Annotated in this window: 391 protein-coding genes, 1 tRNA gene, 1 other RNA gene and 3 pseudogenes (2 of these 396 only partly in view); 203 read left to right on the top strand and 193 right to left on the bottom strand. The window is 61.1% G+C overall.

Annotated features, from left to right (window positions below; genetic code table 11):
* From mrdA to lipB, 7 genes are all read left to right on the top strand, one after another.
* A protein-coding gene (mrdA, locus tag Thiowin_RS24950) for a penicillin-binding protein 2 (RefSeq protein ID WP_328985681.1) crosses the window boundary here: on the top strand, positions 1–1,257 show its 3' portion. Its footprint begins 636 nt before the window's first position; 1,257 of the gene's 1,893 nt are visible here — the last part of the coding sequence; its start codon lies beyond the left edge, outside the window; its stop codon occupies positions 1,255–1,257.
* A gap of 12 nt (positions 1,258–1,269) precedes the next feature.
* Positions 1,270–2,385 (top strand): rod shape-determining protein RodA, encoded by a 1,116-nt coding sequence (gene rodA, locus Thiowin_RS24945; RefSeq protein WP_328988163.1) that lies wholly within the window; start codon positions 1,270–1,272, stop codon positions 2,383–2,385.
* A gap of 46 nt (positions 2,386–2,431) precedes the next feature.
* Positions 2,432–3,289, top strand: a complete 858-nt coding sequence (locus Thiowin_RS24940) for a septal ring lytic transglycosylase RlpA family protein (RefSeq protein ID WP_328985680.1) — start codon at positions 2,432–2,434, stop codon at positions 3,287–3,289.
* Between the two features lie 105 nt (positions 3,290–3,394).
* A complete protein-coding gene (locus tag Thiowin_RS24935) occupies positions 3,395–4,594 on the top strand; it encodes a D-alanyl-D-alanine carboxypeptidase family protein (RefSeq protein WP_328985679.1) in 1,200 nt (399 codons plus the stop codon).
* Between the two features lie 14 nt (positions 4,595–4,608).
* Positions 4,609–5,487: a D-amino acid aminotransferase gene (locus Thiowin_RS24930; protein ID WP_328985678.1), complete on the top strand. Its 879-nt coding sequence runs from the start codon at positions 4,609–4,611 to the stop codon at positions 5,485–5,487.
* Positions 5,480–5,785 (top strand): YbeD family protein, encoded by a 306-nt coding sequence (locus Thiowin_RS24925; RefSeq protein ID WP_328985677.1) that lies wholly within the window; start codon positions 5,480–5,482, stop codon positions 5,783–5,785. Before Thiowin_RS24930 ends, Thiowin_RS24925 begins: the two co-directional genes overlap by 8 nt.
* A gap of 59 nt (positions 5,786–5,844) precedes the next feature.
* Positions 5,845–6,399 carry a lipoyl(octanoyl) transferase LipB gene (lipB, locus tag Thiowin_RS24920; RefSeq protein WP_328985676.1) on the top strand — a complete coding sequence of 185 codons (555 nt, stop codon included), beginning with the start codon at positions 5,845–5,847 and terminating at the stop codon, positions 6,397–6,399.
* Here lipB and Thiowin_RS24915 read toward each other — a convergent pair.
* Positions 6,369–7,019, bottom strand: coding sequence for a chorismate--pyruvate lyase family protein (locus tag Thiowin_RS24915; protein WP_328985675.1), 651 nt, complete (start codon positions 7,017–7,019; stop codon positions 6,369–6,371). The genes lipB and Thiowin_RS24915 overlap by 31 nt on opposite strands.
* Positions 7,020–7,207: 188 nt before the next feature.
* Here Thiowin_RS24915 and Thiowin_RS24910 point away from each other — a divergent pair, with 188 nt between their 5' ends.
* Positions 7,208–7,405, top strand: coding sequence for an alanine-zipper protein (locus tag Thiowin_RS24910; protein WP_328985674.1), 198 nt, complete (start codon positions 7,208–7,210; stop codon positions 7,403–7,405).
* Here the strand turns inward: Thiowin_RS24910 and Thiowin_RS24905 are convergent.
* The gene (locus tag Thiowin_RS24905; protein ID WP_328985673.1) at positions 7,384–8,418 is read right to left on the bottom strand and encodes a L,D-transpeptidase family protein; all 1,035 of its coding nucleotides are present in this window, start codon (positions 8,416–8,418) and stop codon (positions 7,384–7,386) included. The two genes, Thiowin_RS24910 and Thiowin_RS24905, sit on opposite strands and share 22 nt — an antisense overlap.
* On the opposite strand from Thiowin_RS24905, the gene Thiowin_RS24900 reads away from it, so the two are divergent.
* The 4 genes from Thiowin_RS24900 (at position 8,398) to Thiowin_RS24885 (ending at position 13,803) form a co-directional block, all read left to right on the top strand.
* Positions 8,398–10,497 carry an elongation factor G gene (locus Thiowin_RS24900; RefSeq protein ID WP_328985671.1) on the top strand — a complete coding sequence of 700 codons (2,100 nt, stop codon included), beginning with the start codon at positions 8,398–8,400 and terminating at the stop codon, positions 10,495–10,497. The two genes, Thiowin_RS24905 and Thiowin_RS24900, sit on opposite strands and share 21 nt — an antisense overlap.
* A 252-nt stretch (positions 10,498–10,749) precedes the next feature.
* Complete coding sequence (gene groES / locus Thiowin_RS24895; protein WP_328985670.1) at positions 10,750–11,040, top strand: co-chaperone GroES; 291 nt, start codon at positions 10,750–10,752, stop codon at positions 11,038–11,040.
* 83 nt (positions 11,041–11,123) lie between these two features.
* Positions 11,124–12,770, top strand: coding sequence for a chaperonin GroEL (groL, locus tag Thiowin_RS24890; protein WP_328985669.1), 1,647 nt, complete (start codon positions 11,124–11,126; stop codon positions 12,768–12,770).
* A gap of 148 nt (positions 12,771–12,918) precedes the next feature.
* The gene (locus tag Thiowin_RS24885; RefSeq protein ID WP_328985668.1) at positions 12,919–13,803 is read left to right on the top strand and encodes a CPBP family intramembrane glutamic endopeptidase; all 885 of its coding nucleotides are present in this window, start codon (positions 12,919–12,921) and stop codon (positions 13,801–13,803) included.
* A 67-nt stretch (positions 13,804–13,870) separates the two neighbouring features.
* Here Thiowin_RS24885 and gmd read toward each other — a convergent pair whose 3' ends face one another.
* The 4 genes from gmd to Thiowin_RS24865 all read right to left on the bottom strand — a co-directional run bounded on the left by gmd (position 13,871) and on the right by Thiowin_RS24865 (position 17,761).
* Positions 13,871–14,956: a GDP-mannose 4,6-dehydratase gene (gene gmd, locus Thiowin_RS24880; protein ID WP_328985667.1), complete on the bottom strand. Its 1,086-nt coding sequence runs from the start codon at positions 14,954–14,956 to the stop codon at positions 13,871–13,873.
* A gap of 336 nt (positions 14,957–15,292) precedes the next feature.
* Entirely contained in the window at positions 15,293–15,628 is a 336-nt protein-coding gene (locus Thiowin_RS24875; RefSeq protein ID WP_328985666.1) for a hypothetical protein, read from the bottom strand.
* Complete coding sequence (locus tag Thiowin_RS24870) at positions 15,628–16,770, bottom strand: transposase family protein (RefSeq protein WP_328985665.1); 1,143 nt, start codon at positions 16,768–16,770, stop codon at positions 15,628–15,630. The genes Thiowin_RS24875 and Thiowin_RS24870 overlap by 1 nt, the downstream gene beginning before the upstream one ends.
* Before the next feature lie 73 nt (positions 16,771–16,843).
* Positions 16,844–17,761 (bottom strand): Druantia anti-phage system protein DruA, encoded by a 918-nt coding sequence (locus Thiowin_RS24865; RefSeq protein WP_328985640.1) that lies wholly within the window; start codon positions 17,759–17,761, stop codon positions 16,844–16,846.
* A gap of 362 nt (positions 17,762–18,123) precedes the next feature.
* On the opposite strand from Thiowin_RS24865, the gene Thiowin_RS24860 reads away from it, so the two are divergent.
* Entirely contained in the window at positions 18,124–18,456 is a 333-nt protein-coding gene (locus Thiowin_RS24860) for an SOS response-associated peptidase family protein (RefSeq protein ID WP_328988162.1), read from the top strand.
* Positions 18,457–18,924: 468 nt separating this feature from the next.
* Here Thiowin_RS24860 and Thiowin_RS24855 read toward each other — a convergent pair whose 3' ends face one another.
* Genes Thiowin_RS24855 through Thiowin_RS24840 form a run of 4 tightly spaced genes read right to left on the bottom strand, consistent with a single transcriptional unit; the run spans position 18,925 to position 20,026 of the window.
* Complete coding sequence (locus Thiowin_RS24855) at positions 18,925–19,347, bottom strand: TIGR02452 family protein (RefSeq protein ID WP_328985664.1); 423 nt, start codon at positions 19,345–19,347, stop codon at positions 18,925–18,927.
* Entirely contained in the window at positions 19,259–19,606 is a 348-nt protein-coding gene (locus Thiowin_RS24850; RefSeq protein ID WP_328985663.1) for a TIGR02452 family protein, read from the bottom strand. The genes Thiowin_RS24855 and Thiowin_RS24850 overlap by 89 nt, the downstream gene beginning before the upstream one ends.
* A gap of 12 nt (positions 19,607–19,618) precedes the next feature.
* Positions 19,619–19,798, bottom strand: coding sequence for a hypothetical protein (locus Thiowin_RS24845; protein WP_328985662.1), 180 nt, complete (start codon positions 19,796–19,798; stop codon positions 19,619–19,621).
* A gap of 36 nt (positions 19,799–19,834) precedes the next feature.
* Entirely contained in the window at positions 19,835–20,026 is a 192-nt protein-coding gene (locus Thiowin_RS24840) for a hypothetical protein (RefSeq protein ID WP_328985661.1), read from the bottom strand.
* Positions 20,027–20,090: 64 nt separating this feature from the next.
* Here Thiowin_RS24840 and Thiowin_RS24835 point away from each other — a divergent pair, with 64 nt between their 5' ends.
* Both Thiowin_RS24835 and Thiowin_RS24830 read left to right on the top strand, forming a co-directional pair.
* On the top strand, positions 20,091–21,455 hold the full coding sequence (locus Thiowin_RS24835; protein ID WP_328985660.1) for an NAD-dependent succinate-semialdehyde dehydrogenase: 1,365 nt from the start codon (positions 20,091–20,093) through the stop codon (positions 21,453–21,455).
* A 36-nt stretch (positions 21,456–21,491) separates the two neighbouring features.
* Positions 21,492–21,911: an aminoacyl-tRNA deacylase gene (locus tag Thiowin_RS24830; RefSeq protein WP_328985659.1), complete on the top strand. Its 420-nt coding sequence runs from the start codon at positions 21,492–21,494 to the stop codon at positions 21,909–21,911.
* 8 nt (positions 21,912–21,919) lie between these two features.
* On the opposite strand, the gene brxL is transcribed toward Thiowin_RS24830, so the two are convergent.
* The 12 genes from brxL to Thiowin_RS24770 form a co-directional block, all read right to left on the bottom strand.
* The gene (gene brxL, locus Thiowin_RS24825; protein WP_328985658.1) at positions 21,920–23,959 is read right to left on the bottom strand and encodes a protease Lon-related BREX system protein BrxL; all 2,040 of its coding nucleotides are present in this window, start codon (positions 23,957–23,959) and stop codon (positions 21,920–21,922) included.
* Positions 23,959–26,523, bottom strand: coding sequence for a PglZ domain-containing protein (locus tag Thiowin_RS24820; protein ID WP_328985657.1), 2,565 nt, complete (start codon positions 26,521–26,523; stop codon positions 23,959–23,961). Before Thiowin_RS24820 ends, brxL begins: the two co-directional genes overlap by 1 nt.
* A gap of 3 nt (positions 26,524–26,526) precedes the next feature.
* Complete coding sequence (locus Thiowin_RS24815) at positions 26,527–27,000, bottom strand: hypothetical protein (RefSeq protein ID WP_328985656.1); 474 nt, start codon at positions 26,998–27,000, stop codon at positions 26,527–26,529.
* Positions 26,997–27,290, bottom strand: coding sequence for a nucleotidyltransferase family protein (locus Thiowin_RS24810; RefSeq protein ID WP_328985655.1), 294 nt, complete (start codon positions 27,288–27,290; stop codon positions 26,997–26,999). The genes Thiowin_RS24815 and Thiowin_RS24810 overlap by 4 nt, the downstream gene beginning before the upstream one ends.
* Before the next feature lie 33 nt (positions 27,291–27,323).
* A complete protein-coding gene (locus tag Thiowin_RS24805) occupies positions 27,324–27,560 on the bottom strand; it encodes a hypothetical protein (RefSeq protein ID WP_328985654.1) in 237 nt (78 codons plus the stop codon).
* Between the two features lie 49 nt (positions 27,561–27,609).
* Positions 27,610–27,843, bottom strand: a complete 234-nt coding sequence (locus Thiowin_RS24800; protein WP_328985653.1) for a hypothetical protein — start codon at positions 27,841–27,843, stop codon at positions 27,610–27,612.
* Positions 27,834–28,061, bottom strand: a complete 228-nt coding sequence (locus tag Thiowin_RS24795) for a hypothetical protein (protein WP_328985652.1) — start codon at positions 28,059–28,061, stop codon at positions 27,834–27,836. The genes Thiowin_RS24800 and Thiowin_RS24795 overlap by 10 nt, the downstream gene beginning before the upstream one ends.
* Before the next feature lie 12 nt (positions 28,062–28,073).
* A complete protein-coding gene (pglX, locus tag Thiowin_RS24790; RefSeq protein ID WP_328985651.1) occupies positions 28,074–32,321 on the bottom strand; it encodes a BREX-1 system adenine-specific DNA-methyltransferase PglX in 4,248 nt (1,415 codons plus the stop codon).
* Between the two features lie 12 nt (positions 32,322–32,333).
* The gene (gene brxC, locus Thiowin_RS24785; RefSeq protein WP_328985650.1) at positions 32,334–35,897 is read right to left on the bottom strand and encodes a BREX system P-loop protein BrxC; all 3,564 of its coding nucleotides are present in this window, start codon (positions 35,895–35,897) and stop codon (positions 32,334–32,336) included.
* Between the two features lie 11 nt (positions 35,898–35,908).
* On the bottom strand, positions 35,909–36,487 hold the full coding sequence (locus tag Thiowin_RS24780; RefSeq protein WP_328985649.1) for a BREX protein BrxB domain-containing protein: 579 nt from the start codon (positions 36,485–36,487) through the stop codon (positions 35,909–35,911).
* Positions 36,484–37,182: a BrxA family protein gene (locus Thiowin_RS24775; protein ID WP_408034134.1), complete on the bottom strand. Its 699-nt coding sequence runs from the start codon at positions 37,180–37,182 to the stop codon at positions 36,484–36,486. Before Thiowin_RS24775 ends, Thiowin_RS24780 begins: the two co-directional genes overlap by 4 nt.
* A gap of 94 nt (positions 37,183–37,276) precedes the next feature.
* The gene (locus Thiowin_RS24770) at positions 37,277–37,846 is read right to left on the bottom strand and encodes a BrxE family protein (protein WP_328985647.1); all 570 of its coding nucleotides are present in this window, start codon (positions 37,844–37,846) and stop codon (positions 37,277–37,279) included.
* Positions 37,847–38,252: 406 nt separating this feature from the next.
* Here Thiowin_RS24770 and Thiowin_RS24765 point away from each other — a divergent pair, with 406 nt between their 5' ends.
* The 4 genes from Thiowin_RS24765 (at position 38,253) to Thiowin_RS24750 (ending at position 43,276) form a co-directional block, all read left to right on the top strand.
* Positions 38,253–38,591, top strand: coding sequence for a hypothetical protein (locus tag Thiowin_RS24765; RefSeq protein ID WP_328985646.1), 339 nt, complete (start codon positions 38,253–38,255; stop codon positions 38,589–38,591).
* Between the two features lie 434 nt (positions 38,592–39,025).
* Positions 39,026–40,282, top strand: a complete 1,257-nt coding sequence (locus Thiowin_RS24760; protein WP_328985645.1) for a tyrosine-type recombinase/integrase — start codon at positions 39,026–39,028, stop codon at positions 40,280–40,282.
* 593 nt (positions 40,283–40,875) lie between these two features.
* Entirely contained in the window at positions 40,876–41,085 is a 210-nt protein-coding gene (locus Thiowin_RS24755) for a helix-turn-helix transcriptional regulator (protein ID WP_328985644.1), read from the top strand.
* Positions 41,086–41,095: 10 nt separating this feature from the next.
* The gene (locus Thiowin_RS24750) at positions 41,096–43,276 is read left to right on the top strand and encodes a DUF3987 domain-containing protein (RefSeq protein ID WP_328985643.1); all 2,181 of its coding nucleotides are present in this window, start codon (positions 41,096–41,098) and stop codon (positions 43,274–43,276) included.
* A gap of 52 nt (positions 43,277–43,328) precedes the next feature.
* Here Thiowin_RS24750 and Thiowin_RS24745 read toward each other — a convergent pair whose 3' ends face one another.
* The 5 genes from Thiowin_RS24745 to Thiowin_RS24725 all read right to left on the bottom strand — a co-directional run bounded on the left by Thiowin_RS24745 (position 43,329) and on the right by Thiowin_RS24725 (position 47,049).
* Positions 43,329–43,664, bottom strand: coding sequence for a hypothetical protein (locus tag Thiowin_RS24745; RefSeq protein ID WP_328985642.1), 336 nt, complete (start codon positions 43,662–43,664; stop codon positions 43,329–43,331).
* Positions 43,664–44,806 carry a transposase family protein gene (locus Thiowin_RS24740; RefSeq protein ID WP_328985641.1) on the bottom strand — a complete coding sequence of 381 codons (1,143 nt, stop codon included), beginning with the start codon at positions 44,804–44,806 and terminating at the stop codon, positions 43,664–43,666. The genes Thiowin_RS24745 and Thiowin_RS24740 overlap by 1 nt, the downstream gene beginning before the upstream one ends.
* Before the next feature lie 73 nt (positions 44,807–44,879).
* A complete protein-coding gene (locus Thiowin_RS24735) occupies positions 44,880–45,797 on the bottom strand; it encodes a Druantia anti-phage system protein DruA (protein ID WP_328985640.1) in 918 nt (305 codons plus the stop codon).
* 132 nt (positions 45,798–45,929) lie between these two features.
* Positions 45,930–46,118 (bottom strand): IS4/Tn5 family transposase DNA-binding protein, encoded by a 189-nt coding sequence (locus tag Thiowin_RS24730; protein WP_408034133.1) that lies wholly within the window; start codon positions 46,116–46,118, stop codon positions 45,930–45,932.
* Between the two features lie 94 nt (positions 46,119–46,212).
* A complete protein-coding gene (locus tag Thiowin_RS24725; RefSeq protein ID WP_328985639.1) occupies positions 46,213–47,049 on the bottom strand; it encodes a Druantia anti-phage system protein DruA in 837 nt (278 codons plus the stop codon).
* A gap of 118 nt (positions 47,050–47,167) precedes the next feature.
* Between Thiowin_RS24725 and Thiowin_RS24720 the strand changes: the two genes are divergently transcribed.
* Complete coding sequence (locus Thiowin_RS24720) at positions 47,168–47,470, top strand: Uma2 family endonuclease (protein WP_328985638.1); 303 nt, start codon at positions 47,168–47,170, stop codon at positions 47,468–47,470.
* Between the two features lie 35 nt (positions 47,471–47,505).
* Here the strand turns inward: Thiowin_RS24720 and fcl are convergent, their stop codons facing one another.
* A complete protein-coding gene (fcl, locus tag Thiowin_RS24715) occupies positions 47,506–48,462 on the bottom strand; it encodes a GDP-L-fucose synthase (protein WP_328985637.1) in 957 nt (318 codons plus the stop codon).
* A 113-nt stretch (positions 48,463–48,575) separates the two neighbouring features.
* Positions 48,576–50,138 (bottom strand): bifunctional GNAT family N-acetyltransferase/carbon-nitrogen hydrolase family protein, encoded by a 1,563-nt coding sequence (locus tag Thiowin_RS24710; protein WP_328985636.1) that lies wholly within the window; start codon positions 50,136–50,138, stop codon positions 48,576–48,578.
* A gap of 64 nt (positions 50,139–50,202) precedes the next feature.
* Here Thiowin_RS24710 and Thiowin_RS24705 point away from each other — a divergent pair, with 64 nt between their 5' ends.
* Positions 50,203–52,005 carry an ABC transporter transmembrane domain-containing protein gene (locus Thiowin_RS24705; protein ID WP_328985635.1) on the top strand — a complete coding sequence of 601 codons (1,803 nt, stop codon included), beginning with the start codon at positions 50,203–50,205 and terminating at the stop codon, positions 52,003–52,005.
* 60 nt (positions 52,006–52,065) lie between these two features.
* Positions 52,066–53,115, top strand: a complete 1,050-nt coding sequence (locus Thiowin_RS24700; RefSeq protein WP_328985634.1) for a WD40 repeat domain-containing protein — start codon at positions 52,066–52,068, stop codon at positions 53,113–53,115.
* A gap of 68 nt (positions 53,116–53,183) precedes the next feature.
* Here the strand turns inward: Thiowin_RS24700 and Thiowin_RS24695 are convergent, their stop codons facing one another.
* On the bottom strand, positions 53,184–55,094 hold the full coding sequence (locus Thiowin_RS24695) for a methyl-accepting chemotaxis protein (protein ID WP_328985633.1): 1,911 nt from the start codon (positions 55,092–55,094) through the stop codon (positions 53,184–53,186).
* Between the two features lie 624 nt (positions 55,095–55,718).
* On the opposite strand from Thiowin_RS24695, the gene Thiowin_RS24690 reads away from it, so the two are divergent.
* Positions 55,719–56,201, top strand: a complete 483-nt coding sequence (locus Thiowin_RS24690; RefSeq protein ID WP_328985632.1) for a hypothetical protein — start codon at positions 55,719–55,721, stop codon at positions 56,199–56,201.
* Between the two features lie 101 nt (positions 56,202–56,302).
* On the opposite strand, the gene metG is transcribed toward Thiowin_RS24690, so the two are convergent.
* The 3 genes from metG to Thiowin_RS24675 all read right to left on the bottom strand — a co-directional run bounded on the left by metG (position 56,303) and on the right by Thiowin_RS24675 (position 59,243).
* On the bottom strand, positions 56,303–58,342 hold the full coding sequence (metG, locus tag Thiowin_RS24685) for a methionine--tRNA ligase (protein WP_328985631.1): 2,040 nt from the start codon (positions 58,340–58,342) through the stop codon (positions 56,303–56,305).
* 97 nt (positions 58,343–58,439) lie between these two features.
* A complete protein-coding gene (locus Thiowin_RS24680) occupies positions 58,440–58,670 on the bottom strand; it encodes a hypothetical protein (RefSeq protein WP_328985630.1) in 231 nt (76 codons plus the stop codon).
* Between the two features lie 18 nt (positions 58,671–58,688).
* A complete protein-coding gene (locus Thiowin_RS24675; RefSeq protein ID WP_328985629.1) occupies positions 58,689–59,243 on the bottom strand; it encodes a Uma2 family endonuclease in 555 nt (184 codons plus the stop codon).
* Here Thiowin_RS24675 and Thiowin_RS24670 point away from each other — a divergent pair.
* The 3 genes from Thiowin_RS24670 (at position 59,242) to glsA (ending at position 61,875) form a co-directional block, all read left to right on the top strand.
* A complete protein-coding gene (locus tag Thiowin_RS24670; protein WP_328985628.1) occupies positions 59,242–59,433 on the top strand; it encodes a hypothetical protein in 192 nt (63 codons plus the stop codon). The two genes, Thiowin_RS24675 and Thiowin_RS24670, sit on opposite strands and share 2 nt — an antisense overlap.
* 153 nt (positions 59,434–59,586) lie before the next feature.
* The gene (locus Thiowin_RS24665; RefSeq protein ID WP_328985627.1) at positions 59,587–60,681 is read left to right on the top strand and encodes an amidohydrolase family protein; all 1,095 of its coding nucleotides are present in this window, start codon (positions 59,587–59,589) and stop codon (positions 60,679–60,681) included.
* A gap of 159 nt (positions 60,682–60,840) precedes the next feature.
* Complete coding sequence (glsA, locus tag Thiowin_RS24660; RefSeq protein ID WP_328985626.1) at positions 60,841–61,875, top strand: glutaminase A; 1,035 nt, start codon at positions 60,841–60,843, stop codon at positions 61,873–61,875.
* Between the two features lie 68 nt (positions 61,876–61,943).
* Here the strand turns inward: glsA and Thiowin_RS24655 are convergent, their stop codons facing one another.
* From Thiowin_RS24655 to Thiowin_RS24625, 7 genes are all read right to left on the bottom strand, one after another.
* Positions 61,944–62,249, bottom strand: coding sequence for a DUF4351 domain-containing protein (locus Thiowin_RS24655; RefSeq protein ID WP_328985625.1), 306 nt, complete (start codon positions 62,247–62,249; stop codon positions 61,944–61,946).
* A 244-nt stretch (positions 62,250–62,493) separates the two neighbouring features.
* Complete coding sequence (locus Thiowin_RS24650) at positions 62,494–64,029, bottom strand: C69 family dipeptidase (protein ID WP_328985624.1); 1,536 nt, start codon at positions 64,027–64,029, stop codon at positions 62,494–62,496.
* A gap of 132 nt (positions 64,030–64,161) precedes the next feature.
* Positions 64,162–65,529: a carbohydrate porin gene (locus Thiowin_RS24645; RefSeq protein ID WP_328985623.1), complete on the bottom strand. Its 1,368-nt coding sequence runs from the start codon at positions 65,527–65,529 to the stop codon at positions 64,162–64,164.
* Entirely contained in the window at positions 65,526–67,871 is a 2,346-nt protein-coding gene (gene mmsB / locus Thiowin_RS24640) for a multiple monosaccharide ABC transporter permease (protein WP_328985622.1), read from the bottom strand. Before mmsB ends, Thiowin_RS24645 begins: the two co-directional genes overlap by 4 nt.
* Positions 67,868–69,415: a sugar ABC transporter ATP-binding protein gene (locus tag Thiowin_RS24635; protein ID WP_328985621.1), complete on the bottom strand. Its 1,548-nt coding sequence runs from the start codon at positions 69,413–69,415 to the stop codon at positions 67,868–67,870. The genes mmsB and Thiowin_RS24635 overlap by 4 nt, the downstream gene beginning before the upstream one ends.
* A 172-nt stretch (positions 69,416–69,587) precedes the next feature.
* Entirely contained in the window at positions 69,588–70,391 is an 804-nt protein-coding gene (locus tag Thiowin_RS24630) for a DUF4351 domain-containing protein (protein WP_328985620.1), read from the bottom strand.
* A 115-nt stretch (positions 70,392–70,506) separates the two neighbouring features.
* Positions 70,507–70,740, bottom strand: coding sequence for a hypothetical protein (locus Thiowin_RS24625; RefSeq protein ID WP_328985618.1), 234 nt, complete (start codon positions 70,738–70,740; stop codon positions 70,507–70,509).
* A gap of 251 nt (positions 70,741–70,991) precedes the next feature.
* Here Thiowin_RS24625 and Thiowin_RS24620 point away from each other — a divergent pair, with 251 nt between their 5' ends.
* Positions 70,992–72,071, top strand: a complete 1,080-nt coding sequence (locus Thiowin_RS24620) for an alpha/beta hydrolase (protein WP_328985617.1) — start codon at positions 70,992–70,994, stop codon at positions 72,069–72,071.
* On the opposite strand, the gene Thiowin_RS24615 is transcribed toward Thiowin_RS24620, so the two are convergent.
* From Thiowin_RS24615 to ettA, 8 genes are all read right to left on the bottom strand, one after another.
* Positions 72,068–72,526: a SufE family protein gene (locus tag Thiowin_RS24615; protein ID WP_328985616.1), complete on the bottom strand. Its 459-nt coding sequence runs from the start codon at positions 72,524–72,526 to the stop codon at positions 72,068–72,070. The genes Thiowin_RS24620 and Thiowin_RS24615 overlap by 4 nt on opposite strands.
* Positions 72,527–72,539: 13 nt before the next feature.
* Positions 72,540–72,866, bottom strand: coding sequence for a HesB/IscA family protein (locus Thiowin_RS24610; protein WP_328985615.1), 327 nt, complete (start codon positions 72,864–72,866; stop codon positions 72,540–72,542).
* A 140-nt stretch (positions 72,867–73,006) separates the two neighbouring features.
* A complete protein-coding gene (locus Thiowin_RS24605) occupies positions 73,007–73,666 on the bottom strand; it encodes an LON peptidase substrate-binding domain-containing protein (RefSeq protein ID WP_328985614.1) in 660 nt (219 codons plus the stop codon).
* 218 nt (positions 73,667–73,884) lie between these two features.
* A complete protein-coding gene (locus tag Thiowin_RS24600) occupies positions 73,885–74,322 on the bottom strand; it encodes a YqaA family protein (RefSeq protein ID WP_328985613.1) in 438 nt (145 codons plus the stop codon).
* 45 nt (positions 74,323–74,367) lie between these two features.
* Positions 74,368–75,054 carry a gamma-glutamyl-gamma-aminobutyrate hydrolase family protein gene (locus tag Thiowin_RS24595; protein WP_328985612.1) on the bottom strand — a complete coding sequence of 229 codons (687 nt, stop codon included), beginning with the start codon at positions 75,052–75,054 and terminating at the stop codon, positions 74,368–74,370.
* Positions 75,027–76,076: an amidoligase family protein gene (locus Thiowin_RS24590; RefSeq protein ID WP_328985611.1), complete on the bottom strand. Its 1,050-nt coding sequence runs from the start codon at positions 76,074–76,076 to the stop codon at positions 75,027–75,029. Before Thiowin_RS24590 ends, Thiowin_RS24595 begins: the two co-directional genes overlap by 28 nt.
* A 108-nt stretch (positions 76,077–76,184) precedes the next feature.
* Entirely contained in the window at positions 76,185–77,057 is an 873-nt protein-coding gene (locus Thiowin_RS24585; RefSeq protein ID WP_328985610.1) for an ATP-binding protein, read from the bottom strand.
* Positions 77,058–77,094: 37 nt separating this feature from the next.
* A complete protein-coding gene (gene ettA / locus Thiowin_RS24580) occupies positions 77,095–78,762 on the bottom strand; it encodes an energy-dependent translational throttle protein EttA (RefSeq protein WP_328985609.1) in 1,668 nt (555 codons plus the stop codon).
* Positions 78,763–79,189: 427 nt separating this feature from the next.
* Between ettA and Thiowin_RS24575 the strand changes: the two genes are divergently transcribed.
* Positions 79,190–79,462, top strand: a complete 273-nt coding sequence (locus Thiowin_RS24575; RefSeq protein WP_328985608.1) for a hypothetical protein — start codon at positions 79,190–79,192, stop codon at positions 79,460–79,462.
* A 14-nt stretch (positions 79,463–79,476) separates the two neighbouring features.
* Here the strand turns inward: Thiowin_RS24575 and Thiowin_RS25545 are convergent, their stop codons facing one another.
* Both Thiowin_RS25545 and Thiowin_RS24570 read right to left on the bottom strand, forming a co-directional pair.
* Positions 79,477–79,722 carry a hypothetical protein gene (locus Thiowin_RS25545; RefSeq protein ID WP_408034251.1) on the bottom strand — a complete coding sequence of 82 codons (246 nt, stop codon included), beginning with the start codon at positions 79,720–79,722 and terminating at the stop codon, positions 79,477–79,479.
* A 338-nt stretch (positions 79,723–80,060) separates the two neighbouring features.
* Positions 80,061–81,650, bottom strand: a complete 1,590-nt coding sequence (locus Thiowin_RS24570) for a sensor histidine kinase (protein WP_328985607.1) — start codon at positions 81,648–81,650, stop codon at positions 80,061–80,063.
* Positions 81,651–81,724: 74 nt separating this feature from the next.
* Here Thiowin_RS24570 and sucC point away from each other — a divergent pair, with 74 nt between their 5' ends.
* From sucC to glnB, 3 genes are all read left to right on the top strand, one after another.
* Positions 81,725–82,912, top strand: a complete 1,188-nt coding sequence (gene sucC, locus Thiowin_RS24565; protein WP_328985606.1) for an ADP-forming succinate--CoA ligase subunit beta — start codon at positions 81,725–81,727, stop codon at positions 82,910–82,912.
* Between the two features lie 48 nt (positions 82,913–82,960).
* Entirely contained in the window at positions 82,961–83,866 is a 906-nt protein-coding gene (sucD, locus tag Thiowin_RS24560; protein ID WP_328985605.1) for a succinate--CoA ligase subunit alpha, read from the top strand.
* Between the two features lie 117 nt (positions 83,867–83,983).
* Positions 83,984–84,322, top strand: coding sequence for a nitrogen regulatory protein P-II (glnB, locus tag Thiowin_RS24555; RefSeq protein WP_328985604.1), 339 nt, complete (start codon positions 83,984–83,986; stop codon positions 84,320–84,322).
* Between the two features lie 143 nt (positions 84,323–84,465).
* Here the strand turns inward: glnB and Thiowin_RS24550 are convergent, their stop codons facing one another.
* Entirely contained in the window at positions 84,466–85,299 is an 834-nt protein-coding gene (locus Thiowin_RS24550; RefSeq protein ID WP_328985603.1) for an outer membrane protein assembly factor BamD, read from the bottom strand.
* Between the two features lie 200 nt (positions 85,300–85,499).
* Here Thiowin_RS24550 and rluD point away from each other — a divergent pair, with 200 nt between their 5' ends.
* From rluD to hslU, 4 genes are all read left to right on the top strand, one after another.
* Complete coding sequence (gene rluD / locus Thiowin_RS24545; protein WP_328985601.1) at positions 85,500–86,459, top strand: 23S rRNA pseudouridine(1911/1915/1917) synthase RluD; 960 nt, start codon at positions 85,500–85,502, stop codon at positions 86,457–86,459.
* 41 nt (positions 86,460–86,500) lie between these two features.
* The gene (gene pgeF, locus Thiowin_RS24540) at positions 86,501–87,289 is read left to right on the top strand and encodes a peptidoglycan editing factor PgeF (RefSeq protein ID WP_328985600.1); all 789 of its coding nucleotides are present in this window, start codon (positions 86,501–86,503) and stop codon (positions 87,287–87,289) included.
* A gap of 166 nt (positions 87,290–87,455) precedes the next feature.
* The gene (hslV, locus tag Thiowin_RS24535; protein WP_328985599.1) at positions 87,456–88,001 is read left to right on the top strand and encodes an ATP-dependent protease subunit HslV; all 546 of its coding nucleotides are present in this window, start codon (positions 87,456–87,458) and stop codon (positions 87,999–88,001) included.
* Between the two features lie 28 nt (positions 88,002–88,029).
* Complete coding sequence (hslU, locus tag Thiowin_RS24530) at positions 88,030–89,361, top strand: ATP-dependent protease ATPase subunit HslU (protein WP_328985598.1); 1,332 nt, start codon at positions 88,030–88,032, stop codon at positions 89,359–89,361.
* Between the two features lie 168 nt (positions 89,362–89,529).
* Here hslU and ispG read toward each other — a convergent pair whose 3' ends face one another.
* Genes ispG through Thiowin_RS24505 form a run of 5 tightly spaced genes read right to left on the bottom strand, consistent with a single transcriptional unit; the run spans position 89,530 to position 93,344 of the window.
* Positions 89,530–90,753, bottom strand: coding sequence for a flavodoxin-dependent (E)-4-hydroxy-3-methylbut-2-enyl-diphosphate synthase (gene ispG, locus Thiowin_RS24525; protein ID WP_328985597.1), 1,224 nt, complete (start codon positions 90,751–90,753; stop codon positions 89,530–89,532).
* Positions 90,754–90,796: 43 nt separating this feature from the next.
* Complete coding sequence (locus Thiowin_RS24520; RefSeq protein WP_328985596.1) at positions 90,797–91,690, bottom strand: DUF4743 domain-containing protein; 894 nt, start codon at positions 91,688–91,690, stop codon at positions 90,797–90,799.
* A 12-nt stretch (positions 91,691–91,702) separates the two neighbouring features.
* A complete protein-coding gene (locus Thiowin_RS24515; RefSeq protein WP_328985595.1) occupies positions 91,703–92,110 on the bottom strand; it encodes a secondary thiamine-phosphate synthase enzyme YjbQ in 408 nt (135 codons plus the stop codon).
* The gene (gene mazG, locus Thiowin_RS24510) at positions 92,110–92,949 is read right to left on the bottom strand and encodes a nucleoside triphosphate pyrophosphohydrolase (protein ID WP_328985594.1); all 840 of its coding nucleotides are present in this window, start codon (positions 92,947–92,949) and stop codon (positions 92,110–92,112) included. Before mazG ends, Thiowin_RS24515 begins: the two co-directional genes overlap by 1 nt.
* 56 nt (positions 92,950–93,005) lie before the next feature.
* Positions 93,006–93,344, bottom strand: coding sequence for a hypothetical protein (locus Thiowin_RS24505; RefSeq protein ID WP_328985593.1), 339 nt, complete (start codon positions 93,342–93,344; stop codon positions 93,006–93,008).
* 210 nt (positions 93,345–93,554) lie between these two features.
* Between Thiowin_RS24505 and Thiowin_RS24500 the strand changes: the two genes are divergently transcribed.
* From Thiowin_RS24500 to Thiowin_RS24485, 4 genes are all read left to right on the top strand, one after another.
* Entirely contained in the window at positions 93,555–94,634 is a 1,080-nt protein-coding gene (locus Thiowin_RS24500; RefSeq protein ID WP_328985592.1) for an endonuclease/exonuclease/phosphatase family protein, read from the top strand.
* A 92-nt stretch (positions 94,635–94,726) separates the two neighbouring features.
* Positions 94,727–96,244, top strand: a complete 1,518-nt coding sequence (locus Thiowin_RS24495) for a circularly permuted type 2 ATP-grasp protein (protein WP_328985591.1) — start codon at positions 94,727–94,729, stop codon at positions 96,242–96,244.
* 83 nt (positions 96,245–96,327) lie between these two features.
* Positions 96,328–97,281 carry an alpha-E domain-containing protein gene (locus Thiowin_RS24490; protein ID WP_328985590.1) on the top strand — a complete coding sequence of 318 codons (954 nt, stop codon included), beginning with the start codon at positions 96,328–96,330 and terminating at the stop codon, positions 97,279–97,281.
* Between the two features lie 35 nt (positions 97,282–97,316).
* Positions 97,317–97,793 carry a DUF2177 family protein gene (locus Thiowin_RS24485; RefSeq protein WP_328985589.1) on the top strand — a complete coding sequence of 159 codons (477 nt, stop codon included), beginning with the start codon at positions 97,317–97,319 and terminating at the stop codon, positions 97,791–97,793.
* A 41-nt stretch (positions 97,794–97,834) separates the two neighbouring features.
* Here Thiowin_RS24485 and prlC read toward each other — a convergent pair whose 3' ends face one another.
* Both prlC and Thiowin_RS24475 read right to left on the bottom strand, forming a co-directional pair.
* Positions 97,835–99,889, bottom strand: a complete 2,055-nt coding sequence (gene prlC, locus Thiowin_RS24480; RefSeq protein ID WP_328985588.1) for an oligopeptidase A — start codon at positions 99,887–99,889, stop codon at positions 97,835–97,837.
* A 10-nt stretch (positions 99,890–99,899) separates the two neighbouring features.
* Positions 99,900–100,547, bottom strand: coding sequence for a CNP1-like family protein (locus Thiowin_RS24475; protein WP_328985587.1), 648 nt, complete (start codon positions 100,545–100,547; stop codon positions 99,900–99,902).
* A gap of 96 nt (positions 100,548–100,643) precedes the next feature.
* On the opposite strand from Thiowin_RS24475, the gene Thiowin_RS24470 reads away from it, so the two are divergent.
* From Thiowin_RS24470 to Thiowin_RS24450, 5 genes are all read left to right on the top strand, one after another.
* Complete coding sequence (locus Thiowin_RS24470; RefSeq protein ID WP_328985586.1) at positions 100,644–101,198, top strand: gamma carbonic anhydrase family protein; 555 nt, start codon at positions 100,644–100,646, stop codon at positions 101,196–101,198.
* On the top strand, positions 101,191–101,877 hold the full coding sequence (locus Thiowin_RS24465; RefSeq protein WP_328985585.1) for an SCO family protein: 687 nt from the start codon (positions 101,191–101,193) through the stop codon (positions 101,875–101,877). The genes Thiowin_RS24470 and Thiowin_RS24465 overlap by 8 nt, the downstream gene beginning before the upstream one ends.
* Positions 101,861–102,427, top strand: coding sequence for a copper chaperone PCu(A)C (locus tag Thiowin_RS24460; RefSeq protein WP_328985584.1), 567 nt, complete (start codon positions 101,861–101,863; stop codon positions 102,425–102,427). The genes Thiowin_RS24465 and Thiowin_RS24460 overlap by 17 nt, the downstream gene beginning before the upstream one ends.
* 297 nt (positions 102,428–102,724) lie before the next feature.
* Positions 102,725–103,363, top strand: coding sequence for a c-type cytochrome (locus tag Thiowin_RS24455; protein ID WP_328985583.1), 639 nt, complete (start codon positions 102,725–102,727; stop codon positions 103,361–103,363).
* 160 nt (positions 103,364–103,523) lie between these two features.
* Positions 103,524–104,318, top strand: a complete 795-nt coding sequence (locus Thiowin_RS24450) for an endonuclease/exonuclease/phosphatase family protein (RefSeq protein WP_328985582.1) — start codon at positions 103,524–103,526, stop codon at positions 104,316–104,318.
* A gap of 11 nt (positions 104,319–104,329) precedes the next feature.
* Here the strand turns inward: Thiowin_RS24450 and Thiowin_RS24445 are convergent, their stop codons facing one another.
* Positions 104,330–104,935, bottom strand: coding sequence for a hypothetical protein (locus Thiowin_RS24445; protein ID WP_328985581.1), 606 nt, complete (start codon positions 104,933–104,935; stop codon positions 104,330–104,332).
* A 221-nt stretch (positions 104,936–105,156) separates the two neighbouring features.
* On the opposite strand from Thiowin_RS24445, the gene Thiowin_RS24440 reads away from it, so the two are divergent.
* Entirely contained in the window at positions 105,157–105,873 is a 717-nt protein-coding gene (locus Thiowin_RS24440) for a class I SAM-dependent methyltransferase (RefSeq protein WP_328985580.1), read from the top strand.
* A gap of 158 nt (positions 105,874–106,031) precedes the next feature.
* On the opposite strand, the gene Thiowin_RS24435 is transcribed toward Thiowin_RS24440, so the two are convergent.
* The 4 genes from Thiowin_RS24435 to Thiowin_RS24420 all read right to left on the bottom strand — a co-directional run bounded on the left by Thiowin_RS24435 (position 106,032) and on the right by Thiowin_RS24420 (position 108,879).
* Positions 106,032–107,321 carry an MFS transporter gene (locus Thiowin_RS24435; RefSeq protein ID WP_328985579.1) on the bottom strand — a complete coding sequence of 430 codons (1,290 nt, stop codon included), beginning with the start codon at positions 107,319–107,321 and terminating at the stop codon, positions 106,032–106,034.
* A gap of 53 nt (positions 107,322–107,374) precedes the next feature.
* Positions 107,375–107,581 (bottom strand): hypothetical protein, encoded by a 207-nt coding sequence (locus Thiowin_RS24430; protein ID WP_328985578.1) that lies wholly within the window; start codon positions 107,579–107,581, stop codon positions 107,375–107,377.
* A complete protein-coding gene (locus Thiowin_RS24425; RefSeq protein WP_328985577.1) occupies positions 107,565–108,122 on the bottom strand; it encodes a nucleotidyl transferase AbiEii/AbiGii toxin family protein in 558 nt (185 codons plus the stop codon). The genes Thiowin_RS24430 and Thiowin_RS24425 overlap by 17 nt, the downstream gene beginning before the upstream one ends.
* A gap of 172 nt (positions 108,123–108,294) precedes the next feature.
* The gene (locus Thiowin_RS24420; RefSeq protein ID WP_328985576.1) at positions 108,295–108,879 is read right to left on the bottom strand and encodes a Uma2 family endonuclease; all 585 of its coding nucleotides are present in this window, start codon (positions 108,877–108,879) and stop codon (positions 108,295–108,297) included.
* A gap of 63 nt (positions 108,880–108,942) precedes the next feature.
* Between Thiowin_RS24420 and Thiowin_RS24415 the strand changes: the two genes are divergently transcribed.
* On the top strand, positions 108,943–109,572 hold the full coding sequence (locus Thiowin_RS24415; RefSeq protein ID WP_328985575.1) for a cytochrome-c peroxidase: 630 nt from the start codon (positions 108,943–108,945) through the stop codon (positions 109,570–109,572).
* Between the two features lie 93 nt (positions 109,573–109,665).
* The gene (locus tag Thiowin_RS24410; RefSeq protein WP_328985574.1) at positions 109,666–109,815 is read left to right on the top strand and encodes a hypothetical protein; all 150 of its coding nucleotides are present in this window, start codon (positions 109,666–109,668) and stop codon (positions 109,813–109,815) included.
* A gap of 353 nt (positions 109,816–110,168) precedes the next feature.
* On the opposite strand, the gene Thiowin_RS24405 is transcribed toward Thiowin_RS24410, so the two are convergent.
* From Thiowin_RS24405 to Thiowin_RS24365, 9 genes are all read right to left on the bottom strand, one after another.
* Positions 110,169–110,381 carry a type II toxin-antitoxin system HicB family antitoxin gene (locus tag Thiowin_RS24405; protein WP_328985573.1) on the bottom strand — a complete coding sequence of 71 codons (213 nt, stop codon included), beginning with the start codon at positions 110,379–110,381 and terminating at the stop codon, positions 110,169–110,171.
* 4 nt (positions 110,382–110,385) lie between these two features.
* Entirely contained in the window at positions 110,386–110,571 is a 186-nt protein-coding gene (locus Thiowin_RS24400) for a type II toxin-antitoxin system HicA family toxin (RefSeq protein WP_328985572.1), read from the bottom strand.
* A 143-nt stretch (positions 110,572–110,714) separates the two neighbouring features.
* The gene (locus Thiowin_RS24395) at positions 110,715–110,918 is read right to left on the bottom strand and encodes a hypothetical protein (RefSeq protein ID WP_323686159.1); all 204 of its coding nucleotides are present in this window, start codon (positions 110,916–110,918) and stop codon (positions 110,715–110,717) included.
* Positions 110,908–111,177 (bottom strand): BrnT family toxin, encoded by a 270-nt coding sequence (locus Thiowin_RS24390; RefSeq protein WP_323686160.1) that lies wholly within the window; start codon positions 111,175–111,177, stop codon positions 110,908–110,910. The genes Thiowin_RS24395 and Thiowin_RS24390 overlap by 11 nt, the downstream gene beginning before the upstream one ends.
* 413 nt (positions 111,178–111,590) lie before the next feature.
* Positions 111,591–112,058, bottom strand: coding sequence for a hypothetical protein (locus Thiowin_RS24385; protein ID WP_328985571.1), 468 nt, complete (start codon positions 112,056–112,058; stop codon positions 111,591–111,593).
* A 246-nt stretch (positions 112,059–112,304) separates the two neighbouring features.
* Complete coding sequence (locus Thiowin_RS24380) at positions 112,305–112,622, bottom strand: hypothetical protein (protein WP_328985570.1); 318 nt, start codon at positions 112,620–112,622, stop codon at positions 112,305–112,307.
* Between the two features lie 69 nt (positions 112,623–112,691).
* The gene (locus tag Thiowin_RS24375) at positions 112,692–113,039 is read right to left on the bottom strand and encodes a hypothetical protein (protein ID WP_328985569.1); all 348 of its coding nucleotides are present in this window, start codon (positions 113,037–113,039) and stop codon (positions 112,692–112,694) included.
* 587 nt (positions 113,040–113,626) lie between these two features.
* The gene (locus tag Thiowin_RS24370; RefSeq protein WP_328985568.1) at positions 113,627–114,784 is read right to left on the bottom strand and encodes an IS91 family transposase; all 1,158 of its coding nucleotides are present in this window, start codon (positions 114,782–114,784) and stop codon (positions 113,627–113,629) included.
* A complete protein-coding gene (locus Thiowin_RS24365; protein WP_328985567.1) occupies positions 114,777–115,625 on the bottom strand; it encodes a tyrosine-type recombinase/integrase in 849 nt (282 codons plus the stop codon). The genes Thiowin_RS24370 and Thiowin_RS24365 overlap by 8 nt, the downstream gene beginning before the upstream one ends.
* 284 nt (positions 115,626–115,909) lie before the next feature.
* Here Thiowin_RS24365 and Thiowin_RS24360 point away from each other — a divergent pair, with 284 nt between their 5' ends.
* The 4 genes from Thiowin_RS24360 to Thiowin_RS24345 all read left to right on the top strand — a co-directional run bounded on the left by Thiowin_RS24360 (position 115,910) and on the right by Thiowin_RS24345 (position 119,797).
* Positions 115,910–117,340 (top strand): integron integrase, encoded by a 1,431-nt coding sequence (locus tag Thiowin_RS24360; protein WP_328985566.1) that lies wholly within the window; start codon positions 115,910–115,912, stop codon positions 117,338–117,340.
* Between the two features lie 384 nt (positions 117,341–117,724).
* Positions 117,725–118,213, top strand: coding sequence for an Lrp/AsnC family transcriptional regulator (locus tag Thiowin_RS24355; protein ID WP_328985565.1), 489 nt, complete (start codon positions 117,725–117,727; stop codon positions 118,211–118,213).
* The gene (locus Thiowin_RS24350; protein WP_328985564.1) at positions 118,210–118,617 is read left to right on the top strand and encodes a hypothetical protein; all 408 of its coding nucleotides are present in this window, start codon (positions 118,210–118,212) and stop codon (positions 118,615–118,617) included. Before Thiowin_RS24355 ends, Thiowin_RS24350 begins: the two co-directional genes overlap by 4 nt.
* A 223-nt stretch (positions 118,618–118,840) precedes the next feature.
* A complete protein-coding gene (locus tag Thiowin_RS24345; RefSeq protein ID WP_328985563.1) occupies positions 118,841–119,797 on the top strand; it encodes a hypothetical protein in 957 nt (318 codons plus the stop codon).
* Between the two features lie 331 nt (positions 119,798–120,128).
* On the opposite strand, the gene Thiowin_RS24340 is transcribed toward Thiowin_RS24345, so the two are convergent.
* The 18 genes and pseudogenes from Thiowin_RS24340 to Thiowin_RS24255 form a co-directional block, all read right to left on the bottom strand.
* On the bottom strand, positions 120,129–122,387 hold the full coding sequence (locus tag Thiowin_RS24340) for a GGDEF domain-containing protein (protein WP_328985562.1): 2,259 nt from the start codon (positions 122,385–122,387) through the stop codon (positions 120,129–120,131).
* Positions 122,380–124,650 carry a RelA/SpoT family protein gene (locus tag Thiowin_RS24335; RefSeq protein WP_328985561.1) on the bottom strand — a complete coding sequence of 757 codons (2,271 nt, stop codon included), beginning with the start codon at positions 124,648–124,650 and terminating at the stop codon, positions 122,380–122,382. The genes Thiowin_RS24340 and Thiowin_RS24335 overlap by 8 nt, the downstream gene beginning before the upstream one ends.
* A 114-nt stretch (positions 124,651–124,764) precedes the next feature.
* Complete coding sequence (locus Thiowin_RS24330) at positions 124,765–127,227, bottom strand: EAL domain-containing protein (RefSeq protein ID WP_328985560.1); 2,463 nt, start codon at positions 127,225–127,227, stop codon at positions 124,765–124,767.
* A 2-nt stretch (positions 127,228–127,229) separates the two neighbouring features.
* Entirely contained in the window at positions 127,230–128,240 is a 1,011-nt protein-coding gene (locus Thiowin_RS24325) for a phosphate/phosphite/phosphonate ABC transporter substrate-binding protein (RefSeq protein WP_328985559.1), read from the bottom strand.
* A 246-nt stretch (positions 128,241–128,486) separates the two neighbouring features.
* Entirely contained in the window at positions 128,487–129,791 is a 1,305-nt protein-coding gene (locus Thiowin_RS24320; RefSeq protein WP_328985558.1) for an FCSD flavin-binding domain-containing protein, read from the bottom strand.
* 21 nt (positions 129,792–129,812) lie between these two features.
* A complete protein-coding gene (locus tag Thiowin_RS24315; RefSeq protein WP_328985557.1) occupies positions 129,813–130,433 on the bottom strand; it encodes a c-type cytochrome in 621 nt (206 codons plus the stop codon).
* Positions 130,434–130,786: 353 nt separating this feature from the next.
* Entirely contained in the window at positions 130,787–131,782 is a 996-nt protein-coding gene (locus Thiowin_RS24310; RefSeq protein WP_328985556.1) for an ankyrin repeat domain-containing protein, read from the bottom strand.
* The gene (locus tag Thiowin_RS24305) at positions 131,775–132,329 is read right to left on the bottom strand and encodes a NapC/NirT family cytochrome c (protein WP_328985555.1); all 555 of its coding nucleotides are present in this window, start codon (positions 132,327–132,329) and stop codon (positions 131,775–131,777) included. The genes Thiowin_RS24310 and Thiowin_RS24305 overlap by 8 nt, the downstream gene beginning before the upstream one ends.
* 454 nt (positions 132,330–132,783) lie before the next feature.
* Positions 132,784–133,770, bottom strand: a complete 987-nt coding sequence (locus Thiowin_RS24300) for a serine hydrolase (RefSeq protein WP_328985554.1) — start codon at positions 133,768–133,770, stop codon at positions 132,784–132,786.
* A gap of 186 nt (positions 133,771–133,956) precedes the next feature.
* Positions 133,957–134,892 carry an SPFH domain-containing protein gene (locus Thiowin_RS24295; RefSeq protein ID WP_328985553.1) on the bottom strand — a complete coding sequence of 312 codons (936 nt, stop codon included), beginning with the start codon at positions 134,890–134,892 and terminating at the stop codon, positions 133,957–133,959.
* A 14-nt stretch (positions 134,893–134,906) separates the two neighbouring features.
* Entirely contained in the window at positions 134,907–135,899 is a 993-nt protein-coding gene (locus Thiowin_RS24290; protein ID WP_328985552.1) for an SPFH domain-containing protein, read from the bottom strand.
* A 249-nt stretch (positions 135,900–136,148) separates the two neighbouring features.
* The gene (locus tag Thiowin_RS24285) at positions 136,149–136,937 is read right to left on the bottom strand and encodes an anaerobic ribonucleoside-triphosphate reductase activating protein (protein WP_328985551.1); all 789 of its coding nucleotides are present in this window, start codon (positions 136,935–136,937) and stop codon (positions 136,149–136,151) included.
* Positions 136,938–137,123: 186 nt separating this feature from the next.
* Positions 137,124–137,282: pseudogene (gene nrdD, locus Thiowin_RS24280) on the bottom strand (anaerobic ribonucleoside-triphosphate reductase); the annotation flags it as partial.
* Positions 137,283–137,384: 102 nt separating this feature from the next.
* The gene (locus Thiowin_RS24275) at positions 137,385–139,463 is read right to left on the bottom strand and encodes a ribonucleoside triphosphate reductase (RefSeq protein WP_328985550.1); all 2,079 of its coding nucleotides are present in this window, start codon (positions 139,461–139,463) and stop codon (positions 137,385–137,387) included.
* Positions 139,464–139,603: 140 nt separating this feature from the next.
* Positions 139,604–140,716, bottom strand: a complete 1,113-nt coding sequence (gene alr, locus Thiowin_RS24270) for an alanine racemase (protein ID WP_328985549.1) — start codon at positions 140,714–140,716, stop codon at positions 139,604–139,606.
* An 89-nt stretch (positions 140,717–140,805) separates the two neighbouring features.
* Positions 140,806–142,782: a PAS domain S-box protein gene (locus Thiowin_RS24265; RefSeq protein WP_328985548.1), complete on the bottom strand. Its 1,977-nt coding sequence runs from the start codon at positions 142,780–142,782 to the stop codon at positions 140,806–140,808.
* Between the two features lie 220 nt (positions 142,783–143,002).
* Positions 143,003–144,391 (bottom strand): glutamate decarboxylase, encoded by a 1,389-nt coding sequence (locus tag Thiowin_RS24260; RefSeq protein WP_328985547.1) that lies wholly within the window; start codon positions 144,389–144,391, stop codon positions 143,003–143,005.
* Between the two features lie 238 nt (positions 144,392–144,629).
* Positions 144,630–144,704, bottom strand: a tRNA-Glu gene (locus tag Thiowin_RS24255).
* Positions 144,705–144,878: 174 nt separating this feature from the next.
* Between Thiowin_RS24255 and pcnB the strand changes: the two genes are divergently transcribed.
* The 4 genes from pcnB to Thiowin_RS24235 all read left to right on the top strand — a co-directional run bounded on the left by pcnB (position 144,879) and on the right by Thiowin_RS24235 (position 148,756).
* On the top strand, positions 144,879–146,255 hold the full coding sequence (gene pcnB, locus Thiowin_RS24250) for a polynucleotide adenylyltransferase PcnB (RefSeq protein ID WP_328988160.1): 1,377 nt from the start codon (positions 144,879–144,881) through the stop codon (positions 146,253–146,255).
* Between the two features lie 148 nt (positions 146,256–146,403).
* Positions 146,404–147,201, top strand: a complete 798-nt coding sequence (gene panB / locus Thiowin_RS24245; protein ID WP_328985546.1) for a 3-methyl-2-oxobutanoate hydroxymethyltransferase — start codon at positions 146,404–146,406, stop codon at positions 147,199–147,201.
* A 41-nt stretch (positions 147,202–147,242) separates the two neighbouring features.
* Positions 147,243–148,094: a pantoate--beta-alanine ligase gene (panC, locus tag Thiowin_RS24240; RefSeq protein ID WP_328985545.1), complete on the top strand. Its 852-nt coding sequence runs from the start codon at positions 147,243–147,245 to the stop codon at positions 148,092–148,094.
* 65 nt (positions 148,095–148,159) lie between these two features.
* Positions 148,160–148,756, top strand: a complete 597-nt coding sequence (locus Thiowin_RS24235; protein WP_328985544.1) for an HdeD family acid-resistance protein — start codon at positions 148,160–148,162, stop codon at positions 148,754–148,756.
* A 94-nt stretch (positions 148,757–148,850) separates the two neighbouring features.
* Here Thiowin_RS24235 and Thiowin_RS24230 read toward each other — a convergent pair whose 3' ends face one another.
* On the bottom strand, positions 148,851–150,104 hold the full coding sequence (locus Thiowin_RS24230; protein ID WP_328985543.1) for an AI-2E family transporter: 1,254 nt from the start codon (positions 150,102–150,104) through the stop codon (positions 148,851–148,853).
* A gap of 333 nt (positions 150,105–150,437) precedes the next feature.
* Here Thiowin_RS24230 and Thiowin_RS24225 point away from each other — a divergent pair, with 333 nt between their 5' ends.
* The 18 genes from Thiowin_RS24225 to Thiowin_RS24140 all read left to right on the top strand — a co-directional run bounded on the left by Thiowin_RS24225 (position 150,438) and on the right by Thiowin_RS24140 (position 167,297).
* Complete coding sequence (locus tag Thiowin_RS24225) at positions 150,438–150,938, top strand: flagellar basal body-associated FliL family protein (protein WP_328985542.1); 501 nt, start codon at positions 150,438–150,440, stop codon at positions 150,936–150,938.
* Between the two features lie 35 nt (positions 150,939–150,973).
* Positions 150,974–151,951 (top strand): flagellar motor switch protein FliM, encoded by a 978-nt coding sequence (gene fliM, locus Thiowin_RS24220; protein ID WP_328985541.1) that lies wholly within the window; start codon positions 150,974–150,976, stop codon positions 151,949–151,951.
* Positions 151,952–152,030: 79 nt separating this feature from the next.
* Positions 152,031–152,579 (top strand): flagellar motor switch protein FliN, encoded by a 549-nt coding sequence (gene fliN / locus Thiowin_RS24215; protein ID WP_328985540.1) that lies wholly within the window; start codon positions 152,031–152,033, stop codon positions 152,577–152,579.
* A gap of 56 nt (positions 152,580–152,635) precedes the next feature.
* Positions 152,636–153,088, top strand: a complete 453-nt coding sequence (gene fliO, locus Thiowin_RS24210) for a flagellar biosynthetic protein FliO (protein ID WP_408034250.1) — start codon at positions 152,636–152,638, stop codon at positions 153,086–153,088.
* A 50-nt stretch (positions 153,089–153,138) separates the two neighbouring features.
* A complete protein-coding gene (gene fliP, locus Thiowin_RS24205; RefSeq protein ID WP_328988159.1) occupies positions 153,139–153,885 on the top strand; it encodes a flagellar type III secretion system pore protein FliP in 747 nt (248 codons plus the stop codon).
* Between the two features lie 41 nt (positions 153,886–153,926).
* Entirely contained in the window at positions 153,927–154,196 is a 270-nt protein-coding gene (gene fliQ / locus Thiowin_RS24200) for a flagellar biosynthesis protein FliQ (RefSeq protein WP_328985538.1), read from the top strand.
* Positions 154,197–154,239: 43 nt separating this feature from the next.
* A complete protein-coding gene (fliR, locus tag Thiowin_RS24195; protein WP_328988158.1) occupies positions 154,240–155,013 on the top strand; it encodes a flagellar biosynthetic protein FliR in 774 nt (257 codons plus the stop codon).
* A 56-nt stretch (positions 155,014–155,069) separates the two neighbouring features.
* The gene (flhB, locus tag Thiowin_RS24190; RefSeq protein ID WP_328985537.1) at positions 155,070–156,221 is read left to right on the top strand and encodes a flagellar biosynthesis protein FlhB; all 1,152 of its coding nucleotides are present in this window, start codon (positions 155,070–155,072) and stop codon (positions 156,219–156,221) included.
* A complete protein-coding gene (gene flhA, locus Thiowin_RS24185; RefSeq protein WP_328985536.1) occupies positions 156,221–158,323 on the top strand; it encodes a flagellar biosynthesis protein FlhA in 2,103 nt (700 codons plus the stop codon). The genes flhB and flhA overlap by 1 nt, the downstream gene beginning before the upstream one ends.
* An 87-nt stretch (positions 158,324–158,410) precedes the next feature.
* Positions 158,411–159,676 carry a flagellar biosynthesis protein FlhF gene (flhF, locus tag Thiowin_RS24180; RefSeq protein ID WP_328985535.1) on the top strand — a complete coding sequence of 422 codons (1,266 nt, stop codon included), beginning with the start codon at positions 158,411–158,413 and terminating at the stop codon, positions 159,674–159,676.
* Positions 159,663–160,484 carry a MinD/ParA family protein gene (locus tag Thiowin_RS24175; RefSeq protein WP_328985534.1) on the top strand — a complete coding sequence of 274 codons (822 nt, stop codon included), beginning with the start codon at positions 159,663–159,665 and terminating at the stop codon, positions 160,482–160,484. The genes flhF and Thiowin_RS24175 overlap by 14 nt, the downstream gene beginning before the upstream one ends.
* 238 nt (positions 160,485–160,722) lie before the next feature.
* Positions 160,723–161,475 (top strand): RNA polymerase sigma factor FliA, encoded by a 753-nt coding sequence (locus tag Thiowin_RS24170; RefSeq protein ID WP_328985533.1) that lies wholly within the window; start codon positions 160,723–160,725, stop codon positions 161,473–161,475.
* Positions 161,476–161,548: 73 nt separating this feature from the next.
* A complete protein-coding gene (gene cheY / locus Thiowin_RS24165) occupies positions 161,549–161,923 on the top strand; it encodes a chemotaxis response regulator CheY (protein WP_328985532.1) in 375 nt (124 codons plus the stop codon).
* Between the two features lie 57 nt (positions 161,924–161,980).
* Entirely contained in the window at positions 161,981–162,757 is a 777-nt protein-coding gene (locus Thiowin_RS24160; protein ID WP_328985531.1) for a protein phosphatase CheZ, read from the top strand.
* Positions 162,758–162,880: 123 nt separating this feature from the next.
* Positions 162,881–165,088 (top strand): chemotaxis protein CheA, encoded by a 2,208-nt coding sequence (locus tag Thiowin_RS24155; RefSeq protein WP_328985530.1) that lies wholly within the window; start codon positions 162,881–162,883, stop codon positions 165,086–165,088.
* 3 nt (positions 165,089–165,091) lie between these two features.
* Positions 165,092–166,219: a protein-glutamate methylesterase/protein-glutamine glutaminase gene (locus Thiowin_RS24150; RefSeq protein ID WP_328985529.1), complete on the top strand. Its 1,128-nt coding sequence runs from the start codon at positions 165,092–165,094 to the stop codon at positions 166,217–166,219.
* A gap of 69 nt (positions 166,220–166,288) precedes the next feature.
* Positions 166,289–166,774, top strand: a complete 486-nt coding sequence (locus tag Thiowin_RS24145) for a chemotaxis protein CheW (protein ID WP_328985527.1) — start codon at positions 166,289–166,291, stop codon at positions 166,772–166,774.
* Positions 166,775–166,859: 85 nt separating this feature from the next.
* The gene (locus tag Thiowin_RS24140; RefSeq protein WP_328985526.1) at positions 166,860–167,297 is read left to right on the top strand and encodes a DUF2802 domain-containing protein; all 438 of its coding nucleotides are present in this window, start codon (positions 166,860–166,862) and stop codon (positions 167,295–167,297) included.
* On the opposite strand, the gene Thiowin_RS24135 is transcribed toward Thiowin_RS24140, so the two are convergent.
* From Thiowin_RS24135 to flgA, 5 genes are all read right to left on the bottom strand, one after another.
* Positions 167,294–167,611 carry an EscU/YscU/HrcU family type III secretion system export apparatus switch protein gene (locus Thiowin_RS24135; protein WP_328985525.1) on the bottom strand — a complete coding sequence of 106 codons (318 nt, stop codon included), beginning with the start codon at positions 167,609–167,611 and terminating at the stop codon, positions 167,294–167,296. The genes Thiowin_RS24140 and Thiowin_RS24135 overlap by 4 nt on opposite strands.
* Complete coding sequence (gene fliK, locus Thiowin_RS24130; protein ID WP_328985524.1) at positions 167,608–168,897, bottom strand: flagellar hook-length control protein FliK; 1,290 nt, start codon at positions 168,895–168,897, stop codon at positions 167,608–167,610. Before fliK ends, Thiowin_RS24135 begins: the two co-directional genes overlap by 4 nt.
* A 113-nt stretch (positions 168,898–169,010) precedes the next feature.
* Positions 169,011–169,499 carry a flagella synthesis protein FlgN gene (locus Thiowin_RS24125; protein WP_328985523.1) on the bottom strand — a complete coding sequence of 163 codons (489 nt, stop codon included), beginning with the start codon at positions 169,497–169,499 and terminating at the stop codon, positions 169,011–169,013.
* A 75-nt stretch (positions 169,500–169,574) separates the two neighbouring features.
* Complete coding sequence (gene flgM, locus Thiowin_RS24120; protein WP_328985522.1) at positions 169,575–169,928, bottom strand: flagellar biosynthesis anti-sigma factor FlgM; 354 nt, start codon at positions 169,926–169,928, stop codon at positions 169,575–169,577.
* Between the two features lie 133 nt (positions 169,929–170,061).
* Positions 170,062–170,865: a flagellar basal body P-ring formation chaperone FlgA gene (flgA, locus tag Thiowin_RS24115; protein ID WP_328985521.1), complete on the bottom strand. Its 804-nt coding sequence runs from the start codon at positions 170,863–170,865 to the stop codon at positions 170,062–170,064.
* 322 nt (positions 170,866–171,187) lie between these two features.
* Between flgA and Thiowin_RS24110 the strand changes: the two genes are divergently transcribed.
* The 13 genes from Thiowin_RS24110 (at position 171,188) to flgL (ending at position 184,710) form a co-directional block, all read left to right on the top strand.
* Positions 171,188–172,132 (top strand): chemotaxis protein, encoded by a 945-nt coding sequence (locus Thiowin_RS24110; protein ID WP_328985520.1) that lies wholly within the window; start codon positions 171,188–171,190, stop codon positions 172,130–172,132.
* A gap of 169 nt (positions 172,133–172,301) precedes the next feature.
* Complete coding sequence (locus Thiowin_RS24105; RefSeq protein WP_328985519.1) at positions 172,302–173,114, top strand: CheR family methyltransferase; 813 nt, start codon at positions 172,302–172,304, stop codon at positions 173,112–173,114.
* Positions 173,115–173,355: 241 nt separating this feature from the next.
* Positions 173,356–173,769 carry a flagellar basal body rod protein FlgB gene (gene flgB / locus Thiowin_RS24100; RefSeq protein WP_328985518.1) on the top strand — a complete coding sequence of 138 codons (414 nt, stop codon included), beginning with the start codon at positions 173,356–173,358 and terminating at the stop codon, positions 173,767–173,769.
* A complete protein-coding gene (flgC, locus tag Thiowin_RS24095; RefSeq protein WP_328985517.1) occupies positions 173,769–174,191 on the top strand; it encodes a flagellar basal body rod protein FlgC in 423 nt (140 codons plus the stop codon). Before flgB ends, flgC begins: the two co-directional genes overlap by 1 nt.
* Positions 174,192–174,221: 30 nt before the next feature.
* Positions 174,222–174,887 carry a flagellar hook assembly protein FlgD gene (locus Thiowin_RS24090; protein ID WP_328985516.1) on the top strand — a complete coding sequence of 222 codons (666 nt, stop codon included), beginning with the start codon at positions 174,222–174,224 and terminating at the stop codon, positions 174,885–174,887.
* A 34-nt stretch (positions 174,888–174,921) separates the two neighbouring features.
* Positions 174,922–176,193 carry a flagellar hook protein FlgE gene (gene flgE / locus Thiowin_RS24085; RefSeq protein WP_328985515.1) on the top strand — a complete coding sequence of 424 codons (1,272 nt, stop codon included), beginning with the start codon at positions 174,922–174,924 and terminating at the stop codon, positions 176,191–176,193.
* 143 nt (positions 176,194–176,336) lie between these two features.
* Entirely contained in the window at positions 176,337–177,077 is a 741-nt protein-coding gene (locus tag Thiowin_RS24080) for a flagellar basal body rod protein FlgF (protein ID WP_328985514.1), read from the top strand.
* A gap of 103 nt (positions 177,078–177,180) precedes the next feature.
* Positions 177,181–177,972 (top strand): flagellar basal-body rod protein FlgG, encoded by a 792-nt coding sequence (gene flgG, locus Thiowin_RS24075; protein ID WP_328985513.1) that lies wholly within the window; start codon positions 177,181–177,183, stop codon positions 177,970–177,972.
* A gap of 24 nt (positions 177,973–177,996) precedes the next feature.
* Positions 177,997–178,671 carry a flagellar basal body L-ring protein FlgH gene (locus Thiowin_RS24070; RefSeq protein ID WP_408034132.1) on the top strand — a complete coding sequence of 225 codons (675 nt, stop codon included), beginning with the start codon at positions 177,997–177,999 and terminating at the stop codon, positions 178,669–178,671.
* Positions 178,672–178,838: 167 nt separating this feature from the next.
* Positions 178,839–180,002, top strand: coding sequence for a flagellar basal body P-ring protein FlgI (locus tag Thiowin_RS24065; RefSeq protein WP_328985512.1), 1,164 nt, complete (start codon positions 178,839–178,841; stop codon positions 180,000–180,002).
* A 27-nt stretch (positions 180,003–180,029) separates the two neighbouring features.
* On the top strand, positions 180,030–181,103 hold the full coding sequence (gene flgJ / locus Thiowin_RS24060) for a flagellar assembly peptidoglycan hydrolase FlgJ (RefSeq protein ID WP_328985511.1): 1,074 nt from the start codon (positions 180,030–180,032) through the stop codon (positions 181,101–181,103).
* 108 nt (positions 181,104–181,211) lie between these two features.
* Complete coding sequence (gene flgK, locus Thiowin_RS24055) at positions 181,212–183,377, top strand: flagellar hook-associated protein FlgK (protein ID WP_328985510.1); 2,166 nt, start codon at positions 181,212–181,214, stop codon at positions 183,375–183,377.
* Positions 183,378–183,429: 52 nt separating this feature from the next.
* Complete coding sequence (gene flgL, locus Thiowin_RS24050; RefSeq protein WP_328985509.1) at positions 183,430–184,710, top strand: flagellar hook-associated protein FlgL; 1,281 nt, start codon at positions 183,430–183,432, stop codon at positions 184,708–184,710.
* 102 nt (positions 184,711–184,812) lie between these two features.
* On the opposite strand, the gene Thiowin_RS24045 is transcribed toward flgL, so the two are convergent.
* A complete protein-coding gene (locus tag Thiowin_RS24045) occupies positions 184,813–186,882 on the bottom strand; it encodes a primosomal protein N' (protein ID WP_328985508.1) in 2,070 nt (689 codons plus the stop codon).
* A gap of 673 nt (positions 186,883–187,555) precedes the next feature.
* Between Thiowin_RS24045 and Thiowin_RS24040 the strand changes: the two genes are divergently transcribed.
* From Thiowin_RS24040 to recQ, 3 genes are all read left to right on the top strand, one after another.
* The gene (locus Thiowin_RS24040; protein WP_328985507.1) at positions 187,556–188,119 is read left to right on the top strand and encodes an HNH endonuclease; all 564 of its coding nucleotides are present in this window, start codon (positions 187,556–187,558) and stop codon (positions 188,117–188,119) included.
* A gap of 69 nt (positions 188,120–188,188) precedes the next feature.
* Positions 188,189–189,070 carry a fructosamine kinase family protein gene (locus tag Thiowin_RS24035; protein ID WP_328985506.1) on the top strand — a complete coding sequence of 294 codons (882 nt, stop codon included), beginning with the start codon at positions 188,189–188,191 and terminating at the stop codon, positions 189,068–189,070.
* A 37-nt stretch (positions 189,071–189,107) separates the two neighbouring features.
* Positions 189,108–190,919 (top strand): DNA helicase RecQ, encoded by a 1,812-nt coding sequence (gene recQ, locus Thiowin_RS24030; protein WP_328985505.1) that lies wholly within the window; start codon positions 189,108–189,110, stop codon positions 190,917–190,919.
* Positions 190,920–190,987: 68 nt separating this feature from the next.
* Here the strand turns inward: recQ and Thiowin_RS24025 are convergent, their stop codons facing one another.
* Both Thiowin_RS24025 and zapD read right to left on the bottom strand, forming a co-directional pair.
* Positions 190,988–191,227, bottom strand: coding sequence for a DNA gyrase inhibitor YacG (locus Thiowin_RS24025; RefSeq protein ID WP_328985504.1), 240 nt, complete (start codon positions 191,225–191,227; stop codon positions 190,988–190,990).
* Between the two features lie 49 nt (positions 191,228–191,276).
* A complete protein-coding gene (zapD, locus tag Thiowin_RS24020) occupies positions 191,277–192,035 on the bottom strand; it encodes a cell division protein ZapD (protein WP_328985503.1) in 759 nt (252 codons plus the stop codon).
* Between the two features lie 401 nt (positions 192,036–192,436).
* Between zapD and Thiowin_RS24015 the strand changes: the two genes are divergently transcribed.
* From Thiowin_RS24015 to ruvB, 4 genes are all read left to right on the top strand, one after another.
* On the top strand, positions 192,437–193,186 hold the full coding sequence (locus Thiowin_RS24015; protein ID WP_328985502.1) for a YebC/PmpR family DNA-binding transcriptional regulator: 750 nt from the start codon (positions 192,437–192,439) through the stop codon (positions 193,184–193,186).
* A gap of 24 nt (positions 193,187–193,210) precedes the next feature.
* Positions 193,211–193,747, top strand: a complete 537-nt coding sequence (gene ruvC, locus Thiowin_RS24010; RefSeq protein WP_328985501.1) for a crossover junction endodeoxyribonuclease RuvC — start codon at positions 193,211–193,213, stop codon at positions 193,745–193,747.
* Positions 193,748–193,757: 10 nt separating this feature from the next.
* Positions 193,758–194,393 (top strand): Holliday junction branch migration protein RuvA, encoded by a 636-nt coding sequence (gene ruvA, locus Thiowin_RS24005; RefSeq protein ID WP_328985500.1) that lies wholly within the window; start codon positions 193,758–193,760, stop codon positions 194,391–194,393.
* A 68-nt stretch (positions 194,394–194,461) separates the two neighbouring features.
* Complete coding sequence (ruvB, locus tag Thiowin_RS24000; RefSeq protein WP_328985499.1) at positions 194,462–195,592, top strand: Holliday junction branch migration DNA helicase RuvB; 1,131 nt, start codon at positions 194,462–194,464, stop codon at positions 195,590–195,592.
* 44 nt (positions 195,593–195,636) lie between these two features.
* Here ruvB and Thiowin_RS23995 read toward each other — a convergent pair whose 3' ends face one another.
* Positions 195,637–196,188, bottom strand: a complete 552-nt coding sequence (locus Thiowin_RS23995) for a late competence development ComFB family protein (protein WP_328985498.1) — start codon at positions 196,186–196,188, stop codon at positions 195,637–195,639.
* A gap of 120 nt (positions 196,189–196,308) precedes the next feature.
* Here Thiowin_RS23995 and Thiowin_RS23990 point away from each other — a divergent pair, with 120 nt between their 5' ends.
* The 9 genes from Thiowin_RS23990 (at position 196,309) to Thiowin_RS23950 (ending at position 205,210) form a co-directional block, all read left to right on the top strand.
* Complete coding sequence (locus tag Thiowin_RS23990) at positions 196,309–197,742, top strand: sigma-54 interaction domain-containing protein (RefSeq protein ID WP_328985497.1); 1,434 nt, start codon at positions 196,309–196,311, stop codon at positions 197,740–197,742.
* Between the two features lie 142 nt (positions 197,743–197,884).
* Positions 197,885–198,052 carry a helix-turn-helix domain-containing protein gene (locus Thiowin_RS23985; RefSeq protein WP_328985496.1) on the top strand — a complete coding sequence of 56 codons (168 nt, stop codon included), beginning with the start codon at positions 197,885–197,887 and terminating at the stop codon, positions 198,050–198,052.
* Positions 198,053–198,177: 125 nt separating this feature from the next.
* A complete protein-coding gene (gene fliE, locus Thiowin_RS23980; protein WP_328985495.1) occupies positions 198,178–198,537 on the top strand; it encodes a flagellar hook-basal body complex protein FliE in 360 nt (119 codons plus the stop codon).
* Positions 198,538–198,567: 30 nt separating this feature from the next.
* Positions 198,568–200,226, top strand: coding sequence for a flagellar basal-body MS-ring/collar protein FliF (gene fliF, locus Thiowin_RS23975; RefSeq protein ID WP_328985494.1), 1,659 nt, complete (start codon positions 198,568–198,570; stop codon positions 200,224–200,226).
* Entirely contained in the window at positions 200,216–201,223 is a 1,008-nt protein-coding gene (gene fliG, locus Thiowin_RS23970) for a flagellar motor switch protein FliG (protein WP_328985493.1), read from the top strand. Before fliF ends, fliG begins: the two co-directional genes overlap by 11 nt.
* Complete coding sequence (locus Thiowin_RS23965; RefSeq protein ID WP_328985492.1) at positions 201,220–201,996, top strand: FliH/SctL family protein; 777 nt, start codon at positions 201,220–201,222, stop codon at positions 201,994–201,996. The genes fliG and Thiowin_RS23965 overlap by 4 nt, the downstream gene beginning before the upstream one ends.
* Positions 201,993–203,387 (top strand): FliI/YscN family ATPase, encoded by a 1,395-nt coding sequence (locus Thiowin_RS23960; RefSeq protein WP_328985491.1) that lies wholly within the window; start codon positions 201,993–201,995, stop codon positions 203,385–203,387. The genes Thiowin_RS23965 and Thiowin_RS23960 overlap by 4 nt, the downstream gene beginning before the upstream one ends.
* A gap of 4 nt (positions 203,388–203,391) precedes the next feature.
* Positions 203,392–203,832, top strand: coding sequence for a flagellar export protein FliJ (locus tag Thiowin_RS23955; RefSeq protein WP_328985490.1), 441 nt, complete (start codon positions 203,392–203,394; stop codon positions 203,830–203,832).
* 115 nt (positions 203,833–203,947) lie between these two features.
* The gene (locus Thiowin_RS23950; protein WP_328985489.1) at positions 203,948–205,210 is read left to right on the top strand and encodes a flagellar hook-length control protein FliK; all 1,263 of its coding nucleotides are present in this window, start codon (positions 203,948–203,950) and stop codon (positions 205,208–205,210) included.
* Between the two features lie 138 nt (positions 205,211–205,348).
* Here Thiowin_RS23950 and fusA read toward each other — a convergent pair whose 3' ends face one another.
* The 3 genes from fusA to argE all read right to left on the bottom strand — a co-directional run bounded on the left by fusA (position 205,349) and on the right by argE (position 210,694).
* The gene (gene fusA / locus Thiowin_RS23945; protein ID WP_328985488.1) at positions 205,349–207,394 is read right to left on the bottom strand and encodes an elongation factor G; all 2,046 of its coding nucleotides are present in this window, start codon (positions 207,392–207,394) and stop codon (positions 205,349–205,351) included.
* Positions 207,395–207,554: 160 nt separating this feature from the next.
* Positions 207,555–209,393, bottom strand: a complete 1,839-nt coding sequence (locus tag Thiowin_RS23940) for a sensor domain-containing diguanylate cyclase (protein WP_328985487.1) — start codon at positions 209,391–209,393, stop codon at positions 207,555–207,557.
* 50 nt (positions 209,394–209,443) lie between these two features.
* Positions 209,444–210,694 (bottom strand): acetylornithine deacetylase, encoded by a 1,251-nt coding sequence (argE, locus tag Thiowin_RS23935; RefSeq protein WP_328985486.1) that lies wholly within the window; start codon positions 210,692–210,694, stop codon positions 209,444–209,446.
* A 178-nt stretch (positions 210,695–210,872) separates the two neighbouring features.
* Between argE and Thiowin_RS23930 the strand changes: the two genes are divergently transcribed.
* The 7 genes from Thiowin_RS23930 (at position 210,873) to xthA (ending at position 218,217) form a co-directional block, all read left to right on the top strand.
* Positions 210,873–212,468: an RsmB/NOP family class I SAM-dependent RNA methyltransferase gene (locus Thiowin_RS23930; protein WP_328985485.1), complete on the top strand. Its 1,596-nt coding sequence runs from the start codon at positions 210,873–210,875 to the stop codon at positions 212,466–212,468.
* A gap of 172 nt (positions 212,469–212,640) precedes the next feature.
* On the top strand, positions 212,641–213,594 hold the full coding sequence (gene gshB / locus Thiowin_RS23925) for a glutathione synthase (RefSeq protein WP_328985484.1): 954 nt from the start codon (positions 212,641–212,643) through the stop codon (positions 213,592–213,594).
* On the top strand, positions 213,584–214,714 hold the full coding sequence (locus Thiowin_RS23920; RefSeq protein ID WP_328985483.1) for an FAD:protein FMN transferase: 1,131 nt from the start codon (positions 213,584–213,586) through the stop codon (positions 214,712–214,714). The genes gshB and Thiowin_RS23920 overlap by 11 nt, the downstream gene beginning before the upstream one ends.
* Before the next feature lie 16 nt (positions 214,715–214,730).
* The gene (locus Thiowin_RS23915) at positions 214,731–215,723 is read left to right on the top strand and encodes an energy transducer TonB (protein WP_328985482.1); all 993 of its coding nucleotides are present in this window, start codon (positions 214,731–214,733) and stop codon (positions 215,721–215,723) included.
* A gap of 431 nt (positions 215,724–216,154) precedes the next feature.
* On the top strand, positions 216,155–216,646 hold the full coding sequence (locus Thiowin_RS23910) for a L,D-transpeptidase family protein (protein WP_328985481.1): 492 nt from the start codon (positions 216,155–216,157) through the stop codon (positions 216,644–216,646).
* Positions 216,647–216,658: 12 nt separating this feature from the next.
* Positions 216,659–217,378: a phosphate signaling complex protein PhoU gene (phoU, locus tag Thiowin_RS23905; RefSeq protein ID WP_328985480.1), complete on the top strand. Its 720-nt coding sequence runs from the start codon at positions 216,659–216,661 to the stop codon at positions 217,376–217,378.
* 23 nt (positions 217,379–217,401) lie between these two features.
* Positions 217,402–218,217 (top strand): exodeoxyribonuclease III, encoded by an 816-nt coding sequence (gene xthA / locus Thiowin_RS23900; RefSeq protein WP_328985479.1) that lies wholly within the window; start codon positions 217,402–217,404, stop codon positions 218,215–218,217.
* A 7-nt stretch (positions 218,218–218,224) separates the two neighbouring features.
* Here the strand turns inward: xthA and ubiB are convergent, their stop codons facing one another.
* The 3 genes from ubiB to ubiE are packed head-to-tail and all read right to left on the bottom strand — an operon-like array spanning position 218,225 to position 221,402.
* Complete coding sequence (ubiB, locus tag Thiowin_RS23895; RefSeq protein WP_328985477.1) at positions 218,225–219,886, bottom strand: ubiquinone biosynthesis regulatory protein kinase UbiB; 1,662 nt, start codon at positions 219,884–219,886, stop codon at positions 218,225–218,227.
* Positions 219,883–220,656: a ubiquinone biosynthesis accessory factor UbiJ gene (locus tag Thiowin_RS23890; RefSeq protein WP_328985475.1), complete on the bottom strand. Its 774-nt coding sequence runs from the start codon at positions 220,654–220,656 to the stop codon at positions 219,883–219,885. The genes ubiB and Thiowin_RS23890 overlap by 4 nt, the downstream gene beginning before the upstream one ends.
* A complete protein-coding gene (gene ubiE / locus Thiowin_RS23885; protein WP_328985474.1) occupies positions 220,653–221,402 on the bottom strand; it encodes a bifunctional demethylmenaquinone methyltransferase/2-methoxy-6-polyprenyl-1,4-benzoquinol methylase UbiE in 750 nt (249 codons plus the stop codon). The genes Thiowin_RS23890 and ubiE overlap by 4 nt, the downstream gene beginning before the upstream one ends.
* A gap of 239 nt (positions 221,403–221,641) precedes the next feature.
* Between ubiE and Thiowin_RS23880 the strand changes: the two genes are divergently transcribed.
* The 10 genes from Thiowin_RS23880 to Thiowin_RS23835 all read left to right on the top strand — a co-directional run bounded on the left by Thiowin_RS23880 (position 221,642) and on the right by Thiowin_RS23835 (position 230,756).
* Positions 221,642–222,355: a response regulator transcription factor gene (locus Thiowin_RS23880; protein ID WP_328985473.1), complete on the top strand. Its 714-nt coding sequence runs from the start codon at positions 221,642–221,644 to the stop codon at positions 222,353–222,355.
* Between the two features lie 153 nt (positions 222,356–222,508).
* Positions 222,509–223,135, top strand: coding sequence for a hypothetical protein (locus tag Thiowin_RS23875; RefSeq protein ID WP_328985472.1), 627 nt, complete (start codon positions 222,509–222,511; stop codon positions 223,133–223,135).
* Positions 223,136–223,419: 284 nt separating this feature from the next.
* The gene (locus tag Thiowin_RS23870; RefSeq protein WP_328985471.1) at positions 223,420–224,106 is read left to right on the top strand and encodes a PspA/IM30 family protein; all 687 of its coding nucleotides are present in this window, start codon (positions 223,420–223,422) and stop codon (positions 224,104–224,106) included.
* Positions 224,103–225,536 carry a hypothetical protein gene (locus tag Thiowin_RS23865; RefSeq protein WP_328985470.1) on the top strand — a complete coding sequence of 478 codons (1,434 nt, stop codon included), beginning with the start codon at positions 224,103–224,105 and terminating at the stop codon, positions 225,534–225,536. The genes Thiowin_RS23870 and Thiowin_RS23865 overlap by 4 nt, the downstream gene beginning before the upstream one ends.
* 153 nt (positions 225,537–225,689) lie before the next feature.
* A complete protein-coding gene (locus tag Thiowin_RS23860) occupies positions 225,690–226,196 on the top strand; it encodes a LemA family protein (RefSeq protein ID WP_328985469.1) in 507 nt (168 codons plus the stop codon).
* Positions 226,197–226,234: 38 nt separating this feature from the next.
* Entirely contained in the window at positions 226,235–226,507 is a 273-nt protein-coding gene (locus Thiowin_RS23855; RefSeq protein WP_328985468.1) for a LemA family protein, read from the top strand.
* A 196-nt stretch (positions 226,508–226,703) separates the two neighbouring features.
* Positions 226,704–227,021 carry a hypothetical protein gene (locus Thiowin_RS23850; RefSeq protein WP_328985467.1) on the top strand — a complete coding sequence of 106 codons (318 nt, stop codon included), beginning with the start codon at positions 226,704–226,706 and terminating at the stop codon, positions 227,019–227,021.
* A 507-nt stretch (positions 227,022–227,528) separates the two neighbouring features.
* Entirely contained in the window at positions 227,529–229,016 is a 1,488-nt protein-coding gene (locus Thiowin_RS23845; protein ID WP_328985466.1) for a sigma-54-dependent transcriptional regulator, read from the top strand.
* Between the two features lie 357 nt (positions 229,017–229,373).
* Positions 229,374–230,384, top strand: coding sequence for a sodium-dependent bicarbonate transport family permease (locus Thiowin_RS23840; RefSeq protein WP_328985465.1), 1,011 nt, complete (start codon positions 229,374–229,376; stop codon positions 230,382–230,384).
* Positions 230,385–230,441: 57 nt separating this feature from the next.
* Positions 230,442–230,756 (top strand): P-II family nitrogen regulator, encoded by a 315-nt coding sequence (locus tag Thiowin_RS23835; RefSeq protein ID WP_328985464.1) that lies wholly within the window; start codon positions 230,442–230,444, stop codon positions 230,754–230,756.
* 163 nt (positions 230,757–230,919) lie between these two features.
* On the opposite strand, the gene Thiowin_RS23830 is transcribed toward Thiowin_RS23835, so the two are convergent.
* On the bottom strand, positions 230,920–231,597 hold the full coding sequence (locus Thiowin_RS23830) for an ABC transporter ATP-binding protein (RefSeq protein ID WP_328985463.1): 678 nt from the start codon (positions 231,595–231,597) through the stop codon (positions 230,920–230,922).
* Between the two features lie 410 nt (positions 231,598–232,007).
* On the opposite strand from Thiowin_RS23830, the gene nifH reads away from it, so the two are divergent.
* The 17 genes from nifH to minE all read left to right on the top strand — a co-directional run bounded on the left by nifH (position 232,008) and on the right by minE (position 245,604).
* Positions 232,008–232,895 (top strand): nitrogenase iron protein, encoded by an 888-nt coding sequence (gene nifH / locus Thiowin_RS23825; RefSeq protein WP_328985462.1) that lies wholly within the window; start codon positions 232,008–232,010, stop codon positions 232,893–232,895.
* Positions 232,896–232,992: 97 nt separating this feature from the next.
* Positions 232,993–234,483 (top strand): nitrogenase molybdenum-iron protein alpha chain, encoded by a 1,491-nt coding sequence (gene nifD, locus Thiowin_RS23820; protein ID WP_328985461.1) that lies wholly within the window; start codon positions 232,993–232,995, stop codon positions 234,481–234,483.
* Between the two features lie 158 nt (positions 234,484–234,641).
* Complete coding sequence (gene nifK, locus Thiowin_RS23815; protein ID WP_328985460.1) at positions 234,642–236,213, top strand: nitrogenase molybdenum-iron protein subunit beta; 1,572 nt, start codon at positions 234,642–234,644, stop codon at positions 236,211–236,213.
* Between the two features lie 65 nt (positions 236,214–236,278).
* Positions 236,279–236,494: a putative nitrogen fixation protein NifT gene (nifT, locus tag Thiowin_RS23810; protein WP_328985459.1), complete on the top strand. Its 216-nt coding sequence runs from the start codon at positions 236,279–236,281 to the stop codon at positions 236,492–236,494.
* A gap of 29 nt (positions 236,495–236,523) precedes the next feature.
* Positions 236,524–236,718, top strand: a complete 195-nt coding sequence (locus tag Thiowin_RS23805; protein ID WP_328985458.1) for a 4Fe-4S binding protein — start codon at positions 236,524–236,526, stop codon at positions 236,716–236,718.
* A 96-nt stretch (positions 236,719–236,814) separates the two neighbouring features.
* A complete protein-coding gene (locus Thiowin_RS23800) occupies positions 236,815–237,534 on the top strand; it encodes a dinitrogenase iron-molybdenum cofactor biosynthesis protein (RefSeq protein WP_328985457.1) in 720 nt (239 codons plus the stop codon).
* On the top strand, positions 237,531–237,809 hold the full coding sequence (locus tag Thiowin_RS23795) for a DUF6129 family protein (RefSeq protein ID WP_328985456.1): 279 nt from the start codon (positions 237,531–237,533) through the stop codon (positions 237,807–237,809). Before Thiowin_RS23800 ends, Thiowin_RS23795 begins: the two co-directional genes overlap by 4 nt.
* A gap of 253 nt (positions 237,810–238,062) precedes the next feature.
* Complete coding sequence (locus tag Thiowin_RS23790; RefSeq protein WP_328983485.1) at positions 238,063–239,142, top strand: Druantia anti-phage system protein DruA; 1,080 nt, start codon at positions 238,063–238,065, stop codon at positions 239,140–239,142.
* A gap of 20 nt (positions 239,143–239,162) precedes the next feature.
* Positions 239,163–239,843 (top strand): ISAs1 family transposase, encoded by a 681-nt coding sequence (locus Thiowin_RS23785; RefSeq protein ID WP_328983484.1) that lies wholly within the window; start codon positions 239,163–239,165, stop codon positions 239,841–239,843.
* 112 nt (positions 239,844–239,955) lie between these two features.
* Positions 239,956–240,052, top strand: an RNA gene (ffs, locus tag Thiowin_RS23780) — signal recognition particle sRNA small type.
* 69 nt (positions 240,053–240,121) lie between these two features.
* The gene (gene dnaX, locus Thiowin_RS23775; RefSeq protein WP_328985455.1) at positions 240,122–241,969 is read left to right on the top strand and encodes a DNA polymerase III subunit gamma/tau; all 1,848 of its coding nucleotides are present in this window, start codon (positions 240,122–240,124) and stop codon (positions 241,967–241,969) included.
* Between the two features lie 129 nt (positions 241,970–242,098).
* Entirely contained in the window at positions 242,099–242,422 is a 324-nt protein-coding gene (locus Thiowin_RS23770) for a YbaB/EbfC family nucleoid-associated protein (RefSeq protein WP_328985454.1), read from the top strand.
* Between the two features lie 90 nt (positions 242,423–242,512).
* Entirely contained in the window at positions 242,513–243,109 is a 597-nt protein-coding gene (gene recR, locus Thiowin_RS23765; protein ID WP_328985453.1) for a recombination mediator RecR, read from the top strand.
* 66 nt (positions 243,110–243,175) lie between these two features.
* Entirely contained in the window at positions 243,176–243,520 is a 345-nt protein-coding gene (locus Thiowin_RS23760) for a histidine triad nucleotide-binding protein (RefSeq protein WP_328985452.1), read from the top strand.
* Positions 243,521–243,540: 20 nt separating this feature from the next.
* Complete coding sequence (gene minC, locus Thiowin_RS23755) at positions 243,541–244,332, top strand: septum site-determining protein MinC (RefSeq protein WP_328985451.1); 792 nt, start codon at positions 243,541–243,543, stop codon at positions 244,330–244,332.
* A 192-nt stretch (positions 244,333–244,524) separates the two neighbouring features.
* Complete coding sequence (minD, locus tag Thiowin_RS23750; RefSeq protein ID WP_328985450.1) at positions 244,525–245,334, top strand: septum site-determining protein MinD; 810 nt, start codon at positions 244,525–244,527, stop codon at positions 245,332–245,334.
* Between the two features lie 3 nt (positions 245,335–245,337).
* Positions 245,338–245,604 carry a cell division topological specificity factor MinE gene (gene minE / locus Thiowin_RS23745; protein ID WP_328985449.1) on the top strand — a complete coding sequence of 89 codons (267 nt, stop codon included), beginning with the start codon at positions 245,338–245,340 and terminating at the stop codon, positions 245,602–245,604.
* Positions 245,605–245,668: 64 nt separating this feature from the next.
* On the opposite strand, the gene dapE is transcribed toward minE, so the two are convergent.
* The 5 genes from dapE to dapC all read right to left on the bottom strand — a co-directional run bounded on the left by dapE (position 245,669) and on the right by dapC (position 250,849).
* Positions 245,669–246,820, bottom strand: coding sequence for a succinyl-diaminopimelate desuccinylase (gene dapE, locus Thiowin_RS23740; RefSeq protein ID WP_328985448.1), 1,152 nt, complete (start codon positions 246,818–246,820; stop codon positions 245,669–245,671).
* An 11-nt stretch (positions 246,821–246,831) separates the two neighbouring features.
* Complete coding sequence (dapD, locus tag Thiowin_RS23735; RefSeq protein ID WP_328985447.1) at positions 246,832–247,653, bottom strand: 2,3,4,5-tetrahydropyridine-2,6-dicarboxylate N-succinyltransferase; 822 nt, start codon at positions 247,651–247,653, stop codon at positions 246,832–246,834.
* Between the two features lie 116 nt (positions 247,654–247,769).
* Positions 247,770–248,717 (bottom strand): DEAD/DEAH box helicase, encoded by a 948-nt coding sequence (locus tag Thiowin_RS23730; protein ID WP_328985446.1) that lies wholly within the window; start codon positions 248,715–248,717, stop codon positions 247,770–247,772.
* 7 nt (positions 248,718–248,724) lie between these two features.
* The gene (locus tag Thiowin_RS23725; protein WP_328985445.1) at positions 248,725–249,588 is read right to left on the bottom strand and encodes a hypothetical protein; all 864 of its coding nucleotides are present in this window, start codon (positions 249,586–249,588) and stop codon (positions 248,725–248,727) included.
* A gap of 58 nt (positions 249,589–249,646) precedes the next feature.
* Positions 249,647–250,849: a succinyldiaminopimelate transaminase gene (gene dapC / locus Thiowin_RS23720; protein ID WP_328985444.1), complete on the bottom strand. Its 1,203-nt coding sequence runs from the start codon at positions 250,847–250,849 to the stop codon at positions 249,647–249,649.
* A 292-nt stretch (positions 250,850–251,141) separates the two neighbouring features.
* Here dapC and Thiowin_RS23715 point away from each other — a divergent pair, with 292 nt between their 5' ends.
* Entirely contained in the window at positions 251,142–251,519 is a 378-nt protein-coding gene (locus Thiowin_RS23715; RefSeq protein ID WP_328985443.1) for a VOC family protein, read from the top strand.
* 180 nt (positions 251,520–251,699) lie between these two features.
* Positions 251,700–253,118: a glutamate--tRNA ligase gene (gene gltX / locus Thiowin_RS23710; protein WP_328985442.1), complete on the top strand. Its 1,419-nt coding sequence runs from the start codon at positions 251,700–251,702 to the stop codon at positions 253,116–253,118.
* Here gltX and Thiowin_RS23705 read toward each other — a convergent pair.
* Together Thiowin_RS23705 and Thiowin_RS23700 are read right to left on the bottom strand one after the other, a co-directional pair.
* Positions 253,109–253,885: a sulfotransferase family 2 domain-containing protein gene (locus tag Thiowin_RS23705; RefSeq protein WP_328985441.1), complete on the bottom strand. Its 777-nt coding sequence runs from the start codon at positions 253,883–253,885 to the stop codon at positions 253,109–253,111. The two genes, gltX and Thiowin_RS23705, sit on opposite strands and share 10 nt — an antisense overlap.
* 89 nt (positions 253,886–253,974) lie before the next feature.
* On the bottom strand, positions 253,975–254,805 hold the full coding sequence (locus Thiowin_RS23700; protein WP_328985440.1) for a DUF2189 domain-containing protein: 831 nt from the start codon (positions 254,803–254,805) through the stop codon (positions 253,975–253,977).
* Positions 254,806–255,517: 712 nt separating this feature from the next.
* Between Thiowin_RS23700 and Thiowin_RS23695 the strand changes: the two genes are divergently transcribed.
* Both Thiowin_RS23695 and Thiowin_RS23690 read left to right on the top strand, forming a co-directional pair.
* Complete coding sequence (locus Thiowin_RS23695; RefSeq protein ID WP_328985439.1) at positions 255,518–256,570, top strand: ATP-grasp domain-containing protein; 1,053 nt, start codon at positions 255,518–255,520, stop codon at positions 256,568–256,570.
* A gap of 141 nt (positions 256,571–256,711) precedes the next feature.
* Positions 256,712–257,644 carry an isoaspartyl peptidase/L-asparaginase family protein gene (locus Thiowin_RS23690; RefSeq protein ID WP_328988156.1) on the top strand — a complete coding sequence of 311 codons (933 nt, stop codon included), beginning with the start codon at positions 256,712–256,714 and terminating at the stop codon, positions 257,642–257,644.
* A gap of 235 nt (positions 257,645–257,879) precedes the next feature.
* Here Thiowin_RS23690 and Thiowin_RS23685 read toward each other — a convergent pair whose 3' ends face one another.
* A complete protein-coding gene (locus Thiowin_RS23685; protein WP_328985438.1) occupies positions 257,880–261,014 on the bottom strand; it encodes an efflux RND transporter permease subunit in 3,135 nt (1,044 codons plus the stop codon).
* 110 nt (positions 261,015–261,124) lie between these two features.
* Between Thiowin_RS23685 and Thiowin_RS23680 the strand changes: the two genes are divergently transcribed.
* Positions 261,125–261,595 carry a DUF29 domain-containing protein gene (locus Thiowin_RS23680; protein ID WP_328985437.1) on the top strand — a complete coding sequence of 157 codons (471 nt, stop codon included), beginning with the start codon at positions 261,125–261,127 and terminating at the stop codon, positions 261,593–261,595.
* A 46-nt stretch (positions 261,596–261,641) separates the two neighbouring features.
* On the opposite strand, the gene Thiowin_RS23675 is transcribed toward Thiowin_RS23680, so the two are convergent.
* The 9 genes from Thiowin_RS23675 to Thiowin_RS23635 form a co-directional block, all read right to left on the bottom strand.
* Positions 261,642–262,988 carry an efflux RND transporter periplasmic adaptor subunit gene (locus Thiowin_RS23675; RefSeq protein WP_328985436.1) on the bottom strand — a complete coding sequence of 449 codons (1,347 nt, stop codon included), beginning with the start codon at positions 262,986–262,988 and terminating at the stop codon, positions 261,642–261,644.
* A 381-nt stretch (positions 262,989–263,369) separates the two neighbouring features.
* Positions 263,370–264,869: a helix-hairpin-helix domain-containing protein gene (locus tag Thiowin_RS23670; protein ID WP_328985435.1), complete on the bottom strand. Its 1,500-nt coding sequence runs from the start codon at positions 264,867–264,869 to the stop codon at positions 263,370–263,372.
* A gap of 14 nt (positions 264,870–264,883) precedes the next feature.
* Positions 264,884–266,599 (bottom strand): PP2C family serine/threonine-protein phosphatase, encoded by a 1,716-nt coding sequence (locus tag Thiowin_RS23665; protein ID WP_328985434.1) that lies wholly within the window; start codon positions 266,597–266,599, stop codon positions 264,884–264,886.
* Positions 266,596–267,645: a TerY-C metal binding domain-containing protein gene (locus Thiowin_RS23660; protein WP_328985433.1), complete on the bottom strand. Its 1,050-nt coding sequence runs from the start codon at positions 267,643–267,645 to the stop codon at positions 266,596–266,598. Before Thiowin_RS23660 ends, Thiowin_RS23665 begins: the two co-directional genes overlap by 4 nt.
* Before the next feature lie 193 nt (positions 267,646–267,838).
* Positions 267,839–268,480 carry a vWA domain-containing protein gene (locus Thiowin_RS23655; protein ID WP_328985432.1) on the bottom strand — a complete coding sequence of 214 codons (642 nt, stop codon included), beginning with the start codon at positions 268,478–268,480 and terminating at the stop codon, positions 267,839–267,841.
* Positions 268,481–268,504: 24 nt separating this feature from the next.
* Positions 268,505–269,152 (bottom strand): TerD family protein, encoded by a 648-nt coding sequence (locus tag Thiowin_RS23650; protein WP_328985431.1) that lies wholly within the window; start codon positions 269,150–269,152, stop codon positions 268,505–268,507.
* Between the two features lie 43 nt (positions 269,153–269,195).
* Entirely contained in the window at positions 269,196–269,834 is a 639-nt protein-coding gene (locus Thiowin_RS23645) for a vWA domain-containing protein (protein ID WP_328985430.1), read from the bottom strand.
* Positions 269,835–270,039: 205 nt separating this feature from the next.
* Complete coding sequence (locus tag Thiowin_RS23640) at positions 270,040–270,741, bottom strand: TerB family tellurite resistance protein (protein ID WP_328985429.1); 702 nt, start codon at positions 270,739–270,741, stop codon at positions 270,040–270,042.
* A gap of 202 nt (positions 270,742–270,943) precedes the next feature.
* The gene (locus Thiowin_RS23635) at positions 270,944–273,634 is read right to left on the bottom strand and encodes a calcium-translocating P-type ATPase, PMCA-type (RefSeq protein ID WP_328985428.1); all 2,691 of its coding nucleotides are present in this window, start codon (positions 273,632–273,634) and stop codon (positions 270,944–270,946) included.
* Between the two features lie 638 nt (positions 273,635–274,272).
* On the opposite strand from Thiowin_RS23635, the gene Thiowin_RS23630 reads away from it, so the two are divergent.
* The 10 genes from Thiowin_RS23630 to Thiowin_RS23585 all read left to right on the top strand — a co-directional run bounded on the left by Thiowin_RS23630 (position 274,273) and on the right by Thiowin_RS23585 (position 282,878).
* Positions 274,273–274,851 (top strand): TerD family protein, encoded by a 579-nt coding sequence (locus Thiowin_RS23630; protein ID WP_328985427.1) that lies wholly within the window; start codon positions 274,273–274,275, stop codon positions 274,849–274,851.
* Between the two features lie 153 nt (positions 274,852–275,004).
* On the top strand, positions 275,005–275,691 hold the full coding sequence (locus Thiowin_RS23625) for a TIGR00266 family protein (RefSeq protein ID WP_328985426.1): 687 nt from the start codon (positions 275,005–275,007) through the stop codon (positions 275,689–275,691).
* 127 nt (positions 275,692–275,818) lie between these two features.
* Positions 275,819–276,415: a TerD family protein gene (locus Thiowin_RS23620; RefSeq protein WP_328985425.1), complete on the top strand. Its 597-nt coding sequence runs from the start codon at positions 275,819–275,821 to the stop codon at positions 276,413–276,415.
* 44 nt (positions 276,416–276,459) lie between these two features.
* On the top strand, positions 276,460–277,647 hold the full coding sequence (locus Thiowin_RS23615) for a phosphoribosyltransferase domain-containing protein (RefSeq protein ID WP_328985423.1): 1,188 nt from the start codon (positions 276,460–276,462) through the stop codon (positions 277,645–277,647).
* Between the two features lie 57 nt (positions 277,648–277,704).
* Positions 277,705–278,283: a TerD family protein gene (locus Thiowin_RS23610; protein ID WP_328985422.1), complete on the top strand. Its 579-nt coding sequence runs from the start codon at positions 277,705–277,707 to the stop codon at positions 278,281–278,283.
* A gap of 8 nt (positions 278,284–278,291) precedes the next feature.
* Positions 278,292–279,527 (top strand): TerD family protein, encoded by a 1,236-nt coding sequence (locus Thiowin_RS23605; protein WP_328985421.1) that lies wholly within the window; start codon positions 278,292–278,294, stop codon positions 279,525–279,527.
* 65 nt (positions 279,528–279,592) lie between these two features.
* Entirely contained in the window at positions 279,593–280,048 is a 456-nt protein-coding gene (locus tag Thiowin_RS23600; protein ID WP_328985420.1) for a tellurite resistance TerB family protein, read from the top strand.
* A complete protein-coding gene (locus tag Thiowin_RS23595) occupies positions 280,041–280,832 on the top strand; it encodes a haloacid dehalogenase (protein ID WP_328985419.1) in 792 nt (263 codons plus the stop codon). The genes Thiowin_RS23600 and Thiowin_RS23595 overlap by 8 nt, the downstream gene beginning before the upstream one ends.
* A gap of 32 nt (positions 280,833–280,864) precedes the next feature.
* Complete coding sequence (locus Thiowin_RS23590; protein ID WP_328985418.1) at positions 280,865–282,013, top strand: cysteine protease StiP family protein; 1,149 nt, start codon at positions 280,865–280,867, stop codon at positions 282,011–282,013.
* Entirely contained in the window at positions 282,006–282,878 is an 873-nt protein-coding gene (locus Thiowin_RS23585; protein ID WP_328985417.1) for an HpcH/HpaI aldolase/citrate lyase family protein, read from the top strand. The genes Thiowin_RS23590 and Thiowin_RS23585 overlap by 8 nt, the downstream gene beginning before the upstream one ends.
* A gap of 40 nt (positions 282,879–282,918) precedes the next feature.
* Here the strand turns inward: Thiowin_RS23585 and Thiowin_RS23580 are convergent, their stop codons facing one another.
* Positions 282,919–283,542, bottom strand: a complete 624-nt coding sequence (locus Thiowin_RS23580) for an HAD-IB family hydrolase (RefSeq protein WP_328985416.1) — start codon at positions 283,540–283,542, stop codon at positions 282,919–282,921.
* Between the two features lie 228 nt (positions 283,543–283,770).
* On the opposite strand from Thiowin_RS23580, the gene Thiowin_RS23575 reads away from it, so the two are divergent.
* The 5 genes from Thiowin_RS23575 to Thiowin_RS23555 all read left to right on the top strand — a co-directional run bounded on the left by Thiowin_RS23575 (position 283,771) and on the right by Thiowin_RS23555 (position 286,729).
* Positions 283,771–284,589 (top strand): Rpn family recombination-promoting nuclease/putative transposase, encoded by an 819-nt coding sequence (locus Thiowin_RS23575; protein WP_328985415.1) that lies wholly within the window; start codon positions 283,771–283,773, stop codon positions 284,587–284,589.
* A 212-nt stretch (positions 284,590–284,801) separates the two neighbouring features.
* A complete protein-coding gene (locus Thiowin_RS23570) occupies positions 284,802–285,074 on the top strand; it encodes a hypothetical protein (RefSeq protein WP_328985414.1) in 273 nt (90 codons plus the stop codon).
* Between the two features lie 50 nt (positions 285,075–285,124).
* Positions 285,125–286,081, top strand: a complete 957-nt coding sequence (locus Thiowin_RS23565) for an Rpn family recombination-promoting nuclease/putative transposase (RefSeq protein WP_328985413.1) — start codon at positions 285,125–285,127, stop codon at positions 286,079–286,081.
* Positions 286,082–286,185: 104 nt separating this feature from the next.
* Positions 286,186–286,437 (top strand): hypothetical protein, encoded by a 252-nt coding sequence (locus Thiowin_RS23560; RefSeq protein ID WP_328985412.1) that lies wholly within the window; start codon positions 286,186–286,188, stop codon positions 286,435–286,437.
* Positions 286,424–286,729, top strand: coding sequence for a hypothetical protein (locus Thiowin_RS23555; RefSeq protein WP_328985411.1), 306 nt, complete (start codon positions 286,424–286,426; stop codon positions 286,727–286,729). Before Thiowin_RS23560 ends, Thiowin_RS23555 begins: the two co-directional genes overlap by 14 nt.
* A gap of 193 nt (positions 286,730–286,922) precedes the next feature.
* Here the strand turns inward: Thiowin_RS23555 and Thiowin_RS23550 are convergent, their stop codons facing one another.
* The 5 genes and pseudogenes from Thiowin_RS23550 to Thiowin_RS23530 all read right to left on the bottom strand — a co-directional run bounded on the left by Thiowin_RS23550 (position 286,923) and on the right by Thiowin_RS23530 (position 290,434).
* Positions 286,923–287,258: a hypothetical protein gene (locus Thiowin_RS23550; RefSeq protein WP_328985410.1), complete on the bottom strand. Its 336-nt coding sequence runs from the start codon at positions 287,256–287,258 to the stop codon at positions 286,923–286,925.
* Complete coding sequence (locus tag Thiowin_RS23545) at positions 287,258–287,617, bottom strand: hypothetical protein (protein WP_328985409.1); 360 nt, start codon at positions 287,615–287,617, stop codon at positions 287,258–287,260. The genes Thiowin_RS23550 and Thiowin_RS23545 overlap by 1 nt, the downstream gene beginning before the upstream one ends.
* Before the next feature lie 116 nt (positions 287,618–287,733).
* A pseudogene (locus Thiowin_RS23540) lies at positions 287,734–289,261 on the bottom strand (ISKra4 family transposase).
* A gap of 132 nt (positions 289,262–289,393) precedes the next feature.
* On the bottom strand, positions 289,394–290,134 hold the full coding sequence (locus Thiowin_RS23535; RefSeq protein WP_328985408.1) for a transposase: 741 nt from the start codon (positions 290,132–290,134) through the stop codon (positions 289,394–289,396).
* A gap of 84 nt (positions 290,135–290,218) precedes the next feature.
* Complete coding sequence (locus tag Thiowin_RS23530) at positions 290,219–290,434, bottom strand: hypothetical protein (RefSeq protein WP_328985407.1); 216 nt, start codon at positions 290,432–290,434, stop codon at positions 290,219–290,221.
* 549 nt (positions 290,435–290,983) lie between these two features.
* Between Thiowin_RS23530 and Thiowin_RS23525 the strand changes: the two genes are divergently transcribed.
* Positions 290,984–291,121 (top strand): hypothetical protein, encoded by a 138-nt coding sequence (locus tag Thiowin_RS23525; protein WP_328985406.1) that lies wholly within the window; start codon positions 290,984–290,986, stop codon positions 291,119–291,121.
* 625 nt (positions 291,122–291,746) lie between these two features.
* Here Thiowin_RS23525 and Thiowin_RS23520 read toward each other — a convergent pair.
* Genes Thiowin_RS23520 through glyQ form a run of 6 tightly spaced genes read right to left on the bottom strand, consistent with a single transcriptional unit; the run spans position 291,747 to position 296,838 of the window.
* Positions 291,747–292,055 carry a DUF1840 domain-containing protein gene (locus tag Thiowin_RS23520; RefSeq protein ID WP_328985405.1) on the bottom strand — a complete coding sequence of 103 codons (309 nt, stop codon included), beginning with the start codon at positions 292,053–292,055 and terminating at the stop codon, positions 291,747–291,749.
* A gap of 28 nt (positions 292,056–292,083) precedes the next feature.
* A complete protein-coding gene (locus Thiowin_RS23515) occupies positions 292,084–292,818 on the bottom strand; it encodes a lysophospholipid acyltransferase family protein (protein ID WP_328985404.1) in 735 nt (244 codons plus the stop codon).
* Positions 292,819–292,834: 16 nt separating this feature from the next.
* Positions 292,835–293,383, bottom strand: coding sequence for a D-glycero-beta-D-manno-heptose 1,7-bisphosphate 7-phosphatase (gene gmhB / locus Thiowin_RS23510; RefSeq protein ID WP_328985403.1), 549 nt, complete (start codon positions 293,381–293,383; stop codon positions 292,835–292,837).
* Complete coding sequence (locus Thiowin_RS23505) at positions 293,380–293,790, bottom strand: nucleoside triphosphate pyrophosphohydrolase family protein (protein WP_328985402.1); 411 nt, start codon at positions 293,788–293,790, stop codon at positions 293,380–293,382. The genes gmhB and Thiowin_RS23505 overlap by 4 nt, the downstream gene beginning before the upstream one ends.
* Before the next feature lie 19 nt (positions 293,791–293,809).
* Entirely contained in the window at positions 293,810–295,891 is a 2,082-nt protein-coding gene (gene glyS / locus Thiowin_RS23500; RefSeq protein WP_328985401.1) for a glycine--tRNA ligase subunit beta, read from the bottom strand.
* A complete protein-coding gene (gene glyQ, locus Thiowin_RS23495) occupies positions 295,888–296,838 on the bottom strand; it encodes a glycine--tRNA ligase subunit alpha (protein ID WP_408034131.1) in 951 nt (316 codons plus the stop codon). The genes glyS and glyQ overlap by 4 nt, the downstream gene beginning before the upstream one ends.
* 262 nt (positions 296,839–297,100) lie before the next feature.
* Here glyQ and Thiowin_RS23490 point away from each other — a divergent pair, with 262 nt between their 5' ends.
* The 6 genes from Thiowin_RS23490 (at position 297,101) to Thiowin_RS23465 (ending at position 304,557) form a co-directional block, all read left to right on the top strand.
* Entirely contained in the window at positions 297,101–298,330 is a 1,230-nt protein-coding gene (locus tag Thiowin_RS23490) for a cation diffusion facilitator family transporter (RefSeq protein ID WP_328985400.1), read from the top strand.
* A gap of 491 nt (positions 298,331–298,821) precedes the next feature.
* On the top strand, positions 298,822–300,228 hold the full coding sequence (gene glnA / locus Thiowin_RS23485) for a glutamate--ammonia ligase (protein ID WP_328985399.1): 1,407 nt from the start codon (positions 298,822–298,824) through the stop codon (positions 300,226–300,228).
* A gap of 279 nt (positions 300,229–300,507) precedes the next feature.
* Positions 300,508–301,071 (top strand): DUF4124 domain-containing protein, encoded by a 564-nt coding sequence (locus Thiowin_RS23480; protein ID WP_328985398.1) that lies wholly within the window; start codon positions 300,508–300,510, stop codon positions 301,069–301,071.
* 365 nt (positions 301,072–301,436) lie between these two features.
* Complete coding sequence (gene glnL, locus Thiowin_RS23475) at positions 301,437–302,540, top strand: nitrogen regulation protein NR(II) (protein ID WP_328985397.1); 1,104 nt, start codon at positions 301,437–301,439, stop codon at positions 302,538–302,540.
* On the top strand, positions 302,506–303,936 hold the full coding sequence (gene ntrC, locus Thiowin_RS23470) for a nitrogen regulation protein NR(I) (RefSeq protein ID WP_328985396.1): 1,431 nt from the start codon (positions 302,506–302,508) through the stop codon (positions 303,934–303,936). The genes glnL and ntrC overlap by 35 nt, the downstream gene beginning before the upstream one ends.
* 195 nt (positions 303,937–304,131) lie before the next feature.
* Complete coding sequence (locus Thiowin_RS23465) at positions 304,132–304,557, top strand: hypothetical protein (RefSeq protein ID WP_328985395.1); 426 nt, start codon at positions 304,132–304,134, stop codon at positions 304,555–304,557.
* A 149-nt stretch (positions 304,558–304,706) separates the two neighbouring features.
* Here the strand turns inward: Thiowin_RS23465 and Thiowin_RS23460 are convergent, their stop codons facing one another.
* Positions 304,707–304,928 (bottom strand): hypothetical protein, encoded by a 222-nt coding sequence (locus Thiowin_RS23460; RefSeq protein ID WP_328985394.1) that lies wholly within the window; start codon positions 304,926–304,928, stop codon positions 304,707–304,709.
* A gap of 435 nt (positions 304,929–305,363) precedes the next feature.
* Between Thiowin_RS23460 and Thiowin_RS23455 the strand changes: the two genes are divergently transcribed.
* Positions 305,364–305,831, top strand: coding sequence for a tRNA (cytidine(34)-2'-O)-methyltransferase (locus Thiowin_RS23455; RefSeq protein WP_328988154.1), 468 nt, complete (start codon positions 305,364–305,366; stop codon positions 305,829–305,831).
* A gap of 55 nt (positions 305,832–305,886) precedes the next feature.
* On the opposite strand, the gene Thiowin_RS23450 is transcribed toward Thiowin_RS23455, so the two are convergent.
* The 4 genes from Thiowin_RS23450 to Thiowin_RS23435 all read right to left on the bottom strand — a co-directional run bounded on the left by Thiowin_RS23450 (position 305,887) and on the right by Thiowin_RS23435 (position 308,512).
* Entirely contained in the window at positions 305,887–306,882 is a 996-nt protein-coding gene (locus Thiowin_RS23450) for an NAD(P)H-dependent glycerol-3-phosphate dehydrogenase (RefSeq protein ID WP_328985393.1), read from the bottom strand.
* A 74-nt stretch (positions 306,883–306,956) separates the two neighbouring features.
* On the bottom strand, positions 306,957–307,502 hold the full coding sequence (gene secB, locus Thiowin_RS23445) for a protein-export chaperone SecB (protein ID WP_328985392.1): 546 nt from the start codon (positions 307,500–307,502) through the stop codon (positions 306,957–306,959).
* A 70-nt stretch (positions 307,503–307,572) separates the two neighbouring features.
* The gene (locus tag Thiowin_RS23440; protein WP_328985391.1) at positions 307,573–307,998 is read right to left on the bottom strand and encodes a rhodanese-like domain-containing protein; all 426 of its coding nucleotides are present in this window, start codon (positions 307,996–307,998) and stop codon (positions 307,573–307,575) included.
* Positions 307,999–308,173: 175 nt separating this feature from the next.
* Entirely contained in the window at positions 308,174–308,512 is a 339-nt protein-coding gene (locus tag Thiowin_RS23435) for an ArsR/SmtB family transcription factor (protein ID WP_328985390.1), read from the bottom strand.
* 143 nt (positions 308,513–308,655) lie between these two features.
* Here Thiowin_RS23435 and Thiowin_RS23430 point away from each other — a divergent pair, with 143 nt between their 5' ends.
* The 3 genes from Thiowin_RS23430 (at position 308,656) to Thiowin_RS23420 (ending at position 312,430) form a co-directional block, all read left to right on the top strand.
* The gene (locus tag Thiowin_RS23430) at positions 308,656–309,828 is read left to right on the top strand and encodes a murein hydrolase activator EnvC family protein (protein WP_328985389.1); all 1,173 of its coding nucleotides are present in this window, start codon (positions 308,656–308,658) and stop codon (positions 309,826–309,828) included.
* A gap of 311 nt (positions 309,829–310,139) precedes the next feature.
* Positions 310,140–311,834, top strand: a complete 1,695-nt coding sequence (locus Thiowin_RS23425; RefSeq protein ID WP_328985388.1) for a S41 family peptidase — start codon at positions 310,140–310,142, stop codon at positions 311,832–311,834.
* Between the two features lie 44 nt (positions 311,835–311,878).
* Positions 311,879–312,430 (top strand): DJ-1 family glyoxalase III, encoded by a 552-nt coding sequence (locus Thiowin_RS23420; protein WP_328985387.1) that lies wholly within the window; start codon positions 311,879–311,881, stop codon positions 312,428–312,430.
* A 93-nt stretch (positions 312,431–312,523) separates the two neighbouring features.
* Here Thiowin_RS23420 and Thiowin_RS23415 read toward each other — a convergent pair whose 3' ends face one another.
* Positions 312,524–314,158: an alpha-D-glucose phosphate-specific phosphoglucomutase gene (locus tag Thiowin_RS23415; protein ID WP_328985386.1), complete on the bottom strand. Its 1,635-nt coding sequence runs from the start codon at positions 314,156–314,158 to the stop codon at positions 312,524–312,526.
* Between the two features lie 204 nt (positions 314,159–314,362).
* Here Thiowin_RS23415 and htpG point away from each other — a divergent pair, with 204 nt between their 5' ends.
* Positions 314,363–316,348 (top strand): molecular chaperone HtpG, encoded by a 1,986-nt coding sequence (htpG, locus tag Thiowin_RS23410; RefSeq protein WP_328985385.1) that lies wholly within the window; start codon positions 314,363–314,365, stop codon positions 316,346–316,348.
* A gap of 65 nt (positions 316,349–316,413) precedes the next feature.
* On the opposite strand, the gene Thiowin_RS23405 is transcribed toward htpG, so the two are convergent.
* The 5 genes from Thiowin_RS23405 to Thiowin_RS23385 all read right to left on the bottom strand — a co-directional run bounded on the left by Thiowin_RS23405 (position 316,414) and on the right by Thiowin_RS23385 (position 322,877).
* Positions 316,414–317,055: a CDGSH iron-sulfur domain-containing protein gene (locus tag Thiowin_RS23405; RefSeq protein WP_328985384.1), complete on the bottom strand. Its 642-nt coding sequence runs from the start codon at positions 317,053–317,055 to the stop codon at positions 316,414–316,416.
* An 86-nt stretch (positions 317,056–317,141) separates the two neighbouring features.
* Positions 317,142–317,999 carry a hypothetical protein gene (locus Thiowin_RS23400; RefSeq protein ID WP_328985383.1) on the bottom strand — a complete coding sequence of 286 codons (858 nt, stop codon included), beginning with the start codon at positions 317,997–317,999 and terminating at the stop codon, positions 317,142–317,144.
* A 2-nt stretch (positions 318,000–318,001) separates the two neighbouring features.
* A complete protein-coding gene (locus Thiowin_RS23395; RefSeq protein ID WP_328985382.1) occupies positions 318,002–320,152 on the bottom strand; it encodes a molybdopterin-containing oxidoreductase family protein in 2,151 nt (716 codons plus the stop codon).
* 122 nt (positions 320,153–320,274) lie between these two features.
* Positions 320,275–321,084, bottom strand: coding sequence for an HAD-IIB family hydrolase (locus Thiowin_RS23390; protein WP_328985381.1), 810 nt, complete (start codon positions 321,082–321,084; stop codon positions 320,275–320,277).
* A gap of 38 nt (positions 321,085–321,122) precedes the next feature.
* Positions 321,123–322,877, bottom strand: a complete 1,755-nt coding sequence (locus Thiowin_RS23385; protein ID WP_328985380.1) for an alpha-amylase family protein — start codon at positions 322,875–322,877, stop codon at positions 321,123–321,125.
* A 183-nt stretch (positions 322,878–323,060) separates the two neighbouring features.
* On the opposite strand from Thiowin_RS23385, the gene Thiowin_RS23380 reads away from it, so the two are divergent.
* Together Thiowin_RS23380 and Thiowin_RS23375 are read left to right on the top strand one after the other, a co-directional pair.
* Entirely contained in the window at positions 323,061–324,341 is a 1,281-nt protein-coding gene (locus Thiowin_RS23380; RefSeq protein ID WP_328985379.1) for an MFS transporter, read from the top strand.
* 65 nt (positions 324,342–324,406) lie between these two features.
* Positions 324,407–325,171 (top strand): DNA-J related domain-containing protein, encoded by a 765-nt coding sequence (locus Thiowin_RS23375; protein ID WP_328985378.1) that lies wholly within the window; start codon positions 324,407–324,409, stop codon positions 325,169–325,171.
* Here the strand turns inward: Thiowin_RS23375 and modD are convergent.
* Positions 325,147–326,025, bottom strand: a complete 879-nt coding sequence (gene modD / locus Thiowin_RS23370; RefSeq protein ID WP_328985377.1) for a ModD protein — start codon at positions 326,023–326,025, stop codon at positions 325,147–325,149. The genes Thiowin_RS23375 and modD overlap by 25 nt on opposite strands.
* A 484-nt stretch (positions 326,026–326,509) precedes the next feature.
* On the opposite strand from modD, the gene Thiowin_RS23365 reads away from it, so the two are divergent.
* Together Thiowin_RS23365 and Thiowin_RS23360 are read left to right on the top strand one after the other, a co-directional pair.
* Complete coding sequence (locus tag Thiowin_RS23365) at positions 326,510–326,890, top strand: H-NS histone family protein (protein WP_328985376.1); 381 nt, start codon at positions 326,510–326,512, stop codon at positions 326,888–326,890.
* 443 nt (positions 326,891–327,333) lie between these two features.
* A complete protein-coding gene (locus tag Thiowin_RS23360; RefSeq protein ID WP_328985375.1) occupies positions 327,334–329,097 on the top strand; it encodes a chloride channel protein in 1,764 nt (587 codons plus the stop codon).
* A gap of 158 nt (positions 329,098–329,255) precedes the next feature.
* Here the strand turns inward: Thiowin_RS23360 and Thiowin_RS23355 are convergent, their stop codons facing one another.
* From Thiowin_RS23355 to gltB, 3 genes are all read right to left on the bottom strand, one after another.
* Positions 329,256–330,401, bottom strand: coding sequence for a calcium:proton antiporter (locus tag Thiowin_RS23355; RefSeq protein ID WP_328985374.1), 1,146 nt, complete (start codon positions 330,399–330,401; stop codon positions 329,256–329,258).
* A gap of 101 nt (positions 330,402–330,502) precedes the next feature.
* Positions 330,503–331,990: a glutamate synthase subunit beta gene (locus Thiowin_RS23350; protein WP_328985373.1), complete on the bottom strand. Its 1,488-nt coding sequence runs from the start codon at positions 331,988–331,990 to the stop codon at positions 330,503–330,505.
* Positions 331,983–336,728, bottom strand: a complete 4,746-nt coding sequence (gene gltB, locus Thiowin_RS23345) for a glutamate synthase large subunit (protein ID WP_328985372.1) — start codon at positions 336,726–336,728, stop codon at positions 331,983–331,985. Before gltB ends, Thiowin_RS23350 begins: the two co-directional genes overlap by 8 nt.
* A 646-nt stretch (positions 336,729–337,374) precedes the next feature.
* Here gltB and rpsP point away from each other — a divergent pair.
* The 5 genes from rpsP (at position 337,375) to sbcB (ending at position 341,236) form a co-directional block, all read left to right on the top strand.
* Positions 337,375–337,635, top strand: a complete 261-nt coding sequence (rpsP, locus tag Thiowin_RS23340) for a 30S ribosomal protein S16 (RefSeq protein ID WP_328985371.1) — start codon at positions 337,375–337,377, stop codon at positions 337,633–337,635.
* A 133-nt stretch (positions 337,636–337,768) separates the two neighbouring features.
* Positions 337,769–338,398 carry a ribosome maturation factor RimM gene (rimM, locus tag Thiowin_RS23335; protein WP_408034130.1) on the top strand — a complete coding sequence of 210 codons (630 nt, stop codon included), beginning with the start codon at positions 337,769–337,771 and terminating at the stop codon, positions 338,396–338,398.
* Positions 338,399–338,517: 119 nt separating this feature from the next.
* Positions 338,518–339,321 (top strand): tRNA (guanosine(37)-N1)-methyltransferase TrmD, encoded by an 804-nt coding sequence (gene trmD, locus Thiowin_RS23330; protein ID WP_328985369.1) that lies wholly within the window; start codon positions 338,518–338,520, stop codon positions 339,319–339,321.
* Positions 339,318–339,662: a 50S ribosomal protein L19 gene (gene rplS / locus Thiowin_RS23325; protein ID WP_328985368.1), complete on the top strand. Its 345-nt coding sequence runs from the start codon at positions 339,318–339,320 to the stop codon at positions 339,660–339,662. Before trmD ends, rplS begins: the two co-directional genes overlap by 4 nt.
* Positions 339,663–339,718: 56 nt before the next feature.
* Positions 339,719–341,236, top strand: a complete 1,518-nt coding sequence (gene sbcB, locus Thiowin_RS23320) for an exodeoxyribonuclease I (protein ID WP_328985367.1) — start codon at positions 339,719–339,721, stop codon at positions 341,234–341,236.
* Here the strand turns inward: sbcB and Thiowin_RS23315 are convergent.
* The 8 genes from Thiowin_RS23315 to Thiowin_RS23280 form a co-directional block, all read right to left on the bottom strand.
* Positions 341,184–342,293, bottom strand: coding sequence for a protein-glutamate methylesterase/protein-glutamine glutaminase (locus Thiowin_RS23315; RefSeq protein ID WP_328985366.1), 1,110 nt, complete (start codon positions 342,291–342,293; stop codon positions 341,184–341,186). The two genes, sbcB and Thiowin_RS23315, sit on opposite strands and share 53 nt — an antisense overlap.
* Positions 342,294–342,362: 69 nt before the next feature.
* The gene (locus Thiowin_RS23310; RefSeq protein WP_328985365.1) at positions 342,363–342,968 is read right to left on the bottom strand and encodes a chemotaxis protein CheD; all 606 of its coding nucleotides are present in this window, start codon (positions 342,966–342,968) and stop codon (positions 342,363–342,365) included.
* Positions 342,969–343,005: 37 nt separating this feature from the next.
* Positions 343,006–343,875 carry a CheR family methyltransferase gene (locus Thiowin_RS23305; RefSeq protein ID WP_328985363.1) on the bottom strand — a complete coding sequence of 290 codons (870 nt, stop codon included), beginning with the start codon at positions 343,873–343,875 and terminating at the stop codon, positions 343,006–343,008.
* On the bottom strand, positions 343,862–344,419 hold the full coding sequence (locus Thiowin_RS23300; protein WP_328985362.1) for a chemotaxis protein CheW: 558 nt from the start codon (positions 344,417–344,419) through the stop codon (positions 343,862–343,864). The genes Thiowin_RS23305 and Thiowin_RS23300 overlap by 14 nt, the downstream gene beginning before the upstream one ends.
* A 12-nt stretch (positions 344,420–344,431) precedes the next feature.
* Complete coding sequence (locus tag Thiowin_RS23295; RefSeq protein ID WP_328985361.1) at positions 344,432–346,393, bottom strand: HAMP domain-containing methyl-accepting chemotaxis protein; 1,962 nt, start codon at positions 346,391–346,393, stop codon at positions 344,432–344,434.
* A gap of 134 nt (positions 346,394–346,527) precedes the next feature.
* Entirely contained in the window at positions 346,528–348,774 is a 2,247-nt protein-coding gene (locus Thiowin_RS23290; RefSeq protein ID WP_328985360.1) for a chemotaxis protein CheA, read from the bottom strand.
* Positions 348,771–349,094: an STAS domain-containing protein gene (locus Thiowin_RS23285; protein ID WP_328985359.1), complete on the bottom strand. Its 324-nt coding sequence runs from the start codon at positions 349,092–349,094 to the stop codon at positions 348,771–348,773. Before Thiowin_RS23285 ends, Thiowin_RS23290 begins: the two co-directional genes overlap by 4 nt.
* Before the next feature lie 392 nt (positions 349,095–349,486).
* Positions 349,487–349,840, bottom strand: a complete 354-nt coding sequence (locus Thiowin_RS23280) for a response regulator (protein ID WP_408034129.1) — start codon at positions 349,838–349,840, stop codon at positions 349,487–349,489.
* A 686-nt stretch (positions 349,841–350,526) separates the two neighbouring features.
* Here Thiowin_RS23280 and Thiowin_RS23275 point away from each other — a divergent pair.
* From Thiowin_RS23275 to Thiowin_RS23230, 10 genes are all read left to right on the top strand, one after another.
* Positions 350,527–351,594, top strand: coding sequence for a metal ABC transporter solute-binding protein, Zn/Mn family (locus Thiowin_RS23275; RefSeq protein WP_328985357.1), 1,068 nt, complete (start codon positions 350,527–350,529; stop codon positions 351,592–351,594).
* Positions 351,595–351,660: 66 nt separating this feature from the next.
* Positions 351,661–352,398, top strand: coding sequence for a metal ABC transporter ATP-binding protein (locus Thiowin_RS23270; RefSeq protein ID WP_328985356.1), 738 nt, complete (start codon positions 351,661–351,663; stop codon positions 352,396–352,398).
* A gap of 50 nt (positions 352,399–352,448) precedes the next feature.
* Positions 352,449–353,321: a metal ABC transporter permease gene (locus Thiowin_RS23265; protein ID WP_328985355.1), complete on the top strand. Its 873-nt coding sequence runs from the start codon at positions 352,449–352,451 to the stop codon at positions 353,319–353,321.
* Between the two features lie 56 nt (positions 353,322–353,377).
* The gene (locus Thiowin_RS23260; protein WP_328985354.1) at positions 353,378–353,836 is read left to right on the top strand and encodes a Fur family transcriptional regulator; all 459 of its coding nucleotides are present in this window, start codon (positions 353,378–353,380) and stop codon (positions 353,834–353,836) included.
* A gap of 37 nt (positions 353,837–353,873) precedes the next feature.
* On the top strand, positions 353,874–354,485 hold the full coding sequence (locus tag Thiowin_RS23255; protein ID WP_328985353.1) for a DUF3299 domain-containing protein: 612 nt from the start codon (positions 353,874–353,876) through the stop codon (positions 354,483–354,485).
* A gap of 394 nt (positions 354,486–354,879) precedes the next feature.
* Positions 354,880–356,370 (top strand): type I restriction-modification system subunit M, encoded by a 1,491-nt coding sequence (locus tag Thiowin_RS23250; RefSeq protein ID WP_328985352.1) that lies wholly within the window; start codon positions 354,880–354,882, stop codon positions 356,368–356,370.
* Positions 356,371–356,378: 8 nt separating this feature from the next.
* Positions 356,379–357,893, top strand: a complete 1,515-nt coding sequence (locus tag Thiowin_RS23245; RefSeq protein ID WP_328985351.1) for a type I restriction-modification system subunit M — start codon at positions 356,379–356,381, stop codon at positions 357,891–357,893.
* Complete coding sequence (locus tag Thiowin_RS23240) at positions 357,886–359,778, top strand: ATP-binding protein (protein WP_328985350.1); 1,893 nt, start codon at positions 357,886–357,888, stop codon at positions 359,776–359,778. The genes Thiowin_RS23245 and Thiowin_RS23240 overlap by 8 nt, the downstream gene beginning before the upstream one ends.
* Positions 359,771–360,946 carry a restriction endonuclease subunit S gene (locus Thiowin_RS23235; protein ID WP_328985349.1) on the top strand — a complete coding sequence of 392 codons (1,176 nt, stop codon included), beginning with the start codon at positions 359,771–359,773 and terminating at the stop codon, positions 360,944–360,946. Before Thiowin_RS23240 ends, Thiowin_RS23235 begins: the two co-directional genes overlap by 8 nt.
* Position 360,947: 1 nt before the next feature.
* Positions 360,948–364,226, top strand: a complete 3,279-nt coding sequence (locus Thiowin_RS23230) for a type I restriction endonuclease subunit R (protein ID WP_328985348.1) — start codon at positions 360,948–360,950, stop codon at positions 364,224–364,226.
* 98 nt (positions 364,227–364,324) lie between these two features.
* Here the strand turns inward: Thiowin_RS23230 and Thiowin_RS23225 are convergent, their stop codons facing one another.
* Complete coding sequence (locus Thiowin_RS23225; RefSeq protein ID WP_328985347.1) at positions 364,325–364,534, bottom strand: type I restriction-modification system subunit M N-terminal domain-containing protein; 210 nt, start codon at positions 364,532–364,534, stop codon at positions 364,325–364,327.
* Between the two features lie 392 nt (positions 364,535–364,926).
* Here Thiowin_RS23225 and Thiowin_RS23220 point away from each other — a divergent pair, with 392 nt between their 5' ends.
* A complete protein-coding gene (locus tag Thiowin_RS23220) occupies positions 364,927–365,151 on the top strand; it encodes a hypothetical protein (RefSeq protein WP_328985346.1) in 225 nt (74 codons plus the stop codon).
* A 125-nt stretch (positions 365,152–365,276) separates the two neighbouring features.
* On the opposite strand, the gene Thiowin_RS23215 is transcribed toward Thiowin_RS23220, so the two are convergent.
* Positions 365,277–365,438: a hypothetical protein gene (locus Thiowin_RS23215; protein ID WP_328985345.1), complete on the bottom strand. Its 162-nt coding sequence runs from the start codon at positions 365,436–365,438 to the stop codon at positions 365,277–365,279.
* Between the two features lie 240 nt (positions 365,439–365,678).
* Here Thiowin_RS23215 and Thiowin_RS23210 point away from each other — a divergent pair, with 240 nt between their 5' ends.
* Entirely contained in the window at positions 365,679–366,842 is a 1,164-nt protein-coding gene (locus Thiowin_RS23210; protein ID WP_328985344.1) for an ISAzo13 family transposase, read from the top strand.
* A gap of 159 nt (positions 366,843–367,001) precedes the next feature.
* Here the strand turns inward: Thiowin_RS23210 and Thiowin_RS23205 are convergent, their stop codons facing one another.
* The gene (locus Thiowin_RS23205; protein ID WP_328985343.1) at positions 367,002–367,730 is read right to left on the bottom strand and encodes a sodium-dependent bicarbonate transport family permease; all 729 of its coding nucleotides are present in this window, start codon (positions 367,728–367,730) and stop codon (positions 367,002–367,004) included.
* A gap of 259 nt (positions 367,731–367,989) precedes the next feature.
* On the opposite strand from Thiowin_RS23205, the gene Thiowin_RS23200 reads away from it, so the two are divergent.
* Complete coding sequence (locus Thiowin_RS23200; protein WP_328985342.1) at positions 367,990–370,143, top strand: putative transposase; 2,154 nt, start codon at positions 367,990–367,992, stop codon at positions 370,141–370,143.
* Here Thiowin_RS23200 and Thiowin_RS23195 read toward each other — a convergent pair.
* From Thiowin_RS23195 to Thiowin_RS23175, 5 genes are all read right to left on the bottom strand, one after another.
* On the bottom strand, positions 370,052–370,480 hold the full coding sequence (locus Thiowin_RS23195; RefSeq protein WP_328985341.1) for a sodium-dependent bicarbonate transport family permease: 429 nt from the start codon (positions 370,478–370,480) through the stop codon (positions 370,052–370,054). The two genes, Thiowin_RS23200 and Thiowin_RS23195, sit on opposite strands and share 92 nt — an antisense overlap.
* A 521-nt stretch (positions 370,481–371,001) precedes the next feature.
* Entirely contained in the window at positions 371,002–371,595 is a 594-nt protein-coding gene (locus Thiowin_RS23190) for a type I restriction-modification system subunit M N-terminal domain-containing protein (RefSeq protein ID WP_328985340.1), read from the bottom strand.
* 54 nt (positions 371,596–371,649) lie between these two features.
* Positions 371,650–372,060 carry a hypothetical protein gene (locus Thiowin_RS23185; RefSeq protein WP_328985339.1) on the bottom strand — a complete coding sequence of 137 codons (411 nt, stop codon included), beginning with the start codon at positions 372,058–372,060 and terminating at the stop codon, positions 371,650–371,652.
* Positions 372,061–372,177: 117 nt separating this feature from the next.
* Complete coding sequence (locus Thiowin_RS23180; protein ID WP_328985338.1) at positions 372,178–373,539, bottom strand: TrpB-like pyridoxal phosphate-dependent enzyme; 1,362 nt, start codon at positions 373,537–373,539, stop codon at positions 372,178–372,180.
* Between the two features lie 183 nt (positions 373,540–373,722).
* Positions 373,723–374,286, bottom strand: a complete 564-nt coding sequence (locus tag Thiowin_RS23175) for a Uma2 family endonuclease (protein ID WP_328985336.1) — start codon at positions 374,284–374,286, stop codon at positions 373,723–373,725.
* 343 nt (positions 374,287–374,629) lie between these two features.
* On the opposite strand from Thiowin_RS23175, the gene ppsA reads away from it, so the two are divergent.
* On the top strand, positions 374,630–377,014 hold the full coding sequence (gene ppsA, locus Thiowin_RS23170) for a phosphoenolpyruvate synthase (protein ID WP_328985334.1): 2,385 nt from the start codon (positions 374,630–374,632) through the stop codon (positions 377,012–377,014).
* 93 nt (positions 377,015–377,107) lie between these two features.
* On the opposite strand, the gene mutM is transcribed toward ppsA, so the two are convergent.
* The 7 genes from mutM to argS form a co-directional block, all read right to left on the bottom strand.
* Positions 377,108–377,923: a bifunctional DNA-formamidopyrimidine glycosylase/DNA-(apurinic or apyrimidinic site) lyase gene (mutM, locus tag Thiowin_RS23165; protein ID WP_328985333.1), complete on the bottom strand. Its 816-nt coding sequence runs from the start codon at positions 377,921–377,923 to the stop codon at positions 377,108–377,110.
* A gap of 1 nt (position 377,924) precedes the next feature.
* On the bottom strand, positions 377,925–378,500 hold the full coding sequence (locus tag Thiowin_RS23160) for a hypothetical protein (protein WP_328985332.1): 576 nt from the start codon (positions 378,498–378,500) through the stop codon (positions 377,925–377,927).
* Between the two features lie 15 nt (positions 378,501–378,515).
* Complete coding sequence (locus tag Thiowin_RS23155) at positions 378,516–379,940, bottom strand: GldG family protein (RefSeq protein ID WP_328985331.1); 1,425 nt, start codon at positions 379,938–379,940, stop codon at positions 378,516–378,518.
* Positions 379,937–380,686, bottom strand: coding sequence for an ABC transporter permease subunit (locus Thiowin_RS23150; RefSeq protein ID WP_328985330.1), 750 nt, complete (start codon positions 380,684–380,686; stop codon positions 379,937–379,939). The genes Thiowin_RS23155 and Thiowin_RS23150 overlap by 4 nt, the downstream gene beginning before the upstream one ends.
* Before the next feature lie 20 nt (positions 380,687–380,706).
* Entirely contained in the window at positions 380,707–381,663 is a 957-nt protein-coding gene (locus Thiowin_RS23145; protein WP_328985329.1) for an ABC transporter ATP-binding protein, read from the bottom strand.
* A gap of 71 nt (positions 381,664–381,734) precedes the next feature.
* A complete protein-coding gene (locus Thiowin_RS23140) occupies positions 381,735–382,340 on the bottom strand; it encodes an SPOR domain-containing protein (protein ID WP_328985328.1) in 606 nt (201 codons plus the stop codon).
* A 45-nt stretch (positions 382,341–382,385) separates the two neighbouring features.
* Positions 382,386–384,194 (bottom strand): arginine--tRNA ligase, encoded by a 1,809-nt coding sequence (gene argS / locus Thiowin_RS23135; RefSeq protein ID WP_328985327.1) that lies wholly within the window; start codon positions 384,192–384,194, stop codon positions 382,386–382,388.
* A gap of 173 nt (positions 384,195–384,367) precedes the next feature.
* On the opposite strand from argS, the gene Thiowin_RS23130 reads away from it, so the two are divergent.
* Positions 384,368–385,552, top strand: a complete 1,185-nt coding sequence (locus Thiowin_RS23130; protein WP_328985326.1) for an ATP-binding protein — start codon at positions 384,368–384,370, stop codon at positions 385,550–385,552.
* 224 nt (positions 385,553–385,776) lie between these two features.
* Here Thiowin_RS23130 and Thiowin_RS23125 read toward each other — a convergent pair whose 3' ends face one another.
* Together Thiowin_RS23125 and apbC are read right to left on the bottom strand one after the other, a co-directional pair.
* Positions 385,777–386,463: a GGDEF domain-containing protein gene (locus tag Thiowin_RS23125; RefSeq protein WP_328985325.1), complete on the bottom strand. Its 687-nt coding sequence runs from the start codon at positions 386,461–386,463 to the stop codon at positions 385,777–385,779.
* Positions 386,464–386,796: 333 nt separating this feature from the next.
* Positions 386,797–387,888: an iron-sulfur cluster carrier protein ApbC gene (gene apbC / locus Thiowin_RS23120; RefSeq protein WP_328985324.1), complete on the bottom strand. Its 1,092-nt coding sequence runs from the start codon at positions 387,886–387,888 to the stop codon at positions 386,797–386,799.
* 243 nt (positions 387,889–388,131) lie between these two features.
* On the opposite strand from apbC, the gene Thiowin_RS23115 reads away from it, so the two are divergent.
* Positions 388,132–389,364 (top strand): 30S ribosomal protein S1, encoded by a 1,233-nt coding sequence (locus Thiowin_RS23115; RefSeq protein ID WP_328985323.1) that lies wholly within the window; start codon positions 388,132–388,134, stop codon positions 389,362–389,364.
* Positions 389,365–389,422: 58 nt separating this feature from the next.
* On the opposite strand, the gene Thiowin_RS23110 is transcribed toward Thiowin_RS23115, so the two are convergent.
* The gene (locus Thiowin_RS23110; RefSeq protein WP_328985322.1) at positions 389,423–391,018 is read right to left on the bottom strand and encodes a cation:proton antiporter family protein; all 1,596 of its coding nucleotides are present in this window, start codon (positions 391,016–391,018) and stop codon (positions 389,423–389,425) included.
* Positions 391,019–391,231: 213 nt separating this feature from the next.
* On the opposite strand from Thiowin_RS23110, the gene Thiowin_RS23105 reads away from it, so the two are divergent.
* On the top strand, positions 391,232–391,699 hold the full coding sequence (locus Thiowin_RS23105; protein WP_328985321.1) for an Hsp20 family protein: 468 nt from the start codon (positions 391,232–391,234) through the stop codon (positions 391,697–391,699).
* A 127-nt stretch (positions 391,700–391,826) separates the two neighbouring features.
* On the opposite strand, the gene Thiowin_RS23100 is transcribed toward Thiowin_RS23105, so the two are convergent.
* The gene (locus Thiowin_RS23100) at positions 391,827–394,943 is read right to left on the bottom strand and encodes a PAS domain-containing hybrid sensor histidine kinase/response regulator (protein ID WP_328985320.1); all 3,117 of its coding nucleotides are present in this window, start codon (positions 394,941–394,943) and stop codon (positions 391,827–391,829) included.
* 199 nt (positions 394,944–395,142) lie between these two features.
* Here Thiowin_RS23100 and Thiowin_RS23095 point away from each other — a divergent pair, with 199 nt between their 5' ends.
* From Thiowin_RS23095 to Thiowin_RS23085, 3 genes are read left to right on the top strand one after another with little or no spacing between them, the layout of a single operon-like run.
* The gene (locus Thiowin_RS23095; protein ID WP_328985319.1) at positions 395,143–397,080 is read left to right on the top strand and encodes a methyl-accepting chemotaxis protein; all 1,938 of its coding nucleotides are present in this window, start codon (positions 395,143–395,145) and stop codon (positions 397,078–397,080) included.
* A 4-nt stretch (positions 397,081–397,084) separates the two neighbouring features.
* Complete coding sequence (speA, locus tag Thiowin_RS23090) at positions 397,085–398,974, top strand: biosynthetic arginine decarboxylase (protein ID WP_328985318.1); 1,890 nt, start codon at positions 397,085–397,087, stop codon at positions 398,972–398,974.
* A 26-nt stretch (positions 398,975–399,000) separates the two neighbouring features.
* Positions 399,001–399,450, top strand: coding sequence for a hydrogenase maturation nickel metallochaperone HypA/HybF (locus Thiowin_RS23085; protein WP_328985317.1), 450 nt, complete (start codon positions 399,001–399,003; stop codon positions 399,448–399,450).
* An 89-nt stretch (positions 399,451–399,539) separates the two neighbouring features.
* Here Thiowin_RS23085 and Thiowin_RS23080 read toward each other — a convergent pair whose 3' ends face one another.
* The 11 genes from Thiowin_RS23080 to Thiowin_RS25540 all read right to left on the bottom strand — a co-directional run bounded on the left by Thiowin_RS23080 (position 399,540) and on the right by Thiowin_RS25540 (position 449,000).
* On the bottom strand, positions 399,540–402,419 hold the full coding sequence (locus Thiowin_RS23080) for a UvrD-helicase domain-containing protein (RefSeq protein ID WP_328985316.1): 2,880 nt from the start codon (positions 402,417–402,419) through the stop codon (positions 399,540–399,542).
* Between the two features lie 193 nt (positions 402,420–402,612).
* A complete protein-coding gene (locus Thiowin_RS23075; RefSeq protein WP_328985315.1) occupies positions 402,613–402,984 on the bottom strand; it encodes a hypothetical protein in 372 nt (123 codons plus the stop codon).
* A gap of 84 nt (positions 402,985–403,068) precedes the next feature.
* Positions 403,069–405,045, bottom strand: a complete 1,977-nt coding sequence (locus tag Thiowin_RS23070) for a preprotein translocase subunit SecA (RefSeq protein ID WP_328985314.1) — start codon at positions 405,043–405,045, stop codon at positions 403,069–403,071.
* Complete coding sequence (locus Thiowin_RS23065) at positions 405,045–407,192, bottom strand: hypothetical protein (protein WP_328985313.1); 2,148 nt, start codon at positions 407,190–407,192, stop codon at positions 405,045–405,047. Before Thiowin_RS23065 ends, Thiowin_RS23070 begins: the two co-directional genes overlap by 1 nt.
* A 7-nt stretch (positions 407,193–407,199) precedes the next feature.
* Positions 407,200–409,056, bottom strand: a complete 1,857-nt coding sequence (locus tag Thiowin_RS23060) for an efflux RND transporter periplasmic adaptor subunit (protein WP_328985312.1) — start codon at positions 409,054–409,056, stop codon at positions 407,200–407,202.
* Between the two features lie 40 nt (positions 409,057–409,096).
* Entirely contained in the window at positions 409,097–409,414 is a 318-nt protein-coding gene (locus Thiowin_RS23055; protein ID WP_328985311.1) for a DUF3467 domain-containing protein, read from the bottom strand.
* A gap of 82 nt (positions 409,415–409,496) precedes the next feature.
* Positions 409,497–445,745: a hypothetical protein gene (locus Thiowin_RS23050; RefSeq protein ID WP_328985310.1), complete on the bottom strand. Its 36,249-nt coding sequence runs from the start codon at positions 445,743–445,745 to the stop codon at positions 409,497–409,499.
* Positions 445,742–446,608, bottom strand: a complete 867-nt coding sequence (locus Thiowin_RS23045) for an efflux RND transporter periplasmic adaptor subunit (RefSeq protein ID WP_328985309.1) — start codon at positions 446,606–446,608, stop codon at positions 445,742–445,744. Before Thiowin_RS23045 ends, Thiowin_RS23050 begins: the two co-directional genes overlap by 4 nt.
* A gap of 14 nt (positions 446,609–446,622) precedes the next feature.
* Positions 446,623–448,248 (bottom strand): TolC family protein, encoded by a 1,626-nt coding sequence (locus Thiowin_RS23040; protein WP_328985308.1) that lies wholly within the window; start codon positions 448,246–448,248, stop codon positions 446,623–446,625.
* 20 nt (positions 448,249–448,268) lie between these two features.
* A complete protein-coding gene (locus Thiowin_RS23035) occupies positions 448,269–448,400 on the bottom strand; it encodes a hypothetical protein (protein WP_328985307.1) in 132 nt (43 codons plus the stop codon).
* Between the two features lie 402 nt (positions 448,401–448,802).
* Positions 448,803–449,000 carry an InlB B-repeat-containing protein gene (locus Thiowin_RS25540; protein ID WP_408034128.1) on the bottom strand — a complete coding sequence of 66 codons (198 nt, stop codon included), beginning with the start codon at positions 448,998–449,000 and terminating at the stop codon, positions 448,803–448,805.
* A 15-nt stretch (positions 449,001–449,015) separates the two neighbouring features.
* Here Thiowin_RS25540 and Thiowin_RS23030 point away from each other — a divergent pair, with 15 nt between their 5' ends.
* Both Thiowin_RS23030 and Thiowin_RS23025 read left to right on the top strand, forming a co-directional pair.
* Complete coding sequence (locus Thiowin_RS23030; RefSeq protein WP_328985306.1) at positions 449,016–449,900, top strand: Rpn family recombination-promoting nuclease/putative transposase; 885 nt, start codon at positions 449,016–449,018, stop codon at positions 449,898–449,900.
* Positions 449,901–449,940: 40 nt separating this feature from the next.
* On the top strand, positions 449,941–450,132 hold the full coding sequence (locus tag Thiowin_RS23025; RefSeq protein WP_328985305.1) for a hypothetical protein: 192 nt from the start codon (positions 449,941–449,943) through the stop codon (positions 450,130–450,132).
* Positions 450,133–450,136: 4 nt separating this feature from the next.
* On the opposite strand, the gene Thiowin_RS23020 is transcribed toward Thiowin_RS23025, so the two are convergent.
* Together Thiowin_RS23020 and Thiowin_RS23015 are read right to left on the bottom strand one after the other, a co-directional pair.
* A complete protein-coding gene (locus Thiowin_RS23020; protein ID WP_328985304.1) occupies positions 450,137–450,268 on the bottom strand; it encodes a hypothetical protein in 132 nt (43 codons plus the stop codon).
* Positions 450,269–450,278: 10 nt separating this feature from the next.
* The gene (locus Thiowin_RS23015; RefSeq protein ID WP_328985303.1) at positions 450,279–451,025 is read right to left on the bottom strand and encodes a response regulator transcription factor; all 747 of its coding nucleotides are present in this window, start codon (positions 451,023–451,025) and stop codon (positions 450,279–450,281) included.
* A 279-nt stretch (positions 451,026–451,304) separates the two neighbouring features.
* On the opposite strand from Thiowin_RS23015, the gene Thiowin_RS23010 reads away from it, so the two are divergent.
* From Thiowin_RS23010 to Thiowin_RS25590, 3 genes are all read left to right on the top strand, one after another.
* Complete coding sequence (locus Thiowin_RS23010) at positions 451,305–453,290, top strand: sensor histidine kinase (RefSeq protein ID WP_328985302.1); 1,986 nt, start codon at positions 451,305–451,307, stop codon at positions 453,288–453,290.
* Between the two features lie 167 nt (positions 453,291–453,457).
* Positions 453,458–454,144, top strand: coding sequence for an AAA family ATPase (locus tag Thiowin_RS25595; RefSeq protein WP_328985301.1), 687 nt, complete (start codon positions 453,458–453,460; stop codon positions 454,142–454,144).
* Positions 454,104–454,559 (top strand): P-loop NTPase family protein, encoded by a 456-nt coding sequence (locus Thiowin_RS25590; protein WP_328985299.1) that lies wholly within the window; start codon positions 454,104–454,106, stop codon positions 454,557–454,559. The genes Thiowin_RS25595 and Thiowin_RS25590 overlap by 41 nt, the downstream gene beginning before the upstream one ends.
* Positions 454,560–454,723: 164 nt before the next feature.
* Here Thiowin_RS25590 and Thiowin_RS22995 read toward each other — a convergent pair whose 3' ends face one another.
* Positions 454,724–455,221, bottom strand: coding sequence for a DUF4214 domain-containing protein (locus tag Thiowin_RS22995; RefSeq protein ID WP_328985297.1), 498 nt, complete (start codon positions 455,219–455,221; stop codon positions 454,724–454,726).
* A gap of 68 nt (positions 455,222–455,289) precedes the next feature.
* Here Thiowin_RS22995 and Thiowin_RS22990 point away from each other — a divergent pair.
* A pseudogene (locus Thiowin_RS22990) lies at positions 455,290–456,461 on the top strand (IS3 family transposase); the annotation flags it as partial.
* A gap of 147 nt (positions 456,462–456,608) precedes the next feature.
* On the opposite strand, the gene Thiowin_RS22985 reads toward Thiowin_RS22990, so the two are convergent.
* Positions 456,609–461,373 carry the 3' portion of a DUF4347 domain-containing protein gene (locus Thiowin_RS22985; protein WP_328985296.1) on the bottom strand. It continues 3,371 nt past the right edge of the window, so 4,765 of the gene's 8,136 nt are visible here — the last part of the coding sequence; its start codon lies beyond the right edge, outside the window; it ends in the stop codon at positions 456,609–456,611.

Below are 461,373 nucleotides of genomic sequence, written 5' to 3'. Positions count from 1 at the left end.
CTTCACGGAATAGTCGGCTTTCAGCAAGTGGAGGTCAATGCGCGTGGGCGGGTGTTGCGTACCCTCAAGGAGCAATTGCCGACCTCGGGCAAGGATCTGGTGCTCTATCTCGATATTGCCCTGCAGCGCGATGCCATGGCCGTCATGGAAGGACACCGCGGAGCGATTGTGGCCATCGATCCCAATTCCGGTGGTGTGTTGGCCATGGCGAGCGCGCCGGGTTTTGATGCCAATCTCTTTGTTGATGGCATTAGCGTTCAGGACTATGTCGAGCTGCGCGATTCCATCGACAAACCCCTCTATAACCGCGCGGTACGTGGCCAGTATCCGCCGGCATCGACCATCAAGCCCTTCATCGGGCTAGGCGGGTTGGCAACGGGCTCCATTAGTTTCAGCGAAGGCAAATACTGTGGCGGTTACTTCCAGCTCCCGGGGCATGGACATCGCTATCGCTGTTGGCGACGGGGAGGGCATGGCACCCTGAATGTGGAGGATGCCGTGGTGCAATCCTGTGACGTGTATTTTTACCGACTGGCGCACGACATGGGCATCGAACGGGTTGATCGCTTCTTGGCCGATTTCGGTTTCGGATCGAAAACCGGGATTGATTTTGCCGATGAGCTTGGCGGCCTCCTGCCGACGCCAGAGTGGAAAGAAAGAGTGCGCGGTCAACCCTGGTACCCGGGTGAGACGCTGATCATTGGCATCGGACAGGGCGCCTTTTTGGTCACGCCGTTACAGTTGGCCGCGGCCACGGCCGCCATGGCGAATCACGGAACCTACTTTCAACCGCGCATGGCGCAGGCGGTGCGCGATCCTGCCACGGGTTTCTTCCAGCCAACAAAACCGGTCAGCCACCGGATCGCGGTCGACAGCGAGGCTCAGTGGCAGGCGATGGTCGATGCCATGACCCAGGTCGTGGAGGGTCCGCGCGGCACGGCCCGACGCATCCGCAGTCCGTTGATACGCATTGCCGGCAAGACTGGAACCGCGCAGGTGTTCACCATTGGCCAGAACGAGCGCTATAACGAGGCACAGGTGGCCGAGCGTATGCGTGACCACGCACTTTTTATCGCTTTCGCGCCGGTCGAGGCGCCGCAGATCGCGCTTGCGATCATTGTTGAAAACGGTCGCCATGGTAGTTCAACAGCCGCACCCATGGCTCGTCAGCTCATCGACAGCTACCTGCTAAAAAAGCCTGTCAAGCCTCCCGAGTCGCGGAATATGCCGCCCAGCGATCAGGCAACCGGGGATTAAGCAGCGGTGGCTTTGCGTAACGACACCCTGGCTGGAGGAAGTTACCGCGGCTTGTTCGAGCGGTTGCACCTGGATTTGCCCCTGTTGCTTGGACTCTTGGTGCTCTGCGGCTGCGGGTTGGCGGTTTTGTTCAGTGCCTCGGACCAATCCACTGGTCAGGTGGGGCGTCAGCTGATCAGATTTGCCTTGGCACTAGCCATCATGGTAATGGTCGCGCAGATTCATCCAGACCAACTGCGTCGGTGGTCGCTCCCGCTTTTTATTTTGGGTGTGGTGATGCTGGTGGCCGTGGAAATCATGGGGGACATTGGCAAGGGAGCACAGCGTTGGCTGGATCTTGGGATTTTCCGTTTCCAGCCCTCGGAGTTGCTCAAGCTGGCAGTGCCCATGATGCTTGCCTGGATCTTCTCTGGCGCCGTCTTGCCACCGAGTCTGCCGCGCATTCTGCTGGCCGTGATCATTACCACAGTACCCGTGTTGCTGATTGCTCGACAGCCCGATCTGGGGACCGCTCTGATGGTCACCAGCGCGGCGGTGGTGGTGCTCTTCATGGCTGGGCTGAGCTGGCGCCTGATCGGGCTGCTAGCGGCGCTGGCGGCCGGTGCCGCCCCTGTACTGTGGTACATGATGCACGATTATCAACGCCAACGGGTGTTGACCTTTCTCGATCCGCAGTCCGATCCGCTTGGCTCCGGTTATCATATTATCCAGTCGCAAATTGCCATCGGCTCCGGCGGGATGTATGGCAAAGGCTGGTTTCGCGGCACTCAGTCGCATCTGGAGTTTCTGCCAGAGCGTTCGACGGATTTTATCTTCGCGGTGCTTGGGGAGGAATTCGGGCTGGTCGGCATTCTGGGGGTGCTGCTGGTCTATCTGTTCATTATCTTTCGCGGGCTTTACATTGCCGCGCGCGCGCCGAACAGCTACTCGCGACTGCTTGGCGGGGCCATTATCATGGTGTTTTTCACCTATCTGTTCGTCAATACCGGCATGGTGGTCGGGCTCTTGCCGGTGGTGGGAGTACCGCTGCCGCTGATCAGCTACGGAGGAACCTCGCTGGTCACCATCATGGCTGGCTTCGGTATTCTGATGTCGATTCATACATCTAGATATTCTCAATCCAGATAAGATGTTTCGAGCTATAATGCAGGTAGTTTGTCAGGAAGGAGCCAACATGAACGTGCATCTTTTACTTCGCTGGCCGGCATCTGTAGCCCTTGTTTTTCTTCTGGTGTCCCTGCTCGGGGGCTGTGGCGGTGGTACCGCGACTCGTCCGGATACGGAGGACAATCAGGCTATGGGTCCACCAGACGCTGTTCCCAAGGCTGAGCCTAAGTCAAAATACGGCAATATGTCGTCCTATGTCGTCCTGGGGCGTCGCTATCACACCAAGGAAACGAGCAAGGGTCATGTCGAGCGTGGGCAGGCCTCTTGGTACGGCAGCAAGTTCCATGGTCGGCGCACCTCCAGCGGAGAAGTGTACGATATGCATCAAATGACCGCAGCTCACAAGACACTGCCACTGCCGAGCTATGTGCACGTCACCAACCTGGAGAACGGGCGCGCGGCTGTGGTGCGCGTAAATGATCGTGGACCTTTCCATGGCGGGCGAGTCATCGATCTGTCCTATGCCGCCGCAAAGAAACTTGGCGTGGTTGCCACTGGAACGGCCAAAGTGGAAGTCCGATCCATCGATCCGCGCGATCATGGCCGCGTGGTTCAAGCCCCACCGCCGGCGCGGCTTGCACATCACCGACGGGTGGCCGGACACTTCGAGGATTCAGCCCCTGCGGCCGACGATCAGCTGTTTGTTCAGGTCGGAGCCTTTGATCAGCTGGCCAATGCCGAGGAACTGCACCAGAGATTATTGGCCCAGGTTTCCGACCCCGTCCACATACGTCCTAGTGCTGAAGCGGATATCGCGCCTTATAAAGTACGGGTTGGTCCGCTCAGCTCGCGTGCCGAGGCCGAGGCGGTCTCGCGGCGATTGGCGAGCCTGGGCTTGACCCAAGGGGTGGTGACTGGACCTTGATGGCGGTAGTTGCTCGATGGGTAACAACCCGAGAGCCGCTGATGGGGTACAATTTTTCTCATTCGGCGGTATGACCGCGCTTTCTCGGTTGGATGAGTCCCTAACATGTTCACCTCGGCAAGATTTTCGCCTTTAGCCCCGCTGCTGATCACCTTCCTGGTCGCTGGTTTGCTGGTTGGGTTGCCTGTTGCATTGCCTACCGCGCTGCAAGCCGCGCCACAGTCCGCTACGACTCTCGTCACGCCGCAACCGCCGGAGCTCGAAGCCGGTGGCTACGTGCTGATGGACTTCGGCAGCGGCAAGATCCTAGTAGAGCTCAACGCCGATGAACGCCTCGCGCCAGCCAGTCTGACCAAAATCATGACCGCTTACGTGGTCTTCAGTGAACTGGCGGCAGGGCATCTGGCGCTTGATGAAGATGCCTTGATCAGCGAAAACGCCTGGCGCACTGGCGGGTCAAAGATGTTCATTGAAGTGGGCAAGCGGGTGCGCATCGAGGATCTGCTTAAAGGCATGATCGTGCAGTCGGGCAATGATGCCAGCGTCGCCCTGGCCGAGCATATCGCCGGGAGCGAGTCGGCCTTTGCCGACATGATGAATGCAGAAGCTGCACGTCTCGGCATGACCGGCTCGCATTTCACCAACGCACCCGGCCTCCCCGACCCGGTTCACTACACAACGCCGCGAGATATCGCGATCCTGACGCGGGCGATGATTCAGGATTTCCCGGACTACTATGGCTGGTACTCGCAGCAGGAATTTACCTACAACAACATCCGGCAGTACAACCGTAACAGCCTGTTGCGCCAGGATCCAAGCGTCGATGGCGTCAAGACGGGTCATACCGAGGAGGCCGGTTATTGTCTGGTGGCCTCGGCAAAGCGCAATGACCAGCGCATGATTTCTGTGGTGATGAAAACCGAGAGCACCAAGGCGCGCACGCGTGACAGTCTGGCATTACTGAACTATGGATTCCGTTTTTTTGAAACCATAGATCTTTTCCCGGCCAACAAGCCGGTTGAGAGCTTGCGGATCTGGAAGGGCGAGAGCAAGGCGTTGCCGGTTGGACCTGCAAGCAAATTGTCAATCAGCATCCCGCGCGGCAGTTACGAGCAGATCGTCACAAGGCTCGAGGTCCCGCCGGATATCACTGCCCCAGTCGAGCAGGGTCAGCGGGTCGGCGATATCGTGGTCACCCTGAATGACGAGGAGCTGCACAGGGTTCCGCTGGTCGCCTTGGAAGCAGTCCCGCGTGGTGGGCTGATCCGGCGAGCCTCGGATACCGTCTTGATTTGGTTCCAGTAACAAGGGCTTCGAAAATGACCGCAGTTCAGCCCGCGGAGGTCTACCTCAACGGCAGGTTCATGCCACTCGGGGATGCCAAGATCCCAGTGCTGGATCGGGGTTTCCTCTTTGGTGATGGCGTGTATGAAGTCATTCCTGCTTATCACCGTAAGCCGCTACGGCTGCACGCCCATCTTGATCGGCTTGAGCGCAGCCTGGCTGGGATTCGCCTCGCCAATCCACTATCGCGCGCGGATTGGGAGGGCGTGATTCTGCATCTGCTACGCTCCCATGAGGCTGCCAACCAGGCCATTTATTTGCAGATTACGCGCGGCGCTCCGGCTGTACGCGACCATCGCTTTCCGCAACGAACACAACCAACGGTCTTTGCCATGACCAAAACCCTGGCACCCCGCGATCCGCGCATTTCCGAACAGGGCGTTGCTGCTGTGCTGCGTGAGGATACCCGCTGGCAGCGCTGCGATATCAAATCCATCTCTCTTGTCGCCGCTGTGCTGCTGCGCCAGGAGGCCGCCGACGCGGAGGCTGAAGAAGCCTTGCTAGTGCGCGAAGGATGGGTGGTGGAGGGTTCGACCAGTAACCTATTTGTGGTGCGAGACGGCATTCTGAGCACTCCTCCTACAGGTCCTGAGTTGCTCTCCGGTATCACCCGGGAATTGGTGATGGAGCTTGCCGCGTGTGAGTCTTTGCCGCTCATCGAGCAGCCAGTCAGTGTCGAGGATTGTCGCGCCGCCGATGAGTTGTGGATTTGCAGCTCGACCCGGGAATTGTTGCCCGTCACCCGGCTTGATGGTGTAGCTGTAGGTCAGGGGCTGGTTGGGCCTTTGTGGCACAGGCTCAATGCCGCCTATCAAGCCTGCAAGGCCGATCTTGAGCACGGTACCCATGACTGATCCCGATGCACAGGCTCTGGATGTCGCGGCTATCCAGTCCCAGGAGACGTTGCTGGAGTTCCCCTGCCAGTTTCCGATCAAGGCCATGGGTCTGGCCGAGGCGAATATCGTCGAACTGGTTCTTGAGATCCTTGGTCGTCACACACTGGATATCGCACCTGAGCAGGTTCGGCAACGGTTGAGTTCGAATGGCAAGTGGTTGTCTGTCACCGTTCTCATTGAGGCTGAAAGCAAAGCCCAGCTCGACGCCATGTATCAGGATCTGACATCGCATGATGCGATCGTCTACGTAATGTGATCGAAGCGCCTATTGTTCGCTATCTCGGGCGGCGAGAATACCCTGAAACATTCGCTCAAATGGTCGGTTTCACCGATGCGCGCGATGCGGCTAGCGCTGACGAACTTTGGGTGCTGGAGCACTATCCAGTTTTTACTTTGGGGCAGGCCGGCAGGCGCGAGCATCTGCTGAACCCGGACAAGATTCCGGTTATCCAAAGCGATCGCGGTGGCCAGGTCACCTATCACGGACCCGGTCAGCTTGTTGTCTACGTCCTGCTCGATTTGCGTCGGCGTGGCCTAGGCGTGCGGCAGCTGGTCAGTTTGCTTGAGCAGGCCGTGATTGCGCTGCTGGCGATCCAAGGCATTGGTGCTTACAGCAAGGCGGGCGCGCCGGGCGTGTATGTGACTGATGCTAAAATCGCCGCTCTGGGCCTGCGCGTTCGCCGTGGCTGCAGTTACCATGGGTTGGCGCTTAATGTCGCTATGGATTTAACGCCCTTCTCGCGCATCCATCCTTGTGGATACCCAGGGTTGAAGGTCACGCAAATGGCTGATCTAGGTTGCGATCTGTCCATGGATTCGATCGCCGCCGCACTGGTTGATCAGCTTTGCAGGCTGCTGGGATCTGTCTGAGAGAGGAGCGGAGCGCTGAAGAGCGCCATCGGAAAGGTTTCAGTAATTAGAATCACCGGCTCACCGTCGATAATGATCCGATAGGTTCGGAACAAGCTGTCACCTGTTGGCTGTTCTGCTGCATCTGACTCTGCGGTACCAGGATTAACGCCTACTTCCATCACCTCACGGTAGCTTTCCAGTCCGCTGTCGCGGATGAGGGCGCCGATGCCAATTTTGCGGTCGATGAGCCGCTGGCGAAAATCATTGGGTACGCGTTCGGCGCGAATGACAGAGTCGGCATGCGCATATTCATGGCCGGAATCGCCGCCGCGCAGACAGACCCGCCGCACTAGGGCACGATCACCCGGGTGAATGTCGACCCAGGGGATCTCGTCCTCCGCGGCGACGAACTCCTGATAGAGGGTGTCGACGATCACTGGTTCCCAAAAGTACGCTTCGAGAATCTTGGTGACCGTGCCGTCGGTGACCAGCAAAGCGCGCAGAAAGGCTGGTAGGGAGTGAATGGCGCGGCGGCTGCCGTCGCGGCAGGCAATGGTGCCACCGCGAACAAATCCCTGGCAGCGGAAAGGATTGATTTCAGTGCTTGGGGCGCGGGCACCGGGGTAGAATTGCTTCATGCGGAAAATGATGTCCTGATTGTCGGGGGCAAGTGCGCGGGTGTGAAGACAACTCAGTCAGTCTTGCGGAGGATTTTGCCGACGCTGTGGTCAGGAAAGGGCACAATCTTACCCTGGGGCTCGAAATTTTTTCAGGCTGTGGTATAACAAGCGCGCCATAAGGCAACAGTTATATGGAGAAGACTACGATGACCAAGCAAACAAAACTCGCCTCTCTGTCCATCGCTGCCGTGCTGAGCGCCGCCCTGCTCGGCGGTTGCGCCACCGACCAGGAAGCCCGTGACATGGCGCAGGCCGCCATGGATTCCGCCAATGCCGCGCAGGCTTGCTGCAACGCCAATGAAGAGCGCATTAACCGCATGTATCAGAAGATCATGTCCAAGTAATGCCAGCTGGTTGATTCCTGCCGGCCGCCCACGACCGTGGGCAGGCCGGTTTTCTCTTGCGCGACCTGCTTGACCAGATCCCAATTGATGGTCACGCCAGGCGCTTGGGTGATGGGTGTCGGAATCAAATCCTCTATCCGAGGCTCCGCGCGCTGCTCGTCGTTCGCATTCACCTCCAGGAACAGTTGATCGCCAAGCCAGCCGGTCTTGTAGGGTTGATCAACAATGGTCACCGGTGTTCCGACCGGTACCTGCCCGAACAAGTGTTCAATATCCTCTGGAAACATGCGGGTACAACCGCTGCTGACGGGCATGCCAACGCCCCAGGGCTTATTGGTGCCATGAATCAAGTAGCTCGGGTTGCTCAGGCGCATGGCGAAGTTGCCGAGTGGATTGTCCGGCCCGGCTGGCACGACTGCCGGTAAGCTCTTGCCCTCCGAGGCATATTTGGCGCGGATCGAGGCCGGCGGCGTCCAGGTTGGATTTTTGGTTTTTTGAATAATGCTGTAGCGACCGACCGGCGTTTCCCACCCCTCACGGCCGATTCCCACTGAAAACGTCTCGATTTCCCGCGGGGAACGATAGTAGTACAGTCGCCGCTCGGCGATGTTGAGCACCAAACCTTGGCGCGGCCCATCGGGCAGCACCTTGCGCGCGGGGATCAACACATCCGCCCCATCCTTCGGAACCCACATGTCCACATCTGGGTTAGCGGCCTCCATCTCATCGAAACCCAACCCATAATGACGCCCGATATCGAGCAGTGTCTGGCGCGAATCCGCCTTCACATAAAAAGGCGTACCGATCACATCGTCATCCGAACTAGCCAGCCGGTAGACTTCCGAGCCTTGTCCAGTCCCTGATGTCAGGTAGCCAAGCACCAGCACCATGGCTGCGAGCCCATGCCGCGCGCGCAACCCAGGCTTGATTTGCGCCACTGGTCGCCACGATGATTCGCTCCAGAGGATCTGATCCCCATTGGTGAAATGTCCATGACTGTTGCAACCAATCATTCCCGCATCCTCCAGCGCGTTCGCAATATCGGTGTCGCCGCCCATGTCGATGCGGGCAAAACCACCCTGACTGAGCGCATTTTGTTCTATACCGGCGCTTTGCACAAAATTGGTGAAGTGCATCAAGGCGCTGCCCACATGGATTGGATGGCCGAGGAGCAAGAGCATGGCATCACCATCACCGCCGCGGTGACACGCGCACATTGGCAAGAGCACCTGCTGCAAATCATCGACACCCCGGGCCATGTCGACTTCACCATCGAGGTAGAGCGTGCCATGCGCGTTCTTGATGGTCTGATACTGGTCCTGGATGGCGTGCGTGCGGTCGAGCCCCAAACCGAGACGGTATGGCGTCAGCGCTGCCATTTCCAACTGCCGACGCTGTTTTTTGTCAACAAGATGGATCGCCCGGGCGCCGATTTCATCCAAGCCATGGCCGATATTGCCACACGGCTTGGTGTCCAACCGGTGGCGCTGACGGTACCACTGCCCGAGCGCGCGGCGGTGATTGATCTGATCCATCAAGAGCTCATCGAGTTCCGTGGCGAACAGGGAGAGCAGCCCAAGCGCTCTCCCTGCCCCGATGCGCTCTGGCAAGGGGTGGCCGATCTGCGCGAGTCCCTGTTGCTGGCCGCCGCCGAAGTCGATGAATCCCTGGCCGAGCCGGCTTTGACCGGCGCGCCGATCGCGCCTGAGGCGCTTCTCGGTGCTCTGCGCCAGGGGACGCTCGAGGGTCGGCTGTTTCCCTGCTTTGGCGGCAGCGCGCTGCGTAATCTTGGGGTGCAGCCATTGCTGGACGCGGTGGTCGCCTTGCTGCCAGCACCGAGTGATCGCCCGGCCATGACCGCGCGGCACCTCCCGGCAACACCAGAGAGTCCCGAGCCCGCGGCCGAGTCCATTGTCATCGGTGATGACGGCCCCCTGGCCGCGCTGGTGTTCAAGGTGCAACTTTGGGACGGGCGCCGACATTGCTTCACGCGCATTTATCGCAATCGTATCCGTCCTGGCGATATTGTCGCCTTTGTCGGCGCCGATGGCCAGGTCGTCAAGGAGCATATAGCGCGGATTTTCGACATCGACGCCGGCAAAAAGATCAAACTCGATGAAGCCGGCCCTGGCCAGATCGTCCTGCTGGCTGGTCTTCGCCGTGCCGCGACTGGCGATACTCTGTGCCATCCCGAGCATGTTGTGAGCCTTGAGCGCATCGACACCCGTGCCCCGGTGCTGAGTCTGGCCATCGAGCCGAGCACCAGCGCCGATGAAGACAAGCTACTCGAAGCCCTGGACAAGCTAGTTCAGGAAGACCCGACGCTGCGGGTGGAGGAAGACCCGGATACCGGCCAGCGGCTGCTGCGCGGCATGGGCGAGTTGCACCTGCAGATTGTGCTGGAGCGCCTGGAGCGCGAGTTTCACCTGCGGGTACGCCGCGGGCGACCGGCAGTCGCGTTGCGCGAGAGCATCAGTAGCGCTGTAACAGTCGCCGAGTTGTATCAGCATCCCGCCTCACCCGATGGTAAGCACCCGGAAGCTCGCGCCGGTGTTGAACTGCACCTGACACCGGGCGAGCGCGGTTCGGGTGTGCGTATCAGCGGTGAGCCGTGGATACTGCCCGAAGGTGCCGAGTTGAACGATGCCCAGCGCCAGGCCCTGCACGAGGGTCTGCAACTCATCCTGAACAGCGGCCCGCTGCAGGGCGCGCCGGTCGAGGATGTGGTGGTCGAGCTGCGCCAAGTGGAGCTCTTTGGCTCGGCCAGCCCGCCCGAGGCGCTGAGCGCGGCAGCGGCCAAGGCACTGCGCAAGGGACTGAGCCAGGCCGGACCCGTGATTCTGCACCCGCTGATGCGCGTCGATCTGGCGGTGCCGGAGGTGTATCTCGGCCAGGTTCTCGGTGACCTACAAGCCCGACACGCGAGCATCCGCGCGACCTCGCTCCATGAGGGCGGCGGCGAAGGCGAGGCCCGCGTGCAGTGCGAAGTGGCACTTGAATCCCTGCTCGGCTATGCCACCGAACTGCGCAGCCTGACCCAGGGTCGTGGCCAGTTCAGCATGAGGTTCGAGCGTTTCGACGTTACTGCATAGGGTTCGCATCCAACACCAGCGCTCCTTTGCCCGCTGTTCCAAATTTCCCCTTGGTTTCCTCCAGGGTTCCAGAGACCCCTGTTCCCACGCCTGCGCGAACAGAAAAAAATCGCTCTTTTCCGACGCGCCCCCTTGACAGCCCGTGCGTCGGGACTATTATTAGCACTCGCTACTGATGAGTGCTAACAACCCGGTCGGCAGGCCCGGCTGGGCGGCGCTCGACCACTCACACACCTTGAGGGGACTCAAACAATGAATATTCGTCCTTTGCACGACCGCGTCGTTATCCGTCGCATGGAAGAAGAGCGTACCACCGCTGGTGGCATCGTCATCCCAGACAGCGCGGCTGAAAAACCCATCCGTGGCGAAGTCATGGCTGTCGGCAATGGCAAGATCATGGACAACGGCGACACCCGCGCGCTTGATGTCAAGGTTGGCGACAAGGTGCTCTTCGGCAAGTACTCGGGAACCGAGGTCAAGGTCGATGGTGAAGATCTTCTCGTGATGCGCGAGGAAGACATCATGGGTGTGATCGAGGGCTAAGCCATCGAACCCACCAACCCACACGCTTTTTCTCTCGCGTCACCCTGTCGCGGGACAAGTTTAGATCACGGGAGCATACTCCAATGAGTGCAAAAGAAGTTAAGTTTGGTACTGAAGCGCGCGCGCGCATGATGGATGGCGTCAACATCCTGGCTAACGCTGTCAAGGTCACCCTGGGCCCCAAGGGCCGCAATGTGGTGCTGGAGAAGTCCTTCGGTTCGCCCACCGTCACCAAGGACGGCGTCTCGGTCGCCAAGGAAATCGAGCTGAAAGACAAGTTCGAGAACATGGGCGCGCAGATGGTCAAGGAAGTCGCCTCCCAGACCTCCGATGTGGCCGGTGACGGCACCACCACCGCGACCGTGCTGGCCCAGGCCATGGTGCGCGAGGGTCTGAAGGCCGTCGCCGCTGGCATGAACCCCATGGATCTGAAGCGCGGCATGGATAAGGCTGTTGAGAGCGCCGTCGGGCAACTGCGCGATCTGTCGCGTCCCTGTTCCGACAATAAGGAAATTGCTCAGGTCGGCACCATTTCCGCCAACTCCGATGACAGCATCGGCGAGATCATCGCCGAGGCCATGGAGAAGGTCGGCAAGGAAGGCGTCATCACCGTTGAAGAGGGTAAGTCCCTGCACAACGAACTCGACGTGGTCGAGGGCATGCAGTTCGACCGCGGCTATCTGTCGCCTTACTTCATTAACAACCAGCAGAGCCAAACCGCCGAGCTGGAAGACCCCTTCATCCTGCTGCACGACAAGAAGATCTCCAACATCCGCGATCTGCTGCCGGTGCTCGAAGGTGTCGCCAAGGCTGGCAAGCCGCTGATGATCGTTGCCGAGGACATTGAGGGCGAGGCCCTGGCCACCCTGGTGGTCAACTCTATCCGTGGCATCATCAAGGTGTGCGCCGTCAAGGCCCCCGGTTTTGGTGATCGTCGCAAGGCCATGCTGCAGGATATCGCCATCCTGACCGGCGCGACCGTCATCTCCGAGGAAGTCGGTCTGTCGCTCGAGAAGGCCACGCTGAACGAACTCGGCCAGGCCAAGAAGATCCAGGTCAGCAAGGAAGAGACCACCATCATCGACGGTGCTGGCTCCGAGGTGGACATCAAGGGTCGTTGCGAGCAGATTCGCGCCCAGGTCGAGGAGACCACCTCCGACTACGACCGCGAGAAGCTCCAAGAGCGTCTGGCCAAGCTGGCCGGCGGCGTGGCCGTGATCAAGGTCGGTGCCGCGACCGAAGTCGAGATGAAAGAGAAGAAAGCCCGCGTCGAGGATGCGCTGCATGCCACCCGCGCGGCCGTCGAGGAAGGTATCGTCCCCGGCGGTGGTGTGGCGCTGGTACGTGCTCTCGGCGGTGTGCGCGGTCTTACCGGCAACAACCACGATCAGGACGTTGGTATCAGCATCGCTCTGCGCGCGATGGAAGAGCCACTGCGCCAAATCGTGCATAACGCCGGCGCCGAGGCCTCTGTGGTGCTGCAAAAGGTCGCCGAGGGCGAGGGTAACTACGGCTACAACGCCGCCAGCGGCGAGTACGGCGACGTGGTCAGCATGGGTATCCTGGACCCGACCAAGGTCACCCGCACCGCGCTGCAGAATGCCTGCTCCATCGCCGGGCTGATGATCACCACCGAGGCCATGGTGGCCGAGGAACCCAAGGATGAGGCACCAGCCGGTGGCGGCATGGGTGGCGGCATGGGTGGCATGGGCGACATGGGTATGATGTAAGCCCTGGCGACCTGCTCGCCGCGCGGTAGGTGACGCCAGCGACAGCTGTCGTGCTCCGCACCCAAAGGCCCCCAGCGATCATGCATCGCTGGGGGCATTTTTTTATTGGAGTTCGCGACTCCGGCGATGTCATGGCAAACTGTCGCCCATGCGCCCAACAGCTCAATTTTTTACCTATATGTTCAGCTGCCTGCTGCTGGCGGCAGTGCTCGCGGTGCCCTTGCTGCATGGCGGTCTGATTGATGAAGATCCGCAACGAGTCCTGGGGCGCCTGGCCCAGGTGCTGATGTTGCTTGGGCTCTGGCCTTTCCTGCGCTGGCTTAAGCTGGCGGACCGCGCTGCCCTGGGGTTTGACCGGCCAAGGTACCAGTTGCGCCTTGCGCTTATCCAAGGCTGGCTGCTGGGTACTCTGATGATGGCCATGATCGTCGCCCTGTTGCTTTACAGCGGCGCACGGGTCTTTGCAAGTTGGGAGCCTGGCTGGTTGTTTGATCTCACTAAAACCGCCCTGCGAGGCCTGATCGCCGGTCTCCTAATCGCCCTCCTCGAAGAAACCTTCTTTCGCGGCGCGCTCTTCACCGCCATCCGTCGCCAGGGGTCGTTGCTGCAAGCCGCCGGCTGGTCGGCCGCTCTCTATGCAATGGTGCATTTCATGAAGCCGCGCGAACTCCCCGACGGCATGGCCGCGGATTTGGCTGGTAGCGCCTGGATGGTGGGGAGTGTCTTTATTGGTCTGGCCGATTGGCGCCATTTGGATTCTCTGGTCGCACTCTGGCTGGCTGGAGTGTTACTGGCGCTGCTGCGCGCGCGCAGCGGCGGCATTGCGCTTGGCATTGGTCTGCATGCCGGCTGGGTCTTTGTGATCCAGACCAGCCGACGCCTGACCGACGGCGTCGATGGCGCCAACTGGGCCTGGCTGGCGGGAGCCTATGATGGCGTGATTGGCTGGTTGGCCGCTGCCGTGCTTCTGTTGCTCATCGGGCTGGAAAGGCTCACTGCCAAGCGCCCCCGGGAGCCGAAACCACAGATCTAATGCGCTGGTCTGACAAGAGGATGCGCGGCGCCACCGCAAAGGATGCAGCCCTTGTTTCAGGTCAGAGCTACTCGTTGTGTTGATGCACTCTGTAACCTTCACGATCACACAAGGCATCTCGTTCGGCTTCTTTCAAATCCTCGCGCATCATTTCCGCCACCAGTTTCTCGAAGCTGATTTCAGGCTCCCAGCCGAGCTTTTCCTTGGCCTTGGTTGGATCTCCCAGCAGGGTCTCAACCTCGGTCGGGCGGAAGTAGCGTGGGTCGACCTCGACCAGGCAGGCGCCGGTTTTTTGGTCGTAGCCCTTTTCCTCGACGCCAGTGCCCTCCCAGCGGATGTCGATGCCGATCTCGCGCGCGGCAATGGCGACGAACTCGCGCACCGAGTATTGCTTGCCGGTGGCGATGACAAAATCCTCGGGCTGGTCCTGTTGCAGCATCATCCACTGCATACGCACATAGTCCTTGGCATGACCCCAGTCGCGCTTGGCGTCCATGTTGCCCAGGTAAATGCGCTCTTGCAGCCCAAGCTTGATGCGCGCCAGACCCCGGGTGATCTTGCGGGTAACAAAGGTCTCGCCGCGAATCGGGCTTTCATGATTAAACAGAATGCCATTGCAGGCGTAGATGCCATAGGCCTCGCGATAATTCACCGTGATCCAATAGGCATAGAGCTTGGCCACGGCGTAGGGTGAGCGCGGGTAAAAGGGCGTGGTCTCGCGCTGCGGGATCTCCCGCACCTTGCCGAACAGCTCAGAGGTCGAGGCCTGGTAGAAACGGGTTTTTTTCTCAAGGCCCAGAATGCGAATTGCCTCCAGCAGCCGCAAGGGCCCAAGCCCATCGGAATCCGCCGTATATTCCGGCTCTTCAAAGGACACGGCAACATGACTTTGCGCGGCCAGGTTGTAAATCTCATCCGGCCGCACCTGCTGAATGATGCGAATCAGGCTGGAACTGTCGGTCATGTCGCCATGATGCAGCACAAAGCGCCGCTCAGGCTGATGTGGATCCTGGTACAGATGGTCGATACGGTCGGTATTAAACAGCGAGCTGCGCCGCTTAATGCCATGAACAATATAGCCTTTGTCGAGCAGGAATTCCGCCAAATAGGCGCCGTCTTGGCCAGTAATGCCAGTAATGAGAGCTGTTTTCATGTTATCGCTATCCGCAAGTGATTCCGCCGAACGACTCGTATGGTAGCGCAAAATGTGGCCCGCCCGCAGTCTTCCTGGTGACGAAGCCTCTTGGCACAGAGGGGCGGACGCTTGCTGGCATTTGGTTTCTTGCGCGGGAAAGTCTGTAAATTAGGGCCAGGGTCGGTTTAGTTTCTCGCCTAGTTGGGAAACAATTCGAGCCTGGCTTCTTCTTGGACATTGGCGCCCGTGTGACGGAGCCTGCCGGAGCAAAAATCGCTGCCGCAGGACCTCTTGGCCATAGGGGGCCTCCGCCTGCGCGATGGGCAAGCGGTCGTCTCACTGCAGGCAGTGAGCTCAGAGCAGACTTAATCGAAACGGTCGCTGCAGGCGCTGCTCCACCGCTTGGGGATCGAGCCAAGGGCCGGTGAGGGTATTGCGGATGAAGCCGATGGTGGCCTGCACCCCAAGCTCCACGAACAGCGCCGCCAGCTGCTTGGAGAAGCGCGCCAGGGTGTTGATCAGGTGCGCCAGACGCATCAGGAAATGATAGCCCTTCATCGCGTTCCACTGTTTGGCGAAGGCATGTTCGTAGGCGTAGCCCTGATGCTTTTCGACCAGAAACGCCCCTTCGATGCCCCAGCGATAGCGCGCCCCCAGGTTGCAGCGGGTATGCACATTGAGCCGGCCCATTAGGCAATGGGCGGGCGCGAGGAGAGCCAGACATGGCGGGCGTGCTTGGTGATGATCTCCGCGGTCTTGGGGTCCACCACCTGCCAGTGTTCGTGGCAAGTCACCACATGGACCTCAAGGAACTTCTTGCCATTGGGTCCATACTCGTAGCGAATCGCGTTGACCCACTCAAATTGCTGCCGACGCTCGCCCCAGTGCTGTGCGCAGCGATTCTCCGGCTGCTCGTGCGCCAAGCTGCGATACTCCTCCCACACGCTCGGCAGCGAGCCATCCTTGAGCACGATCATAAAATCCCAGTGATAGCGGCGGCAGCGTTCCATGATCGGTCCATTGGCATAGAGCCCATCGAGCAACACCATCACCGGCAGACGAGGAAAGGCGTTTTTAATGCGTTCGGCCAGACGGTGAAAGGCCTTGGTCTCGCAGTCCTGTTTGCGCTGTTCGCCCTGCTCTGGCGCATACTCGAGGAACTCGCTCATCAACGGGATCACCATCCCGTTGCGGAAACACAGACTCGCCTCCAGCACATAGACGTAGTACTGATAGTCCTGCTCCTCGTCGCTGTCGGGATCCACCTTGGGACCGACACGGCGTTGGGATAAATGCTCATCCCACAGCACGGGAAAAGCGAGTTTCCGCGAGCCATCGATCCCGATGGGGTAACAGTTGTTGATCAAGTAACGCGAGAAGGCTTTGTTGCGGATTAGCCGCCGGACGAGCTCAAGATGCGTTGTCTCGATGGCACTGATCTCCATGCGCGCGAGCAGGCGGTAGAGCGTATCGGCGTGCGGCAGGGAATCGAGTTGCGGGAACAGCAGCCGCAAATTGGCCTCGAACATCGGCCGGGTGAGCTCGCGATTGGCCGCGCGTCGTGAGCCATACTGAAACACAAAGACCAGAATCCCGTAGAGCATCAGGACGGTGAGTTTGTGTTTGACCTTTTTGGGGTGACGCGGATCGGGGATCTTGCCGAAGCGTTTGAGCAAGATCGGCAGCATCTGGCGCATGATCAAGATCAGCGTCGTCACCGCCTCGGTGCGCGCCGCGCGTTCCTCGGTATTGTCGCGGAAAGGGCAGGTGCGATTGGACGGGGTAGCGCTCGGCGGCGAAGTCAGGCCCGCTTCACGCTGCTGTTGGCGCAATTGCTTGTGCTGGTCTTTTTTTTTCTCGCTTGCGCTTTGATTTCCTCGCGTCCCGGACGCCGGCTGGGTTTGCTCATGGCGCGCTTTGACCTCGCAGTTGATGGGAACACAACAGGGTTCGAAACTCCGCCTGCAATGGCTTGGCAAACATCAGCTTGGGGCGGGTGTGGTAGGTTTTTCCCGGACGCACCAGGCCTCTCCCACTGGTGTGTCCCAGTAGCGTCCAACCGGCGGCGCGGTAACAGCTGCCGCGAAAGCGCTCGGGGTCGACGAAGGTCTCCAGCAGCAGCGGGCGGTAGCCCCAGCAGGCGTGCCAGTCCTCACCGATCTGCCGAGCCAGTTGCCCAAGCACATGACTGGCGAGATGGGGCACCTCAACGCCTGGGAAGATGAGAAAACGGCTGTTGTTGACCACCCAGGGCAGATTCGCCAGGCGCTGGCGTTCGCTCCACCCAATCCAACGGTCGCGTGCCGTCAGGGCCTTGGCGGCACCGCTCAGAAGCACGCAGCCCAGCCAATGCTCGCTGGATTCGATCAAGTAGCGTGCCCAATAGCCGAAGGGTTTTTTATAGCCCAGAGGATGACACTGCGCGAGGGCGTCATTGAAGCGGTGCTCATCGGCTCGGTCACTGACCAGGCGCAGGTGCACCGGTGCAAGCGCCGACAGTGAGCTAACCACGGATGGACGCTGCCGGGGAGCGCGAGCGACCGCTGCGGCCCGCGCGTGCGGGCCGGGATGACTGAAGCGTTCATCCAGGGCCGGGCGGCGTAACTCCCCGGCCGCTTCCAGACGGGCGAGCAGCTTGGAGCAGGCCTGAAACTTTGGCCGGCCCGCGGGCGTGAGCCAATCGAGGTGTTCGCACAGGGTGGCAGTGAGTTCCGTGCGCGATAATCCGGGGAAACGCTCGGCGAAGGTGCGAATGTAGGCCAGATTCTCGGGTGTGATGTCCCGACCCGCTTGCCGCCAGGTTGTTGGAGCTTTATCGAGCATGCGCTGACAATCCCTTCGCGAGAATGACTCAGGCTCGATTCTGGCATCATGCGCGAGCGTTGTCTAGCCGCTTTTGCGAAAACATTTTTTTCTGCCGGCCCATCAGCCCTTGCCACCTGTGGGGGCGAGTGGTTATGCGTCAGGGCTGATACCGGGGTGACGCGCGGCAAGCGGCTGGTGGTGTTGATTGCTCAGCCGAAAGCCTTGGGCATGGCCGTGCGCCAGACCGGCGGGCAGCGGCTGACGCGGTTGCGGTAGCGACTGATCGAAGCGTCGGTTTGAGGAGGAGCCAATGTGCGGTCGCTTTGCGCAATGCTTCGATGTAGCGGCCACGGCGGACTGGCTGGAGGCGCAACCGCCGGCTGAAAGACTGCCGGCGCGCTACAACCCCAGGCTCGGGTAAGCGGCTTGAGAGCGCGACCATCATCGTCACCCAAGCCAATGCCACCGTCGCCGCCGTTCATGACCGCATGCCGGTGATCCTCGATGCCACGCACTGGGCGGAATGGCTGGATCCCGGCAACCAGCACCAGGCCCGACTGACCGCGCTGCTGCAACCCTGTCCAGGCGAGCGGCTCATCGGCTATCCCGTCGCGTGCTCAGTCGGTCAGCCGCGCTTCGATGCACCAGAGTGTCTGGTGCCGACAGGTCCGCTGATCGACGCGCCGGCCGATCAGCTGGCTTTGATCCCCTGATATCAAGCATTCGGATGGCCGCGCGCCACCGACGGCGGAACGCCGCCCGCGCCGGCAACCTCGGCCTTGGATCACAGTGATGCGAAGCGATCGTACCGGGCGGCCCATCGGGACTTGACAAATGGGCTGGCGCTTATCAACAGCCCCTGAGTGACACACTTTCCGCGCCGACTTCCGGGTTTCAACCCCTCGCACCCTGGTGGAACAGGGATCAAAAAAGCAAAAAAACAGGCACTTACCGGCCGGAACAAGTCTGACCAATCGAAAACGACGCGCGCCGGGACAAGGGGTTAGAGCCCATCTGACAGCCTTGCCCACAGGGTTATCCACAGGCGTGGTGGATAAGGATAATTTTCAAAAGCCTCTCGGGAACTTGCCGATCTTTGTTGCGGAAAGTCTGAATCTCGTTGTCCAAGTGGAGCGAGCCATCTTGGTGCGCCCACCATGCGCCTGGGATTCCAGCGTTCATCAGAGCGGCTGATCGAAGACCCCGCGAAACGGTCCCAGGGTCGCGCGTTCGGGCGACCAATCGGTGATGGCGAAGACGATGTCATCGAACGCGCGTGGGAAGGTCTGCTCCAAGTGGGTGCGGAAGGACTCGGCGGTGCGGCGCGGATCATTGCCGAAGGCGCCCCAGGCGCCGAGCACCAGGGCGTCATGGCCCATGGCATGGGCAATGGCCAGCACCCGATGGATGCGCGCATGCAGCAGATCGCCCGAGCGCGGCTGACCGACCCGCGGTGCATAGGGTGCGGCGCAGGTTAGAAAAAATAGCAGCCAGGGCGCATCTAAAGGCGTGCCGTCATCGCGGCGAAACACCGGCACCAGCGGGGAGTAGATGGCCCAGTCGGTGGAATCGGGCAGCGGGCGTTGCTGGTGGGCGGCGTACATCGGGTCGCCTTCCTAAGGTGGCATAGAGCGCACTGGAACGGCACAGGACTTCTTCCTGCGCGTGGGCACCGTGCAGAAAGCCGCCGCCGGGATGGACCCCGTTGGCGAAGTTCAGCGCCAGCACCGAGCGGGTGCCAGCGCGGGTCAGGTGCTCGGCGGCGGCCAGGGTGGTCTCGTTGGCGACCTGGACGCGTGTGGTTTCAGCAGCGCAGCGATCCGCTGTTGGCAGTGGTTCATCAGGCGGGATGGAACGTCGCAAGGCCATCGCCTGCTAGATGGCTGGCTGCCAGGCAACGCGCTGGCCCCGGGCGTTGGTGTAATCCCCCTGCAAAATCGCATCGACCGCCGACTGACCGAACGCGGCGGCCTGGTCGCGGGGGATTTGCAGCTCGCGCCGGCGCGCCTCGGCGTGCTCGGGTGAATCCAAGCAGGGTAGATGGTTCAGCTGCATGTCGGAGCATCTCCTGGGATCAGTCGCTTGGAGCCGTCAGCATCGGTGCAGGTAGGCGTGAATGCGCGCAGCACCAGTTTCAAGCGGGCCGTCCGGCAGGGATTGGACGATCTCGTGGGCGCGGTCCCAATCGCCCTTGGCATCGAACCAGAGCGCGGCCAGGCAGGGATGCTCGGTGACGGGACAGGTCGCGGCGTTCAGGCTGTTCAAAAATGCGGGATAATCCATTGGGGCTTAACGTTCGCTTGAGCTTGGCTTTGGCTCACTGTCACACCTTTTAGCCGATCCATCAATGATGTTCACATCCATCAATCCCACCACCGAGGCTTGTATCGAGCGGGTCGCCGCCTTCGATTCAGCGCGGATTGAGCAGGCTCTGGCCGCCGCGCGTGGAGCCAGCGTGCTTTGGGCCGAAACACCCCTCGCTGAGCGAACTCGACTGCTCGTCTCAGTGGCTGAGCGGCTGCGGACTCAGAAAGAGACCCTGGCGACCCTGATCACCACCGAGATGGGCAAGCTGCGTACCGAGGCACTGGCGGAGATCGACAAATGCGCCTGGGTCTGTGACTACTATGCCGAGCACGCCGAGGGCATGCTGGCCGATGAATTGATCGACACCGATGCAGCCCGCAGCCTGGTGGCCTATCAGCCGTTCGGGGTCTGGTTGGCGATCATGCCCTGGAATTTTCCGTTTTGGCAGGTGTTCCGCTGTGCCGCGCCGGCGCTCGCCGCCGGCAATCCGGTGCTGCTCAAGCATGCCTCCAATGTACCCGGTTGTGCCTTGGCGATCGAGCGGCTGTTTCGCGAGGCGGGGGCGCCTGACGGCCTGTTCCAAACCCTGCTCATCGCGGGCAACCAGGCCGAGGCGCTGGTCAGCGATGCCCGCATCCGGGGTGTCAGCCTCACCGGCAGCGAGGCCGCCGGCCGGCGCGTGGCAGCCGCCGCCGGCGCCAGCATCAAACCGTCGATCCTGGAGCTTGGCGGATCGGATGCCTTTGTGGTGCTGGCGGATGCCGATGTCGAGCAGGCCGCGACAGTGGCGGCCAAGGCGCGGTTTCTCAACGGCGGACAGAGCTGCATCGCCGCCAAGCGCTTCATCCTGGTGCCAGAGATTGCCGATACCTTCGTGGCGGCGTTCAAGGCGGCGGCGGAGGCTCTGATACCGGGCGATCCGATGCAGCCCGAAACCACACTCCCGCCCCTCGCCCGCTCTGATCTGCGCGATCAGCTGCATGCCCAGGTTCAGGCGAGCCTTGCCAAGGGCGCGCGCTTGGTGAGCGGTGGCGCGCCATTGGAGCGCCTTGGCTGGTTCTATGCGGCAACGGTGCTGGATCAATGCGCACCGGGGATGCCGGCGTATCACGAGGAGCTCTTTGGCCCGGTGGCCGCCATCATCCGCGCGCGCGATGAAACCGATGCCCTGCGGCTGGCCAACGACTCGGACTTCGGCCTTGGCGGCAGTGTCTGGAGCCAAGACCGCGCGCGTGGTGAAGCCTTCGCGCGGCGCATGCAGTGCGGCTGCGCTTTCGTCAATGACATGGTCAAGAGCGACCCGCGCCTGCCCTTCGGCGGCATCAAGCACTCAGGCTACGGGCGCGAGCTGGGGCTCTTGGGGATTCGCGGCTTTTGCAATGCCAAGACGCTGTGCGTCCAGTAGCCCGGTTTGGACCCGACCCCGATCGCGCATCCAGTCATGACGCCCGCCATCGATACCCTCAAGCGCCTGGGCATCGCCCACCGGGTGCATGCCTACCACCACGACCCAGGCACCACCGCCTATGGCCGAGAGGCCGCCGATCGACTCGGGCTTGACCCCTCACTGGTGTTTAAGACCTTGGTCGTCAGCCTCGATGCCAAGACGCTGGTGGTGGCCGTCGTGCCGGTCAGTCGGCAGCTGAGTTTGAAGGCGCTCGCCAAGGCGGCCGGAGGAAAGAAAGCGACCATGGCAGAGAAGGCGCAGGCGGAGCGCGGCACGGGCTATTTGCTTGGCGGGATCAATCCGATTGGGCAAAAGCGTCGCCTGGATACCTTTGTCGATCGCAGTGCCGAGGCGTTGGACCGTAGCCTTGCGCTGGAGCCACTGGTCAAACAAGGCAGCTGTCCCAGCGGCTAACGCACCCATCAGTTCAGTCCCAGCGCCTTAAACGCCGCTTGTCGCATATCCCCGAAGAACACCGGATCAACCTGCTCCAGTACATCGGCGTTGACCTCCAGGAACTGACGCTTGTTCTCGATCGGAATCAGTGCGCGCTTGCCGCCGTTGTCCATTGCGACCTGGAGTGGTTCTGTCAGCGAACGCACAGGCTTGATGTTGCCCTGGATGCTCAGGTCACCGAGGACGAGCAGGGCTGGTTGCGCGGGCGCTTTGCGCAGCGCTGAGTAGGCGGCGACGAAGAAGGCGACGCCGATCTCGGCTTCGACCTTGTTGCCGAGCAGATTGATGACCTCGACGTGTAAGTCTGAGGTGTCGACTTCGCGCGGGACGCCGAACGCGCTTTTGTTGGCGGAGAGAAAGCTGAAAGCCCTAGAGACGGATTCCTTCATCGCCCCGCTCACGCCCCCGGCAGGCTTGAGCTTGCCGGTACCGGTCGAGAGCGTTACCTCGACGCGATATAGCCCAACGGTGCCATCGCCGCTGACGGCGGCCGTGTAGACGGCGCCTGGGGGCAGTGGATCAGTGGAAATCATGTCGCGTCCGCCTTGCTCCGGAACGCCGACGAACTGTTCCTCGCCGCTGTCGTTGATCAGGTAGCTGAACGAGGTCTGGTGGTATTCGAACGACCCCATTTTCTTGAGTTGTTCCTTGACCCGGCGGCGGCCTTCCAGCGCCAGCTCCAGCATCTCGGCGAGGTCTTTCTGGGAGACCTGCCCGTGCGGGTGCAGGATCTTCACCAACCCGGAGACAGTGCGGCGGACGGCCTTGCGGTCGCGGGCGTTCAGGTGCGAGCCGAGCGAGAAGTAGTGATCGATGATCTCGGTAAAGTTGTGCTTGCGCAGCTCCCGTAGCGCCTCGGCCAGGTAGTCGATGACGAAACCATAATGGTCGGTGAAGTGCTCGTTGCGCATCTTGGGCACTTCCCAGCCCGGCAGGTAAAAGTGCAACCGGTCGATGAAGGCCATGTCGTCGCGGATGACATCCGGCATCGGCGCGAACAGGTGCCCGGTCTGCACCATCACGTCGATCGGCTGCTGGGTGTTGCCGAACATGGCGATGCTGGCATAGCCGGCCATGGCCTCCTGACCGCGCTGGAACTGGCCAGACTCGCAGAAGGTCTTGAGCGTGGTGATCACCTCCTTGGGCATCTTCTGCAGATCGGCGACCTCGTCGAAGCCGACCACGTCCCAAATCATGACCATGCCTTTCTGCTTGCCACTCATGTGGCCAAACAGATTGGCCACCGTGGTTGGTCCGGTGAGCAGGGAGGCATAGGGTGAGAGCTCCTGCACTGCATAACTTTTGCCGGTCCCGCGTGGCCCGAGCTCTACCAAGTTGTAATTGCGCTCACACAGCGGAATCAGCCGGCTGAGGAACAGCAGCTTGGTGCGCCGTTCCATCACCGTCGGCTCATAGCCCATGCTGCGTAGGACGAAATCCAGCCACTCGTCGGTGTTGAATTCAGCGCGCAGGCGGCGGTACTCGTCCAGATCGAAGGTCGCAAGCTGAATCGGGGTCAGCTTTTCGATCCAAAACGGGTTCCTGCCCTTGGTCTCCTCGTCGTACTCAAAGCGCATCTCGACCTGTGCCCAGATGCCGCCGGTCAGCAGTCGATCGAACTGGCGCACGTCCTGATCGGGGATATGAACGAACTTATGGCCAAAGTTCGTCACTTCGGCCCAGTACTGAGAGTCCACCAAGCGCACTTTGACCTTGTCGATGAAGCTGTGCTTGCCATTTTCCTTCACCCGGCTTTGGGCGCGAGTCGCTTCATCCGGGCGGATGTAGTTATCCGCCAGGGTGTCGTTGACCACCTGCAGGCCCATCTGGATCGCCATCTCATCGGACGAGGCGCAGTACTTGCCGAGCAGATACTCGAGCACGAACACCGGCACATTGGCGCCGACCTTGACCTTCCTGACCAGATCCTTGCGCACCACCTTGCCGGCGAAGACGCGGTTGACCTTGTCATCGAGCGCGTCGCGACCGTTTGCGGCTTCGTCCATCACATCAGGTCTCCCACTTCAATCTCATCCGACTGGGCCAGCACGGCATCGGTCGCTGGGTCTTGCACTACGACACGCACCTTAGCGGGTGTCTCTTTCATCAGCATCATGCCGATGCTGGCCTCCTTGTTCGGTGTGAGTGTCACTGTGGCCGTGGCGCGGTCGAACTCGCTGTCTGGCGCCATCCCGGCGCGGCCGACCTCCTGACCGTCGCCGATCAGCAGCACCCGCGCCGCTATGGCCTCCTGCTCGAAAAGATCCCCGCTGAAGATCAGCCGGCAGCCAAAGGTGCGGTTTGTCAGCCTGGTCGGATAACCCGCGACCTGAATGTTCGACGCCGTCTTGCCCTCAAGCTCGGATGCCGGCATGCGCAGCGAGATCACCGGCACCACCAGCTCCTGCAGGCTGCAGCCGCCGTGGTGAAAGGCCAGGTCGCCACCCGCCTTGAAGACGGCGAGTCCGCGCGGAAAGATGAAGTCCAGATCGGTCTGATAGCCGAGTTCTTCGCCGGCGACACGCACCGCTGCCGCCGGGGTCTGCCCACCATGACCGGCCCAGCAGCGGCGGTGCTGATCGACCTCCTTGCCGCCTGGGCGGTCCATCAGCATGTCCTCGGCCTTGCGGATCGAGAACTGATGGCCGTGGTCGCTGGTGATGACGAACTGTTCGATCCCGAGCTTGGCGAGCTTGCGCACCGCCCGCGCGACGTTGCCGATGACGCTGTCCATGACCTGGCGCGCGGCCAGCTCATGTCCGGATTCGCCGAAGGCGTCGATCTCCTGGGAGCGGACCACCACCAAGGGCGCATCGCCGAGCTTGTTGGCGACCTTGGTTGATGACCAGAGCAACAGACGATCCAGCAGGATCTCCACCGAATCCGGCCGCGCCGCCTTCAAGCGCTTCAGTCGTTCGTTGACCGTCGGCAGCAGGCTGTCGCCGATCTTGGCCGCGAGCTGGCCTTGGTGCTCGACCACCGAGTAGCTACTCGACGCCCCGGGCAGCAATGCCGCCATGCCCATCGGCGTGATCGAGGGTAACGCGGCGACGGCAGGCTGCAGGCGAAGCTCCTCGGCCCCGTGCAACTGATCGACCAGCTCGGCGCCCATTTCAAAGCGCATCGCATCCACCCAGAAATAGGCCACCCGGCCGCCGCAGGGCTCGACCAGGTCCGGATAGATGCCGGCCTGGTGCAGCAGCCCCGGGATTGTCCAGGCGGACGCCATGAGGGCGGCGGTGAACCCCTCCGCCATCTCTTTGAGCAGCGCCTCATGCTGGCGCTTGGTCACCGCCAGGGCCTGCTCCAGCGGCTCCTCGGGATCGTCCTCCATGGTCGCCACCCAGGCATCGAGCGCCCGCTGTGCCCGGTCGACCTCGTACCAGCCTCCCGGTTGGGCGTAGGTCTCGACCCAAGCGGACGCATGGGTGGGCGACTTCTTCAGCGCGGGCCGCACGGCATCCACCTTGGCGCCCAACTCCGCCAGCAATCGGCACAGCTCCCACTGCGCGAGGCGATCGAGGAACGCCGGCTGATCGACCCAGAAACTCCGCGTCCGGCCGGTGACCAGGGCGAGGGCCTTGGCGTAGTCGCGCTGAGTGATCAGCGTCGCGGTGTGATGCAGGAGGCTGCGTTCCTCGAAGCGGAAGGTGTCGATGGCACCGAGGCTAGCCGGGTCGATGGTCGCCGTCGCGAGACCGAACTCCTGCTCGACCGCATCGGCGAGGGCTGTGTAGCCTATGCCGTGTTCAGCCCGCAGTGCGGTTGCGATGGTTGCGACGTGCTTGAGGTGGTCTTTGTTGCCAACGCTCGGCACGATGGTCAACGCGTTTGGCGCGTCGCCCGTCAGATCGGACCGAAACTCGTTGACGAGCAGGAAGCGGACGACCTGATGGCGTGCCTTCGCCAAGGGGGTCTCCGCTGTGATCTGAAGCCCGAGCCGTGCCTGGATGAGGCGAAAGAGCTCAGGCTCGGCCAGCTTGGCTGCGAGCGCCGCGTCTTTGTCCTCGCAGACGATCCAATCGACAATGAGCGCCTCACTCGTTGCTCCATTCAACACCAGCTTGAGCAAGGAACCGCCGCCGTCGTCGCCGTGGCCGAGAAAGCGCGCGACATCCTGGTAGCTCAGCGACTCCGGCCGGAGCATCGCGTCGATGTCGCCGTCGGTGTAGGTCTGGCGCAGCAGGCGTCTGGCGACACTCTTTAGCGCATGACTGGGGGCATCGCCATGGACCTGGCCGGCCTGCTCGATCTCCATCAGGACCGACCCGGTCCGATCCCGCACCTGGCCTGGGATGTAGACTAACAGGGGGTCTGGCTTATCCACCGCGACCAACGGCTCGATGCGCGCCTTCAACGCGAAAAACGATCCCTCGAACCGCGCCAGGTGGGTGAGTGTGTCGCCGACCGTCACCCGCGGCAGGTCTTCGCGATCGCTGCCGACCACCTCAAGCTCATGGATGAAGGGTTCAAACTCGGTGCGGGCATCGTAGAAGACCACCACCCGATGCTGGCGCAGGGCCTGGTCGAGTTGTTGCGCGAGGGCGTTGTGGAGAAGGTGCATGGGCATGGCTTATCGATGCTCGGCAATGAGCGCGCTCGCGACCTGGCTCAGTCGTTCGACCATGCTCAGAATGGCGGGGATTTCGGCCTGGATGCCATTGAGCAGATCGGCGATGGTTTCCGCCTCCGGGTACTCATGGCCGACGGCATTGCGCAGACTGCGCTGCCGCTCCCAGTCCGCGGTGGTTGCGACAATCCCCTGCTTCTGCATCAGCGCGTGCAGCACGAGAAAACTGGCATCGGCCTTCGGCTCCAACTGCGCACGGGCGAGCGCACGCATCGCCGGGGCGAGCAGGTCCTGGCAACGCGCATACCGCACCGCCAGGGCATCGAGACGCTCCTGGTCGATCTGGCTCATCGCGTTCAGCCGCGCCGAGGTGAGCGGGAAATGCGCTGTCAGATCGCCATGGGTGGCGCGCAAGCGCGACGCGGCTTGTCTCAACGCTTGTAGGGCTTGTTCCAACACTTGAACACGCACGCTCACAAGCGTTGTCCCTCCTGCATGGCTTGGCGCATGAACGCCGTGGGTGAGCCGCGCCGCACGACCAGATCAACCGGCCGCTTCAGTCGCTGCTCCAGCTCGCGACCGCAGGCTTGACGGGCGAGGAAGAGATTTTCGGCGTGAGGGGCGGTCGGCTCCACGTAGAGATCAATGTCGCCACCAAGCGCGTGATCATCAAGCGCGGAGCCAAATAACCAGATGGCGCTGCCTGGGCCGAAGTGGGCATCGACAGTGCCGCGAATCGCGCTGATTTCCTGGTGTTTGAGTCTCATGCGTGGCAGGGTTCGGGGTTCGGGTTTCGGGGTTCAGGGGTTTGTCGATACGGCAACGCCTGAGATCACTTGGTAGCCAAGGACATCTTCCGCCTCATGATTGAGTTCTGTTGCATGGTGATCCAAGCGTTCCCGGTCTTGTGGCTCCAGATCGCGCGCGGCAAAAAAATCGCGCAAGTCTTTCTCGACCAACGCCGTGCGAGCGGCGGGGGTCTTCGCCCGATGCGCCAGTTCTGCGACGAGTTTGTCTTGGATTTCGATGGTGTGCATTGGCAAGGGTGCTCACTGCTGTTTGGTTCGGGGGTCGGGGGTCATCGGTTTATCGATGCGGCAACGCCTTCGCGAGTTGCTCGCGGGCGGCGTTGCTGAGTACAACGCTGTCGAAACATGCTTGCGGATAGAGATAGTCCTCGCCGGATTCATCAATGATTCGAATCATGCCGTGACCGGCATCTCGCTCCACCACCTCGTAGAGCCTGCCGAGTTGCAGGTCATCGCCGGAGAGATCGCCGGTAGGTTCCTTGCTTAAACAAACCACGAAGTCTAAAGCCATCGTTTCACCTTCAGTTTGACTTTGCCGATCCCATGGGCTTCGTACCAATGGATTTCGGCGAGTTGATCCGCACCGTCAGGCGTTTTGACCAAGGCGATGCCCTTTTTCTTTTTCCAACGGCCAGGGCCATAGTGCTGACGCAAACGCTGAACTTCCCTGATCGATGGTCCCTCGGCGATGGTTTCAACCGACGTGATCGGCGGAATGATCTCGACCATGGAGGGGCTTCCCTAGCCTGTCGACCGCTTCTTGCGGCGACTTGCACCGCTCGGCGCCGGGGCACTGAGCAGGTCCTCCAGCGCAGCCTTGACGGCAGTGGACGTGCGCTCGGCGATCAGGGCGTCGATCTCGGCTTGGCTGATGGGGCGCGGTTGCCATTTGCCATCGTCCGCTTCCAGCCAGAAGGCGTCTTCCAGCCCGTGGGCGATGGCGAGGCTGCGGTCGGTCTGGCACTTGGGCACCACGCGCTCGGGCCACAGGTGCATAGCCAGATGCGCCCAGTCGTAGTCGCCCTTGGCGAGCTTGTCCCAGCACTCCTTGACCTTCTTCTGCCAAGTGCTGTTGCGCAACAGCCGCCAGACGGGGGCGGAGTTGATGATGACGCCATCGTTGAGGTTCGGCTTCCACAGCGGGGCGATGCGGTTGAGCTCGGTGATGAAGCCGCGCAACTCGCTGACGAAGCTGTCCTGGGCGTCGATGACCTTGCGCTGCTTGGCGGTGGGATCAGGGCCGGCCTCCTGGGTCAGCTCCGCGAGCTTGCGCTCCTCGAAGCCGAGCTTGTCCCCGGCCAGGCGCAGCAGGCTGTAGAAGGTATTGGGCTCGAAGCGGTGGTAGTAGACCCAGAAGGAATAGGAGCCTGAGGCGGTGGACAGCGGCCAATAGATGGGCGCCTGCCTGCGGCTCTTGCTGTAGCGACTCAGGTGGTCCTTGAAGAAGGGGCTGCCGGCCTTCTTCTCAGCGAAGTAGTCGCGCAGCTGTTTGATGCCGAGGATCTCGCAGGCCTCCTGCTCGATGGCGGCGGCGCGCTCGCCCCAGATGACGGTGAGTGCCTCGCGCACCCGGGTGACGATGTCGTCGGGGTGGCCGGGGTCATCGACCAGGATGCCGGACCAGGTGATGCGCAGCGGGTAGTCGGCGGGGATATCCTCGGGCGCGGCGGGCAAGCCGTCGGCGTTCTGGAGCATGCCGGGTGGGCAGACGGGGAGCGGGTCAAAGGGGTCGGGGAGTTCAGGCGGTTGGCGCTCGCCGGTGGCGTAGCGGATGTCCCAGCGGCCGAAAACGCAGCCCACGGACATGCAGATCATATCGTTCGATAAGGTTGTTAGATCGTGCTGAGGAAGGGCTTCCGCCTCTTGACGGATCGAAGCAACAAGCTGTGGCGAGATCTTGAAACGCGTTGCTACAGCTTCGTATCGACGATCAGCAACAAAGGAGAGTTTTGTGGTTGCTCTATTTTGCCCCAATTCATACGAGTCATCCTCTTCAGGAGTGACTTCTTCGGAAAGAAATGAATTCAGAATTTCCTTTCTCGTGTTGTCAGAGACCGATATTCCGGTATACCATATACGCTCAAAGCTACGAATGATATCTTCTCTTTCCTCTGTACCTAAGTCATATGCTCTTGAAACGACGTCATCTAGCTGGCGAAATTTATCTATCGCTGCAACCACAGAACGTTCGTAATCTCTCAGTCGACACAATAATTCTGCACGTAGGCTTTTATTGCAAAAAGGTCGAATAAAGAATTCAGGAGATGTCTCGCTCCAATTAAGGCCTTGCAGTTGCTTATGGTAATCGTGCGTGATCGAACCGATTTCGGTTAGTAAAGCGTCAAAAGTCCGAGGTACAGGTAACCGCTCAATAAACGTAGAAGAGAAATGTCGAGCAGCAGTCCCCGGTGCTGATGTATCTCCACCTCCGACAAATAACTCAATATAGAATCCGACTATGCTCGAATTTAAGAAGCCAAGCAATCCGTGAAGGTGTTCATCCCGAGCGGGAAACACACCAGGACCAGCTGGACTGAAAACACATCTTGCTGGCATCACCCGACTTGCGAAGTTACTAGTTGTACGCTCCGTGTAGGTCAGGCCAGCTCGACCATAGAGGCCTTCGTTAGAAACTCTGCGGGCAAATTCTCGAAGTTTCCAATTGAAAACGAGATGCAGATCGGAATGCGCAGGTCTATACTCGCCACCCTTGCTGTAGAACGTCCAATACTGAAAAGGAGCTATATTAGTCGCGGGAACCTCCCAACAGAGTCTTAGGAAGCGAAAGTGATTTCCTGTTTCTAGCCCGCGTTTGGCAACAACACCTGAGTTTCCAGCATTCTTCCAAGTCGAAATCCGCGTCAGCCATGCAGCTGAACACCAGTATGCGATGATGTTGCTTGGAAGAGAAAGAAAGCTCGAAAATACGTGGACGAACACTCGCTCATGCCGATTTCCAACGAAAATTTCGTTAATAGAATTGACTAGCGCGTTGTCCTTTGACTCAGTATCCAGTGCCGAAAAGAACAGTCCAATCTGCTTTATGGGAACTTGAGTTGGTCGCTCGACCACATACGCAGCCGCCTCCACGACCGCTCCGTCAAGCACGCCATAACCGAGGTCGCCCACTACCGCTAGCTGGGTGTCTCCACCTAAAAGAAAATGGTATCTCCATTCTGCGAGCAACTCTTTGAACAGCGCTAATCGGCTCGAAATTATGCCTAAACGCCCACCTTCTAATAACTTACGGGAAAATCTTTCTACGAATGCTGCGAACAGATCTTGTGGGGCACTTGCCAAGACTTGGTAGAGATATTCTCGCGATTCAACAGACACCGCCCCAAACGGCGGATTCATCACCACCACGTCATACCGCTTACGACACACATCAATAAAAGCAAACCCCTGCGCCGCATCCTCGGTAAACAACCGCCGCCGATAATCCCCCGCTTCAGCCGATTCGGCATACGCTTGCAGCGCCGCATAGATGCGCGCCTCCGCCGTCGCAAAAAAATCGGCATCGGCAACCTCAATCGACCCAAACAAATCGCCGCGCTGCCGCTCCGCCTCCTGCCGCGCGTCTTCGATGGCTGTGCGAATCTCCTCCTCGATCTTCAGCAGTGTGCCGGCCTCACCGGCCAGCTGCATCCTCTCGAACACCGTCTTGACCAGCTCGCCGAGCAGCGGCGGCTCGAGCTGTTGCACAAAGTCATCGAGCATCGCGCGGTCGCCTGGCATCGGCTCGGCGCAGACGATATTGGTGCGGCGAATCTCCGGACGCTCGCCGGGCGGCAGGTCGCGCCAGCTCTTCTGGGCGCGCAGCCACAGCGACAAGGCGGCAATCTGCACCGCGCGCGGGTCGATATCGACGCCGTGGATGTTGTGCTCGATGATGAGCTGCGGCACCTCGCGCAGAAAGGCCTCCTTGGACTCGAAATCCTCACGCAGCGCCGGGCAGTCCCCCCGATCCCAGGCCTCCTCGTAGATGATCTCGAACAGATCGAAGGCGTAGAGCCCGAAGTGCATGGAGCCGCAGGCGGGATCGAGCAGGAGGATGTCGCGCGGGTCTTTCAGCGGGCGGTGCGGGATATAGACCGGCTGGCGGAGGAGCGCTTCCTGGCTCAGAGGCTCGTCGCCCTGTTCGACCTGCTCGGGGGCCTGCTCGCCTTCGCGCAGGAAGATCTCAGTCGGGCGTCGCACTAGGTAGCGGCACTGCTCGGTGAGGCGCGTCTCGCCCTGGGTCATCTCGTACCAGATGCGCCCAAGGGTGTTGTCGGTGAGGAATTCGACCACGTAGCGCGGGGTGAAGAACTGGTTGCGCACCGCCAGCTCGCGGCTGTTGCGCGGCGCGGCGGCGGCGTCGCGCATGGCCTTGCGTTCTTCCACGCTGTTCCAGTACTGATAGACCCAGCCGATGGTCTCGTCCGCGTCCCAGACCTCGGCCAGCTCGGGGGTGTTGAGGATGGCGAGCAGGTCGAGCAGAGTCTGGCGGTCCGGCCACAGAAGGCTGGCGACATCCTGGCGGTCGAACAGCACCTTGAGGCCGCGGCTCAGCTCGTCGAACAGGGATTCCAGATAGAGCCGGTAGCCTTTGTCCGCGATGGCGACCAGGCCGGGGGTCAGGGCGCCGAATTCCTTGAAGCCGCTGGAGTCCTCGCCCTTCGACACGCACTCCTGGACCAGCCCTCGGGCCTCGAGCATCTTCAGCGCGACGAAGCGGTTGAACGTGGTGAAGGCGGCGTCGCGCAGATAGTCGGCCACCGCCTCCTTGGCGCTCAGGCCAACGGATCGCTTGTGAGCCAAAACGGCGACCAGTCGTTCGCGGAGGAGCTGTTGCCGCTCGGAGAGATGGCTGCCCGGCTGGGCGGCGATGCGGCCGTCTGGGAGGATGTCGTAGGTGCCTTCGAGCTGCTCACGGTAGGCATCCTCGAGCAATTGACGGGCGGCCTGAGTGGCGTTCTGGATGGCGTTTCTGGTGCTCTTATCCATGATTGATCCGCGTTACTGGACCAGGACCTTCTTGCCCTGGCCGAGGAGTTTTTCCACTTTCTGTTGAATCCCGGAGAGCGCCGTCTTGAGTTGCGCTTCGGTCTCGATGCGGCCGCTGAAGAAATCGCTGACGCTGATGGTGACCAGCTGCTGGCCTTCGATGAGTTCCAGCATCTCGCGGACGGCCTGCTTGTAGTGCTGGGGACAGGCGCTGAGTTCCGAGCGTAGGAAGGGGATGCTGGTGGTGGCGGGCACCTGTGTCTCGGCGCGGCTTTCTAAGGGCTGGGCGATGCGGGCTTGCTGTTCGTCGTTGAGTTCACCCCAGGCGTCTTGGGCGTGCAGCTTGTCTAAGGCTTGCGAATAGGCATCGGCGCGGGCGTTCAGTGCCGCGTCAAAGCGTTGCTGGTATTCGCTGCGCAGGGCGGCGGCGGCCTGATCGATGGCAGCAAGCTCGCGGAAGAAGGTCTCGCGGGCCAGCAGGTCGGCCAGGGTGGCGGCGCGCTCGGCGAGCCCGTCGGGCAGATCGGGCTCCTGTTCGAGGAACGGCCAGTGGTCGTCGAGGGCTGTGCGGGCGTTCTTGAGGCCGAGCAGGGCCGGCTCGGTCAGGACTGATGTGAGGGCTGAGCCGCGCTTGATGGCTTCCTTGATGCCCTTGTAGGCGGCGTTGAAGGTGGTGATCGCGTCATCGTCGCTGCCGCCGCGGATGCTGCGCATCTGATCGAGCGCCTCCTGCAGCACCTCGGTACCGGGTAGGCGGTGGGTGAGGAGCCTGGTGAGGATCTCTTGCAGCGCCTCCTCGGCAGCGCCGACGGCCGCGCGAATGGTGGAGGCAATCACCCCTGCCTGCAGCTCCGGCAGTTGTTTGCCGAAGACGTCACGGAAGGCCTCTTCGGCCTGTAGCCAGTCCTCGATGTCGGTGCCGGAGACGCGCTTCTGGAAGGAACAGGCCTTGAACAGGTTGTTGCTGGTGAAGGTGGTTCTGGCGTCGGTGGAGAGCGCGTTCTCGATCACCGCACCCTTGCTGGTGGCGCGAATGGTACCGGCGCGCACCAGGCTGACGACGAACAGGCGCACCACGTCGAGGTTCCAGCCGAAGGGTTCCTTGGCGAACTCGTCGATCAGGTATTTGCCGCTGGCGATCTCGCCGTAGCTGGTCTTGTTCTCGATCCGGTCCAGCACCTCTTTCAATGCGCCGGTATCGGCGTTGATCACTGGCTGGCCGTTCTCGTCGCGGATCAGGCCGAGCTGGGCGAACACGGGCGTGATGCCACGCAGGCTCTCACTGGTGAGCAAGGATTCCAGGTCTTTGGTGCTGACCTTGGCGGCGCCCTCGGAGAAGCGGGTGTAGACGTCCGGCAGGACCTGGCCGAGCACCCGGTTGGCCGCCTTGGTGACCGTGTCGAGATGGTCGTCGGGGCTGCGGTCGTTGCCACGGAAGTAGATGGCGCCGGTGAGCATGGCCTGGTTCAGCAGGCGCTTGAGGTCGCTTTGGACGCGGCTCAGGCGTTGTTTTTCTTCGGTGACGAGGGCGGTTTCGTCCTTGGTGCGGGCGCCGCGCTCCTTGCGCGAGAGCATCTCCTTGGAGCGGTGCACCTCAGCGGTGATCCGTTCGATGTGATCGTCAAGACCAGCGACCCAAAAGACCTCTTGGGTGTCCTGCTGGCTGCGCGTGCGGGCCTCGGCGCCGCGGGTGGTGAAGTCGTCCCCGGCATCGGTGAAGGTGAGGTTAAAGCGGATGTCCTCCTCGACCAGGGAGCGGCCGTTGAAGGTGAGCCCGGCCTTGAAGATCTTGGCATCGGCGAGGTTGTGGCTAGGTCGGGGTTCCCACAACCCCGTCACCACCGCGGTGTACAGCCGGTTGATCTCCCCTGGATTGGCTTGGAGACGGGCGCGGGTGGTCTCCCAGTCATCCTCGGCCGGTGTCGGGATGCGGTATTGGCCCTCGTGCAGGCGGACCTTGTGGGCCGACACCAGCTGCTCCAGGGCCTGTTTGACATCGGGCAGCCGGGAATCGCCGGCAACGGTGTCGTGCAGTGTGGCGGCGATGTTCTCGGCGGTGCGGTGGATGTTCTGCACGTACTGCAGCAGGCAGATGGCCTTGGCGACCGGCTGGGCGAAGTGGTGTTCGACCTCGGTGCCGATGGCGGTGATCTTGCCGCGGATCTCACTGGGGATGTTGCCGGACACCAGGTCATAGATCTGGTCGATACGGGCGAGCGAGCCGACCGGCTTGTTGGCCAGGCCAACGGCGTTGTGGATGAGCAGTTGCTGGGCGAGCTTGATGATGGTGCGGTTGGCGCCGCCGACGTGCTTGCTGGCTCCGCCCTGAGTGCGCAGCCCGGAGACGACCTCGATGATGAGATCGATCTGGTAAGGCAGCAGCGGGTACAGCTCCATGAAGCGGTCGGTGGCGAGTTCTGGGAGCTTGATGTCCGCGGTCAGGTGGGTGTTGGCCATCAGCCGGCCGCTGTGGGTGGTAAAGAGGTCGCGGAGCAACTTCTCGGCGGCGGCGTTCTTCGACAGCACGCGTTTGCTGGTGACCTCGGAGATGTCGGCCGGCTCCAGATGGACCTGGCGTTCGCTGGGGAAGCGGTCCATCAGGCGGGCCAGCTCGACCCGCTTGTCGTCGAGGCCGCTGACCAGTTCGGTGAGCTTTTCCTGCGAGGTGACGATGAGCCAGGACTTGCCGCGTGAGATACGGCCGAGGCTCTGCACCACCCCTTGGAGATCGAGCATCTTCTGCACGTCGCGTGAGACGAACTGGCCGACCTCGTCGATGACAAAGACCAGGTTCTGGCGCTGGCGGCGGCGCTGCATCAGGTCGCGGCAGCGCTCAGCGAGTTTGCCCGCGGTGATGTCGGCCTTGTCCTGGGCGGCCTGGACCCAGCTGTCGGGGGTGGCGTAGCGGTTGGGGTAGAGCTTGTGCATCACCGCGCTCGCCTCGCCAAGGGAGAAGGCGATCAGGTCTTTGTTCTCATCCCAATCCTGGTCGAATTCCTGTTGGTAGGCGGCCTTGAAGGCGTCGAGCTCGCCCTTTTGCTCGAGGGTGATCTCAAGCTCGGCGAGGTCGAGGTCCTCCGCATAACCGAGATGCTTGAGGAAGAGCCGGTACATGATCTCGGTGATGCTCTGGTTGCCGCTGCGGATGCCGCGGTCGGTGGAGACATCGAAGATCACCGCATCGGTGGGGATCTGCTCGCTGATCTGTTTGAGTAAGACATGGATTTCGTTGTCGCCGGTGCGCTTGCCGATGAGTTCGGCGGCTGAGTCGCCAAGGACGGCGCGGTTCTGCAGGGCCAAGCCGAGCATCTTGGCGAAGCTGGACTTACCGGAGCCGAAGAACCCGGAGACCCAGATGCCGATGCCTTCATGGGGGTTGTTCTTGGTCTCCCAGTACTTGCGCAGGATGTTGCGGAAGTTGGTTCGGATGGCGTCGGTGACGATGTATTCGGTGATCTCGTCGTGGACGATCTGCTCGTCGTTCTGATCGACCTTGATGACTTCTTCGATCTCGCGTTTGATGTCGAGCGCGAAGAGTGTCTTGATCAGCTGCGCTGGGGTCTGTCCGTCTGCCATGGGTTCGCTTCCTAGAAGATTTTCGGCCGGTAGTTGTGTTCGGCGTCGAGCACGCTCATGAACCGCAGTCCGGCGGCACCGTCGAGGTCTCCGGGGTAGAACAGGATGGCCGGGATGTCGACCTTGCCCTTGAGCTGCTCAAGCAACGAGGAGGTGCGGTAGAACGGAAACAGCGCGCCGGCCCGTGTGATGAAGACGATGTCGACCAATGGGTCCGGGTTCTCTGGGAGTTGCTCGGCAACGAGCGCATCAAGCGACTGCCGGCCCGCGAGCATGTTGTGCAGGGTGTCAATCATCTTGTGCGTGCCGGTGCGTTTCTCGGCCATCTCGATCCGCTTGGCGGTGAGTCCGGCACGCTGCAGCGCCAAGTCCAGGCAGACGGCGAGCGAGATGGTGGTAACGCGCTTACCGGTCTGCTCCAGTCGCGTTCGCAGCAGGGTGACCTCGCCGCGCAGCGCAAATTCCACATCCGGCGGATAGCGGTAGATGGCGTAGGGCATGTTGTGGTAGGCGCTGAGCCGCGGACGCGGGTCGGGCTCGCGCAAGATGGGCTCGAGGTCTTGCGTCAGGCGCTGCTTCCAATCGCTCATGCGGCCATCTCCTCAACGAACGCAGCGGCCGAGCGGCAGGGTAAGGTCAGTTCCACCAGCGAGCCGGCGACCTCGTAGCGGAGCCTGCGGAACTGATGCAGACGCAGCAGCTCGCGTTCGACGTCTGCCGAGCTCATCAGAAAGAGTCTCCAGTCTGGCGATTGCACGACGTCCGCGGCGTTGCCGTGTTTGTCATACATCGCGTGGAGGAGGTACAGAAAGCTGTCTTCAGGGAGGTAGTAGGAGGTGAATTCGCGGACAGTCGAGCCCGTGAGGAGCCCGAAGTCTGTCGCCATGCGCAGAAGATCGCGGCCAGCTCGTTTGAGACCGTATTCGCTCAGCCCCTTGTTGCCTGCAGCTCGGGACGCGGTGATCGATTCCACGAACGGCAGCACGTCGGTAGTGCGCAACTGGTACACGCCAGCCACATACTCATTAAACAGCCACTCTGTTGCAAACCGGTAGTACAACTCGTCCACCTCGCCAGCATGCCAAAGCACGCAAGGGCGCCACTCATCAAAGCTGACCCGTTGTGCGAGTTTGATGAGACTGAGAATCCTCCGCTCATGGCGCCAGCGGCTGGAGATGGTTGATATCACCTCTTTCAGCCAGCCCTCGTTGTCTGCCGCGGGTGTATTCAGTTGACGCGCACGTACCATGTTTTCGTCAAACGACTGCGCAAAGTCCCAACCCATGGCCACTCTATGCGTATCTTCAAGCAACGCCCCTTTACGAACGAGACGTGTGGAAAGCTTGCGTCGATCTGAAACAGACCTCGGCCGGTTCAAATCAGCTGTCCACTCGCGCAAAGGGGATGGCGGGTTTAGCGGCCTCCCCATGGGAGAATGCGGCGGCGAGTAGTGTGATGGTGTCATCGTCGACCGAGCGCTCGCCGGGCAGTGCGACCGAGCGTCCTTCGGCAGAGCGGCGCATGCGGCTGATCTGCTCGGCTTGCTCAGGTTGGATTAGTTCGTGCGCATGCAGGGTATCAAGCAGATTGTCGGATGGTGCCTGGATAGACTCGAAGAAGTCAGCCCAGGACGCGCCGCCGTCGACCCATTCCGGCCAGCACGCCTCAAATTGCGCCTCAACGTCCGCAGGCAGGTGCCACAAGGTGATGCAACCAGGGATCGTAGGGAAGCGCTCTGCGCTGCGAGCCCGTGCGACTTCAAAGACCAATCGCGCCTGGGTGAATTGGTGCGTCTTCGGGAAGCCACGGCTCATCAGGAGCCTGCCCTTGCGGCTCAAGACGCCGTTGGTGTTCCACCAGCGGGCCGCGTCCATCTCGCCGTGACGGGCGACGACGAGGCGGAGCTTGAATAGCCGATCCAGGTCAATATTCGTTGCAAGCGCTGACACTTCAGTCCCCCCTTGGTTTTCTGACGAGCGCGATCTGAGCTGCGCAAGTCCGTCGAACCTTTACGACGCCCGGATCGCTGTCGGTCAATCTCGCCAAGCCGGACTCCCGCGGCGGCAACGCTTGATTCAAGCACCTTTGAGGTCCGTTGTCCACTGCTGAGAGGTCTCACGTCAAGACCTCGCCCCCCCCGCCCCTAACTGTTACAAGCCGGCTCCTCGGAGAGTGTCTTATGACTCTCTCGCCGAAGATTCGAGGCATGGGAATGCATATGGCTTGGCGCGAGGGGGATAACGGAAAACGTCCGGCAAACCTCTGCTGTAGCGTATTGGGATATCGTGCGGGAGCTAGCTGACGGTCGATGAGCGCTATCGCGACTTGCAACAAGTCGAACGCAATTTTAGAACCATGAAAACGGATTTCCTGGAGATCCGTCCGATTTTTCTCCGCAATGGCCAACGCACCAAAGCCCATGTGTTCGTGGCCATGCTGGCACTGAAAATCACCCGCCTGTTTCAATCCCTATTACATCGGGCCTTTGGTACCACCGATGATGATCCCCATGCCACAACCGTTGATGATGCATTAGTGGCGCTCAGTCGATTGACCTATTTGATCTACGAGGTCAAAGGCTGCCGTTATGCGCGGCTCATTCAACCTGATGAGGAGCAATGCAACCTCCTCGACGCACTCGGCCTGCGCTTCCCCCGCCAAACCGCCTTCCGAAGTGACGACACCGGACCATGAAGAACAAACGTCAGGCGTCGCAGCGCGCGGCAAACGCGGTCTACCGGCGGCGGATGACGTCTGATTTTCCAAGCGTTGCTTGACGCGCTGATAAGATGGGAAAGCCTCGGCGGAGTCTTCGCCGGGGCTCGTAGCCACTTGAACCAAGAGGCGGCAAAGGCTGCTCAGAGACGCCCCACTGTCGCTGTCAAAAGTGTAGCTGAGAATGTAGCTAAACCCTGACTCAACAGAAATATTTCTAATTAAAACAGGTAATTAGAGAAATTTAATGGCGGAGAGGGTGTCCGCTGTTACCCTGTCGCTAGTGTCTCGCACCATCTGATAAACGTCTGATATTACTGAGAGTCGCTGTCTTTATCGTCTGCTATTGTCTGGCAAGAGCCGATGCATGGTTGTATACTGGCTTGTATACCGACATCAGCGGAGGGTCAGACATGGCAGCCATTCACAAGCTCACAGACCGGCAGGCGCAGACCGCGAAGAAGACCATCAGCGACGGCGGCAACTTGTGGCTGGTGGTCGGTAAGACAGGCGCGCGCAAGTGGGTTTTTCGTTACAGCATCGGCGGCAAGTCGCGCGCGAAAGGGTTAGGCGCTTACCCGGAGACAACCCTGGCAGATGCGCGCGACCAGGCGGCTAAGGCGCGCGAGCAGCTCAAGGCCGGCGTCGACCCGCTTGATGCGCCAGTCGACCAGGATGATGCGGCGCCAGCGGTCCCGACCTTCACGCAAGCGGCGGCGCGCTTTATCCGTGGTCGCAAGCGGTCATGGTCTAACCCGAAGCATCGGCGGCAATGGGTGGCGACCATGCGGACCTACGCGCGGCCAGTCATCGGCAACAAGCCGGTCGACACCATCACAACAGCCGATGTCATTGCCATCCTCGACCCGATATGGCACTCCCGCACCGAGACGGCAAAGCGGGTGCAAGGCCGGGTGGAGAATATCCTCGACTTCGCAGCGGCGCATGGCTGGCGTGACCCGCTTAACCCGGCACGCTGGCGCGGACATCTCGACAAGCTCCTGCCGGCAGCATCGCGGGTGAAGAAGCAAAAGACAGGTGGAGTAACCCGTCATCATCCATCGCTGGACTATCGCGACCTCCCGGCGTTTTATCGCGAGCTAGTCGCCACCGAGGGTACAAGCGCGCTGGCGTTGCGCTGGCTGATTCTCACGGCGACCAGGACATCAGAGACGCTCAAGGCGACGTGGTCAGAGCTTGACCTTGATGCGGGTGTCTGGACTATCCCTGGCACTCGGATGAAGACCCGCATAGAGCACCGCGTCCCGCTCACTGATGAGATGCGCGCCATTCTCGACCAGCTCCCGCGTGTCGATGGTGAAGACTGGCTATTTCCGAGCACCCACAAAGGCAAGGCGCTGTCGAACATGGCACTCCTGATGCAGATGCGGCGCATGGGTTATGGCGTGAATGGCACGCGCGGAGATGCAGTCCCGCATGGGATGCGCGCGTCGTTTCGTTCGTGGTCGGGTGAAGTCTCGACCGCACCGCGCGAGATATGCGAAGCGGCGCTGGCGCATGCACTCGAAAGCAAGGTGGAGCAGGCGTATCAGCGCGGAGACCTCCTGGCGAAGCGGCGGCGCTTGATGGAGCAATGGTCAGACTGGTGCACCAGGCCAGCGGCGGAGGTGGTCGACCTGGCATCGCGGCGCGTGGTGGCCAGCGCATGACCATCCATCAGCGCAAAGCCTATGCATTGCGGCGAATGAGCGCGGCAGTTGACCGCGTCATCACTGGCCGTGGCGACCCGGACAATGCGCGGCGATGGGTCCGCGCGTGGGCATGGCATGCGGGTGTCCCGAGTGTCAGGCGCAAGGCCGGCTAATTTTCAACATCTGGCCAGATGCGACAGCGACACTTGCGACTCTTGCGACACTTGGCGGCATTCTTGGCGCGGGTGTCAGGCCAGCAAGACATCCTGTGCTGTCAGTCGCGCGTGACGTGAATTGACGCTGGTCAGTTTTGCAAGATATTGCGTCTCCAGACCCGCGCGACCACAACATATAGGGATTGACACCAGACAAAAGCGGGGTATTGTGGACATCTTAGGACAAAAAAAGACCGGAGGTGCTGGTAACACCATCCGGTCCCGTTGTCCGATAGGCTCGGACGGGCGCTGTTTGCACTGTGACCGCTCCGAGGCATCCTTGCCGGAGCGATAGGAAATTGGTCATCTGTGGATAAGTCTGGACTATAACAGACACTAACGGACGGCTACAAGACCCTGTCCCGCCGGTATCTTCAACTCCCGGAGATACTGTCCATGTCACAACCCACCATCATTCGACCCGCAGACATCAAGGCGGCCAGCGGCTATTCCCGCTCACACGCTTACAGCTTGATGAAGAGAGGCGAGTTTCCGCAGGCCGTCAAGTTAGGCGCGCGCGCTGTCGGGTGGCTCAAGTCCGACATTGACCAGTGGCTCGCGGAGCGCGTCAAGGCGTCCCGCACTGACCCGCAAAGCGCCGCATGAGGGTCAGACAATGCTCACAGACAACAAAGCCGTGGCGGCTGGCACCGCTCACGGCTCAATGAGTTATTGCGCGCTCAATTCTACCACCACCACCGACCCGGAGCCGTTTTCCCTGGCAGCTCCCGAGGTTTACACGGCACCATCACCGGGTGAGATAAAGACCCGCGTCGACATCCTCAAGGCCGGCGGCTGGACTCAGTCCGGCATTGTCGCGGAGGTGCGCGCGCGCGGCGTCAAGCTCGACACTGGCGACCTCAGTAACGCGATGCGCGGCAAGCATGGCAAGCGGCTGACAGATGCGCAGTGGCAGGCAATACAGGCGCTCGCGGTCGACCCTGATAAAGCAGGTAAAGAACAGGCCACCGACCCGGCACCCTACCACCGCGCGGCAGCAGATACGGCACAGGCGATGCGGCGCATGGCGGAGGCGCGGCGCTTTCTCGCCATCCTCGACCCGGAGGCGGAGTCATTCTGTTTTCAGACCTTTGATGACAGAGGCCGGCGGCGCGAGCTGGCGCGGACTATCCCAGGCGACATTGAGACAGTCTGGCCAGAGCTTGAGCGGCTCAACCAGGCCGGCGCGGGTGTTTTCGTCACCATCAATGAGACCCGAGGCCAGACCCGGCGCGCGGGCGACGTGGTCAGGGTCCGCGCGGTCTTTGCAGACTTCGACCCGCCGAAAACTGCACCAGCACCAGCACTCGCGGACTATCCGCTCCCGCCGGTCATGCTGGTGGAGTCCAGTCCTGGCAAGGCGCATGCTTACTGGCCAGTCGACGGCGTCGACCTCCTGCACTTCAAGCCGATGCAGCAGGCCATTGTCGCGCGGTTCAACTCCGACCCGCAGCCGGTCGACCTCCCGCGCGTCATGCGACTCCCAGGGTTTTTTCACAAGAAAGACCCGGACAACCCGCATCTGGTGCGCGTGGCGTGGTGTGATGAGCGGCAACCCTACCCGGCGGAGCAGGTGCGCGCGGCATTCGGTTTGAATGGCCATCAGCGCCAGCAAGAGGCACCGCAGCAGCAGACCACCGACCAGGCGGACGCGCGGCCAGCGCAGAATGAAGACCTCCTGGCGCAACTCCTGGCTGGCGCGGACATTCATCAGGCGGCGCTCACGATAGTCGGTCGCATGGTCGCGGACGGCGTCCCGGACGCTACCATCAAGGCGGTGTTTCAGGCGCTCGCGCTTCAAGTCGCAGCGGCCAGAGGTGCAGACCGCGCGGCGGCGCTATCAGGGTCCGAGCTTGCTCGTATGCTCGCGGGTGCGCGCGCGAAAGGCTATGGCGATGCGCAGCAACAGCCGGATGAGTGGCTGGCGCTTGAGCCGCTCGCGCGTCCCGGAGTCCCGGAGCCATACCCGGTCGACGCACTCCCAGAGCGTGTCAGAGCCGCAGTGTCCGAGGTGCAAGGGTTCGTTAAGGCACCGCTCCCGTTAGTGGCGACATCGGCGCTGAGCGCGCTGTCAGTGGCCATTCAGGCGCATGTCGACGTGGCACGCGCGGACAAGCTCACGGGTCCGAGCAGCTTGTTCACGCTGGTCATTGCCGACTCAGGCGAGCGCAAGAGTACGGTTGACGGGTTTTTCACGGCGGCTATTCGCGAGTATGAGGCGAAGCAAGCCGAGGCGATGAAGCCGGAGCTGGAAGACTACCGCGCAAAGCTCGCGGCGTGGGAAGCAGAGCGCGACGGCTATCTGGCAGGCATCCGGCAGGCGTCAAAGGCCGGGAAGCGCGACCAGGTGAAGAGCAACCAGCTCTCGCTACAAGACCTTGAGCACAGCAAGCCGGCGGAGCCGAGAGTCCCGCGACTGCTACGCGGAGATGATACTCCCGAGGCGCTGGCGTGGTCGCTGGCGAAACAATGGCCATCAGCCGGCGTGCTGTCATCCGAGGCCGGCGTCATTTTCGGCGCGCATGGCATGGGTAAAGACAGCGTCATGCGCAACCTGGCGCTGTTGAATGTGCTATGGGATGGTGGCCAGCATGATGTCGGCAGGCGGACATCGGAGAGCTTCACTGTCAAGGGTGCGCGCTTCACCGCAGCCCTGACGCACGACTTACCAGACCAAGGCGCTGGACGAGGAATTTCGAGAATTTTTGCGCCGAGTGAGGTGAAAACTGGACATTGGCGCCCGTGTGACGGAGCCTGCCGGAGCAAAAATCGCTGCCGCAGGACCTCTTGGCCATAGGGGGCCGCCGCCTGCGCTGTGAGCAAGCGGTAGGCTCTTGGCGATATTGAGCTCAGAGCAGACGCAATCGAAACGGTCGCTGCAGGCGCTGTTCCACCGCTTGGGGATCGAGCCAAGGGCCGGTGAGGGTATTGCGGATGAAGCCGATGGTGGCCTGCACCCCAAGCTGCACGAATAGCGCCGCCAGCTGCTTGGAGAAGCGCGCCAGGGTGTTGATCAGGTGCGCCAGACGCATCAGCAAATGATAGCCCTTCATCGCGTTCCACTGTTTGGCGAAGGCATGCTCATAGGCGTAGCCCTGATGCTTTTCGACCAGAAACGCCCCTTCGATGCCCCAGCGGTAGCGCGCCCCCAGGTTGCAGCGGGTATGCACATTGAGCCGGCCCATTAGGCAATGGGCGGGCGCGAGGAGAGCCAGACATGGCGGGCGTGCTTGGTGATGATCTCCGCGGTCTTGGGGTCCACCACCTGCCAATGTTCGTGGCAACTCACCACATGGACCTCAAGGAACTTCTTGCCATTGGGTCCATACTCGTAGCGAATCGCGTTGACCCACTGAAATTGCTGCTGACGCTCGCCCCAGTGCTGTGCGCAGCGATTCTCCGGCTGCTCGTGCGCCAAGCTGCGATACTCCTCCCACACGCTCGGCAGCGAGCCATCCTTGAGCACGATCATAAAATCCCAGTGATAGCGGCGGCAGCGTTCCATGATCGGTCCATTGGCATAGAGCCCATCGAGCAACACCATCACCGGCAGACGAGGAAAGGCGTTTTTAATGCGTTCGGCCAGACGGTGAAAGGCCTTGGTCTCGCAGTCCTGTTTGCGCTGTTCGCCCTGCTCTGGCGCATACTCGAGGAACTCGCTCATCAACGGGATCACCATCCCGTTGCGGAAACACAGACTCGCCTCCAGCACATAGACGTAGTACTGATAGTCCTGCTCCTCGTCGCTGTCGGGATCCACCTTGGGACCGACACGGCGTTGGGATAAATGCTCATCCCACAGCACGGGAAAAGCGAGTTTCCGCGAGCCATCGATCCCGATGGGGTAACAGTTGTTGATCAAGTAACGCGAGAAGGCTTTGTTGCGGATTAGCCGCCGGACGAGCTCAAGATGCGTTGTCTCGATGGCACTGATCTCCATGCGCGCGAGCAGGCGGTAGAGCGTATCGGCGTGCGGCAGGGAATCGAGTTGCGGGAACAGCAGCCGCAAATTGGCCTCGAACATCGGCCGGGTGAGCTCGCGATTGGCCGCGCGTCGTGAGCCATACTGAAACACAAAGACCAGAATCCCGTAGAGCATCAGGACGGTGAGTTTGTGTTTGACCTTTTTGGGGTGACGCGGATCGGGGATCTTGCCGAAGCGTTTGAGCAAGATCGGCAGCATCTGGCGCATGATCAAGATCAGCGTCGTCACCGCCTCGGTGCGCGCCGCGCGTTCCTCGGTATTGTCGCGGAAAGGGCAGGTGCGATTGGACGGGGTAGCGCTCGGCGGCGAAGTCAGGCCCGCTTCACGCTGCTGTTGGCGCAATTGCTTGTGCTGGTCTTTTTTTTTCTCGCTTGCGCTTTGATTTCCTCGCGTCCCGGACGCCGGCTGGGTTTGCTCATGGCGCGCTTTGACCTCGCAGTTGATGGGAACACAACAGGGTTCGAAACTCCGCCTGCAATGGCTTGGCAAACATCAGCTTGGGGCGGGTGTGGTAGGTTTTTCCCGGACGCACCAGGCCTCTCCCACTGGTGTGTCCCAGTAGCGTCCAACCGGCGGCGCGGTAACAGCTGCCGCGAAAGCGCTCGGGGTCGACGAAGGTCTCCAGCAGCAGCGGGCGGTAGCCCCAGCAGGCGTGCCAGTCCTCACCGATCTGCCGAGCCAGTTGCCCAAGCACATGACTGGCGAGATGGGGCACCTCAACGCCTGGGAAGATGAGAAAACGGCTGTTGTTGACCACCCAGGGCAGATTCGCCAGGCGCTGGCGTTCGCTCCACCCAATCCAACGGTCGCGTGCCGTCAGGGCCTTGGCGGCACCGCTCAGAAGCACGCAGCCCAGCCAATGCTCGCTGGATTCGATCAAGTAGCGTGCCCAATAGCCGAAGGGTTTTTTATAGCCCAGAGGATGACACTGCGCGAGGGCGTCATTGAAGCGGTGCTCATCGGCTCGGTCACTGACCAGGCGCAGGTGCACCGGTGCAAGCGCCGACAGTGAGCTAACCACGGATGGACGCTGCCGGGGAGCGCGAGCGACCGCTGCGGCCCGCGCGTGCGGGCCGGGATGACTGAAGCGTTCATCCAGGGCCGGGCGGCGTAACTCCCCGGCCGCTTCCAGACGGGCGAGCAGCTTGGAGCAGGCCTGAAACTTTGGCCGGCCCGCGGGCGTGAGCCAATCGAGGTGTTCGCACAGGGTGGCAGTGAGTTCCGTGCGCGATAATCCGGGGAAACGCTCGGCGAAGGTGCGAATGTAGGCCAGATTCTCGGGTGTGATGTCCCGACCCGCTTGCCGCCAGGTTGTTGGAGCTTTATCGAGCATGCGCTGACAATCCCTTCGCGAGAATGACTCAGGCTCGATTCTGGCATCATGCGCGAGCGTTGTCTAGCCGCTTTTGCGAAAACATTTTTTTCTGCCGGCCCATCAGCCCTTGCCACCTGTGGGGGCGAGTGGTTATGCGTCAGGGCTGACCCGGGGATGCTCGCGCACGCGGGCTTCAGTACAGGCGATATGAGGGGCGAGCACCTGCTTGGCGGTGACTTTTGGATGATTGAAAAACCGGTAGGCCGCGCGGGTCTCATACCAGCCGTTGCAAGCCCCGGGGATACTCTGTGTCGGCTTGGCGCCGAGGGAGGCGATCACCTGCTGGGCGCGCCGATTCAGGCGCGCTCATGCCACCACCCCCAACGCGGCGCGGAAGTCCGCCGCCAGCGGATAGACATAGACCGCACAAGCGCTACAGCGCGGCTTGATGGGTGCGGTCGGTTTTGCCCCGTCCGGTGGTCTCGCCCAGATAGTGCCAGTTGGCGGCACGGTAGCAGGTCCCGGCAAAGCGTGGGATTTCCACGAAGGTCTCCAGCAGCACCACGCGCTCGCCATAGCGGGCGGGAAAGTCGATGGTGACTTGCCGCGCGGCCAGGGCCAGCACTTTGGAGGCGAGGTGCTTGACTTGCACCCAAGGCAGAATCAAAAAGCGCGCATTGTTGAGCACCCGTCCTAGGTGCGCTTGGCGCTGGGCGGGCGTCCAGCCAATCCAGTGGTCGCGGGCGGCGACTTTCCAGGCCGCCGCGCCAAAGCCGATGGCGCCGAGCAGGCCGCCATCGAACTGGATCAGGTAGCGCAGCTGCGCCCCGGGCAGTGGGCTGTAGCCGAGGTAGTGATAGCATTCGATGAGGCTATTCCAACAGTGCGAGGTACGCCGGTCACTGACGCTCACCAAGTGCAAACCGCTGAGGGCGCGCAGCGGAGCAGACACCGGGACCGGCTCGGGCCAAGTCTCGGGGCGCGCGCGGTATCGGCGCCCATTGCCATTGCCGCCGCTCGGCGGTGGCAGTTCGATGAGCCCGGCGCGATGCAGACGCAGCAACCCCACGCGGGCACTCATGAGCTTGGGGCGGCCTTGGAGATCGGTCCACTCCAACGCGCGACACACCCGCCGGGCGATCTCCGCGCGCAGCGGCGGCTGCGCTCGGGTAACCTCTTGGCGAATGCGCGCTAAGTCGGTCTCGTTGAAGGGGCGCCCACATAAGCGACTTGGAATGCCTTGTCCAGGGTCTTCCGTCCCGTCGGTCATGATGATGGGACAGCATCTCAGCAGATCTCGGGAGCTGTGTCCAGCCCTGGGCGACGCTGGGGGCGGGAGATATGGGTAATGGTATGTCCATGACCTGGCGGGCTGGCGCAAGGAGCGGTTGCCGCAACGACCCACCGGCATCATGACCATTCCGCCAGACTGGGTGTGCGAGATTCTCGCCCCCGGTCACGAGCGAAAAGATCGGGTTATGCACTTCATCCGCCTGCAACGGGCCGGCGTGCCCTTCTATTGGATCATCGCCCCGCAAGAGCGCGCCCTGATCGCCTATGCGCTGGATGCGGGCGCCTATCGTGCCGTTTTCACCGCCAAGGGAGTGGGGGAGACGGCTGTTAAGGGCTGTATTCCGCCTTTCATGGAGATCGAGATTGATCTCGGGCTGCTGTTCGGGCAGCCGCACTGATGCCTAGCCATTGCTTGATTGAAGTCAGACACCCATCACCCACGAACCTGCCCCAGATTCTCGACAAACCACTGATAGGTTTGTGCCAGTCCTTGCTCGAGCTCGATACGCGACTGCCAGCCGAGACCGCGCAGGCGGCTGACATCGAGCAGCTTGCGTGGTGGGCCGTCGGGCTTGGTGCTGTCGAAGCGGATCTGGCCCTGGTAGCCGGTCACGCGCCGGATGGTTTCGGCGAGTTCGCGGATGGAGAGATCGACGCCGCTGCCGACATTGACATGAGAACACATCGGCTCGGTCAGCTCGGCATGGCGCTCGGGGGCGAGGTTCATCAGATAGACACAGGCATCGGCCATGTCGTCGACATGCAGGAATTCGCGCAAGGCGTTGCCGCTGCCCCAAACCTCGACCTCGGGCGCCTGGTCGCATTTGGCCTGGTGGAATTTGCGCAGTAGTGCCGGGATGACGTGGCTTTCGCGCGGATGAAAATTGTCGCCGGGGCCGTAGAGATTGGTTGGCATCACGCTGCGGAAATCGGTGCCGTACTGGCGGTTGTAGGATTCGCACAACTTGATGCCGGCGATCTTGGCCACCGCATAGGGCTCGTTGGTGGGTTCGAGCGGGCCGCTCAGCAGGGCGCCTTCCACCATCGGCTGGGGCGCGAGGCGTGGGTAAATGCAGGAGCTGCCGAGGAACAGCAGCCGCTCGACCCCGTGGCGCCAGGCGGCGTGAATCACATTGGCCTGAACCATGAGGTTCTGATAGATAAACTCGGCCGGTAGGTGTTCATTGGCCCAGATGCCGCCGACCTTGGCCGCCGCGAGATAGACCTGCCGCGGGCGTTGCTCGGCGAAGAAGGTCTCGACCGCGGCGGTATTGGTCAGATCCAGTTCCGCGCGGGTGCGGGTAACTGGCTCGATTTGGGTTTGGTCCGCGAGGCGGCGGAGGATGGCGGAGCCGACCATGCCGCGGTGTCCGGCGATGAAGATTTTCATTGCAACTCCTTAAAGTCCGGTGCGGGTGGTGGCTTGGCCTGTGGTGGTTGTCGAGGGTGTGCCGGCTAAAGCCGGCGCTCCCAGTTTGCCGGCTGAAGCCCGCGCACCTGTTGTTACTCTCGCCACACCAGATTATAAAGATCATGCCGCCGGTCTTTCAGGTTTTGCACCGTCCCTGAGTAGCGCGCCTCGCGCAAATCGGCCAGGCGCAGGTCGGCGAAGGCGACCGTCTCGACATTGGGGGTGGTATCGGCGGCGATGCCGTCGCGCGCGAAGGGAAAATCGCAGGGGGTGAGGATGCAGCTCTGGGCGTATTGGATGTCCATGTTGGCGACATTCGGCAGATTGCCGCAGTTGCCGGACATGACCACATAGCATTGGTTCTCCACGGCGCGCGCCTGGCAGCAGTAGCGGACCCGCAGATAGGACTGGCGCTCGTCGGTGCAAAAGGGCACGAAAATAATATTGGCGCCCTGGTCGGCGAGATGGCGCGATAGCTCGGGAAACTCCGCGTCGTAGCAGATCAGCACCCCGATGGGCCCGCAGTCGGTGTTGATGGTGGAGAGCTCATGGCCGCCCTCGATATTCCACCAGTAGACCTCATTCGGGGTCGGGTGAATCTTGGCTTGCTCGTGAATCTCCCCACCGCGCAGGCAGACGTAGCAGATGTTCTCGACCCGCCCGTTGGGCATTTTCGTCGGGTGCGAGCCGCCAATGATGTTGATGTTGTAGCGCACCGCCATGTCGCGCAAGGCGGTTTTAATGGGGTCGGTCCAGCGCGTCAGCGCCTCGATGGCCTCGGAGGGGGAGAGCTCCTGATCCTCCATCGACAGCAGTTGCAGGGAAAATAATTCCGGAAAGACGCAGAAGTCGGAGCGGTAATCGGCGGTGACATCGACGAAATAGCGCAGCATCTCGACGAAGTCCTCGAAGGACTTGACCCGCCGCTGTTGATACTGCACGGTCGCCACCCGCACGGTGTCGGTCAGGCGCCCGCCGAAGGGCTTGGCGCGCGCTTCTTCCTTCTCATCCGGAGCCTGCGGATTGCGCCACAGCAAATGCACGCCATAGCCGAGCGACTGGCGATCCTCGTTCCAGTACTCCGGCAGCAAGCCAATAAACGCAAAATCGTTGCGCAGCTGAAAGGTCAGCACCGGGTCTTTCTCGCGGCCTTGTACGATGGCCTCGATATACTCCTCGGGCTTGGCGAAGCGCTCCATGGCGGTGGCCAGGGTGGGCAGGCGCCCGCCGTAGACAATGCCGCGCAGGGCCCAAGCCTGGACCAGCTTCTTGCGCTCGTCGTAGAGTCGCTGGCCAATGCGCAGGCCGCGAAAGTCCGGATCGACGCACACCTCCATGCCGTAGAGATAGTCGCCATTGGGATCGTGGCGGGTGGCGTAGCCGCCGCCGGTGATCCAGTTCCAGGTGTGGGGCTTGAGGGCGATCTCGCCGCTAATGAGAAAACTCGAGCAGAAACCGATCAGAGTGCCCTCATATTCAGCGATAAACTGCCCCTCGGGGAACTTGTTAATCTGCCCGCGCAGCATGCTGGCGCTGTAGCTGCTCACCCCACTGCCGGCATAGGCGCGCGCGAACAGCTTGCGAATGTTAGGGATGTCCGCCGGTGTGGGGTTGCGCACGACAACCTGCGCGGCGGTGTCTGGTACCTGGCTCATGGCGCTTTGGACTCACATTCGTGGCAAAGTCTTATCTTGACAGTTTTTCACGGACCTTTCCCACATGCATCATCAATCGACCACCAGTGCGCCACCAGAGCGTCCCGCCACCCGCAACCCGCGCGCGCTGCTGCGGCTGCTGCGCTTTGCCAAACCCTACGGTTTGCATCTGTTCGGTGCCCTGCTGGCGCTGCTGGTTGCGGCGGGTTCGGTGCTGACCTTTGGCCAGGTGATCCGCACTGTGGTGGATTCGGGGCTCAGTACCGGCTCGCTCGCGGCGCTCAATCAGGCGTTGGTGTTTTTTCTTGCCGTGGTGGTGTTAACCGCCGCCGCCATTGTCGCGCGCAGCTACTTGCTTAACTGGATTGGCGAGCGGGTGGTGGCGGATATCCGTCAGGCGGTGTTCGAGCGCGTGCTGCACCTGGATATCGGTTATTTTGAGAGCGTGCGTGCCGGCGAGGTCATCAGCCGGCTGACCAGCGACACCGCGCTGTTACAGGTGGTGGTCGGCTCGACCCTGGCCATGGTGTTGCGCACCTCGCTACTGGTCATCGGCGGGGTGGTGATGCTCGCCATCACCAGCCCGGCGCTCACCGCTCTGGTGCTGCTCGGCGTGCCCTTGGTGGTGGGACCGAGTTGGCTGCTGGGCTCGCGGGTGCGCAAACTCTCGCGCGCCAGTCAAGATCGGGTGGCGGACATCGGCGCCTATGTCGATGAAGCCGTGCATGGTATTCGCACCGTCCAGGCCTTTAATCATCAACCCATTGACAACCAGCGCTATGCCGATCAGGTCGAGCGCGCCTTTCGCGTGGCCATGCAACGCTCGGTCAGCAGCGCGCTGCTCTCCGGTATCGCCACCCTGCTCACCTTCGGCGCCATCGGCGCCGTGCTCTGGGTTGGTGGTCGCCAGGTGTTGGCGGAGACCCTCAGCGGCGGGGATCTTTCGGCGTTTTTGTTCTATGCGGTGCTGGTGGCCGGTTCGGTGGGCTCGCTGAGCGACCTGCTCGGGCAGCTGCTGCGCGGCGCCGGGGCGAGCGAGCGGCTGATGGAACTGCTCAGCCTGGAGCCAGCGGTCGTTAGCCCGGTACAGCCCACGGCCCTGCCACAACCGGCACGCGGCGCCGTGCGCTTTGAGCAGGTGCGTTTTTGTTATCCGAGCCGCCCGGAGACACCGGCTGCCGATGGTCTGAGCCTGGCCATTCAACCCGGCGAGCGGGTGGCGCTGGTTGGCCCCTCGGGCGCGGGTAAATCCACCCTGTTCGCCCTGCTGCTGCGCTTTTATGATCCGCAGGCCGGTTGCATTCGCTTCGACGGGATTGACCTGCGTGCGCTCGATCTGCGCGACCTGCGCGGCCAGATCGCCCTGGTGCCGCAGGATCCGGTGATTTTCGGCGCCAGTGCCTGGGAGAATATCCGTTATGGCCTGGATTCGGCCAGCGACGAGGATGTCCGCCGCGCTGCCGCGGCTGCCCATGCCGATGTCTTTCTTGAGCGGCTGCCGCAAGGCTTCGATACCTATCTGGGCGAGCGCGGCGTGCGCCTGTCCGGCGGCGAGCGCCAGCGCATCGCCATTGCCCGAACCATTTTGCGCAATCCGGCGCTGCTGCTGCTCGATGAGGCCACCAGCGCGCTGGATGCCGAGAGTGAGCGCCTGGTGCAGGACGCGCTTGAGCATCTAATGCAGGGGCGCACCAGCATGGTCATTGCCCATCGGCTGGCAACGGTGCGCAATGCTGATCGCATTCTGGTGCTGGACCAGGGGCGCATTGTCGCCAGCGGTCCCCATGCCAGCCTGATGCGCGAGGATGGACTCTATGCGCGCCTCGCGTCCTTGCAGTTTCAGGATGCGGCAGTGACTCACCGATAACGTCTACCCGCAGCTTGATGTGCTTTGCTGAAATATTCAGAATTGTAAGGAGTTGCCAAGATGGTGAAGGAGATTTTTGGGACATTCCGTGACAGCTCGCCCGCGCGGATTTGGCGAAGCCATTCGCCGCTCCAGTTCGCCTGGCTGCTGGTCGTGCCGCTCTTGCTCGGTGGCTGCTTCGACCCGGGGGAGAAAGGCAGTTTTGGGGTGGCGCAACAGGGTTTGTACGACGCGAATCTCAGCAGCGATGCCAGCGCGCTGGTGGCCGCTTCGATCAACCAGGGCGGCAGTTTCTGGGATCTGGCCAGCAAGGCGCGGCGTTTTAACTGGAACCACCATGGCGAGAAGCCCACGGTGCTGGTCGCGGTGGCACTCGCCGGCGATGCCAGCTATGCGGTCACGGTCGATCAGGCGCCCATCATGGTTCTGTGGGATGCCAAGACCGGCCAGGCGCTGCAGAGTTGGATGCTGCCACACGAGATCAGTTCATTGGCGTTGGCCGATGCCGGTCGGCGTCTGCTGATTGGCACCGCCAACAACGAAGCGCTGGTGTTCGATCTGCGTCGTGGCGGCATTGAGCATCGTCTGTCGCACGCGGAAGAAGTCAATGACGTGGCCATCTCAGCTGACGGCAGGCTAGGGCTCACAGTCTGTGACGATGACTATGCGCGCTTGTGGGATCTGCAACAGGCCAAGGAACTGCACCGCTGGGAACTCGACAACAATGGCATGACCGCCGCGCTGTCGCCGAGCGGGCGCCATGCTTTCGCGGCCGGGCAAAGTGCGCGCGCGGCGGTCTGGGACACCCGCAGCGGCGCCTTGCTGTTTGAGCTGAACCCCTTCCAGAAATGGATGGGACGCGGCATCACCTACAGTTCAGCGGTCTTCTCGCCGCGCGAGGACGAACTCCTGACCGGCAGTGTCACTGGTCATGTCAAGCGCTGGTCGCTCGGCAGCGGCCAGCCGCTTGAGCATTGGATCCTGGGCCGCCGTAGCTGGATTACCCCCTCGGCGGTCAAGCTGATTGCCCTGGCCTACGCGCGCAACGGTGATTACCTTGCCGTTGGCAGCAATGGTCTGGTCTATGTACTCGGGCCAGGGTCCGGTTAAGAATCATGATCCCAGCCACCGCCAAAACTGCGGCAGTGGATTCAGGGTCGCGGCGACTGGCCGCGCGCTCACACCCGGAACTGACCAACCAGGCTCTGCAGGCGGGCAGCCAACTGGGCGAGTTCTCCGCTGGCGGCACTGATCTGGTTGGCGCCCGAGGCGGACTGATCCACGGCCTCCGAGATGACATGGATATTTCGGTTGATCTCCTCGGCCACGGCGCTTTGCTCCTCGGCCGCGCTGGCGATCTGATGATTCATGTCAGTGATGCTTGAGACGGCGCTATTGATGGTTTGCAGGGATTCTCCACCCTGTCTGGCCTGCGCGACCGCCTCGCTCGCTTTCGCCTGCCCCTGTTCCATGGCCGCAACCGCGTTGTTGGAGCCAGTCTGCACCCGTTGGATTTTCTCCTGAATGTCCTGGGTGGAGACCTGGGTGCGACTGGCCAGGGTGCGCACCTCATCGGCCACCACGGCGAAGCCGCGACCCTGCTCGCCAGCACGTGCCGCCTCAATGGCGGCATTGAGGGCGAGCAGATTGGTCTGCTCGGCGATGCCGCGAATCACATCCAACACGGCGCCGATTTCCACGCTGTCGGCCGACAACCGCGAGATAATGTCTCCGGCGCTCTCGACCTCGTGCGCGACAGCCTCAATGGCCTTGATGGTCTTGCCGACCACCTCGGTACCAGCATGGGTTTCGCGGTCCGTCTCCTGGGTGGCACGGGCGGCCTCGGCGGCATGACGCGCGACTTCTTCCACGGTGGCCGTCATCTGGTTGATGGCGGTCGCGACCTGATCGATCTCATGCTGCTGACGGCCGACATGCCGCGAGGTCTCGCCGCTGGTTAGCGACAGCTCCTCGGCGGCCGAGGCGAGCTGAGCGGAGGCGCCGGCGATGTCGCGCACCAGGGTTTGCACCTTATCGACAAAGGCATTAAAGGCTTGCGCCAGGTCGGCCAGCTCATTGTGGCCATCCGCGTCCAGCCGCTGAGTCAGGTCGCCATCGCCGGCGGCAATCTCATGCAGGCGCCCGAGTGTGGCGCGCAGGGGGCCGGTGATGCTTTTGCTAATACCCCAGGCGATGCCGAAACCGATCAACAGCATCAGCGCGCCTATGCCGAGCTGGGCAAGCAAGGCATTGCGGTAGGCGTTGGCTGCGGCGGTGCGGTCCACCAGCAGTTCCACAACACCGATGGCCTGACCCGAGTAATCGGTTATTTCACGTGCATAAATGAACACTGGTTGCTCGCCGACATGGGCCGCGCGGGTGACGACCTCGCCGGCCAGGGCCGCGCGCAGTTCCTCGGGTTCAAGCAGGGTATCGCCGGCGATGGTACCGGCAAAGGTCTCGAAGCCGCGATCCTTGGCCAGGTGCAGCGCACTGGGCACCTGAAAATCTTCCAGGAAGGCATCAAAAAATGGTTGTCCGAAGGAGATGCCGAACTCCACCACGCCGAGATGCTGGCCTTGGTGAAACATGGGATAAACGCCTCTGATGCCAAGCCCGGCGACGCCCCGCTCCAGACCCATCACGGATTTGCGGGTCTGATTGGCGGCGACCACGGTGCCGCGCATGTCCCTGAGGTCATCGCCATGCTTCTCTGGCATGTGCACGCGTAGGAAAGAGGTTGCCGGAGGCCTCAGAAACTGGAACTGGCGGACATTCTGCTCTTGTTTCAGGAGCGCGAATTCGTCCTGGGTCAGTTCAAGCAGGCGTTCGCGATCGCCCTCGGCAAAGGCGCGCTGCACCTCTGGCCTGCTAGCCTGGGCGGCGCTGAGCGCGAGCGCGAGATTGCCCTGATCTTTCAAGGCGGCCTGGAAGGATTGGAACAGGCCGCGCGCAAAGCAGGTCTGGTTTTCAGTGGTGATGTCGCTTAGTTTGCCAAGCTGAATCGGCAGTAGCACACCCAGAGTCAGGAATAAAATGAGCGCGGAGCCAAGTAGGATGCGCGAGCCGATGGTCAAATTCTTCAGCATGTTTTTCTCTCTCCGGCGCTGAAAGTACAGCATATGGGACAAGTAAGCGAAGGCGCTGCCTTAGTTATAGCTTGTTTTTCAGATAATTCTGCAAGAATCTTTGTTCAATTTCTAGTTTGAAGCTGGTTTTTCAACTCAGGACGCCGCGGTTGTGAGCAAAAATTTTCTGCCCCAGATGACAAACTGGGCCTGCGCGCTTGGTCAAGCTTTGCTATGGTAAGAGAAGGCAAGGCGAGGGGTCGCCTTCTGCCGCCATGCCGTCAGTCACGGCGTGCCGCCGCCCGCCCGGGCTTGCGAGCCGCCAACGGCAGTCTTATGTGCAAGCCAATGTTGCAAGCCATCGTTGCAAAGCCGGCCTTGCCAGGCCAGCGCCATTAGAACCGAAGCGCCTGACCCCCCCAGTCAGGGCTCAGTCAGTACTAGCACCAAAGGCCAGCTTTGTGGCCTTCAGCCTGAGTCAACGGGTTTCGCCACCCGGCTTGCTAACTGGGCCTTGTGCCCAAGTTTAATGAACTTTCCTAGGGTTACCGGGTGCTGCGGCCATGTCAAGCAGTCCCGATAGACTGTAACAACCGACCAATCGGACCAGTTGAGAGATCAGCCACGAGCTGAATCTATCGCTCCATGAGTGAAAGCCAAACGACCTCCCCGCGCCGCCGTCTGCGTGCGCTCAGGGATATTCCGGATCAAGACAGAACCGATGAGCAGTGGGATGAGCTCAATGAGCTCGAGATCATGCTCGCGCCCGTCAATCGCCTTGCACCCCTGCCGGGTGGTGAGCACAATTCCGCGGACCAATCACGCACGCGACCAACGCGAACGAGCGGTACCCGTGCCAATGGTGCCCACTCGCCCGCCAGCCGCCCAACGGGTGCACGCTCGAGCAGTCCGCGCTCCAATCATGGGGTGCGCCCGAACGCGAATCCCAACGCGAACCCCAACGCCCAGGCAAATGCGAGAAAAGGCCATGGTCCGCGCGGCACCGGCGCGGATGTGCAGGCAGCAGCCGCGGCCGGGGTGCCAGCCCCGACCGCGGCACAGCGGCGCAAGCCGGCCAAGCGCCCGCGAAAAAAGCCCCGCGGCGCTGGTCCGGCCGAGGGAGCCTGAGGTGGATTGGCGGGCTGACCACCGCTCAATGCCGTAAACAGCGTTTCAGCGGTAGGACCGAGCCATAGGTCTCAGGCCCGCATCCGTGCGGTTGATGGCCTTTACTTGACCTTCATGCCTGGGGTGGCGCCGCTATCCGGCGAGAGCAGAAAGAGATCCTTGCCGCCCGGCCCGGCCGCCAGCACCATGCCCTCGGACACCCCAAAGCGCATTTTGCGTGGAGCGAGATTCGCCACCATCACCGTCAGGCGACCGGTCAGGGATTCAGGCGTATAGGCAGCCCGGATGCCGGCGAACACCTGACGCTCCTCGCCGCCCAAGTCCAGGCGCAGCCGCAAGAGTTTATCGGCGCCCTCGACCAAACTGGCCTCCACAATGCGGGCGATGCGCAAGTCGACCTGGGTAAAGGTGTCGTAATCGATGCTGTCCGCGAGCGGTGGGTCCAGGCTGGCAACGGGCGGAGTGACCTGAACAGCGCCCGGCGTGGCCGCCAGATCCACGCGCGAGGCGGCCAGCATGGCGTCGATCTGGCTGCGTTCAATGCGCGTCATCAGCGGTTTGAACGTCTCGATGCGATGATCCAACAGTGGTTTGGGCAGGGCCTCCCAGGTCAAGGGCTCGATGCGCAAGAATTCCTCCGCGGCCTCGGCGGTGCCAGGCAGCACCGGGCGCAGCCAGCCGATCAGCAGCCGAAAGAGATTCAATCCCAGGGTGCAGACGCCATGCAATTCGGCGACGCGCTCCGGCGCCTTGGCCATCACCCAGGGCGCCTGCTCGTCGATGTATTGGTTTGCCCGGTCGGCCAGTGCCATGATCTCGCGCATCGCCCGTGCCAGCTCGCGCTGGTCATAGGCGCGCGCGATGCTCTCGCCGGCGGCGACAAACTCCGCAAAAAGCGCCGGCTCCGGCAGGCTCGCGGCCAGGCGTCCGTCAAAGCGTTTGTGAATGAAGGACGCCGTGCGGCTGGCGATATTGACGATCTTGCCGACCAGGTCGGCATTCACCCGTGCCTGAAAGTCCTCCAGACTCAGATCAATATCGTCCACCCCAGGGCCGAGCTTGGCGGCGAAGTAATAGCGCAGATACTCGGGGTTGAGATGCTCCAGATAGGTGCTTGCCTTGATGAAAGTCCCGCGCGACTTGGACATCTTTTGTCCGTCGACGGTGAGAAACCCGTGGGCGAAGACCGCCGTTGGCGCGCGAAAATCCGCGCCATTGAGCATCGCCGGCCAAAACAGGGCGTGGAAGTAAATAATATCCTTGCCGATAAAGTGATAGAGCTCGGCGCTTGAATCCTTCGCCCAGAAGCGGTCAAAGGCAAGCCCCGGCGTGCGTTCGCACAGGTGCTGAAAGCTCGCCATGTAGCCAATGGGCGCGTCGAGCCAGACATAGAAAAACTTACCCGACGCATCCGGAATCTCGAAGCCGAAATAAGGCGCGTCGCGCGAAATGTCCCACTCCTGCAGGCCGGCATCGAACCACTCATCAAGCTTGTTGGCGACCTGTTTTTGCAGACCACCACCGCGCGTCCAGTCGCGCAGCATCGCCTCGAAATCCGCGAGCTTGAAGAAAAAATGCTCTGACCGACGCATTTCGGGCACCGCGCCTGACACGGCCGAGCGCGGGTTTTTCAGCTCCGCCGGCGAGTAGCTGGCACCACAGGCCTCGCAATTGTCGCCATACTGATCAGCCGCGCCACACTTGGGGCAGTCACCCTTGATGAAGCGATCCGGCAGGAACATCTTCTCGACCGGGTCATAGGCCTGCTTGATCTCGCGCCGGGCGATATGGTCCTGGTCACGGTTGCGGTTGTAGATGAGTTCGGCAAAATGGCGGTTCTCCGCCGAATGGGTCGAGTGATAGTTGTCAAAGTTAATGCGAAAGGCGGCAAAATCCGCCTTGTGCTCGGCCGCCACCCGCTCGATCAGCGCCTCGGGCGCAATACCCTCGGCACGCGCCTTGAGCATGATGGGTGTGCCATGGGCGTCATCGGCGCAGACGTACCAGCAGTTGTGGCCGCGCATTTTCTGAAAGCGTGCCCAAATGTCGGTCTGGATGTATTCGACCAGATGCCCGATATGAATGGGGCCATTGGCGTAGGGCAGGGCGCTGGTGACAAGGATGTCGCGGACTTGGGTCATGATGCTCCGTTACGGGGTTGTTCGGTCGCTGTAGAGAGGGATTTGGACGATGCGGCGCGAGGCGCGCGTATGCCCTCATTATCGGGCAGCCTGGGTGTCAGCGACAAATCCGGCCCGGCACTTGAATGTGAACTGGTCCGATGCTCGCCCCGAGCATCGCAAGAGCGGTGGTTTTCTCCCGGTCGTCGGCAAAGGCCGACTCGGTGGCGGATTCCAAGGTCACTTGCTCGTAGATGGACTTCCAGACCTGTGAGTAATCATGCTTACCGCGCCGGGCCGCATCCCCCAAGTCGTTCTTGAACTCAAAGGGGCTGAGCAGGCCGAACAATCTTTCGGGACTCGACAGTTAACCGAACAGATAATCCAGGTTGATGGCGACGGCCTCGAAGGGGGGAATGCGCATCTTCCGCTCACCCGGATCGGTCGCGGTGACGCTGGCGATGACCCGATAAGTATCGCCATCGAGTTGAAAGGCGATCAACGAGCGATCCTCCGGCCAGATGAGCCAGTAGTGCGGCACCCCTTGGCGCTGCAAGAGCAGAAACAGCGTCAGGGTGTCCTTGCGCTCATGGCCAGGGGAAATGATTTCACACACCCAATCGGGTGGAACCTCAACCACACCGCGCGGACGCTCCGACAACCGCTCCTTGCGCCACCCCGCGAGGTCGTGGGTTGGGCATTGGTGCAGCGAATAGCGCACGCTGATCTCGCTGGCGATCAACCAGCCGCCCGGCCCGGACGGATGATCGAATGGACCAAGTTCAACCGAGGCGCGATGCTGCACCACGCCATGCTCCGCGCGCGCCATCGGACGTCGAACAATCTCGCCGTCGATCAGCTCGACGCGCTCATCCTGGGCGTCGAGCAGATCCTCGACGGTTTTGAATTTTAAGGCTTCCATGATGAAAAATGTAAATTTCCCCAAGGCTTGGTGGAAAAAAAGTCTCAATGGGCGCGGCCTAGAGCGCCCCGATAAAAAGTCCCGTCACGCGGCTTTCGCCGCAAGTCATGTGCGGCGCAAGCCGCGCATAGAGCGCCCGGTTGAAACTGGATTGAGAATGATGACCCATTTTGATCAGCAAGCTTCCTGATGGGATAGAATTCCCTATCGCCTGTCGTTTGCTGACGATCTGGGATGTTTGCCATAACGGCCGCCCTGGTGTCGGCCATGCGCTGGGTTGGAAATGATAAGGCTCAATGTCCCGGGCCGTTGCGCTGATTCATTGCTAACACAAGGAGCAGACATGGATCGCAGATCATTTTTAAAAATCACCGCCGCAGGACTATTGGCTGGCGGAACCCAGCGGATATCAGCGCCGTTCGCGGCCCTGGCCGCGCCGGATTTTGGCGCGGACGCAACCATCAGACATTCGATTGCGGACAGTCATTTTCACTATGCGGATTTTCTGCAGAAAACCGAGGGAGTGGACGCCTTATTGCAGTCCATGAAGGCGGCGGGCGTGGATCACATCATGTTTTCCGGCATGCCTCTCGTCAAGAAATGGGATGCCGCGGAGCCGGAAGAACCTAAGTACTACCTGGACGATAACGCCCGGGCCTACTGGTATTCAGCCACGGACTTCGTGGTTGCTAGGCGTTTTTTGGAATTGCCCAGCCAGGTCCGTTCCCGCTTCCATCCGTTTATTTGCGGGTTCAACGCCACTGACAAACACGCCGTGATGCACGTGGAGAGAATGCTGGCGGAATACCCTGGTCTGTGGCAAGGCGTGGGCGAGGTTTTCGGACACCGCGACGACCTGACCAACCTGACCTACGGTGAAACGGCCCGGGCCAACCACCCGGCCCTGGACTCGGTCTACGACCTGGCCGGCCAAAAAAACCTGCCCGTCAATCTGCACAACAACGCCACCTCGCGCAACCGGCTGGATAAGCCAATTTATGTGTATGAGGTGCGGGAAGCTCTGGCCCGTCATCCCAAAACCGTGATCATCTGGGCCCATGCCGGGCTGTCACGAATGCTGGATCTAGACCAGACCGCCTACACCGGACTGCTGCGGGAGATGCTCGCCAGACACGACAATCTGTATATCGATCTGTCCTGGATCATCTACGAAAACTACGTGCAGCTCTCCGGTCAGGAACCGCGCATCCGCCCCGAATGGCTGACCCTGATCTCGGATTTTTCCGACCGGTTCATGATCGGTTCCGACAATATCGGCCACTTCGCCACCTACAACCAGAACATTTTAAAATATTACACTCTTCTGGATGCCTTGAAGCCTGACACGGCGCGCAAGGTGGCCCTGACGAATTTTTTGAGCCTGCTGACACGAGTTGGGGGTGACGCGCCTCAAGGGCCGATACCCTCTCCATCCTAGTCAACAGAGCCATCGCGGAGGCCATGCCATTGTCCATGTCGCGGTCAATCTTGGCTGCGTAGGTCTGAAATGCAAACTGAGTCAAATCCGCTTTTTTCCGACCGAAAACGCGGTGGCGTGGCATCGCTCGCTTTCGCTGACCATTCAGGAATAGACCTCATGCAAGACAGATTGAACGCAAGCACCATGGCCACTCTGAGCAGGATGGCTGTTCTCCTGGCATTCCTGCTGTTTCTCTCGCCCCCGGCCTGGTCTCGATCCGGTATTGATACGGACATTTTCGGACAGGTTCTCCAGGAAGCCCATAGCCTCTTCGCCGCCAATACCGAAGGCGCCAATGCCGACTACATTCCCGAACTGGCCAAGGTGGATGCGGCGTTATTCGGTTTGGCCCTGGTCACGGCTGACGGCAAAGTCTACACGGCAGGCGACGCTGAGCATGTCTTTACTATCCAGTCCGTGTCCAAGCCTTTTACCGCCGCACTGGTCATGCGGGAGCATGGCGATGCCAAGGTCATTGCCGAAAAAATCGGCCTGGAGCCCACCGGCCTGCCGTTCAACTCAGTCCTCGCCCTGGAGCTGCTCAAGGCCCGATCCGTCAATCCCCTGGTCAATGCCGGGGCCATCGCGGCGGTCAGTCTGATCCTGGCCGACACTCCGGATCAAGGCTTCGATAAGATTAAGGGTTTTTATGAGACCCTGGCCGGTGAAGAACTGGACGTGGTCGAGGAGGTTTATCGTTCCGAGGCCTCCACCAACCAAGGCAATCGAGCCATTGCCTATCTGCTACACCGATACGACCGGATCTACGCCGATCCCATGGAAAGTGTCGATGTATACACTAAGCAGTGCTCCATCGGCGTCAACGCCAGACAACTGGCGATCATGGGCGCGACCCTGGCCAATGGTGGGATCAATCCGGTCAGCAAGCAGCAAGTGCTGGATGCCGAGTATGTGCCCAGGATTCTCGCCCTGATGCTGACCGCCGGATTCTATGACGAGTCTGGAGCCTGGGCCTTCAATGTGGGCCTGCCCGCCAAGACCGGCGTGGGCGGCGGAATCCTGGCCGTGGCGCCTGCCAAGTTGGCCGTGGCCGCCTTTTCCCCTCGGCTGAACCAATCCGGCAATAGCATCAGGGCCATGCGCGCCATTGCGTATGTTAGTCAGCGTTTGGGACTGGGGCTGTTTCAGTAAAAAACGGTGGAACGCCAACCCGATGCTCGTCTAGGTGCAGTGCATGCCCTGCTCCAGCGACTCGGGCGTTATTTTTTTATTGTCAGCCATGCCCAGACATCACGCTCCTGGCCAAAATCCAGCAGCGCCTCGCCGAGCGCGTTGAGCTGCCCCGAGACGAGCTGGCGAATGTGCGCCGCGAGCGCCGGAGTCAGACCACCAAGGCGCTTGTCGAGCAGGCGCAGCACCAGCCCCAGCTCGCCCTCGGCTTTGCCTTGCTCGCGCACGGCTTCCAGGCTGGCGTAGCCCTTGCGCTGGAGCAGATTGCGCAGCGCCACCTCATGGGCGGCTTGCGGATCATAGAGCGCCTCGACCGGAAGTGGATTTTTCAGCACCCCGGCCGCGCTGAGCGCTTGTCCCGGATAGCACGTCCGGCAGGGTTGGCCTGGTTCATACACCTAGACCCGGCGCGGGCCGTGTAAGCGCACCATCCACAGATGCTCAGCTCATAGGGATCGCCATCGTGCAGTTGCGTGGCGAAAAAAGGTCCGCGTACTTGGCGCAGGGGATATTGCGACATACCGGAAACTCCTGTTGTGTCGATCCAAACAGTCAGCCGTTTCGAGCGTCAAACATCCCTCAGGCCCCGTGGAAATGATAGCTGGTCTCGATCTCATGGATCATGCGGGTATAGTCGTCATTCCTCAGGTCTTGCATGTCGAGCTGGCGCGCCAGAGTGGTGGTGAGTTGGTCGAGCATCACGCGCTGGCGAGTGAGCATGGCGCCGGTGAATTTTTGAATCAGTGACTTGGCGAACGCTGGTTCTTGCTGATAACTGGCCAGATAGGCTTGTTCCATCTGGCGCTGTTCGCGCGCGTTCTCCTGCTCGAAGGCATGGATGGCCTGCTGGACCTTGGGCGCAAAGCGCGGATAGTCCTGAAACACCAGGGTCTGCAACTTGCGGTAGCGCCAAAAGAGGCTTTCGTCATCCGCTTGGTCGCTGGCGTGCTGGTACTCCGCCGGCAGTTCGCTCAACCCCCAGTAAATTGGCACATAGGCCGAGAGCGCGGTCATGCCCAGTGCGATGTAATTTACCCGACCGATAGCGACGGGCAACTCGGAGCGGGTCTGGGTGATGTGCGAGAGCGAGGCGCGCAGCACGCTGATCGGCCGCCAGGGCTCTTGGGGGTTTTGATGCGTATAGGGGTCGTGCGTCGTGCCCTGATAATAATCTCGTAAGCCGCGCGCGACATCGGCGATCGAGAGCTTTTCGCTCGGTGTTGGGAACAGGCTGAAGCGACCGTCCTTGCCAGTTTCATCCAGACCAGAATAAAGGCTTAGCAACCGCTCGACGCGGGGATAATTATAGGTTTGGTCATGGGTGCCATTCGCGATGCAGCAGGCAAAGAGGTCCAAAGGCCCTTGGCTGGGGTCGTACAATCCTTGTTCGATCAGAAAAACCGCAAGCCCGGCGGATGCCATCACATTGAGTGGGTCGCTGAGGTTGACCTGCTGAAAGCGCCCCTGATTGGCCGAGACAAAATAGGCATCATCGGGAATGCGCTGGGCCACCCAATGGTGCCCGGAGACGGTTTCCAGATACCAAGCCTCGTGCGCGTCGGTGAAGGCCACGCCAAAGCCCTCGCCGGCGCCGACATGCTCGATGATGTAGCCAAGTAGCAACACGCCGTGGCGCGCGGAAGCGGCCTGGGGCAGTACCACCGTGGTAATGCCATCCTCGCCGATGCCGGTCTCGACCAGATAGGGATCGACCGCGAGCACTGCGTCGCTATTGAAAATGGTCTCGGTGGCCGAGAGGGCGACGCCTCGGTCATTGAAGCCAACCTCCTCGAAGGAGGGGTTGCCGGCTTGCACGCTTTCCCATTCCGGAAAGGCAACATACCCCAGGGTACCCGCCGGCATCTGCCAGCTAAATTGGTTGTTGGCCGGGTTGCCAAAGGAATTGGAGCGGAAGACGTAGTCCTCGGTGCTGGGATCATGGCGCATGATCAACTGTGGGTCCACGGCATTGCTGGTGTCTTCGTTGCGGGCGATGATCAGGGAGCCATCAACGCTCGCCCCCTTGCCGACAATGATGGTGGTGCAGGCAAGGGCGGCTTGCAGTGTGCCGGCGAGATAGAGCCCCGTGGCGAGACAGATCAGTCTTTTGTTCATGGGAGTATTGTGGGCTGCGTGATTGGTTAATTGGTTGCATTCTTGGTTGGCGGTTGTTATTCGCCATCCGTGTCGAGGATTCCGCCCAATCGAGCGCGGTTGCCACCAGGGCGCGCGTACCGCTTGGTCGAGTCAAAAATCCAGGCTGATCTTGGCGCCGATCACCAGGGCATTGTCGATGTCGCCGGTACCGCCGGGACGCAGGATGTACTGCAGATCGGGCTGGATGGCGATGCCATGCCCGAGCGCGAAGCGGTGGTTGAGTTCAATCACCGCCTCGTGGTCTTTCCGCGCCTGCCCCGCGGCCTGAAGCCCCCGGTTGTAGGGATCGCCATACCAGCCCACCGCCAGGCCAAAGCCGGTGCTGTCTTGGGGGCGGGCGCGGAAGAGTCCGCGATAGACCAGTCCCGCATTCAGGTAGTGGCTCATTTGGTTGACGCGATCATCCAGGCTCGCGACCAGGGAGCCGAAGGCGGACAGATGACGGTCGGGGCTTGTGCGATAGAGCATTTGCTCGCCGAGCAGCCACAGCATGGCGTTGCCGCGCACCTGATCGCCAGCGGGAGCCTGATGCGAAACGGACAGGTCGTCAAAATCCCCTGTCAAATAGTAGCCGCCGAGCTTGTAGGTGCCAGGCAAGGCGGTGGCCGAGTCGCGATGGCGGTGATACTGCAACTCCCCGGCCAGGGTCACGCCATTATCGCCAAGGCCCCAGTCGGTGCCGTGCGGGTTTTGGCTCGCCAGCCGAGCGTCGCCCCGCTTGAGTTCCGGGTCGCCGTCGTAGAGCGCGAGTTGCACCGTCCAGTCGCGCGCCGGGGTGTCGTAGCGCAAGCGCGCGCCCCAGGTGGCCACCGGATAGGCACTGAAGGTGAAGGGATTGTGCAAAAACACAGCCTTGGGGCTGCCGCAGAAGGCGTTGTTGACGAACTGACAGTAGAGCGACGAACTCAAAAAATCATCATTGGCGACCAGTCGCCCGTAGGCCAGATCCAGGCGCCCGTCGAGCAGGCGGGTGTTGAACTGGACATTGACCACCTTGAAATTTGGCGTGCCGGCGACTTCCTGCGCGGTGAAGGTGTTGCCGCCGAGCGAGGGCGCGATGAAACGCTCGGACACACTCGTACCGTCGCGCTGCGACAGCTTGACCAAGAGTTGCGTGCTCGGCACACCGAGGAGCTTGGCGAGATCGAAGCGGACATCCAGGCCGATGTTGTCCGCGTAGGTGCCGCCTGCTTTCTCCCCGCCGGCGACATTGACCAAGGACTCCGTGGTGTAGTTAAGCCGGATGTCGACTCCGTGCGCCTGCCAGGCGGAGCGGGCGCCACCCCAGTCGCCGGTGAGCACATTGGCGCTGGAAAAATCGCTGGCGTTCACGTTTGATGGGATAGTCAGCACCGCGCCGATCAGCGGCGGCACGAGCCAACGGAAGCCAGCGCGAGTCTTGAGGGACAACACGGAGGAAAACGCGACGGAAGCCACGTTGCTTTGATGTGGCATCATGGATTGACAATCCGTTTAAGAATGGGGTCCTGGGCATAGACCTCCCGCGCATTGGCCTGGGTCACGATCAGCGGCTCGAGCAGATAGGCGGGGACGATCTTGACGCCATTGTTGTAGCTGTGATCATCGTTCACAGGTGGCTCGCGCCCTTGCTGGAGATCCACCACCATGGCGATGGCCTGGCGCACCAGATCGCTGGTGGACTTGTAGATGCTCGCGTACTGCTCGCCGCGCAGGATGGACTTGACCGACTCGACTTCCGAATCTTGCCCGGTGACCACGGGCAGCGCCTTGCCAGCGGCGCGCGCCGAGGTCAGGATTGCGCGGGCCAGGGTATCGTTCGGGGCCAGCACGCCAGCGAGTTCCGTTTGGTCGTAAGTGCCGGCGAACAGCGTATCCATGCGCCGCTGGGCATTCTCGGCTTTCCAGCCCTGGGTGGCGGCTTGGGCAAAGCGCGTCTGCCGGGAAGTGACCACCAACGTGCCGTCTTGGATGCGCGGGCCAAGCACACTCATGGCGCCATCGAAAAAGACCTGGCTGTTGGCATCGTCCGGCGAGCCGGCGAACAGCTCTATCGTCCAGGGCGGCGCCCCCTTGCGTTGCGCAAGCCCTTCGAGCAGGGCCTGGCCCTGGAGCACACCGACCTTGAAGTTGTCGTAGGCGACGTAGTAATCGACCGCCGAGGTGTTGGTCAGTAGCCGGTCGTAGGCGATGACCCGCGTCCCGGCATCTTCGGCCTCACGCAACTGCCCGCCGAGCTGGGAGCCATCGATGGCGCCGACGATGATCACCTTCGCGCCCTTGGCGACCATGGTCTGAATTTGATTTTGCTGCTCGGGCACGCCGCCGTTGGCGAACTGCACATCGAAGCGGAAGCCCGCCGCGCCCAGGCCATGCTGGAACAACTGCTGCGCGAGCACCCAGTTCTCCGAGGTTTTTTGCGGCAGAGCGACCCCGATCAGGCTGTCTGCTGGAAAACCGCTCGCGGCGCTGTCGGCGTCCGCCCCTGGGGTTGGTCGGTGCCCGGTCAGCCACAGCAGTCCTGCACCCAAGCCAACCAGCAGCAGCGCCGCGAGAACGACGGGCAGCACCGCCGGCGTGGCCGCTTCGGTCTGTGCTGACCGCGGGTGTGGCTGCGGCCGCTGCCGCATCAGCCAGCCGATGATGGACGGGCGCCCCTGACGCTTGCTATAGACATCGAAAGCCACCGCCAGCAAGAGCACCAGTCCCTTGATGATCTGCGTCCAATCGGCGCCCACGCCCATGAGCTGCAAGCCGTTATTGAGCACCGCCATCACCAGGCCGCCAATCACCGCGCCGATGACGGTGCCGACGCCGCCTGAGACCGCCGCGCCGCCGATGAAGACCGCCGAGATGGCATCCAGCTCCCAACTCACGCCATCGAAGGGACCGGATGCGGTCGCGCGACCGACAAACATCAGCCCCGCCAGCGCGGCGAGGATGGACATGTTCATCATCACCAGGAAGGTGACGCGGCGGGTATCGACCCCGGACAGGCGCGCCGCCTGACTGTTGCCGCCCACGGCATAGACATGGCGGCCGAGAATGGTGTGCCCGGCGATGAAGGAGTAAAGCAGCACCAGGCTGACCAGCATCAGCCCCGGCACCGGAAAGGACGTGCCCGGCCGACCGCTGGCGAATTGATAGGTCAGCCAAGCGATCACCACCGCCAGCAAACCAAGCCGCGCCGCCAGGATGCCCAGGGGCGCCACCTCGCCGCCGAGGGCCAAGGTGCGCTGGCGCGCGCGCCAACCGCCAATCACCAGCCACAGGATGGCGCCCGTGCCCAGCATCAAGGTCGGATCGTTCAATCCTGTGTCATAACCGAAGGTGGGCAGATAGCCGCCGCCGAGGAACTGAATCGACTCCGGCACCGGAATGGTGTTGGCGTGGCCCAGCGCCTGATTGGCGCCGCGAAACAGCATCATCCCGGCCAGGGTGACGACAAAGGCCGGAATGCCGACATAGGCCACCCAAAACCCCTGCCAGGCGCCGATCAGCGCGCCCACGCCCAGGCACAAAAGCACCGCCAGCCAGGGCGCCAACCCCCAATCGCGGATTGCCAAAGCCAGCACAATCCCGGCAAAGGCCGCCACCGAGCCAACCGAGAGATCAATGTGCCCGGCGATGATCACCAGCACCATGCCCACGGCCAGCACCAGGATATAGGCGTTGCCGTTGAGCAGATTCATCAGATTGGCCGGGGTCAGCACCAATCCGCCGGTCTGGATCTGGAAAAAGCTCACCAGCGCGAGCAAGGCGAAGATCATGCCGAACTGGCGCGGATCGCTGCCAAACAGATGTTTGAGTGCTGTCATCATTGGTTCACCGTCATCAGTCGCATCAGGCGTTCCTGGCTGGCCTGGTCGCGTTCCAGTTCGCCGGTGATGGCGCCCTCGCACAGCGTATGGATGCGATCGGCCAGGCCGAGTAACTCCGGCAGCTCGGAGGAGATCAGGATCACGCCCTTGCCCTTGGCGGCGAGCTGGCGAATCAGGGCGTAAATCTCCTGCTTGGCGCCGACATCAATGCCGCGCGTGGGCTCGTCGAGAATCAGGAGTTCTGGTTCGGTGAACAGCCATTTGGCCAGAATCACTTTTTGTTGATTGCCACCAGAGAGCTGGCCGACGCAGGCATTGACACTGGATGTTTTGATGCGCAGGGAGCGGCGATAGTCCTCGGCGACCGCCACCTCGCGCTCGCGGTCGATCACGCCGTGGCGGCTGATCCGACCGAGATTCGCGGCGACCGTGGTGGTCTTGATGTCATCGAGTAGATTCAGCCCCAGGGTTTTGCGATCCTCGGTCACATAGGCGATGCCATGGTGGATGGCCGCCGCCACGGTCGGCAGATGCAACGCCTGTCCGTTCATCAGGATTTGCCCGCGCTCGTGAATGCCATAGGAGCGCCCGAACAGGGACAGTGCCAGTTCCGTGCGCCCGGCGCCCATCAGCCCGGCGAAACCGAGAATCTCCCCGCGCCGCACGCTGAAGCCGATGCCCTTGCACACCCGCCGCTCGGGGTTCTGGGGATGGCGCACCGTCCAGTCGCGCACTTCAAAAAAGGACGCGCCGATGGGGCTTGAGCGCGCGGGAAACCGTACCCCCAAGGAGCGCCCGACCATGGCGCGAATGAGCCGATCCTCATTGACCGGTTCGGTCTGGTCGCCGGTCAAGCGCAGCGTCTCGATGGATTGACCATCGCGCAGGATGGTGATGGCGTCGGCGCTGGCCAGCACTTCGTTCAGCTTGTGGCTGATCAGGATGCAGGTCATCCCCTGGGCGCGCAGGTCGCGCAGCAGGGTTAGCAAATGGGCGGAGTCGTCCTCGTTCAGCGCGGCGGTGGGTTCATCGAGAATCAACAGCCGCGCCGACTTGCCAAGCGCCTTGGCGATCTCCACCAGTTGCTGCTTGCCGACGCCCAAGTGCTGGATGGCGGTATCAGGATCCTCGCGCAAACCGACGCGTTCAAGCAGGCCGCGGGCCTGGGCCTGGGCTTGGGTCCAGTCGATGACCCCGGCGCGGGCGATCTCATGGCCGAGAAACAGGTTCTCGGTGATGGACAAGGCCGGAATCAGGGCCAGCTCTTGATGGATAATGGCGATGCCGGCGGCTTCGCTGGCGCGAATGTCCTTGAAGGTCACCGGTTCGCCGCGCAGCAGGATGTCCCCCTCGAAAGCGCCATGCGGATAGACGCCCGAGAGAATCTTCATCAGGGTCGATTTGCCAGCGCCGTTCTCGCCACAGATGGCGTGGATCTCCCCGGCCATGACGTGCAGGGAAACGCCGTTAAGCGCCTTCGCACCAGGAAAGGTCTTGACGATCCCGCGCATGGCGAGCAAGGGTGTCGGGCGAGGATCGATCATACCACTCAAGGATGGTGCTGCCCGATCACCGGGCGATGTGCCGTGTTGGCGATGGGCTCAGCATGGTGTATTTCACCGAAAAAGGCCTTGACCAATGTCACTGAACCAGCCCTATTCGCTCGCGCACATCCTGGTCCGCCGCGAGAACATCAGCCGCCAAGCGCCCGCATGTTCAGCCGTCGCCAGCGCAGCGGTCGAGCCACGCCTGCAAATCGCGCTCCTGGCCAAAATCCAGCAGCGCGTCGCCGAGGGCCGTCAGTTGCGCCGGGTCGAGCTGGCGAATTCGCGCCGCGAGCGCGGGCGCAAGACCACCAAGGCGCTTGTCGAGCTGGCGTAGCACCAGACCCAGCTCGCCCTCGGCTTTGCCCTCGGCTTTGCTTTGGTCGCGCACGGCATCCAGGCTGTCATAGCCCTTGCGCTGGAGCAGATTGCGCAGTGCGACCTCGTGCGCGGCCTGGGGATCGTAAAGCGCCTCGACCGGCAGTGGATTTTTCAGCACCCCGGCCGCGCTGAGCGCTTGTCCCGGATAGCACGTCCGGCAGGGTTGGCCTGGTTCATACACCTCGACCCGACGCGGGCCTTGCAAGCGCACCACCCACAGGTAGCGGGTTCCCGCAGCCAGTAGTTCGCGGATCTTGTCCTGTAGCTCCTGCTCGTCCTGTCCGCTGTCGGCATATTCCACCGCCAGCGGTGGAACGCCGGCAATCCAGCCGGGGGCGTCCGGCACATTGCCCACGGCGATATCCGGAGCGCGCAGATCCTGGGGGCCGAAGGCGTAACCGGCATCGACGGCGGCGTCCTCGACCTCGGGATCGGTTTCCATGGCCAAGCCGCCAACCAGGTTGGCGCGGGCGTGGCGTCCGCCCGCAGGCAGACATTCGATGGGATGGCCGTTGCTCAGTTCATAAGGATCGCCATCGCGCAATTGCGCGGCGAAAAAGGGACCGCGCGTTTGGTGCAGGGGGTTTTGTGACATGCTTAACACTCCTTTTGTATCGATCAACCGGGGAACGGACAAGCATAAGAGAGTCGGCTGAGCGTTCCAATGGCCAACAGCCAAGGCGAGACGGATTGGCCGATCAACTCGATTCCTAACCCGGCCAGGATGTCGCCACGGGTGAAGCGCGCCTTCGATTGCCGGGTCCGGACGACTGATGGGGCGTCATGAGGAAGGCGCGCGCCGTCTCGGCATCGGTGCAATCGCGCGCGCTGACGGTCAAAACGCTCGAATGGCGCAAATAGTCGGCGAGCATCAGGTGTCCGTTGATACTAAACAGATCCCAGAATGACCAGGGCTCTGGGGACTCTGGGGCCAACAGGAACACAGACGACTCAGCACCATTTCCTTAGTTCTATTTTATGTTGCTTTAAGTATATGATTCATAAATAATAAATAGAGAATAAGGGTTTTCCTGTGCAAGCGAAGCACATGGCTCAACCTTTCGGGCGCGAAAATGAACACGATTTTGTCAATTTGGTCGATAACCTGTCGAAACATCTTAAGCGATATCAATGGAACTTTTTACTGTCCAAAAATCAGGGCGCTTTTGGGGCGATTTTGGGAGGTCTGAATGCCATGCCGAGGTGCGAGAAGCCTATCGCCGCCGCGCGGATCAAGACCAAATCTGTCCGCCGCCGGTTGTTCATCCTGTTCGTGGTCGTTATGGCAACGGCCAGTTGGGTATTCTTCACGGGGCCGAGAGTGATGGTTTCCTGGCATGCCGATGACCCTGCCGTCAATCCCGCCAGCCCTGCTAACAGCAAACTGGAATCCAGCATTCCGGAGGCGTCCAGGCTTGACGCCTGGCTGACGCGAAGCGAAGCCGCTATTGCCGATTTGATCCCCGGCACCGAGAAGACCATCCGCTGGGCGTCGGCGCCCGGCGCGCGCACTGACATCGCCCTGGTTTACCTGCACGGCTTTTCCTCCAGCCGTCAGGAGAGCCGGCCGCTAATGGAGGAGGTCGCCGCCGCGCTCAACGCCAATCTCTATTTTGCCCGGTTGAGCGGCCATGGCCGCGGCGGTGATGCTTTGGCCGCCGCCACTGTGGCCGACTGGCAGCGCGATGCTTGGGAGGCCCTTGCCATTGGTCGCCAACTCGGCGGGCGCGTGGTGCTGGTGGGTGCCTCCAATGGCGGAGCCCTGGCAACCTGGCTGGCGTCACAGTCCGCGGCGGCGGACCTGGCCGCGCTCGTTTTGCTCTCACCGAACTATGGTCCGCGCGATCCCATGTCGGAAATCCTGCTTTGGCCCTGGGCGCATGTTCTGGTGCGCTGGGTGGTGGGACCGGACTATGAGTGGAAGCCGCGCAACCCGGAACACGCCCGCTACTGGACCTGGCGTTATCCGAGCAAGGCCCTGCTGGTGATGATGGGGGTGGTCAAGCTTGCGCGCATGAGCCCGGTCGAGCGCATCAAGGCACCGGTGCTGGTGCTCTATGCACGGGAGGACCGGGTGGTGAATGCCAACGGAATCGAGCGTTTCTTTCCGCGCTTCGGCGCGGTGGACAAGGTCTTAATACCAGTGGAAAACACCAGCGACCCGCAACATCATGCCTTGTCCGGAGATATATTGGCGCCCGAGGATACGGCGCGCGTGCGCGCGATGATGCTGGATTTTCTGTGCCCGCGTCTTAAAACCTGTCGCGGGAGTTAGCTGAATGCCAGCGCCTGGCCTTTCATCTTATTGACGATGGCATAGACCCCAACATGGCGGCTTGGACTCAGATGGTCCTCGAGCCTGAGCCCTTCGAACAGCGCGTCCACGTCCAACGCTTCGATCTCGGTCGGGGTTTTGCCGCTGAACAGCCCGACCAGCAAGGCCACCACGCCCTTGATGATGGAGGTGTCGCAATCACCCTGGTACTGGAGTTGGCCGTTGCCCGCCGCGTCAGCCTTGGCGACCACATGCACGGTGCTCATGCACTCCTTGACTTGATTGGCGTCGCTTTTGTCGGCTGGCTCCATGGGCGCGAGTTTCTCGCCGATTTCCACCAGGTACTGGTAGCGCTGATCCCAGTCGCCGAGCAGTTCGAAGGTGTCGATGATCTCGGCGATCTGTTCGCTTGCTGGCGAAGAAGCCGATGAGGCGGCCGCTGGCGGGCTGGACATGAGACCTTGGACCTCAGACGCTGAAGGACTCGCCGCAACCGCAGGCGTCCTTCACATTGGGATTGCGAAACTCGAAGCCTTCATTGAGCAGGCTGGATTTGACGAAGTCAACCTCGGTGCCATCAATCCGGGTCAGGCTCTCGGCATCCACCACCAGTTTAATGCCATGGCTCTCGAACACCTGATCGCCCTCGTCAATGTCGTCGGCATAGTCCACCTGATAGGCAAAGCCGGTACAGCCGCTCTTTTTAGTGCCGATGCGAATGCCCAGGCCGTGCCCGCGCTTGTCGATCATGCCGGAAACATGCCGCGCGGCGGCATCCGTGAGTGTAACGGCCATGTTGTAACCCTCCAAGTGCAGAAGTCAGTGTCTCTTTAGATCGCGAATAATGCTTGTATTGACAAATTTCAAGCGGCTCGATGCGATAGCCGTCCGGCCATCGGCCAGCCGCCGTGGTTGTCGCGGCCACTCGTGGCCCTTCAGTGTCGCAGTATCACGCCATTGGTGCTGGCGAGGGCGGACATGTCCATCAGCCCGCGCATCAGGGTGGCGCGCTCCTGCAAGGCGACGGTTTCGATCAGCGCCTGTTTGTCGCCGACATCCAGTGGCAGATGGGCGCAGAGCAGATTGACCAGGTCGTTGTCGGCCATGTTGGAGATTTCGTCCCAGGGAATTTCGACCTGGCGGCGGTTGCAGAAGCTGCGCAGGGAGCCGATGAACAGTTCGCGATCCGTCAGCTTGGGCTGATCGTTGTTGTAGTCACCGGCGAACTCATCCCAGCTCACCAGCACGCGGCGAACGCCGGCCAGGGGTTCGACCTCCTCGAGCACGCGGAAGCGGCAGAAGCCGGTCAACACCAGCACAATGCGCCCGTCATGGGTCTCGCTGTAGGAGGTGATGCGCCCGGCGCAGCCGATGCGATGAATGGCGTCGCTGGACTCTGGGTCTCCCGCCGCGGGCTGCACCAAGCCGATGATGTGCTGCTCGGCCAGTGCCTGGCGCACCATGTTCAGGTAGCGCGGCTCGAAAATATTGAGCGGTAATTGCACGCCTGGGAGCACCACCGCGCCGGGCAGCGGAAAAATCGGAAGGAATTTGGGCAGTTGCTCGAAATTGGGTATAAATGGACTGTGTTTCATGGCAAATCCAGCTCGGTCAAGTGGTATGCATCGCTTGTTTGAGCAGATGGGGGCTAAGGTCCCCGCCTGCGAGGTCGACCGCCGCGGATTCGCATCGATCGATGGTGTAGAAGCGGCTTTCAGCCGCTTCCCGAGCTGCTTCCTGTGGCGTCTGCTGAATAACCAGGCGGATAGCTGCCGCGGGGGTGCGACAGTCATTGATTCAGATTGCGGAATGGCTATGGCCAAAATTGTCGCCCGATTTCAACCAAGCCCAACAATACCGCGTAACGCAGCCCTTTGCCGGTCGCGGTCAGCAGCAGAAACACCGGGAAGCGCACCCGCATCATCCCGGCGATGAAGGTCAGGGCATCGCCGCCAACCGGCGCCCAGGCGAGCAGCAGCGACCACACCCCCCAGCGCTGGAACCAGCGCTGCGCGGTTTTGAGTCCCGCCCCATTGACCGGAAACCAGCGCCGGTCCTGAAACCGCAGCAGCCAGCGCCCGATGGTCCAGTTGAGCGCGGCACCCAGGGTGTTGCCGGCGGTCGCCCAGGCCCAGAGTGCCCAAGGGGCATGACCAGTGGCGAGCAGACCGGCGAAGACCACCTCGGAGTAGGCCGGCAGCAGGGTGGCGGCGAGAAAGGAGATGGCGAAGAGGCCGAGATAGGCATCCATCGGTGGCAGCGGCGGCAGCAGCGCGGGGGCCGGGTCGTCCCCAGGCTAATTCGGCGCGCGCGCCGCGGCGACCAGATCGCGAAACAGCCGCCGCTGACGGCCAAGGTAGAGCAGAAATTCCGGATGCCATTGCACGCCGAGTACAAGGCTGGCATCGGGGTCTTCCACCGCCTGCACGATGCCGTCGAGATCGCGTCCGGCAATGCGCAGGCCGGCACCGAGTCGGTCGATACCCTGGTTGTGCAGGCTGTTGATGCGACAGCGCGCGCAGCCGAGGCGCGCGTGCAGGTGGGAACTGGACTCGACCAGCAGGGTCTTGAGCGGAAAAATGGTCCAGCGGTTGGAGGTCTGCTTGCGCCGCGAACGCAATTCCTGAAACAGACTCCCACCGCGACGCACATTCAGCAGTTGGGCACCGCGACAGATACCCAGCAGCGGCCGCTGGCGGGCCAGCATGCGGTCGATGGCGCGGGTCTCGAAGCGGTCGCGCTCGGGGTCGAGCTTTGGTTTGACCTCGGGGGCGGCGGCATAGAGCACCGGGTCGACATCATGACCGCCGGTGACGACCAGTCCGGCCAATTCAGCCAGGGCTTGCTCGCTGTCGTCGGGATAGAGCTGGCGCGGTCGTCCGCCGGCCAGCCACAGGCCGAGCGCGACCAGCCCGCGCGGCATCAGGGCGCCATGGCGCGGGCCGGTGATGCCGATCAGTGGTCGCGAGTTGGCGTCAGCCATTGCGCGGTCTCCTGTGCCCAGTCGTCGAGTTTGGGGTTGAGCCGCCCACCCAGCAGTTGTGACAGACGCTCAAGGTAGGCGCCGCGGATGGCGCTCAGGCGCTCGGGGTCCTCGGCCAGGCGCTCGACCTCCACCCAGTCGTTCCAAGCTGTATGCAGACCCCAGTCGGGCTGGTCGATTTCGCTGTTGGGCAGGCGGTAATGGAAGGTGGGACGCGCCTTGACGCGACTGTCGGCAACCCGGCGCTTGACCCGCTCCGGGTCCAGGTGAGCGAACAGGGGCAGCAGGTCGAGTTCGCGATTACGGGTCGGGTTGGCGCTCAGATAGTCGTCGATAAAAGCGCTCTGGTCCGGCCAGTAATCGGGCGCGATGACCTGGCGCACATAGGCCTTGGGGAAGGGCTCGGCAAAGAGCGTCAGTCGTCGGGTCAGGTCGACATTGGCACGCTGGCGCAGCCAGTCGGCCAGGCATAGATAGGCCTTGAAATGGCTCAGCAGAGTGCGCGCATCCAGCGCCGGGGGTTGGGGATTGAGCTGCAGGCCAAAGGCAAAGACGGGGTTCTCGCCCGTGCCCAGGGCGCCGGCTTCACGCAGCGCGGTGATCAGGGACTGGACCTCGGGCAGGCGCGCGAAGGGCAGCGGCGGGCTGACGATCTCCACCGGCACCAGAGGCTCGGCCATGAGTTTGAGCAGTTGCTCAATGCCATTGTTGATCAGGCTTTGCAGCGAGGGCTCGGTGTCCGCCTCATCCTGGTTGCGCCGGCCGAAGTCCTTCAGGAGTTCAAAGTCCAGTTCCACGCGCCAGTCGCCGGCCGGATCGCCGCTGATGGTGGCCTCGTAATCACTCCCGTTGGAGAGAGTCGCCTTCAGCTGGTCGACCAGCAAAATGGCGGTCTGCTCCAGGGTCAGGCCGCCGAATTCGATTTCGATGCCGACCAGTCGCGGTTCGCCCTCGGCTGTTCGCATGCGCGGGGGTATGGCGAGCTGGGTCGACGGCTGTTGTTGGGCGGTATTCTGCGACATGGATTTTTGCTCCGTCGGTGGGCTCCGTCGGTGGGCATCGTCTGGGGGCATCGTCTGGGGGCTTCGTCGGGGTTAGCGGAAGGGCCTGCGCGAACAAGGGGCCGAGTGTCAGTCTTGCCCGGCGCTCGGCAGCCGCCCGGCGCGATCGCGCGCGAACTGCCAGGCGGTGCGACCACTGCGCGAGCCGCGCGTCAAAGCCCATTGCAGGGCTTCGCTATCTATGGTGTCGGACTCCCGTGGCGGCGCGCCGAGGCGATCCAGCCAGTGATGCACCAGGCGCAGATACTGCTCCTGACTAAAAGGATAAAACGACAGCCAGAGCCCAAAACGATCAGACAGGGAGATTTTTTCCTCGCTGCTCTCGCCCAGATGAATCTCGCCGTCAATCAGGCGCGCGTCCTGATTCTCGTGCTGGAATTCGGGCAGCAGATGACGGCGGTTGGAGGTGGCATAGATCAGCAGATTGTCCGGCGGCGCGCTGATGGAGCCATCGAGCACCGCCTTGAGCGTCTTGTAGCTTGACTCGGAGGCCTCGAATGACAGGTCGTCGCAATAGATGATGAAGCGCTCCTCGCGCCCCTCGATGGCGTCGATCAGATAGGGCAGCTCAATGAGATCTTCCCTGTCGACTTCGATCAGCCGCAGCCCCTGCTCCGCATAGGTGGAGAAAACGGCCTTGATCAGAGAAGATTTGCCGGTGCCGCGCGAGCCCCACAGCAAGACGTTATTCGCCGTGCGCCCGGCGAGGAACTGCCGGGTGTTGCGCTCGATCATGGCGCGCTGCCCGTCGATGCAGAGCAAATCATCCAGCGCTAGGCGGTGCGCGCGGCGGATGGGCTCGAGCCAGCCGTCCCGGCCGGCGCTACGCCAGCGATAGCTCTGGGCCTCGAAGTCCGGCGTGGCGGGCGGCGCGGGCAGCAGCTCTTCGATGCGCTTGATCAGCCGGGTCGCGCGGTTGATGAATTTTTTCTTGTCGCTCATGGATGGGCGGCGGTTTCTGCTGTGATCACGCCAGGGATCAGGCATGCAGCGGTCGGTATTTAATCCGGTGCGGCTGATCTGCCTCATCACCCAGGCGACGATGGCGGTCGGCCTCGTAGTCGGCGTAGTTGCCCTCGAACCAGGTGACTTGCGACTCCCCCTCGAACGCCAGTATGTGGGTGGCAATGCGATCCAGGAACCAGCGATCATGGCTGATGACCACCGCGCAGCCGGGGAAGGTCAGCAAGGCTTCTTCCAAGGCGCGCAGGGTCTCGACATCCAGATCGTTGGTCGGCTCGTCGAGCAGCAAGAGATTGCCGCCACTCTTGAGCAGCTTGGCCAGATGCACCCGGTTGCGCTCGCCCCCGGATAGGGTGCCGATGCGCTTTTGCTGATCCGAGCCTTTGAAATTAAACCGGCTCACATAGGCGCGCGAGGGCATCTCGAAACGCCCGACAATGATGGTGTCGGAACCATCGGAGATCTCCTCCCAGACCGTTTTCTTGTCATCGAGTGCGTCGCGGCTCTGATCGACGTAGGCGATCTCCACTGTCTCGCCCACGCGCAACTCGCCCGAGTCGGCCTGTTCCTGGCCGGTCAGGATGCGAAACAGCGTGGTCTTGCCGGCGCCATTGGGGCCGATCACCCCGACGATGCCGCCCTTGGGCAGATTAAAGGACAGGTTTTCATACAGCAGCCGCTCGCCATAGGCCTTGCCAAGTCCATTGGCCTCGATCACCAGATCACCCAGGCGCGGACCGGGCGGAATGTAAATCTCGTTGGTCTCGTTGCGGCTCTGGAATTCCTGCGATTGCAGCTCATCGAAGCGCGCCAGACGTGCCTTGCTCTTGGCCTGACGCCCCTTGGGGTTGGTGCGCACCCATTCGAGTTCTTGCTTCATCGCCTTGATGCGCGAGGCTTCCTGCTTCTGCTCAATCTCCAGTCGGGCTTCTTTCTGCTCCAACCAGGAGGAGTAGTTGCCCTCCCAGGGAATACCGTGGCCACGGTCGAGTTCCAGAATCCAGCCGGCGACATTGTCGAGGAAATAGCGATCATGGGTGACCGCCACCACGGTGCCGGGGTAGTCGTGCAGGAAGCGCTCCAGCCAGGCGACCGACTCGGCATCCAGATGGTTGGTCGGCTCATCGAGCAGCAGCATGTCCGGCTTGGACAGCAACAACTGGCACAGCGCCACCCGCCGGCGCTCGCCACCCGAGAGCTTGGTCACATCCGCCTCCCAGGGCGGCAGGCGCAGGGCATCGGCGGCGACCTCGAGCGTGCGCTCAAGGTTATGACCATCGGTGGCCTGAATCAGGTCTTCCAGCTCCGCCTGCTCCTTGGCCAGGGCATCGAAATCGGCGTCTTCCTCGGCATAGGCGGCATAGACGGCATCGAGGCGCTCCAGCGCCTGTTTGATGGGCGCCACGGCTTCCTCGACATTGCCGCGCACGTCTTTGGCCGGATCGAGTTGCGGCTCCTGGGACAAAAAGCCGACCTTGATGCCGGGCTGGGGCCGCGCCTCGCCCTCGATCTCGGTATCCAGCCCAGCCATGATGCGCAGCAGGGTGGACTTACCAGCGCCGTTCAAACCCAGCACGCCGATCTTGGCGCCGGGGAAGAAGGACAGAGAGATGTCGCGCAGAATCACGCGCTTGGGCGGCACAACCTTGCCGACCCGGTTCATGGTGTAGATGTATTGCGCCATGGTGTGAGAAATCTGGTTGGGAGTTCGTGAAGCAACGGGCGCGCGGTTGCGCGCCCGGGTGCGATTGCGGATAAGGAATTTTGCGCGTTCGAGGCGGGAATGTCCAAGCAACCCGAGGGGCTTGCTGGGCTCAAGCTGCCAGAGCGGACAGACTGCGTGAAGGCGAGTTGAACAGACCGGCAGACCCCTGTGGTGCCCGAAACCTTATGTCCAAGGTCACTGCTTGGGCCATGGCGCCGGGTTCGCGTCGAGCCCTGGCTGCTGCGCCCCGTCGTCAAATCTGACAGTTAGCGATCACAACGACAAGAAAAAAAATCTTTCTGGCGCTTGGCTTTGCTCGAACGCTTATGTTAGGTTCTGATCTCCCAGGTGTTCAACTGTGGTTTTTATGGCTTAATCCATCATTCATTGTAGGGAGGAAGCACCGATGTTTCGTAACAAACTTCTTGGGCTGACGCTCTTTTTAACTGTGGTGATCGGCTTCGGAACGACCGGCAATGTCCTTGCGGCAACCTGCAAAGGCATGGAAAAACCAGTTTGTGAATCGACGGATGGGTGTTATTGGGTGGATCCCTATAAACGCAAGGATGGCGTTGAGGTCTCCGGCCATTGTCGCGGAAAACCCGGGGGCAAGAAGGGTAGTAGCGACGACGAGGGCGACAAAAAAGGGACGCAAGGCACGACTGGCTCGGGCAGCTAGGCGAGCACCAAAAGTCATGCTAGGTGCGGTGGTGGATTGAGCCGAATTCCAAGGCTCTTGCTGCCTTTGCTAGTTTCGCGGTCTGCCTCGGTTTCTGGTTTCCCGTCGCTACCAGGCCCAGCCGCTACCCAGCAAGCCAACCGGCCCTCGGGATCAGACGGATCGTCTGATCCCGAGCCTCCTCCTCCGCGTTTCTTCCAGGTCGCCCTGGATCTGTGTGGCTGGTCGGTCTTCCCGGCATTGAAACCGGCCGCGACCATGGCGATCTTGATCACCTGCTCCTGAATAATCGGCACCCCAGGGTGATCGGGCATGGGCTGCGGATGCGGCAGCCAGATCGCCAGTTAGCCCATCTTGTATAAACACAGTGCGAGAGTATAAAAACTAACTTGAGCTGTGTTGTCGCGTAATTCGTTCGACCGCGTCAGGCTCCTTATGGATTCTTGCTCGCGCTCAAAAACTGCAACGCAAATGAGCACGCCGGCGCGCCCCACCTCAAACCGACTGAAGTAGTAGCGCTTATCCGGCCCGCCTTGCCGACCCGGTTCAATGAGAAGAAATACTGGGATAGTAGGGGTTTAGAGTACAGCTGATGGATTTAGGTTGGTAAAATCACCCGAAACTGGGCGCCCGGCGGCGGTTGATGACTATACTCCAAACGCAGGCCATTGGCTTCGCACAGTTCGCGCGCAGTGTAAAGTCCCAGTCCGGTCCCGGTGCTTGCGGTGGTGAAGAAGGGATCGAACAAATGGGCCACATGCTGCTCTGGAATCCCGGGGCCGTTATCGGCCAAGTTTACATGCAGGGTATCGCTGCCTGGCACCCGCGTCACTCGAATACAGACCCGCGTCGGCTCGCCGTCCGCCTGGCCATGGAGGAAGGCGTTGTCGCACAGATTGCGTAACACCTGGCCAAAATGGCGGGGATCCAGGCTGACACTGATGGGCTCATCGGGCAGCAGCAGGCGCAGTGCCTCGGGGTCGATGCGGTTGCCGGCGAGGTATTCATCGCGAAACTCACGCAGCCAGCCACCGATGTCGAGCTGCTGGGGCTGCGGCTGATCGCGCCTTGATAGCTCGAGAATGCTGGTCACTGTCTCATCGATGCGCAGCGCGTTGCGGCGCACGATATTGAGCAGATGCTGCTCTTCGGGTCCGCAGTGCTCGGCCTCGGCCAGCAACTGCCCGGCATGGGTGATGGAGGAGAGCGGATTGCGGATATTGTGCGCGATACTGGCCGTTAGGCGGCCGAGTGAGGCGAGCTTGATCTCCTGTGCCTCGCGCACCAGCCGGCGGTTATCATCAAGAAAAATCAGTGCGCCGCCGGCACGGAAATCATCCAGACGCTGCAAGCGCGGCCTAACTTCATGCTCGCCAAGAGAGAGGACTTCATCATTCGCTCCGCTGCTGGTGAGCGCCTGGCCAAGCCAGCGATTCAGTGCTGGGGACAGGCGCCCGAGCTGCTCTCCGCCGCGCGTCTCGCCCATGCCGAGCAGGCGTTTGGCGGCATTGTTCAGCACCAGCAAGGTGCGGTCGCCCGTGACCGCCAGTACCCCAGTGGACATACTTTGGATGATGAACTCATTGAGCTTGGACAGATCGGCCAGATCCACCTGGCGCCGCGCGGCCAGGTGCTCGGTCTCATGCAGCCGGCGCGAGAGTACATGGGCGAGCAAGGCCACGGCAAAGTAGGTGACCCCCAGCAGGCCCGCTTGAGTATAACTACCACTCGGCGCGCTGCCGTAGAGTTCGGCATAGAATTGCTGGAAAATAACCGCCAGGGTGGCGAGCGCCGCGAACAGCAACGACAGCCGACCCTCGAGGGTAATGGCTCCGGCGGCGACCACAATGGCCAGAATGAGTCCCAGGCCGGTGCTGATGCCGCCGCTGACATGCATCAGCACGGTGTAGAAGACCAGATCAAAAAAAATCGCCAGTTCAATCTGTCGCGCCGGTTTTGGGCGGCCAAGCAGCATCAGCCCCCCGCCAATCAACACCGACAGGGTTTGCAACTTGAGCAGCAGCCGTGCCATGCTCAGGTTCCCGTGGGCGCTGAGCCAGGTCGGCGTCTGGGGATAGAAGAAAATCACAATCAACGCCAGCACCAGGCTGAGGCGATAGAACAACAACCAGCCGAGCGCGCGCGGGGAATGCAGGGGCTGGGCGTGCGGCGGTGGTGCTGAGTTCATTAACTGTCGCATGCATGCTCCGGGGTCATCGGGACCTGAAAACCCAAGTCCAGAAACCTTAGTTTAGCGAAACCATGAATCTGCACGAATACCAGGCCAAGGCCCTGTTCCGCGACTACGGCATCCCAGTGCCAGAGAGTCGCGTCGCCGATAGCGTCGATTCCGCAGTGGCCGCCGCCGCCGCCGTGGGTGGCAAGCAATGGATGGTCAAGGCGCAGGTGCATGCCGGTGGTCGTGGCAAGGCCGGTGGTGTGATGCATTGCACCACCCTAGACGAGGTGCGCAACGCCGCCGGTCAGCTCCTCGGGCACCCGCTGGTCACCGCCCAGAGCGGCGGGCGCGCGCTGCCGGTGGAGCGGGTACTGATCGAGGCCCCGGTCAGCGCCGCGCGGGAATTTTATCTGGCCATGCTGGTTGATCGTGCCGCCGAACGGGTGATGCTGATTGCCTCGCGCGCCGGCGGTGGCGATGTCGAAGCCGCCGCGGCGGCCGAACCGGCGGCCTTTGAACGAGTTTGGGTGCATCCGGCCACCGGCCTGCGCGCTTGGCAGAGTCGCCACATCGGCTACCGCCTGGCCCTGCCCGCCGCGACCCTGAAGCCCCTGCATCAAATCACCCAGGCACTCTACCGATTGTTCGTCGACAAGGATGCCAGTCTGCTCGAAATCAACCCGCTGGCACTTGGGAGCGGCGGGCAATTGGGTGAACAACAGGGCGAACAGCTGCTGGCGCTCGACGCCAAGGTGGTACTGGATGCCAATGCACTCTACCGTCACCCGGATCTGCAAGCCCTGCGTGATCGCGGTCAGGAGGACGAACGCGAGGCACGCGCCGATCAACAAGGCCTGAGCTATGTGAGCCTCGAGGGTAACATCGGCTGCATGGTCAACGGCGCCGGGCTGGCGATGGCGACCATGGATCTGGTGCAGCGCCACGGCGGCAAGCCGGCCAATTTTCTCGATGTGGGAGGCAATACCACCGCCGAACGGGTGGCCGAGGCCTTTCAATTGATTCTGTCCGACGCTAAGGTCGCCGCGATTCTGGTCAATATCTTCGGCGGTATTGTGCGCTGCGATTTGATCGCCGAGGGCATCATCCAAGCCGTTGCGCGCACCGCGCTGCGGGTGCCGCTGGTGGTGCGCCTGGCCGGTACCAATGCCGAGCAGGGCCTGGCCATGCTGGCCCAAAGCGGCCTGGCGCTCGAGACCGCGAGCGATTTGGCCGAGGCCGCCGACAAAGTCGTCGCAGCGGCCAATGAGTAAACCCAGCTCCAATTCCAATCTTCACACTTCAAGCTTTCTTCTAAAGCGATGAGCATTCTGGTCGACGCCAACACCCGCCTGATTTGCCAGGGTTTCACCGGCAAGCAGGGCAGTTTTCACAGCGAGCAGGCGCTGGCCTATGGCACCCGCTTGGTCGGTGGTGTCACACCCGGCAAGGGGGGGCAGCGGCATCTCGGTCTGCCGGTGTTCGACACAGTTGCCGATGCCGTGGCCGAGACGGGCGCCAACGCCAGTATGATCTACGTCCCGGCCGCCTTCGCCCCCGATGCCATTTTGGAGGCCGCCGATGCTGGTATCGAGGTCATTGTCTGCATCACCGAGGGCATTCCGGTGCTCGACATGCTGGCGGTCAAGGCGGCGCTGGCCTCCACAGGTGTGGCGTTGATCGGCCCGAACTGCCCTGGTGTGATCACGCCCGGCACCTGCAAGATTGGCATTATGCCGGGTTCCATTCACCAAGCGGGCTGTATCGGCATTGTCTCGCGCTCCGGCACCCTGACCTACGAGGCGGTTTTTCAGACCAGCCGTGCTGGACTGGGACAAAGCACCTGCGTCGGCATCGGCGGTGATCCCATCCAGGGTCTGGATTTTATCGACTGCCTGCGGCTATTCGAGGATGATCCCCAGACCGAGGCGGTGCTCATGGTCGGGGAGATCGGCGGTCTGGCCGAGGAGGAGGCGGCGGATGTTATTCGCGCCTCCATGTCCAAGCCCGTGGGTGCCTATATTGCCGGTCTGACCGCGCCACCGGGGAAGCGCATGGGCCACGCCGGTGCCATTATCCAGGGTGGTGCGCAAGCTGGTGATCGGCGCGCAACGGGCACGGCGGAGGCCAAGTACCATGCGCTTGAACAGGCCGGCGTGGCGACTTTCCGCTCCCCGGCTGAACTTGGCGACGGGATGCTGAAGTTACTCGGTCAGCCACCCGCTTGATTGCAACCGCGCCCGCGACCATAGCCAAGCCGGTGGCGGGCTTTTATACTCACCCGGTCAACTGAAAGAAAGCTAGCAGACAACCCGGCAGCTATCAACGGAATCACGGAGCCCCTGATGAAGAAGGTCGAAGCCATCATTAAACCCTTCAAGCTCGACGACGTGCGCGAGGCCCTGTCCGCCGCCGGCATTACCGGCATGACCGCGATTGAGGTCAAGGGCTTCGGGCGCCAAAAGGGCCATACCGAACTCTACCGCGGTGCCGAATACGTGGTGGATTTTCTGCCCAAGGTGAAAATTGAGCTGGTCGTGGCCGACGAGCAACTCGAGTCCTGTGTCGAGGCCATTACCCGAGCCGCGCGCACAGGCAAGATAGGCGACGGCAAGATTTTCGTCACCGATGTCTCGCGCGTGGTGCGTATCCGTACTGGCGAGGAAGACGAAGCGGCGATTTAGCCGGGAGGCGCCTGATGGACTGCCTGATAGGGATCCTGATCGCCTGAAAGGGGTTCGGCCTGGGTGGTGTTAAGCCGCTCCCAAAATTCGTCTCCAGAACCTGTTGCTCGAAAGATGTATTCAGAATCCGTTCTGGCAGGCCATCAGTTCTGATCAAGCCCAAAATAGTCCCATACCTTGCGCCCAAGGCTGATGTCTTGCGGGCGCGGCTCATCGCTGATAAAACGCCCAGCCTCGCGGTTCATGACCAACACCCGCTCGGCGTCGGTCGCGAGTTGCTGCTCTCCGAGTCTGCGATAGGCCTCGACCAACAATTCCAGTGCATCCTCCACCGCGGAGGTTCGCTGATAGCGTTCCACCACATACTGCGCGCGATTGGCCGCCGCCAAATAGGCCCCGCGCTTCATGTAGTAGCGCGCGACATGTACCTCGTTCTTGGCCAGGTTATTACGCAAGTAGAGCATGCGCTGGCGGGCATCGGCGGAATACTTGCTATCGGGAAACAAGCGCACCAGCTCGCTAAAGTCCTGAAAGGCATCGAGTGCTGAACCAGGATCACGTTGCGAGGCATCGGTGGGGATAAAGCGATCAATAAAGCCGACGCTGCGGTTATAGTTGACGATGCCTTTCAGATAATAGGCATAATCAACAAAGGGATTTTGCGGATAGAGCTTAATGAAGCGATCCGCCGCCGCGATGGCCGCTTCAGGTTCCTCGTGCTTGTAATAGGCATAGGCCAGATCGAGCTGTCCCTGCATCGCGTAGCGACCGAATGGATAACGCGCTTCAAGCTTTTCGTAGTAGTCGATGGCACGCTGATAGTTGGCCGCGCTGAGCTGATCGGCGGCCTCGGTATAGAGTTTCGACGCGTTCCAGTCCTGGGTTTGATCGAATTCCTTGTTCAGGATGCCGCAACCCGTCATCAGCGCTGGCAGCAGAGTCGCGAAAAGGATGAAGGCGAAAAACTTTGACCGCATGCCTGTCACGTCCAAGGTTACAGTGAAAATTACTAGATTCATCTTGCGCGGATTCATCGTTCGGGGTGGTCGCGAGCATGAATCTCCGTCGCGAACACTCGCTTGCAGTATAACGGAACTCAGTTGTCACCACAGAACTCTGCTTCGCTCGTGAACTCAGCCTACTCCTTGGCGAAGGTCGCGGGTCCGCTTGGGCAGCCATGACCGCGCCGCTTCACTGGCAACTCCCGCCCGGCGCGGTTGGGCGGCGACTCGATCAGGTGCTCGCCGAATTGCTGCCGGAGTACTCGCGCGGGCGTATCCAGCACTGGCTGGACACCGGCCAGTTGCTGGTGGATGGCCAGTCGCGCCGGCGGCGCGACAAGGTGCGCGGCGGTGAGAGGGTTTGTCTGCGCACAGATCCGGTTTTGGAGGTACAAACCGCCGCACCGGCGCAGCAGATCGATATCCCGCTGGTGCATGAGGACGAGCACCTGCTGGTCATCAACAAACCGGCTGGGCTGGTGGTGCATCCCGGCGCTGGTCAGCCCGACGGGACGTTGCTCAACGCCCTGCTGCATCGCAATCCCGGGTTGGCCACCCTGCCACGTGCCGGCATCGTGCACCGTCTCGACAAGGACACCAGCGGACTCATGGTGGTGGCCAAGTCGCTTCTTGCCCACCGGTCCCTGGTCAACCAGTTGCAGGCGCGCCTGGTGCATCGCGATTATCGCGCCCTGGTACGCGGGGATTTGATCAGCGGCGGCACTGTCGATCAGCCCATTGGCCGTCATCCCCAGGCGCGCACCAAAATGGCGGTGGTTGCCTCCGGGCGCCCGGCTGTCAGCCACTATCGGGTGCTAACACGTTTCGGACATTGCACCCTGCTTGGCGTGCGGCTGGAAACTGGCCGTACCCATCAGATTCGGGTGCACATGGCCCATCTGCGTCATCCCCTGGTGGGTGACCCTGTCTATGCCCGCGCGCGCCAGCCCTTCCCGGCACAGGCAGCGGCGGCGCAGGCGCTGCGCGCTTTTCCGCGTCAGGCGCTGCATGCCATCGGCCTGGCGCTGGCGCATCCCGCGAGTGGCGAACCCCTGAGGTGGGAGATTCCCATGGCGCCTGATCTTGCGCGCTTACTGGCCGCCCTTGAGCAGCCCTTGCCGGAGGGTCATCAATGACATTTAGGTCACAGCCCCCAACACCAATGTCTCCAGCGCCAATGTCACCGGGTCTGGAACTGCTGTATCCCGACTGGTCGGTGTCTCAACGGGTGCGCGCCTGCACCACGACTCGCGGTGGCGGCACCAGCACCGGCGCTTACGCCGGCCTGAATCTGGCCACCCATGTCGGTGATGATCCGGCCCGGGTGGCGGCCAACCGCCAGTTGCTCGCAGCGGCCTTGGGCTTGCCCAGCGACCCGGTCTGGCTGGAGCAGGTCCATGGCATCGAGGTGTTGGAGATTGGCGAAACCACCGAAGGCGTCGAAGCTATTGGGGGCGAGCAGGCGATTCCCTGCGCGGACTCCAGCCTGACGCACAGGCTCGATCGCGTCTGCGCCGTGCTGACCGCCGACTGCCTGCCGCTGCTGCTGTGCGAGCGCCAGGGTCGCGCGGTGGCGGCGGTGCATGCCGGCTGGCGGGGGCTGCTCGCCGGAGTCATAGAACAAACAGTCGCGCGTCTGGCGGAATCCCCGGAGAAGATCGCCGCCTGGCTAGGTCCAGCCATAGGCCAAGACGCCTTCGAGGTTGGCCCCGAGGTTCGCGCAGCCTTTGTTGCCGCTGATGCCCAAGCTACCCTGGCCTTCAAACCCTCGCCTGGCGCACGCTGGCTGGCGGACCTCTACACCCTGGCGCGTCAGCGACTGCGCCAAACGGGCGTGAACGACATCAGCGGCGGTCATCACTGCACCTTCACCGACCAGGAACGCTTCTACTCCTATCGCCGTGACGGGCGAACAGGGCGCATGGCGACTTTGATCTGGTTGGATTCGACCATTTCAGCGACCTGATGGCGCGCGGCGCCCACCACAATCATAGCGGCAAGCGGTCGCCGAGACAGGTAGAATGCTTGTTTCGGCCGGTCTTTGGCCAGCCAGATGTTTCCCGTCGCCGCCAACTCTTGCAGAGCCCCGCGAAGAGATCCGGCAACGCCAGAAGAAGACGGATACTTGATCCATGCAGCAACTCCAAGGAACAACCATTTTATCGGTTCGTCGCCACGGGCAGGTGGTCATCGGCGGTGATGGCCAGGTCTCGCTCGGGCAGATGGTGATGAAGGGCAACGCGCGCAAAGTGCGGCGGCTCTACAAAGAAAAAGTGCTGGCCGGTTTCGCCGGCGCCACCGCCGATGCCTTCACCCTGTTTGAGCGCTTCGAGGGCAAGCTTGAAAAGCACCAGGGGCATCTGGTGCGCTCGGCGGTGGAACTGGCCAAGGACTGGCGCACTGACCGCATGCTGCGCCGACTCGAGGCCATGCTGTGCGTGGCCGATACCAAGGCATCCCTGATTATCTCCGGCACTGGCGATGTGATTGAACCCGAGCAGGACTTGATGGCCATCGGCTCCGGCGGTGCCTTTGCCCAATCCGCGGCGCGTGCGCTGCTTGAAAATACCGAACTCAGTGCGCGCGAGATCGTCGAGCGCGCATTGTCCATCGCGGCCGATATCTGCGTCTATACCAACCATAACCTGGTCCTGGAAGAACTCAGCGCCGACACCTGACACCTAAAGCTGCATACCAGACTCCCACATGTCCGACATCACCCCCCAACGCATCGTCGAAGAGCTTGACAAACACATCATCGGTCAGCACCAGGCCAAACGCGCCGTGGCCATTGCGCTGCGCAATCGCTGGCGCCGGATGCAGATCGAGGAGCCCATGCGCTCGGAGATCACGCCCAAGAATATCCTGATGATCGGCCCCACGGGCGTGGGCAAGACTGAGATCGCACGCCGTCTGGCCAGGCTCGCCAATGCGCCCTTTCTCAAGGTGGAGGCGACCAAGTTCACCGAGGTCGGCTATGTCGGGCGGGATGTTGAGTCCATTGTGCGCGATCTTGCGGACATCTCCGTCAAGATGGAGCGTGAGCAGGAAATGGAACGCAACCGCGAGCGCGCCGAGGCCGCCGCCGAGGAACGCATTCTCGATGCCCTGCTGCCGCCGCCTTCGAACTTCGATCAGGAAAGCCGCTCCAACGCCACCAGTTCCGCTACCCGCGAGAAGTTTCGCGCCAAGTTGCGCGCGGGCGAGTTGGACGAGCGCGAGATTGAAATTCAGGTCAATCTCTCACCCTTGGGGGTGGAAATCGTCGCGCCGCCGGGCATGGAGGAAATGACCAGCCAGCTCCAGGGGTTGTTCCAGAACCTCGGCTCGGAGCGCACCAAAAGACGCAAAATGCGCATTTGCGACGCACGCAAGGTGCTGGGCGACGAGGAGGCCGCCAAGCTGGTCAACGAGGAGGAGATGAAATTGCGCGCGGTGCGAAACGTCGAGCAGAACGGCATTGTGTTTCTTGATGAAATCGACAAGGTCACCAAACGTTCCGAGGCCATAGGCGCCGATGTCTCGCGCGAAGGTGTGCAGCGCGACCTGCTGCCCTTGGTCGAAGGTTGCACTGTGTCAACCAAATACGGCATGGTCAAGACCGACCATATTCTGTTTATTGCCTCGGGTGCCTTCCATCTCGCGCGCCCCTCGGATCTGATCCCCGAGCTTCAAGGTCGGCTGCCAATCCGGGTCGAACTCCAGGCACTCACCACCGAGGACTTCATTCGCATCCTGACCGAGCCCAACGAATCCCTAACCGATCAATACCGGGCGCTGCTCGGGACCGAGGGCGTGACCCTCGAGTTCACCGAGGACGGCATCAGCCGTATCGCCGAGATTGCCTGGCAGGTGAACGAGCGCTCGGAGAACATCGGCGCGCGGCGCCTGGCGACCGTGATGGAGCGGCTGCTTGAGGACGTGTCCTTCAACGCCTCCGAGCTGGACCGCGTCAGCATCGATGTGAATGCAGCCTATGTGGAGCAGAATCTGGGCGAGCTGGCGGCGGATGAGGATCTGTCACAGTACATTCTGTAATCAGATCACAAAAGTGGCGGCCGCTTTGTCCCTAGGGGTAAAGCAGCCGGACCTCTCATCCGAGCTGGGGTGTGAGCATCAAGCTTGGTTCGATTTGTGGAACCTCTGCCCTTGCTCACCCCCTCCTGGTTGCCCCAAGATGATCGGCGCCCTGGCTGAGGCCTGGTGCTAGGCATCCCGGCCGTAGTGGCCGATGACGTAGTCATCCACCATGCGCTTGAACTGCGCGGCAATATCGGCGCCTTTCAGGGTGACCGCCTTCTCGCCGTCAATAAACACAGGCGCCGATGGCTGCTCGCCGGTGCCGGGCAGGCTGATGCCAATGTTGGCATGCTTGCTCTCACCTGGCCCGTTGACCACGCAGCCCATGACGGCGACCTGCATCTGTTCCACCCCCGGATAGCGTTCGCGCCAGTTCGGCATTTGTTCGCGTAAATAGGCCTGGATGTCGCGCGCGAGTTCCTGAAACACCGTGCTGGTGGTGCGCCCGCAGCCGGGGCAGGCAGCCACCATTGGCACGAAGGGCCGCAGGCCCATGGTTTGCAGAATTTCCTGCGCGACGATGATCTCGCGCGAACGCGACTCGCCAGGCTCGGGTGTCAGAGAAACACGAATAGTGTCGCCAATGCCTTCCTGCAACAGCACCGCGAGCGCGGCGGTGGATGCGACAATGCCCTTGGAGCCCATGCCGGCCTCGGTCAGTCCCAGATGCAGGGCGTGATCCGAGCGTGGGGCCAGGGCGCGATAGACGCGGATGAGATCCTGCACGCCGCTCATTTTGCAGGACAGAATGATGTGGTCGCGCGGCAGGCCGAGTTCCTCGGCGCGCCTGGCGCTGCCGAGAGCGGATTCGACCATGGCCTCGATCATCATCGCCTCGGCCGGCTTGGGCGCGGCCGATTTGGCATTCGCGTCCATCATGCGCGCGACTAGCTCGGGGTCGAGGCTGCCCCAGTTCACCCCGATGCGCACCGGGCGGTCATAACGGCAGGCGATCTCGACCATGGTGGCGAACTGGCTGTCTTTCTTCTCGCCACGCCCCACATTGCCGGGGTTGATGCGGTACTTGGCCAATGCCTCGGCACAGGCGGGATAGTCACTCAGCAGTCGGTGACCGTTGAAATGAAAATCCCCGATCAAGGGAACCTCCACGCCCTGGGCGGCCAGGGCATCGCGGATCCTTGGCACCGCGGCGGCGGCCGATTCGTTATTCACGGTCAGGCGCACCAGCTCGGAGCCGGCGCGAGCCAGCTCGGCCACCTGGGCGACCGTGCTGTCAATATCGGCCGTGTCGGTATTGGTCATCGACTGGACGCGCACGGGGGCATCGCCGCCAACGACGATGTCGCCGATACGCACGGGAAGACTGTGGCGGCGTTGGATTTGATTCATGGTCGGTGGTCGGTGGTCAGTGGTCGGTGGTTTTGGACTGGCTTCATGGGATGGGCGAGCGCAGGCGTTGCACCAGTTCAAAGTAGTCGGGATCATCCGGCGTGATCTGGCCGTGGCGGATGAGAAAGTCGATGATCACCAGGTTGCAGTTCAGCTTGAATTCATCGCTCTCGCGGACTGTCTGCATGACTTGCTCAATGGGCCAGCGCTCGAAGGCGGCGACTTCGCCATCGGTGCAAACTGGTGTCAGCTCGGCCGGCAGTTCCAGATCATAACAATACATCAGGTCCGGCTTGAGCCCGGCGCGGGTCGCGCGACAGTAGCTGATGGCGCCGACCGGCAGGGCGCGATCGGCGATCTCGGCGCTCAGGCCCGCCTCCTCGAAGCATTCCTTGCGCAGATTCTCGCGCAGGTCCGCCCCATGAGGCAGGCCGCCGGCCACCATGTTATCGAGCCGGTTGGGATAGTGGCGCCGATCCGGCGCGCGCCTGGCCACCCACAATTCAAGACCGTCATGGCCGCGCACATAGCCATTGAGATGCTGGCCGAAGGCGCGGGTGCCAAAAAAGGGCGCATGGGCGCGGTCGATGCTACATCTGGCCTGATCACGGCGCCCGGGTGTCACCGGATAGCGCTCGCCCTGGGGCGCGGGCAGGCTGTCTTGGGTCTGCAGTTGCTGGCACAGGCGCGCGAACGCATGCTCGCGTGCGTCCCAATCGAGATTCGCCGCGTGCCAGCTGAGAATCCGTAACTCTGGCCCAAGCCAGTCCAGCGTGAATCCGCCCGTTTTGGGGGCATCAATGGGGGCGCTAGCAGCAACCACTTGTTCGGCAAAGGCCGGGCGTACCCAGCCGAGAATGTCGCCCGCCAGCCCCCAGGGCAGAAAGTCCGTCCGCGTCCAGGCATTGCAAGCGTTGATATGGTCCAGAAAGCTCATGCCCCAGCTCGCTCAGGTGTCGGCCAGTAGGGTGCAGACCACGCGCCGCTCGCTCCGGGGTCCATCGAATTCGCACAAGAAAATGTTTTGCCAGGTGGACAGCCCCAGCTCGCCGTCCATCAGTGGGATGGTCTCGGAAGGCCCAACCAGACCGGCCTTGAGATGCGAATCACCATTGCCGTCCTGGGCGTCGTGGCGCCAGACCCCGCGCGGAATCAGCTTGCGCAGCAGTTCGACCACGTCGGTCTGGACGCTCTCATCCCAGTTCTCCTGAATCATGATGGCGGCCGTGGCACCCTGAGCGTAGACATTCAGCAGGCCGTCGCGCACCGAACTGGCGCGGGCGATCTCGCGCACTTGGGGGGTGATGTCGATCAGCGCTTCGCGCGCGCTGGTGCTCAGGGTGATGATTTGGCGCATCAGCGTTGCTCGTGTTTCACCGTTTCCCACAGGCGCTCCATGCGCTCGCGCTGCGCGGGCGCGGGTTCCAGCCCAGCGGCACGCAGGCAGACCTCGACGCGATGAAAACGTCGCTCGAAGCGATGATTGGCCGCGCGCAGGGCCTGTTCGGCATCCACACCAAGATGCCGGGCCAGATTCACGCAGGAAAACAACAAGTCCCCCACCTCATGCACCCTGGCGTTGAAGTTGTCGCCATCGGCAACGGCTTGCTCGCACTCCTGAAGCTCTTCACGGACTTTTTCGACCACGCCGTCGAGTTCGTCCCAGTCGAAGCCAACATGAGCCGCGCGCTTTTGCAGTTTCTCGGCCCGCACCAGCGCCGGCAAGGCCTGGGCCACGCCCTCGAGCACGCTGACATGCTCGCGCTCGCCCTTGGCGCGGCGCTCGGCGGCCTTGATCGCCTCCCAACTCGCGCGCGCTTCCTCCTCGGAGGAGAAGTCCTCATCGCCAAAGACATGCGGATGACGGCGAAGCATTTTCTCGGCGATGGCTTCAACGACATCGGCGAACTCAAAATAGCCTTTCTCCTCGGCCATGCGCGCATAGATGGCCACCTGGAACAACAGATCGCCTAGTTCCTCGCGCAGCTCGTTCATGTCGTCGAGTTCGATCGACTCGGCAACCTCGTAGGCCTCCTCCAGCGTATAGGGCAGGATGGAGGCAAAGGTCTGCTTCAGATCCCAGGGGCAGCCATGCTCGGGATCGCGCAGCCGCGCGACAATGGCGAGCAGGGCGTCGATCCGGCGGCGGTCGGCCAGGCGGGCGTCGATACGGGTGAGCTTGGCGGTATCTGTCATGCGTTGATAGCTTGGTGTTTACGAATTGACTCAATGCGTCAAATCAGGGAAACGAATCAGGGTCGCAGCAGGACTTCGGCCAAGGCGCCAAGCAGGACAGAGGCGAGGCCTCCCCAGGCCCAGTATGCCTTGGGGATGCCGGCGATCTCCTCCGGGCGGGCCGAGCGCGGATAATAAAGCACCATCCATAAATGCGGACCGGACAGAAACCATGGAATAAAGCCAAAGACCACAGGCACGGCAATCCATAATGGCGTTGGCTGACTGATGTAGAGCAGAAAAGCGGCCGCCGGCCATAACCCAAAATAGGCCGCCGTGGCCTTGGCTTCAGTGCTTTTGCGCGCTGTTAGCGCGAAAGCCAGCAGCGCGCCCAGGCCCCAAAGTGTGGCGATCATGATTAAAATAAAGCGCATCGGAGTCCGAGAGCGTCGTTATCCACCAGCGGTGGGGCGTGCAAGAGCACGCAGTTGCATGGCATCATGCGCCATCCTTGAGGGCAACTCGGTGCAAGCCACCGCCTCATATGTTCGGGCGTCACCTGTCCGCGCGGCGCATGCCTGGGCGGATGAGAGCCGCTACTGCAAGCCGCTGATCCGGAATTTGCTTTGAATATCCAAGAATACCCCAAATCACCAGCGCGCGTCGCGAGCGCATTGGCCGCCTTGTCAGGGTGCGCTGCTCATGGTCGAGACTGGCTTGCCCGCTTCTTGCTGGCGGCGCTTGCCTTGGGTGGTTGCGCGCAATCGGCGGATGCCAGTCGTGATCTGGTCCTTGCAACCTGGAACCTCGAGCACCTGGCGGCCGACGATAGCGCCGGCTGTCGGCCGCGCAAACCGGCGGAGTATCGCGCCCTGCGTGCGCAGGCCGAGCGGTTGGAGGCGACTGCGATCGCGGTGCAGGAAGTCGAGAATGTTGTCGCGCTGGCGCGGGTGTTTGATCCGGCGCGCTACGATCTGATTATCTCCCGCCGGCACGAGGAGCGTAGCCGCAAGTGTCGCGGGCAAAGCGGCCAAATGCTGACCGCGCAGCGCACTGGTTTTGCCATCCATCGTGAGCGCCTGGCTGCTTTGGGTCTGGAGTATGAGCGCCAGCCAGACTTCACCGCCCTTGGTGCCGACGGGCGCCGCCATGGCGTTTGGCTCACACTGACCTGGGCCAAGGATCACACACCGCTGCTGCAACTGCTCTCGATCCACCTCAAGTCCGGCTGTGCCTGGGGCGCGCTCGAGGATCGCCAGCCGATTCGCCGCGGCCAGTGCCTGGTCCTGCGCCGTCAGCGCGGCATTCTGGAAGAATGGATGGACACCCGGATCGCGCGCGGCGAGGCCTTTGCCGTGCTGGGCGATTTTAATCGGCAACTTGATCAGCCCAATGACCACTTCTGGGAGGACATCGCCGATGGCGAGATCTGCCGCTGGGAGCCGGATGAAGATGACGGGCGCCGTTGCATGCGCGGTACGACGCAGGCCGCCCCGGGGGGGCGCCTGGTGCTGGCCAATGCCGGTCAACCCTTTCCTTATCCCTATGACAAGAAATTTCCCTACGCCATCGATCACCTGGTGTTTGATGCAACCGCGGGTGCCTGGATCCGGCGCGGCAGCTATCAAGCTCTCGACTATCCTCGGGCCGCGCTGTCGGATCATCACCCAATCCGCCTGCGACTGCGGCTGCCCGAGCGTCCCTGAGGCAGGTCACCGAGCAAAGGCATTTGAACTTTTCCCCCCGCTCACGTAAAACGCCAGTCACTGTTCTCACTGCAATAACCGACCTTAGACACATGAGCCAGGAGATTGATTGGGCGCAATATGCCAGCGATGGCTTTTACGATGAACTGGTGGCGGCGCCAGGGGAGCCGCGCGCGGTTGCTCGTACCCTGTTAGCCGATATCGGTGCCTTGGGGGCCGAGGAACTCGCCGCGCGCCAGGAGGCCGCCGATGTGTCCATCAAGGAGATGGGTATCAGCTTCACGGTGTATTCCGAGGAAGGCGGCGCCATCGACCGTGCCTGGCCCTTTGACGTGGTGCCGCGTGTGATCCCGCAGCGGGAATGGCAGCGGGTCGAGGCTGGTCTCAAACAGCGGGTGCAGGCGTTGAATCTTTTCATCAACGACCTTTATCACGACCAAAAAATCCTCGCCGACGGCGTCCTCCCGCGCGAGGTCTTAGCCAAATCAATCAATTTTCGCGAGCAATGCATGGGGGTTGATCCGCCGCTCGGTATCTGGGCCCATGTGTGTGGATCCGACCTGGTGCGCGATGCCGATGGCACCATCTATGTGCTCGAGGATAATCTGCGTGTGCCCTCTGGCGTGTCCTACATGCTTGAGAATCGCCTGGTGACCAAGCGCGTGCTCCCGGAGTTGTTCGAGCACTATGCCCCGCTGCCGGTCGACGATTATCCCTCACAGCTGTTCGATACCCTGGCGGCCTTGTCTCCGCGTCCGGCGGATTACCCCGAGGTCGCGGTGCTTTCGCCTGGTATCTATAACTCCGCCTATTTCGAGCATTCATACCTTGCCCAACAAATGGGCGCCGAGTTGGTCGAGGGACGGGATTTGTTCGTCGACGATGACGACTGCTGCTACATGCGAACGATCGACGGTCCGGCGCGGGTCGATGTGATCTACCGTCGCGTTGACGATCTTTTTCTCGACCCCGAGGCTTTCCTGCCTGATTCCACCCTGGGCGTGCCGGGGCTGATGCGTGCCTGGAAGGCCGGCAATGTTGCCCTGGCCAACGCGCCCGGTGCTGGCGTGGCCGATGACAAAGTGGTTTATGCCTTTGTGCCCGAGATCATCCGCTATTATCTCGACCAAGACCCCATTATCCCGAATGTCCCGACCTACCGCTGCATGGAGCCCGATGCGCTCAAATATGTGCTCGAACATCTCCATGAATTGGTGGTCAAGCCAGCCAATGAATCTGGCGGCTATGGCATGCTGGTCGGGCCGGCCTCCACTGCAGCTGAGCGAGAGGCCTTTGCCGAGGCGATTAAAAAGGATCCGCGCAACTACATCGCGCAGCCAACACTCAAGCTTTCCACAGTCCCCACCGTGGTCAAAAAAGGCATTGAGCCGCGCCATGTCGACCTGCGGCCATTTATCCTGTCGGCTGATCGCCAGCAGGTGACCACCGGCGGGCTCACCCGAGTGGCGTTGCGCAAGGGCTCGTTGGTGGTGAACTCTTCTCAGGGCGGCGGGAGCAAGGACACCTGGGTTGTCTCCGAGGATTTGCCTAGCGAACCCTTGGCCTCAAGTCGGGATGCCGCCGAGCGACTGTCGCAGACTCAAGATTAATCCGGGGCGCTTGACCGGACCCTGAACTTGCCAGAAAAGTGGCCAGAAGACTGACCATCGAACTGGTCGGAAGGATTGCACCTATGTTATCGCGCGTTGCCGAGAACATTTACTGGCTAGCCCGCTATATCGAGCGCGTCGAGGATACGGCGCGCCTGGTCAGCGTCAATGCCAACCTGCTGCTTGACCTGCCGCGCGGTATCGCTCCCGGCTGGAAGCCGCTGATCGACATTTCTGGCGCCAATGAGTTGTTCGAGGAACACTACAAGGACTACGGTGAGCGTCAGGTGGTGCGCTTTCTGCTGGGTGATCGCCGCCACTGCGGCTCCATCATCTCGGCGCTGACGGCCGCGCGCGAGAACTGCCGCACCATCCGCGACATTGTCCCGCGCGAGGCCTGGGAGCAACTCAATGGCCTGTTTCTCTTCGCCAGCGAGCACCTCCAGCAAGGGTCGACAAAAAGCGGTCGCCACCGCTACCTGCGCGAGATGATCGCCTCGGTGCAGGGCCTCAACGGCCTGCTCGACGGCACCATGCTACACGACCAAGGCTATGAGTTTCTGCGTCTGGGTCGTTACCTGGAGCGGGCCGACATGACCTCGCGCATCGCCGACGTGCGTTCCGCCACCCTGCTGCCAGAGGCCGATGAGTTGCGTCCCTTCGACACCATTCAATGGGTGAGCGTGCTTAAATCCCTGACCGCTTACCAGATGTATCGCCGCAGCGAACAGATCCGGGTACAACGTGGCCCGGTGCTCCGTTTCATATTCCACAGCGACAGCTTTCCGCGCGCAGTGCGCTACTGCATGGAAACCGTGCGTGCCGGGCTCGAACGCCTGCCGCGCAACGAATCCGCCCTGCGCACCCTAGGACGTCTGGCCCGCAGCCTTGATGCCGCGCACCTGGAGTCGCTCAGTCATACCGAGTTGCACGACTTCGTCGATGAACTCCAGGCCGGCATCGCCCAGTTGCATCAGGAAATCGCCACCACCTGGTTCCTTCCCCTGCCCGAACCCCCGGCTGCCGAAGCCGATTAGAGCAAGCGTTTGGCAAGCCACCGCGGAATATGCATATGAAGTCAAGCTTTTACCTCAAACTCTATCTGCTGACGGTCCCGGTGTTTTTTGCTGTTGACATGCTGTGGCTGGGTTGGATCGCAGTGGATTATTACCAGCAGCAGATCGGGCATTTGCTTGCGCGGCAGATCAATTGGGCGGCGGCGCTGGCGTTTTATTTCACTTACATCGCCGGTATTTTGCTCTTTGCCGTGCTGCCGGGGCTCAAGCGGCGGTCACTTGTGCATGCGGCAACCATGGCGTCGGCCTTCGGCTTCTTTACCTACATCACCTACGAGCTGACCAACATGGCGACTCTGCCCAAGTGGCCGCTTGAGCTGGTGATGGTCGATACCCTGTGGGGCATGGCCCTGTGCACCTCGGTGGCCAGCCTGAGCTATCTGATCGGGCGCTGGTTGCAGCGGGGTGGTCATGACAGCGGCGAGATCGGTGCCCATATGGGTGCCCAGATGGGCGATGGTCGCGGTGAATAATGTCGTCATGACAGCTTGGGCGCGTTGTCGCGGGCGATGGGCTAGGCAGCTGCCGGCTCGGCCTGGGTGGCGCTGATGCCGCTGTGGCGCAGCAGCGCCTCGGTGGTGGGCTCGCGGCCGCGGAAGGCGATGAATAAGTCCATGGCCTCGGCCGCGCCACCTTGCTCGAGAATGCGCTCGCGGAAGGCTTGTCCGGTGGCGGTATCAAAAATGCCGCGCTCCTCGAACAGCGAAAAGGCGTCGGCGGAGAGCACCTCGGCCCACTTATAGCTGTAGTAACCGGCCGCGTAGCCACCGGCGAAGATGTGCGAAAAGCCGTGGGCAAAGCGGTTGAAGGCCGGCGGCTTAATGACCGCGACCTGGTCGCGCACCTGATCGAGAATCTCATGGATACGCGCGCCGGCGCCTGGGTCGTATTCACTGTGAAGGCGAAAGTCGAAGAGCGCGAATTCCAGCTGACGCACCATGAGCATCGCCGACTGGAAATTGCGCGCGGCGCGCATGCGCTCGAACAGCGCATCCGGCAGCGGCTCGCCGGTCTCGACATGGCCTGAGATCAAATCGAGGGATTCCCGCTCCCAGCACCAGTTCTCCAAGAACTGACTGGGAAGTTCCACCGCATCCCAGGGCACATTGTTGATGCCGGCGACGGCCGGATAATCGATACGGGTCAACATGTGATGCAACCCGTGGCCAAACTCGTGGAACAGCGTCAGCACCTCCTGATGGGTGAGCAGTGCCGGCTTGCCATCCACAGGTGGTGAAAAATTGCAGACCAGATAGGCCACCGGAATCTGTTGCTGGCCTGCGCTGAAGTAGCGGTTGGCATAAACATCCATCCAGGCGCCGCCGCGTTTTTTTTGCCGCGCGTAGGGGTCCAGGTAAAACTGGGCGCGCAATTCGCCGCTGTTGTCATGCAGTTGATAGAAACGGACATCCGGATGCCAGAGCCCGGGTGCCTCGGCCTCGCTGACGCGGATGTCGAACAGCCGCCGCGCGATCTCGAACAGGCCCGGCAGCACCCGGGTGATGGGGAAGTAAGGCCGCAACTCCTCCTGACTGATGGCGTATCTGTGTTGCCTGAGTTGTTCGGAGAAGTAAGCAACATCCCAGGGTTCAAGGCGCTGATGGCCAAATTCGGAGGCGGCGAAGGCGCGCACCTCATCAAGCTCGGCATGGGCGCGCGTGAGCGAATGCGCGGCCAGGTCATTGAGAAAATCCATCACCTCCTCGGTGGAGCGGGCCATTTTCGGCGCCAGGGACAGCTCGGCATAGTTGCCGAAGCCGAGCAACTGGGCTCGCTCGTGGCGCAGCGCGAGGATTTCCTCCATCAGTGGTCCATTGTCCCAGCGCCCGGCATGGGGGCCCTGGTCCGAGGCGCGGGTGCAGTAGGCTTCATAAAGCTCGCGGCGCAGTTCGCCGTCCTTGGCGTACATCATCACCGGCAAGTAGGAGGGCATGTCGAGCGTGAGCACCCAGCCGTCGAGGTCGCGCTCGCGTGCCTGCTGACGCGCCAATGCCAGTGCCGAATCGGGCAGGCCGGCAAGGCGCTCTTCGCGCGCGAACTGCATGAACCAGGCGTTGGTGGCGTCAAGCAGGTTTTCCTCATACTGGCTGGTCAGGCGCGTCATGCGCTGGTTGATCTCGCGAAAGCGCGCCTTGTGCGCCGGTGGCAGGTCGACGCCGGAGAGGTGAAAGTCGCGGATGCCATGCTCGAGCATCTTGCGTTGCGCGGCATTGAGCCCCGTCTGCCGGGCGACGGTTTGATAGCCCCGCAGCAGTGCCGGATTCTGTCCCACCTCGGTGCCATAGTCGCTGAGCCTGGGCAGACCGGCGTTATAGGCCTCGCGCAGCGCCTCGGAGTTCATCACCGCGTTGAGATGGCTGACGGGCGACCAGCTGCGGTTGAGCCTGTCATCGGCGGTCTCGATGGGCTCGATGAAGGTCTCCCAGGTGGCGCTGTCTGGATCGCGGGTGAGGGTTTCAATGAGCGCGCGGCATGCGCCCAGGCGGTCATCCAGCGCCGGTTCAATGTGCTCGGGGCGAATGGCGGAGAACTCGGGCAGGGGCTGGTTGGTTAGAAGGGGGTTGGTCATGGGGTGTATCTTATTGCGTCATGAAGCCGCTGTTGTCGAATTCGCCGACGCGGCCGTTTTTCAGCGCCCGCAGTTGTGCCTTGTGCGGTCGCGGCTCGAATTTGCGCGGCACGCACAAATAATGGCGCCAGAGTTCCTCGTGAATGGGGTCGGCGCCAGTGCGATCAACTGGCAGCCACTGCTCACCCAGTCCGCTTGGTTGGAAGCTGGAGCCTTGGCCATAGGCGTAGACGCGATACTGGCCACGCGGGGTGCAACGGAGGCCTTCGAACGACAGGTTGCGGGAGCCGGAGGCGGACTCGGCCACCAGGGTGTAGCGCACCACCTTGTCCGTGCCTGTGCTCAGGCTGCGGGCATCGATAAAATAGTCAAAAGGCTCGCTGGTGTTGTCCAGGCGCACCGGGATCAGATCCTGATCACGGGGCCAGGGGGGCGGATTGACCTGCTGCTCGCGCCATTTCTCGCCATCGCGGACGCTTTTGGGCGCGTCTGGCTCGGCATCATTGACAAAGAGATTTTCCCGCGCGCTAGCCGGGCCGACGAGCGCCGCGCTCAGCAGGCCGATAGTGAGCACTCTGGTTGGGTTAGGGCCTTGTGTGGCTTGCCTGGTCTTGGTCACGCCGGGCGTGAATTTGAGATTTTTCAATAGGGTGTTCATTGGGCGGGTCTCCTCGGTGAGCACTGTCGCCAAGTCGGTGGAGCATCGTGCTAGCATAGCCGAGGCGATGCACAGGGCCAAACAGCAGGAGCAGTCATGAATAATGTCCGTAGTTATCAGGGGCTGGAACCACAGGTCGCGAATGACGCCTGGATCGACGAAACCGCCGTGGTGATCGGCCGCGTCAGCGTCGGCCCTCAGGCCTCCATCTGGCCGCAGAGTGTGGTGCGAGGAGACATCCATCGCATTGAAATTGGCACCGGCAGCAATATACAGGATGGCTGTATTCTGCATGTCTCCCACGACAGCCGCTTTCTGCCCGGTGGCGCGCCGACCATTGTGCACGATTATGTCACCGTCGGTCATCAGGCGGTGCTGCATGGCTGCGAGGTGCGGGACCACTGCCTGATCGGCATCGGCGCCCGAGTGCTTGATCGCGCGCTGCTCAAGCCGCGCTGCATGCTCGCGGCCGGCGCCCTGGTGCCGCCCGGCAAGGTGCTTGAGGGTGGCTATCTCTATGTGGGCGCGCCGGCGCGGCGCGAGCGCCGGCTGACCGATTTGGAAGTCGAGTATCTCGACTACGCGGCGGAACACTACATCGAACTCGCCGTGAAGCACCGCATGACTGTCTCGCTTGGCCTCAATGCCTGAGCGCATGCGTTTCTCCGCGCGACTGTTGCCGGTCGTCGCGCTGGGGCTGGCGATGCTGCTCCTCTGGCTGTGGTTTGGCTGGCAGCCGCGAGCACCCACGCATCGCCTGCTCGATGCCGGGAGTGATTCGCCACCCGGGGGCGATTTTGTGTTGCAGTCAGCCACCGGGCCGGTCGGACTCGCGGATTTTCGCGGCAAGCTGGTGTTGCTTTATTTCGGCTATACCGCCTGCCCGGATGTCTGCCCCACCAATCTTGCCTTGACTGCCATGGCGTTGCGCGAACTCACACCCGAAGAGCGCGCGCGCGTGCAGGCGCTCTTTGTCAGCGTCGACCCACAGCGGGATGATCCTGGGCATCTCAAGCAGTACGTTGAATACTTTCATCCGGACATCATCGGTTTGACCGACAAGGATGCGCGGTTGCGTGCTCTCGCCGGGCGCTATGGCGCCGTCTACCGCCGCAGCCAAGACTCAGGCTCCGCCATGGGCTACCTGATCGATCACTCTGCCTCAACCTATCTGATTGACAGCGCGGGACGCTTGCGCGAAACCCTCGGACATGCGACTCCCTCCGCGGAACTGGTGGCCATCCTGCGCCGCTACCTGGCGGACACTGGCGCTCAATCCACCTTGCCCGCACCTGATACTTTGGAGAACACCCATGTCGAAAACCACTAATTGTTCTCTCCGACCAAGAACGAAAGCTGCCTCGCCGGGATGGCTCATCGCGGCGCTCTGGCTGCTGGGCATGGCCATGAGCGCGCCTGTGGCGCTTGGAGCCGATGCCGATGATGCAACAGAAGCAAGGGCGCCGATCCCCCTGGTTCGGGATGCCTATGCGCGCGCAGTGCCACCCGGGCAAGGCAACAGCGCGGCCTTCATGCGCATCATCAACCCGAGCGCGAAGGCCTTGGCCTTGGTTGGCGCCTCAAGCTCGGTGGCGCGGGTCGTGGAGTTGCATACCCATGCGCGGGAAGATGGCATGATGAAAATGCGCCGCGTCGAGCGCATCGAGATCCCTGCAAAGTCCGAGGTTGTCTTGCAGCCCGGTGGTCTGCACCTGATGCTGATTGAACTGAAACAATCACTCGCCCCCAATGACCTGGTCGATCTGCGATTGTTGTTCGACAACGGCAGTGCGACAGAGGTGACTGCCCAGACCCGTGCCATCGTGCCGCGCGCGGACCTGTCCGGTCATCCCTCGGATCAAATGCCGCATAGCAATTGAGCTTTCGCGACGCGCCCTTGTGCAGGGTTGCGCGATACTGACAGCTCTGCAATCTCCAGGCTCTGGCGGTCTTCTGGTATCGTCTATCGGATGCGCGCGGAACCAGGAGCCAGTGGCGGCGTCGGGCGGATTTCCGCGCATCGGATTGCCCGAGGCGCCAGATTCTGCTATACATGCCGGGTTTTTCGGTCGTACCGGCAAAGGCAGCATGAGATATGCGCGCCAAACATTCGCGCTAACAACAGGCGTTGATCCAGCCGGTCAGGCTAAACCAGAATCAATCAAATGGTAGGCATTATGAAGCGAGTCCTCATTACAGGCATCCTGGTCGCGGGTCTGGCCGCGACCTCTCTGCACGCGGCTACTTCCGCGGGCACCATCACCGGCAATGCCGAGAAGGGTAAGGAGAAAGCGAGTCAAATTTGTCAGGCCTGCCATGGTCTTGATGGAAATGGCGTGCCCGGTCAGCCAATCTGGCCCAAGCTCGCCGGCCAGCATCCCAATTACATCTACAAACAGCTGACGAACTTTAAAAACAACGAACGCTACAATGCGCAAATGTCACCCATGGCCATGCCATTGAGCGATGACGAAATGCGCAATCTGGCGGCTTATTATTCGGGCCTGCCACAGTCCGGTGGCGTTGCCGCGGCGGATCAAGTCGAGCTGGGCGAAAAAATCTACCGAGCCGGGAACCCAAAAACGGGCGTGCCCGCTTGCTCGGGCTGCCATGGCCCAGCTGGCATGGGAACCAATCTGGCCAAGTTCCCGCGCGTTTCCGGTCAGTATCCGGAATACCTCGATCAGACACTGAAACTCTTTCGTAAGATGGAGCGCGCGAACGACCCCAATGGCATGATGCGTGGCGTTGCCGCGCGCATGACGGACGAGGAAATCGCCGCTGTCGCCCAATACATTTCCGGTCTGCGGCAGTAAGCAGAGCCATGGCCGCCATCCGCTGCCGGTGTGACACCGGCAGTGGGTCCGCGTATGAATCGGGCGGGATCCTTCCTTCAAGCTGCGTCTTGAGGCGCGCCTTCTTAACGCCGTCCTCAAGACTGTTTCAGCCCCCAACTCTGTTCATGAGCGCGGTGCCATGGATCGCTTGCGACTGCTGAGCTACAACATCCAGGCCGGTATCGCCTCTGTTTGTTTTCGCGATTACTTTGCCAATAGCTGGAAGCACCTGCTGCCGCATCGGGCACGCATGACGAATCTCTCGCGGATTAGCGAGATGCTCGGCGGCTATGATGTCGTTGGCCTGCAGGAAGTTGATGCCGGCAGTCTGCGCAGCGCCTTTATTGACCAGACGGAATATCTTGCCCGGATCTCCGGCTATCCGCATTGGCATCGCCAAATCAATCGCGATCTCGGCACCCTGGCTCAGCATAGCAACGGCCTGCTGAGCCGTCTGCAACCAAAAACCATTCGCGATCACAAACTCCCTGGTCTTCCGGGACGCGGTGTGCTTCTTAGCGAGTTCCAGACCAGCAGTGGTGGCTTACTTGCCGTGTGTGTGCTGCATTTGGCGCTTGGTGCGCGAGCGCGGCGACGCCAGCTCGAGTTTCTCATCGAACTGACCGGCCAATACCCCTACGCGGTACTAATGGGCGATTTCAACAGCGGCTGCGGCTCTGGCGCCTTGCGAGCCCTGGTCGAGCGTGCTGGCTGGCATGGTTTCGACTGCGAGCGCAAGACTTTCCCCAGTTGGCGACCGATGCACAATCTTGACCATATTCTGGTCTCCGCCAATATCGAGATCTTAAACGCGCAAGTCGTGGACTACGCGCTCTCTGATCATCTGCCCATCAGCATGGACATTCGCCTGCCCTCGCGCATCGAGCCCTGCAAACCCGTTGTGGAGCAATTGCCTGCAGCGAGCGCGATTTAGGCATCACTCTGTCAACCACCCGGCCATTCGTCCTGCACCAGGAACCAGTGCCAGGCGAGACCCTTACTGGCGTCCTTCAGCAAGGCGATCAGGCCCGGTAGCGGTGAGGCCTCGCCGGGAAAGACCTCTTCGATGCTAACGACCAGGCGCGCAAAGCCTGCTTGGCCGCGCCAGTCCCAATGCCAGGCATCGCTATGGTTGGCGCAGGCCGGGCAAACAAGCGCGCTGTTCTCGGGCCAGGACCAGTGGGCCATGTGTGTCGACCAGTCGGGCAAGGTTTTGTGACAAGCCGGGCAGCGCGGAGGCCGGGTGTTGCGTCCGTGCAAAAAGCGCGGCTGCCGAGGTGCCGGATGCAGACGCAGGTGGCAGCCTCCAGTGCTGGTGGTGCCGGCGGTATCAGGCAGGCCATCGAGCTTGACCGCGCATCCGGTGAAGGCGACAAAATCGAAAAAGCGCTCCCCCGGGGCAAAGGCGGTGGCCTCTGGCTCGGTGCCAGTGAATGGGAGGGAAGCGCCGAGGAAAGCCGCCTGGCTTAGAGCAGCACGCAGAGACTCCGCGGGTGGTGCTTGCAAAGGGTCATCTGGTGTCAGTAGGAGGCGTCCGGTGTGCAGGGACATGAGTGTATTTGGGAAAGTGATGCGGTGATGTCCGGATAGGATTCCTTGAGATATCACAGGTGAGCTATCACAGGGAAGGTGTCAGTGGCCAGGTATCAGTGGGCAGGTCGGTCGGAGCGAATGTCATTGCCCCCTGATACTTGATTCCAGCGAGCAAGTCGTTGTTAAATCAGCAAACAGGAGAGCATCCATTGCAACCCATCAAGAGCCAGTACTCCACAATGAGACATGCCATCCTAGCGATTTTGACCTGGGTGGCAAGCATGCTGATCGCTGCAACTGCTGCAGCTCAGCAGGAAAACGGCGACGAGGCCGGCCGGGTTCTGGGCCCGAGCATGAACAGCTACTACCTGGACGCGGATCCCGAGTTCTGGCGTGAGACCTTTGAGCGCGACGGGCGTGAGCTCTACGATCAGCGCCGCGCGATCCTCAAGGCGCTGGCGCTCAAGCCTGGTCAGGCAGTGGCGGATGTTGGCGCCGGCAGCGGCTTGTTCAGCCTGCTTTTCGCGCGAGAACTGGGTCCTAGCGGCCGCGTTTACGCCGTCGATATCTCCGAGCCCTTCACCCAGGCTATCGCCGAGCGCGCCGCCCAGGCTGGGCTGACCAATCTAGTCACAGTCGTCAATGACCAGCACAGCCTTGGGTTGCCGGATCATAGCGTCGATCTGATCTTCACCGCCGATACCTATCATCACTTCGAGTTTCCCCATGCCATGCTTGCCGCCATCCGCCGCGCCCTGCGACCCGATGGCCGGCTGGTGATCATCGACTTCCGCACCGACCCCGCCATCGCCTCCGCCTGGGTCCAGGGCCATGTCCGCGCCGGGCGCGAGCAGGTGATCGCGGAAGTCGAATCCGCCGGGTTTCAACGCGAAGATGAGTTCCAACTCCTCAAGCGTAATTACTTTCTGCGCTTCCGCCCCGAACCATCCGACTGATGGCCCGCACCGCCAGGAATTCGTCCTGCAGGTGCTCGTCATAGTGAACGCGTACCTGGACGTCTGTGGCAGGGTTGATCTGTGCTCGGTTTGGCGGTTGAGTCGAGCGCTCCAAGAACCTGAGAACCGGGCATTATGCGTGCGATAGATGGTGGACATTAGCGTGCCTGGGCTGCCAGGCGCCCGAGACTGGCTGTTAGGATGGCGCCGGCGAGCAGGATGGTGGCGACGGCGATGAGGCCGGCGCTGTAGCCATGGGTCCATTGCTTGAGCCAGCCCATCAGGCTGGGGCCGAAGAAGCCGCCGAGATTCCCGATCGAGTTGATCAGCGCGATGCCCGCGGCGGCGGCCACGCCGCTCAAAAAGGAGGTCGACAGCGCCCAGAATGGACCCATCACGCCCCAAATGCCGATGGTGGCCAGCGAGAGGGCGGCCAGCGCGAGTGGCAGCTTGGGGCTGAGTGCCGCGAGCACACAGCCTAAGGCGCCGAGGAGAAAGGCGCCGGTCAGATGCCAGCGGCGTTCGGCGTGACGGTCGGACAGCCAGCCGATCAGCACCATGCCGGCGGTGGCGGCAAGGAATGGAATGGCGTTGAGCAGCCCGATGCCCAGATCATCGGCGTCGGTGAGCGCACGCAGCATTTGTGGCAGCCACATGGTCAGGCCGTACATGCCGATGACCATGCAGAAGTAGATCAGCCCGAGCAGCCACACCCGCGCACTGCCGAGGGCTTCGCCCAGGCGATGCCGGGCGAATGGCTGTTGCGCCAGGGTTTGTTCCTCGCGCTTGAGTTGCTCGGTTAGCCAGTCTCGCTCCGGTGGTGGCAGCCAGCGGGCTTGCGCGGGATGATCCGGCAGAACGGCCAGGACGACCACTCCAAGGATGACGGCGGGCAGGCCCTCAAGGATGAACAGCCAGTGCCAGCCGCTCCAGCCCCAGATGCCGTGCATGCCAAGCAAGGCGCCAGAGATTGGACTGCCGATCAGGCCAGCCAGCGCGGTGGCGGTCGCGAACAGGGCGACGATGCGTGCGCGCTGTTGTTGCGGGAACCAGAAGGTCAAATACAGAATGATGCCGGGGAAGAATCCGGCCTCGGCCACCCCGAGCAGAAAGCGCAGCGCATAGAAGGTCCATTCATCGCGCACCAGGGCCATGGCCATGGAGATGAGTCCCCAGGTGATCATGATGCGGGCGATCCAGATACGGGGGCCGATGCGCCGCAGCAGCAGATTGCTGGGAATCTCAAACAGCACATAACCAAGAAAAAAAATCCCGGCGCCCGTGCCATAGGCGGCGGCGCCGAGGTTCAGATCCTGGTTCATGTGCAAGGCCGCGAAACTGACGTTGATGCGGTCGAGATAGGCGATGATGTATAGCAGTCCCAGGAAGGGAATCAGATGCCAGGTAATGCGGCGGATGCAGGCTTGCTCTGTGGTTTCTATGGGCATGGCGGGCGAGGTCCTGGTAACGAAAGGGAGGCAAAGGGGCATGAATGCCAGAGCTAAAGTAGCCAGTGGTTGCCGCCAAAGCGAACTGGCTTTTCTCCGCGATAAAAGCGCGCGGCCTGGGTCGCCCATTGGCAATATCGCAAGCGCGCCTCGGGGGTTGCGGCGACCACGGCGGGAGCGCGCTCTTCGGGTGCGGCCACCCAGCCGTGCGTGCGCAGGCGGCGAAAGGCCGCGCGGTCGGATTCAGTCAATCTCGCCATACCAACCTTTCATGCGCTCTTGTTCGCTTTCAAGCCCGAAAAGCTCCAGATAGTCCTCGATCAGTTCCCAATCCAGCTTGCGGCCCATCCGCGCCGCCGTTTCCAGCAACAGCCGAATATCCTGCCAATCGCCAACTTCTCGGCGCGGATCGTTGATCAGCGCCTGAATTTTCAAGCCGATGATATCCTCGACCTGCACCACTGGAATCCGCACCCCCGGGAGGCTGACATCCTCGGCGATCTCTAGGCGCTCGGCCCGGGCGAGCATACTTAAACTCGGCCCGCGAAAGGCGTGCAACAAATCGATCCGTCCCAATCCTGGTTGGCTTGCTACATAATGGGAAACATTCTCACTATGAAAAGCGCGCTGGTAACCCGCCTGTCGCAGAATCCGGTGAGCGCAGTCGAGATCTTCCAGCATCAGGATGAAATCCAGGTCAACCGTCGCCCGTTGTACACCGCGCATGGCCATTGCGAAACCGCCGATCAGCGCATAACGCACCCCGGCGCGATCCAGGGATCCACCAATGTCTCGAATCACGTGCAAAAAATCCATCGGCGAACGGCCTGTTCTCCATGCAGCAATGGGTGACACCCGCAGCGCGAAAGATCGCCGCGCCGGCCAGCGATAATAAATTACCTTGCGACGGGGTGAATATTCCATCGCGATGGCGTGCGGGGCGCGTGGCACCAGGAATGCAGGAAGGGTTGATTCAGAGGTCGAAGGCATCCGGCGCCGGCCAGTCAACGCGCACGCCAGGTAAAACGGAGACCTCGGTACTGCCGGTGAGCTCAAGAATGTCCGGGGCGCCATAGCAGCCCTGGTGGTCGAGCCGGTAAATGGTCAGCAGCCGATCATCTGGATGGATGAGCCAGTATTCACGCACGCCATGGCGTTCGTAGAGTGCGCGTTTGCGGATGTGGTCCTTGGCGGCCGTCGACGGGGAGAGGATTTCGATCGCCCAGTCGGGGGCGCCGCGCGCGCCCTTGGCATCCAGTCGGCTGCGATCACAGAACACCGCCAGATCCGGCTGCACGACAGTCGCGATTAAGTCGTCTGCTTCGTTGGCCTTGGGCAGGCGCACGTCGAAGGGGGCGGCATAGAGGCGGCAGGGGCTGCCGTCGAGCTGCGGGTGGATCCGCGCGACCAGCGCTGTGATGAACTCCTGATGCATCCACGTCGGCGCTGGGCACATGGCAAAGGCTTCGCCTTCGATGAGTTCCCAGCGCTCGTCCTCGGGCCAGCGACAGTAGTCGGCGTAGGTGAATTGTCCCAATTTTTCGGCAAGTTGAAGCATGTTCGCGACTCCCGGCGCTACTCAACCGATGTCAAGCAAGGGTGCGCCCTTGGATTGGGTCGGGTGGATTTGATCGGGTGGATTCAATCTGGCAAATCCGATACCTACGGGGCCGCACACCAAGACTGGAAGCGGCATTTTACCGCCCTTTTGCTTCGCGATCACCGCAAGCTCGGGCGGCAGCGCCGGCTTGATTCTCGGGGCTTGGGCGCCGCGTCGCCGAGCCCGGATGACGCATTACGCCAGAGTGCACGTTCGGCCGGACTCAAGGCGCAGGCCAAGGGCCAGATTCAGGCTGCGGTGGAGATGGCGAATGTGCCCGAGGGTGCGGTTGCCACACTCGCGAGCATCACCGCGTATGTCGCAAGCTATGCCGAGGCCTTTCCGGACGCGGATGAGCCCCTGAGCTTCGACAACCTCGCCAAGGCAATCGAGGCCTACAAGACGAGTTTGGTCACGCCGGACGCACCCTTCGACCGCTGGTTACGGGGCGAGGATGACGCGCTCGACCCGTTGGCCAAGCAGGGCGTGGCGCGCTTTATCGACAAGGGCTGCACCGCTTGCCATAACGGCGTGAATGTGGGCGGGCAGGCGTATTTTCCCTTCGGGCTGACGCGCAAGCCCGCCGAGCACATTCGCCCGCCGGCGGACAAGGGACGCTTTGAAGTGACCCAGACGCCGAACGATGCCTAGGTCTTTCGCGCCGCGCCGCTGCGCAATATCGCGCTGACCTCGGCCTATTTCCATTCCGGCCAGGTGTGGTCACTCGAGGAGGTGATCGCGGTGATGGGCCCAGCCCAGCTCGGCATCGACCCGACCGACGCGGACATTGCCCCCATCGCGGCTTTTTTGCTGAGTCTGACCGGTGTGCCGCCCAAGGTCGATTATCCCATGCTGCCGGTGGAGACCGCGGACACACCCAGGCCAAGGTTGTAACCTTAGGATGGATCGGCAAAGCCCAGATGAGTCGTTGCGGCAATGCAGCCGCGACCAGGATCTGCTAGCACGCGGCGGCGGCGAGGCGTCCATGCCGACTCGAACCGATGGGATAGATTGGCCATGGCCCATTTCACCGAAAACTCGCGCTCCGGCGCTGGATGCAGGAGTAGTACGGCGTCGAGACCTTGCGGACCTTCAATGAGGTGCTGGCCGATACCAACCTGGTCGGCTTGGACGTTCCTTTTTTTTTATTCGTTAGGCGTGAGGGTCTGACCCACCATGACGCCTAGCGCCACGCTCAGCCGAGCCGGTTGAGCGAGAGCGAAACCGGCTTCGGCTGGAGCACCGTGTCAGGCTGCTATATCAATGTACTCTACTTGACTTTGTGGCATCGGCGGGCTAATTCCGTCTTCCCGCATGCCTTCTAGATGAAAGGCGATTGCTTCCCGGATTTCAAATTCTACTTCGGCGACCGTAAAACCAGTTGCGATACATCCGGGCAAATCCGGCACATATGCTGAGAAGTTGCTTTCTGATTTTTCAATGACAATTGCATAGCGCATAGTTTCACTTCCAGCCGGCTTGTTTAAAAATACTGTTCTTTGTGCCTGGAGCCACGTCATCATTTGGCTTGCCGGGCACCGTAACCCGACCGGGTTTATTGGGATGCTTAAACTGCCTGTGGCTTCCTCTTGTCGCCGAAAGATACCAACCGTCTTCTTTGAGTCGTTCTAAAATTTCCGATATCTTCACTGCGTTTCATGCAAATGAGTGGAGCGAATGAATTCTCACTGCCTAACGACAAGCTCAGCCGACGCCCGCTGAAGCAGCTTGTTAGCCGATTTTGTCAGTTTAATTCAATTCCTGAAATTAAATCGACCCGGGCCCCATTAATTTTAGCTCAGCATTTGGTGTTCTTTAGCATAGGAACGCAATGCTTGATTTACTGCATCAACGCTTGGAAATATTGCGCTCAAATCAGGATCAATAGGCACAACATTAGTGCTTTCACTGCGATAACGTGCGGCATATTTTCCACGGATGCCAGACTTGATCAGCTCAGCAGGATATTCTGGCCTTAAATCTCTTTCATTGTTCATAAGCTTTACGTTCAAATGCTGTCATTCGGCGAGCAGAAATAATACGGATAATATCTTGTTTTTCGGTAAACGAGACAGCTAAACCTTTTCCTGATTTTGTTTTTCCGAACAAGAGAAAACGTTCTTCGCCATATGAGTTATCGGGATCGGGAACGCATGAGGAAAAGTTGTCACCAAAAACTTCAGTGGCTTCGGGAAATGATATTCCGTGTTTTCTAGCGTTTTCCGTGGCTTTCCGCCAGTCCCATTCAAAATACATCGATAATTCTGAGTATGATGAGCTAACGCCGTGTTCAGCCGAGCCGGTCGAGCGAAAGCGAAACCGGCTTCGGCTGGAGCACAGTGTTAGGCGACTTGATGAATTAGATTCGGTCCTAAAAAATTAAATCGAACCTGACCCGTTTGATACAGTTCAACGCCAGCCTCAGCCGCCGCGAGCGAAGCGAGCGGTCGGACTGGAGGCCATCGTTAGGCGATTGATTCTGCGTTTATTCTTTGCCTGGAAAACAATTCCAACCAGGCCCCTTTAATTCTTGTTAGGCGATTGATTCAGCGTTGATTCTCTGCTTGGAAAACAATTCCATCCAGGCCCCTTTAGTTCCTTCCCTTTAGTTCCTTTAATCCCTCCTTTGATTCCCTTTGATTCTTTGATTCCTGGCCGCTTTGATTTCCTTAGCTATTTGCCAGTGTAGTCTTGCTCAGATACTGCTGCCACAAAGTCTTGATAGTAATTCCATCATCGGTACACCAGTGCGTAGGGCCGCGGACTGAGGTGCTGCTGTATCCCTCTTTTTTCAGCAACTCTTGAGCTAAGTCGCTCATTGAATAAGTCTGTCCGTGCCACTTCAAGGACGATCCAGCGATGACGGCTCGGTACTGTGTCAACTTGTTATCTTGGTAATCCACTAGGAAAACTGACTGGCCGTCCTGCAAGAGTCCGCTAGATATTAGTGCTAGCAGATTTGCCTTCGGCAGTTTTTTTCTTGTTTTTTGTTGGCTTGGCGCAACCACCGCAGGCTTAGGTGGATTCTTTTCCAGTTGGAAAAGACGACGCAGTGTTAGGTTTGGTGTGTCGACGAAGGCACGGGCTTGACTTTGAAGATAGCCAAAAACTTCGTCATCAATCTCGATCTGTCTCACGGAGGCATCCTCTTGCGGGCTTGGTCGTAAGGATAAGGATACCTCTATTCTTATTCTTGTCAATCCATAAGAATAAGAACGATCGTTGACTGCCGCAGCTAACGCCAGCTCAGCCACCGCGAGCGTAGCGAACGGTCGGACTGGAGGCCATCGTTAGGCGATTGATTGCGCATTAATTTACGGTCTGAGAGAAAAATTCACCATGGCCCCTTTGATTATAAAAAATACAGATTCAGTTCTTCGGCATTAAAAATCGACGCACTCCGATATATCAAAATAATAGTTTTCAATCTGAGTAATTATCTCATCTTCTGTTGTTTTTCGAGTTTCGATTTTTAGTTGATCAAGAGTCTTTCCATTGTGATGTAACGTTGACTGCTGTATTAATTTCCATTCTATATTTCTGCCATAACCAAGACATTTTAGTATACCGTACTCAACAGATGTGTAGTCGTTCGGATTCTGTCGATGTATGTAAATGGCATTATCGAGAGAATTACCAAACCCTCCGGAAATAGGAAAATCTATGTCAAAATCTTGGCGTAGCAACTGCTTCAAATCCATGGTAGTGGTTCTCCTGTCAGAATGAATTTTTTGTACGGCCTAACAGTTAATTAGGCTTTGTTAATTAACTTACTGCCCTTTGTACACCATATCCCCAAAGGGACTAGGAGCGTTTGTTACAGTTGAAATATCGTTTGTGTCGATATATCTTTCTAAGAGCTTTGCCAATCCTTCACAACCATTGTTGAATTTTTCGATATTTTCTTTTGAAGGCTTGAACGGTTTTATATGCTCACCAACATACTTGCCATCCTGCCATTCCAGCATATAAGTCCATTTACTATCAGTTTTCTTTTCCAAGGAAGCTATGCAGCTTGCCTCTTCATTTGCAAATTTCAACACCTTTAACTGAACAAAGAACTTTACCGCATCTTCAGGGTTTGAGAAGAACTCATTGATTAAATTGTATTTGTTCATTTCGTACTACTCCGATGTGAGCTTTCCGCCTAGCCAAGCCTAACGCCAGCCTCAGCCGCCGCGAGCGAAGCGAGCGGTCGGACTGGAGGCCATCGTTAGGCGATTGATAATGTGTTGTTTTTTTGCCTGGGAAAATAATTTCAACCAGACCCCTTTAATTCCCCAAAAAAGGACCGTCACGTTCCTACCCCTTTCTACATCTAACTATTAAGCATTTATCCATCGGGCGCTAAGCCGTGAGTCCGATCATGCGCTGAACTCTCAGCGCCCGATGGATAAATGTCTGTTGGACTAATCCGATCCTGGCACGGGCTCTCCGGCGCAGAGGCTCGAGAGCTGGCTTCTTAGGGGATTGTATTGGTCAGACCCCGGGAGTGCGGGGGTGGTGTTGGCGCTGAAGCAGCGGCACGGGCGGCAGCGGGAGGGGAAATACGTCATTTGGTGGCCTCCCTGGGGGAAGATGCGCTGTGTATTAGCGCTGAGTTTAGTCGATTCTCGAGCGCGAGTCGAGCGCGTGCACGGACCCGAGATCGGGCCGAAACGTTTCTCATGGCAGGTGAAGGGAGGGGACGAGTGATCGGCGCGCACTATCCTCCATCACGGCGTTTGGGAGCCAAGGCGGTGCGCACCCGCAGTCGTCCGCCGCGACAGCTCTGGCAGGGAAAACCATCAAAGGTCTTGGAAGGTTGCGGATGCCCGGTGGTGCCCGGCTCAGTTGGCATGATTGCAACAGGACGCGCTTGCACCGCGCCGATCGCCGCGCGGATGGCCGGCAAGCGCTGAGCACGACAACGATTGGCCAGGAAGCCGAAATGACGCACGCGCATGAAGCCTTTTGGTAACACATGGAGCAGAAAGCGGCGCAACAGTTCCTCACCGGAGAGGGTCATGACTTTGCGCTGGTCGCCATCGCGGTAGTCCTTGTAGCTGAGTTCAACGGACTCGCCATCAAAGCTGAGTAGGCGGCTGTCGCTCAGCGCGGTGCGGTGGCTGTAGCGTCCGAGGTAGTCGACGACGGTGTCGCCGCGCGCCAGGCAGGGCTTGGAAAAGACCACCCACTCGGTGCCCATCAGGGTATCGAGCATGCGATCGATCTCGCGTGGATCGGTTAACCGGCTCAATTCGCCAGCCGCGACGGCCTGGCGCAGACGACTGACAAAGCCGCCACGCAAGTGACGCGAGAGCGCCCGCACCGGGAACAAGTAGGTGCTTTTCGCGGGATGCCACTGACCGGTGGCGGAGAATGCCCCGCCCGGCACCAAACAATGCAGATGCACATGCCGGGTGAGCGTCTGTCCCCAGGTATGGAGCACGGCGGTCATTCCCAGTTGTCCATCCAGGCGCTTGGGGTTGGCACCGAAGGCGGACAATGTGGCCCAGACCGTCTCGAACAGCAGATCATAGAGCTGTTTGGGATGGACCTCGATCCAGCCATTGAGGGCGGACGGCAGCGTGAAGACCAGATGGTGATAGGTCACCGGCAGCAAGGCCGCGCGCTGACGCGCGCACCATGCCTCGGAGGCCTGGCGCTGGCAGCGCGGGCAGTGACGGTCGCGACAGGCGTGGTAACACAGCGCATCGGCATCGCACTGATCACAGTGCAAGGCGAATCCGCCGAGGACCGCGGTGCGGCAATCGCGGATGTGGTGACACACCTGCCACTGCCGTGGGCTCAAGGTCTGGGTCGCGACCAAGCCGTCAAGACACGCGTTGACCAGCACTTGCAGGGAGGCGGACTTAGCCATGCGCCGCCTCCAACTGGGCAATGACATCGAGCATGCCTTCACCCTCACGCGCGCTCGGCAGCCAATGCACATAGCGCAGGGTGGTGTGAATGCTCTGATGCCCGAGCAAGCGTTGCAGGCGCTGCACTGGCAGCCCGGCGGCCAGCTGATGGGTGGCATAGGCGTGGCGCAGCCCATGGATGCCGCCGACCTTGTGCACACCGGCGCGCTGCTTGGCCTGAGTGAAGGCTTTCTGCAGCGTGGTGGGCGCGAGCCGCGTCCCGGCGCGTCCGGCAAACAGCCACGCGCCCGGGCGATAGGCGCGCCAGTAGGCACGCAGTTGCGCCAACAAGGTCGGCGAGAGCGGGACCATGCGGTCCTTGGCGCCCTTGCCCTGTTCAATGCGCAACAGTCGGCGCTCCCCATCGATATCGCCAACGCGAACCGCCAGCACTTCGTTCAGGCGCAGCCCGCAGCCATAGCACAGGCTGAGCATCATGTGATGGCGCACATCCGCACAAGCGCGCAGGATGGCCGCCACCTCTTCGCGCGTGAGCAGCTCGGGTATGCGTTGAGGGCGCTTGGGCAGGGTGACGGCCAGGTCCACCGCCGGCCAGTTGAGCACCTGGAGGTAGAAAAAGCGGATGCCATGGTAGAACAGGCGCACGCTCGCCGGGGCGAGCCCACGCTCGCGCACCAAGTGCTCGAAGTAGCACTGTACATCATCCGGCATCAAGGTGTCAGGCGCGCGGTGGGTAAATTTGGCGAGATCGCGCACCGCGGCGAGGTAGCTCTGGTGGGTGCGCGGGGAGAAGCCATGCATCTGCATGGCGGCAATCATACGTTGGCGTAATGCGGTCATCGTCAGACCCTCTGTCAACGACCCTGATTGGGTCATCTTCAGTGTGGGCGACAATGTGCAATTGCGCTGTCAGTGGCAGGTGTGGGTTGGGGGCCGGTAGGTCCGGAAGCTCCGCGGAGCGGATTAGTTCAACAGTTTACTAGACAGAATATCGGTCGGGTGTGCTAGACAGAATCCGTGTAGCGCTGTTAGCATGGATTCTGTCTAGCGCCGAGCCTGAGAACAAATGATCTCGCAAGCACCCTAAATCCAACACTTTCTGTCTGTGAATCCGACACTAGCACATGCCTGCGCACCAAGCAACAACAAATGACGCCATGGATCGTTTCTGGGCACGCTTTATCGAGTTAGCGCGGATGAAAGGCGTCAAGGAGAACGCGATTCGCTGGCATGTGCGGCGCGCGGAAGCCTATCTTAAGGCAGTTTCCGGCAAGCGACTGGCGCAACACTCTGTCGATGATGTGACTGGCTACCTGGAGCATGCCGGGCGGCTAGGCGGAATTAAGGACTGGCAATTTGCTCAAACTGTAGATGCTATACAGAATTTGCTGGAGACCGCTAATGCACCGGTGGCCGGGCAGGTGGATTGGGGCTTCTGGCGCGATTCGGCGCGGTCTCTAGAGGCGGATCATCCGACGATCGCTCGTGAGACCGAACCCTCGGGTACCGGCAATGCGGCCGAGCAACTCGTGTCAGGCATCGCTTTCAAGCCGAAGCGCAATGCCCGCTCGCCATTGGACGCGGTGAGGGAGAATCATTCCGCGCTGCTCGAGCGGATGATTGCGGAGATTCGCCGGCGCAAGTATTCAATCCGCACCGAGCAGGCGTATGAAACCTGGGTGTGCCGTTTCATTCTGTTCTGCGACAACCGCGACCCGACGGAGCTGGGCGCGGAGCGCGTGCGTGCCTTCCTTGAGGATTTGGCGGTGCGGGGCAATGTGTCGGCTAGTACCCAGAGCCAGGCGCTGAATGCCTTGGCGTTTCTCTACCAGCAGGTGTTGGGTCGGTCCATGGACGAGATGGGCGATTTCGTTCGGGCGAAACGACCGAAGCGGCTGCCGGTGGTGCTGGAGCGCTCGGAGGTCGCGCGCTTGTTGACGGGCATCGAAGGCACTCAGCATTTGATGGCGGCTTTGCTCTATGGGACGGGCATGCGGCTGATGGAGTGCGTGCGCCTGCGGGTGCGGGATATCGATTTTGCCTACCCTCAGATTGTGGTGCGCGATGGCAAGGGACAGAAGGATCGGGTGGTGCCGCTGCCGGGGCGGTTGGAGCAACCACTGCGGGAGCAGCTGGAGAAAGTCCGCGCTTTGCACGAGCAGGATTTGGCCCAGGGCTTTGGGGAGGTGTTTTTGCCGGATGCGCTGGCGCGCAAGTGGCCGCATGCGGCAAAGGAATGGATTTGGCAGTATGTTTTCCCAAGCGCACGGCTGTCGGTGGACCCGCGCAGCGGGAAGATGCGCCGGCATCATGTGCATGAGAATGGCTTGCAGAAGGCGGTGAAAGCGGCGGGAACGCGGGCCGGGATTGCCAAGAAGGTGAACTGCCATTGCCTGCGCCATTCGTTCGCGACCCATGTGCTGGAGTCGGGCTATGACATTCGCACGGTGCAGGAATTGCTGGGCCACGCGGATGTGTCAACCACCATGATCTATACCCATGTGCTCAATCGCGGCGGGCAGGGGGTGCGCAGTCCGTTGGACGGATTGCTCTAACGCTCATGGTCCCGGCCACCCCGGATGATGCATCCATAAGATTTATGGTAAGCCTCATGGCCTGCCGAGAAGGCCCGCGGAGCGGAAGACATTCGGGGTCCGTTCGCGGACCCCGATGTCGCCGTAACAGATTTCAGTCCTCATGACAGGGGGTTGCCTGATTGTCATCAGTCCTGATCCGGTGATCCGGTCAGAATCGCCGGGGTTGTCGCGGATTAACCTTGTGGGCCGCCGCTGCGATTGTTGGCTTGTGGCCGACGGGAGATAGTGTCGCGCAAAGGTCCCGGCAGAGGATTGCGAATTTGGAATAATTTCGAGTGATCTGGCAATAATCTGCTAGTATTTATTTAAATAAAGCAATTTTAACAACTTCATCTGGCAGCCATGAGCATCGACCACTACGACAAGCGCATCCTCGCCGAGCTGCAAGGCGATGGGCGCATCAGCAATCAGGAGTTGGCTGATCGTATCGGGCTGTCGCCCTCGCCCTGCCTGCGGCGGGTGCGGGCGCTGGAGGAGCGTGGCATCATTGCCGGCTATCGCGCACTGCTGAATGCGCGCGCCCTGGGGTTGGATCTGATCGCCTTTATCAATATCGCCATGGATCGCCATACGCCTGAGCGTTTCGCCAATTTCGACGCCGCCGTGGCTGGTTGGCCGGAAGTGCTGGAGTGCTCGCTGATCACCGGGCGCGATGCCGACTATCAGCTGAAGGTGTTGGTGCGCGACATGGATGCCTATCAGGACTTGTTGTTGCGCAAGATCACCCGCATCGAAGGAGTCTCGGGGGTGCATTCGAGCTTCGTGCTGCGGCAGGTGGTCGAGCGCACCGCACTGCCATTGGAGAGTATTCGCCTGGAGGCTGGCACATGACTGCTTCGGAAGCTGTATCAGGTGGGTTGATGGCCGTCACCCTAAACGGCATTGCCCAGCTGGAATATGACCGGGCCAAGGTGCTGGCCGATTATCAGGGCGCTTATCTGGCCAAGATGGATGAGCGCATGAATGCCGAGGGCATTGTGATTGATGGTCGGCATTTGCTCGCGCCCGATCTGGGTCAGAAAGCCCAGTTCATCGCCGCCAATCTGACCGAGGCCATCACCACTAACAATGAGGCCATGGCTGCCGCCATGTGCTCCTGGCTTGCCACCCGGATGCCGGATCTCAAGCAAGTGAAGATTCGCGAGCAGGACGGCGGTTATGAGATCCACCTGGATTTCTCCGAGGCCTATGTCAAGCAGCACCCGATTCGCTTCGGTCGACCCGGCGCGCCGTGATGCCTGGAGTGTGGGCTTCCGGGCTGACACGACGAAACAGGAAACCTGGCGCGGCTAGCGGGATCATGATCAAGTTGGCCAGTGAGCCCCGGCTTTGCCGACCTGCGAGGACGACTGCGTCAGGTGATGCATTCTCTATACTTGAGAAAAGACGCGGAACAAAACGGCGGCTGCGAATGACCACGCCCTGCCCCTCTATAAACCCCACTCGCCCAAACGCGCCATGCATATCGCCAACCCCATGTACGACACCGTCTTCAAGTATCTGCTTGAAGATAACGCGCTGGCCAAGCTGCTGATCGGCACCATCCTGCAGGAAGACATTCTCAGCCTGGAATTCTGCCCCCAGGAGCGCACCCAACAGATCGAGCGCCCCGGCAAGCGGGTACTGACCGTCTATCGCATGGACTTCGCCGCCCGAGTGCGCAACGTCGAAGGAATCGAAAGGCAGGTTCTGATCGAGTTGCAGAAAGCCAAGTTCGCCACCGATATCCTGCGTTTTCGCCGCTATCTGGGGGCCCAGTATCGCGACCCGGAGAACATCCGCATGGTCACCCGCGAGAGTGGCGACCAAACCCGCGAAGGCATACCGATTCTGACCATCTATTTTCTTGGCCACGCGCTTGAGCACAGCGAGGCTCCGGTCATTCACGTGCGCCGCGATTGCGTGGATCTCGCCTCCGGGCAATCGCTGGCGCAAGCCGAGCCTTTCATTGAAAGCTTGACCCATGACAGCTACGTGATTCAGATCCCCAAACTGAAAGGCCAGCGCCGCACGGCGGTGGAGGAGATGTTGCAATTGTTCGACCAGAGCCGCACTGGCCGCGACCGGCATTATTTGAGCATTGATGAACAGGATATCCCGCCGGAATATCGCCCCCTCTTAAGGCGCTTGCAGCAGGCCGCCGCGGAACCGGAGATCGCCGACGCCATGGAGCTCGAAGACGAGATTCTCGAGGAGTTGCAGGACATCGAACGCAAGTTAGAGCAGGCGGAAGAACGGGTGGAGGCCGCGCTGGCGCGCGCCGAGGTCGAACAGGCGCGCGCCGAGGCCGCGCTGGCGCGCGCCGAGGTCGAACAGGCCCGCGCCGAGGCCGAGCACGAAGAAAAGGAACGCCTGCTCCACCTTCTCAAAGCCGCGGGCATTGATCCGGAAGGTGCCGAACCAAGCACCGAGTAGAATGCCGATAGGCAGGATGCTGGCGCCACAAATCCGCTGGCTGAACTGGCCACGAAAACGAACTTTGCAGCAGCGTCATCAGTGCCATGGCTCGATTATGGTCACAAACGCGGCTGTTGTCAGGCCCGCGCCGACTGGTTGTCGCTGACCGCAACCCCCATGACTGACTCCTCGAACTGGGGCGCTATGGAGCGCTAACACGACCACCCGACCAGCACTTGACCATCGCGCGTCCACGGATGAGCGAGCAAGGCCGTCATGCCCTGACTAAGGCCGGGCAGGCGGTGGCCACCATGGCCGTGGTCGACACGGGGTGCGCACATTCAAGCCATCAACCCGCCAACTCGACCCGGTCGCGGCCTGCCTGTTTTGCGCGATACAGCGCCTGGTCGGCGCGCACCATCAGAGTACTGGGATTAGTCACCGGCTCTGGATAACTGGCGATGCCGACCGAGAGGGTGACAGGCCTGAGTATCTGATCCTGGAACTGAATCGGCTCGGCAGCAACCATTGTGCGCAGAGTCTCGCCGCGCTCGCGGGCCGAGGTGAGGCTGGCGCCGGGCATCAGCACGACAAATTCCTCGCCGCCAAAGCGACAGACCAGATCGGTATTGCGAAACGCCTGGCTAAGTTGGGTGGCAACCTGCCTGAGCGCGGCATCTCCGGCGGCATGACCGTGGTTGTCGTTGAACTGCTTGAAGTGGTCGACATCGCAGATGACCAGTGACAGGGATGAGCGCTGGCGCTCGGCCAGGGCGATTTCGCGCGCCAAGACTTGGTCAAGAAAACGCCGGTTTTTCAGCCCGGTCAGGCCGTCCTGGTAGGACAGATCCCGTAACTCTTCCTGCAGCGCCAGCAGCGACAGAGCGAGGTTAATCTTCTCCACCGCTCGCTCCAGTATCCGCCACCAGAGGTGGATTGTATGGATCGACTCGGTTGCTGTTCCGTCCGCGGGCGAGCGCACCAACAGAAGTCCAAAGTCGGTTCGTCCGAGCTGCGGGTGCTCATAACGCAGACGCAACGGCCAGACGCGGCTGGTCTCGAGAGTGTCGGTATTGACCGAATCGCGCGCGCTCTCGGGACCAGGGGTCGGGGCGGCTAGACTTTCACGCAGATCCGGGACCGGCTGCCCCCAGGTTGCGCGCGGCTCGCTGTTGTCGACGGCCGTGCCAACGCGGTAAAAAGCCCCCGGCAGTGGTGTGCACAGCCCGGGCAGGCTATCGCTGAGCACCTGCTCGGTCTCGGCCAGCCTGTCGCAGCTCTGCACGCGCGCGATCAGCGCCTCGAGTTCCGCGGCCTTGCGATTCTCCATTTCCAGCAGGCGCGCGCGGGTGGCTTCGGCCTGGGCCAGGCGTTCGAGCTCGGCGGTGCGCGCGGCGACCTGCGTCTCCAAGGAGGTATTCAGCAGCGCGAGTTCGCGCTGGGTGCTAGCAAAGTGCCGCACCGAGATCAGGACAATGGCCAGGGAGAAAGCGAGCACGCCCCAGTTGAGCGGAACCTGGGTCCAGGGCAGCAGATTGTGCGCCACTGCCATGTCAAGCATCAACAGCAGCGCGAGCAGGGCCACCGCGGCTAGGATGAGCTGCTGCTCCAGGGTGCCGGCACGGGCGAGACGCAAGGCTGGCAGCATCATGATGGGCAGGGTGATGGCGAACAGCAGATCAAAGACCGGGTAGGTGTTGGCCAATGAGATCCAGCCGAGTCCGGCGAGGGCGAGCGCACCAAATAGATACGCCAGATGCAGCCGGCGGATCATCACCAGCAGCCAACTCCTGTCCGGGCGCAGCCATTGTTCAAGCAGCAGCGCGATGGCGACGGGAATCAGATAATAGCCACCGGCACCAAGGAATTCCCACAGCAGTGGGCGATTGACAATTAGCAGCGCGGCCTGGGCGCCGCTGAGCAACATGCTGCCGGATGCGAAGGAGAAGAGCGCAATGGCGCCAAAACCTCGGCGGTCACGCTCGAGTGGCGCGAATATCAGCGCCAGAATGGCGATTAGCAGCGAAAAGCCGCTGGTGATAAGTCGCTCGACCGATTGCGCCAGGATGCGTTGCAACAGGTCGATGCGCTCGCCGAGCAGCAGTTCGCCCCACAGGCCGATGTCCTTGTAGTCGGAGAACACGCGAAAATAAAGCTTCTTACCGCCGGCATCGCGCGGCAGCGGGATTAGATGCCAGGGCCAGCCGGCAAATTCACCCCTGCCCTCGGCGCTGAAGGTCCCATGGTGATAGAGCAATTGGCCGTCGAGATAGACCTCGACGATGGTATCGACGCTGAAAATAAAGAGCGCCGGATCGCGCCAGTCGAGCGGCGGCAGTGTGACCCGGTACCAGATATTCCCACGCCCGCCGCGGCCGGGTGGGTTGGATGGAAAATCGATGGCAATCCATGCGCCTTCCTCGCTGGTCTGGGTCCACAGCGGGGTTCCGTCCGGGGCGACGGGCGAATCTCCCCAGCGATAGTCCCAAGTGCGCTCGAGCGGGGCGATCTCCGCGGCGACGGTCTGGGGGGCGAGTGCGAACAGACCAGGCAGGCCAAGCAGGAGGGTAAGCACCAAGGCCGATAGCCGCGCGATCCGTCTAAACACGCTTAACCTCAAACACATCGGGCACTTGACCTAGTCTGGTGAGCAGGCGCTTGAGTTCGTCGATACCACCAATGCGCAAGGTAAAGCGCATACTGGCGACATCTGCACGCCTGTCGCTGTGGGTGGTTACGCCTGCCACATCGGCATGGGCGTCGGCAAGGACGGCGGAGACGTCGCGCAGCAGTCCGCGACGATCAACGGCCAGCAGCCGCACATCCACCGCAAAGCGGCTGTCGGATGACTGCTCGGCCCAGCGGGCTTCGACCAGGCGTTCGCGATCACCGGGCGGCAGGTGGGCGATGTTGCGGCAGTTCTGGCGATGAATGCGGATGCCGCGTCCGCGGGTGACAAAGCCGACGATGGGATCGCGCGGGACCGGCTTGCAGCAACTGGCGATCTGAGTCATCAAATCGCCGACACCTTGCACGATAATATCCGGCTCGCGGTTGTTGTCGCCGGCGGTGCCCGCTCTGGCCCGCCGCGATTTGAAGCTGATCTGTTGCCGATGCTCGGCCGGACTGGCTGGTGTGTCATCCCCCGTCTGGGCACGCGCTTCGCCGACCTGAGTGCCCTGGCCGACTTGACGCGCAATTTGGCCGACGCTCAGGTCGCCTCGGCCGATGGCGGCGAGCACATCCTCGCCACGCTGCAAGTTGTAGCGCGACGCCATCTGATCGAGCATGGGTTTGGTATCGATACTCAGGCGCGCGAGTTCCTTCTCCAACGCCGCGCGTCCCTCGGCGAGATGGCGGTCGAAGTCCTGCGACTTGAACCACTGGCGCACCCGGTTGCGCGCGCGCGAGGTCACCATGTAATGCTGATGCGGGCTGAGCCAATCGCGGCTCGGGCTGGCGTTCTTTTGGGTCAGTATCTCCACCGACTCGCCACTGGCGAGTTGATGGCTCAGGGGCACGATACGCCCATTGACGCGCGCCCCTCGGCAGCGGTGGCCAATCTCGGAATGGATGGCGTAGGCAAAGTCGAGCGGCGTGGCACCCTTGGGCAGTTCAATGACCTTGGCCTGGGGGGTGAGCACATAGACATGCGCGGGCTCGCACTCGGCCTTGAAACGCGCCAGCAGTTCGCCGCTTTGGTCGCAGTCGTTCTGTAGCTCGAGCCAGTTGCGCATCCATACCACCCGGCGCTGGAAATCCGCGTCATGGCCGGCGGCTTCCTTGTAGGCCCAGTGCGCGGCCACGCCCAGTTCCGCATGCTCGTGCATCTCCTGGGTGCGGATTTGCACCTCTAGCGGTTTGTCCTCGGGACCAATGACTGCCGTATGCAGAGAGCGATAAAGATTGCCCTTGGGCGTGGCGATGTAATCATCGAACTCGTGCGGGATGTGCCGCCAGAGGCCGTGAACAACCCCGAGCGCGGCATAGCAGGCGGGAATGTCGGCAACGATGACGCGCAGCGCGCGCAGGTCGAAGATCTGTTCGAACTCAACCCGCTTGCGCCGCATTTTGCGCCAGATGCTATAGATGTGCTTGGGCCGCCCGCTGATCTGAGCCGCGATGCCAGCGCGCGCGAACTCCTCGTTGAGCCGTTCGATCACGCGAGCGATATAGTCCTGGCGCTCGGCACGGCGCTCGCGCAGGGCGTTGGCGACGCGTTTGTATTCCTTGGGATGGCGATAGCGCAGCGCCAGATCCTCGAGTTCCCATTTGATCTGCCACACGCCGAGCCGATTGGCCAGAGGTGCGTAGACGCGCTCGGTATCCTCGGCCAGGGCCATCTGACGGGCGGGCTCAAGCGGCTTGGCGGCGCGCATCAGCTGCAGCCGCTCGGCCAGCACCACCAGCACCACGCGCACGTCCTCGGCGATGCCGAGCAGCAGGCGGCGCAGGTTTTCCTCATGCTCGTGCTGGTCTTTCTCGGCGATGATGCGCGTGACCTGGGTCAGGGCGCCGATACGTCCCAGGTCGGCGACCATGCGCGCGATGCCAGGGCCGAAGCGCTCGGCCAGGGTCTCTTCGCTCGGCCCTTGAGGTGTCAGGCAGCCATTGAGCAAGGCCGCGCACAGGGTGTCGGCATCCATGCGTAGGTTAAACAGAATATCGGCGGTGGCGAGGCGATGGCGAGCCTTGCTCTCGCCGGTATCGAGTCGCATCTTGCCCCAGCAGTTGATCATTAGCGCGCAGGCGGCGGCGATGCGTTTATGCGCCTTGGGCTCGTAGTGCGCGGCAAGCGAGTGCAGCCAGACATCCGCTGCCGGGCGATCCTCCAGCGTCGAATCAGGAAGAGTGGATACGGACTGAACCATTGGGCGGGGACAGCATGGTGTACGGGAGGAGTATGATGGATAGGGAGCCCGGTGGCGCAGGCAACGCAAGCGCAGGCTGGAGGGGAACAAATCCAGCGCTCAGACTATACCAATTCAAGGCGCGCTTGGGCGCGCGCGCATCCAGTCGAGCAGAACCGACAAGGGCAGTGGGCGAGCCACGAAATACCCCTGTACCAGGTCGCAGCCCAATTGTCGCAGGCGCTCGAACTGATCCGCATTCTCCACCCCTTCGGCGATGCTCTCAATATGCAGCCCGCGCGCTAGGGCCAGTACGGTGGTGACAATCTGGGCATCATCCGGGTCATCGAGTAGGTGGTCGACGAAGGACCGGTCGATTTTCAGAATATCGACGTCGAGGCGTTTGAGGTAGCTCAGTGAGGAGTAGCCGGTTCCGAAGTCGTCGATGGCCAGGCGAATGTGGCGCTCGGCCAGGGCATCGGCATTGCGCTGGCTCTGGTCGTGATCGAGCAGGGTGCTTTCGGTGATTTCCATCTCCAGGCGCTCGGGGCTCAGGCCGCTGCGACTGAGTTCGGCATCGATCATGGCCGGCAGGCGCGGATCCTGAAATTGGCGCGCCGACAGGTTGATCGCCATGCGTAGGTGGTGAAAGCCGCGTTGCTGCAATTCTAGCAGGGCATTGCAGCTTTCGCGCAACACACCGGCGGTGAGCTGGGTGATCATGCCGGTGTCTTCGAGAATAGGCACGAAAGCTGCCGGGGAGCTGTCCGGCGCATCCGGGCGATGCCAACGTAGCAGGGCTTCCAAGCCAACCACCTGGCCGTCTTGGGTTCGCACCTGGGGCTGGTAGTGGAGCGCGAATTCGCGCCGCTCAATGGCCTGCCGCAGGGCATGCTCAATCACGAAACGCTCGTGCGCCAGGCGGTCGAGTTCCTGGGTGAAAAAATGGAAGCAGCCCTTGCCGCGCTCCTTGGCTGCGTACATGGCACTGTCAGCATTTTTCAGCAGCATTTCAGAACTGTCGCCATCGCCAGGAAAGAGGGCGATACCCATGCTGACGGAGATGAACAGCTCACGCTGCGCAATGGCAAAGGGCCGTTCAAAGCTCGCGATGATGCGTTCAGCTGTCTTGTGTATGGCGGTCTTGTCCACGAGCGCATCGAGAATGAGGGTGAATTCATCGCCGCCCATCCGCGCGAGGGTGTCGCCGTCGCGTACCGCGGATTTCAGGCGCCGCGCGACCTGTTCGAGGAGTTTGTCGCCCACGGCATGCCCAAGGGCGTCGTTGACGGCCTTGAAACGGTCAAGATCAAGAAACAACAAGGCTACCTGATGCCCCTGACGGTGGGCTTTTTTGATTGCCTGGCGCAGAAGGTCGTAGAACAGATGGCGGTTGGGCAGGCGGGTGAGGTTGTCGTAGTTGGCGAGCAGCATGAGCTGCTGGCGTGCCTCTTGTTGCTCGGTGACGTCCTGCAGGGTGCCGATACAGCTGCGCGGCTGGCCGCCCGCGTCCAGGCTCGGCTCGCCTTTTAGGATCAGCGTCCGGGTCTCGCCATCCGCTCGGCGCACCCGCACCTCAATCTCCGCTGTTGCACCGCTCCCGCCCTGGATAATGGCGCGCACCCGGGCACGGTCCTTGGATTCGAAGCGCTCAAGCAGCCCGATGACGCTGGCGTCGACAGCGCCCGGATCGAGCCCAAGAATGCGCCAGACGCCATGGGAAAGTATCAGCGCCGGTCGGTCGCGGCGCCATTCCCAACTGCCAAAAGCAGCAATCTCCTGCGCTCGGGTCAGCAAATGGTCCGCCTTGCCGAGACTGGCGGCCATGTCGTTGAGCGAATGGGCGAGGCGACCGAGTTCGTCGTCCTTGCCCCCGGACAAATCGAGCTGTCGGCGACCGGCCGCGACCTGCTCGGCAGCCTCGCTCATCGCCCGCAGTGGCCGCGACAGCGATTGCGACAGACGCCAACCGATCAGCACACTGGCGAGCACCATCAGACCCACGGCAATGAAGGTCGTCAGCAGGAGTTGGCGTGCCGAGTCCTGCCACAGTTCATCGACTTTCTGCTGCATGCTGGCGAGCAACGCCCGGTCTTTGGCGTCCGAGAAGCGGATGCGCGCATAGCCGTGGAGGCAGTCGTCATGGCCGATGGCGAACACCATGATGGAAGCATCGCTGGCTGTCTCGATGACCGGCTCGCCGGGGCGGACGTCCAGTGGCAGTTCAACCTGTGCGCCGTAGTCAGGATTGTTCTTGGTGCCATCGGTCAGCACTCGCTTGTCGGCATCGAGAATCTGCACCGCCTCCGGGTCGAGCCAGGCGTGAATTTGTTCAATTTCCTCATTGAGCCGGCTGATGTCCAGATCGAACAGCGGATTGAACAGGCGGTTGCTCAGATAGCGCCCACTGGCGCGCAGGGTGGCATGCACACTGGCTGAATGCACGGAGGAAAAAGACTGCTGCAGCTCCCGGCGCAGCTCCTGGGTACCCGAGTAATGAAAAAAGCCTGCCAGCAGCAGGGTGATGGACAGGATCAGGGTCAGGGATGCCGCAAAATAAAGCGCGTATCGGGTGCTCAGGCGGTTGAGTTTGCCCATGGTCAGTCGAACTGCCGCAGCACCCCGGCCCAGTAGGCGAGGCTGTCTCGATCAGCCGCGGTCAGAGGCTCGAAGCGGGCAATGCGCGCGGCCTGCTGCAAGACGGCCTGTCCGGCTGTGTCAAGATGCATGCTGGCTAACACCTCGACCACCGCGGCACGCTTGTCACTGGGATATGCCTGGTCGAATGACAGCAGCCAGCGCAGCAGCGGGCGGGTGCGGTGAATAATGCGCAATTGCTTGCGGAGGCTGTCCGGTACCCGCTCCCAGTCGCCGTCGTTAAACGCTCCGGCATCGGCGCGGCCGCGCTGCACCCAATAGGCCTGGTTGAGTTCAGAGCCGGCGAAACGGAAGCGAACAGGCGCGGATAATGCCGCTGATTCAGCCATGATGGAGGCGGTCCCGGCCGCCTGCTCCGCGGCCTCATCCGCCGGCATCAGGGACAGACCCTCAGCGCGCAGCGCGGCGCGGGGGACGAAATAGGCCGAGGTGGATCGCGGGGACTCAAACGCCAGTGTTTTGCCGGCCAGGTCGTGCAAGCTGGCAATGGGGCTGTCCTGGGCGACGAAAAAGACGGAATGATACTCGCGTTGGCCCTTGCGCCAGGCAACCAAGGCAGGGCGCAGCCGGTTGCCGCGCTTAATGATGGCCAGGGTTGGCATCACGCCTTCGAGCAGGGCATCGACCTCGCCCGCGGCGACCCGCTCTTGCATGCTGTCAAGGTCCGCGGCGATGACCAACTCGGCCCCGTCCAGTCCATGCGCCAACAGCCGCCCGTCTAAGTAGCGGTGCATCTCGCCATATAGCTCAAGCGCATGATCGGGCCGGTCGAGACGCTCGTTGACGATGCCGAGGCGAAACCGGGGCTGGGGCAGATCGCCCTGCGCGAGTGCGGGTAAGGATACAAGACTTGCAAGCAGCAGGGCGCGGACCGACTGCCACAGGAGACAAGCGGCGAATACTCGGCGCCCTTGAGAGCGGGTACCCATGAAAAGCGGTTGGGAATGCAGCACGGAGATTTGTCATCCAAGCACGGCGTCAGGTCCGTAACCCTGGGGTTCTGTTCGCAACGCCAAAACTGGGCAAGATACAGGTGAATGATTAACAGGATTTTACGGCTGCGGGCACCGCTGAGATCGCTTCCGGTAAAGGGCGCGGGCTTGTTTGCGAGCTTGGTCTTAACGGGCGGGGGAAGCCGCCTGAAGGAGGGAATCCGGCGCGGCGGGTGTGCCGCGCCGGGCTGCGGACGTCTTATCCGCTCAGCTGAAGATGTCGTGAACGATGTTGTTATACCAGCTATGGGCGTACTGGACTTCTCGCGCCAGTGCCCAATCGGGTGCATCCATGGGAGTCAGGCCGCCAGAGCCCTCAACACTGGCGATGGTGGCACCATCCTCGCTTAGACGATAGACGGCGGCAACCGAGATGCCATAGTCCTTGCCGACGATGGAATAGCAGGTGTTTACATAGGCAGGAATGCCGGGTTCCTCGTCATTGAGCATGGCAATGATGGCGGCGGCCGTGACCTTGGCCTGGCTGTTGGCTGAGTAGCCGGACTTGGGCATGGCGGTTGCAATGGCGGCGTCGCCGATGACATGAATGCCTTTATGAATGCTGGATTCAAAGGTTTTTTTATCCACCGGGCACCAGCCGCTGTCGTTGGCTAGTCCGGCATCCTGGGCGATCTTTCCGGCCTGCTGCGGCGGAATCAGGTTGATGACATCCGCTTTGACCTCATCGCCAAAGCTGGTCTCGACTGTCATCTCATCAGCCTTGACGCCAACCACGGCGGATTCCGGGCCAGGCTGCCATTCGATCAACGCGTTCTCGGTGCCAAAGCCATACAGGCGCTCCCAGCCCTGGGTGAACAGGCCCTGCTTGGAGAACGCTTGCTTGGAGTCAAGGATCATGACCTTGGACTTGGGCTTGGCGTTTTGCAGATACATGGCGATCTGGCTGGCACGCTCATAAGGCCCGGGCGGGCAGCGGAAGGGATCGGCCGGGGCGGAGATGAGCACGGTGCCGCCGTCGTCCATGGCCTGGAGCTGGTCACGCAGGATTTTGGTCTGCTCGCCGGCTTTCCAGGCATGGGGGATTTTCTTCGCGACCTCGTCGCTGTAGCCCTCGATCTTCTCGTAGAGCATGGACACGCCAGGCGCTACAATGCAGCGGTCGTAGGGGAATTCATCGCCGCCGGCGGTCGTGACCAGTTTCTTGTCGGCGTCGATGCCAGTGGCGGTGTCATGCACCACGGTTACGCCGTGGCCCTTGAGTCCCTCGTAACCCTGCTTGATGCTGTCGAGGTCGCGCTCGCCTCCCAAAACCTCGTTGCTCATGTAGCAGGTGAAGTAGGTTTTGTTCGGCTCGATTAGGGTGACATCAATGCTCGGGTCGCCGAGCTTTAGGTATTTGGCCGCGGTGGCGCCGCCAGTGCCACCACCGACCACGACCACCTTTTTGGTCTCGGCGCGGGCGATCTGGGGGAAGACCAGAGTACCGGCAAAGGTGCTGGCAGCCGCCAGGGCTCCGGTGGTTGTGACAAAGTCGCGTCGGTTCATCGTCATCTGAATACTCCTCCGAAATCCTTATTGTTGGCTGGCATAGTAGGCCCAAAGAGCGGCCAGGCTGTCATCGCCATTGGTTTCGAGCATCTCCTCAAGCTTGCTTTTCATTTTCTTGGGGATCTCGCGACGTTCCTCGTCGAAGTCGGTCATGGCGTATTTGAGGTAAGGCGTCCACTGACCGGCGAGGATGTAATAGTCCTCTTCCTCGGGAACCGCCTTGCCGCCTTCAATGTGGCACTTCTCACAGTAGCGCTCGTGCAGATCGGCGCCGAGTTCGACCAAGTCTTGATTGAAGTCTTGCTTGGCGGGCACGAATTCCTGCTGGTGGAAATACTCGGCCATTTTCTCGAGTTCTTCGTCATTGTAGCCGCGCGCGATGCGTCCCATGACGGTCGAGTAGGTTTCATCATCGCGGAAATACTGCATGGTCTCGACAAAGACGATGGGGTCCATGGCGGCGATGCTGGGGGTGGCGGGGCCCTGACTGTTGCCATGGGTGCCATGGCAACCGGCGCAGGTGTCGGCGAGCATGGTGCCGCTGGCGGTCTCGGCGGCGTCCTCGGCCAGGGCAGCAGTGCCCGAGCCGAGACCGAGAGCCAAGGCAACGCCGATCAGGGCGCGGGTTGGGGGTTGCTGGGTCATGATTCCTCCTCCTATTTCCGGACTATTTTTCGTGATAGGTCGATACGACCGACCTGGGTTTGGGGGAGACCTTGCTCCCTGGTGCTGAGTGTGACGGGCCCGAGACTGCGCCCCAGGGGTATCAGGCTGCAAGCCAAAATGTAAAAAATAGGTCACCCGGAGCCTGGAATTTGCTGGCAATATAGCTTTTCCTTTTAATAAGCAAGGTAATTGGCGTAAACCAAGCTCCGGGGTAGCGTCTCTCTGGTCAACCCGCGGAGGCGAACCGCTGTGCCTAGGGCGAATCATGATGCAGGGCAAAACTGCGCCTAAGATCACAACCTGGTGATATAAAAACCTAGTGAGTTCATGGTCTAAGGCGTTGTGTTCAGTACCCGAGCGACGTCATCATGCTCGCCGTCACTGGCCAACTCAAGCGCCGTGTGCCCCTCGGCATCCCTGGCTTGGGGATCGGCTCCATGCTCAAGCAGGAGGCGGACCAAGCTGGTGTCGCCCTCCTTAGCGGCCACCATCAGCGGCGTCACGCCATCGATGTCGGCGACGTTGGGATTGGCCCCGGCCGCTAGCAGCCGGCGTGCGATGGGCTCGAAGCCGTCGGTGACAGCCCAGGACAGCGCTGTCATGCCAAGCTCGTCACGGGCGTTGACATCGGCGCCGGCCATGAGTAGCAAGTCCAGGACGGCTTCGTGGCCATTGTCAGCGGCCATGATCAGCGGCGTGTCCCCTTCCTTGTCGCGGCTCTGGATGTCCGCGCCGGCCTGCAACAGGAGTTGCGCGGTCGCCAGGTGACCGGCAGCAACGGCGTTCATCAAGGCGGTGCGTCCGTCCCTGTCAGTTGCGCGCGGATCAGCGCCGCGGAAAAGCAGTTGTCGCACCATCTCGGCAATGCCGTGACGGCTTGCGATCATGAGTGCATCCCAGCCAGCGCGGGTGCGGTCGTGAATATGGGCGCCGCGCTCGATCAGCAACGCCGAAATGCCGATGTGGCCATTCTCGGCGGCAAAGGTGAGCGCGGTGCACCCAGCGACCGTGCGCTCATTGATATCAGCACCACGGCTGATCAGGAGAGCAACAGTGTCCATGCTGTCGCTTTCGACGGCCATCATGAGTGCGGACTTGCCGAATTGATTGGCGGCATTCACATCGGCCCCCTGGTCAATGAGAGCGGCGATGGTCTCGGTGTCGCCGATCATGGCCGAGAGGCGCAGCTCGCGATCAAGGTCTGTTTCCGTGGCGCCGCTCGTCCCTGCCGTGGTCGCGAGCAGCAGCAGGGCGGCCAGGGCGCCGCCGCCGAGAGTGGCCAGTCGAGATGGATTTTGGGATAAAGCATCAGGTCGGGGCTTAGCCATCGTCTTTCACCCTTGGCTCACGTGGCATCTCGTGGACCACACCTTGATGGCACTCAATGCAGGTTTGACCCTTGTCCTCGGCACGAGCATGACGGCTGCGCGCCGAGCGGCCTTGTTCGGATAAATCCATATTTTTGAACTCATGACAGGTACGGCATTCGCGCGAATCACTGCGTTCCATCTTCTTCCATACCCGAGAGGCCATGGCCCAACGATGTTCCTCGAATTTTTCCGGCGTATCAATGGTGCCCATGATTTCATGGTACACATCCTTGGCGGCAATCACCTTGGTTGCGATCTTGGGAAGAAAGGCCTTGGGGACGTGGCAGTCGGCGCAGGTTGCCTGCACGCCTGAGGGATTCTTGAAATGCAGGCTGTCTTGATATTCCAGATAATTGGTCTCCATCGTATGGCAGGAGACGCAGAACTCCATCTCGTTGGTGGCGCTCAGGCTGGCGTTGAAGAGTCCGGCAAAGCCGATGCCAGCGACGAAGATAAAGACAATCAAGAGAATGAGACGGCGGGACTTGCCCTTGGCGTCAGCCATGCGAAACCTCGCTTACATCAGATGTCGTGGAAGGCGCTTACATTTGGTTAAAGGAAACCGGTTCTTGTCCTGGCGCGCGATTGGCGATCCCGAATGTCGTGCCCCAACTCTGGTGGCGCGGGATGGCCGAAAAAGCGCGTCAGTTAGGCAGGCGTCACATGTCCGCGGTGCTAGTGCTGAGCATCGCGTCGATCAAAACGCATCCAAACAATCAAGAGCCTCAAGGCGATGGTGGTCGATCACCCGTTTGAGCCGTTTGTCCGGCTTCGTGATTATGAATTGTCAATGACAGATGCTAATGGATTCGTGCGCGCTTGCCAAGGACTGGCTGCGGGGCGCGACAAAACCCATCATGCCCGACGGAGGGGGGCCCGATTTCGCAGGGCGAGCGCGCCGCCGGGTAGTAAAGTTGTGCGAACCCGCTTGACCCTTTGGGCGATGACTGAAAATCCGCTCAGACCAACTGATGACGGTTTTTCATGTAGAGGTACACCAGATTGGAGACGGATCTCATGGCGTTGCTGCGCGCCGTGATCCAGCTAGTGTAGGACTCGGTGCGGTTGTCGCGCTCGATGATGCCAATGAAAGTATAGGGCCGTGGGCGTCCACGACTATCCTGACACTCGATAATGCCCATATTTCCGCACAGACGCGCGGTGGAACCGGTTTTGTCGTATACGCGTACATTGGCGGGGATGCTGCTGACGCGACGGGTGATGCGATCATGATTCGGCAGGCCCATGATCTCGCGGAGCTCTTGGGCTTGCGGCAGGCGACTATGCCAGAGCGCGAACAGGAAGCGGCTGTAATCGTGCGCGGAGGCCAGGTTGCGATAGGTGCGCCCGCCGGCAGGGATGTATTCCACGATGCTAGTCTCGCGGAAGACGCCTGGCGCGTGCTTTTTCAGCACGGCCTCGACATCCCCCGGCCCTCGGTTGCCATTGGCACGGCTGACCATTTGCATCAGCTCGTTGGTCGCGGTATTACTGCTGTGCCGGATGCTCCTCTCCATGATGTCACGCACTGAGCTTGTGTATTGCAGCCCGGAACCGCGTCGTTCCGTGGTGTAGAAAAATGCCTGGGCCACGAAGGGCTTGATCATGCTCGCGGCCTGACGGGGAATGTCCTCGTTGATGGCGACCAGTTTTTGCCGGCTGGAAAAGTCGTAGATCGACCAGGAGGTGCGCTCATTCGAGGAGATACGCCCCTCGGCACGCATGCGCTTGACCAGGGCGGATACTTGCGCTTGCAGGGAGTTTGGCGCGGCGGCGATCACTTCTGGCAGGCCGCCGAGCAATAGACCACCGGTGGCGAGCGTCAGCTGTTCCAGGAACGCGCGTCGTGACAGATGCGGGTTAGTCCCCATGCCTTGGGATTGGTCGATGGGCGTGGTTTCATTCGTGGGGGTCGCGATGGACGACGGGAGAAGAAGCTTGTACATGGCATGCTCCGCTCGCGGGCGTGGCGGCAAAACAACGGACTAATGCTGTCAAGCTTAATCAAAAAAGACCAAAAAGCAAGGTGATCCTGAAAAATATTTTGCTTATTAGTCAGTCTGTTTCGATAACTTCTTAATCTTACAGTTAAGTGTTGCGTCGCGGCGCCCCGAGCTGGGGCGCCAACGATCTCAAGAAAACGCGTCGCTATCGAGCGCCATCGGCACTGGTCGGCCGCCGGAGCTACTACCGAGCTCGACTAGCATCTGGGCATCGGCTGGCAGCACGTCGACCTCGGCGCGCGAGGCGATCAGCTGGTCGATTTCCATCACATCCAGCACGGCGGCCAGCACCTCCGGATCTTTTTGGCGTAGGTCGTTCAGCGCCGCGCCGACCACGGCCGGGCGGGTGGCGGCGGCTTCCGCCATTTTCTGCGACACCTTATAGGCCGTCTGGCTCTTGATCAGACCGACGCGGTTCTCGCCGTCTTGTTTCATGGCGCTGGTGACCTGCACCAGCCGCTTGACGACTTTCTCCGTGATATTGTCCACCATTTGCCGGTCGGTGAAGGCGACCTTGCGGATATAGACCGAGCCGAGCTTATAGCCCCATTTCTCCGACAGCGGGGAAACGGTCGCGCGCACCTTGCGACTGAGCTGGTGGCGATCCTCGAGCATTTTGTCCATTTCCAGATTGGACAGGGTCGAGATGGTCGAGCTGGCCACATTGGCCTGCAGCGAACCCTCTGGGTTGGCGTTGACGAAGAGATAGGACACCGGATTGCTAACCTGCATCTCGTACCAGATGCCGACACCCATGGGGGTGCCTTCCTCGGAGTTCACCATCTGATCGCGCAGGTAAAATTGCTTGAGCGCGGTGCTGACCAGATAGCGCTTGCCAAAGAAGGGTAGCAACAGGGCCTTGAGTCCAAAGTGGCTGACAGGAAACCGCAGCCCGGCATCGTCCAGGGTGCCGATGACCTTGCCGAACAGGGTGAAGACCTGCGCCTCGCGCTCCCGCACCACGGCATAAAGTCCCAGGGAGCGGGACAGACCGAGCACTAGTGGAATAAAGGCCAGGCCGAAGAAAAACGCGATGGCCGCGCCGAAACCTTGATCGATGAACATGACAGTATCCTCCTTCAGCGATTCGGAGCGGTGACTTGCACAATGCGCCGTGCCTGTTTCAGCAACGGAATGCGCATGTTACGCAGATAGGCGCGCAGCGACTCGGGGCCACCGGCGGATTTGATGTTGATCAGGGTTTCGCCAAGCTCGCGCAGCGGTGCCACCTCGGCCTGGGCGTTGTTGCTGGCGATTTCCACCGCACGCTTGCTCATGGTGATTTGTTGTTCGGCATCGGCGCGCGCGGTGCTGATATCCGCCGCCACCTGGTTGCGAGTGGAGTTAATGGCCGAGAGGGCGCGATCAACTTCCGTCGGCGGATCGATCTGGGTGATCAGGGCGGCATCAAGCTCAATGCCATAGCGGGTGCCGGTGGAGCGACATTGTTGTTCCATGTAGTCGTTCAGCAGGGGCAGATTTTTGCGCAAATCGTTAATGGAGACCCCTTCGGATAGGTCCACCGCCGGACCGCTACCCTCCTCGCCTTGCATTTCTCCATCGCCGACCAGGCTTTGACCCTTGGGGTCGACAAAATTGGCGATGCGCTCACGCAGCACCGAGACGAAATAGCCCATGACATGCTCAAGGGGGCTGTCGATGCCAAACAAATAGGCATAGAGATTGTTCTCGGAAGCGCGGAAGCGAATTTGCCCATTCACGCCCGTGGTTAGGTTGTCCTTGGTGACCGCTTCGATGGTGGACTGGCGCTTGGTGGGATCCCAGGTCACATCCAAGGCTTGAGTGGCCACATCGACTTTGTGCACCTCCTGCCAGGGCCATTTGAAGTAGGGGCCACCGGGGCCGATGGTGCGCAGCACGGGAAATTGATAGCGCTGGCGTTCTTCGTCGTTCAGGCTGTCATCGGTGACCAGGCTGTCGCCGATGCGTTGAGCACGGCCAAAGGATGTCAAAACCGCGCGTTCGTTAGGCTTGACGGTATAGAGTGCCCCGGCAAAAACACGGAACCCCATGTAGACGAGCAACCCAAGAATGAAGGCGGTAACGGCCATAGGCGGGATCTCCAAATAGATGGAAGGCAGGTGGCTGCCAGGTGGATGGCGCGAGCAGCCGCTCGAGGATCGAGCAGGCTGTTCCAAGCATAGCCGTTAGAAAGTCGCTGGCAAGCGCCATGGTGGGTGATCGCAAGTCCGCTGGTCAGGAACTTGGCGCTGTTCAGGCAAATGCGGGGCCGGGGCTGGGTTGTTCAACCGAGCAAGGGTAGGACAACAATGGCCAGCGAAATGAATACCGAGCGGGCTTTAGGCCGAGCGTAACTCAAATCGCGGAAAAGGCACTGCCTCCGGGACGGCAAGATGCGCGGGCAGGCGTGCCTGCAGCTTGGCATCGAGCAGGGAATGCGAGAGGCATTGTTGCAGGGCATAACGTGAGACGCCGGCAGCAGAGAGTGCTTCCATCAGCCGCTCAAGATAGGCGGGGGAGTCGAGCCCTGGCATGGGGGTAGTGCGGACTTCCAGTGCGACGCCGGACGCCAGTGCCAGGGCGAGGCTTTCCCAGGCTTTCTCCCCCGAACCAGGTACACCTGTGACGAGTGGGTAATCGGCGGGAAGCGCCTTGATGTCCAGCCCCACCCAATCGACCAGGGGGAGCACTTGGGCCAAGCGTTGCGGGTAAGGTCCGCCGGTGTGCAGCCCGATCTTGAAGCCGAGCTCGCGTACCTCGGCGATGGCGGTGGGCAGGGTGGACTGGGCGGTGGGCTCGCCGCCGCTGAAAACGACCGCATCAAGCAGGCCGCGACGCCGGACAAGGAACTCCCGCGCCTCGGACCAGTCAAGCGCCGGCTCGTCCGTGGCGTTCAGCAGATGGGCGTTGTGGCAGTAAGGGCAGCGCCAAGGGCAGCCCTGGCAAAAGAGGGCGGCTGCGAGTTCGCCAGGATAATCGCTGGTGGTCATGGGGGTTAGACCACCAAGGCGCAGGAGCGGAGCGACTGCCAAATGAGAAGCCATGCCCTCGGGCTCAACCAGCGGCCGCAGTACCGGGCTCGGTGCAAATGCCGGGGTGGTGTCAGCGGCTTGAACAGCGAGGCTCATGGCGGCTCCGGGTGCAGCGGTAAACCCACTGGTGAATGGGGCAATAAACTGGGGTGCGTATAGAAACGACCGCAGTGTGCAGGCAGAACCTTAGGCAGCCTGAAGTTGGCGAATTTGCTTGACTGAACGCTCAGATGCGCGTGGAGCCGTGCATTCGTCGCGGCGGTGCGTGTGACCTTGAGCCTGACCGAGGGGCTGTTCGCTGAACATCAGCCGGTCGCGATGCTCCGCTTGCTTGCCGGCATTGAAGGCCGAAACCGGACGATGGTAGCCCATCACTCGGGTCCAAACTTCGCAGGGGGTGCGTTCTTCGTCGCGGATTTCGATGGAGCCGTCAGTCAGCATGGGTGTCTCCGGAAGGCTGGATAAAGGTTAAGGTAAATTGATTCGCCTGGTGGTGGGCGATGTCTTGAAAATCTTGCTTGGACTTCTTGCTAGGAAATCAGGCTATTGGTTCGCGGCCAGTGCAGGATTTCCACCGGTCATGGCCAGCTCCGCGACCTGCGCCTCGGCGCGTTTGCGGGCGATCAGCTCCTGATCGCACTGGGGGCAAAATTTGTGCTCGCCGGCAATGTAGCCGTGATGCGGGCAAATGGAGAAGACCGGCGTTACCGTGATGTAAGGGAGTCGGAAGTTCTCAAGGGCTCGGCGTACCAGGCGCTTGCAGGCCTCGGTCGAGCTGATCTTCTCGCTCATATACAGGTGCAGCACGGTGCCGCCGGTGTATTTTGACTGGAGCGCCTCCTGCAGGGCCAAGGCCTCGAAAGGGTCATCGGTGAAGCCGGCCGGAAGCTGGGATGAATTGGTGTAGTAGGGCGTTTCCGCGCTGCCAGCCTGGAGGATGTCCGGATAGCGTTTCTTGTCCTCGCGCGCGAAGCGATAGGTGGTGCCCTCCGCCGGGGTTGCCTCCAGGTTATACATGTGGCCGGTTTCTTCTTGGAAAGCCACCATGCGCTCGCGCACATGATCAAGAAACCGGCTGGCGAAAGCGCGACCCCATTCACTGCTGACATCCTCGGCATCATGGGTGAAATTGCGGATCATCTCGTTGATGCCATTGACGCCAATGGTGGAGAAATGATTACGCAGGGTGCCAAGATAGCGCTTGGTATAAGGAAACAGCCCGGCATCGAGATGGCGCTGAATCACCTTACGCTTCAGTTCCAGGCTCTTGCGCGCCAGATTGAGCAGCCGGTCAAGCGCGGCGAACAGCTCTTTCTCGCGTCCCCGGTTCAGGTAGCCCAGGCGCGCGCAGTTGATGGTCACCACACCCAGGGAGCCGGTTTGCTCGGCGGAGCCGAACAGCCCGTTGCCGCGCTTGAGGAGTTCGCGCAGGTCGAGCTGCAGCCGGCAGCACATGGAGCGCACCATGTTGGGCGTCAGCTCCGAGTTGATGAAGTTTTGAAAATAAGGCAGACCGTACTTGGCCGTCATCTCAAACAGTCGCTTGGCATTCTCGCTGTCCCAGAGAAAGTCCGGCGTGATGTTGTAGGTCGGGATGGGGAAGGTGAAAATCCGCCCCTTGGCGTCGCCTGCGGTCATGACCTCGATATAAGCGCGGTTGATCATGTCCATTTCGTCTTGCAGTTCACCATAGGTGAAAGACTGCTCGACGCCGCCGATCAAGGGTACTTGCTCGCGCAGATCCTCGGGGCAGACCCAGTCGAAGGTCAGGTTGGTAAAGGGCGTTTGGGTGCCCCAGCGCGAGGGAACATTGAGGTTGTAAATCAGCTCTTGGATGTACTGGCGCACATGGGTGTAGTCGAGCTGGTCCACCCGCACGAAGGGCGCCAGATAGGTATCGAAGCTCGAGAAAGCCTGGGCGCCGGCCCATTCGTTCTGCAGGGTGCCGAGAAAATTCACGATCTGCCCGATGGCGGAGGACAGATGCTTGGGCGCGCCGGCCTCGACCCGGCCGGGCACGCCGTTCAAGCCCTCGTTGAGCAGGGTGCGCAGCGACCAGCCGGCACAGTAGCCGGAGAGCATGTCCAGATCATGAATGTGATAATCGCCCTCGCGATGGGCCTGGCCGATCTCGGGCGAGTAGACATGACTGAGCCAGTAATTGGCGATCATCTTGCCCGAGGTGTTGAGAATCAGCCCGCCTAGGGAGTAGCCCTGATTGGCATTGGCCGAGACGCGCCAGTCGGAGCGGTCGAGATATTCATTGATGGAGCCGGCGACATCCACCAGGGTGCGCTGGTCGTGGCGCAGCTTGCGGTGTTGCTCGCGATAGACGATATAAGAGCGCGCGGTCTCGAAATGATTGGCGCTGATCAGTGTTTGCTCGACGACATCCTGAATATCCTCGATATCCGGGATGCGCCCGTCATCGAAGCGATGAGCCAGTACCTTGACCACCTGGGCGGTCAGCAAGCCGGCCTCGAGCTCGTCGAATTCCCCACTGGCGCGCCCAGCGCTCAGGATGGCTGCTTCGATGCGCGCGGCGGCAAAAGGCACTTCCTCCCCATCGCGCTTACGCACGCGCCGCGGCAGGCTGGCGATGCTGGATGGGGAGTGGGCCATGGTGGAGTTTTCGCGAAGCAAGAGAGTCCGAGACACAAGATATTGCGTCCCTGATTATAGCCGACACAATATATTGTGCAAATCGGTGTTGCCGCGATGCTGTGGGTACCTCAGGCCGCGCTGCCCCAAACGCGCTCTGGTTAGTCCGCGTTCGCCACATCGGACGGCTGGTAGCGCAGCGGCACCCGGCGCGACAAGCCGGTTAGCAGCTCATAGCTGATGGTGCCGCTGGCCGCGGCCACGGCATTGGCGCTGATCTGAGTGCCCCATAGTTCGACCGGGTCGCCGGGTCGAGCTTGCGGCTGGTTACTCAGATCGACCGTCAGCATGTCCATGGAGACGCGCCCGATCAGGCATGTGAGTTGGCCATTGACGGCCACTGGCGTGCCATCTGGTGCATGACGTGGATAGCCGTCGGCATAGCCGCCAGCCACCACCCCGACGCGGGTCGGGCGCTGGCAGACAAAGCGCCCGCCATAGCCAATGGCCTCTCCCGGGCCGAGGTCGCGCACCGCCGTGAGTTGGGACGTTAAAGACATGGCCGGGCGCAGGGCGGCGGCGCGCGGATGCGGATGCTCGAGCGGATCGAGCCCGTAGAGCATGATGCCTGGGCGTATCCAATCGGCGTGAGTATCCGGTCGGGTCAGAATGGCCGCCGAATTGGCCAGGCTGCGGGCTGGTGGGGTGCCGGCTGGGATGCTCGCCAAGAGTCTGGCGAAATCAGCCATCTGATGATCCGTTGGTGCCGTATCGGCCTCGTCGGCACGGGCAAAATGTGTCATCAGCACCAGCTCGCCGACCTGGGGGCAGGCGGCGAGCCGCGCATGGGCCGCGCGGCCCTCCTCGCCTGTCATGCCGAGTCGGTGCATGCCGGTGTCGATCTTTAACCAGACACAAAGGGGGTGTCGCGGTCGCGCCTGCAATACCCAGTCGAGCTGGCGCGCGTCATGCACCACAGTCATCAGCCGTGCCTGGTCGATCAGGTCCAGCTCGGCCGCCGCGAAGGGGCCTTCAAGCAGCAGAATGGGGGCGCGAATGCCGGAGTCGCGCAATTCTAGTGCCTCTTCGGCGCAGGCCACGCCAAAGGCATTGGCCTCTGTGGCCAGCGCACGGGCAACCGGCGCTGCGCCATGGCCATAAGCATTGGCCTTGATAACGGCCAGCACTCGCGCGCTGTCAGCGTAGGCTCGGGCAAGACGAAAATTGTGCTGAATTGCCGCGAGATCGATGCGGGCTTGAAGCGGGCGTGACATACAGCCTGGTTGAAGAGACTTTGGGGGGTGGCTTCCGTTGTCGTTATCGACGCTAAAGGTGCTGTTCTGGAATCATCATGCCGAGCCGATCATTGACCCAGCTGTTGTGTTCCTTTTTCCTTATTGCGACACACTAGCGCCAATCCTATGGCCTCGCGCAGTTGGGCGAGGTCGATGGGCTTGGGTGCGTAGGCATCCATGCCGGCAGCAAGGAAGCGCTCGCGGTCGCCGGTCATGGCATGGGCGGTTAAGGCGATAATTGGCAGGGTACGGTTCTGCTTGCCCGCCTGACCTTCACGGATCGCAGTGGCTGTGCTGATGCCGTCCAGGCCAGGCATACGCAGGTCGAGCAGCAGCAGGTCGTAGCGCTGGTCCCGCAGGGCATCCAGTGCCTGAAAGCCGTCGCTGACCGCATGGACGCGACTGCCTGATTTCTCGAGCAGGCGCTTTGCCACCAGGCGGTTGACCGGCTCGTCATCGGCGACCAGGACATCGAGACCCTGGAGCAAATCCGTCGCTGCCATGATGCCTGGCGGAGGTTCGCAAGCGGCGTCGGCGACACTGCCGAAGGGGATGGACAGGGTAAATTCCGTTCCTTTGCCGGGCTCGCTGCCGATGCACAGGGAGCCGCGCATCAGTTTGAGTAGACTGCGCACGATCGACAGGCCTAGGCCGACTCCATCATGGGTGCGAGTGAAGACGTTCTCGACTTGCGCAAAAGGTTCGAACAAATGATCTAGTTGCTCCGCGGGAATACCGCTGCCGGTGTCGCGGACGCTGAAGAACACCAAGGCGTCCTGACCGCGGCCATGTCCAAGCCAGCGGACCGTCAGGGAGACCCGTCCGTGGTGCGTGAACTTGATCGCGTTGCCGATCAGGTTGCCGATGATCTGATGTACCCGGATCGGATCGCCCATGACCCGGCGTGGAATCTCGGGATCAAGGTCGATGCAGAACCCAATGCCTTTCTGACGCGCCGCTGGCGCAAAGAGCTGTTCGAGCGAGCGCATGCAGTCGCAAAAATCAAAGTTTTCATGGCTTAGCACCAGGTGACCGGCCTCGACTCGCGACAGATCAAGAATGTCCGACAGCAAGCGGGTCAAACGCTCCGAGGACTGCCGTGCTTGCTGGACATAGTCGGCCTGCTCCGGGGTAAGCTGGGTCGACTCGAGCAGCGACAGCATCCCGACCACTCCGTTGAGCGGCGTGCGAATTTCATGGCTCATATTGGCCAGAAAGGCGCTCTTGGCCGAGCTGGCCGCGAGCGCGTGCCGCGTGTCTTCGAGTAGACGCTGCTCGGCCTTCTTACGTGCCGAGATGTCGCGTAATACCGACATATGCTGACCGGGTACCACGTTCGCGACCGCGCAATACTCCGTCATGATCAGCGAACCGTCCTTGCGTCTCAGCCTAAATTCGCCGGACTGGGCTCCTTGAGTGGTAAAGTCGTTCCACTGCGCGGTCAGTGTCCAGGTTTCGGTTGGGACAGCCAACTCGGCAACGCTCATTTGCAGCAGTTCCTCGCGCGTATAGCCAAGCATTGCGCAGGCGGCAGGATTGGCGTCGGTATAACGCCCTTGCTCATCGGCGATCAGAATCGCGTCGCCGGCCTGCTCGAACAAGGAGCGAAAACGACCTTCGCTTGCCAGCAATTGTTCCTTGGCTGCCTTGCGTTCGTTGATGATACGAAAATAAACGCACAATGAGCGCTCGGATGGGTAGGCGTGCACCTCGTACCAATGCTGATGGGGCGCGTAATAGGCCTCGAATTCAACAGGAATATGCTCATTTAGTGCGCGTAAGCATTCATTTTGAAAACGCGTCCCGACGGCTTCAGGGAATACATCCCACAGGCTGCGCCCGACAACTTCGCTGCTGCTGGAGAATCCCGCCGCCTGCAGGCCAGTGCGGTTGATATACAGCAGGCGAAACTCGGAATTGACCTCGAAAAAAGCGTCGGTGGTGCTTTCCAGCACCTTCAGCAAGTGCTGATAGATTTGCCGCGAGTGCTCGAACTGCGCGCGATAGTCCGTGGATAAGCGGCTGGAACTCGCAGCTATCACCATGGGATGGCCCGTTTTTGTGCTGCACCGTCGAACGGAACGGCTCCAAGCGATTGTGCCCGAAAAATCCGGGAATGACACCCTTGAACTCGCGCGGACTGAAACTCGAACTGAATACTCGGGTTTTTTGCTGCGGGCTTTTCGGATAATGGGCAGCTCAGAAGTGGCTGTGCTTGCAGGCACCTCCCCTGGCTTGTTGCGTTGGGGAACTTTATTGAGTGCTTTAGTGCGCGAATTGCGGCTGCGGATCGCTCGGTTGATTGTGACTTTGGGCATCGAAATAATTCACGGCTTCGACCATATCGGCCAGCAGCATCTCGGCCATGTCCCGGCTGAATCCCTCCCGCACCACAATGCGCAGCACCGCCACCTGCTCGGCGTGCTCAGGCATGGTGTAGGCTGGCACTTGCCAGCCGTTTTCCCGCAATTTGCGCGAGATGTCGAAGACACTATAAGCAGTCACGCTGTCTTTTAACTTGAAGGCGAACACCGGCAAATTACTGCCATTGCTGACCAGCTCGAAGGGGCCGAGCGCGGCGACGCCGGCTGAGACGTACATGGCCGTGTCGCGCAGCGCCCGCATGACCGCGGTATAACCAGCCCGGCCTAGGCGCAGAAAGTTGTAATACTGCCCCACCACTTGATTGCCCGGACGCGAGAAATTCAGCGTGAAGGTCGGCATGTCGCCACCCAGATAATTCACGCGAAAAACCAGATCCTCGGGCAGATCAACATGGCTGCGCCAGACCACCCAGCCCACGCCAGGGTAGACCAGGCCGAATTTGTGCCCCGAGACATTAATGGATTTGACCAACGGCAGGCGGAAATCCCATTGCAGCTCCGGTTGCAGAAAGGGTGCGACAAAACCACCGCTGGCGGCATCCACATGCAGGGGCACTTCCCAGCCGGTCTTGGCATTGTGTGCCACCAGCGCATCATGGATGGCCTCTATGGGTTCGTATTCACCGGTAAAGGTAGTGCCAAGAATGGCTACCGCGCCGATGGTGTTCTCGTCGATGCGCTCAATGACCTCCTCGGGCTGGATCACGTAGCGCCCCGGTTCCATGGGGATGTAGCGCGGCTCCACCTCCCAGTAGCGGCAGAACTTTTCCCACACCACCTGCACATTGGCGCCGAGCACCAGATTAGGCTTGTCGCTTGGTTTGCCCTGGGCGCGGCGGCGCTCGCGCCAGCGCCACTTGAGCGCCATGCCGGCCAGCATCACTGCTTCGCTTGAGCCGATGGCCGAGGCGCCGACGCCCTGCTCCGGTGCGTTAAACAAATCCGAGACGATATTGATACAGCGCTCCTCGATGGCGGCGGTGCGCGGATACTCGTCCTTGTCGATCATGTTCTTGTCGAAGGTCTCGGCCATCAGTCGCTCGGCCTCGGGTTCCATCCAGGTGGTCACGAAGGTGGCCAGATTGAGCCGGGCATTGCCATCGAGCATGAGTTCGTCGTGGATAAGGTCATAGGCCGTGCTTGGCGCCATTTCGTGCTCTGGCAGCCTAAACTTGGGTACCTCCCGCGTCAGACCGCGCCTGGCATAAGCCGGCGTTAGCAGGGCATCGACGTTTTCTGGGTCTATCGCTTCGATCTTTTTTGTGACCATGGGGCTAGACTCCGTCTGGCAGGCTGGTGGGAAAGAACTAGCGCGACAAGGACAGTTGTTTGCGGAAGTCGTGTCGGGTTGCAATGCATCGACAAACAGAACCTGGTGCGCAACCAGGGGATATGAAGACGAAGTGACGCTGCTTGAGCCTCGGGGTCGGGATTGACGGCGCTAAAAGGTCGGAACCCCGTTGAAAGAACGGACGTGTCTGGATCAGCGCCAAAAGTCGGGACAAAATTGGCGCTCCCTAGGGGATTCGAACCCCTGTTACCGACGTGAGAGGCCAGCGTCCTAACCGCTAGACGAAGGGAGCGGGACGAGCGGGGAAGAGTGGCGTATTATACGGGATTCGCCCGCGGGCTCAAGCTGATGGTAATAAAATCGTTGCTGGCGGATTTTGCTCGCCGGATGTTGCCCAGGAGGGAGTCCTTGATGCGCGCTCATAGGGGTGGCGCTTGAGCGGGTTTGGTTCAGACACGCGTTTTCAATTGGGGTATCTTTAGTTTCCTTGTCTTCCTTTTCTTCCTCGGCAGAGCCCACTCCGAGCATTGTGCCTCGTCCGGAGCACAGCATTTCGCGTGCGAATATCAGCGCGAACGCGGTCAGGGTGCTCAATCGCTTGAAGCAGAGCGGCTATCAGGCCTATCTGGTCGGCGGTGGCGTGCGCGACTTGCTGCTTGGCCATGAGCCAAAGGATTTCGACGTCGCCACGGACGCGCGGCCCGAGGATGTGCGGCGGGTGTTTCGCAACTGCCGGCTAATCGGGCGGCGATTTCGCCTGGCGCATGTTTTCTTTGGCGCGGAGATCGTTGAGGTCGCGACATTTCGGGCGGCAAATGTCGACCTTGGCGACGAGGACGCGCGCCAGATCGAAAACGGCATGATCCTGCGCGACAATGTGTTTGGCTCCATCGCCGAGGATGCCTTGCGACGGGATTTCACCGTCAATGCGCTCTACTACAATATCGCCGATTTCTCGCTCGTCGATTATGTCGGGGGGCTTGCGGACATCGCCGATGGGCGGTTGCGGCTGATTGGCGATGATCCGATCGCCCGCTATCGCGAAGACCCGGTGCGCATGCTGCGCGCGGTGCGCTTTGCCTGCAAGCTCGGCTTTGTGATCGAGCCACAATGCGAGGCACCCTTGGTTGAGTTGGCGCCACTGTTGCGGGATGTTCCACCGGCGCGCTTGTTTGAAGAGATTCTCAAGTTGTTCCAGGCGGGCTTTGCACTGCCGGCCTTCGAGAAGCTGCGCCACTATGGGCTCTTTGCCGAACTCTTCCCCGAGACCGAGGATTGCCTGGCGATGGAAGAGGAGGACTTTCCCATCACCTTCGTGAACCGGGGCCTGGATAACACCGATCGCCGTGTTCAGGAGGGCAAGCCGATCGCGCCATTCTTTCTTTTTGCCGTGCTTTTGTGGGAACCGGTGCGGCGTCAGTACTTGCAATTGCTCGAGGCGGGACATGGCTGGTCGGAGGCCATGACCCTGGCCTCGGGTATGATCGCCGGACGTCAGCAGGGCTCCGTGGCGATTCCCAAGCGCTTCGGTCTGCCAATGCGTGAGATCTGGGCGTTGCAGCCGGCGCTTGAACGCCGCCAGGGTAAACGGCCCTTGGCGTTAATTGGCCATCCGCGGTTCCGCGCCGCCTATGATTTTCTGCTGCTACGGGCTGAGTCCGGCGAGGTCGACCCGGAACTCGCTGCCTGGTGGACGCAGTTCCAGGGGGTGAACCCGTCAGAGCGCGCGGCCATGACGGCGGAGCGCAAGTCCGGGCGCGGCAGCCGGCGCAGACGTCGACGCAAGGCACCAGCCGGTCAGCCCGCGACCGATCCCTCGGATCAGGCGGCGCCTCCGGCCTGATCGGCCTTGGGTTCTCGGGTCCGCATTCGAGGCGCGGCCTGCATGTTCGGTCCTCCGGTGTTCCTGCTTCGGTGTTCCGCAAGTCGAGCGCGTCAGACATCAGGGCCAGCCACTTCGCCAACCCTTACCGCCAATCCTCCGCAAGCCGATGGACAGCATCTCTCTAACACGACTCGTACGGATGAAACGCGAGCGCCAGCGCATCGCCTGCCTAACCTGCTATGACGCGACCTTTGCTCGCTTGCTGGAAAGTGCCGGCGTTGAGGTTTTGCTGGTCGGCGATTCCCTAGGCAATGTGCTGCAGGGGCATGGCAGCACCCTTGCCGTCACACTCAATGACATGGTCTATCACAGCGCCTGTGTGGCGCGCGCCATCTCGGCTCCGCTGCTGATAGCCGATCTGCCTTTTCTAAGCTACGCCACGCCGGCACAGGCGATTGAAAGCGCGCGCCGATTGATGGGGGAGGGCGGGGCGCGGATGGTCAAACTGGAGGGTGGCAGTCAGTTGCTTGATGCTGTCAGGCGGTTGAGCGATTTCGGTGTCCCGGTGTGCGCTCATCTGGGCCTTCTGCCTCAGTCCGTGCATCGCCTGGGCGGCTATCGCTATCAGGGGCGGGATGCCGAGGCGGCCGAGCGCATCCGTGCCGATGCCTTGGCCCTTGAGCAAGCAGGTGCCACTATGCTGGTATTGGAATGCGTGCCGGCGCTGCTGGCCGCTGAACTCAGTCAGATGCTCAGCCTGCCCGTGATCGGCATTGGTGCCGGTGCTGACTGCGATGGTCAGGTGTTGGTGCTGCACGACATGCTTGGTGCCAGCGTCGGGCAACCGCGTTTTAGTCGGGATTTTCTGACAGGGCATAGCGGTGGGTTGAGGGGCGCGGTCGCGGCCTATGTCGCGGCGGTCAAAGCTGGGTCTTTTCCAGGATCTGAAGAGATTCTTTTCTGATGTCAGCTGGTCTGATGTCATCTGGCCTCTTAAGTGAGATCATGCAAGTCGTCACTGAAATCGATTCGATCCGTGCTCAGGTTGGCCAGTGGCGCAATGCTGGCTTACGCATTGCCTTGGTGCCTACCATGGGCGCTCTGCACGCTGGGCATCTGTCCTTGGTCGATTTGGCGCGGCGGACCAATGACAGGGTGGTTGTCAGTCTGTTTGTCAACCCCTTGCAGTTCGGTCCCAATGAGGATTTCGACCGCTATCCACGCACCTTCGCGCGCGATTGCGAGCAGCTCGAGGCACAAGGCGCGGATGCCCTGTTCGCGCCGCCCGATGCCCAGATGTATCCCGAGGGACGCGACGGCCAGACGCGCGTGCATGTGCCCAGGCTTGCGGAGATGCTCTGTGGTCAAAGCCGCCCTGGTTTTTTTGATGGCGTGGCGACAGTGGTGACCAAGCTGTTGAATGCAGTCCAGCCGGATGTGGCCATTTTTGGTGAAAAGGATTTTCAGCAACTGGTGGTGATCCGGCGTTTGGTCAGGGATCTTAACTTGCCAGTCGAGATTCTGGCCGGTCCCACGGTGCGCGAGCCCGATGGTTTGGCGATGAGTTCCCGCAACGCCTATCTCACGACCGAGGAACGTGCCATCGCGCCACAACTGTATCAGCACTTGCAAAAGGCGGCGCAGGCGCTAGGTCAGCGTGCCGAGTTGGCCGAGGTGGAAGCTGAAGGATTGGCCAGCTTGAACGCCGCTGGTTTGCGGGTGGATTATTTTAGCGTGCTGCGAGCGGAGGATCTGGCCGCGCCAGCACCGGGCGATGACAAGTTGGTGATTTTGGCGGCGGCTTATCTGGGCCACACGCGCTTAATCGATAATCTGCGTTTGGAGCGGAGCCCGTGACCCGGTCTCAAGCGACAATATCTGGTGTGTAAGCCGCCCATTGGTAATAACAGGAGAGATGCAAAATGACGACTGACAATCAAGCCGCGCCAACAGGTGCCAGCCTTCCGCTTGGGCTCTTTGGCGAGCTCGAAAAGAACTGGGGTTGGCTGATGGCGTTCGGAATATTTTCTATCCTGCTTGGCACGGTCGGCCTTGGCATGACATTTCTGCTCACCGAGGCGAGCTTAAGCTTTTTTGCCGCTTTGCTGATTCTAGGTGGGGTGTTTCAGATCGTGCAGGCGATCAAGTGCCATGGCTGGCGAGGCGTCCTGCTGCATGTCCTCATTGCCTTGTTCTATGTCATCGCCGGCTTGTTGATTGTACTCAATCCCGTGCTCACGGCCATCACCCTGACCTTGACACTGGGTGCGGTTCTCATTGTGGTTGGTATTGCGCGTGTGATGCTTGGGATACAGATGCGCCCATCGACGGGTTGGTACTGGCCCTTGATTTCTGGCCTGATCTCGTTACTGCTTGGCGGTTTGATTATTGCCGAGTGGCCCCAGTCCGGGTTCTGGGTGATTGGTCTGTTCGTGGCTGTTGAGCTGATTTTTAACGGCTGGTCCTATCTATTTATTGCCCTGTCGGCGCGGGCCGCCGGGAAGGCGCGGACTGCCTGAGGCTGAGGATTGCGGCTGCCTTGACGGATAAAGCTCTGCTGTGTCACCCCCAGGAAAATAGTTCTACGGTTGCGCCGGGGCGTTCATGTCAGGCTCACTCAGGTTTCTGTGCCGGGTCGGTTCCGTCCGAATCCGCATCAGGCTCTGGTGTCCTTTGCGGTTCGTGTGGGTCTGGGTCTGGGTCTGGGTCTGGGTCTGGGTCCGGGGCCGGGTCCGGGTCCGGGAGCGCATTTGTCTCGCTGTTGCCATGGGTTGTGAGTGCATGCCCGCCAAGTGGACGCATGCCTGGGGTCCATTCCACAGCCGGCAGCAGGTGCCTGAAGGTGGTTCCGTACATGTCCCAGACGGTGATGAAAAGCGAGGCAATCAGTGGGCCGATGAAAATCCCGGTGATACCGAACATCATGATGCCGCCTAGGGTGCCGAAGAAAATCATCAACTCGTGCATCTTGGTGTCCTTGCCAACCAGCATCGGACGTAGCACATTATCTAGGCTGCCAACGATCAGGCCGCAGAAAAGCGCCAGTAAAATTCCACTGAGTACCTGTCCTTGCACCATCAGAATGATGACCGCCGGAATCCACACCAGCGCCGAGCCCACACTCGGAATGACCGAAAGCACCGCCATGACGGTGCCCCAGAAGACGGCGTTCTCAATGCCAGCCACGGCAAAAGCGACGCCGGCCAGAGTGCCCTGCAGGACGCCGATGAGCATGGTGCCTTTCAGCGTGGCGCGGGTTACCGAGGTGAATTTATCGAGCATCAGATGCTCGTCACTGCTTTTGAGTGGCAGGTAGTAGAGGATCCGCTCAATCAGCTTGTCGCCGTCCATCTGCAGAAAATACATGGTGTAGAGCATCACAAAGGCCATGAAAATGACATTGACCGTGCCAAGCGTCAGTGACGACAGTCCACCGACAAGCAGCTTGCTCGCCAGGCTGACGGCCTCGCCGGCCTTGGAAATCAGTAGCTCGCGGTAGGGTAGCAGGTCATCATAGAAGGGCAGATGGGATATTTTGGCTGCGAACACCCCAGGTTCGCTGAGTTTCTTAACCCAAGGTGTGACCGATTGGCTGACATCAATGGCCTGCGCCACCACGATGCCGATTAGGCTGGCGAGCGGGATCAGGATGATGAACACCATCGCCAGCAGGGTGACCAGGGAGGCCAGATGCCGGCGCCCGCCAAACCAGAGATCCAGGCGCAGGTAAATCGGCCGGGCCAGCGCACTAAACAGTCCGGACAGGAAGATGACCATCAGGAATTGATGGATCATGCTCAGAAACAGTGCGCTGATACCCAGAGTCATCAGCACGATGGTCAGGTTGTTGATTTGGTCTTTGCTCATGAATGCCTACCTTGCCAGTGCCCTGCTGGTTTGAGTTCTGTTTATTCGCGCGCCAGCATGTTCTCATCTGTCGAGGGCTGGCCGATGTCCCGATTTGCCGCGCATCTTGCCGCCGCCGCGCATAGACCACCGCCGTGCGGGATTCTATGTCATAACTTTGTGTCTGGGCCAAGGGTTTGCCGACATGACGCGGCATTGGCTCCTTGCTGACCAAGGAAGGGTAAAATTGATTGCGTCGTCCATTCTGTTGAGTTCGGGTTTGTTAAACTCACAGGCGAAAGAAGGCGCGACATTCATCTATCCCAAAAGATCTTTCGATAGGGCAGTTTAAGCATGGCCAAAAATCCGGCAAAGAAGACTGAGGCAGAGGCCCAGGGTGGCAGTAACAAGGGTAAGCTGATTGTCATTATTCTTGTGGCGTTGATCTTGCTTGGCGGAGGTGGGGCCGCGGCTTGGTTTTTTTTGCTAAGTGGCGGCGAGGACGAAGCACCTGTGGAAGAGGAACTCGGTCCATCGCCGCTCATCTATTTCCGTCTGGCCAAGCCGATCACAGCGACCTTGAGCCCCGATGAACCGGCCAACCACCTTCGGGTCAATGTGGTGCTGGCCAGTCGGAATCAGACCGTGATAGACGCCCTTGAGTTACACACGCCGATTATCCGCAATGACCTGCTTGCTCTTTTTGCCAATCAGACTTTCGCCGAACTCAATACGCCCGAGGGAAAAGAGTCCTTGCGCGAGCAGGTGCATGAAACCGTGACCGCGATCCTGGTTCGCACGGGCGCCCCGGCAGGGATAGAGCATGTGTTCTTCGATGAGATCGTCATGCAATAGCATCCAGTTTCAGGCCTAAGGGAACACGCCTTGCAATGGCACAACAAACCGACATTCTTAGCCAAGACGAAATCGATGCCCTGTTACACGGTGTCGATGGCGGCGACATTGATACAGAGGAGGATCCCTTTCCGGCCGATGGCGAGGCGCGGGCCTTCAACTTCGCGACTCAGGAGCGCATTGTCCGCGGTCGGATGCCGACGCTGGAGATGATCAACGAGCGTTTCGCGCGCTATCTGCGGGTGCACCTATTCAATCTGCTGCGCCGGTCGGCCGAGATCTCGGTGGTGGGTACCCGGCTGACCAAGTTCGCGGACTATGTCCATTCGTTGTTCGTCCCTACTAGCTTGAATCTGGTGCGGGTGGCGCCCCTGCATGGAACGGCGCTTTTCGTGTTTGATCCAAAGCTTGTCTTCGTGCTGGTGGATAATTTTTTTGGCGGGGATGGGCGCTTTTACACCCGCATCGAGGGGCGTGATTTCACACCGATGGAGTTGCGAGTGATTCAGAATCTGCTCAACACGGCCTTTAGTGACATGGAAAAGGCGTGGGAACCGGTGATGGAGCTGAAATTTGAGTTCATAAACTCGGAGGTCAACCCGCAGTTCGCCAACATTGTGAGCCCAACCGAAATCGTCGTGATTAACGATTTTCATGTCGACCTCGACGGTGGAGGTGGTAATCTGCATGTAACCTTGCCGTACTCGATGATCGAACCCATTCGAGAATATTTGGACACGGGATTGCAATCAGACCGTTCAGGCGTTGACCAGCGCTGGTTGAAAGCCTTACAAGAAGAAGTCCAGGTCGCGGAGGTCGAGATCAGTTCTATTCTGACGGAAGCGACCCTGAGCGTGGAGGAATTGCTTCGGGTGCGGGCAGGCGACATCATTCCGGTTAATTTGCCTGAGCAGGTCGTGCTAAACGTGGAAGATGTACCGCTATTTCGCGGAAAATATGGCACGCTCAACGGACAGAATGCCATTAAGATTGACGAAATCCTGCATCGCTGAGAACGCGCAAGTACCTGACCTCGTCACGGTTGGTCCGGCAATGCCAACATCCTAACCTAACCGAAAAGAGTCTCTACTGATGAGTGAGGACAACGAAAACTCGGCCGTTGATGATGCGCAGGATGATGGCAACGGCCAATCCGCTGCTGACGACTGGGCTGCCGCACTCGAGGAGCAGCGTCAGGAGGAGCACAAGACTGGCGGGGGCGCTCAGGCTGATGTCGATGCGGCGATGGCGGCAGCTGTCGGCGGAGGAAATTCAGGTGGCCGGCAGCCAGAGTGGCTAGGGGGTGGCGGAAGTCCTACCGCCGCGAAACCCATGCAGCCGGAAGAGTTCTCTCAGAGCATTGCCGAAGGTGTCGATGCGGTTAATCTCGATATGGTGCTGGATGTTCCTGTCACCATCTCAATGGAGATCGGCCGCACCCGGATTCCAATTCGCAACCTGTTGCAGCTCAACCAAGGCTCGGTGGTCGAACTTGATCGCCTGGCTGGCGAACCGCTCAATGTTCTGGTAAACGGAACACTGATCGCGCATGGTGAGGTCGTGGTGGTCAATGAAAAATTTGGCATTCGCCTCACCGATGTCATCAGTCCGAGCGAGCGCATCCGGAAGATCAACAAGTGATGCGGGTGCGCGTTCCTAATCCCAAACGGCGGTTTGGAACCCTCCGGATCGCCGCCATGCTGTGTGTATTTGCAGGGGCGGCGCAGGCAACTGAAGGGGCTTTCGGACGTGCCACTCCAGAGGCTAGTCAGGTTGGCCTGGGTAGCTATGGTGCCGGCGGCTATCTGACGCAGCTTGTTGGCGGACTGGCCATGGTGGTTATCGCCATTTTGGTTTTTGCTTGGGTAATGCGTCGATTTTCTGGCGCAACGCGTGCCGGCGTGCCGCGCGCTATCGAAATTCTGGCGGTTCGTTCCGTTGGCACGCGCGAGCGCTTGATGCTTGTCCAGGTCGGCGAAGAGCAGGTTCTGATTGGGGTCTGTCCCGCCGGAATGCGCACTCTGCATCGGCTTGAAACGCCGCTCAAGTCCGCACCTACTTCCCCGACACTCAGTCCCACTGGAAAGAATGTTGGCGTCGATTTTGCTTCTCTGCTGCGCAAGCAGATCAGCAAAACCGAAGACGCATGAGCCCGAACCAATCCAGTCGCCCCGCCCGCACCCCATCGAAAATCCCGGTGATGGCGTTCCTGACCGCGGTTGTGGTGGCGGGATCCGCCCTGTTCGCGCCTGAGTCATGGGCACAGGCGGGGGGCTTGAACGCCCTGACTGTGACCACTGGTCCCGATGGCGGGGAAACCTATTCGATTACCCTGCAGGTGCTGATCATCATGACCTTGCTGACGCTCTTGCCGTCAGCCTTGGTCATGATGACATCCTTCACCCGCATTGTGATCGTCCTCGGAATTTTGCGACAGGGTCTCGGTACCACCCAGACACCATCAAATCAGGTGCTGCTGGGACTGGCGCTTTTTTTGACGCTTTTTATCATGGGCCCGGTGTTTCAGGACATCTACAGCGAGGCCATCTTGCCGTACATGAACGAGGAGCTGGGCACAGAGGAGGCGCTCAGCACGGCGGTGGGGCCACTGCGCACCTTCATGCTGTCACAGACACGCGAGACTGACTTGGCTATGTTTGCCGACATCAATGGCATTGATGGGTTTGACCGGCCGGATGCCATCCCGCTCAATTTGCTGGTGCCCGCCTTCATGACCAGCGAACTCAAGACGGCTTTTCAAATGGCCTTTCTCATTTTGATTCCCTTTTTGATCATCGACATGGTCGTGGCCAGCGTGCTGATGTCCATGGGCATGATGATGCTCTCGCCCATGATTATCTCCTTGCCGTTCAAAATCATGCTCTTTGTGCTAATCGACGGCTGGTCCTTGATCATGGGCACACTGGCGCGCAGCTTTTATGGCTGAACGGCGTCTCGATTCTTTACATTACCTGGAGGTGCGCAATCATGACGCCTGAAATGGTCATAGATGTTGGCAAGGAGGCAGGAACCGTGCTGGTGCTGCTGGCCACGCCGCCGCTGCTTACGGGTCTGGCCATCGGTGTGCTGATCGGCATGATCCAAGCCGCGACCTCGGTACAGGAAATGACCCTGACATTTATTCCAAAACTGCTTGGCGTGTTTACTGCCATGCTTTTTTCAGGACACTGGATGCTGGCGACCATTACTGATTACACCAAGGGTCTCTACGATAGTATTCCACTGCTAGTGGGCTGATGCGGTGGCGATTAGGTCTTGAGCGAAGTGCGAGGGCGCGATGATTAGCATCTCGGCCGATCAAATCATGACCTGGGCGCTCTCTCTCATCTGGCCCTTTGTGCGCATCAGCGCGATGTTGCTGGTGGCGCCTATTTTCGGCGCGCGCGGTGTAAACACGAGAATGCGCATGGGAATGGGGCTCTTGCTTGCCATGGTGATTGCGCCCCAGTTGCCTACGCCGCCGCTCATCGATGTGATCAGCATGCGGGGGCTGATCGTGGCCATCCAGCAGGTGCTTATTGGCATCGCTATGGGTTTTGTGTTGCAGATGGTGTTTTCGGCGCTCACCCAGGCGGGCGAGAGCATGGCCCTGTCCATGGGGCTTGGCTTTGCCTCCGTGATCGATCCGGCCGCCGGGGTCCAAGTGCCCATCGTGTCGCAGTTTTTTGTCATTATTGCCACGCTGTTGTTTCTGGCCATGAATGGCCATTTGGTGCTGTTGGAGATGTTGCTGCTGAGTTTCTCCTCCATGCCGATCGGGGACGGGGGCTTGACCGCGGATGATTTATGGGCGCTGCTCAGCTTTGGCAGCACCATGTTCGCTGGCGCTCTGCTGATCGCACTGCCGGCCGTGGCCGGGTTGCTGATGGTGAACCTGGCCATGGGCGTGGTGGCGCGCACCGCGCCCCAACTCAATATTTTCGCGGTGGGCTTTCCTGTCATGATGTTGGCCGGATTTGTGCTTCTAAGTATTCTGCTGCCGAGCCTTTTCGCCCGGCTAGGCGAATTAATGACACTGGGCTTTGAGTTGATTCAGCGCTTGATCAGGCTCTAATACACCGCTGAAGCTGCCAGCTCAAGCCGTAGAGAAGCAACTTCCGGAGAAGGCATATGGCCGAAAACGAAAACGGCCAAGAAAAAACCGAAGAACCCACCGATAAACGCTTACGCGAATCCCGCGAGAAAGGTCAGGTTCCTCGCTCGAAGGAGCTCAATACCGTGATTGAGCTGATCGTGGCCAGCACCTTCATGCTGATGTTCGGCTCCTATCTTGGCATTGGTATCGCCAACCAATTCGCCGACGGGCTGATGCTGGAGCGCGAGTTGTTGTTCGACCCGGCGGCGATTCCGGGTTATTTTGGCACCCAGTTCGGTCGCGCGCTGTTAAATCTCGCGCCTCTGCTGGCGTTGCTTACTGTGGCGGCACTCATTGGGCCGGTGATCATTGGTGGGGCCAATTTTTCGTCAAAGGCCTTGGCGCCTAAGTTCAGCAAGCTCGACCCCATCAAAGGGATGAAGCGTTTTATCTCGCCGACCGGCTTAATGGAGCTTGGCAAGGCGCTTGGCAAGTTTGTGCTGGTCGGAGGGGTGGCCGCGCTGGTGCTCTCGAGCATTGTCGATGAGGTGCTGATGCTTGGCGATGAGCCGATCAAGCAGGCGATTGTGCACGCTGCCCATCTGGCCGCCTGGGTGTTTCTGATGGTCTCCGCGGTACTGATTCTGATCGCGCTGATTGATGTGCCCTATCAACTGTGGAACCACAACAAGCAGCTCAAGATGACCTTGCAGGAGATCAAGGACGAGCACAAGGAGACCGAGGGCAAGCCCGAGGTCAAGGGGCGCATCCGCCAGATGCAGATGGAAATGGCGCAGCGGCGCATGATGGCGGAAGTGCCCAAGGCCGATGTGATCATCACCAATCCGACCCACTACGCCGTGGCGATCTCCTATAAACCGGGCGTCATGGGCGCACCACGTCTGCTGGCCAAGGGGGTCGACGAGGTCGCCTTTAGGATTCGCGAACTGGCCGGCGAGCACCTGATCACCAGGGTAGAGGCACCCAAGGTGGCGCGCGCGATTTTCTTTACCACCGAGTTGAATCAGGAAATTCCCGGCGGCCTCTTTGTGGCCGTGGCGCGCATCTTGGCTTATGTGTACCAACTCAAGCGTCCGGATTTCCATCCCGCCATGCCAAGCGACTTGCCGGTGCCGGATGAATATCTTGACCCAGCTGCCGCGCGTCGCGCACGTAAAGCCCACTGATGGCCAGCATTGCTGACGGACTCCAATCCCTGCGTGGCTTCGGGCTTGGCGCGCCCGTGCTTATCATGGCGTTGTTGTCCATGTTGGTGCTGCCGCTGCCGCCCTTTGTTCTGGATATCCTCTTTACCTTTAACATCGCGCTTTCGCTGGTCGTAATCATGGTCGCGATCTATACCCCGCGGCCACTCGAATTTGCCATCTTTCCGACCGTTATCTTGATCGCCACCCTGTTGCGTCTTGCGCTCAATGTGGCCTCAACGCGCGTGATCCTGCTCAATGGTGCCGATGGTACCGCCGCAGCCGGGCGTGTGGTGCAGGCCTTTGGTGATTTTGTTATTGGCGGTAACTTTGCCGCTGGTCTGGTGGTCTTCTCGATTCTGGTCATCATCAACTTTGTGGTCGTGACCAAGGGCGCGGGACGCGTGTCAGAGGTGAGCGCTCGCTTCACTCTCGATGCCATGCCTGGCAAGCAGATGGCCATAGACGCCGATCTGAATGCTGGCCTAATCGATCAGGAAACCGCGCGCACGCGACGCGAGGAAATTGCCCAGGAAGCGGATTTTTATGGCTCCATGGATGGTGCCAGCAAGTTCGTGCGCGGCGATGCTGTCGCCGGCATTCTGATTCTGTTCATCAATGTTATCGGCGGGATCATTATCGGCACGACCCAGCACGATATGACCTTCAATGAGGCGGCATCGAACTTTGTGCTGCTGTCCATTGGCGATGGCTTGGTGGCTCAGTTGCCATCGCTGCTGTTGTCCTCCGCCACCGCGCTGATTGTGACGCGTGTGTCGACAACCCAGGACATGGGTCAGCAGGTCACCAAACAGTTGTTTGCCAATCCCAAGGTGCTTTATGTGTCCTCTGGCATCATAGGCATCCTGGGTTTGATTCCCGGTATGCCGAACCTGGTGTTCCTTGGGCTGGCCAGCATGCTGGGTGGTGCTGGTTATCAAATGAGCCGCAAGACCCACGCCTTGGAAGAGCCCGAAACACAGGAGGCGCTGCCGCCCGGGGTTGAGGTGCCCTCGGCCGAGCAGCGCGACCTGTCGTGGGACGATGTGCCGGCGGTTGATCTGGTCGCGCTGGAAGTGGGTTATCGTCTCATTCCGCTGGTCGATCGCAGTCAGGACGGTCAGCTCATGGGTCGCATTAAGGGTGTGCGCCGCAAGCTCTCGCAGGAACTGGGTTTTTTGATCCAGCCGGTACACATTCGCGACAATCTAGAGTTGGGCCCCAATCATTATCGTATCGCCCTGCTGGGGGTGAATGTGGCCAATGCCGAGGTCTTTCCTGATCGCGAACTGGCGATCAACCCGGGGCAGGTGTTTGGCAAGGTGCCGGGTACCCCGACCAAGGATCCGACCTTCAATCTCGATGCGCTCTGGATCGATCCCTCTGATCGGGACGCGGCCCAGGGCGCCGGATACACTGTGGTGGACGCCGCCACAGTGATCGCCACCCATCTCTCGCAGGTTCTGCGCGAGAACGCCTACCGACTCATTGGCTACGAGGAAGTGCAGCATCTGGTCGATCAACTCGGGCGCCGCTCGCCCAAGCTGGTAGAGAACCTCTTCTCCAAACAGCTCTCGCTGGGGGCAGTGCTCAAGGTGCTGCAGAATCTGCTCGCCGAGCAGGTATCCATTCGCGACATTCGGACCATCGCCGAAACTTTGGCGGAACGCTCCCAGACCAGTCAAGATCCTGACACCCTCACGGCCTCGGTGCGGGTTGCCCTGGCGCGGTCCATTGTGCAGGATCTGATTGGTCCCAGTGATGAACTGCCGTTGATCGCGCTTGACCCGTCATTGGAACAGCTTTTGCATAAATCACTGCAAGCCAGTCAGGGTGAGACCATCGGGATCGAGCCCAGCCTGGCCGAGCGGGTCCAGCGTGCGGTAGCCGATGCGGCTCGCCGTCAGGAAGTGGAAGGCGCGCCAGCGGTGCTGGTGGTGGCACCAGAAATCCGCTCCTGGATCTCGAGCTGGCTGCGCGGTGCGGTGCGCAATCTCACCGTGATCGCCTTTACCGAGATTCCGGACAACAGACGTATTCGGGTGGTCGCGACCGTGGGACAGAACGATGCGCGCGCTGCTTGATAGCAACGACATGGACTTCAGGGAGACATGCTGGCGAATGCGGCCTCCCGTGACCTTAAAACCCTTGGAGCTTGATGGAGAGCACAGATGAATGTCAGGCGATATCGAGCGAAGGATATGAGCGATGCCATGCGCCAGGTACGCGAGCACCAGGGCGCGGACGCCGTAATTCTCTCCAGCCGTCGGGTGGATGGAATGCTCGAGATCGTGGCGGCATTGGACAACGAGGACGCGGCCAAGGGGTCCGCGTCCATCCGCGCCACTCCCGCGCGCTCCGGTGGGCGCCCCGGCTCGGGCGCGAGCCGCTTCTCGGGTGGACGTGGGCAGAGTCCGGTGGACTCTGATCTTGAGGCCATGCGCCGCGAGCTCAGCGATCTGCGCCACCTGCTGGTGCAGCAAAACGGGGCCAGCGAGAGTGCCCAGTGGGCGGCGCGCCATCCGCTGGCGGCCGAACTTGTGGCGGGTCTAACGGAGTGCGGCTTTCATGAAAAACTCGCGCGCAGCGTGGCGGGCGGCATTCCCGAGGAGACCAATATCGAAACCGCTTGGTCGCGGGTGCGCGCCCGTTTGTCCTCGGCGCTGACCACGGAGCAGCCCGATATCCTTGAGCGCGGTGGCATGCTGGCGCTGGTCGGGCCAACTGGCGTGGGCAAAACCACCACCATCAGTCGCCTGGCCATGCGCCAGATTCGCCGCATGGGGCGCGACGCCATCAGCCTGGTCACCCTAGATCGCCAGCGCTTGGGCGCCTATAAGCAACTCCAGGCGTTTGGCCAGATGGCCGGGGTTCCGGTCATGCTCCTTGAGAGCGAGCGCGAGTTGGCCGATCTGGCGGTGCGATCTGGCGAAGGCCGCCTGGTACTGGTGGATACCGCCGGGCAGTCAGCGCGCGATGTGGCCGAACAGCGTTTGTTCGCGCAGATTCGCTCCGAAATCGATCTGGAAACTTGGCTGGTGCTCGCCGCCACCCATCAGGGGCGAATTTTGCGCCAGGTGTTGCAAGCCTTTCAGGGGAGCGCTCCGAGCGCATTGGTGCTGACCAAGGTCGACGAAGCTGAACAGCTTGGCGAGACTCTGTCCGTGTTGCTCGAGCAGCGCCTCGGGCTCACTTTCTACAGCGATGGCCAGGGGCTTGGTGAACACTTCCATGCCGTCGACACGCTCTATCTGACGCGTTTGGCATTGCGCGAAACACCACTGCTGCGCACTGGCTCCATGCGCGCGTCAGCCGAGCGCGCGGCGACGCGTCCACTGGGTTCGGCGCCCATCGCTGATCGCCTTGGCCCGCTGGATCAGGGTATGATCCTCGAGTCGGTGGTTCCATTTAGGAAGAGCGCTCATGTCGGCCTATGAGTCCGGGCTGAAAATTCTCGCCATCGCCAGCGGTAAAGGTGGCGTTGGCAAAACCAATGTGTCGGTCAACCTGGCCGTGGCCCTGGCCCGGCTGGGCCGGCGCGTCATGCTGTTCGACGCCGACCTGGGCCTTGCCAATGCCGATCTGCTGCTCGGACTGCGTCCCGAGCGCACCCTGCATCACCTGGTTAGCGGCGAGGTCGAGGAGTTGAAAGACGTCATGGTGGAAGGGCCCGAGGGCATCCTGTTGATTCCCTCCGCATCGGGCATCGCATCCATGGCTAACCTAAGCGCGGCCGAGCATGCCGGGCTGATCCGCGCCTTCAGCTCGTATCGCGACCCTCTTGACGTGTTGATCGTCGATACCGCCGCCGGAGTGCAGGAATCGGTCACCAGTTTTTGCAAGGCGGTGCAGGAGGTGCTGGTGGTGGTCTGCGACGAGCCAGCCTCCATGACCGACGCCTATGCATTGATGAAAGTGCTGCATCAGGATCACGGCTTGCGTCGCTTCCATCTGGTTTGCAACATGATGGCCAGTGCCGAGGCCGCGCGCCGTCTGGCGCAAAAATTGTCCACGGTGCTGACCCAGTATTTGCCCGAGGTGGTGGTGGATGTCTCGGCCACCATCCCGCTTGATGAGCATCTGCGCCGGGCTGTGCGCAAGCGCGTACCAGTGGTGAGTCTGTATCCGGAAAGTCCCGCGGCGCGGGCCTTTAATGATCTGGCTCGGCGGGTCGACGGCTGGAAAACCGCTCGAGGGGGCGGCGGTCTTGGTTTCTTTGTCGAGCGCATGCTCGAACAGGCCTGAGTCACTGGCGCGGTCGCACCCTGAGAGAGCTGCTCCATGATCCGCCGTTTCATGATGCTGGAGTGGACAGGACCATGAGCCTGACCGCGAATCAGCGGCGGCATGTCCCGGCGTGGTGTCGTGCGACGGGCATTAGCCTGGCTGTCAGGCTTGGCCTTTTGGTCCTTTTTTCGGGCTACAATGCCAAAGACTGACATCGATCAAGTCGAGCACTGGGAGGCATGACCTTGCACCCGTCATGACCGCAAAGCGACCCCTTCAAGGCTATCGAAGCGATGCCGACGCGCAGTCGCCCGAGCAGCTCGTAACCGAACACGTCGACCTGGTGCGGCGGATCGCGCATCACCTGATGGCGCGCCTGCCTGCTTCGGTGCAGGTCGATGATTTGATTCAATCAGGTATGATTGGCCTGATTGAGGCTGCGCGACAGTTTCAGGGCGGGCAGGGCGCCACCTTTGCTACCTACGCCGGGATTCGAATACGCGGCGCCATGATCGATGAACTGCGGCGGTCGGATTGGGCGCCGCGCTCGGTGCATCGCAACAGCCGTCGGATTGCCGAGGCCATTCAGCGCGTCGAGGCGCGCGAGGGGCGTGCCGCGCGTGATCGAGAAATTGCCTCCGAGTTGGATGTTGGTTTGGATGAATTCCATGCCATGCTCCAGGACAACGCGGGCGTGCATCTGCTGGGTCTGGATGAACTCTTCGGTCAAGATCAAGATCCTGATCGCTTGTTGCCAGCCGATGGTTTGACGCCGATTGAGTCACTTGAGCGCGACGATTTTCGCGACGCTTTGGCGGAAGCCCTTGCCAGTCTGCCCGAGAAGGAGCGACTGGTGTTGGCGCTCTACTACAACGAGGAATTGAATTTGCGCGAGATCGGTGCTGTGATGGGAATAACAGAATCCCGTGTGTGCCAGATCCGCAGTCAGTCTGTTCATAGACTAAGGGCGCGCCTGCAGGATTGGGTGGGCTCGGGGACCGGAATCTGAACTGCTGGCGTTGGTTTGTGGTCTTCATCTAATTACTAATCGAGTTGGTTTGGAGCTGAAAGTGGATAAAGGCATGAAAATTCTCATCGTGGATGATTTTTCCACGATGCGTCGTATCATCAAGAATCTCCTGCGCGAGCTCGGGTTCAGCAACACCATGGAAGCCGATGATGGCAGCACCGCGCTGCCAATGCTGAAAAACGGCGATTTCAACTTCCTGGTGACCGACTGGAATATGCCCAACATGCAAGGCATTGAGCTTCTCAAGGCCATTCGCGCGGATGAGCGTCTCAAGAGTTTGCCAGTGCTAATGGTCACGGCTGAGGCCAAGCGCGAACAGATCATGGAGGCGGCGCAAGCCGGGGTGAATGGCTATATCGTCAAACCCTTCACGGCCGAAACGTTGAAAGAAAAGATCGATAAAATCTTTGAGCGGCTCGAAGGCTGACATTGTTCACTGCGGGTGCCCTGGCTTTACCACTGGTTCCGGAGCAGCAAGAAAATCATGCCACATCAGAATGAAGCAACACAGGCACGTCAACTCGAGTTGGCGCGCCTGCTGGTCGAGCAACTCGAGTCAGGGCAGGTCGATGAAGCTGGCCTGACCATTCAACGCCTGGGAGCCCCCTATGAGCGCGAGTTGTTCGAGGAGCTTGGGCGCCTCACCCGCGAACTTCACGACGCCCTGCGCAGCTTCCGTGACGACTCCCGCCTGATCGAAATCACCCGGTCCGAATTTCCAGATGCCAAGCAGCGCCTGAATCACGTCATTACCATGACCGAGCAGGCCACCCACCGTACCCTAAATGCGGTGGAGACCGGGCTGCCCATTGCCGAGGCGCTGCATGCTGAATCCGCGCGCTTCGCCGGGAGCTGGACCGAGTTTCGCGGTCGCAAGTTGAGTGTCGAGCAGTTTCGCGAATTGACCCGTGAGCTCGACGAATTCCTGCGCCAAACCACTGATCAAACCAAGCAGCTTGGCAGCCTGATGTCCGAGATCATGATGGCGCAGGACTTCCAGGATCTGACGGGCCAGATCATTGCCCGCGTCATCAAGTTGGTGCAGGAGGTCGAGGGGAATCTGGTCGGGCTGGTGCGCCTCTCGGGCGAACGCCTGGAGCCCGAAAAGCTCCAGTCGGCTGCTGCTGCCGCTGCTGCCAAGCCGGAACTGGACAGTTTCAAGCCAGTCGGCCCTGCTGTGCCGAATACCAAGGACACCGAGGCGGATGTGATGTCCAGCCAGGATGATGTCGATGCGCTGCTCTCGAGCCTTGGGTTCTAAGCCCTTTGCCAGGAAATAACAGCGTCATTTTCCTCGGATGGCGCACCAAGTCAGCTCCACGGGCAACCGGACGTCTCCCGACATCGCGGGAATGCATGAGCTTCATTAGTAAGAGTAAGGGCCATGGCCATCGACCCGAATGACGAAATTCTCCAGGATTTTCTTGTTGAAGCCGGTGAGCTGCTTGAGGGACTTAACGAGCAGTTGATCGATCTGGAGCAGGAACCAGACAACAGGGATTTGCTGAACGCCGTTTTCCGCAGCTTCCACACCATCAAAGGTGGCGCGGGATTTCTGAGCCTTGATTCCATGGTGGCGGTTTGCCATCGTGCCGAGGATATTTTTAATTTGCTGCGCAATGGCGAAAAGCGCATTGACGGCTTTTTAATGGACTCAATCCTGCGGGTGCTCGATGTGTTGAACGTCATGTTCAACGACATCAAATCCGGCCAGGACCCCGCGCCAGCGCCCGCGGGCTTACTCGCGGACCTCGACAAACTCGCGGTGCCGGGCAATGCCAGCCCGCCTGCCGCTCAGAGCGCGCCCCCAGCCCAGTCTGCTCCAGCCCAGTTTGCTCCAGCCCAGTCTGCTCCACCAGCCGAGCCCGACGCCCTTGGCGATATGACCGAGGCGGAGTACGACCACCTGCTCGATGCCATCAGTGGCGATTCTGTCGGCGAGCCTCCGGCCGTGGTGAAAGAGTCCAAATCCCAGGCTCCCAAGGCCGCGCCCGCGCCCGCCAACAGCGATATGATTTCAGACGATGAATTTGAGGCGCTGCTCGATCAGTTGCATGGCAAAGGCGGACAGCCCAAGCCAGCGGAGGCTCCGCCGCCACCAGAACCAATACCGGAGCCACCGCCAGAGCCAGCTCCCGCGCAAACAAGTGGCGAGCCGGCTGACCAGGCGGTCGATGAGCCACCCCCGGAAGCAGCGTTCCAGCCGCAACAAGCTAAATCAATGCAACCTCCACCGGTTCAGCCCAGGTCGGCAGCAGAACCCCCCGCCGTGTCAGCCCCAACCACGTCAGCCCCGGCTGCATCACCGGAACAACCACTGGCTACTGGAGACAGCGCCGCCGCGGCCAAAGCGCCCGCGCGCAATGCCGCCAATGCCATGGTTGAAACCTCGGTGCGGGTCGATACCCATCGCCTTGATGAAATCATGAACCTGGTCGGCGAGTTGGTGCTGGTGCGCAACCGCCTTAGCATGCTGCGCTCCCAGATGGGCGATGACGAAGTGTCCAAGGCCATCGGCTCGCTGGCGCTGGTCACGGCCGATCTGCAAACGGCGGTGATGAAAACCCGCATGCAGCCGGTCAAGAAAGTCTTCGGCCGCTTCCCGCGCGTGATCCGCGATCTGGCGCGCAATCTGGGCAAGGAAATTGACCTTGAGACCTTCGGCGAGGAGACCGATCTGGATAAAAATCTGGTCGAGGCGTTGGCCGACCCCCTGGTGCATCTGGTGCGCAACGCGGTTGATCATGGCATCGAGTCGCCCGAAGAGCGCGTGGCCAAGGGCAAGCCGCGCAAGGGCAAGGTGGTGCTCGGAGCAGCCCAGGAAGGCGACCACATCGCGCTAATCATCGAGGACGATGGTCGTGGCATGGACCCCAATGTGCTGCGCGAGAAAGCCGTCAGCAAGGGCCTGCTCGAACCCATGATGGCCGAGCGTCTGTCCGACCGCGATGCCTTTAACCTGATCTTCATGGCCGGTTTCTCCACCAAGGAGGTCATCTCCGATGTCTCTGGCCGTGGTGTTGGCATGGACGTGGTGAAAACCCGCATCGCCCAGCTCAACGGCACGGTGGAGATTGACTCCGAGCTGGGTCGCGGCACCAGCCTGCAGGTGCGCCTGCCGCTGACCTTGGCGATTCTGCCCGCGCTCATGGTCATTCTCGACGGCCGCCGCTTTGCCATTCCCCTGGCCTCGGTGTCCGAGATTCTCGATCTTGATTTGACCAAGAGTCACTTTGTTGACGATCAAGAAACCATCATGGTACGCAATCATGCCCTGCCGCTGGTCTATGTGGGGCGCTGGATTCGGCCAGAGGTGCGCATCAATGCCAGCGAGGAAGCGCATGTGGTGGTGGTCCATGTTGGCCAGCGTAAGGTTGGCCTGGTGGTGGACGGACTGGTCGGCCAGGAAGAGGTGGTGATCAAGCCCCTGGGGTTGGGTCTCAGCGGCGTGCCTGGACTTGCCGGCGCCACCATTACCGGAGATGGTGGTATTGCCTTGATCCTGGATATACCTGAACTCATGCGCACCATGGGCAAGGGTGGACTCATTAGTCGCGGCGCGCATAGCCGCGCCGTGGCGAAGGAGGTTTAAACCATGGCGTGTCGCGTGGTTGTTGTTGACGATTCAGGCTTCTTCCGTCGACGCATTGCCGAGATTCTGAATGCGGATGTCGGTATCGAGGTCGTGGGGATGGCTGCGGATGGGAAGGAGGCCATCAAATGTGTCAAGGAGTTGAAGCCGGATGTGGTCACCATGGACATCGAGATGCCGGTGATGGACGGCATCACGGCCGTGCGCCATATCATGGCGGAGGCGCCTTGTCCGGTGTTGATGTTCTCCACTCTCACCACCGACGGCGCTCAGGCCACGCTGGATGCCCTTGATGCCGGGGCCATGGACTTTTTGCCCAAGCGTTTTAGCGAGATGGCTGGAGATGAAGAAAGCGCCAAGGCGCTGCTGCGCCGGCGGGTGCGCACTCTGGCTAGAAGTCGCGTGCGTGCGGCAACGAGCGGCGCCGCGGCTGCGCCCCGTTCCTTGCTGGGGGCAGCCACGGCGCGCACCCAAGGGCCCTCGGTCACGCCGGTGTCCGCCAGTGGCGCGCGCGCGGCTGAGCATCTGTCGCGTGCGGCCGATATCAATCCCGCGCTGCTCAAATCCGCGCGTGCCGTGCTCATTGGTACTTCCACTGGCGGGCCGGTGGCGTTGCAAGAAGTGCTCAAGCACCTGCCCAAGACCTTTCCTCTACCCATCCTGTTGATTCAGCACATGCCGGCGAGCTTCACCCCCGCGTTCGCCGAGCGGCTGAACAAGCTCTGCCAGATCGAGGTGCGCGAGGCTGCCACCGGCGATATGCTCAAGCCAGGATTGGCGCTTCTGGCTCCAGGCGGCATGCAGATGCTACTCGAGGGTGGGTCGGTCGCAAGGATCAAGATCACCGACAGTGAGCCAGGCACCATCTATAAACCAAGCGTCGATATCAGCTTTCAATCGGCCGTTGGTGCCCTGCGTGGTCAGGTGTTGGCGGTGGTGCTGACGGGTATGGGGGCTGACGGCCGAGAAGGCGCCCGTGCACTCAAGGGGCTTGGCGCCCGGGTATGGGCACAGGATGCGGCCTCGTCGGTGGTCTATGGCATGCCGGCGGCGGTCGTGGAGGCTGGTCTGGCCGATGATATCCTGACTCTCACGGAGGTCGGGCCGGCACTGGTGAAGGGGTTCTGCTGATCCGGCCAGGTTGGCGCTCTGACCAAAGTATCCGCATAATGCCGCACTGCTTAACGGGAGTGAGAACAGATGACCGCACCACAACAGGGGTCGGATGCCAAGTCCAACGATTCCTCGTCCTTCGTTACCTTCAGTCTGGCCGAGGAGACCTATGCCATCGATGTGCTTCAGGTCCAGGAGGTGCTGAAGGTGACTGAAATCGCCCCGGTGCCTGGGGTGCCAAACTATATTCTGGGCATCATCAATCTGCGTGGCGATGTCGTCACCGTCATCGATGGGCGCCGGCGCATGGGGCTGCCGGACCAGGCGCCGACCGATCAATCGCGCATTGTCATCATTGATGTTGACAACCAAAATGTCGGCATTCTGGTCGACTCGGTTGCCGAGGTGGTGCAGATCCCGTCCAAGAGCATTGATCCCGCCCCCGCGGTTGGCAATGATCAGAGTAGCCGATTTATTCTTGGCGTGTATAGCAGTTCGGACGGTTTGACCATTCTCATCAGCCTGGAAAAGCTCCTGTCCGATGAGGAATGGGAATTGGTGCGCAATATTTAGCCGCCAGTGTGATCCGAGCTGGTCTGGTCTTGGTCTACTCTGGCCTGTTTCATTCGGCTCTCTATTACGGACTCCGCTCGAACAGTTGTTTATCGCCACTTCCGATATCCTGTCCCTGCTGGCCGCGGGTATTGCCTTGCTGGCGCTTGTTGCGTTGATGCAGTTACGCAGCCGTCTGGCGCGCATGCAGCTGGTCATGGAACAGCAGACACAAACACTGCTGGCCATTCAGGGCGCGGTCAAGGTGCTCTCGGGCGAGGCCCTGACCCATCGCGAGGACCTCGCCAGTGTGCGTCGGGCGATTGATCGGGTCGGCGAGCTCAATCAACAAACGCGCCTGGAAATGCGCCTGCGCGATGCCGATGGTAGCCCCTATACCCAGGCGATCCAGTTAATTCGCCATGGTCAGCCGCGTGCCGAGGTGCGCAAGCTTTGCTCCCTGACCGACTCCGAGGTCGATCTGCTGTTTAATCTGCACGGCCAGGGTGTTGCCCTTGGTCTGGACAGCAATCAGGACAACTAATTCTCGGCGCTCTCGGCGACAATCGAGTCATCCTCGGTCGCATCCCGACGCGGATCGATACCCGCTAGCATGAAGACGAAGGCCAGCACCTCGGCGACGGCGACGTAGAGTGCGGGCGGAATTTCCTCGCCCAAGGGAATTTGTGCCAGCGCCTCGGTCAGCGCCGGATCCTGCTGCAAGGGAATGCCATGTTCATCGGCGACGCGCAGAATTTCCTCGGCCGTCAGGCCGGTGCCGGTTGCCGTGATGCGCGGCGTATGACGGCGATCCCACTGCAAGGCGACCGCTTTGCGGTGCTTGCGCTCTTTGCTCATGCCTGTTCTCGCAGCAGGGGCGCGCGCGCGGGCGGCTTGCGTTCGGTAGGGCCTTCGCGTGCGTGCAGGCTGGCGATCTCAATGTCGCGGTTTTCAAGCTGCGTCCTTAGCTCGGGCAGGCGCTCGCGCAGTAACTCGGCGCTGCTCGGCTGCTCGGCCACCAGGCTGGCGTGCAAACGGCTGCCCCTGAGGCCCAGGCGAATCAACAGTGGCCCGAGCATCGGCAGGTCGAGGCGGATTTGCATGCTCCAGTGCTCGCCCTGGTCTCCTTCCTGTTCTGCTTCGCGTTGAATGTCGGCATCCAGTGTCAGTAATCCGGCGCTGGTCTGAAAGGGCAACTCCACAGCCCAGCGTTGCTGCTCGGGGGCGTTCTCGGCATTTTGCAGTTGCAGTGTAATCAGTTGCTTGAGCATGCCATCGACCTCGCGCGCGAGGGGGGTGGAGAGTTGCGCGAGCCGATCCGCTCCAGCCGAGGGAAGGTCTTGGGTGGTCTGTAAACGCACCTTGCCGGCCAGACGCAAGAGTTGTGCTTTTAAGTCTGACTCCAGGAGCGAGGGTTGATGGGTTAAGGCGCCGCCGCGAGCCAACACGGCCTCAAGCCAGATACCGGAATTTCGCAGGCTGTCCGCCAGGCGCGCGGGATCGGTCAGCTCGCGTGGGCTGGCGAGACGCTCGAGTACCTGCTTGATTGACTGGGTTAGTTCGCGCTGCTGCGCGAGTGGCGACTGAAGGCCGCGATCTAGCCCGGCCTCGCGCAGACCACGACTCCAATCGGCAAAGGTGGTGGCGAGCCGCAGCGCGCCGGGCATGTGATTGCGCAACTGCGCATTGAACCAGGTTTTGGTGCCAGGTGCGCCTTGGTTGTCGGACGGTAGCAGGCGCAGCATGACCCGCGGTCTGAGAGAGACCACCTCCGCGTTTAGCATGGCCCCCCGCCCCTGGCCGGCGGCGAGGGTGCGCAGCGCGTTCAGCAACCTGGGGTGCAGGTCATCCGTCACGCCAACGCGCATGGTTTGTGACCATTGTCCGGCCCCGGTCTGAGTGTTGCTCTGAGGAGTCACATGAGTCCGCAGGCGAACCTCAAGGTCGCCGGGTTGTTGCACCGATGTTACCTGTACATCGACGCGCGAGCCGAGCGCAAGAGGGGTGTTGTCCTGGCGTTGTGCCACCGCCGCGCGCGCGGAGCGCGCGACGCTGGACGCATCCGAAGGCTGGATGAGTGCGGCTTGCAAGCTGGCATGAAGTTGCGCATTGATGCGGGCGTTAATCTGGTTTGGGTCCGTCATCACACAACCTGGATATGACCAAAGCAGGCTCCGGTTGGGTAGTGGATCGCGGCGGCAGCCGAGAATTGGGCAGGCTCTCGGTCCCGCGCGGCGCCCGCATGTCAGAGCGCGGATCAGGCTTGGGTGAGAGTGCGTCCCAGCACGGTGCTGGACTGGGAATATCCCTGTGCTGAATAGGTGCTGCCGTTGTCCTCCTCGCCGCGGATGATTTTCAGCGCGGTCGCGACGCGTTGGCGGCTGCGTTCGACCGCTTGGGCGTTGGTGCGGTTCATGAGTTCACAACTGGCGGCCAATGCGCGCAGGCGTTTCCATTGCTGAGTGTAAGTCTGCCTTTCCTCCCGGGCCAAGTTAGTTGCACGCAAAAAAACGTCCATGCCATCGGGTGTAAAGGTCTGGCCAGCCTCTTCAACGAAGTGCTGCAAGCTTGCGGTCGCTCCTGCAATCCGCTCAATGACCCGTTGTTTGTTTTCCACCAGGATTTGCAAACGCTCGGGGTCGCGCCCGTCGAGGGCCGCGGTTTCTTCAAGCAGCAATGTCTCGAGTTGGCCGGTGAGTTCAATCGCCTGCTCCAATGCCTGCGCAAAGGTGTGATGCTGTGTCATGCTGATACTTCCATCATCTCCGCGGCCCAGGCTGGCAGCTGGCGTCCACGGCTTTGGGTGGCTCGCCGCGGCGGTTTAGTCGAGCAGTCCCTCAAGTTCGATCAGTTTGTCCGCCAGGCGGCGGTTGTCGATTGGATAGCGGCCTTCGGCAATGGCGTCGCGAATCTCCTGCACCCGCTTGGCATCGAACGGCGGGCTTGCAGCATCGCTCTGGGCTGCGCTCAGTGCGCGTGCAATGGCCGTGAGCTCAATGGACTCGCCCTGGTTCGCGGTACCGGCTTGAGCCGCTGCGCTGCCCGCGCCGCCGCTCTTAAGGGCGGAACTGGTTCGAGCGGAACTGGTTCGAGCGGAACTGGCGGTTTGCGATGCGGGTTTTGCCCCGGGTCGCTCCGCCCGTCCCTTGTTAATTCCCAGGTTTTTGATGTCCATCGGTCATCATGCGATCAAAACGACAGCGCCTTCTGCCGAATCTTAGCCTAACGGCAAGGGCGGGGGGAACTGAAAAACTCTGTGGGGCATAGTATGGGCATCCTGGCTTCATCAGCACGGCGGATTGAAGCTCCTACATCGGAACTCGCACCACTCCTGGAGATTGAATCACGCCTTCCAACTCCCGCTGGCTTGATCTGTTGCGCACGCGGATGCGGTCTCCCGCGCCGCCATCCTCGAGCGCCTCGCCGCTCATGCTGACACGAATGCCGGTGGTCTCGGACAGGAGTTGCACGAGTTGGCCGCGCTCGACCCAGAGCGGCGTTTTCAGATGTGAGTCATTCAGTACCGTGCCCGGGCGCACTGAGCGGCGCGCCTGCATGCCAACGGCATCGCTCAGGTCTTCAAAATAGCCGGTGAGAATTCCTCCGGTCTCGCGCCGCTCGAGTTTGACATCCGCCGGGGTAATCAAGCGACCCCGGCTGATGGGGCTGGCGGCCACGAGGACGTCGCCAAAGCGTTCAACCCGGGCGGAAACGAACAGCGACCAGCGCACCGGTCCCTGGCACTGGATTTTTACGCTGGTGTTACCCGTTTTGCGCGCTCCCGGCGCCAGGCTGGTCTGCAGATCATGCTCGCAGAGTTTTAGACGCAGGCGTGGGTCAATAGGGTCGACAATGATTTTTACACTGGCGCCGCGCTCTCCGCCGGCATGGCGATAAAGAAAGGTCTTGGCCGCGCGTTGAATATTGGTGACAGGCTCAATCTCCTCGGCGGTGGGGAGGCCTGCAGCTCCTACTTGGGCGATGATGCAGTGGTTGAGGATGGCCGCGCCGATGAACAAGCACAGCTGGCCAGGCAGGTTTTTCCAAGTGGGCAGCCAATCGGGCTGCTGAGTGGATATCAGGCGCTTAACTCTGTCGTGAAATGTCAGCATCTTTAGCCTCCGGGCGAATGTGTGACTCCGGCCGTTCAATGGGTGCCTCGGGCTCTGTCAATGGTAGCGTCAGGCCAGATATCTGGAGCTGGAAACCTGGGAGGCCGGATTCTGTTCTGTTACCCGAGTGAGAAGCAAAACAGAGACCAGGTTGGCGTTGTCAACCCATCTCGTCATGCGTCTCGGGTCCTGGTCGGGCGGCTGAATCAAGCAGGCACAGCGCAAGCCCTGCGCGGACCAGTGCTTAAGCTAGGATGTCGCTTTTAGGCTATCATCCTTTAAAGGATCACGGCGCGATCAGTGTTGCGCCTTGGGAGGTGTAATGAGTCAATTTATTGACGATATCGATCAACGTACGCAGATGGTCGGGCAGAACCGGATGGAGCTGCTGCTCTTTCATCTCGGTAGCACCCAGAGTTTTGGTATCAATGTCTTTAAGGTGCGCGAGGTCATCGCCAAGCCCGAGTTGCGCCAATTGCCAGGCTCCGCGGCCATTGTGTGCGGTGTCGCCAATATTCGCGGCAAGACGGTGTCCATTATCGATCTGGCGCGGGCCATCGGGTTTGGCGCGCAAAAGATCGCCCCGGACCAAGACGCCAAAGTCATAGTGACTGAGTTCAACCGCTCAGTGCAGGGCTTCTGGGTCTCGGATGTGGATCGTATCGTGAACGTGAGTTGGGAAAAAGTGAAGCCCCCGCCACGCGGAACGGAACGTGAGAGTTTTCTGGTCGCGGTAACCGAAATCGACAGCCGCTGGGTTGAAATCATTGATGTTGAGCGGGTGTTTGTGCAGGTCAATCCGCTAACGCGTGAGATTTCATCGGAGCTGAAGCATCAGGCGGAGAAGATCCAAGGTGGAGGTGGGGTACGTGTGCTGGTCGTTGATGACTCCATGGTGGCCCGGCGGCAGATAGAGCGCAGCGTTGCCGATCTCGGCTTCGCGGTCGAGGCACGCTCTGATGGGCACGCGGCATTGGAGTACCTTGAGGCCCTGGATCCGTCGCAGCCCGTGCGCGAGCAGATCGCGCTGGTGATTTCCGATATTGAAATGCCGCGTATGGACGGCTACACGCTGACGCGGAAAATTCGCGAAAATAAGCATTTAAGCGCGCTGAACGTCATCCTCCATTCGTCACTCAGCGGCCAGTTCAATGCCGATTTGGTCAAGCGCGCCGGCGCCGATCATTTTCTACCAAAATTCGACCCGGATGAACTTGCCGCCGCCGTCTTGAAATATACTCGTGATCAACAAACCCACGAGGCATGAGGGGCTGGCCGGGCGCGATCTTGGACCGCGCGGTGCCGAGTGAAGAGTCGCCCGGCAGACATAGGTGCCTAACAATATAGTGCCAAACACAAAAGGCGCCAGACAGAAACGCCAAGGATTAAAGTGCCAAACACAGGGATAAAGTGCCAAACCAAAGTGCCAGACAAACGTGATTGATCCGCAGGACTACACTGATTTTTCCCGCTTTCTGAGCGAATGCTGTGGGCTGGTGCTTGGCTCCAACCGCCAGTACCTGGTTTCAAGCCGCCTGTCGAGGTTGCTTGATGAATTTGGCTTTGCCAGCGTCGAGGAGTTGCTGCGCGCTCTGCGTGGTTCGGCGCAACCCAAGCTCAAGTCGCGCGTCATTGATGCCATGACCACGAACGAAACCTCCTGGTTTCGCGACACCTATCCCTTTGAGATGCTGTATCACATCATCCTGCCGGATTTGGCTGCCAGCAAGCGTTCGCTCCGCGTCTGGTCAGCGGCCGCCTCTACCGGGCAGGAGGCGTACAGCATCGCCATGGTGCTGAGCGAATATGCCAGCGTCAACCCGCTAAAGGCGGTGACTGCCAGCATCATCGGCACCGACTTGTCAGAAACCGCCCTGGCCGAGGCCCGCAATGGTATTTACGATGGCCTAAGTATTGTGCGCGGTCTGAGCCAGGAGCGTCGCGACCGCTTTTTTGACACCGTCGAAAACGGCCACAAAATCAAACTGGAGATCCAGCGCCAGGTGCGCTTCCAGAAGCTCAATTTGCTCGACTCCTATGCCACTCTGGGCAAGTTTGAGATTGTCTTTTGCCGCAATGTGCTGATCTACTTCTCTGCCGAGACCAAGCGTCAGGTATTTGACGGTATTGCGCGTCAGATGGACCCCGGTGGTTACCTATTTATTGGCGCTTCGGAGTCGGTCTCTCCATACACCAAGGCTTTTGAGGTTCAGCGAACTCCACGCGGATCGGTACTGCGCCGGGTCTAGGCTGATCGAGAACTGAGCGAAATTCAGGTCGGTTTACAGTGGGATCTGATCTGGATCTCAGCTGGGTCTGAACCAGACAGTGCTGGGCTAAGATCTTTTTTCCCTTAATTTTTTCTCTCCTCCTCCGCTTCTTTTTTCTCCTCCAATCCTGTTAATTTGGTCTGTCCGTCCTGCGCCTGGCATTGGCACGCGCATTGCTTTTCCATGCCTGACACTTCGCATCACCCAGGCAGGATGAGCTATGAGCCTCTCCCTCGACAAAGCCCTCGGCATTTCACCGCAAGCCTTGCTGGTTCGCGCGGATCGTACCGAACTGCTTGCGTCCAACCTCGCGAATGCCGATACCCCAAACTACAAGGCGCGGGATATCGATTTCCGCGCTGCGCTCTCACAGGCTGCCGGGGGCGGCAATCGCTTGCCGCTCAAACGCACCGACGATCAGCATTTGCCACCAGCCCCGACAGGCACACTGGACATGCCGCCAGAGCGGCTCTATCGGGTGCCGGCGCAGCCTGCACTCGACGGCAATACGGTCGACCCTCAGCTCGAACATGCCGCCTTTGCCGAAAATGCCATGCAGTTTCAAAGCAGTGTCGAATTCCTGAACCGCAAGGTCTCGGGGCTGAAATCCGCCTTGCAATCCGGAGGAAGCTGATGAGCAACTTTTTCAGCATCTATACCACCGCGGGCTCGGCCCTGACCGCTCAATCTGTGCGTCTGAATACCGTCGCCTCCAATCTGGCCAATGCCAGCGTTGGGGCGCCCACGCCCGAGGGCACTTACAAACCCAAGGAAGTGGTATTTCAAACCGTGTTGGATCGCGACGACCCCGACCGCGCGGCCACGCCCGTGCGAGTGGCCGGCATCGTCGACAATCCGGCGGAGCCCCACGCCACCTACGAGCCTTACCATCCGCAAGCCAACGAAGAGGGTTATGTCTTTCGTCCCGCGGTCAATGTGGTGCAGGAAATGGCCAACATGATGTCCGCCTCGCGCAGCTTCGAGGCCAATGTCGAAGTGATGAACACCACTCGCCAGCTGCTACAACGCACCTTGCAGATTGGCGGACAGCAATAACACAGGATTAGAACAATGTCGGCAATTTCATTGGATGCCCTGCAAGACCTGGGGCTGGCCACCACTGCCTCCAGTTCCACCGGCACGGCCAAAAAGGCTAACGACCTCAATCAATCCGATTTTCTCGCCTTGATGACGGAACAACTGTCGCAGCAGGACCCCTTCGAGCCTCAGGATAATGGGGATTTTATTGCCCAAATGGCGCAATTCTCCAGCTTGTCGGCGATGGATGAGTTGACGAACTCCTTTACCGTGCTGGCGCAGTCCCTGAGTCAAGGCCAAGCCGTTCAGGCGGCCACCTTGGTCGGTCGCAATGTGTTGGTCCCAACGGAATTTACCGAGCTGACGGATAGCGGAAACATCGCGGGCTCGGTCGATCTCGACAGATCGGCGCAAAATGTCACCATTGATGTCGTCAATCAGAGCGGCGAGACGGTGAATCAGATTGTTCTTGAGTCTGCCTCGGCCGGCTTGAACGACTTCCAGTGGGACGGCATGCTGGCCAATGGTAGCCCTGCGCCTGCTGGTGTTTATGAGTTCCGAGCCACGGCCACCGGTGCTGAGGTGGGTGCAGCCGCGGAGGTGTATCTGGACGCATCGATCAATAGCGTCTCGGTCAATGAGACGGGCGATCTGATGCTTGATGTTGTAGGTATCGGCGAGATTGAACTTGAAGATATTCGCCGAATCAATTAAGCGCCATGCTGTGAGACTCTAAAGGAGGAAAACCATGCCTTTCAATATTGGACTAACCGGTCTCAATGCCGCTGCGTCGGGCCTGGATGTCACCGGAAACAATATCGCGAATGTTGATACAACCGGCTTCAAACAATCACGCGCGGAGTTTGGCGATATTTTTGCTCACACTTTCACTACAGTGAGTAAAACAGCAATCGGACAGGGTGTGAGGGTGCTGTCCGTATCCCAACTGTTCAGCCAGGGTAGTATCAAATTAACAGGAAACGGCTTGGATCTTGCCGTTAATGGCGAGGGGTTTTTTGTCCTGAAAGATACCGACGATAGCGTGGTATATTCAAGAGCTGGGGAGTATCAGGTCAACCGTGAAGGCTATGTCGTTAATAATTCTGGTCAAAGGCTGCAGGGTTACGAGCCAGTAGATCCCAATGATACGGATACAACCTTCAATGTTGGCACCCTATCCGATATTCAACTCACTACTGGAGAAGCCCAGCCGAAGGCAACCACAGAGATTAATGCACTCGTCAATCTAACATCCGACGCCGAGCCACCTGTTAATCCTCTTGCAGCAGGGGATATAGATCCCGCACCCGATCAGTATAACTTTTCCACCTCTGTTACCGTTTACGATTCGCTCGGAACGCCGCGTATGGCAACAACCTACTTCGTGAAAACTCCAAACCAGCTCGAGTGGGAAGTATTTGTTGGGATGGAGGATGACGCGAATCCGGGGCAAACCACCCTGATTTCTGGTCCGGATACTATTACTTTCACAAGTCAAGGCGAAGTCGTGACGCCAGCTGAGATCACGATACAATATCCGGGCCCTGCACCAGCAACTTTTAATAATGGCGCGAACGCATTGGATATGACGCTGGATTTGGCGGGTTCGACTCAATATGGTGTCAAATATTCTGTCAATGATCTAAATCAGAACGGCTGGACTACTGGCCGTCTATCGGGTATTGACATTGATGAGACTGGTCGTGTATTTGCCCGATTCACCAATGGCCAATCAGAAATTCTCTCTCAGGTTGCATTGGCGAATTTCACCAACCCACAGGGTCTTGTGCAACTCGGCAATAATAATTGGGCGGAAACCTTCGCGGCGGGAGATCCGGTCTATGGTGCGCCGATGACAGGAGACTTGGGTGGCATTGAGGCAGGTGCGCTTGAACAATCCAACGTCGATCTAACCGAGGAGCTGGTCGACCTGATTGTCGGGCAGCGTAACTATCAGGCAAATGCCAAGACAATCCAGACCGCTGATGCCATTACTCAGACGATCATTAATATCCGGTAAGTAAGGGTTCCAAAATGAGCGCAACAGTGGTAGGTCGGGTTGGCGAAGTGTAACCCGATATGGGCGGTCAAGCTTAAGAGTCATGCTTGAATCTTGCCCAAGACAAAAAGGATAATTCGATTCCAAATAAAAGGGGTTGAACAATGGACCGCATGCTATATGTGGCAATGACCGGCGCCAAGCAGACCATGTATGCGCAGGCGGTCAATAACCATAATCTCGCCAACGCCAATACCCATGGCTTTCGTGAGTCCATGGCCTATGCCTATACCGAGCCTTTGCGAGGTCCAGTCTATGATTCCCGCGACTATGTGCAGGTAGCCAATGAGGCGATTGATTTCTCCACGGGCGCCATGCAGACCACTGGTCGGGATCTTGACGTGGCCATTCAAGGCGACGGATTTTTGGCGGTCCAGGCCGAGGATGGTACCGAAGGCTACACCCGCGCGGGAGATCTGCACATTGACGGTCAGGGCATCATGCGGCTTGGCAATGGCTTGGCGGTGCTGGGCGATGGCGGCCCGATCGCCATACCGCCAGCCGAAAGCATCCTGATCGGAACTGATGGCACCATTACGATTCGCCCACTCGGTGGCGAGGCAAGCGGAGTCGTGGCCATGGAGCGCCTGCGCCTGGTGAACCCGCCAACCGAAAATCTGGTGCGGGGCGTGGATGGGTTATTTCGCCAGCGTGATGGCACCAACGCACCGGCTGATGCCAATGTGCGTGTCGCCTCCGGCATGCTTGAAACCAGTAATGTTAATACGGTGGAGGCGTTGACGCGCATGATGGAGTTGACGCGACACTATGAGACGCAGGTGAAGGTAATGAGTACCGCGGACAACCTGGGAAAGAGTAACAATCGCCTGCTCGGCTTAAGTTAAAGCCTTGAGCGGGCTGACAGGCCGCGGCCTTAAGTGAGCCCCCAGACCTTGCGGGCCTCGGAGACCTTAACGGCCCAGTCTTTGCCGGCAGGAGGACAACAGAATGAACCAAGCGCTATGGATCGCAAAAACCGGACTCGATGCGCAGCAGACGCGGATGTCCGTGGTGTCGAACAATCTCGCCAATGTGAATACTACCGGGCACAAGAAAGGTCGCGCGGTTTTTGAAGACCTGATCTACCAGACCATACGCCAGCCGGGTGCTCAAGTCACCCAGGATGCGCAGCTTCCGTCCGGGCTGATGCTCGGCGTGGGTGTACGCACGGTTGCGACAGAAAAACTCTTCCAGCAAGGCAGCATGGTGCTGACGGACAACTCCCTCGATGTAGCGATCGAAGGGCGTGGATTCTTTCAGATTCTGCTGCCAGATGGGAATCTTGGTTATACACGCGATGGAACTTTCCAGCTGAATTCCGAGGGCGAGGTAGTGATGTCCAATGGTTACCCCTTGCAACCCGGGCTGACGGTTCCGGATGAAGCCCTGTCCATTATGGTTGGTGAGGATGGCACCGTCGGCGTCATGTTGCCCGACAACCCAGAACCTCAGATTCTTGGGCAAATACAGCTTGCGGATTTCATCAATCCCGCCGGCCTGCAACCCACGGGAAAAAATCTGTTCTTGGAAACGGCCGCATCCGGTGCTGCCCAAGAGGCGGTACCAGGTACCAATGGCGTGGGTGGATTGATTCAGGGAATGCTTGAAACCAGTAATGTCAATATTGCCGAGGAACTGGTCAATATGATCGAAACGCAGCGCTCCTATGAGGCCAATTCAAAGGCGCTGTCAACTGCAGACTCAATGATTCAGTTTGCAAATAACAACCTGGCCCGCTAGAGCAAAGCCGACTGAGGCGAATACATGATGAAACTTAATCGAGCACCCACAGTCGCTCTGGTGGCGGCTATCCTGGCTGGTTGCGATGCCATGCCGGTAAAGCGCGGGGACAATCCGGATTTTATCGCTGCCTCCGCCTCTGCACCAATACCGCAGCAATACAATAACGGGGCCATATTCCAAGCGGCGCAAAGTCGCGGATTGTTCGAGGACTATAAGGCACGACAAGTTGGTGACTTGCTCAATGTGCTTCTGGTGGAAAAGACCGACGCCAGCAAGACCGCCAAGACGTCGGTGACCAAGGAGTCCGGAGCCGAGGCGGATTACTCGCAATCCGACCTCTCGAACGCCGGCGGCCTGTTTAGTATTGCCATGAGCGCCAATCGGGACTTTGCAGGCGAAGGCGATTCCGAGCAAAGCAACAGCCTGGAGGGCAGTATCTCGGTCATGGTCGCAGACGTGCTGCCCAATGGCAATCTAGTGATTCAGGGCGAGAAATGGCTTGGCCTGAACCAAGGTAAGGAATATGTTCGCCTGCGTGGCATCGTCCGCCCCGTCGACATCACTGCTGAAAATACCGTCCTCTCAACCCAGGTTGGCGATGTACAAATTTACTACGGTGGCACAGGTGCTGTAGCTGATAGCAATGCCATGGGCTGGATCATGCGGTTTTTTGTCAGCGCGCTGATGCCATTCTAGACGCACGAAGGCGCATGGCGCGGCGCCGGCCGAGAAGAATGAAACCACAATATCACACCAAGGAATGCACACTCGGGTTCTGGTCTGGAGATTGCTTATCGGAGACAGAAACCGGTTGGCCCCAGGCAAGCCGCCAGGAAGCCGCCAAATCTTTGACGAGGTCACCCATGAAACGCTGTTCCACCTTTACCTCCCTTTGGCTTTCGGCTCTGGCCGGCATCTTGACTGGTGTGATAGTGAGTACGCCCGTGCTCTCAGGCAACGCAATAGCTACAGCCGCACCCGGTCAGGAACGCATCAAGGATATCGCCAATTTCGCCGGGGTGCGAGACAACCAACTGGTGGGCTACGGGTTGGTGGTGGGTCTGGACGGCTCCGGTGACCGTACCACCCAGACGCCCTTCACGGTGCAGAGTCTGAAAAACATGCTCGTGCAGCTTGGTGTGACCTTGCCACCGGACGTCAATCCCCAGCTAAAAAATGTCGCCGCCGTGATGGTCACCGCCGACCTCATGCCCTTCGCCAAAGCTGGGCAGCGTTTAGATATCACGGTCTCATCACTCGGCAATGCCTCCAGCCTGCGCGGTGGCACTCTGCTGATGACGCCACTTAAGGGCGCTGACGGTCAGGTCTATGCCGTTGCCCAGGGCAATCTGGTGGTCGGTGGTTTTGGTGTCGGCGGAGCGGACGGCAGCAAGATCACCGTGAATATCCCTAGCGTTGGGCGCATTCCACGGGGGGCCACTGTCGAGCGCGAGGTGCCGAGCGGATTCGCGCAGGGCGGCTCGCTGGTACTCAATCTTCATCGTCCGGATTTTTCCACCGCCAACCGCATGATGGACGTGATTAACGACGCCTTTGGGGGCCAGGTTGCGCAAGCCTTGGATGGCGGATCGGTCAAGGTGCGCGCGCCAACCAGCCCCAGTGATCGGGTGGCCTTTGTCGCCGTGCTGGAGAATCTGCCGGTGGAGTCCGGTACGCCTCCGGCCAGGGTCGTGATCAATGCTCGCACTGGTACTATTGTCATTGGCGCCAATGTGCGTGTGCTGCCGGCGGCTGTGTCCCACGGCAACCTGACGGTCACCATCACGGAGAATCCAAACGTCACGCAGCCGGAGGCCTTTGCCGGTGGGCGTACCGTGGTCACGCCCCAGACCGACATCGCCGTGACCCAGGAGGATAGCCGCATGTTTTTGTTCAATCCCGGTACCTCGCTTGATGAGATCGTCCGCGCGGTCAATAACGTCGGCGCGGCGCCCGGCGATCTGGTGGCCATTCTCGAGGCTCTGCGCGAAGCTGGCGCGCTCCGTGCCGAGCTGGTGGTGATCTAGTCCGCCTTGCAAATCGGAGCCGCCATCATGCGCGAGATGACTTCAGGGAGTCCGGCATTGGCCGCGCATCAGGCCTCTAGGGCCTTGGCGGCCGATCCGGCTGGCCTGCACGACCTGCGCAGGCAAGCCCAGGCGGGTGACAACAAAGGCCTGGAAGCCTCCGCCCGCGCATTCGAGGCGTTGCTGGTCGGGCAGATGCTCAAGCAAATGCGCTCGGCCTCACTCGGCGGCGGCCTGCTCGATTCCTCCCAGAGCGAGCTGTATCGCGACATGCGTGATCAGGAATACGCGCGTGCCCTGAGCGAGGGGCCGGGGCTGGGAATTCGCGATCTGCTGATGCGACAGCTTGGACGCCCGCATGTCACGGCCGCCGACGCGCCCGATCCAGCCAGCCTGCAGATGCCGCAACGCAACCCCTGGTTGCGACCCTTGCGTGCGATTCCCGCCGCTGCCGAGGATGGCTCTTCCAACAATGGGGCTAGCGGAAAAGACCCGGTGCAGTGGAGGCAAAGCGCATCCGCCGGCGCCGTCGATGCCCCTCCCATTGATCCAAGGGATTGGCCCCCGGCCACGCCGGAAGACTTTATGCGTGTGCTCAGGCCCCAGGCCGAGGCCGCTGCCGCCAAGCTCGGCTTCGACCCCAATGTGCTGCTCGCGCAAAGTGCGCTCGAGACCGCTTGGGGCCGGCGCATGCCGCGCCATGCCGATGGGCGCAGCAGCTTCAACCTTTTCGGCATCAAGGCCCATGGCGGTTGGACCGGTGATCGGGTGTCGGTTGGAACCCTTGAGTACCGCAACGGCGTCGCCCAACGCGAGCGAGCCCAGTTTCGCGCTTACCCCAGTCCGGCCGAATCCTTCGAGGACTACGTCGCTTTTTTGCACCGCAATCCGCGTTATCGCGACGCACTCGCCAGCCCCAACAGTCGCGAATTTGTGCATGGCCTGCAGCGTGCCGGCTATGCCACGGACCCGAACTATGCCAACAAAATCCTGTCCATCCATGACCGGTTAAACGCCATGATGGCCAAGGGTTTCACTCAAGACATTGCCTCGGCAGCCGTTACTCCAAACAGGGGATGGGCCAAGAATGCGGGGGGCTAACCTGTGCACTTCAGCCTTCCATTGAGCCGATCATTGTCGCTCGAATCATCAACCTCAGAGCGATTGACTACCTAGACAATAGCATCAAACGCATTACAGAGTGCAATTATGAGCATTTTGAGCACGGGCACGTCCGGACTGCTAGCATTCCAGCGCGCATTGGCAACGACATCCCATAACGTCACGAATTCCACAAAGGAAGGGTATAGTCGCCAGCGCGTAGAGATGGGGAGTCCATCGCCGCTGTTCATCGGTGCTGGTTACATTGGCCAGGGTGTGCAGGTGGCCAATGTCCGTCGGATTCAGGACGAGTTTGTTGATACGCAGCTTCGCACGCAGATCTCGCGTGCAAGCAATGGCGAGGCGAGCGCGAATTTCGCGGAACGCATTGATCGCTTGTTAGGTGATAATGACACCGGACTGGCGCCCGCGCTTGGAACTTTTTTCGACGCGGCCAACGATGTTTCGAGTGATCCGACCTCCACTGTCGCGAGAACCGTCTTTCTTTCCGAAGGGCGGTCAATGGTGAGCCGATTCAATGAATTGAATGAACGTATCGAGGAGCAACGGGAACTGCTCAACGATATGATCAAACGAAATGTAGATGACATCAATTCTTTGGCAGAAGGCCTGGTTGCAGTTAATCAGCGCATTGTCGAGGGCTACGGCTTGACTGGCGGTACCAGTGGCGCGCCTAACGATCTTCTTGATGAGCGCGGGCACCTGCTGGATATGCTGGCGGAGAAGACAGAAATTCGAACCTTGGAGCAGGAGGATGGTGCGCTTAATGTATTTATCGGTAATGGGCAGCCCTTGGTAATCGGTACTACCGCCAATGAGCTCGTTGCGGAATCCCTGTCGGGTGACATTCGCAACTGGGATATTGGTTTTGCCACTGGTAAAGGGAGACAGCCAGTCGATATCACCCGCTTCATGAACGGTGGTGAACTTGGTGGCCTGCTTGAGAGTCGCGGCAAGATTCTTGATGAGGCCCAAAACGGCATTGGTCAGGTGGCCGTGGTCATGAGCACCCTGATGAACCGCCAAAACAATCTGGGGCTCGATCTAAACGGAAATACCGGGGACGTCATTTTTGAGATCCCCGAAGTTGGAGTGGGTGCGGATAAATATAATATTTCAACTGGAAGCCCGACTGTCAATTTTACCGGAGACGTATTTGATTTGACCGCCAGCGATTATCGGCTTGGCTATGACGGAACAAATTTTAATCTGACGCGCCTCGACGATAACCGGGTGGTAGCTTCCGACATCCCCGGGGTTCCGTTGATCGCGGATGGTATTGAAATCGATACCTCTGGTATGCCGACGCCTGGTGCGAATGACAATTGGCTAATCCAGCCCACGCGATTCGGTGCTCAAAACATTGACATGCTGATGGCGGATCCGGACAAAGTTGCGGTCGCCGCCGGCGCACTCACAGGGCCTGATAACTCAGGCAATGCTCAAATGTTGTCCCTGACTGTTCCGACACCAGGCCCGAACACCGAGATGCCTGCTGCAGTCGTATACGATGCCGCCGGAGGCGGAACCTTTACGGCCTATAGCCCAACCGATAATGCGGCTAATAATGGAAATGCAACCATTGAGGCATTCAGCGTCTCTGCTTCAGCCAGTGTTGCTCCGAGCGGTATTACTTTTCGGGAAAATTTTAACGCGACCGCGGTCAACGATGGGATTGACGGCTTTCAACTCGATACTGGTGTCTTTGTACCGCTGGATCCCAGCGGTACAACAACCATTGCCGCGAATGGTTGGGAGCTTAAAGTCAGTGGGACACCCGCAGATGGGGACACCTTCGATGTTCTCGCTTCAGCACCTCAGGGCAGGGTTGCCCCCCCAGGATCTAGTGCGGTGACTTATAACGGGTGGACGCTCGAAATCCTCGGTGAACCTGCTGATGGCGATGTCTTTAGCGTTGAATTGAGTAAAGACCGTCCAGGTGATAACCGCAACATGCTAGCGATGGCGAGTCTGGCGGATGAACGGGTCATCGAAAGCTCAGCCACATTTGCTGAAAGCTACAATAAGACGCTCGGCGACATCGGTACCCGCACCAGGCAGGCTCAGGTGTTTCGCGACTCGAGCATTGCCATGCGTGAGAACGCCCAGGCTGAAAGGGATGGTGTTTCGGGAGTCAATCTCGATGAAGAAGCCGCCAATTTACTCAAGTACCAGAAAGCCTATCAGGCGGCGGCTCAGGTGATTTCTGTCGGAAATACGATTTTTGACACTCTGCTCGCCGCCTTCCGATAATCATCGCAGGGTGATGGGATTCAGTTACGGGTATCGGTTATAGGAGCAGGCAATGCGTCTTTCAACAGAACAAATGTTCCGCACCGGCAGCGAAGCTATGCAGCGTGCCCAGTCTGGGCTTAACCGCACCCTGACGCAACTCTCGACCGGCAAGCGCATCCTGACACCCTCGGATGATCCCACGGGCGCCACCCAAAGCGCGCGGTTTCGTGACACTATTCGTTCGATAGAGCAGTATCAGCGTAATACCGATCTCGCCGAACCGCGCTTGCAGCAGGAAGAATGGGCCATCGCCGGGGTTTCCGATCAGCTACAGCGGGTACGTGAGTTGATGATTCAGGGTGCCAATGACAGCCAGTCAAATGAGACGCGCCGCATAATAGCGCGTGAAATCCGTGAAATTCATGATTCTATCTTCGATATTGGCAATACCAAGGAACCGAACGGCGAGTATTTGTTTGCCGGGACCAAGTCATTGGCCGAGCCTTTCAAGATTGATGCTGACGGGGTTGTTTCCTATGTCGGTGCCGAGGGCGAAGGCTCGGTGCGGGAAATCGCTATCACACCTAATCGAAAGGTTGCCATTAGTGACAATGGCGCCAATGTCTTCATGACTATTCCGGAAAACGACGGGAGGGTATCAGCGGATATTACACGGGCTAATAACGGGGCTGTTCCGCGCGGCTCTTTGGTAATTAAAAGCACCGAGGTCAGTGATCTGAATCTCTATCTTAGCGGCGAGAATGACACCGACTTCTTTGATATCAGTTTTGACAATAGCGCTGGTTCAACCCAATATCAGGTCGAGCGGTTTGGCCCGGATGGAATATCGAAGGGAATAGAGGTTGGTTTAACCGACTACTCGCCAGGATCTCCGATTGAATTCGCCGGACGAACGGTCGTCCTCAGTGGTCAGCCGCGATTGCCTGATGGGGTTCACCCGAGCGATATTGTTTCCTCCCGGCCGGCGCAAAGTGTATCCCTGTTTCAATCTCTCAATGCTATCGCAACTGCGTTCGAAACTCCCACCGACAGCACAAGCAGCCGCGCTGATCTAGCGACCGCGGTTAATCGTGGTATTTCCGATATCGACGCGACACTTAATCATCTGAGTGAAGTCCGTGCGACTGTCGGCGCCCGCTTGCAGGTCATCGATAATCAGACTGAGTTGAATGAAGGTCGAAAGATCGACTTGCGTTCGACGCTATCGGAGTTGGAAGATCTGGACTATGCCGAGGCGGTGACCCGCTTCAAGTTTCAGCAGGTGGCGCTTGAGGCCGCGCAGCAGACCTACGCGCAGGCCAATCAACTGTCGCTGTTCAATTTCATCTGATTCAATCGCATCCAGTCTGCCTTCAGCTGGTTGGTGGCAGAGAGTCAAAGGCTGGTCTGTTGGAGTATAGCAACTTGTAGCTGCTGTCTTTTTAACCCTCACCTAAAGCGTCTCTTGCGGATCCACATCCAGGCTGAAGCGCAGATCCCGCGCTTTGGGCAAGGCGCGCAGGCGCGGCATCAGCCGCTCGAGCAGTCGGTGGAGCGGGGCGCGCCGCGGGGCTTGCACCAGCAATTGCGCGCGATGGCGGCCGGCGCGCTGTTCCATGGCGGCGGCTGCTGGCCCCCAGAGTTCCAGGCCGGGAAATTCCGGGTTTGGGAGTTTTTGATCAGTACTGAGCAGTTCCCGGGCGATGCCAGCGGCTTGGTGCAAAAAGGTCATGGCCGCTTCCTCGCGTGGGCTGTCGGCACGGATCAGCACCTGGTAGGAAAAAGGAGGCATGCCGGCGGCGCGGCGTTCCGCGAGCGCGGCGCGGGCGAAGGCGCCATAGCCGTGCTGGAGCAGGGCGCGCAGCATGGGATGTTGCGGGTGGCGGGTTTGCAGGATGACGGTGCCGGGTTTCTCCGCCCGCCCGGCACGACCGGCGACCTGCACCAGCAACTGCGCCATGCGCTCGGTGGCGCGGAAGTCAGCGCCATAGAGACCATGGTCCAGGTCAAGAATGCCAACCAGGGTAATGCCCGGCAGGTGATGGCCCTTGGCCAGCATCTGGGTGCCTAGTAGGATGCGAAACTCGCCATTCAGCGCCCCGGCGAGCAGCCGCTCGAGTTCGCCCTTGCGACTGGTGCTGTCGCGGTCGATGCGCGCGAGCGGAATGCCGGGAAAGCGCTGGCGCAGGCTGTCCTCGACCCGCTCGGTTCCCTGCCCGAGCGGGCGCAGGTCCGGGCCCTCGCAATAGGGGCAGCGCGCCGGCAGTGGCCGGATAAGGCCGCAGTGATGGCAGCGCAACTCAGCGCGGTTGCGATGAATGGTCAGGCGCGCATCGCAGCGGATGCACTCGCTGATCCAACCACAATCGTGACAGGTGAGCACCGGCGAGAAGCCGCGGCGGTTAAGAAACAGCAAGACCTGTTCGCCTTGACTGATACATTCTTCCACGCGCTGAAGTAGCAATGGACCCATGCCAGTGTCCAGATATTGGCCGCGAATATCGGCGATCTGAACGCGCGGGGACTGAGCCTCGCCGGCACGGTGCGAGAGGACCAAGCGTTGGTAGCGCCCGCGTTCGGCATTGTGCAGGCTCTCAAGCGCGGGCGTGGCGGAGCCGAGCAGCACTGGACACTGGCAGAGTTGGCCGCGGCGCACGGCGAGATCGCGCGCCGAGTAGCGAAAGCCGTCCTGCTGCTTGAGTGACAGGTCATGTTCCTCATCGACAATGATCAGCCCAAGCTCCGGGAGCGGGGTGAAGATGGCCGAGCGGGTGCCCAGCAGAACCCTTGCCAGGCCGCGCGCACCCTGGAACCAGCGCTGCTCGCGCTCGCGCTCGCTCAGGCCCGAGTGCAGCACCGCCATGGGGGCCGGGACGCGTGCGCGCAAACGCTGCTCGAGCTGGGGAGTCAGTCCGATCTCTGGGACCAGGATGAGAATCTGGCGGCCGAGGTCGAGCGCGTCGTCGATCAGGCGCAGATAGACCTCGGTCTTGCCGCTGCCGGTGATGCCATCGAGCAAAAAGCCCGCGAAGCCCTGGCTGGCGCGCACCGCCGCGACTGCCGCGGCCTGTTGTGGGTTGAGCTGCAGCGTCGCCGCCGCGGCGGCGGGCGCCGTGGTCTGCTCGGCCGCGGTCAGTTGCCGGCTGGACGGTGCGGGGCTGCGCACCGGCTCGGGGCGTCGCAGTCGTGTCGGCAGGGCGGTGAATAGTGCCTCTCCGGGGGCGGCGCGGTAATAGCGCGCGCTCCAGAGCATGAATTCCAAATCCAGCGGTTGTAACAGGGGTTCCTGGTCGAGGATCGCCAGCACGGCCTTGAGGCGTTCCGGGGGCAAATCGCTGTCGGTGGCGAGTGCCACGATCATGCCCACCCGGCGGCCGCGACCGAAGGGCACCAGTACTCGCATGCCGGGCTGGGGTATTGGGCTGGCGTCAATCGTCTCTGGCGGCAGATAGTCGAACAGCGCGGGCAGGGGTGCGGCGACCGCGATGCGCAGAATGGCTGGGCATGCTCTCACTGGGTTCATCGCGACCAGCCTGGAAAAAGGATGTCGCTGCCCGCTTGTTGGTGATTGGCGCCAAACACTGGCTGGTGGAGATGATTTGGCTCAAGAGGAGTGAGGTGCCATTCTGATTCCGAAGCATAGGTTATGTGACCGGTGGCTGCCGTTGTGGCCGACTGCGGAAGGTTCAGGGAGATGTTCACAAAAGCTGTGGATAAGTGTGGGGATAAGGCTGTCACATTGATTCCAAGTCTGTAGAAAGATTGCCACTTCTTGCAGATTGCTCACTTCTTGATCAGGTGTTTTAAAATATCAATCAAAACAATCATTAAACCTGTCCTGCCGATCATCCTTGACAGGCTGTGCAAGCCCTCTCTGGCTGGCTGGCTCAGTTCCGGGAAGCCTTGCGGAAGCTGTTGAAAGTCCGGGTTCCGAGGCAAGTTCGAAGGCTGATTGGGCGGCTATAACCGCACACATTGACAGTCCTGATCCGTGTCGTGGATTTCCGCGCTTTGTTGAAAAGCACTTGAGCAATCGCAATGACTTGGCTGGCGAGCGCGGATGCTGGCCCGGCGCCAGCCAAGGTTCCAGCAGTTGCGTTGCTGCTTGGAGGGGGTATCATGCACAAGTATTGTCGATCCAGGCTTGTATCACCGTGTTACTCAATCAGCAGGTTCTTCGAACTGATTTGGGCGGGATGCCTTTAGAGTGGGTCGATTATCGCGTGGCGGCTCGGCTTTATTTTTTAGGGCAGGTCGCTTATTCCTGCGGGGACGCCATTTTTCTGCTGCGCGGGGGCATTAACGCTATCACGCGCGAGCGCAGCCAGCTGCGCGTGCATTCCATCATCGCCACCCATGGCATCCAGCATGCGCCAAGCAAGCTGCGCGATGATTATGTTCCGCCGCTGAGCAATCGCACCTTGTTTCAGCGCGATGGTCATCTCTGTCTTTATTGTGGCGGGCATTTTTCTGACCGCCAGCTCTCGCGTGATCATGTGCGCCCGATCAGCCAGGGCGGGCGCAATGAATGGACCAATGTGGTCACCGCTTGCGTGCGCTGCAACAATTATAAGGCTGGGCGCACGCCCGAGGCCGCGAGCATGGAACTGCTGGCGGTCCCTTTCACGCCCACGCATGCCGAATACATCTACCTGATGGGCCGGCATGTGCTGGCTGACCAGATGGCATTCCTGCGCGCGCATTTTCCGCGCACCAGCCCACTGTTAAAGCGCCTGTTAAGCCGACCGCGCGCGGCTTGAGCCCGAACAGTCGCCTTGTCGCGCGGCATTTCACCCTGCCCCAGATCACTGAGCACGGAATTGGATTTTATGCACTGGCCATTGATCGCCGAACAGATCGCTGCCGCGAGCGGCGAGCCCTTTTCTCCCTCGGCGCCGCGCTCGGTCGGCGGTGGCTGCATTAACTCGGCCTATCAACTCGCCGATGGTGAGCGGGCGTATTTTGTCAAAATCAATCAGGGCGAGACTCTTGCCATGTTCGAGGCCGAGGCGGCTGGGCTGGCCGAGCTAGCGGCGGCTGCTGGTCCTAGGGTGCCGCGGCCCCTGTGCACCGGCACGGCAGGCAGTCAGGCATTCATTGTCATGGAGTGGATTGATCTTGGCCGCCAGCGCGGCGACAGTGCCGCCGAGGCCGGACGCCAGCTGGCGCGTCTGCATGAGTGCACACGCGAGGACTTCGGCTGGGATCGCGACAATACCATTGGCTCCACCGCGCAGCCCAATACTCCACGGGCGGACTGGGTGAGCTTTTGGCGCGAGCAGCGCCTGGGGTTTCAGCTCAAGCTGGCCGCGCGCCAGGGCTATGGCGGGCGTCTGCGGGAGCGCGGCACGCGCTTGCTGGAGGTGCTGCCGGCGCTGCTCGATCATGACCCTGCGCCCTCGCTGCTGCATGGCGATCTCTGGGGCGGCAACATCGGTTACGACGATCAGGGCGCGCCGGTGATTTTCGACCCGGCGGTCTATTTTGGCGACCGCGAGGCCGACTTGGCCATGACCGAACTTTTCGGCGGCTTTGGTGGGGATTTTTATGCCGCCTATCGCGAAGCCTGGCCGTTGTCGCCGGGCTACGGAACACGCAAGGCCCTGTACAACCTCTACCATATCCTCAATCACCTGAATCTGTTCGGGCGCGGTTATCTCAGTCAGGCCGAGGCGCTGATCGAGCGCCTGCTGGCCGAGGCGCGCGGCTGAGCCAGGAGTGGTCGCTAACGCCGGACGGGCAGCACCCATGGCGGAAACCCCGTTACAGATTTTGAACCGCGTCTTCGGTTACCCCGCCTTTCGCGGCCAGCAGCAGGCGGTGATCGAGCGGCTCATGGCCGGCGGGGATGCCCTGGTGCTGATGCCCACCGGCGGCGGCAAGTCGCTCTGTTATCAAATTCCGGCTCTACTGCGCCCGGGCACCGGGATTGTGGTGTCACCCCTGATCGCGCTGATGCAGGATCAGGTCGACGCGCTGCGCCAGCTCGGGGTGCGCGCGGCCTTTCTGAACTCCTCGCTCGCGCGCGACCAGTCCGAGCGCACGGAGCAAGCGCTTCTTGCCGGCCAGCTCGACCTGCTCTATGTCGCGCCCGAACGTCTGCTGACCGAGCGCTTTCTGGCGCTGCTCGGGCGTCTGCCCATTGCGCTCTTTGCCATTGACGAGGCGCACTGCGTGTCCCAGTGGGGACATGACTTCCGCCCGGAGTACGTCCAGCTCGATCTGCTGCACAAGCGCTGGCCGCTGGTGCCGCGCGTGGCCCTAACCGCCACAGCCGATGCCCCGACACGCAAGGAAATACTCACCCGGCTGCGGTTGCCGCTCGAGGCCCAGTTCGTCTCCAGCTTCGACCGGCCAAATATCCGCTACCGCATTGTCGAAAAACGCAGTCCGCGCCAGCAATTGCTGCGATTTCTCAAGCGCGAGCACCCCGGGGATGCCGGCATTGTCTACTGCCGTTCGCGTCGCGGTGTCGATGAGACGGCTGAGTTCCTGTGCGACCAGGGCTTTCAGGCCGTGCCCTATCATGCCGGCATGAGCGCCGAGCAGCGGCGCGCCAATCAGGCGCGTTTTCTGCGCGAGGAGGGGCTGATCACGGTCGCCACCATCGCCTTTGGCATGGGCATCGACAAGCCGGATGTGCGCTTTGTAGCCCATCTTGACCTGCCCAAGAGCTTGGAGGCCTACTATCAGGAAACCGGCCGCGCCGGGCGCGACGGGCTACCGGCCGATGCCTGGATGACCTATGGCCTGGGCGATCTGGTCATGTTGCGGCGTTTCATCGACGAATCCGGCGCCGAGGAACACTTCAAACGCCTGGAACACCAAAAGCTCGACAACATGCTTGGATTCTGCGAGACCACCGAGTGTCGCCGTCAGGCGCTGCTCAACTATTTCGGCGAGCCGTTGCCCGACCCTTGCGGCAATTGCGACACCTGTCTGGAGCCGGTGCCGACCTGGGATGGCACAGTGGCGGCGCAAAAGGCCTTGTCCTGCATCTTCCGCACCGGCCAGCGCTTTGGCGCCAGCTATCTGACCGAGGTGCTGCTCGGCAAGACCAATGAGCGCATGCGCCGTTTCGGGCACGATCAGGTCAGCACTCACGGCATCGGGCGCGAACTCAATGCCGATCAGTGGCGCTCGGTGTATCGTCAGTTGGTCGCGGCGGGCTTTGCCGCCGTGGATGTCGAGGGGCATGGCGGCCTGCGCCTGACAGAGAAAAGCCGCCCGCTGCTGCGTGGCGAGCGGAGCATCCGCCTGCGTCAGGATCCAGACAAACAAGCCCAGAAACGCGCCACCCGCACCCCTGTGAGCGTCACGCCCAGCGATCCCGAGGCGCGTGCACTCTGGGAAGCGCTGCGCGCGCATCGCGGCAAGATCGCCAGGGAGCTCGACGTGCCGGCCTTCGTGGTGTTTGGCGATGCGACCTTGCGCGAAATGCTGGCGCATCGCCCGCGCAATCGGGAGGAGTTTGGGCGCATCAGCGGGGTGGGGCAGGTCAAGCTCGAGCGCTTTGCCGATGGGTTTTTGCAGGTGCTAGCCGCGCATCGGGCGCGATAAGACCGGCCGAGACTGCCCCGGACGGCTGACGATCACCAGGTTTCAGTGGGAGCTTTTGGTGGCGGCTCCTAGTGGAAAAAAGGTGATCTCTCCTCCTCGTTCGCGGCAGTGTCGGCGTCCAGATTTGCGTCCACGGCTGGATCGACATCTGAGTCCAGACCGGGCTCGCCCGCAATGCGGTGGGCCTCATCAAACCAGTCGCCCAGATCGATCAGCCGGCAGCGTTCGCTGCAGAAGGGGCGCCAGCGCGATTCCGGCGCCCAGGGGACGGCCTTGCCGCAGTTGGGGCAGGGGACGGAGGTCGGCATGGCGGTCTATGAGGTCGCGGACATCTTCAGGAACCTGATAGGCGAAGGATCAGAAGACGCAGCAAGTCAGCTCAAAGGGGATATCCGCCGCTGTCTGCGTGGGCCGTGAAGTGTCCTTGGCCGTCAGGAAGCGGATACTGAATCTGTTTCTGTGACCGCTGATCTCCGGGAAGCAGTCGAGCTCGGGATTGAGTGCCACCCGGATGAGTTGCGTGGGCGCGCCCGTCTCGAGGGTTTCTTGAAAAAAACCCTGATGAGCCTTGACCGAGCGGGCATGACTGCTTGAGCGCGCCAGCGACAGGATGAGGTCGATGGCGTTCTTGGCCGGCTCGAGATCGGTGCTCCAGCGCGCGAGCAAGAGTGCGCGCGCCTCGGGCGACTTGGTTAACAGATGATGGTAATGCGGTAGGTCGAAGCTGCAGGCGCCACCTGGAATACTGTTGCGCTGGGCAATGGCCTTCATGAAGTCATCGTCGCGCGCGGCCGCGCCAATCTGCCCGTGGAGGGCGATCAAGCAGTGCTGCGCCTTGCCGAGCCGCGCCAAGACATCATCGAGCATGCTTGGGTCGACGCCTGGTTGATTGCGCACCCGGCCCAATGCATTGGCATTGCGGTCGAGTTCCTTGGCCAGCTCGCTTTTGATGTCGGATCGCGAGGTGATCGCGAGGATATCCAATAGGCCCTCGAGTGCCGCGCGCGTGCCCCAAGTGGTCTCATCGGCACGAAAGTGATCATATTTTTCAAAAAGATGCTCAAGCCGCAGAAAAGTGCGAATGCGCTCGTTTAGCGGATGCTCGAATACCGTCATGTCCGACACTGGGACGTCCCCCGACTAACACTCATGGGATCAGCGCTCATGAATCCGGTGCTCATGAATCCAGTGCTCATGGGTCCTGTGTTCATGGGCTGGCTACCTGTTAAGGATAGGAAACTCTTGTTGCAGGGAGATTGTGTCTCAGCCCGCTCATGCATGCTGCTCCAATCCATCCTGTTTTGTCCTGATTCTCCGGCATTGGCCGGCTTGGGTCAAAGTCTTCACCAAAGTCTTAACGGGGTGTGCCGACAGCGGGCGAGGCTTGCGATGCCCCTTTGCAGTCGGGGCGATGCTAAACTGCCGTCCCAACAGGGCGCCCGATGCGCGTCTGCAATCCGTTTTGATTGCCGCGCGCGCCAGGTGTTGGAACGACCGGGGACTATCGAGGATAGCGCATGGCAGGCCATAGTAAATGGGCAAACATTAAGCATCGCAAAGCCGCGCAAGACAAAAAGCGCGGCAAAATCTGGACCAAGCTGATTCGCGAGGTCACGGTCGCGGCCCGCGAGGGAGGCGGCGATGCCGGCTCCAATCCGCGTCTGCGCCTCGCCATCGACAAGGCTCTGGGCGCGAACATGCCCAAGGATACCGTCGATCGGGCCATCAAGCGTGGCGCGGGCGCTGGCGAAGGCGACAACTACGAAGAAATCCGCTACGAGGGCTATGGTCCAGGTGGCGTGGCCGTCATGGTTGATTGCATGACGGATAACCGCAATCGAACCGCCTCGGAGGTGCGTCACGCCTTCAGCAAACATGGCGGCAATCTGGGCACCGATGGCTCCGTGGCCTACCTCTTTACCAAGCAGGGCGTGATCAGCTTTCAGCCCGGGACTGACGAGGATGCCGTCATCGAGGCCGGGCTCGAGGCCGGAGCCGAGGACGTGGTGGTCAACGAGGATGGCTCGCTTGACGTGATCACCTTGCCGGAGACCTATGTCAGCGTCTGTGATGCGCTGTCCGCGGCGGGCTTCGACACCAGTGTATCCGAGCTTGGCTTTAACGCCGCGACCAATGTCGAACTTGACCGCGATACGGCCGAGAAGCTGCTGAAGCTGATCGATGCGCTCGATGATCTCGACGATGTGCAGGATGTCTACCACAACGCCGACATCAGCGATGACATCATGGCGGAACTGGATGCCTGAGCCGCTGACGGGCCCCAGGGCGTCATGACCAATCCAGCGGTCCTCCGCCAGCGGATTTTGGGCGTCGACCCTGGCTCGCGCAATACAGGTTTTGGCGTCATTGACAGCGACGGACGCCACAGTCGCTGTGTCACCAGTGGCTGCATTCGGGTCGGTCAGTTTGGCTGGCCAAAGCGGCTGGAGCTGATTTTTGACCGCATTGCCGCCCTGGTGGCTGAACATCGACCCCACGAACTGGCCGTGGAACAGCTCATTTTCGCGCGTGACCCCAGCGCCGCGCTCAAGCTCGGCCAGGCGCGCGGGGCTATTCTCTGCGCTGGCCTGAAGGGCGGGTTGGATGTTCACGAATACAGCGCCAAGTCCGTCAAGCTTGCGGTGGTCGGTACTGGCGCGGCGGACAAATCGCAGGTGCGGCACATGGTGCGGGTGCTGCTGTCGCTCCCAGAGCTGCCCGGCGAGGACGAGGCCGATGCCCTGGCGATCGCGCTCTGCCACGCGCATTCCATGGGGATACCGGCACGCAAGCGCGCGGCGGCCTCCTGGCGGGACTTTAGACCATGACCAAAACGCCATGATAGGACGTATTCAGGGCACATTGATTGCCAAGCAGCCACCGCGGTTGTTAGTGGACGTGCAGGGCATCGGCTATGAGCTGGAAGCGCCCATGTCGGTGTTCTACGACCTGCCCGAACTTGGCGCTCGGGTCACCTTGCTGACTCATCTCATCGTGCGCGAGGACGCGCATGTGCTTTACGCCTTCAATGGCGAGGGCGAGCGCGCCCTTTTTCGTCAACTGCTAAAAGTCACCGGCGTGGGCGCGAAAATGGCCTTGGCGATCCTCTCGGCCATGGATGCCGGGCGTTTTGCCGAATGTGTCCAGTACGAGGATCTCGCCGCGCTGTGCCGGGTGCCGGGCGTGGGCAAGAAGACCGCCCAACGCCTGGTGATCGAGATGAAAGATCGGCTCGCCGCCGGTCTGCCGGCGGCTGGAGCCGGTTCGGATGTCGGATCGGGCCAGGGCGTGGCGAGCGGTCAGACGCGCTCGCTCGCACCCGCGCCGAGTCCGCTCGGCGAGGCCGTGCATGCGCTCGAGGCCCTGGGCTATCGCCCGGCCGATGCCAACCGCATGGCGCGCGCGGCAAGCGAGCAGGCGGATACAACCGAAGAGATTATCCGGCTTGCGCTCAAGTCGCTAAACCGGGGCTAATGGCCGTGCATCGCAGCTTGATGCTTAAGCCTCCGGCCTGATTCCTGACTCCGCGCGAGCTGCCCACTATGTCCGACACCGACCGCCTGATCACCCCCGCCGCGAGTTCAGAGGATCGGGCGCTTGATCGCGCCATGCGCCCGCGCAGCCTGGCGGACTACATCGGCCAGCCACGGGTGCGCGAGCAGATGGAGATTTTTATCGGCGCCGCGCGCGCGCGCGACGAAGCGCTCGACCATACCCTGATCTTTGGCCCACCGGGGCTTGGCAAGACCACACTCGCGCATATTCTGGCCCAGGAGATGGGCGTGAATTTGCGCCAGACCTCGGGTCCGGTGCTGGAGAAGCCCGGCGATCTGGCCGCGCTCCTGACCAACCTTGATGCGGGGGATTTACTATTCGTCGACGAAATTCACCGCCTGAGTCCGGTGGTGGAAGAAGTCCTCTATCCGGCAATGGAGGACTTTCAGCTCGACATTATGATCGGCGACGGCCCGGCGGCGCGCTCCATCAAGCTCGATCTGCCGGCCTTTACCCTGGTCGGCGCCACCACCCGCGCCGGCCTCTTGACCTCGCCGCTGCGTGATCGCTTCGGCATCGTGCAGCGGCTCGAATACTACTCAGCCGCGGATTTGGCCGTGATCCTGCGCCGCTCCGCCGGCATTCTGGCGGTGGAAAGCGATGCCGAGGGTCTGGGCGAGATTGCCCGCCGCGCGCGCGGCACCCCACGCATCGCCAACCGACTGCTGCGCCGGGTGCGGGACTACGCCCAGATGAAGGCCGATGGCCGCATCAATCGCGCGGTCGCGGATCGGGCGCTTGGCATGCTGCAGGTCGACCAGCAAGGCTTCGACCACATGGACAGGCGACTGCTGAGCGCCGTGATTGAGAAATTTGCCGGGGGGCCGGTTGGTGTTGAAAGCCTTGCCGCCGCCATTGGCGAGGAGCGCGGCACCATCGAGGATGTGCTTGAGCCCTATCTCATCCAGCAGGGCTACCTGATGCGCACACCCAAGGGCCGGGTCGCGACCCTGCTGGCTTATCAGCATCTTGGATTATCGGGAGCACAGGTCGCAGGGGCAATGGCTGGGGCGGCATCTGGCCTGTCGCGTGCTCAAACCCATGGCGATCTGTTTGCGAAGCAGCCGGCGATTGGGCCGCAAGCCGACAGCGAGAACAAGACGGATCAACCTCTTTGAGCGAGCTTTGCGGGGAACCAGTGCCCACAAGACGATCATCTCTCTCAGCGCTCGCCGCTTTGGCGACGCTTGATGGTTGCGATGGCCTGGGCAACGGCCTCGGTGACCTGCTGGCGCATCATGCGACCGTCGCCGCTGCTCAGATGTGCCGAGAAGTCAATGCTGTGGCGAACATAACGGGCGGGTAACCGATTGAGCGCCAGGCACATGATGTCGGCAATCAAATCCTGATCGGGCGGCTCCGTGAAGGCGTCGCTGGAGGTGCGGAAAATCTCGTCGAGCACCAGTTGTTCGTAATAGTTGGTAATACTGGACAGCATGGGATGCTCTTGATATGAGTGTTCGGGTTTGTTGTGTTTGCTTGGACGCATGATGTTACTCCGATCAAAATGTTTCGTCTGCTCGGCGCGTGACAGGTCAATCGAGACTGCCACCATCAGGCGAGACTGTGGCGGCACAGCGAGGTCGAGCGACATCTCGCCTGTAACCGCATAATCGGTGGCTGCATAATTTGGTGGTCGCATAATAGTCGAAAATTCATTCGCTTTCGGTCTATAGTTGTGAGCTGGTATCGCATATTTTGCAATCGCGTCCATGCATCCATCCACGGACGTATGGATTTCTGGGCTGATGCCGCGCCCCGGCCGCGCCACGCTTGCCATGCTTGCCCATGGACTTTCTGCCATTGACCTTCCGAAGGAGGCCCTGTCCGCCGCATGCCTGATGCCATGACGACGACTGGTCCCAAAGCGCGCATCGCCCTGTGTGGCGACGGGGACCCTGTGCGCGCGACTGCCCATGTGCTCGCCTTTCTTGGGGTCGAGCCGCTGTTGCTGACGCAATGTCCGCGCGCGCTGGGCGAACTTGCCGACAAGCAGGTCGCGGCGCTTTGGATCTGCGCTGCCGATGAGTCACTGCGCGCGGCGGTGCAGATGCTGTTGGCAGGCAACAACCCCGCCAATGGCGATGCGCTGCCCATTATCTGCCAGCCGCCGGCCGATTCGTCTTTCGCCGACCCGCGCGTTGCCCTGGTGGCCAGCCCGCTGGTGCCAGGGCAGGTCATCGGCCTGCTGCAATGGATACAAGGTCGGCAGGGTGAGACCCGCGAGGACGGCCAGGATTTGCGCGGCCAGCATCCCTCCATGCGGCAGGTGCGACGGCTGATCGCTCAGGTGGCCCGCACCGATGCCACTGTGCTCATTCTGGGCGAGACCGGCTCCGGCAAGGAGGTGGTCGCGCGCGCGGTGCATCGCGCATCGGCGCGTTCTGGTAAACCCTTCGTGGCGGTCAACTGCGGTGCCATCCCGCCTGATTTGCTTGAGAGTGAGCTGTTCGGGCATGAAAAAGGCGCCTTTACCGGCGCCTTCACCGCGCGCACCGGCCGCTTCGAGCTGGCCGAGGACGGGGTGATTTTTCTCGACGAGATTGGCGACATGCCCTTGCCGATGCAAGTCAAGCTGCTGCGGGTGTTGCAGGAACGCACCTTCGAGCGGGTCGGCTCGAACAAGTCCCTGCAGACCAACGCGCGGGTGATTTCCGCGACGCACCGCAATCTCGATCAGGCGGTGGCCGAGGGGCATTTTCGCGAGGATTTGTTCTTTCGGCTCAACGTCTTCCCGATCGACATACCGCCGCTGCGCGAGCGGCGCAGCGATATTCCCCTTCTGATTAAGGCGCTGAACGAACGCCTCAAGGAACAGGGCGCCGAACCCGCGCTGCTCACGCCCGCCGTGCTCGCGCATCTGAGTACCCTCGAGTGGCCGGGCAACATTCGCGAACTGGGCAATCTGCTCGAGCAGCTCTCCATCATGTATCCGGCGGAGCTGGTCGATCTGGCGCAACTCCCACCCCGGGTGCGACCCGAGACTGTGATGGCATCGATCCTGCCGGCGGCCGCTGCTGTCCCAAAGCCAAGCGAGGCCGCGACCGGGTCACCTGCCGCGATGCCAAGCTCCCTGCCCAAGGGGCTGGAGTTGCGCGAATACCTCAACGCGCTTGAACGCGGCATGATTCTGTCCGCGCTTGAGGAGCATGGCTATGTGGTGGCGCGCGCGGCACGGCGTCTGGGCATGCGACGCACCACACTGGTGGAGCGCATGCGCAAGTTCGGCCTGGAGCGCGAGGACGCCGCCGAGGCAACAGGCGACTGAGGGGTTGTCCTGACAACACGCATCTCGAACCCCGCGCCCGCGAGCTAATGGCCACCTCCAACCGCTGCCCGCGAAGCGCGCTGGCCGAGGGTCTGCCGGGCGAGCAGCTTTCCCTGGCACTGTCGAAAATCCGTCACTTCATTTGGGTTCCTCGCTTCAGCAGCAGGACATTCGCGTCATTCTTGACGCTCTTGCGCCCGCCGGCGGTCATCGCAAGCAGACTGCCACTCGGCTTGGGATCAGCCCGCGGAGGCTCGCATTCAAGTTGGCGCTTCGGCTTGGTGGGAGCATTCAGATTTCGGCTCCTTGAGACCGGGCCTGTTAGGAAGATGGCATTATCGTTGCTTGCCTTGAGTCATTAGATCGGGTGCCGTCCGCCGCGCGGGGAGTCAGCGCCAGGCTCGGGACAGGTGCTCAGCACGCTGGAGGTGGGTCATGAGCGATATGCAAATTCAAAGTGTTCTGCAGCAGATGCGCGCGCTGGCGCAGTCAAGCAAGCTCGAGGGGATTGAATCCGCCGGCTCCCTTCAGCCGACTCAAAGCCAGCAGCGCCTCGGAGAGCCGAATGGAGAGCTGAATTTTGCCGAGACCCTGACGGACTCTCTGCGCGCCGTTAATGGCCTGCAGCGGGAAGCGAAAGAGGTCCAGACGAGTTTCGAGCTCGGCGACGCCAATGTCAGCCTGCCCCAGGTGATGGTGGCCATGAGCAAATCCAGCCTGGCGTTCGAAGCCACCAACCAGGTCCGTAACCGACTGTTAACGGCCTATCAGGAAGTGATGCGCATGTCGGTCTGATGACTGACTGAGGAAACGGAGAGAAAAGCGATGGCCGCGGCTCTGACAGAACGCCTTGCAACCGGATTTAACAACTTTACCGCCCTACCCGCGGGCCGGCAGCTTGCGCTGCTTGGGCTTGTAGCGGGTGGCCTGGTGGTCGTCGCTGGCGTACTTTTTTGGGCACTGCGCCCTAGCTATGTGCCGCTGTTTGGAGGGCGCATGGATAATGCCGAGGCCGCTCAGGTGATGGAGGCGCTTGGCCAGATGGGCGTGCCCTACAAGGTCAGCAACCGTCTCGGTCAGGTCGGCCAGATTGAAATCCCCGAACAGCGCGTAGCCGAAACCCGTTTGCTGCTGGCGGGCCAGGGGCTACCCAAATCCGCCGATATTGGCTTCGAACTGCTGCAGGAAGACGCAGGCTTTGGCGCCAGTCGGCTGATGGAATCCGCCCGCCACCAGCGCGCGCTCGAAGGCGAGTTGGGCCGCTCCATCGCCGCGCTTGATCCGGTCGATCTGGCGCGGGTGCATCTGGCACAGCCGGAGCGTTCGGTTTTCATCCGCGAACGCAAGCCGCCCACCGCATCGGTTGTGGTTCATCTGCGTACTGGGCGCAAGCTCAACGACGCCCAAGTGGCTGCCATTGTGCATCTGGTGTCCTCCAGCGTGCCGGCTCTGGAGCCGGACGCGGTCACTGTGGTTGATCAGACCGGCCGCTTGCTGACCAACAACGATGACGAAATGGGTCTCTACGCCAATGCCGATCAGCTAGACTATACCCGGAGGCTGGAAGATAGCTATGTGGATCGTGTACGCTCCTTGCTGTTGCCCATTCTCGGTCCCGAGGGCATGCGGGTGCGGGTTGCCGCCGATCTGGACTTCTCCCGCGTCGAGCGCACTGAAGAGCTGTTCGACCCCGAGCGGACCGCGCTACGCTCCGAGCAAATCAGCGAACAAGAACGCATCGGCAGCGATCTCGGCCCCATGGGCGTGCCTGGCGCCCTGACCAATCAGCCGCCCGAAGGCGGCCAGCTGGGCGAGGGTGAAGCGGCCGGGGGTCAGGCGGAAATACCCAAGAGTCGCAGTCTTGACAGCACGCGCAATTACGAGATCGACCGCACCATCGCCCATGTGCGCGAAATGCCTGGCGCCATCAAGCGCCTGTCGACCGCCGTGGTGGTCGACTTTATCGAACAAACCAACGAGGAAGGCGAAGTTACCCGCATTCCGCGTCCGGCCGAGGAACTCGAAAACATTCGCGCCCTGGTGCGCGAGGCGGTTGGCTTTAGCGATGCGCGCGGCGACACCATTAATGTGGTCTCCGCCGCCTTCACCACCGAGCAGGAGATGGAGCCGGCGCAATTTTGGACCCAGCCCTGGTTTGTCGATCTGGCCAAGCTCGGTGCTGGTGTTTTGCTAGCCATTCTGGTGTTGCTGACCGTGGTGCGACCGGGGGTCAAACAGTTACTCGGTGCGCCAGCGGGGACCGATCTGGTCGCCCAGGATGAGGACGGCGATGGAGAGGACGAGGGTGAGGATCATGTCTCCCTGGGGCAGCATCAGGGTTCCGCCATTGCCGCGCTTACCGGTCCCAAAGGGCCCGATCAGCAGCAACTCGATCTGGAAGCCGTGCGACAAATGGTTGAGGAAGATCCGAAACGGGTGGCACAAGTCATGAAAACCTGGCTAGGTGTAAACGATGGCAGCTGATCCTTCCAAACTCACGGGACCCGAGCAAGCGGCCGTTTTTCTCATGAGTCTTGGTGAGCAAGCAGCCTCCTCGGTGATGAAACACATGGGGCCGAAGGAGGTGCAAAAAGTGGGCACCGCCATGGCCTCGCTCGAGCGCGTCTCGCGCGGTCAGGTGGACTATGTGATTCAGCAGTTTTCCGAGGCCGTGCAGGACCAGACCTCGCTTGGCATCGGGTCGGACGAATATGTGCGCTCGGTGCTGACCAATGCACTAGGGGACAAGGCTGGCGGCATCATCGACCGCATCCTGCTGGGGCGCAATTCCAAGGGCATCGAGGCGCTCAAATGGCTAGATGCACGCTCCATTGCCGATATCATCCGCAACGAGCACCCGCAGATCGTCGCCATTGTTATGTCCCATCTCGACCCAGATCAGGCCGCCGAGACGCTGCTGTTCCTGCCCGAACGCATGCAGTCGGACATCATTTTACGGATTGCCACGCTTGACGGCGTGCAGCCTCAAGCACTGCAGGAGTTGGATGAAATCCTTGAAACTCAGCTCGCCGGCAAGAGCAGCGCTCAGTCCTCGATGGTCGGAGGCGAACAGGCCGCGGCGAATATCCTTAACTTCATGGACGGCTCCAAGGAGGCCGTGGTCATGGAAGGCGTCTCCCAGGTCGACGAGGATTTGGCCGAGCGTATTCAGGAACTGATGTTCGTCTTTGCCAACCTGATCGACGTCGATGACCGTGGCATCCAGACGTTGCTGCGGGAAATCAACACTGAGACGCTGGTGATCGCACTCAAGGGCGCGGACGAGGAGCTCAGGGACAAGATCCTCAAGAACATGTCCAAGCGTGCCGGCGAGATGTTGCGCGAGGACCTGGAAGCCAAGGGACCGGTGCGTTTGAGCGATGTCGAGGCGGCGCAGAAAGAAATCCTTGCCGCCGCGCGGCGCCTGTCCGAGTCAGGCGAGATCGCACTTGGCGGTAAGGGTGGGGAGGCCATGCTGTGACGGCTCAGGCCGCCATTGTCGATGAAGTCATGTGGGCCGAGGAGGCAGACGGCTTTGATGTCGAGACTTGGCAGCCGCCCTTCTTCGGCGAGGCGCCGCCCCAAGAGCCGGAATTTGAGCATCATCTGCCCACGGCCGCCGAGGTTGCCGCGATTGAGGAAGCCGCGCGCGAGGCCGGTTATGCCGCCGGTTTCGATCAAGGCATGCGCGAGGGCAGTGAACGCGGTCAGCGCGAAGCCGAACAGGAAACCCAGGCACGTGCCGCTCGCGAGCTGAAGGCCAAGGTGGCGGCGCTCGAGAGCATCGCGCGCGAACTGGCCGACCCGCTGTCTTCCGCGGCCGATGAGATTGAACCTGAACTCTTGACACTGGTCACCACCCTTGCCCAACGCGTGATCATGGCCGAACTCGACAGCCGCGGCGAACTCGTCCAGGGCGTGCTGCATCAGGCGCTGGCCCAATTGCCTGCGCGCAAGGCTCAGGTGCGGGTGCGGGTGAACCCTGAGGATCTCGCGGTGGTCGAGGCCTATGCCGAGGATCAGGGCGAGAACATCCGCTGGTTGGCCGATGCCGAGGTCACCCGTGGCGGCTGCCTGGTCGAAAGTGGCCCAAGTCGCATTGATGCCAGTGTCGAGACACGCATCGCGCAAGCTGTCGATGCAATCTGGGGTGAGCTGATTCGTCCGCCTGCGCAAGAGGAAGAAGCCGAGCCGGATGATCCACTCGCGCAGACGCCTCCTTCTCAACCCTCCAGCGAAGGACTTTCGTCATGACGGACAGTATCCAGCAGCTGCGACAGCAGCGCAGCGGAGACCTGGTCAAGGGCCTGCGCGAGCGATTGCGCGAGTCCCAGCAACGCGTCGCCCGGGTGCCCAACCCGCTGCCGGAGGGACGGCTGTCGCGCATGGTTGGGATGACGCTCGAAGCCGAGGGGGTGCGCCTGCCGGTGGGCGGACGCGCGGCCATTCACACCGCCAGCGGCCAGCGGCTGCCGGCCGAGGTGGTCGGCTTTCATGGTGAAAAGACCTTTTTGATGCCCGAGGGCCGGCTCGAAGGTGTCGCGCCCGGTGCGCGCATTGAGCCACTGGAACAAGCACGACTGATTGGCGTCGGCCCCGAACTGCTCGGGCGCGTCATCGACGCCAATGGCAGGCCGCTGGATGACATGGGGCGCATTCGCGCCTCCGAACAGATACCCATTGAGGGCAGGCCGATCAATCCGCTCAAGCGCGATCCGGTGCGCACGCCGCTTGATGTTGGCATCCGCGCCATCAATGGCCTGTTGTCCGTTGGCCGCGGTCAGCGCCTGGGTCTGTTCGCTGGCAGCGGCGTCGGCAAGAGCGTGCTGCTTGGCATGATGACCCGTCATACCGAGGCCGATGTGATCGTGGTTGGACTCATAGGCGAACGTGGCCGCGAGGTGAATGAATTTATTCATGACATTCTCGATGTCGAATCGCGCAAGCGCACAGTGGTGGTCGCTGTCCCAGCGGACCAACCGCCCCTGCTGCGTCAGCACGGTGCCTGGGTAGCCACCGCCATTGCCGAGCATTTTCGCGACCAGGGGCTCAATGTGCTGCTGCTGGTGGATTCCCTCACCCGCTTTGCTCAGGGCGCGCGCGAAATCGCCATGGCCATCGGCGAGCCACCGGCGACCAAGGGCTACTCAGCGTCTGTGTTCGCGCGCCTGCCGCAACTGGTGGAACGTGCTGGCAATGGCGACAAGGGTGGCGGCTCCATCACCGCCTTCTATACGGTGCTGGCCGAAGGCGACGATCAAAACGATCCCATCGTCGATGCCGCGCGTGCCATTCTCGATGGCCATGTTGTGCTCTCGCGCGCCATCGCCGAGACCGGGCGTTATCCAGCCATTGATGTCGGGGCTTCGGTCTCGCGCGTCATGGACGCACTGATCAACGACCAGCATCGCCAGGCCGCGCATCATTATCGCAATCTGACCTCGACCTACGAGATGAACCGAGATCTGATCGCTGTCGGGGCGTATCGCCAGGGTGCCGATCCTGTCCTTGACGAGGCCGTCGCCATGCGTGCGCGGTTGGAGGACTATGTGCGGCAAAATCGCCTCGACAAAGTCAATTTTGATGAAGCGCGGGAGCAGTTGTTCGGGTTGTTCGGTCTGACGGCGCACAAAGCCGCCGCCTGATCTCATGAGTGTCAAACGCTTTCAGCGCTTGCTAAAGGTGCGCGAGATGATTGAAAACCAGGCCGCTGTCGCGCTAGCCGCAAGGCTCGAGGACCAGCGCCGAGCCGAGCTCCAGCGTGGTCAGTTAAATGAATTGCTGGCGTCCTATCTCAATACCGGCGTGCCCGAGAATGTTCTCGCCATGAAGCAATTTGCCGAGATGCGCGGACAGCTGCGCGCCGCGATTGAGCAGCAGGAGGTGCGCGTTGCCGCCGCCCAAGCCCGCGCCGAGCAGGCACGCGGCCAATGGATGGAAAAGCACCGCGACAGCCTGTCGCTGGAAAAGCTGATTGAACGCCGGCGCCAGGTCGAGCAGGTGACGGAAAACCGACGCCTGCAAGCGGAGCAGGACGCCTGGGCCACGCGCCGGGCCTTCGAGCGGGTGCACAGCGCCGACAGCGATTAGCTGCGCGAGCGCCTGGTGCGGAAATTGCCAAAATGCTGCCGCACCGGTCGTGATCAGAAGATGGTGCATCAAGAGACAGCCGACGACAGAGGCCAGAGAGAAGAGGCATGACATCATGATGGGAACCCAGAACGCAGCGGTGGAAGTTCGCTCGGGCGCCTCGGGGCTGTTTGGAGCCAAGGGAGCCCTGGCTCCCGGCGAACTTGGTGTGAACGGCGAATTTACCGAAGCCCTTGAAGAGCATCTTGGCGGGCTTTTGGTTGAGCTAGGGGTCGATCCCAAATCGCTCGTTGGCATGGACATTGAAGCCATGCTCGCCAAACTACAGGCGTTGCTTAATGGGCAATTGGGTTCCGCTGGCGGCGATGCCGTGCCACGGCTCGGTTCCCCGGAGCTGCGGAAAGCAGATAGCGAGGCGCAGGGTGTGGAGCTCTCCCTTGGGGCTTTACTTCAGGATGAATTCGATTCAGTCCTAAGCCCTGAAGTCCAGGCAGCGTTGGCGGTGTTGCAGCAGGGGCAATTGAGCGGCGATGCCGTGCCACGGCTCGGCTCCTCGGAGCCGCGGAAAGGGGATAGCGAGGCGCAGGGCGCGGAGCTCTCCCTTGGGGTTTTACTTCAGGATGAATCCGACTCAGTCCAAAGCCCTGAAGTCCAGGCAGCGCTGGCGGTGCTGCTGCAGCAGCATTGGGTCGGGCAATCTGGAGGGGATCTTGGGGAGACCGAGAGTCTTTCGGGCCGCATAGGCCAAGCCGGTGGCGATGTCTCGGTCTCGGATCTGCTGGCCTTTCTCAAAGCCTCGCTGGCCACGAATAATCGCAGTATTGCTGCCGCCGATGCCGGTGTTGTTGCCGGTGTCGGTGTCGCTGCCGGTGCCGGTGTCGCTGCCGGTGCCGTCGCCGAGCAGGGGGCCACCACGGCGGAAGGTACCAAGGCCTTCGATCTCACCCGCTTGCTTACGCCCGACGGCGCCCGACAATTGGCGGAGCGTCTGTCGCTCATCGCTAGGGCACGCGATGGTATGGCCGAGATCAAGCTCAGTCCGCCAAGCCTCGGCGCCATGGAGGTGCGGGTGACCATGGAAGCCGATAGAACGCATGTGCATTTCGTCTCAGCAAATCCTGCGGTGCGTGAACTCTTGGATGCCGCCATGCCAAGATTGCGCGAGGCACTGGCGCAGGATGGCCTGTCACTCGGCGATGCGTCCGTTTCCGATCAGCCACCGCAAAGACGCGACAAGCCAGGAGGAGAGGGGAGTGCCGCGGGTAATGGTGAGGGAGGCGAGGACAGCAGCGATCAAGATTCGCTGTTGGCAGCCGAAGGTCCGGTCGCCGTCAGCACCCTGTCGGCACTCGCGCGCAAGCTGGATCTCTTTGTCTGATCCCTCCAACCCGATATAAACCAGATCCGGCAAGGCGGGGTCGGACAGGCATTGTGGGGGGTGTCAAAAGACCTATCGGCACTTAGACCCCGAGGGGCGAATTCATTCGACCCTCGGGGCTCTGGGGCTAAGCTCCCATCAATCCTCGGCGCGCTGAAAGACCTCGCTCAGTTGCTTCTGCACATTAGCCGGCACCGCCGCATAGTGGCTGAGTTCAATGCCGTAGGTCCCCTCGCCGCCAGTCAGAGACTTCAAGCGCGATTCATAGCCATCTAGCTCCGCCAGCGGCACCTCGCCGTCAATGGCCACGCGGCCCAGGGTCTTGGTCTCGCTGCCATTGATACGCCCGCGCCGTGAGGACAGGTCGCCGGCAAGATCGCCCATGGCGCTGTCCTGGGCAACAATGCGAATTTTCACCACGGGCTCTAGGACCACTGGCTTGGCTTTTTCGACCGCCTCGATAAAGGCCTTGCGCCCGGCGGTGACAAATGCAATGTCCTTGGAGTCCACCGGGTGGAATTTGCCGTCATAGACGGTCACCCGAATATCCTGCATCGGGTAACCGGCCACGGCGCCCTCTTCAAGCACCTGGCGCACGCCCTTTTCAATCGAGGGAATGAATTGCCCGGGTATGCTGCCACCAACGGTGGCATCGATAAAGTCAAAGCCTCCGCCCTGCTCCAGGGGCTCCACGCGCAAATAGACTTCGCCAAACTGCCCGGCGCCTCCCGTCTGCTTTTTGTGACGATGATGCCCCTCGGCATTGCTGGTGATGGTCTCGCGATAGGGGATTTTTGGCGGCCGGGTTTCAACCTCGACATGGAACTGCTCGGACAGCCGACGTATCAGCACCTTGAGGTGCAGCTCGCCCAAACCACGCATGACGGTCTCGTTGGCGGCTGCATTGTGCTCGACGTGGAAGCAAGGATCCTCGTCTTCGAGCTTGTGCAGGGCATCTGTCAGCTTTTGCTCGTCACCGCGCTTGGTGGGGGAAATGGCCAGGCCAAATAGAGGAACCGGGCATTCAATGCTGTCAAGATGAAAGTGGTCTTCATCATGGGAGTCGTGCAGCACGGCATCGAAGTGGATGTCATCGACCCGGGCCACCGCCAGGATGTCACCCGGCACGCCCTCATCGACCTCAATCAGCTCGTTGCCATGTAGGCGGAACAGATGGTTGACCTTGAAGGGTTTGCGCGCGTCGCCAATGAACAACTGGCTGTTGGTCACAATGCGCCCCTGATGAATCCGAAAAATGCCGAGCTTGCCCCGGAAGGGGTCATTCACCACCTTGAAGACATGGGCGATGGCATGCTGGCTTGGGTCCGGGCTGACGTGCACCGGTTTGAGCTCGGCGCCTTCGCCCTTCATGAAGGGGGGCGGATTGCCCTCGGCCGGGTTTGGCATCAGGCGCTCAAGGATGGTGACCAACTCCGCGATGCCAGCCCCGGTCTCGGCCGAGCAGTAGCAGATCGGGATGAGGTGTGCTTCGCGCAGGGCTTCTTCAAAGGGATCATGCAGTTGTTCCGGCTTGAGATCCTGACCCTGCTCCAGGTAGAGCTCCATCAGCTCTTCGTCCACTTCCACCACTTGGTCGATGATCTGGCTGTGGGCTTCCTCGACCGAGGAGAAGGCTGTTTCTTCGCCCACGGGCTTGAAGAAGCAATCCACCACCCGCTTGCCGCCCTCGGCCGGAAGATTAATGGGCAGACACTCGGCGCCAAAGGTCTCGCGCACCTGAGCGGTGACGGCGGCCAGATCAACGCCGGGGGCATCGATTTTGTTAATCACGATCATGCGGCACAGGTTGCGCCGGTCGGCGCCTTTCCACATGCGCTGGGTCACGGGCTCGATGCCGCTGTCGGCATTGATCACAATGGCGGCGGTCTCCACGGCGGACAGGGCCGACAGGCCGCGGCCGAGAAAATCCGGAAAGCCGGGAGTGTCGATCAAGTTGACGTGCTTGCCATTGGCGTTGCATGCGGTGATGGCGACATCAAGTGAATGCTGCAGCTCGCGCTCCATGGGGTCGTGGTCGCAGACGGTGGTGCCTTTGGCGATGCGGCCGGCTTCCGGGATGCTTTGGGTCGCGACCAGCAGTGCCTCGACCAGGCTGGTTTTGCCGCTACCGGCGTGGCCGACGAAGGCGATGTTGCGGACGTCCTCCGCGTTGTAATCAGACATGGGCGAACCTTTCCTGTTGGATGAAAAAGACCTTGGATAAAAAAGCTTGGATGTAAGCCTGCGTTGACCAAGTATTGGGCCAATCTCGCGATGGCCAGAGTATATCGCACTGAGACCGAACCTCTGCACGGTCGGCCGGCAGGCATCGCGGCGCCAAAGGTTAGTCTGCGCTCAACATGCTGGGTTCAAAGAACACGCAACAATTGCGTCCGCTGGATTTGGCGCGATAAAGCGCAATATCAGCACGGCGATAGACCTCTTCCGCGGTGTCTTTTTCGATAAAGGCGGCCAGACCACAGGAGATACTCAAGGGCACCGGTTGGCCCCGGTATTGAAAACGTTTGGCCGCGACCTGCTCGCGCACCCGGTTGGCCAGGTCCAGCGCGGTTTCAATGTCGGTCTCTGGCAACAGCATCATGAACTCCTCGCCGCCAAAGCGGGCCAGAAAGTCGCTTTTTCGGGTGGATTCCTGCAGAAGCTTGGCTACGGCTTTGAGGGCGTTGTCGCCTACGTTGTGGCCAAAATTATCGTTGATGCGCTTGAAGTAATCGATATCCCAGATGCTCAACACGGCCGGGTGGGCGTAACGGGTCCAGCGTTCCAGTTCCTGCTCAATCCGCTCATCGTAGGCGAGGCGATTGTGCAGGCCAGTCAGGGTATCGTGCAGCGCGCGCTTGCGCGCTTGTTGCAGGTTCTTGCGCAGCTCTTGGCTTTCTCTTTCCACCTTGGCCAGGGATTCCCTGAGGTGCGCTGCCTCGGCCTGGGCAAGCTTGAGCTGGGCTTGTTCTAGTTTCTTGCGCGCTTCCATTTGCGTTTGAATGTTTTCCAAGTGCGCTTTAATGGATGATTTCAGGCCGCTGAAGTCGTTGGCCTCGGCCACTGATCGGTGGATTTGTTCGACCTCTGCCGACATGTTGGCGTCAATGGCGCTCCCCTCGACGCTGGCGCGTTCACGCTGGCCGAAGGATTCGCTAAGGTGGCGGTCGATTTCCTGCAATCGGTCGGTGAGCTGGGACAGGAATTGTTCGATATCCTTTTTTTCTTGTTCGACCCGCAGGCGCGCTTTGGCAACCAAGTCGGCGATGTCGCCAACTGCGGTACCGGCGAGTTCTACCGTGGGTGGCTGGTGCAGTTGCTGACTGATGCGTTGGGCTTGAGGACTCAGTTCCACGGGCAGGTCAAGGCGGCTCACCAGGTCGAAGAGAACCTGGTTAAAGGGCGGCAGGTCTCTAGCTGCTGGGTCGAGGGGGGCGTTTTGACCGCTTGGTGGGTCTATAGCCGCCTGATCCTGCTCGGGGCGGTCGGCGTCGCTGGCCTGGCGTGCCGTGGCCGGTGGTAGGGTATACTTTATTTCATCCAGGGGCGTGTCCAAGGCTTTGGCTGCACCCATTGAGTCAGGGCCTGCTTGAGCGTCGGATCCAGTGTCTGGTTTGGCCCCTGGCTCTGGAGCCTCTTGCTCCGGAGTGCCGGGTGTATCGCCCCGGCGGCCCAGCAGCCGCCCGAACAGGCTGGTTTTTTCTTCGCTGGATTGGTTGCCGAGCCACTCGAGGATTTCTGCGGTGTAGCTCTGGTAAGCAGCCAGTGCCTCGCGCAGGTCAGCATTCTTGCTGGCGGCCTGCAGACGTTTTTTCAGCTCCTTGGTGTTCTTGCGTAGTCCTTCGGGCACAAGAATCTGCTCCAGGCTGCGCTCAAATCCGTTTAAAGCGTCTTCAATGCCGCGCACGCTGCCCTGCCGCTGATCAAGGCGCAGGATGGATGCCGAGATCTCCTCCATTAATTGCTTGATTTGATGGAGACTGCCAGCGCCCCGAACAGTTTTGCGCAGACTTTCAAGCTCGGCATTCAGTTGTCTGTCCTTGGTATCAACTGCCAGGCTGAGTCGCGACAGGGCTTGGCGCAAGGTCTGCTCGCTTTGCTCACGGGTTTTCTGCTCTTGCTCAAGGCTGTCGAGAGTTTGCAGATATTTATCTTTCCAGGAAAGATCTTCCGGGTTCGCCATGGTCATTAGCCTATGATCGCCAAGCTATATGAAACTTATCTGTGTAAATATCACGGGGTATGGGTAAGGCAAAATTGCTCGATCAGAGCCCGCAGCAGGGACTGGGTCGGCGCGATGCGTGCGAGGGACAGAAATTCATTTGGCTGGTGGGCCTGGGCAATGTCGCCGGGGCCGAGTACGACCGTGTTCATGCCGAGTAGGTTGAAGAAAGGCAGTTCGGTGCCAAAATTCACCGCCTCAGCCGGCAGGCCGGTCAGTTCTTCGGTTGCGCGCACAATGGGCGCGTTGGCGGGGGTGGCGCCAGGTGGAATGCTTTCAAAGAGGGCGTCCAGTTGCCAGGTCAGTCCGCGTGATGCGGCGATGGGTGCGATTAGTTCTTGGAGTTCAGCACGCAGGCTGTCTGGCTCCAGGCCGGGCAGGGGACGCAGGTCGAGTTGCAGTTCGCACTCGCCGCAAATGCGATTCGGATTGTCGCCACCGCGAATATGGCCCAGATTCACCGTCGGGTAGGGGATGGAAAAGAGTTTATCGTGGTAACGTGTTTTCAGCCCATCGCGCCAGCGCAGAATGGCGCTTATGACGTCATGCATGCCGTCGAGCGCGTTGCGCCCCAGGGCAGGATCGCTGGCGTGACCGCTTTGGCCACGCAGTCGGATGGACTCGCCCATGACGCCCTTGTGGGCGCGCACGGGTCGCAGGTTGGTTGGTTCGCCGATCAGTGCATGCGCGCCAAGGCGTCGCCCGTTTTTGCTTCCATGTGTGATCCCATCTGGGCTCCCATCTGGGCTCAGACTGTTGAGCAAGGCGCGGGCGCCGTGCATGGCGGATTCTTCATCGGCGGTGGCGAGTATGACCAGTGGTGCCTTGAGTTGTTCGGCCTTCAGGCCCTGCGCGGCTTCGACGGCGAGGGCGAGAAAGGCTTTCATATCGCAGATGCCAAGGCCGTAGAGTCGCCCCTCGGCTTCGGTCAGGGTGAAGGGGTCATGCCGCCACAGGTGCTCGTCGTAGGGGACGGTGTCGCTATGACCGGCCAGCACCAGCCCGGTGCCCTTTAGCTGGTCCCTGTCCTGGCCGAGGGTGGCGATGAGATTAGCCTTGCCGGGTTGGCCGGCTAAAGTCAAAATCTCGACATCAAAGCCGCTGTCCTCAAGCCAGCCGGCCAGGTGGTCAAGCAGGGGGCGGTTACTCTGATTGAGCGCGGGATTGACGCTGCTGACCGAGGGGGTTGCGATCAATTCGCTTAGCATCTGTCGCAAGGGTGGCGCGCCTGGGGTGAGCACCTGGGATGAAGCAGCCGTCATTGGGGGTTCCTGGCCTGATCAATCATGTTGGCTATTCTATACCCCGGCGCCACAAAAACATCGGCGGACGGGAAATCCCCCTCGCCGATGATCCGCCCACTGATTGCTCCTTAGGCCATCCCAATTTCCCCACTCTTGTACACTATAAGTAGCCAAAGTTTTGATGCCATCATCTCAGATGTCGAACCTGCCTGATCAAGCCGCGCTCTTGCGCCGGTGCATGGTGCGCTACCAGCCGTTGCTGGCCGATGTGCCGGGCGAGTGGGAGGCCTTTGTTGCCGCGCTGCTGCGACCGCTGCCGGGTTGTATTTGGGCGCACCCAGTGCGTGTGGGTGTGGCGCGGTTGGCGGACTTGATTCTGGCAGAAGATGACGCCGATCCGCCTATGCTCGCCCCGGTATCCTGGAATCCAAGTGCCTTGCGTTTACCCGCTGATTACAAAGCCGGGCGGCGCTGGTGGTATTGCGCGGGCCTGGCGCACGCGCAGGAAGAGGCCTCGCAGTTGCCGGCAATGCTGATGGATCTGCAACCGGGGCAGCGGGTGCTGGATCTGTGCGCGGCACCGGGCGGCAAAACGGCGCAGATGGCGCTGGCCTTGGGTAATCGCGGGACTGTATTGGCCAATGATTTCGCGCGCGAGCGCATCGCGGCGCTGCAGGGTAATCTGGATCGCCTGGGTCTGGTGAATGTCAGCACCACCTGGGGCGATGGGGGCAATATTCCGGCCGCCGCCGGTGGCTTTGACCGGGTGCTGGTGGATGCGCCCTGTTCAAGCGAGGGCACGCTCAGGCGCAATCGCAGTCTGGCCGGACGGCTCGATCCTGATGCCATCGCAAGCAATCAACGCCTTCAGGGTCGCCAGCTCGCGCTCTTGCGCAAGGCGGTGCAACTTTGCCGTCCGGGCGGGCGTGTGGTCTATTCCACTTGCACTTTCGCACCCGAGGAGAATGAAGCTATCGTTTCTCAGGTGCTGGAGGAGCAATCGGGGCGGCTGGCATTGCTGCCGGTGGCAGTCGATGGTCTGGCCAGCAGCGCGGGGGTGACGATCTGGGCCGGCAAGCAATTTGATGCGTCTTTGGCGCGCTGTCTGCGGCTGTGGCCACAGCGTACCGACACAGGTGGCTTTTTTGTCGCGGTGCTGGAGAAAGCGGCGGACGCGCCTGCGCCCAATCTTGAGGCTCGGTCTCAGTCTGATCAGGAACCCGAGTCCAGGTCTTGGGTTCGATCGGTGTTGCAAAACCCGGCCGAGGATCATTGCTTGCTGCCGGCTTTGGTTGATCATTATGGCTGGCCTGAGGATATTTGGCGTGGTCTGCGGACGCAGCGTCAGACCCGGCGGGGGTTGCATCTGCTGGCGGCGGATCATGCTCCTCCGGCGCGTCCAGCGGCCGAGGGGCGGGGGCTGTTTTTTCTCCGCACCAACATCCGCCCGCCCAAGCTCACCACCGCCGGGGCCTTGTTGTTAGGAGGTCAGGCAAGCCGGCAGGTTATCGCGCTTGATCGCGACCAACGTAATGCTTACTTAAGCCGGCAAAGTTTCACACCCCGGTTGGCGCAATGCACGGACTGTCGTCCTGGCCAAGTCATCGTTCGCTATCTCGGACACAGCCTGGGCGTGGCCCTGTTGACCCGCTCCGGCACCCTGGAGAGTTTGTTCCCCAGTCGTTGGAGCGGTTGTGTTGGGGGAGGCGGAGTGGCGCCTTCCTCATCCGTGGGCCGAGATAGCGGCCATGGAGTAAATGATTGGCGAAGCATTAGTCAAACAATTATATAACCTAAGCGTGGATAAAATGGATTTGAAATCAAAATTATCCTGCACATTTTGTTACATTTTCACACGAAAAAAGTCAGGCACCTGGATCCATGCTGGACGACGACCGGATAACTTGCCGCTCGTAAGGCATGCCTGACCTGACAGCGCTCGGCGGCTCGGTTACACTCGTGCCATGAAACCGCGCCTGGCCATGGTGATGGACCCCATCGCGTCCATCAATATCAAGAAAGACAGCAGCTTTGCCATGTTGCTCGCCGCCCAGGCGCGCGGCTGGGAGCTCGGCTACCTGGAGCTGAACGATCTCTTCCTGCGCGATCAGCGCGTCTATGGGCGCAGCCGCCCGCTGCGGGTGCGTGATGACCCAAGCGGCTGGTTTGAGTTGGGTGAGGCCAAGCTGGCACCCCTTGATGCCTTCAATGTAGTGCTGATGCGCAAGGATCCGCCCTTCGACATGGAATACATCACCGCCACCTATCTGCTCGAGCGCGCCCAGCAGCAGGGCTGCCTGGTGGTGAATGATCCGCGCGCCCTGCGCGACGCGAACGAGAAAATCTTCGCGACCGATTTCCCCGAGCTGGCCCCGGCGCACCTGGTCGCGCGCGATGGCGCCGACCTGCGCGCCTTTGTCGCCGAGCATCAAGACACCATCCTCAAGCCACTCGATGGCATGGGTGGGCGGTCCATTTTCCGGGTGCGCCAGGATGACCCCAACCTCGGCGTCATTATCGAAACCCTGACCGATCATGGCCGGCGCTTCTGCATGGCGCAGCGTTTTATCCCAGACATCGTCGATGGCGACAAGCGGGTGCTGATGATTGAGGGCGAGCCGGTACCGCATTTGCTCGCGCGCATCCCCACGGGCGCCGACTCGCGTGGCAACCTGGCCGCCGGTGCCCTGGGGCAGGTGCGCCCCTTGGACGATGCCGAGCGCCGAATCGCCGCCCGGGTCGGTCCTGTGTTGCGTGAGCGCGGCATTCTATTCGCCGGGTTGGATGTGATCGGCAACTTTTTAACCGAGATCAACATCACCAGCCCCACCTGTATTCGTGAAATTGATCGCGAACGCAACACCGATATCGCCGGTGATCTCATCGATGCCATTGGCTGGAGGCTGGATGCACGCTGATCGCTCACCCCCACAGCGCGGACACCGCCTTTGCGCGCGCGGCCCGGTTATGCGGCTGGTCGCCGTCCCGAAGCTATTCATTCTGGCCCTGGCTGCCCTGTTACTGCATGGCTGCAGCCAGGGGGAAACACCGGTTCACGTCAGCCAGTTCGACGCCTTTGGCACTCGGGTCGACATGCAGCTTCTGGGCGTATCCGAGAAACTGGCCGGCGAGATCGCCCAGCAGACCGCGACTGACTTTGCATTGATTGAATACGCCCTGGGCCTCGATCAGCCCGGCCCGATGCAAAGAACCAATGAACTCCTGGCCACCACCGAACCCTTTGCCGCGCCGCCGTCCCTGCTACCGCTCTTGCGACAGAGCCAAGCGCTGGCAGCGCGCAGCGACCATCTGTTCAACCCCGCCATCGGACTGCTGACGCAGCTATGGCAACCCGATCCCGTCACTGGTCGCTGCGAGCCCCCGCCTGACCCCGAGGCCATCGCGCGCATCCTTGAGGCCCAGCCCCGCCTGAGCGATCTCAGCCTGAACGGAATTGAGCTGCTGAGTGACAACCCCGCGGTCAAGCTCGACTTGGGTGCCGTCACCCGCGCCTACGCGGCTGATCTCGCGATTACCAATATGCGCGCTCGGGGTATGCGCGGCGCCATGATTCGCATCGACAACGATCTGCGCCTGCTCGGGGATCGTGCCGGGCAACCCTGGCGCGTGCCTGTCTTGCGCGGTAGCGGTGGCGCTGTCCTGGGTACCCTTAACCTGCGCGGCGACACCAGCGTCATCACCGTGGGTCGCTTTCAAAAGCCCTGTGTTCATCATGGCGAGCACTTCGCCAGAGCCATAGACCCGCGCACCGGCTACCCGGCTCAGGGCACGCAAATGGTCACCGTGGTGCACCCAGGAGATGCCGTGCCCGCCGCCGCGGCAGCTGCCGCGCTTTTTGTTGCCGGCCCCGAGCAATGGGGCCAAATCGGGCAGCAAATGGGTATCACCGCTGCCTTGCTGATCGACGAGACCGGACAAGTTCATCTAAGCCCAGCCATGGCCCGCCTGCTGCAAGTGATCGACCGCAACGCCCAGGTGAGCCTGAGTCCGGCCTGGCAGGACGCCGACATCGACTAGCGCCGAACTACCTCCCATGTCGGCCGCCCCCGCCACCCATCGGGGAATCATCGCAGCGCTGCTGCTAACCCAGACCTTGGTCCAGATACTGATCCAGATACTGGCCTCGCGGCTGCCGCTGTTGATTGCCACGGCGCTGGCGCTGCTGCTCCATCTGGCCGCGGCCCTTGGGCTCGCCGCGCTCGACCGACCGCCGCCTCGAGACACGACTGGCGATGAAACAGCCTCCGGCCCACTGCGCTTTGATTTACTACCAAGGACAACACCGGCGAGCGAGCCGCTCTCCAAGGAACCGGTGGCCTCGGAAGAAAGCCCGCTCGAGCAGCCAGCCGAGCTGTCAGAGGAGTTAGTCGCTGCGAAGGCGCAGTCGGAAACGACCGAGACCAGCAACAACCCCAATCCACTCCAGGGTCAACTGCAAGATCAACTCCAGGACAAGGGCCAGAACCAGGATGGGAAGCAGAAGCCTGAGGCGCCACTTGCCACGGACAGCTCTCCGAGTGCCCGGGACCCACTCGCCCCGGCGCTCGACAGTCTAAGCGCCCCGCCGGCAAGTCAAATCTCCGCGGCGGATATCTTTGCCAGCCGCGATCAGGCGCTTGCCAGTCTGACCCAGCCAAGGCAACCAATACCGGGCGGGCCCTCACAAAGCCGGCGCAAAGCCATTAATGCCAGCACTCAGGAGTACGTGTACGCTAATTATCTCGAATCCTGGCGACGCAAGGTCGAGCGCATCGGCAACCTCAACTATCCCGAGGAAGCCAAGGAAAAGCGTCTCTTCGGCAGTCTGGTGCTGCAGGTCGCGGTGCGCGCCGACGGCAGTCTGGAAGGCGTGCGCCTACTGCGCTCATCCGGGCATCAGGTGCTCGATCAGGCTGCCGTGCGTATCGTCGAGCTGGCCGCCCCCTTCGCTCCATTTCCCGACAGCATCCGCGCGCGGCATGATGTGCTCGATATCACCAGAACATGGCAATTCCTGCGTGAACAAAAACTTGGCTGGGACAAATAATGAAGGCTACGGCCACGCCACTCCTAGGGTCAGCTCAAGTTCAATCTCTACCACCCGGGAAGCATCGGCGAATACTGCCATCAGCGTCCTCAGGCTGCTCCGTCCCTCAGAGCTCCCAGAGCTCTGTCCCCGGCACTCCTGGAGCTATCCCTGTGCTTCGATCCAACCGTCGCCATCGTTAAACGCGACCTCAAACCTTGGGTAAATCCTTGTGATCGGTCAAGAGCTGCGCTAGTCTCAGTGCCGATAGCATCAAGTCCCAATCAAAGTGTTAGACAATCAGACCTTTTGCCTCTATGAAATGGCGAGCTTCAGACCAGAGACGATGGTCAGCTGGGCACGGCAAGCACGAAAGAAACGGCGCCTGTGCTCACGCTAGGAGCGCAAGTCAATGGAATCAGGGTCTGTTTCCCGGCTTTATCACTAGCATTGTGCTGGCCATTTTCCTGTTGTGTTTTGCTGGCTGTGCCGTCAAGAGGCCACCAGATCCGGTATTCGCCGATCAGGTCATTGTGCGCAAGGGTGATCGCACCCTGCAATTACTGAACAATGGGCGCGTGTTTCGTGAGTACCCTATTAACTTGGGCAAGTCACCGCGAGGACACAAGATACAGGAGGGCGACAAACGCACCCCAGAGGGCGAGTACCTGCTCGACTGGCGCAACCCGAACAGTCGTTTCTATAAGTCCATTCACATTTCTTATCCAAATGCGGCTGATCGGGACTTTGCCCGCGCGATTGGAGTCAAGCCCGGAGGCATGATCATGATCCACGGCCGCCCGAACCGGCTGCAACCCGGCTTCGTGGAAAAAGACTACGACGACCTTGACTGGACTGACGGCTGCATTGCAGTCAAGAACAATGCCATGGACGAAATCTGGTACAAGGTTCGCGACGGCACCCCCATTACCATTCTGCCTTAGAGCTTAATTTTTATGAATCGTGGTCAACACATCATGCGCGCCTACGACCAGGAACTCGCGCGCCTGCGCGATCTGGTTCTGGACATGAAAACCCGAGTGCTTAAGCAAACCCGCGCAGCACTCACCAGTCTACTCCAGCCCGACCTCAATGCCGCGCATGTGGTACTCGATCGCGAGCCAGGTATTGACACCCTCACCCTTGAGGCCGATGAAGAAATCTTCATTGTGATTGCCAAGCGCCAGCCAACCGCCGTTGACCTGCGTCTGGTGATGGCCATCTCCAAAGTCATCAACGACCTTGAACGCGGCGGTGATCACGCGGCGAGCATGGCGCGCAGCGCCATCCGCCTGCATGAGTCTGGCCATCAACCACCATCGGCGCCGCTCTCACAATCCCTTGAGCAACTGTTCGCCGCCGGTTGCAAGATGCTCGAACAGGGCGTCACCGCGCTGACGCAGGCCGATCTCAAGCCGGCGATCGATGTTTTTGAGCGCGAAACCGCCTTCTACCAGCAAGCGCGTTCAACACGCGAGGAGATTCTTGATTCCCCTTACGCCCAACAGCCGCGGGCACTGGCTGAATTGCTGACCATTCCGCATTCACTCAAACGCCTTGGTAACCATGGCGCCAATATTGCCGAGCAGGCCGTTTACGTCATCCGCGGCGACGATGTCCGCTACCGCAACCGCGAGTTGCTAATCGACGCCTTGCGTCATGCCACCGGCACTTAGGTTGCCCTTCTCCAGCACCCGCGATGACGGTTTTAACATCCTTTAATATCAATGGCATCCGCGCTCGTCCGCACCAACTGCAGGCAATCAAGGAGCGGCTGGCGCCCGACATCATTGGTCTGCAAGAATCCAAGGTTGCCGACGAGCAATTTCCGCGCGAGGCCATTGAGGCGCTCGGATACCTGCCTGCCTACCATGGTCAGAAGGGCCACTATGGCGTCGCGCTTCTGAGCAAAGAGGCGCCAAAACGACTGTACAAGGGCTTCCCGGGCGAGGATCCCGATGCTCAGCGCCGCGCCATCACAGGGGTGTTCGAATTGCATGACGGCAGCGAACTGCATGTCATCAACGGCTATTTTCCGCAAGGTGAAAGCCGCGCACACCCGGTGAAATTTCCCTACAAGCGGCGCTTCTACGCCAATCTGCTTGAGTTCCTGCAGCGCGATTTCAGCCCGAATCAGCAAATCGTGATCATGGGCGACATGAATGTCGCGCCAGTCGATCTGGATATCGGCATCGGGGAGCACAACGCCAAACGCTGGCTGCGTTCAGGCAAATGCAGCTTTTTACCCGAGGAACGGGAATGGTTCGCGGCACTCACCGCTTGGGGCCTGTACGACAGCTTTCGCACCCTGCACCCGGATGTGAATGATCGCTTTAGCTGGTTCGACTACCGCTCGCGCGGCTTTGAAGACAGTCCAAAACGCGGCCTGCGCATCGACCTGCTGCTGGTCAGCGCACCGGTGCGCGAGCGCCTGCGCGGCGCTGGCATTGACTACGACATCCGTGCGCTCGAAAAACCTTCGGATCACTGCCCGGTGTGGATTGAGATCGACTAGAGGGGCATTAGCCCGCCGCGCGCCACTGTTGCGCAAGCAAGAACGCACCAATCACAAAGGCCGTTGCCGCGAGAATTTGAGCGATCAAAGGCTCCACCAGCGCACCGGGCCCCAGCAACAGCAGCAGCGTGGCGCAGATGATCAAGACCGCGCCGCCGATGGCGCCAACCAGGGTGCGTCGCTCGCGCAGCTCACGCTGCAGCCGGGCCTGTTCCTCGCGCATGGCGCGCGCCTCCTGCTGGGCGCTTTCCATGTTCTCGAGCACCCGATACGCCAGCATGGGTAGGTCCGGCAGATGCTCGGCGAAGGGACCGAAGTTGGACCGCACCCGACGCAACAGGGCGCGCGGGCCGATGCGCTCCTTCATCCAGCGCTCCATGAAAGGCTTGGCGGTGGTCCAGAGATCCAGCTCGGGATAGAGCTGGCGGCCCAGTCCCTCGATGTTGAGCAGGGTTTTTTCCAACAGCACCAATTGGGGCTGAATTTCCATATTGAAGCGCCGCGCGGTCTGGAACAGCCGCACCAGGAAATGCCCAAAGGAAATTTCCGCCAGGGGTTTTTCAAAAATCGGCTCGCTGACGGTGCGGATGGCGGCCTCGAATTCATCCACCCGGGTCCCCCGCGGCACCCAGCCGGACTCGACATGCAGCTCGGCCACGCGGCGATAATTGCGCTCGAAAAAGGCCAGCAGATTCTCGGCCAGATAGCGCTGGTCCTCCTCGGTCAGGCTGCCAACGATGCCGAAGTCGACCGAGATGTAGCGCCCGTTGGACTCAACAAAAATGTTGCCGGGGTGCATGTCGGCATGGAAGAAATTGTCCCGGAACACCTGGGTGAAGAAAATCTCCACCCCACGCTCGCCTAGCAGCCGCATGCTGATGCCCTGCTGCTTGAGGGTGCCAACATCGCTGACCGGCGTGCCATAAATGCGCTCCATCACCATGACCGTTGGGCGCGTCCAGTCCCAATACACATCAGGAATGTAGAGCGCGGAGCTGTGCATCCAGTTGCGTCGTAACTGCGAGGCATTGGCCGCCTCGCGCTGCAAGTCCAGCTCGCCATAGATGGTTTTTTCGTACTCGGCCACCACCTCGATGGGGCGCAGCCGCCGCGCTTCCTTGGAATAGCGATGGACCAGCCGAGCGAATGTATACATCAGCGCGATATCGCGGTCGATGATGCGCGCGATGCCCGGGCGCAACACCTTGACAATGACCGAACGACCATCTTTCAATCGCCCGGTATGCACCTGAGCAATGGAAGCCGAGGCTAGCGGGATATCGGAGAAGTCATCAAGAACGCTGTCGATGGGTTGGCCCCAGGCCTTTTCGATCAGCCCCCGCGCGATCTCGCTCGGGAAGGGCGGCACCCGGTCCTGCAGACGCGCGAGTTCCTCGGCCCAGTCATCCGGCAGCAAATCCCGTCGGGTGGAGAGCAACTGGCCGAATTTAATGAAAATTGGCCCCAGATCCTCAAGCGCCTCACGCACCCGTGCCGGGTAAGGCGTCATGCGCTTGCGCTTGCGCCACCAATACAGCGGCGAGAACCACAACAAAAAACGCAGGGGTCGGAACAGGTGGGTCGCGAAGATAAGTTCATCGAGACCGTGGCGCAGCAGAACCAGGTTGATATGAATCAGCCGCAGGGTCTGGCTGATTGGAACTATCATGCGTCGGGTTGCTCTGATGGGGGGGGCGATGGGGGGGCTGAAGGCGGGGCTGGCGGTGGGGCTGAAGGTGGGGTTGATGGGGGTGTTCGCGGATGCCTCGGCGCACTGGCCGCTGGCCCCTTGGCCGCAAGCCGGTCAACACGCGCGGCCAGGCGCTCCACATCGTCGCGGAAAATATCCACACCGTTAAGAAACTGCCGCTGCTCAAGGTCGCTCGGCAGCAGACGGCTTTCCTGCTGCAGGAACTCGCGCAGGTTTTGCGCCAGGGTGTCCCCCCCGCGCTCGGTCCATTCCCGGGCGCTGCGCGCCTGCTTTCCGATGCGTCGCGCCACCGAATCGCCAAACAAGCGCGCGAGTTGTTCCTCCCAGTCGATATCGAGATTGCGAAACACATCGCCGATGCGCTGCGCGACCTGATTGTCGCCGGTGATCTCAATGGCGCCCGAGAAGATCTCATCCTCGCGATGATCCGCCAGCGACAGCCGCAGCAGCGCGGCCGGTGTGCCGCGCACCCGACAGTCGGGCTCGGCATCGTAACTGGCGTAGAGTCCCAGCGTATGATGACCAGGCACCACGAACAATCGTGTGCCGAAGCCCTCGAGCTCAATCAGCAGCACCTGCCCCTGCACATCGGCCAAGCGCTCGGCGCCCTCGGGGTCGAGCGCCAGAAAACGATTGGCGCTTTCCTGCAGGGACAAAACCAGCGCGTCCGGAATCTGGATGCCCCCAGTATCCTTCCCGTTCTCGTTCTCGTTCTCATGACCGTTCATAACTTGACACCCCGATGGATAGCGACCACGCCGCCGGTCAGGTTGAAAAACTCACAGCGCTCGAATCCAGCCTGTTCCATCATGTCGCGCAGGCTTTCCTGATCGGGATGCATGCGGATGGACTCAGCCAGATACTTGTAGCTGTCGGGATCTTTCGCCACCAGGCGCCCGAGCAAGGGCAGCACTGAAAAAGAGTAGGCATCATAGGCTTTTTGCAGCGGCACCTGGGTGGGATGGGAAAACTCGAGCACCAAGCCGCGACCACCGGGCCTGAGAATACGCTGCATCTCGGCCAGCGCGCGCTCCTTGTGGGTGACGTTGCGCAGGCCAAAGCCGATGGTGACACAGTCGAAACTGTTGGAGGCAAAGGGCAGGGCCTCGGCATTGGCCAGTGCGTAGTCAATGTTGCCAATCACGGCGGCATCGTCCATGCGCTCGCGACCGCGCTCAAGCATGGCGGCGTTGATGTCCGACATCACCACCTGTCCGCTGGCGCCGACAATGCCGGCAAAGCGCGCGCTCAAATCGCCGGTCCCGGCCGCCAAATCAAGCACCCGCTGGCCGCGTCGCACGCCGGCGAGTTCGATCAGCCTCCGTTTCCACAGCCGATGAATCCCGAACGACATCAGGTCGTTCATCAAATCGTAGCGGTCGGCGACCGAGTCGAAAACCGCGCGCACGCGCTCTTGTTTCTCGGCGACGGGCACCTGTTGATAGCCAAAATGGGTCTGATCCTGATCCGACATCGGTAACGACTCTGGTTGCAATTCAGCCCACGATTCTACCCCAGCCGCGCGCCCTCTGCCCGGGCAAGCATCATTGGGGGTAAAACCCGCATCGGGGCGCCGGCGAGACGGGCCCGGATCACTCCCTGAGCGAAGAATCCCAAATTCCCTTGAAAAAAAGCCCAGTGCGAGTATTTTTCTGGAATTGAACACCCCACCTCACGCCTCGATGCGGATGTCTCGGATGCGAACATGACACCATGCCCAACAAGCCCCGCCTGCTGATCATTGAGGACGAGGAGCCCATTCGTGTCGGGCTTGAGGATCTCTTTGTCTTTCACGGCTATGCGGTCGAGAGCGCCGCCGACGGACCCGGCGGACTGGCCAAGGCGCTCAGCGGCAAGTTTGCTCTCATTGTGCTTGACATCATGCTGCCGGGACTCGACGGCTTTGCCATCTGCGACCAGGTACGGGCGGTGGACAGAGACCAACCCATCATCATGCTGACCGCGCGCACAGCCGATGAGGACATCATTCAGGGTCTGCGCCTGGGAGCGGATGACTATGTCGCCAAGCCCTTTTCCGTGACCGAACTGGTGCTGCGGGTGCAGGCGGTGCTGCGTCGCAGTCGCGCTGCCGATGCCGATGCCGCTGCCAAGGCCCGGCCCCTGCGGCTCGGTGATCTGACCCTCGATCTTGGCAACCTGAGCGGCCAACGTGGCGCGGAGGAAATTCCCTTCAACCGGCGCGAGGCGGAAATCTTAAGCTATCTCGCCGCTCGGGACGCCCGCCCGGTCAGCCGCGAGGAGCTGCTGCACAAAGTCTGGGGCTATGCGCGCGACTGCGACATCGAGAAGCGCACGGTCGATATCCATATCGCCAAGCTCAGGCGCAAGATCGAGCCCGACCCCGCTCATCCGCGGTGGCTGCAAACCGTGCGCGGCCTGGGTTACCGACTGCGGCTCGCGCCCTGAATGGGCCGTGCCGCGCCTGGTCTGCTCGCAACCATGTCCTTACAAGCATTCGATGACCGCCGCGCCAGGCGCCGGTTACAGCTCGGCATCAGTCTGTTCGTGCTGGCGCTGACCATTCCCAGCGCCCTGCTGGTCTTTAAAGCCTACGATTAGATGAAATGGGAGTCCTTTCGCGCCCAGCAACTGGTGGCGGAGGAATTGGCCGCGCGCATCGACACCCGGCTGACGGCTCTGGTGCGCCGCGAGGATGCTCGCCCGATCGGGGACTATGGCTTCCTGCGCGAGCCGCCCGTTGGCAACCTGGGAGTCTGGAACCGCTCCCCGCTGGCCAACCTCTCTGGGCTGCCAGACAAGGCAAAACCGGCCGCCGCGCCCGTGCTGGCGCCACTGCCAGCTGCCGCGCCCGTGGCGGAACCCGCGCCAGTCACGGAATCCCCGGCGGTACAGTTGTTCCACCGCGCCATTGCTCCAGTCGAGGTCGGTCTGCTCGACTCCGGTCATCTGCTGCTGTTTCGCAGCGTCCAGCGTGGCGGAGAGATCTTTATCCAGGGCGCCCTCATTGCACTGGAGCCTTTTTTGCAGGCGCTCATTGCCGAGCCCCTGGCCGCGACCGTGCTCGCGCACAGCACCCATCTCAGTGTGGTCTATCGCGGTGAGCTGCTGCGCAGTTTTCGCGCCGAGTCACGGCTGGGCCACGCCCTTGCCAGCACGGTGGCGACCTGGCACGCCAAGCGGCCATCTCTGGCACCGGCATTGGGCTTGCTCTGGTGCAACGCCTAACACTGGCAATGCACGGCCGGGTCGAGGTCATGGAACGCGATCCGGGCGTCGAATTTTGGCTGGAGCTGCCTTGTGCGGCTTAAAGCCATCCCTAGCGCAAACTCTAGCGCAAATTTTGTATCAGGATAAGCAAAGAATGTATACCACAACCAGCACTCGGGCTTGTCTGCTGTCAGAGGATTATCAGTAAAGTTTTAAAAAACAGATACAACTATTGATTTCCTCGGTTGGCACGGGAGTTGATATGCAAGGGATGCCATTCACTAACCCTCAAGGAGCATCCCATGTCACTGTTCAAACGTTTCACAGTCGCCGTCTCGACCCGGCTTGATCGCCTGGTGGGCGATATCGAGAACCACGATGCCGTGGTCGAGGTCGGTATCCGTGATAGCCGGCGGCTTTTTGCCCAGGCAAAAGTTCGTCATCAGCATCTAGGTCGCGATGGCGAGGCATTAAGGAAGCGGCTTGAGAGCCTGCGCGAGGATGAGCACAACTGGCGCGAACGTGCCCTGGCTTGCGAGCAAAACGCTGCCGGTGAGGACAAGGCGCTGCAATGTCTCAGGCGCGCGCGCCAAGCCGCGCGTCAGACGGCATCCCTGGAGCAGACTTGGAACCAGCATCAGAGTGTCGAACGCCGCCTGGCCGCCGAGATCGACAGTCTGCGCGAGCGGGTCGTGCAACTCGAGCATCGCCGCTCGCTGATGCGCAGCCGCGAGGCGACCGCCAGTGTCGCACTGCGCCTGCGCGAGATCGACCGCGATCCGGCGCTCGATCTGGACGATACCTTCGAGCGCTGGGAGATTCGCCTGACGGAAGCCGAAATGACCGCCGACAGCGCCATGGATGCTGACCCTTTTGAAGAAGAATTCCTCGCCGCCGAGGAACGCTGTGCGTTGCAGGCCGAGCTGCAAGCCTTGCGTCGCGGGCAGCAACAACAAACGGCCGGCGCCGGCCTGGGAGCAGGACAATGAGCGCACTGACCGCCACCACCAATCAAGACCTCAGCCTGGACCCGGATGCCTTGGACTTCCCGGCGCAGGCCGAAAACCACGCACCCAGGCAGGCTCCAACGCGCCCAAGCCGATCAGCCGGGCGCGATCAGGCCGCCGCCGCCCAAGCTTTTCCCATCAGCCTGTCCCTGCTGCTGCGCGGCTTTGGCGGGCTGGTCATTATCGCGGCCTTTGTGCTCTTCCTGTTCGAGGGCTGGCGCGAGAGTGATGATCTCAGTCGCGGACTCTTGCTCATCGGCCATACCTTGGCACTCACGCTGGCCGGTCTGGCCAGCGGTCACTGGCTGCATGAGAACAAGGGCGCACGGCTGTTCATCGCGCTGGCGCTGGCGGCGGTGCCGGTCAATGTCGCCTTCCTGGGCGGCTTGATCTATCCCTTCCTAAGCTGGGATGCCCCCGGTAGCCTGAGTGCCGCCGCCTCGGTCTGGACCCAATCCCAGGGGCGCCTGAGCATGGCGCCGGCGCTGCTGTTCAGTGCCGCCAGCCTGCTGGTGCTGGCGCTCTCGGTCTGGCTTGGGCTGCGGATCATGGCCAGACAGTCGGTCGCGGCGCTCAGCGGACTCTATCTGCTGGCCAATGCCGCCTTGTTGCTGCCAACCCGTGCCGAGCTGGCCGTGTCCGTCCTGCTGGTCGGGCTAACGCTGATCATCGGCCTGTCGAGCCTGCGTCTGCGCCGCCGCGACCCCACACTGGCAACCGCCGAAGGTCGCCTCGCGCGCGCCCTGCCGATGCTGCCCTTGCTGATTTTGGCGGGCCGCAGCCTGTGGCTTTACGCACCAGATGCGCTCTTTGTGACGACCCTGAGCTTGTTGGGATATCTGGCGCTGCGCTTCACCCTGGCCACCATGTCGCACACAAGCCAGTGGCGCGGACTGGTCGAAACCCTGGCCGTCGCCATGGCTCTGCTAACCACCATCCTGGCTAGCGGCGCCCTGCTGCCGGCCTGGCTGATCGCCGATGCCGTGCATCTTCCGCTGGCCGCGGTCATCTTGGGCGCCATGCTGGTCGATCTGTCGCGGCTGAGCGCGCGTCGCCGCCGTGGCTACCAGAGCACCGCCGCACTGCTGCTCAGCCTGAGCCTGCTGCTCGACCTCGCCTTGTTCGGCGGCTTTGCCCTGGCCCTGATCGCGCTCATCGTCGGCCTGGCGGCCATGGTCTTCGGCTACGCCATCCGCGCGCGCTTGCTCTTCGCCACCGGCTTGATCACCGCGCTCTCGGCACTCATCACTTTGGCAACCGAGGCCCTGGCGCACTTCAGCCTCGGCGGCTGGAGCGCCTTGGTGCTGCTCGGCATTGGCATAATCATCCTAGGCTCCGCGCTTGAGCGGCATGGCGAGCGGCTGAAAACCGGCTTGACTGAATGGCGCGCGCATTTCTCACACGCCATTTGAGTCTTGGTGAGCCGGTTCCCGAGTCGCCGTGCTTGTCTCCGGCTTTTCATTGCCCAGGGCCTGATAGAACCTCATCCTCGCCTGATCGGGGGATCACACGGATTCGTCAATCTTGCTTGCAGAATGCCTGTACATCATCAGGGAGCGCATCTAATGAGTTCCGAGGATCAGGTCGCCCGCATCTCGCTGGCCGGCGCACCGCCGCCCGGTCAGGCTGACATAGGCCAGGAGGATCGGCTTGCCGGCTCGGTAAGACGATCTTCCCATCCGAGGGTGGGCTTGGCGCCGGTCGCGGGGATTCTCGCTGCGGCTGGCCTGTTGGCCCTACTATTTCTGTTCGACGGCCGGGGTGATGTTCCGCTTGGAACAATTCAGGACGCTCGTCAAACAATCAATACCATTGAGGGAGTCGGCGCCATGAATCGTTTTGCATCCAGCGCTATCGGTGTTGGCCTTTTTGCCTTGCCGATCATTTTAGGACTCCTCTATTTCGTTTGGCTCTTTAACGGGATCGTCGGTCGGCAGGAGGCCGTTTATAACGCCTGGGCCGATGTGGAAAGCACCTACAAACGGCGCGCCGACCTGGTGCCAAACCTGGTTCATGTTGTTCGCGGCTATATGGAACATGATCCGACAGCGAGCAAGGTGTCGCCGCGCTAGCGGCGAGCCAGTCGGCTTTGCTGAAGAGTCTCCGGGGAGTGCTGGCCACGCTTGAGGCCTATCCCGATCTCCGTTCGGCTGATCAGTTCCTAGCTCTCCAGGCCGAACTTGAAGGCACCGAGAACCGGGTCAATGTGGCACGAATGCGCTTCAACGATGTGGTAGAGGATTTCAATGGCGCTATTCGTCGCCTGCCCGGATCCCTAGTGGCCGGGATTGGCAACTTACAGCGAAAAGCATACTTTACTGCCGACGCAGGCGACGAGCAGGCTGTTCAGGTTCGGATCCATTACTCGGAGTACGCTGATTGATGGGTATCCTGTCCTGCTGGAATGATTGAGTTTTCAATGTTTCCCGAAACCAGTTTGTCGCACGCGAGAGAGAGAGTGATATGCAGCGCATCGTCACCATCACGGTGGTGGTTCTGGTTTTGTCCGGCGCTCTCATTGCCGGAGTCAAACTTGTTGACAGGTTTGCCGCAGATACCGATCAGTCGGCGGAGAGGGTATGGGACAAGGGGAGGCGCTGGAACCGATATTTACCGATACCTTCGCCGCGTATGTTCAGCAGCGACAGATGGTGCCTTTTTTCCAGTCTGATCGCGTGTTGGAGGGGATACTTGCGACGACCGAACTCCTCTATTCTCGGGCACTTGCAGCCCAAGCGGGCGAAAATTTCGATCCGCGCAAACTGGACGCGGCTTCATCCGGAGCAGGTGCCCAGACCGCTGCACGTATCGGGGAGGGTGACGACAACGATCCGTTCCGGCAGCAGACCGGGCAGGTGAGCGCGGGCGGTACTTCGTTGGCGACTGTGCAAGCCTAATCTGGACGCCATGGCTGAATGTGATGCGCGGATCGACCGACCAATCTACTCCGAAGCGACGCAGCGCATGTTGGCGGACTGGACGGTCACGCCTGCTCAGATGGTAACTTCTCAATTTCTCATGTCCGCCCCACGATGCCAGTTACCGAGCCTGTGCCAGTTACCCTTGATGCCGAAATAGGCTGTTTTGCGCGGGAAAGTGTTCACGGCACCATCATCGCAACTATCTCCAAGGCCGCTGGCATGAGAGCTGGGCGCATCTGTCACTTCATTTACCCACAAAGAAGCCATCATTGCCGCGCTGATTAATCGCAAGCTGGCACAGTCATTGGTATTGGTCAGTCAGTTTGAGAACGCCGCGGATGACGTTCAAGCTATGCTTGAACGCGTCGATTGCTGGGCGAAAGGTGGGCGAAAGCTACCTGGATCGAATGGTTTTTATCGAGCTAGCCTTGCTGTTTGTAACCATGGAATCTGAATTTTTTTCTTTCAGGGCAGCCAGCAACAATGCCAAGATCCCACCTCACCCCGGCCGAGCGTGATTACTTCGCCCTGCTGACCGAAACCGTCTATTCCAATCCCTTTGGCAGCGATCCGGCGCGCCTTGGGCAGCTGCTCGGTCGGGAACTGCCAGTCGATCCCATTTCCCAGGCTGACCTCTATGGCGAGCTGATGCCGGCGCTTGATGCCCAGCTCGCGGTGTTACGCAGGCGTGGACTCGCACGCATCGACCAGTTTGCCGGCGAACACCAGGAGCTAATGCGGCAGGTTTTGCTGTTCGCGAGATATCAACGCCACCTGGAGTTGTTTGACCAACTTATAGAGCAGCAATCCAGGGCCGATGGCAGCGCATCCGATCCGCGCTGGTTGCCGCGACTGCTTGAAAACTTGCAAGCCGATGGTTTTGAGCGCGACGAGGCCCGTCGCTGGGTGGCGCTTTACTATCAACTGCGCCGCGCCTATTTTTTTATCGAGCGCGCCATGATCGGCCGCGGCGCGCCCATGCGCCGGCTCAGGCGCGCATTGTGGAATAGCGTGTTCACCAGCGACTTGCGCCGCTACACCCTGCTGTTGTGGGAACGCATGCAGGATTTCTCCACCCTGCTGCTCGGCGAGACCGGCACCGGCAAGGGCTCGGCCGCCGCGGCGATCGGCCGCTCGGGAGCCATTCCCATGACCAGCGACGAGCGCGGCTTCACCCATGGCCTTGACCGGACGTTCATCGCGACCAATCTCTCGGAACTCTCCGAGGGCCTGATCGAATCCGAACTCTTCGGCCATCGCAAGGGCGCCTTCACCGGCGCGGTGGACCATCATGATGGTCTGTTCGCACGCTGCGATGCCTGGGGTACCCTGTTTCTCGATGAAATCGGCGATGTCTCCCTGCCGGTGCAGACCAAACTCTTGCGGGTGCTGCAAGAGCGCACTTTCGCGCCCGTTGGCAGTCATCAAGCCAAGCGCTTCGCTGGTCGGGTGGTGGCGGCGACCAATCGTCCGCTTGCCGAGCTCACAGCTGGCCAGGGGTTTCGTCGCGATTTTTTCTACCGCTTGTCCGGGAATATCATCCAGATGCCGAGCCTGCGTGAACGCCTGGCCGACTGCCCGGACGAGCTTGGTGAACTGGCCGGTGCCCTGCTCGGGCGCATGCTTGGCGAGTCCGCCCGCGTCGAACACCGACGCATCATGGAGGCCCTGGCCGAGCTGCCCGCCGACTACCCTTGGCCCGGCAATGTTCGCGAGTTGGAGCAGGCACTGCGGCGCATCATCCTCAACGGTCGCTATGTCCCCGATGCCTTGCCAGGATCCGTCGCCGTGCCCGACCAGCAGGATCCCTGGCTCGCCGCCACGCGCGCCGGCACCCTAGACGCCGCCGCCTTGCTTGCCGGCTATTGCCGGCGGCTTTATGACCGCCTCGGCACCTACGAGGCAGTCGCCGCCGTCACCCAGCTGGACCGGCGCACGGTCAAGAAGCATATCGGGAGTTTTCAGACCTAGCGGGCGCGGAGATGCGCTCGCTATCGGTGATTAGCATCAAGGATGGAAAGGCATCTTCGCTGCCCTTGTCCTTCAGATGATGAGGTTTGTGGCCTAGGCTGACGTCCAGAGGCCTGTTCTCCTGACTGTGTGTGACTTCTATCGCGAGTTTTGTATCAGTATTAATCGATCTATTGCATAAAAAATATTAGTTTTAATCTATCTGATTGCGCCACATATCATCTTGGTAACCGCTCGGAGGTTCCACGCATAGGTGAAAGGGTCGCATTGGGGGCTGGGTTCCGGGCGGGGAGGTCGCGGGGCGCGCGGCACCGAGTCGCGCACGCGAGTGCCATTACCCGAAAGAGGAGCGCATCGATGGAGTTCATACTGGATTTTCTGACCCGTTTCGCCACGCAGCTGCAATCGCCCACCCTGGGGTTTTTGATCGGGGGAGCGGTACTTGCCGCGCTTGGCAGCCGTCTGGAGGTGCCAGACGCCATTTACAAGTTCATTGTCTTCATGCTGCTGATGAAGATCGGCCTGAAAGGTGGAATGAAGATCCGCGAGGCGGATTTAGGCGACATGCTGCTACCCGCGTTGTTCGCCGTGCTGATTGGCGTCATCATTGTGCTGCTGGGGCGTTACACCCTGGCTATCTTGCCGAAAATCCGGACCGAGGAGGGGATCGCCACGGCGGGCCTGTTCGGCGCCGTGAGTGGCTCGACCCTGGCCGCGGCCATGGCGGTGATGGATGCCGAGGGCCTCACCTACGAGGCATGGGCGCCAGCGCTTTATCCCTTCATGGATATCCCGGCACTGGTGCTGGCCATCGTCATGGCCAACGTCTATCTGACCAAGCGCAAGGGCGATGCTGGGACGCGGGTGAAAATCTGGCCCATCGTCACCGATAGCCTGCGCGGTTCGGCGCTCTCTGCTCTACTGCTTGGCATAGCGCTCGGTTTGCTGACAAGGCCAGACTTTGTCTATGACTCCTTCTACGAGCCGCTGTTTCGCGGTCTGCTATCGGTGCTGATGCTGGTGATGGGTATGGAGGCTTATGCGCGCGTTAACGAGTTGCGCAAAGTCGCTCACTGGTATGCCGTGTATGGCGCCGTGGCGCCCCTGGTGCATGGATTGATTGCCTTTGGGCTCGGCTATATCGCGCACGTCACCACCGGCTTTAGTCCAGGTGGCGTGGTGCTGCTCTCGGTGCTGGCCGCGTCGAGTTCCGATATTTCAGGACCACCGACGCTGCGCGCGGGTATTCCGTCCGCCAATCCCTCGGCTTATATCGGCGCCTCGACCGCCCTCGGAACCCCGGTGGCCATTGCTATTGGCATTCCGTTGTTCATTGGCCTGGCGCAAGTAGTCTTCGCCAGCGCCTGAGCTCATCCCGTTCCTCCAGTATTCACAAAAAAATCATCATTAAGAAGGTGACAGCCCATGATCAGACAAGCCATCAAGCTCACCATTGTGACCGAACGCCTGTTGCTGAAGGAGATTATCCGCGTGATTGAAGCAGCTGGCGCCAGCGGTTATACAGTCACGCCGGCTAGCGGCAAGGGCAGCAAAAACCTGCGCTCCTCCGGTGACCCCATGGTCTCGGACACTTATGCCAATGTGCGTATCGAGGTGATCACGACCGAGCCCGAGATGTCCGAGCGTATTGCCAATGAGATCGGCGAGAAGTTCTTCGAGAACTTCTCCGGCATCATTTACCGCGATCAAGTTGAGGTACTGCGGGCGCATTGGCTTTAAGACCATGCCATGCCCCATGATCCATGACGCATGACTTAGGCGTTTCGGGCCGCTGATAGTCGCAAGTGCGCAAGTTTCCTGTCGGGATTAGGTGTGGGTTTATTGGCGACAACTTGGCAGCTTGGCCTTTGCCTCGGCTGCCAGGGGCGTTGACCCGGAGCGATCAGCCACCACTAGCTTCAACCAAGCCATTGACCGTTAGCCGCAAGGTGCGTTGCGCCTTGGCTGCCGCGACCTGAGAGTGGGTGACCATCAGGGTGATGGCGCCGGCGTCACGGGTGCGCTCAAACAACAACTCCAGCACCCCTTCGGCACGCTCAGGGTCGAGATTGCCGGTCGGCTCATCGCACAACACCACGGCTGGTTCATGCACCAGTGCGCGGGCAATGGCGACTCGCTGCATCTCACCGCCCGAAAGGTGGCGTGGCCAGTCTTGTGCCCGGTCTCCCAGTCCGACGCGCTCTAGCATGGCTTGCGCGCGTTCGCGCGCGACGCGGTCCTTGTGACTGAGCAGCCACAGCGGAAGGGCAACATTCTGCTGCAAAGTGAGATGTGGCAGCAAATGAAAGGCTTGGAACACAAAGCCAAAGTGGCGCTTGCGCAGGTCCGCGAAGCTGTCCTCATCGAGTACTGTTAGTTCATGCTCGCCGAGGCGGATCATGCCGCTGTCGACCCGCTCCAGCCCAGCGATGCAATTCAGCAGCGTCGATTTGCCTACGCCCGACTCGCCAACAATGGCCACCGACTGCCCCGGCTCCAGCCGCAGGCAGGCGTTGCGGAACAACGGATGCCAGAGCGTCGGGTCGAAGGCCTTGGTGAGGTTGTCGAGAGTCAGGGTCATGGTACTGGATGCCGATGGTGAAGTGTCACGGGAGGACAAAGGCGAGTGTTCGCCTCGAAGCCTAATATGAGCATACTTTAAGTAACAAACTGAGAGGTTGACGCCAAGGCGACGAACACTGCGGTGTTCGATGCCGCGCTGATCTTTAACCTGGTGACGGACGCCGCGATCGCAAGAATTTAGGTTTAACCAAGCAGGCATCGCTCGTGCATTCGTGAGATGTCGTTATCCGCACAGCTGCTGCGGCTTTGTCGGCTCTGCGACGGGCTGTCAGCTTCAGGTTTGACTGCCTGCTCCACTGAAATTTCAGCCTGTTAGCTGCGCATTCTACGCTGGCACGCCAGTTGCTTAAGCTCTATCGACTCTGTCGAACAACGGCCCCCTTGGGGCGAGCAACTGGGAGAACATTCATGGCAACGCGTCAATGCGCAATCTACGGCAAGGGTGGAATTGGTAAGTCCACCACCACCCAAAATTTGGTCGCCGGTCTGGCCGAGTTGGGCAAAAAAGTAATGATCGTCGGCTGCGATCCCAAGGCCGACTCCACCCGTCTGATCCTGCACTCCAAGGCGCAGGACACCATCATGCAGATGGCGGCTGACGCTGGTTCGGTCGAGGATCTAGAGCTTGAGGATGTGATGGCGACCGGTTACGGCGGTATCAAGTGCGTTGAGTCCGGTGGCCCGGAGCCGGGTGTGGGCTGTGCCGGTCGTGGTGTCATCACCGCGATCAACTTCCTGGAAGAGGAAGGTGCCTATGAAGACGATCTGGATTTCGTTTTCTACGACGTATTGGGCGATGTGGTCTGTGGCGGTTTTGCCATGCCGATTCGCGAGAATAAGGCGCAGGAAATTTACATTGTTTGCTCCGGCGAGATGATGGCGATGTACGCCGCCAACAACATTGCCAAGGGCATTTGCAAGTATGCCAAATCCGGCAGCGTGCGTCTGGCTGGGCTGATCTGCAACAGCCGCAATACTGCGCGCGAAGATGAGCTCATCATTGAGCTAGCTCGTCAGCTCGGCACCCAGATGATCCATTTCGTGCCGCGCGATAACGTGGTGCAGCGCGCTGAGATCCGGCGCATGACCGTCATTGAGTACGACCCAAAGGCCAAGCAGGCGGACGAGTACCGCACCCTGGCGCAGAAGGTTATCGACAACAAGATGTTTGTTGTTCCGACCCCGATCACCATGGATGAACTCGAAGACCTGCTGATGAAGTTCGGCATCATGGAAGGTGAGGACGAGAGCATCATCGGCAAGACCGCCGCTGAGGAACAAGCGGTCGCGGCCTAAGCTGTCCGGTTCAGGATCGCACACAAAACCCCTAGTCCCTGTCTGACCGCGCGCCTGTCCGCGAATGAGCGGCAGCGCCGTTTAGAGGATCGCCCAGATGGCAAAGATGACCCAAGAAGAGACCCAGGCCCTAATTCAGGAGGTCCTGGAGGTGTATCCCGAGAAGGCCAAGAAAGATCGCGCCAAGCACTTGGCCGTCAATGACCCGAGCCTGGAACAACCCAAAAAGTGCATTACCTCCAACCGCAAATCACAGCCCGGTGTCATGACCGTGCGCGGCTGTGCCTACGCCGGTTCGCGCGGCGTGGTCTGGGGTCCGGTGAAGGACATGGTGCATATTTCGCACGGGCCGATCGGTTGCGGCCAGTATTCCCGAGCCGGGCGGCGCAATTATTACGTTGGTCATACCGGTGTGGATACCTTCGGCACCATGAATTTCACCTCCGATTTCCAGGAGAAAGATATCGTTTTCGGCGGCGATAAAAAGCTCGATAAGTTGATTGATGAGATCAATGAGCTGTTCCCACTAGTCAAAGGGATTTCCGTGCAGTCTGAATGCCCGGTTGGCCTGATTGGTGACGATATTGAAGCGGTATCGAAGAAAAAGACAAAGGATCTCGGAAAGCCGGTGATTCCGGTGCGCTGCGAGGGCTTCCGCGGGGTGTCACAGTCCCTTGGCCATCACATTGCCAACGACTCACTGCGCGATTGGGTGCTGTCGAATCGCGACGGCGATAACAGCTTTGAGACCACGCCTTACGATGTTGCTATTCTGGGTGATTACAACATTGGTGGTGATGCCTGGTCCTCACGCATTCTGCTTGAGGAAATGGGGCTGCGCGTGGTGGCCATGTGGTCGGGTGACGGCACGCTGCCAGAAATGGAGCTGACATCCAAGGTCAAGCTCAATCTGGTGCATTGTTATCGCTCGATTAACTACATCACCCGGCACATGGAAGAAAAGTACGGCATTCCCTGGATGGAATACAACCTGTTTGGGCCGACGAAAATCGCCGACTCCCTGCGCGCCATTGCCGCGCGCTTTGACGAGACCATTCAGGCCAATGCCGAGAAGGTCATTGCCAAGTATCAGGCCGAATATGAAGCCGTGGTGGCCAAATACAAACCGCGCTTGGAAGGCAAGAAGGTGATGCTCTATGTCGGGGGCTTGCGCCCGCGCCATATCATCGGCGCCTATGAAGACTTGGGCATGGAAGTCATTGGCACCGGTTATGAGTTCGCCCATAACGACGACTACGACCGCACGCTCAAGGACATGGGCAATGCCACCCTGCTATATGACGATGTCACTGGCTATGAGTTGGAAGAATTCGTCAAGCGCCTGAAGCCGGATTTAATCGGTTCTGGCATCAAAGAAAAATATATCTTCCAGAAAATGGGCGTTCCTTTCCGGCAGATGCACTCCTGGGATTACTCCGGCCCTTATCACGGCTATGACGGCTTCGCCATCTTTGCCCGCGACATGGATATGACGGTGAATAATCCCTGCTGGAATCGCATGCAGGCACCTTGGTTGGAATCAGGCTCTCAAACGGCCGAGTCATCGGCGCAACAGGCCGCCGCCTGATGCCCAACGCCTGGTTTAGGCAGGTCGCGACCGCGGGGCTGGAAAAAGACTAGCCTCGCATTTCCCAAAGAATGCATTGGCGCCGTCCCCATGGGGCGGCGAATACAGCCTCTTATTGCCCTTTGTCCGCGAATTGGCGGCGGGGCTGGAGTACACCCATGAGCCAGACTGTCGAAAAAATCAAACCCTGTTATCCCTTATTCTGTGATCAGGACTATCAGGACAGCTTCAAGACCAAGCGCGAGCAATTCGAGGAAGCTCATCCAATTGATAAGGTCGAGGAAGTCTTTCAGTGGACCACCACCCAAGAGTATCAGGAGAAGAACTTTGCCCGTGAAGCCTTGACCATCGACCCGGCCAAGGCCTGTCAGCCACTTGGCGCGGTGCTTTGCGCCCTGGGCTTTGAGAAGACCCTGCCCTATGTGCATGGCTCTCAGGGCTGCGTGGCGTATTTCCGCACTTATTTCAATCGCCATTTCAAAGAGCCGATTGCCTGTGTGTCGGACTCCATGACCGAGGACGCGGCCGTCTTTGGTGGCCATAAGAACATGTATGAGGGTCTCGAGAACGCCAAAGCACTCTACAAGCCGGAGATGATCGCTGTTTCCACCACCTGCATGGCTGAGGTCATTGGTGATGATTTGAATGCCTTCATCGGCAATGCCAAGAAAGAAGGCCATATTCCACCGGAATTCCCCACGCCTTTTGCTCATACCCCCAGCTTTGTTGGTAGCCATACCACTGGCTGGGACAATATGTTCGAGGGGGTGCAGCGTTACTTCACTGTCAACGCCATGGAGGACAAAACAGTCGGCAGCAATGGCAAAATCAACCTGGTGCCAGGCTTTGAAACCTATCTCGGCAATTATCGTGTGATGCATCGTATGATGAAAGAAATGGGCGTCGACTACAGCCTGTTGTGCGACCCGACTGAAGTGCTCGATACGCCGGCCGATGGCGAATACCGCATGTACGCCGGTGGCACCACCATTGATGAAATCAAGGACGCGCCCAACGCCATCGATACGCTGCTACTGCAGCCCTGGCAATTGTCCAAGACCAAAAAGTACGTCGAGACCATTTGGAAGCAGCCGTGCAATCACATCGATATCCCGATGGGGCTGGAATGGACGGATAACTTTCTGATGAAAGTCTCTGAACTGACCGGCAAAGCCATCCCCGACAGCCTGGCCAAGGAGCGCGGGCGTTTGGTTGACATGATGACCGACAGCCACGCCTGGCTGCATGGCAAGAAGTTCGCCCTTTACGGCGATGCTGATTTTGTCATGGGCATGACCAACTTTCTGCTCGAACTCGGTGCCGAGCCTACCCATGTTCTGTGCCACCATGCCAATAAGCGCTGGAAAAAGGCAGTGGAAAAAATGCTCGCCGCCTCGCCCTATGGCCAGCAGGCAACAGTCTATATGAGCAAGGATCTGTGGCACCTACGCTCACTGTGCTTTACCGATAAGCCAGATTTTCTGATTGGTAACAGCTACGGCAAATTTATTCAGCGCGATACCCTGCACAAGGGCAAGGAATTCGAGGTGCCATTGATTCGTATCGGCTTCCCGATCTTCGACCGCCATCATCTGCATCGGATGACCACCCTGGGCTATGAAGGTGCCATGTACATTCTCACCACCCTGGTCAACGCGGTGCTCGAGCGTCTCGATGAGGAAACGCGCGAGATGGGCAAGACCGACTTCAACTACGACCTGATTCGTTAATGTAAGCGCCTGGCGCTGTCACCTTGTGGTGGCGCCGGCCGTTTACGAATCATGAGGATGCCTGAATGCCCAATGTGATGATTCGAAAAAACGACGATGGCGCCTTGCTGTTCTATGTGGCAAAAAAGGATATGGAAGAGACCATCGCCAGCGTTGAGACCGATACGGCGGAGGCTTGGGGCGGGGAAGTGGCCCTGACTGACGGGTCGCGCTGGTACATTGACCCGATCAGCCCTCCGCCCGCCTTTCCGACAACCCTGAGATTCAAGCGCGCCGAATAAAGGCGCCTGCCTGACAGGAGAACCCTCCCATGGCTTACCAGATCATGAAAGACCTCTGCACCGCCTGTGGCGACTGCGAACCGGCCTGTCCGACCGGCTCAATCGGCCCAGCAAAAGGCGTTTATGCGATTAATACCGACACCTGCAATGAATGCGACGGCGAGTCCGACATGCCCCAGTGCATCGATGCCTGCATGGAAGATGGCTGCATTGTGCCGATTTGACACCGCTGTTGTGTTCGAGCTTTTTCGCCCCGCCATAATGGGGCGGAGACTTCATTCGCCCTTTGTTCAACATCGGTTAGTACCACCCCAAAGACCATGACCTCCACCGCACTCACCGACGACATGGCGCTGCGCATCGGCCTGGCCGCGCGTGCGCTGCCCGATACCTCACCGGCGCGCCTGCTGGCGGTGCTGGCTGACTGCATTGGTCTGCCGCCGAACGCCGAAAAGCTCGATACCCTGAGCATCAAACAGTTGCGCAGCGGCGCCAGTGGTGAACTCGCCGATTGCGATCACTCGGTACTGAAAACCGCCCTGGCCTACCTGAATGGCACCGCCAGCACGGAAAGCATGCCGCCCCCGGTCCCTCAAAGCCCGCTGATCAACGCCTCGGGTAGTGATCCCGAAGGTACGATTCGCGTCGCCATCGCCTCGAATAATGGCGATTTGCTCGACGGCCACTTCGGCTCCTGCGAGCGATTTTTAGTGTATCAAGTCAGCGCTGATCAATTCCGACTGATTGACTGTCGCGAGATCGATGACCGCCAAGCCGAGGATGACAAAAACAGTTATCGTGCCGGCCTGATCGCCGATTGCCAGTTGCTCTATGTGGTCTCTATCGGTGGACCGGCCGCGGCCAAGGTGGTCAAACGCGACATCCATCCGATCAAGATCCCGGATGGCGGCGCGGCGCCGGCCTTGATTGGCGAACTGCAACAGATCATTGGCGCCAAGACTCCACCCTGGCTTGCTAAAATCATGGGCCAGCCGGCTGAGTCCAGGGTGCGCTTCAAGGCGCGAGCGCTGGAAGAATGATCACCCCCGAACGCATCGATCAGATCGTTACCATCCTCGAGCGCGCTGGTCTAAACGCCCAAACCCTGAGCGCCTTGCGCGCAGCTCTGCCTGATCTGCATTTCACCCACTGCATGAACGACGACCTGGGTGAGCAGACTCCGGTGCGCAGGGCGATGGGATTTCATCTCTACCTGGTCGAAGGCAGCAGTGGCCATTGCCTGCAACTGACCCGCGATCTGGAATTGGCGACTGGGGTGGTACTCGCTGAAGTTGAGCCTGTCAGCGATGCCTGATGAGCCTGCCCGGCTCGGTTCTCGGAAATGCCCAGGGATGATTCAGGCAGCCGGACTGAGCCAACTGGTTTGGCTAGGGGGTCTGGTTAGGGTCTGGCCAGGGGCCGGTTAAGGCTTGACCGCTTGGCGCAGGGCGAAACCGTGCTAGCCCTAATTGACAAGCCGTAGAAGTATTTACCCTCGATTCTGGACATTTCCGTCCGACTCGTTCAAACTGCCTGCCTATGTTGATTGACGAGGCAGCCCCCTGAACTTGCACGACATCACCCTGCGTGCGGTCGCCCCAGATGAAGAGGCGCGCTTCAAAGCATTGCTCGAGGCGTATCACTACCTGGGCGCGGCGGCAAAAATCGGTCACACCCTCTGGTATGTCGCCATCTGGCGGGATCAGTGGTTGGCGTTGCTGGTGCTGAGCGCCGCGGCCTGGAAGTGCGCGGCGCGCGATCAGTGGATCGGCTGGGATCGCCGCTACCAGTTCGACCGCCTGCATCTGATCGCCAACAACGCCCGCTTTCTCATTCTGCCCCAGTGGCATGTGCCCAATCTCGCCTCCAAGGTGCTGTCGCTGTGCGAGCGCCAGGTCAGCACTGATTGGCAGACCCGCTTCGGTTATCCGCTGTGGTTGCTGGAGACCTTCGTCGATCCGCGCCGCTTTACCGGCACCTGCTATCGCGCGGCCAACTGGCTGGAGGTCGGGCAGACGCGCGGGTACCGCCGCACGCGCGCCGGCTACAGCCAGCAGCCCGATGGCGCCAAGCGGGTGTTTGTCCGCCCCTTGATCGGGCAGGTCCAAGCACGCTTGTCCGACCCAAGACTCGATTCCCAGTATCGCTATGGAGCCCCAAAACTCATGATCTCCGCACAACAGATGCGTTCGCTTCCTGCGTTCTTTGTCGATGTCCCTGATCCGCGTCGCGGCCAAGGCCGGCGTCATCCCTTGCCGGTGGTTCTTGCGATCTCCGCCGCGGCGGTGCTGTGCGGGGCGCGTGGCTATAAGGCCATCGCCGCTTGGGCGAAGGATCTCAGCCAGGCGGCCCGGGCGCGCTTTGGTTGCCGTTATCGCAACGGTCGCTATGAGGTGCCCAGCCGCACGCGCATCCGCGATGTCCTCACCCGGGTCGATCCCGACGCCCTTGATGGGGCGCTGCAGGGCTGGAATGCGCAGATGGGCGCCGAGGACGAGGGCCTGGCCATTGATGGCAAGACGATGTGCAATGCCATCGACGCCGAGGGACGCCAGACCCACATCCTCGGTGTCGTTGGACATGACTCCAAGGTCTGTCACACCCAAAAAAAGTCGGTGCTTTGCCTGTCAATGGCAGTGATGAACTGAAGCAAACCAACGAGATCGGGATGGCCATCCCGGTGCTCGACTCCCTCGACCTCACTGACAAGACCCTCACCGCCGACGCCCTGCTCACCCAGCGCTCGCTCGCTGAGTATCTCATCGAACGGGGCGCGCATTACGTCTTTATCGCCAAAGAGAATCAGCCCACGCTGGTTGCCGACATCCGCCTGCTTTTCCAGGCGCGGGGCGAGCCGGATTTTCGCGAGTCATCGGACCTTGCGCATGGGCGTATCGAAAGCCGCGCGATTTGGACCTCCACGGCGCTGAACAACTATCTCGATTTCCCCCATGTCGGGCAGGTCTTCGCCATTGAGCGCACCACCACTGAGAAAAAAACCGACAAGACCTCCGTCGAGACAGTCTTCGGCGTCACGGATCATACCCCTGAGAGTGCAAGCCCTAAGCGCCTGCTCGCCTTCAACCGTGGGCATTGGGGCATTGAAGCCCATCACTGGATCCTCGACTGGAACTGGGATGAGGATCGCTGCACCATCCGCACCGGCCATGGACCAGAAAACATCACCCGACTGCGCCGGTTTGCCGCCGGTCTGATCAAAACGAAATCCAAGGATTCCGTGGCAGCCACCATCGAGAAGCTCGCGCGCAAAGTCCGCCGTGTCTTCGATTATCTGGGCATGACGGCAAACTCAATGCCCCGCGCTGCCCGTGTCGCGCCTGTTGGTTAGAACGGATTTGCCGTGCCGCTTGGCGCGTCCTTGCTTGTATCTCCGGCGGCACTCTGCTAATTTGCGCGCTGACGCTGCGGATGATGCGCGGCGTTTTTGTTTCGGTGGGCGGTGTCGGTCCCCGCGCAAGGCTAAGTCGTGAACCCGGTCAGGCCCGGAAGGGAGCAGCCGCAGCGATGGACGTCTGTGCCGTGGTGTGGCTGGCATTGTCCACCACCCTGCCATCCGATCCGCCTGTGTTCCCACCTGTCCCGCCAGCGGCGCGCCCGATTCATTGCATGTTACTCAGCGATTCCGACCCGGCCGAGAATGCCACCACGGCTTATCAGGTGCTGGCGCGCAAATGGCGTCCGCGGACCTTTGCCGATCTTGTAGGGCAGGAGCATGTCGTCCAGGCACTGACCAATGCGCTTGATCGCGGCCAACTCCATCATGCCTATTTGTTTACTGGGACCCGTGGAGTTGGCAAGACCACGCTGGCGCGCATTTTGGCCAAATCGCTGAACTGTGAACAGGGCGTCAGCGCCTTGCCATGCGGCATTTGCGCAAGCTGCCGAGAGATTCATGAAGGGCGCTTTATCGATCTGCAGGAGATCGACGCGGCATCGCGGACAAAGGTCGAACAAACCCGCGAGTTGCTTGAGAATGTCCCCTTCGCGCCTGTGCGTGGCCGATACAAGGTGTACCTGATAGACGAGGTGCACATGTTTTCTGGTCATAGCTTCAATGCATTGCTGAAAACGCTCGAAGAACCGCCGCCGCATGTCAAATTCGTGCTGGCCACGACCGACCCGCAAAAGCTCCCACCCACGGTGCTGTCGCGCTGTTTGCAGTTCAATCTCAAGCACCTGCTCCCGGAGCAAATTGGGGGCAGGTTTCGTCACGTCCTCGAGACCGAGGGGATCGCATTCGAAGAGCAAGCACTCGCCTTGCTCGCGCGCGCCGCCGAGGGCAGCATGCGCGATGGCTTGAGCCTGCTCGATCAAGGAATTGCATTTGGTGGTGGCCAGTTGCGGGTGACCGAGGTGCGCGCCATGCTTGGCGCGCTCGATCATGATCTCACTCTGGCGCTGGTTGAGGCGCTCTGTGATCACGATGGCCCCCGGCTGCTTGCGGAAATTGGTCGGGTTGCCGAGTTGACGCCAGACTTTGCTGGTGTGCTCAAATCCGTGATCGAGCTGCTTCATCGTCTGGCGCTGGCGCAGCAAGTGCCGACCACCCTGGACAGCGCCGATCCGGACTACACACGTCTTAAAACCCTGGCCGAGCGTGTCGCGCCGGAAGACCTGCAGCTGTACTATCAGGTGGCGGTCATGGGGCAGCAAGATCTCCCCTTGGCACCGGATGCCCGCGCTGGGCTCGAAATGGTGTTTCTGCGCGCGCTCGCCTTCCGCCCTGATAGCGCTGGCGCATCGCGCCCTGCTGCCCGCCAGAGTGCTGGACCGGCCTCGGGTGCGTCGGAGACATCCGGGCCATCGGCCAAGGGACAGTCAGGGTCGGGGACACTGGCCGCAGGAGAACCGGCCAGGGCTGCCGCGGTGGCTGAACCCCAAGTCGTTGCTGCCCAAGTCGTTGCTGCCCAAGACACTGAGCCTCGAGCTGTTGCGCCCCAATCCGTTGCGCTCCAAGCCATCCAGCCAGGGATCACTCAGTCGGTCCCCGTGCAGTGGGACCATGGGGTTGCGCCTTCTTTAGTAACTGCTGGGGCGGTGCAGGGTAAGGCGCTGACGCCGGGCCTGGCAAACGACCAGGATTGGCATCAGCTGGTGGAGCAGCTGCCGGTGAACGGTCTTGGGCGGCAGTTGGCTTCCCACTGCGCTTTTCAGTCCTGGCGGGGTGGTGAGCTGCATCTGCAACTCGAGCCTGATTGTGAACATCTGATCAAGGCCGACTCGGCTGAGCAGCGGCTTGCACAATCTCTGCGGGAGGTTCTCGGCCAGCCGGTTCGGCTGCGGATCGCGGCGCGGCGGTCGGTCAATGATACTCCGGCGCGGGCGCGCGCGCGGGTCGCGCAGAGACGTCAGCGCGAGGCCGAGGCGTTGATGCATCAAGACCCCATCGCCCTGGGTTTGGTCTCGCGACTCAATGCTGAGTGGGTGCCGGGCAGTATTCAGGCAACAGGGTAGTCTCTCCGTCCATGCCCGGGTTCCCAGTTGCCGAATCGCAATGCCGAACAATCGGCCTGAGCTGGGATGCCTTGCTGGGATGCCTTGCTGGGATGAAAGTATTCGATTGACAATGACAGAGGGTCACGCATGAAAGGCGGAATCGGGAACATGCTGAAGCAGGCGCAGAGAATGCAGCAGGAGATGCAGGAATCGCAAGAGCGCCTAGCACAGGAGGAAGTCATCGGCGAGTCCGGTGGCGGTATGGTCAAAATCACCATGACGGGAAGATATGAGGTGCGCAAGGTGGACCTTGATCCCTCATTACTCACTGATGATAAAGAGATGCTTGAAGATTTGATTGTCGCTGCGACCAATGATGCCGTGCATCGTGTCGCCGAAAAGCAAAAGGACAGCATGGCAAATTTGACCGCGGGTCTGCCCCTGCCGCCTGGGTTTAAGCTCCCGTTCTAACTATTCGCATGGAGAACAGGACCATGAGAGAGAAACCTGACCGAAGCAAGGTGCCGGCTACTTATCCGTGTCTGATGGTCCTGATAAATTGTGTCTGAATCAACCCTATTGCCGGAATTGATCGACGCCCTGCGCTGCTTGCCGGGAGTTGGGCCCAAATCGGCGCAGCGCATGGCGTTTTATCTGCTCGAGCGGGATCGCGATGCCGGTCGTCATTTGGCGTCCGTCATGGCGGCATCCATGGACCGAATTGGACGCTGCGAGTCCTGTCGCACCTTGACGGAAGCGCCGCTGTGCAGTATCTGTATGAATCCCAAGCGTGATCAGGGTTTGGTCTGCGTGGTGGAAGGTCCGTCTGACGTGGCGGCAATCGAACAGGCAACGGAGTTTTCCGGAGGATACTTCGTGCTTGGTGGGCGTCTGTCGCCGCTCGATGGCATAGGTCCCGAGGAGCTTGAGCTGGGACGGCTGCGGCAACGACTGGCCGGAGGTGGTGTGCGTGAGCTTATCTTGGCCATTAGCCCCACGATCGAGGGGAGTGCCACCTCGCACTATATCGCCGAGATGGCCGCTTTAGCGCAGGTACCTGTCACTCGCATCGCCCACGGCGTGCCTTTGGGAGGCGAACTCGAATACGTCGACGGTGGCACCCTCGCGCATGCCTTCAGCGGGCGCCTGCCGGTTTAAGTTTTTTCCGAGCATCGCCGCGAGATGGCAGAATGGGCAACCGCGGCAACAGGAGACCGAGAAGCTATGTCAGATACTGTGTTCGGTAAAATCGCCCGCGGGGAGATGGACGCCGATATTGTCTATCAGGACGCGGAGATCGTCGCTTTTCGCGATCTGAATCCTCAGGCTCCCGTGCACATTTTAATTATCCCGCGCAAGCCTATTGCGACCCTGAACGATGTCACGCCAGAGGATGCCGCGCTCGTCGGGCGCCTGTTTCAGGTTGCCTCGCGGTTGGCGGCCGAGGAAGGGATCGCCGACCAGGGCTATCGCACGGTGATCAACTGTAATGCCCAGGCAGGACAGACTGTTTATCACTTGCATGTTCATCTGCTTGGCGGACGCGCGCTACAGTGGCCACCGGGTTAGTGGCTGGCGGAGACGAGACCGTGGAGATAGAATCCGTGCAGAACGGCACGCATGGCGTGCTTGAAATCAAAGCAGCGTCCTTTACTCTGCCCGTTATTCGTCTGTTGCGGGTGGACATGGAAGAATTTGCCGATGAGATCAGGGCCAAGGTTGAGCAGGCGCCTGATTTTTTTCGAAACGCTCCGGTGGTCATTGATCTGGGTGGTCTCAATGATCCTGTGGCCGAGATTAATTTTCCGCGCCTGGTGGGGCTTCTGCGCGGTTATGGCATGCTGCCGGTCGGGCTGCGCGGGGGGGGCTTGGAACAGCAAGACGCGGCTCGTGCCATGGAACTCGTGCTGATGAGCGACGGGGGGCGTCGCCGCATGTACGAGACGACCCATGACAACGGGCAAGGAGAAGACGCGCAATCACCGGCTGAAAGCGTGCAAACTGGCGGCAAGCCCTCCCGGGGCGATGCGGGGGATCACGGCCTCGGTATCGAGGTTGGCTCCACCCTGATTGATCGGCCCGTGCGCTCCGGCCAAAAGGTTTATGCGGCTGGTGGCGATCTGACAATTACCGCGGCAGTTAACTCCGGCGCCGAACTGATGGCCGATGGCAATATTCACATCTACGGGCCTTTGCGTGGTCGCGTGTTTGCTGGCATCAACGGCAACGTCCGGGCGCGGATCTTTTGTCAGGATTTGCAAGCGGAATTGGTGGCGATCGCTGGCCACTACCGTGTTAGCGAGAATATTCCGGCCAATCTGAAGAATGCCAGAGTCCAGATCTATCTCGATAAGGACAGTCTCCGCATTGAACCGTTTTGAACAAACCCGTTTTGAGCAAACCCGTTTTGAGTAAATTAAGTTTGTATGAGCCTTTGTTGACTGTTGCCAACGCGGGGTCATTTTCGGCAAGATACACTCAAGTGTTTGCCAACGAGCAGTCTCTTCATCTTAGCTGCCCCTTTTTAGCGGCCACTGTTTTAGCGGCCTCCGTTTTAGCAGGAGGATCAATCCTTGGCTAGAGTTATCGTGATCACCTCGGGCAAAGGGGGTGTCGGCAAAACGACGACCGCTGCTGCCATGGCCATGGGTCTGGCGCAGAAGGGGCATCGAACCGTCGTGATCGATTTCGATGTTGGTTTGCGCAACCTGGACCTTGTGCTCGGATGCGAGCGGCGTGTGGTGTATGACTTTGTCAACGTGATCAATGGCGAGGCGAAGCTCAACCAGGCATTGATCCGCGACAAGCGCTGCGACAAACTGTCAATTCTGCCGGCCTCGCAAACCCGCGACAAGGACGCGCTGGGTCGCGACGGGGTCGGACAGGTGCTGGAGGATCTGGCAAAGGATTATGAGTACATTATTTGCGACTCGCCGGCTGGCATTGAGCATGGCGCCCTGATGGCCATGTACTTCGCCGACGATGCGGTGGTGGTCACCAATCCGGAGGTGTCCTCGGTGCGGGATTCCGACCGCATGCTTGGCATCCTCTCCAGCAAGTCACGACGTTCCGAGGAGAATCTCGAGCCGATTGCGGAGCACCTGTTGCTGACACGCTACTCGCCCGAGCGGGTTGAACGCGGCGAGATGCTCAGCGTGGCCGATGTGCAGGAAATCCTGTCACTCAAACTCCTTGGTGTGATTCCGGAATCCCAGGCGGTGCTCAATGCATCCAACGCTGGCATCCCGGTGATTCTCGATACCAATTCCAACGCTGGCCAAGCGTACCAGGATATGGTCATGCGCTACCTCGGCCATGAGGTTCCGCTGCGTTTTCTGTCCGCCGATAAGCGGGGATTCCTCGGGCGCTTTTTCGGAGGCTAGCCGATGGGCTTACTCGACTATTTCCGCAGTACGGGTCAGGGCAAGGGGTCTGCCTCTGTCGCGAAAGAGCGCCTGCAGATTCTGGTCGCGCATGATCGACTGGCGCGTGATCGCCCGTCCTACCTGCCCAAGCTTGAGCGTGAAATTCTTGACGTGATCAGGAAGTACGTCGATGTTGACCTTAATGCAGTCTCCGTCAGCTACGAGCAAGAGGACGATCAGGAGATTCTCGAACTCAATATCGTGCTGCCGGACCAGCCTGGGCGCTGAGAGTTTTTCCTGAATCAATGTCCTGGTGGTCACTAGGGACGAATTGGTTCACCCCATGTTGCGCTTAGGTCGTCGCCATATCATCCCCGCTGGCGAGCAACCTTTCGATAATGCCGGCATAAATGGCCGCGAGGGGCTCCAGTTCAGTCACCGGCACGCATTCGTTGATCTTGTGGATGGTCGCGTTCAGCGGACCAAGCTCCACCACCTGAGCGCCGCTCGGTGCGATAAAGCGTCCATCCGAGGTGCCCCCGCTGGTCGACAGCCGGGTGTCGATGCCCGTGACGGCTTTAATCGCGGCCGCTGTTGCCTCTGTGAGCTTTCCCACGGGGGTCAGGAAGGGCTGGCCCGACAAGCGCCAGTCAATCTGGTACTCAAGCTCGGTTTGCTGCAATAACTCGGTAAAACGCTGCTGAATTCGCTCCGGCGTCAACTCAGTGGAGAAACGCCAATTGCATAAGAGCTCAAGCTCGCCCGGAATCACATTCTCGGCGCCCGTGCCGGCGTGGATGTTCGATAGCTGAAAGCTGGTCGGCGGAAAGTAGGCATTACCCCTGTCCCAAACCTCCGCGCACAGCGGGCCAAGCGCATGGCTCAGACGATGGATGGGGTTCAGCGCCAACTCCGGGTAAGCCACATGGCCCTGCCGCCCAATCAGCCGCACAGCTGCATTCAGACTGCCGCGGCGTCCGTTGCGGATTTGATCCCCGAGCCTGCCCTGGCTCGATGGCTCACCCACCAGGCAGTAGTCGATATGCTCGCCACGGGCTTGCAGAGTTTCCATCACCCGACGGGTGCCATCGACAGCCGGGCCTTCCTCGTCGCTGGTGATCAGCAGGGCGATGGAGCCCAGGGGGGCCGGGTGGCGGGCGAGGAACTGCTCGCAGGCGACCACCATGGCCGCCAAGGAACTTTTCATGTCCGCCGCGCCGCGACCATAGAGCAGACCATCGCGAATCTCGGGTGCGAAGGGGTCGCTGTCCCATAGATCGAGCGGGCCGGTTGGGACCACATCCGTATGCCCGGCCAGACAAAGCAGGGGTGATTGATCGCCAAAACGCGCCCAGAGATTGGTGACTTTGCCAAAGCGGAGTGTTTCAAGCCGAAAGCCGAGCCGTGACAGCCGCTCGCCAAGCAGCGCCTGGCAGCCGGCATCATCCGGGGTGAGTGATGGCCGGGCGATGAGGGCCCGGGCCAGTTCCAGGACGGGAGACACGGGCGCGCGGCTCAGATGTCGCGCAGTAGTTCGTTGATGCCCACCTTGCCGCGGGTTTTCTCGTCCACCTGCTTGATGATGACCGCGCAGTAGAGACTATGGGTGCCGTCTTTTGCCGGTAGATTGCCCGGCACGACCACGGCTCCAGCTGGCACATGACCGAACAGGGTCTCGCCCGTGGTGCGGTTATAAATCTTGGTGCTTTGGCCAATGTAAACGCCCATGGAGATGACCGCGCCCTCACCAACGATAACGCCTTCGACAATCTCCGAGCGCGCGCCAATGAAGCAGTTGTCCTCGATAATGGTCGGCGCCGCCTGCACCGGCTCCAGCACGCCGCCGATGCCGACACCGCCAGAGAGATGGACATTCTTGCCGATTTGAGCGCAGGATCCGACAGTCGCCCAGGTGTCCACCATGGTGCCAGAATCCACATAAGCGCCAATGTTCACATAGCTTGGCATCAGCACGCAGCTGGGCGCGATGTAAGAACCCCGACGCGCGGTCGCCGGCGGCACCACCCGCACTCCGCCCACGCGGAACTCACGGGAATTGCTGTCCTGATACTTCGATGGCACCTTGTCGTAATAATTGGTGAAGCCGCCCTTGATAAAAGCATTGTCCTCGATGCGAAAGGACAGCAGCACGGCTTTCTTGACCCAGTCGTTCACCTGCCACTGGCCGTCGCGCTTCTCGGCGACCCGCAACTCGCCGCGATCGAGTCGTTCAATGGTGTCCTGCACCGCATCACGCACCAGGGTTTCCACATTGCGCGGGGTAATCTCGGCACGGCGTTCAAAGGCTTGGTCAATAATCTGTTGCTGCTCGTTCAAGGTCGGGCTCCGGAAGGTGAGTAATGAAATTGGCCCGCATTATACCCGAGGCGCTCACTGTCGGACGCGCCGGATCCCTGCCGTTCAATCTAGGGGCTTGGTGGACTGGCGAGACTTCATTGGAGTCTGTCTTGAGTGGATGCCTTGCGCTGAATGAGGGTTAAGATCGCGCGGGGTCTGCTCATGGCGACGTAGCTGGCGGCAATGGATTCTGGCCTTGAAATGTCCTCGGGTAGGTCAACCAGAATCACGGCTTGATTCTCCAGTCCCTTAAATTCAGCGATGGTTGCGAAGCTGATTTGTGCCGGTGGGAAAGTGCGCATCGCGTATTCATCAAGCACCTGAATCCTAGAGCTCAGCCGACGCGGTAGATGCGCGACCCTTGAGTCTGGGAATGGAAAGGGAGACAGAATGCTAATGCTGCCCGGATACAGCCCGCCCTGATCGACCAAGTAGTCAAGCTCCTCGGCAAGGGCTTGGGCGAGCCCCTGTTGAGATTCCGCTTGACGGATGCGGATGTCGGGGCCGTTGCCTGTCCCTTTGATACCCATGTCGGCCTTGAGTCTTGACTGCACCTGATTGAGTATCTGTCTTGTGTTGCGGCAATTGGTTCTTAGCGGCACCGAGATCGGGTTGAAACTGTGCAAGAGTGCCAAGGCATGCGGATCGGCAGGACTTAAGATGCCGGATTGATTGTTGACATCGTGAAAAAAACACCAGGTTCCCGCGCCGAGACCACCAGCGAGCATCACATTCATCTGGCCGATGGCGTGCAGGTCGAGCAAGTCCTGGCCCTCGTCGACGATCAGGGCATCGAATTGTTCAATATTGCAGCGCTGTGCCGCGCGCTTGGCGGATTCAGGTAGCGCAACGGCTACCCTGGGGATTGTAAAGCGGCTTTCGAGCCAATGCCGCAGCCAAGGAGATCGGCAGACAACCAAGACCATGAGCCCAGCGCCGGACCAACGCCGAGCCAGCTCGAGCGCAAGAAAGGTCTTGCCGGTGCCTGCGCCGCCTTTGCAAATGACTCTATTGTTAACTTCAATAACGTCAACAAGGCGCATCTGATCGTCAGTCAGCTCCACAGTTCGACGCGCAATGTCGTCGATTTGAGCATGCAATGCGATCGACAGCAGCGCCATGACCGATGGCGTAGACCCGATGGTTGCGATACCTGAGTTCCAGTTCCTGATCTTCGTCGCTGAGCTGGTCGAAGGACACGCCAGGGTAGGGGCCGACAACTCCTGCATCAATGATGCACTCAAGGCCAACATCGAACAGAGCCATTGTGTTGCGTTCGCGGGATTCCTTCTCGCCCTGATTGCTAGGCATTAACAGCTGAGTGTTGCTCAAGGATGCAGTCACGAGCCAGCCTCGCGCAAGGGGACGCCAGATGAGCAGGAGTTCAGCAAGCGCATTGTTCCCATCGCTGAACACATCGAAGGAGGTTCTGAGGAAGCGTCGATCATCGGGCGCCACAAATTCATAGGCAACCGATTCGTCCCCACCAAGGTCATCGCTTTCCCAGTTATTCGCGAACCGCCCTTGCTGATCCCTGGTTATTCCATGCTCGTCAGAGGCGCCAGTGAGAAAATAACGCCTCGCTCGCGGGACAAGCTGCAAGCGAATCTTCTCGCCAACGACGAAAAAAGAAAATCCTACCGAAGACGGAGGGACGAAGCGCTGTTTTCGCGGACTTATCCCCAGCACCTGATGTGCAGCTTCCCCTGCATCACCGTCTCCCTCGTCGATGTGATCCCCCGCGTCGCTCTCATCCCGCGCCGGATCGATGCCGAATTCCCCGCGCAGGATGGGGAAGAGAATTCCCGTCTGATAACGATCAAGGGGTTTGATCCCGATCAGCGCCTCCCCCTCGCCGATCAGGCATTGGCGTAGCCAGGCATAGAGTCGGTCGCGATGCTCAGCGAGTGTCATGCACGGATTCTGTTCCCAAGTGGCTTGATGAGGCGGGCGATTGGTGAGCCTTTGGGTGTTATCGAGAGGCGAAGAAGCGACGGATCCGCAGAGCCGCCTCGACGCAGTCGGCCAGTTCCGGCACCAGGGCGATGCGCACATAGCCACGACCTGGATCCTGGCCGTCGATGGCGGGCCGGGACAGGAAACGGCCCGGCAGCAGAGTCAGGTGCTCCCTGGCGAAGAGTTCGCGCACGAAGCTGGTCTCGTCCGCTTCCGGGGTGCGCGCCCAGAGGTAGAAGCCGCCTTCGGGCTGATGGCAGTCGAGCACGCCATCAAGGATTTCCAGCACGGCTTTGAATTTCTCGCGATAACGCGCGCGGTTTTCGCGCACATGGCTCTCGTCCTGCCAGGCGGCCAGGCTAGCGTGTTGGTGCTGCAGCGGCATGGCGCAGCCATGGTAGGTGCGGTAGGCGAAAAATCTCGCGATCAGCCGCGCGTCGCCAGCGACGAAGCCGGAGCGCAGGCCGGGCGCATTGGAGCGCTTCGACAGGCTGTGGAAGACCAGGCAACGACGATAATCCTCCAGACCCATGGCGGCGGCGGCTTGGAGCAGGCCGACCGGCGGGCGCTGTTCGTCCGGGTAGAGTTCGGAATAGCATTCATCGGCGGCGATGATGAAATCGTGCTGCTCGGCCAGTGCTATCAGGCGTTGCAGACTGGCCTGGTCCATGACCGCGCCGGTGGGGTTGCCGGGCGAGCACAAATACAAAAGCTGGCAGCGGCGCCAGGTCGCCTCGTCGATCAGATCGAAATCGGGCAGGAAGCCCTTGCTGGCGGTGCAAGGCAGGTAGAAGGGTTGGGCGCCCGCGAGCAGGGCGGCGCCTTCGTAAATCTGATAAAAAGGATTGGGCATCATCACCAGCGGTCGATCCGCCGGATCGATCAATGCCTGGGCAATCGCGAACAGTGCCTCGCGGGTGCCACTGACGGGCAGTATTTGTGTCTCGGGGTCGATGCCGTCGCGGTCAAGCTGAAAGCGCCAACCCAGCCAGGTGGCGATGGCCGCGCGCAGCTCGGGCAGGCCGCGGGTGCTGGGGTAGGTTGCCAAATGATGCAGATGCGTGATAAGCGCATCGCTGATGATGGCCGGCGTGGGGTGCTTGGGCTCGCCGATGGAGAGCATGATCGGCTTGAGTTCGGCCGGCGGCGTCACCTCCTGCTTGAGGGCGGCGAGGCGTTCAAAGGGGTAGGGCTTGAGTTGGCTGAGTGCGGGGTTCATCCGGAACCTGGAGGCTAATCATGGGGTCAATGGCGGCGAAGGATCACGACAGGGATCAATACTTTGGGTATCAGAATCCCTGATCCTCTGAAGGTTGGCGTTAGATGGTGAGTGAGGGATGAGCACAAGTCAAATTCTCCTGTTGACTTGAGCCGAAAAACTTGATGTTTGAGCACCAATTGGAAGTCCGCTAGCCTCGATTTGGCACCTGTCAACGCTATAGCCCAAGTAAGGTTGGATGCTTGTTCTGATCCCCGGTCTTTCAGCTTGCGCGCGCACTTGGACAAACCGAATGAACTCGATGATTCTTACCATTCACCATGTCAGTCTGATTGTCGCCGATACCCGGCGCTCACTGGCGTTTTATCACGAGCTGCTCGGTTTGCCGCTTGAGCCGAGCCGCCCGGATCTTGGCTTTCCGGGTGCCTGGCTGCGGCTAGGGGAGGCGCAGATCCATTTGCTGGAGCTGCCAAATCCAGATCCCCTGACCGGGCGCCCGGAGCATGGTGGGCGCGACCGTCATCTTGCGGTGCGGGTCGCCGCGCTGGACGCCATGGCCGAGCGCTTGCAGGCAGCCGGGGTCGGCTTTACCCGAAGCAAGTCCGGGCGGCGGGCGATTTTTTGCCGCGATCCGGATGGTAATGCACTGGAGTTGATCGAGGATGCCTAATCTCGGTCTGGACCTCGGTCCCGCAACCGCGCAACCAGCGCGCGCTAACCCTGGCGCCCGCCTCTGCTAGAATGCCGCCGCGTCTTGACGATGGAGACCGCGGGCTCGCACCGGCTCCCTGCTCCCGGCTCCCGACTCCCAAGGCGCGCTTAACGCCCAGCCCGAGGTTACTGCTATCCCATGACCACCGTCCGCACCCGTTTCGCCCCCTCGCCGACCGGCTTTTTGCATGTCGGCGGCGCCCGTACCGCCTTGTTTTCCTATCTCTTCGCGCGCAAGCATGGCGGCCAGTTCATTCTGCGTATCGAGGATACCGATCTGGAGCGCTCCACCCCTGAGTCGGTCAATGCCATTCTCGAGGGCATGACCTGGCTGGGGCTGGATTATGATGAAGGGCCTTTTTATCAGACCCAGCGTTTCGACCGCTACCATGCCGTGATCGATGAGCTGCTGGACAAAGGGCTGGCCTATCGCTGCGACTGTCCCAAGGAACGCCTGGAGAAGCTGCGCGAGCGCCAAATGGCTGCCAAGATCAAGCCGCGTTATGACGGCCATTGTCGCGGCAAGACCATCGACCCGAACCAGCCCCATGTGGTGCGTTTTTCCAATCCGGTCGAGGGGTTGGTGGTGGTCGATGACCGGGTGCGCGGCAAGGTGCCTTTCAATAACAACGAACTCGACGATTTAATCATTCGCCGCAGCGATGGCAGTCCCACCTATAACCTGACGGTGGTGGTCGATGATGCCGAGATGGGCATTACCGATGTGATTCGCGGTGATGATCATCTTGGCAATACCGCGCGCCAAATTAATATCCTTAGGGCTTGGGGCAAGGAGCCACCGCGCTATGCCCATCTGCCGATGATTCTCGGCGAGGATGGCGGCCGGCTGTCCAAACGCCATGGCGCGGTCAGTGTCATTGCCTTTCGCGATCAGGGCTATCTGCCCGAGGCACTGCTCAATTACTTGGTACGCCTGGGCTGGTCGCACGGCGATCAGGAAATTTTCTCCATTGATGAGATGATCGCGCTCTTTGAGTTGGAGTCTGTCAACAAAGCGGCGTCATCGTTCGATTATGACAAGCTCGCCTGGGTCAATCAGCACTATCTCCAGCATGGGGATGCCAAGCGCATCGCCCACTTGCTCAGTCCCCATCTTGGTCATCTGGGCATAGACCCGAGTACTGGGCCTGAGTTGGCGGCGGTGGTCGAGGCCCAGGCACCCCGCGCCAAGACGCTGGGCGAACTGGCCAATATCAGTGCCTTTATTTATCAGGACTTCGACGACTACGATGCCGCCTCGGCCAAGAAGCACCTGCGCCCGGTGGCGCGCGAGCCGCTTGTGCGCATGCGCGCGGCCTTGGAGATGCTGGCGCTGGAGGACTGGCGACCGGACATCTTGCATCATCAGGTCGATCAGGTCGCCGCCGAGCTGGATCTGGCCATGGGCAAGGTGGCCCAGCCGCTGCGGGTGGCCGTGGTTGGGCGCGCCGCCTCGCCCGGTATCGATGTGACCCTGCATCTGATTGGCAAGGACGCGGTGCTACGCCGCATCGACCGCGCGCTGGCCTATATAGATGCGCGCTCGGCTCAAGCCTGAGGGTCTGGTTCGGTGGGCTCGGAAGTTTGGCTTGCCCGGTGGCCCGGGCTTCTGGGTGGCGGCGGGGTGAAGAGTGCGCGGGTCTCGGCGGATGGATGCGGTGTCAGTTGTGGGTCGAAATGGTAGCCAAACCATGCAATATCCCGCGCGAAGTAGCGGGCGATCCACTCAGCCGTTTCGTCCGTGTAATAGTGACGATAATCGCCTTTGCGCTCCGGTGCGCGCCGACGGTGGGGCAAGGGCCGGCATTTCAGCCCAAGATGGCGACAGATGTGCTGGAAGTCGTCATGGAGTTGCTCATAACGGCCAATAAAATCCACGCAAGGCAGGCCATCGAGGTCAATCAGATAATTGCTCTGGCGTTCGATGGAGGTATCGACATGATATTGATAGGGCCGCGTCGGATCGAGCTTCCAGCGCAAAAAGTCACTGAAGTTGTCATGGCCGCCCAGATACTGTGGGCGCTCGCGGCGGATGTGATGATAGGAGCTGACCTGCAGATCCCAGGGGTTGCGCACGAAGGCAAACTTAAACAATCCCGCGAAGACCTCGTGCGGCAGTAGCTCCTTGGCGGCGATGATGCGGGCATGACGCGGCAATTTGAGCGCCAGGCGATGCCCGCTAAGATGACTAAAGCGCGCACAGAGAAAGATCGGCCAGTACCAGGGGTCGCGCCAACGCTCGCGGCTAAGCGCCGCGCGCACGCTGGTGCCGCCAGTCTTGGCGATATGAACGAACAGAAAACCATGGCCGGGCGAGAGCAACATAGCGCTATTCTAGCCCGAGTCTGGTCCGAGTGAACGGCTGCGCGCCCTGCGAGATGGGATCTTTGCCGAGGCGCGAGCGGCCGCGCCGCTCAGACGGAATCCGATTCCCGAGGCACCAGATCCCGATAGGCGTGCCAGGTGGCGTGCCCGAGCAGCGGCATGGCAATCACCAGCCCGACATACAAGGTCAAGAAGCCCAGTCCGATGACCATCACAATCATAATTGCCCACAACCCCATCGGCAGCCAATTGGTGGTCACCGCCTTAACGCTGGTGCGAATGGCCGTGAAGCCGTCGATTTTCCGATCCACCAGCATGGGCACCGAGATAGCGCTGATGGCATAGGCCAGACCTGCCAGGACAAAGCCGACCAGCACGCTGGCGAAGACAAAAACATTATTCTCGCCGGACAGAAATACCACGCTGAAGAAGCTCTCCAGCGGCGGATGCAGATTGGTATAAAGCAGCGCGAAGAGCACGAAATTCGCCAGCATCCAGAACTGCATGATGATGGTCAGCCCAGCGGTGATAATGCTGAGTTGCCCCTGATTACGCTTCCAGGCCTCGAGCGCGTTGCAAAACTGCAAGGGCTCCCCGCGCTCGAGGTGGGCGCTCATCTGATAGAGCCCCAACCCGACCACCGGCGCGAGCAGATAAAAGCCCGCGGCAAGAAAGGGCACGATGAACACATAGCCCTCTGACACCAGAGCCCAGGTCATGATGGCGCTGACCAGCACCACCACTGACCCATAGGTCAGGCTGTAGCGGCGCGCCTGCTGGATGTCCCGCCAGCCTTTTCCGAGCCACTCCCAGGGCTGGGCAAGGGTGATGCGATTGACGCGGATGCCGTCGTCCGTGGTTGCGGTTGGCACCACGCTTTGATCGAACAGCTTGCCCTGATCGATGGTTGGATTATCCATGCTGAACTCCTCTATTTGATGGTCAGGTGATGGCCAGGTGATGGCCAGGGCTCGGTGGGTCAGCCCTTGAAGTGCCGCGGGCGTGATGGCAGTGCCATCCGTCGCTGGCTTGGTTTTTATAATCTATGCATTGGTGGATGACAGCCCTCGTTGGTCTGGCTGGACGCAGGTTGCAACTACCATTGGCCAGAAAAGACCTAGTAAATTTGTCATCCACTGTTATGGATAGTCGCGAAAACATCCCGGAATTTCAAGCGGGATTCGATCAATGGTGGTCCAACATCCAAGGTTCAGTGGTGGCGGAAGGGTTGGGTCTCGAGACAGCAATCAATTGCCGGCGTCCTGGATTCTGGCTGTAATCTGGGCTGCCGTGCCTGCGCCGACATGGTGCGCGGTTGCAGCCCTTTCGCACCATTCGGGAGCCATGTGCGGCGACTATGATCCGGCTCGGGGCCAGCCTTGTTTGCCTTGCTAGGTCCATCTAAGACTCAGCAATTCCAAATTTGGGTGTTTCATCTGGTGTAGAAGCGGCTTCCAGCCGCTTCATGACGCGCCAAGATGGCGCGTCTACTGATAAACGGGCCAACAATCGGGCGCTGGATAACGAAATTTGGAATTGCTGTCTAAGACTGGCGTGATTTGTGCTTCTTTCCTGACAGGTCAGTTAGCTGGAGCGCCGGCGATGGGATGCAGAATCCTTAATCACGACATCATGAACTGCACCGCTGAGGGCGTGCTGGGCAATCACCTGTATTCTGGACGAGCGGTGGGTATCAGTGCTCCGGACGATGTTCTGATGCTGCATCCACAGCTGCAAACCGACTGGTATGCCCTGTGCGCCCATTATGAGCGGATCGGGCTCGACCACAGCCGGCAGGTGGTGTGGGATGTCGATCTCGGGCGCCTGAACGACTTTGCTGACCATCAGCCGTCGCTGTTCTTCTTCGGTCCCGAGGAGCACCAGGTGCGCCCCGATCCTGCCTGGCATAGCGCGGTGGAGAGCATGAACTGCAAGAATGCCTTCATGACCCATGCCGAACGCCTGGGGGTGCCGGTGCCTCTGACGCGGTGTTTCGCCGATGTGCGGGCCATCGGAGAACCGGCCATTGCCGAGACCCAGTTTCCCTGTTATCTAAAGGCGGCGGTGTCGGTCTCTGGCGTGGGTATTTTCCGCTGCGCGGATGCGGACGCGTTGCGCCGGGCCTGTGACGAATTCGCCCCCGGCACGGCGGTGCAAATCCAGCAAGAGGTGCGCGCCGAGACCTTTCTGAACTTGCAATATCAAAGTGATAACGGTTGCGCTGAGCGCCTGGCGGCGACCGAGCAGGTGCTCGATGGCTATGTGCATCAGGGCAACCGCCACCCAGCGGCGCACGCGCCCTGGGAGCTGGTCGACCCGCTGGCTGACTGGCTGGGCGAGATCGGCATGCGCGGCGTCTTTGCCTTTGATTTGGCCGTTGTCGAGGAACCGGACGGCGACGATTATCTGGCCATCGAGTGCAATCCGCGCTTCAATGGGGCCTCCTATCCCACACTCATCGCCGAGAAGCTTGGCATTACCGACTGGTTGGCGCTGGCCTTCGGCACCCGGCACCGGCGCCTGATTGATCTGGATCTCAGTGGCCTGGAGTACAATCCCGCTACTGGCACTGGCGTGGTGTTGGTCAACTGGGGGCCGATCCAAGTCGGGAAATTTCTCGCACTGCTGGCTGGCGAGCGCGAGCAACAGCAAGCACTGGCAATTGCCTTGCAAGGGCGATTGTGACAGCCGCGTTTGCCGCCGTTTGAAGAGGTCGAAATCGACCTTGCCGAGATCCTCGATCTCGAAGAGCGGCCGGCTGATCCTCAAGTTTCTTTGCTATTCATTGCTTGCGGCGCCGCGCCGCGCGCCTCAAGGCTGCTGAAGATGTTATCCAGTTCCAACTATTCCCTCATGATCCATGGTGGCGCGGGTGCGCTTGATAATGTGCGCGATCAGGCCACGGCGGTGCGTTACCTCGAAAGCATGCGGACGATTCTGGAATTTGGCCGCGAGATCCTCGCGCGCGGCGGCACCGCGGTGGAGGCGGTGGAGAGCTGCGCCTCGGAGCTTGAAGACAATCCGCTGTTCAACGCCGGCTGCGGCTCGGTGCTGAACGAGGATGGCCAGGTCGAGATGGACGCCGGCATCATGGACGGGCGCGACCTGGCCGCCGGTGCCGTGGCCGGGGTCAGCCGCATCGCCAATCCGGTGCAGCTCGCGCGCCTGATCATGGACGGCAGCGAGCATGTGCTGCTCTCGGGCGCCGGAGCGCTGCGCTATGCCGAGCATTGCGGCGTGCCCCTGGCGGATGACGACTATTTTCGCACGCCGGAGCGGATAGCCCAGCTTGCCCAGGCGCGAGAGCGGCGGTCCATCATGCTCGACCATGACGACTCTGGCGAGGCACAGAAATACGGCACCATCGGCGCGGTGGCGAGGGATCTGGAGGGCAATCTGGCCGCGGCCACCTCCACCGGCGGTATCGTGAACAAACGCCTTGGGCGCATTGGTGACTCCTGCATCATCGGCGCCGGGGTCTATGCCGACAATGCCAATGGCGCCATTTCAACCACCGGCTATGGCGAGGACTTTATTCGCACCGCGCTGGCAAAAATGGTCGCGGATTTAATCGAATACCGTGGTCTCGACGCCAAGGGCGCGGTCGCGTTCGCGCTGGAGCATTTCCGCCGCAAGGTCGGGGGTCGCGGTGGCCTGATCTGCATCGATTACCAAGGCCGCTGCGCCAGCGCCACGACCACCAAAAAGATGATCCACGGTTGGATTGAGCAGGGCGGCGAGAGCCACTGTCGCTTCTAGTTGTCCCACATTGGAAGAAGGCAGAAACAACTGCCAAGACGAGTCTCATGTGGCTGAAATTCCATACATTGCAATGATTTAGGCAAGATTTCAGAAGAATAGTCATATTGCAAAGTGCTTTTGATCATGACCAACCACCGCCTGCTCGTCTTATTCGGTGTAGATAACCGGGCCAATAGCCGGGCGCTGGAAAAAGAAATTTGGAATTGCTGCCCATTTGCCTATCATTTGGCTGTCATCGTATTCCTTGATGTGACGCTCCCCGCCGCCATAGCAAATAAATCGCCGGCAGCACGAATAGGCTCAGCAGCGGCGCGGTGATCATGCCGCCGACCATGGGCGCGGCGATGGGTCGCATGACCTCGGAGCTGACACCGCCCTGCAGCATGATGGGGAGAAGTCCCGCAAAGATGGTTGCCACTGTCATCGCCTTGGGCCGGATGCGCAGCACCGCGCCTTCCTCGATGGCGGCTTTCAGATCCTGTTCGTTCGCCAAGTGCCCATCACGGCGCGCGTCGGCTAGGGCGTTGTCCAGATAGACCAGCATGATGACGCCGAACTCCACCGCCACGCCGGCCAGGGCGATGAAACCCACGGCCACGGCGATGGACAGGTTGTAGCCGAGCAGATCAATCAGCCACAGGCCGCCGACCAAAGCAAAGGGCAAGGAGAGCATCACCAGCAGCGCCTCGGTGGCGCGGGTGAAGGTCAGATACAGCAGCACGAAGATGATCAGGAGCGTCAGCGGCACCACCAGGGTCAGACGTTCCTGGGCGCGCTGCATGTACTCGTACTGGCCGGACCAGCTGAGCGAATAGCCGGGTGGCAGGTCGACCTGCTCGGCCACCACCTGCTTGGCCTCGGCGATCCAGCGGCCGAGATCGCGTCCGCGGATGTCGACGAAGGTCCAGCCGTTCAGGCGTGCGTTTTCGCTTTTCAGCATGGGTGCGCCGTCGGTGATGACCACCTCGGCGATTTGCGCGAGTGGTATCTGGGCGCCGCTCGGTGTCACCATGGGCAACTCGCGCAGCTTTTGCAGATCATCGCGTTGCTCGCGCGGGAAACGGATGTTGATCGGGTAGCGCTCCAGTCCCTCCACCGTGCGGCTGACATTGATGCCGCCGATGGCGGCGGCGACCAGGTCATTGATGTCGCTGACATTCAGCCCCACCCGCGCGGCGGCGAGTCGGTCCGGGCGGATCTCGATATAGCGCCCGCCGGCGACTCGCTCGGAGAAGGCCGAGGCGGTGCCGTCCACTTGCATCACCGCGCGCTCGACTTGGGTACCGATGCGCTCAATCTTGGCGAGATCGGGGCCGGCGATCTTGATGCCCACCGGGGTCTTGATGCCAGTGGCCAGCATGTCGATCCGGGTTTTGATCGGCATTACCCAGGCGTTGGTGACTCCCGGTAGATCGACGATCGCGTCCAGTTCATCGATCAGCTTGTCCAGGGTCATGCCTTCGCGCCATTCGGACAGGGGCTTGAGCTGGATCAAGGTCTCGATCATGGTCAGGGGCGCCGGGTCGGTGGCGGTATCGGCGCGGCCGATTTTGCCGAAGACGCGCTCGACCTCGGGCAGGCTGGCGATCAGCCGGTCGGTCTGCTGCAAGAGTTGCTGGGCCTTGCCGATGGAAATGCCGGGCAGGGTGGTCGGCATGTACATCAGGTCCCCCTCGTAGAGATCGGGCATGAACTCGCTGCCGAGCTGCTTGAGCGGCCAAAGGGCGCTCAGCATCACCAGCAGGGCGATGACGATGGTGAGCTTCGGCCAGCGCAGCACCGCGCGCAGGCCGGGGCGATAGAGCCAGATCAGCCCACGGTTAAGCGGATTGCTATGCTCGTGCGGGATGCGCCCGCGCACCAGATAGCCCATGAGCACCGGCACCAGGGTAACCGCCAGACCGGCGGCGGCGGCCATGGCATAAGTTTTGGTGAAGGCGAGCGGGCTGAACAGCCGGCCTTCCTGGGCTTGCAGGGTAAAGACCGGCAGGAAGCTGAGCGTAATGATCAGCAGGCTGAAAAACAGCGCCGGGCCGACCTCGACCGCCGCCTCCTCGATCACTCGCCAGTGGTCCTCGCCCCGGGGTCGCTCGCCATGCTTGGCCTCCCAGCGCTCCAGATGCTTGTGCGCGTTCTCCACCATGACGATGGAGGCATCCACCATGGCACCGATGGCGATGGCGATGCCGCCCAGGGACATAATGTTGGCATTGATGCCCTGCTGCTGCATGACGATGAAGGCCATCAGGATGCCGAGCGGCAGGCTCAAAATAATCACCAGCGACGAGCGCAGGTGGAACAGGAAGGCCAGGCACACCAGGGCGACGACAATGAATTCCTCGATCAGCTTGGTCTTGAGGTTGTCGACCGCGTCCAAAATCAGGGTGGAGCGGTCGTAGGTGGTGAGGATCTCCACACCTTCCGGCAGGCTGGCGCGCAGGGTCTCCAGGCGTGCCTTGACCGCCTCGATGGTGGCCAGCGCATTCTCGCCCGAGCGCATTACTATGATGCCGCCGGTGATTTCGCCCTCGCCGTCGAGATCCGCCACCACCCGGCGCATTTCCGGGCCGATCTGAACCCGGGCAAGGTCGCGCAGCAGGATGGGGGTGCCCTCGGGGGTGGTTTTCACCGGTATCAATTCGATGTCTTCGAGCGAGCGCAGATAGCCCCGGGTGCGCACCATGTATTCGGCCTCGGCCAACTCCAGCACCGAGCCGCCGACATCGCGGTTGGCGTTTTTGACCGCGTTTATCACCTGCGCCAATGGGATACCGAAAGCGCGTAGTTTCTCGGGATCGACGACAATTTGGTACTGGCGCACCATGCCGCCTACGGTGGCGACCTCGGCCACGCCCGGCAGGGATTGCAACTCGAACTTCAAAAACCAGTTCTGCAGGCTGGTCAGCTCGGCGAGATCATGCTGGCCGCTGCGATCGACCAAGGCGTAGCTAAAAACCCAGCCCACCCCGGTCGCATCCGGTCCGAGGCGCGGCTGCACCCCATCAGGCAGATCAGCGGCGGCCTGGTTGAGATACTCCAGCACCCGGGCGCGCGCCCAATAGAGATCAGTCCCGTCCTCGAAGATCACATAGACGTAGCTGTCGCCAAAAAAGCTATAGCCGCGCACCGCCTTGGCGCCCGGCACCGACAGCATGGTGGTGGTGATGGGATAGGTGACCTGCTCCTCCACGACGCGCGGCGCCTGCCCCGGAAAGCTGGTCTTGACGATCACCTGCACGTCGGACAGATCTGGGATGGCATCGAGCGGCGTGCGCGCCAGGGAAACCAGGCCCCAGGCGGTCAACGCCAAGGCGGCGAGCAGCACTAGAAAGCGGTTGTTGAGAGACCAGGCGATGATGGCTTTCATGGGGGCTTAGCCTCTGTTTCGTTGGTATAAAATCTTCCCTATCAATGCCACCGCCGGGCAGCGGCATTGAGTATTCGCACCAGTTCGTTTCTATTTGGACGGGACGCGCCATGACCACTCTTGCATCGCTTTATAAAACCAACTACGCCGTCTGGGCCCAACGTAACGCGGACTTGTTGCGCGCGGGTCGCTTCGAGGAGCTGGATATCGAGCATCTGCTGGAGGAACTCAGCGACATGAGCAAGAGTGACCGCCGCGAACTGCATAGCCGTCTGCTGGTGCTGCTGGCTCATCTGCTGAAATGGCAGTTTCAATATCCGCAACTCAATGATCGCTGGCGCGAATTCGATGGCCGTAGCTGGCGCTCGACCATCGTCGAGCAACGCGCGCAACTTGAAGGCTTGCTGCGCCAGTCGCCGGGGCTGAACTCCGCTGTTGAAGAGTCCATCGCCGAGGCCTATCCAGCCGCCGTGCGGCTTGCCCGCAAGGAAACCGGCCTGCCCAAGTCGACCTTCCCTGACAGCTGCCCATACAGCAGCGCGCAAATCCTCGACGAGAATTATTACCCGGAGACCGCTTGAAGGCTCCTCGTAAGCGATGCGGTTTTCGTGGCTTGGAATCGACCTGTTACTCGGTCTTGGGTTCGGGCTCGGGTTCAGCCAAGCGCTGAAAGCTCGCCTGCAGGTTGGACTCGGAGTCGATCAAGAACTGCCCGGAGGTGACCACACGATCACCCGCCTCCAGTCCAGAGAGGATCTCCACCTCGCCGGCGCGCTGCATGCCGGTGACCACATCAACCGGCTGAAAGCGCCCGTCGCCGAGCGCCAGCACCACGGCCTCGCGCTCGCCGGTCAGGATCAGCGCCTCGGCGGGAATCTTCAGCACATCCCGTTTCGGCCCGCCGAAGATCTCGATATCGGCGAACATATTGGGCTTGAGGCTGAGGTCGGGATTGTCGAACACCAGCCGCACGCGCAGAGTACGAGTCGTCGGGTCAAGCTCGGGATAGAGATAATCGACCTTGCCCTCCCAGGAGCGCCCCGGTCGCGCCGGTACCCGCATCTCCGCCGCCGCGCCGGGCTTGAGCCAGTCGATCTGGTGCTCGTAGATATCCACCAGCACCCAGACGCGGCTGAGGTCGGCGATGCTGAACATCTCGGTCGCCTCGGTCACATACATGCCCTCGCGCGCGGCGATCTGGGTGACGATGCCGTCCATGGGCGCGCGAATCGGCACCCGATTGCGCGGCGCGCCCTCGCGCTCGATGACGGCGATGATGTCATCCGGCACCGCCAGCAGGCGCAGCAGGTTGCGTGCCTTGTCGGCGCTGACGCGCCGCTCGCCGCCGCCATCGCGCGAGAGCAGGAAATCGACCTGAGCCGAGAGAATCTCCGGTGCGTAGAGCTCGGCCAGCGTTTGCCCTTTCTTCACTGGCTCGCCCTCGGCGCGCAGATCAAGCGCCTCGATCCAGCCCGGCGTGCGCGGGTGGATATGGGCCAGGCGGGTTTCGTCGTGGCTGACCCGCCCGAGGGTGCGGATATAGCGCCATAGGGTGCCGCGTTCGGCTGGCGCCGTGCGCACGCCGAGCGTCTGCACCACCGCCGAGGCCAGGCTGACCTCTGGGTGCTTGCTTCGATTCGGGCTGGTCATGGGATCAAGCCATTTCTCCACCAGATCCATGCCGCAGATCGGGCAGGTGCCGGGCTCGTCCCTAATGATCCGCGGGTGCATCGGACAGACATACTTGGGATCGAGATGCTTTTTCGCATGTTCGATCAGATGGTCGTCCGCTGCTTCGGCCAGAGGCTCGCTTGGCACGGGGTCCCTTTGGCCAGGCGTCTGCGCCCAGGCGACATCAGCGATACCCCAGCTTCCGAGGGCAAACAGGACACACAGGCCAAACTGGGAGACCCTAGCCAGAATCAGACCGGATGGGCGGCGGCTGTCTCTCACCACGCGCGGAGGGTTGGACATGGGAAGGATCCTCGTCACCGGAGTTGTTTCATGACTGTTATCAGGCCCTAATCCATGGACATGGGGACACCGACGCTGACTTATTAGAGGGGTTTTCCTTTTCCTCCAGGCGGTGGACTAGTCCACCAGCGCCAGCGCGACCTGCTGTGGATTTCGCTTTCGCTCATCTATCCGACTCCACACCACAGCTAAATGATCAAGGCCAGGTTGGGCGGCAGCAATTCCAAATTTCGTTATCCAGCGCCCGATTGTTGGCCCGTTTATCAGTAGACGTGCCATCTTGGCGCGTCATGAAGCGGCTGGAAGCCGCTTCTACTCCAGATGAAACACCCAAATTTGGAATTGCTGGTTGGGCAACGCGCCTGGCAAGGCTCCAAGGCATCAGCCCGCAACCATCTGCACCACGGCGAGCCGACCGCCGTCCTCGCGCGCGAGCAGAATCTGCTGACCGTCCTTGATCTCAAGCTGGCTGCCGCTGGGGATGGGGGTCTTGGTGGTGGCGTCCATGAGATCGGGCAGACTTTCGTTGACCAGCCACCAGCGCTCTTGGTGGAGAACAAAGTAGCCGACGCGGCGTTTTTGCTCCTCGCTCAGGCGCTCGTTGGGGGCGATGCGGTTGTTGGCGTGCCAGGGGAACAGGGATTGGCCGGTCCAGACCATCAGGCGGTGGTTGTCGGGACGGAATCGGCCTTCATGGCGGGCGGAGTAGAGGTTGAGCACTGGTAGTTGGCCGCGAAAGGGCGTGCCGCAGAAGGGGCAGCGGGGTTTGGTGCTGTTGTCGAACACATACCACTGTTGCTCGCAGTCGGGATTCTGGCATGGCTGGATGAGATCGACGGTCTTGACCAGGGCGGTTTCCCAGTCGTTGGCCGAGGGGCGCGCGGCGGGTGCGTGCAGACCGTCGATGAAGGCGCGCTCGAACAGCGGGCTGAGATAGGGGCCGCAGAGGCTGTAGGGGCGTTGTTCGGTGTCGGCCCAGGGCAGGTCGCTGGGTTTGACGTTGTCGATGCGAATGCGATTGCTGTAGTCGCTTGGGTGTTCGATGAACAGGGCGCGCTCGCCCATGGAGAGGGTCTCGTCGCGCTGTTCGTCGTTGGGATCGTGCACCTTTCTGCCGCGCAGCGGGTGGCGGTAGAGCAGATACATATAAATGAGCACGGCGAGCGCGTGCTGGTCGGTCTCGCGCCGCGGCAGTTGGCGACTGGGATCGTCCTTGGGCAGATGGCTGGTGGCGACCACCTCGGGAGCGATGAAGTCGGGCGTGCCGACCACATCCGGTGGGTATTTTCCGGGCACTACCAGGCCATCGACATCGATGATGCAGGCCAGTCCGCGCGAGGGATCGACCAGGACATTTTTGTAGGACAGGTCGGAGTGGGCGAGACCGGCCATGTGCAGGCGGCGCACGGCGCGCGCGAGCATTAGACACACCTTCAGATGGCCGAGCCAGTCGCCGAGTTCGCGCGGATCCATGAAGCGCTGGCGCAGGCCGGCGGCGGCGAACCACTTGCCCTCCTTCTCGCGGCCTTTGATCTTGAGCATGTCGTTGTTCTTGGACCCATGCTCGAAGAAAAAATGGCTCGGGTAAGTCGGTGCGACGATGCCTAGGCGCCCGTCATGTTCGAGCATGGCGCTCGGCCAGCAGAACAGCTCGCGCCAGTAGTCGCCGCCGATTTGCTCGAAAATGCTCTCGCGGTAACTGCCGGTGATCATGCGCAGGCGATCACGCGCCTGGAAGTCCTGCGCGGTTTTGTAAAAGGCGACGACGTAGGAGCGATCCGGCGCGAAATAGACCTCTTTCATGGCGCCCGAGCCGATGATGTCATCGACGAATTCGACCGGTTGTCCGTCGAGAGTGGTGCTGGTGATGACCTGGGGCATGGGTGCTCTCCGTGTCAGGCGCGCAGGATCGCGATGCTGCGGTCATCGTGATGACCGGGGGAGAAGAAGCCGAGCCAGTCGAGCAGCCCGCGCTCGGGAGCCTCGGACTCAAGGATGGGGCTGAGTTCCCGCCACAGGGCGTCCCAGCGTGTCGGGTCTTCCAGACCATTATCAGTCTCGAAGCGCGGATCGGAGACGCCGTCGGTCATCAGCAGTACGGCCCCGATCTCCTGAAAGTAGCCGATGCCGATGCGCTTGGCGAAACCGCTGTCGGTCAGGGCGGCATTGTCGAGAAAGCGCGTTTGGCCGGCGAATTCGCCACTATCCGGCTTGCCCATCAGGCGCAGCTTGCCAGTCGGGCCATAGACAGCAATGGCGCCATCGCCCATCCAGAAGGAAGTCAGGAACAGGCCATCGTCCTGGGGTTTGGCAACGGCGGCGAGCAATGTGGTGGCGTAGTCCCGCGCTCGGGCGCCCTGGCGCTCGGCTTCGTGCGCGATGGCCTGCACCGCCGATGTAGCGGCCTGATGGAACAAATAGTGGAAGGCGGTACCCAGGGACTGGGTGGCTGTCCGCGCGTCAGCCGACCAGGCGGCAACTTCCCCGGCGAGCTGGGCGCCTTGATCGCCAGCGAGGGCATCGGCAAGCGTTTCGGCCATGGCGGTGCAGGCGAGCCGGGAGCCTTCGCGCGAGAATTTGGCGCTGCCGGCGCCATCGGCAACCATCAGCACCTGCCAGCCGGCGCCGATGTCGGCCTGAATGAAGGCGTCATCGTCGCGGAAGCTGCCCTGGTGTTCGTGAGAGCGCCCGCGGCGACTGGCGGCGATGAGCTGGACGCCGCTGGCGCTCTCGATGCGCTGGCAGTCGGTGTGCGGCTTGGGATAGAGGGCATCGGTGGGCGGCTCGATGATTTTCCACAGGCTTTTGGGGTCGGGATTGACGATCAGCAGGCAGTCTCCCGAATAGCTGGTACCCGCGACTCTGCCCCAGGAGACTGCCAGGCGATGGTCGCCGGCGGTGCGTGGCGTTCCCCGGATCTCGCTGGTCTGGGCATCGAATGTCAGACCCAGTTCGTCGGGCAGGCGCAGGTCGCGAATCTCAACCGGCTCACCCTTGATGTCCTGACCTTCAATCGCGGCGGCATAGGCTACACCGACTTTGGCGTTGGGCAGGAAAAAGGTGGCGTGCGCTGGTTGCTGTTGCCCTGGGGGTTGCTTGGGCGTCTGGCGAGCTGCTGGTTGAGATGGTGGCTGGATCGGCGGCTCGGGTTCAGGTCCAGGCACGGGAGCGGATGGCGGCGTCGGCGCGGCCTGGGGCTCGCTGTCAGGCACGGATTCCATGGGATTGGGTTCAGCCATCATGGTCTTGGGTTCGGTTGGTGCAGGTTCGGTTGATGCGGATTCGTTTGGCGCGGGGCGGGTTGCTTGCGTGCCGGCGCGGGCCGCTTTTGATACCCACAGGCTTTGACCGGGATGTCGCGCCTGCCAGGCATCGTCCATCGCGCGCACGAAACGAAAGCAGGCATCGAACACATCGTCGCCGCGGGCGAAGGCTTCGATTTCCTCGCGGCGAATCTCGCCACGGTCGAACAGGGGGACGCGCTCGCCCTGGAACAGACCCTTCACCAGTCGCTCGACATCGACCTCAAGGCGCTTACGCCGCCCCGGATCGACCTTGACCGGATTGACCTTGACCGAATCGACCTTGATCGGCGCGCGGCGCTCAGTCATCCCTGACTCCGCCCGACATCAAAGCCGCCCGCGTCGCTGGCGCCGGGCGCGAAGGCGACGGTTTTTTCACACCAGGGGCAGATGGCCTCGCCCGGTCCGTTCAGGCACAGCAGCTTGCCGCAGCCGCAGACAGCGAAGGCGGTGGCGTTGCCGCAGTGCGGGCAGCCGGGGGCGCCCATGAGTTCGGCGGTGTTGACTTTCAGGCTGCTGGTGCGCGGGTCCGACCAGTCGAAATAGCTCTCATCGAGCGGGTAGCAACCGGCGAGCTGGTAGCTGGACAGCGGCAGGTTGAATTCAACCGTGCTCAGGGCGCGCTCTTCGCGCTCGTATTTAATCAGGTAGGGACGGCGGTGCTTTTGGCAGCGCCCGACCAGCACCACGCAGTTGTCGTCCGCGTGCGTTGTCGGTGCATCCTTGACCAGGCTGAGCACGCGCTCATCGAAGGATTTCGTCAGGCTGAGTTCATTTGGTTCGCCCAGGCGCTGGCTGCGCGCCACTACCGAGGCGCTGACCCAGTCGATCAGACGTTTGAAGTCGCCGGGGCGTGAGTCCTCGAACAGCAGCACCTGGTCGGTCAGACGCGCCAGCGCACTGAAATCAGTCTGGCTCCCCATGCCGACCGCGACCAGTTGCGCGGCGCGGGCATGGGTCTGGCGCCAGCGGTCGATGGCTGCTTGGGGATCATCGGTCGGGTGGCCGTCGGTCATGAGAAACACAATGGGTTTCCAGTCGCCCTTGGCGTCCGCCGTGGTGCGCACCACCTGGCGGTCGATTTCGTGCATCAGGGTGTCGAGCGCGGCGCCGAGGCTGGTGCCGCCGCCGAGCGGCAAGCGCGGCGGGTAGAAATCCATCAGCTCGATCAAGGGCACAATGGTGCGCGCCACGCCGGCGAAGGCGATCACCGAGAGATAGACGGTTTCCAGCGCATGGGGATCTCCGCGCAGCGCGGTCACGATGGATTGCAGCCCCTGTTCCATCTTGCGCAGATTCTCGCCCACCATGGATTCCGAGCAGTCGAGCACGAAGAAGACGGGGAGTCGGCGCATGGCGGTGACCTCGTTGGAGTGGGTAGTGGGTAGGGTGGATAAGCCCGAAGGGCGCATCCACCAAAACGCCGGTCATGCCGGATGCGCTGTGCTTATCCACCCTAGGAATAACCAGCAAACCAAAAAATGCAAGCGGTAAGCTTCCACCAAAGGTCAGAGTGGCCTGGAATTTTGTTTGTTCCTTGTCATCTGTCTAGAGCACCAGTTGCACCTCGGCGGGCGGTGGCGGCAGGGTGACGGACTGCTCCAGGCCGGCGCTGCTGGAGCCAACCGCGACGCTGGCCGACACCCATTTGAAGAAGCCGGAGAAGGCGGCGGCGTCCAGGGTTTCAAGCAGCACCACGCGGTCGGTCAGTTCGCGCAGCAGCTCGGTCTTGGCCTTGGGGCCAGCGGCGCAGGCGACGATGGAGCCGAAGGGGCGGCGTTTGACCTTGGCGATGGCCTCGCGGTAGGCGAGCAGGTCCGAGGGGCTGCCGTCGGTCATCACGAACAACAGCGGGCGCCAGTCGCCCTTGGCCTCGTCGGTGCTTTTGCGCAGGTCGCGATCAACCAGTTTGACCAGCAGTTCCAGCGCGGCGCCGAGAAAGGTCGCGCCCGATTGAGGTGTCTGGATTTCGCCAAGACGCACCTCGTCAAGTGGCGTGAGGGGCAGATACTCACGCGCCTCGATATCGAAGGTGATGATCGACAGATGCACGGTCTCCAGCGCGTAAGGATCCTGGCGCAGCGCGGCGAGCATGGCTTGCAGCCCGACATTGACCGAATGAATGGGCTCGCCGCGCATGGACCCGGAGGTGTCGAGCAGGATGTAAACAGGCAGTCGTCTCACGCTCATGCGGGTCTCCCTTGGATGCGCCGTTTAAAGGTATTGCTTGAGCCAGTCCACGAAGTTATCCGAGGGCGAGGGCGTGCCAATGGCGCGGAAGGTCCAGCCGCCGCCGGGATTGCATTCGAGTTCGGCGAACAGCAGGGAGCGGCAATCCTGATAAGCCTCTCCGCCCGAGAGATCGAAGCGCGCCATCTCCTGGCCGCGGGCATCGCTGGCGCGGATATAGGCATTGCGCACTTCGCCGAAGGTCTGCCCGTGCTCACGGCCCTTGTAGATCTGCACCACGAAGACCAGTTTCGCGAACGCGGCGGGCAGGTCATTGAGCCGCACGATGATTTGTTCGTCGTCCCCGTCCCCGCCGCCGGCTCCAGTGCGATCATCCCCGGTCATCCAAACGCAACCGCTGCGGTGTTTCATGTTATTAAAGTGCACCACGTCGCTGTTGACCAGGGTGGCCTTGCCTGCTTTGTCCCAGCCGAGATCCTTCACCTTGCCATCCGCGCCGCACAGGAAAGCGATCACGTCCAGATCATAGTCCGTGGAGCTCGCCCCGCCGCGCTTGGCGAGCAGGCCGGTGTTGGGGTTGACATCCCAACCCAAGCCGATGGTCACCTGGGACAGGTCGTGGTGGCTCTTTTCCAGGCTGACACCCTGACCTTTTTCGAGTCTGACGCCCATGGGCGAGGTCTCCTGAAAGATGCGGCTGAAGGATGCTTTGTGTTTACAACACCAGATTCACCTCGGGCGGCGGCGGTGGTAGATCGGCGAGACCGTCAACCTCCTTCTGGCCCTGATCGACCTTCTGGCTGCCGGTTGCCACCGAGGCCGAGACCCATTTGAAGAAGGCGGCGATGGTGCTGGCATCGGCGGTGTCGAGTCGGACCACGGTCTCGGTGATCTGCTTGAGGATCTCGGTGTCGGCGCCCTGACCGGCGGCGCAGGCGACCAGAATGCCGACGCGCGCCTGTTTGAGCCGATCGAGTCCCTGGCGCCAGTCGTCGGTCGGCGCGCCATCGGTCATGATGAACACCAGTGGCTTCCAGTCGCCCTTGGTCTCCGCCGTGGTGCGGGCGACTTCGCGCTCGATGCAGTCGGCGAGCAGCGCCAATACCTCGCCGAGCGCGGTGGTGCCGCTGGCCTTGAGCACGGGCGGCTGAAAACTGACCAGCTCGGTCAGGGGGACCGCCTGACGCGCCGAGCTGTCGAAGGTCAGCACCGACAGATAGGCGGTTTCCAGCGCGTAGGGGTCTTGGCGCAGCGTCGAAACCAACAGTTGCACGCCGTTTTTGACCGCTTCAATCGGCTCGCCGCTCATGGAGCCGGAGGTGTCGAGCAGCAGGTAGACGGGAAGTCTTCTCATGTCAATTCGCTCCCATGATCCTCGGATCCGTGTCGCCGGTTTCCGGTGATAGACGCACACGAATCTCGCGTCAGTGGCAGGCTGGATTGTCGCAGACCATCACATTGAGATGATAGCGCTGTCCTGCCAGGTCGTAGGTCTTAGCCGGGATATCGATCAATGACTGGCTTTGCGTGGGTCGCTGTTTGCACCTTGGGTTCAATTGTTAGACTGCGTAATCATCGCCGAACACCCGACCGCAGTCGCATTGGGCGTTGCCAGCTTGGAGGAAGGCATAGCAGCGTTTACATAGCGGCTGGCCGGATGATTGGCCGGATGATTGGGTTGCATGCGCGGCGGGCGCGGATGGCGTCTGGGATGGCAGCGCCGGCGGGGAGACTTGTTTCAGCTCCAAGGCTGGCAGTTGCAGACCATGCTCGGCGGTGAGCTGGTGCGGATCGACGCCGAGACGGTGGGAATAATCCAAAATGGCCGAGGCTTCGTTGCGGTCGCATTCGCCGTCGCTGAAGGCGATGGCCAGGGCGCCAAAGATGACCATCTTGGCCTCATCGCTGCCGGATTCGATGCCGCGCAAGGCGCGAAGGGTTTTCTCGTCATCGCCGAGAAAGGCGGCAATGGCATAGTCCTTGATCTTTTCGAGCAGCTCCGCCGAGCTGTAGCTGCTGAAGACGGGATCGTCGTGATTCTCGATCAGGAAGCGCTTGAGTCCGGCGATCTCATCGGGCAGGAAGCGCCCATTGCGCGAGGCCACGTCGCCGGCGACGGCGCAGAAGGCCTCAATGAAGTTCTTGTATCTCCCGCGTTTGATGCGTCCGCCCAGTCCCTTGAATGCCGTGCCGGCGCCGGCGACGAAGTCCATGCCGGCATTGATAAAGCCTTCGCCCCGCTGTTGCCATTGGTTTGCCATCTGTTTGGTCTCCTTTTGCTTGGACCGGTCTGCTTGGACCAAACCGCCACGACCAGCGGTCTTGGTCGATGCTATTCAAAATGGGACAACTCAGTTCTTGGGTCTCTCGTTCGGCTGGAGATGCGTGGGAGCGGCGCTTGCGCCGCGGCGCAGGTCGCTCCCACGCTTGCCTTTACCCGCTGACGCGGGTTGGGTGCGGCTGTTAGCTGACTTTGACGGGGTCGCCGAACAGCCGGTTGCGCATCACCTTGCGCAGCAGGTCCACCGGGATAATGATCGCCGCGAGCGTGAGCACCAGCAGCCATTCGGTGAAGGACAGGCCAACGGTGCGCAGGATCTCACCGCCGAAGCTGATGAAGAACACCTGGATAATCATGATGCCCGGGATGATCAGGCTAAACAGCCGATTATCGAGCAGATGCTCGGTGAGGTTCAGACCCTGGGTACGGGCATTGAAGGTGTTGAACACCTGCGCGAAGACAAAGAACGCAAAGAAGGCGGTCAGGAACTTGGCCTCGGCCTCGGGGCTGCCGATGTCAAAGCCGCCGGAGAACCAACCCTGGGTCACCGAGCTGGTCAGGAAGACCATGCTGAGTGCCGCGATGAAACCGCCGTTGATCAGGATGGACGACCACATATCGGCATTGATCAGCGGCTCGTCGCGGCGCAGTGGTTTCTCCCGCATGTAGCGCGCGAGCGCCGCCTCGCCAGCAAAGGCCAGGCCCGCCAGGGTATCCATGATGATGTTCAGCCACAGCAGCTGGGTCATGGTTAGCGGCAGGTCGAAGCCGAAGAACTGCCCGACGAAAACCACCAGGATGGCGGAGACATTCACCGTGAGCTGGAACACCAGGAACTTGCGGATGGACTTGAACAAAGTGCGCCCATAGAGCACCGCCTTGGTCAGGGAGGAGAAGTTATCATCAAGGATGACGATGTCGCCCGATTCCTTGGTCATTTCGGTGCCGCTGCCCATGGCGAAGCCGACGTCTGAGTTCTTGACCGCCGGGGCATCGTTCACGCCATCGCCGGTCATGCCAATCACCAGACCCTCTTCCTTGGCGAGCTTGACCAGACGGCTCTTGTCGGTGGGGAAGGCGCGCGCCACCACGTAGAGGTGGGGCAGGGCCTGTTTGACCTCGGCATCGCTCATGGCGCTCAGTTCAGCGGAGGTCAGCACCAGGGCCTTGGGGTCGTCCTCGAGCAGGCCGACATCCTTGGCGATGGCCTGAGCCGTGTCCTTGGCGTCCCCGGTGATCATGACCACGTGAATGCCGGCCTCGCGCGCGGTCTTCACCGAGGCATGGCTGGTCGGGCGCAGCTCGTCGCGCATGCCGAACACCCCGATCAGGGTCAGGGACTGGGGCAGCTCGGTGGAGCCGTCGATGGGCGTGTCGGTCTGGGCGACGGCGAGCAGGCGCATGGCGCGCCCGGACAGCTCGCTCAGTGCCTGGTCCAGGGCGCCACGGTCGGACAGTGGCTGGGCCTGGCCATTGGCGTCGAGCCAGTGGTCGCAATTGGCGAGGATGACCTCGGGCGCGCCCTTGACCAGGGTGACATCGCGCTTACCCGAGACCTGGGAGGCCGAGAACTTGCGCGTGCTGTTGAAGGGGATCAGATCGAGGATCTCGACCTCCCCGGCCGCTGCCAGGTAGGGCGTGACGAAGCGCAGCAGGGCCTGCTCGGTGCGATCGGCGCCGACCAGCTTGGGATCCTTTGGATTGCTCGCGTCGATCACCGCGCTGGTGTTATGACAGAGCGCGAAGCCCAGGCTGTCGCGCAGCGGCATGGGGATGGCATCAAGCTGGTCGAAGCGCTCGCCACCGCCGGAGACCACGGCGCCGACCTGAAGCTTGCCCTGGGTCAGGGTGCCGGTCTTGTCGCTGAACAGCATGTTGAGACTGCCGGCGGTCTCGATACCGAGCAGCTTGCGCACCAGCACCTTCTCGGCCAGGAGCTTCTTCATGTTGATGGCGAGCACCATGGCGATCATCATCGGCAAGCCCTCGGGCACCGCGACCACAATCACGATAATGGCAAGAATCATGGCGGTGACCACGTCCTTGACGATGTCGCCGCCGCTGTGTGCCGCCATGTAAGCCTCCATGCCCCCGCCTTGCAGAAACACGGTGTTGAACATGAAGGCGACGAAAATCAGGCTCGCGCCGACATAGCCGAAGGTCGAGATATGGCCGCCAAGCACGCTGAGCTTATGCTGCAAGGGCGAGAGCCGATCCTCGGCGCTGAGCAGCTCCTTCATGGTCTGCCCGTAGCGGGTCTTGTCGCCCACGGCGGTGGCGCGCATCACGCACTCGCCATCGACCAGCAGCCCGGCGCGCGCTAGGCGATATTCCTCGGCGACCTCGGCGTCGCTGGTCTCGGCCCCGTCTGGCAGGGCGGTTTTCTTGATCGGCTCGGACTCGCCGGTCAGGGCCGCTTCATCGACCTCGGCATGACCGGCGACCACCAGGCCATCGGTCGGCACGGTGTCGCCCGGCTGGAGCAGGACATGATCGCCGACGACCAGATCGTTGATGGGAATTTCGGTCAGATGGCCATTGCGGAAGGTCTTCACCCGGATCAGCGAGGCTTCCTCCAGCAGGCGCTGGAAGGACTGTTCGTTACTGTATTCCGACCAGGTGGCGACAAAGGTGGCGATGACCACCGCGAAGGCGATGCCGACGCTTTCATACCACTCGGCGTAGCCGAAGATGGTCAGGACAACGGTCACCAGCAGGGCGACGATCAAAATAATGATGATAGGGTCCTTAAGGTTTCCAACCAGCTTGTCCCAAAAGGTTTCCGACTCCTGGCTAGCAACGGCGTTTGACCCGTGTTCGCGACGCGCGCGTTCCGCCTCGGCATCCGACAGTCCGGAATAATTGAATTTCATGACCTAATTCCTCTAAAGCGCCCCTTGAGTGACCGAGCACGGGTGATTCACCTTTCGGTCCGGGAGGCGATGTTGTGCCAAATGCTTGGGAAGCTGGCAGCCAGGGGTCGGTCTGCCAGGTGGTCTCCCCATGATTTCAGAATAATCCGAAGCCTAAGCCATTCCCTTTATCCTTGCCATCCCGACCGCGGCCGACCCCGAGGTCTTGTCTCCAGGGCTCAAGGCTCCAACCAGCGCGCGAACGAAAATCCTTGGGATGGGCGTTAAATCTTTGTCACCGGAGCCTGTCCAGCGTAATCTTTAGTGGCGGGCGAGCGCGAACATTAAGTGGTATCGCAACGCGTCCAAAACCAGCCAGGCAGGGCATTAGGCAGCAACGCCCTGGCGCGGGTTGAGAGCGACTGGCTCAATGAGTCTCACCGGGGGTGCGAATCTGGCAGTGACTGGCTTACAATCCGGCTCCGGAACAGAAACCGGAACTGAAACCAGAACTGGAACCAGAACCGGAACCGGAACCGGAACCGATTCCGACAGGTTGCAACCCGGAGGTCAATGCCCAACCTGGAGGGCGCGGGACAAGCGATTCCTTCATAACCTAGGTTTTTTTGTACTTCAACAAAAGATTCAGGAGCGAAACCATGGCCATTAGCTTACAGAAAGGCGGCAATGTCAGCCTGACCAAGACCGATCCCGGATTGACCAATGCCACCATTGGTCTTGGTTGGGATGCGCGCTCGACCGATGGAACAGCCTTCGACCTCGACGCCAGCGTGTTTTTGACCGGCGATTCCGGCAAGGTATTGTCTGACGCACATTTTATCTTCTACAACCAGAAAACCTCCCCGGACGGCGCCGTGGTTCACTCAGGGGATAACCTGACCGGAGAAGGCGAAGGCGACGATGAGTCGGTCGCCATCGAGTTGCCAAAGGTCAGCCCGGATGTGATCCGCATTGTTTTTGCTGTCACCATTCATGAGGCAGAGAGCCGAAACCAGAATTTTGGCATGGTCCGCAACGCCTTCATGCGGGTGGTCAACAAAGACAGCAACACCGAAATCGCACGCTTTGACCTCTCGGAAGATTACTCCATCGAGACGGCCATGGTCTTCGGCGAGATTTACCGACATTCCGGCGAATGGAAATTCAAGGCCGTTGGACAAGGCTTCGCCGGTGGCTTGGCCGCGCTGGCAAAGGATCATGGCGTTAACCTTGGCTGATGCCTGCTGGCGGATGACGGATGGCCGCTCCGCTCTCCCTGGCGCCATGCGCGGCAGGGCGGGCGATTCAGGGGATCCGATCATCCCCCGCTGATCTCTCAATGATCTTTCAGTGATCCACCAATGATCCCCCAATGATCCGGGAGCTATGCGATGCCAAGTTTCACCATTACCGGAGACGTCGATCCCTTTCTGCATGTCAGCCTGCAAAAAGGGGAGAAAATTTTTTGTGAATCCGATGCCATGGTCATGATGGAGGAGCCGCTGCAGGTCAAGGGACAGCTGCGCGGTGGAATCGGGCGGGCCTTGGTGCGCCGTTTGGCCAATGACGAGTCGCTGTTTCAACAGGAAATCGAAGCGGTGTCCGGTGATGGCGACTGTCTGCTCTCACCCGCCCTGCCAGGCGGGGTCGAGCTACTCGATGTCGCGCCCGGCGCGGATTTCGTGCTCTCGGACGGCAGCTTTCTTGCCGCTGAGTCTAGTGTTGCGATCAATCCTCGACTGAACACCATAGGTGGCGGTTTTTTCGGTGGAACGGGCGGCTTTGTCATCATGGAGGCCAGGGGGCAGGGAAAGCTGGCCGTCTCTGGCTTTGGTTCCGTGTTTACGCTTGATGTCACCCCAGGGCGTGAGACGGTAGTCGACAACAGTCATGTGGTGGCCTGGTCCTCGACGCTGTCTTTCGAAGTCGGCACCCCAAGAACCGGCGGGGGTTTTTTTGGCAATATCGTGAACTCGGTCACTTCTGGGGAGGGGCTGGTCATTCGCTTCCGTGGACAAGGCAAGGTCGTGATCTGCTCGCGCAATCGCGACCTGTTTCGGCCGCGGCAGTCATCATAGAAGTCTCTGATCCGACTGGGGCGGCTTTAGTAACTGGGACGAGCGGCATCCATCAAGCCTCCCGTTTTGACACGGGGTGGTCATCAACAGCAATCAGGCACGGTTATCGTGCAATTTGGAGGGCGCCATGGGCATCAGTTTGCAGAAAGGACAAAAAATCTCGCTGGACAAGGAAGCGGGCGGCGGACTCAGCCGCATTGTCATGGGGCTAGGCTGGGACGCCGCGACCGCGAAAAAATCCGGCATGCTTGGCGGACTTTTCGGCGGCGGTGGCGGTAGCAGTATCGACCTAGATGCGTCCTGCCTGCTGTTCGACGAACAGGGCAATCAGCTCGATGCGGTCTGGTTTCGTCAACTGCGCAGTCGCGATGGCAGCATCCAGCATACCGGCGACAATCGTACCGGCGAGGGCGAGGGCGACGACGAGCAGATCAAAGTAGATCTTTCCGCGGTTCCGGCCAATGTCAAAAGCCTGGTGTTTACCGTCAATAACTACACCGGACAGGATTTCTCCCAGGTCGCCAACGCCTTCTGCCGAATCGTCAATGGCGCCAACAACAGTGAAATCGCCCGCTACGATCTCAGCTGCCAAGGCTCGCATAACGCCATGGTCATGGCGAAGGTGTATCGCCACAACAATGAATGGAAAATGCACGCCATTGGCGAAACGGGTCAGGGTCGCACCTTCGAGGAACTCCTCCCGCAAATCAAACCCCATCTCTGAGTCGTGGCGAGGCCGGCGCCCTCCGCCACGGAACTTGAGGTCGGATGACCGAGCACCGCATTGAACTGGACACTGGCGTGCTGCGACTGCGCGTGCGCAAGGCCCGGTATCCGCTCGAGGATCTCTGTGGTTTCGCGGCGCGCGACAATCCCAAGCGGGGGTTTCTGTTCGTCAGCAAGGTCCTGGGCAAGCACTGGCCGGTCACGCCCGGCCGGATGCGCGAGCTACATGCCCATCTGGCCTGGCGCCTGGAACTTGGCGCCGGACCCTGGCTGTGCATGGCGATGGCAGAAACCGCGACGGGTCTGGGGCAGGGTGTTTTCGAGGCGCTACTGGAGCGCGATCCGAGCGCTCAGGCGTTGTTTGTGCATTCCACCCGCTATTTTCTTCCAGGCTGGCCGCGCCTGGAGTTCGAGGAAGCGCATTGCCATGCCCCGGAGCAATGCCTTTACGAGCCGCGGGAGCCGCATCTGCGAGCGCGCTTCCGCGCCGCGCGCGAGTTAATACTGATCGACGATGAGATCAGTACCGGCGCGACCCTGTGCAATCTTGCGCTAGCCTATCAACGCATCAACCCCAATCTCGAACGGGTGCATTTTGTCGCCATCACTGATTTCAGTGGCGCGCGTGCCGCCTCGGACTGGTCACGGAGGCTGAGCCTACCGGTCAGCACCCTATCGGCGCTAGAGGCTGAACTGGCATTCACGCCCGCGGCCAGCCTGGCAAACCTGCCACTCCCCATCGCGGTGGGAGATAACCGCCGGCTGCCGGAGCAACTCGCGGGGCATGGCAGCGGCCGCCTGGGTCTTGACCGCCCGCTGGCCCTAGCCGAGGCCGATATCCGGCATCTGGCGCGGGATCTGGCGCCAAAGGCACGGGTGCTGGTGCTGGGCACCGGGGAATACATGCATCTGGCCTACCGGGTTGGCTTGGCACTCGAAGCGCTGGGGCTCAAGACCCTGGTCCAGGCCACCACGCGCTCGCCAATCCGGCTAGGTGCGGATATCCAGCGTCGGCTAGTATTTCAGGACAACTATGGCGAAGGCATTCCGAACTATCTTTACAATGTCGACCCAGCCACTTTTGACCGCATCATTCTTTGTCATGAAACCCCGGTTGATGATCTCCGCGATCTGGTGCATAACTTAGGGCCAGCCTGCGTGACCTATCGGCATCCCGATTCGCCGCGGACATCATCGGCGGCGCTGTCCCGACTGCCTGGGGACGGCTGATTGGGCGCGGGAGGCTCCACCCTCGTTGAACGATGACATGAACAGAAGGAGGATTGCATGGCGATTAGCTTGAACAAAGGCGGTAATGTCAACCTGAGCAAGGAGGCACCCAACCTGGAAAATGTCCTGGTCGGACTGGGCTGGGATGCGCGCGCGACCGATGGCCAGGACTTTGACCTGGATGCCAGTATTTTCATGGTCAAAGAGGACGGCAAGGTATCCAGTGACAGTTACTTTATCTTTTACAATCAGTTAAAGTCCCCCGATGGCTCGGTGGAACATACCGGCGACAACCTCACCGGCGCGGGCGAGGGAGATGACGAGTCCGTGCATGTCACCCTCTCGAAGGTACCGCCCGAGATTCAGCGGCTCATCATCGTGGTGACCATCCATGACGCCGAGGCGCGCCGGCAGAGCTTCGGGCAAGTCAGCAATGCCTTCGTGCGTCTGGTCAACCGGGATAACAACCAAGAAGTGGTGCGTTTCGATCTGTCCGAGGATTACTCGACTGAAACCGCGATGGTCTTCGGTGAAATCTACCGCCACAGCGGCGACTGGAAGTTCAAGGCAGTCGGTCAGGGCTATGCCGGTGGCCTGGCGGCGCTCGCGCGACAGCACGGCGTCAACGTCGGCTGATCTCGCCAATGGACATGAAGCTGGGCCAACGGGCCAAAATCACCGACCTAGTCCCGAACGGGCAGCGCTTCACCCTGGGTGTCACCATCGAGGCACCGGGGATGGTGATCGACTTTGCCTGCTTCGGGCTAGATGCCGCGGGCAAGCTTGCCGATGAGCGCTACATGGTGTTCTTCAACCAGCCGAGCTCACCCTGCGGTGGCGTGGCGCTGGACGCGACCGGCGCTCAGGCCAATGCTCCGGGGACTGGCAACAATGCCAGCTTCGCGATTGCCCTCGACCGGCTGCCGGCAAGCATCGAGCGCCTGACGCTCACCGCGGCGCTTGATGGCGCCGGCTCCATGTCCGGAATCGGCCATGGCCATGTGCGCTTCATGGATGAGGCTCGGGATGTGGCGCGCTTTGCCTTCAGTGGGTCGGATTTCGCCGCCGAGCGCGCGCTCATGCTACTGGAGCTCTACCGCAAGAATGGCATCTGGCGCGCCGGTGCCCTGGGGCAGGGCTTCAATGGCGGACTCGCGGCCCTGGTCGAGCATTTCGGTGGCAGCGTGGCGGCGGATGCGCCATCACCCCAAACCCCACCTCCCCCGCCGCCCCCGAGCACGCCGCCCGCCAATCCGGCAGTCAATCTCAGCAAGATCACCCTGGAGAAATCCGGCAGCACGGTCTCGCTGGAGAAACAGGACAGCGCCGCCTTTGGCGAGATGCTGATCAATCTCAACTGGCGACCGGTCGCGGCGGGCACAAAGAAAGGCTTTTTTGGCAACCTGATGGGCGGCGGCAAGACAGACCTGGATGTCGGCTGCCTGTTTGAACTGAACGACGGCATGAAAGGCGCGGTGCAGGCACTCGGAAACACCCTTGGCAACTATCAGCAGCCGCCGTATATCAAGCTCGACGCCGATGATCGCACCGGCACCAGCAGCGAGGGCGAGAACCTGCGCGTCAATGGTCAGCATTGGGATCGGATCCGACGCGTGCTCATCTATGCCTTCATCTATGAAGGCGCTCCCAATTGGGCCGAGGCGGATGCCGTGATCCGCCTCAAGACACCGAACCAGCCCGAGATTGAAGTGCGGCTCGACTCCCATCGCAACGACCGGCCCATGTGCGCCATCGCGCTACTGGAGAATCAGAGCGGCGCGGTCAAGATCACCAAGCTGGTCGAATATTATCGCGGACACCTGGATATGGACCAGGCGCACCACTGGGGCCTGGACTGGGTTCGCGGTAGCAAGAATTAATTTCGGGTCGGCTGATCATCCAGCATTCACCACCCAGCATTCACCACCAATAACCGAGGCATCGCATGGCATTTCAAGACCTACTCAACAACCTGAAGCACAAGGCATCCGAACTAAAAACCGAGGTGATGAAGTTCAAGAACAAGGACTTCCTGAACGCCGCCGTGAGCGGCTCGGTGCTCATGTCGATGGCCGATGGCAGCGTCTCATCGGATGAAAAGCAGAAGATGATGCGCTTCATGGAGAACTATGAAGCCCTGTCGGTCTTCTCCAGCAAGGAGATCATCGAGTCCTTTCAGAACATCATGACCCAGATTGAGTTCGACAAGGACTTGGGCGAGGCAAAGGCCTATGACGCCATTCGCAAGATGAAGGGCAAGGATGATGCGTCCCGGCTGATCATGCGGCTCATCATCGCCATCGCGGGCGCGGATGGAAACTTCGACAATGACGAGAAGCAGGTCGCCCGTCGCATTGCCACCGAGCTTGGCATCGACCCAGCGGAGTTCGAGCTTGGCTGAGGATGTGCTGGCACGTCGGTACATCTTCGTCGATCTCGATGACACGCTGTTTCAAACTCGGCGCAAATGCGCTCATGAGCCTAACCCGCGAGCAGCGGCCTATCTGGCCGACGGCAGCGCACATTCGTTCATGACGGCCCGGCAACGCGCGTTCTGGGATTTCCTGGCCGGGCAGGCGACCCTGATCCCGACAACGGCGCGGAATCAGGCCTCGTTCGCGCGGGTCGACCTGCCATTCACCAGCTGGCGCATTCTCGACTATGGCGGAATCATCCTGGATCACCAAGGGGAGCCGGAGCCGGACTGGATCGCGCGCACGACAGCGGGCGCGCGGGCCTGCATCAATCAGCTAGGCGAGCTGCTCGACCAGGCCGAGGCACTGATCGCGCGCGAGCGCCTGGCCCTGCGCGTGCGCATCATCGAGGACTTCGGGCTGCCTCTGTATTGGGTCGCCAAGTATCGTGATGACCGGGCGGCCGATCTTGACCGCTTGCAGCGCGAGCTGGTCACGCCCTGGGTCGCGGCCCATGCTGGCGCGCACAGGCTGCACCGCAACGAGAACAATCTGGCCGTGATTCCCGCCTATCTGGGCAAGGAGTTCGCGGTGCGTCATCTGATTGAGCAACTCAGGCGCGAATGCGGCGACATCCTCACCATTGGCGTTGGTGATAGCCTGATTGACGCGCCCTTCATGGCGGAATGTGACTATGCCATCATTCCGGAGGGCACCCAGTTGTTCGCGTCCACTCTTGCCACCCGCGCCGCGCGTGCGTTGACGCCCTAATCGGCTCCCGCAACGGCAGGTTACCCCCGTTAATGGTGCATCGGGACAACAATGCGGAGAGGGACGCCGTCAGCCAAAGGGCCAATGCCTCGGCCGGCTTCCCAGGCAGCTATCGCCCCGAGGATGTCTGCTTTCTGCTGAAACCCATCGCTATCGACGACACTCCGGTGGCCGAGAAGGAGCGGTTGATTCAGGCGGGGCTCCGGCATTACAGCGAGATGTTAAGCCTCGAATCCCTGCCCTCGGCGGATTACCTTGAGGTCTTTCACCAAGCTTTCGCCATGACGCGTGATCGCATGGCGCGCGGCGTGCTTGACCTAGCCGCCATGATTGCCGCCGAGCACGCCAACGAGATCACCCTGGTCTCGCTCGCGCGTGCTGGCACCCCGGTCGGCGTCCTGCTCAAGCACACCCTGGCGGAGGTGTTCGCGCGCCCAGCGCGGCACTACTCGATCTCCATCATCCGTGATCGCGGCATTGATCAACGCGCCCTGCGCTTTATTCTTGAGGACTGCCAGCGCGACCCAGCCGGCATCGTCTTTGTCGATGGCTGGACCGGCAAAGGGGTGATCGCGCGTGAACTCAAGCACGCGCTCGCGGACTTTAAGACCCGCTGGGGCCTTACCCTGGATTCCCGCCTCCATGCCCTGACCGACCTGGCCGGCGTCGGGGTTGCCCCCTCGGATGAGGATTACCTGATCCCCTCGAGCATCATGGGGGCGACCATGTCCGGACTGGTTAGCCGCTCGATCCTGAACCATCAAATCGGCCCCGACGACTTTCATGGCTGCGTCTATTACGCGCACTTTGAACCCCAGGATTTGTCACGCTGGTTCGTCGACGCGCTGCGCGAGACGATCCGCGCGCAGCTGGATGCCGGCTATCAGCCGGCGACACAGCCAGTCGACCCGACCGCGGCACGCGAGCGCTCCACCCGCATGCTGGCCGACATTCGCGCCCGTTTCGGCATCACGAATGCGAATTTCATCAAACCCGGAATCGGCGAGGCCACGCGCGTCCTGTTGCGGCGGGTGCCCGAGCGGCTCATCTTGCGCGATCCCGATCTTCCAGAAGTCGCTCACTTGATACAGTTGGCCACGGAAAAGCAAGTGCCTGGCGAGGTCGACCCCAATTCGCCTTACCAGGCCATCGCGCTCATCAAAGGGTTATCCGATGCTTGAGGCTTATCGACTTGGGGGCTCGCTCTATGTCCCGCTGACGCACAAGGACTGTTTGCCCATCGCCAACGCCAGCCGTTGGCCCAGTCTGCGCTCGGTGATCTTCTGTACCGAGGATGCCGTGGCCGAGCAGGCACTCGGCGTTGCGCTCGACAACCTCCGCCACTGTCTTGAACGCATGGAGAAGCGCACGACATTGATGCGCTTCGTGCGGGTGCGCAACCCCGAGATTCTCGACTGGCTGCTGGCCCTGCCTGGGGCGGGCAAGCTCGACGGCTTTGTCTTACCCAAGCTTGACCTGAGTAACTTCGACGCCTACTTTGGCCCCCTGGCCGGCACCGGATTTCGCTGCATGCCGACCCTGGAGACGCTTGATGTTTTTGATGTCGCGCGCATGCGCGACCTGCGTGATCAAATGCTCGCGGCAGGCCAGCAGGAGCGCATCCTGGCGCTGCGCATCGGCGGCAACGACCTGCTCGCACTTCTGGGCCTGCGCCGTCCGCGCGACCGCACCATTTATCGCACTCCCCTGGGCCCCACCATTGCCAACCTGGTGACTACTTTCAAACCCTTTGGCTTCCAGCTCACGGCGCCGGTGTTCGAGCATCTTGACTGCCCGGAGCTGCTGAGCGAGGAGCTGGCCGAGGACATCGCGCATGGACTCTGCGGTAAGACGGCGATTCATCCCAAGCAACTCGCGTCGATCAACGCTGCCTTTCAGGTCACATCCACGGAGGTGACGACAGCGCGACAAATCCTGCTGGATGACCGTGCCGTGTTCCAATATCAAGGCTCCATGTGCGAACCCGCCACCCATCGGCACTGGGCGCGCCAGATTGTCGCGCGCGCGAACATGGACATGGGGTAGCACGGCGGCAGGGTCATGCAAACCCCCGCCTTCTCGGTTGCTAGTCGCGAAAAGGTCGATAGAAGGGATGTTGGGCGATCTCCAGCATCTCCCGGTCGCCGTCCGAGTCGCCGTAAGCATGGATCTCCAGTTGGGATAAATCGCCAAGCAGGGTCTCCAGCCGCTTGACTTTTTCCGCGCCGCGACAATTGCCGCCGGCCATGCGCCCGTCAAAGCAAGCGCCCTCCTGCCCCAGCTGCGTGCAGAGAAGATCCTGAAACCCCAAGTCCGCGGCAAGATCGCGCAGATACAACTCCAGCGACGCGCTGACCATCACCAACCGATGCCCTTGCGCGCGATGCCATTCGATGCGCGCAAGCGCCCGCGGCCGCAGCCACCGTCGGATCGCCTCGGCATGGCGTGGCCCGTGGGGGGTGATGGCGCTGACTGGAACACCAGTAAAGAGTCGTGCGATCAGCCGCGCCTTGAAGGCATCCCGACTGGCGCGTCCGCGCAGAACCCGCAGACCCTCGCCCGCCAGCGGCAACAGCACAGAGAGCACCCGAACCCAGCCAAAGGCGCGGAACAGAAAGGGGAGAAAGGTATCGCGGGTGGAAATGGTCCCGTCGAAATCAAAAGCGGCGACGCTTGTTTGGGGTTGGGGTTGTGGTTGGGGTTGCGTCAATGAAAAAACTCCCAGCGCAATATCGCACAGCAGCCTGATGTCTCCACCCAGGGCGTGGATGCTCCGACCCGATCCCTGGCGTATGGGGCGATGCAGTATATCAAGGCCAAGGGTTCGGGCCTAAACGCGCCCGCCAAGGTAAACTTTCGGTAAATCCGCGCGTTTGATCTTTACCAAAGCCTGCCTGGGCCTGGCCGCCGCCTGCTCCTAGACTGAAAAGGTCCGTTTGTGCGTCTTCAAGGCCTTGCTCGGAGCCGAGACCACGGCGGGCTCTATCAGATCGAGATTCAGCTCTTAAGCTACCGCGACCTGCCGGCCCGCATCAGCTATGGCTGGGCCGATCTCTATAGCTCTCAGCTCAGCGACGGCGAGCCTTACAGCACGCTCAAGCCCACCTACGCCATCTGGCTGCTTGCCGAAGACCTGCTCCCGGATCCTGATGCCTACCTGCACGACTTCCGCCTGCGCGACCCCCAAGGTCGCAGTCTGCTCAATCACGGTGGCATTTGGCTGCTGGAGCTGAACAAATTCCATGCCGAGTGGGTCAACACCGAGCAAGAACGTTGGCTGAAATTTTTCAAGGAAGGCGTCACCCTCGACACTGACGCCCTTCCGCCCTGGATGCAGACCCCCGAGATGAGGCAAGCCATGCGCACCCTAGAACGCTTCTCCGAGAAAGACCGCGCCTACCACGCCTACCAAGCGCGGCAGAATTATCTGCGCCAGCAGATGAGTATCCAACAAGAGCTCGATGAACGCCGCGCCGAGGCCGAGCAGGCGCGTCAATTCGCCGAGCAGGCACGCGCGGCCGAAGAGCAGGCACGCGCGGCCGAAGAGCAGGCGCGCGCGGCCGAAGAGCAGGCGCGTCAATTCGCCGAGCAGTCACGCACCGCCGAGGAGCAGGCACGGTTGGCGCTTGAACAAGAGCGTGTGGCAAAAGAACAAGAACGCGCAAAGGCCGACCAGGAACGTGCCGAGAAGGAGGCTGCTTTGGCCGAACTAGCGTCTTTAAAGGCACAAATGCAGGAGCAAGGGCGCACTGAGTAGAGGAAAACCGAGGAAAACCGGGACAGACCACGTTGACACAAGCGACCCGGTGCACCAACCCCGGCGCCATTGCCTTGCACTTCGCCGTGTTTGTAACTATGCTTTCGAGCATCATCACGCTGCAACCACCCGTAAGGACACCCCCAAGGACTCCTAAGGCTGAGCAACCGCCGGCCCATCTCCGCCGCCACCGCGGCTCATGCCGACCCCTGATGACCCCTCCGCCCAGCTCCAGACCCAGGCCCAAACCCAGAACCGGCCCCCCACCGCCCTCACCCAAGGCAACCACGCCCTGCGCCACGGCGACCCGGCCCAAGCCATCCGCCACCATGCCCTCGGCCTGGTCGATGAACCCAGCCACCAAAACGGCCCCATCGCCGAGCCTGCTCTACCAGTGGCTGTGGGACGCCCGCCTGCTGCTTGACAGCGATGATGACGAACAAGCCCGCGCCCGCTTCACCGCGGATAACAGCGAACTGCACTGACACCTCCCCGGCGAAGCCACCCCCCTGCGCAATCGGCTAGAATCCTCATCATGCGCCACCCCATCGACCCCCGGATCGACTGCGTCTTCAAGGCCCTGCTCGGCACCGAGACCAACCGTGCCCTGCTGCTGCACTTTCTCAACGCCATGCTCGGCGCCGAGCTACCCGCCCCGATCAGTGGTGTCGAGATCCTCAATCCCTACAACGAGCGCGAATTTCTCGACGACAAGCTCAGTATTGTCGACGTCAAGGCCAGGGACGACCACGGCGGGCTCTATCAGATCGAGATTCAGCTCTTAAGCTACCGCGACCTGCCGGCCCGCATCAGCTATGGCTGGGCCGATCTCTATAGCTCTCAGCTCAGCGACGGCGAGCCTTACAGCACGCTCAAGCCCACCTACGCCATCTGGCTGCTTGCCGAAGACCTGCTCCCGGATCCTGATGCCTACCTGCACGACTTCCGCCTGCGCGACCCCCAAGGTCGCAGTCTGCTCAATCACGGTGGCATTTGGCTGCTGGAGCTGAACAAATTCCATGCCGAGTGGGTCAACACCGAGCAAGAACGTTGGCTGAAATTTTTCAAGGAAGGCGTCACCCTCGACACTGACGCCCTTCCGCCCTGGATGCAGACCCCCGAGATGAGGCAAGCCATGCGCACCCTAGAACGCTTCTCCGAGAAAGACCGCGCCTACCACGCCTACCAAGCGCGGCAGAACTATCTGCGCCAGCAGATGAGTATCCAACAAGAGCTCGATGAACGCCGCGCCGAGGCCGAGCAGGCGCGTCAATTCGTCGAGCAGGCACGCGCGGCCGAAGAGCAGGCGCGCGCGGCCGAAGAGCAGGCACGCACGGCCGAAGAGCAGGCACGGTTGGCGCTTGAGCAAGAGCGTATGGCGAAAGAACAAGAACGCGCAAAGGCCGACCAGGAACGCGCCGAGAAGGAGGCTGCTTTGGCCGAATTAGCGTCTTTAAAGGCACAAATGCAGAAAGAAGGGCGTACTGCGTAGAGGAAAACCAGAGGAAAACCGGTACGGGAGGAAAACCGGGAGAGACCCTGAGGTATCCCCACAAATTCTCACGCTTCATCAATTGTTTGGCGTGGCCGCCCTGATTGAGCCAGGCGACCAGCGATGTCCAGTTCGTCATTACCCTGATTGCAAAGAAAAAAGTTTTGGGGATTCCTCAGGGACAGACCACGTTTACACAAGCGACCCGGTGCACCAAGCTCGGCGCCGTTGCCTTGCACTTCACCGCGTTTGTGGCTATCCTCCGAGCACATCATGCCGCGACCATTTCAAAGACACCAAGGCTGAGCCACCGCCGGCTCACCCGCGCCGCCAAAGCTGCTCATGCCCGCCCCTGATGACCCCTCCGCCCAGCGCCAGGCCCTGCTCCAGACTCAGGCCCAGCCCCCCACCGCCCTCGCCCAAGGCAACCACACCCTGCACGACGGCGACCCGGCCCAAGCCATCCGCCACGACGACCTCGGTCTGGTTGATAAACCCAGGCACCGCAACGGCCCCATCGCCGCGCAGCTTGCCGCCAACCTGGTGCGCGCCCACCGCCGCTATCGCCAAGCGCGACGGCACGCCAGCGCCCAAGAATATTCTATCCTGACCGTTCGCAGTAACAACAGTAAGTCTAGCCAGCCCTGACGCACGACTTACCAGACCAAGGCGCTGGACGAGGAATTTCGAGAATTTTCGCGCCGAGTGAGGTGAAAACTGGACATTGGCGCCCGTGTGACGGAGCCTGCCGGAGCAAAAATCGCTGCCGCAGGACCTCTTGGCCATAGGGGGCCTCCGCCTGCGCGATGGGCAAGCGGTCGTCTCACTGCAGGCAGTGAGCTCAGAGCAGACGTAATCGAAACGGTCGCTGCAGGCGCTGCTCCACCGCTTGGGGATCGAGCCAAGGGCCGGTGAGGGTATTGCGGATGAAGCCGATGGTGGCCTGCACCCCAAGCTCCACGAACAGCGCCGCCAGCTGCTTGGAGAAGCGCGCCAGGGTGTTGATCAGGTGCGCCAGACGCATCAGGAAATGATAGCCCTTCATCGCGTTCCACTGTTTGGCGAAGGCATGTTCGTAGGCGTAGCCCTGATGCTTTTCGACCAGAAACGCCCCTTCGATGCCCCAGCGATAGCGCGCCCCCAGGTTGCAGCGGGTATGCACATTGAGCCGGCCCATTAGGCAATGGGCGGGCGCGAGGAGAGCCAGACATGGCGGGCGTGCTTGGTGATGATCTCCGCGGTCTTGGGGTCCACCACCTGCCAGTGTTCGTGGCAAGTCACCACATGGACCTCAAGGAACTTCTTGCCATTGGGTCCATACTCGTAGCGAATCGCGTTGACCCACTGAAATTGCTGCTGACGCTCGCCCCATCTCTGTTCGCAGCGATGCTCCGGCTGCTCGTGCGCCAGGCTGCGATACTCCTCCCAGACAGTGGGCAGCGAGCCATCCTTGAGCACGATCATGAAATCCCAGTGATAGCGGCGACAGCGTTCCATGATCGGGCCATTGGCATAGAGCCCATCGAGCAACACCATCACCGGCAGACGAGGAAAGGCGTTGGGTGCGGCTCTTTTAGAACGACGCCAAGCACCGAAGAATCCAGCGGTTGCGGGTGATGTTTTCTGTCCATGGTGAGTTCGCAGGTGAGACCTCATGCTGCCACGGGCAGGTCCAGCGGGATTGGCGGCCCGGGGTAGTGGCGTTGGCGCTCAGCGTCGAAGTGAAACGTGAGATACGCCGGCAAGTCCCCGCTGATTTTCAGTGAACGCAGCTTCAGGATGGCCTCGGCGCGCGCCAAGCCCCAGCGTGCCCCGGTCAGGTCCATGCGATCCTTGACCAGATGGCGACAGGCGCCCTCGATGACACCGGTGGCGATAGGCATTCCCTGCGCGAGCGCTTGGTCGTAGCGCAGGCGCGCACGGTTGTTATCGAGATAGTCAGCGGCCTTGTCGACCGGTTTGCGCGCCGCCTCGCCGAGCTGCTTGCGGGTCGCGGCGCGGCGTAGCCCCACGGCGACGTCGTGAGCGCGTCCTTCAAGGATGGCCATGGCGCGCTCCAGGACCCACTGCTCGCGCTCGCTCGGAGTCTCGGGGAAGAACGCATGCGCGGCTTTCCACAGATACTCCAGCACATGGACGAAGTCCTGGATCACCACCACCTCGACCTTGTAGCGCTCGGCAGCGGCTGAGACCTGACGCAGCAGATCCTCCTGGCCGTCACAGAGAACAACCCAGCGGCGTTGTTGATCCGGGTCTCGGCGCATGGCTTCCTCGAAGGCTTGCTCGATGACGGTGCGCTGATCGGCCTCTACGCGCGCCCCTGATTACCAAGGGGGTGCGCTTGTTCTGGACCCGGGGGCGTTTTCCCTCGGGGGCTTGGTCGGGGTCGAGGATCTGCTCCGGGGTGCGCGGGTAGGGGGCGACCTCATAGACCGAGGCCACGGTGGCCATGCGTTTGCGCTGCTTTTTCTCCCCGGGACTCAGCCGGGTCTGTTGCTTGTGCGCCTGGCGTTCCCGCGCCCTACGCGTGGCCTCGCGCAGATCGCGCGGGTGCATCACGATGCCCTTGCCGTCGGCGCTGATGATCAGGAACCGTTCGTCCGACTCACTCGGTAACTGCGCAAGAAAAGGCTGTGCATAGAAGGCATCGAAGTCTTGGCTCAGATGCACCGCCACGTCTTCGGCCTGGCGCTTGGCCATCTGCCCGCCGCCGACCTGTTTGAGATGCGCACAGGCCGCATCGAACGAGCCATCCACGACCGCCTCGGCCACCACCTCGCACAAGCCGTGAGAGTACTTGTCTGGCGGGAGGTTAAGCGCCGCATCCAGGGGGAAGATGCTCTCCAGTCCCGGCGCGCCGTAACCCCGGCGGGTGACCTTCACTTCCCCGAAGCGGGTCTCCAGAAGCCGGGTGCAGCCCGCGCGGTGATGCGTGCGCGGGGCGCCATCCGCGCCAACGACAGAGGTCTGCCGCGGTTCTTCTTGGGCGCGCTGGTCCAGGTGTCCCTGGATCATCTGACACAGCAGTTTCATGCCGTCCTGTTGGATCAAGGCCTCAACCTCCCCGTGCGTGGCGCGCTGGGCTTGCTCACCGCTGAGCGTCTCGAGCAGCTGCTCGAACTGAGCGATCGCGCCCGCGTAGCAATCGAAGTGGGGCGAGGAAATCGTGTAGGATGGCATCGACAGGGTCTCCTTGGGCCAGCGGGATAAAGTTTCGTCCCTTCAGTTTCGCACCCAACTGGAGACCCTGTCTTCCCTTTTATCCCCTTTCCGGCTGGCTAAGCTCTTGTTTTGTCGTTGCTGAGTATCGTTCTAAAAGAGCCGCACCCAAATGCAATGGAGCGAACCTTTTTCGGTATATACGATGGTATCGGCGCGCTGGGGGTTGAGCGGGCGGGTGATGGGTTTGCAGGGGTCATAATCCGGAAGCTGTTTCTCTTCGCGCCACAGCTCACGGGTATCGATCAGCGGGCGGATCTGATAGTCATCCCAGAGCATGGCCTTGGTCTCGGCACAGTCGAGACCCCGGTCGGCACTGAAGTCCTTGCAGCGCTCGGGCAGTTCCGGGGTGTCGTTGAAGGTGGCGCGGATCATCGCGCGCAGGGTGGGTTGCTCGGAGTGCGACGCGGGCGTGACCTCGAAGGCGACGGGCAGTTCATACTGGGTATCGGCAATCAGATGCAGTCCGTAGCCAAACCAGCGTTTGATCTTTTTCCAGGCTTTGCCAGTGCGGGCATCCACACCGCTGGTTTCATGATGGCCCCAATCGGCATCGGGGTCGGAGGTTTGCTCGGTGGCGCGGTTTTTCGCTCCGGTGCTATGACTGGCGATGTCGGTGCCGTCGAATCCCAGGTGCGTGCCAAACTCGGGCAACAACGCCATGAGTTGTTCGCGTAACAAGGGGACTAGATCGCTGACCATCCCGAGGGTCTCCTCGAGTTCAATGACATTGGCCAGAAAGCGCGAGACGTTCCAGCTCGAGGGCACCGCTCGCACCGGTTCGGGCGCCGGTGGCCATTCGATGCGCGACAGCCCGGTCTCGGGGTCGGTCACTACCTGGGCCTTCGCCTTGCGCTGAATCGGCAGCGGATCGAAGCCGCAGGCGGCATGGAGGCTGGGATTGCGCGCCAGCTCGCGTCATAGGGATTCGGGGCTGGGATGCTGAAAGACGATACCGGCGAGCAGCGCATTCCACATCGCTCGCACCGGGAAGTCATCGCGCCCATGCCCGCGCATCACTTCGAGGTATTGGACGATGCGCTCATCGGGGAGATGGTCGATGACCAATCGCAGCCGATCTAGGTCACTGCGCGCCTCGAGGGCATCCCAGGAAAAAAGCTTCGCTTGCGCCATGATCGCCATAGGGTTGTCCTGTTCCGATTCGTTGTCTCAGCCCCGAGGTCCCCGTCTCCAAGCGTTTTTTACCCTCCAGCGGCTCAGGGGTGACTTTTTTGCTCTCTCGGCTGTGATCCAGCGCAAGTGATTGATTGTCCTTCTCTGGATAGCCTCAGGATGGGGTAAACGAAATTTACCCTGCCTTGCTGGCCAAATCAATTCAAGGGGTTGGGAACAGCGCAAATGGCTCGGGAAGCGTTCACTGCCGCATAGGCAGCTCAGAAAAGCTTGCCTGCCCCGCTGCCGATCCCGATCCCGTTCACTGCCGCATAGGCAGCTCAGAAATGCCAGTCCGGGTCCGGGGCCGACATGTTCACTGCCGCATAGGCAGATCAGAAAGACACCGAGGTCCAGACCGACTGATCATCGCAAAACTCTGCGAGGAGTTGAATGAAACCGAGACGGTTTTTCCCCGCACCAATCTGCGCCTGGTGTTGAAATTGGGCTCAGCGTAAATTCCCGGAGATCAGGTTGTCTGAAGGTAGATAGTTCTGTGCCGAAGCCCTCATGCACATCGCCAAAGCGAAGTACAGTGAGCGCGTTGAAGCCTACATCACCGCTAAAGGCGAGTGGCCGAAGGGCACCGCCGGACGAGCACGCAGTACCATCAGTGATTTCCTGGCTTGGGAAGAGTCGCAGAAATAGGATTCTGGACTGAGTTGAAAGGCAGGCAGGAATGCTGAAGCCAGTCAGCAGCGGTATTAGCCTGTTGCCGGGGAATAGGAGACTTGGGATCGGCTGCAAGTACGCCGACGAATACCCGGACTGCGGGAGATTGGCACCCGCCCTGCCACCTAAATAACTATGCCTTTACCTAGCACACCGCAAACCGCCGCGCTCGCCTTCTGGCAGGGGTACTACGAGTACCTAGCTGGGTTTGCGGTGTGCCCCTATAAAGAGGGGGTAGAGGCTGAGGCTTGGGGGCTGGGGCGCCTGACCAGGTGGGTGCGAGTTCTCCCGCACCCGAGCCACAGTCGGCGGTCGTGATGGCTTGTCGCAGAACCGAGCCACCCGCATGAGCGACTCGGGCGGCGGTTTCCTGGCGTTCCGGATCCATCGCCCACAACGCTTCGCGCGCCGTGTGCGGGCACTGTTACCGTCATATCTCCTAGACGAATACTCTCGCTTTGACGAAGGCCTTTTGTCGGGACTGGCGCATGGGGGAGCCGGCATTTGCCCCGGATAGAAACTCGCACGAGGTACTAATGATCGCGGGTCTGGAGGCTGGCTGAGCCGGTGCACCCTCGGGGGCATGCGCCTTCACTGGCCATCATTCCCAGATCACATGTTTATCGCGCGCCAATGCGGTCTCGAGCAGATGGATGAGCGGCAGGGCACGGCGGGACAGGCTCACGCTGGGCTGCTCGGCATCGCGGCTATGCTGCCGCTCTGGATTGAGCGGACGTTCCGGATTGGCCGCGACCGCGGCTTTCAGGTTGCCCAGGGCTTCGGGGATATCCTCCGGCATCAGGGCGCCGGGCACTTTGCCGCTGTTGCCCATCAGGCGCAAGAGCGTCAAGGCGACATCGCCGAACATCACAATGTCGGCATGGGCGGGACTTTGAAATTTCACCAGCATGATACTGTGGCTCGAGTCGATGCCGGCTTCAGGTTCGGGAGGGATCTGGCGAGCTGGGCAGACTGGCCACCGTGGTCTCGATCCAGTCCTCGGCCAGACGATTGATCTCGGCCGCCCCGCGACCTTGGCTGGAAATAGGTGCCCCTATGACAAGATGGATGCAACCCGGCCTTTTGGTAAAGGCACGGCGGCCCCAAAAAACGCCTGAGTTGTGCGCGATGGGCAGCACATCCGTGCCAGTGCGTTCCGCCAGTTTGGCACCGCTGATATTGTAGCGTCCGCGCTGTCCGGGGGCGACACGCGTGCCCTCGGGGAAGAGCACCACCCAGCGCCCGGCGTTCAGGCTGATTTCACCCTGGGTCAGCACCTGCTTGAGCGCCTGTCTTGGCGAGCCGCGGTCGATGGCGATGGGGTGATAGCGGCCCAGTGCCCAGCCAAAGAAGGGAATGGCGAGCAGTTCACGCTTCAAAACCCAGGCCTGGCGGCAAGGAAACAGGGTGCGCAGCGCGACCGTCTCCCAGGCGGATGAATGTTTGCACAGAATCACTACTGGGTGCTCCGGCAGATACTCGCGCCCGCTCACCTGGATATCCAGCCCACAGATGACCCGCAGTAATACCAGTGAGGTGCGCGACCAGGCGTTCCCGAGGTGTCCCAGGGCGCATTCCGAGACCAAGGGCGCGGCCAGCAAGATAGCAATGCTGTAGCCAATGCTGACAACACTGAACAAGAGGTTAAAAATGGCGGAGCGCAGATAAAGCATGGGTGTTTAGAGCTGGCTAGTGTTCTTTCAGCAGTGCGTCGACCGCCGCGGACAGATCCCTAAATTGCTCGACATGATTCAGCTCCACCTCATGGGTCGCAAGGGTGCGCTTGCCTTTGCCGGTGCTGACCAGCAGCGGGCGCGCGCCGACCGCCATGGCCGCTTGCACATCGCGCAGCGCATCGCCGATGACCGGAACCCCGGCGAGCGAGACCCCAAAGCGCCTTGCCAGCGACTCTAGCAACCCGGTGCGCGGCTTGCGGCAGGTGCAGCCATTGTCCGGACGATGCGGGCAGTAGGCAATGGCCTCGATGCGCGCGCCCACGGTCGCCAGTTCCCGGGTCATTTTCTGGTGAATGAGCGCGAGCTGGTCGTGATCGAACAGCCCGCGACCAATTCCGGATTGATTGGTGGCGACGGTGACCGTCCAGCCGGCGTTATTGAGCCGGGCAATCGCCTGGGGGCTGTTGGGAATGGGCTGCCATTCGTCCGGTGACTTGATGTAGGCATCCGAGTCCTGGTTGATGACGCCGTCGCGGTCGAGGATCACAAGCTTCACACTCATGCGTGCCCAGGATCTTGCTGCTGGGGATCATTTTGCCGCACGTCTTGCCGCTCGGGTTCCGGGTCATCCTTGAACGCCGAGACGCGAATGCGACCGCCGATCATGCGTGCCTGGCGCAAGTCGAGCTTGGCCATTTTGCGCCAGAAGGCGGTTTTCAGATCCACATCGGCTGAGATAGCAGTGCCGAGCAGCAGAATATAGAGATCGGCGATTTCCTCGGCCAGGTGCTCATAGGCTTTGCCCTTGGTCACACTGGCGGAGATTTCGCCAAGCTCCTCGGCCATGAGCGCGATGCGATAGACCATGTCCTCGCCGCCGGTCTCGCGCAAGCGGTGTTTGTCATGAAAGGCCTGCACGGCCGCCAGCATGGCGTCGTGGGAGTCCGGGTTTGCTGTCTGCTCAACCATTGTCAGGGTACCAGCGGGCCTATTGCAACTTGGCGATATCGGCAATGCGCAGGAACAACAGCTGGAGCTGCCCGAGCAAGGCGAGCCGATTGTCGCGCACTTGCGGATCATCGGCCATCACCATGATGGCGTCGAAAAAGGCATCGACTGCCTCGCGCAAGCCTGCCAGGGCGACCAGGGCGCCCGCGTAGTCGCCGCCGGCGAGCAGGGGTTGGAGATCGGCCTCGACCGCTGCCACGGATTGGGCCAGGGCTTGTTCCTCGGGTTCGCGCAGGGCGTTCGGATCCAGGTGGCGCGCGCTTGCTGGCGCTTTTTTCAGAATATTGGCGATGCGCTTGTTGGCGGCGGCCAGGGCGGTGGACTCGGGTAGGCGGCTGAAGGCTTCCACCGCGCGCACCCGTCGGTCGATGTCCGCGGGCGCGCTAAGTCCCAGGCTCAGCACGGCGGCGACGCGATCACTGGCGATGCCTTGATCCTGATAATAGGCCCCTAGCCGCTCCAGGCAGTAGCCCAGTACCTCATCGACCACGGCCGGCGCGTCTATGGCGGCGGGAAAGGCCTCGGCGGCCTGGTGGAGCAGGTCTTTCAGATCCAGCTCCAGCGGGATTTCAATCAGTAGCCGCAGCACCCCGATAGCGGCGCGGCGCAGGCCGTAGGGGTCTTTGACGCCGGTGGGGCGCTCGCCGATGGCGAACACGCCAACCAGGGAGTCGAGCCGGTCGGCCAGCGCCAGTGCCTGCCCGAGCGGGGTCACTGGCAGTTGGTCGCCGGCGTGACGCGGCAGGTATTGTTCCGCCATGGCCTCGGCGATGGCGGCGGACTCGCCGCCGTGCTGGGCATAGTAGCGCCCGATGATGCCCTGCAGGCTGCCGAATTCGCCCACCATGAGGGTGACCAGGTCACATTTGGCGAGCCGCGCGGCGTGCTCGGCCTCGGGGCGGTCAAGCTCCATGGGGTCGGCCATGGCGCCGAGCACTTGAGCGACACGCCCGGCGCGCTCGGCCAGGGAGCCGAGCTTGTCTTGAAACACCACATCGGCCAGCTTGGGAATGCGACTGGCAAGCGGCTCCTTGAGGTCTTGCTCCCAGAAGAAACACGCATCGGCAAAGCGCGGCGTGATGACCCGCTCGTTGCCGGCGCGCACCAGGTCCGGGGCGCGGCTGTCGATATTGCAGATAGTGATGAAACAAGGCAGCAGGGCGCCATCGGTGCCGAAGACCGGAAAGTATTTCTGGTTCTTCTGCATGGTTTCGATCAGTACCTCGGGCGGCACTTCCAGATAGGCCGCGTCGAAGCGTCCGAGCAGGGCCACCGGCCATTCGCACAGTGCCGTGACTTCATCGAGCAGTGCCTCGGTCGGGCGCGCCTGGCCGCCAGCGCTGGCGGCGAGCGCGCTGACCTGCTCGGCAATGCGTGCGCGGCGCGCGGCGAAATCCGGCTCCACCCAGCCCTGCTCGCGCAGCAGGCGGTCATAGTCGCGCGGGTGAGCGATGCTGATGGGCGCGGGGGCGTGAAAGCGATGCCCGCGAGTCTCGCGACCCATGGGTAGCCCCATCACCTCACCGGCGATGACCTGGTCGCCGAGCAGACCACAAATCCAGTGCACCGGGCGCACAAAGGCCGCATCGCCCGAGCCCCAGCGCATGCGTTTGGGAATGGGTAGGGCAGCCAGCGCCTGCTCGGTCAGTTCTGGCAGCAAGTCAGCGGCGGTGCGACCAGGGATGCGTTGCTCATACACCAGCCAGGCGCCCTTGTCGGTCTCCAGCCGGTCCAGTGCGTCGATCTCGACCCCACAGGAGCGCGCGAAACCGAGCGCGGCTTGGGTTGGCTCGCCCTCGGCATTGAAGGCCGCCGCCAGCGCCGGGCCGCGGCGGGTCTGGTGTTGATCGGGCGCGGCCAGGGCCAGCTCGGCGATGCGCAGCGCCAGTCGGCGTGGCGTGGCGAAGCTCTCGACCGCGCCATGGGCAAGCTGATGCTCGGCCAGGTGTTTGATCATGTCTTGCTGCAAGGCCTGGGCCAAACGCGGCAGGGCGACCGGGGGCAGTTCCTCGGTGCCGATTTCAATCAGTAGATCGCCGGTCGTACTGCTGGCTGTGCTCATGCGGCCCTCCGCTCGGGTTGGTCGGCGAGCATCGGAAAGCCCAGTGCCTCGCGCGACTGGTAGTAGCCAGTGGCCACCGCGCGCGCCAGGGTGCGAACACGCAGAATAAAGCGCTGCCGCTCGGTGACGGAAATGGCGCCGCGCGCATCAAGCAGATTGAACAGATGCGAGGCTTTCAGCACCTGCTCATAGGCCGGCAGCGGCAGGCCGAGTTCCGCCAGATGGCGGCTTTGGCGCTCGGCGACAGTGAATTGCTCAAAGAGCGCCGGCACCTCGGCATGCTCGAAGTTGTAGGCTGACTGCTCGACCTCGTTTTGATGATAGACATCGCCGTAGGTCACGCGCGCCTCGGGCGTCTGCTTCCATAACAGATCAAAGACATTCTCGACCCCCTGCAGGTACATGGCGATGCGTTCCAGCCCATAGGTGATCTCGCCGCTGACCGGCCGGCATTCGAGCCCGCCAACCTGCTGGAAGTAGGTGAACTGGGTCACCTCCATGCCATTGAGCCAGACCTCCCAGCCCAGCCCCCAGGCCCCCAGGGTGGGGGATTCCCAATTGTCCTCGACAAAGCGGATGTCATGTACCAGCGGGTCGATGCCCAGGGTCTTTAGCGAGTCCAGATACAGCGCTTGGATATCTGGCGGCGAGGGCTTGAGCAGCACTTGGAATTGATAGTAATGCTGCAGGCGATTGGGATTCTCGCCATAGCGCCCGTCGGTCGGACGGCGGCTGGGCTGCACATAGGCCGCGCGCCAGGGCTCGGGGCCGATGGCGCGCAGGAAGGTGGCCGGATGAAAGGTCCCGGCTCCCACTTCCATGTCATGGGGCTGCATGATCACGCAGCCGCGCTCGGCCCAGAACTGCTGCAGCCTGAGGATCAAGTCCTGAAAATCCAGTCCTTGAGCATCCGCGACCTGATGATCCCGCACAGGGGTGCTTGGCACGATAACCTCCAACCGAAACTAAGGCCAACCGAAACCGAGGCCAATGAAACCAAGAAAAGTGCATCAGTATAAAGGCTCGTTGCGTATCGCGCGCCAGCTTCAGAGCGGACGACGGCGGAAAAGCCTGTCTGAGTGGGTCTTTGTCTGGCCTCTCTGGTCAGATTTATTCGGCAGGTATCCCGCGCGGATGCGCATTCTAGCGGCAGCGCTTGGCCGCGCCCGGTTATGATAGCGCGCTGGATGGTTTCGACTGGGAGCAGTCATGGGCAGTTCTTCGCATCATCGGCACGCACGCGCCCTGTCCGGGCCAGTTGACGAGCCCAACAACGGAGCCGGCAAGGATTACGTTGACGCAAGGGCCAAGGAGCGGGTCAAGGCCATATCCCGTACCACCCTGGTGGCGGCACTGAGCAATAGCCTCCTCGCGGTGGGTAAAATCCTCTGCGGCTGGTTCGGCAATTCCCACGCACTCATTGCAGATGGGGTTCATTCAGTGTCCGATCTGGCGTCCGATCTCTTAGTCTATGTCGCCGGGCATCGCGCTGGCGAGGCCCCGGATGCTGAACACCCTTATGGACATCAGCGCTTCGAGACGGTCGCGACCCTGATCCTGGGCATCTTTCTGGCGGCTGTGGCTCTGGGGATTGCCTGGGACGCGGCCGAGCGGCTGTTCGAGCCCGAACAACTTCTACGGCCGAGCTGGTGGGCCTTGGCGGCGGCGGCTGGTTCGATTCTGGTCAATGAGGCCCTGTTTTGGTACACCCTGTTTTATGCCAAGCGGGTGCGTTCCGACATGCTGCGCGCCAATGCCTGGCATCATCGCAGCGATGCCATTTCCTCCATTGTGGTGCTCATTGGCATCGCCGGCACCTTGGCGGGCCTGAGCTACCTGGATGCGGTGGCCTCGGTGCTGGTGGCGGTGATGATCGCCAAGATCGCCTGGGATCTGGGCAGGGAGGCGGTGAGCGAATTGGTCGATGCGGGTCTCGAACCCGCCCGGGTGGGCGAAATCCGTCAGGCCATCACCGCCATTGCCGATGTGCGCAGTTTGCACATGCTCCGCACCCGCACCCACGGCGGGCAGGCCAGCGCCGATGTGCATGTGCTGGTCGATCCTTATATCAGTGTCTCCGAGGGGCACATGATCAGCGTGCTGGTCGAGAAGCGGCTCAAGGCCGGCTTCGACGAAATCAGCGAGGTGATCGTCCACATCGATCCGGAAGACGACGAGGCTCGACCGGTGCGCTCTGATCTACCATTGCGTGCCGAGGCGCTGCAACAGCTCGAGCAACTCTGCGCCGGGATTCCCGAATTCGCCGAGCGCCGACGGGTACTGCTGCATTATCTGCATGGCGCCCTGGAGGTGGAAATTCTGCTGCCGTTGAGCCTGGCAACGGGCATGGACAGCGAGGCGGAAAAGCTCGCACGGCGCATCCGTCATGCCATTGGCAAAGACCCGGTGTTTCGTCAAGCGCGGGTGTACTATGGCTGAAGACGTCATTGTTCGGCGTTTGCACTATGATGGTGCGATTGGCTGGGCTCGCTGCATGATGATGGTGCGGGCCTGCCCGGTGTGCTGCTGGCTACCGAGCTCGGCTGGCTCAGACTCGGGCCAGATTTGGGCCAGACTCGAGCCAGACTCGAGCCATGCGCGACAACGCTGGCCCTTGCTCGCTAGTGGCACGATCTCTGCTAGTTTCCGATCCAGTTGTTCGCGTAAGCTGATATTGCCGGCAGCCCTTGGCGTGAAACATGGGTTTCATTCTCCGGGTTGGCAGGGGGTCCATGAGCCCTGGGCTATTGTCCGCGCCATTGTTAGGACGAATGGGCCGGACTCGCGCCTGGCAACGCCCTGGACGCTATCATGCTGGCGCAAGCCTTATTTGGTTCCAGCCGCCTGTGTTCGTCAGAATACGCACGAGGCTGGGGCCGTTCCCCGAAACTCACTGACCTGCGCTTGCAGAACCAAGGGAGAATTGCTAGATGTCCGCAAAGGTGTTGAAACTCATTGAAGACGAGGACGTGAAGTTTGTCGACCTGCGCTTCACCGACAGCCGTGGTAAGGAGCAGCACGTCTCGCTGCCCGCCTCCAAGGCGAATGAAAGCCTGTTCCAGGATGGCAAGATGTTCGACGGCTCCTCCATCGCCGGCTGGAAGGGCATCGAGGCCTCCGACATGGTGCTGATGCCAGAGCCCGATACAGCGGTGATGGACCCCTTCACCGATGAAAAAACCCTGATCATCCGCTGCGATATCCTTGAGCCCGCTACTATGCAGGGCTATGAGCGTGATCCGCGCTCGGTCGCCAAGCGCGCCGAGGCCTACCTGAAGTCCACCGGCATTGCCGACACGGCCTTTTTTGGTCCCGAGCCCGAGTTTTTCGTGCTCGATGACGTGCGCTGGGGCGCAAGCATTAGCGGCGCCTTCTACAAGATCGATTCCGAGGAGGCGGTGTGGAACTCCGAACGGGTGTTCGAGGACGGCAACATGGGTCACCGTCCCAGTGTGAAAGGTGGCTACTTCCCCGTGCCACCAGTCGATTCCCTGCATGATCTGCGCTCCGCCATGTGTCTGGCGATGGAAGAAATGGGCCTCACGGTCGAGGTGCACCATCACGAGGTTGCCACTGCCGGCCAATGCGAAATCGGCACCGAGTTCTCGACTCTGGTGAAGCGTGCCGACATGAATCAGATCCTGAAATATTGCGTGCAGAACGTGGCGCATTCCTACGGCAAGACCGCGACCTTCATGCCCAAGCCATTGGTAGGCGACAACGGTAACGGCATGCATGTGCACCAGTCCCTGGGCAAGGATGGCAAGAACATCTTCAGCGGCGACAAGTACGCCGGTCTGTCGGAAACGGCCCTTTATTATATTGGCGGCATTATCAAGCACGCGCGTGCGCTCAATGCCTTCACCAATGCGTCCACCAACTCCTACAAGCGTCTGGTGCCGGGCTTCGAGGCGCCGGTCATGCTGGCGTATTCCGCCAAGAACCGCTCGGCTTCGGTGCGTATCCCACACGATGCCAACCCCAAGGCCGCGCGTATCGAGGTACGTTTCCCGGATAGCACCGGCAACCCCTATCTGTCCTTTGCCGCCATGATGATGGCCGGTCTTGATGGCATCCAGAACAAGATCCACCCGGGCGAGCCCATGGACAAGGATCTCTACGACCTGCCGCCGGAAGAAGAAAAGGCCATTCCGCAGGTGTGCTACGCACTTGACCAAGCGCTCGACGCGCTCGACAAGGACCGCGAATTCCTCACCGCCGGCGGCGTCTTTACCGACGATGTGATCGACGGCTACATCAAACTCAAGATGGATGAGGTCACCCGTCTGCGCATGACGACCCACCCGGTGGAGTTTGATCTTTACTACAGCCTTTAATGGCACAGGTTCGCGGGTGTCGCCCAGGTGGCTCCGCGATCCACGACCTGGAAATGAGCCCGCGTGCCTGACCGGCCGCGGGTTTTTTTTGGCGGACGGACTTGGGCGGCATTGATAGGTCCATCGTAAATGGGTTTTCGGTTTTGGGCCGACACCCGGTCAACATCAAGCCGAACTTCAGTGTGGGTTGGGTATACTTGGTTGTTCACCAGCGTTGTCGCGTCCTGGTATCTGCACTAAGATTCAGGCTATCCAATCAATGCCGATGAGGGCGTCGCCATGCCACCCTGTTTCGTGATGACCAAGCGTGCGCGGGTATCAGCCAGGCCTCTATATCGCCTGGCCGCCGTGCTGCTCCTCAGCCTCCCGGTTTGGGCAGGCGCTGGAACCTACAAGGGCGTCGATGCGCAGGGACGCGTGATCTACTCGGATCAGCCACTTCCAAATGCCGAGCCAATCGTTCTGCCAACCAGGCCAATTCCGCCAGCGGCCGAAGAAGACACCCCAAACAATGCACGCGATGGCGCTATGCTGGGGCCTTACCAGCAGTTCGAGGTGTTGGCGCCGACCTTGGGCCAGACCCTGGAGGTGGCGGATGGCAGGGTAAAGGTGAGCTTGATGCTGGACCCGCCGCTCGCGCCGGACCACAGACTGCAAGTGCGGGTAGACGGGGCCCCGGTGGCTGGTCTGGATGGGCGCACCCAGTTTGTCCTGCAGGGCTTGTCCGCGGGCAGTCATCAACTCCAGGCGGAGATTCTCGACGCAACAGGGGCAACTGTAGCCCAGGCCGCCGGGGTGTTCTTCAATCTGCGACTGTCGCCGGGGCCGGAAGCCGGCGACTGATCACAAGGCTTGACCTCGACCGGAGCTTCTGGCACCTGATCTTCTGCACGGTTTTGGTGCGATTTCTTGGTCGAGAAATCGGCGCCTCGGCCTGGCTTGCGACTGCAGCGGCGCCCATCCTAGGCCTTGGGTCTTGGCCCGGACAGCTTGGCGCGGTAATTGCTTAACCCTTTGCGTGTCCACCCTGTCTGCATGGTCTTCAATGGGTCTGATCCGGGATTCTGGCCCGGGATTCTGTCCAGGCTGATTGCGGACAGGTCCAATATTGACTCATCTGATCGACACGACGAATCGACCCATTCCGACGTGGGATGCCGTGCATCCGCAAGAGGATTTTTCCTCCCGCCATGAAGAAGCGAGCTCCAATGGCCACACGAGTGGACCCGCGCATAGCTGAGCGGGTGCTCGACAACATGAATGCGGCCATGCTGCTGTTCGACCGCGATCTGCGTCTGCGCTATATCAATCCCGCGGGCGAAACCTTGCTGTCCGTCAGTGCCAAAGCGGTGCTGGGGTTGCCCGCTGGTGATTTGGTGCCCTGTCCGCCGCAACCCGTGGAGGAACGCCTGCGTGCCACCCTCGATACCCGCCATCCCTATACCGAACGTGAGGTTGAGCTGACGCGCGCGGACGGTCAGGCAATTCGCGTCAATTGCACTGTGCTTCCCTTGCATCAGGGCGAGGCGCCAAACGAACTCCTGATGGAGTTGTATCAGGTTGACCGTCAGATCCGCATCACTCGCGAGGAGCATCTGCTCGCTCAGCACCAGGCCAGTCAGGCGCTGCTGCGCGGCCTGGCGCATGAAATCAAAAACCCCCTTGGCGGCCTGCGCGGCGCGGCGCAACTGCTCGAGCGTGAACTGCCGAATCCCGAACTGCGCGAATACACCCGTATCATCATCGACGAGGCCGACCGTCTGCAGAAGCTGCTCAACCGCATGCTGGGCCCCAATCAGTTGCCGCAACTCAGTCAGGTGAATATTCATCATGTCCTTGAGCATGTGCGCGGCCTCATTGTCGCCGAATTTCCGCATGGCCCCAGGCTGGTGCGTGATTATGACCCCAGCATTCCGCACTTCGAGGCTGACAATGAGCGCTTGATTCAGGCGCTGCTGAATATCGTGCGCAATGGCGCGGAGGCCGCCGGTGAGAAAGGCCGTTTGACGCTGCGCACACGTGTGCTTAGGCAGTTCACCATTGGTAATTTGCGCTATCGTCTGGTGCTTTGTATCGAGGTGGAAGACAACGGACCCGGAATCCCCGAGGATCTGCAGGATCGGATCTTCTTCCCCATGGTCTCCGGCCGCGCCGGCGGTACTGGGCTTGGCCTGCCGATTGCTCAGGAACTGATCAATCAGCACGGGGGATTGATCGAATGCGAGAGCCGCCCCCGAAAAACCCAATTTCTCGTTTACCTACCGCTGAAACATGCCGATGAACAGGCCACCTCGGATCTGGGTGATAGATGACGACCGCTCCATCCGTTGGGTGCTCGAACGCGCCCTGCGCCAGGAGCACATGGATGTCACCAGCTTCTCCAATGGAGTCGGGGTGATGGACAACCTGGAGCGCGAGCAGCCAGATGTCATTCTGTCCGACATCCGCATGCCCGGCATTGATGGACTCGAGCTCCTGCGTCAGATCACCGCCAAGCACCCGGGGCTACCGGTGATTATCATGACTGCCCACTCGGACCTCGACAGCGCCGTGTCATCCTTTGACAGCGGCGCTTTCGAGTATCTGCCCAAGCCCTTCGATATCGACGATGCCATCGATCAGGTGCGGCGTGCCTGCCGTCGCCAGTCCGATGCTGAGGGTGTGCAGGCGGCCCTGGATCAGACCCCGGAGATTATCGGAGAAGCGGCCTCCATGCAGGAGGTGTTCCGCGCCATCGGTCGGCTGGCAAAATCCAACATTACGGTGCTGATTAATGGCGAATCCGGCACCGGCAAGGAGTTGGTCGCGCGCGCCCTGCATCGTCACAGTCCGCGTGCGAAAGCTCCCTTCATCGCACTCAATATGGCTGCCATCCCACGCGATTTGATGGAATCAGAGCTCTTTGGCCACGAGCGCGGCGCCTTCACCGGTGCCCAAACGCGCCGCGAGGGGCGCTTTGAGCAGGCCGATGGTGGCACTCTGTTTCTGGATGAAATCGGCGACATGCCAGCCGAGTTGCAGACCCGGCTGCTGCGGGTACTGGCTGATGGGGAATTTTATCGCGTCGGCGGGCTCTCGCCCATCAAGGTGGACGTGCGTATCATCGCTGCCACCCACCAAAATCTGCAGGATTTGGTGCGGCACGGCAGCTTTCGCGAGGATCTTTTTCATCGACTCAATGTCATTCGCATTCATCTGCCGGCACTGCGCGAGCGGCGCGAGGATATCGCACTGCTGATGCGCGCTTTTCTCGCCCAGGCCGCCAGGGAGCTCAACTGCGAACCCAAGTTACTGGCCAGCGACGCGACCGAGCGGCTGGAGAACCTCGACTGGCCCGGCAATGTGCGCCAGCTTGAGAATACCGCCCGCTGGCTCACCGTGATGGCCTCAACCAAGGAAATCCATGTCGAGGACCTGCCACCGGACCTGGGCGCGACCGAGAGCCGTGCTCTGTCACAGAATGAGTCCTGGGAAGGCGCCTTGCGCAATTGGGCTAAGCGGATGTTGCGCAACGGTCAACAGGATCTACTCGCTTCCGCGTTGCCAACATTTGAACGTGTGATGATCGAAGTGGCACTGGAATTCACTGGCGGTCGCCGTCAGGAAGCCGCGCGTTTGCTCGGATGGGGGCGCAATACCCTAACGCGCAAAATCAAAGAACTTGGCATGGAAGGGGGCGAGGGCACGCGCGTGTCTATTCCTGACTGAACCCGGCCTAACTCAAGCCAGGGAGGCCCGTTCAGGGTGCGTCTTACTGCTTGAAAATACGCCGCTCGCACAGATTCTGTGCCAATGTGGCAGTGCCCGCGGTCATCGCCATTCTCCAGCGACCGGTTGAGTCAGTCGGCTCGGCCAGTGCTGCCATCATAAACCAGTGCCACCATTGAAGAGAGGAGCATCCTATTGGACGCCAGTAGTATCCAGATTTCCGGTAGCGAAATCGCCGGGGTATCCCAGGATGCCCAGCTCGAGGGAGAGAGGAACTTTCGCCTTCAATTCACCCGTGCGCTCATCCTCAAGACCATGACGGGTTCGGCTGAACAGACTTTGTGGTGGCAGGCTGGGGAGTTGCTGATCGGCGAGGTGGAGCAGATTGAGGGCGAGTTGCCGGATGGTCCCTTCGTATGCGAGCGCAGTGATATTGATGACAATCAATATACCTATCGGAATATGATTCCAATCCCGCTAAAAAGTCATGGCCGGATTCGCTTGGAGCTCCATGTGCGTGATCGCGATGTGCCGCTGGTTGTCATCGGCGCGACCATCGAACTGGTGCTTCGCGACACGCCCAAGTACATAGAGCACATTCGCCCGGATACAATCTTGTAGATGCGCCCCGCAGATTCGCATTGATGTGCCCCAGTCTATCGCGAGGTCTGGCGGGATCAGCGATCCCGCCGAAAGATAATCTTCACTTGTATTAGCCGCGACTTATCTTCAGAGCCGCGTCTTTGCATATACAGTCAGCTGCATGAAAGTCAGCGGGATGAGCCAACAATCTGGTGCGCCAGGTCGACCACGCGGTTAGCCATGTCGTTGTATTCATGACGAAAGTTGGCCAGAAGTCCATCTTTTGACGCCCAGTAATCCTTGCCCGAGATGCCATGCTCATGCTCGTGGTCGATGAACTGCTTCTGCATCATCAGCATTTTTTCAATCAGTTGTTGCTTTTCTTGCTTCAAGACGGCGACGTCGGTCATTGGTTCCACTCCTGAGGGTGCGGCAGTCGGCGGGCAACGCCGGATACCGAATCAGAAAAAAGCCTGTGAACTTTGTGGTCCAGCCTATAGCGGACAGGCTGGAAGGCAGGCCGTTGAGAGACACTAGCGCAGGTGCATCAGGGGATGCGGATACAGCCGATGTTTGTTGGCACAGCGACCTGATCATCCCGAGAAATCTACAAGCAAATACTATAGCACAGCCGTCAGATAAGCGGTCAAGCGGGCCTTAAACGGCGTGCCTTCGTTTGCTTGCAACTTGAATGCTGCAGGAGAATAGACGGATTTCGCAAAAGTGGTAGATATTTGTCGCCTTTCGGCGACTAATCGTTCGCAAGCGCAACATTCGCTTGCGCCGGCGGCTGTTTGAAACCTGCAATATGCCGCGCAACAATAGAGGTTCAACATTTGGCACTCTTGTTGGATATTCTGCTCTATGAGCCGGAAATTCCGCCCAATACCGGGAATATCATGCGGCTGTGCGCCAATGTCGGGGCGCGTCTGCACCTGATCAAACCCTTGGGCTTCACACTGGAAGACCGGCTGATGCGTCGTGCTGGCCTCGATTACCCTGACTGGTCGCGGGTGACGACCCATGACTCCCTGGCGGCCTGTCTGGACGCAGTGCGGCCGCCAAGGCTGTTCGCGCTCAGCACCCGGGGTGGGCGTTGTTACGCCGAAGTTGACTTCCGCGCCGGGGACTCGCTATTGTTTGGTCCCGAGACACGGGGTTTGCCGGATGAGGTGTTGGCTGCCTTGAGCGCTGACAGACGCCTGCGCATCCCGATGCGTCCGGGCAATCGCAGCTTAAATCTGTCCAACGCGGTGGCCCTGGTGGCCTACGAGGTCTGGCGCCAGAGTGGTTTTGCCGGCGAGGACGGCTAGCCCTGGGTCTGGGCCTGAATCTGGATCCTCAGTTTCAGCTTCTAATACCTGTTGTTCAGTCCAGTTCATGCTTGCCTGAGCGCTCCAGTAGTCGGGTGGTGGCTTCCTGCGGGGTTCGGCCCTGGTAGAGCACGGCGTGGACCTGCTCGCAGATGGGCATATCCACCTGATGAATGGCGGCAAGTTTGTGTACGGCGGTCGCGGTGATCACCCCTTCCACCTCCTGACCAATGCCAGCCATGGCCTGGTCGAGCGACTGCCCGGCTGCCAGTGCTAGCCCGAGGCGCCGGTTGCGAGATTGATTGTCGGTGCAGGTCAGTACCAGATCGCCTAGGCCCGCAAGACCCATGAAGGTCTCGCGTCTGCCACCAAGTGCGCGGCCCAGGCGGATGAGTTCTGCCAGGCCGCGGGTGATCAGCGCCGAACGGGTGTTGGCACCGAAGCCCAAGCCATCGGCGATGCCAGTGGCAATTGCAAGCACATTCTTGGCTGCGCCGCCGACCTGCACGCCAATTAGATCGTCATGACGATAGGTGCGGAAGCGCTCACCATGGAATAATCCGGCGAGTTTCCGCGCATAGGCGTCGCTGGTGGCGGCCAGGGTCACGGCGGTTGGTAGCCCTTTGGCCACCTCGCCGGCAAAGCTGGGGCCTGAGAGTACGCCAAGCTCGCGCCCGGGTGCTTGTTCACGGATGACTTCATGCAGCAGGCGACCCCGTTCCGGGTCAAATCCCTTGGTCGCCCAACCGACGCCCATTTCGGCGGGTAGCAGCGGCAACAGGTGACTTGCCACCCGGGCGAAAAACTGACTCGGTACCGCTATGATGATCGCACTGGCACCCGCCACCGCCGCGTTGAGATCGCTGACCGGCTCGAGCGTCTCTGGTAGCGCAAAGCCGGGCAGAAAGTCGCGGTTCTCGCGCGACTCGAGCATGCGCTCCATCTGCGCGGGTTCATGCCCCCAGAGGCGCACCCGATGGCCGTTGCGGCACAACTGCAGGGCCAGTGCGGTGCCCCAGGAGCCGGCGCCGATCATTGCCACTGTTGTCATGGTCATTCTCGTCGGGTTGGGTCAGTTGCGCGATTCCGCCATGGGCCTTGCCGTGGGCCCCCTTGCCGTGGGCATTAGTAGAGCTTTGACGCTTTGACGCCCGGAGCGGCGCGCTTGGGGGTGTCGCTGCTTGAGGTCTTGCCGGCAGGCGTCTTGTTGTCCTGTTGTTGTGTCGTTTGCTGTTGCTCGGCGACCTTTTGTGCATAGACTTGATCGAAGTGAATATGCTGCAGCACCAGTTGCGGGAAGCCGCCCTTGACAACCAGATCCGTCACCGTTTGGCGCGCGTAAGGGAAGAGAATGCTGGGTGCGTAGACAAAAAATAAGGGCGCGAGTTCTTGCTCCTGAAAGCCTTTGACGCTGAGGATGCCCGCCTGTTGCAGTTCGACCAGATAAGCGGTTTTTTCTCCAGTCTTTACGGTGACAGTCAGGGTCAGAACGACCTCGTAGGTGTTCTCGACCAGCGGATTGACCTTGATGTCGAACTGCAGTGCGACTTCGGGTTTCCATTCCTCGCGAAAGATCTCCGGAGCATTGGGTGCCTCATAGGAGAGATCCTTGGTGTAGACGGTGCGCAGAAGAACTTGATGGTCTTCAGCCTGGGGTTGCTGTTCAGCCATGGTGAACCTTTTTGGAAATCTGTTTGGGTGAGGCTGTTTGGGTGAGCTTGGTGCGTAATGCTCGCCAGGATCAGTGTTTCTTGCGTGTCAGTGGCAGATTGGCGTTCTGCCAGGCCATCACGCCGCCGCGCAGGTTGTAAACTTCCTCGAAGCCCTGTTTGCGTAGGATGCCGCAAGCCATTTGCGACTGGGAGCCCGAACGACAGGAGACGATCAGGGGTTTGTTCTTGTACTTCGCGAGCGTGGCAGTCTGGTTGCGGAAGCCGTTCATCGGGATGTTGAGCGCGTTGATGATATGCCCCTTGGCATAATCGGCACTGGGTCGCACGTCGATTACGGTCGCATCCTGGCGGTTGATCAGGTCGGTCGCGCCCAGTGGGTCGATAGAGCCTTGGTCACCAACAATCAGGTTATGAATCAGCAGCGCGGAGATCACAACCAATGCGAGGAACAAAATCCAGTGGTTGCTGACGAATTCAACAAGTTGGGCAAGCATGGCGAATAATTGGATCTGATGAACGAGTGGATGCGGATGGGCAGCAGCGGTCTTCGGTCGCGACAGTGCGCAGTATAAGGATGCGCGACCCGGGCGTCACCCTGTTCGGACTAAGCTCAGACGAAGCTCGGACTGTTTGGGCGGGGTGCTGGTTTGATCGGTTGGCTTGGGGCTGTCAGTGGCCGTGGTGACAGAAAACCTCGCGCATCAGGCGGATAAGCTGGAGGGTGCGCGAGTCACTGACGCGATAGAATACCCGATTGGCGTCCTTGCGCGAGGCGAGGATGCCTTTGTCGCGCAAAATGGCCAAATGCTGGGAAATGTTGCTTTGCGATGTGCCGACATGCTCGACAATATCCTGGACGCTGACTTCTTCGTCGCCAAGGACGCATAGAATCTTCAGCCGAAGTGGATGCGACATTGCCTTGAGCGAGCGCGATGCGCGCTCGATATCGCTGTCGTTACCGAGCAGTTCGTCACTGAAAGGATCGGTGTTGTCCGAGCTGCCGGGCATTGCAAATGGCTGTTGAGGATCGGGTGCCATAATTTCTTGATCACATCAATATCGCTTCAATGATCGAACACTGAGACCCGTGGATGATAAGCTTTTTCTCGCATCTGGCAAGTGATGTGCCACATCGATTGGCTCTGGTTGCCATGATGGCGGGGACAGTGATCGCTTCCCAGCTTGCCTGGTCCGCCCAACAGCCCCAACAGATCGAGTCCCAACTAATTGAGCCAAGGTTGGGCGAGGATGAAGTGCAACGCCTGTCTTCAGTCGAGGAGCAGGTCGAAGTGCTTGAGCGGGATCTTCGTGCACGTGAGAAGCGCCGCGACCAGTTGTATGCCGATCTTGAACAGACCGAGCGAGACATTGCCGCCCTGGCGCGCGGCGGGCGCCAACTCGCTGCCATGGTGACCGAACAGCGCGCCGCGCTGGCCGAGTTGCGGGTGCAGCTCGAAGGGGTTGGCGGCGAGCTTGGCGCCGCGCGCGCGGTGCTGGCCGAACTGCTGCGCTCGGCCCACGCCATGGGCCGAGGTGACCGGCTGCGCATGGTGCTGAATCAAGAAGACGTGACCCGCAGTGGGCGCCTGTTTGGCTACTTCCGTGCGCTTGGGCAGAAACGCGCGCGCCAGATTGCGCTGGTCGACCTGCAGGCCAAACGGCTGAAGGGGCTCAGCCAGCAGGCCGCGACCGAGGCCGAGCGCCTGGCTGAACTGGCCCGGCGCCAGGAGGACACGCGCGAGCGTCTCGCCGTGGCGCAGCAGGAGCGCAACCAAATTCTGACGCACCTGGAGCGTTCTATCATGGCGGGTCGCGACCGGGTTGAGAGTCTGCGCGAAGACGCCGCGCGTCTGCGCGAGTTGGCCAAAGAGTTGAGCCGGCATGGAGAAATCCGCGATGTCTTTCACCTCGATCAGGAAAGCCTGGCAACCCACCGCGGCGCCCTTGGCTGGCCGGTGCGCGATACTCGAGTGCTGACCAGTTTTCGCCCCCGGGCAAGCGGTGACTTGCATGGCGACGGCGTGTTGCTGTCCGCCACGCCAGGCGAGGAAGTGCGGGCAGTGCATGGCGGACAGGTAGTGTATGCCGATTGGCTGCGCGGTTTTGGTCTGTTGCTTGTCATCGACCATCACGATGGCTACATGACCCTTTATGGGCACAATCAAAGCTTGCTGAAAGAGCCCGGAGAATGGGTTGGTGCCGGCGAGACCATTGCATTGGCCGGCGCAAGTGGCGGCAGTGACCGCGATGGGCTTTATTTTGCGCTGCGCCACCAGGGGAAGCCGCTCGATCCGCGACTATGGTGCGCTGATCGCATCCATTAAGGAGATTCCAGCTGGTCAGGAGATTCCAGCAAGCGCGGCTCTGGCAAGAGCAGAATCGGCAAGGGCAGGGCCAATTCGCGCAGCACGGGTGGACGAACCTTCGGCAGCGCTTGCCAAGTGCTGACAAATGGTCACAATGCATTCCAATGCCATCAATTCATTCAGGCAAGGCGGAGCCAACTGGCGCTCAGGCCGCATCAGGAACACTGAACAGAGATCCCATCACCATGCACATGTTTTCTTTTTCCGCGCCTCAACAGCCGCGACCGGACTTAGCGTCAGGGGCGGGCGGGCACCCTGGCGCTGTTGCCATGGCCGTCCTGCTGGGCGTGACCACCTTGCTGCTGTTGCTGACCGCCGTCCCGGTTGGCGCCGAGCCGCCCAAGCCATTCACGCCTCCGCCCCCAGTTGAACCCTTACCCGAGCCGCTACCTGAGTCCCAACCTGAGTCTTCGTCGCCGGCGGCCACTCCGGCTGCAACAGAATCCGCGCCGCAGTCGCCCGGTTCAATGCCCCCGTCCCAAGGTGGGGAATTCGTGGACGATCAGCGGGATGTTGAGCAGCAGCCGGGCGCCGGCGGCGACGCCGAATCAGATGCCGGTTCTGATCGGGATGGCACAGAAAACACAGCGCGAGAAGATACCCAGGGGGAGGATGATCCCTCTGAATCAGCGCTGCCATTGGAGCAATTGCGCACCTTCGCCGAGGTGTTCGGGCGTATCAAAAGTGACTATGTCGAGCCGGTGGATGACAAGTCTCTGCTGGCCGCGGCCATTCGCGGCATGCTCGCGGGGTTGGACCCGCACTCCAGCTTTCTGGATGCCGAGGAGTACGACGACATCCAGGTCGGCACCAAGGGTGAGTTTGGCGGCTTGGGCATTGAGGTCGGCATGGAAGACGGCTTCGTCAAGGTCATCGCTCCCATTGATGACACTCCTGCCGCGCGTGCCGGCGTGCAGGCTGGCGATTTGATTGTGCGCATCGACGATCAACCGGTGAAGGGCATGGCCTTGAGTGACGCAGTCAAGCTGATGCGCGGGGAGCCTGGCACTGGCATCGAGCTGATCATCATGCGCGATGGCGAGGATAAGCCGCTGAAAATTGCCATTGAGCGTGACATCATTCAGGTCGCCAGTGTCAAGAGTCGGATGCTCGAACCCGGCTATGCCTATATCCGTATCGCCAGTTTCCAGTCCCGCACGACCGAGGACATGCGCCGGCAGATCGAGGCGCTTAAATTGAAGGCCAAGACCGATGAGCCCGCTGACGGCGCCACGGCGGAAGCCGCGGAATCGCCAGAGCCGGCCGAGCCGCCAGGCGTGGCACAGACAAGCGGATCAAGGGGGGGGAACCCGATTAAAGGGCTGGTGCTGGATCTGCGCAATAACCCGGGCGGCGTGCTCAACAGCGCGGTGGGCGTCAGCGATGCTTTTCTGCGCGGGGGGCTTATCGTCTACACCAAGGGGCGCATGGATGATGCGCTCATGGAGTTCAAGGCTGGCCCGGACGATGTCATCGACGGGGCCCCCATGGTGGTGCTGGTCAATGGTGGCAGCGCCTCGGCCTCCGAGATTGTCGCTGGCGCCTTGCAGGATCAGGGGCGGGCCATTGTCATGGGCAGCGATACCTTCGGCAAAGGTTCGGTGCAGACCATCGTGCCGGTCGATGACAGTACCGCGCTCAAGCTCACCACGGCGCGCTACTACACGCCTTCGGGCCGCTCAATCCAGGCCCATGGTATCGAGCCCGATATCTCCTTGGAGCGGGGCAGTCTGACCCTGGCCGATCAGCCGGAGGTGGTGCCGCTGAAGGAGGCCAATCTGATGCGTCATCTGGAAGAAGAGCTGGTGGAAGACAAGTTGCCAGAGCAGCAGGCGGCTGACCAGCCGCTCGCGGCGAAGGACTATCCGCTGAGCGAGGCGCTGAATGTGCTCAAGGCGCTCAGCCTTGCTCAAGCCCGCGGTCACCTTGAGGCTGGGATCATGGAGCCTCCAAAGGCTCAGTGAGTAGCGCCATCCTCTGCCGTCCTAACTCATAAGGAGACATCATCATGCCTAGCGTATTGGTCCCCCTGGCCCAGGGGTGCGAAGAACTCGAAGCCGTGACCATTATCGATCTGCTGCGCCGCGCCGAGATCCAAGTCATCACCGTCGGCCTTGATGACGGCCCGGTGCGCGCGAGCCGGGGCGTGGTCCTGTTGCCGGATCAATCCCTGGACGCGGTACTTTCTCAGGAGTTTGATCTGATCGTGCTTCCGGGCGGGCTGCCCGGCGCGGATCATCTCGAGCGCGATCAGCGCATACGCGATCTTTTGCGACGCCAGGCCGAGGCCGGCCGTCGCGTCGCGGCTATCTGTGCCGCGCCCAAGGTATTGGCCAGCGCAGGTCTGCTCGATGGCCATCAGGCTACCTGCTATCCGGGCGCGATCAATCCGGCCGACTATCCGCGCGTGCGGTTCACCGACGCGCCCGTGGTGGTGGATGCGCAGGTGGTCACCTCGCGCGGCCCCGGCACCGCGATGGATTTTGCCCTGGAGCTCATCGCCCAATTGATGGGCGAAGCGCGTCGCGACGAGGTCGCGGCCGCGCTGGTGCGGTCCTGATTCAAGCTGGATTCTGGGCGGCGCACTCAGGCTTGCTGGCCATCACCCGACTTGGGGGCCATCCCTGGGAACGAGTCTCGGGAGGCGAGGGGTTCAGGTGACGACGTCTGGTTCCACGCGCCCGGTGCGCGCCTCGATTTGCGCCAGCTCGCGCGCGATCAGGATCAGCGGCTGCAGCGCGATCTGCACATCCTGATCATGGCGCTCCGGGTCGGGCTCGAAGCGCTCGATGTAGACGCGCAGGGTCGCGCCCGAGGTGCCGGTGCCGGACAGCCGCATGACAACGCGCGAGCCGTCCTCGAAGCCGATGCGCACGCCTTGGTGGTCTGACACGCTGGCGTCGACCGGGTCGGTATAGCTGAAATCATCGGCATAGGCGACCTTGTAATCGCCGAGCAGGCGACCGGGGAGGTCGGCGAGCAGCAGGCGCAGATGATGCACCAGGCCCTCGGCGGCGGCGCTGTCGATGGCCTCGTAGTCGTGGCGGGTGTAGTAGTTGCGGCCAAAGCGGCGCCAGTGCTCGCGCACCAGGGTGGCGACGGATTGGCGTTTGGCGGCCAGCAGATTGAGCCAAAAGAGTACCGCCCAGAGGCCGTCTTTCTCGCGCACATGGGCCGAGCCAGTGCCGAAGCTCTCCTCGCCGCACAGGGTGATGCGCCCGGCGTCGAGCAGGTTGCCAAAGAACTTCCACCCCGTGGGCGTCTCGAAGCAGCCGATGCCCAATGCCTCGGCGACTCGATCCGCCGCCTGGCTGGTGGGCATGGAGCGCGCCACTCCGGCGATGCCGGCCTTGTAGCCGGGTGCCACCTCGGCATTGGCCGCCAGCAGCGCGAGGCTGTCGCTGGGGGTGACGAAAAAGTCGCGTCCCAGAATCATATTGCGGTCGCCGTCGCCGTCGGAAGCCGCAGCGAAATCCAGACCCTCGGCACCCTGGGTGCGCTCGACAATCCCGTGCGCATGGACCAGGTTGGGGTCGGGGTGGCCGCCGCCGAAGTCCTCCAGCGGCACGCCATTGATCACGGTGCCGGCGGGCGCGCCCAGTTGGTCTTCCAGGATGGCCTTGGCATAGGGCCCGGTCACCGCGTGCATGGCGTCGAAGCACATGCGGAAGCTGGCTGATTTGAATAAATCGCGGATGGCGTCGAAGTCAAACAGCGATTCCATTAGGCCGGCATAGTCGGCCACCGAATCAATCACGCTAACGCGCATCTCGCCGAGTTGGCTGTCGCCAATGGTGTCGAGGTCCAGCGCGTCGGCTTGCAATGTCAGATAGCGGTCGATCTCGGTCGTGCGCTGATAGATGGCGTCGGTCACCGACTCGGGCGCCGGGCCGCCGGAGGCGACATTGAACTTGATGCCAAAATCCTCGTCCGGTCCACCGGGATTATGGCTGGCCGAGAGCACAATGCCGCCCTGGGTGGCGTGCTTGCGGATGATGCAGGATACCGCCGGGGTCGAGAGAATCCCGCCCTGGCCAACCAGCACCCGCGCGACGCCATTGGCCGCGGCCAGGCGCAGAATGGTCTGTATGGCCTCGCGGTTGTGGAAGCGGCCATCGCCGCCCACCACCAGGGTGCCGCCGCGCAGGGTGGCCTGGGTGTCGAAAATGGCTTGGACAAAGTTCTCCAGATAGTGCGGCTGCTGAAAGGTCTTGACCTTTTTGCGCAGGCCGGAGGTGCCTGGTTTCTGACCTGCGAATGGTTGAGTGCTGACGACTGTTGCTTCCATCTGATAACCCTTGAAAACGCGGTGATTTGCCTCTATCGACTGGCGCGACAACGAAGCGATCGGAACGCCGATTGTAACCGCATGATCCTGTGCGACAATGGGCGATTGATTTTTTGCCATGATCGGTGAGGGCGTGCGCGCGTCGCGGCGGCGCCGTTCGGCCACCATGACATCCACATCCAACTTGATAGGTAAATCAAACAGATGACAGTCTCAGCCCAGAAAGAAACCCTGGAATTTCAAGCCGAAGTCAGCCAGGTTCTCGACCTGGTCATTCGCTCGCTCTACTCGAACAAAGAGATTTTCCTGCGCGAGCTGATCTCCAATGCCTCGGACGCGGCCGAGAAGCTGCGCTTCGAGTCCCTGACCGACTCCAGCCTGTTCGAGGATGACCCCGAACTGCGCGTGCGCGTGCTGGTGGACAAGGACGCCGGCACAGTGACGGTGTCGGACAACGGCATTGGTCTCAGCCGCCAGGAGGTGGTCGAGACCATCGGCAGCATCGCCAGCTCCGGCACCCGGCGTTTTGTCGAGGCACTCAAGGATCGCCAGGGCGGTGCCTCCCGGAGTGATTCAGGCAGTGATCAAGGCGGCAACAAGGATGCCGCCACCGATGGCACCCTGATCGGCCAGTTCGGCGTTGGCTTCTACTCGGCCTTTATCGTCGCCGACAAGGTCACACTCATCTCCCGCCGCGCGGGTTTGAGCGCCGAGCATGGCGTGTGCTGGGAGTCCGATGGTCGCGGTAGCTATACCTTGGAGACGGTCGAGAAAGCCGGTCGCGGTACCGACGTGATCCTGCATCTGAAAGACGAGGAGAAGGAATTCGCCGACGACTGGCGCCTGCGCTCCGTCATCAGCAAGTTCTCCGACCACATCGCCGTGCCGGTGGAAATGCTCAAGCAGGACTTCCGGGGCGACGAAGAGAAGGAAAAAGACGCGGACAAGGACAAGGCGCCCGAATTCGAGCGGGTCAACACCGGCCAGGCGCTGTGGATGCGCAATAAGTCGGACATCTCCGATGATGACTACAAAAGCTTCTACAAGCATATCTCCCACGACTTCGAGGAACCGCTGGCCTGGGCGCACAACAGGGTCGAGGGCACCAACGAATACACCACCCTGTTGTTCGTGCCCAAGCGCGCGCCCTGGGATATGTGGGATCGCGACCAAAAGCATGGTGTCAAGCTCTATGTCCGTCGCGTCTTCATCATGGATGAGGCCGACAAGCTGATGCCGCACTATCTGCGCTTTGTCAAAGGAGTGGTGGACTCCAACGACCTGCCGCTCAATGTCTCGCGCGAGATTCTGCAGCACAACCGCAAAATAGATACCATTCGCGGTGCCAACGTCAAGCGCGTGCTCAGCCTGCTGGAGAGCATGGCCAAGGACGAGCCGGATCACTACAAGACCTTCTGGAAGGAATTTGGCCGTGTGATCAAGGAAGGCCCGGCCGAGGACTATGCCAATCGCGAGCGCATCGCCGGTCTGCTGCGCTTCTCCACCACGGTGGGCGAGGGCGACGAGCAGGATACCTCGCTCGATACCTACATCGAGCGTATGAAGGAAGGCCAGGACAAGATCTACTACATCACCGCCGACAGCCCGGCCGCCGCGCGCCACAGCCCGCATCTGGAGATGTTCCGCAAAAAAGAGGTCGAGGTGCTGCTGCTGTCTGATCGTGTCGACGAATGGCTGGTCTCCAACCTGCATGAGTACAAGGGCAAGCACCTGCAATCCGTCACCAAGGGCGAGCTGGACTTGGGCGAAATCGGCGCCAAGGAGGAGAAGGAAAAAACCGAACAGGCCGCCAAGGAGCACGAGGATCTGTTCAAGCGCCTGAAAGAGGCCCTCGGCGACCGGGTCGACGCCGTGCGAGCCTCCAGCCGCCTGGTCGACTCACCCGCCTGTATCGTGGTTGGCGAGCATGACATGAGCGCCAATCTGGCGCGGGTGCTCAAATCCGTCGGCCAGGAGGCGCCCACCGCCAAGCCGAGTCTGGAGCTGAATTTGGACCATCCGCTGGTACGGCGCCTCGAGTCCGAATCCGACCAGAGCCGCTTCGCCGATCTTGGCCTCATCCTGCTCGATCAGGCCGAACTGGCCGAGGGCGGTCAGCTTGATGATCCGGCGGCCTTTGTCGGGCGGCTTAACAAGCTGATGCTGGGGCTTTTCATGACCGGGGGCTGATGCCCTGGATGTGACCTGATGTTCTTGCGCAGGGCAGGCAAAGCCTGCCCTGCCTAAGAATACACTTACCAGCCGATCTCGCGATGCTTGCCGTCGCAAAAGGGTTTGTTCTCCGAGGCACCACAGCGGCACAGGGCGATCTTCTCTCCCGCCCAGGCAATGCGACCGCTGGCGGCGCGGATTTTGACATTGCCTTTTACTAGCAGGGGGCCGTGGTCGATGGCCTTGAGTTCCAGCGGTCCACCTTCTGTTTCCAGCCCTGGGCCGGTGTCGCCAACGGCGCCATAGTCACGGAAATTCGCCTCGCGATGTGAGTTGTCGCAATAGGGCTTGTTTTGCGATTTGCCGCAGCGGCACAGGGCCGCGCGGGTCTTCAGGCCGGGTTTGTCCTCGGGCGCGCCTTCGATACGCAGATCCCCGCTGGCGTAAAGCGGCCCGTCGGAGATGACGGTGACGCGATTTTCGCCCGGAGGTTGTTCCGACTCGCCGGTCTTGTCCTGGTAACTCAGCGCGCCGCTCGGGCAGCGTTCGACGATCTCGCGCACCTCGGCCGTGGTGCTGGCATCTGGCATGCACCAGGGATCGCGGCCTTTTTGGAAGAGCTCGCCCGCCGAGCGGCCGCATTCGGCGATGCCGATGCATAGGCTTGTATCGAAGCGGACCTCAATGTCTGTGCCGGGATAATCTAGGATCTGCTCGTCTGCCATGGTTGTGGACCTCAATGATGTTGTGGTTGTAAATGCTGCTGCCGATGCGGACGTGCCTGCCAGGGGGATGCGCCGCGGCTCAGGCGTCAGGCGCTCTTGATGGTCTTTGGTAGCTTGGCGCCCAGTGTACGCGCGATTTGGAGCCCAGCGTCCAGATCCCGGGTGCGTAGGATGGCGAGGCGATCCTTGGTGTGATTGTCCGGCTGTACCCTGACGCCCTGGGCTTGCGCGGCCTTGATGAGCTCGGGCGCTGGCTCGCCTTTGCCAAACACCGAGATCACATAGCCGCCGGGGATGGCGGGTGGTGGCTCGAAGCGCTGGCCGTCGACCAATGCCACCCAGGCGGGCATGAACTCGGGCCCATAAAAATCAAAGAACCCGTTGGACCCGCGCAGGTGCATTTCAACCGGTTGGCCACCGATCAGCTCGATGTTGCACAGACCGCTGTAGCCGGGCAGGTGATGGCGGACCAGGCCGCCGAGGATGGGTTCCAGATGCGGCATCCGGGCGCCGACCTCCCAGTACAGTGGCCGCGCGCCATCACGCGCGTCCGAGGCGCGGGTGTGGGCAAACCAGCGTGCCTCGCCCTGATCGACCAGGCAGTCGCTGCTGCTTTGTTCGCCGCTGAGTTGTTCGCACCAAAAGCTGCCAGGCTCGTCCGGCATTTGATCGGCGCGCAGGGCGCGGGCGCCCTTGGCCATGCCAGCGAGATTAATGATGGGTTTCACAAAGAGGATGACCTGGGGTGCGATGCCGTAGTCCGCCGGCGGCAGACCACAAGGCGCGGCGCGCAGCCCGGCGGCCAGGGCCAGGCTCAGGCGGTCGTAGACGCGGCGGTGGGAAGGGTTCATGCGCCAGGCGTTGATGTCGTTGACCGCCACATCGTGCCGCGGTTGGGGCTGAAAGAGCGCCTCCCGTCCTGATTGAATCCCGATGAAAGCCATGCTCAAGCGGCGGCGGAAAGATCCGCTGGCTGAGTGATTCCAGTTGCCGCTGCCGGCCGCGCTTGACGCTCAGCCGCGGCCGCCTTCTCGACCTGACACAGGCTCGACTTGAAGGGCGGAAAGCCGCTGATCGGATCGAGGGTGCGATCATCGGTCAGCTCGTTGATGTTGGCTCCGCGCCAGCCATGGGTGCAGTGGACCACTCCGGCTTTGACCTTGTCGGTGACCTTGGCAATGAAACCGACTTGTCCGCGTGGTGAGCGCACCACGACCGGCTCGCCATCCTGAATGCCACGCACGGCAGCGTCCGTAGGGTGGATTTCAACCAGTGGATTGGGCACGGCGCGGCGCATGCGTTCCAGGCGCTGATGTTGCGAATGGGTGTCGAACTTGGTGCGTGCGCCGCTGGTCAGCACCAGCGGATAGTCGGCGAGCCGCTCAGGGGTGGACAGGGGGCTTTCCGCTGGTTCCCGATAGACGGGCAATCCGTCATGACCGGCTTCCTTCAGCTCCTCGGCGTCGAATTCTACTTTGCCACTGCGGGTGTTGATGCCTTTCAAGCGATAGCTGCGGTCGGCATCGAGAAATCCGTGTTCGACAAGCTCCTCAATGATGTCCGCATAGACGGTCACGCCATCAGGATTGGTGAACACCTCGGCGCGGATTTCCTCGGGGATGCCCTCGCCGGCCTCGGCCCAGCAGGCTTCCAGATCGCCGTTCCAGAATTGATCGGCCATGCCGAGGCGCACGCCAAGTTCCAGGTACACCTGCGCATCGGGCTTGGCCTCGCCCTTGGGCGCGACCACTGCGCGCCGATAGCGCAGCTCGCCCTGGTAGGCGCAGCCGGGGTAGGCGATCAGCGCCGGTCGCTCCAGGTTGGTCGCGGCGGGCAGCACGATGTCGGCCTGGAGCGTGGCCTCGTTATGGAAGAAATCGCTGACCGCGAAAAAGTCGAGCGTGCCCAGGGCTTGTTCCATGCGCTTGGAATTAGGCCACATGGCGGTGTTGATGCCCATGGCCAGGAGGCTATGCACGCGCTGCGGCTGGCCGTCGAGAATGCAGTTGGGCAACAACATGCTCTGTCCGGCCGGCCAGTAGCGCGTCCAGATAGGGAAGACTTCATCGCCGATGCGCGGCGGCAGCTCGTTCAGGCAGTGGTCAAACAGCTCGATCGGCTTGGGGCTGACCTTGGTGCTAAAGAAGCGATTGCCGCCCTCGCGGTCGAGATTGCCGGTGACCGCCGGCAGCAGAATGAGCGCGCGATGATTCTGGAAGCCATTGCTGTGCTGCACCGTGGCGGTGGGCGACAGGGTAATCTGCGACGGCTTGGTGGTGGCGTAAATCTCCACCGCGCGGCGCAGATCCTGTTCGTCAATGCCGCAAATCTCGGCCACCCGCTCAGGCGTGAAATCTTTGATGTAGTCGCGAAACGCCGCGACCCCATTGCACCACTCATCAAGAAATTTCTGATCCTGCCAGCCGTTTTCGAAAATCAGATGATGAAAGCCCAGCGCCAGGGCGCCATCGGTGCCGGGGCGCAGTTGCAGATGCACGTCGGCCTGTTCAGCCAGCGGCGTGCGGCGCGGGTCGACCACCACCAGCGCGAGCCCCGGTTTGCGGTTGGCCAATGGGTGGCCGTCAAACGGCGGGATGGAGCCGCGCGGGTTGGTTGACCAGTTCAGAATGCCCTTGGTCTTGGAGGAGACCACGGTGGACGTGGTCTTGATGCGCGCGCCGAAGGTGACCTTCTCCGCCACCAGGGTGGCCGAGAAACAGCAGCCACTTTCGGTCAGGTAATTGGGCGAGCCAAAGGCATGGGCCAGGCGCTGGAGCTGCGGGCGGGCTTCCTTGGTGTAGCCGGCAAAGAAGGCCACGGCCGGGGCGCCGTGCTGTTGGCGGGTGTGATCCAGGCGCGCTGCGATGGTGTCGAACGCCTCGTCCCAGCCGATGCGCTCGAACTGGCCGCTGCCTTTGGGGCCGCTGCGTTTCAGGGGATAGAGCAGCCGGTCGGGGTGGTTGCGCCGGTCGATCTGCACATAACAGCGCGGGCAATCCGGGCCTTTAACGCCGATGGGTTCGCCGCTGTCGTCGAGTTCGACGGCGATGGCGCAGTTGGCGTCGCATTCATAGCAGGTGCTGGGGACGATTTGCATGGATTTGTGCGTTTTGTGGGGGCGAATTCTTTCGCCCTGGGTAAGGATGGGCTGGGTAAGAATTGAACGGGCAATTGGATGCATCCAGTGGGATGAATCCAATGGGATGAATCACTGTGTCGCTAGAGTTCCAGTACGCCGTAGTGGCAGGCGCCTTCAATGACGCCGCTGGTGTAGTAGCCCGACAAGCCGTTAAAGTTCCCTTGCGCAAAATACACCTTTAGCCTGGGATTCTCTGCCTGTGCCTGCTTGACGCTGCTAACCAGTTGCTCATCGGCGTTGCGCACCAGCACACCGGAAAAGCCGGCGGTGAGCGGAAAAACATCATTGCCGCTGTCGCCGCAAAACACCACTTCTGACTTCTCGAGCCCGAGTTTGCCGGCGACGAATTCCAATGCTGTTTGCTTATTGGCGCTTGTGGGCAGAAAGTCAAGCAGCCCCTCGCCGCTCTGGGAGTCGAAGCTATAGATGGCACTTTCGTCGAAATGTCCTTTCACCTGCTCATCGACCAGCTTGAGGATGGCTTCGTTGCGCGCATGATCGACGAAGTAGCTTTGCTTGAAGGGATTGAGGTTTTCCGGCGGTTGCTCGCGCAGACCGTCGATCCCGGCCACGGCGTTCTTGATGCCAGCCACATTCCAGCGTGGGCTTTTGGCGCGCACATGGGTGGTCCAGTCCTCGTCAAAGTGCCAGCCTCCGTCCTGGTGCTCGCGGATGGTGGTGCCAACATCGCCGATCAACACATGTGGGTGACGGATGCCGAAATCGGCAATAGCTTGCTCGGTCAACTCCAGGCTGCGCCCGGTCACATAGATCACATGGGTGTCTTGTTCCCGCGTCAAGCGGTTGAAGAGGTCAACGGCCTGAGGGTCGGGCTCCCAGCTGCCATTGGGTAACAGGGTGCGGTCCAGGTCGGTAGCCAGTACCTTCATGATGATGTGCTCCTTAAGGTGAAAGCAGCGTGAATGGATTAGAGGTAGGATTTGGACTCTTCCCGCCCAGTTGCATCGCTGTAGCGCACACTGAAAGTAAGATCGCTTAAATTGGCCTCCAGGTCCGCTGTGAACTCCTCTTTCCGCCAGTGCAGGGAAAGCTGATTCGGTTCGGTCTTGTGAATGTGCAACTGCCCTTGAAAAGCCGGGGCGCAATTGCGCATGCGGATCAGATCAAGCTGATCCAGGACCACAGGTTGGCTTAGTCCCAGTTCAATATCGGCCGCGCTCAGATTGGTGCGGTTGATCTCCTTGTGCCCGGCGGGGCCGCCTTGGTCGGCCGCGGCGTAGTTGTTCCTTCCGGCGAACAGATCCAGATACCACACCTGCGGAATACCTGGGATGAACATCTGAATGGCACGCGCCAGGCGCAGTTTGCGCTCATCCTCGCCGAGGGCGCTAAAAAAGGTGGCGTTGAGCTGGTAGTAGGCAATCTTTTTACCATCTGGCCCATAGAGATTCTTGACCCGGCCGCCGCGTTCGATCAGCCGTTCCATGGTGGCTTCGATGCGCGCGTCATCGAGCAAGCCGGGACGCAAGCCGCCGTCGACTTCCACGCCGCGCAAATCCAACACTGGAATGCCATCATGGCAGCCGAGCATATTGATGGTCTTGAGCTCCTTGCTGTCGACCTCTTTGATCCAGTTGAGCAGGGCGCGGTTGTCGCCCCGGTCGAGCGCGTCGATGAGCAGCCCGGGGAAGAAAAAGTCGTAAATCGGAAAACCTTTGTTGGCGACATCCTCGTGCAAACCCCGCCCGTATTCGGTATGAATCTCGGGGAAGACGATGAGGTCGTACTCGAGCGCCATGTGCTTGAGACGGTCGAGATAGTCCCAGGTGCCGGGGGTGTTGAAGAAATTGGCCTCGCCGGGCGCCTTGTGCAGGTAGGCAAAGGCATCCAGACGAATAATGCGCGCGCCATAGGCCTTGAGTTTGGCGAAGGTCTCGGCATAAAAATCCCACACCTTCTCCGAGCGCGCATTGAGGTCCATCTGGCCGAGGTAGTCGCGCTTGCTCTCGACAATGTCGATAATCCGTTGGCGACAGTCACCAAAGGCGCCGAAGTCGATATGGTCGATCTGCGAATCGGCGCGAATCGCATGATTGATCATGGTCAGCATATGTTCCCGCGCGTCTTGGTCCAGACCGGGAATGGGCTCGAGATCCGCGAGGTCCAGCTCGCGATAGAGAATTTTCTGATAAAAGGTATTCCAGTAAGGACGCAGCGAGCCGTCCGGGAATCGTACCATCAGAATTGGCAGCCCAGGCTTGCGCATGAATAGCTTCTGCAGGCACCAGTCATCCGGGATCATATAGCCATCCGACCCCATCTGGCCGTGGCCCTCCCAAAACTGGTTCCAGTCGACGAAAAAATCCCGATACTCCGAGGCATCGCCATGGGCGAGCAGGTCTCGGAACTGCGGTGAATTGACCGACAGATGATTCAGCACCAGATCGAACTTAAACTCAATGTTCAGCGCCTTGAGCGCCGCGATATCCTCGGGCTGAACCAACTCCCGGTTGATGTCATAGTCGATGACGGAAAATCCGCGATCAAGATCGCTGTTGAAAAAGGTCGGCAGCAGATAGAGTAGTGAGAAAGCATCCTTGAACTCCGGTCGCTGCAGAAGCGCGACCTGGTCGGATAGGGTGTCGCCGATGCTGTCGGGATAGGCGTTGAACATCACACCAACGGGCAATGCCCGGGGTGTTGGTGGCGTGGAGCTGGTCATGGATAAAGGTGCCCTTTATGTGTTTTCCGCTTGGGCCTGAGCGACGGCCAATGCAGGTAAAGTCTTAAGTATATCGCTGCTATCCTTGATCACAAGGTTGAAATCCCGATTCGAATCCGGTGCCGCGTGCAAAGGTCGCGCGACGCTCACTCAAACAGCGCCGTGATCGCGGCAGGAGCGCAGGTGGTCCTTGTTCAAACCGAGACCCGATCCCCAGCGCGCGAGGTGTTCGCCTGGGCGCTTTACGACTGGGGCAATTCCGCCTTCGCGACTACTGTCATGGCGGGGTTCTTTCCCGTGTTCTACAGTGCTATCAGCGGCAGACTCGACACCGAGCAGGCGCAGTTCTGGTTCAACATCGCCCTGGCCCTATCAAGCCTGCTGATTGGCCTCAGCGGACCCTTGTTTGGAGTGATTGCCGACCGTGGCGGCTGGCGCAACGGCTTTCTGGCCGGTTTTGCCAGCCTGGGTATTGTCGCGACAGCCGCGCTGGCCTGGGTGCAAAACGGCCAGTGGGCCATGGCGCTGCTGCTGTACGCGACGGCCAGCATCGGCTTTGCCGGGGGCAACATCTTCTACGACTCCTTGCTGCCGCATGTTGCCCGTGGCCGCAACATGGATCGCGTCTCGGCACTTGGCTACGCGCTTGGTTATGGCGGCGGCGGGCTGCTGTTCGCGCTCAATGTCGCCATGGTCCTAAAGTTCGACTGGTTCGGCTTGAGTGATGCCGGCGCGGCGGTGCGGCTGTCATTTTTGTCGGTATCACTCTGGTGGTTGGTTTTCACCCTGCCGCTCTTGTTCATGGTGCGCACCAGGCAGGCGCGCGAGCAAGTGCCAACGGATCAGGTCTGGGCGGGTGCCTGGCATCAATTGGTTGATACCCTGAAAGCCATTCGCGCCGAGCGCCTGCTGGTGGTCTTTCTGATCGCTTACTGGCTCTATATTGATGGCGTCAATACGGTGATCAAAACGGCGGTGTTCTTTGGCGACCGGGTGCTGGGACTGGATCAGTCCGGGCTGATTTCGGCGCTCCTGCTGACCCAATTCGTCGCCTTGCCGGCGGCGCTGCTGTTTGGCTGGGTCGGGCAACGAATTGGCGCACGCGCCGGAATATTAATTGGCCTAGGGGTTTATCTGGGCGTTATTGTCTATGCTTGGGCCTTGCTTGAATCCAGCCGGGATTTCTATTTGCTGGCCGTTGCCATCGGACTGGTGCAGGGCGGTGTGCAGAGTCTCTCGCGGTCCTTGTTCGCTAGTCTGATTCCGGCGCACAAGAGTGCCGAATACTTCGGTGTTTTCAACCTGGTCGGCAAATTTGCCACTGTGCTTGGGCCTTTGCTCATGGCTTTGACGCCGCTGTTGTTTGTCTCCGCCAGCCCGCGCACGAGCATTCTACCCTTGGCGCTGCTGTTTTTAATTGGCGGCGGGCTGTTACTGCAATTGCCGCATCGGCCGCAACGATGACGCCCTTCCGATGGCGAAATCCCCTGAGTGAATCCCCGTGAGTGAATCCCCGTGAGTGAATCCCCGTGAATGAATCCGTTGTGCCTTTTGAGTTGGGTTCTTTTGAGATAAAATGCGAAGAGAAGCAGCTAAGTGCCTGCCAGAAAAGCATTGATCAGCAAAAGGCTGACCAGAAAAGCGCCGGGCTGGCTGACGAGACGCTAACCCTGCTGCTCGATATTCTCAAAAATCATCCCGATGGCATCAGTGAGTACGATCTACTGCGGGCGCTTGAACAAAGAAATCATGCAGCTTGTGCCAGCGCGCCCTCGCGTTCCGAGCCTGGTCATCCTGGCTTATTTTGCAGTGAACTGGCGCTCTTTCAGGCGCATTTTCTGCTGTTCAATGCGCTCTATCGTTTGCGTGACCGGCTGGCGGCGGTCGGCAGCGCCTGGCTTGAAATCGACGTCCTCTGCATTGTGCTGCGGCCTGACGGCTTCGGGAACGGCTTCGCGGGCTCATGTCAGCCACGGGCATTGGCGCGCCGCGATCCGTTACGCGCCTATTATCTCGATATTCACCAACTGACAATCACGGATGCGCAACAGGTTGTCGACTGGCTGGGGGATTTCTGGATGAGGTATTTTGCGTTAGAAAGTCGCGCGGCCGCCTTGGCCGTGCTTGGGTTGGTTGATCCCGTCGATGCGCAGGTGGTGCGGCGGCGCTATCGGGAGTTGGCCATGCGCCTGCACCCTGATCGCGGCGGCGATGCGGACTCTTTCAGCCGCCTGATATCGGCCAAGCAGGTACTTGAGCGCAGCGCCGGTTACAACGCATCGAAACGCACCTGAACATCGCGCGGCGGCGCCAGGTGGGGCGCCGTGGTGACCAGCAAATGCGCCCCGGCGCGGGCGTAGTCTTCGGCATTGGTCGCATTGATGCCACCGGCGGCGGCCACCAGGGCTGGCGCCTGGCGCTCGTGCAAGGCGGCACGGGTCTGAGCGACCAGCTCGGGTGTGAATTTCTCCAGTTGCAGCACGTCTGCTTCGCCCCATCGCAGCGCCTCTTCCAGGCTGCTGACTTCCACCACCACGCGCTTCTCGGGGCAGCGGTGGCGCAAGCGTTTGAGCGTCTCTGACGGCCCCCCAGCGTCAAGACAGGCGCCCAAAAAAGCGCGGTGCTCGGCGAATATCAGTAGGGTTTCCGACAGGCCCAGGCGATGCATCACCGCACCGCCGGCGACAAACGCCTTGGCTGCCAGGCGCCGGTTGCCCGGAACATTCTTGCGCGTGCCGGCCACCAGGGCATGCGGATGCCCGCGGCGAGCGGCTGCCGTGATCGCGGCGGCGCTCGTGCTAATCCCAGAACACCATTCCACCAGGGTTTGAGCGGCCTTCCAACCGCGGTGCAGGGCGCCAGCATTGCCCTCTGCCTCGAGCAACAGGGTGCCGGTCGCGCCTTCCTGCCCGGAGGCCGTGATCAGATGACTGCGCGCGCCGCATAACTCGAACATGCGCACGGCTTCCTCGGTCCCGCAAACTCGCATGGGGTCTCGCACAAAGAAGCGAATACGCCCTGGTGCACTGCCAATGCCGAGAGACTCAGTGGTGAGATCGCCATAGGGCGCGTCTTCTTCCAATAAGGCATGAAGCGTGGCGTCGCTCAGCATTGGTGGCGTGACGGTTAGGATGGATGCTGTAGCCATGGGCGGTCGATGGGGCTGTTGTGCGGTTTTGAATTGTCTGAGCAAGCGGGAATGGGGACAGAAATTGGCGCTGAAGCAGGACTTCTGCCGCCCGAGCTTTATCAGTACATGTCTATCCAGTCCTGCTGATTGAAGAGTCTCGGGGTCACGGGTCAGGCAGCGCAATGATAATCCGCACCATGGCCTATGGTCGCTGATTTGCTCATAGTCAGGGGGCGGCAACAGGCGATAAGAAAAACGCGAATATTAGGGATGATGCCGGTGTTGGAGGAGCTGCCATGCCTTTTTCATCCATGCCAAGGTCATGATCAATTTGCCTGTTTCCATTTCAATTTGTCAATCAACCCTTGCCAATCAACCAGGGAGACCGGCTATAATAGCGAACTAACGGCAAAGTGTTGGGCAATTGGTTTATATCCAAGCGCATCGCTGGCCTGAAAAGACGTAATTTTTCGCGGAATCACACAAGAGAGAGCAAGCACTAATGGACGAAATGGAATACACCGAACTCAGGGCCAAACTGGAATCCCTCGAGGCCGAGCAGAAAGAAGTCGAGCGCGTCCTCGCTGCCAAACGCGATCAGCGCAAGGCGGAACTCATCTCGGAATTCAAGCAACGAATCAAAGACGAGGGTTTTACCGTTGGCGAAGTCGCCGACGCTTTTGCTGGCCGTCGCAATTCACGCCGCTCGGGCGGAGCGCGTTCCTACCCGCGCTATGTCGATAATGCCGATTCCAACTTTGTTTACGTGCGTGGTCCCCTGCCGGGTTGGATGAAAGAGCGCATGACTGCCGTTGGCTTGAATCCAGCAGACAAAGGTGATCGCGAGCGCTACAAGCAAGACTATATGCATCCAGAATCCTGATCCGCCCAACTGGCCAACCCAAACCGCCCAACTACCCAACCACTCAGGTCAAACTGCGTTGGTCGATTGCACGGCGATTGATCGCACCAAAACCAAGGGCGCGCCTGGATTTGAGCTCTTTCCCGGCGCGCCTTTTTGTGTTTGTCCATTTCCTGCCTGACAATGGCAAGTTTCGCGTTCTAATGCCTAATGGGAGGCCCGATTAGTGAGTAGACGCGCCAGCCTGGCACGTCATGAAGCGGCTGAAAGCCGTTTCTACACCACATGTTGATCCACTTTGGGGTCGCTGATCCCTGTCTGCTTCCCATCTTTAGGTTTTCTTGCAATCACATCAATCCCGAACATACCTCGGTTAGCCCCCTCGGCGGTAAAGCAAAGGTTCATCAGGGACTGTTCAGGCTGCTGTCTGGCCGCCAATCGCCTGGGCGGCTATCATGCCTCTTATGTCCGGTTCCCATCTGGCTCAGTTTTGGCGTCGCCTCCATCCCGCTGCCGATGCGCTGCTTGATCGCGCGCGGCTGCAAATCGCTCGCCCGAACGCCCTTCTTTGGCATGCGCTCCTCGGTATTCTCACCGGCCTGATCACGGGGGTGGTCATCATCGGTTTTCGCCTTGCAGTTGAAGGCACGCAGGCACTGATGCTGCCCCACCATGGCGAGAACTACGAGGCGCTATCCTTGGGCGCGCGTTTATTGTTGCCCCTCGTTGGCGCCTTGCTCATCGCAGTCATGTTCCTGCGCTTTTCCGCAGGCATCCGAGTGCTTGGCGTTGCCCGGGTGCTTGAGCGTATGGAATACCATCAGGGGCACTTGACTCTGCGTGGCTTCATGCTGCAATTCATCGGTGCGGCGGTGGCGATTGTCAGCGGTCATTCGGTCGGGCGGGAAGGGCCGCATGTTTATCTCGGTGCCAGCAATGGCAGTCTACTAGGCCAGGCGTTGGGGCTGCCAAACAACAGCATTCGCATCATGGTCGCCTGCGGTACCGCCGCGGGTATTGCAGCCTCTTTCAACACGCCATTGGCTGGGGTGATTTTCGCGCTCGAGGTACTCGCGCTCGAATACAGCATTGCCACTTTTGTTCCCATTATTCTCGCCGCTGCCAGCGCGGACTGGTTGTTTGTTTCAGTTTTTGATGCCAATCCGCTCTTTGAGGTGCCGCCAGCGGTTGTTAGTTCAGTGGCGGATCTGTCGCCGGTCATATTGCTTGGGGTAGCAGCGGGCATGGTGTCGGCAGCTTATACGCAGGCCGTGCAGAGTGTTGCCGGTGCGGCAAAAGTACTTCCTTTTTTCTGGCGACTGGTGCTCGGGGGGGTCATGGCCGGGCTATGTGGTGCTCTTATGCCACAGGTGATGGGGCTGGGATTCGACTCCTTGAGTCGACTGCTTGACTCGCATCTCGCCTGGGAATTCCTGCTAACGTTGCTGGCGATGAAGTTAATGGCCACCTCGGCCAGCATCGGATTGGGCATTCCAGGCGGCACCATCGGGCCGGCACTCTTCATGGGGGCTCTGATTGGCAATCTCACAGCCGTGGTGGCGGCGCAATTTCTCGATGCCAGCACGGTGCCGGTGAGCTTTTACGTGCTACTTGGCATGGGTGCCATGATGGGCGCCAGTCTACTGGCGCCGCTGGCCGGATTAACCGCCATTGTGGAGTTGACGCACAGCCCCGGCGTTATCATGCCTGGCATGCTGGCAATCATCATCGCTCTACTGGTTAGCTACAAGGGCTTTGGCAAGGTGTCGCTCTTTATCACCATGCTTCGTGCCAATGGTCTGGATTACCGCATTAATCCGCTGATACAGGAGTTGCGACGTCAGGCCGTGGGTGGGGTGATGAACCGCCATTTTGTTCACCAACTGGCTGAGCTGGACCGCGCCAAGGCCGAGTGCTTGGTGGCTGACAGCCCTGACTGGATTATTGTAAATAAGGGCGATAAGCCCATTTATCTGATGCCGGGTATCGCGGTTGCAACCTTCCTGTCGCGGAACCCAAAAGCGGCCAGTATCGACCTGCTGGCAATACCCAGTGAACGCCTGGAACTGGCACCCATTCACTTGCAGGCTAGTCTGCAAGAGGCCGTGGAGATTATGGAGAAAACCGGTGCCCAAGCGCTCTATGTTCGCCGTCCGCTGGCACCGGGCATAGATCATATTTACGGTGTCTTGACGCGCTCGCGAATCGATACTGCCTACAAGTACTAATTGGTTTTGTGATCGCGCCCTGGGTTTTCGCGGCAATGGCCAGCTTGTTGTATGTTCATACACCGAGCTCGAGCATCCCTGACCCGATCAGCATGTGTGCCTCGAATCTGGATTCTGGGAAGAAGTTGAGCTCTAGGTGGCTCGGCCGGTCACAGCGATCAAGGGGCAAAAATCAGCATCAGGTAGGCTAAAAATAGCGTGAGATGGACGACGCCCTGCAAGAGATTTGTGCGTGCCGCGCTGAAAGTGACCATTGAGACCAATAAAGTGACGATCAGCATCAGAATGTCGGCACCTTGCAATCCCAATTCGACCCGTTTGCCGGTAGCCAGGCTAATGGCTAGCACGGCTGGTACCGTCAAGCCGATGGTGGCCATGACGGAACCAAGAAAAATGTTGACCGCGCGCTGGAGTCGGTTAACCAAGGCCGCCTGAACCGCGCCCACGGCTTCCGGCGTCAACACCAAGGCTGCGACAATAAAGCCGCCCAGCGCGGCCGGCAACTTGAGTACCTCAATACCGTAATCGATTGGCAGAGCGAGCTTTTTCGCCAGAACTACCACGGGAATCAGGTAGGCCAGCAGGAGCAAGGCGTGGAAAGGGATTGAGCGTACTACAAGCCCCTCATGGGCATGCCCGGCCTGCCCATGGCTGGTCGCCTGGGTTTCAGGCTCCGCGAAGTAGCCGCTGTGGCGCAGCGTCTGTATGGCAAGGAAGGTTCCGTAGAGCGCGATACAGATGAAAATCAGGAAAACGGACTGAAATCCAGTCAAGCTGGGTGTCGTGGTGGACACCGTCAAATCCGGTAAGAGCAGGGTCAACAGGGTCAGCGGAATAATAACCGATAGATAAGCATTGGCGCCCTGCAGGTTGTAGGACTGCTCTCCGTGGCGCAGCGCGCCGAGCAGCAGGGTGAGTCCCACCATGCCATTGAGCACAATCATGACCACGGCGAACATGGTATCGCGCGCCATGGTCGGATTATTGTTGCCGCTCAACATGAGCGCGGCGATCATCAGCACCTCGATGGAAATGACCGACAGGGTCAGAATGAGGGTGCCGTAAGGCTCGCCGAGTTGAATGGCCAGACAATCCGCGTGATGGACAACCTTCAGCGCAGCCCACAGAATCACCGCAAACAGCCAGATAAACATCAAGGCAAGCCAGAGCGGATTGCCGAGGTCCGATAGCCAGCCCTTGCCAAATACCAGAAAGGCCAGAGTTGTCGCGATGACGGCGCCAAGTGGCGCCTCCGCGCGCAGCACCTGTCTGGCCTGAGCTGCTTGACGGCTATTGCCCACCATAGATACTTCCCCGGTGTCTTGCCCCTATATCTCGCTTGGCATTCTGGCTGGGTGTTTGGCCAGGCGTCTGACCAGTGCCCACCAGGTCAAGAGCGCAGGTCTCAACGCGGCAAGTCGCTGCGTCCTGTCAGCCACTCATCGACCGCGCGGGCGCACTGACGGCCCTCGCGGATGGCCCAGACGACCAGGGACTGGCCGCGACGCATGTCGCCAGCGGCGAAGATGCCCGCGACACTGGTGGCGTAGGCATTCTCGCCCTCGGTACTGGCCTGGATATTGCCGCGTGCGTCGAGCACCTGGTCCTTATTCGCCCCCGCGCTGTCTTTCAATTCCTCGAGCATGCCCTCGTGCACTGGGTGCACGAAGCCCATGGCCAGCAGCACCAGATCGGCGGGCATTTCGGCCTCGGAGCCCGGCACCTCGCTCATTTGCCAGCGACCGGTCTCATCCTTGTCCCAGCGCACCAGGACGTATTTCAATGCCTTGACGCGGTTCGCGCCGTCGCTGACGAAGGCTTTGGTCAGCACATTCCACATGCGTTCGGCGCCTTCTTCTTGTGAAGTGGATGTGCGCAGTTTGTTTGGCCAATTGGGCCAGGTCAGGCCCTTGTCTTCTTTCGCCGGCGGCTTATCGAGGATTTCGATCTGGGTGACGGACTTGGCGCCGTGACGGTTGGAGGTGCCGATGCAGTCGGAGCCGGTGTCGCCACCACCTATGACCACCACATGCTTGCCCTGGGCGCTGATGAAGTCCTCATCCGGCACATAGACGCCCTGCACCCGCTTGGAATTGGCTCGCAGGAAGTCCATGGCGAAGTGAATGCCGTCGAAGCTGCGCCCAGGCACGTCGAGATCGCGCGCTTTCTCGGAGCCGCCGCAAAGCACCAGGGCGTCATAATCGCGTTGCAGGTCGGCCAGCGGAATATCCATGCCCACATGGCAGTTGGTATGGAACTCCACGCCCTCGGCACGCATCTGGCTCATGCGCCGGTCGATGAGCGTCTTGCTGAGCTTAAAGTCGGGGATGCCGTAGCGCAGCAGTCCGCCGATACGGTCTTCTTTCTCGAACAGGGCCACCGCATGGCCGGCGCGGGCGAGCTGTTGGGCACAGGCAAGACCCGAGGGACCGGAGCCAATTACCGCCACCTTCTTGCCGCTGCGATGCGCCGGTACCTGGGGCTTGACCCAGCCTTCTTCCCATGCGCGATCAACAATGGCCCGCTCGATGGCCTTGATGGCGACCGGGTTATCGTCGATGTTCAGGGTGCAGGACGTCTCGCAGGGCGCCGGGCAGATGCGCCCGGTGAACTCTGGAAAATTGTTGGTCGAGTGCAGCACCTCAATGGCCCTTTGCCAGTCTTCGCGTCCGTTGCGATAGACTAGGTCGTTCCAGTCCGGAATGATGTTATTGACCGGGCAGCCCTGATGACAATAAGGGATGCCGCAGTCCATGCAACGCGCGCCCTGAATGCTGAGTTCCTCGTCGCTGAGCGGCAGCACGAACTCCGAATAATGCACAATGCGGTCGCCGACCGGCTGCAAGCCGAGCTCGGCGCGCGCATATTCCATGAAACCTGTTGGTTTACCCATGTTCGACAACCCCCTTGTGAAGTGCACTGACCTGGACACTGGGGTGAGGCTTGGACGGACTTGGTGGATGACGCTGAATCGACTGCATCTGCTCGAGCGCCTGACGGTAGTCGACCGGCATCACCTTGACGAACTTGCCCAGCATCCGCTCCCAGTCATCAAGGATGCGCGCCGCCACCGCTGAGTCGGTGTGATGCTTGTGCTTGAGGATGATCTGCTTCAGGCGCCGCGCATCATTGCGGGTCATGTCACCCCTGAGATCCACCAGCCCCAAGGACTCCAGATCACCGCCTTGATGGGCACTCGCCTCGAGTGCATCATCCTCGGCCTGAATGGGCTCCAGCTCCACCATCGCCAGATTGCAGCGTTCGGCGAAGGTGCCGTCTTCGTCCAGCACATAAGCGACGCCGCCCGACATACCGGCGGCGAAATTGCGTCCGGTCGATCCCAGGCACACCATGATGCCGCCGGTCATGTATTCGCAGCCATGATCGCCGACGCCCTCGACCACGGCAACAGCGCCCGAATTGCGCACGCAAAAGCGTTCTCCGGCCACGCCACGGAAGAAGCACTCGCCGCTGATGGCGCCATAGAGAACGGTGTTGCCGACGATGATGTTGTCCTCGGCCCGTTCGATGCTGGAATTCGCTGGCGGGTAGATGATCAGGCGCCCACCTGAAAGGCCCTTGCCGACATAGTCATTGGCTTCGCCTTCCAGCTCGATGGTCACCCCATGCGCCAGCCAGGCACCGAAGGATTGACCGGCGATGCCGCGCGCGCGGATAAAGATGCTGTCCTCCGGCAGGCCCTGGTAGCCATGACGCTCGGCCACCCGACCCGAGAGCATGGTGCCAACCGTGCGGTTGAAATTGCGCACCTCGGTTTCGATGCGCACCGCTTGCCCCTGCTCCAGCGCCGGGGCGGCCTGGCGGATTAATTCATGATCCAGGGCTTTTTCCAGCCCATGATCCTGGGTCTCGCAGTTGAAGATCTTCACCTCCGAGCCGACTTGCGGCTTGGCGAGAATACGCGAGAAGTCCAGCCCCCGGGCCTTCCAGTGGTCGATGGCGCGGCGCATTTCCAGCCGATCCATCTGCCCGATCATCTCATCGAAACGTCGATAGCCGAGCTTGGCCATGAGCTGGCGCACTTCCTCGGCGACGAAGAAGAAAAAGTTGATCACATGCTCGGGCTGGCCGGTGAAGCGCCGGCGCAGCTCGGGATCCTGAGTGGCCACGCCGACCGGGCAGGTATTGAGATGGCACTTGCGCATCATGATGCAGCCGGCGGCGATCAGGGGCGCGGTGGCGAAGCCGAATTCGTCGGCACCCAGCATGGCCCCGATAACCACATCGCGCCCGGTGCGCAGGCCACCATCCACCTGCACCGCGATGCGCCCGCGCAGGCGGTTGAGCACCAGGGTCTGGTGGGTCTCGGCCAGGCCGATTTCCCAAGGCGAGCCGGCGTGCTTGATGGAGGTGAGCGGCGAAGCACCGGTGCCGCCGTCATAGCCGGCGATGGTGACATGATCGGCATGGGCCTTGGACACTCCCGCGGCCACGGTGCCAACCCCGATCTCCGAGACCAGCTTGACGCTGATGCGCGCCCGAGGGTTGGCGTTTTTCAGGTCATGGATCAGCTGCGCCAGATCCTCAATTGAGTAGATATCGTGATGCGGCGGTGGGGAGATCAGGCCCACACCTGGGGTGGAATGGCGCACCCGCGCGATCTGGGCATTGACCTTATGGCCGGGCAGCTGGCCGCCCTCGCCGGGCTTGGCGCCCTGGGCGACCTTGATCTGAATATCATCGGCATTGACCAGATACTCGACCGTCACGCCAAAGCGGCCCGAGGCGACTTGCTTGATCGCCGAGCGCTCGGGGTTCATGGAGCCATCCGGCAGCGGGGTGAAGCGCTCGGGTTCCTCGCCGCCCTCGCCGGTGTTGGACTTGCCACCGATGGCGTTCATGGCCTTGGCCAGCGTGGAGTGCGCCTCGTAGCTGATGGAGCCAAAGCTCATGGCGCCGGTGGCGAAGCGCTTGACGATCTCTTTGGCCGGCTCGACCTCCTCGATGGGGATGGCCTGATCGGCCCACTTAAAGTCCATCAGGCCGCGGAAGGTCAGCAGACGCTCATTTTGCTCGTTGACCTGGCGGGCAAACTCGGCAAAAGTCTTGGCATCATTGCCGCGTACCGCGTGCTGAAGCTGGGTGATGCTGTCGGGCGTCCAGACGTGATCCTCGCCGCGCAGGCGGAAGGCGTAGTCACCGCCGGCATCGAGCGCGCGCAGCAACACCTGGTCGTTCCCATAGGCCTGCTGGTGCCAGCGCACCGCTTCCTCGGCCACCTCGGCCAGGCCCACGCCCTCCACCATGCTGGGCGTGCCGGTGAAATAGTGCGCGATAAAGCCCCGGTTCAGGCCCACGGCGTCGAAAATCTGCGCGCCACAGTAGCTCTGGAAGGTCGAAATGCCCATTTTGGACATGACCTTTTTCAGCCCCTTGCCGACGGCCTTGATGTAGCGGCTTTGCGCCTCTGCAAAATTGGCCGGAGCGCCGGCGGTGCCGGACAACCGCGTCAGCTCCCCATCAATCAGCGCCTCGATGGTGTCGAAAGCCAGATAGGGATTGATGGCCTCGGCCCCGTAGCCGGCGAGGGTGGCAAAGTGATGCACCTCGAGCGCGGCACCGGTCTCGACCACCAGCCCGGAGCTGGTGCGCAGGCCACGGCGAATCAGATGATGGTGCACGGCCGAGGTGGCCAGCAGTGCCGGGATGGCGATGAAATCGCGATTGGAGGCACGGTCGGACAGAATCAGAATGTTGTGCCCAGCCAACACCGCCTGCTCGGCCTCGGTGCACAGGCGCTCGAGTGCCCCGCCCATGCCCTCGGCGCATTCGCTGGCGGGGTAGACGATGTCGAGATTCTTGGTGCGGAAGGCGCCGCCGGAGTTGTCCTCGATGTGGCGGATGCGCTCAAGGTCCTCATTGGTCAGCACGGGTTGATCGACTTCCAGACGCCAATGCCAGTTGCCGTCCTCGCCGGCCTCCTGGATGCCGAGCAGATTGGGTCGCGGGCCAATCAGGGACACCAGCGACATGACCAGTTCCTCGCGGATGGGATCAATGGCCGGATTGGTGACTTGGGCGAAGTTCTGCTTGAAGTAGGTTGACAGGTGCTTGGAGCGCGAGGACAGCACCGAGGGCGGATTGTCCGCGCCCATGGAGCCGATGGCCTCCTGACCGGTTAGCACCATGGGCGTGAGCAGGAACTTGATGTCCTCTTGGGTATAACCAAAGGACTGCTGGGCATCGAGCAGCACGTCCTCGGTCGGCGCCATGGGCGCGACATCGGTCGGCAGGGAGTCGAGATGAATCTGGGTGCGGTTCAGCCACTCGCGATAGGGCCGGGCGCTGGCCAGCTCGCGCTTGATCTCGGCATCATCGATGATGCGGCCCTGCTCCAGGTCGATCAGGAACATCTTGCCTGGCTGTAGGCGCCATTTCTTGATGATGCGCTCTTCTTCGATGTCGAGCACACCCATCTCGGATCCCATGATGACCAGATCATCCTTGGTGACCAGATAGCGCGCCGGGCGCAGGCCGTTGCGATCCAGCGTGGCACCAATCTGGCGCCCGTCGGTGAAGGCCACCGCCGCCGGACCATCCCATGGCTCCATCAATGCCGCGTGGTATTCGTAGAAGGCGCGGCGTTCCTCGTCCATTTGCTTGTTGCCGGACCAGGCCTCGGGGATCAGGATCATCATGGCATGAGCCAGCGAATAGCCGCCCATGACTAACAGCTCTAAAGCGTTGTCGAAGCAAGCTGAATCCGACTGACCCTCGGGGATTAGCGGCCAGATGCTGTTGAGATCCTCGCCGAGAACGCCTGAACGCATGGTGTGACGACGAGCCGCCATCCAGTTGACGTTGCCGCGCAAGGTATTGATCTCGCCATTGTGGCAGATCATGCGGAAGGGTTGCGCCAGATCCCAGGTCGGAAAAGTATTGGTGGAGAAGCGCTGATGCACCAGGGCAAGTGCCGAGGCGAAGCGTTCGTCTTGCAGATCTAGATAATAATTGCCAACCTGATCGGCCAGCAGCATGCCTTTGTAATTAATGGTGCGCGAGGACATGGATGCGACATAGTAAGACGTCTTGTCAAAGCCCGCGGCGCGGATGGCATTGTCCATGCGCTTGCGGATGACGAACAGCTTGCGCTCGAAGTCGTTTTGATCCTTGCAGTTGGGTCCGCAGGCCACGAATACCTGGCGGGTGACTGGTTCAGATGGCAGCACGCTCTCGCCCAGATCACTGTTATCCACTGGTACGTCGCGCCAGCCAAGCACGGTTTGACCGCCGTCGGTGAGATGTTGCTCGACGGTGCTCTGCATCTGCTGCCGGGCTGCCTCGTCGCGCGGCAGAAATACCATGCCGACGCCATAATGGGCGGGTTCCGGTAGGTCGAAACCCAGCTGTTTGGCATCAGCCAGGGAGCGGAAAAAGGCATCCGGCATCTGCACCAGAATACCGGCTCCGTCGCCTGCCTTGGGGTCGGCACCCACGGCGCCGCGATGGGTTAGGCGGCGCAGAATCTCCAGCCCCTGCTGAACGATCTGATGGCTTTGCTGATTTTTAATGTGGCAGACAAAGCCCACACCACAGGCGTCATGTTCATGAGCCGGGTCATACAAACCCTGGGCAGGCGGCAGAGTGCCTGGACGGGGAGGCGAATCCATTACTTTGGTTGCCTTGGTGTTCTTCAGGGGCGTCATCTAGCGACCTCGCTGAAACCGTGATTACTGGCGGAAATGAGTGGAAGATATTGCTGGCGGACGATTGTCCATGCCCGGCGTGGGTATGGACCCCGGGGCAATCCGATGTTGTAGCTTAGACGGTATCGGTCCGGGATCCTTGGCGGCAAGTATTCTGCTTGCTCGGGCACTTGTTATCATGAGCCCAGGTTCTCATGGGCCCAGGATCCTCGGAGCACCAGTTCCATTCAAATTCTAAGAGCCATCGCTTCTTGGGAACACCAACGCCAAGGGTGCCAGGCCTGTTCAGAACGGGCGCCATGGCAATGGAATCATGCGCGCTCAGACACATGGGTGCGCCGCCACCGTCTTGACCGAACGCGGCATGATAAGGCAGACGCACAAGCGATGCCAGCGGCGAGTCTCTCACGAAAGGGCGCTGGGCGGATGACAGTCGCCGAGTCGACTGAGCGCGAGCAGTGAGACTGCGATTTTGGTATTTATTTATCCCGGCTGCCGAGTTAAACTGATTGGTTTGACGGATTAAGGGTTCCCGCAGTCCCAAGCGACCAGGCTTCTGTTCATTTGGAATCAGCGGGTGCGGTTGTCGATTTCCAAAGGTTAAGGACTCATGGTCAAGATTCGTTTGTCGCGTGGTGGTGCCAAGAAACGGCCATTTTATCAGATCGTTGTTGCGGATATCCGCGGCACCCGTGATGGCAAGTATATCGAGCGCATTGGATTTTTTAATCCCGGAGCCAAAGGGGGCGAGGAACGGTTGCGGGTTGATCGAGTACGTGCTGAGCATTGGATCGGTCAAGGCGCCCAGCCGACAGAGCGGGTTGCCGATCTGCTGAAGACGGCAGCCAAGCAAGCTCAGGCCGCGGCCTAGAAACCAACCTGGTTTGTGTTGGCGCTTGATCGCCCAAGCTTGATCGCCCATGAAAGCCCCGAGACCTGAAAACTAGTAATCCTGAAACCGGCAATGCCCGTCGGGGCCGATGTAGCAACAGCGCCTTCTCCTAATGATTCCGGGCAGTGGTTCACAAGTGCTTGATCGTCGTGTTGTTCTTGGACGAATTGTTGGCGTTTTCGGGGTGCGTGGCTGGGTCAAGGTTCTCTCGGAAACTGACCCGCTGGAGAATATCCTGCAGTATTCTCCCTGGCTGCTAAGTGGTGCACCCGGCGTTGAGATCGGTGGTGTCGGGGGCCGCGAAGTCCATGGAACTGGTACAGGGAGCCCTGGTAGTGGTAATACCGGTATTGGGAGCCCAGATGCCGAAAGTCTGCTATCCGGCTGGCGCGTGATGCAGAGTCAGCGGCATCGCAAGGGGCTGATTGTTCGCCTGCAAGACTGCGATGATCGCGACCGGGCGCAGGCTTTGGTTGGGGCTGAAATCGCCGTGCGGCGAAGTCAATTGCCGCCGCCGGCCGCCGACGAGTTTTACTGGGCGGATCTTGAGGGTTTGAAGGTTGAAACTCTTGCTGGCGTCCAGCTTGGGGTGGTGGACCACCTGCTGTCCACAGGCGCTAACGATGTGTTGGTGGTTTGTGGGGAACGGGAGCGGCTGATTCCCTTTGTGTGGGATAGCGTCATTCGGGAGCTGGATTTTGAGCATGCACGTGTCAGCGTCGATTGGGATCCGAATTTCTAGGACCCGACTTTTCTGAACCGACTTTTCTGGCCCAAAAATTTTCTGGCCCAGATTGTTCGATCCGGATTATCTAATCTGGAATCTGTGATCTGGATCTGGCCATCAACCGGACTTTTTGCGTGCGCTTCGACGTCATCACGCTCTTCCCGGAGCAGTTTCGCATCCTGTCACGGGAAGGCGTGGTGGCCCGCGCGCTCAGTCGCGGCATTGCCGAGCTGCGGCTGTGGAATCCGCGTGATTTCGCGCCTGGTCCGCATCGGCGGGTCGATGATCGCCCTTATGGTGGCGGACCTGGCATGGTGATGCTGTTCGAGCCCCTGGCGGCGGCCATCGCGGCGGCGCGGGCGGCTTCGCCGAAATCTCAAGTGGCCTATCTGTCGCCGCAGGGAACAAGGCTTGATCAGGATGCCATCAACGACATCGCCGCGAAACCTGGCTGGATTCTGCTCGCCGGGCGCTATGAAGGGATCGACGAGCGCTTGCTCGAGCGCTGTATCGATCAGGAATGGTCGATTGGCGACTATGTGTTAAGTGGTGGCGAGTTGCCGGCCATGGTGGTCATGGATGCCGCGATCAGACTGCTGCCGGGCGCCTTGGGCCATGAGCGCTCGGCTTATGAGGATTCGCACATGAGCGGACTGCTGGACTGTCCGCACTTCAGCCGTCCGGAAGAGATCGACGGCCTGCGGGTGCCGAAGGTGCTGCTGAGCGGCGATCATGGTGCCATCGCCCGCTGGCGACGTCAGCAGGCGCTGGGGCGAACCTGGCTTAAACGTCCGGATTTGCTCGCGAAAATGACACTTGATCAAGCAACGACACTTGATCAAGCAACGACACTTGATCAAGAAGCGCGGCAATTGCTGCGGGATTTTATTCAGGCTCGGCAGAGCGTCGCGCCGGATTCAGGAGAAATAGACCAATGAGTAATGTAATTCTTGAGCTCGAGCGCGAGCAGATGACTCGTGAAGTGCCGCCCTTTGCCCCTGGCGACACCGTGGTGGTGCAGGTAAAAGTCACCGAGGGCAACCGCGAGCGCCTGCAGGCCTTTGAGGGCGTTTGCATCGCCAAGCGCAACCGGGGGCTGAATTCCGCCTTCACCCTGCGCAAGGTCTCCCATGGCGAGGGGGTGGAGCGAGTGTTTCAAACCTACAGCCCGGCGATCGCCGATATCAATGTTAAAAGACGCGGCGATGTGCGCCGGGCCAAGCTCTACTACCTGCGTGATCGTTCAGGCAAATCGGCGCGCATCAAGGAAAAGGTCTGATGTCAGGGGTTGGCGAAGGCGGGCGCTAGCAGCCCGACGCTTGTCCGGAGCTGCTGGTGGCCAAGGCCGCGACAAGGCTTCCTCCGCCTCGGACCTTCTACTGGCACGACTACGAAACCTGGGGCTCCGACCCCAGGTGTGATCGTCCCTGTCAGTTCGCCGGGCTGCGCACGGACGCGCATCTGAACGAACTCGGCCCCGCCGAACCGCCGCTGGTGCGCTTCTGCCGGCCGGCAACCGACTTTCTGCCTTCCCCCGACGCCTGCCTAATCACCGGTCTGACACCTCAGCAGGCCGAGCGCGAAGGCGTGATCGAGGCCGTCTTTGCCGCTGAGATCCAACAACAACTCGCGCGCCCCGGCACCTGCTCGGTGGGCTACAACAGCATCCGCTTCGATGAGGAAGTCTCGCGCTTTCTGTTCTATCGCAACTTTCTCGATCCCTATGCCCACACATGGCGCCATGACACCTCGCGCTGGGATCTGATTGACGTGGCGCGCCTGGCCCATGCGTTGCGCCCGGATGGCATTGACTGGCCGCGACAGCCGGATGGCGCGCCATCCTTTAAGCTCGAGCACCTGAGCGTCGCCAACGACATTCCTCACCAAGGCGCGCATGATGCCCTCGCCGATGTACGTGCCACCCTGGCCCTAGCCAAGCGCCTGCGCGCCGCGCAGCCGAGGATGTTCGACTACGCGCTTGCACTGCGTGACAAGGAACGGGTGCGCGAGTTGCTGGAACCGGGGCAGCCCGTGCTACATGTCTCCGCCAAATATGCCGCCGAGCGTGGCTGCATCGCGCCGATCATGGTGGTGGCCCCGGCAAGTACCGAGGACAAAAACGCCGTCATCGTCTGGGATCTGCGCGAGGATCCGAGCGAGTTGTTCGGACTCTCACCCGAGGACATTCGCCAGCGGGTATTTACCCGTGCCGAGGATCTGCCGCCCGGAGTCAGACGCCTGCCACTGAAGAAACTGCGTCTGAATGCCTCCCCCATGGTGGCGCCCATGTCAACGCTCAGTCCGGTCGCTGCCGAGCGATGGGATATTGATCCTGTCCGGGTGGAACAACACTGGAATGCATTTGCCGCCGATGCCAAGGCAGTCGCGCGGGTGGCCCAAGCCCTACACACGGCCTTTGCCCGCTCCGATACGGCTGGCGCGCTAGATCCCGACCAGGCGCTCTACGGTGGTTTCTTGACGGACGCCGATCAGCGGCTGATAGCGCAAGTCCGCGACATGACGCCCCAAGCGCTTGCACAAGCGCATTTGCCCTTCAAAGACCCACGCTTGCCGGTGTTATTGTTGCGCTATCGGGCGCGCAACTGGCCCGAGAGCCTCGGCGCCAGGGAGGCCGAACAATGGGAAGCCTGGCGCCAACAGCGTTTGTGCGAGGAAGGCCAGGGGTGCGGCTTGAGTCCGCGCCAATACCGCCAACGATTAGCCGAGCTGCGCGCGGAGCATGCCGCGGATCCGCGCCGGCTGCGTCTGTTGAGCGAACTCGAGGACTGGCCCCAAAGGATCAATGTGACGCATGGTGAAGATAGGCCGCTCGTGATGGCGCCTGGACAATAATCCCGGGGATGGCGGAAATGCCGACGATGGCATCGACCCCGCCGAGTTTCACCGCCTCCTTGGGCATGCCGTAGACCACGCAGCTGGCCTCGTCCTGGGCGATGGTCAGGGCGCCGGCCTGGTGCATTTCCAGCATGCCACGCGCGCCATCATCGCCCATGCCGGTCATGATGATGCCAATGGCATTGGGGCCGGCCGACTGCGCGGCGGAGCGAAAGAGCACGTCCACTGACGGGCGATGGCGGCTGACCAAGGGACCGCCTTTGATCTCAACGACATACTGAGCGCCACTGCGGCGCAGCAGCATGTGAGATGTGCCAGGTGCGATCAGGGCCTGGCCGGCAATCGCCCGGTCGCCATTCTTGGCCTCACGCACATGAATCTGGCACAAGCTATCGAGGCGCTCGGCAAAGGCCGCGGTAAAGGCGCCAGGCATGTGTTGCACCACCACGATGCCGGGTGCGGTGCGCGGCAAGCGCGTCAGCACATACTCAAGCGCCTGGGTGCCGCCGGTGGAGGTGCCGATGACGATGACTCTGTCGGTGGTGGTGGCCAGCGGCTTGAAACCGCGATCGGCGAGGACCGAATCCGCCGCCAGCTTGGGCGTAGGCTTGAGCGTGGCGGGTGCGGGTGCGCCGGGTCGCGACACCTTATCCATGCGGGCATGGCTGGCGCCGCGAATGGCATCGCCGAGTTGGGTCTTGGATTCCTCCAAAAACTGGCGCAGGCCCACCGTGGGTTTGGTGATGATGTCCACCGCGCCGGCACTCATGGCTTGCATGGTGATCTCGGCGCCCTTGCCAGCCAGGGTGGAGCAGATGATGACGGGCGTTGGGCGCTCTTTCATCAATTGCCGCAAGAAGGTCAGCCCATCCATGCGCGGCATTTCAATGTCGAGCACAATGACATCGGGCCAGCCTTTTTCGAAGGCTTTGTGCGCGAAAATGGGATCGCGCGCGGAGCCGATGACTTCAATGCCGCTCAAGGTGTTGAGCTGCTCCGTCAGTACTTGCCGGACGACAGCGGAATCGTCAACAATAAACACCTTGATGGTCATGCGGAGGTTGCTCCTTTCACTCGGGCCCGTAGCACCAAAATCCTGTGCCTTTGCATTGAATTCATTGAATCACCAGAACTCGACGCTGCTTTGCTCGTGTTGATGCTTGAGTTCCTTGTCGAAGTATTGCTTTTCTTCGGTCAGGATGCGACTGGCGCGCTTAATGGGGATGCGTCGCAAGTACACGGAGAAATCGCTACTCTCGAAGCGAATCTGCCGCCCCATTTCACCGCCAAAGTCCTGCGCGACCAATGGGATGCGGTCCTGGGCCAGAAAGCGCTGAACGAAATCGATATTGATTTTGCCAATGCTAAAGCGATCCGGTAGCTCGTTGAGGCGCGTTGCGAGCACATTGCCGCCGCCAAAGGCCTTGGCGCGCAGGTTGGCGCGCCGGGCGCCCAGTTTTAGCATGTCGTTGATCAGTAACTCCATGGCGCCGAGGCCGTAGCGACCGGCATCCGAGGCCAGCGGCGCATCCTGGCTTGGGTGGCGCGTGGCAAGCAAAAAATGATTCATGCCAACGACACGGGTGACCGGATCGTACAGGCAGACCGAAACACAGGAGCCAAGGAGGGTCGAGAGCACAATGGGCTTGCGCGAGACATGATGCTCTCCGGCGTGAATCACGCGCTTTTCAATTGGCTTTTGTTGCGCGGGAGATGTTGCTGCGTTCATGCGGAGCAGGATTGGCGGGCAAGCGAACAGGCAAAAACTAATGCAACGGCTTGCGAAAGATCGAGGGTCCGATGGTGGTCAGGTCGGTCTTGATGCCGTGCAGGGACTCTACGTGACTGATAAACAGGTAACCGCCTGGGGCTATGGCACGACTCAGGCAGTCCAGTACCAGCTGTTTGGTGGCCACGTCGAAGTAAATGAGTACATTACGCAAAAAAACAATCTCGAAGCGCCGACCGTCATCCCGGGGTTTTTTCAGGTTACGTTCCTCAAATCGCGTGCGCGACTTGAGCTTGGGATTGATCAGCAGATTGCCCGCCTGCGCCCGCACGCCTTTCAGGCAATACTTTGAGAGCCACTCGCGTGGCAGATTCTTGGCCCGCTCAAGCGGGTACATGCCGCGCTTGGCGGTCGCCACGACCTGGGAGTTGATGTCGGAGCCGAGAATATCCCAGTCCCCGCGCCCCAGGGTTTCGGCCAGCACCATGGCGAGGGTATAGACTTCCTCGCCGGTCGAGCAGGCCGCGCTCCAGACATGCAGAGTGCGGTTGCGGTACTGGGGCAGAATCTTGGCGCGCAGATAATCGAAATGCGCCGGCTCGCGATAGAAATAGGTTTCGTTGGTGGTCAGCAGGTCAACCAGATGCCGACGCTCTTCTTCTTTGCCAGGCTGGGAGATGAGGTCGATATAGGCATCGTAGTTGCGCAACCCGTAGTGACGCAGCCGCTTCTGCAAACGCGAGCTGACCAGTTGCCGCTTGTGCGGGGCGAGGTTGATCCCCGCCTTCTCGTAAATAAACTGGCGAAATCGCTCAAAAGCTTTGTCGGAGATTGGATCGAGTTCGGCCAATGCCTCGATCGCCGGGTTGTCCTGCGTGGCCGTCGTCCTGCGCTCAGCTCCCCACATTCGGGCCGTCCGGGCCTGCCCCCTCTACCATCTTTTTCAACGCGGCTAGTTCGTGGATCGATAGCACATTATCGATAGCCAGGATAATGACAAAGACATCCTGGACCCGGCCCATGGCCTCGATGAAGTCGGTACGAATCTCCGAGCCAAATTCCGGCGCCGGTTTGACATCGTCACGCGGGATATCAAGGATATTGTTGACCTCATCGACCAGCATGCCGAGTACCTGGCCTTCGCCGTCGTTGTGTGTCTTGACTTCGACTAGCACGATACAGCTGCGCTTGGAGATAGTCAGCGCGCCTCGATTAAGGCGCGCGCCAAGGTCGACCACCGGGACCACATTACCCCTGAGGTTAATGACACCCCGAATATAGTCCGGCGTCATAGGCACCTGGGTGACCCTGGGTGTCTCGATGATCTCCTGCACGGCATCAATCGACATCGCCAGCCGCTCTTGGGCCACCGAGAAGGTCAGATACTGAGCGGCGTCCTCGGCGACGCCGTTCGGATCGCCGCCAGGCTCCGTGGTTGCGGTAGCAGTCATCGGATTCTCCGCCTAGAAGCGCTCAAAGTCCTGGGAATCGAGGTCATCACCGCCAGTCGCGAAACCATCATCGCCACGTGGCGCGGCAGCGGACTTCTTGGGCACCGGCGCCTTCTTGACGGCGAGGCTTTGGCGCTTGCCGCCGCCACCGGCGAGCTTGAAGAAGGCCATGGTTTCCTGCAGCTGCGCGGCCTGACCGCTGAGTTCCTCGGCGGTGGCGGCCAGCTCCTCGGACGAAGATGCGTTCTGCTGGGTGGCCTTGTCGAGTTGGCCCATGGCATCGTTGATCTGACCGATGCCGGAGGCTTGCTCGCCGGAGGCCGCGGTGATTTCCTCCACCAGCTCGGCGGTCTTAACAATATTGGGCACCATTTGCTCGAGCACCCGTCCGGCGTCCTCGGCGATGGAGACGCTGTTGGTGGCGAGCTGATTGATTTCCTGCGCGGTCACGCCGCTGTTCTCGGCGAGTTTGCGCACCTCGGCCGCCACCACGGTGAAGCCCTTGCCATGCTCGCCGGCGCGCGCGGCCTCAATCGCCGCGTTGAGCGCGAGCAAATTGGTCTTGTAGGCGATCTCCTCGATCATGCCGATCTTGCTGGCGATTTCCTTCATCGCCGCGACCGTGCGGTTGACCGCCTCGCCACCTTGGCGGGCTTCCTCGGCCGAACTCTTTGCGATGCCGTTGGTCACGCGCGCGTTCTCGGTATTCTGCTGCACCGAGGCATTGAGTTGCTCAATGCTGGCGGTGGTCTCCTCAACGCTGGCGGCCTGCTCGGTGGCGCCCTGGCTGAGCGCCTGGGCGGTGGAACTGACCTCGCTGGAGGCGGAACTGAGATTGTCGGCACCAACCCGCACCTCGCCGACGATCTGCTGCAGCTGCTGGACCATGCCGTGCATGTCGGCATAGACGCCACGCATGCCTTGCTGGTCGAATTCGATGCCGAGATCGCCGTTGGCGACGCGCTTGGTGACATCGGCGATGATGCCAGGATCCTTGCCCAGTTGGGCCATGACACCACGGATAATCACCCAGGCTATAATGACACCAAACAACAGGGCAATGCCGGATAGCACCGTGATGATAAAGACGGCACGCTCGTTGGCGGCCTGCACGCGCGGACCGATTTCGTCTTGCTCGCTGATGAAACTTTGTTTGATGTCGTTGAGTGTGGCGGCAAATTGCGGTCCTAGCGTATCGAGCGTGTTGGCCACCAGGGTGTCGCGCTCATTGATGTTCTTAACGCCAAGATCGAATCCGCTGAGATACTCGCTGCCGAGACGCGTGATCTCATTGAGAAGACGACGTTGGCTGCCCTGTACGCGCTCATCGAGTTCCGCCAGGCGTTGCTGGAAGTCCTTGAACTCCTGATGAACGCGATTGGCGGATTCAACCGTGTTGTCGTCGACGAAGTAACGGACATAGACCCGGGCAATCAAGATGTTGCGCAAGGCCTGCGCGGTCAAGACCTCGGTTTGCTGATCGTCTTCCCGACCGGCGACTTCCCACATCTCGGTCAGGCGCTGCTCAATATCGCGTCCGAGTCGGCGCAAGTCGTCTTCAAAAATCTTGTTCTGATCGGCCATGAAGACGATCAGCTTGTCGAAGCCGGCGATATAGGCCCCGATGCTCTCTTGAGCGCTGCGAATCTTTGACGCACGCTCGGGCTGATTGATCGTTGGGGCGATCTCGTTCAGCAGATTCTGTGTTTGGGTCGCGTACTGCTGGAATTCCTGGCGATCCTTGTCACTCCCCTTGGTGATCAGGAAGTCCTTGACGTTCATTCGCGCCATCAGCATCGCGGCCTGGAGCTCGCCCATGGCATTGGCCTTGCGGGCCTTGTCGCGGTAGAGCGCGAAATCACTCGAGGCGTTATTGATGGTCACGAAGGAAAATCCCCCGACAAGAATCAGCAACGCCAAAACGATGCCGAAGCCGAGGATGAGTTTTTTGGCCATGGTCAGGGAGCTAAGCATCGAAATCTCCGGCTCTTGGGAACGAAACAAAAAGGACTAATCAATTTGGAAGGAAAAACCCGATGCGCGCCACCAGCCTGGGCTTGTCTGGCGCCGGGATAGGGGAACGCCTGGGGCATGGCATGCGCGCATTCTCAGTTGCCCAGACGCCTGTGCGTCTGGCCGATGTTGGCCAACTCGCCAACATCGAGGATGAGCGCGATATCCCCGGTGCCGAGGATGGTGGCGCCGGCAATGCCCTGGAGGTTTTCGAACAGATTGCCCAGCGGCTTGATCACGGTTTGCAACTCGCCAAGCAGGGTATCGACCACCAAGCCCAATTTATGATGGCCGAAGCGCACCACCACCAAGCTCTCCCGCGTGGATTTGCGCTCCTCGGCCTGGCAACGGAACAACTCGGTCAGGCGGATGAAGGGCAGCACCTCGCCGCGCAGATTAACGTAGTGCTCGCCATTGCGATTGGTGGTGGCGGCGGGGTCGACTTCGACGCATTCCGAGACCTGGGACAGCGGGATCACATATTGCTCATTGCCGGCGCCGACCAGGAAGCCATCAATGATGGCCAGGGTCAGCGGCAGGATAATGGTGATCTTGGTGCCCTGACCGAGTTCGCTCTCGAGCTCCACCGAGCCGCGCAAGGCCTCGATATTACGCCGCACCACGTCCATGCCGACGCCGCGACCGGACAGATTACTGGCGGTATCCTTGGTGGACAGGCCAGGCTCGAAAATCAGTCGCAGGGTCTCGTCGCGACTGAGCACGTCCTCGGGTTTGACCAGTCCCTTGGCCTCGGCCTTGGCGCGGATACGCTCGGCATCCAGCCCGGCGCCATCGTCCTTGATCTCGATGACGATATGGCCCGAGTCATGATAGGCATTGCACAGAATGGTGCCAGCCGCCGGCTTGCCGATGCGCTGACGTTCCTCGGGCATCTCGATGGCGTGGTCAATGGCGTTGCGGATCAAGTGCGTGAGCGGGTCTGTGATCTTTTCGATCAAGGTTTTGTCGAGCTCGGTCTCGCCACCAGTGATGACGAGATCAATCTCCTTGCCAAGATCCTTGCTCGAGTCCCGCACCACCCGGCGGAAGCGTGACAGGCTGTCGCCAATGGGTACCATGCGCAGTTGCAGTGCGTTGTCGCGGATTTCCTCGACCAAGTAGTCGACGCCATCCACCACTTCATTCATGTCCTCGATGCCATGACGCTCGACCATCACCCGGATCGCGGCGCTACTGGTAACCAACTCACCGACCAGGTTGATCAGGTGCCCAAGACGTTCCGCGTCAACGCGGATAAAGCGGTTTTCATCCAGTCGCTTGCGCGCGGCTTCTTGGGTTTTGACCGCCTGCTCCATCAGCGCGGGTTTGACCGAGCCCTGTTCGACCAGGATTTCGCCCAAGCGGCGTTTTTTCGCGGCGGCTTCTTCCTCGCTCTCGGTGTTGGCGCCGACTCCCTGCGAGGCGAGTGCGCGACCCAGTTCCTGTTGCGTCAGCGCACCAATCTCAACCAGCATTTCGCCAATGCGGCTGATGTGATCGTCCGGCAGGCGGTGCAGCATCTCGAGATACTTATCCTGCGCCGTCTCGGGGGCGAGGATGCGGATGTCACAGTCGTCCTCGGCAAAGGTGAACACATCGGCAATGGTGGCCTTGTCGGCATCACTGCGGAAGCTGATGCGGAAGCTCAGATAGCAGCTCTCGGGATCAAAGTCGTCAGGATTCGGCGGCCAGATGGGGATGGTCGCGACATCGACGATATTGCCCAAAGAGCGCAGATAGCGCAGAAAGGACAGCGGGTCCATGCCGTTGCGCAAGGCATCGGGGCCAAAATCCAGCGCGATGATCCAGGCATCGCTTGCCACCGGCAGATATTTGGGTGGATCCTTGTCGGTGCTCGCGCTAGTCGCCGCTGAGTCTTGAGCTGACTGCCCCTTGCCGGGGGCACCGCTTGGCGCGCCGGCAACAGCGCGCCCTCCACCGCCGTTACGCGCGGCCAGTTTTTCAACCAGCTTGTTGCCCGCATCGGTCAGCGCCGGGGCCAGCTCCAGCCTGTCGTCGCCGTCGCTGGAGACAATAGCTTCCACCAGGTTGCCGGTGTGGTCGCGACACTCGAACAGAATGCTGACTAGCTGGTCGGTCATGGGTTCGCGCCCGGAGCGCACCTCTTCCATGACGGATTCGATTTCGTGGGTGAAGTTAACAATGGGCGTGTAGCCAAAAACCCCGCCGGTTCCCTTGATGGTGTGCATGGCGCGGAAGACCGCGTTGAGCGACTCGCTATCACCGGGATTGGATTCGAGCGCGAAGAGCGCGTCCTCCATGGTGTGCAGGAGCTCCTCGACTTCCTCAAGGAAGGCTTGCCGGGCGGCATCCATGTTCATGCGCTGGTCTCCGGCTGGGTGGCGGTTTGCATCCCGAGGGTGCGTTTCAGGAACAGCAGACTCAGTGCATCCTCGACGGATTCCCCGATGCCGGTTAGGGAAAATTCCAGCTCGCGCGCATTGGCCTCCGACTGGGCGTAGAGCAAGATTTGAATGCCGGAGCTGTCGATTTCGTTGACGGCGCTCAGATCGAGATGCAGGGGCAGGCGCTTGCCAATGTGATCTTTAAGGCGCTGAAAGTTGGCCGCGGCGCTGTAGATGGTCATCTCCCCGTCAAACGCGAGTGCATCGGGCGGAGAGGAGGCTTGGTCAGTCGTCATATCGAGCAGCTCCGAAGGCTGGCGATGGTGTGGTCGCTTGCTCGCGGCCAATCCTCTTGGGCGTTAGTCGCATTAGGTCAACTCAAGCGGTCTGAATTCAAGTCGCGGAGCATTTGCCGAGGTGGATGTCGGCTGAAGTGGCAATGAGTCTCGTCCGATGCCGTGCCATTTTCCTGCCTCACGAGATGATTATGCCTGACCAGATGATTCGAACCACAGGGGATGGCAGCCCCGGTGATTGTCACTTCTACAGCATAGACGCTTTTTGGCGCCTTAGCGCGATGGCTCTGGACGGAAGCGTGACTTGGATCCCGGCGGGGATGTTTCTGCAACGCCATGCCGGGGCGTCTCGGAGAGCAAGCTTGCCGAAAACAATTTGCCTCGAATGTCGACTAGGGCAGCACCAACTTGGAGACCGCGTCAAGCAAGACGGGCGGCTGGAAAGGTTTGACCAGCCAGGCTTTGGCGCCCGCGGCTTTGCCTTCCGCCTTCTTTTCCGGTTGACTTTCGGTAGTCAGCATCATGATGGGGGTGAATTTGTAAGCGTCGAGTTTTTTAATCTCCCGCACCATGGTGATACCGTCCATATTGGGCATGTTCACGTCACTGACGATCAGATGCACCTTCTGGCCCTTGAGCTTCGACAGGGCCTCGCGTCCATCGCCTGCTTCGATCACATCGTAGCCGGCGCCCTTTAGTGCGATGCACACCACGTTTCGCAACGAGGCTGAATCATCGACAACCATGATTGTTTTCGCCACTAAATCCTCCTTCCGGTCGGAAGAACCGATGCATAGGCAAGCCTGCACGGGCCGGCCGATGCCACCATCGCCATTTACGCGTCGCCGTTTAGTGTCCCGTCATTTTGCTCGTTGGTAAGCCGAACATTCAGAGCCAGCCTGGGGAGGCTGCTCGTGGAGCCTGTTCGTGATCCGGAACAGAGCCATGTCCGGACTCGCATTTGGCTCCAAATCTGGACCCATGACCGGGCTTGTTGCTGAATCAGACCATTCGCGGCGAACCGCCGACGCCGGCCGACCACTATAAGACCTTCGGCGACTCAAGTAACGCGGAATTATACATCAGGGCACGGGCGCGATAAATCGCTGTCACGGTTGCCAGCGGTTCTAAAATGGGGCCGCTCGAGCAGTGAGGAAGCGGCTTCCGGCCGCTTCTCGACGCGCCAGAATGGCGGTCAAATGGATCACTAGGCCGCCAACCAGCCGCTGGAAAGGAAAATTTGGAATTGCCAATGTAAGGTTATAACGCATGGAAATGGTCTAAAATCACTTCTGTGGGTTGACGGGCCGAAGAGGTTGAGAACGGCCGTTCGGGCAGTCGCTGGGGTAGGCAAGGTGTCCGGGCAGTGCTCTTGGCCCAGGATTTCTCGACAATCACCGCAAGTGTCTAGGTATTCATGGGGGGCATGCGAATGAAGAGCGACAGCGTTCAGCCGTTGAGGGTTGGAGTCGGGACCAATGGTCCGGCCTGCCGCATGATCAGCGGTCATGGCCGCACGCGACTGGTGTTGTCGCCGCTGCTCCCATCGGGGCTAATGCCGGGGCTAATGGCAGCTCTGATACTGATCCTGATGGCGGGGCTTTGGCCTTTCCAGAGCCTGGCGGATCCAGCGTCAAGATTGCGGGTATTTGCCAGCGTGCTGCCGCTGCAGTATCTGGTGCAACAGGTGGGCGGCGAGCAGGTGCAAGTGGAGGTGATGGTGCTACCCGGGCAGAGCCCCGCCACCTACGAGCCTCGCCCACGTCAGGTGGCCGCGCTGGCCCAGGCGGATCTATACGTGCGGGTTGGCGTGCCCTTCGAGGATGCCTGGATGCGGCGTATCCGCGCTGCCAATCCGGATATGGAGATTCTGGATGCGCGCGATGGTCTGACCTTGCGTCCGATGGAAGCGCATCGGCATGGCGATGACGAAACGCGGCATCATCACCATCATCCAAGGGCTGAAGAGGCAGGCGAGCATGGAGGCGAGTTCGATGCCCACGTCTGGACCAGTCCGCGCCTGGTGCGCCAAATGGCCGAGCGCATTCGCGACCGACTGAGCGCGCTTGACCCCGATCATGCCGAGACCTATCGCGCCAACCAGCAGGCGTTCGATCAAGAACTCGCCGCGCTGGATGCCGAGCTGGCCGAGCAACTGCGTGACCTTGAGCAGCGCGCCTTTTTGGTCTATCACCCGGCTTGGGGCTACTTTGCCGATGCCTATGACTTGCGCCAGATTCCGGTGGAGTTCGAGGGCAAGGAGCCGAGTGCGCGCCAGCTCGCGCGGCTGATCGAGCAGGCCGAGACCCTGGGTATCCGCACCGTGGTGGTGCAGCCCCAGTTTGACCAGCGCGCGGCGGAGCGATTGGCGCGGGCGATTAACGGGCGGGTGGCCAGCGTTGATCCGCTGTCAGTCGAGTATGCGGCGAATTTGCGCGCGCTTGCGGCAGTCATCGCCGAGGGCACCCAAGCTAACCCATCGGCGAACGCGGGCGAGTAGCGTCCAGGCATGAAGAGCGCGCCAAAGTCAAAGAAACCGTCAAAGGCCGCGTCCAAAGGCGCGTCCATGGGCAAGGCGCCCGAGCCGGTGATTGTTGCCGAGGGTCTGGGGTTCTCCTATGACCTCTTGCCCGTGCTCGAGGCCCTGACCTTCTCGGTGGCGCGGGGTGAATTTCTTGGCCTGGTCGGACCCAACGCCGGCGGCAAGAGCACCCTGCTCAAGCTGATTCTGGGGCTGCTGGAGCCGAGCACCGGGCGGTTGCAAGTGCTCGGCCAAACGCCCAGGCAGGCGCGGCGTCGCATCGGCTATGTGCCCCAGTATCCGGCCTTTGCCCGCGACTTCCCCATCACAGTGGCCGATGCGGTCCTCATGGGACGCTTGGGTACCCGGCCCTTCATGCTGGGTTACAAGGCACACGACAGGGTCGCCGTGGAAAATGCCTTGCACGAGGTCGAGGCCGCGGATCTCGGCCGTCGCCCCATCGGCAAGCTCTCCGGTGGCCAACTGCAGCGGGTGCTGCTGGCGCGCGCCCTGGTCAGCGACCCGGAGATCCTGATTCTCGACGAACCCACCGCCAATATTGATCACCGCGTCGAGGGAGACATCTTCGAGCTGCTCGCGGAGCTGAACGCGCGCATGACCATCCTGGTGGTGTCACACGACATCGCCTTCATCTCCGGCTACGTCAGCCGGGTCGCCTGCCTGAATCGCACCCTGGTCTGCCACAGCACCGGCGCCATCGAAGGTGAGCTGATCAAGGATCTCTATGGCGAGTCAGTGCGAGGTATCCTGCATGATCACTAACAGCCGCTTGGTCGGCCGCGTGCGCGCCAAGGCCCCTCAGGAGCCTCGTCATGGCTGAATTCTTCAGCGCGCTCATGCAGCACGACTTCCTGCAACAGGCCCTGGTCGCCGGGTTGCTCGCAAGTCTCGGCTGCGGTCTCATGGGGCCTTTCGTGGTGGTCAAGCGGATTACCTTCCTCGCTGGCGGTATCGCGCATTCCGTGCTCGCCGGCATGGGGGCGGCCGTTTATTTCGCCTTCGACCCACTGCTCGGCGCCCTGGTCGCCGCCGTGGTTGCCGCCTTGCTGATCGGCTGGGTCAGGCTTTACTCGGAAGTCCGGGAGGACACCACCATAGGCGCGCTCTGGGCGATCGGCATGGCCGTGGGTATTTTGTTCATCGCCGGAACACCGGGCTATGTCACCGACCTGATGAGTTTTCTCTTCGGCAACATCCTGCTGGTCCCGCGACGCGAACTGCTGTTCATGGCGTTGCTCGATGGCGTGCTGCTCATCAGCCTGACACTGTTTTACCGCCAGTTTCTCGCCGTGGCCTTCGATGAGGAATTCGCCCGCCTGCGCGGCGTCCCCGTTGGGCTTTTTTACCTGGCGCTACTGGTGTTGGTGGCCATCACCGTGGTGCTGATGATTCAAGTGGTCGGCCTCATCCTGGTCATTGCCCTGCTGACACTCCCGGCGGCCATCGCGGGCCTGTGGACCAACTCGCTCGCCGTGATGATGCTGCTGGCCACCCTGCTCGGCGCCCTGCTGACCAGCGGTGGCCTGGCGCTGTCCTACGGGCCGGACTTGCCGGCTGGCCCAACCATCATCGTGCTGGCTGGCAGTGCCTATTTTCTTGCCCTCATCGGCCAGCGCCTGCTGGGCAAGTGGTGGGGCAGCTGGTCGCGAAATTGGTCGCGGAACACCCGGCGGCGTATCCAATGAGCCCCTGTGCGCGAGAGACATCCGCGGCGGAAGGCGGATTGCAAGAGGAATGTGGGTTGCATGAGGAACCCGGGTTGCAATTGGCCGAGCAGCACTGCCGCCAGCAGGGCCTGCGGCTCACTGCAAGGCGTCGTCGCGTGCTGGAAATTCTTTACCGCAGCAAGCGCCCGCTCGGTGCCTATGAGATTCTCGAGCGTCTGCGCGATGGCGCGCCCTTGGCCCCACCCACTGTCTACCGGGCGCTGGATTTTCTGCTCGAACAGGGCTTGATCCACAAACTCGAGACCCTGCATGCCTTCGTTGGCTGCGACCACCCCGAGCAGCCTCATCACAGTCAGTTCCTAATTTGTGCCAGCTGCGGCGGGGTGACCGAAATCGCCGATGCCGCCCTGCAAGAGGAACTACGAGTCGCCGCCTCGCGCAGCGGCTTCGAGCCGCGCCGCCCGGTGATCGAAGTCGAGGGCATCTGCGCCGGCTGTCGGCACGCGCCGCCCGCTCCTTCTCCCCCTGTCTAGGCATCTAAAGCAAGGCTTGATGAGGACTGAGATCTCCATGCAAACACAGCAGAAGCAGCGTCAGGCGCATATAGTCATCTTCTCCAGCAGGCGGTCCATCATGCGACCCATCATGGTATTGCCCATGCTGGTCAGCCTGATCATCACCGGCTGTGGCGAGAACCCAGGAGGAGTCGACCCAGGACCGCCCGCCGAGGAACTGACCTGGGATGATCTGCTGCCCGCCGACTGGCAGCCGGAAAAGTTGCTTGAGGACTTCGACGCCGAAGACATCCCCGACGAAGACCCGCGCGCGGCCGACCTGATGAAAAAGCTCGAGGATCTGTGGAAACATGCGCCCATGGTGCCGGAACTGGATGGGCGGCGAGTGCGGCTGCCAGGCTTTGTCGTGCCGCTTAATCTCGAGGCCAAACACATCGAGCAATTTCTGCTGGTACCCTATTTTGGCGCCTGCATCCATGTCCCACCGCCACCGGCCAATCAAACCGTCTTTGTCAGCACCCGCGAGCACAAGCCTTATCTCGGCGGACTCTTCGATACCGTCTGGGTCGAGGGAAAGATGCAAGTGGACACCACTGACAGCGCACTCGGCAGCGCCGGATACCGCATCGATCAAGCGCGAGTCACGCCCTACGAGATTAGCGAATAGGGTCATAGCCGCGGGATCTCGGCCTTTTAGTTGATCAGATTTGGCCTTGATCATAACCCTGGCTACTAGCCCTTTTAAGGTGGCATAATGTGTTCGACAAACCCCTGATTTTTCTTCAAAGTGGTTCTGGGGTATCGCTGGGTGTGATGGCTGTCAGATTTTCGTTGGCTTTTAAATAACTGATATTAAAGGCAAAGGCCTGATTCAGGTTGCTTTGGTTTGGACTGCCTCGGGTACTAAAGTCAACCTGGCACCTTTAATCACCTTTAATCATATTGAATTGTAACCTGGACACGCGCCCGATGTTCGCGCGCGACAGACAGCAAAACAGCGCCGCATGATGCAACAAGACCGTTCGCTGCCATCAACCGTGAAAGCGGAAACTCGGTCGTCAATGACATTGGGTCAGCTCGAGTCCCACCTCTGGGAGGCGGCCAATATCCTGCGCGGTAGCCCGGTGGATCGAACCGATTGGAAGAGCTACATCCTGCCGCTGCTGTTCTTCAAGCGTCTGTGCGATGTCTGGGACGAAGAGCACGCCGAGATGGTCGCGACCTATGGCGAGGCCTTCGCCGATGAGCACCGCTTTCAGGTGCCCGACGGCTGCCATTGGCGTGACGTGCGCGAGACCACCGCCAATGTCGGCACCGCCATCGTCAACGCCATGCGCGGCATTGAGCGCGCCAATCAGGAACACCTCTATGGTGTCTTCGGCGATACGCCCTGGACCAACAAGGAATGCCTGCCCGATGACCTACTGAAAGACCTCATCGAGCACTTCTCCGCCCTGCGGCTGGGCAACCAGGTGGTGCGCAACGACATCATCGGCGATGCCTACGAATACCTGATCAAGAAGTTCGCCGACACCACCAACAAGAAGGCCGGCGAGTTCTACACTCCGCGCAGTGTCGTGCGGCTGATGGTCGATCTCCTCGAACCGCAAGAGGGCGAAACCATCTACGATCCCGCCTGCGGTACCGGCGGCATGCTGTTGGCCTGCGTTGAGCATGTCCGCGAGCGCGGCGGCGACCCACGCACCTTCTTCGGTCGGCTGTTCGGGCAGGAGAAGAACCTCACCACCTCATCCGTCGCGCGCATGAACCTGCTGCTGCATGGTGTTGAGGACTTCCAAATCGAGCGTGGCGACACCTTGCGTAATCCGGTCTTCACCGATCCCGCAACGGGTGGACTCGCGACCTTCGACATCGTCATCGCCAATCCGCCGTTTTCGCTCGAAAAGTGGGGCCGCGAGGTCTGGGAGAGCGACCCCTGGGGTCGCGCCTTCGCCGGATTACCAACCGACAAGTCCGGCGACTTCGCCTGGGTGCAGCACATGGTCAAATCCATGGCGCCGCGCACCGGTGCAATGGCTGTCGTGCTGCCGCAGGGCGCCCTGTTCCGCGGTGGCGTCGAGGGCAAAATCCGCCAACACCTGTTGAAGCAAGACCTGATCGAGGCCGTCATCGGCCTGGCGCCGAACCTGTTCTACGGTACCGGGCTGGCTGCCTGCATCCTGCTTCTGCGCGCCAAGAAGCAGCCAGAGACGGCCGGCAAGGTCCTTATCTGCGATGCCTCGAGCCTATTCCGCAAAGACCGTTCACAGAACCATCTCGAACCCGAGCACGCCGAGCGCATTGTCGGCTGGTATCACACCTTCGAGGATGTCGAAGACCACTGCCGCGTGGTCGGGCTCGACGAGATCGAGCAGGAAGGCTGGACGCTCAATATCTCGCGCTACGTGCTGCCGCCGATCGGCAAGGACATCCCTTCGCTGCCGGAGGCCATTGCCGATTTCAAAGTGGCGTTGGAGCGGGTGAGGGAGGCAGAAGACGCGTTGCGGCAGGAGATGGCAGCGGGCGGATGGCTGAACGAGGTCAAGCGATGAGACAGCACTTGAGCCTGTCCCAACTCGAATCCTACCTCTGGGGCGCCGCCGTCATCCTTCGCGGCCTGGTCGACGCCGGCGACTACAAGCAGTTCATCTTCCCGCTGGTGTTCTACAAGCGTCTATCGGATGTTTGGGACGAGGATTACGCAGCCGCTCTAGCGACCTACGACGGCAACGCGCAGCTGGCCAAGGCCGAAGCCAACGAGCGCTTCATCATCCCGGAGGGCGCACACTGGAACGACGTGCGCGCACTGCCGAAGGATCTCGGTCGCGCGCTCCAAACCGCCATGCGCGCCATCGAAGCCGCCAACCCGGGCCGATTCGATGGCATCTTCGGCGACGCGCCCTGGACCAACAAAGAACGGCTGCCGGATTACACGCTAAAGAACCTGCTCGAGCACTTCTCCACGCAGACGCTCAGCATCGCCAACGTCCCCGAGGACACCCTCGGCGATGCCTACGAATACCTGATCGGCCGCTTCGCTGACGACGGCGGCCACACGGCACAGGAGTTCTACACCAACCGCACCGTCGTGCACCTGATGACGCAGATGCTCCGCCCCCAAGCCGACGAGCGCATCTATGACCCCACCTGCGGCACCGGCGGCATGCTCATCGCCGCCTTGGCCGAGGTCAAGCGCGCCGGCGGCGAGCACCGCACGCTCGGCCTGTTCGGGCAGGAGCGCAACCACATGACCGCCTCCATCGCGCGCATGAACCTGGTGCTGCATGGCGTCGAGGACTTCCACATCGCCCGTGGCGACACGCTCGAGGCGCCGCACTTCACCGCCAGCGACCGGCTCGCAACCTTCGACGTCGTGCTGGCCAATCCGCCGTACTCCATCAAGCGCTGGAACCGCAGCGCCTGGCAGAGTGATCCCTGGAGCCGCAACAGCCTCGGCACCCCGCCCCAGGGCCGCGCCGACTACGCCTTCTTCCAGCACATCCTCGCCAGCCTCGACCCGCAGAACGGCCGCTGCGCCATCCTGTTTCCACATAGCGTGCTGTTTCGCCAAGAAGAGCGCGAGATGCGGCAGCGGCTCATCGAGTCCGACCAGCTCGATTGCGTGCTCGGCCTCGGCCCGAACCTGTTCTTCAACTCGCCGATGGAGGCCTGCGTCGTCATCTGCCGCGCAAGCAAGCCGCCCGAGCGGCAGGGGCGCGTGCTGTTCATCGATGCCGTCAACGAGATCACCCGCGAGCGCGCCTACAGCTTTCTCAAGCCGGAACACCAGCAGCGCATCGCCAACGCCTACCACACCTTCACCGATATACTGGGCTTCTGCCGCGTTGCGGACCTAACGCAGATCGCCGCCAACAGCCACAGCCTCTCCATCCCGCTCTACGTCAAGCGGAGCTTGATCCGATCAGGGGCCGACACCGGCAAGCCCGAGGACCAGCGCACCCTGCGCGAGGTCTGGGATGACTGGGAGCAGGACGGGCGCGCCTTCTGGCAGCAGATGGATGCGTTGATCGAGACGCTGGATGGACTGACAGCGGAGAGCAAACCCGATGCGTAGCGCCGCCGAGCTACTCGACGAACTCAATGTCCTGGACGAATCGGTCCAGATCGAGGCCAAAAAGGCGCGCGACATCGGTAAATCCGTCCAGCAAACGGTCTGCGCCTTCGCCAACGAGCCCGGCCTCGGTGGTGGCTATCTGCTGCTCGGCGTCGAGTGGGAACGCAACGAGAAAGGCGATTTGGTGTATTGGCCAGCGGGCCTTGCCGATCCCGACAAGCTACAAAGCGATCTGGCCAGTCAATGTGCCGTCATGTTCAACGTGGTCCTGCGCCCTGAGATGCAGGTTGAGTCGATTGATGGCAAAGCGGTGATCGTGGTCTTCGTTCCCGAGGCCGATGTGGCACACAAGCCGATCTATTTCAAAGCCACAGGCCTGCCCGGCGGCGCCTATCGCCGAATCGGGTCGGCAGACCATCGCTGCGCCGATGAGGACATCTGGGTGCTGCGCGGTGAGAGCGAACCGCAGAGCGGCCCGGATAAGGCCATCGTGCAAGACGCAACCCGCGAGGACATCGACCCGCAAGCCATCGCCGAATACCGCCGGCTGCGCGCCAATCTCAACCCCGGCGCCGAGGAGCTGGCCTATGGCGATGATGAGTTGCTCGAGGCTGTCGGTGCGCTGCGTCGCGCCAATGACGCGCTGAGGCCCACTGTTGCCGGCATCGTGCTGTTCGGCAAATCCCTGGCGCTCCGTCGGCTGATGCCCGCGTTGCGCATCGACTACATCCGCGTCAACGGCACCCAATGGCTTGAAGACCCCGATGAACGCTTCGCCGCCACGCTCGACGTGCGCAAGCCTCTCCTGCTCGCCCTGCGACAACTGCAAAGCACCATCCTCGACGATCTGCCACGCGGCTTCCGCCTCGATGAGGGCGAGCTACAGAGCCGGCAGGAACCCATCCTGCCGGACAAGGTGATCCGCGAAGCCCTCGCTAACGCCACCATGCACCGCAGCTACCAGGTGAACAGCCCGGTGCAGATCATTCGCTACAGCAACCGCATCGAGGTCCTCAATCCGGGCTACTCGCTCAAGCCAGCGGCGGATCTCGGCACCCCTGGGTCGCGCTTGCGCAATCCGACCATTGCTGCCGTCCTGCATGACCTCCACTGGGCCGAGACCAAGGGCACTGGCATTCGCGTCATGCGCCGGCTCTCCACCCAAGCAGGCCTCCCTCCACCGGAGTTCAACTCGGCGCGGGAGCAGAACGAGTTTAAGGCCATCCTGTTTCTGCACAACCTGCTCACCGAGCAGGATCACCAGTGGCTCAGATACCTCACAAGCGAGGCGTTGAGCGGCGACGAAGCCAAGATCCTCCTCTACGCCCGCGAAACCGGCGCCGTCGACAACACCGCTTGTCGGGACTTCTCCGACCTGGACACCCTGACCGCGAGCGTCACACTCCGTCGCCTGCGCGATCGGGGGCTCCTGGTCAAGCAAGGGGGCGGCAACCGGACCTACTACACGCTGCTGCGCGACCCTTCGGTTGAGCCCATCCAGCATCCCGAGCAAACCAGACTCCCGCTGTTCGAGCAAGAACAGTCAAGCCCGCCAACACCCGAAGGAGGCAAGCCGACCGAGGAAGGTTGCAACCTTGAGCATGCAACCTTGCCGCCCGAGCTTGCAACCTTGCTCGCCGAGAAAACCGGTCGACTCGACCAGAAGACCTTGCGTCAGCTCATTATTCGCCTCTGCGCCTGGCGCCCCCTCACCGGCGAGGAGCTTGCAACCTTACTCAACAAGAAGCGCGACTATCTGCGCAACAAGCATCTGATCCCGATGGTGAGCGAGGGACAGCTCAAGCTGCGTTACCCGGAAAGCGCGAAGCATCCGCATCAGGCTTACGTCGCCCACCAGACCGCACAGGAAGACGAGCATGAGTGACGGAGTGAAACCTGGATGGAGACGTTGGCGGTTCGAGCAGATGGCGGCCAACGTCAACGAACGGATCGATGACCCGAGCGAGGCCGGCGTCGACTACTACGTCGGCCTGGAACACCTCGACTCGGACAGCCTGAAGATCCGCCGCTGGGGCTCGCCGGAGGACGTGAGCGCGACCAAGCTCCTGTTCGAGCCCGGCGACATCATCTTCGGTCGCCGCCGGGCCTATCAGCGCAAGCTCGGCGTCGCCGAGTGGCGCGGCATCGCATCGGCGCATTCGCTGGTGTTGCGCGCCAAGCCTGAGGTGGTTCTGCCGGAGTTCCTGCCCTTCTTCATGCAGTCCGACCTGTTCATGGACCGGGCGCAGCGCATCTCGGTCGGCTCGCTGTCGCCGACCATCAACTGGAAGACGCTCGCGAAGGAAGAGTTCGCGCTGCCGCCGTTGGAGGAGCAGTGGCGGATCATAAAGCTCCTGAGTTTCAGCACCCGTTCGGTTGAAGCAGCGATCGAGTTAACCGAGAAAGCAAAAATGGCGCTGTCCTCATATCGGGAGCATCAATTCGCATCCGGAAGCTCGCTCCCGTTCGAAGATGTGATCACCCGGATTGAGGTAGGGAAAAGTCTCGCAGGTGAGAATCAAGTGCCTAAGGCGACAGAGTACGGAGTTCTCAAAGTCAGCGCTGTTGGACCTACGTTTTTCCGGCCTACCGAAGCCAAGCGTTTATTAAATCAAGGTGCGTTCTTGAAGATGCACGAGGTAAAAAGGGGTGATCTCTTGATCACACGCGCCAATACGCCCGACTTGGTCGGAATGTCGTGTTTGGTAAAACATGACCATCCGAATCTCATGCTATGCGACAAGACTCTGAGACTTATCCCCAGAGAAGGCAAGGATCGGCAGTTGATCTTGATGTCTCTATGTACGATCAGCGTTCGTCGCCAATTCAAAGCACTCGCATCAGGAACAGGCGCGGCGATGAAGAACATTTCACAGAAAAAGCTTCGGCTCTTGAAACTGCCCTGGCCCAGATCATCCGAAGCAGAATCCAAGTTGATTGCTTTCATCAATAGTCAACAAGCGGCGATCGAAGAGGCGCAGAAAAGAGCGGAACAGGCAAAACAGCTACATCTCAGCATTCTAATTGGCGTTTTTCGAAGGGATTCTGCGTGACATGGACTTCACCGAATCCAACACCATCGAAGCCTATCTCCGCGACCTGCTCTGCGGCTCCCAGCCCGATGCGAACCCGCTAAGCCTCCAGGACGCCCGTGGCAGCTACGGCGTCGCCGGTAAGGGCGCCGGCTGGACCTACCTGCCGCCGGCAGTCATCCCGCGCCAACCCCAGGACGTCTTCTCCGAGCCCCTCGTCCGTGACGCCCTCATCAGCCTGAACCCCGAGATCGCCGCCCACCCCGAGCGAGTCGACGAGGTGCTCTACAAGCTGCGTGCCATCGTGCTGTCGGTGCGCTCCGACGGTCTGATCCGCGCCAACGAGGAGTTCACTGCCTGGCTGCGCGGCGAGCGCTCGATGCGCTTCGGCAAGGACGGCGAGCATGTCACGGTGCGGTTGCTGGACTTCGACGACCTCTCGCGCAACCAATACATCGTCACCACTCAATACAGCTTCCGCGCTGGCCCGGCCGAGCGCCGCGCGGACCTGATGCTGCTGATCAACGGCCTGCCGCTGGTGCTGATCGAGGCCAAGACCCCGGTGCGCCCCTCGGTGAGTTGGGTCGATGGCGCGCTGCAGGTGCATACCGACTACGAGCAGTTTGTCCCGGAGCTGTTCGCCTGCAACGTCTTCAGCGTCGCCAGCGAAGGCAAGGAGCTGCGCTATGGCTCCATCCGCATGCCGGTGCAACTCTGGGGGCCGTGGCGGCCGGAGGATGAACCAGGCCAAGAGGCCGCGCCATCAAGCCTTGCCAGTCTGCAGCAATCGCTCGCGGGCCTGCTCGCGCCGGCAACGGTGCTGGACATCCTCGCCAACTTCACGTTGTTCGCCACCGACAAGAAAAAACGCCGGCTCAAGGTGGTCTGCCGCTACCAGCAGTACGAGGCCGCCAACCGCATCGTCGCGCGGGTGGTGGCGGGCTATCCGAAGAAGGGCCTGATCTGGCACTTCCAGGGCTCCGGCAAATCCTTGCTGATGGTGTTCGCGGCGCAAAAGCTGCGCATGCACCCCAAGCTCAAGAACCCCACCGTGCTGATCGTGGTCGATCGCATCGACCTCGACGCCCAGATCAGCGCCACCTTCCACGGCGCCGACATCCCCAACCTGGTCAAGGCCGAGAAGCGCTCAGAGCTCAAGACGCTGCTACGGCAAGACACGCGCAAGATCATCATCACCACCATCTTCAAGTTCGGCGAGGAGACCCCGCGGCAGACGGTTGCACGGCTGCTGAAGCAGATTCCTGAGTTGGTGAACCGTGGTGAGCCGGCCGCCGCTCAGCAAGAACTTGGCGTTGCCTGGCGGGCCGCGGCTAAGGTGGAGGATGCCGACAAGCGCGCGGAGGCACAGGAGGCCTTGCGCGCCTTAGCGGATGCGTTGGGTTTGTCGCCACCCTCGGCCGAGACAGCTGCCGCTGGTGCCGACGATGACGCTCCGCAGATCCAAACCGACGACGCCCCCTCGGCGTCCGACTCGCCCGTGCTGAACGACCGCGACAACATCATCGCGCTGGTCGACGAGGCGCACCGCACCCAAGAAGGCGACCTCGGCATGAAAATGCGCGCGGCGCTGCCGCATGCGTTCCTGTTCGGCCTCACCGGCACGCCGATCAACAAGCGCGACCGCAACACCTTCTATGCCTTCGGCGCACCGGAAGACAGCAACGGCTATCTCAGCCACTATGGCTTCGAGGACAGCATCCGCGACGGCGCCACGCTGCCGCTGCACTTCGAGCCACGGCTAGTGGAGCTGCACATCGACAAGGCCGCCATCGACCAAGCCTACGCCACGCTCACCGGCAGCCTGTCCGACCTGGACCGCGACAACCTTGCCAAGACCGCCGCCAACATGGCCGTGCTGGTCAAGGCGCCCAATCGCATCAGTGCCATCTGCGGTGACATCGCCAAGCATTTCCAGGCCACCGTTGCGCCAAACGGCTTCAAGGCCATGGTGGTGACCTTCGACCAGGAATGCTGCCTGCTCTACAAGGCCGAGCTGGACAGGTTATTACCCGAGGCGATCCAGACCGACATCGTCATCTCGGTACAGGGCAAGGAGAAGGACGATGCCCGCTACAAGCCCTACAAGCGCGACCGCGATGCGGAGGAGACGCTGCTCGATCGCTTCCGCGACCCGAATGATCCGCTGTCGATTCTGGTGGTGACCGCCAAGCTGCTCACCGGCTTCGATGCGCCGATCTTGCAAGCGATGTACCTCGACAAGCCGCTGCGTGACCACACGCTGCTGCAGGCCATCACCCGTACCAACCGCACCTACAGCGGCAGTCAAAGCGCAAGCAAGAGCCACGGCTTGATCGTTGACTATCTCGGCGTCTTCGATGATGTCGCCAAGGCGCTGGAGTTCGACCAGGCCGGCTTCGAGAAGGTCGCAAGCAACATCGCCGCGCTCAAGAGCCAGCTACCGGTCGCGCTGCAGAAATGCCTGGCCTACTTCCATGGCGTGGACCGCGGTCTGACCGGCTACGAGGGCCTGATCGCTGCGCAAGACTGCCTGCCTGACAATGCCACGCGCGACGCCTTCGCCGCCGATGTCAGCCTGCTTGGCAAGCTCTGGGAGGCCCTCTCGCCGGACCCGCTGCTGCTGCCCTTCGAGGCCGACTACCGCTGGCTGGTGCAAGTCTACGAGAGCCTAAAGCCCTCGACCGGCCAGGGCGCGCTGCTCTGGCATGTGCTCGGCGCCAAGACCGTGCAGCTGATCCATGACAACGTCCAGGTGGGCACCGTTCGTGACGATCTCGATGAGCTGGTCTTCGATGACGACGTCATCGAAGCTATCCTCGATGCGCCGGACAAGAAAAAGAAAACCAAGGAGATAGAGATCAAGATCGCAGCCCGGCTGCGCAAGCATCTCGGCAACCCGCGCTTCAAGCCGCTCTCGCAGCGCCTCGAGCAACTGCGCGAGCGCCACGAGGCCGGCCAACTGCACAGCGTTGAGTTCCTCAAGCAGCTCCTGGAACTCGCCGGCGACCTGGTCGCGGCGGAAAAGGAGACCGCGCCCGAGGAGGACGAAGATCGCGGTAAGGCGGCGCTGACCGAGCTGTTCGAAGAGATCCGCAACCCGGAAACACCAGTCATCGTTGAGCGCGTGGTCAACGACATTGACGCCATCGTGCGCATGGTGCGCTTCCCCGGCTGGCAGCAAACCAGCGCCGGCGAGCGAGAGGTGAAGAAAGCTCTGCGCGGCACGCTGTTCAAGTACAAGCTGCATAGCGATGCCGATCTATTCGAAAAGGCGTACGGCTACATTCGTCAGTACTACTGAAGCGGCGTCTCCGCCCGGAGTAAAACCAATTACAGGCCCAACCAACAGCGAGCCACCAGAGCGACAAGAAGGAGCCTGGGTCGAGTTATTTGCAGAAATCAGACCGACCCTGGCCCCATTGAGCTGATCGAATTCAGCCTCTGGATGGCGTGCTCGTGGCGGCGGTAGTTGATGTCGGCGAACTTGAGAAAAATCAACCCGAGCACCGGGGTGCTGTATTCCGAGGCTTTCGGGTCGGAGTTGGCCCGCAGGTTGTCGGCGGCGGACCAGAGGTCGTTTTCGAGTTGCTTGAGTTGGTCGCGGGTCATGGAGGATGATTTTTGGATCCTGATAACTGGCGCTGCCGGTGTCCGCCACGCCTGTGCGGGCCTTGATGATAGCCCCAGACGTTGGGCCGGTTAAAAAACTAGCTCACGCCAAGAGGTATCAGGCCTTCCCGCACCTCGACCCAGTCGCGGGAAAACACATGGACAGTGATCGCCACAGCATCGCCGTTGAGAATTGTTGCGCGAAGCGCCGGGTCGACATCCACCCGAGCGTTTTGCCACAACCGCCTCCGCGCCAAACGTAAACTTTGGGTTCGGGTGACCCGGTATATAATTACAGCATCGGGTGGCGCCATGTTCAGGCCATCAACAAGAGCCGGGCAGTGGAAGGGTTGCGGTATACTGGATTTGTGCGGATCCAAGGAGAAGCAGGTATGCCTGAGAATGTGGACAATTTAGTGCTGGAGCATTTACGGGCAATTCGGGCAACGCAAGCGGAACATGGCGAAAGGCTGGTACAAATCGAGCTTCAACTCTCCGCACTGGGGCCGCAAGTCGGTGGTCTGACAACAGCGGTGTATTCCGGTAAGTCTGAACTCGACGAATTGCGTCGTCGCGTTGAGCATATTGAGCAACGCTTGGAGCTGGCATCCGCGTGAGCTATTATTGGCGGGACCAATAAGGGGTGGTTAATTGGGGACTGATCAATAGGGTTATTAGGGTCAGCCACCAACACCCGCGCGATCACAGTCGCCACCGCCGGGCGCCGAGGTTTATCCTGGGTTCAAAGCCAGTGCGCCCGCATGACTTCGACCTGATCGCGGTAAATGATGCCGGAGAAGTTCTCGAAGAACTTCTCGCCGATCTCATTGGCAATACGCTCGGACATCTCGGGCTCGGTCGTGATCACCTCGATACGCACATTGGCATAAGTGTCCGAGACCATGGGGTCACCGGAGGAGCGCAGGTTTTTGCTGCCCTTGCCGCTGGCTGGCATAACCGTATAAGGTGATTTCAACTAATAAAGCTACCATAATTTAGCCTCTTGAAGGCTTTTTCTGACTCAGAACATGGGTAATAATGGAAGCCTTTCTGATTGTTGGAGAGTTTTTAAGAAATGGCGCTACCATCAAACTCGTTGCCCACCTGCGAACATGTTGCGGACATCCGATTCGCGGCCTCGAAAATGCACGGTTGCGAGCGTCGTGCCTTTGTCGCTGAGATGACCCTGAAATACTGCGCAGGCAGCGCGCGAAAAGCCGAGTCGCTGTTTGGCTGGGGGCGCGAGATGGTGGAAACGGGTCTCGGCGAGGCGCGCACCGGAGTCGTGTGTCTGAGTGCCAAGCCCTTGACGACTGGAAGGAAGCGCTGGGAAGAGAACTATCCCGAAGCGGCAGCGGATTTGCGTCGACTCGCCGAGGAGCACGCCCAGCAGGAGCCAAGCTTCACCAGCACTGTGGCCTTTACCCGGCTGACGGCGGCACAAGCGCGCCAGCGGCTGCGTGAACTCGGTTATCCGCAGGAGGCTCTGCCCGCACGCGGCACGCTGGCTAGAATCCTCAATCGACTGGGGTATCGTTTGCGTCGCGTTGTCAAAGCCAAGCCAAAAAAAAAGATTCCGCAGACCAACGATATCTTCATCAACATCAAGAAGAAAGACGCCGCCAACCAAGTGCTGGGCGCCAAACGCATCAGCGTTGACTGCAAGGCGACCGTGAAACTTGGGCCGTTCTCGCGCGGTGGGTTAACGCGCGGCAACCAGCGCGCCTGTGATCACGACATGGGCGATAACGGAAAGCATCCCCCTTGCGGCATCCTTGATGAAGACACCGGGCAACTCACCATCCACTTCGGAAGTTCAGCAAAAACCAGCGACTTCATCGTCGATGCCTTGCAGGCGTGGTGGGAGCGGCTCCCTCTTGCCGAACGGCAGGCCACCACGCTGATTCAGATCAAGATCGATAACGGGCCTGAAAGCAGTGGCGTACGCTCTCAGTTTCTTCATCGCATCGTGGCATGGGCTGATCAAATCAACAAACCCATCCACTTGCTTTACTTTCCACCCTATCACAGCAAATACAATCCCATTGAGCGGTGCTGGGGCATTCTGGAACTGCACTGGAACGGCGCCCTGCTCGTCGATACCGAGACCATGCTCGCCTGGGCGCGCACCATGACCTGGAAAGGCATCCAACCGGTTGTGAATCTGTGCACCACCGTCTATGAAAAAGGAATCTCTCTGACAAAAAAAGCCATGCGAGCCGTCGAAGCTCGGCTGGATCGCAATCCTGATCTGCCTAAGTACGATATTCTGATTCAGCCCCTCGGGGCTGGTAGCTTTGTTTCCTGAAATCACCTAACCGCTGGCGCCAGCTGCTTCAATCACGCGGATAATCTCCTTCAGCAACAGGCGTTCGGTCACAATGGTGAGCTTGATGGCTTGTCTAATCATGGGCTGTCACCTTCTTAATGATGATTTTTTTGTGAATACTGGAGGAACGGGATGAGCTCAGGCGCTGGCGAAGACTACTTGCGCCAGGCCAATGAACAACGGAATGCCAATAGCAATGGCCACCGGGGTTCCGAGGGCGGTCGAGGCGCCGATATAAGCCGAGGGATTGGCGGACGGAATACCCGCGCGCAGCGTCGGTGGTCCTGAAATATCGGAACTCGACGCGGCCAGCACCGAGAGCAGCACCACGCCACCTGGACTAAAGCCGGTGGTGACGTGCGCGATATAGCCGAGCCCAAAGGCAATCAATCCATGCACCAGGGGCGCCACGGCGCCATACACGGCATACCAGTGAGCGACTTTGCGCAACTCGTTAACGCGCGCATAAGCCTCCATACCCATCACCAGCATCAGCACCGATAGCAGACCGCGAAACAGCGGCTCGTAGAAGGAGTCATAGACAAAGTCTGGCCGTGTCAGCAAACCGAGCGCTATGCCAAGCAGTAGAGCAGAGAGCGCCGAACCGCGCAGGCTATCGGTGACGATGGGCCAGATTTTCACCCGCGTCCCAGCATCGCCCTTGCGCTTGGTCAGATAGACGTTGGCCATGACGATGGCCAGCACCAGTGCCGGGATATCCATGAAGGGATAAAGCGCTGGCGCCCATGCCTCGTAGGTGAGGCCCTCGGCATCCATCACCGCCATGGCCGCGGCCAGGGTCGAGCCACTCACGGCGCCGAACAGGCCCGCCGTTGCGATCCCCTCCTCGGTCCGGATTTTCGGCAAGATCAGATGACCTGATCTCGACCTGCCGCTTGATTTGACTTGACTGGCGGAAAAATCGTGTTGAATCGGCCTATTAGAAAGCCACACCGGGACCGAGCCGGTCGCAAGGCCACAACGCTGGCGGATTTTGCGAAGATACCCTGTTGGCGGTGTGGCGGAGGCCGCCGCGCCCAAATCCCACTTACGCCTTGCGTCCAAACCAATGCCACAAATGCAGTTGCCGTTATTTCCCCATGGAGTCACAGAGATCACCGCCAACTTGGCTTTCAGCAAAGAAGACGGTGAGGTCATCTACTTCTACTTCGGCCTTCCCGTCTTTCGCCATGACGAAGACGATATCGCCACCTTTCGCATGATTACCGCGCAGTTCTGCGTCAATGGCCTGGCCACCCAAGCGCAGATTATCCGTGCCTTTGGCGTCTCCAAGATCAGTCTCAAGCGCGCCGTGAAGCGCTATCGCCGCGAGGGCCCCAAGGGGTTTTACCAACCGCGCAAGCGCCGCGGACCGGCCATCTTGACCCCCGCAGTGCTCGCCGAAGCCCAGCAACTGCTCGACGAAGGTCTCGAGCCCTCGCAGGTGGCTGACCGGTTAGACATCAAGCGCGACACCTTCTCCAAGGCGATTCGTGCCGGACGCCTGCATCGGAGCGAGAAAAGCGCCCCCCAAAGTCAGGCGCTGACCTGCAAAAGCGAGCGCTCCACGCTCGACCAAGCCGCTGCGATGGGCATGGGAGCCAGCGATGTCGAAGGCCGGCTTGCGGCCAGCATCGGTGAGCTCGACGCCGTGGCCCCGGACTTCACCCCGGCGCTGGATGTTCCCAATGGCGGACTGCTATGCGCGCTGCCCGCCTTGCTCGCCGTCGGTTTACTCGATCATCTTGAGGGCCATTTGGAATTGCCCAAAGGGTATTACGGTCTCGATAGCCTCTTGCTGCTGCTTGGCTTCATGGCCTTAGCCCGCCTGCCTTTTATCGAATCGTTGCGCTATAGCGCCCCCGGGGAATGGGGCAAACTGCTGGGTTTGGATCGGATTCCCGAAGTGCGCACCCTGCGCATCAAGATTCATCTGCTCTCCCAAGGCGATGGGGCGGCCCTGTGGGGAGCGGCCTTGTGCGCGCAATGGATGGCGGCAGCACCGGACCAAGCGGGCGTCCTTTACATCGATGGTCATGTGCGCGTTTATCACGGCAGCCAAACCAAACTGCCCCGTCACTACGTCGCCCGTGAGCGGCTGTGTCTGCGCGCCACGACCGATTACTGGGTCAATGCCATGGATGGTCAGCCCTTCTTGGTCATCAACCAGGCGGTCGACCCTGGACTGATTCAGACCATTGAGCACAAGATCGTGCCGCAATTGGAGCACTCGTTGCCCGCGGCCCGCCTTGCCGATCCACCAGCGGACGATCCATTGGCCCATCGCTTCACCATTGTCTTTGATCGTGAAGGCTATTCGCCAGATTTTTTCAACCGGATGAAAGCGCTGCGCATTGCCTGTTTGACCTACCACAAATTCCCCGGCGATCCCTGGTCCGAGGAGGAGTTTGCCGCCACGCGGGTGCGGTTGGCCAGCGGCGAGCTGGTGACCATGGATCTGGCCGAACGGGGGACGCGCTTGAGCAATGGGTTATGGGTCAGAGAGCTGCGCAAATTGACTGAACGCGCCCATCAGACCGCGATCCTGAGCACGGACTACCGCAGCGATGGGGCCCCCCTGGCGGCAGCCATGTTCGCCCGCTGGTCTCAGGAAAACTTCTTCAAGTATGCCCGCCAACACTTCTCTCTAGACCGCTTGGTCGACTATCGCACCGAGGCGATTTCCGACCCCATCGAGGTGGTGAACCCTGACTACCGCCAGCTCGATGGGGAGGTTCGCTCCGTAACCGGAAAACTCACCCGGCGTCTGGCACGCTTCGGGGAGATGACGCTCGATGACACCATCGAGCCCACGCATGTCGAGCCCTTTGTGCGCAAAAAAGCCGCACTGCAGGAGGAGATCGAAACGCTGCAACAGGACCTCGATCAGCTCAAGGCACAGCGCAAGGACACTCCGAAGCACATCCGTATTGAGGAGCTGCCTGAAGAGGCGCGCTTTCGTCAGCTGGCAACGCGCAGCAAACAACTGATCGATACAGTAAAGATGATTGCCTATCGCGCCGAGACAGCCATGGCCAATAGCTTGCGCGAGCATTTGACGCGTCCCGATGAGGCACGCGCCTTATTGCGAGCGCTCTATACCACCGAGGCGGATTTAATTCCCGATCTAGAGGCGGGCACATTGACCGTACGACTGCATCATTCCGCCAATGCGGCGAATGATCGGGTCATTGCAAAACTCTGTGAGGAGCTGAATGAAACCGAGACGGTTTTTCCCCGCACCAATCTGCGCCTGGTGCTGAAATTGGGCTCAGCGTAAATTCCCTGAGATCAGGTTGTCTGAAGATAGCCAGGGTGTAACGCCCCAGCAGCACAATGATGACGCCAATCAGCACGGCGAACAACGCGGGTAGCAGCATGTCGTCTAAATCCGCCTCGCGGATCTTCATTCCACCTTTCAGGCCGATCTTCATCAGCAGCATGAAGACAATGAACTTGTAAATGGCGTCTGGCACCTCCAGACGGCTGCCAAGCGCGGCAAGTACCGCTCCCCCGATCAAAAACCCCAGGGTGGGCGATTGCAGCTGCGCGGCGAAACGGGTCAGAAAATCCAGTAAAAACTCCATCGATGCGCTCCTCATTTCGGGTAATGGCACTCGCGTGCGCGACTCGGCGCCGCGCGCCCCGCGACCTCCCCGCCCGGAACCCATCCCCCAACGCAACCCTTTCACCTATGCGTGGAACCTCCGAGCGGATACCGAGATGATATGTGGCGCAATCAGATAGATTAAAAATGATAATTTTTATGCAATAGATCGATTAATACTGATGCAAAACTCGTGATGGAAATCACACACATTAAGGTGACCAGGCCTCTGGACGTCAGCCTAGGCCACAAACCTCATCATCCGAAGGACAGGGGCGGCGATGATGCCTCTCCATTCTTGATGCTAATCACCTCTTGATGCTAATCACCTCTTGATGCTAATCACCGATAGCGAGCGCATCACCGCGCCCGCTAGGCCCGATAACTCCCGATATGCTCCTTGACCGTGCGCCTTTACAGCTGGGTGACGGCGGCGATTGCCTCGAAGGTGCCGAGGCGGTCATAAAGCCGCTGGCAGTAGCCGGCGAGCAAGGCGGCGGCGTCGAGGGTGCCGGCTCGCGTGGCGGCGAGTCAGGGGTCCTGTTGGTCGGGTGCGGCAGTGGATGCTGACAAAGCATCTTGGGCATAGCGGCCATTGAGGATGATGCGCCGCAGGGCCTGTTCCAACTCGCGGACATTGCCGGGCCAGGGGTAGTTGGCGGGCAGCTCGCGGGTCTCGGGTGTGCGCGTGAGGCGGTAATATTCCTCCTTCGGCAGGCTGCCGTTCAGCTCTGGCTTGTAGTGCTCGATGGATTCCATCACCGCTTCGATGGCTTTGGCGAGATCGGCGTCTTCGGGCAGATTGAGCAGATAGTGGTAGCGCGCATGGCTCGGCAGGTAGAACCCGCATCGGGCGATGGCAATCTCGGCCAGCGGTTTCTCGCGCCGCGTGCCCTTGAGCTGATCGAATTCGGCCTGGATGGCGTGCTCGTGGCGGCGGTAGTTGATGTCTGCGAACTTGAGAAAAATCAGCCCCAGCACCGGCGTGCTGTATTCAGAGGCTTTCAGGTCTGAATTGGCCCGCAGGTTATCGGCGGCGGACCAGAGGTCGTTTTCGAGTTGCTTGAGTTGATCGCGGGTCGTAGCGGGGCGATTGATGCGGATTGCTGACTGTGCGCTGTCCACACTTGCCAGTGTAGGCGTTGATCATAACCCGAGCCGTTGATGTGTGATCAGAAGCTAACTCACGCCGGGGGGGATCAAGCCTTCCCGCACCTCGATCCAGTCGCGCGAAAACACATAGACAGTGATCGCCACGGCGCCGCCGTTGAGAATTTTTGCGCGCAGCGCCGGATCGATATCCACCCGGGCGCTTTGCCACAGCTGGCGTTGCCCTGGGGTGAGGAATGTCTGATCAGCCGAATCCAGCGTGTCGCGACGGTTGAACTTGTGATAGTTCGCGCGATCCTGGGCCAAGATGTTGCGCACCGAGGTCAGTCGCACCCCCTTTGAGTTGAAGCGATCCTGGTCGGAAATCACGCAATCGTAAAGATCGAGTCCGTCATAGGCTTGCGCCGGCAGGCTTGGCGCTAGACTGGAGAGCATGATCAGACTGGCGATGAAGAGATGTTGTCTTTGGCGGCTTCTCATGGCGAGACCTCTGATACATGTGGATGATGAATGCTGGGGTGAAACAACCGCAAACTGGCTCGGGCTGACCAAGACCATGAGCCTTGGAACGGCCCGGGAAATATCGGTCCTGGCAGCTCAGCCGACCGACGGCAGTCCGGCCAGCGCCATGGCCACCTCGGACTCGTCGTAGGTCAGATCCTTCAGCTTGCCGGCCGTATAGTCCATGTAGGCCTGCATGTCGAAGTGGCCGTGGCCGCAGAGATTAAACAGAATTGCCTTGGACTCGCCCGACTCGCGACACTTCTCGGCTTCGTGAATGGCGCCGCGCACGGCATGATTGGCCTCGGGCGCGGGTAGTATGCCCTCGGCCTTGGCGAACTGGATGCCGGCGGCGAAGCATTCGAGCTGATTGTATGAGCGGGGATTGAGTAGCCCGAGCTTGGACAGATGACTGATCTGTGGGGCCATGCCGTGGTAGCGCAGCCCGCCGGCATGGAAGCCAGGCGGCACGAAGCCTGAGCCCAAAGTGTACATCTTGACCAGCGGGGTCAGGTGCGCGGTGTCGCCAAAGTCATAGGCAAAGGCGCCCTTGGTCAGGGTTGGGCAGGCCGAGGGCTCCACGGCGATAAACTCAATCTCGCGTCCCTGCCGCAGCCGCTCTTCAAGAAAAGGAAAAGCCAGCCCGGCGAAGTTGCTGCCGCCGCCGGTGCAGCCGATGATCATGTCCGGGTAATCATCGGCCATGGCCATCTGTTCCTTGGCCTCGATGCCGGTGACTGTTTGGTGCAGCAGCACGTGATTGAGCACGCTGCCGAGCGCGTACTTGGTGTCATCGCGCTGGGCGGCCAGCTCGACCGCCTCGCTGATGGCGATCCCCAGGCTGCCAGTGCTGTCCGGATGCTCGGCGAGAATGGCACGCCCGGCCTCGGTGGTGTTGCTGGGGCTGGCGATACACTGCGCGCCGAAGGTCTCCATGAAGGCGCGGCGGTAGGGTTTGTGGTCAAAGCTGACCCGCACCATGTAAACGACAATCTCCAGCCCGAAAAAAGTCCCGGCCAGCGCGAGCGAGGAGCCCCATTGCCCGGCGCCGGTCTCGGTGGTGATGCGCTTGACACCTTCCTGCTTGTTGTAGAACGCCTGGGCAATGGCCGTGTTCGGCTTATGACTGCCAGCCGGGCTCACTCCCTCGTACTTGTAGTAAATCCGCGCTGGGGTATCCAACGCCTTCTCCAACCGCCGGGCGCGAAACAGCGGCGATGGGCGCCATTGGCGGTAAACATCTCGTACCGGCCCGGGGATTTCGATCTCCCGCTCGGTGCTCATTTCCTGCTCGATCACCGCGCGCGGAAAAATCACGGCCAGATCGTCCGGGGTAATCGGCTGCTTGGTGCCAGGATGCAGCACCGGCGCCAGCGGCTCGGGCAGATCGGCGTTGATGTTGTACCAGGTCTTGGGCAGGTGCTGTTCGTCGAGCAGGTATTTGACGGTGTCGCTCATGTTCTTGTTCGATTTCCTTTGGGGTGAGAATTTAGGGGGAATGCGTGAAGCGATTTTGCCTCACTTCACTAGCAAAATACCATTGTGAACCCGCTATTGTTCGGCCTGAAAATTTCGTCGGCGTCGATACCCAGCGCAAGTGGATGGCCCCACAGAGCCATTGAGTTTGGCAATTCAGCACCTTCAGTCGGTCCAAAGTGCGTTCAACGGGAAAGTGACGGCCTCGAACGGCGGCTGGCTGATGGGGCTGTCGTCCTTGAGCGTATCGAGCAGCAACCAGCGTTCATCGTCCTGAAGCCGGTAGACCTCCAGCGTTCGCGCGTGCGGATCGATGAGCCAAAGATGTTCGACACCCTTGCGCGCGTGGATGGGCCTCTTGATCGCGCGATCCTTGGCGGCTGTCGAGGGCGAGATGATTTCGCACACCCAATCGGGAGCGAGATTGAACCAGGCCGTGTCCGGGATGACCGGCATCCGCTCGCGTCGCCAGCCGGCCAGGTCCGGCACCAGGACGTCGGCGCCGAGATGCAGTTCGGGTTCGTCGAGGATCCACCAGCCGCCGGGGCCGGAGATACCACCATCGAAAGGGCCACCGATCAGATAACCCAGGACTGAGTAAGCGCGCGCATGTTTCGCGGCCGGACGTGGCTGCGTATACAGGGTTCCATTTAGAATCTCGCCCACCAAGTGTTCGGGCAGGTCAAGGATATCGTCATAACAGGCCAGCTTGAGGGCGGTTTGAGCCATGATCGCGTACCTAACAAGAAGATGGGTGATGCTCAAGACCTGCTGCTGGTGAGCGCCCAGATCGAGCAAGCCTGGAGCGGAACTTGCAAGCGGCGATACCGCAGCGGATCAATCGAGTTCGTGGTCTTAAAGATACCTATTTCGGCGACAACATTGATACATGACTTCGCCGCATGAGCCGCCGCAACCCGCGCTTCTGCGTTATATTGCGCTCTTTTGGGGGCGGCATGCCGCTGCTGGTCGCGGTCGCCGCTGTGACACTGAATGCCTGTGCCCTAGGGTGCGGGCCAACGGCCTGGTTAGGGATGCGAGAGATCGCTGGCCAGGCTTGAGGTAACTGTCGATGACTGAAACTGTGCGCTGGCTGAGCGAATTGGGCATGGATGATGTGCCCGTGGTGGGCGGCAAGAATGCCTCCCTGGGCGAGATGATTCAGCACCTGACCAAGGTCGGGGTGCGGGTGCCGGGTGGTTTTGCCACCACGGCCCAGGCCTATCGGGATTTTCTCGCCGTCAATGGACTGGACGCGAAAATCGCCGCCGAGCTGGAGAGCCTGGATGTCGAGGACATTGCCGCGCTCAGCGAGGCCGGGCCGCGCATTCGCGGTTGGATCATGGACCAGCCCTTTCCCGCGGCCCTGGAGCAGGCCATCGACCAGGCCTATGCGACCCTGATCGCCGATGCCGGCTCCGACTCAGGCTCCGGCCCTGGCGAGGCCTCCTGGGCGGTGCGTTCCTCCGCCACGGCCGAGGACTTGCCCGATGCCTCCTTCGCCGGACAGCAGGAGACCTTCCTGAACGTCCAGGGGCTTGAGCATGTCAAGCACGCCATCAAGGAGGTCTTCGCCTCCCTCTACAACGACCGCGCCATTTCCTACCGCGTGCATCAGGGCTTCACCCATGCCGAGGTGGCGCTCTCCGCCGGCGTGCAGCGCATGGTGCGCTCCGATCTGGCCGCCAGTGGCGTGATGTTCACGCTCGATACCGAATCCGGCTTTCGTGACGCGGTCTTCATCACCGCGAGCCATGGCCTGGGTGAGATGGTGGTGCAGGGCGCGGTCAACCCCGATGAGTTCTATGTGCACAAGCCCACGCTGGCCGCCGGGCGCCCGGCCGTGCTGCGGCGTGAGCTTGGTGATAAAGCCGTGCGCATGGTCTACGCCGACCCCGGCAGCAAGCCGCCAGTGCGCACCGAGGATGCCCCGCAAGATCTGCGCGGCCAGTTCTGTATTTCCGACGAGGAAGTCGAGGCCCTGGCCCGTCAGGCGGTGCTGATCGAACAGCACTATGGCCGCCCGATGGACATCGAATGGGCCAAGGACGGACAGGACGGCCAGCTATACGTGGTCCAGGCGCGACCCGAGACCGTCCAGAGCCGCACGGGTGGCGTGCTCGAGCGCTACCGGCTGTTACAGCAAGGCACAGTGGTCGCGAGCGGGCGCAGCATCGGCAACCGCATCGGCGCCGGGCGCGCGCGGGTGGTCACCTCGCTCGCCAACATGGATCAGGTAAAGCCCGGTGACGTGCTCATCGCCGACATGACCGACCCCGACTGGGAACCGGTGATGAAACGCGCCGCGGCCATTGTCACCAATCGCGGCGGGCGCACCTGCCATGCCGCCATCATCGCGCGCGAGCTGGGCGTCCCCGCCGTGGTCGGCTGTAACGATGCCACCGACCGCATCGCCGAGGGCGCCGAGGTGACCGTGTCCTGCGCCGAGGGCGACACCGGCTATGTCTACCAGGGATTACTGGAATTCGAGCACAAACGGATTCCGCTGGAGAAAATGCCCGAGGTGCCGGTCAAGGTGATGATGAACGTCGGCAACCCGGAGCGTGCCTTTGCCTTTGCCGCCACGCCCAATGCCGGCGTCGGCTTGGCGCGGCTGGAATTTATCATCAACAACATGATCGGCATCCACCCCAAGGCGCTGTTGGAATACGACCAGCTCCCCGCCGAGCTGAAAGCCGAGATCGCCCCGCGCATCGCCGCCTATCCGGGTCCGCGCGAGTTCTTTGTGATGCGCCTGGTAGAAGGTATTTCCACCCTGGCCGCGGCCTTCGCGCCCAACCCGGTGATCGTGCGCATGTCGGACTTCAAGTCCAATGAATACGCCAATTTGATTGGCGGTCCGCGCTACGAACCACACGAAGAGAACCCCATGATCGGCTTCCGTGGTGCCGGGCGCTACCTCTCCCCGGACTTCAAGGACTGCTTCGCGATGGAATGCGAGGCCCTGCGCACTGTGCGCGAGACCATGGGATTGAGCAATGTGCAGATCATGATTCCCTTCGTGCGCACATTGGTACAGGCCAAGGGCGTCACCGAGGCTCTGGCCGCGCAGGGGCTCAAGCGCGGTGAGCATGGACTCAAGCTCATCATGATGTGCGAACTGCCCTCCAACGCCGTGCTGGCCGAGGACTTCCTGGAGTATTTCGACGGTTTCTCCATCGGCTCCAACGACATGACTCAGCTCACCCTGGGCCTGGACCGTGACTCCGCCCTGGTGGCCGAGTCCTTCGACGAGCGCGACCCTGCAGTGAAGAAAATGCTGGAGATGGCCATCAGCGCCTGCAAGGCGCAGGGCAAGTATGTCGGCATCTGCGGCCAGGGTCCGTCTGATCATCCCGATCTGGCCGACTGGCTGGTCAAGCAGGGCATCAGCAGTGTGTCGCTCAATCCGGATACCGTGATCGATACCTGGCTGTATCTTGCCGAGCAGGCGTGACGGATGGGTCTGTGGTAGCCGCCTCCTGGCGGACTTGATCGACAGTGCCGTTCCCTAGGCCGCTTGTGCGGGTCTGGGACGGCGCTGTCCGCCTCAGCGCTGACAGGCCGGACAATAAAAGCTGGAGCGCTGGCCAATGCGCGCGAGCCGGATGGGCGTGGCGCATTGGCGACAGGGCTCCCCGGCGCGGCCATAGACGCGCAAGCATTGCGCGAAATAGCCGGGATTGCCGTCCTCGCGCAGAAAATCCCGCAGGGTGGTGCCGCCCTGTTCAATGGCGTCTTGGAGGACCTGCTTGATGGCCTCGGCCAGGCGCTGGTAGCGAGCGAGCCCGATGCGCCCGGCGGCGCGGGCGGGATGGATGCCCGCCATGAAGAGCGCCTCGTTGGCGTAGATGTTGCCAACGCCAACCAACACCCGGCTGTCCATGATGAGCGACTTGACCGCCGTGCGTCGATTGCCTGAGATCTGATACAGATAAGCGCCATCGCAGTCAGCCGACAGCGGCTCGGGTCCCAGGCGAGCAAGCAGCGAATGCGCCTCGGGCGGCTCGGGTATCCACTGAAAGATACCGAAGCGACGCGGGTCGTGCAGGCGCAAGGCAAGGCCCGACTCCAGTGTCAGTTCAATGTGGTCGTGCGGGCGATAGGCCGTTGCTTCCGGCACCAGGCGCAGACTGCCGGACATGCCCAGATGGACCAATATCCAGCCCTCTTCCAGCTCGATAAGCAGATACTTGGCGCGCCGTCGCAGGTGCGAAATCCGCTGTCCGGGCACCCGTGCCTCGGTTTCAAGGGACACCGGCTGGCGCAGGCGCCGGTCGCGCACCAGCAACTGGCCGATGCGCTGTCCGGTGAGCGCCGGGGCAATACCACGCAGGGTGGTTTCAACCTCGGGTAATTCCGGCATGTCAGAAGACTGCTGGCGCGGCGGGTGGCTCGGCCGCCGAGAAATCATCCGCCAAATAGTCCGCGGGTGCCGCCAGCAATGGCAGCAGCCAACGGTCGTCGATGAGCAGCACCGCATCGCCCGCCAGCAGGTAACGGCGGCGGTCGATGGGTTCGGCAGCGCCGGCGCGCAGGCGCAGATCATTCAGCTCGAGCGTCAGCCAGGGGTCGGCCAGGCCCATGTCCGCGAGCATTGATACCTGATGTTCCGCCGCTTCATCCCCCGCGGCCTGATCCACTGCCATTGGCGGCTTGAAGACCACGGCGGCCGGGGCTCGTACCAGCGCATCGAGCCGCTCGCTCATGATGGCTGTCACCTTGCCCTGCACAGGATCGCGCATCACCCAGCCATCAGAGCTCAATTCGAACGACAGTGGTGCCTCGCCTCGCTGCCGCAATTGGATACGAGTCACCTGCTCCGGGGCAAAGCCAATCAGCCCGGCCAGGCCCGGAGGCGACTCGGGTTGCCCACGCGCGAGCAGAAACAAGAGTGTGCAGAGGGTGAGCAGCAAGCCATTGATCAGCCAGCGACCGCTCATGGGCAAAGCAACTCCTTAGTCATGACGGCGCCGCCAGTACGCAAAGAGCGCCAGCAGCAAAAAACCAAAGGGCAAGACCACCAGCGCCAGGACACTGAGCACAAAGGCCCGGCCGGGCGTGAGCGCAAGGGGCGCGTCATCGGGGCTCGCCTCGGTCGCGACCAGTTCCACACCGCTTAGCCAGCGCAGCAGGCGCAGGCCGAGTGCGCGATTCGCGCCGCGCTCCAGTGCCGCGTTGCTGAGAAAATCGCCATCGCCGATCAGCATCAGGCGCTGTTCGCCCAGCGCCGATGCGGCCATCTCCGAGCCGCCCGCGCGCAGGGCGCTAGGGACCTGGCGCGTCATCGCCAGCGCAAAGGGCAAGGGACCGGCCAGCTCGCCCAGTTCGGGCTCGCGCGCGATCTTGCCCTGGATGGGGCCGGTTTCATTCCAGCTCTGGGCGCTGCTCTCGAGCGCCGTGACCAGCTGCCAGCTGGGCGCCAGGCTCGCCAAGCTCTCGGGCGCGAAGGCCGCGACGCCCGGAAAGAACGCAGGCGCGCCCAGGCCCTGCCACAAGGGATGGCTGGGCCAGTCGCTGACCACGGCGACATTGGGCGCCGCGACATCGAAGGCGCTGCCGGCGGCATCGACGATTTGTCCTGGCAGGCGGTCGATGCCGAGCAAGTCAGCGAGCGGCTGGAAGCCCAGCCAGTCGCCCGGGTCGAGCAGCCACAGCATGTTGCCGCCAGCGGCGACATAGTCCATCAGCGCATCGACCTCGCCGGGAAAGAGCGCGATGGCCGGGGTGCTCAGGATCAAGACATCGGTATTGCTCGGGATCCGGCTCAGGCGCGCCAGATCGATCTGTTGCAGTCGAAAGCCGCGCTGTTCCAGCCATTGCCCAAAACGTCCGATATCCCGGCCCGTGCCGCCTCCCGGGCTGCGCTCGCCATGTCCCTCCAGCAGGGCAATCCAGGGTGCCTGGGTCAGGGTCAGGCGGGCGATGGCGTTGGTCAGGCTCGTTTCATCGAGGCGGACGAGAGGTTCGTGACGATCCTGGTACTCAAGCAGCATCTGTCCGAGCAAGCGCACATCATGCTGGCGCGCCAGCTCGGGCGCGCGCATTGGGTCGATATACTCGACCCGTACCAGATCGCTGGCGCGCCGATAGCGCATCAGGATTTGCTCAATCTCGCGCACCAGCGGATGCTCGGGGGCGATAAAGACGCGCACTTTGAGCGGTGCCTCAAGCGCGGACAGCACCTCCAGACTCTCGTTGCTCAAGCGGTTGCGCCCGGCACTTGACCAGTCCCAATAGATCTCATGCCGCGCCAGATGCCAGCCCGCCAGCAGCACCAGAGTCCAGAGCAAGACGACATAGACGGCATCGGCGAGACGCCGCGAGACTCTGCTCGGCCGCTTGTTGGGCGCCAGGGAGGGACCTGGTTCTCGCATCCTCATGGGTCTAGCAAGTTCGCGAGCTGGCGCTCGGCCAGGGCTAGAAAGCAGGCGCTGAGCAGCAGGAAATACCCCAGATCGCTCAGACGCACGGCGCCGATCAGAAACCAGAACAGATGTTGCCCCCAGGACAGCCAGTCCAGCAGCCCGAGCGCCCGCGGGCCCGAGAACTCGGCGCGGTTGATCAGCGACAGCAGAATCAGAATGCCATAAGCGATCACGGCCGCCGCGGCCGGTTGGGCGCTTAGGCTGGCGCCAAAGAGCCCCACCGCCGCGAACAGCAGCCCCAGCAGCCACAGACCAAAGGTCGCGGATAGGCACAGGCCAAGATCAACAGGCGCGCTTAGTGCCAGCGCCAGACACAACAGCAGCGGCACCAAGGACAGTGCCAGCAGCACCAGGGCGAGCGCCAGCCATTTGCCGAGCAGAATCTCGACCGGCGCCAGGGGAGCGCTGGCGAGTAGCGCATAGCGGCCATCGCGCAACTCGCCGCTGAGCAGACGGGTCGCGAGCAGCGGGGCGATCAACAGCAGCATCACGGCGGCCGCGCCGAAGAGTTCGCGCGCCAGACGCAGATTGAGCGCGCCGATGGTGATCTGTTCGAGCCCCTCGCGCTCGACGCCGACGAAGGGATCGAGCACGGAGAGAAAGACCCAGCCGAGAATCAGGGCGCAAGCGGCCAGCAGCAGCCAAATCAGACCGGTCTGGAACAGCGTCAGGGTCTCACGTCGGGCAATGGTCCAGATCATGGATGTCTACTGCTGCGATATCACGCCCAAGCTGCCTGATCCATGGCGCCGAAGCCATCCAGGAACAGCCGCTCGAGGTCGCTCGGCTCCGGGCTCAGCTCCGCGAGGCCAAAGCCACGTTCAACCAAGCGGTGGCTGAGCTGCGCTGGATTGGTTCCCGGCTGCAGGCACAACCGGATGCGGCCATCGTCCAGCGCCTCGGCGCTGGCCACCTGCTCCACCGCGGCGAGGGCCTCGGCTGTGCTTGGTGGCACCAGGCGCACTCGGACCCTAGTGCCTTGGGCGCTGTCGGGCGCGGTGTTGATCCCGGACGCGAGAGTGCCCCGATACAACTCGCGGCCATCACGCAGCATCAGCACCGAGGTACAAAGATGGCGCACTTCATCGAGCCGGTGGCTTGAGAACACGACCGCGCAACCGCGCTCGGCGCGGCGGCGGATGAGCGCACGCAGCTCGCGGCTTTGCAGCGGGTCGAGTCCGTCCCCGGGTTCATCGAGCAGCAAGAGCGCGGGATCGTGCAGCAGCGCCTGTGCCAGACCTACACGCTGGCGGTACCCTTTCGACAGCCTTCCGAGCAGACGACGGCTGACAGTTTCCAGCCCACATTCGCGGATCACAGCAGCCACCGCGCTGCGCAGACCGGCGTCGCGCAGGCCGCGCAGCCGCCCGCAGTAATGCAAATACTCGCCAAGGCGCAGATCGGGGTAGATGGGCGGGCGCTCGGGCAAATATCCGAGCCGGCGTTTTGCCGCCCTGGGGGAACCATAGAGATCCAGTCCGAGGATGCGCACCCAGCCGCGACTTGGCGCCAGCTGGCCGGCCAGCATTTGCAGGCAGGTGGTCTTGCCGGCGCCATTGGGACCGAGCAGCCCGAGGATTTCGCCGGGCTCCAGGCGCAGACTCAGCTCCCGCAGCGCCTGGCGGCCGCCAAACTGGCGACCGAGCGCTTGAACCTCCAGAACTGCTTGCGTTGGCATTGCCGATCCTCGAAGCGCTAGACACTTGACACTTGCCACTTGCCACTGAATAGGGCCAGGGCGCGCGATTCTCAGTTGTCTCTGACCGCCATGCTGCTAACCCCTTGCGCCTGGAGTTTCTTGCCCAGCGCCTCGGCGCCGGCCTTGTCAGCAGGTGCGGATCTGAGCCGATAGGTCTTGGCGCCGCCAACCTCGGCCTCGACGATGTTCACGCTAAACCCCAGCAGGGCCAGTTCGGCCTTGCGCCGCTCCGCATCCGCGAAGTCGCGGAAGGAGCCTACCTGAAGGCGATACTTGGTGGCCGAGGTCTGGGTTTGTGTTGGGCTCTGCGTTGGTGGAGTTTGCGCCGCTGGCTTGGCCGTTGTTGCCGGGGCTTCACCAGCGGGTTTGGGGGTGAGCGGCGGCAGCGGCGAATTTCTTTTCACTGTCTCTTCGATCGGCACCAGGACTTCTTCCCGCGGCAGGGTCTCATAGAAGTCGAAGGTGGGTTTGGGTTTCGGCGCCTCGGCGGTGGAGGGCTTGGCCGGTGGTGTCGGAAGCCGGTCGTGCCGCATCCAGGCGAGGCCCATCCCAAAGGCCCCGACCAGGGTGCCGAGCAGAAACCAAAAGGCGCCGGTGCTCCGCGGGCGGTCGCGCTTGCGCGATGATGAGCTGCTGCGTGTCGCGGTTTTAGCCATGAGTTAAGAATAATGGTAATGGTCCGGTGGTTGGTGGCGACGCGGCTACATCGCCTCGGGCGCCGAGACGCCGATGAGTCCAAGCCCATTGCGGAGCACCTGGCGAACCGCCAGAATCAGCGCGCCGCGCGCCTCGCGCAGGGGTTGGTCTTCGACGATGAAGGGGTGCGCGTTGTAATAAGCATGAAAGTCCGTTGCCAGCTCGCGCAGATAGGCGGTGAGCTGATGCGGCTCGGCCTCGAGCGCGGCGGCCATCACCACCTCGGGATAGCGCGCCAGGGTGCGCAACAGACTTTGCTCATGTGGCTCGCTCAAGCGCGCGAGCTGCTCCAGGTCCGCCGTGCCCTGGATGGGCAGGTTTTTCTCCGTCGCCTGGCGCAGCACGCTCTCGATGCGTGCATGAGCATATTGCACATAGTAAACCGGATTGTCGTTGCTTTGGCTCTTGGCCAAATCCAGGTCAAAGTCCAGGTGCTGCTCACAGCGGCGCATGATGTAAAAGAAGCGCGCGGCGTCCTTTCCCACCTCCCGGCGCAGCTCGCGCAGGGTGACAAAGTCACCCGAGCGGGTGGACATCTGCACCTTTTGCCCGCCCCGGTAGAGGATGGCGAACTGCACCAGCAGAACCTCAAGGCGGGCGGGATCATCGCCCAACGCCTGAAGCGCCGCCTTGACCCTCGGCACATAGCCGTGGTGATCGGCGCCCCAGATATCAAACACCCGGGCGAAACCGCGTTCGAGCTTGTCGGCATGGTAGGCGATGTCGGAGGCAAAATAGGTGCTCTGGCCATTCTCGCGAACCAACACCCGGTCTTTTTCGTCGCCAAAGCCGCTGGAGCGAAACCAGAGCGCCCCGTCGCGCTCGTAGACATGCCCGGCCGCGCGCAGGCGCTCAACCGCCTTGGTCACGGCGCCGCTCTCGGCCAGGGTGCGTTCGGAATACCACTGCTGATACTCCACGCCAAAGCCGGCCAGATCCTCGCGAATATCATCGAGGATGGTATTTAGCCCCAGCTCGAACACCAGCCGGTAGCGGTTGTCGCCAAGCAGCTGCTGGGCGCGATTGATGAGCGCATCGATATGCGCCTCTTTGTCACCAGCGGGCGCACCTGGCAAGGGCGTGCCAGTGTCGCTCAATTCATCCGCGCTCGGCGCATCCTCGGGCACGTCAGCAAAGACCACGCTCGCCTCGGCCCGGTAGGCATCACCATGCTCGCGGTGCAGCGCGGCGGCGATGTCCCACACATAATCCCCGCGATAGCCATTGGCCGGAAAGCGCAATGTCTCGCCGCAGAGTTCCAGATAGCGCAACCAGACCGAGGTGGCGAGAATGTCCATTTGCCGCCCGGCATCGTTGACATAGTATTCCCGATGCACCTGATAGCCGACCGCCTCGAGCAGATTCGCCACCACCGCGCCATAGGCGGCGCCGCGCCCATGCCCGACATGCAGTGGGCCGGTCGGGTTGGCCGAGACGAACTCCACCTGCACCCGCTCCCCGGCGCCATGATCACAGCGGCCATGGTTGGGGCCGGCGGCGAGAACCTCGGGGATCAGGCGCAGATAGGCCGCTTCGGCCAGGAAGAAATTGATGAAACCAGGCCCCGCGATCTCCACCCGCGCCACCAGGGGCGATTCAGGCAGATGCTCAACCAAGCGCGCGGCAAGATCGCGCGGTTTGCAGCGTGCCGTCTTGGACAACACCATGGCCGCATTGGAGGCGAAGTCGCCATGGGCCGGATCGCGCGCGCGATCAATCTGCGCGCGGCCGTGCGCGGCGCTCGGGTCGAGACCGTCCTGGCTCGCCAGGGCGGCCCAGGCTTGTTCAACCAGGGAGAGAAGTGCTTGCTTCATGCGTGTTGAGGAAAAAGGCGGTGGGGAAGGGCGTGCGTCATGGCCCCGGTCTTTAGGAGCATCCATCCGCTAGGATAACGGAAAGCATGAAAGCATCGCCATAGGGGAATCCGGCTTGCATGATTTGGCAATCCAAATGACAAATTATGCAAATTGGCCTAGACTCCGGTGCCATGATCCCCCGCCTGCTTGAATCCCGACTGCGTGAGCTGGCCGGCTATTATCCCGTGGTTGCGGTGATTGGCCCCCGCCAGTCCGGCAAAACCACCCTGTGCCGAATGGTTTTTCCAGATCGGCCTTATGTCTCCTTCGAGGCGCTTGATACCCGCGCCTTCGCCGCCGAAGACCCTCGCGCTTTTTTGCGTGCACATCAATATGGCGCTGTTTTCGACGAGGTGCAGCGCGTCCCCGAGCTGCTGAGCTACCTGCAAACCGAGGTCGATGAAGACCCCGAGCCGGGTCGTTTCGTGCTGACTGGCTCGCAACACCTCGGCCTCGCGGCGGCCATTTCCCAATCGCTTGCCGGGCGCTGCGGTCTGTTAACCTTGCTACCGCCCAGTCTCGATGAGTTGCGTCGGTTTCCAAACGCGCCGGATGATCTCTACTCGCTGCTCTTCCAGGGTGCTTATCCGCGTATCTACGACCGCGACATCCCAGCTTCACGCTGGCTGGCCGACTATGTCGCCACCTACATTCAGCGCGATGTGCGCCAAATGCTCAATGTGGGCGACTTAAATAGCTTCACCGGATTTCCGCGGCTCTGCGCCGGGCGTAGCGCGCGGGAAATCAACCTCAGTGCGCTCGGCGCCGATGCTGGTATCACCCACAACACAGCACGCGCTTGGTTGTCGGTGCTGGAGACCAGTTTCATTCTGCTGCGTCTACCGGCCTGGCACCTTAACTTGCGCAAACAACTGATCAAAGCCCCCAAATTGCATTTGTTCGACACGGGGCTCCTGTGTCATCTGCTAGGCATCCAGGATCAGGAGCAGTTGCACCTGCACCCGCTGCGCGGCGCCATCTTCGAGACCTGGGTGGTGTCCGAGGTCTACAAAGCTTTCACCCATCGCGGCACAACCCCGGCGCTGTTTCATTACCGCGAAAGCCGTGGCCTGGAAGTGGATTTGCTGCTGGAACAGGGCCTAAGGCTGAACGCCCTGGAGATGAAGTCGGCCGCGACCCTGGCACCGGACTTTTTCCGCAACCTGCAAGGCTTTCGGCAGCGCTTGGCCGGCAGTCAGCCAGAGCGCGGCATCGGCGCCTGGCTGGTCTATGGCGGGGATGAGTCTCAGTCACGCAGCCAGGCAAAGGTGCTCTCCTGGCGCGACATCGGCCAGATTGGCGCGAGCCTCGCTTAATCAGTCGGGCCATAAAAACAGCCGACCAATACTTTAATAAATTTGCATGAAGGTCGAACTCAAGCCACAGGCGATAAAGGATCTTCAGTCTATCCACAAGAAGGATGCCGCTAGGATTGCCGGACGGCTCAGCGAATTTGTGGGTGGACTTACTGGAGACATCAAGCAGCTTACAAATTCTTTGGGGCGCGAAAGAAGCCGAAGGCGGAGCGTCTACAACTCCGTTAGTTGTTGTCATTGCACAACTGGACATCAAAGAAGGCTAAAAGATAACCGTCACGGGCCTGGGCAGTGTCTCGCACGCCGGCGGCGGCGCAGTCACGCATGCCGCGTAGCACCAGGACGAATTCATCGCCGCCGATGCGCGCGACTAGGTCATCATTGGCTCGCACTAGGGTGCCCAGGCGTTCCGCGACCTGTGTTAGCACCAGATCACCGGCGGCATGGCCAAGTTGATCGTTCACCGGTTTGAAATGATCCAGATCCACCAGCAACAGCGCACCCGGCTGGCCGCGCTCAAGCAGCGTATTGATGCGCCGAAACAGCCCTGCGCGATTGAGCAACCCGGTCAGCGGGTCAGTCTCGGCGCGCTGCAAGGCCTCCTGTTTCTCGCGCCGCAGTAGCTCGATGCGGCGGGCGAGCGCGAGTGAAAACAGTAGCACCTCGAGTGATACGCCCACTTGGAAAGCGTGTTCAACCCAGAGCGAATCCTGGACCCAGCCAAGGGTGCGTGGTAGCGTGACCAGTGCGCCGCTCAGGGGCGCGAACCGTGCGAGCAGGAACAAACGCGCCGGGCGATACTCGAGCTGTCCGCTGGGGTCACGCAGCACCGAGAGATAACCCTCGGCGCGCTGACCGTTGGCCTGATCCTCGAGCTCCAGCACCTCGGCATGTGCCCAATGAGGCAGCATCGCCACCAACATCAAGACAAACCCCAGAAAACGCCAAGACAGCAAACCCTCGTCACAGAACGCGCGTCTGCCCAGCCACCATTTTCTCCGCCCCATGCCCCATGCCCCTCATGCTAGCCTAGGTGAACGAAGGCAGACTGCATCCGCTGCCAACCATTCACCAAGAGTGTAGCATGAAGCCCCGGCCAGGCTCGACACGGATCAGACTTGACTGCAAGCCGCCTTCCTTTCGCATCCAGCGCAGGCGCGAGAGCAAGATTTCAAGCTGAGTAGGGGCCAGTTGCCAAGATCCCAACGGAGCAGTTGGCGCAGGCTCAAGTCGAGCGCCGCTGGTTAATTGTTCTCGATCACAATGCGCGGGAATTTGGCCGCGTAGTCCTTGGCTTGGAGCGAGAGTTTGGCTGCCGTCTTACGCGCTATTTCGCGATAAATCTCGGTTAGACGGGATTCTGGCTGGGCGACGACCGTGGGCTTTCCACTGTCGGCTTCCTCGCGGATATGGATGTCAAGCGGCAGGGAACCGAGGAGTTGCACGCCGTATTGCTCGGACATGGAGGCACCGCCGCCCTGGCCAAAAATGTGTTCTTCATGGCCGCAGTTGGAGCAGATATGGATACTCATGTTCTCCACGATGCCAAGCACGGGAACCTCCACTTTCTGGAACATTTTCAGACCCTTGCGCGCGTCGAGCAGGGCGATGTCCTGGGGCGTGGTGACGATAATGGCGCCCGAGACTGGCACTTTTTGCGCCAGAGTGAGCTGGGTGTCACCGGTGCCGGGCGGCAGGTCGATGACCAGGTAGTCGAGTGCGCCCCAGTTGGTGTCGTTGAGCAGTTGCTCCAGCGCCTGGGTGACCATGGGACCGCGCCAGATCATGGGCGTTTCTTCATCAATCAAAAAGCCGATGGACATGGCCTGCAGGCCATGGCTGGTCATGGGCTCCAGGCTGTTGCCGTCTTTGGATTCCGGCTTGCCGGTGATGCCCAGCATCCGCGGCTGGGAGGGGCCATAGATGTCGGCATCCAGAATGCCGACCCGCGCGCCTTCTGCCGCCAGGGCCAGCGCCAGGTTCACGGCCGTGGTGGATTTGCCAACGCCGCCCTTGCCGGAGGCCACGGCGATGATGTTCTTCACCTGGCCGATGGGCTTAAGCGACTTCTGCACGGAATGCGCCTTGATCTCCCAGTTGACATCGACCTGCACGGCGCCGACGCCGGGAACAGCCTTGATCCGCTCGCTCAGCGCTGCCGCGATGGTGTCGCGCGCGCCCTGGGCAGGAAACCCAAGGGTGACTTTGACCTTGACCTGATCGCCTTCGATCTCAATGGCCTTGATCAATTTGGCGGACACCAGATCCCGGTCCAAATGGGGTTCTTTGTAGCCCTTGATGGCTTCTTCGATGACGTCTTTGGTCAGGTCGGACATGGGTCGCTCCGTTATCGCTCGCGAAAACTAACAAAAAATTGGCCGTCTGCGTTGCATCCTCACTCAGCGCCATCATAGGACAGCCGGTCGCAGCCGGTTCGGTTATGGTCCGGACGTGGTATCAGGAAATGCTAATTCAAGCTGACGCGAGCCTTTATGCCGCCACAAGGGTACAATCCGCCTTTTTTGCCGGCGGCAACCGCGGGGCCGGTTCGCGGCCATCAAGCGACGGACATTCTATCCATGACTGAAGAGACCAGCTTTGCCGCGCTGCTCGCGGAAAATGAGCCCAAGGCCAAGGGCGCGCGGCACGATCCCAAGGTCGGCGACCAGGTGCGTGGCGAAATTATCGCCATTGATGCCGATCAGGTCTTTGTTGCCATCGGCGGCAAGACCGAGGCGCTGATGGATATCGCGAATCTCACCGCCGAGGACGGCAGCCTGAAGGCGCGGGTTGGCGACACCATTGACGCGCGGGTCACCAGTATCGATACGGACACGGGTGCGCCGCGCCTCGGCCAGCGCCATGGGCGCGCCCTGCATGGCATGCAGGAGCTGGAAGAAGCCTACCGCGGCGGTCAAGCGATTGAAGGTCAGATCACCGCCGCCATCAAAGGTGGCGTGGAGGTACAGATTTCCGGGCATCGGGCCTTTTGCCCGGCCTCCCAGGTCGATCTGCGCTTTATCGAGGATCTCTCGAGCCTGGTCGGCGAGCGCCATGCGTTTCGCATCACCAAGTTCTCCGGCGGTCGCAAGCTTGATCTGGTGGTCTCCCGCCGCGCCCTGCTCGAGGAAGCCCAAGCGGCGGCGGCGGAGGAGACCCGCGCCAAGCTTGAGGTTGGCGCGGTGCTAAATGGCACTGTCACTCAACTGAAGGACTTTGGCGCCTTCGTCGATCTCGGTGGCGTCGAGGGCATGGTCCATATCAGCGAGCTGGCCTTTGGCCATGTGCGCCATCCCGAGGACATGCTGCGTCCGGGTCAGACCATCGAGGTGCAGGTGTTGCGCATCGAGCAGACCAACAACCCCAGGCGTCCGGAAAAAATCGCCCTGTCCATCCGTGCCCTGGCTCAAGATCCCTGGAGCGATGCGCACAGCCGCTTCCCGGTCGGCACCCAGGTCGCGGGCAAGGTGACCCGGTTGCAGCCCTTCGGTGCCTTCGTGGAACTGGCGCCCGGCCTGGAGGGACTGATTCACATCAGCGAACTCGGCGGCGGCCGCCGCGTCACCCACCCGCAAGAGGTCATCAAAAGCGATCAAACAGTCGAAGTGCGGGTGCTGGGGGTGGATAGTGAACGGCGGCGAATCTCGCTCGCGCTGGCAAACGAAGGGGCCGAGCCCATGGATGCGTCCAGCCCGGAACCCGCCGCGCCCACAGCCGCCAAATCCGGGCGCGAGCAGGCATCCGGACCGGGACCAGACGCCGCGATGGGCACCTTCGGCGAACTGCTGCGGGAGCAACTGCGCCAACAATGACCTATCCAGACCTGGGCGCTGGCCTGGTCGCGCCAGCCTGGCCGCGCTGGGGATCGGATTAAGCGGCTGCATTGGCGACTGCCTGCCGAGCTTCGCACACATGCTGCGCAAAGCCTGATCCAGCCTCGGCATAGAGGTTGAACACCTGCCCAACGCCGGCGGCACGCAGCACGGCCTCGTCATCCGGGAACTTGGCGATGGCACCGATGCTGCCGGCATAGCCCTCCTTGCGCAGATGTTCGGCGGCAAAAACATTCTCTGACACCGCCGGCATGGCCAGCAGGACCAATTTTACACGGCCATCGTCGAGATGCAGGCGATGCCAGAAATCGGCATCGGTGGCACTGCCCTGCACCACATGGCGCCCGACGGCATTGTGGCGGGCCACGGTTTCCTGATCGGCATCCACGCCCACTGGATACATACCGCGATCCCGCGCCAGGCTGTCATAGGCACCGGTGCCGACCCGCCCCATGCCGACGACCATGGCGTTGGCATTGCCGGGGTCGATCTCGCGTTCAACGGGAATGCGCTGGGGGCGCTCCTGGCGCCGCAGCCGGGCACTAAAAAGCTCGTACAGATAGTGCGAGCGCGCATTCAGCAAAGAGGCGATGATGAGTGACAGCGCCAGGGTGATGCCAATGATGGCGAGCCAGTCGGCCGACAGCCAGCCCATTTTCACCGCCAGCGCCGCCACGATCAGGCCAAATTCACTGTAACTGGCCAGCGACAAACCGCACAGCAGCGCGGTGCGCGCGCGCAAGCGAAAGTCCAACAGCAGCTGCTCGAACAAAAAGGCCTTGACCAGCAGCAGCGCAAGGAGGGCGGCCACCAGCGGCAGCATGTCGAGGTTGGGCGCGGCGCTCAGGCCAATGCTAAGAAAAAAACCGACCAAGAATAAATCCTTGAGCCCGAGCAGCGCCTTGGCCAGTTCGCCCGCCTTGGGGTGCGAGGCGATCAGCACCCCGAGCAGCAGGGCGCCAAGATCCCCCTTGATTTGCACCATCTCGAATAGGTGCGCCCCGCCGAGCGCGAAGCTAATGCCAAACAGCAGCAGCAGCTCGCCATGCCCGGATTGTTCCAGCAGCCACAAAAGCGCCCGTCGCAAGGGCAGCAAGGCCAGCAGCAACAAGGCCCAAGGCGTGGGCGCCTTGCCCAGGGAAGCTTCCAAAAAAAGCACGGCCGCCAGATCCTGCACAATCAGGATACCGATGGCCAGGGTGCCATAGAGAGCCGCCATCTCGCCTTTGTCCTCCAGCACCTTGACCGCGAAAACGGTGCTCGAAAAACTGAGCGCGAAGGCCACCACCATGGCGCTGACTGGGGAGATGTCGCGCACATAGGGCACATCCAGCCAACCCAAGCCGAGCAGGGTCGACAGGCTGAGCAGAAAGAAAATGAACGCATGCGCGCCGGCCGCGCCCCACACATGGGATTCAGCCAGGCTGGTCAGGCGCAGCTTAAGCCCGATGGTAAACAGCAGCAGGGTCACGCCCAGATCCGCGAGGCGCTCGATCATTTCGGTGGCTTCCGCGCCCGCGGAGCGCAACCCGAAGCCGGCAATCAGATACCCAACCAAGGGGGGCAAACCGAGCTGACGCGCGATCAGCCCACCGACAAAAGCGCCCACCAGCCAGGCGATGGTCTCCGACATGGCAATCCCCACAGTCCATAAAAATTTTGTTAGCACTCCCCTTGACAGAGTGCCAGCTCGTTGCTACTTTACATAACGCAGTCGCCGAAAAGGGACTGCGACGCCAAACGCCATCCGAGCTCGTTATGATCGGAGCAAAAGGCCAATGGCGTCCAACCGGCGGTTCGCTTGCGAACGCCAACCACTCACGTATTGCTCAATGGAGAATATGTCATGACCACACTCGACTTCTCACCACTGTTCCGCTCCATGATTGGCTTTGATCGCCTCGCCTCCTCGCTCGAGAACGCCTATCGCAGCGAGCCCGGCGGCTATCCTCCCTACAATGTGGAGCTGGAGAGCGAGAACAAGTATCGCATCAGCCTGGCCGTCGCTGGCTTCGGCGAGGACGAACTGGGGCTTGAGGTCAAGGAAAACGTGCTGAGCGTGACCGGCCAGCGGCGCGAGGAGACCAAGGATAGGCAATACCTGTATCGGGGCATTGCCAACCGCGGGTTCGAGCGCAAGTTCCAGCTCGCTGACTATGTCAAAGTGGTCGACGCCCGGCTCGAGAACGGCCTGCTGCACATCGACCTTGAACGCGAAGTGCCCGAGGCGATGAAGCCGCGCAAGATCGAGATTCGTCGCGATCAGGCGGGTTCGCAGCGGTTCATCGAGGCGGAACACGCCAAGGCCGCATGATGAAGTCAACCTGACCAAAGTGGCTAGCGAAGCGGCATGATCCAAGCGCCGTGCTAGGCTGGCAGCACTGACAGACCGGGGCACTCGCCCCGGTTTTTTGTTGCCAGTCATCCTAACAGCCTGCCCATCAGACCGCCCGCGCCAGCCACCGCTGAATGGCTTCGTTGAGCGCCGCAATCTCGATTGGCTTGGTCAGAAAATCATCCATTCCGGATTCCAGCGCGGATTCGCGTTCCCCGGTCACCGCCTCGGCGGTCAAGGCAATGATGGGAATCCTGGGATTGAGCGCGACCGAGTCCGCCGCGCGTATCGCGCGTGTCGCCTGATGGCCATTCATGTCAGGCATGCGCACATCCATCAACACCAAATCACAGGGGTGCCGCGACAACACCTCGAGCGCCTCGCGACCATTGGCGGCAAGCAGCACCCGGTGCCCAAGCTTGGCGAGTATCTTTTTCAAGACGATTTGATTGGTCGGCTCGTCATCCGCCACCAGAATGCAGGCGTCCTTGATGCCACCGCCGAACTTCCTGGCACGATCAGTCTTTTCGGCACCGCCTGTCCCCGCCGTGTCGTTTGTTGTCTTGCTTTGATTGCCGCCGCTCTGTGTCGACGTTTTGTTCCGCGCCCCCTTGGACGCAGCCAAGGTGAAATCGCTGAGCATCTGGCGCAGCGCGGCACGCGTCAGGGGTTTGCTGATGACAGTGTCGGCCAAACCCGCCGCGCGCAGCGCCGCCGCTTTGCGGAAGTCCCTGCTGGAAGCCATCAACAGAATGCGCGTCGCACCAGGCGCTGCCCGTTCGCGCAACGCCTGGATCTGCTCGCGCGGCTCGAGACCGGGGAAGTGGTAATCGATCATGGCCAGGTCCGCCGGCCCATCCTCTTCCAGCAGCGAGACGGCGTTACCGACATCCGCCGCCGCGAGAACCCGCAGACCCAAGGCCCGCAGATGACGCGGCAGGAGTTCGCGCAGCGGTTGACAGTTCGTCACGACCAGGGCGCGCCGGCCATCCAGGGTTTGGAGCGCATCTTGCGCGGATTCAGCCGGGCTGGACAGTCCAAGACGCAGGGTGAAATAAAACCGACTGCCGGCCTCGGGTGCGGAATCGACCCTCAGAGCGCCACCCATGAGTGCCACCAGTTGCGCGGCAATGCTCAAACCCAGCCCAGTGCCGCCGAATTTGCGCGTGGTGGAACTGTCTGCCTGGGTAAAGGCATCGAACAAGGCCTCTTGGCGCTCCGGCGCGATGCCAATGCCGGTATCCCGAACCGAGAACTCCAGCACCACCTGCTCTGCTTCAGCTTCAATCAGTTCCACGCTCAGGGTGACATCGCCCCTGGAGGTGAACTTGACCGCGTTACCCAGCAGGTTGATCAATACCTGGCGCAGTCGCAGCGAATCGCCGAACAGCCAGACTGGAATGCGTTGCTCGACATCGACCAAAAACTCAAGCCCCTTGGCCTCGGCCTGCACCGCGGCCACGGTGACCACTTCCTCGATCAGCGGATCAAGCGCGAAGGGGATGCACTCCAATGTCAGACGGCCCTTTTCGATCTTGGAGAAATCGAGAATATCGTTGATCAGCGCCAAGAGACTGCGGCTGGCACTGCGCAGGGTCTCGGCATACTGGCGCTGCTCTTCATCAAGCCCGGTTTCGGACAGCAGATCGGTGATGCCGATAATGGCGTTGAGCGGGGTGCGAATCTCGTGGCTCATATTGGCGAGGAACTCACTTTTGGCCTGATTGGCGGCCGAGGCCTGGTCGGCGAGCTGGTTCGCGTGCTCGGTGGCCGCCTGCAGTTCCGCGTTTAGAGACCCGAGCGCGCGGTTGTTTTCGCGCAGTTCCTGATCCGCCAGCTTGCGTTTGGTGATGTCAAACATCACCCCATAGAGCTGCCGCGCCTTGCCACGCTCGCTACGCTCGACGAACACCCGATCTTCAATCCACAACCAGGCCGAACGATCACGGCGCCAGGCACGATAATTCAGCACACCAAGGCTGCTCTCCGACGCCACCAGCCGGCGCAGTGTCGACACCGCCGCCTCGCGATCATCTTGATGCATGGACTCGACAAAAAAGCTTGGATTCGCCAGGACATCGCGCGGCTCGAAGCCAAGCAGGCGTTGGATACCCGCGCTAATGAACAGGGTTCTGAAGGACTCCGGCTCAGCCACATAGAGAGCTCCTGGCATGGCCGTGGCCGCCGCGCCCAGCACCTCATTGCGGCGCGCGACCTCGCGGTCCTGCTGCGCCCGGCGCCAACTTAAAAAGGTGGCCGCCGCCAGGCAGTAAAAGAGCACCAACACCAGCCCAACGGTGACCTGGCGCTTGATGCAGGGACCGCAAACCGCGATGCGACTGGATGCGGCCATCACAAACCAGGGGCTGTTGGGCACCGCGACAAAATTTACAAACAAATGCCCGGCCTCCTCGTCCTCGAAGGTGTTTGGCGACCCCTCGGGATCTGCACGCCATTGGGCAAGCGCCTCGGCGACGGACTCGGGTGCAGGGCGCATGCGCCAGTTGAGCGCGAGCGGGGCATTGGGCTGACTGGACCGCGGCGCGGCGGCTGGCAGCACGAATGCTGGTTCGGGAGCGAACCACAGCAGTCCATCCTTCGAGGTTTGCAGCAACACGGCGTGGCTGTTCGTGGTTGTGACCAAATCAGGCCCCAGCAGTTCGGCCAGGAACGCCCGCGGCTGAATCAAAAACCGCAGATGCCCCTCCAGCTGATCCCGGTACCAGAGCGGAATGTCGAGTACCATGCTCGCTGGGCCGGTCGCATCGATCCGCAGCGACGAGAGCATTGGCTGCCGCCCGTCAAAGTCGCCCACGTCAAGCGGAACAAGCCTGTCAATCGACTCGGGCGCCAAGCCATCAGCCACTTGGCTGATTAAAAGTTGGCCGTTGGCGCCAAAGAGACGCGCGCCGGCGTAGTTGTAAGCTTCCAGGGTGGTGCGCAGTCGATCTTTCAACTCCGGGATATCGGGTCCGGGCAAAAAGCCCTGCTCGCGCCAGCGTGCCAAGCGCGCTGGCAAACCGGCGGTAAAGGTTCTGCCATCGGCCAGTCGCTCGGTGCGCCATTGTTCCAGTACCGTGGCATCGCGCATGGCGATGACTTCAAGCTCCTTGAGTGCACCTGTGCGCGTCTGTTGCAGCTCAGAGGAGGCAAAGAGATAGAAGGCCACCGTCAATCCGGCACCAAGCAGAAACAGGGCAAGACCGACTGGAGGTGAGCGCATGACGAGCAATTCCTTTATTATTAATCGCTAATGTTGCAAAAAGGCTGGTCTTTCAGCATAACAGTAACCGCCACCTGTTTATGCTACCTTCACCATCCGCGGCGACTGTGATCGACTATAATCGCGGCTTGTGATCGAACCTGGAAACACGAGACAGCGCCAGCAACAGAGACACTTTTAGGCAAAAGGGCAAGCGGCCATGACCAAGACAGCAGAAACCAAACACAAGCGTGCATCCGCGAACGGCGGCGGCATGCGCCTGCGCACCAAAATTCTCTTGGGCTTTGGCACCGTGCTGGTGCTGATGATTCTGGCCGCCGGCTGGAGCTTCCTTGGATTGTCGAGCATTCTCGGCCTTAGCGACAAGGTCGTGGAGGCGGATAATCTGCGCACCGATCTAGGCCAGCGCGAAATCGATCACCTAAATTGGGCCAACAGCCTGAGCCGCTACGTCTTCAACGACGACTCGAGCAATTTCGACCTCCAGCTCGACCCGCGCCAGTGCTCTTTCGGGCTTTGGTACTATGGCGAGGGGCGCAGACAGGCCGAGGCGCTCTTCCCCTCGATCAAACCCCTGCTCGCATCCATTGAGGCCCCGCACGCGGCCTTGCATGAAACCGCCCGCGGCATTCGCGATGTTTACCAGGCGGCGGACCCGCAATTGTCCGAGCGCGCCCAGGCACTTGAGCTTGGCCATGTGGAGTGGGCATCCGAGGTAAAATCCGCGATCCTTGAGCAGGCGCGCCAGCTTGATGTTGAACTCGACCATACCCAATGCGCGCTTGGGCAGTTTCTCTACGGCCCGCAACGCTCGGACTTTCATCAGGCCTATCCCGCTATCGACGCGGTCTTCAGCGCGCTTGAAGACCCCCATCAGCGTCTGCATGAAAGTGCCGCTTCCATGCAGCGGCCGCTGTTGATCGGCGATTTTGACGCCGCCAAACAGATTTTTAACGATGACACCCTGCCTAACCTGGCCGAGGTACGTGCCGGACTCGACCAGGTCCAGAGCATGGCCACTGCTCGGGTGGCCGGGGTGCGCGCCGCGCGCGACATCTACAACAACGCGACCCTGCCGGAATTGCGCAAGGTGCAACAGGATCTGTCCGCGATGGGCGAGATCGTCGGCAACGACTCCAAACAGTTTCAGACGCGGCTCATTGCCGACGGACAAACAACCCAGGGTGTCCAGGTGGGCGTGACCCTTGTCTCCGTCCTGGTGGCCGCCGCGCTGGCGCTCGGCATCACCGCCAGCATCCTTAAGCAACTCGGTGGCGAGCCGGCTGACCTGAAACTGCTCGCCCAGCGCCTGGGCCGGGGCGATCTGACCCGGGCACTCAAGCTCAAAAGCGGAGACACCAGCAGTCTGGCCGCCGGCATGGCCAACATGGTCGATGAACTGAAAAAGATTGTTGGCGAAGTCCGCTCGGGCGCCGACAGTCTGTCCAGTGCCTCGAGTCAAGTCAGCTCCACCGCCCAATCGCTCAGCCAGAGCTCGACCGAACAGGCCGCCAGTGTCGAGGAAACCTCGGCCGGCATCGAGCAGCTCAATGCCAGCGTTGGGCAAAACAGTGACAACGCGCGCCGCACCGACGAAATGGCGCGCACCGCCGCCGATGAAGCCCGTCAGGGCGGCGAGGCGGTCAATCGCACCGTCGCCGCGATGAAGGACATCGCGAGCAAAATCGGTATGATCGAGGAGATTGCCTACAAGACCAACCTGCTCGCGCTCAATGCCGCCATTGAGGCCGCGCGCGCCGGCCAACACGGCAAGGGCTTTACCGTCGTGGCCGCCGAGGTGCGCAAGCTGGCTGAATCCAGCGGCACCACGGCGCGCGAGATCAACGACCTGGCCGGCGGTAGCGTGCATATTGCCGAGGAGGCCGGCAAGTTGTTGCAAGCCACGGTGCCCAAAATCGTGCAAACCGCCGAGTTGATCGGCGAGATCGCCAGCGCCTCGCGCGAGCAGGCCAGCGGCGTCCGGCAGATCAACGACGCCATGGGTCAGCTCGACCAGGCCACGCAGCAAAACGCGGCCGCCTCCGAGCAACTGGCGGCCACCTCGGAAGAACTCAGCGCCCAGGCGCAGCAGTTGCAAGAGTCCATGTCCTTCTTCACCCTTAGCAAGAACGCCTAGCGGCATGCCCCCCGCACCCGCCATTGGCGACTCCATCTACGCCATCAGCCGTTGGGGCGAGGGCTATTTCGAGGTCGCCGGCAACGGCCACCTCGTCGTGCGGCCCGACCCACAAGGCGAGACCCGCATTGACCTGCCGGCCCTGACCGAGCAGCTGCGCGAGCAGGGGCTATCCCTGCCGGTGCTGGTGCGCTTCGACGACATTCTGCGTGACCGCGTGCGCCGTCTGCACCAGGCCTTCGGCGCGGCGATGAAAGCGCATGACTACCAGGGCTGCTACCGCCCGGTCTACCCGATCAAAGTCAATCAGCAGCACAGCGTGGTGCGCGCCCTGCTCGCCGGCGGCGGCCTGGGACTGGAGGCCGGCAGCAAGCCGGAACTGCTCGCGGTGCTGGCGCTGACCCCGGATGAGGAGACCATCGTCTGCAACGGTTATAAGGATCGCGAATATGTGCGCCTGGCGCTGCTTGGGCGGCGTCTGGGCCGGCGCCTGTTCATTGTGATCGAAAAGCCCTCCGAGCTTGATTTGGTGATGGAGGAAGCCCGTCGGCTCGGGATCGAACCCTTGCTCGGCGTGCGCGTGCGCCTGGCGGCGGCGGCCGCCGGCAACTGGCAGAACAGCGGCGGGGAGAAGGCCAAGTTCGGGCTCTCGGCCAGCCAGATACTAGCGCTGTTGGAGCGGCTGCGCGCGCACCAGGCCTTGGGCTGGCTGCGGCTGCTGCATGCCCATCTTGGCTCGCAGATTCCCAGTCTCCGGGACATCGCCACTGGCGTGCGCGAACTGACGCAATTCTATGGCGAGTTGCGCGCCGCTGGTGCCGCGCTCGACACCCTCGATGTGGGCGGTGGCCTTGGCGTCGATTACGAAGGCACCCGCACCCGCGCCTATTGTTCGGTCAACTACAGCCCGGACCAATACGCGGAGACCATCGTCGCGGCCGTGGCCGCGAGCTGCCGCGCGCGTGGCCTGCCCGAACCAGACCTGATCACCGAGTCTGGCCGCGCGCTCAGTGCCCATCACGCGGTGTTGATCACCGACGTGGTCGACCGCGAACAGGCGCCCGGTCGCGACTGCCCGGCCAAGGACCCACTGGATATCGAGCATGCGCCACTGGCCGAACTCGCCGCCAATCTCGTCGCCGCCAGCAGCGAGCCGCCGCTTGAGGTGCATGAACGCGCGCTGGAGTTGCGTGCCGCGGTGCAACAACGGTTCGCGCGCGGCGAACTGCCGCTCGCGGTGCGCGCGCGCGCCGATGAACTCCATGCCGCCACCGCCCGCGCACTGCGCCCGCGCCTGTCGCACAGCAACAGACGCCAGCGCGAGCTGCTCGATGCCATCAATGCCACGCTGGCGGACAAAGTCTTCTGCAACTTCTCGCTGTTTCAATCGCTGCCGGATGTCTGGGCCATTGATCAGATTTTCCCCATTCTGCCGCTGCAACGCTTGCACGAGCCACCGAGCGAACGCGCCCTGCTGCACGATCTCACCTGCGATTCCGACGGCTGCATTGGACAGTATGTCGATCAGGACGGGATCGAGGCCAGTCTACCGCTGCACGCCTTCGACCCCCGGCGGGATAGGTACCTCATCGGCTTTTTCATGGTCGGCGCCTATCAGGAGATTCTTGGCGACATTCACAATCTGTTCGGCGACACCGACGCGGTCAACATCGAGCTCGACCCCAATGCGCCCCAAGGATATCGCCTGGGCGATCTCGAACGCGGCGACTCGACCGAGGAGCTGCTGCGCTATGTCCATTTCGAGCCGCGCGCGCTGCTCTCGCGCTACCGCCAGCTGTTGCAACAGGCCGATCTCGATCCCGCCACGCGCGAGGCCTTTTATCTGGAGCTGAAAGTGGGGCTCTTTGGTTACACCTATCTGGGCAGCCTCTAGGGGCGAATTGATTCGCCCAAGCCTCCATGCACGAACTCTCCATCTGTTTGTCGCTGCTCGATCAAGTCAAAGCCATCGCCGCCGAGCACCGTGCGCGCGGGGTGACCCTCATCCGCCTGCGCATCGGCCCACTCTCTGGCGTGGAGCCGCAACTGCTCGCCAATGCCTACCCACTCGCCGCCGCCGGCACCATTGCCGAGCATGCGCGCCTGGCCATCGACTCAGCCGCGGTGCGGGTGCGCTGCCGCGACTGCGGCGCCGACAGCGAGGCCAGCCCCAATCGGCTGCTGTGCGCGGCCTGCGGCAGCTATCGCACCGAACTCATCGCGGGCGATGAAATGCTGCTCGCCAGCCTGGAACTGGATCTTGAGGAAAGCCCAGAGGAAAGCCCAGAGGAAAACCCAGAGGAAAACCCGGAGGAGTCCCCGAAAGCGACCCCGGCAGCGGTGGCAGAGAGCGGTCAAACGACGGGGTGAGGCGCAGGCCAGGATCTTGTGCCGGTCCTGGCGCGGTTATGCGGGCATTGCGCCCTCGGGCCGCGCCAAGGATCGCGGAGGCCAGGGCGCTATCTCCTGGCGCCGAGCCCAGCGGCGATGGTATCCGCAATAGTCTCCGCGTCCGGCTGTTGTAAAATGGCGCGCAGACGCGCGACTTCGCGCTCGAAAAAGCCGTTGGGGTCGCGGCCCTCGTCGGCGTACCAGTCCGGCACCTCCATGAGTTCGGCCGCCAGGCGTTCGGGGGCGAGAAGCTGGTAGATGGGCTGCCAACGGCCCTCAACGCGCAGAGACAGGTAGGGGTTGAGCAAATACTCACCACGTCGCACGCGCATGAAGAGTTTGCGGTTGCCTGGACCTTCGCGCGCAACCTCGTTTTTCGACAAGATGGATGACAGATACTGCCGCTTCTTGCGCCGTTCGGGGATGACCGAATCCGGAAAGTGAGCCAGGATCTGCTCAAAATCCGTCGCCGCCAGCAGGCCATTCCGATGTGCCCAATTCTGGCCCACGCGCTGATAAAAGAGCACCATGGCCACACACAGCATCAGGTATTCCATGATTCTGCGGTCGAGCTTAATCAGACGCCCGTCGACCTGGATGTCCAGGCTCGGCGGCGCCAGACGCTCGAAGACCGCCGGGAGCTTCTGGCGCGCGTAGCGCTGATCGACACATGCGCGCTCCAGGCTAATCTGAAACGCATTCAGCCCATTGGCATCAACGAGGCTTGTGTCGGCATCCTGCGCCAGCAGTTCTTCGATCAGCTCCGCGTGGCCCTGGCGGCTGGCGATCATCAGCGGCGTTTGGTTAAAAACATTGCGGAAGTCCACCCCATAGCGTTCGACCTCGCGCATCACGCCATTGGTGGTTTTGACGCCATAGGCCAGGTAGTGCTTCTTCTCCAGCATCCCCATGGCCTTGTCGGGATGCTTGGCGGCGCTGAAGTCGGCATCGATAAGCGCGTTCAGCCAGCGCTGGTCACGGTAGACCAGGGCGTATTCCATGAGCGCGATGCGGGCTTTTTTCTCGCCTTGTTCCAGGGCCTTGCGCTCGATGTCCGCGAGCGCCTCGCCGTGCAGCACGGTCCAGGGAACCTCGCGCTGTTTGAGGATCTGCTCACGGATCTCCGCGGCCTGATCCTCCTTACCCTGCAGCTCCAGCCGATGCGCCTCGCGCCGCCAGTCATCCAGGCTGGAGCGCTGCTCCTCGACATCGTTGACATCCTGATGGACTTCAGTCAGGCCGAGCAGTTCAAGCAGGCTCTGCTTGGGGTTGGTCTCCAGCAAATAGAGATTGCGCACAGCGCGAGTGACGGCCACATAGAGCGCGTTGATGTAAAACTTGAAAATCTCGAGCGATTTGTCGCTTTTATCGCGCCCGCGCGCATAGCGCAGCTCGCCTTGTAAGTCCTCGGGCGCCAGGTCGCCGGCGATGTCACGGTAGCGTTTTTCCTCGGCTGAGAGGAAGTTGTACAGCAGCACGTTCTCGTATTCGAGCCCCTTGGCCTCGTGAATCGAGAACACCAGCGGGGTGCGAAAGTGCTTGCGCACCTCGGCTTTTTGATCTGGATGCAGCACCAGAATGGCAAAGCGGGCGGAGGCGGCGGTGCGGCGGTCGAGATCGCGCTTGATGGCCTCGCTGTCGGCAAGTAGCCCAACCCGACCGGTCTTGGGGCCACGGCTTTGCACCAGATAATTGCTCTCGCGATCCACCGAGCCAAAGCGTGCCTGCTTGATGTGCAGCAGGCGATTGGCCATCTCGGTGATTTGCGGCGAGTTGCGGAAATTCGCGTTCAGAATCCGAATCAGTTCGGCGGAACCCTCCGTCACCTCCGCGCGCTCGCGCCAGAACAGCGTCTTGACCTTGGCCCAGGAGAAGAAATTCGGGTGAACGATCTGGTTGGAGTCGCCGCAGAGCAGAAAGGCGGTCGGATCGCGCAGCGCGCGCAGGATCAGCAGCAACTGCACCGCGGTCAGATCCTGCACCTCGTCGATCACGATAAAGTCATAGCGCGGGGTGATCAGCTCCAGCCAGGCGTGACTGACCAGATTGGCATCGAACCAGCCCTCGTCTTTCAGCAGCCGCAGATAGCGCTCAAACAGATCGTAGACGGCATCGCGCAATTCTGGCGCATAGATCGACTGGCGCACGCCAAGGTTTTTATAAGTCTCGCGATCCAGATAGGGCCGCTCGGCGTCCGTGCCGGTCAGGGCACCCTGAAATTCCTCGAACAACCTGTGGGTGTCGCGCAGCTCGCGCGAGAGCTTCTTCCGCCCGGCCCAGGCGGCGAAGGCGCGCGGTGTCATCTCGCGGCCCTCGGGCACGCGGATGGTTTCCAGATACTCACGAAAGGACAGGAAATCGACTTCCTGATCCTCGTTCTCATAGCCATTGGCGTAGTACAGCTCGCGTGCGTTCCGCACCAGAAAGGGCGAGCGGGTGACATAGAGCACCTCGCCGACGGCGTCCTTCATCTTCTCCAAGGTCAGCGCCGTCTTGCCGCTACCGGCCGAGCCGATCACGATCAACGGCGGCGGCTGCTGGTAGATGGCCTCCTGGTCCTGATCGAAGCTCAGCACCTTATCGAGCAGATGAAAGCGCGGCAGCTCGGGATTGAGATACGACAGCTCGGGTGCTTCATCGACGGCACTGGCATCGACATCCGGAATCTTGGCCTCGTCAATCACCGCCCCGCGACTCAAAAAGCGCGACTTCTCGTAGGCATGGGCGGCGATGTACTCAAGCAACAGAATGCAGCCCTCGTCCTGATGGCGATGCAGGGCAAACAGCAGCCGATTGGCCTTGTCGAGCCGGGCGCGGAAAAGATTCTCGCCGACCTTCTTAACCTCGGCCGAGCGGAAATCCCCGGCTGCCAGGTAGCCGGCAAGTTTGGCGTAGCCGGGGATTTTGTCCGTATCCAGGCCACGGTAGGTGAGAAGACGAAAATTCATAGTGTTAGCTGTGCCGCAAGAATTGCAAATCCGATTATCCTAGCTGACATCTCCTGACCGCGTCCAAGCAAAAGCCCGGCCAGGTTTCGCTCGCGCCCTCCCCCTCAGTACCATGAAGTGTCAGGATAGGTCGCCCTCGGCTGCCCGGCATTGTCCAGCCGCCTAGCAAGGGTTTTCGGTTGCAAGAAATCGCCTAGGGCGCCTGCACTGTCGCGGTGAAACGTAACTTGACAGTCTCCGCGTTCTCCTTATTCCAAAACAACAAATAATAATCACCCTCCTGCGCAATGCGCATCTTTGCCTCAAGCCCGTTGGCAACGCGCGCCAGTAACAAGGGCTCGCTCACCTTGGGAAAAAGCTTCAGCTGCTCCTCGTCGAGCATCAGGAACAGGATACTTTGGGTATTCTGGATGCGAATGGTGCACTCATAGCCAGCCGGGAAATTTCGCAGCCGACCAATGGCCCACTTGCCGGGGCCCACACTGAGGTCGGAGCCGACACTTTTACCGTCAAGATCTGCAAGCAGCGACTGCGCCCGCGACGTCTGCCCCAAGGTCAAGGCCAAGGTCAATATCAGCGCAATGAGCGAAACAAGCCCAAAAACAGGTGATCGATACATTGGGGACCTCTTTAAAGTGTCTTTTCTCCGTCAATCGGAGACTTCATGAAAGGCCAGGGAGTGATCAAGCCAATCGTCACTTTTTAAAATGGCGTCGCGTTGTCGGCTGGCCCGCTGCTCGGCGCGGTGCTGGGCCAGCCGAACCAGACGCTCACCCAACCAGCTGGGACGGCCTGATCTCTTCGGCAGACCGAGCGCGAACAGACGCCGCAACCAGCCCGGCAGCATGGCGACGAGAACCTCATCATCCAGACTCACCAGCGTGGTTTCCACGCCCGGATCACCCTGGCGACCGGCGCGCCCGTGCAACTGCCGATCCAGCCGCGCGCTGCGTTGTGGTTCCACGGCAATGACGTAGAGCCCTCCCAGGGCGCGGGCATCCACGGTGAGCGCGATATCCGTCCCGCGTCCGGCCATGTTGGTGGCAATGGTCACGGCGCCGCGCCGACCGGCCTGGGCCACTACCTGGGCTTCCTCCCGATGCTGCACGGCATTGAGCAACTGGAAGGCAATGCCCGCCGCGGTCAAGCGCTCGGCCACCAGCCGACTGATCGCCACAGTGCGGGTGCCCAGCAGCAGAGGCTGACCATGCGCGTGAAGGCGGCACACGCACTCGATCAGGTAGCGGTATTTGTCCTCGGCAGCGCGGAAAAACAACCAAGGTTCCCGTTGCCGTCGCAGCGGGCGATGCAGGGGGATTTCAAGCACCGGCTGATGGTAGATACGCCAGAGTTCGCGACTGGCTTCGCGCACTGTGCCGCTCATGCCTCCCAGATGGGGAATCAGCCGGAAGAACCGCTGAAAGCTCAGGCGGGCGATGGTTTCGCTCGGCTCCGACAGCGGCAGGCCCTCCTTGGCCTCCAGCGCCTGATGCAGACCAATCCCCAGGTTGCGCTGTGGCGTCAGGCGCCCAGTTTGGCTGTCTACCAGTACCAGCTTGTCCTCCTGCACAATGTAGTGTTCATCGTGGTGGAACAGCTCGCGCGCCATCAGCGCCAGGGTCATGAGTTCACGCGCGCGCCCGAACCCCTGCCAGATGCGCGGCAAGCGGGCTTGCACCCGCGCCACCCGCGCCTCCCCGGCGGACTTCCACAGGATTTTTCGCGCGCCGGCGAGCACCCGGTAATCACGGCCTCGAACAAAATCATCGGCCAGCGCGTGGGCGCCGAGGGTTGCCTCGAGCAACAGCGGATTGCCGCGCGGCACCGACAGAATCAAAGGCATCACGGCGTCATCGATCAGCACGCTGTCGGCTTCATCCACGATCACCGCATGCAGGCCGCGCAGCAGCAGCTCATCGCCCTGCCGAGGGCTCAGCATGAGATGTTTGATCGCCCGGTCCAAATCGCTGCCGTGCCGCTTCAGCTTCAGGCGGTCACGCAGATAATCACCCAACAATTCACGGCTTGTGGTATAGACAATGGCCTGGCCGTAGGCGACGGGACGCGCTTGCGACGGCATGTCTGAATGAACGCAGGCGACCCCCAAGCCGCCGCTGGCGAACAAGGGTTGGAAAATGTCCGCATCCCGTTGCGCCAGGTAATCGTTGGCCGTCAGCACGTGCACCGGTCGCCCTTGCAAGGCGAGTAACATGGCGGCCAGCGCGGCGGCCAGGCTCTTGCCTTCACCAGTCGCCATCTCCGCCATGCCGCCAAGCGCGATCAGCAGGGCACAATGGACCTGCTCCGGATAGGGCCGCAGCCCCAGCGTGCGCTCCGCCAGCGCACAAATGGCGCTCAGTTGCTGATCGATCTCGGAGGGATGAATTGCATGAGCGCGCCCTGGTCGCGGCTTGCCCGAGCAGCGCGCGCGGATGTCCTCAACAGAGGCCGAGTCCAGGCGTCGCGCGCCCTGCACAATGGCTTGCGAGCGCCGCTTGAGCGTTCTATAGCAGAAACGCCAGGGTTGCCAGGCACGCAGCCACATATGCAGATAGAGGCTTAGCCCCACATGCAGTTTGCGCGGCTCTTGCACCCGGACCCGCTCGCGGTCGCGATAGGGCAGCATTAAAGTTCGTAGCGTTGCAGCAGAAACTGGCGCAGTCGGCGCCAGGCTTGCAGCAACAGCGGCTGGGGCGGCAACAGGATGCGCAAGCGGCCGGTCTGGCCCTCCAGCAGCAGCACCTCATCGGTTTGCGGCAGCTGGGCCTTTAGCAAATAGAAGGGTTCGCGGCTACGCACACCTTGTTGATCCTCCGGATCCGTGGCGATGTCGCCGCCGGCGGGCCAGCCCAGGGCGGCACTGGGCAGTTCCTCATGGGCGTGGGGCAGCATCTGGGCCTGGGGCACGGCCAGATCGACTCCGCCCTGCCCGCGTAAGCGCAAGTTCAGACGGGTGTAGCCAAAGGTAAAAAGATCGGATGCCTGCTCCTGGCTAACAACGGCGCTAAAGCGATAGGGAGCGGACGCGGCAATCAGGCCGAAGAACTGCCCCGGACCCACCCACTGTCCCAGATGCCGGCCGCTGTCCGGGGCAATCCAGATCCCGGATTGCTGGGCAACCAGGTGCAGCCCCTGCTGCCGCGCACGGACATCGGCCAGCAGCTGCTCGAGCGCTTCGCGCCGCCGAGCCAGGGGCTGACGATCTCCTCCCCCCTCCCTTAAGGCTTGTTGTTCCAGCACCTCCAGTTGCCGCAACTGCAACCGCAATTGCTCCAACTCGACTTCGAGCAGCGGATTGTCCAGCCGCAGCAGGGTGTCGCCAACCTCCACCCGAGCGCCCGGTTGCCGCTCAAAGGCGAGCAACCGCCCGCCGGTTTCGGTGAAGACTTCCTGGCGTTGCAGGCTCTGCACCACACCAGGGACGACGACGCTGACCGGCAACGGATAGAGTAACGCGAACAACACCGGCAGCCCGACCAACACCAGGGCAACCCCCAGGGCGCGACCGCGCACCTCACGCAGGCTGGGGCTGGTGAGCAAATAGCGCCCAAACTTCACGACCGGTCGGAGCAGCCAGCTCACCCCCATGAACAGCGCCAGGATCAGGCCCAGGGTGGCGTACTGGTCCCCGATGAACAGCAGAATGCCAATGAGCAGAAGCAAGCGATAAGCGACGCTAGCCAGCCCATAGCCGAGCATCCACAGGCGTTCGGCCAAATCCGCTCCGGGCAATGCCTGATGGCGCAAGCCAAACAGATAGCGCTCGCACAGGCGATAGATCAGGTCGCGGCTTTTTTCATAGAGGTTGGGGATCTCCAGCAGATCCGCCAGGATGTAATAACCGTCGTAGCGTAACAGAGGGTTGCCGTTGAACAGCACCGTGGACACAGTGGCAGCGAACATCATGTTGTAGGCCAGACTATTGACCACGCCGGGCGCCGCATTAACCCAAATCAGGCAAGCCACCGCGCCAAAGAAGAGTTCAACGATCATGCCACCGGCGCTGACCAGAATCCGTTGCCATTTGTCGCGTAACTCCCAGGACGAGGTCGCATCGACATAGGGCAGCGGGATGAACAACAGCAGCATGATGCCGACGCTGCTGACTTCGCCACCAAACCGGGTGCTAATGGCGGCATGGCCCAATTCATGAGCGACCTTGAGCAGGGCAATGCCCAGATAGAGCAACAGCAGGTTGTCCGCGGCCAGCACGTGACGGGTCTGATCGCCCAGCTCGGAGGCATGTTGAATGCCAGCTAGGATGGCCACCGCCAGCGTCAGCAGCCAGATCACCCCAACCACGCGCCCGACCAGCAGCCGCCAAAGCGGTTGCCAACGCAACAGCCAGGGCGCGGGATTCCACAGTGGAAAGCGGATGAAAAGAAAATTCATCCATTTCTGCTGGCTCTCCCGCCGGGAGCGCTCGCTGCCGCGCTCAAACAAGGCTTTGCTGTCGGCGGCGAGCGGGAAATAGAGCAGGTTCTCGCGCTGCAAATCGACCAAGAGGGCGATGACATCCTGCTGCCCGGGCCCGGTGTCCGGGTTCTGTTCCAGGGTTTCCACCCAGACTTGTTCCACCGTCTTGTCCAGACGCAGGCGGGCAACGAACTGATACAGCGGCGAGGTCAGGCGATAGAAATTTTTGTTATGCGGATCCTGCAACAAATACCCGGCGTGTCCCCGGTTGTATTGCTTGCGGCAGGTAACGCCAGGTCTCAGGGCAAGACACAGGTGCGCCACGCGGTACCAGCTTTCACTAAAGGTGCCGGCCATCAGCGTCTCAGAGCCAGAATTTCAGGCGCAGGTGGTCGAGAATATCCTTGCTCAATAGCTTCCACAGCGAGATACGCCCTGCTTCGATCCGAACCACACCGCTCATCCCCGGACGCCACCAAGGTTCGCGCGCGGAGATGAATTCCGCGTCCAGGTTGAAAACACTCTGGTTGTTCTCCACCTGCGCGCCCGGCCAGAGCCTGGTCAAGCGAATCCGGTAACGCTGCTCGGGCCGCCCCACGAACCGCGCTTCTGCCTGATCGCCCGGGGCTACCTCGACGACCTCCTTCTCATCCAGGCTAATGCGCACAAACAATTGTTCCATCGAGGCCAGGGTCATGAGTTCCTCGCCCTGGCGCACCGGTGCGCCGATTCGGGTGCGCAGATCGCCCTCGACCACCACCCCGGCAAAGGGGGCCGTCACCCGCGACTGCTCCAGCAGAAAATCAATGCGTTGCAGCTCGGCCTCGGTCTCTTTGACCATCAGCAGCGCCACTCGCATATCCGCCAAGGCATTGGTTGCCTTCGCTTTTTCCACCTCGCGCGAATGGCGCGCCAGACGCGCCAGCGCGGCGGCCTGATCAGTCAGCAGCGCGCGGGTATCAAGTTCCACCAGCAACTCGTCTTGGTCAAACAGATCGCCCGGCTCGACCAGGACCCGCTGCAACTGACTATCCACGGGGGCGCTGACTTGCACGGCGTCGGTCGCCTTGAGCAGAAAGGGCGCTTCAATCCGGTGCGGCAGCAAATCCAAAAAACCAAGCCCCAATACCAACAGACCCAGCAGCACCGCCAGCTTGCGACCACTATGTTCCAGGCGGGCCTGGGTCCGCGTCCAGGCACGCAGATCGCGCCACCAGCGCCGACCAAACCAATGGCTTTTGTGCTCCAGCACCAGGAGCCAGCGGGTGATTTGCTCCAGCAGCAGGCGCGCCCGCCAGACGTCTTGGTCGCTGAAGCGTCCCTGCTTCCGCTCCAAGGTCAGCACGGCGACAACTCGATCCTGATCACGCAACGGCAGGCTGAGCACCGCGGCCATTGCCCGCGAAGCGGCATAGGTTTGATGCGCTCTTTGTATCTGCCCCGGAAGTTCGCCGGGCCAGAGAAGTTCGGCGTCCTGATCGACCGCCTCCTCCATGGCCGACTCTAGATCCCGCACCGACCCCAGATCCCGGTCAAACTGATCGAGATGACTGATGGCCACGGCCCGAGCGCCATCGGTGCCACACCACCCCAAACTGACCTGAGCGCACTGGAACAGGCTGGCGGTGACATTGCACAGGCGCATCGCGGCGAGTCGAAAGCGCTCATCGGCGGCAATCGCGCCGACCAGACGCATCAACTCGGCAAAGAACACCAGGTCGAGCCGCGCCTGGCGATATTGTCGCGATAATTGAAAACTCGCGGGAATGGCGGCCGCAAATGCCAGAATCGCTTCCGCCTGCTGCAACGGGCGGTCCCACGCCAGTTCCAGCAACACCACAGGCGGCGTGTCTTGTGGTCCAACATCAAGGCGCACCGCCATGAGGCTCGGCTGATTCTGGGCAGCATCAGGGGCCGCATCAGGGGGCGCATCAGGGGGCGCATCAGGACCCGGACCAGGGCCCGGCTCCTGGCGCGCCAGTCCCTGCTCCAGGGCCGCCGCCGCCAGCGCGCGCAGTTGATCCGTCAGCGGCCAGTTCGCTCCCTGGGGATTCCAGCCAAACAGGGTTTTCCACTGATCCTGGGCACGCACGACCAACAGAGCACGTCGGGCGGCGCAGAGTTCGGCCAACTGGCGCACATAACGCGCCCAGAACTCCTTGGTGCCCAACTCGCCGCGGGAGAGCGCAAGGAGGGAGGGAATGGGTTGCGCGGTTGTCACCAACAGCTTGGCGTCACCGCCAGTTCAATCCGCGGCGGAATCAATGGGCGTTCTTGCGCTTCTCGAAGTCTTCAATGGTTTTGTTCAGCAGCAGCTGAAAACGCTTGGCCGTGGCGGGCGTCATGATGATGCGGTCCTGGAGCTTGACCTCCACCTCCTTGCGCACATTGTTCCAGGCTTCACTGGTACCGAACAGGAACATGAACTCATCTTCCGATGTGGCGACATTGACCACATTGGCATAGCTACTTTCCATCGCCTTGTCATTCCAAACCACTTTGGTTCCGGCGCCTGGCGCATCGACCCTGGACGGGCTCTGGTCTTGAATGGCTGAGGTATCGGCGTTTTTCTCTGTCATTTTGGTGTCTCTTGCTTGGGTTGAAAAAATGGTGATTGGTTCGTTGCCCGTTGTCAGTTGCCAGTTGTCAAACCCCACTCAATTATTCATTGGTGCTCCTTGTTCTACCGGCGGAAGAGGGGGGTTCTTGCAGGGTTGGCAGGGGGGCCAGGTCGGCATTGGGTATGATCAGCTCTTCCTCCTCCTCTTGCGCGTCGAGGGTTTCCAGTTCAAGCGTTGGCTCCTCCACCAACGCCGGGTCTGCTTCCGCCATGTCTCCTGTCGGAGACAATCCAGTCGTCGGATCCGAAAAACTTTGGCCAAACAAGCCGGTTCCCAGACCAGTGCCCAAACCAAAGCCATCAAGGAGGCCAAGCAGATCCGAGGTCCATGAACCGAAGGCATCCATCAGTTGCGATGGATTGTCTTGGAACCCATCGTCGAAACCCGAGCCCTGGTCGAAATCCGCCTGCCACTCCGAGGGAACCAGCGGGTTGTCGGAACCGAATATCGGCACCATGCTGCCGAGTTGGCGATGCAAGACATCCCCTGTGGTCCGCGCCATGAGAGAACTTTCCAGAACACTGGATGACGCATCCTCCCTCCATAGACCGCCCGCGGTATTGGCCTCGGGCGGTACGGTGTCGAAGAGCCCTTGTAGAATGCTCGCCCCTTGAATGTCATTGAGAAGCTCATTGAGCAAAGTCGATGCCGTGCTCGGACGATTCTTCTCGATAATGCTTGTCTCTTTTTCCAGGTTTTTCTCTGCCAGTTGACGCAGGATGGATGCGCCGCCGACCCCGGCACCACCGCCCCGATTCACGATCCGGATTTGTCCATCTCCGGTGGTCCCGACGTTGCCCCCGGGGACCACAACATTCGCGTTACCGAGAATATCGTCATAGTCGATGCGGCCCTGCTCGGCAATCAGTGCGATCTGCCCGGTTCCCGCTGTCCAGACGCCGGGATCGATAATTTGAGCGCTGCCCGCAAGGCTAAGGTGAATATTGCCACCCGAACTGAAGGCGGAGAATCCTTGGGTATTGAGTTCAAGAGGGTTGTTCGGCCAGGCGCCAATGTTTCCGCTGGCTTGCAGGCGCACCTCGGGCGCGCTGAGGTTCACCGAGGTATCGGCGAACAAATCCTGGATATCGCCATTCAAGGCCGTGAGGTGAATACTCCCTCCACTGGTCAAGCGCCCGATGCCCAGAGAGGTCGCCGAGGTATAGAACATCGCCCCGGCCCCGCTGACCAGGGTGCTACCCGTTACCTGGATTTCCCCTTGGGATGAGGTCACCCGCAAGTTGCCAGCGCCAGTCAATGCCAGGTTGCCGGACTGCCGCACGCTGGCTCCCGTCAGATCCATGTTGATGCCAGCCCCATAGGTTCCGGCAATGTTGAGCGTCCCGCCGGAAGTGGCCCGCAGGCTGCCACCCACCCCGCCAGCACCGTCGAGGGTGAGAGTGCCAGCCGTCTCAAGCTGGACGCTCCCTCCCGCATAAAGGCCATTGATGCGCAACCCATCGGCGGCCGACAGAAAAATGTCGCCCGCCATGGTCACCGCAGTCACCGGCCCCTGGATGTCGAGATCCGCGGCGCCGACGCCGCCAATGTTGCGGTAAGCAGAGAGAATAATCTGGTTACTGGCGATGATGTTCGGATTGTCGTCGGAACTGTTATCCAGGATGGCGCCAGCGCTGGAACCGAGGCTGACAGTGGCGCCACTGACCCGGGAAACGCGCAGATCGCCGGCGGCGCTCAGATTGAGGTCGCTGGTGGCGCTCAGTTGCGATCCGTTGTTGAGTACCAGAGCGCCGTCACCGGCATTGAAGTTGATGCTTGAGGCGCTGAATTGAATGCCCCCAGCCAAGGTGGCGCCTTGGCTGGTGATGCGAGCGTTTCCGCCCAGGCTGGTGTTGGCGTTCTGGGTGTAGGTGCCCTGGGTGGTCAGCGTGAAATCACCCCCCAAGCTCAGCGTCGCGTCTTGGGTATAGGCGCCAGCGGCGTTCAGGCTCAGGGCGCCGCCGAAGGTCATGGGCGCCCCCAGGGTGACGCCGGCGCTGCTGGTGATTTGGCCGTTGCCGTTGATGGTGACGGCTTCGCCGAAGGTGGTTTCACCGCCTTGGCTGCTGAAGTCGGTGGCGATAGTCAGACTGGCCAGGTCTAGGGCGCCGTCTGCCTTTAGGGTCATGGTGCCGGTGGTGCTGGTCAGGTTGGAGCCGGTTCCCATTGAGAGGTCGCCGGCACCTGCGTCCAGATTCAGGCTGGCGGCGCTAAGCTTGGTGTTATCGGCCAGGCTGGCACCAAGGCTGGTGATGTCGGCGCTGCCGCTGATGCTTGTGTTGGCGTTTTGCGAGTAGCTGCCCTGGGTGGCAAGACTGAAGTTGCCGTGAACAGTCAAAGCAGCTTCTTGGTTGTAAGAGCTGCCAAGGCTCAAGCTCAGATCGCCGCCGACGAGGGTGTTTGCGCTGTAAGTGTAGTTGCTGCCCGTGGTCAGGGTCAGGTCACCGGCGACAGTCAAAGCACCGTCCTGGGTGTAGGCGCCGCTGGCATCCAAACTCAAGTTGCCGTCGACCGCCATGGCATCGGCCAGGGTGACGCCGGCGCTGCTGGTGATTTGGCTGTTGCCGCCGATGGTTAGGGCTTCGCCGAAGGTGGTTTCACCGCCTTGGCTGCTGAAGTCGGTGTCGATGGTCAGGCTGGCCAGGTCCAGGGCGCCGTCCGCCCTCAGGGTCATGGTGCCGGTGGTGCTGGTCAGGTTGGAGCCGGTTCCCATCGATAGGTCGCCGGTGCCCGCGTCCAGATTGAGGCTGGCGGCGCTGAGCTGGATGTTATTGGCCAGGCTGGCACCAAGGCTGGTGATGTCGGCACTGCCGGTGATGTTGGCGTTGGCGTTCTGGCTGTAGAGGCCCTCGGCGCCCAAACTGAAATCGCCGCCAACTTCGGTTTCAGCGTTTTGGGTAGAGCTGCTGCCCGTGGTCAGGGTCAGGTCACCGCCGACGCTTAGAGTGCTGTCTTGGGTGTAGGCGCCCGCAGCGTTCAGACTCAGGTTGCCGTCGACCGTCAGGGCATCGGCCAGGGTGACACCGGCGCTGCTGGTGATTTGGCCGTTGCCGCCGATGGTTAGGGCTTCGGCGAAGGTGGTTTCACCGCCTTGGCTGCTGAAGTCGGTGGCGATGGTCAGACTGGCCAGCTCCAAGACGCCGTCTGCCCTCAGGGTCATGGTGCCGGTGGTGCTGGTCAGGTTGGCGCCGGTTCCCATTGAGAGGTCGGCTGTGCCCGCGTCCAGATTGAGGCTGGCGGCGCTGAGCTGGATATTATCGGCCAGGGTGGCGCCAAGGCTGGTGATGTCGGCGCTGCCGGTGATGCTGGCGTTGGCGTTCTGGGTATAGCTGCTGCCCGTGGCCAGGGTCAGGTCGCCGCCGACGCTTAGGGTGCTGTCTTGGGTGTAGGCGCCGCTGGCATCCAGGCTCAGGTTGCCGTCGACCGTGAGGGCATCGGCCAGGGTGACACCCGCGCTGCTGGTGATGTGGCCGTTGCCGCCGATGGTTAGGGCTTCGCCGAAGGTGGTCGCCCCGCCTTGGCTGCTGAAGTCGGTGGCGATGGTCAGGCTTGCCAGGTCCAGGGCGCCGTCTGCCTTTAGGACCATGGTGCCGGTGGTGCTGGTCAGGTTGGAGCCGGTTCCCATTGAGAGGTCGGCTGTGCCCGCGTCCAGATTGAGGCTGGCGGAGCTGAGCTGGATGTTATCGGCCAGGGTGGCGCCAAGGCTGATGATGTCGGCGCTGCCGGTGATGTTGGCGTTGGCGTTTTGCGAGTAGCTGCCCTGGGTGGCAAGACTGAAGTTACCGTGAACAGTCAAAGCAGCTTCTTGGTTATAGGAGCCGGCAAGGCTTAAGCTCAGATCACCGCCGACGCTTAGGGTGCTGTCTTGGGTGTAGGCGCCGCTGGCATCCAGGTACAGGTTGCCGTTGACGGTCATGGCATCGGCCAGGGTGACGCCGGCGCTGCTGGTGATGTGGCCGTTGCCGTCTATCTGGACGGTTTCGCCGAAGGTGGTCGCCCCGCCTTGGCTGCTGAAGTCGGTGGCGATGGTCAGGCTTGCCAGGTCCAGGGCGCCGTCTGCCTTTAGGACCATGGTGCCGGTGGTGCTGGTCAGGTTGGAGCCGGTTCCCATCGATAGGTCGCCGGTGCCCGCGTCCAGATTGAGGCTGGCGGCGCTGAGCTGGATGTTATTGGCCAGGCTGGCACCAAGGCTGGTGATGTCGGCGCTGCCGGTGATGTTGGCGTTGGCGTTTTGCGAGTAGCTGCCCTGGGTGGCAAGACTGAAGTTACCGTGAACAGTCAAAGCAGCTTCTTGGTTATAGGAGCCGGCAAGGCTTAAGCTCAGATCACCGCCGACGCTTAGGGTGCTGTCTTGGGTGTAGGCGCCGCTGGCATCCAGGTACAGGTTGCCGTTGACGGTCATGGCATCGGCCAGGGTGACACCGGCGCTGCTGGTGATCTGGCCGTTGCCGGTGATATCAACGATTTCGTTAAAGCGCGTCTCCCCACCGCAGCTACTGAAGTCGGTGGCGATGGTCAGACTGGCCAGGTCTAGGGAACCGTCCGCTCTCAGGGGCATGGTGCCGGTGGTGCTGGTCAGGTTGGAGCCGGTTCCCATCAATAGGTCGCCGCTGCCCGCATCCAGATTGAGGCTGGCGGCGCGGAGTTGGATGTTATCGGCCAGGGTGGCACCAAGGCTGGTGATGTCGGCACTGCCGGTGATGCTGGTGTTGGCGTTTTGGGTGTAGAGGCCATCGGCACTCAAACTGAAATCGCCGCCGACTTCGGTTTCAGCGTTTTGGGTAGAGCTGCTGCCCGTGGTCAGGGTCAGGTCACCGCCGACGCTTAGAGTGCTGTCTTGGGTGTAGGCGCCCGCAGCGTTCAGACTCAGGTTGCCGTCGACCGTGAGGGCATCGGCCAGGGTGACACCCGCGCTGCTGGTGATTTGGCCGTTGCCGCCGATGGTTAGGGCTTCGGCGAAGGTGGTTTCACCGCCTTGGCTGCTGAAGTCGGTGGCGATGGTCAGACTGGCCAGCTCCAAGACGCCGTCTGCCCTCAGGGTCATGGTGCCGGTGGTGCTGGTCAGGTTGGCGCCGGTTCCCATTGAGAGGTCGGCTGTGCCCGCATCCAGATTGAGGCTGGCGGCGCTGAGCTGGATGTTATCGGCCAGGGTGGCGCCAAGGCTGGTGATGTCGGCGCTGCCGGTGATGCTGGCGTTGGCGTTCTGGGTATAGCTGCTGCCCGTGGCCAGGGTCAGGTCGCCGCCGACGCTTAGGGTGCTGTCTTGGGTGTAGGCGCCGCTGGCATCCAGGTACAGGTTGCCGTTGACGGTCATGGCATCGGCCAGGGTGACGCCGGCGCTGCTGGTGATGTGGCCGTTGTCGTCTATCTGGACGGCTTCGCCGAAGGTGGTCGCCCCGCCTTGGCTGCTGAAGTCGGTGGCGATGGTCAGGCTTGCCAGGTCCAGGGCGCCGTCTGCCTTTAGGACCATGGTGCCGGTGGTGCTGGTCAGGTTGGAGCCGGTTCCCATTGAGAGGTCGGCTGTGCCCGCATCCAGATTGAGGCTGGCGGCGCTGAGCTGGATATTATCGGCCAGGGTGGCGCCAAGGCTGGTGATGTCGGCGCTGCCGGTGATGCTGGCGTTGGCGTTCTGGGTATAGCTGCTGCCCGTGGCCAGGGTCAGGTCGCCGCCGACGCTTAGGGTGCTGTCTTGGGTGTAGGCGCCGCTGGCATCCAGGCTCAGGTTGCCGTCGACCGTGAGGGCATCGGCCAGGGTGACACCCGCGCTGCTGGTGATGTGGCCGTTGCCGCCGATGGTTAGGGCTTCGCCGAAGGTGGTCGCCCCGCCTTGGCTGCTGAAGTCGGTGGCGATGGTCAGGCTTGCCAGGTCCAGGGCGCCGTCTGCCTTTAGGACCATGGTGCCGGTGGTGCTGGTCAGGTTGGAGCCGGTTCCCATTGAGAGGTCGGCTGTGCCCGCGTCCAGATTGAGGCTGGCGGAGCTGAGCTGGATGTTATCGGCCAGGGTGGCGCCAAGGCTGATGATGTCGGCGCTGCCGGTGATGTTGGCGTTGGCGTTTTGCGAGTAGCTGCCCTGGGTGGCAAGACTGAAGTTACCGTGAACAGTCAAAGCAGCTTCTTGGTTATAGGAGCCGGCAAGGCTTAAGCTCAGATCACCGCCGACGCTTAGGGTGCTGTCTTGGGTGTAGGCGCCGCTGGCATCCAGGTACAGGTTGCCGTTGACGGTCATGGCATCGGCCAGGGTGACGCCGGCGCTGCTGGTGATGTGGCCGTTGCCGTCTATCTGGACGGTTTCGCCGAAGGTGGTCGCCCCGCCTTGGCTGCTGAAGTCGGTGGCGATGGTCAGGCTTGCCAGGTCCAGGGCGCCGTCTGCCTTTAGGACCATGGTGCCGGTGGTGCTGGTCAGGTTGGAGCCGGTTCCCATCGATAGGTCGCCGGTGCCCGCGTCCAGATTGAGGCTGGCGGCGCTGAGCTGGATGTTATTGGCCAGGCTGGCACCAAGGCTGGTGATGTCGGCGCTGCCGGTGATGTTGGCGTTGGCGTTTTGCGAGTAGCTGCCCTGGGTGGCAAGACTGAAGTTACCGTGAACAGTCAAAGCAGCTTCTTGGTTATAGGAGCCGGCAAGGCTTAAGCTCAGATCACCGCCGACGCTTAGGGTGCTGTCTTGGGTGTAGGCGCCGCTGGCATCCAGGTACAGGTTGCCGTTGACGGTCATGGCATCGGCCAGGGTGACACCGGCGCTGCTGGTGATCTGGCCGTTGCCGGTGATATCAACGATTTCGTTAAAGCGCGTCTCCCCACCGCAGCTACTGAAGTCGGTGGCGATGGTCAGACTGGCCAGGTCTAGGGAACCGTCCGCTCTCAGGGGCATGGTGCCGGTGGTGCTGGTCAGGTTGGAGCCGGTTCCCATCAATAGGTCGCCGCTGCCCGCATCCAGATTGAGGCTGGCGGCGCGGAGTTGGATGTTATCGGCCAGGGTGGCACCAAGGCTGGTGATGTCGGCACTGCCGGTGATGCTGGTGTTGGCGTTTTGGGTGTAGAGGCCATCGGCACTCAAACTGAAATCGCCGCCGACTTCGGTTTCAGCGTTTTGGGTAGAGCTGCTGCCCGTGGTCAGGGTCAGGTCACCGCCGACGCTTAGAGTGCTGTCTTGGGTGTAGGCGCCCGCAGCTTTCAGACTCAGGTTGCCGTCGACCGTCAGGGCATCGGCCAGGGTGACACCGGCGCTGCTGGTGATTTGGCCGTTGCCGCCGATGGTTAGGGCTTCGGCGAAGGTGGTTTCACCGCCTTGGCTGCTGAAGTCGGTGGCGATGCTCAGGCTGGCCAGGTCCAGGGCGCCGTCTGCCTTCAGGGTCATGGTGCCGGTGGTGCTGGTCAGGTTGGAGTCGGTTCCCATTGAGATGTCGGCTGTGCCCGCGTCCAGATTGAGGCTGGCGGCGCTGAGCTGGATGTTATCGGCCAGGGTGGCGCCAAGGCTGATGATGTCGGCGCTGCCGGTGATGTTGGCGTTGGCGTTTTGCGAGTAGCTGCCCTGGGTGGCAAGACTGAAGTTACCGTGAACAGTCAAAGCAGCTTCTTGGTTATAGGAGCCGGCAAGGCTTAAGCTCAGATCACCGCCGACGCTTAGGGTGCTGTCTTGGGTGTAGGCGCCGCTGGCATCCAGGTACAGGTTGCCGTTGACGGTCATGGCATCGGCCAGGGTGACGCCGGCGCTGCTGGTGATGTGGCCGTTGCCGTCTATCTGGACGGCTTCGCCGAAGGTGGTCGCCCCGCCTTGGCTGCTGAAGTCGGTGGCGATGGTCAGGCTTGCCAGGTCCAGGGCGCCGTCTGCCTTTAGGGTCATGGTGCCGGTGGTGCTGGTGAGGTTGGAGCCGGTTCCCATCGCTAGGTCGCCAGTGCCCGCATCCAGATTGAGGCTGGCGGCGCTGATGCTGGAATTCAGCGCCAGGTCGATGCCTTCAGCAGCCAGGCTGAAGTCAGCGCCGGTGGTGATCTGGCTGTTTGCGGCCATGCTGAAACTGCCGGCAAAGGCGCTGCCGCCGTTGAAGCTGCTGCTGGCCAGGGTCAGACTGTTGTTTTCGAGCAGTTGCAGGCTCTGGCCAGAGATATCGGTTGTGCCGAGAATCGTTTGGGTACCATCCAATATGACCGAACCGGTGGTGTCGAGGCTGAGGTTGGAGTCCGCCGACACATTCGCCAGACGGATGGCGGCATTCCCTGTCAGGACCATGTTTCCACTGGCAGCAAGCGTCGAACCGGTTTGCATGGTCAGGCTGCCGCTGCCCGCATCCAGATTGAGGCTGGCGGCGCTGAGCTGGATGTTATCGGCCAGGCTGGCGCCTAGGCTGGTGATGTCGGCGCTGCCGGTGATACGGGTGCTGGCGTTCTGGGTGTAGAGACCCTCGGCACTCAAACTGAAATCGCCGCCAACTTCGGTTTCAGCGTTTTGGGTAGAGCTGCTGCCCGTGGTCAGGGTCAGGTCACCGCCGACGCTTAGAGTGCTGTCTTGGGTGTAGGCGCCCGCAGCTTTCAGACTCAGGTTGCCGTCGACCGTCAGGGCATCGGCCAGGGTGACACCGGCGCTGCTGGTGATTTGGCCGTTGCCGCCGATGGTTAGGGCTTCGGCGAAGGTGGTTTCACCGCCTTGGCTGCTGAAGTCGGTGGCGATGCTCAGGCTGGCCAGGTCCAGGGCGCCGTCTGCCTTCAGGGTCATGGTGCCGGTGGTGCTGGTCAGGTTGGAGTCGGTTCCCATTGAGATGTCGGCTGTGCCCGCGTCCAGATTGAGGCTGGCGGCGCTGAGCTGGATGTTATCGGCCAGGGTGGCGCCAAGGCTGATGATGTCGGCGCTGCCGGTGATGTTGGCGTTGGCGTTCTGGGTATAGCTGCTGCCCGTGGCCAGGGTCAGGTCGCCGCCGACGCTTAGGGTGCTGTCTTGGGTGTAGGCGCCGCTGGCATCCAGGTACAGGTTGCCGTTGACGGTCATGGCATCGGCCAGGGTGACGCCGGCGCTGCTGGTGATGTGGCCGTTGTCGTCTATCTGGACGGCTTCGCCGAAGGTGGTCGCCCCGCCTTGGCTGCTGAAGTCGGTGGCGATGGTCAGGCTTGCCAGGTCCAGGGCGCCGTCTGCCTTTAGGACCATGGTGCCGGTGGTGCTGGTCAGGTTGGAGCCGGTTCCCATTGAGAGGTCGGCTGTGCCCGCATCCAGATTGAGGCTGGCGGCGCTGAGCTGGATGTTATCGGCCAGGGTGGCGCCAAGGCTGGTGATGTCGGCGCTGCCGGTGATGCTGGCGTTGGCGTTCTGGGTATAGCTGCTGCCCGTGGCCAGGGTCAGGTCGCCGCCGACGCTTAGGGTGCTGTCTTGGGTGTAGGCGCCGCTGGCATCCAGGCTCAGGTTGCCGTCGACCGTGAGGGCATCGGCCAGGGTGACACCCGCGCTGCTGGTGATGTGGCCGTTGCCGCCGATGGTTAGGGCTTCGCCGAAGGTGGTCGCCCCGCCTTGGCTGCTGAAGTCGGTGGCGATGGTCAGGCTTGCCAGGTCCAGGGCGCCGTCTGCCTTTAGGACCATGGTGCCGGTGGTGCTGGTCAGGTTGGAGCCGGTTCCCATTGAGAGGTCGGCTGTGCCCGCGTCCAGATTGAGGCTGGCGGCGCTGAGCTGGATGTTATCGGCCAGGGTGGCGCCAAGGCTGGTGATGTCGGCGCTGCCGGTGATGCTGGTGTTGGCGTTTTGCGAGTAGCTGCCCTGGGTGGCAAGACTGAAGTTACCGTGAACAGTCAAAGCAGCTTCTTGGTTATAGGAGCCGGCAAGGCTTAAGCTCAGATCACCGCCGACGCTTAGGGTGCTGTCTTGGGTGTAGGCGCCGCTGGCATCCAGGTACAGGTTGCCGTTGACGGTCATGGCATCGGCCAGGGTGACGCCGGCGCTGCTGGTGATGTGGCCGTTGCCGTCTATCTGGACGGCTTCGCCGAAGGTGGTCGCCCCGCCTTGGCTGCTGAAGTCGGTGGCGATGGTCAGGCTTGCCAGGTCCAGGGCGCCGTCTGCCTTTAGGGTCATGGTGCCGGTGGTGCTGGTGAGGTTGGAGCCGGTTCCCATCGCTAGGTCGCCAGTGCCCGCATCCAGATTGAGGCTGGCGGCGCTGATGCTGGAATTCAGCGCCAGGTCGATGCCTTCAGCAGCCAGGCTGAAGTCAGCGCCGGTGGTGATCTGGCTGTTTGCGGCCATGCTGAAACTGCCGGCAAAGGCGCTGCCGCCGTTGAAGCTGCTGCTGGCCAGGGTCAGACTGTTGTTTTCGAGCAGTTGCAGGCTCTGGCCAGAGATATCGGTTGTGCCGAGAATCGTTTGGGTACCATCCAATATGACCGAACCGGTGGTGTCGAGGCTGAGGTTGGAGTCCGCCGACACATTCGCCAGACGGATGGCGGCATTCCCTGTCAGGACCATGTTTCCACTGGCAGCAAGCGTCGAACCGGTTTGCATGGTCAGGCTGCCGCTGCCCGCATCCAGATTGAGGCTGGCGGCGCTGAGCTGGATGTTATCGGCCAGGCTGGCGCCTAGGCTGGTGATGTCGGCGCTGCCGGTGATACGGGTGCTGGCGTTCTGGGTGTAGAGACCCTCGGCACTCAAACTGAAATCGCCGCCAACTTCGGTTTCAGCGTTTTGGGTAGAGCTGCTGCCCGTGGTCAGGGTCAGGTCACCGCCGACGCTTAGAGTGCTGTCTTGGGTGTAGGCGCCCGCAGCGTTCAGACTCAGGTTGCCGTCGACCGTCAGGGCATCGGCCAGGGTGACACCGGCGCTGCTGGTGATTTGGCCGTTGCCGCCGATGGTTAGGGCTTCGCTGAAGCGGGTTTCACCGCCTTGGCTGCTGAAGTCGGTGGCGATGGTCAGGCTTGCCAGGTCCAGGACGCCGTCTGCCTTTAGGACCATGGTGCCGGTGGTGCTGGTCAGGTTGGAGCCGGTTCCCATTGAGAGGTCGGCTGTGCCCGCGTCCAGATTGAGGCTGGCGGCGCTGAGCTGGATGTTATCGGCCAGGGTGGCGCCAAGGCTGATGATGTCGGCGCTGCCGGTGATGCTGGTGTTGGCGTTTTGGGTGTAGAGGCCATCGGCACTCAAACTGAAATCGCCGCCGACTTCGGTTTCAGCGTTTTGGGTAGAGCTGCTGCCCGTGGTCAGGGTCAGGTCACCGCCGATGCTTAGGGTGCCGTCCTGGGTGTAGGCGCCGCTGGCATCCAAACTCAGATTGCCGTCGACGGTCATGGCATCGGCCAGGGTGACGCCGGCGCTGCTGGTGATTTGGCCGTTGCCGTCAATCTGGACGGCTTCGCTGAAGCGGGTTTCATCGCCTTGGCTGCTGAAGTCTCCGGCAACACTCAGACCGGCCAGAGTCAGGGTGCCCGTTGTGCTCAGGTTCAGATCACCGCTGGTAGTAATGAGATCAGAGCCTGTGTTCATGGTGATGGGGCCAGTTCCGGCATCCAGATTCAGGCTGGCGGCGTTGAGCTGGATGTTATCGGCCAGGCTGGCGCCTAGGCTGGTGATGTCGGCGCTGCCGGTGATGCTAGTGTTGGCGTTCTGGGTATAGCTGCTGCCCGTGGTCAGGGTCAGATCGCCGCCGACGCTTAGGGTGCCGTCCTGGGTGTAGGCGCCGCTGGCATCCAGACTCAGGTTGCCGTCGACCGTGAGGGCATCGGCCAGGGTGACGTCGGCGCTGCTGGTGATTTGGCCGTTGCCGTTGATGGTGACGGCTGCCCCGAAGGTGGTTTCACCGCCTTGGCTGCTGAAGTCCCCGGCAACACTCAGACCGGCCAACGTCAGGGTGCCCGTTGTGCTCAGGTTCAGATCACCACTGGTAGTGATGAGTTCAGAGCCTGTGTCCATGGTGATGGGGCCGCTTCCGGCATCCAGATTGAGGCTGGCGGCGCTAAGCTGGGTGTTATCTGCCAGGGTGGTGCCAAGGCTGGTGATGTTGGCGCTGCCGGTGATGCTGGTATCGGCGTTCTGGGTGAAGAGACCCTCGGCACTCAAACTGAAATCGCCGCCGACTTCGGTTTCAGCGTTTTGGGTAGAGCTGCTGCCCGTGGCCAGGGTCAGGTCGCCGCCGACGCTTAGGGTGCTGTCTTGGGTGTAGGCGCCGCTGGCATCCAGGCTCAGGTTGCCGTCGACCGTGAGGGCATCGGCCAGGGTGACACCGGCGCTGCTGGTGATCTGGCCGTTGCCGGTGATATCAACGATTTCGTTAAAGCGCGTCTCCCCACCGCAGCTACTGAAGTCGGTGGCGATGGTCAGACTGGCCAGGTCTAGGGAACCGTCCGCTCTCAGGGTCATGGTGCCGGTGGTGCTGGTCAGGTTGGAGCCGGTTCCCATCAATAGGTCGCCGCTGCCCGCATCCAGATTGAGGCTGGCGGCGCGGAGTTGGATGTTATCGGCCAGGGTGGCACCAAGGCTGGTGATGTCAGCACTGCCGGTGATGCTGGTATCGGCGTTCTGGGTGTAGAGGCCCTCGGTGCTCAAACTGAAATCGCCGCCGACTTCGGTTTCAGCGTTTTGGAGATAGCCGCTGCCTGTGGTCAGGGTCAGGTCGCCGCCGACGCTTAGGGTGCCGTCCTGGGTGTAGGCACCGCTGGCATCCAGGCTCAGGTTGCCCTTGACGGTTATGGCTTCGGCCAAGGTGATGCCAGCAGTGCTGGTGATTTGGCCATTGCCGTTGATATCAACGATTTCGTTAAAGCGCGTCTCCCTACCGCTGCTGCTGAAGTTGGCGGCAACGCTCAGAGCAGCCAACGTCAGGCTGCCATCAGTCGTCAGGTTAAGGTCACCGTTGGTGGTAACGAGATCGGAGCCGGTTCCCATTGAGAGGTCGCCAGTGCCCGCATCCAGATTGAGGCTGGCGGCGCTGATGCTGGAATTCAGCGCCAGGTCGATGCCTTCAGCAGCCAGGCTGAAGTCAGCGCCGGTGGTGATCTGGCTGTTTGCAGCCATGCTGAAACTGCCGGCAAAGGCGCTGCCGCCGTTGAAGCTGCTGCTGGCCAGGGTCAGACTGTTGTTTTCGAGCAGTTGCAGGCTCTGGCCAGAGATATCGGTTGTGCCGAGAATCGTTTGGGTACCATCCAATATGACCGAACCGGTGGTGTCGAGGCTGAGGTTGGAGTCCGCCGACACATTCGCCAGACGGATGGCGGCATTCCCTGTCAGGACCATGTTTCCACTGGCAGCAAGCGTCGAACCGGTTTGCATGGTCAGGCTGCCGCTGCCCGCATCCAGATTGAGGCTGGCGGCGCTGAGCTGGATGTTATCGGCCAGGCTGGCGCCTAGGCTGATGATGTCGGCGCTGCCGGTGATGCTGGTGTTGGCGTTCTGGGTATAGCTGCTGCCCGTGGTCAGGGTCAGATCGCCGCCGACGCTTAGGGTGCCGTCCTGGGTGTAGGCGCCGCTGGCATCCAGACTCAGGTTGCCGTCGACCGTGAGGGCATCGGCCAGGGTGACGTCGGCGCTGCTGGTGATTTGGCCGTTGCCGTTGATGGTGACGGCTGCCCCGAAGGTGGTTTCACCGCCTTGGCTGCTGAAGTCTCCGGCAACACTCAGACCGGCCAACGTCAGGGTGCCCGTTGTGCTCAGGTTCAGATCACCACTGGTAGTGATGAGTTCAGAGCCTGTGTCCATGGTGATGGGGCCGCTTCCGGCATCCAGATTGAGGCTGGCGGCGCTAAGCTGGGTGTTATCTGCCAGGGTGGTGCCAAGGCTGGTGATGTTGGCGCTGCCGGTGATGCTGGTATCGGCGTTCTGGGTGAAGAGACCCTCGGCACTCAAACTGAAATCGCCGCCGACTTCGGTTTCAGCGTTCTGGGTATAGCTGCTGCCCGTGGTCAGGGTCAGATCGCCGCCGACGCTTAGGGTGCCGTCCTGGGTGTAGGCGCCGCTGGCATCCAGACTCAGGTTGCCGTCGACCGTGAGGGCATCGGCCAGGGTGACGTCGGCGCTGCTGGTGATTTGGCCGTTGCCGTTGATGGTGACGGCTGCCCCGAAGGTGGTTTCACCGCCTTGGCTGCTGAAGTCTCCGGCAACACTCAGACCGGCCAACGTCAGGGTGCCCGTTGTGCTCAGGTTCAGATCACCACTGGTAGTGATGAGTTCAGAGCCTGTGTCCATGGTGATGGGGCCGCTTCCGGCATCCAGATTGAGGCTGGCGGCGCGGAGTTGGATGTTATCGGCCAGGGTGGCACCAAGGCTGGTGATGTTGGCGCTGCCGGTGATGCTGGTATCGGCGTTCTGGGTGAAGAGGCCCTCGGTGCTCAAACTGAAATCGCCGCCGACTTCGGTTTCAGCGTTTTGGAGATAGCCGCTGCCTGTGGTCAGGGTCAGGTCGCCGCCGACGCTTAGGGTGCCGTCCTGGGTGTAGGCACCGCTGGCATCCAGGCTCAGGTTGCCCTTGACGGTTATGGCTTCGGCCAAGGTGATGCCAGCAGTGCTGGTGATTTGGCCATTGCCGTTGATATCAACGATTTCGTTAAAGCGCGTCTCCCTACCGCTGCTGCTGAAGTTGGCGGCAACGCTCAGAGCAGCCAACGTCAGGCTGCCATCAGTCGTCAGGTTCAGGTCACCGTTGGTGGTAACGAGATCGGAGCCGGTTCCCATTGAGAGGTCGCCAGTGCCCGCATCCAGATTGAGGCTGGCGGCGCTGATGCTGGAATTCAGCGCCAGGTCGATGCCTTCAGCAGCCAGGCTGAGGTCAGCACTGGCGGTGATCTGGCTGTTTGCGGCCATGCTGAAGCTGCCCGCAAAGACGCTGCCGTCGTTGAAGCTGCTGCCGACCAGGGTCAGGCTGTTGTTTTCGAGCAGTTGCAGACTCTGGCCAGAGATATCGGTTGTGCCGAGAATCGTTTGGGTACCATCCAATATGACCGAACCGGTGGTGTCGAGGCTGAGGTTGGAGTCCGCCGACACATTCGCCAGACGGATGGCGGCATTCCCTGTCAGGACCATGTTTCCACTGGCAGCAAGCGTCGAACCGGTTTGCATGGTCAGGCTGCCGCTGCCCGCATCCAGATTGAGGCTGGCGGCGCTGAGCTGGATGTTATCGGCCAGGCTGGCGCCTAGGCTGGTGATTTCGGCGCTGCCGGTGATGCTAGTGTTGGCGTTCTGGGTATAGCTGCTGCCCGTGGTCAGGGTCAGATCGCCGCCGACGCTTAGGGTGCCGTCCTGGGTGTAGGCGCCGCTGGCATCCAGACTCAGGTTGCCGTCGACCGTGAGGGCATCGGCCAGGGTGACGTCGGCGCTGCTGGTGATTTGGCCGTTGCCGTTGATGGTGACGGCTGCCCCGAAGGTGGTTTCACCGCCTTGGCTGCTGAAGTCTCCGGCAACACTCAGACCGGCCAACGTCAGGGTGCCCGTTGTGCTCAGGTTCAGATCACCACTGGTAGTGATGAGTTCAGAGCCTGTGTCCATGGTGATGGGGCCGCTTCCGGCATCCAGATTGAGGCTGGCGGCGCTAAGCTGGGTGTTATCTGCCAGGGTGGTGCCAAGGCTGGTGATGTTGGCGCTGCCGGTGATGCTGGTATCGGCGTTCTGGGTGAAGAGACCCTCGGCACTCAAACTGAAATCGCCGCCGACTTCGGTTTCAGCGTTTTGGGTAGAGCTGCTGCCCGTGGCCAGGGTCAGGTCGCCGCCGACGCTTAGGGTGCTGTCTTGGGTGTAGGCGCCGCTGGCATCCAGGTACAGGTTGCCGTTGACGGTCATGGCATCGGCCAGGGTGACGCCGGCGCTGCTGGTGATGTGGCCGTTGCCGTCTATCTGGACGGCTTCGCCGAAGGTGGTCGCCCCGCCTTGGCTGCTGAAGTCGGTGGCGATGGTCAGGCTTGCCAGGTCCAGGGCGCCGTCTGCCTTTAGGACCATGGTGCCGGTGGTGCTGGTCAGGTTGGAGCCGGTTCCCATTGAGAGGTCGGCTGTGCCCGCATCCAGATTGAGGCTGGCGGCGCTGAGCTGGATGTTATCGGCCAGGGTGGCGCCAAGGCTGGTGATGTCGGCGCTGCCGGTGATGCTGGTGTTGGCGTTTTGGGTGTAGAGGCCATCGGCACTCAAACTGAAATCGCCGCCGACTTCGGTTTCAGCGTTTTGGAGATAGCTGCTGCCCGTGGTCAGGGTCAGGTCACCGGCGACAGTCAAAGCACCGTCCTGGGTGTAGGCGCCGCTGGCATCCAGGTTCAGGTTGCCGTCGACCGTGAGGGCATCGGCCAGAGTGACGCCGGCGCTGCTCGTGATTTGGCCGTTGCCGCCGATGGTTAGGGCTTCGCTGAAGCGGGTTTCACCGCCTTGGCTGCTGAAGTCGGCGGCGATGGTCAGACTGGCCAGCTCCAGGGCACCGTCTGCCTTTAGGACCATGGTGCCGGTGGTGCTGGTCAGGTTGGAGTCGGTTCCCATTGAGAGGTCGGCTGTGCCCGCGTCCAGATTGAGGCTGGCGGCGCTGAGCTGGATGTTATCGGCCAGGGTGGCGCCAAGGCTGATGATGTCGGCGCTGCCGGTGATGTTGGCGTTGGCGTTTTGCGAGTAGCTGCCCTGGGTGGCAAGACTGAAGTTACCGTGAACAGTCAAAGCAGCTTCTTGGTTATAGGAGCCGGCAAGGCTTAAGCTCAGATCACCGCCGACGCTTAGGGTGCTGTCTTGGGTGTAGGCGCCGCTGGCATCCAGGTACAGGTTGCCGTTGACGGTCATGGCATCGGCCAGGGTGACGCCGGCGCTGCTGGTGATGTGGCCGTTGCCGTCTATCTGGACGGCTTCGCCGAAGGTGGTCGCCCCGCCTTGGCTGCTGAAGTCGGTGGCGATGGTCAGGCTTGCCAGGTCCAGGGCGCCGTCTGCCTTTAGGGCCATGGTGCCGGTGGTGCTGGTCAGGTTGGAGTCGGTTCCCATTGAGAGGTCGGCTGTGCCCGCGTCCAGATTGAGGCTGGCGGCGCTGAGCTGGATGTTATCGGCCAGGGTGGCGCCAAGGCTGATGATGTCGGCGCTGCCGGTGATGTTGGCGTTGGCGTTTTGCGAGTAGCTGCCCTGGGTGGCAAGACTGAAGTTACCGTGAACAGTCAAAGCAGCTTCTTGGTTATAGGAGCCGGCAAGGCTTAAGCTCAGATCACCGCCGACGCTTAGGGTGCTGTCTTGGGTGTAGGCGCCGCTGGCATCCAGGTACAGGTTGCCGTTGACGGTCATGGCATCGGCCAGGGTGACGCCGGCGCTGCTCGTGATTTGGCCGTTGCCGCCGATGGTTAGGGCTTCGCTGAAGCGGGTTTCACCGCCTTGGCTGCTGAAGTCGGCGGCGATGGTCAGACTGGCCAGGTCCAGGGCGCCGTCTGCCTTCAGGGTCATGGTGCCGGTAGTGCTGGTGAGGTTGGAGCCGGTTCCCATTGAGAGGTCGGCTGTGCCTGCATCCAGATTGAGGCTGGCGGCGCTGATGCTGGAATTCAGCGCCAGGTCGATGCCTTCAGCAGCCAGGCTGAAGTCAGCGCCGGTGGTGATCTGGCTGTTTGCAGCCATGCTGAAACTGCCGGCAAAGGCGCTGCCGCCGTTGAAGCTGCTGCTGGCCAGGGTCAGACTGTTGTTTTCGAGCAGTTGCAGGCTCTGGCCAGAGATATCGGTTGTGCCGAGAATCGTTTGGGTACCATCCAATATGACCGAACCGGTGGTGTCGAGGCTGAGGTTGGAGTCCGCCAACACATTCGCCAGACGGATGGCGGCATCCCCTGTCAGGGCCATGTTTCCACTGGCAGCAAGCGTCGAGCCAGTCTGCATGGTCAGGCTGCCGCTGCCTGCATCCAGATTGAGGCTGGCGGCGCTGAGTTGGATGTTATCGGTCAGGGTGGCACCAAGGCTGGTGATGTCGGCGCTGCCGCTGACGCTGATATCGGCATTTTGACTGAAGGCGCCAATGGCTGTAAGGCTGAGATCGCCATTGCTAGCGGTCAGATCGCCATCCAGGGTCAGATCGCCACCGCTGGCGAGGACCAAGTTGCCGGTGTTGGCGGTGATAGCCCCGAGCACCATGTCATCGGGGTCTTCCAGATAGATGCCCCCGCTCTGGGTGGTTGCCGTCACTGCACCCTGGATGTCGACATCGCCATCGGTGGTGCCGCTACCAACGCCTGTGGCCGCGGTGAGACTGATCAGACCTGTGGCCGTGATATTGGGATTCTCATCCAGGGTGTTGTCGCGGATGGCGCCCGTGCGGGAATTCAGCGTGACGCTTGAGGCTGAATTGAGATTCGACACCAGGATGTCGCCATCGGCGCCGAGGTTGAGCGACCCTGTGGTGCTGATCAGTTCTGATCCGTCCGCCAGGGTAATAATGCCGCTGCCGGCATCTAAGTCGAGGGTGGTGCCTGAGACCCTCACCACGTTTTCAAAAAGAAGTCCGTTACTCTCGAGAGTGACGCTGCCGCCACTCTCAAGGGCATTGCCCCGCACCACAATACCCCCGGTGGCGGTGGCGTTGATGTAAGAGCCTGCGCTGAAGGAATCCAGATAGAGGGTGCCGGTGACATTGATCTCGGCATAACCGACATAGCTGCCGGTCAGCGCCAGATCGCCGGTGTAGGTGAGTTCCAGGTTGGTCGGACGGCCGATCTGCGCGGTATCGCTTTCATATTCCAGGTCAAACAATGTCGCTGTCGGGTCGCTGTCCGAAATGGCCATCAGCGACTGAGCGCGAATATCCACATCGGCATCATCGGGCTGCACCTCGACGATCTTGCCGGCGGCCGTGAGCAAGACCTGGCCGTTGGTGCGTCCGGCATCGATCAGGTCGATGCGAATATCGCCACCGACACTGCTGGCATTGACGCCGTTACCCACCGCATCGGTGCGGATTTGCACATCCAGCAGTTCCAGATCGGACTGGGCGGACAGGCTGATATTGCCACTGCCGGAAATCACCGCCTGCTCAACGGTCACTGCCCCGGCATCGGTCAGGCCGATGGCGCCGGAGCCGCTGAGGTTGGCGCTGATGCGCTCGGCATCGGTATTCAGGCTGATGCCGCTTTGCGCACTGGCGTCGATCTCGGTACCGGTGAGGCGATACAGGGTGCTGCCCATTGAGATGGCGCCGCCGCTGTCCAGGCTGATGCGACCATCGACAGCGTAGGGGGCTTCGATGATGTAGCGAACCCCATCTTCCACCGCCAGGCTCTGGTTGATGCGGATGTCACCGCCGGCGCTGAGGTTGATGAATTCCGGCAGATTGTTCTGGTAGCCGCCCAGGGAGCCTTCGCCCAGGGTCAGGCTGCCCGTCGTGTCGAGGCTGATCTCGCCGCTGGCTTGCAGACTGTGCCCGCTCAGATCCAGGTTCTGATCTGCATTGAGATCAATGACGCCGGCGCTACCACCCGCAATGAGGCGCATCTGGCCAAAGCTCTGGTTGCCCAGGTCCACCCGAATCTCACTGCTTTCCAGCAGGCGGAACTGGCGTTCCAGGCTGCTCGGATCAGGGATGCTCACCTCGAAATAACCGCGCCCGAGGATGGTGACGCGGGAGGCGTCGATGGCATTGCCATCAATGTCAAACAGATCTCCGCTGCCATCAGCATTGGCGGAGAAGGCGATAATGGACTGGGCCGCCGCGCCCGCCGTATCCGGGAAGAAGAGGCTGGAATGGGCCAACAGGCCATTCTTGGCGGTCATGTAGTAGTTGCCGTCGGCGTCGTTGCGCAGTATCTCGTTGCCGTTGGCATCCCGATAGATTTCAAAGCCAAACAGCGGATCGGTATCGAACACCACCAGCGGATTGCTGCCCGTGGTGACCAGCTCCAGGCTGCCCAACTCCCCGCCGCCGCTGGCGGAGATGGTGCCGTCGAGCAGAATATTGCGCCCCGACTCGATGAACAGGGAGCCGTTACCCATGACCAAATTGCCGCCCATCTCCACGGTGTCGTCGGACTCGATGCGGATGTCCTGGGCGCCGTAGGCCTGATCTGTCAACAGGGTGAAGCGTTCGCCGGTGCGCAAAGTCAGGGACTGGCTGGCGTCCACCTGCACTTCCAGGTCCAGTTTGGTGTGGGCGTCCAGCAGGATGTTGTCGGCATCGATACCCAGACCACCCTCCACTGCCGGATCACGAATAATGAGACTGCCGGCGGTGCTGGTCAGGGACAGGAGCGCGCCCGCGCCGGTCGCCTGCACCTCGCGCACCACCAGGTTGCCGTCGCTGCTGATAACCACATCGCCGGCAGCGGCGCTGACCGAACGGACAAAGAGATCCTCGATGTCGTCCTCAGCACTCTCGCGGTTGCTGATGGCGATGCCGCCGCTGCTGGTGGTGACTGAGGTCAGTTCATTGGTCTGGGTGGCTAGGGCATGGATGCCGGTCTGGGCCGCCAGGATCAGGCTATCGGCAATCAGGTTAGGCTCGGTGCCGTTGGCCAGGCCGGTGATGCTGCCTCCGCTGCTGATGCCGGCGTCACGCCGCTCGCTGAGCAGGTTGACCGATTGCAGGCCGAGGTTACCAGCGGCCATCAGGCTGAGGTCGCCTTCGGCAACGATGAGGCTCAGGACGTTCAGCCCATTGCTGCTGATGTCCTCAATGCTGACATCGCCGCCCTCATAGGAACGGGCGATCAGGCTGTTGATTTCGGTGGTGATGGTGATGGCGCCGGGCAGATCGATGGTCAGTTCATCGGCGCGAATCAGGGGGGCGCCGCCGGTGCTGGTGAGGGCCCCTTGCAGTTCCAGGCTGATATCGCCCAGCCCGCCCAGGCCGGTTTCCAGGGTGGTATAGGTCAGGCCGCCGTTGTAGATACGCACGGCGATATCATCGGCATCGGTCAGGCCGCCGGTGCGCAGGGCGCCCGCCGTCACCGCGCCATAGTTGGTCAGGTCGATGGCGCCGCTGCCGGTGTCCAGGCTGCTGATACTCAGCTCGCCTTGGTTGTCGATGCGGATGCCGCCGCTGCCGCTGTTGATGGCTTCCAGATTGGCGACTTTGGTGAGGGCGCTGACGCCGTCGCGGGCGCTGATGGTCAGGTCGCTGCCCTGGAGCAGGCCGCCGCTGTGGTGCACCGCGCCGGCGCTCGCCGTCAGGCTCAGGTTGTCGCCCGTCAGCGAGTTGCCGACCAGGCTGATATCGCCCGAGAGGCTGCCTGCGCTGAGCTGAATGGAGGAACCCAGGCCTGTGCTGTGCAGCAGGGCCTCGACGCTGCCACTGATGCCGCCGCTGCCGTCCAGGCCGGCGCGAATGCTGATGGAACCGGCGCTGGTGATTTCGGAGCCCAGGCCGATGTCGTCCTGTGCGGCCAGGTCAATGGCGCCGGCGGCGCTCAGATGACCTTCCGCCGTCAGGCCGGCGCCGGCGGTCAGGCCGATGCCTCCGCTGGCGGTCTCCAGCGCCCCAGCATCACCGATGGTCAGGCTGCCGACGGCATCCAGAACAATGTTGCCGGAGGTCAGTAACAGGGATTCGGCGGCTAGGGTGCCTTCAGGCGCGCCATCGGGCACTTCGCCGGTGATGCGAATGTCGCCGCCAGCGCTGATATGGATATCGCTATCCGCGCCGCTGCCGGTGATCAGGCCGCTGACCGAGGTATCGCCACCGGTGATGATGCGGATATCGCCGCCGGCGCGCAGGGCATCGTTCTCGAATTTGCCATAGCCCACATCGCTCTGGTCATAGGTGCGAATGGAGCGATCGATAAACTGGTCGCTAAAGATGGGCTCGTTACGCCAGATGGTGTATTGCTGTTCCTGCACCACCTTGGTGCTGACATCATAGCTGTTGAATACCGGTCGGGTCTCAAAGATATCTGTGGTGTCGCTAGTGTAGGCGTAATTCAGGGTTTTGCGGGTGTCGAATATATCCGTCCAGGTAGAGGTCCAGTCGTAGCTGTAGTTCCTGAATGTTTCGTTGATATCATATCCTTTGACCCAAACGGAGCTGGATGAGATGGTGTATCTAATCTCAGCATTACCAGGACTTGTATAAGTTCTTGTGATAGTACTATTTTCCGGAATCGTGATCCATTCACTTGCATCAATGAACACGTCATCGGCCGGATCAAACGACCAGGGGGGATTACGCTCCCACGGCCAGGCGGCATCATCTTCCCGAAAGTTGGCAAAGAGATAGAGCTGGGTCCCATTCTGGAGCCTGCCCGAGTAAAGCGTATGGTTATGGTAATAATAGCCTCCGTCGCCAGCACCCTCCCAGAAATAGTGTTTACGCGCATTAACATCTGGCGCCAGACCAGCTTGGCCTATGGCCCACTCTTCCTCCGCTCCATCCTCGGTATCTATATCGTGCCAGGTATAGTTCCATACCACAGAGACATCAAACCACTTATCGTAGTGCTCGCCTACCTTGAGCGTCTGAGTGCCAACCAATGTTTCACCGGTCAGGCTAGCCGTGGTATTCAAATAGCCATCCGGGACCAGCACATAGCGGCCGGTTCCGGTCCCGCCCGTAGTGGGATTGTCATAGAAGCTTCCCGCATCTGACGCATAATACCAAGCTGGCAAATAGCTATGGGAAACTGTGCTGCCGCCTGTTCTACCGTCGGTTACGGCATACTCGCGCTGCCCATTGCCGTTATAGGAAATATCCCAACGGCCAATACTGCTATCAAGATCGGTTTTATAAAAATAGGTTCCGCTACTATAGGTATGGCTTGATTTGTCCTGGGTATAAAGCACCTTGGCAAGGTCGCGGTACTCTCCCACATCCTCAAAGCCCACACTGGCCTCACCCTGACTCACCACCCGCAACACATCGGCCGCCGCTCCGGTGGGCATAAGGATATATTTGTCCTCCCAGCCAGCGACCTGGATGTTCTGCCAGGTATTGGCATTGCCGGCCCAGTCCGGGCTCCAAGCCTGCTGGGTCGGATTGCCGTTGATGACCTGGTGTAACAAGGGATTGCTGTAGCTGAAGCTATAGGCCTCCTTGTAGCCCAGATGCTTGAGAACGGCAGCCCGTTGCAGGTCGTTCAGGTCGCTAAAGGGCTTGTAGCCCGTGCCAGGGTTGGCGGCGCCGGTCAGCGCCCAATTCACCTGGTTGTTGTGGTAATCCACACCCTCGACAAACCATTCCCTAAAGATGCTGCCGTTGTAGTAACCCTCCTGCACCAGGGTTACATCCATGCTGTGGTAGCGGATGCCGGCCTTGACCTCCTCGGTGCCGGTCTGCTCGGTCACTGTGGTGGTGACCCAGCTCACCTTGGGTACGGTAATGAAGCCGTCGGCCACCTGCTGGTAGCCGGTCACCACTTGCACAGTGATGGTCTCGGTGGAGATGATGGGGGTCAGCAGGCTGAGCTGATCGTCCTGTAGCTCGGCGGTGGACTGGATGCTGAGATCGCCGCCGGTGATCAGGTTCAGCTCACCCTCTACCAGGATGCCACCCTGGCCACTAATGCTGATCAGCGCCGGATCGAGGTCGGCACCGGCGACGCTGGCCGCCTCCAGCACGGCGTCGTCCTGGCTCAGATCGACGCCGCCGCGGATATCGGCCACCCCTGTCGAGGTCAGCACGCCGGTGACAGTCAGGCTGGTGCCGGCGTTGATAAGCAGGCGCGAGTCGGCATCGCCATAGGCATTGACCGAGCCGTCCAGTTGCAGATTGCCGCCGCTGATGTGCAGCAAGCCGCTGGTGGTGACTTCCGCATCCCCTTGACCGGTATTGCCGGCGACCAGAACATTGCCGCTGGCATCCAGGCGAATGCTGGCACTCTCGCCCCGGGTCTTGACCGTGCCGCCGGAGGTGACATGGATGTTGGGCGCGACCAAGCGAATCAGTTGATTGGCCTGAACCAGCCCGGCCACGCCAATGGCGCCGAAGCTGGAGCTGACCTGGATTTCATCCACATTGACGCTGACCGTATCGCCAACGATGATAGGCTTGCCCACCTGGCCGTTGAGATGAATGCCGTTGACTGCGCTGATCTGAATACTGCCGCCGGCTTGGGTGTTGAGAATACCGCCAGAGAGGCGCACCGGCTGACCGCCGCTGACTGGCTCGGCAGAGGCAAGGCCATTCTCATCCACATAGTCGCCGTTCACATCCACCAGGTTGCCCTGGGCGTCCATCAGGCGGCCGTCCTCATCGAGGAACCAGAGGCCGGTACCATCCCTTTCATACTGCATGGGCTGAACCAGGACGCTGTCGGCAGCCAGCACCAGACGGCTACCGGATTCGATGATGCCATCAATGAGCAGGGCATCATTTGTCTGAATGCTGACCTCGGCTCCAGTTTGATCCGCTTGCACATAGCCGTAGAGGTTTATCCCCTGATCGGCCTGGATGCTAATGTCGCTCGGCGCAACGGCTGGCGTCAGGGCGCCGCCGCCGGTGGAATCGGCAATGATGGCGCTCAGGCTGTTCTGGCTGATGGAGACGGGGTTGCTGCCGCCGGTAACGCTGATGGACAGATCGCCGGTGGAGCGCAGAGTGCCGCCTACTTTTAGCAGACTGGTGGTACTGCCGTCGATGACAAAGGCGTCGCCGCCCATGACCAGTTGGTTGGTTAGATCGACATCCAGGGTGGCGTTGTTGACGGTCCAGACCGCCGCGCCGCTGGCCACATCGGCCCCGGCCAGCACATCACCGAGGATGCGGGCAGTGTCGGCTTCCAGCAGAATCCGGCTGCCAGCGGCGTTGCTGCCGATGAGGGTGGCGTAGCCGATTTCCAGCAGATTGGCGGCGCTAAAGTGCACCAGCCCGGTGCCCTGGATGGTGGCGCCCTGGTGGTAGGACTGGCCGTCATCCAGAGCCGCATGGTTTTCGGCTAGAGCCATCGCAGAGGTGAGGATATCACCCTCGGAGAAGACCTCCAGAGTGGCATCGGCGCCCGTGACCGCGATGGCGGCATCATAGATTTCAACCCAAGTGCCGGCATTCAGGCGCAGGTCGCCGGCGACGGTCATGCTGCCGCGCACGCTGAGGGTGTCGCTGGCATCCAGCAACACCTCGATGCCCGCGCCATCCAGGGCGCTGTTTTCCAGCACGCCGGCCATGTCAATATTGACACCACGAAGGGTCAGGGGCGCATCGGCGCTGATCCAGCCGGACTCTTTGGTCACTGTCACCGTGCCAAAGGTGGAGCTGATCTCCAGCCCGGCCAGAGCCGTGGAATCGGTGCCCACCACCCCGTCGATGACCACCTCGTTGGCGCCGCTGAGGCTGAGGCTGCCGCCACCGCCGAAAGAGAAAATGCGTGCGGTGTTGTCGATCTTCAGGCTCAGGGCATTGGCCTGTTCGACCGTGCCGGCACTGAGGATGACATCATCATAGGCGCTGATACGGCCCTGAATGGTCAGGGAGGTGGCGGAGTTGATGATGACATCCGAGCCGATACCACCGGCGATGATGTCGCCGACGATCAGGCCATTGACCCCGGCATCGAAGGCAATGGAGCCGTTGAGGGTCTCCAGCACGCCGGTGGCATCCAGTTCGATGTCCTTGCCGTCAGGGGAAACGCCGCTATGGAGGTTGATGGCGCTGTCGGCGATGACCTTGCCGGCGATGTAGAGCTTGGCATTGGGGCCGTCCGGCGCGCCGATGTTGACCACACTGCCGGCGGCGCGGGCGTCGATGGCGTAATAGAGGCCAGATTCCAGGCTGCCGCCGACGAGACTCAGACCAAGCTGATCGGCATTGACGGAGCTGTCCAGGAGGCTGAAGCTGTAGGGGCCGGTGACATTCAGACGGCCATCGCGCAGTTTGATTTGCAGGTCGGGGCCATCGGCAAAGTCGTTGTAGGTCTCGCCATTGCTAAAAGGCGATGCCTCATTGGCGGCGGACACCAGCCAGATGGCGCCTTCCAGTGCCGCTTGCAGATCGGTCAGCAGGTCGTTGAGGCTGCTGTTATCAGCCGTGTCTGCGACGGTCAGGGTCACCGAGGCAGAAATCTTATGGCTGACCTGATCGATAAGCATATCCAGGGTCACATCCTGGGTCAGCTTGCCGGCGGCATTGACCGGCCAGCCCTGTGCCAGGATCTCATTGGTGTGGCCGGGCGCCAGGATGTCTATCCGGCCCGGTCCGTTGAGGTTGATGCTGGAGTTCTCCATCCAGGTTTCCAGCATGGCCGAGCCGTAGAGGATGATGCTGGTGCCGGAGGAATCATCGCCGCCAATGAGGTTGATGGACTGACCGGCGGCCAGCCCCACGCCAATGCGAATCTGATCCTCGGCACTAATGGTCAGGGTGGAGGCGCCACCGAATGTACGGATGTCGCGGCCCTGATAGGTGCCCTCGGCATCCCGAATCTGGATGATCTCGCCGCCGGCCAGCAGCAGGCCTTCGATCAGGGCATCCTGGGTGGCATTCACCTGGATATGACCATCGGCGCGGTTCACCACCACCTCGGAGGCACCCTGGATGATGACGCCGTTGCCGTCGGCGCTGGCGCCGCCGCTGATGCTGACATCACTGGCGGAGTAGATGTAGCCGCCGGTGACCGTCGGCTGCCCCTGGCTGTTGACCGTGTTGCCGCCGATGAATGCCTGGCCCAGGGTGTTGATGCTCGTCGTGCCCAGGGTGCCGGACCAATCGACGCTCTGGTTGAGCAGATTGCCGTCGGCGTCAAAGGTCTGCACCAGGGAGCCACCGGCCAGCAGCGTACCCATCATCTCCATGTTGCCGTCGGCAGCGAGGCTTAGGTTGCCGCCGATGCCGTCCAGCCCTCGGGCGGTGGCGCCGCCGGCGGTGGTAAACAGCAGGCTCAGATCATTGTCACCCGCATTGGCCGTGCCACCCTGAGCGGTCACATTGCCGGCGGCCAGCAGACCGGTGTCCACCAGCAACTGGGAGCCCGCCGTCACGCTCAGATCGGCGCCGACGCCGGTCCAGGTGACGCCGTTTTCACCGATGATGCCGCCGGCCACCAGCACGCCGAACAGGTCCACATCCTGACTGCCGCGCACCAGGATATCCGCATCGGCCCCGGTAGTGCGGACTGTCGAGGTGCCATGCACATGGACGCTGCTGCCATAGGCATCGGCGCCGTTCAAATCCGTGCCGTCCAGCGCCATACCGCCGGCGATGCGGATACCCGCATCGGCCAGGATATTGCCCTCCAGATAGGTCCAGATGTCGGACTGGATGGCGATGCTGGAGCCGCTGCCGGTGGCGCTGACATTGCCGCGCAGGATCAGATCATCCGTTGATGAAAGCAGAAGCTCGGTGTTCTCGCCGAGGGAGACGATGGTGCCGCCAATGAGCAGGCCGTACTGGCCGGCGTGGACCCTGAGGTAATGATCCGTTGGCAACAAATTGAAATAGGCGGTTTTGTTGTAGATGGCGTATTGCGGCAGGTAGCTGTCGTCTGCAGGATCGCCAAACGCCTCGTTGTCACGGCTGGCACTGCCGGAGCTGATGCTCAGACCATCGGCAGTGCCAACAGCGCCGGAGATGAGCATCTCATTGACTGAGGAGAGGACAATATCCGCCCCCGCGCCGGTGACATAGGGCACAGGTACATCGTCCACCAGGTTGTAGGCGATACCGGCGCTGACCGCAGAGCCGGCGTTGATGGCCAGCAGGCCCTGGGTGGTGACGGAGATCAGCGCCTCGGCATCCCGCGCCACCAGGCTGGCGCCTTCATTCAGCAGCACATCGCCGCCGGCCTGGATGTCGATGAGGGAGTTGGCGCCATGGGCTTCGATCCAGCCACCTAGTTGGGCGCCGTGGCTGAGGTCGATACGAATCTCGCTGCCGGCATCCAGAGACTCGATACGGCTGGTCAGATCGGTCAGCAAACTGGTCACCGCATTGGGCGGAGTGACATATTGGTCCGTGTCAGTGGGATTGACGCCGGTGGTGGCGGTAACCTCGATGTCCACCAGCCTATCGGCCAGCACCCAGCCACCGATATGCAGCTGGTCGTCGGCCCGGATGATGAGGGTGTCGGCGGCCAGGCCGGAATCGGGCAGGCCCAGCGGATTATGGGTGTTCTTGGCGCCGATGGAGAGGGTCTGCGCCTCCAACTCCAGAATATTGCCGGAGGCGCGCACATCGCCTTTCACCTGCAGGTCGTCGGACAGGAAAAGAGTGCGGTCGGTCAGCTCGGCATTGGCGCTGCGTGGCAGGTCATCACTGGGGTCGGCGGGATCAGCCCCGGTCATCTTGATGGCGCTGATGTCGAAAATATCGCCGATGACCATGGTGTTACCGGCATCGCGCCGTCCGATGGTGATGGAGTTGAAGCCATCGGCCAGGGCGGCAAAGTCGCGCATACCCATGGCCATGGCTGTCAGATGGAAGGCGCGGTCGATTTCCGCCTCGGATGCGGTGACCTCGGCAGCGCCGCCCAGCAGATAGTGCCATACCAGTTGGTTGGCCTGGATGCGCAGATCGCCGCTGGCGATGATTTGGTCTTCGCCGGAGGTGAAATCCAGGTCATCGGTGGTCAGGGTGATATTGGCGCCACTGGCCAGGGCGTGAATGTCGCCGGATGCCAGGGTGAGCAGGGCGTCCTGTGCCAGCAAGGTCAAATGGAGATCACCGTTGCCGATCTCGATGCCGAAGTCATCACGACCCATGAAGCCCGGCCTGCGGGTCTGGATCAGATCCAGCCAATCCGCCGAGACAGCGTTGTCCCAAGTGGTGACATTCTCCCACCAGTTCTCGCCATTGGCCGGGGTGACGACAAAGCCGCTGTTTTCGGCGTCGATGAGGCTGGCCTGGGTTTCGATGATGAGGTCATCGGTCTCGGTGACGACGATATCGCCGCTGCCGCTGGTGGATGTGGCTGCAGTCAGGCGCGCCACCGTGGTCAGCAGCGGGTTGGCGAGGCTGCCGATACTTTCGTGGGCGCGCAGTTGCAGGGTCGAGCCCGAGGCCAGGATCATGGCATTGCCGGGATTGCGAATGGCACCGTTGGCGCTGGTCAGGCGCAACCAGCCGCTGCCGTCGCCATTTTCGGTATCGCCGGCGGAGACGCGCAGGTCGGCATTGAGCAGAATGTCGGCAGCATCGCCGTAGCTGCGCAGGTCGATGTAGCCGTTGTTGATGGCGGTGAGTTGGTGGCCGATATCCAGGCTTTGGTAAGAATCCAGAATGAAATTCCCGGCCTTGACCGCAACATCGTAGTCAATCCGATCGGCAATCACCCGCAGGCTGACCGCGCCCAGGTCCGCAGTAGCGGCGGCATCCTTGCTGGTCAAGCTGACCGCGCCGCCGAACAGGCGGATGGCGTTGGCGTCGTAGCTGGCGGCCGCGCCGGTCAGGGTCAGGCGCTCGACGCCGCTGTTGTAGTTGATGATCTCGCGGCCATTGAGCACCTGGCCCTCGGCCAGTTGCACTGGGCTAGCAAGGAAATTCTGCTCGACGATCAGCTCATCAAAGCTGCCAGACTGGTCGATGATGTTGAGGGTGCCGGTGGGCAGGGCGGCATCGGCCTTGTCCAGCTTGACCCGGTAGTCGTCGTTGCCGCCGGTGTCGCTGATGGTGACGGCATAGTCGGCAAAGCTGTTGACCCGCACCTGATCATCGCCGCTACCGAGGATGATCTCGGTAACCCGGGCCGCGCCGGTGCGCACCTCATCGCCGAAGAGGGACGAGGCGGTCACGCCAGAGCGGCTGACATTCAGGGCCATGGCGCTGTCGAAGGCGGAGAAGTCGAGGCGGGTGTCGCCGCCGATGTCGCTGAAGCGGTCCAGGCCGAAGCCACTGGCGAATACGAAGGTATCGGCGCCGAGGCCGCCATCCAGGTAATCATCACCACTGCCGCCGGTCAGGCGGTCATCGCCATCACCGCCAAAGAGGTGGTCATTGCCCGCGCCGCCGTCGAGCACATCATCACCGGCGTAGCCGTAGAGCTTGTCATCACCGGCGTCGCCGTAGAGGAAATCCTTGCCTGAATGGCCATGCAAGATGTCATCGCCCGCGCCGCCATAGAGGGTGCCGCCGGCACTGCCGAGCATCAGGGTGTCGTTACCGCTGCCGCCATCGGCCCAAACCGTTACATCGGACAGGCGCGAGGCATCCAGCAGGTCGTTGCCGGCGCCCATGTCGGTGACCACCACATGAGTAACGCCAGTAAATTCCTGATACCAGCCATCGAACTCGACCCCGACGGTGCCGCCGGAGCCGTAAAGATAAAACTGTTCGTCGCCGTCCTGGGTATTGAAGTATTCACGCTTGTGGGCATCCACGCCGGCGTTGATGTAGAGGGTGGAGCCCTGCAGCTCGGCCAGGGTCGGGCTGACGAAGGGGGCGTTGTAGTCGAAGCTGAACAACTCGGTACGGAACAGATCGGCATCGAACAGGGTGACGGTACCCACCGGCCAGGGCAGTTTCAGGTCCACATAGGCATTGGCATAGACCTCGGCGCCGCCGTCGATGTTGAACAGGTTGGCGAAGCCGCCACCCTGATACTCATACATGGTGACAATTTCCGACATGCGGATCTTGCCGTCAGTCTCCATGCTCACCGCGGTGATGTAGCCATTGGCATCCTTGGTCAGGCTGGAGGTGGCGATGTCTTGCAGGTCGAAGTCAACAAAAAACTCGATACCTCCGCCCAGGCCCGCCTTGATGATGCCGGCGTTGAGCCCGGCCTCAATGCCGACATTGAGGTCGAACATGAGTTCGGGCTTTTCCTGACCGCCGGTGCCGGGCACGATGGAACCATCACGGAAGGTCGGCAGGGTCACATCGGAGACATAGAAGCCATCGAACACATAGACCGGATCGCCGGTTTCGATGGATTTACGAATCCCGTAGGTGTCGTAGCCAAAGGCAAAATCCGCCGCCAGGCTGACGCTGCCGGTGGCCATGATGCCGAGCTGGGCCGGGCCGATCTTGAGACCAAAGATAGGCACATTGAAGCTGGCCGCCGCCGTCAGCAGGGGCATCTCGTAGGTGAACAGGGTGGCGTCCTGTCCGGTAAGCACATTCATCCAGGTGGAGATGTCGGTGATGTATTCCAGCACGCGGAAGCCGGAGCGGGCCACGCTGCTGGTGCCGGCGCTGCCGGAGGCGCTCTGCTCCAGTTGCTCCACCTGGAGGCTGAAATCCGACGGCAGGCTGATATCCGGCAGGCTGACGGCGCCCACATCCAGGGTACCCAGGTTTTGCAGGTTGCCGAGATAAATGATGCCGCCCATGGCCGACCAGGCGCGCACGGTGTCGGACATATCGAACATCTGCTTGGCGGCGTCGATGAAGGCCCAGTTGATCGCCGGCTTGCCCTGCAACTGCATCAGGGTGTCGATCAGGTCCATGACATGGTCGATGCCGATCACGCCCAGGCCCACATCCTGGTAGAGGGCATCCACCACCGGCCGCAGGGGTGAGAGGGTGCCTTCGATGTTCTCGATGATGGGCAGCAGGAAGTCATCCACCAGGGAGCCCACATCCAGGCCCAGATTCTGGATCTGGATAGCCGGGTCGGACAGGCCGGCGCTGAGGGAGTAATCCCAGTCGATCAGCAGGTCGCCCACCAGTTTGGGCAGGACCGAGACGCCTTCCACCTCCAGCTCCATGCCCAGGTTGAACTCGCCATCCACGGCAAAGTCGGTGACAAAGTTCTGGCTGGCCGGCTTGGCGGCCATGTTGAGCATGGTCAGGCGGTTTCGTTCGTCGCCGACAATATCCAGGCTGAACTGGCCAAACAGGCCGCTGGCGCCGTGCTCGGTGCCCTTGTCGATGAGGTGGGCGGTGAAAAAGGCCAGGGTGGCATCGGCGGCGAAGGGATCGAGGGCGCGGGTATCAGTATTGCCGTCCAGGTAGAAATCCACATCCACCACGAACTCAGGCGCATCATCGGCGCGGGTGACCAGGTAGAGACCATCGCTGCCGCTGATGCCCATGCCGAAGTCAAAGGCCCAGTCGATGGCCAGGCCGAGGCCGCCGTCGATGTTGAAAGCAAAGCCAGGCAGGTCGATATCCAGCGGGATGTCGATGCCCGCACCCAGAACCGTGCCGCCCAGCAGCATGTCGAACTGCACGGCATCGGCGCCGGCCAGGGTGTTGCCGCCGGTCCATGCCTCCATCCAGGCGCCGTCTTTCTTGTACCAGTTGACCAGCACATCGTCGATGTTGATCAGGCCATCACCGGTGGAATCCTGCAAGATGCCCAGGCCGGATTCGCCGAAGGCTTCGTGATACACCGTGCGCATGACGGAGACCACATCGCCGTTCATGGCCAATTCCAGGCTCAGGTCGCCCAGCAGGTCCAGGCGCAGATCGGCGAAGAAGCCCATGAAGTCAGGCAGGATATCGCCGATGAAAGGCAGCTCGATATCGATGAGATCGAAGAAGAGATCCTGGATCGAGCCCAGGGCGAAATCCAGGCCGTCGATGATGGCCCAGAAGTTTTGCAGCATCAGATCGAGGCTGAAGCTGAAGCCGATGTCTGTGAACAGGCTGGGGAAATCCGGCAGCTGGAAGTCGATGAGGTTGCTGAAATCGGGCAGGTTGAGGCCAAACACCAGGTCGCCGAAATCGAAATCGGGCAGCAGGTCGATGTTGATATCGGGGATATCCAGGGTGATGCCCTGGAAATCCATGAACAGCGGCAGGTCGATGGAGAAATCGCCTTCGACCATGGGGTTGATGTTGAAGGTGATGTCTTCGTCGAAGTGGTAGCGGCCATCGTCCGGCGGCAGCAGGCTTTGCAGCAGACCAGCCAGGGCGGTGGCGACCTGATCGTCCAAGGCCAGTCCAAGGCCACCTTCGGCCTCCAAACCAACCAGCTTTTGCTTGATGTCCTCTTCGCTCCAGAACATTTGCATGAACCAGCCAAGCTCGCCATGAATGGCGCTTGCCGCTTCATCCTGGGCTGCTTCATGCAGACTGGAGATGACCGGCAGGATCGCTGCCTTGAGCATGTCGAGGGTGATGACCTCGGTGGAGTTCATCTGGTCCAAGGCGATGGTCAGGGTAGCGAAATCCATCGTGTTGATATCGCCATCGCCATCGATCACCGCCGTGCCGCCTTCCACGCCCAGAGATAGTGGGCCGATGTTGAAGCCCATGCCCAGATCGCTGCCGGCCACGCGCAGGCCCAGGGTGGCGGCGGTGCCGGTTTGCTCCGCCAGGTCGTAATCGAACAGGAACAGTTCGGGGTTGTGGAGATCGCTGATATCCACCCCGGCGCTGACCTGCAGGCCGAACAGGGCCTCGAACAGGATATTGGCCGCCGCGCCGGCACCCAGGGCATCGCTCAGCAGCGGGATGTCGGACAGACCGGGGATGGCGGCGCCGGCCAGCTTCTCGATGTCGGCCATATCCAGGTTGAAGTTGACCATCTGGGACAAAATCTGTTCCAGTTCCAGATCCACCCGCAGCACATTGTCGGCAAAACTCAGGGCGAACTGCTCATCACTCAGGCCCAGAGCGCGCTCGAAAATGCCTTCTGCCTCCTGGATAGTGCCGGTGGGGTTGTTCTTGGCCTGCTGCAAGGACTCGGCGAAGTCATCAATGAAGCTCAGGCTGTCGGCCAGGGAGAAATTGAGGATGGGCAGGACGGCTGTATAGAAGTCGTGCTGGGCCAGGGAATCCTGCAGGAAGGCCACGCCCATCTGGATGCTATCGAGGATCTGGTCGAAGGACAGATCCTGGAAGTTGAAATCATCGCCCAGCTCGGGCAAAACGAGCACGATGTCGTTGGCTGCTGCACTTCCCGCAGTGATAAAGGCTTCCAGATCAAAGGCCAGGGTTGGGTCTTGATCCACTCGCACCAGGCTGCCGCTGTTGAAGGCATCCTGCACATGGATGGCGATCTCGGGCGTTCCAGGCAGGGCCAGGTCGGCGCCAAATCCGGGGTCGAGGGTCAGGTTCTTGAGGCTGGCGGAAGCATCACCGCTGAGATCAAACGAGAGATCAGCCAGGGCCGCGCCCGAAGCCAGCTGGGCCAGGCTGTAGCTGCTGCCCGCATCGCCCAAGGCTACTTCCACCCGATTGGTGGCCTGGATACTGGAGCCGGAACCCACGCCACCCAGTCGCGCCCCCATGAAGCCAAGGGTGGCGGCCACTTCCAGATCCATCGCGCTCAAAACTACATCGGCCGAGAACTGGAGATCCTCGATGCCCAGCATCAGGCCTTCGCTGCCGGTGGCGCCGTCGAGGTCGAAGAACAGATCCAGGCTGCCGGTGATGGCGCTGCTCAGGTTGCCCTGGGCGCTGGTGTCCAATGACAGGCCGTCGGTGGCCGCCAGGTCAAAGTTGATGTCCGCCGTCAGCGCCGCCAGATCATGGCTGAAGGCAAGGGGCAGAACGAATTTTTGGGTGAGCTCATCGTAGCTGATTTCAAAAGCGCCCAGGATGCCGGAGCTGTTCACCGCCGTGACGAAATCCTGCAGGGTCTTGACCCCTGTGAAGTCAATCTCGTCGTAGATCGCGGTCTTGAAGGCCGTACCCAGATCCACCAGGGTGGACAGGCTGGCATCGGCAAAGGGAATGGCGCTGACCAGTTCCTCCTGGGCGCGGATGCTGTCCAGGGTATCGATCAGGGTCGGGAACAGCAGGATCAGATCGGCGACGGACAGCTCGGGGAAGTCGCTCAGGGCATCAAAGTGGTTCGCGGTGAAGCTGAAGTCAGCGGTTGAACTCAGGGGACTGCCTTCAACCCGCAGGCTAGGCGTCTGGGCACCCAGGGCGGACAGATCAACGCCAGCCAGCTCGGCATAGACCGGGAGATTGAGGGCCACGCTGTCCTCGGTCGGATTCAGGGCAAAGGCGCCATTGCTGAGGTCAATCCGGCCGGCCAACTCCAGATTCAGATGGGCCTTGTCCGCCCCATCCTTGCCTAGGCTCACCGCCAGGGGGCCGAAGTTGGCGTCGAGCACCGGCAGTTCGGCATCGGCCAGCACGGAGAAGGACAGATCATCCAGGTTGAAATCGAAGCGGCTCAGGTCATCGCTGAGGTTCAGGCTGAAGCCGACATGGCTGAGCACCTCGACGGTCACTTCCAGATCGGCATCCAGGCTCAGGCCAAAGTCACGCAGGGGCTCGCCCAGATCCAGAGTCAGGCTTTGGCTGCTGGCAAAGCTGTGATCGAATACCAGGGCGGTGCCCGAGGCGGTATCCTCCAGGCGCAACGGGGTTGCACCCAGAGGCGTGATCCACTCTTGATTCAGGTAATCAGCCAGCGTCTCCAGATTCAGCTCGCCAGGGGTATCGGCATAGCTCTGGATGTGGCTGTAGAGATCAAAGATAGCGCCGTAGTCGAGCAGATCGGCCAGGCTGGTACCCAGGCCGGGCAGTATCTCGGCCAGGGGGCCACCGTAGCTCAGCTCACCAAAGGTGGGGCTGTCGGGGTCCTCATCGACGCTGATGCCCAGTTGGTCATTAAGGGCCTGGATGTCATCGGCCAGGCTGGTGAGCAGTGCCGTTTCGAGATTGGGACCCGTGGTCGCAGGGGTGTCGGCCTCGGCGGTGAGGGTCAGGCCAGTGGCGCTATAGGTCGGCGCCAGATAGACACCATCGGCCATGTAGAGGCCGGTGATCTCGTCGAACTGGCCGCTGTAGCTACCCCAGGTGAGAATATCAAAGCTCTGCCCAGCTTCAGGAGCAAAGCCATCCCAGGAGACCAGGTGCAGGCTGCCGGCCAGAGTGGCGGAGCCGGTGATATTCAGCTGGTCATAGCCTGTGCCGGGCGTTGTTCCGCCCAGCTCAATCCAAGTAGTGCCAGTGGCTTCCTGGGTGAAATCGCCCTCTATGGTCTGCTCACCCGGCGAGTTGCCCGGGCTGACCAGACTCTGGTTGACCACATCGCCAAAAACCGTACCCGTGCCGCTGAGCACCTCATCACCGTCGATGATGAGCACATCCTCAACCAGCAGCGGACTGTCCGGGGTCAGGTGCAGATTGTCGGTTGCTCCAAGGTCGTGCTCTTCGGCAGAGGTTTCGGCAAAATCCTGTGCCAAGCCAGCGTTCAGGTCCACCGAGATGAGAGTCGGTTCCAGAACGTTCGAGACGCTGGTCTCCAGGTTCTCGGAGGCATTGAGTTGCGGTTCCTCGGCAACGCCGGATTCTTCCAGCTCGGCAACATCGGGTTCTTGCTCCTGCTCCTGCTCCTGCTCGGCGCCGGGCTCCGGGCCAGCGAACACACTGGGCTCTAGATCCACGGAGACGACGGGATCCAGGTCGACAGCAAGATCGACCAGGGGCTCAGCGGGCACGGCCTCGTAGGATTGCAGGTCGCTGACGCTGGTCACCTCCTGATCGCTGACCTGGATGACTTCCGCCGTGGCGGTCTCGCCGCCCGCGTCCGGCCCGGGCGCCTCTTGTTGACCGGCGTCGATGGGCAGGTTGGCGGAGAGCAGAATGCGTTTCTCGAGCTTTTCCAGCCGCCATGACTGGCCGATCATTTGCCGCGACTGTTGTTTCATTCCACCACCTCATTGTCGAGCGAGACCACCGGCAACAGGATTGCCGGTCCTCCGAGCTGAACCGGGTTTTCCCGGTTGTCGAACTCGGCCTTCACTTCAATCAGCCCACTGGCGGTATCCATCACCGGGGACAGAAAACTGACGACCCCCTCGCGGGTTTGGTGCGCGCCGTCGAGGAGTAAGTCCAGCCTCACCCGCTGTCCCGGCTTCAGGAACGCGACCTGGCGGAACTCGGCATTGCCAATAAAGCGCCCGGCGCTGGCATCCACCAGCCGCGCCAGTGGTTCATGGGGCTGCACGCTTTCCCCTTCGGCCTTGGCCAGTCGCACCAGGATGCCGTCGAAACCAGCGCGCAGTTCGCGCCGGTTGATGTGTTCTTCGGCCAGGGCCAATTCCAGGCGCTCCTGCTCTTTTTGCGCCCGCAGCCGGGCCAGGTCGGCCTCGGCCTGGGCGTGCTCCAGGATGATCTGCTCGAGTTCATCGCGGCTGATGGCGTTGTCGCTTTGGCGTAGGCGACGCCCACGCTGGAGTTTGTCGCTAAGCATTGCCAGGCGGCGTTCGGCCAGCTGCAGGTCGGCGAGAAACTCCAGCTTGAGGCGGCGTTGCTCCAGATCCAGGCGGATCAGCGCGATATCGAGGCTAAGAATGAGATCCCCCGCCTTGACGCTGTCGCCTTCGCGCGCGCTGATGAGCGCGACGCGACCGGACTCCGAAAGCCCAAGCTGAAGATCCTGCTGCGCCTCGGTGAAGCCGGAAATGCCCTCGGGCCGCGGGTCCGCCGCCAACGGCTGTGCGCCGAGCACGACGATGGCGGCACACATCAGGGCGGTTGTTGTCAGGCTTGGCGCTGGTTGTGGGTGCATGGGGGCGGTCTCGGCTAGCGCGCACTGGCTTGAGACGACGCCGAGGCGGCGTAACGATCAAACCACTCCAGAATGCCGCCCTCGGCCAGGGCCAGGGTGAGCGCGGCGCGGCGCTGTTCGTAGATTTTTTCCACCAGCATTTTTCGCGCGTCGAGCAGGTCGAGCTGGCCGCTGATGAGGTCGAGCTGGTTCATTTGCCCTTGTTCGACGCGCGTTTGGTTCTCCCGCGTCACCCGTTCGAGGGCGGTAACGGACTGCTGGTACTCCTTGGCCTCGCTGGTGGTTTGTTGCAGTTCCTCGTGAGCGACGAGAATTTCGTCGTGAATCAGCAGCGCCAGGCTTCTGAGAGTGTCGAGTGCTTGTTGTTTTTTGATGCGCGCGGCGGCGAGTTGGCTTTTGGCCGATTTCCCTCCGAGTGGAACATTGACCTGGAGGCCGACTTCCCAGAACTCATGCGGCCCATCAAGCTTGTTATGGGCCGAGCGGACGTCATCGCCCAGGCCGGTTTTGCCAAGGATGAAGCGCAGGTTGATGTCCGGCAGCGTCTGGTTGCGGGCGACTTCCAGACGCAGATCCTCTTGGGTCAGGACTTTTTTGGCCTCCTTGAATTCGGGCCGGTCGTTGATGAGTTGTTCCAGCCGGGAGAAATTCGGGCTCACCATGGGGATCAAGGCAAGCTGGGTTTCGCTCGGCAGCACGCCGGTGAGTTGGCGCTGTTCGGCGCCAATGAGCAAGCGCCTGGCCTCGGAGGCGGTGCGCCGCAGTTGACGCCGGGCGGCACTCACCTGGGCCGCGCGGCGGCGCAGGACCGAGCGGGAGAGATCCACCTGGGCGGCGCTGACGCGGCCTTCGTCGAATAATTTGGCGATTTGCTCGCCACGCCCACGCTCGTGCTCAAGCATCTGTTCGTCTAGCTTCAGACGCGCAAGGGCGAACTGCATGGTCGCGTAGGCGAGGTGAGCCTGATAGGCGACCGTCATGCGGGTTTTTTGCAGACGATCCGCGGTGATGCCTTGTTCTTGATAGGCGATGTCAATGCCGGCGCGGTTGACCTTGAGACCGGCGTTTTTAAACAGGGGCTGGGTGACCTCAAGGGCCGCCTCGGCGACGTTTTCGTTGCCATAAACGGCGTCGCTTTGCAGGCTGTTGGCCAGGTCTTCCATCTGGTAGTAGAGACGATAGTCGCCGCCCGTGGGCAGCATGCCCTTGACACCGACGGAATAATCCAGATCCCGGTATTCGTATTCGGTTTCGTAGAAGCGTTGCACCGCGCTTTCGGTGGTGTTTTCCTCAAAACCGTAGCTGCGCGCGATGTCCATCTGCAACGCGGGCTCGAAGATGGCTTCGGCGGTGATGCGCCCCTGCTCGCTGATCAGGCGATCCATTTGTCTTTGGCGGATGCTGTCATTCTCCGCCAGTGCCAGAGTGACGTACTCCTGTTCGCTCAACGGTAGGATGGGCAGCCTGTTTTCCGCCGCGATGTCAGCACCGGCGGCAAGCGCATTTGTGGCGACAAGGGCGGCGACAAGACCGCGCGGCAAAGCGGAAAACAGCCAAGTCCAAGCGACATCGCGCGGGCGCATCAAGGCGCCGCGCCATGCGCGGGTCTCGGGGTGTGATTTTGGGGAATGCACTTGCATCGCCGATGGGCCTGATGTTACTAGCCGGAATGGAAAAACAAGCGGCCAAGTGCCAATTTTTGGTTGGTCATGCCCTGCTCGAATTGGCGAAATCGTCGCGAAACTTTTTTACCTGATTGATGAATATCGGCGCGAATGGCCAGACGCGCCACTCACAAACACTCACAAATTCTCACAATGGCCGCTCGATGCGCGCGGCGGCGACAAAGCTCCGACGCTTCGCTGTCGCCGAAGGGTATTCGTGGCAATGGCGGTGAACCTATAGGTTGGTTCGTTGGTCAATCCGCTGGCGGTACACCGCGATTGAACACAATGGCCCTCAATGTCTCCCGGCGCGCTGATGGGGGTATAGCCTGTAATGGGTAATCCGCCGTCATCTACCGATTCAGAAAACGCCACGGATGCTTGCTCGTAGCCGAGCGTAGCAAGACCGATGGTCGGGTCCCTTGAACCGTGGACGAGTGGTCAACGGTCTGGAATATCGCGGTAAAAACTGTGTCACCATCAACCCTTGGGATGTAACATGCAGCGTTACATCCCGCCGCTGCGTTCTCTCACCCCAAAAAATAGTACCCTTCATTTGGCGTAGCCGTGCAGGTGGTTGATTCGCCATCGGGCACTTCGGAGGGGGCGCACACTACACTACCCGCCGCAGTGGGGGTCACGGCAGTCAAATGTCCACTATACCGCCACGGTGGCCCGCTCGTGCTTTCGGTCTGGCGCGCGGAATGATCACGGCGGCGATGATTCATCAGGAGTCCGCACCCATGACCTATTTGACTGATCATTATGTCAATTTTTTCACTGACTATGGCTTTAAGCGGTTGTTTGGCGAAGAACCGCATAAGGATTTGTTGCGCGATTTTCTAAACGCCTTGCTCCACGATGAGCAGGGCGAAATTGTCGATCTCACCTACCTGAAAGACGAGCAACTGGGCCGAACGCCGGTGGATCGCAAGGCGATCTTTGATCTGTACTGCGAAAACGAGCGTGGCGAGAAGTTTATTGTTGAGCTGCAAAAAGCGAAGCAGAATTTCTTTAAGGATCGCAGTGTTTTCTATTCGACTTTTCCCATTCAGCAGCAAGCCAAACGCGGCGATTGGGATTTTCGCCTCAATGCGGTCTATACCATTGGCATTCTGGATTTTGTTTTTGATGAGGATAAACAGGACAACGACAAATACCGCTACGACATCAAGCTACAGGATATTGATACCAATGAGGTGTTCTACGAGAAGCTGACCTTTATCTATCTGGAGATGCCCAAGTTCAACAAAGGCCTGGATCAGCTCGAAACCCATGTGGACAAATGGCTCTATGCCATTAAGCATCTGGATCGGCTCGATCACGTCCCGGATGCGCTGCGCGAGCGGGTGTTCGAGCGCTTCTTTGAGGTCGCCAGAATTGCCAATTTTAGCCGCGAGGAGTTGCAAAGCTACGAGGATAGTTTGAAATACTATCGTGATCTCAAAAACTCTTTTGACACGGCGCGGGAGGATGGCAGAAAAGAAGGTCGGGAAGAAGGCAGAAAGGAGGCTGTTCTCAGTATGGCGCGCGGGCTGCTCGACCTGCTCGATGATGACACCATTGCGCAAAAAACCGGTCTGGATTCTGCGACCATCGCTGCTTTGCGCAAGGAATCTCAAGGGTAAAAAGGCTCCTTACCAGATCTTTTGACCGATCTTCCTGGCCTTGCGTCGTCTCAGTGTGATGACCAAACAGCGCCTGGACCGCCGCATCAATGATATCGAAACCCTTCGCCGCGAAACCGCCGCTTGGGCCGAGCAACGCAACAAGGCGCAAATCGGCGTCGACTGGCAGTTCACCAACGAAAAAGCGCGCGTGAAGCTCAAGTATTTGTATCCGCAGATTAAGCTGAAATGAGGTACTAGCCGAAATGGAAAAACAAGCGGCCAAGTGCCAATTTTTGGTCAGTCATGCCCTGCTCGAATTGGCGAAATCGTCGCGAAACTTTTTTACCTGATTGATAAATATCGGCGCGAATGGCCAGACGCGCCACTCACAAATTCTCACAATGGCCGCTCGATGCGCGCGGCGGCAACAAAGCTGATTCCTCGGCCAAACACGGCTCGAACCGGCAGCGGCTGAGCGAATACTTCCATGGCCTTTTTGCGAAGGCGATAGAGCAGAGCTTCAATGCGGTGAAAGTCATCCGTGGCCGCCGAACCGCTGAGATAGCACAGCAGGTCGTCCTTGCTAATAATCTCGGCGGGACGCGACATGAGATAGTCAAGCAACTCGCTCTCGCGCGCGGTCAGCGCAAGCACCTGGCCAGCAGGCGCGCGCAGACGGCGGTCAAGCGGCTCGAGTATCCAGGGATTGGGCTGATCCTCGCGACGGCGTCGGCTGGCGTGGCCCAGGCGCCGCCACAGCGATTCGATACCGGCCTCCAACTCATGCAGATCGACCGGCTTGACGAAGTAGAGATCGGCGCCGCGTTGCAGTCCCTGGATGCGATCAGCGGTCGCGCCACGCGCGGTCAGGGCAATCAAGCCATAGCGATTGGCGGCGGCCAGATGCTCTATCAGGCTGAAACCGTCCTCGCCGGGCAGGCCGATATCAACGATGATGATCTGGGTCGGGCTGGTGGCCAGCTGCTTGTAGAGCGCCTCGGCCGAGCCAACTCCGCAGACTGCGTAGCCACGACTTCGCAGGAAGAGTTCAAGGTTATCGCGCAGCGGTGCTTCGTCCTCGACGATGGCGAGGCTGGCCCGAGCTGGATCAGTTGGGGTTGGATCGGAGAGAGAGTGAAGCATCTTGTCCAGATAGTAATGGCCCTACTCGCGAATCTCGCGGAAGGTGGATATGCCGATGGGAAGTTTCTTGCGTTTCATGGCTTAATCATAGCACCTTGGCATGCTGTGGCGGGGTTCGCGGTAGCACGGATCAGGAGGGGGTCGGTCAGTCATCCCGCGCCTTTATACGGCTTGAACATTTCATGGTTTGAACAAAGGAACGACAGGACATACCACCTTGATCCGCGCAGTCATCGTGTTTGGACGCCCCCCCCGAAGATGCTCCCGGCGCTGTGTTTGATGTTGAGCTTGGCGCTGGGCTGGAGCACTGTAAGCCAGGCCGAGGAGGGAGGGCGTCAGTGGCGCCTGGGCAATGATCTCGACTATGAGGTTTACCTGGATGATTCGGGAGCGCTCGGCGTTGAGCAGATCGCCGCGCTCGGGGCCGAGTCTTTCATACCGCAACCTGGCGTCCTGACGCTCGGCTATTCGCGCGCCGTCGCCTGGCTACGCTTCGAGCCGCCGCCGCTCGCTCCCCATCAGCGCTGGTGGTGGCTGGAGGTGGCGCCGAGTTTTCTCGACCAAGTCGATCTCTATCAGCACGACGGCACGGGTTGGACAGTGCGGCAAGTCGGCGACTGGCGGCTCTTCGCCGAGCGCCCCATCGCGCATCGGCACTTCATCTTTCCGCTCGACCCCGATGCGCCGGGGCCGCTGCTGCTGCGTTTGCAAAGCACCAGCTCGTTGGTGGGCATGCTCACCCTTTGGGAGCCATGCGCTTTCGTGGCGTCCGCGACGCGCGGCGCCTTGATCTGGGGGCTGCACCTGGGCGCAACCGGGATACTGGCGGTGGCCATAGCGCTGCTGGCCCTGGTGTTCAAACAGCGCGAGATGGCCGCCATCGCGCTGGCGGGTATGATCAATTTGGCCACCATGGTGGTGGTCAGGGGATTTCACGCCGAGTGGCTTTGGCCGTCGCAGCCGCTGGTGGCGAGCGCCGCGGTCGGCCTGGTGTCGTTCTGGGCGATGGCCAGCGCCACTTGGATGATGCGTGAACTGCTCACCCGAGGCACGCCGCATCGGTGGTTTGATAGCGGGCTGCTGGTGCTGATTGGGGTTTTTGCCGCGGCACCCTTGAGCCTGGCGCTGGATCGCTTTGGCGAGACCGCCATGCTGCTGTATGTGCTCCATGTATTGACGGCTCTGTGCGCGCTCTGGCTGGCGCTGGGGCAGGTTCGCCAGCACGGGAGCGTCTATGCCTGGGCCATGCTGGCGGCCTTTGTGCTCTATTTGGTGGCAATCATGCCGCTGGTGTTGATGTTGCTGGGCCTGCTGGAACGTGCCTCCCCGCTGATCAGTGCCTGGATCATCATTATGCCGGTGTTTCTCGCCCTCTCCGGCGTGGCGCAAGCGTGGCGTCTGCGTCAGGGTTTCCGCGCCATGGCCGTGGCGCGCGATCAGGCGCTTGCGCAGGCACGCGCCGCGAAGCATTATCTGGAGGGCGAGGTGCGGGAACGCACCACTGAGTTGATGCGTGCTCAGGAGCGCCTGCAAGACGCGCTGGCGTTCGAGCGACGGCTGCGCCTGGAACAGGGGCATCTCGTCGACATGCTGAGCCATGAGTTCCGAAATCCGCTGGCGATTGTGGACGCCGCGGCGACCAATCTGGTGGCGGTACCGCCAGCCGATGGCCAGGATATGCGCCGGCGCGTCGAACAAATCCGCCGCGCGGTCTCGAGTCTGGCGGAGCTCATCACCAACTATCTCAACAATCACTCATTGGAGCGTGATGCGTTCGAGGCGAAACTAACAAACACGCCGATTGCTCCATTGATCGACCAAGTCGCGGGTCAGGTTATCGCATCGCCTCGTCATAATCTGGTGGTGGATTTGTCGCGGGCTCCGGCGTCCTGGTGTCTCGACCCCTTTTTGATCCGGATGGCACTGAACAATCTGATTGACAACGCGTTCAAATACGCTCCGCCGGGTGGGGTATGGCTGGAGGCACGGACCGAGGGCGGCACGACAGCCGGGGCCGAGGCGCGGCTGGCGTTGTTGGTCTCGGACACCGGCGCCACAACCACCACCCAGGACGCCGAGCGGCTGTTTGGGAAGTTTCAGCGCGGACCTCGGGTCAGTGGCATTCGCGGCTCCGGTCTGGGTCTCTTTATCTGTCGCGGCATCGCCCAGGCGCATGGCGGCGATATCCGCCTGCGATTGGGCGAGGATAGCCCGCGTGGCGGCACCACCTTTGCAATCTGCCTGCCGCCGCGCGACCCTGATTGAATCGCCAGCCCGCTCCACAAAGCCTACAAAGCGCTAACACCCGCACACCAACCAGCGTCATCTTGCGGGGTGGCGACGCGCCATGTGCATGTGGCATTGCCCTGCAAAGGTGATGACTCCGCCCCCGCCATGATACTGTTGCTGGTCCCACTTTTCGGTCATTCGCGATGAAATTTCCTTACGGTACCGCTGACTTTCACAAGATTATCACCGACGGCTACTACTACGCGGATCGCACCGCGCACATCCGCGCGTTGGAAACCGCCGGCGATCAGTTACTCTTTCTGCGCCCGCGTCGCTTCGGCAAAACCGCCTGGCTGACGACACTGGAGAATTACTATGATCTGGCGCGCGCCGGGGAATTTGATGCCCTGTTTGGATCGCTCGCCATTGGCCGCGAGCCCACCGCGCGGCGCAACAGTTACTTCGTACTGCGCTGGGATTTCTCCATGGTCGATGCCAGCGGCAGCCTGGCTGAGATTCGCCAAGCCTTGCACAACCACATTAATGCTCAAGTGGCGGATTTTGGGGTTCGCTGTGGCGACCGGCTTCGCGCCGACTTACAGTCTCATCCGAGCGATGGCCTGGTGGCTTTTCGTGCCGCCGTGAGCGCCGCCCGCGCCCAGGGCCACGATCTCTATCTTTTGATCGACGAATACGACAACTTTGCCAATGAGCTGATGCAGCAGCGACGCGCTGATTATGATGCGCTGGTCTCTGGCGAAGGGCTGCTCAAAACGGTATTTAAGGCGGTCAAGTCCCTCGCATCGGGTTCCGGCATTGATCGGGTGTTCATCACTGGAGTCTCCGGTGGTGCTGGCGGACATATCCAGTGGCTACAACGTCTCCAATGATGTCAGCCTGGATGCGCGTTTTGTTGATCTATGCGGCTTCACCGAGGCGGAAATCGCCGCTGTGCTGGATGCGCTCGCCGCCGAACAAGAGCGGGATCAAGACTGGTCAGCGCGCATGCTCGCGACCATGCGCACCTGGTACAACGGCTATCGCTTTGGCTACGAGCCAGGACCCGGTCTCTACAATCCCACCCTGGCGCTGTACTTTTTCGATGCGCTCGCCACCACCGGGCAACCACCACGCGAAATGCTCGACAGCAACCTGGCGATGGATCGCAACCGCATCGATTTTGTCGCCCGTCAGCCGCATGGCGCTGAACTGATCGGTGCCGCGCTGGATCCCGAACATCCGCCGGTGATGTGGCGTAGCTCATCACCGCCTCGCCATCGCATCTCCACCTTGGGCACGACCTGAAGGACGCTAGACCAGAGGCAAGCCTACTCCACCGCAAGGCCAATGAGATTTCGCGAGTCCTTGCTGCATTCAATGCCGATGAGCAAGTTGCCGGCCTGGATCGCTCAACAAGCCATCGAGAAGCTCCGGGCCAAGCGCCCGGCAGCGCGCCCAAGCCCGGCGGCCTATCCCAGCAGCACCCCTCCTAGATCGGCAGGCTCCGACTGGCCAAGCAGGCCCAGCGCAGCGCCATCATCAAACCCACTGGCTGGACTGTCAGACGCCGCCGGCACGAATCGCTGCTGATACTCGCGGCTGGTGATGAACCCAGCGATGGCACCAAGGTTATCATCGCTCTGGGTGAGTTGGCTCTGCCACCAGGCCAGGCCGGCATCATCCGGCGCGCGATCCAAGGTGGAGAGATACAGACTGTTGAGCAGCAGGCTGTCTTCCTGCAGCGCTAAGTACTCGGGCTGTTGCGCCAGGTCCAGCAGCAACGCGCCCGCTGAGGTGCCGCTTTCCAGGGCTTGACTCCAGGTACTGAGTTCTGTCTCGCTCGAAGCACGTTGCAGCATCGCGCCAAACAGCGTTTCAACCAGCGAGGTACTGGTCAGCGCACCCTGCTGATCGACGAACTCAGAGGACTGCAGGAAGGCCTCGGCGATCTGTATAGTGGACCCCAATTTTAGGACACTAAATTAAGTTAGTTTTGCCTCATCTGAAGAGACTTGTAAAGACTTGGAGAGAGCAGATGAGTGAGAGACAACGCAAGACCTTCAGTGCCGCTTTCAAGGCCAAAGTAGGCTTGGAAGCGGTACGCGGAGTGAAGACGACTAACGAGATTGCGCAGGATCACGGGGTTCATCCGGTCCAAGTAGGCCAGTGGAAGAAAGCCATCGTGGCGGACGCCGGCAAGCTGTTCGAAGGCCGGCGCGGGCGCAAGAAAGTGGACGACAGTGGCGACGAAGAGCGACTCTACAGCGAGATCGGGCGGTTGAAAATGGAGCTGGACTGGCTGAAAAAAAAGTCCGGGGTGAGCCTGTGAGCGTGCGTCGCGGGTGGATCGACATGGGCGGCCTTGATGATGGCGGGTTAGCGGTCAGTCGCCAATGTGCGCTGCTTGGCGTACATCGCTCTGGAGTGTATGCACACCGCCATGATCGTATTGCCGAGCCGAGCGAACTGGATCAAAAGTTGTTGCGGCTGATTGATGCGGAATACACCAAGAGACCATTTTATGGGAGTCGACGCATGGTTGTGATGCTGCGCGCACAAGGCTATGCGGTCAGTCGCAAACGCGTTCAGCGTCTCATGGGCGTTTTAGGTTTAGCCGGCATGTTGCCTGGGCCTCATACAAGCAAGCCGCATCCTGAGCACAAAATCTACCCCTACTTGTTGCGTGGGCTGGCCATTGTACGGCCCAACCACGTCTGGAGCAGTGACATCACCTATGTGCGACTCGCGCATGGATTTGCCTACCTGGTGGCCATCATCGACTGGTACTCACGACGAGTCCTTTCTTGGAGATTGTCGAACACAATGGACACGGGCTTTTGCATCGATTGCTTGGAGGATGCGCTGCGCCACTATGGGCGCCCGGAGATCTTCAACACCGACCAGGGCGCGCAGTTTACCAGCCTCGCCTTCACCCAGGTGTTGCGTGACGCCGAGGTGGCCATCAGCATGGATGGGCGCGGCAGAGCCCTGGACAACGTCTTCGTCGAGCGTCTGTGGCGCAGCGTCAAATGGGAGGACATTTACCCCAAGGGCTATGAGACGCTCACAGAGCTGTTCATGGGCCTCTCGGCGTATTTCCCCTTCTACAACGGTGAACGCCCTCACCAGGGGCTTGGCTACCGAACGCCGGACGATGTGCATGTGAGCGGCAAAGGAGGTGGTGTCGTGGTTGCTGATCACTTTGGCGATCGCCCGCCAGCGGAGTCGTCGGCTCCGCTACGCTCCGCCGACGACTCCGCTGGCGAAGAACTGGGGCAGCGCCAATCCGCTGCGACTGAACTGGGCGCGCTAACTTAAATTCGGGGGAAAACTGTCCTTGACATGGGGTCCACCTCACTGTTCCATCGGCACGCCGGCCTGTGCTTGCGCAACCCAGCAGTCCAGACCACAGGCATCCGGCGCGCGCCCGAGGGCGCCCTCGTAGAAACGCCCAATCAGGCCCGCCGTGGCCTGATATTCCGGCGCGTCGAGAAAGGCCATGACGACCTGCTCGTGGTTCGCCCCAGCCTCCAGGGCGCCCGTCCAATACGCGACCCCGGCATCCTCGCCTTCGCGCCAGAGCAGATCGCGATACAGTTGCTGGACAAACAGGGCGCTGTCATTGAAGACATCATTGTCTTTTAGCGCCGGGTCGAGCCCGAGCCTGGCCTCCAGGTCATCGGGCACGCCGTCGCCATCGCTGTCCGGTTGGAACGGCCGATAGGGACAGTCGGTGGGTGGCGGCTCGAGCGGCTCACGATAGCCCGGCGCGCCGGGGTCGGTGATCGATCCAATGGCGGGGTTGGTATCAAACAGGCCATTGTCCTCGATCACGAAGTCGAGGCGGGTCATCGCGCCTACGGTGACGACTTGGCCGCCGAACTCGGAGCTGGCCAGATTCACCCAGTCACCGTCGCTGGTCTGTTTCCAGAAGCCGTTGACCCCGAGGGCGCCGTCGACCAGCAGACTGAAGGGGACGGCCGTTGAACCGTTGGTTATCTCGGCATCGAAGCCGATCAGGCCGAGCGGCATGGCGAGATCGGTGGGGCGATCGGCGGGGGCGTCACGCTGGGTCAGGCCACGGATCAGGACGCCGCCCTCGGGGACCGGCGCGCTGCCGCTGCCGTCATCGGCAAAGACCCCGCCGACCAAGGTGACGAAAATGCTCGGGGCATCTGGATTCACCGAGACCTGGTCGGTCTGGCGAATCGGCACCGAGGCGACATCGGCCTGCTCGCGGTCCGGAATGCCGTCGCCATTGCCATCGCCGGTGGCGCCGCCTTCGATCAGTGCAGGTACGAAGTCTTCGACCACCTCAGGCACGCCGTCACCGTCGTCGTCGGGTAGTTCGTCCCAGTCCTCGGGTGGGGGGATGATGGGCTCAGGTTCGGGTTCAGGTTCAGGTTCAGGTTCTGGCTCTGGCTCTGGCTCTGGCTCTGGCTCTGGCTCTGGCTCGGGCTCTGGCTCTGGCTCTGGCTCGGGCTCTGGCTCTGGCTCGGGCTCGGGTTCTGGCTCTGGCTCGGGTTCTGGCTCGGGGGCAGGTTCAGCAACGTCAGTGATAGTGACGCTGATGGTTTGTGTATCGCTGCCTCCATTACCATCGCTGACCTGAACCGCGACCTCGTAGCGGTTATCGCGATCGCTGTCGTCCGGGCTCTCGAAGTCTGGCGCGTTGAGGAAGGTCAAGACGCCTGTATCTGGATTGATCCCAAAGCGGGCCTGATCGGCGCCACCAACAATCGCGAAACTGAGTGGATCGCCGTCGATGTCAAAGCCCGTCATTTGGGTGACGTTGATGCTGTTCTCGGCCACGCTGAACGCTGCCGTGTCGCCCCCGCCGTTGGAAGTGATCTCGGGGGCGTCGTTGAGGTTGGTGACCGGGTCGGTGGCGGTGCTAGTGATGGGGCCTTCGGCGGTGCCTTGCTGGTCGGTGTAGCGGACCTCGACGCTGATCGCCTTGCCAACTTCGGCTTGGGTCAGGGTGTAGGTACTGGCGCTGGCGCCGTCGATGATGCTGCCATCGGCCTTCCAGACATAGCTGAAGCTGCCGAGGCCGTCGGCGTCGGCCAGGGTGCTGGTGTTGGCAGTGAGGACTTCGCCTTGGGTGGCAGTGCCGTCGATGCTGACGCTGCCGGTGGCGACGTCGTTGAGGTTGACAACATTGACAGTGACCGCCCGGGTGTCGCTCAGGCTCCCACTGCCGTTATCGGTGGCGATGACGGTGAAGCCGTAGCTGGGCTTGGTCTCAAAGTCGGCGCTAGCCTTGAGTGTGACCGCCCCGCTGTTGGCGTCAATCGTGAGCAGGTCGGCATCGGTGCCGCCGAGGCTATAGGTCAATGTCTGGCCAGCGTCGGGATCAGTCGCCTGTGCTCTGTAGATCACCGAGCTGGTGGCGGCGTTTTCCTCGACCGAGCCAGTGTCGCCGCTGGTGATGGTCGGCGCTTCATTGACGTCGGTGACGGTCGCCGTGATGCTCTGTGTGTCGCTGCCGCCGTAGCCGTCACTGGCTTGCACCACGACCTCATAGCTGTTGTCGCTGTCGCTCGGGTTCTCGAAGTCCGGGGCGGTCTTGAAACTCAGCACACCGCTGTTGGCATCGATCTGGAACAAGTCCTGGTCGGCGCCGCCGGTAATGCTGAAGGTGACGGTGTCATCGTCGCCATCGGTGGCGGTGACGGTGGTGACCGCGGTGCTGTTTTCCACCGCATCCACGGCAGCGGTGTCGCCGCCGAGGTCGCTGGTGATCAGCGGCGGTTGGTTAACAGTCGCGGTGATCCCATTGCCCGTCAGATCAGCGACATCGACCGCCGTATCGGCACCCAATGCCCAGTTTTCCGTAGCCGCCAGGTTGTAGGTGGTGTTGTCGCTTGACGCGGTGCCGTTTTGGTTGATCAAGGCGTTGACGGCGGTTTTGTCGGTTTCCGACAGGGTCAGGCTGAAGCGGGTCGCGCTGGTGATCTCGACATCGGCGGTATCGGTGAGGGTATGGGTGTTGCCGGCTTCGCCGGTGATGGTGAAGCGGCTGGCATCGATGTCGTTGTCCGCGCCATCACGCTTGAGGAATCCGCTGCCGGTGACCTCGAGCACGCCGGTTCTGCCGTTGTAGGTGGCGCTGGCGATGGTGGGCGCGGCGACGTTGCTGACCGTGATGCCATTGCCGGTCAGGTCGGCCAGGGTGATGCTGGCCTCGACCCCGGCTGCCCAGTCTTCGGCGGCGGTCAGGTTGTAGGTTGTGCCACCCGTGGAGCTGGCACCGTTTTTGTTAAAGATCTGGTTGACGGCGTCTTGGTCAGCCGCATTCAGGGTGACACTGAACTGGGTCGCGCTGCTAATCTCAACCGGGCTGCTGGTCAGGGTGACGCTGTCGCCGCCCTCCCCCACCAGGCTGAGCTTGCTGACATCGATGTCGTTGTCGTCCCCCGGCTGGGCGATGAAATCCGTCCCGGTCACCAGCAGTTGACCGCTGGCCCAGTCGTAGGTGGCGCTGGTGAGGGTCGGGGCGGCAGCGCCGGTGAGGGTCACGGTCGCGACCGATGAGGACTCCTCACCATCATTGACGCTGATGTCGAAGCGGCGATCACCTATCGCGGTGTTGCTGGGCGTTTCGGTGTAGGAGAGGTTTTGCAGCAGGGTGCTGATCAGCGCCGGGGTGGCGGCGCCGGTGTCGAAGGTGATCTTGAGCAGGTCATGGATCGTGTTGTCCGCGGCGGCGATGGTGGTGACCACACCGATGTCGGTGCCATTGACCGTGACGCGCTCGCCGGAGGTCACCACGCCATCAGCGCCGGCCTTGACGGTGGTGCCGTCGAAGGAGAGATTACCGGTGGCGATGGAGCCACTGCTGGATTGGGTGACCAGCAGGAAGCCGCTGTGACCAAAGCTGCTGTGATCGACATCGGTCAGGGTGGCGGCATCGCCGGTATCCAGCTTGACCGGGCTGCTGGCGCCGACGACAAAGCTCGGGTTGTCAGCGTCCAGATTGGCGATCACGGGTGCATCATTCACTGCCACCAGCGTCACCGTCGAGCCGATGTTGGGCGCGGCGGTATCGACCCCGCCGTCGGCGGTGCCGCCGCTGTCCTGGATCGAGGTGATGGTCACCTCTCGGGTGTTGGCGGTGCTGGGGTTCTGGCTGCTGTTGCTGTAGCTGATGCCGTCGATCAGTGTTTGCAGGTCGGCCGCGGCGAGCGTGCCGCCCGAGAGTGTCACCGTGGCCGTGCCGGCGGCCACGCTGACGCTGTAGCTCAGGCTGTTGTTGGTGGTGGTGCCTGATGCGTCGTTCTTCAGTTCGACCGTGCTGCCGTCGATGGCAAGTGACTCCGCGCTGTCGGAGACATGCGTGACCGTCAGCGTCAGGCCCTGGAAGGTCTGGCCGCTTTCCGCCGTGCTGGCCGAGGCATCGCTGAACAGGATGACGGCGCTGCCGTCTTCGGTGAAGGTGGGATCAGAGCCGTTGGCCGAAAGCGTGGGGGCATCGTTGACCTCGGTGACCGAAATGCTGACAGTCCCGGTGGTGGCCGAGAAGGCGGTGCTGCCGCCGTTGCTGCTGGTGTCCGCCGTGGTACCGGGTGCGCCGCTGCTCTGGTCCCAGCCACGTAGAGTTAGGGTCGCGGTTTCGTCGCTGACCCCGTCGGGCACATAGCGCAGCAGTTGGTCTGCATCCAGCAGCAGGGCCGCGGAGGCGCTCACCGCGCCCACCGCTGTCCAGGTGCTGCCGCCGTCGGTCGAGTATTGCCAGGTGCCGTTGCCCGTGGTTTCGGAGATGGCTGCCCCGGATTGCGCCGAGTCGCTGTCGCTGTAGCCCAGGCCGGATAGGATGGTGCTTACGGCGGTCGAGGTGCTGGTGGTGTCTTCGTCGGTGGCGGTGAGGGCGTACCCGCTGCTGAACGAGGTAACGGTGAAGTCGTCGATCACGCCCAGGCGGCTGCCGTTATTGGAGAAATAGGGATAGACCGTCAGCCCCTCGGTGAGATGGGGGTTGGTCAGGGTGGTGGAAACGGGATCCGCCGCCCGAGTCCCCACCACGCCAGAGGCATCGCTGTTCCAGATCTCGAAGCTGACCTCAAAGCTGTTGCTGCCAGTGGGGGTGATGGCGTAGCTCAGCCGATACCAGTTGCCG

The organism is Thiorhodovibrio winogradskyi (assembly GCF_036208045.1).
In the GTDB taxonomy this organism is placed as follows: Bacteria; Pseudomonadota; Gammaproteobacteria; order Chromatiales; family Chromatiaceae; genus Thiorhodovibrio; species Thiorhodovibrio winogradskyi.
Note: the sequence above shows the minus strand (reverse complement) of the source record. Positions and strands in the feature narration are given on the sequence as shown.

Coding starts and splice junctions, on each gene's coding strand:
- Thiowin_RS24940 (WP_328985680.1), top strand. CDS start 2,432: ATGAACGTGCATCTTTTACTTCGCTGGCCGGCATCTGTAGCCCTTGTT.
- Thiowin_RS24935 (WP_328985679.1), top strand. CDS start 3,395: ATGTTCACCTCGGCAAGATTTTCGCCTTTAGCCCCGCTGCTGATCACC.
- Thiowin_RS24930 (WP_328985678.1), top strand. CDS start 4,609: ATGACCGCAGTTCAGCCCGCGGAGGTCTACCTCAACGGCAGGTTCATG.
- Thiowin_RS24925 (WP_328985677.1), top strand. CDS start 5,480: ATGACTGATCCCGATGCACAGGCTCTGGATGTCGCGGCTATCCAGTCC.
- lipB (WP_328985676.1), top strand. CDS start 5,845: ATGGTCGGTTTCACCGATGCGCGCGATGCGGCTAGCGCTGACGAACTT.
- Thiowin_RS24915 (WP_328985675.1), bottom strand. CDS start 7,019: ATGAAGCAATTCTACCCCGGTGCCCGCGCCCCAAGCACTGAAATCAAT.
- Thiowin_RS24910 (WP_328985674.1), top strand. CDS start 7,208: ATGACCAAGCAAACAAAACTCGCCTCTCTGTCCATCGCTGCCGTGCTG.
- Thiowin_RS24900 (WP_328985671.1), top strand. CDS start 8,398: ATGACTGTTGCAACCAATCATTCCCGCATCCTCCAGCGCGTTCGCAAT.
- Thiowin_RS24905 (WP_328985673.1), bottom strand. CDS start 8,418: ATGATTGGTTGCAACAGTCATGGACATTTCACCAATGGGGATCAGATC.
- groES (WP_328985670.1), top strand. CDS start 10,750: ATGAATATTCGTCCTTTGCACGACCGCGTCGTTATCCGTCGCATGGAA.
- groL (WP_328985669.1), top strand. CDS start 11,124: ATGAGTGCAAAAGAAGTTAAGTTTGGTACTGAAGCGCGCGCGCGCATG.
- Thiowin_RS24885 (WP_328985668.1), top strand. CDS start 12,919: ATGCGCCCAACAGCTCAATTTTTTACCTATATGTTCAGCTGCCTGCTG.
- gmd (WP_328985667.1), bottom strand. CDS start 14,956: ATGAAAACAGCTCTCATTACTGGCATTACTGGCCAAGACGGCGCCTAT.
- Thiowin_RS24875 (WP_328985666.1), bottom strand. CDS start 15,628: ATGGGCCGGCTCAATGTGCATACCCGCTGCAACCTGGGGGCGCGCTAT.
- Thiowin_RS24865 (WP_328985640.1), bottom strand. CDS start 17,761: ATGCTCGATAAAGCTCCAACAACCTGGCGGCAAGCGGGTCGGGACATC.
- Thiowin_RS24855 (WP_328985664.1), bottom strand. CDS start 19,347: ATGTACGCCGCCCACCAGCAACGCCCGCTGCCCGATTCCACCGACTGG.
- Thiowin_RS24845 (WP_328985662.1), bottom strand. CDS start 19,798: ATGCAGCTGAACCATCTACCCTGCTTGGATTCACCCGAGCACGCCGAG.
- Thiowin_RS24840 (WP_328985661.1), bottom strand. CDS start 20,026: ATGGATTATCCCGCATTTTTGAACAGCCTGAACGCCGCGACCTGTCCC.
- Thiowin_RS24835 (WP_328985660.1), top strand. CDS start 20,091: ATGATGTTCACATCCATCAATCCCACCACCGAGGCTTGTATCGAGCGG.
- Thiowin_RS24830 (WP_328985659.1), top strand. CDS start 21,492: ATGACGCCCGCCATCGATACCCTCAAGCGCCTGGGCATCGCCCACCGG.
- brxL (WP_328985658.1), bottom strand. CDS start 23,959: ATGGACGAAGCCGCAAACGGTCGCGACGCGCTCGATGACAAGGTCAAC.
- Thiowin_RS24820 (WP_328985657.1), bottom strand. CDS start 26,523: ATGCCCATGCACCTTCTCCACAACGCCCTCGCGCAACAACTCGACCAG.
- Thiowin_RS24810 (WP_328985655.1), bottom strand. CDS start 27,290: ATGAGACTCAAACACCAGGAAATCAGCGCGATTCGCGGCACTGTCGAT.
- Thiowin_RS24805 (WP_328985654.1), bottom strand. CDS start 27,560: ATGCACACCATCGAAATCCAAGACAAACTCGTCGCAGAACTGGCGCAT.
- Thiowin_RS24800 (WP_328985653.1), bottom strand. CDS start 27,843: ATGGCTTTAGACTTCGTGGTTTGTTTAAGCAAGGAACCTACCGGCGAT.
- Thiowin_RS24795 (WP_328985652.1), bottom strand. CDS start 28,061: ATGGTCGAGATCATTCCGCCGATCACGTCGGTTGAAACCATCGCCGAG.
- pglX (WP_328985651.1), bottom strand. CDS start 32,321: ATGGATAAGAGCACCAGAAACGCCATCCAGAACGCCACTCAGGCCGCC.
- brxC (WP_328985650.1), bottom strand. CDS start 35,897: ATGGCAGACGGACAGACCCCAGCGCAGCTGATCAAGACACTCTTCGCG.
- Thiowin_RS24780 (WP_328985649.1), bottom strand. CDS start 36,487: ATGAGCGATTGGAAGCAGCGCCTGACGCAAGACCTCGAGCCCATCTTG.
- Thiowin_RS24775 (WP_408034134.1), bottom strand. CDS start 37,182: ATGGGTTGGGACTTTGCGCAGTCGTTTGACGAAAACATGGTACGTGCG.
- Thiowin_RS24765 (WP_328985646.1), top strand. CDS start 38,253: ATGAAAACGGATTTCCTGGAGATCCGTCCGATTTTTCTCCGCAATGGC.
- Thiowin_RS24760 (WP_328985645.1), top strand. CDS start 39,026: ATGGCAGCCATTCACAAGCTCACAGACCGGCAGGCGCAGACCGCGAAG.
- Thiowin_RS24755 (WP_328985644.1), top strand. CDS start 40,876: ATGTCACAACCCACCATCATTCGACCCGCAGACATCAAGGCGGCCAGC.
- Thiowin_RS24750 (WP_328985643.1), top strand. CDS start 41,096: ATGCTCACAGACAACAAAGCCGTGGCGGCTGGCACCGCTCACGGCTCA.
- Thiowin_RS24745 (WP_328985642.1), bottom strand. CDS start 43,664: ATGGGCCGGCTCAATGTGCATACCCGCTGCAACCTGGGGGCGCGCTAC.
- Thiowin_RS24735 (WP_328985640.1), bottom strand. CDS start 45,797: ATGCTCGATAAAGCTCCAACAACCTGGCGGCAAGCGGGTCGGGACATC.
- Thiowin_RS24725 (WP_328985639.1), bottom strand. CDS start 47,049: ATGACCGACGGGACGGAAGACCCTGGACAAGGCATTCCAAGTCGCTTA.
- fcl (WP_328985637.1), bottom strand. CDS start 48,462: ATGAAAATCTTCATCGCCGGACACCGCGGCATGGTCGGCTCCGCCATC.
- Thiowin_RS24710 (WP_328985636.1), bottom strand. CDS start 50,138: ATGAGCCAGGTACCAGACACCGCCGCGCAGGTTGTCGTGCGCAACCCC.
- Thiowin_RS24705 (WP_328985635.1), top strand. CDS start 50,203: ATGCATCATCAATCGACCACCAGTGCGCCACCAGAGCGTCCCGCCACC.
- Thiowin_RS24700 (WP_328985634.1), top strand. CDS start 52,066: ATGGTGAAGGAGATTTTTGGGACATTCCGTGACAGCTCGCCCGCGCGG.
- Thiowin_RS24695 (WP_328985633.1), bottom strand. CDS start 55,094: ATGCTGAAGAATTTGACCATCGGCTCGCGCATCCTACTTGGCTCCGCG.
- Thiowin_RS24690 (WP_328985632.1), top strand. CDS start 55,719: ATGAGTGAAAGCCAAACGACCTCCCCGCGCCGCCGTCTGCGTGCGCTC.
- metG (WP_328985631.1), bottom strand. CDS start 58,342: ATGACCCAAGTCCGCGACATCCTTGTCACCAGCGCCCTGCCCTACGCC.
- Thiowin_RS24670 (WP_328985628.1), top strand. CDS start 59,242: ATGATGAAAAATGTAAATTTCCCCAAGGCTTGGTGGAAAAAAAGTCTC.
- Thiowin_RS24675 (WP_328985629.1), bottom strand. CDS start 59,243: ATGGAAGCCTTAAAATTCAAAACCGTCGAGGATCTGCTCGACGCCCAG.
- Thiowin_RS24665 (WP_328985627.1), top strand. CDS start 59,587: ATGGATCGCAGATCATTTTTAAAAATCACCGCCGCAGGACTATTGGCT.
- glsA (WP_328985626.1), top strand. CDS start 60,841: ATGCAAGACAGATTGAACGCAAGCACCATGGCCACTCTGAGCAGGATG.
- Thiowin_RS24650 (WP_328985624.1), bottom strand. CDS start 64,029: ATGAACAAAAGACTGATCTGTCTCGCCACGGGGCTCTATCTCGCCGGC.
- Thiowin_RS24645 (WP_328985623.1), bottom strand. CDS start 65,529: ATGATGCCACATCAAAGCAACGTGGCTTCCGTCGCGTTTTCCTCCGTG.
- mmsB (WP_328985622.1), bottom strand. CDS start 67,871: ATGATGACAGCACTCAAACATCTGTTTGGCAGCGATCCGCGCCAGTTC.
- Thiowin_RS24635 (WP_328985621.1), bottom strand. CDS start 69,415: ATGATCGATCCTCGCCCGACACCCTTGCTCGCCATGCGCGGGATCGTC.
- Thiowin_RS24630 (WP_328985620.1), bottom strand. CDS start 70,391: ATGTCACAAAACCCCCTGCACCAAACGCGCGGTCCCTTTTTCGCCGCG.
- Thiowin_RS24620 (WP_328985617.1), top strand. CDS start 70,992: ATGCCGAGGTGCGAGAAGCCTATCGCCGCCGCGCGGATCAAGACCAAA.
- Thiowin_RS24615 (WP_328985616.1), bottom strand. CDS start 72,526: ATGTCCAGCCCGCCAGCGGCCGCCTCATCGGCTTCTTCGCCAGCAAGC.
- Thiowin_RS24610 (WP_328985615.1), bottom strand. CDS start 72,866: ATGGCCGTTACACTCACGGATGCCGCCGCGCGGCATGTTTCCGGCATG.
- Thiowin_RS24605 (WP_328985614.1), bottom strand. CDS start 73,666: ATGAAACACAGTCCATTTATACCCAATTTCGAGCAACTGCCCAAATTC.
- Thiowin_RS24600 (WP_328985613.1), bottom strand. CDS start 74,322: ATGGATGCCTATCTCGGCCTCTTCGCCATCTCCTTTCTCGCCGCCACC.
- Thiowin_RS24595 (WP_328985612.1), bottom strand. CDS start 75,054: ATGGCTGACGCCAACTCGCGACCACTGATCGGCATCACCGGCCCGCGC.
- Thiowin_RS24590 (WP_328985611.1), bottom strand. CDS start 76,076: ATGTCGCAGAATACCGCCCAACAACAGCCGTCGACCCAGCTCGCCATA.
- Thiowin_RS24585 (WP_328985610.1), bottom strand. CDS start 77,057: ATGAGCGACAAGAAAAAATTCATCAACCGCGCGACCCGGCTGATCAAG.
- ettA (WP_328985609.1), bottom strand. CDS start 78,762: ATGGCGCAATACATCTACACCATGAACCGGGTCGGCAAGGTTGTGCCG.
- Thiowin_RS24575 (WP_328985608.1), top strand. CDS start 79,190: ATGTTTCGTAACAAACTTCTTGGGCTGACGCTCTTTTTAACTGTGGTG.
- Thiowin_RS25545 (WP_408034251.1), bottom strand. CDS start 79,722: ATGGTCGCGGCCGGTTTCAATGCCGGGAAGACCGACCAGCCACACAGA.
- Thiowin_RS24570 (WP_328985607.1), bottom strand. CDS start 81,650: ATGAACTCAGCACCACCGCCGCACGCCCAGCCCCTGCATTCCCCGCGC.
- sucC (WP_328985606.1), top strand. CDS start 81,725: ATGAATCTGCACGAATACCAGGCCAAGGCCCTGTTCCGCGACTACGGC.
- sucD (WP_328985605.1), top strand. CDS start 82,961: ATGAGCATTCTGGTCGACGCCAACACCCGCCTGATTTGCCAGGGTTTC.
- glnB (WP_328985604.1), top strand. CDS start 83,984: ATGAAGAAGGTCGAAGCCATCATTAAACCCTTCAAGCTCGACGACGTG.
- Thiowin_RS24550 (WP_328985603.1), bottom strand. CDS start 85,299: ATGCGGTCAAAGTTTTTCGCCTTCATCCTTTTCGCGACTCTGCTGCCA.
- rluD (WP_328985601.1), top strand. CDS start 85,500: ATGACCGCGCCGCTTCACTGGCAACTCCCGCCCGGCGCGGTTGGGCGG.
- pgeF (WP_328985600.1), top strand. CDS start 86,501: ATGTCACCGGGTCTGGAACTGCTGTATCCCGACTGGTCGGTGTCTCAA.
- hslV (WP_328985599.1), top strand. CDS start 87,456: ATGCAGCAACTCCAAGGAACAACCATTTTATCGGTTCGTCGCCACGGG.
- hslU (WP_328985598.1), top strand. CDS start 88,030: ATGTCCGACATCACCCCCCAACGCATCGTCGAAGAGCTTGACAAACAC.
- ispG (WP_328985597.1), bottom strand. CDS start 90,753: ATGAATCAAATCCAACGCCGCCACAGTCTTCCCGTGCGTATCGGCGAC.
- Thiowin_RS24520 (WP_328985596.1), bottom strand. CDS start 91,690: ATGAGCTTTCTGGACCATATCAACGCTTGCAATGCCTGGACGCGGACG.
- Thiowin_RS24515 (WP_328985595.1), bottom strand. CDS start 92,110: ATGCGCCAAATCATCACCCTGAGCACCAGCGCGCGCGAAGCGCTGATC.
- mazG (WP_328985594.1), bottom strand. CDS start 92,949: ATGACAGATACCGCCAAGCTCACCCGTATCGACGCCCGCCTGGCCGAC.
- Thiowin_RS24505 (WP_328985593.1), bottom strand. CDS start 93,344: ATGATCGCCACACTTTGGGGCCTGGGCGCGCTGCTGGCTTTCGCGCTA.
- Thiowin_RS24495 (WP_328985591.1), top strand. CDS start 94,727: ATGAGCCAGGAGATTGATTGGGCGCAATATGCCAGCGATGGCTTTTAC.
- Thiowin_RS24490 (WP_328985590.1), top strand. CDS start 96,328: ATGTTATCGCGCGTTGCCGAGAACATTTACTGGCTAGCCCGCTATATC.
- Thiowin_RS24485 (WP_328985589.1), top strand. CDS start 97,317: ATGAAGTCAAGCTTTTACCTCAAACTCTATCTGCTGACGGTCCCGGTG.
- prlC (WP_328985588.1), bottom strand. CDS start 99,889: ATGACCAACCCCCTTCTAACCAACCAGCCCCTGCCCGAGTTCTCCGCC.
- Thiowin_RS24475 (WP_328985587.1), bottom strand. CDS start 100,547: ATGAACACCCTATTGAAAAATCTCAAATTCACGCCCGGCGTGACCAAG.
- Thiowin_RS24470 (WP_328985586.1), top strand. CDS start 100,644: ATGAATAATGTCCGTAGTTATCAGGGGCTGGAACCACAGGTCGCGAAT.
- Thiowin_RS24465 (WP_328985585.1), top strand. CDS start 101,191: ATGCCTGAGCGCATGCGTTTCTCCGCGCGACTGTTGCCGGTCGTCGCG.
- Thiowin_RS24460 (WP_328985584.1), top strand. CDS start 101,861: ATGTCGAAAACCACTAATTGTTCTCTCCGACCAAGAACGAAAGCTGCC.
- Thiowin_RS24455 (WP_328985583.1), top strand. CDS start 102,725: ATGAAGCGAGTCCTCATTACAGGCATCCTGGTCGCGGGTCTGGCCGCG.
- Thiowin_RS24450 (WP_328985582.1), top strand. CDS start 103,524: ATGGATCGCTTGCGACTGCTGAGCTACAACATCCAGGCCGGTATCGCC.
- Thiowin_RS24445 (WP_328985581.1), bottom strand. CDS start 104,935: ATGTCCCTGCACACCGGACGCCTCCTACTGACACCAGATGACCCTTTG.
- Thiowin_RS24440 (WP_328985580.1), top strand. CDS start 105,157: ATGAGACATGCCATCCTAGCGATTTTGACCTGGGTGGCAAGCATGCTG.
- Thiowin_RS24435 (WP_328985579.1), bottom strand. CDS start 107,321: ATGCCCATAGAAACCACAGAGCAAGCCTGCATCCGCCGCATTACCTGG.
- Thiowin_RS24430 (WP_328985578.1), bottom strand. CDS start 107,581: ATGGCGAGATTGACTGAATCCGACCGCGCGGCCTTTCGCCGCCTGCGC.
- Thiowin_RS24420 (WP_328985576.1), bottom strand. CDS start 108,879: ATGCTTCAACTTGCCGAAAAATTGGGACAATTCACCTACGCCGACTAC.
- Thiowin_RS24410 (WP_328985574.1), top strand. CDS start 109,666: ATGGGCCCAGCCCAGCTCGGCATCGACCCGACCGACGCGGACATTGCC.
- Thiowin_RS24405 (WP_328985573.1), bottom strand. CDS start 110,381: ATGCGCTATGCAATTGTCATTGAAAAATCAGAAAGCAACTTCTCAGCA.
- Thiowin_RS24395 (WP_323686159.1), bottom strand. CDS start 110,918: ATGAACAATGAAAGAGATTTAAGGCCAGAATATCCTGCTGAGCTGATC.
- Thiowin_RS24390 (WP_323686160.1), bottom strand. CDS start 111,177: ATGTATTTTGAATGGGACTGGCGGAAAGCCACGGAAAACGCTAGAAAA.
- Thiowin_RS24380 (WP_328985570.1), bottom strand. CDS start 112,622: ATGGATTTGAAGCAGTTGCTACGCCAAGATTTTGACATAGATTTTCCT.
- Thiowin_RS24375 (WP_328985569.1), bottom strand. CDS start 113,039: ATGAACAAATACAATTTAATCAATGAGTTCTTCTCAAACCCTGAAGAT.
- Thiowin_RS24370 (WP_328985568.1), bottom strand. CDS start 114,784: ATGGCTAAGTCCGCCTCCCTGCAAGTGCTGGTCAACGCGTGTCTTGAC.
- Thiowin_RS24365 (WP_328985567.1), bottom strand. CDS start 115,625: ATGACCGCATTACGCCAACGTATGATTGCCGCCATGCAGATGCATGGC.
- Thiowin_RS24360 (WP_328985566.1), top strand. CDS start 115,910: ATGCCTGCGCACCAAGCAACAACAAATGACGCCATGGATCGTTTCTGG.
- Thiowin_RS24355 (WP_328985565.1), top strand. CDS start 117,725: ATGAGCATCGACCACTACGACAAGCGCATCCTCGCCGAGCTGCAAGGC.
- Thiowin_RS24350 (WP_328985564.1), top strand. CDS start 118,210: ATGACTGCTTCGGAAGCTGTATCAGGTGGGTTGATGGCCGTCACCCTA.
- Thiowin_RS24345 (WP_328985563.1), top strand. CDS start 118,841: ATGCATATCGCCAACCCCATGTACGACACCGTCTTCAAGTATCTGCTT.
- Thiowin_RS24335 (WP_328985561.1), bottom strand. CDS start 124,650: ATGGTTCAGTCCGTATCCACTCTTCCTGATTCGACGCTGGAGGATCGC.
- Thiowin_RS24330 (WP_328985560.1), bottom strand. CDS start 127,227: ATGGGCAAACTCAACCGCCTGAGCACCCGATACGCGCTTTATTTTGCG.
- Thiowin_RS24320 (WP_328985558.1), bottom strand. CDS start 129,791: ATGACGATGAACCGACGCGACTTTGTCACAACCACCGGAGCCCTGGCG.
- Thiowin_RS24315 (WP_328985557.1), bottom strand. CDS start 130,433: ATGACCCAGCAACCCCCAACCCGCGCCCTGATCGGCGTTGCCTTGGCT.
- Thiowin_RS24310 (WP_328985556.1), bottom strand. CDS start 131,782: ATGGCTAAGCCCCGACCTGATGCTTTATCCCAAAATCCATCTCGACTG.
- Thiowin_RS24305 (WP_328985555.1), bottom strand. CDS start 132,329: ATGGCTGACGCCAAGGGCAAGTCCCGCCGTCTCATTCTCTTGATTGTC.
- Thiowin_RS24300 (WP_328985554.1), bottom strand. CDS start 133,770: ATGTACAAGCTTCTTCTCCCGTCGTCCATCGCGACCCCCACGAATGAA.
- Thiowin_RS24295 (WP_328985553.1), bottom strand. CDS start 134,892: ATGTTCATCGATCAAGGTTTCGGCGCGGCCATCGCGTTTTTCTTCGGC.
- Thiowin_RS24290 (WP_328985552.1), bottom strand. CDS start 135,899: ATGGCCGTTACCGCCTTCATTCTTGGGTTGCTCGTCTACATGGGGTTC.
- Thiowin_RS24285 (WP_328985551.1), bottom strand. CDS start 136,937: ATGAGCCTCGCTGTTCAAGCCGCTGACACCACCCCGGCATTTGCACCG.
- Thiowin_RS24275 (WP_328985550.1), bottom strand. CDS start 139,463: ATGGCCCACTCCCCATCCAGCATCGCCAGCCTGCCGCGGCGCGTGCGT.
- alr (WP_328985549.1), bottom strand. CDS start 140,716: ATGTCACGCCCGCTTCAAGCCCGCATCGATCTCGCGGCAATTCAGCAC.
- Thiowin_RS24265 (WP_328985548.1), bottom strand. CDS start 142,782: ATGGTGATAGCTGCGAGTTCCAGCCGCTTATCCACGGACTATCGCGCG.
- Thiowin_RS24260 (WP_328985547.1), bottom strand. CDS start 144,391: ATGGTCACAAAAAAGATCGAAGCGATAGACCCAGAAAACGTCGATGCC.
- panB (WP_328985546.1), top strand. CDS start 146,404: ATGGACAGCATCTCTCTAACACGACTCGTACGGATGAAACGCGAGCGC.
- panC (WP_328985545.1), top strand. CDS start 147,243: ATGCAAGTCGTCACTGAAATCGATTCGATCCGTGCTCAGGTTGGCCAG.
- Thiowin_RS24235 (WP_328985544.1), top strand. CDS start 148,160: ATGACGACTGACAATCAAGCCGCGCCAACAGGTGCCAGCCTTCCGCTT.
- Thiowin_RS24230 (WP_328985543.1), bottom strand. CDS start 150,104: ATGAGCAAAGACCAAATCAACAACCTGACCATCGTGCTGATGACTCTG.
- Thiowin_RS24225 (WP_328985542.1), top strand. CDS start 150,438: ATGGCCAAAAATCCGGCAAAGAAGACTGAGGCAGAGGCCCAGGGTGGC.
- fliM (WP_328985541.1), top strand. CDS start 150,974: ATGGCACAACAAACCGACATTCTTAGCCAAGACGAAATCGATGCCCTG.
- fliN (WP_328985540.1), top strand. CDS start 152,031: ATGAGTGAGGACAACGAAAACTCGGCCGTTGATGATGCGCAGGATGAT.
- fliO (WP_408034250.1), top strand. CDS start 152,636: ATGCTGTGTGTATTTGCAGGGGCGGCGCAGGCAACTGAAGGGGCTTTC.
- fliP (WP_328988159.1), top strand. CDS start 153,139: ATGGCGTTCCTGACCGCGGTTGTGGTGGCGGGATCCGCCCTGTTCGCG.
- fliQ (WP_328985538.1), top strand. CDS start 153,927: ATGACGCCTGAAATGGTCATAGATGTTGGCAAGGAGGCAGGAACCGTG.
- flhB (WP_328985537.1), top strand. CDS start 155,070: ATGGCCGAAAACGAAAACGGCCAAGAAAAAACCGAAGAACCCACCGAT.
- flhA (WP_328985536.1), top strand. CDS start 156,221: ATGGCCAGCATTGCTGACGGACTCCAATCCCTGCGTGGCTTCGGGCTT.
- flhF (WP_328985535.1), top strand. CDS start 158,411: ATGAATGTCAGGCGATATCGAGCGAAGGATATGAGCGATGCCATGCGC.
- Thiowin_RS24175 (WP_328985534.1), top strand. CDS start 159,663: ATGTCGGCCTATGAGTCCGGGCTGAAAATTCTCGCCATCGCCAGCGGT.
- Thiowin_RS24170 (WP_328985533.1), top strand. CDS start 160,723: ATGACCGCAAAGCGACCCCTTCAAGGCTATCGAAGCGATGCCGACGCG.
- cheY (WP_328985532.1), top strand. CDS start 161,549: ATGAAAATTCTCATCGTGGATGATTTTTCCACGATGCGTCGTATCATC.
- Thiowin_RS24160 (WP_328985531.1), top strand. CDS start 161,981: ATGCCACATCAGAATGAAGCAACACAGGCACGTCAACTCGAGTTGGCG.
- Thiowin_RS24155 (WP_328985530.1), top strand. CDS start 162,881: ATGGCCATCGACCCGAATGACGAAATTCTCCAGGATTTTCTTGTTGAA.
- Thiowin_RS24150 (WP_328985529.1), top strand. CDS start 165,092: ATGGCGTGTCGCGTGGTTGTTGTTGACGATTCAGGCTTCTTCCGTCGA.
- Thiowin_RS24145 (WP_328985527.1), top strand. CDS start 166,289: ATGACCGCACCACAACAGGGGTCGGATGCCAAGTCCAACGATTCCTCG.
- Thiowin_RS24135 (WP_328985525.1), bottom strand. CDS start 167,611: ATGAGCAAAGAGCGCAAGCACCGCAAAGCGGTCGCCTTGCAGTGGGAT.
- fliK (WP_328985524.1), bottom strand. CDS start 168,897: ATGACGGACCCAAACCAGATTAACGCCCGCATCAATGCGCAACTTCAT.
- Thiowin_RS24125 (WP_328985523.1), bottom strand. CDS start 169,499: ATGACACAGCATCACACCTTTGCGCAGGCATTGGAGCAGGCGATTGAA.
- flgM (WP_328985522.1), bottom strand. CDS start 169,928: ATGGACATCAAAAACCTGGGAATTAACAAGGGACGGGCGGAGCGACCC.
- flgA (WP_328985521.1), bottom strand. CDS start 170,865: ATGCTGACATTTCACGACAGAGTTAAGCGCCTGATATCCACTCAGCAG.
- Thiowin_RS24110 (WP_328985520.1), top strand. CDS start 171,188: ATGAGTCAATTTATTGACGATATCGATCAACGTACGCAGATGGTCGGG.
- flgB (WP_328985518.1), top strand. CDS start 173,356: ATGAGCCTCTCCCTCGACAAAGCCCTCGGCATTTCACCGCAAGCCTTG.
- flgC (WP_328985517.1), top strand. CDS start 173,769: ATGAGCAACTTTTTCAGCATCTATACCACCGCGGGCTCGGCCCTGACC.
- flgE (WP_328985515.1), top strand. CDS start 174,922: ATGCCTTTCAATATTGGACTAACCGGTCTCAATGCCGCTGCGTCGGGC.
- Thiowin_RS24080 (WP_328985514.1), top strand. CDS start 176,337: ATGGACCGCATGCTATATGTGGCAATGACCGGCGCCAAGCAGACCATG.
- flgG (WP_328985513.1), top strand. CDS start 177,181: ATGAACCAAGCGCTATGGATCGCAAAAACCGGACTCGATGCGCAGCAG.
- Thiowin_RS24070 (WP_408034132.1), top strand. CDS start 177,997: ATGATGAAACTTAATCGAGCACCCACAGTCGCTCTGGTGGCGGCTATC.
- Thiowin_RS24065 (WP_328985512.1), top strand. CDS start 178,839: ATGAAACGCTGTTCCACCTTTACCTCCCTTTGGCTTTCGGCTCTGGCC.
- flgJ (WP_328985511.1), top strand. CDS start 180,030: ATGCGCGAGATGACTTCAGGGAGTCCGGCATTGGCCGCGCATCAGGCC.
- flgK (WP_328985510.1), top strand. CDS start 181,212: ATGAGCATTTTGAGCACGGGCACGTCCGGACTGCTAGCATTCCAGCGC.
- flgL (WP_328985509.1), top strand. CDS start 183,430: ATGCGTCTTTCAACAGAACAAATGTTCCGCACCGGCAGCGAAGCTATG.
- Thiowin_RS24045 (WP_328985508.1), bottom strand. CDS start 186,882: ATGAACCCAGTGAGAGCATGCCCAGCCATTCTGCGCATCGCGGTCGCC.
- Thiowin_RS24040 (WP_328985507.1), top strand. CDS start 187,556: ATGCCTTTAGAGTGGGTCGATTATCGCGTGGCGGCTCGGCTTTATTTT.
- Thiowin_RS24035 (WP_328985506.1), top strand. CDS start 188,189: ATGCACTGGCCATTGATCGCCGAACAGATCGCTGCCGCGAGCGGCGAG.
- recQ (WP_328985505.1), top strand. CDS start 189,108: ATGGCGGAAACCCCGTTACAGATTTTGAACCGCGTCTTCGGTTACCCC.
- Thiowin_RS24025 (WP_328985504.1), bottom strand. CDS start 191,227: ATGCCGACCTCCGTCCCCTGCCCCAACTGCGGCAAGGCCGTCCCCTGG.
- zapD (WP_328985503.1), bottom strand. CDS start 192,035: ATGACGGTATTCGAGCATCCGCTAAACGAGCGCATTCGCACTTTTCTG.
- Thiowin_RS24015 (WP_328985502.1), top strand. CDS start 192,437: ATGGCAGGCCATAGTAAATGGGCAAACATTAAGCATCGCAAAGCCGCG.
- ruvC (WP_328985501.1), top strand. CDS start 193,211: ATGACCAATCCAGCGGTCCTCCGCCAGCGGATTTTGGGCGTCGACCCT.
- ruvA (WP_328985500.1), top strand. CDS start 193,758: ATGATAGGACGTATTCAGGGCACATTGATTGCCAAGCAGCCACCGCGG.
- ruvB (WP_328985499.1), top strand. CDS start 194,462: ATGTCCGACACCGACCGCCTGATCACCCCCGCCGCGAGTTCAGAGGAT.
- Thiowin_RS23995 (WP_328985498.1), bottom strand. CDS start 196,188: ATGGACGCGATTGCAAAATATGCGATACCAGCTCACAACTATAGACCG.
- Thiowin_RS23990 (WP_328985497.1), top strand. CDS start 196,309: ATGCCTGATGCCATGACGACGACTGGTCCCAAAGCGCGCATCGCCCTG.
- fliE (WP_328985495.1), top strand. CDS start 198,178: ATGAGCGATATGCAAATTCAAAGTGTTCTGCAGCAGATGCGCGCGCTG.
- fliF (WP_328985494.1), top strand. CDS start 198,568: ATGGCCGCGGCTCTGACAGAACGCCTTGCAACCGGATTTAACAACTTT.
- fliG (WP_328985493.1), top strand. CDS start 200,216: ATGGCAGCTGATCCTTCCAAACTCACGGGACCCGAGCAAGCGGCCGTT.
- Thiowin_RS23960 (WP_328985491.1), top strand. CDS start 201,993: ATGACGGACAGTATCCAGCAGCTGCGACAGCAGCGCAGCGGAGACCTG.
- Thiowin_RS23955 (WP_328985490.1), top strand. CDS start 203,392: ATGAGTGTCAAACGCTTTCAGCGCTTGCTAAAGGTGCGCGAGATGATT.
- Thiowin_RS23950 (WP_328985489.1), top strand. CDS start 203,948: ATGATGGGAACCCAGAACGCAGCGGTGGAAGTTCGCTCGGGCGCCTCG.
- fusA (WP_328985488.1), bottom strand. CDS start 207,394: ATGTCTGATTACAACGCGGAGGACGTCCGCAACATCGCCTTCGTCGGC.
- Thiowin_RS23940 (WP_328985487.1), bottom strand. CDS start 209,393: ATGGCGAACCCGGAAGATCTTTCCTGGAAAGATAAATATCTGCAAACT.
- argE (WP_328985486.1), bottom strand. CDS start 210,694: ATGACGGCTGCTTCATCCCAGGTGCTCACCCCAGGCGCGCCACCCTTG.
- Thiowin_RS23930 (WP_328985485.1), top strand. CDS start 210,873: ATGTCGAACCTGCCTGATCAAGCCGCGCTCTTGCGCCGGTGCATGGTG.
- gshB (WP_328985484.1), top strand. CDS start 212,641: ATGAAACCGCGCCTGGCCATGGTGATGGACCCCATCGCGTCCATCAAT.
- Thiowin_RS23920 (WP_328985483.1), top strand. CDS start 213,584: ATGCACGCTGATCGCTCACCCCCACAGCGCGGACACCGCCTTTGCGCG.
- Thiowin_RS23915 (WP_328985482.1), top strand. CDS start 214,731: ATGTCGGCCGCCCCCGCCACCCATCGGGGAATCATCGCAGCGCTGCTG.
- phoU (WP_328985480.1), top strand. CDS start 216,659: ATGAATCGTGGTCAACACATCATGCGCGCCTACGACCAGGAACTCGCG.
- xthA (WP_328985479.1), top strand. CDS start 217,402: ATGACGGTTTTAACATCCTTTAATATCAATGGCATCCGCGCTCGTCCG.
- ubiB (WP_328985477.1), bottom strand. CDS start 219,886: ATGATAGTTCCAATCAGCCAGACCCTGCGGCTGATTCATATCAACCTG.
- Thiowin_RS23890 (WP_328985475.1), bottom strand. CDS start 220,656: ATGAACGGTCATGAGAACGAGAACGAGAACGGGAAGGATACTGGGGGC.
- ubiE (WP_328985474.1), bottom strand. CDS start 221,402: ATGTCGGATCAGGATCAGACCCATTTTGGCTATCAACAGGTGCCCGTC.
- Thiowin_RS23880 (WP_328985473.1), top strand. CDS start 221,642: ATGCCCAACAAGCCCCGCCTGCTGATCATTGAGGACGAGGAGCCCATT.
- Thiowin_RS23875 (WP_328985472.1), top strand. CDS start 222,509: ATGAAATGGGAGTCCTTTCGCGCCCAGCAACTGGTGGCGGAGGAATTG.
- Thiowin_RS23870 (WP_328985471.1), top strand. CDS start 223,420: ATGTCACTGTTCAAACGTTTCACAGTCGCCGTCTCGACCCGGCTTGAT.
- Thiowin_RS23865 (WP_328985470.1), top strand. CDS start 224,103: ATGAGCGCACTGACCGCCACCACCAATCAAGACCTCAGCCTGGACCCG.
- Thiowin_RS23860 (WP_328985469.1), top strand. CDS start 225,690: ATGAGTTCCGAGGATCAGGTCGCCCGCATCTCGCTGGCCGGCGCACCG.
- Thiowin_RS23850 (WP_328985467.1), top strand. CDS start 226,704: ATGGGACAAGGGGAGGCGCTGGAACCGATATTTACCGATACCTTCGCC.
- Thiowin_RS23845 (WP_328985466.1), top strand. CDS start 227,529: ATGCCAAGATCCCACCTCACCCCGGCCGAGCGTGATTACTTCGCCCTG.
- Thiowin_RS23840 (WP_328985465.1), top strand. CDS start 229,374: ATGGAGTTCATACTGGATTTTCTGACCCGTTTCGCCACGCAGCTGCAA.
- Thiowin_RS23835 (WP_328985464.1), top strand. CDS start 230,442: ATGATCAGACAAGCCATCAAGCTCACCATTGTGACCGAACGCCTGTTG.
- Thiowin_RS23830 (WP_328985463.1), bottom strand. CDS start 231,597: ATGACCCTGACTCTCGACAACCTCACCAAGGCCTTCGACCCGACGCTC.
- nifH (WP_328985462.1), top strand. CDS start 232,008: ATGGCAACGCGTCAATGCGCAATCTACGGCAAGGGTGGAATTGGTAAG.
- nifD (WP_328985461.1), top strand. CDS start 232,993: ATGGCAAAGATGACCCAAGAAGAGACCCAGGCCCTAATTCAGGAGGTC.
- nifK (WP_328985460.1), top strand. CDS start 234,642: ATGAGCCAGACTGTCGAAAAAATCAAACCCTGTTATCCCTTATTCTGT.
- nifT (WP_328985459.1), top strand. CDS start 236,279: ATGCCCAATGTGATGATTCGAAAAAACGACGATGGCGCCTTGCTGTTC.
- Thiowin_RS23805 (WP_328985458.1), top strand. CDS start 236,524: ATGGCTTACCAGATCATGAAAGACCTCTGCACCGCCTGTGGCGACTGC.
- Thiowin_RS23800 (WP_328985457.1), top strand. CDS start 236,815: ATGACCTCCACCGCACTCACCGACGACATGGCGCTGCGCATCGGCCTG.
- Thiowin_RS23795 (WP_328985456.1), top strand. CDS start 237,531: ATGATCACCCCCGAACGCATCGATCAGATCGTTACCATCCTCGAGCGC.
- Thiowin_RS23785 (WP_328983484.1), top strand. CDS start 239,163: ATGGCCATCCCGGTGCTCGACTCCCTCGACCTCACTGACAAGACCCTC.
- dnaX (WP_328985455.1), top strand. CDS start 240,122: ATGTTACTCAGCGATTCCGACCCGGCCGAGAATGCCACCACGGCTTAT.
- Thiowin_RS23770 (WP_328985454.1), top strand. CDS start 242,099: ATGAAAGGCGGAATCGGGAACATGCTGAAGCAGGCGCAGAGAATGCAG.
- Thiowin_RS23760 (WP_328985452.1), top strand. CDS start 243,176: ATGTCAGATACTGTGTTCGGTAAAATCGCCCGCGGGGAGATGGACGCC.
- minE (WP_328985449.1), top strand. CDS start 245,338: ATGGGCTTACTCGACTATTTCCGCAGTACGGGTCAGGGCAAGGGGTCT.
- Thiowin_RS23730 (WP_328985446.1), bottom strand. CDS start 248,717: ATGCGCCTTGTTGACGTTATTGAAGTTAACAATAGAGTCATTTGCAAA.
- Thiowin_RS23725 (WP_328985445.1), bottom strand. CDS start 249,588: ATGACACTCGCTGAGCATCGCGACCGACTCTATGCCTGGCTACGCCAA.
- dapC (WP_328985444.1), bottom strand. CDS start 250,849: ATGAACCCCGCACTCAGCCAACTCAAGCCCTACCCCTTTGAACGCCTC.
- Thiowin_RS23715 (WP_328985443.1), top strand. CDS start 251,142: ATGAACTCGATGATTCTTACCATTCACCATGTCAGTCTGATTGTCGCC.
- gltX (WP_328985442.1), top strand. CDS start 251,700: ATGACCACCGTCCGCACCCGTTTCGCCCCCTCGCCGACCGGCTTTTTG.
- Thiowin_RS23705 (WP_328985441.1), bottom strand. CDS start 253,885: ATGTTGCTCTCGCCCGGCCATGGTTTTCTGTTCGTTCATATCGCCAAG.
- Thiowin_RS23700 (WP_328985440.1), bottom strand. CDS start 254,805: ATGGATAATCCAACCATCGATCAGGGCAAGCTGTTCGATCAAAGCGTG.
- Thiowin_RS23695 (WP_328985439.1), top strand. CDS start 255,518: ATGAACTGCACCGCTGAGGGCGTGCTGGGCAATCACCTGTATTCTGGA.
- Thiowin_RS23690 (WP_328988156.1), top strand. CDS start 256,712: ATGTTATCCAGTTCCAACTATTCCCTCATGATCCATGGTGGCGCGGGT.
- Thiowin_RS23685 (WP_328985438.1), bottom strand. CDS start 261,014: ATGAAAGCCATCATCGCCTGGTCTCTCAACAACCGCTTTCTAGTGCTG.
- Thiowin_RS23680 (WP_328985437.1), top strand. CDS start 261,125: ATGACCACTCTTGCATCGCTTTATAAAACCAACTACGCCGTCTGGGCC.
- Thiowin_RS23675 (WP_328985436.1), bottom strand. CDS start 262,988: ATGTCCAACCCTCCGCGCGTGGTGAGAGACAGCCGCCGCCCATCCGGT.
- Thiowin_RS23670 (WP_328985435.1), bottom strand. CDS start 264,869: ATGCCCCAGGTCATCACCAGCACCACTCTCGACGGACAACCGGTCGAA.
- Thiowin_RS23665 (WP_328985434.1), bottom strand. CDS start 266,599: ATGACTGAGCGCCGCGCGCCGATCAAGGTCGATTCGGTCAAGGTCAAT.
- Thiowin_RS23660 (WP_328985433.1), bottom strand. CDS start 267,645: ATGCGCCGACTCCCCGTCTTCTTCGTGCTCGACTGCTCGGAATCCATG.
- Thiowin_RS23655 (WP_328985432.1), bottom strand. CDS start 268,480: ATGAGCGTGAGACGACTGCCTGTTTACATCCTGCTCGACACCTCCGGG.
- Thiowin_RS23650 (WP_328985431.1), bottom strand. CDS start 269,152: ATGGGCGTCAGACTCGAAAAAGGTCAGGGTGTCAGCCTGGAAAAGAGC.
- Thiowin_RS23645 (WP_328985430.1), bottom strand. CDS start 269,834: ATGAGAAGACTTCCCGTCTACCTGCTGCTCGACACCTCCGGCTCCATG.
- Thiowin_RS23640 (WP_328985429.1), bottom strand. CDS start 270,741: ATGGCAAACCAATGGCAACAGCGGGGCGAAGGCTTTATCAATGCCGGC.
- Thiowin_RS23635 (WP_328985428.1), bottom strand. CDS start 273,634: ATGAAATTCAATTATTCCGGACTGTCGGATGCCGAGGCGGAACGCGCG.
- Thiowin_RS23630 (WP_328985427.1), top strand. CDS start 274,273: ATGGCCATTAGCTTACAGAAAGGCGGCAATGTCAGCCTGACCAAGACC.
- Thiowin_RS23625 (WP_328985426.1), top strand. CDS start 275,005: ATGCCAAGTTTCACCATTACCGGAGACGTCGATCCCTTTCTGCATGTC.
- Thiowin_RS23620 (WP_328985425.1), top strand. CDS start 275,819: ATGGGCATCAGTTTGCAGAAAGGACAAAAAATCTCGCTGGACAAGGAA.
- Thiowin_RS23615 (WP_328985423.1), top strand. CDS start 276,460: ATGACCGAGCACCGCATTGAACTGGACACTGGCGTGCTGCGACTGCGC.
- Thiowin_RS23610 (WP_328985422.1), top strand. CDS start 277,705: ATGGCGATTAGCTTGAACAAAGGCGGTAATGTCAACCTGAGCAAGGAG.
- Thiowin_RS23605 (WP_328985421.1), top strand. CDS start 278,292: ATGGACATGAAGCTGGGCCAACGGGCCAAAATCACCGACCTAGTCCCG.
- Thiowin_RS23600 (WP_328985420.1), top strand. CDS start 279,593: ATGGCATTTCAAGACCTACTCAACAACCTGAAGCACAAGGCATCCGAA.
- Thiowin_RS23590 (WP_328985418.1), top strand. CDS start 280,865: ATGGTGCATCGGGACAACAATGCGGAGAGGGACGCCGTCAGCCAAAGG.
- Thiowin_RS23585 (WP_328985417.1), top strand. CDS start 282,006: ATGCTTGAGGCTTATCGACTTGGGGGCTCGCTCTATGTCCCGCTGACG.
- Thiowin_RS23570 (WP_328985414.1), top strand. CDS start 284,802: ATGACCCCTCCGCCCAGCTCCAGACCCAGGCCCAAACCCAGAACCGGC.
- Thiowin_RS23565 (WP_328985413.1), top strand. CDS start 285,125: ATGCGCCACCCCATCGACCCCCGGATCGACTGCGTCTTCAAGGCCCTG.
- Thiowin_RS23555 (WP_328985411.1), top strand. CDS start 286,424: ATGCCCGCCCCTGATGACCCCTCCGCCCAGCGCCAGGCCCTGCTCCAG.
- Thiowin_RS23550 (WP_328985410.1), bottom strand. CDS start 287,258: ATGGGCCGGCTCAATGTGCATACCCGCTGCAACCTGGGGGCGCGCTAT.
- Thiowin_RS23545 (WP_328985409.1), bottom strand. CDS start 287,617: ATGGTGTTGCTCGATGGGCTCTATGCCAATGGCCCGATCATGGAACGC.
- Thiowin_RS23530 (WP_328985407.1), bottom strand. CDS start 290,434: ATGGCGCAAGCGAAGCTTTTTTCCTGGGATGCCCTCGAGGCGCGCAGT.
- Thiowin_RS23525 (WP_328985406.1), top strand. CDS start 290,984: ATGCACATCGCCAAAGCGAAGTACAGTGAGCGCGTTGAAGCCTACATC.
- Thiowin_RS23520 (WP_328985405.1), bottom strand. CDS start 292,055: ATGCTGGTGAAATTTCAAAGTCCCGCCCATGCCGACATTGTGATGTTC.
- Thiowin_RS23515 (WP_328985404.1), bottom strand. CDS start 292,818: ATGCTTTATCTGCGCTCCGCCATTTTTAACCTCTTGTTCAGTGTTGTC.
- gmhB (WP_328985403.1), bottom strand. CDS start 293,383: ATGAGTGTGAAGCTTGTGATCCTCGACCGCGACGGCGTCATCAACCAG.
- Thiowin_RS23505 (WP_328985402.1), bottom strand. CDS start 293,790: ATGGTTGAGCAGACAGCAAACCCGGACTCCCACGACGCCATGCTGGCG.
- glyS (WP_328985401.1), bottom strand. CDS start 295,891: ATGAGCACAGCCAGCAGTACGACCGGCGATCTACTGATTGAAATCGGC.
- Thiowin_RS23490 (WP_328985400.1), top strand. CDS start 297,101: ATGGGCAGTTCTTCGCATCATCGGCACGCACGCGCCCTGTCCGGGCCA.
- glnA (WP_328985399.1), top strand. CDS start 298,822: ATGTCCGCAAAGGTGTTGAAACTCATTGAAGACGAGGACGTGAAGTTT.
- Thiowin_RS23480 (WP_328985398.1), top strand. CDS start 300,508: ATGCCACCCTGTTTCGTGATGACCAAGCGTGCGCGGGTATCAGCCAGG.
- glnL (WP_328985397.1), top strand. CDS start 301,437: ATGGCCACACGAGTGGACCCGCGCATAGCTGAGCGGGTGCTCGACAAC.
- ntrC (WP_328985396.1), top strand. CDS start 302,506: ATGAACAGGCCACCTCGGATCTGGGTGATAGATGACGACCGCTCCATC.
- Thiowin_RS23460 (WP_328985394.1), bottom strand. CDS start 304,928: ATGACCGACGTCGCCGTCTTGAAGCAAGAAAAGCAACAACTGATTGAA.
- Thiowin_RS23450 (WP_328985393.1), bottom strand. CDS start 306,882: ATGACAACAGTGGCAATGATCGGCGCCGGCTCCTGGGGCACCGCACTG.
- secB (WP_328985392.1), bottom strand. CDS start 307,502: ATGGCTGAACAGCAACCCCAGGCTGAAGACCATCAAGTTCTTCTGCGC.
- Thiowin_RS23440 (WP_328985391.1), bottom strand. CDS start 307,998: ATGCTTGCCCAACTTGTTGAATTCGTCAGCAACCACTGGATTTTGTTC.
- Thiowin_RS23435 (WP_328985390.1), bottom strand. CDS start 308,512: ATGCCCGGCAGCTCGGACAACACCGATCCTTTCAGTGACGAACTGCTC.
- Thiowin_RS23430 (WP_328985389.1), top strand. CDS start 308,656: ATGATGGCGGGGACAGTGATCGCTTCCCAGCTTGCCTGGTCCGCCCAA.
- Thiowin_RS23425 (WP_328985388.1), top strand. CDS start 310,140: ATGGCCGTCCTGCTGGGCGTGACCACCTTGCTGCTGTTGCTGACCGCC.
- Thiowin_RS23420 (WP_328985387.1), top strand. CDS start 311,879: ATGCCTAGCGTATTGGTCCCCCTGGCCCAGGGGTGCGAAGAACTCGAA.
- Thiowin_RS23415 (WP_328985386.1), bottom strand. CDS start 314,158: ATGGAAGCAACAGTCGTCAGCACTCAACCATTCGCAGGTCAGAAACCA.
- htpG (WP_328985385.1), top strand. CDS start 314,363: ATGACAGTCTCAGCCCAGAAAGAAACCCTGGAATTTCAAGCCGAAGTC.
- Thiowin_RS23405 (WP_328985384.1), bottom strand. CDS start 317,055: ATGGCAGACGAGCAGATCCTAGATTATCCCGGCACAGACATTGAGGTC.
- Thiowin_RS23400 (WP_328985383.1), bottom strand. CDS start 317,999: ATGGCTTTCATCGGGATTCAATCAGGACGGGAGGCGCTCTTTCAGCCC.
- Thiowin_RS23395 (WP_328985382.1), bottom strand. CDS start 320,152: ATGCAAATCGTCCCCAGCACCTGCTATGAATGCGACGCCAACTGCGCC.
- Thiowin_RS23390 (WP_328985381.1), bottom strand. CDS start 321,084: ATGAAGGTACTGGCTACCGACCTGGACCGCACCCTGTTACCCAATGGC.
- Thiowin_RS23385 (WP_328985380.1), bottom strand. CDS start 322,877: ATGACCAGCTCCACGCCACCAACACCCCGGGCATTGCCCGTTGGTGTG.
- modD (WP_328985377.1), bottom strand. CDS start 326,025: ATGGCTACAGCATCCATCCTAACCGTCACGCCACCAATGCTGAGCGAC.
- Thiowin_RS23365 (WP_328985376.1), top strand. CDS start 326,510: ATGGACGAAATGGAATACACCGAACTCAGGGCCAAACTGGAATCCCTC.
- Thiowin_RS23360 (WP_328985375.1), top strand. CDS start 327,334: ATGTCCGGTTCCCATCTGGCTCAGTTTTGGCGTCGCCTCCATCCCGCT.
- Thiowin_RS23355 (WP_328985374.1), bottom strand. CDS start 330,401: ATGGTGGGCAATAGCCGTCAAGCAGCTCAGGCCAGACAGGTGCTGCGC.
- Thiowin_RS23350 (WP_328985373.1), bottom strand. CDS start 331,990: ATGGGTAAACCAACAGGTTTCATGGAATATGCGCGCGCCGAGCTCGGC.
- gltB (WP_328985372.1), bottom strand. CDS start 336,728: ATGGATTCGCCTCCCCGTCCAGGCACTCTGCCGCCTGCCCAGGGTTTG.
- rpsP (WP_328985371.1), top strand. CDS start 337,375: ATGGTCAAGATTCGTTTGTCGCGTGGTGGTGCCAAGAAACGGCCATTT.
- rimM (WP_408034130.1), top strand. CDS start 337,769: ATGATTCCGGGCAGTGGTTCACAAGTGCTTGATCGTCGTGTTGTTCTT.
- rplS (WP_328985368.1), top strand. CDS start 339,318: ATGAGTAATGTAATTCTTGAGCTCGAGCGCGAGCAGATGACTCGTGAA.
- Thiowin_RS23315 (WP_328985366.1), bottom strand. CDS start 342,293: ATGACCATCAAGGTGTTTATTGTTGACGATTCCGCTGTCGTCCGGCAA.
- Thiowin_RS23310 (WP_328985365.1), bottom strand. CDS start 342,968: ATGAACGCAGCAACATCTCCCGCGCAACAAAAGCCAATTGAAAAGCGC.
- Thiowin_RS23305 (WP_328985363.1), bottom strand. CDS start 343,875: ATGTGGGGAGCTGAGCGCAGGACGACGGCCACGCAGGACAACCCGGCG.
- Thiowin_RS23300 (WP_328985362.1), bottom strand. CDS start 344,419: ATGACTGCTACCGCAACCACGGAGCCTGGCGGCGATCCGAACGGCGTC.
- Thiowin_RS23295 (WP_328985361.1), bottom strand. CDS start 346,393: ATGCTTAGCTCCCTGACCATGGCCAAAAAACTCATCCTCGGCTTCGGC.
- Thiowin_RS23290 (WP_328985360.1), bottom strand. CDS start 348,774: ATGAACATGGATGCCGCCCGGCAAGCCTTCCTTGAGGAAGTCGAGGAG.
- Thiowin_RS23285 (WP_328985359.1), bottom strand. CDS start 349,094: ATGACGACTGACCAAGCCTCCTCTCCGCCCGATGCACTCGCGTTTGAC.
- Thiowin_RS23280 (WP_408034129.1), bottom strand. CDS start 349,840: ATGGTTGTCGATGATTCAGCCTCGTTGCGAAACGTGGTGTGCATCGCA.
- Thiowin_RS23275 (WP_328985357.1), top strand. CDS start 350,527: ATGAAGAGCGACAGCGTTCAGCCGTTGAGGGTTGGAGTCGGGACCAAT.
- Thiowin_RS23270 (WP_328985356.1), top strand. CDS start 351,661: ATGGGCAAGGCGCCCGAGCCGGTGATTGTTGCCGAGGGTCTGGGGTTC.
- Thiowin_RS23265 (WP_328985355.1), top strand. CDS start 352,449: ATGGCTGAATTCTTCAGCGCGCTCATGCAGCACGACTTCCTGCAACAG.
- Thiowin_RS23255 (WP_328985353.1), top strand. CDS start 353,874: ATGCAAACACAGCAGAAGCAGCGTCAGGCGCATATAGTCATCTTCTCC.
- Thiowin_RS23250 (WP_328985352.1), top strand. CDS start 354,880: ATGACATTGGGTCAGCTCGAGTCCCACCTCTGGGAGGCGGCCAATATC.
- Thiowin_RS23240 (WP_328985350.1), top strand. CDS start 357,886: ATGCGTAGCGCCGCCGAGCTACTCGACGAACTCAATGTCCTGGACGAA.
- Thiowin_RS23235 (WP_328985349.1), top strand. CDS start 359,771: ATGAGTGACGGAGTGAAACCTGGATGGAGACGTTGGCGGTTCGAGCAG.
- Thiowin_RS23230 (WP_328985348.1), top strand. CDS start 360,948: ATGGACTTCACCGAATCCAACACCATCGAAGCCTATCTCCGCGACCTG.
- Thiowin_RS23225 (WP_328985347.1), bottom strand. CDS start 364,534: ATGACCCGCGACCAACTCAAGCAACTCGAAAACGACCTCTGGTCCGCC.
- Thiowin_RS23220 (WP_328985346.1), top strand. CDS start 364,927: ATGCCTGAGAATGTGGACAATTTAGTGCTGGAGCATTTACGGGCAATT.
- Thiowin_RS23215 (WP_328985345.1), bottom strand. CDS start 365,438: ATGGTCTCGGACACTTATGCCAATGTGCGTATCGAGGTGATCACGACC.
- Thiowin_RS23210 (WP_328985344.1), top strand. CDS start 365,679: ATGCACGGTTGCGAGCGTCGTGCCTTTGTCGCTGAGATGACCCTGAAA.
- Thiowin_RS23185 (WP_328985339.1), bottom strand. CDS start 372,060: ATGAGAAGCCGCCAAAGACAACATCTCTTCATCGCCAGTCTGATCATG.
- Thiowin_RS23180 (WP_328985338.1), bottom strand. CDS start 373,539: ATGAGCGACACCGTCAAATACCTGCTCGACGAACAGCACCTGCCCAAG.
- Thiowin_RS23175 (WP_328985336.1), bottom strand. CDS start 374,286: ATGGCTCAAACCGCCCTCAAGCTGGCCTGTTATGACGATATCCTTGAC.
- ppsA (WP_328985334.1), top strand. CDS start 374,630: ATGACTGAAACTGTGCGCTGGCTGAGCGAATTGGGCATGGATGATGTG.
- mutM (WP_328985333.1), bottom strand. CDS start 377,923: ATGCCGGAATTACCCGAGGTTGAAACCACCCTGCGTGGTATTGCCCCG.
- Thiowin_RS23160 (WP_328985332.1), bottom strand. CDS start 378,500: ATGAGCGGTCGCTGGCTGATCAATGGCTTGCTGCTCACCCTCTGCACA.
- Thiowin_RS23155 (WP_328985331.1), bottom strand. CDS start 379,940: ATGAGGATGCGAGAACCAGGTCCCTCCCTGGCGCCCAACAAGCGGCCG.
- Thiowin_RS23150 (WP_328985330.1), bottom strand. CDS start 380,686: ATGATCTGGACCATTGCCCGACGTGAGACCCTGACGCTGTTCCAGACC.
- Thiowin_RS23145 (WP_328985329.1), bottom strand. CDS start 381,663: ATGCCAACGCAAGCAGTTCTGGAGGTTCAAGCGCTCGGTCGCCAGTTT.
- Thiowin_RS23140 (WP_328985328.1), bottom strand. CDS start 382,340: ATGGCTAAAACCGCGACACGCAGCAGCTCATCATCGCGCAAGCGCGAC.
- argS (WP_328985327.1), bottom strand. CDS start 384,194: ATGAAGCAAGCACTTCTCTCCCTGGTTGAACAAGCCTGGGCCGCCCTG.
- Thiowin_RS23130 (WP_328985326.1), top strand. CDS start 384,368: ATGATCCCCCGCCTGCTTGAATCCCGACTGCGTGAGCTGGCCGGCTAT.
- Thiowin_RS23125 (WP_328985325.1), bottom strand. CDS start 386,463: ATGCTGCCTCATTGGGCACATGCCGAGGTGCTGGAGCTCGAGGATCAG.
- apbC (WP_328985324.1), bottom strand. CDS start 387,888: ATGTCCGACCTGACCAAAGACGTCATCGAAGAAGCCATCAAGGGCTAC.
- Thiowin_RS23115 (WP_328985323.1), top strand. CDS start 388,132: ATGACTGAAGAGACCAGCTTTGCCGCGCTGCTCGCGGAAAATGAGCCC.
- Thiowin_RS23110 (WP_328985322.1), bottom strand. CDS start 391,018: ATGTCGGAGACCATCGCCTGGCTGGTGGGCGCTTTTGTCGGTGGGCTG.
- Thiowin_RS23105 (WP_328985321.1), top strand. CDS start 391,232: ATGACCACACTCGACTTCTCACCACTGTTCCGCTCCATGATTGGCTTT.
- Thiowin_RS23100 (WP_328985320.1), bottom strand. CDS start 394,943: ATGCGCTCACCTCCAGTCGGTCTTGCCCTGTTTCTGCTTGGTGCCGGA.
- Thiowin_RS23095 (WP_328985319.1), top strand. CDS start 395,143: ATGACCAAGACAGCAGAAACCAAACACAAGCGTGCATCCGCGAACGGC.
- speA (WP_328985318.1), top strand. CDS start 397,085: ATGCCCCCCGCACCCGCCATTGGCGACTCCATCTACGCCATCAGCCGT.
- Thiowin_RS23085 (WP_328985317.1), top strand. CDS start 399,001: ATGCACGAACTCTCCATCTGTTTGTCGCTGCTCGATCAAGTCAAAGCC.
- Thiowin_RS23080 (WP_328985316.1), bottom strand. CDS start 402,419: ATGAATTTTCGTCTTCTCACCTACCGTGGCCTGGATACGGACAAAATC.
- Thiowin_RS23070 (WP_328985314.1), bottom strand. CDS start 405,045: ATGCTGCCCTATCGCGACCGCGAGCGGGTCCGGGTGCAAGAGCCGCGC.
- Thiowin_RS23065 (WP_328985313.1), bottom strand. CDS start 407,192: ATGGCCGGCACCTTTAGTGAAAGCTGGTACCGCGTGGCGCACCTGTGT.
- Thiowin_RS23055 (WP_328985311.1), bottom strand. CDS start 409,414: ATGACAGAGAAAAACGCCGATACCTCAGCCATTCAAGACCAGAGCCCG.
- Thiowin_RS23050 (WP_328985310.1), bottom strand. CDS start 445,745: ATGAAACAACAGTCGCGGCAAATGATCGGCCAGTCATGGCGGCTGGAA.
- Thiowin_RS23045 (WP_328985309.1), bottom strand. CDS start 446,608: ATGCACCCACAACCAGCGCCAAGCCTGACAACAACCGCCCTGATGTGT.
- Thiowin_RS23040 (WP_328985308.1), bottom strand. CDS start 448,248: ATGCAAGTGCATTCCCCAAAATCACACCCCGAGACCCGCGCATGGCGC.
- Thiowin_RS25540 (WP_408034128.1), bottom strand. CDS start 449,000: ATGAATCATCGCCGCCGTGATCATTCCGCGCGCCAGACCGAAAGCACG.
- Thiowin_RS23030 (WP_328985306.1), top strand. CDS start 449,016: ATGACCTATTTGACTGATCATTATGTCAATTTTTTCACTGACTATGGC.
- Thiowin_RS23015 (WP_328985303.1), bottom strand. CDS start 451,025: ATGCTTCACTCTCTCTCCGATCCAACCCCAACTGATCCAGCTCGGGCC.
- Thiowin_RS23010 (WP_328985302.1), top strand. CDS start 451,305: ATGTTGAGCTTGGCGCTGGGCTGGAGCACTGTAAGCCAGGCCGAGGAG.
- Thiowin_RS25595 (WP_328985301.1), top strand. CDS start 453,458: ATGAAATTTCCTTACGGTACCGCTGACTTTCACAAGATTATCACCGAC.